General features: G+C 40.9%; 371 protein-coding genes, 17 tRNA genes, 6 rRNA genes, 1 CRISPR repeat array and 1 riboswitch (2 of these 396 running past the window's edge). Of the genes, 175 read left to right on the top strand and 219 right to left on the bottom strand.

Features of this window, described 5'->3' with window-relative positions:
• The 3 genes from G6053_RS06530 to G6053_RS06520 all read left to right on the top strand — a co-directional run.
• Positions 1–94 carry the end of an efflux RND transporter periplasmic adaptor subunit gene (locus G6053_RS06530; protein WP_165305868.1) on the top strand. The gene continues 1,055 nt to the left of window position 1, outside the view, so 94 of the gene's 1,149 nt are visible here — the last part of the coding sequence; its start codon lies off the left edge, out of view; it ends in the stop codon at positions 92–94.
• Between the two features lie 25 nt (positions 95–119).
• The gene (locus tag G6053_RS06525; protein ID WP_165305867.1) at positions 120–3,245 is read left to right on the top strand and encodes a CusA/CzcA family heavy metal efflux RND transporter; all 3,126 of its coding nucleotides are present in this window, start codon (positions 120–122) and stop codon (positions 3,243–3,245) included.
• A gap of 67 nt (positions 3,246–3,312) precedes the next feature.
• A complete protein-coding gene (locus tag G6053_RS06520; protein WP_165305866.1) occupies positions 3,313–4,596 on the top strand; it encodes a TolC family protein in 1,284 nt (427 codons plus the stop codon).
• A gap of 11 nt (positions 4,597–4,607) precedes the next feature.
• Here G6053_RS06520 and G6053_RS06515 read toward each other — a convergent pair whose 3' ends face one another.
• Genes G6053_RS06515 through G6053_RS06505 form a run of 3 tightly spaced genes read right to left on the bottom strand, consistent with a single transcriptional unit; the run spans position 4,608 to position 8,565 of the window.
• Entirely contained in the window at positions 4,608–6,185 is a 1,578-nt protein-coding gene (locus G6053_RS06515) for a beta-carotene 15,15'-monooxygenase (RefSeq protein ID WP_165305865.1), read from the bottom strand.
• 2 nt (positions 6,186–6,187) lie between these two features.
• Positions 6,188–7,246, bottom strand: coding sequence for an HlyD family secretion protein (locus tag G6053_RS06510; protein ID WP_165305864.1), 1,059 nt, complete (start codon positions 7,244–7,246; stop codon positions 6,188–6,190).
• Entirely contained in the window at positions 7,246–8,565 is a 1,320-nt protein-coding gene (locus G6053_RS06505; protein ID WP_165305863.1) for a TolC family protein, read from the bottom strand. Before G6053_RS06505 ends, G6053_RS06510 begins: the two co-directional genes overlap by 1 nt.
• Positions 8,566–9,064: 499 nt before the next feature.
• Between G6053_RS06505 and G6053_RS06500 the strand changes: the two genes are divergently transcribed.
• Positions 9,065–9,436 carry a BlaI/MecI/CopY family transcriptional regulator gene (locus G6053_RS06500; protein ID WP_165305862.1) on the top strand — a complete coding sequence of 124 codons (372 nt, stop codon included), beginning with the start codon at positions 9,065–9,067 and terminating at the stop codon, positions 9,434–9,436.
• Positions 9,429–10,898 (top strand): N-acetylmuramoyl-L-alanine amidase, encoded by a 1,470-nt coding sequence (locus G6053_RS06495; protein ID WP_165305861.1) that lies wholly within the window; start codon positions 9,429–9,431, stop codon positions 10,896–10,898. The genes G6053_RS06500 and G6053_RS06495 overlap by 8 nt, the downstream gene beginning before the upstream one ends.
• 59 nt (positions 10,899–10,957) lie before the next feature.
• On the opposite strand, the gene G6053_RS06490 is transcribed toward G6053_RS06495, so the two are convergent.
• On the bottom strand, positions 10,958–11,722 hold the full coding sequence (locus tag G6053_RS06490; protein ID WP_165305860.1) for a DUF3050 domain-containing protein: 765 nt from the start codon (positions 11,720–11,722) through the stop codon (positions 10,958–10,960).
• A 233-nt stretch (positions 11,723–11,955) separates the two neighbouring features.
• Positions 11,956–12,049: riboswitch (SAM-I-IV-variant riboswitch) on the top strand.
• Between the two features lie 66 nt (positions 12,050–12,115).
• Between G6053_RS06490 and G6053_RS06485 the strand changes: the two genes are divergently transcribed.
• Positions 12,116–12,379 (top strand): 5-oxoprolinase, encoded by a 264-nt coding sequence (locus tag G6053_RS06485; RefSeq protein ID WP_108632856.1) that lies wholly within the window; start codon positions 12,116–12,118, stop codon positions 12,377–12,379.
• 136 nt (positions 12,380–12,515) lie between these two features.
• On the opposite strand, the gene G6053_RS06480 is transcribed toward G6053_RS06485, so the two are convergent.
• The 11 genes from G6053_RS06480 to G6053_RS06430 form a co-directional block, all read right to left on the bottom strand.
• Positions 12,516–14,867, bottom strand: a complete 2,352-nt coding sequence (locus G6053_RS06480; RefSeq protein WP_165305859.1) for a glycoside hydrolase family 95 protein — start codon at positions 14,865–14,867, stop codon at positions 12,516–12,518.
• A 6-nt stretch (positions 14,868–14,873) separates the two neighbouring features.
• On the bottom strand, positions 14,874–16,859 hold the full coding sequence (locus G6053_RS06475; RefSeq protein ID WP_165305858.1) for a sialate O-acetylesterase: 1,986 nt from the start codon (positions 16,857–16,859) through the stop codon (positions 14,874–14,876).
• A gap of 97 nt (positions 16,860–16,956) precedes the next feature.
• Positions 16,957–19,155: an alpha-galactosidase gene (locus tag G6053_RS06470; RefSeq protein WP_206531876.1), complete on the bottom strand. Its 2,199-nt coding sequence runs from the start codon at positions 19,153–19,155 to the stop codon at positions 16,957–16,959.
• Positions 19,156–19,167: 12 nt separating this feature from the next.
• Positions 19,168–21,408: a glycoside hydrolase family 95 protein gene (locus tag G6053_RS06465; RefSeq protein WP_165305857.1), complete on the bottom strand. Its 2,241-nt coding sequence runs from the start codon at positions 21,406–21,408 to the stop codon at positions 19,168–19,170.
• 21 nt (positions 21,409–21,429) lie between these two features.
• Positions 21,430–23,025: a solute:sodium symporter family transporter gene (locus tag G6053_RS06460; protein WP_165305856.1), complete on the bottom strand. Its 1,596-nt coding sequence runs from the start codon at positions 23,023–23,025 to the stop codon at positions 21,430–21,432.
• Positions 23,026–23,043: 18 nt separating this feature from the next.
• Entirely contained in the window at positions 23,044–24,084 is a 1,041-nt protein-coding gene (locus G6053_RS06455; protein WP_165305855.1) for a GntR family transcriptional regulator, read from the bottom strand.
• Positions 24,085–24,093: 9 nt separating this feature from the next.
• Entirely contained in the window at positions 24,094–26,121 is a 2,028-nt protein-coding gene (locus G6053_RS06450) for an alpha-galactosidase (RefSeq protein WP_165305854.1), read from the bottom strand.
• Between the two features lie 78 nt (positions 26,122–26,199).
• The gene (locus G6053_RS06445) at positions 26,200–27,399 is read right to left on the bottom strand and encodes a DUF4998 domain-containing protein (RefSeq protein WP_165305853.1); all 1,200 of its coding nucleotides are present in this window, start codon (positions 27,397–27,399) and stop codon (positions 26,200–26,202) included.
• A 24-nt stretch (positions 27,400–27,423) separates the two neighbouring features.
• Entirely contained in the window at positions 27,424–28,605 is a 1,182-nt protein-coding gene (locus tag G6053_RS06440; RefSeq protein WP_241254941.1) for a DUF4959 domain-containing protein, read from the bottom strand.
• A gap of 59 nt (positions 28,606–28,664) precedes the next feature.
• Positions 28,665–30,602 carry a RagB/SusD family nutrient uptake outer membrane protein gene (locus G6053_RS06435; protein WP_165305851.1) on the bottom strand — a complete coding sequence of 646 codons (1,938 nt, stop codon included), beginning with the start codon at positions 30,600–30,602 and terminating at the stop codon, positions 28,665–28,667.
• A gap of 25 nt (positions 30,603–30,627) precedes the next feature.
• Positions 30,628–33,801 carry a TonB-dependent receptor gene (locus G6053_RS06430; RefSeq protein WP_165305850.1) on the bottom strand — a complete coding sequence of 1,058 codons (3,174 nt, stop codon included), beginning with the start codon at positions 33,799–33,801 and terminating at the stop codon, positions 30,628–30,630.
• Between the two features lie 484 nt (positions 33,802–34,285).
• Here G6053_RS06430 and G6053_RS30745 point away from each other — a divergent pair, with 484 nt between their 5' ends.
• Both G6053_RS30745 and G6053_RS06425 read left to right on the top strand, forming a co-directional pair.
• Positions 34,286–34,705 (top strand): hypothetical protein, encoded by a 420-nt coding sequence (locus tag G6053_RS30745; RefSeq protein WP_241254940.1) that lies wholly within the window; start codon positions 34,286–34,288, stop codon positions 34,703–34,705.
• A 4-nt stretch (positions 34,706–34,709) separates the two neighbouring features.
• Positions 34,710–35,504 (top strand): transposase, encoded by a 795-nt coding sequence (locus tag G6053_RS06425; protein ID WP_241254939.1) that lies wholly within the window; start codon positions 34,710–34,712, stop codon positions 35,502–35,504.
• A gap of 40 nt (positions 35,505–35,544) precedes the next feature.
• Here the strand turns inward: G6053_RS06425 and G6053_RS06420 are convergent, their stop codons facing one another.
• On the bottom strand, positions 35,545–35,850 hold the full coding sequence (locus G6053_RS06420; RefSeq protein ID WP_108632869.1) for a hypothetical protein: 306 nt from the start codon (positions 35,848–35,850) through the stop codon (positions 35,545–35,547).
• Positions 35,851–36,071: 221 nt separating this feature from the next.
• Between G6053_RS06420 and G6053_RS06415 the strand changes: the two genes are divergently transcribed.
• Positions 36,072–36,641 carry a DKNYY domain-containing protein gene (locus G6053_RS06415; RefSeq protein WP_165305849.1) on the top strand — a complete coding sequence of 190 codons (570 nt, stop codon included), beginning with the start codon at positions 36,072–36,074 and terminating at the stop codon, positions 36,639–36,641.
• A 1-nt stretch (position 36,642) separates the two neighbouring features.
• On the opposite strand, the gene G6053_RS06410 is transcribed toward G6053_RS06415, so the two are convergent.
• Positions 36,643–37,737, bottom strand: coding sequence for a hypothetical protein (locus tag G6053_RS06410; protein ID WP_165305848.1), 1,095 nt, complete (start codon positions 37,735–37,737; stop codon positions 36,643–36,645).
• A 16-nt stretch (positions 37,738–37,753) separates the two neighbouring features.
• Positions 37,754–38,566 (bottom strand): sigma-70 family RNA polymerase sigma factor, encoded by an 813-nt coding sequence (locus tag G6053_RS06405; protein WP_165305847.1) that lies wholly within the window; start codon positions 38,564–38,566, stop codon positions 37,754–37,756.
• 1,095 nt (positions 38,567–39,661) lie between these two features.
• Positions 39,662–39,892: a CRISPR direct-repeat array (repeat unit 36 nt; unit sequence GTTGTGTATACCCTACTTTTTGAGGTCATCAACATC).
• Between the two features lie 398 nt (positions 39,893–40,290).
• Here G6053_RS06405 and G6053_RS06400 point away from each other — a divergent pair.
• Entirely contained in the window at positions 40,291–40,800 is a 510-nt protein-coding gene (locus tag G6053_RS06400) for a hypothetical protein (protein WP_165305846.1), read from the top strand.
• 1,090 nt (positions 40,801–41,890) lie between these two features.
• Positions 41,891–42,394, top strand: coding sequence for a helix-turn-helix transcriptional regulator (locus G6053_RS06395; protein WP_165305845.1), 504 nt, complete (start codon positions 41,891–41,893; stop codon positions 42,392–42,394).
• 376 nt (positions 42,395–42,770) lie between these two features.
• On the opposite strand, the gene G6053_RS06390 is transcribed toward G6053_RS06395, so the two are convergent.
• The 11 genes from G6053_RS06390 to G6053_RS06340 all read right to left on the bottom strand — a co-directional run bounded on the left by G6053_RS06390 (position 42,771) and on the right by G6053_RS06340 (position 61,435).
• The gene (locus G6053_RS06390; protein ID WP_165305844.1) at positions 42,771–44,234 is read right to left on the bottom strand and encodes a polysaccharide lyase 6 family protein; all 1,464 of its coding nucleotides are present in this window, start codon (positions 44,232–44,234) and stop codon (positions 42,771–42,773) included.
• Between the two features lie 26 nt (positions 44,235–44,260).
• Complete coding sequence (locus G6053_RS06385; RefSeq protein ID WP_108637014.1) at positions 44,261–45,028, bottom strand: hypothetical protein; 768 nt, start codon at positions 45,026–45,028, stop codon at positions 44,261–44,263.
• A gap of 24 nt (positions 45,029–45,052) precedes the next feature.
• Entirely contained in the window at positions 45,053–46,597 is a 1,545-nt protein-coding gene (locus G6053_RS06380; protein WP_165305843.1) for a RagB/SusD family nutrient uptake outer membrane protein, read from the bottom strand.
• A 12-nt stretch (positions 46,598–46,609) separates the two neighbouring features.
• On the bottom strand, positions 46,610–49,708 hold the full coding sequence (locus G6053_RS06375) for a TonB-dependent receptor (RefSeq protein WP_165305842.1): 3,099 nt from the start codon (positions 49,706–49,708) through the stop codon (positions 46,610–46,612).
• Between the two features lie 273 nt (positions 49,709–49,981).
• A complete protein-coding gene (locus G6053_RS06370; RefSeq protein WP_165305841.1) occupies positions 49,982–52,117 on the bottom strand; it encodes a TIM-barrel domain-containing protein in 2,136 nt (711 codons plus the stop codon).
• A 5-nt stretch (positions 52,118–52,122) separates the two neighbouring features.
• Positions 52,123–53,259 (bottom strand): glycoside hydrolase family 88 protein, encoded by a 1,137-nt coding sequence (locus G6053_RS06365; RefSeq protein ID WP_206531874.1) that lies wholly within the window; start codon positions 53,257–53,259, stop codon positions 52,123–52,125.
• Positions 53,260–53,376: 117 nt separating this feature from the next.
• Positions 53,377–54,546: an NRAMP family divalent metal transporter gene (locus G6053_RS06360; protein WP_165305839.1), complete on the bottom strand. Its 1,170-nt coding sequence runs from the start codon at positions 54,544–54,546 to the stop codon at positions 53,377–53,379.
• Positions 54,543–55,301, bottom strand: coding sequence for a 5-oxoprolinase subunit PxpA (locus G6053_RS06355; protein WP_165305838.1), 759 nt, complete (start codon positions 55,299–55,301; stop codon positions 54,543–54,545). Before G6053_RS06355 ends, G6053_RS06360 begins: the two co-directional genes overlap by 4 nt.
• On the bottom strand, positions 55,294–56,250 hold the full coding sequence (locus G6053_RS06350) for a biotin-dependent carboxyltransferase family protein (protein ID WP_165305837.1): 957 nt from the start codon (positions 56,248–56,250) through the stop codon (positions 55,294–55,296). Before G6053_RS06350 ends, G6053_RS06355 begins: the two co-directional genes overlap by 8 nt.
• Positions 56,240–56,965: a 5-oxoprolinase subunit PxpB gene (pxpB, locus tag G6053_RS06345; RefSeq protein ID WP_165305836.1), complete on the bottom strand. Its 726-nt coding sequence runs from the start codon at positions 56,963–56,965 to the stop codon at positions 56,240–56,242. The genes G6053_RS06350 and pxpB overlap by 11 nt, the downstream gene beginning before the upstream one ends.
• A gap of 1,248 nt (positions 56,966–58,213) precedes the next feature.
• Entirely contained in the window at positions 58,214–61,435 is a 3,222-nt protein-coding gene (locus G6053_RS06340) for a carboxypeptidase regulatory-like domain-containing protein (protein ID WP_165305835.1), read from the bottom strand.
• 470 nt (positions 61,436–61,905) lie between these two features.
• Here G6053_RS06340 and G6053_RS06335 point away from each other — a divergent pair, with 470 nt between their 5' ends.
• Positions 61,906–62,382, top strand: coding sequence for a hypothetical protein (locus G6053_RS06335; RefSeq protein WP_108637024.1), 477 nt, complete (start codon positions 61,906–61,908; stop codon positions 62,380–62,382).
• A gap of 76 nt (positions 62,383–62,458) precedes the next feature.
• On the opposite strand, the gene G6053_RS06330 is transcribed toward G6053_RS06335, so the two are convergent.
• From G6053_RS06330 to G6053_RS06315, 4 genes are all read right to left on the bottom strand, one after another.
• Positions 62,459–63,271 (bottom strand): M48 family metallopeptidase, encoded by an 813-nt coding sequence (locus tag G6053_RS06330; RefSeq protein WP_108637028.1) that lies wholly within the window; start codon positions 63,269–63,271, stop codon positions 62,459–62,461.
• Between the two features lie 43 nt (positions 63,272–63,314).
• A complete protein-coding gene (plsY, locus tag G6053_RS06325; protein WP_108637029.1) occupies positions 63,315–63,965 on the bottom strand; it encodes a glycerol-3-phosphate 1-O-acyltransferase PlsY in 651 nt (216 codons plus the stop codon).
• 16 nt (positions 63,966–63,981) lie between these two features.
• Positions 63,982–64,839 carry a carboxylating nicotinate-nucleotide diphosphorylase gene (gene nadC, locus G6053_RS06320; RefSeq protein WP_165305834.1) on the bottom strand — a complete coding sequence of 286 codons (858 nt, stop codon included), beginning with the start codon at positions 64,837–64,839 and terminating at the stop codon, positions 63,982–63,984.
• A 77-nt stretch (positions 64,840–64,916) separates the two neighbouring features.
• The gene (locus tag G6053_RS06315) at positions 64,917–65,375 is read right to left on the bottom strand and encodes a DUF4783 domain-containing protein (protein ID WP_108637031.1); all 459 of its coding nucleotides are present in this window, start codon (positions 65,373–65,375) and stop codon (positions 64,917–64,919) included.
• Between the two features lie 174 nt (positions 65,376–65,549).
• Here G6053_RS06315 and gpmI point away from each other — a divergent pair, with 174 nt between their 5' ends.
• The 5 genes from gpmI (at position 65,550) to G6053_RS06290 (ending at position 70,684) form a co-directional block, all read left to right on the top strand.
• Entirely contained in the window at positions 65,550–67,082 is a 1,533-nt protein-coding gene (gene gpmI / locus G6053_RS06310) for a 2,3-bisphosphoglycerate-independent phosphoglycerate mutase (protein WP_165305833.1), read from the top strand.
• On the top strand, positions 67,063–67,653 hold the full coding sequence (locus G6053_RS06305; protein WP_165305832.1) for a hypothetical protein: 591 nt from the start codon (positions 67,063–67,065) through the stop codon (positions 67,651–67,653). Before gpmI ends, G6053_RS06305 begins: the two co-directional genes overlap by 20 nt.
• Before the next feature lie 156 nt (positions 67,654–67,809).
• Positions 67,810–68,124 (top strand): hypothetical protein, encoded by a 315-nt coding sequence (locus G6053_RS06300; protein ID WP_165305831.1) that lies wholly within the window; start codon positions 67,810–67,812, stop codon positions 68,122–68,124.
• A gap of 12 nt (positions 68,125–68,136) precedes the next feature.
• A complete protein-coding gene (locus tag G6053_RS06295) occupies positions 68,137–68,403 on the top strand; it encodes a hypothetical protein (RefSeq protein WP_165305830.1) in 267 nt (88 codons plus the stop codon).
• The gene (locus tag G6053_RS06290) at positions 68,387–70,684 is read left to right on the top strand and encodes a TonB-dependent receptor (protein ID WP_165305829.1); all 2,298 of its coding nucleotides are present in this window, start codon (positions 68,387–68,389) and stop codon (positions 70,682–70,684) included. Before G6053_RS06295 ends, G6053_RS06290 begins: the two co-directional genes overlap by 17 nt.
• Before the next feature lie 111 nt (positions 70,685–70,795).
• On the opposite strand, the gene G6053_RS06285 is transcribed toward G6053_RS06290, so the two are convergent.
• Both G6053_RS06285 and G6053_RS06280 read right to left on the bottom strand, forming a co-directional pair.
• Positions 70,796–71,350, bottom strand: coding sequence for a ferritin (locus G6053_RS06285; protein WP_165305828.1), 555 nt, complete (start codon positions 71,348–71,350; stop codon positions 70,796–70,798).
• Positions 71,351–71,580: 230 nt separating this feature from the next.
• Positions 71,581–72,231, bottom strand: a complete 651-nt coding sequence (locus tag G6053_RS06280) for a tetratricopeptide repeat protein (protein WP_165305827.1) — start codon at positions 72,229–72,231, stop codon at positions 71,581–71,583.
• A gap of 346 nt (positions 72,232–72,577) precedes the next feature.
• Here G6053_RS06280 and lon point away from each other — a divergent pair, with 346 nt between their 5' ends.
• Positions 72,578–75,055 (top strand): endopeptidase La, encoded by a 2,478-nt coding sequence (gene lon / locus G6053_RS06275; protein ID WP_165305826.1) that lies wholly within the window; start codon positions 72,578–72,580, stop codon positions 75,053–75,055.
• Between the two features lie 131 nt (positions 75,056–75,186).
• Here the strand turns inward: lon and dctA are convergent, their stop codons facing one another.
• The 9 genes from dctA to G6053_RS06230 form a co-directional block, all read right to left on the bottom strand.
• A complete protein-coding gene (dctA, locus tag G6053_RS06270) occupies positions 75,187–76,440 on the bottom strand; it encodes a C4-dicarboxylate transporter DctA (RefSeq protein WP_165305825.1) in 1,254 nt (417 codons plus the stop codon).
• A 4-nt stretch (positions 76,441–76,444) separates the two neighbouring features.
• On the bottom strand, positions 76,445–77,500 hold the full coding sequence (locus tag G6053_RS06265) for an alpha/beta hydrolase (RefSeq protein WP_165305824.1): 1,056 nt from the start codon (positions 77,498–77,500) through the stop codon (positions 76,445–76,447).
• Positions 77,501–77,692: 192 nt separating this feature from the next.
• Complete coding sequence (locus tag G6053_RS06260; RefSeq protein ID WP_165305823.1) at positions 77,693–79,603, bottom strand: class II glutamine amidotransferase; 1,911 nt, start codon at positions 79,601–79,603, stop codon at positions 77,693–77,695.
• A gap of 120 nt (positions 79,604–79,723) precedes the next feature.
• On the bottom strand, positions 79,724–81,601 hold the full coding sequence (locus tag G6053_RS06255) for an Nramp family divalent metal transporter (protein ID WP_165305822.1): 1,878 nt from the start codon (positions 81,599–81,601) through the stop codon (positions 79,724–79,726).
• An 83-nt stretch (positions 81,602–81,684) separates the two neighbouring features.
• Positions 81,685–82,287, bottom strand: coding sequence for a 2'-5' RNA ligase family protein (locus G6053_RS06250; RefSeq protein ID WP_165305821.1), 603 nt, complete (start codon positions 82,285–82,287; stop codon positions 81,685–81,687).
• A 104-nt stretch (positions 82,288–82,391) separates the two neighbouring features.
• Positions 82,392–84,359, bottom strand: a complete 1,968-nt coding sequence (locus G6053_RS06245; RefSeq protein WP_241254938.1) for a gamma-glutamyltransferase — start codon at positions 84,357–84,359, stop codon at positions 82,392–82,394.
• Positions 84,360–84,611: 252 nt separating this feature from the next.
• The gene (locus tag G6053_RS06240; RefSeq protein WP_165305820.1) at positions 84,612–86,288 is read right to left on the bottom strand and encodes a sodium/sugar symporter; all 1,677 of its coding nucleotides are present in this window, start codon (positions 86,286–86,288) and stop codon (positions 84,612–84,614) included.
• Between the two features lie 52 nt (positions 86,289–86,340).
• Positions 86,341–87,669 carry a xylose isomerase gene (xylA, locus tag G6053_RS06235; protein ID WP_165305819.1) on the bottom strand — a complete coding sequence of 443 codons (1,329 nt, stop codon included), beginning with the start codon at positions 87,667–87,669 and terminating at the stop codon, positions 86,341–86,343.
• Positions 87,670–87,671: 2 nt separating this feature from the next.
• Positions 87,672–89,156 (bottom strand): FGGY family carbohydrate kinase, encoded by a 1,485-nt coding sequence (locus G6053_RS06230; RefSeq protein WP_165305818.1) that lies wholly within the window; start codon positions 89,154–89,156, stop codon positions 87,672–87,674.
• A gap of 125 nt (positions 89,157–89,281) precedes the next feature.
• Between G6053_RS06230 and G6053_RS06225 the strand changes: the two genes are divergently transcribed.
• The 4 genes from G6053_RS06225 (at position 89,282) to G6053_RS06210 (ending at position 92,531) form a co-directional block, all read left to right on the top strand.
• Positions 89,282–90,304 carry a LacI family DNA-binding transcriptional regulator gene (locus G6053_RS06225; protein ID WP_165305817.1) on the top strand — a complete coding sequence of 341 codons (1,023 nt, stop codon included), beginning with the start codon at positions 89,282–89,284 and terminating at the stop codon, positions 90,302–90,304.
• A gap of 166 nt (positions 90,305–90,470) precedes the next feature.
• Positions 90,471–90,890 carry a hypothetical protein gene (locus tag G6053_RS06220; RefSeq protein WP_241254937.1) on the top strand — a complete coding sequence of 140 codons (420 nt, stop codon included), beginning with the start codon at positions 90,471–90,473 and terminating at the stop codon, positions 90,888–90,890.
• A 1-nt stretch (position 90,891) separates the two neighbouring features.
• The gene (locus tag G6053_RS06215) at positions 90,892–91,365 is read left to right on the top strand and encodes a hypothetical protein (protein WP_108637048.1); all 474 of its coding nucleotides are present in this window, start codon (positions 90,892–90,894) and stop codon (positions 91,363–91,365) included.
• Positions 91,366–91,508: 143 nt separating this feature from the next.
• Positions 91,509–92,531: an oxidoreductase gene (locus G6053_RS06210; protein ID WP_165305816.1), complete on the top strand. Its 1,023-nt coding sequence runs from the start codon at positions 91,509–91,511 to the stop codon at positions 92,529–92,531.
• Positions 92,532–92,616: 85 nt separating this feature from the next.
• Here G6053_RS06210 and G6053_RS06205 read toward each other — a convergent pair whose 3' ends face one another.
• Both G6053_RS06205 and glmM read right to left on the bottom strand, forming a co-directional pair.
• Entirely contained in the window at positions 92,617–94,692 is a 2,076-nt protein-coding gene (locus G6053_RS06205) for a Na+/H+ antiporter (RefSeq protein WP_165305815.1), read from the bottom strand.
• An 85-nt stretch (positions 94,693–94,777) separates the two neighbouring features.
• Entirely contained in the window at positions 94,778–96,160 is a 1,383-nt protein-coding gene (gene glmM, locus G6053_RS06200; RefSeq protein WP_165305814.1) for a phosphoglucosamine mutase, read from the bottom strand.
• A gap of 201 nt (positions 96,161–96,361) precedes the next feature.
• On the opposite strand from glmM, the gene G6053_RS06195 reads away from it, so the two are divergent.
• The gene (locus G6053_RS06195) at positions 96,362–96,943 is read left to right on the top strand and encodes a phosphatase PAP2 family protein (protein WP_108637051.1); all 582 of its coding nucleotides are present in this window, start codon (positions 96,362–96,364) and stop codon (positions 96,941–96,943) included.
• Complete coding sequence (locus tag G6053_RS06190) at positions 96,943–97,764, top strand: ZIP family metal transporter (RefSeq protein ID WP_108637052.1); 822 nt, start codon at positions 96,943–96,945, stop codon at positions 97,762–97,764. Before G6053_RS06195 ends, G6053_RS06190 begins: the two co-directional genes overlap by 1 nt.
• Here the strand turns inward: G6053_RS06190 and G6053_RS06185 are convergent, their stop codons facing one another.
• Complete coding sequence (locus tag G6053_RS06185) at positions 97,765–98,214, bottom strand: MarR family transcriptional regulator (protein ID WP_108637053.1); 450 nt, start codon at positions 98,212–98,214, stop codon at positions 97,765–97,767.
• Positions 98,215–98,345: 131 nt separating this feature from the next.
• Here G6053_RS06185 and G6053_RS06180 point away from each other — a divergent pair, with 131 nt between their 5' ends.
• The 4 genes from G6053_RS06180 to G6053_RS06165 all read left to right on the top strand — a co-directional run bounded on the left by G6053_RS06180 (position 98,346) and on the right by G6053_RS06165 (position 102,710).
• Positions 98,346–98,585: a FeoA family protein gene (locus tag G6053_RS06180; protein ID WP_165305813.1), complete on the top strand. Its 240-nt coding sequence runs from the start codon at positions 98,346–98,348 to the stop codon at positions 98,583–98,585.
• Positions 98,585–100,687, top strand: coding sequence for a ferrous iron transport protein B (gene feoB / locus G6053_RS06175; RefSeq protein WP_165305812.1), 2,103 nt, complete (start codon positions 98,585–98,587; stop codon positions 100,685–100,687). The genes G6053_RS06180 and feoB overlap by 1 nt, the downstream gene beginning before the upstream one ends.
• A 59-nt stretch (positions 100,688–100,746) precedes the next feature.
• Positions 100,747–100,911 (top strand): FeoB-associated Cys-rich membrane protein, encoded by a 165-nt coding sequence (locus tag G6053_RS06170; protein WP_108637056.1) that lies wholly within the window; start codon positions 100,747–100,749, stop codon positions 100,909–100,911.
• Between the two features lie 374 nt (positions 100,912–101,285).
• Complete coding sequence (locus G6053_RS06165; protein ID WP_165305811.1) at positions 101,286–102,710, top strand: amino acid permease; 1,425 nt, start codon at positions 101,286–101,288, stop codon at positions 102,708–102,710.
• A gap of 214 nt (positions 102,711–102,924) precedes the next feature.
• Here the strand turns inward: G6053_RS06165 and G6053_RS06160 are convergent, their stop codons facing one another.
• The 5 genes from G6053_RS06160 to mnmA all read right to left on the bottom strand — a co-directional run bounded on the left by G6053_RS06160 (position 102,925) and on the right by mnmA (position 109,123).
• Positions 102,925–103,467: a GNAT family protein gene (locus G6053_RS06160; protein WP_165305810.1), complete on the bottom strand. Its 543-nt coding sequence runs from the start codon at positions 103,465–103,467 to the stop codon at positions 102,925–102,927.
• Between the two features lie 52 nt (positions 103,468–103,519).
• Positions 103,520–104,584 (bottom strand): PA0069 family radical SAM protein, encoded by a 1,065-nt coding sequence (locus G6053_RS06155; protein WP_165305809.1) that lies wholly within the window; start codon positions 104,582–104,584, stop codon positions 103,520–103,522.
• Between the two features lie 200 nt (positions 104,585–104,784).
• The gene (locus G6053_RS06150; RefSeq protein ID WP_165305808.1) at positions 104,785–105,975 is read right to left on the bottom strand and encodes an AAA family ATPase; all 1,191 of its coding nucleotides are present in this window, start codon (positions 105,973–105,975) and stop codon (positions 104,785–104,787) included.
• Positions 105,976–106,197: 222 nt separating this feature from the next.
• A complete protein-coding gene (locus G6053_RS06145; protein ID WP_165305807.1) occupies positions 106,198–107,421 on the bottom strand; it encodes a hypothetical protein in 1,224 nt (407 codons plus the stop codon).
• A 610-nt stretch (positions 107,422–108,031) separates the two neighbouring features.
• Positions 108,032–109,123: a tRNA 2-thiouridine(34) synthase MnmA gene (mnmA, locus tag G6053_RS06140; RefSeq protein WP_046672147.1), complete on the bottom strand. Its 1,092-nt coding sequence runs from the start codon at positions 109,121–109,123 to the stop codon at positions 108,032–108,034.
• A gap of 188 nt (positions 109,124–109,311) precedes the next feature.
• Here mnmA and G6053_RS06135 point away from each other — a divergent pair.
• Positions 109,312–109,384: transfer RNA gene (locus G6053_RS06135), tRNA-Phe, on the top strand.
• A gap of 42 nt (positions 109,385–109,426) precedes the next feature.
• Positions 109,427–109,499: transfer RNA gene (locus tag G6053_RS06130), tRNA-Phe, on the top strand.
• Positions 109,500–109,538: 39 nt separating this feature from the next.
• Here G6053_RS06130 and G6053_RS06125 read toward each other — a convergent pair.
• From G6053_RS06125 to fucP, 8 genes are all read right to left on the bottom strand, one after another.
• Positions 109,539–110,327 carry an SDR family oxidoreductase gene (locus G6053_RS06125; RefSeq protein WP_108637060.1) on the bottom strand — a complete coding sequence of 263 codons (789 nt, stop codon included), beginning with the start codon at positions 110,325–110,327 and terminating at the stop codon, positions 109,539–109,541.
• A gap of 180 nt (positions 110,328–110,507) precedes the next feature.
• A complete protein-coding gene (locus G6053_RS06120) occupies positions 110,508–111,335 on the bottom strand; it encodes an amidohydrolase family protein (RefSeq protein ID WP_165305806.1) in 828 nt (275 codons plus the stop codon).
• Positions 111,336–111,360: 25 nt separating this feature from the next.
• The gene (locus G6053_RS06115; RefSeq protein ID WP_104383188.1) at positions 111,361–112,218 is read right to left on the bottom strand and encodes a fumarylacetoacetate hydrolase family protein; all 858 of its coding nucleotides are present in this window, start codon (positions 112,216–112,218) and stop codon (positions 111,361–111,363) included.
• Positions 112,219–112,255: 37 nt separating this feature from the next.
• The gene (locus G6053_RS06110; RefSeq protein WP_165305805.1) at positions 112,256–113,020 is read right to left on the bottom strand and encodes a glucose 1-dehydrogenase; all 765 of its coding nucleotides are present in this window, start codon (positions 113,018–113,020) and stop codon (positions 112,256–112,258) included.
• A 2-nt stretch (positions 113,021–113,022) separates the two neighbouring features.
• The gene (locus tag G6053_RS06105; RefSeq protein WP_165305804.1) at positions 113,023–114,336 is read right to left on the bottom strand and encodes an alpha-L-fucosidase; all 1,314 of its coding nucleotides are present in this window, start codon (positions 114,334–114,336) and stop codon (positions 113,023–113,025) included.
• 19 nt (positions 114,337–114,355) lie between these two features.
• Positions 114,356–116,014 carry an altronate dehydratase family protein gene (locus G6053_RS06100; RefSeq protein WP_165305803.1) on the bottom strand — a complete coding sequence of 553 codons (1,659 nt, stop codon included), beginning with the start codon at positions 116,012–116,014 and terminating at the stop codon, positions 114,356–114,358.
• A gap of 3 nt (positions 116,015–116,017) precedes the next feature.
• The gene (locus G6053_RS06095; protein WP_108637065.1) at positions 116,018–116,350 is read right to left on the bottom strand and encodes an L-rhamnose mutarotase; all 333 of its coding nucleotides are present in this window, start codon (positions 116,348–116,350) and stop codon (positions 116,018–116,020) included.
• A gap of 197 nt (positions 116,351–116,547) precedes the next feature.
• Positions 116,548–117,813, bottom strand: coding sequence for an L-fucose:H+ symporter permease (gene fucP, locus G6053_RS06090; RefSeq protein WP_165305802.1), 1,266 nt, complete (start codon positions 117,811–117,813; stop codon positions 116,548–116,550).
• Positions 117,814–117,956: 143 nt separating this feature from the next.
• Here fucP and G6053_RS06085 point away from each other — a divergent pair, with 143 nt between their 5' ends.
• The gene (locus G6053_RS06085) at positions 117,957–118,820 is read left to right on the top strand and encodes an AraC family transcriptional regulator (RefSeq protein WP_165305801.1); all 864 of its coding nucleotides are present in this window, start codon (positions 117,957–117,959) and stop codon (positions 118,818–118,820) included.
• Here G6053_RS06085 and G6053_RS06080 read toward each other — a convergent pair.
• The 8 genes from G6053_RS06080 to G6053_RS06045 form a co-directional block, all read right to left on the bottom strand.
• Positions 118,809–119,777, bottom strand: coding sequence for an NAD(P)H-quinone oxidoreductase (locus G6053_RS06080; RefSeq protein WP_165305800.1), 969 nt, complete (start codon positions 119,775–119,777; stop codon positions 118,809–118,811). The genes G6053_RS06085 and G6053_RS06080 overlap by 12 nt on opposite strands.
• Before the next feature lie 140 nt (positions 119,778–119,917).
• The gene (locus G6053_RS06075; RefSeq protein WP_165305799.1) at positions 119,918–122,671 is read right to left on the bottom strand and encodes a TonB-dependent receptor; all 2,754 of its coding nucleotides are present in this window, start codon (positions 122,669–122,671) and stop codon (positions 119,918–119,920) included.
• A 134-nt stretch (positions 122,672–122,805) separates the two neighbouring features.
• Positions 122,806–123,333, bottom strand: coding sequence for a ferritin (locus G6053_RS06070; RefSeq protein ID WP_165305798.1), 528 nt, complete (start codon positions 123,331–123,333; stop codon positions 122,806–122,808).
• Positions 123,334–123,713: 380 nt separating this feature from the next.
• Positions 123,714–124,088 carry a DUF6686 family protein gene (locus tag G6053_RS06065; RefSeq protein WP_165305797.1) on the bottom strand — a complete coding sequence of 125 codons (375 nt, stop codon included), beginning with the start codon at positions 124,086–124,088 and terminating at the stop codon, positions 123,714–123,716.
• Between the two features lie 275 nt (positions 124,089–124,363).
• The gene (raiA, locus tag G6053_RS06060) at positions 124,364–124,723 is read right to left on the bottom strand and encodes a ribosome-associated translation inhibitor RaiA (protein WP_108637072.1); all 360 of its coding nucleotides are present in this window, start codon (positions 124,721–124,723) and stop codon (positions 124,364–124,366) included.
• A 14-nt stretch (positions 124,724–124,737) separates the two neighbouring features.
• Positions 124,738–125,619, bottom strand: coding sequence for a tyrosine-type recombinase/integrase (locus G6053_RS06055; RefSeq protein WP_165305796.1), 882 nt, complete (start codon positions 125,617–125,619; stop codon positions 124,738–124,740).
• A gap of 103 nt (positions 125,620–125,722) precedes the next feature.
• Positions 125,723–125,917 (bottom strand): 30S ribosomal protein S21, encoded by a 195-nt coding sequence (gene rpsU / locus G6053_RS06050; protein ID WP_046672133.1) that lies wholly within the window; start codon positions 125,915–125,917, stop codon positions 125,723–125,725.
• Positions 125,918–126,007: 90 nt separating this feature from the next.
• Positions 126,008–126,640 carry an HAD family phosphatase gene (locus G6053_RS06045; protein WP_181390705.1) on the bottom strand — a complete coding sequence of 211 codons (633 nt, stop codon included), beginning with the start codon at positions 126,638–126,640 and terminating at the stop codon, positions 126,008–126,010.
• Positions 126,641–126,729: 89 nt separating this feature from the next.
• On the opposite strand from G6053_RS06045, the gene G6053_RS06040 reads away from it, so the two are divergent.
• Positions 126,730–126,803, top strand: a tRNA-Ile gene (locus tag G6053_RS06040).
• Between the two features lie 175 nt (positions 126,804–126,978).
• Here the strand turns inward: G6053_RS06040 and G6053_RS06035 are convergent.
• From G6053_RS06035 to G6053_RS06005, 7 genes are all read right to left on the bottom strand, one after another.
• Positions 126,979–130,623, bottom strand: coding sequence for a M1 family aminopeptidase (locus G6053_RS06035; RefSeq protein WP_165305795.1), 3,645 nt, complete (start codon positions 130,621–130,623; stop codon positions 126,979–126,981).
• Positions 130,616–131,500, bottom strand: coding sequence for an ABC transporter ATP-binding protein (locus G6053_RS06030; protein ID WP_108637076.1), 885 nt, complete (start codon positions 131,498–131,500; stop codon positions 130,616–130,618). Before G6053_RS06030 ends, G6053_RS06035 begins: the two co-directional genes overlap by 8 nt.
• A gap of 186 nt (positions 131,501–131,686) precedes the next feature.
• Positions 131,687–132,199, bottom strand: coding sequence for a GNAT family N-acetyltransferase (locus G6053_RS06025; protein WP_165305794.1), 513 nt, complete (start codon positions 132,197–132,199; stop codon positions 131,687–131,689).
• Positions 132,200–132,367: 168 nt separating this feature from the next.
• On the bottom strand, positions 132,368–132,760 hold the full coding sequence (locus G6053_RS06020) for a glyoxalase (protein ID WP_108637078.1): 393 nt from the start codon (positions 132,758–132,760) through the stop codon (positions 132,368–132,370).
• A 22-nt stretch (positions 132,761–132,782) separates the two neighbouring features.
• Positions 132,783–133,232, bottom strand: coding sequence for an SRPBCC family protein (locus tag G6053_RS06015; RefSeq protein WP_165305793.1), 450 nt, complete (start codon positions 133,230–133,232; stop codon positions 132,783–132,785).
• Positions 133,233–133,332: 100 nt separating this feature from the next.
• Positions 133,333–133,752 (bottom strand): DoxX family protein, encoded by a 420-nt coding sequence (locus G6053_RS06010; protein ID WP_165305792.1) that lies wholly within the window; start codon positions 133,750–133,752, stop codon positions 133,333–133,335.
• A 21-nt stretch (positions 133,753–133,773) separates the two neighbouring features.
• Positions 133,774–134,196, bottom strand: a complete 423-nt coding sequence (locus tag G6053_RS06005) for an SRPBCC family protein (RefSeq protein WP_165305791.1) — start codon at positions 134,194–134,196, stop codon at positions 133,774–133,776.
• A gap of 137 nt (positions 134,197–134,333) precedes the next feature.
• Between G6053_RS06005 and G6053_RS06000 the strand changes: the two genes are divergently transcribed.
• A complete protein-coding gene (locus G6053_RS06000; RefSeq protein ID WP_165305790.1) occupies positions 134,334–135,302 on the top strand; it encodes a helix-turn-helix domain-containing protein in 969 nt (322 codons plus the stop codon).
• Between the two features lie 98 nt (positions 135,303–135,400).
• Here the strand turns inward: G6053_RS06000 and G6053_RS05995 are convergent, their stop codons facing one another.
• Complete coding sequence (locus G6053_RS05995) at positions 135,401–137,158, bottom strand: DUF885 domain-containing protein (protein WP_165305789.1); 1,758 nt, start codon at positions 137,156–137,158, stop codon at positions 135,401–135,403.
• Positions 137,159–137,477: 319 nt separating this feature from the next.
• Between G6053_RS05995 and G6053_RS05990 the strand changes: the two genes are divergently transcribed.
• Genes G6053_RS05990 through G6053_RS05980 form a run of 3 tightly spaced genes read left to right on the top strand, consistent with a single transcriptional unit; the run spans position 137,478 to position 139,617 of the window.
• Complete coding sequence (locus tag G6053_RS05990) at positions 137,478–137,951, top strand: carboxymuconolactone decarboxylase family protein (RefSeq protein ID WP_165305788.1); 474 nt, start codon at positions 137,478–137,480, stop codon at positions 137,949–137,951.
• A gap of 50 nt (positions 137,952–138,001) precedes the next feature.
• A complete protein-coding gene (locus G6053_RS05985; RefSeq protein WP_108637086.1) occupies positions 138,002–138,340 on the top strand; it encodes a YciI family protein in 339 nt (112 codons plus the stop codon).
• 47 nt (positions 138,341–138,387) lie between these two features.
• Positions 138,388–139,617, top strand: coding sequence for a sigma-70 family RNA polymerase sigma factor (locus G6053_RS05980; RefSeq protein ID WP_241254936.1), 1,230 nt, complete (start codon positions 138,388–138,390; stop codon positions 139,615–139,617).
• 54 nt (positions 139,618–139,671) lie between these two features.
• Here the strand turns inward: G6053_RS05980 and G6053_RS05975 are convergent, their stop codons facing one another.
• Together G6053_RS05975 and G6053_RS05970 are read right to left on the bottom strand one after the other, a co-directional pair.
• A complete protein-coding gene (locus G6053_RS05975) occupies positions 139,672–140,235 on the bottom strand; it encodes a hypothetical protein (RefSeq protein WP_146191162.1) in 564 nt (187 codons plus the stop codon).
• Positions 140,216–140,749: a hypothetical protein gene (locus G6053_RS05970; RefSeq protein ID WP_165305787.1), complete on the bottom strand. Its 534-nt coding sequence runs from the start codon at positions 140,747–140,749 to the stop codon at positions 140,216–140,218. Before G6053_RS05970 ends, G6053_RS05975 begins: the two co-directional genes overlap by 20 nt.
• 199 nt (positions 140,750–140,948) lie before the next feature.
• Here G6053_RS05970 and G6053_RS05965 point away from each other — a divergent pair, with 199 nt between their 5' ends.
• The 4 genes from G6053_RS05965 to G6053_RS05950 all read left to right on the top strand — a co-directional run bounded on the left by G6053_RS05965 (position 140,949) and on the right by G6053_RS05950 (position 143,702).
• On the top strand, positions 140,949–141,761 hold the full coding sequence (locus G6053_RS05965; RefSeq protein ID WP_165305786.1) for a hypothetical protein: 813 nt from the start codon (positions 140,949–140,951) through the stop codon (positions 141,759–141,761).
• A 19-nt stretch (positions 141,762–141,780) separates the two neighbouring features.
• The gene (locus G6053_RS05960; protein WP_165305785.1) at positions 141,781–141,942 is read left to right on the top strand and encodes a hypothetical protein; all 162 of its coding nucleotides are present in this window, start codon (positions 141,781–141,783) and stop codon (positions 141,940–141,942) included.
• A 31-nt stretch (positions 141,943–141,973) separates the two neighbouring features.
• Complete coding sequence (locus tag G6053_RS05955) at positions 141,974–143,062, top strand: DUF6688 family protein (RefSeq protein ID WP_165305784.1); 1,089 nt, start codon at positions 141,974–141,976, stop codon at positions 143,060–143,062.
• A gap of 73 nt (positions 143,063–143,135) precedes the next feature.
• The gene (locus tag G6053_RS05950) at positions 143,136–143,702 is read left to right on the top strand and encodes an AAA family ATPase (RefSeq protein ID WP_165305783.1); all 567 of its coding nucleotides are present in this window, start codon (positions 143,136–143,138) and stop codon (positions 143,700–143,702) included.
• Here the strand turns inward: G6053_RS05950 and G6053_RS05945 are convergent.
• Together G6053_RS05945 and G6053_RS05940 are read right to left on the bottom strand one after the other, a co-directional pair.
• Positions 143,696–144,274: a TMEM175 family protein gene (locus G6053_RS05945; RefSeq protein WP_165305782.1), complete on the bottom strand. Its 579-nt coding sequence runs from the start codon at positions 144,272–144,274 to the stop codon at positions 143,696–143,698. The genes G6053_RS05950 and G6053_RS05945 overlap by 7 nt on opposite strands.
• Positions 144,267–144,986, bottom strand: coding sequence for an outer membrane beta-barrel protein (locus G6053_RS05940; protein ID WP_165305781.1), 720 nt, complete (start codon positions 144,984–144,986; stop codon positions 144,267–144,269). Before G6053_RS05940 ends, G6053_RS05945 begins: the two co-directional genes overlap by 8 nt.
• A 220-nt stretch (positions 144,987–145,206) precedes the next feature.
• Here G6053_RS05940 and G6053_RS05935 point away from each other — a divergent pair, with 220 nt between their 5' ends.
• The 3 genes from G6053_RS05935 (at position 145,207) to G6053_RS05925 (ending at position 146,926) form a co-directional block, all read left to right on the top strand.
• Positions 145,207–145,629, top strand: a complete 423-nt coding sequence (locus G6053_RS05935) for an OsmC family protein (protein ID WP_165305780.1) — start codon at positions 145,207–145,209, stop codon at positions 145,627–145,629.
• On the top strand, positions 145,630–145,947 hold the full coding sequence (locus G6053_RS05930; RefSeq protein ID WP_165305779.1) for a hypothetical protein: 318 nt from the start codon (positions 145,630–145,632) through the stop codon (positions 145,945–145,947).
• A gap of 100 nt (positions 145,948–146,047) precedes the next feature.
• Positions 146,048–146,926 (top strand): pirin family protein, encoded by an 879-nt coding sequence (locus G6053_RS05925; protein WP_165305778.1) that lies wholly within the window; start codon positions 146,048–146,050, stop codon positions 146,924–146,926.
• 189 nt (positions 146,927–147,115) lie between these two features.
• Here G6053_RS05925 and G6053_RS05920 read toward each other — a convergent pair whose 3' ends face one another.
• The 6 genes from G6053_RS05920 to G6053_RS05895 all read right to left on the bottom strand — a co-directional run bounded on the left by G6053_RS05920 (position 147,116) and on the right by G6053_RS05895 (position 156,689).
• On the bottom strand, positions 147,116–150,982 hold the full coding sequence (locus tag G6053_RS05920) for a TIM-barrel domain-containing protein (protein WP_165305777.1): 3,867 nt from the start codon (positions 150,980–150,982) through the stop codon (positions 147,116–147,118).
• 334 nt (positions 150,983–151,316) lie between these two features.
• Positions 151,317–151,428: ribosomal RNA gene (gene rrf / locus G6053_RS05915) — 5S ribosomal RNA — on the bottom strand.
• Between the two features lie 146 nt (positions 151,429–151,574).
• Positions 151,575–154,449 (bottom strand): 23S ribosomal RNA (locus tag G6053_RS05910).
• A 265-nt stretch (positions 154,450–154,714) separates the two neighbouring features.
• Positions 154,715–154,788 (bottom strand) — tRNA-Ala (locus tag G6053_RS05905).
• Between the two features lie 91 nt (positions 154,789–154,879).
• A tRNA-Ile gene (locus G6053_RS05900) sits at positions 154,880–154,953 on the bottom strand.
• A gap of 209 nt (positions 154,954–155,162) precedes the next feature.
• Positions 155,163–156,689: ribosomal RNA gene (locus tag G6053_RS05895) — 16S ribosomal RNA — on the bottom strand.
• Together the 16S, 23S and 5S rRNA genes with 2 tRNA genes alongside form the textbook arrangement of a ribosomal RNA operon.
• A gap of 516 nt (positions 156,690–157,205) precedes the next feature.
• Between G6053_RS05895 and G6053_RS05890 the strand changes: the two genes are divergently transcribed.
• From G6053_RS05890 to G6053_RS05860, 7 genes are all read left to right on the top strand, one after another.
• On the top strand, positions 157,206–157,481 hold the full coding sequence (locus G6053_RS05890) for a hypothetical protein (protein WP_165305776.1): 276 nt from the start codon (positions 157,206–157,208) through the stop codon (positions 157,479–157,481).
• Between the two features lie 28 nt (positions 157,482–157,509).
• Positions 157,510–157,647 (top strand): hypothetical protein, encoded by a 138-nt coding sequence (locus G6053_RS05885; protein ID WP_165305775.1) that lies wholly within the window; start codon positions 157,510–157,512, stop codon positions 157,645–157,647.
• Between the two features lie 392 nt (positions 157,648–158,039).
• Positions 158,040–158,873, top strand: coding sequence for an AraC family transcriptional regulator (locus tag G6053_RS05880; protein WP_165305774.1), 834 nt, complete (start codon positions 158,040–158,042; stop codon positions 158,871–158,873).
• A gap of 115 nt (positions 158,874–158,988) precedes the next feature.
• On the top strand, positions 158,989–159,846 hold the full coding sequence (ygiD, locus tag G6053_RS05875; protein WP_206531873.1) for a 4,5-DOPA dioxygenase extradiol: 858 nt from the start codon (positions 158,989–158,991) through the stop codon (positions 159,844–159,846).
• A 92-nt stretch (positions 159,847–159,938) separates the two neighbouring features.
• Positions 159,939–160,226, top strand: a complete 288-nt coding sequence (locus G6053_RS05870) for a SelT/SelW/SelH family protein (RefSeq protein WP_108636909.1) — start codon at positions 159,939–159,941, stop codon at positions 160,224–160,226.
• Between the two features lie 78 nt (positions 160,227–160,304).
• On the top strand, positions 160,305–161,141 hold the full coding sequence (locus G6053_RS05865) for a methylated-DNA--[protein]-cysteine S-methyltransferase (RefSeq protein WP_165305773.1): 837 nt from the start codon (positions 160,305–160,307) through the stop codon (positions 161,139–161,141).
• A gap of 23 nt (positions 161,142–161,164) precedes the next feature.
• Entirely contained in the window at positions 161,165–161,779 is a 615-nt protein-coding gene (locus G6053_RS05860) for an alpha-ketoglutarate-dependent dioxygenase AlkB (RefSeq protein ID WP_165305772.1), read from the top strand.
• Between the two features lie 158 nt (positions 161,780–161,937).
• On the opposite strand, the gene G6053_RS05855 is transcribed toward G6053_RS05860, so the two are convergent.
• Positions 161,938–163,818, bottom strand: a complete 1,881-nt coding sequence (locus G6053_RS05855; protein WP_165305771.1) for a M1 family metallopeptidase — start codon at positions 163,816–163,818, stop codon at positions 161,938–161,940.
• Positions 163,819–164,069: 251 nt separating this feature from the next.
• Here G6053_RS05855 and G6053_RS05850 point away from each other — a divergent pair, with 251 nt between their 5' ends.
• The 4 genes from G6053_RS05850 to G6053_RS05835 all read left to right on the top strand — a co-directional run bounded on the left by G6053_RS05850 (position 164,070) and on the right by G6053_RS05835 (position 171,710).
• Entirely contained in the window at positions 164,070–165,380 is a 1,311-nt protein-coding gene (locus G6053_RS05850; RefSeq protein WP_165305770.1) for a BamA/TamA family outer membrane protein, read from the top strand.
• Between the two features lie 109 nt (positions 165,381–165,489).
• Positions 165,490–166,296 (top strand): hypothetical protein, encoded by an 807-nt coding sequence (locus G6053_RS05845; protein WP_165305769.1) that lies wholly within the window; start codon positions 165,490–165,492, stop codon positions 166,294–166,296.
• Between the two features lie 18 nt (positions 166,297–166,314).
• Complete coding sequence (locus tag G6053_RS05840) at positions 166,315–168,384, top strand: TonB-dependent receptor (protein ID WP_165305768.1); 2,070 nt, start codon at positions 166,315–166,317, stop codon at positions 168,382–168,384.
• An 11-nt stretch (positions 168,385–168,395) separates the two neighbouring features.
• A complete protein-coding gene (locus G6053_RS05835; RefSeq protein ID WP_165305767.1) occupies positions 168,396–171,710 on the top strand; it encodes a DEAD/DEAH box helicase in 3,315 nt (1,104 codons plus the stop codon).
• A gap of 38 nt (positions 171,711–171,748) precedes the next feature.
• Here G6053_RS05835 and G6053_RS05830 read toward each other — a convergent pair whose 3' ends face one another.
• Positions 171,749–172,207, bottom strand: coding sequence for a hypothetical protein (locus G6053_RS05830; RefSeq protein ID WP_165305766.1), 459 nt, complete (start codon positions 172,205–172,207; stop codon positions 171,749–171,751).
• Positions 172,208–172,340: 133 nt separating this feature from the next.
• On the opposite strand from G6053_RS05830, the gene G6053_RS05825 reads away from it, so the two are divergent.
• The 3 genes from G6053_RS05825 (at position 172,341) to G6053_RS05815 (ending at position 175,459) form a co-directional block, all read left to right on the top strand.
• The gene (locus tag G6053_RS05825; RefSeq protein WP_165305765.1) at positions 172,341–172,787 is read left to right on the top strand and encodes a MarR family transcriptional regulator; all 447 of its coding nucleotides are present in this window, start codon (positions 172,341–172,343) and stop codon (positions 172,785–172,787) included.
• Positions 172,788–172,850: 63 nt separating this feature from the next.
• Complete coding sequence (locus G6053_RS05820; RefSeq protein WP_165305764.1) at positions 172,851–173,912, top strand: HlyD family secretion protein; 1,062 nt, start codon at positions 172,851–172,853, stop codon at positions 173,910–173,912.
• Positions 173,913–173,914: 2 nt separating this feature from the next.
• Positions 173,915–175,459: an MFS transporter gene (locus G6053_RS05815; protein ID WP_165305763.1), complete on the top strand. Its 1,545-nt coding sequence runs from the start codon at positions 173,915–173,917 to the stop codon at positions 175,457–175,459.
• Between the two features lie 2 nt (positions 175,460–175,461).
• On the opposite strand, the gene G6053_RS05810 is transcribed toward G6053_RS05815, so the two are convergent.
• Entirely contained in the window at positions 175,462–176,211 is a 750-nt protein-coding gene (locus tag G6053_RS05810) for a class I SAM-dependent methyltransferase (RefSeq protein ID WP_165305762.1), read from the bottom strand.
• Between the two features lie 16 nt (positions 176,212–176,227).
• Positions 176,228–176,926 (bottom strand): DNA repair protein RadC, encoded by a 699-nt coding sequence (radC, locus tag G6053_RS05805; protein WP_165305761.1) that lies wholly within the window; start codon positions 176,924–176,926, stop codon positions 176,228–176,230.
• A gap of 165 nt (positions 176,927–177,091) precedes the next feature.
• Here radC and G6053_RS05800 point away from each other — a divergent pair, with 165 nt between their 5' ends.
• Together G6053_RS05800 and G6053_RS05795 are read left to right on the top strand one after the other, a co-directional pair.
• Complete coding sequence (locus G6053_RS05800; protein ID WP_104385786.1) at positions 177,092–177,550, top strand: peptidylprolyl isomerase; 459 nt, start codon at positions 177,092–177,094, stop codon at positions 177,548–177,550.
• A 26-nt stretch (positions 177,551–177,576) separates the two neighbouring features.
• A complete protein-coding gene (locus G6053_RS05795) occupies positions 177,577–177,981 on the top strand; it encodes a DUF5606 domain-containing protein (RefSeq protein WP_104385787.1) in 405 nt (134 codons plus the stop codon).
• Between the two features lie 97 nt (positions 177,982–178,078).
• Here the strand turns inward: G6053_RS05795 and murA are convergent, their stop codons facing one another.
• From murA to guaB, 4 genes are all read right to left on the bottom strand, one after another.
• On the bottom strand, positions 178,079–179,404 hold the full coding sequence (murA, locus tag G6053_RS05790) for a UDP-N-acetylglucosamine 1-carboxyvinyltransferase (RefSeq protein ID WP_165305760.1): 1,326 nt from the start codon (positions 179,402–179,404) through the stop codon (positions 178,079–178,081).
• 270 nt (positions 179,405–179,674) lie between these two features.
• A complete protein-coding gene (locus G6053_RS05785; protein WP_165305759.1) occupies positions 179,675–180,478 on the bottom strand; it encodes a DUF4290 domain-containing protein in 804 nt (267 codons plus the stop codon).
• A gap of 52 nt (positions 180,479–180,530) precedes the next feature.
• Entirely contained in the window at positions 180,531–182,810 is a 2,280-nt protein-coding gene (locus G6053_RS05780; protein WP_108636923.1) for a UvrD-helicase domain-containing protein, read from the bottom strand.
• Between the two features lie 141 nt (positions 182,811–182,951).
• Positions 182,952–184,427: an IMP dehydrogenase gene (gene guaB / locus G6053_RS05775; RefSeq protein ID WP_165305758.1), complete on the bottom strand. Its 1,476-nt coding sequence runs from the start codon at positions 184,425–184,427 to the stop codon at positions 182,952–182,954.
• 223 nt (positions 184,428–184,650) lie between these two features.
• On the opposite strand from guaB, the gene G6053_RS05770 reads away from it, so the two are divergent.
• The 11 genes from G6053_RS05770 to rodA all read left to right on the top strand — a co-directional run bounded on the left by G6053_RS05770 (position 184,651) and on the right by rodA (position 198,017).
• Positions 184,651–185,127, top strand: a complete 477-nt coding sequence (locus G6053_RS05770) for a hypothetical protein (RefSeq protein ID WP_121126443.1) — start codon at positions 184,651–184,653, stop codon at positions 185,125–185,127.
• A 257-nt stretch (positions 185,128–185,384) separates the two neighbouring features.
• Positions 185,385–188,372: a protein translocase subunit SecDF gene (secDF, locus tag G6053_RS05765; protein ID WP_165305757.1), complete on the top strand. Its 2,988-nt coding sequence runs from the start codon at positions 185,385–185,387 to the stop codon at positions 188,370–188,372.
• A 115-nt stretch (positions 188,373–188,487) separates the two neighbouring features.
• Positions 188,488–188,922, top strand: coding sequence for a MarR family transcriptional regulator (locus G6053_RS05760; RefSeq protein WP_165305756.1), 435 nt, complete (start codon positions 188,488–188,490; stop codon positions 188,920–188,922).
• A 5-nt stretch (positions 188,923–188,927) separates the two neighbouring features.
• A complete protein-coding gene (locus G6053_RS05755) occupies positions 188,928–189,932 on the top strand; it encodes an NAD(P)/FAD-dependent oxidoreductase (protein ID WP_165305755.1) in 1,005 nt (334 codons plus the stop codon).
• 2 nt (positions 189,933–189,934) lie between these two features.
• Positions 189,935–190,267 (top strand): 2Fe-2S iron-sulfur cluster-binding protein, encoded by a 333-nt coding sequence (locus G6053_RS05750; protein ID WP_108636929.1) that lies wholly within the window; start codon positions 189,935–189,937, stop codon positions 190,265–190,267.
• A 252-nt stretch (positions 190,268–190,519) separates the two neighbouring features.
• The gene (locus G6053_RS05745) at positions 190,520–191,827 is read left to right on the top strand and encodes an NAD(P)/FAD-dependent oxidoreductase (protein WP_108636930.1); all 1,308 of its coding nucleotides are present in this window, start codon (positions 190,520–190,522) and stop codon (positions 191,825–191,827) included.
• Between the two features lie 453 nt (positions 191,828–192,280).
• Positions 192,281–193,303, top strand: coding sequence for a rod shape-determining protein (locus G6053_RS05740; protein ID WP_028071379.1), 1,023 nt, complete (start codon positions 192,281–192,283; stop codon positions 193,301–193,303).
• A gap of 92 nt (positions 193,304–193,395) precedes the next feature.
• Positions 193,396–194,238: a rod shape-determining protein MreC gene (gene mreC, locus G6053_RS05735; protein ID WP_165305754.1), complete on the top strand. Its 843-nt coding sequence runs from the start codon at positions 193,396–193,398 to the stop codon at positions 194,236–194,238.
• The gene (locus G6053_RS05730; protein WP_108636932.1) at positions 194,231–194,749 is read left to right on the top strand and encodes a rod shape-determining protein MreD; all 519 of its coding nucleotides are present in this window, start codon (positions 194,231–194,233) and stop codon (positions 194,747–194,749) included. Before mreC ends, G6053_RS05730 begins: the two co-directional genes overlap by 8 nt.
• Positions 194,750–194,776: 27 nt before the next feature.
• A complete protein-coding gene (gene mrdA / locus G6053_RS05725; protein ID WP_165305753.1) occupies positions 194,777–196,759 on the top strand; it encodes a penicillin-binding protein 2 in 1,983 nt (660 codons plus the stop codon).
• Positions 196,752–198,017: a rod shape-determining protein RodA gene (gene rodA, locus G6053_RS05720; protein ID WP_108636934.1), complete on the top strand. Its 1,266-nt coding sequence runs from the start codon at positions 196,752–196,754 to the stop codon at positions 198,015–198,017. The genes mrdA and rodA overlap by 8 nt, the downstream gene beginning before the upstream one ends.
• Before the next feature lie 28 nt (positions 198,018–198,045).
• Here rodA and G6053_RS05715 read toward each other — a convergent pair whose 3' ends face one another.
• The 4 genes from G6053_RS05715 to G6053_RS05700 are packed head-to-tail and all read right to left on the bottom strand — an operon-like array spanning position 198,046 to position 200,875.
• Positions 198,046–198,900 carry a nucleoside phosphorylase gene (locus tag G6053_RS05715; protein ID WP_165305752.1) on the bottom strand — a complete coding sequence of 285 codons (855 nt, stop codon included), beginning with the start codon at positions 198,898–198,900 and terminating at the stop codon, positions 198,046–198,048.
• On the bottom strand, positions 198,897–199,514 hold the full coding sequence (locus G6053_RS05710; protein WP_165305751.1) for a YigZ family protein: 618 nt from the start codon (positions 199,512–199,514) through the stop codon (positions 198,897–198,899). The genes G6053_RS05715 and G6053_RS05710 overlap by 4 nt, the downstream gene beginning before the upstream one ends.
• Positions 199,511–200,383, bottom strand: coding sequence for an EamA family transporter (locus tag G6053_RS05705; protein ID WP_165305750.1), 873 nt, complete (start codon positions 200,381–200,383; stop codon positions 199,511–199,513). The genes G6053_RS05710 and G6053_RS05705 overlap by 4 nt, the downstream gene beginning before the upstream one ends.
• A 15-nt stretch (positions 200,384–200,398) precedes the next feature.
• Positions 200,399–200,875, bottom strand: coding sequence for a thermonuclease family protein (locus tag G6053_RS05700; RefSeq protein ID WP_108637005.1), 477 nt, complete (start codon positions 200,873–200,875; stop codon positions 200,399–200,401).
• Between the two features lie 544 nt (positions 200,876–201,419).
• Here G6053_RS05700 and G6053_RS05695 point away from each other — a divergent pair.
• From G6053_RS05695 to G6053_RS05675, 5 genes are all read left to right on the top strand, one after another.
• A complete protein-coding gene (locus G6053_RS05695; protein WP_108636938.1) occupies positions 201,420–202,244 on the top strand; it encodes a prephenate dehydratase in 825 nt (274 codons plus the stop codon).
• Positions 202,245–202,361: 117 nt separating this feature from the next.
• Positions 202,362–203,474 carry a chorismate mutase gene (locus tag G6053_RS05690; RefSeq protein WP_108636939.1) on the top strand — a complete coding sequence of 371 codons (1,113 nt, stop codon included), beginning with the start codon at positions 202,362–202,364 and terminating at the stop codon, positions 203,472–203,474.
• Positions 203,474–204,724: a 3-phosphoshikimate 1-carboxyvinyltransferase gene (gene aroA, locus G6053_RS05685; protein ID WP_165305749.1), complete on the top strand. Its 1,251-nt coding sequence runs from the start codon at positions 203,474–203,476 to the stop codon at positions 204,722–204,724. The genes G6053_RS05690 and aroA overlap by 1 nt, the downstream gene beginning before the upstream one ends.
• Positions 204,725–204,940: 216 nt before the next feature.
• The gene (gene aroC / locus G6053_RS05680) at positions 204,941–206,047 is read left to right on the top strand and encodes a chorismate synthase (protein ID WP_108636941.1); all 1,107 of its coding nucleotides are present in this window, start codon (positions 204,941–204,943) and stop codon (positions 206,045–206,047) included.
• Positions 206,034–206,888, top strand: coding sequence for an ROK family protein (locus G6053_RS05675; RefSeq protein ID WP_165305748.1), 855 nt, complete (start codon positions 206,034–206,036; stop codon positions 206,886–206,888). Before aroC ends, G6053_RS05675 begins: the two co-directional genes overlap by 14 nt.
• A gap of 117 nt (positions 206,889–207,005) precedes the next feature.
• On the opposite strand, the gene G6053_RS05670 is transcribed toward G6053_RS05675, so the two are convergent.
• A complete protein-coding gene (locus tag G6053_RS05670; protein WP_165305747.1) occupies positions 207,006–209,423 on the bottom strand; it encodes an alpha-ketoacid dehydrogenase subunit alpha/beta in 2,418 nt (805 codons plus the stop codon).
• Positions 209,424–209,617: 194 nt separating this feature from the next.
• On the opposite strand from G6053_RS05670, the gene G6053_RS05665 reads away from it, so the two are divergent.
• Genes G6053_RS05665 through G6053_RS05655 form a run of 3 tightly spaced genes read left to right on the top strand, consistent with a single transcriptional unit; the run spans position 209,618 to position 212,099 of the window.
• Positions 209,618–210,808 carry a DEAD/DEAH box helicase gene (locus tag G6053_RS05665; protein ID WP_165305746.1) on the top strand — a complete coding sequence of 397 codons (1,191 nt, stop codon included), beginning with the start codon at positions 209,618–209,620 and terminating at the stop codon, positions 210,806–210,808.
• A 52-nt stretch (positions 210,809–210,860) separates the two neighbouring features.
• Entirely contained in the window at positions 210,861–211,607 is a 747-nt protein-coding gene (locus tag G6053_RS05660) for a hypothetical protein (protein ID WP_165305745.1), read from the top strand.
• A gap of 36 nt (positions 211,608–211,643) precedes the next feature.
• Positions 211,644–212,099, top strand: a complete 456-nt coding sequence (locus tag G6053_RS05655; protein WP_165305744.1) for an NUDIX domain-containing protein — start codon at positions 211,644–211,646, stop codon at positions 212,097–212,099.
• A gap of 392 nt (positions 212,100–212,491) precedes the next feature.
• Here the strand turns inward: G6053_RS05655 and G6053_RS05650 are convergent, their stop codons facing one another.
• Positions 212,492–213,205: a class I SAM-dependent methyltransferase gene (locus G6053_RS05650; protein WP_165305743.1), complete on the bottom strand. Its 714-nt coding sequence runs from the start codon at positions 213,203–213,205 to the stop codon at positions 212,492–212,494.
• Positions 213,206–213,401: 196 nt separating this feature from the next.
• Between G6053_RS05650 and G6053_RS05645 the strand changes: the two genes are divergently transcribed.
• Positions 213,402–214,283 (top strand): LysR family transcriptional regulator, encoded by an 882-nt coding sequence (locus tag G6053_RS05645; protein ID WP_165305742.1) that lies wholly within the window; start codon positions 213,402–213,404, stop codon positions 214,281–214,283.
• 36 nt (positions 214,284–214,319) lie between these two features.
• Entirely contained in the window at positions 214,320–215,456 is a 1,137-nt protein-coding gene (locus G6053_RS05640; RefSeq protein ID WP_165305741.1) for a serine hydrolase, read from the top strand.
• A gap of 150 nt (positions 215,457–215,606) precedes the next feature.
• Here G6053_RS05640 and G6053_RS05635 read toward each other — a convergent pair whose 3' ends face one another.
• Both G6053_RS05635 and G6053_RS05630 read right to left on the bottom strand, forming a co-directional pair.
• Complete coding sequence (locus G6053_RS05635; protein ID WP_165305740.1) at positions 215,607–216,131, bottom strand: glutathione peroxidase; 525 nt, start codon at positions 216,129–216,131, stop codon at positions 215,607–215,609.
• 12 nt (positions 216,132–216,143) lie between these two features.
• On the bottom strand, positions 216,144–217,010 hold the full coding sequence (locus G6053_RS05630) for an N-acetylglucosamine kinase (protein WP_108636951.1): 867 nt from the start codon (positions 217,008–217,010) through the stop codon (positions 216,144–216,146).
• A 258-nt stretch (positions 217,011–217,268) separates the two neighbouring features.
• Here G6053_RS05630 and G6053_RS05625 point away from each other — a divergent pair, with 258 nt between their 5' ends.
• Positions 217,269–219,014 (top strand): M61 family metallopeptidase, encoded by a 1,746-nt coding sequence (locus G6053_RS05625; RefSeq protein ID WP_165305739.1) that lies wholly within the window; start codon positions 217,269–217,271, stop codon positions 219,012–219,014.
• A gap of 96 nt (positions 219,015–219,110) precedes the next feature.
• Here the strand turns inward: G6053_RS05625 and G6053_RS05620 are convergent, their stop codons facing one another.
• The gene (locus G6053_RS05620; RefSeq protein WP_108636953.1) at positions 219,111–219,611 is read right to left on the bottom strand and encodes a hypothetical protein; all 501 of its coding nucleotides are present in this window, start codon (positions 219,609–219,611) and stop codon (positions 219,111–219,113) included.
• 168 nt (positions 219,612–219,779) lie between these two features.
• Here G6053_RS05620 and G6053_RS05615 point away from each other — a divergent pair, with 168 nt between their 5' ends.
• Both G6053_RS05615 and G6053_RS05610 read left to right on the top strand, forming a co-directional pair.
• Positions 219,780–221,546: a long-chain fatty acid--CoA ligase gene (locus G6053_RS05615; protein ID WP_165305738.1), complete on the top strand. Its 1,767-nt coding sequence runs from the start codon at positions 219,780–219,782 to the stop codon at positions 221,544–221,546.
• Between the two features lie 35 nt (positions 221,547–221,581).
• Positions 221,582–222,583 (top strand): YihY/virulence factor BrkB family protein, encoded by a 1,002-nt coding sequence (locus G6053_RS05610; protein ID WP_108636955.1) that lies wholly within the window; start codon positions 221,582–221,584, stop codon positions 222,581–222,583.
• Between the two features lie 5 nt (positions 222,584–222,588).
• Here the strand turns inward: G6053_RS05610 and G6053_RS05605 are convergent, their stop codons facing one another.
• Positions 222,589–223,275 carry a hypothetical protein gene (locus G6053_RS05605; RefSeq protein ID WP_108636956.1) on the bottom strand — a complete coding sequence of 229 codons (687 nt, stop codon included), beginning with the start codon at positions 223,273–223,275 and terminating at the stop codon, positions 222,589–222,591.
• Positions 223,276–223,341: 66 nt separating this feature from the next.
• The gene (locus tag G6053_RS05600; protein ID WP_165305737.1) at positions 223,342–223,953 is read right to left on the bottom strand and encodes a WbqC family protein; all 612 of its coding nucleotides are present in this window, start codon (positions 223,951–223,953) and stop codon (positions 223,342–223,344) included.
• Between the two features lie 88 nt (positions 223,954–224,041).
• Here G6053_RS05600 and G6053_RS05595 point away from each other — a divergent pair, with 88 nt between their 5' ends.
• The 7 genes from G6053_RS05595 (at position 224,042) to rplI (ending at position 230,233) form a co-directional block, all read left to right on the top strand.
• A complete protein-coding gene (locus G6053_RS05595) occupies positions 224,042–224,908 on the top strand; it encodes a lysophospholipid acyltransferase family protein (protein ID WP_165305736.1) in 867 nt (288 codons plus the stop codon).
• Positions 224,905–225,936, top strand: a complete 1,032-nt coding sequence (locus G6053_RS05590; RefSeq protein ID WP_108636959.1) for a glycosyltransferase family 2 protein — start codon at positions 224,905–224,907, stop codon at positions 225,934–225,936. The genes G6053_RS05595 and G6053_RS05590 overlap by 4 nt, the downstream gene beginning before the upstream one ends.
• 119 nt (positions 225,937–226,055) lie before the next feature.
• Complete coding sequence (gene ligA / locus G6053_RS05585) at positions 226,056–228,080, top strand: NAD-dependent DNA ligase LigA (RefSeq protein ID WP_165305735.1); 2,025 nt, start codon at positions 226,056–226,058, stop codon at positions 228,078–228,080.
• Positions 228,081–228,117: 37 nt separating this feature from the next.
• Complete coding sequence (dapA, locus tag G6053_RS05580) at positions 228,118–228,996, top strand: 4-hydroxy-tetrahydrodipicolinate synthase (protein WP_165305734.1); 879 nt, start codon at positions 228,118–228,120, stop codon at positions 228,994–228,996.
• Positions 228,997–229,142: 146 nt separating this feature from the next.
• Positions 229,143–229,511 (top strand): 30S ribosomal protein S6, encoded by a 369-nt coding sequence (gene rpsF / locus G6053_RS05575; protein ID WP_104385828.1) that lies wholly within the window; start codon positions 229,143–229,145, stop codon positions 229,509–229,511.
• Complete coding sequence (gene rpsR, locus G6053_RS05570) at positions 229,511–229,774, top strand: 30S ribosomal protein S18 (RefSeq protein ID WP_028071347.1); 264 nt, start codon at positions 229,511–229,513, stop codon at positions 229,772–229,774. Before rpsF ends, rpsR begins: the two co-directional genes overlap by 1 nt.
• Positions 229,775–229,789: 15 nt before the next feature.
• Positions 229,790–230,233 carry a 50S ribosomal protein L9 gene (rplI, locus tag G6053_RS05565; RefSeq protein ID WP_104385829.1) on the top strand — a complete coding sequence of 148 codons (444 nt, stop codon included), beginning with the start codon at positions 229,790–229,792 and terminating at the stop codon, positions 230,231–230,233.
• Between the two features lie 543 nt (positions 230,234–230,776).
• Here the strand turns inward: rplI and trxA (G6053_RS05560) are convergent.
• The gene (trxA, locus tag G6053_RS05560) at positions 230,777–231,097 is read right to left on the bottom strand and encodes a thioredoxin (protein ID WP_104385830.1); all 321 of its coding nucleotides are present in this window, start codon (positions 231,095–231,097) and stop codon (positions 230,777–230,779) included.
• Between the two features lie 124 nt (positions 231,098–231,221).
• Positions 231,222–235,640, bottom strand: coding sequence for a DNA polymerase III subunit alpha (gene dnaE / locus G6053_RS05555; protein ID WP_165305733.1), 4,419 nt, complete (start codon positions 235,638–235,640; stop codon positions 231,222–231,224).
• Between the two features lie 430 nt (positions 235,641–236,070).
• Here dnaE and G6053_RS05550 point away from each other — a divergent pair, with 430 nt between their 5' ends.
• Positions 236,071–236,853, top strand: coding sequence for a Cof-type HAD-IIB family hydrolase (locus G6053_RS05550; protein WP_165305732.1), 783 nt, complete (start codon positions 236,071–236,073; stop codon positions 236,851–236,853).
• Here the strand turns inward: G6053_RS05550 and G6053_RS05545 are convergent.
• The gene (locus tag G6053_RS05545) at positions 236,850–237,449 is read right to left on the bottom strand and encodes a hypothetical protein (protein ID WP_108636964.1); all 600 of its coding nucleotides are present in this window, start codon (positions 237,447–237,449) and stop codon (positions 236,850–236,852) included. The genes G6053_RS05550 and G6053_RS05545 overlap by 4 nt on opposite strands.
• A gap of 45 nt (positions 237,450–237,494) precedes the next feature.
• Here G6053_RS05545 and G6053_RS05540 point away from each other — a divergent pair, with 45 nt between their 5' ends.
• Positions 237,495–238,394 carry a pirin family protein gene (locus G6053_RS05540; protein ID WP_108636965.1) on the top strand — a complete coding sequence of 300 codons (900 nt, stop codon included), beginning with the start codon at positions 237,495–237,497 and terminating at the stop codon, positions 238,392–238,394.
• Between the two features lie 84 nt (positions 238,395–238,478).
• Here the strand turns inward: G6053_RS05540 and G6053_RS05535 are convergent, their stop codons facing one another.
• Positions 238,479–239,081 (bottom strand): DUF502 domain-containing protein, encoded by a 603-nt coding sequence (locus G6053_RS05535; protein WP_108636966.1) that lies wholly within the window; start codon positions 239,079–239,081, stop codon positions 238,479–238,481.
• A 48-nt stretch (positions 239,082–239,129) separates the two neighbouring features.
• A complete protein-coding gene (locus G6053_RS05530; RefSeq protein WP_165305731.1) occupies positions 239,130–241,571 on the bottom strand; it encodes a bifunctional UDP-N-acetylmuramoyl-tripeptide:D-alanyl-D-alanine ligase/alanine racemase in 2,442 nt (813 codons plus the stop codon).
• A 74-nt stretch (positions 241,572–241,645) separates the two neighbouring features.
• On the opposite strand from G6053_RS05530, the gene G6053_RS05525 reads away from it, so the two are divergent.
• The 3 genes from G6053_RS05525 to G6053_RS05515 all read left to right on the top strand — a co-directional run bounded on the left by G6053_RS05525 (position 241,646) and on the right by G6053_RS05515 (position 242,409).
• On the top strand, positions 241,646–242,134 hold the full coding sequence (locus tag G6053_RS05525) for a regulatory protein RecX (protein WP_165305730.1): 489 nt from the start codon (positions 241,646–241,648) through the stop codon (positions 242,132–242,134).
• A 112-nt stretch (positions 242,135–242,246) separates the two neighbouring features.
• Positions 242,247–242,319, top strand: a tRNA-Gly gene (locus G6053_RS05520).
• 5 nt (positions 242,320–242,324) lie between these two features.
• Positions 242,325–242,409: transfer RNA gene (locus G6053_RS05515), tRNA-Leu, on the top strand.
• Between the two features lie 34 nt (positions 242,410–242,443).
• On the opposite strand, the gene chrA is transcribed toward G6053_RS05515, so the two are convergent.
• The 3 genes from chrA to G6053_RS05500 all read right to left on the bottom strand — a co-directional run bounded on the left by chrA (position 242,444) and on the right by G6053_RS05500 (position 246,749).
• Positions 242,444–243,775 carry a chromate efflux transporter gene (chrA, locus tag G6053_RS05510; protein WP_241254934.1) on the bottom strand — a complete coding sequence of 444 codons (1,332 nt, stop codon included), beginning with the start codon at positions 243,773–243,775 and terminating at the stop codon, positions 242,444–242,446.
• Between the two features lie 166 nt (positions 243,776–243,941).
• Positions 243,942–244,463: an OmpA family protein gene (locus G6053_RS05505; RefSeq protein ID WP_108637006.1), complete on the bottom strand. Its 522-nt coding sequence runs from the start codon at positions 244,461–244,463 to the stop codon at positions 243,942–243,944.
• Between the two features lie 96 nt (positions 244,464–244,559).
• Positions 244,560–246,749, bottom strand: coding sequence for a glucoamylase family protein (locus G6053_RS05500; protein WP_165305729.1), 2,190 nt, complete (start codon positions 246,747–246,749; stop codon positions 244,560–244,562).
• A 160-nt stretch (positions 246,750–246,909) separates the two neighbouring features.
• On the opposite strand from G6053_RS05500, the gene G6053_RS05495 reads away from it, so the two are divergent.
• Both G6053_RS05495 and G6053_RS05490 read left to right on the top strand, forming a co-directional pair.
• Entirely contained in the window at positions 246,910–247,863 is a 954-nt protein-coding gene (locus G6053_RS05495; protein ID WP_108636971.1) for an acetyl-CoA carboxylase carboxyltransferase subunit alpha, read from the top strand.
• A gap of 279 nt (positions 247,864–248,142) precedes the next feature.
• Positions 248,143–248,215 (top strand) — tRNA-Lys (locus G6053_RS05490).
• A gap of 362 nt (positions 248,216–248,577) precedes the next feature.
• Here G6053_RS05490 and G6053_RS05485 read toward each other — a convergent pair.
• On the bottom strand, positions 248,578–250,479 hold the full coding sequence (locus G6053_RS05485; RefSeq protein WP_165305728.1) for an alpha-L-fucosidase: 1,902 nt from the start codon (positions 250,477–250,479) through the stop codon (positions 248,578–248,580).
• A gap of 214 nt (positions 250,480–250,693) precedes the next feature.
• Between G6053_RS05485 and G6053_RS05480 the strand changes: the two genes are divergently transcribed.
• The 5 genes from G6053_RS05480 to G6053_RS05455 all read left to right on the top strand — a co-directional run bounded on the left by G6053_RS05480 (position 250,694) and on the right by G6053_RS05455 (position 253,751).
• Complete coding sequence (locus G6053_RS05480; RefSeq protein ID WP_241254933.1) at positions 250,694–250,906, top strand: hypothetical protein; 213 nt, start codon at positions 250,694–250,696, stop codon at positions 250,904–250,906.
• Positions 250,907–251,072: 166 nt separating this feature from the next.
• Positions 251,073–251,519: an SRPBCC domain-containing protein gene (locus G6053_RS05475; RefSeq protein WP_165305726.1), complete on the top strand. Its 447-nt coding sequence runs from the start codon at positions 251,073–251,075 to the stop codon at positions 251,517–251,519.
• 14 nt (positions 251,520–251,533) lie between these two features.
• On the top strand, positions 251,534–251,968 hold the full coding sequence (locus tag G6053_RS05470; RefSeq protein ID WP_165305725.1) for a DUF1801 domain-containing protein: 435 nt from the start codon (positions 251,534–251,536) through the stop codon (positions 251,966–251,968).
• A gap of 4 nt (positions 251,969–251,972) precedes the next feature.
• The gene (locus tag G6053_RS30565; RefSeq protein ID WP_206531871.1) at positions 251,973–252,902 is read left to right on the top strand and encodes a DUF1801 domain-containing protein; all 930 of its coding nucleotides are present in this window, start codon (positions 251,973–251,975) and stop codon (positions 252,900–252,902) included.
• Between the two features lie 27 nt (positions 252,903–252,929).
• Positions 252,930–253,751 carry a VOC family protein gene (locus G6053_RS05455; RefSeq protein ID WP_165305724.1) on the top strand — a complete coding sequence of 274 codons (822 nt, stop codon included), beginning with the start codon at positions 252,930–252,932 and terminating at the stop codon, positions 253,749–253,751.
• A gap of 83 nt (positions 253,752–253,834) precedes the next feature.
• Here G6053_RS05455 and G6053_RS05450 read toward each other — a convergent pair whose 3' ends face one another.
• Complete coding sequence (locus G6053_RS05450) at positions 253,835–254,254, bottom strand: SufE family protein (RefSeq protein WP_108636977.1); 420 nt, start codon at positions 254,252–254,254, stop codon at positions 253,835–253,837.
• A gap of 11 nt (positions 254,255–254,265) precedes the next feature.
• Entirely contained in the window at positions 254,266–255,501 is a 1,236-nt protein-coding gene (locus tag G6053_RS05445) for a cysteine desulfurase (protein ID WP_181390700.1), read from the bottom strand.
• A 209-nt stretch (positions 255,502–255,710) separates the two neighbouring features.
• On the opposite strand from G6053_RS05445, the gene G6053_RS05440 reads away from it, so the two are divergent.
• A complete protein-coding gene (locus G6053_RS05440) occupies positions 255,711–256,706 on the top strand; it encodes an acyl-ACP desaturase (protein WP_108636978.1) in 996 nt (331 codons plus the stop codon).
• A 461-nt stretch (positions 256,707–257,167) separates the two neighbouring features.
• Here G6053_RS05440 and G6053_RS05435 read toward each other — a convergent pair whose 3' ends face one another.
• From G6053_RS05435 to G6053_RS05400, 8 genes are all read right to left on the bottom strand, one after another.
• Positions 257,168–258,697: a peptide MFS transporter gene (locus G6053_RS05435; RefSeq protein WP_165305723.1), complete on the bottom strand. Its 1,530-nt coding sequence runs from the start codon at positions 258,695–258,697 to the stop codon at positions 257,168–257,170.
• Positions 258,698–258,752: 55 nt separating this feature from the next.
• Entirely contained in the window at positions 258,753–260,528 is a 1,776-nt protein-coding gene (locus tag G6053_RS05430; RefSeq protein WP_108636980.1) for a peptide MFS transporter, read from the bottom strand.
• 135 nt (positions 260,529–260,663) lie between these two features.
• Positions 260,664–260,993, bottom strand: coding sequence for a helix-turn-helix transcriptional regulator (locus G6053_RS05425; RefSeq protein ID WP_070566095.1), 330 nt, complete (start codon positions 260,991–260,993; stop codon positions 260,664–260,666).
• A 65-nt stretch (positions 260,994–261,058) separates the two neighbouring features.
• Positions 261,059–262,429 carry a Mur ligase domain-containing protein gene (locus tag G6053_RS05420; RefSeq protein WP_108636981.1) on the bottom strand — a complete coding sequence of 457 codons (1,371 nt, stop codon included), beginning with the start codon at positions 262,427–262,429 and terminating at the stop codon, positions 261,059–261,061.
• A gap of 7 nt (positions 262,430–262,436) precedes the next feature.
• Entirely contained in the window at positions 262,437–263,276 is an 840-nt protein-coding gene (gene prmA, locus G6053_RS05415; RefSeq protein ID WP_165305722.1) for a 50S ribosomal protein L11 methyltransferase, read from the bottom strand.
• 9 nt (positions 263,277–263,285) lie between these two features.
• On the bottom strand, positions 263,286–264,053 hold the full coding sequence (tpiA, locus tag G6053_RS05410) for a triose-phosphate isomerase (protein ID WP_165305721.1): 768 nt from the start codon (positions 264,051–264,053) through the stop codon (positions 263,286–263,288).
• Between the two features lie 12 nt (positions 264,054–264,065).
• Entirely contained in the window at positions 264,066–265,232 is a 1,167-nt protein-coding gene (locus tag G6053_RS05405) for a putative sugar nucleotidyl transferase (RefSeq protein ID WP_165305720.1), read from the bottom strand.
• 78 nt (positions 265,233–265,310) lie between these two features.
• Positions 265,311–265,559, bottom strand: a complete 249-nt coding sequence (locus G6053_RS05400; protein ID WP_077437478.1) for a type B 50S ribosomal protein L31 — start codon at positions 265,557–265,559, stop codon at positions 265,311–265,313.
• A 228-nt stretch (positions 265,560–265,787) separates the two neighbouring features.
• On the opposite strand from G6053_RS05400, the gene G6053_RS05395 reads away from it, so the two are divergent.
• Positions 265,788–266,126, top strand: coding sequence for a DUF2853 family protein (locus G6053_RS05395; RefSeq protein WP_108636985.1), 339 nt, complete (start codon positions 265,788–265,790; stop codon positions 266,124–266,126).
• Between the two features lie 25 nt (positions 266,127–266,151).
• Here the strand turns inward: G6053_RS05395 and G6053_RS05390 are convergent, their stop codons facing one another.
• Positions 266,152–266,799, bottom strand: coding sequence for a carbohydrate-binding family 9-like protein (locus G6053_RS05390; RefSeq protein ID WP_165305719.1), 648 nt, complete (start codon positions 266,797–266,799; stop codon positions 266,152–266,154).
• A 73-nt stretch (positions 266,800–266,872) separates the two neighbouring features.
• A complete protein-coding gene (locus G6053_RS05385; RefSeq protein WP_108636987.1) occupies positions 266,873–267,979 on the bottom strand; it encodes an aminoglycoside phosphotransferase family protein in 1,107 nt (368 codons plus the stop codon).
• An 88-nt stretch (positions 267,980–268,067) separates the two neighbouring features.
• On the opposite strand from G6053_RS05385, the gene G6053_RS05380 reads away from it, so the two are divergent.
• The 3 genes from G6053_RS05380 to G6053_RS05370 all read left to right on the top strand — a co-directional run bounded on the left by G6053_RS05380 (position 268,068) and on the right by G6053_RS05370 (position 270,999).
• The gene (locus tag G6053_RS05380) at positions 268,068–268,262 is read left to right on the top strand and encodes a hypothetical protein (RefSeq protein WP_146191160.1); all 195 of its coding nucleotides are present in this window, start codon (positions 268,068–268,070) and stop codon (positions 268,260–268,262) included.
• Positions 268,211–269,557 carry a Gfo/Idh/MocA family oxidoreductase gene (locus G6053_RS05375; RefSeq protein WP_108636988.1) on the top strand — a complete coding sequence of 449 codons (1,347 nt, stop codon included), beginning with the start codon at positions 268,211–268,213 and terminating at the stop codon, positions 269,555–269,557. The genes G6053_RS05380 and G6053_RS05375 overlap by 52 nt, the downstream gene beginning before the upstream one ends.
• A 149-nt stretch (positions 269,558–269,706) precedes the next feature.
• A complete protein-coding gene (locus tag G6053_RS05370; protein WP_108636989.1) occupies positions 269,707–270,999 on the top strand; it encodes a hemolysin family protein in 1,293 nt (430 codons plus the stop codon).
• Positions 271,000–271,086: 87 nt separating this feature from the next.
• Here G6053_RS05370 and G6053_RS05365 read toward each other — a convergent pair whose 3' ends face one another.
• The 8 genes from G6053_RS05365 to G6053_RS05330 all read right to left on the bottom strand — a co-directional run bounded on the left by G6053_RS05365 (position 271,087) and on the right by G6053_RS05330 (position 284,023).
• Positions 271,087–272,676 carry a peptide MFS transporter gene (locus tag G6053_RS05365; RefSeq protein ID WP_165305718.1) on the bottom strand — a complete coding sequence of 530 codons (1,590 nt, stop codon included), beginning with the start codon at positions 272,674–272,676 and terminating at the stop codon, positions 271,087–271,089.
• Between the two features lie 83 nt (positions 272,677–272,759).
• Positions 272,760–274,334, bottom strand: coding sequence for a peptide MFS transporter (locus G6053_RS05360; protein WP_108636991.1), 1,575 nt, complete (start codon positions 274,332–274,334; stop codon positions 272,760–272,762).
• Between the two features lie 246 nt (positions 274,335–274,580).
• Entirely contained in the window at positions 274,581–275,471 is an 891-nt protein-coding gene (locus G6053_RS05355) for a TIM barrel protein (protein WP_108636992.1), read from the bottom strand.
• A gap of 24 nt (positions 275,472–275,495) precedes the next feature.
• Positions 275,496–276,224, bottom strand: a complete 729-nt coding sequence (locus G6053_RS05350) for a (Fe-S)-binding protein (RefSeq protein WP_108636993.1) — start codon at positions 276,222–276,224, stop codon at positions 275,496–275,498.
• A gap of 20 nt (positions 276,225–276,244) precedes the next feature.
• Positions 276,245–277,543 (bottom strand): MFS transporter, encoded by a 1,299-nt coding sequence (locus tag G6053_RS05345; RefSeq protein ID WP_108636994.1) that lies wholly within the window; start codon positions 277,541–277,543, stop codon positions 276,245–276,247.
• 10 nt (positions 277,544–277,553) lie between these two features.
• Complete coding sequence (locus G6053_RS05340) at positions 277,554–278,873, bottom strand: D-alanyl-D-alanine carboxypeptidase (protein ID WP_241254932.1); 1,320 nt, start codon at positions 278,871–278,873, stop codon at positions 277,554–277,556.
• A gap of 122 nt (positions 278,874–278,995) precedes the next feature.
• Complete coding sequence (locus G6053_RS05335) at positions 278,996–280,732, bottom strand: RagB/SusD family nutrient uptake outer membrane protein (protein ID WP_108636995.1); 1,737 nt, start codon at positions 280,730–280,732, stop codon at positions 278,996–278,998.
• Between the two features lie 21 nt (positions 280,733–280,753).
• Positions 280,754–284,023: a TonB-dependent receptor gene (locus G6053_RS05330; protein ID WP_241254931.1), complete on the bottom strand. Its 3,270-nt coding sequence runs from the start codon at positions 284,021–284,023 to the stop codon at positions 280,754–280,756.
• Between the two features lie 419 nt (positions 284,024–284,442).
• On the opposite strand from G6053_RS05330, the gene mqnC reads away from it, so the two are divergent.
• From mqnC to G6053_RS05315, 3 genes are all read left to right on the top strand, one after another.
• Positions 284,443–285,567, top strand: a complete 1,125-nt coding sequence (mqnC, locus tag G6053_RS05325) for a cyclic dehypoxanthinyl futalosine synthase (RefSeq protein WP_108636996.1) — start codon at positions 284,443–284,445, stop codon at positions 285,565–285,567.
• Positions 285,568–285,576: 9 nt separating this feature from the next.
• A complete protein-coding gene (gene scpB, locus G6053_RS05320) occupies positions 285,577–286,137 on the top strand; it encodes an SMC-Scp complex subunit ScpB (RefSeq protein WP_108636997.1) in 561 nt (186 codons plus the stop codon).
• Positions 286,138–286,290: 153 nt separating this feature from the next.
• Positions 286,291–286,446: a hypothetical protein gene (locus G6053_RS05315; RefSeq protein ID WP_165305717.1), complete on the top strand. Its 156-nt coding sequence runs from the start codon at positions 286,291–286,293 to the stop codon at positions 286,444–286,446.
• Between the two features lie 101 nt (positions 286,447–286,547).
• On the opposite strand, the gene trxA (G6053_RS05310) is transcribed toward G6053_RS05315, so the two are convergent.
• From trxA (G6053_RS05310) to G6053_RS05300, 3 genes are read right to left on the bottom strand one after another with little or no spacing between them, the layout of a single operon-like run.
• Positions 286,548–286,844, bottom strand: a complete 297-nt coding sequence (trxA, locus tag G6053_RS05310) for a thioredoxin (RefSeq protein ID WP_108636998.1) — start codon at positions 286,842–286,844, stop codon at positions 286,548–286,550.
• A 2-nt stretch (positions 286,845–286,846) separates the two neighbouring features.
• The gene (locus G6053_RS05305) at positions 286,847–287,575 is read right to left on the bottom strand and encodes a rhodanese-like domain-containing protein (RefSeq protein ID WP_108636999.1); all 729 of its coding nucleotides are present in this window, start codon (positions 287,573–287,575) and stop codon (positions 286,847–286,849) included.
• 8 nt (positions 287,576–287,583) lie between these two features.
• Positions 287,584–288,432: a glycoside hydrolase family 25 protein gene (locus G6053_RS05300; protein WP_108637000.1), complete on the bottom strand. Its 849-nt coding sequence runs from the start codon at positions 288,430–288,432 to the stop codon at positions 287,584–287,586.
• A gap of 67 nt (positions 288,433–288,499) precedes the next feature.
• On the opposite strand from G6053_RS05300, the gene G6053_RS05295 reads away from it, so the two are divergent.
• The 7 genes from G6053_RS05295 (at position 288,500) to G6053_RS05265 (ending at position 293,759) form a co-directional block, all read left to right on the top strand.
• Positions 288,500–289,384 (top strand): bestrophin family ion channel, encoded by an 885-nt coding sequence (locus tag G6053_RS05295; protein ID WP_108637001.1) that lies wholly within the window; start codon positions 288,500–288,502, stop codon positions 289,382–289,384.
• A gap of 93 nt (positions 289,385–289,477) precedes the next feature.
• Positions 289,478–289,562, top strand: a tRNA-Ser gene (locus G6053_RS05290).
• A 252-nt stretch (positions 289,563–289,814) separates the two neighbouring features.
• A complete protein-coding gene (locus G6053_RS05285; protein ID WP_165305716.1) occupies positions 289,815–291,068 on the top strand; it encodes a site-specific integrase in 1,254 nt (417 codons plus the stop codon).
• A gap of 82 nt (positions 291,069–291,150) precedes the next feature.
• Positions 291,151–292,011, top strand: a complete 861-nt coding sequence (locus G6053_RS05280) for an RteC domain-containing protein (protein ID WP_165305715.1) — start codon at positions 291,151–291,153, stop codon at positions 292,009–292,011.
• Between the two features lie 80 nt (positions 292,012–292,091).
• On the top strand, positions 292,092–292,364 hold the full coding sequence (locus tag G6053_RS05275; protein WP_130139960.1) for a helix-turn-helix domain-containing protein: 273 nt from the start codon (positions 292,092–292,094) through the stop codon (positions 292,362–292,364).
• A 26-nt stretch (positions 292,365–292,390) separates the two neighbouring features.
• Positions 292,391–293,161, top strand: coding sequence for a transcriptional regulator (locus G6053_RS05270; protein WP_165305714.1), 771 nt, complete (start codon positions 292,391–292,393; stop codon positions 293,159–293,161).
• Complete coding sequence (locus G6053_RS05265) at positions 293,094–293,759, top strand: ATPase (RefSeq protein WP_165305713.1); 666 nt, start codon at positions 293,094–293,096, stop codon at positions 293,757–293,759. Before G6053_RS05270 ends, G6053_RS05265 begins: the two co-directional genes overlap by 68 nt.
• 66 nt (positions 293,760–293,825) lie before the next feature.
• On the opposite strand, the gene G6053_RS05260 is transcribed toward G6053_RS05265, so the two are convergent.
• The 4 genes from G6053_RS05260 to G6053_RS05245 are packed head-to-tail and all read right to left on the bottom strand — an operon-like array spanning position 293,826 to position 298,425.
• A complete protein-coding gene (locus G6053_RS05260) occupies positions 293,826–295,556 on the bottom strand; it encodes a HEPN domain-containing protein (RefSeq protein WP_165305712.1) in 1,731 nt (576 codons plus the stop codon).
• A gap of 8 nt (positions 295,557–295,564) precedes the next feature.
• On the bottom strand, positions 295,565–296,686 hold the full coding sequence (locus G6053_RS05255; RefSeq protein ID WP_165305711.1) for a hypothetical protein: 1,122 nt from the start codon (positions 296,684–296,686) through the stop codon (positions 295,565–295,567).
• On the bottom strand, positions 296,683–297,318 hold the full coding sequence (locus G6053_RS05250) for a DUF2807 domain-containing protein (RefSeq protein ID WP_165305710.1): 636 nt from the start codon (positions 297,316–297,318) through the stop codon (positions 296,683–296,685). The genes G6053_RS05255 and G6053_RS05250 overlap by 4 nt, the downstream gene beginning before the upstream one ends.
• Before the next feature lie 12 nt (positions 297,319–297,330).
• A complete protein-coding gene (locus G6053_RS05245; RefSeq protein ID WP_165305709.1) occupies positions 297,331–298,425 on the bottom strand; it encodes a hypothetical protein in 1,095 nt (364 codons plus the stop codon).
• A gap of 167 nt (positions 298,426–298,592) precedes the next feature.
• Between G6053_RS05245 and G6053_RS05240 the strand changes: the two genes are divergently transcribed.
• Positions 298,593–299,009: a helix-turn-helix transcriptional regulator gene (locus G6053_RS05240; RefSeq protein ID WP_165305708.1), complete on the top strand. Its 417-nt coding sequence runs from the start codon at positions 298,593–298,595 to the stop codon at positions 299,007–299,009.
• Positions 299,010–299,130: 121 nt separating this feature from the next.
• Here G6053_RS05240 and G6053_RS05235 read toward each other — a convergent pair whose 3' ends face one another.
• The 16 genes from G6053_RS05235 to G6053_RS05160 form a co-directional block, all read right to left on the bottom strand.
• Entirely contained in the window at positions 299,131–300,501 is a 1,371-nt protein-coding gene (locus tag G6053_RS05235; protein WP_165305707.1) for a hypothetical protein, read from the bottom strand.
• 4 nt (positions 300,502–300,505) lie between these two features.
• Positions 300,506–302,545, bottom strand: coding sequence for a BREX system Lon protease-like protein BrxL (gene brxL / locus G6053_RS05230; protein ID WP_165305706.1), 2,040 nt, complete (start codon positions 302,543–302,545; stop codon positions 300,506–300,508).
• Positions 302,546–302,556: 11 nt separating this feature from the next.
• A complete protein-coding gene (gene pglZ, locus G6053_RS05225; protein ID WP_165305705.1) occupies positions 302,557–305,058 on the bottom strand; it encodes a BREX-1 system phosphatase PglZ type A in 2,502 nt (833 codons plus the stop codon).
• A gap of 32 nt (positions 305,059–305,090) precedes the next feature.
• Positions 305,091–306,095: a PDDEXK nuclease domain-containing protein gene (locus G6053_RS05220; RefSeq protein WP_165305704.1), complete on the bottom strand. Its 1,005-nt coding sequence runs from the start codon at positions 306,093–306,095 to the stop codon at positions 305,091–305,093.
• Positions 306,092–309,499, bottom strand: a complete 3,408-nt coding sequence (pglX, locus tag G6053_RS05215; RefSeq protein ID WP_165305703.1) for a BREX-1 system adenine-specific DNA-methyltransferase PglX — start codon at positions 309,497–309,499, stop codon at positions 306,092–306,094. The genes G6053_RS05220 and pglX overlap by 4 nt, the downstream gene beginning before the upstream one ends.
• Positions 309,500–309,502: 3 nt before the next feature.
• Entirely contained in the window at positions 309,503–313,066 is a 3,564-nt protein-coding gene (brxC, locus tag G6053_RS05210; protein WP_165305702.1) for a BREX system P-loop protein BrxC, read from the bottom strand.
• A gap of 23 nt (positions 313,067–313,089) precedes the next feature.
• Complete coding sequence (locus G6053_RS05205; RefSeq protein ID WP_165305701.1) at positions 313,090–313,680, bottom strand: DUF1788 domain-containing protein; 591 nt, start codon at positions 313,678–313,680, stop codon at positions 313,090–313,092.
• Positions 313,677–314,240 (bottom strand): BrxA family protein, encoded by a 564-nt coding sequence (locus tag G6053_RS05200; protein WP_165305700.1) that lies wholly within the window; start codon positions 314,238–314,240, stop codon positions 313,677–313,679. Before G6053_RS05200 ends, G6053_RS05205 begins: the two co-directional genes overlap by 4 nt.
• Positions 314,230–314,442: a helix-turn-helix transcriptional regulator gene (locus G6053_RS05195; RefSeq protein WP_165305699.1), complete on the bottom strand. Its 213-nt coding sequence runs from the start codon at positions 314,440–314,442 to the stop codon at positions 314,230–314,232. Before G6053_RS05195 ends, G6053_RS05200 begins: the two co-directional genes overlap by 11 nt.
• Positions 314,443–314,530: 88 nt before the next feature.
• Positions 314,531–314,905, bottom strand: coding sequence for a hypothetical protein (locus tag G6053_RS05190; RefSeq protein ID WP_165305698.1), 375 nt, complete (start codon positions 314,903–314,905; stop codon positions 314,531–314,533).
• Between the two features lie 333 nt (positions 314,906–315,238).
• Positions 315,239–315,400 (bottom strand): hypothetical protein, encoded by a 162-nt coding sequence (locus G6053_RS05185; RefSeq protein ID WP_165305697.1) that lies wholly within the window; start codon positions 315,398–315,400, stop codon positions 315,239–315,241.
• Positions 315,393–316,463, bottom strand: coding sequence for a DUF3644 domain-containing protein (locus tag G6053_RS05180; RefSeq protein ID WP_165305696.1), 1,071 nt, complete (start codon positions 316,461–316,463; stop codon positions 315,393–315,395). The genes G6053_RS05185 and G6053_RS05180 overlap by 8 nt, the downstream gene beginning before the upstream one ends.
• A 421-nt stretch (positions 316,464–316,884) precedes the next feature.
• The gene (locus G6053_RS05175; protein WP_165305695.1) at positions 316,885–317,055 is read right to left on the bottom strand and encodes a hypothetical protein; all 171 of its coding nucleotides are present in this window, start codon (positions 317,053–317,055) and stop codon (positions 316,885–316,887) included.
• Positions 317,048–317,290: a hypothetical protein gene (locus tag G6053_RS05170; RefSeq protein ID WP_165305694.1), complete on the bottom strand. Its 243-nt coding sequence runs from the start codon at positions 317,288–317,290 to the stop codon at positions 317,048–317,050. Before G6053_RS05170 ends, G6053_RS05175 begins: the two co-directional genes overlap by 8 nt.
• Positions 317,287–317,697, bottom strand: a complete 411-nt coding sequence (locus G6053_RS05165) for a DUF5675 family protein (RefSeq protein ID WP_241254929.1) — start codon at positions 317,695–317,697, stop codon at positions 317,287–317,289. The genes G6053_RS05170 and G6053_RS05165 overlap by 4 nt, the downstream gene beginning before the upstream one ends.
• A complete protein-coding gene (locus tag G6053_RS05160; protein ID WP_165305693.1) occupies positions 317,697–318,458 on the bottom strand; it encodes a hypothetical protein in 762 nt (253 codons plus the stop codon). The genes G6053_RS05165 and G6053_RS05160 overlap by 1 nt, the downstream gene beginning before the upstream one ends.
• 182 nt (positions 318,459–318,640) lie before the next feature.
• On the opposite strand from G6053_RS05160, the gene G6053_RS05155 reads away from it, so the two are divergent.
• The 3 genes from G6053_RS05155 (at position 318,641) to G6053_RS05145 (ending at position 320,380) form a co-directional block, all read left to right on the top strand.
• Positions 318,641–319,096, top strand: coding sequence for an ASCH domain-containing protein (locus tag G6053_RS05155; RefSeq protein WP_165305692.1), 456 nt, complete (start codon positions 318,641–318,643; stop codon positions 319,094–319,096).
• Between the two features lie 119 nt (positions 319,097–319,215).
• A complete protein-coding gene (locus G6053_RS05150) occupies positions 319,216–319,905 on the top strand; it encodes a GNAT family N-acetyltransferase (protein ID WP_206531870.1) in 690 nt (229 codons plus the stop codon).
• Positions 319,898–320,380, top strand: coding sequence for a GNAT family N-acetyltransferase (locus tag G6053_RS05145; protein WP_165305690.1), 483 nt, complete (start codon positions 319,898–319,900; stop codon positions 320,378–320,380). The genes G6053_RS05150 and G6053_RS05145 overlap by 8 nt, the downstream gene beginning before the upstream one ends.
• A gap of 333 nt (positions 320,381–320,713) precedes the next feature.
• Here G6053_RS05145 and G6053_RS05140 read toward each other — a convergent pair whose 3' ends face one another.
• Positions 320,714–321,151, bottom strand: a complete 438-nt coding sequence (locus tag G6053_RS05140) for a DUF3276 family protein (RefSeq protein WP_165305689.1) — start codon at positions 321,149–321,151, stop codon at positions 320,714–320,716.
• Positions 321,152–321,746: 595 nt separating this feature from the next.
• Here G6053_RS05140 and G6053_RS05135 point away from each other — a divergent pair.
• A tRNA-Ser gene (locus G6053_RS05135) sits at positions 321,747–321,831 on the top strand.
• A 132-nt stretch (positions 321,832–321,963) separates the two neighbouring features.
• Here G6053_RS05135 and G6053_RS05130 read toward each other — a convergent pair.
• Positions 321,964–322,503, bottom strand: coding sequence for a methylated-DNA--[protein]-cysteine S-methyltransferase (locus G6053_RS05130; protein WP_241254928.1), 540 nt, complete (start codon positions 322,501–322,503; stop codon positions 321,964–321,966).
• Positions 322,504–322,699: 196 nt separating this feature from the next.
• Here G6053_RS05130 and G6053_RS05125 point away from each other — a divergent pair, with 196 nt between their 5' ends.
• The gene (locus tag G6053_RS05125) at positions 322,700–323,236 is read left to right on the top strand and encodes a biopolymer transporter ExbD (protein WP_108637104.1); all 537 of its coding nucleotides are present in this window, start codon (positions 322,700–322,702) and stop codon (positions 323,234–323,236) included.
• A 98-nt stretch (positions 323,237–323,334) separates the two neighbouring features.
• Here the strand turns inward: G6053_RS05125 and G6053_RS05120 are convergent, their stop codons facing one another.
• Positions 323,335–323,901: a hypothetical protein gene (locus G6053_RS05120; RefSeq protein ID WP_108637105.1), complete on the bottom strand. Its 567-nt coding sequence runs from the start codon at positions 323,899–323,901 to the stop codon at positions 323,335–323,337.
• 185 nt (positions 323,902–324,086) lie between these two features.
• On the opposite strand from G6053_RS05120, the gene G6053_RS05115 reads away from it, so the two are divergent.
• The 3 genes from G6053_RS05115 (at position 324,087) to G6053_RS05105 (ending at position 326,484) form a co-directional block, all read left to right on the top strand.
• Positions 324,087–324,479, top strand: a complete 393-nt coding sequence (locus tag G6053_RS05115; protein WP_108637106.1) for a group III truncated hemoglobin — start codon at positions 324,087–324,089, stop codon at positions 324,477–324,479.
• A gap of 128 nt (positions 324,480–324,607) precedes the next feature.
• Positions 324,608–324,982, top strand: coding sequence for a BlaI/MecI/CopY family transcriptional regulator (locus G6053_RS05110; RefSeq protein WP_104385877.1), 375 nt, complete (start codon positions 324,608–324,610; stop codon positions 324,980–324,982).
• Positions 324,979–326,484 carry a M56 family metallopeptidase gene (locus G6053_RS05105; RefSeq protein ID WP_108637107.1) on the top strand — a complete coding sequence of 502 codons (1,506 nt, stop codon included), beginning with the start codon at positions 324,979–324,981 and terminating at the stop codon, positions 326,482–326,484. Before G6053_RS05110 ends, G6053_RS05105 begins: the two co-directional genes overlap by 4 nt.
• A gap of 147 nt (positions 326,485–326,631) precedes the next feature.
• Here the strand turns inward: G6053_RS05105 and G6053_RS05100 are convergent, their stop codons facing one another.
• Positions 326,632–326,913, bottom strand: a complete 282-nt coding sequence (locus G6053_RS05100; protein ID WP_108637108.1) for a hypothetical protein — start codon at positions 326,911–326,913, stop codon at positions 326,632–326,634.
• 226 nt (positions 326,914–327,139) lie between these two features.
• Here G6053_RS05100 and G6053_RS05095 point away from each other — a divergent pair, with 226 nt between their 5' ends.
• Complete coding sequence (locus G6053_RS05095) at positions 327,140–328,432, top strand: hypothetical protein (RefSeq protein WP_108637109.1); 1,293 nt, start codon at positions 327,140–327,142, stop codon at positions 328,430–328,432.
• Between the two features lie 17 nt (positions 328,433–328,449).
• Here the strand turns inward: G6053_RS05095 and G6053_RS05090 are convergent, their stop codons facing one another.
• Complete coding sequence (locus tag G6053_RS05090; protein WP_108637110.1) at positions 328,450–328,887, bottom strand: DoxX family membrane protein; 438 nt, start codon at positions 328,885–328,887, stop codon at positions 328,450–328,452.
• 243 nt (positions 328,888–329,130) lie between these two features.
• Positions 329,131–330,336, bottom strand: a complete 1,206-nt coding sequence (locus G6053_RS05085; RefSeq protein ID WP_165305688.1) for an aminotransferase class I/II-fold pyridoxal phosphate-dependent enzyme — start codon at positions 330,334–330,336, stop codon at positions 329,131–329,133.
• A 176-nt stretch (positions 330,337–330,512) separates the two neighbouring features.
• Between G6053_RS05085 and G6053_RS05080 the strand changes: the two genes are divergently transcribed.
• On the top strand, positions 330,513–330,971 hold the full coding sequence (locus G6053_RS05080; RefSeq protein ID WP_108637112.1) for an Lrp/AsnC family transcriptional regulator: 459 nt from the start codon (positions 330,513–330,515) through the stop codon (positions 330,969–330,971).
• Between the two features lie 24 nt (positions 330,972–330,995).
• Here the strand turns inward: G6053_RS05080 and G6053_RS05075 are convergent, their stop codons facing one another.
• From G6053_RS05075 to G6053_RS05060, 4 genes are all read right to left on the bottom strand, one after another.
• Positions 330,996–332,018, bottom strand: a complete 1,023-nt coding sequence (locus G6053_RS05075; RefSeq protein WP_108637123.1) for a bestrophin family ion channel — start codon at positions 332,016–332,018, stop codon at positions 330,996–330,998.
• 315 nt (positions 332,019–332,333) lie between these two features.
• Positions 332,334–332,600: a PqqD family protein gene (locus G6053_RS05070; RefSeq protein WP_108637113.1), complete on the bottom strand. Its 267-nt coding sequence runs from the start codon at positions 332,598–332,600 to the stop codon at positions 332,334–332,336.
• Positions 332,601–332,873: 273 nt separating this feature from the next.
• Positions 332,874–334,481, bottom strand: a complete 1,608-nt coding sequence (locus G6053_RS05065; protein ID WP_108637114.1) for a TlpA disulfide reductase family protein — start codon at positions 334,479–334,481, stop codon at positions 332,874–332,876.
• Between the two features lie 214 nt (positions 334,482–334,695).
• Entirely contained in the window at positions 334,696–337,089 is a 2,394-nt protein-coding gene (locus G6053_RS05060; RefSeq protein ID WP_108637115.1) for a PDZ domain-containing protein, read from the bottom strand.
• Between the two features lie 385 nt (positions 337,090–337,474).
• Between G6053_RS05060 and G6053_RS05055 the strand changes: the two genes are divergently transcribed.
• Positions 337,475–337,846, top strand: a complete 372-nt coding sequence (locus G6053_RS05055; RefSeq protein WP_108637116.1) for a DinB family protein — start codon at positions 337,475–337,477, stop codon at positions 337,844–337,846.
• Between the two features lie 17 nt (positions 337,847–337,863).
• A complete protein-coding gene (locus tag G6053_RS05050; RefSeq protein WP_108637117.1) occupies positions 337,864–338,583 on the top strand; it encodes a DNA alkylation repair protein in 720 nt (239 codons plus the stop codon).
• Between the two features lie 307 nt (positions 338,584–338,890).
• Here G6053_RS05050 and G6053_RS05045 read toward each other — a convergent pair whose 3' ends face one another.
• Positions 338,891–340,384: an acetyl-CoA hydrolase/transferase family protein gene (locus G6053_RS05045; RefSeq protein WP_108637118.1), complete on the bottom strand. Its 1,494-nt coding sequence runs from the start codon at positions 340,382–340,384 to the stop codon at positions 338,891–338,893.
• A 435-nt stretch (positions 340,385–340,819) separates the two neighbouring features.
• Between G6053_RS05045 and G6053_RS05040 the strand changes: the two genes are divergently transcribed.
• Positions 340,820–341,653, top strand: a complete 834-nt coding sequence (locus tag G6053_RS05040) for an AraC family transcriptional regulator (RefSeq protein ID WP_104385895.1) — start codon at positions 340,820–340,822, stop codon at positions 341,651–341,653.
• A 39-nt stretch (positions 341,654–341,692) separates the two neighbouring features.
• Entirely contained in the window at positions 341,693–342,544 is an 852-nt protein-coding gene (locus tag G6053_RS05035; protein ID WP_108637119.1) for a DUF1080 domain-containing protein, read from the top strand.
• Between the two features lie 144 nt (positions 342,545–342,688).
• Here the strand turns inward: G6053_RS05035 and rpsT are convergent, their stop codons facing one another.
• On the bottom strand, positions 342,689–342,943 hold the full coding sequence (rpsT, locus tag G6053_RS05030; protein WP_046671646.1) for a 30S ribosomal protein S20: 255 nt from the start codon (positions 342,941–342,943) through the stop codon (positions 342,689–342,691).
• A gap of 113 nt (positions 342,944–343,056) precedes the next feature.
• Here rpsT and G6053_RS05025 point away from each other — a divergent pair, with 113 nt between their 5' ends.
• Both G6053_RS05025 and sucD read left to right on the top strand, forming a co-directional pair.
• Positions 343,057–343,590 carry an RNA methyltransferase gene (locus G6053_RS05025; protein ID WP_108637120.1) on the top strand — a complete coding sequence of 178 codons (534 nt, stop codon included), beginning with the start codon at positions 343,057–343,059 and terminating at the stop codon, positions 343,588–343,590.
• Positions 343,591–343,680: 90 nt separating this feature from the next.
• Complete coding sequence (gene sucD, locus G6053_RS05020; protein ID WP_077438675.1) at positions 343,681–344,553, top strand: succinate--CoA ligase subunit alpha; 873 nt, start codon at positions 343,681–343,683, stop codon at positions 344,551–344,553.
• Between the two features lie 62 nt (positions 344,554–344,615).
• On the opposite strand, the gene G6053_RS05015 is transcribed toward sucD, so the two are convergent.
• From G6053_RS05015 to G6053_RS04895, 26 genes are all read right to left on the bottom strand, one after another.
• Positions 344,616–344,777 carry a hypothetical protein gene (locus G6053_RS05015; RefSeq protein WP_165305687.1) on the bottom strand — a complete coding sequence of 54 codons (162 nt, stop codon included), beginning with the start codon at positions 344,775–344,777 and terminating at the stop codon, positions 344,616–344,618.
• A gap of 9 nt (positions 344,778–344,786) precedes the next feature.
• Positions 344,787–345,674, bottom strand: coding sequence for a DUF4886 domain-containing protein (locus G6053_RS05010; protein WP_241254927.1), 888 nt, complete (start codon positions 345,672–345,674; stop codon positions 344,787–344,789).
• A gap of 348 nt (positions 345,675–346,022) precedes the next feature.
• Positions 346,023–346,134 (bottom strand): 5S ribosomal RNA (rrf, locus tag G6053_RS05005).
• Positions 346,135–346,280: 146 nt separating this feature from the next.
• A 23S ribosomal RNA gene (locus G6053_RS05000) occupies positions 346,281–349,164 on the bottom strand.
• 265 nt (positions 349,165–349,429) lie between these two features.
• Positions 349,430–349,503 (bottom strand) — tRNA-Ala (locus G6053_RS04995).
• A gap of 96 nt (positions 349,504–349,599) precedes the next feature.
• Positions 349,600–349,673: transfer RNA gene (locus G6053_RS04990), tRNA-Ile, on the bottom strand.
• A gap of 122 nt (positions 349,674–349,795) precedes the next feature.
• A 16S ribosomal RNA gene (locus G6053_RS04985) occupies positions 349,796–351,325 on the bottom strand.
• Between the two features lie 813 nt (positions 351,326–352,138).
• Complete coding sequence (rpoC, locus tag G6053_RS04980; RefSeq protein ID WP_108635838.1) at positions 352,139–356,416, bottom strand: DNA-directed RNA polymerase subunit beta'; 4,278 nt, start codon at positions 356,414–356,416, stop codon at positions 352,139–352,141.
• A gap of 72 nt (positions 356,417–356,488) precedes the next feature.
• The gene (gene rpoB, locus G6053_RS04975; protein ID WP_108636101.1) at positions 356,489–360,298 is read right to left on the bottom strand and encodes a DNA-directed RNA polymerase subunit beta; all 3,810 of its coding nucleotides are present in this window, start codon (positions 360,296–360,298) and stop codon (positions 356,489–356,491) included.
• A gap of 168 nt (positions 360,299–360,466) precedes the next feature.
• Positions 360,467–360,844 carry a 50S ribosomal protein L7/L12 gene (gene rplL / locus G6053_RS04970; protein ID WP_002992785.1) on the bottom strand — a complete coding sequence of 126 codons (378 nt, stop codon included), beginning with the start codon at positions 360,842–360,844 and terminating at the stop codon, positions 360,467–360,469.
• 78 nt (positions 360,845–360,922) lie between these two features.
• Positions 360,923–361,441, bottom strand: a complete 519-nt coding sequence (gene rplJ / locus G6053_RS04965) for a 50S ribosomal protein L10 (RefSeq protein ID WP_108635839.1) — start codon at positions 361,439–361,441, stop codon at positions 360,923–360,925.
• A 2-nt stretch (positions 361,442–361,443) separates the two neighbouring features.
• Positions 361,444–362,142, bottom strand: a complete 699-nt coding sequence (gene rplA, locus G6053_RS04960) for a 50S ribosomal protein L1 (RefSeq protein WP_046672240.1) — start codon at positions 362,140–362,142, stop codon at positions 361,444–361,446.
• 22 nt (positions 362,143–362,164) lie between these two features.
• Positions 362,165–362,608 carry a 50S ribosomal protein L11 gene (rplK, locus tag G6053_RS04955; protein ID WP_028072660.1) on the bottom strand — a complete coding sequence of 148 codons (444 nt, stop codon included), beginning with the start codon at positions 362,606–362,608 and terminating at the stop codon, positions 362,165–362,167.
• 254 nt (positions 362,609–362,862) lie between these two features.
• Entirely contained in the window at positions 362,863–363,018 is a 156-nt protein-coding gene (locus G6053_RS04950; RefSeq protein WP_165305686.1) for a hypothetical protein, read from the bottom strand.
• A 54-nt stretch (positions 363,019–363,072) separates the two neighbouring features.
• On the bottom strand, positions 363,073–363,741 hold the full coding sequence (locus G6053_RS04945; protein WP_108635840.1) for a CPBP family glutamic-type intramembrane protease: 669 nt from the start codon (positions 363,739–363,741) through the stop codon (positions 363,073–363,075).
• A 344-nt stretch (positions 363,742–364,085) separates the two neighbouring features.
• A complete protein-coding gene (locus tag G6053_RS04940) occupies positions 364,086–364,559 on the bottom strand; it encodes a CPBP family intramembrane glutamic endopeptidase (protein WP_108635841.1) in 474 nt (157 codons plus the stop codon).
• Between the two features lie 116 nt (positions 364,560–364,675).
• The gene (locus tag G6053_RS04935; RefSeq protein WP_165305685.1) at positions 364,676–365,524 is read right to left on the bottom strand and encodes a TraB/GumN family protein; all 849 of its coding nucleotides are present in this window, start codon (positions 365,522–365,524) and stop codon (positions 364,676–364,678) included.
• A 19-nt stretch (positions 365,525–365,543) separates the two neighbouring features.
• Positions 365,544–365,675, bottom strand: coding sequence for a hypothetical protein (locus G6053_RS30885; protein WP_277603201.1), 132 nt, complete (start codon positions 365,673–365,675; stop codon positions 365,544–365,546).
• 252 nt (positions 365,676–365,927) lie between these two features.
• Entirely contained in the window at positions 365,928–366,518 is a 591-nt protein-coding gene (locus G6053_RS04930) for a DUF3267 domain-containing protein (RefSeq protein WP_165305684.1), read from the bottom strand.
• A 1,618-nt stretch (positions 366,519–368,136) separates the two neighbouring features.
• Complete coding sequence (locus G6053_RS04925; RefSeq protein ID WP_108635844.1) at positions 368,137–368,733, bottom strand: CPBP family intramembrane glutamic endopeptidase; 597 nt, start codon at positions 368,731–368,733, stop codon at positions 368,137–368,139.
• An 89-nt stretch (positions 368,734–368,822) separates the two neighbouring features.
• Positions 368,823–369,296, bottom strand: coding sequence for a CPBP family intramembrane glutamic endopeptidase (locus G6053_RS04920; protein ID WP_165305683.1), 474 nt, complete (start codon positions 369,294–369,296; stop codon positions 368,823–368,825).
• Positions 369,297–369,365: 69 nt separating this feature from the next.
• Positions 369,366–369,515 carry a hypothetical protein gene (locus G6053_RS04915; RefSeq protein ID WP_165305682.1) on the bottom strand — a complete coding sequence of 50 codons (150 nt, stop codon included), beginning with the start codon at positions 369,513–369,515 and terminating at the stop codon, positions 369,366–369,368.
• A 90-nt stretch (positions 369,516–369,605) separates the two neighbouring features.
• Positions 369,606–369,938, bottom strand: coding sequence for a hypothetical protein (locus tag G6053_RS04910; protein WP_108635846.1), 333 nt, complete (start codon positions 369,936–369,938; stop codon positions 369,606–369,608).
• A 5-nt stretch (positions 369,939–369,943) separates the two neighbouring features.
• A complete protein-coding gene (locus G6053_RS04905) occupies positions 369,944–371,290 on the bottom strand; it encodes a TolC family protein (RefSeq protein ID WP_108635847.1) in 1,347 nt (448 codons plus the stop codon).
• Between the two features lie 16 nt (positions 371,291–371,306).
• The gene (locus G6053_RS04900) at positions 371,307–373,469 is read right to left on the bottom strand and encodes a peptidase domain-containing ABC transporter (RefSeq protein ID WP_108635848.1); all 2,163 of its coding nucleotides are present in this window, start codon (positions 373,467–373,469) and stop codon (positions 371,307–371,309) included.
• 37 nt (positions 373,470–373,506) lie between these two features.
• Positions 373,507–374,607 carry an HlyD family efflux transporter periplasmic adaptor subunit gene (locus tag G6053_RS04895; protein WP_108636102.1) on the bottom strand — a complete coding sequence of 367 codons (1,101 nt, stop codon included), beginning with the start codon at positions 374,605–374,607 and terminating at the stop codon, positions 373,507–373,509.
• Positions 374,608–374,720: 113 nt separating this feature from the next.
• Between G6053_RS04895 and G6053_RS04890 the strand changes: the two genes are divergently transcribed.
• Entirely contained in the window at positions 374,721–375,362 is a 642-nt protein-coding gene (locus G6053_RS04890) for a rhomboid family intramembrane serine protease (RefSeq protein WP_108635849.1), read from the top strand.
• On the opposite strand, the gene G6053_RS04885 is transcribed toward G6053_RS04890, so the two are convergent.
• Positions 375,359–375,496, bottom strand: coding sequence for a hypothetical protein (locus G6053_RS04885; RefSeq protein ID WP_165305681.1), 138 nt, complete (start codon positions 375,494–375,496; stop codon positions 375,359–375,361). The genes G6053_RS04890 and G6053_RS04885 overlap by 4 nt on opposite strands.
• Before the next feature lie 156 nt (positions 375,497–375,652).
• Here G6053_RS04885 and G6053_RS04880 point away from each other — a divergent pair, with 156 nt between their 5' ends.
• Positions 375,653–375,976, top strand: coding sequence for a helix-turn-helix transcriptional regulator (locus G6053_RS04880; protein WP_108635850.1), 324 nt, complete (start codon positions 375,653–375,655; stop codon positions 375,974–375,976).
• 1 nt (position 375,977) lies between these two features.
• On the opposite strand, the gene G6053_RS04875 is transcribed toward G6053_RS04880, so the two are convergent.
• From G6053_RS04875 to G6053_RS04830, 10 genes are all read right to left on the bottom strand, one after another.
• Complete coding sequence (locus G6053_RS04875) at positions 375,978–376,394, bottom strand: hypothetical protein (protein ID WP_108635851.1); 417 nt, start codon at positions 376,392–376,394, stop codon at positions 375,978–375,980.
• Positions 376,395–376,540: 146 nt separating this feature from the next.
• A complete protein-coding gene (locus tag G6053_RS04870; protein ID WP_146191112.1) occupies positions 376,541–377,284 on the bottom strand; it encodes a hypothetical protein in 744 nt (247 codons plus the stop codon).
• Between the two features lie 206 nt (positions 377,285–377,490).
• Positions 377,491–378,036, bottom strand: a complete 546-nt coding sequence (gene nusG, locus G6053_RS04865; RefSeq protein WP_104384853.1) for a transcription termination/antitermination protein NusG — start codon at positions 378,034–378,036, stop codon at positions 377,491–377,493.
• 20 nt (positions 378,037–378,056) lie between these two features.
• Positions 378,057–378,251 (bottom strand): preprotein translocase subunit SecE, encoded by a 195-nt coding sequence (gene secE, locus G6053_RS04860; protein ID WP_028072657.1) that lies wholly within the window; start codon positions 378,249–378,251, stop codon positions 378,057–378,059.
• Between the two features lie 23 nt (positions 378,252–378,274).
• Positions 378,275–378,345: transfer RNA gene (locus G6053_RS04855), tRNA-Trp, on the bottom strand.
• A gap of 163 nt (positions 378,346–378,508) precedes the next feature.
• Complete coding sequence (gene tuf, locus G6053_RS04850) at positions 378,509–379,693, bottom strand: elongation factor Tu (RefSeq protein ID WP_077437774.1); 1,185 nt, start codon at positions 379,691–379,693, stop codon at positions 378,509–378,511.
• A gap of 72 nt (positions 379,694–379,765) precedes the next feature.
• Positions 379,766–379,837 (bottom strand) — tRNA-Thr (locus G6053_RS04845).
• A 95-nt stretch (positions 379,838–379,932) separates the two neighbouring features.
• Positions 379,933–380,005 (bottom strand) — tRNA-Gly (locus tag G6053_RS04840).
• A gap of 48 nt (positions 380,006–380,053) precedes the next feature.
• Positions 380,054–380,134 (bottom strand) — tRNA-Tyr (locus tag G6053_RS04835).
• Positions 380,135–380,160: 26 nt separating this feature from the next.
• Positions 380,161–380,233: transfer RNA gene (locus G6053_RS04830), tRNA-Thr, on the bottom strand.
• A 325-nt stretch (positions 380,234–380,558) separates the two neighbouring features.
• Here G6053_RS04830 and G6053_RS04825 point away from each other — a divergent pair.
• The gene (locus G6053_RS04825; RefSeq protein WP_108635853.1) at positions 380,559–381,722 is read left to right on the top strand and encodes a BamA/TamA family outer membrane protein; all 1,164 of its coding nucleotides are present in this window, start codon (positions 380,559–380,561) and stop codon (positions 381,720–381,722) included.
• A 254-nt stretch (positions 381,723–381,976) separates the two neighbouring features.
• Here G6053_RS04825 and G6053_RS30740 read toward each other — a convergent pair whose 3' ends face one another.
• The 5 genes from G6053_RS30740 to G6053_RS04800 form a co-directional block, all read right to left on the bottom strand.
• Complete coding sequence (locus G6053_RS30740) at positions 381,977–382,504, bottom strand: hypothetical protein (protein WP_108635854.1); 528 nt, start codon at positions 382,502–382,504, stop codon at positions 381,977–381,979.
• 267 nt (positions 382,505–382,771) lie between these two features.
• A complete protein-coding gene (locus G6053_RS04815; RefSeq protein ID WP_108635855.1) occupies positions 382,772–384,091 on the bottom strand; it encodes a HAMP domain-containing sensor histidine kinase in 1,320 nt (439 codons plus the stop codon).
• Positions 384,092–384,094: 3 nt separating this feature from the next.
• Positions 384,095–385,456, bottom strand: a complete 1,362-nt coding sequence (locus tag G6053_RS04810; protein WP_108635856.1) for a sigma-54 dependent transcriptional regulator — start codon at positions 385,454–385,456, stop codon at positions 384,095–384,097.
• Positions 385,457–385,487: 31 nt separating this feature from the next.
• Positions 385,488–386,870, bottom strand: a complete 1,383-nt coding sequence (locus G6053_RS04805; protein ID WP_146191113.1) for a TolC family protein — start codon at positions 386,868–386,870, stop codon at positions 385,488–385,490.
• A 176-nt stretch (positions 386,871–387,046) separates the two neighbouring features.
• Positions 387,047–387,907, bottom strand: coding sequence for a TraB/GumN family protein (locus tag G6053_RS04800; protein ID WP_165305680.1), 861 nt, complete (start codon positions 387,905–387,907; stop codon positions 387,047–387,049).
• A gap of 322 nt (positions 387,908–388,229) precedes the next feature.
• Here G6053_RS04800 and G6053_RS04795 point away from each other — a divergent pair, with 322 nt between their 5' ends.
• From G6053_RS04795 to G6053_RS04755, 9 genes are all read left to right on the top strand, one after another.
• Positions 388,230–389,483, top strand: coding sequence for an HlyD family efflux transporter periplasmic adaptor subunit (locus G6053_RS04795; protein WP_108635859.1), 1,254 nt, complete (start codon positions 388,230–388,232; stop codon positions 389,481–389,483).
• A gap of 83 nt (positions 389,484–389,566) precedes the next feature.
• On the top strand, positions 389,567–391,942 hold the full coding sequence (locus G6053_RS04790; protein WP_108635860.1) for an ABC transporter permease: 2,376 nt from the start codon (positions 389,567–389,569) through the stop codon (positions 391,940–391,942).
• 35 nt (positions 391,943–391,977) lie between these two features.
• Positions 391,978–394,344 carry an ABC transporter permease gene (locus G6053_RS04785; protein WP_108635861.1) on the top strand — a complete coding sequence of 789 codons (2,367 nt, stop codon included), beginning with the start codon at positions 391,978–391,980 and terminating at the stop codon, positions 394,342–394,344.
• A gap of 100 nt (positions 394,345–394,444) precedes the next feature.
• Positions 394,445–395,128, top strand: coding sequence for an ABC transporter ATP-binding protein (locus tag G6053_RS04780; protein WP_104385115.1), 684 nt, complete (start codon positions 394,445–394,447; stop codon positions 395,126–395,128).
• A 104-nt stretch (positions 395,129–395,232) separates the two neighbouring features.
• Positions 395,233–397,650, top strand: a complete 2,418-nt coding sequence (locus tag G6053_RS04775) for an ABC transporter permease (protein WP_108635862.1) — start codon at positions 395,233–395,235, stop codon at positions 397,648–397,650.
• 34 nt (positions 397,651–397,684) lie between these two features.
• Positions 397,685–400,090, top strand: a complete 2,406-nt coding sequence (locus G6053_RS04770; protein WP_108635863.1) for an ABC transporter permease — start codon at positions 397,685–397,687, stop codon at positions 400,088–400,090.
• Between the two features lie 48 nt (positions 400,091–400,138).
• Complete coding sequence (locus G6053_RS04765) at positions 400,139–402,514, top strand: ABC transporter permease (RefSeq protein WP_108635864.1); 2,376 nt, start codon at positions 400,139–400,141, stop codon at positions 402,512–402,514.
• A gap of 210 nt (positions 402,515–402,724) precedes the next feature.
• Positions 402,725–405,142, top strand: a complete 2,418-nt coding sequence (locus G6053_RS04760; protein ID WP_108635865.1) for an ABC transporter permease — start codon at positions 402,725–402,727, stop codon at positions 405,140–405,142.
• 53 nt (positions 405,143–405,195) lie between these two features.
• Positions 405,196–407,598, top strand: coding sequence for an ABC transporter permease (locus G6053_RS04755; protein WP_108635866.1), 2,403 nt, complete (start codon positions 405,196–405,198; stop codon positions 407,596–407,598).
• 65 nt (positions 407,599–407,663) lie between these two features.
• Here G6053_RS04755 and G6053_RS04750 read toward each other — a convergent pair whose 3' ends face one another.
• Entirely contained in the window at positions 407,664–408,728 is a 1,065-nt protein-coding gene (locus tag G6053_RS04750) for an ATP-binding protein (RefSeq protein ID WP_206531868.1), read from the bottom strand.
• A 68-nt stretch (positions 408,729–408,796) separates the two neighbouring features.
• Complete coding sequence (locus G6053_RS30555; RefSeq protein ID WP_206531867.1) at positions 408,797–409,096, bottom strand: ATP-binding protein; 300 nt, start codon at positions 409,094–409,096, stop codon at positions 408,797–408,799.
• 17 nt (positions 409,097–409,113) lie between these two features.
• Here G6053_RS30555 and G6053_RS04745 point away from each other — a divergent pair, with 17 nt between their 5' ends.
• The 9 genes from G6053_RS04745 to G6053_RS04705 all read left to right on the top strand — a co-directional run bounded on the left by G6053_RS04745 (position 409,114) and on the right by G6053_RS04705 (position 428,963).
• On the top strand, positions 409,114–409,404 hold the full coding sequence (locus G6053_RS04745; protein WP_146191114.1) for a hypothetical protein: 291 nt from the start codon (positions 409,114–409,116) through the stop codon (positions 409,402–409,404).
• A gap of 45 nt (positions 409,405–409,449) precedes the next feature.
• Positions 409,450–411,858 carry an ABC transporter permease gene (locus tag G6053_RS04740; RefSeq protein ID WP_108635867.1) on the top strand — a complete coding sequence of 803 codons (2,409 nt, stop codon included), beginning with the start codon at positions 409,450–409,452 and terminating at the stop codon, positions 411,856–411,858.
• A gap of 53 nt (positions 411,859–411,911) precedes the next feature.
• Positions 411,912–414,293, top strand: coding sequence for an ABC transporter permease (locus G6053_RS04735; protein ID WP_108635868.1), 2,382 nt, complete (start codon positions 411,912–411,914; stop codon positions 414,291–414,293).
• 33 nt (positions 414,294–414,326) lie between these two features.
• Entirely contained in the window at positions 414,327–416,693 is a 2,367-nt protein-coding gene (locus tag G6053_RS04730) for an FtsX-like permease family protein (protein WP_108635869.1), read from the top strand.
• A 215-nt stretch (positions 416,694–416,908) separates the two neighbouring features.
• The gene (locus G6053_RS04725; protein ID WP_165305679.1) at positions 416,909–419,263 is read left to right on the top strand and encodes an ABC transporter permease; all 2,355 of its coding nucleotides are present in this window, start codon (positions 416,909–416,911) and stop codon (positions 419,261–419,263) included.
• Positions 419,264–419,282: 19 nt separating this feature from the next.
• A complete protein-coding gene (locus G6053_RS04720; protein ID WP_165305678.1) occupies positions 419,283–421,667 on the top strand; it encodes an ABC transporter permease in 2,385 nt (794 codons plus the stop codon).
• A gap of 30 nt (positions 421,668–421,697) precedes the next feature.
• A complete protein-coding gene (locus G6053_RS04715; protein WP_165305677.1) occupies positions 421,698–424,091 on the top strand; it encodes an ABC transporter permease in 2,394 nt (797 codons plus the stop codon).
• Positions 424,092–424,122: 31 nt separating this feature from the next.
• A complete protein-coding gene (locus tag G6053_RS04710) occupies positions 424,123–426,528 on the top strand; it encodes an ABC transporter permease (protein ID WP_165305676.1) in 2,406 nt (801 codons plus the stop codon).
• A 50-nt stretch (positions 426,529–426,578) separates the two neighbouring features.
• Positions 426,579–428,963 carry an ABC transporter permease gene (locus G6053_RS04705; RefSeq protein ID WP_108635873.1) on the top strand — a complete coding sequence of 795 codons (2,385 nt, stop codon included), beginning with the start codon at positions 426,579–426,581 and terminating at the stop codon, positions 428,961–428,963.
• A gap of 88 nt (positions 428,964–429,051) precedes the next feature.
• On the opposite strand, the gene G6053_RS04700 is transcribed toward G6053_RS04705, so the two are convergent.
• On the bottom strand, positions 429,052–429,669 hold the full coding sequence (locus G6053_RS04700; protein ID WP_108635874.1) for a hypothetical protein: 618 nt from the start codon (positions 429,667–429,669) through the stop codon (positions 429,052–429,054).
• 931 nt (positions 429,670–430,600) lie between these two features.
• Between G6053_RS04700 and G6053_RS04695 the strand changes: the two genes are divergently transcribed.
• Together G6053_RS04695 and G6053_RS04690 are read left to right on the top strand one after the other, a co-directional pair.
• Complete coding sequence (locus tag G6053_RS04695; protein WP_108635875.1) at positions 430,601–433,006, top strand: ABC transporter permease; 2,406 nt, start codon at positions 430,601–430,603, stop codon at positions 433,004–433,006.
• A gap of 27 nt (positions 433,007–433,033) precedes the next feature.
• A complete protein-coding gene (locus G6053_RS04690) occupies positions 433,034–435,430 on the top strand; it encodes an ABC transporter permease (RefSeq protein ID WP_108635876.1) in 2,397 nt (798 codons plus the stop codon).
• A gap of 138 nt (positions 435,431–435,568) precedes the next feature.
• Here G6053_RS04690 and G6053_RS04685 read toward each other — a convergent pair whose 3' ends face one another.
• Entirely contained in the window at positions 435,569–436,252 is a 684-nt protein-coding gene (locus tag G6053_RS04685; RefSeq protein ID WP_165305675.1) for a hypothetical protein, read from the bottom strand.
• A gap of 124 nt (positions 436,253–436,376) precedes the next feature.
• Here G6053_RS04685 and G6053_RS04680 point away from each other — a divergent pair, with 124 nt between their 5' ends.
• Complete coding sequence (locus G6053_RS04680; protein ID WP_165305674.1) at positions 436,377–436,601, top strand: helix-turn-helix transcriptional regulator; 225 nt, start codon at positions 436,377–436,379, stop codon at positions 436,599–436,601.
• Positions 436,602–437,072: 471 nt separating this feature from the next.
• Here the strand turns inward: G6053_RS04680 and G6053_RS04675 are convergent, their stop codons facing one another.
• From G6053_RS04675 to G6053_RS04660, 3 genes are all read right to left on the bottom strand, one after another.
• Positions 437,073–438,551, bottom strand: coding sequence for a thioredoxin family protein (locus tag G6053_RS04675; protein ID WP_165305673.1), 1,479 nt, complete (start codon positions 438,549–438,551; stop codon positions 437,073–437,075).
• A 56-nt stretch (positions 438,552–438,607) separates the two neighbouring features.
• The gene (locus G6053_RS04670) at positions 438,608–438,814 is read right to left on the bottom strand and encodes a hypothetical protein (RefSeq protein ID WP_165305672.1); all 207 of its coding nucleotides are present in this window, start codon (positions 438,812–438,814) and stop codon (positions 438,608–438,610) included.
• 1,350 nt (positions 438,815–440,164) lie between these two features.
• Entirely contained in the window at positions 440,165–440,467 is a 303-nt protein-coding gene (locus tag G6053_RS04660; RefSeq protein ID WP_165305671.1) for a hypothetical protein, read from the bottom strand.
• Positions 440,468–440,740: 273 nt separating this feature from the next.
• Here G6053_RS04660 and G6053_RS30880 point away from each other — a divergent pair, with 273 nt between their 5' ends.
• The 5 genes from G6053_RS30880 (at position 440,741) to G6053_RS04640 (ending at position 447,779) form a co-directional block, all read left to right on the top strand.
• A complete protein-coding gene (locus G6053_RS30880; RefSeq protein WP_277603200.1) occupies positions 440,741–440,869 on the top strand; it encodes a hypothetical protein in 129 nt (42 codons plus the stop codon).
• 164 nt (positions 440,870–441,033) lie between these two features.
• Positions 441,034–443,436, top strand: a complete 2,403-nt coding sequence (locus G6053_RS04655; protein WP_241254926.1) for an ABC transporter permease — start codon at positions 441,034–441,036, stop codon at positions 443,434–443,436.
• Between the two features lie 212 nt (positions 443,437–443,648).
• Positions 443,649–446,051: an FtsX-like permease family protein gene (locus G6053_RS04650; protein WP_165305669.1), complete on the top strand. Its 2,403-nt coding sequence runs from the start codon at positions 443,649–443,651 to the stop codon at positions 446,049–446,051.
• Positions 446,052–446,169: 118 nt separating this feature from the next.
• Positions 446,170–446,829, top strand: a complete 660-nt coding sequence (locus G6053_RS04645) for an ABC transporter ATP-binding protein (protein WP_165305668.1) — start codon at positions 446,170–446,172, stop codon at positions 446,827–446,829.
• 98 nt (positions 446,830–446,927) lie between these two features.
• Positions 446,928–447,779, top strand: coding sequence for a transglutaminase-like domain-containing protein (locus G6053_RS04640; protein ID WP_313533326.1), 852 nt, complete (start codon positions 446,928–446,930; stop codon positions 447,777–447,779).
• A 16-nt stretch (positions 447,780–447,795) separates the two neighbouring features.
• Here G6053_RS04640 and G6053_RS04635 read toward each other — a convergent pair whose 3' ends face one another.
• Positions 447,796–448,944 (bottom strand): hypothetical protein, encoded by a 1,149-nt coding sequence (locus tag G6053_RS04635; protein WP_165305667.1) that lies wholly within the window; start codon positions 448,942–448,944, stop codon positions 447,796–447,798.
• A gap of 177 nt (positions 448,945–449,121) precedes the next feature.
• Here G6053_RS04635 and G6053_RS04630 point away from each other — a divergent pair, with 177 nt between their 5' ends.
• The 12 genes from G6053_RS04630 to G6053_RS04575 form a co-directional block, all read left to right on the top strand.
• Complete coding sequence (locus G6053_RS04630; RefSeq protein ID WP_104385119.1) at positions 449,122–449,772, top strand: epoxyqueuosine reductase QueH; 651 nt, start codon at positions 449,122–449,124, stop codon at positions 449,770–449,772.
• Between the two features lie 102 nt (positions 449,773–449,874).
• Entirely contained in the window at positions 449,875–450,411 is a 537-nt protein-coding gene (locus tag G6053_RS04625) for a DUF177 domain-containing protein (protein ID WP_104384881.1), read from the top strand.
• A gap of 14 nt (positions 450,412–450,425) precedes the next feature.
• Positions 450,426–450,617: a 50S ribosomal protein L32 gene (gene rpmF / locus G6053_RS04620; protein ID WP_046672269.1), complete on the top strand. Its 192-nt coding sequence runs from the start codon at positions 450,426–450,428 to the stop codon at positions 450,615–450,617.
• A gap of 106 nt (positions 450,618–450,723) precedes the next feature.
• Positions 450,724–451,662, top strand: a complete 939-nt coding sequence (gene plsX, locus G6053_RS04615) for a phosphate acyltransferase PlsX (RefSeq protein ID WP_104384882.1) — start codon at positions 450,724–450,726, stop codon at positions 451,660–451,662.
• A 6-nt stretch (positions 451,663–451,668) separates the two neighbouring features.
• Complete coding sequence (locus G6053_RS04610) at positions 451,669–452,658, top strand: beta-ketoacyl-ACP synthase III (protein WP_108635887.1); 990 nt, start codon at positions 451,669–451,671, stop codon at positions 452,656–452,658.
• Positions 452,659–452,733: 75 nt separating this feature from the next.
• Positions 452,734–453,213: an acetyl-CoA carboxylase biotin carboxyl carrier protein gene (gene accB / locus G6053_RS04605; RefSeq protein ID WP_108635888.1), complete on the top strand. Its 480-nt coding sequence runs from the start codon at positions 452,734–452,736 to the stop codon at positions 453,211–453,213.
• A 71-nt stretch (positions 453,214–453,284) separates the two neighbouring features.
• Positions 453,285–454,640, top strand: a complete 1,356-nt coding sequence (accC, locus tag G6053_RS04600; RefSeq protein ID WP_108635889.1) for an acetyl-CoA carboxylase biotin carboxylase subunit — start codon at positions 453,285–453,287, stop codon at positions 454,638–454,640.
• Positions 454,641–454,716: 76 nt separating this feature from the next.
• The gene (gene tatC, locus G6053_RS04595; RefSeq protein ID WP_108635890.1) at positions 454,717–455,577 is read left to right on the top strand and encodes a twin-arginine translocase subunit TatC; all 861 of its coding nucleotides are present in this window, start codon (positions 454,717–454,719) and stop codon (positions 455,575–455,577) included.
• A gap of 13 nt (positions 455,578–455,590) precedes the next feature.
• The gene (gene rpiB, locus G6053_RS04590) at positions 455,591–456,037 is read left to right on the top strand and encodes a ribose 5-phosphate isomerase B (protein WP_108635891.1); all 447 of its coding nucleotides are present in this window, start codon (positions 455,591–455,593) and stop codon (positions 456,035–456,037) included.
• A gap of 184 nt (positions 456,038–456,221) precedes the next feature.
• On the top strand, positions 456,222–457,796 hold the full coding sequence (locus G6053_RS04585) for a M28 family peptidase (RefSeq protein ID WP_108635892.1): 1,575 nt from the start codon (positions 456,222–456,224) through the stop codon (positions 457,794–457,796).
• Between the two features lie 221 nt (positions 457,797–458,017).
• On the top strand, positions 458,018–460,702 hold the full coding sequence (locus tag G6053_RS04580) for a carboxypeptidase-like regulatory domain-containing protein (protein ID WP_165305666.1): 2,685 nt from the start codon (positions 458,018–458,020) through the stop codon (positions 460,700–460,702).
• A 90-nt stretch (positions 460,703–460,792) separates the two neighbouring features.
• Positions 460,793–461,373, top strand: the 5' portion of a protein-coding gene (locus tag G6053_RS04575) for a J domain-containing protein (protein ID WP_108635894.1). The gene runs 355 nt beyond the window's last position; 581 of the gene's 936 nt are visible here — the first part of the coding sequence; it begins with the start codon at positions 460,793–460,795; its stop codon lies off the right edge, out of view.

The raw sequence follows: 461,373 nt of genomic DNA, 5'->3' as shown, positions 1-461,373 counted from the left end.
CACCGAAAATGAGCAGATTCAGATTGTACAGGGATTGTCCAAAGACGAACAGATCATCAGTGAGGGCGCATTTTATCTACTAGCAAGCAACTAAATCCTTATTCAAAAATCGTATTACAATGAAACAATTTGTTAGCCATATCATCACCAAGAGATGGGTTATTGCCACTGCTTTTCTCCTTATTGCATTTTTCGGCTATTATGCATGGAAACAGCTTACAGTTGAGGCCTATCCGGATATTGCAGACGTGTCCTCACAAATCGTTACACAGGTGCCTGGCCTGGCCGCCGAGGAAATGGAACAACAGATCACAATTCCCATTGAACAGGCCATCAACGGCTTGCCCGGAATGGAAGTCATGCGCAGCAAAACCACCTTTGGACTATCCATGGTCACCATCGTGTTTAAAGACGGAGTTGACGACTACTGGGCCAGGGCGCGCATACAGGAGCGCCTTGCGGATCTGAGCCTCCCCTACGGTGCGGCACCAGGCCTAGATCCACTTACCTCGCCGACGGGTGAAATCTTTCGGTACATTCTTGAAAGCAATACCCAAGATCTTCGGAAATTGACCGAACTTCAAAACTTTGTCATTATCCCTAAAATCAAACAGGTGGCGGGAGTTGCTGATGTCACCAATTTTGGGGGCATCACAACACAGTTTCAGGTCGAACTGGATCCTAAAAAACTTGATCAATATGAAGTTTCTCTAAGCGAAGTAACCTCAAAAATAGAAGCCAACAATGCCAATGCCGGCGGAAGCATGATGAACCGGGGTGACCAATCCTATGTGATCCGGGGCATCGGCCTTGTCAAATCACTGGATGACCTCGCTAATATTGTTGTCAAGTCGGTCAATGGAAATCGCATTTACATGCGGGATCTGGGTCAGGTAAAACTTGGCAATCTTGCCCGCAAAGGAGCCCTAGGCTACAGTGACAAACGGGGAGCTAATTATTCCGATAATATTGAAGGGATTGTATTGCTATTAAAGCATGAGAATCCCTCCAAGGTATTGGCCGGTGTAAATGCGGCGGTCGAGGAACTTAACCGTAAAATCCTTCCGAAAGATGTCAAAATACACGTTGTATTAGATCGCACTAGCCTGGTCGATAATACCTTGCATACGGTATCCAAAACACTCCTCGAAGGTATGGTGCTGGTTATTCTTGTACTGATCCTTTTTCTGGGCAGCTGGCGCGGAGCCCTATTGGTTGCCATTACCATTCCACTTTCACTGCTGATCGCCTTTATATTGATGCATTTTACAGATATACCTGCCAATCTGCTTTCTCTGGGGGCTATCGATTTCGGAATTATCGTGGATGGTGCCATTGTTATGCTCGAAACAATTCTGAAAAAAAGGGAAGAAAAACCTGGCGTACAGCTGGCCAAGCTTAGCCTGGCAGCCAGAATTGCCGAAGTTGCCAAACCGATTTTCTTTGCCACCATCATTATTATCACGGCCTACCTTCCCCTTTTCGCCTTTGAACGGGTAGAAAGGAAACTGTTTACGCCGATGGCCTATACCGTAGGTTATGCGCTATTGGGAGCCTTGGCGGTATCCTTACTGCTTATCCCGGGACTGGCCTACATGATCTATCGCAAGCCACAAAAAGTTTATCACAATAAATGGCTGGAAAAATTAACAGCACTTTACCATCAGCGGATCAAAAAAATAATGCTGCGCCCCAAACAAATATTTGTTCCCCTTGCTCTTGTTCTTTTAGCGACAGGACTGCTGACAGCATCTGTGGGTAAAGATTTTTTGCCTACACTTGATGAAGGGTCCATCTGGCTACAGGTTTCCCTCCCACCGGGGATCACCGTAGAGAAATCCAAAGAAATGAGCGATAGCCTACGTGCGCGTACCCTGAAATATGAGGAGATTTCCTATGTCATGGTACAGGCCGGACGCAATGATGATGGTACCGACGCCTGGACCCCCTCACATTTTGAAGTCAGTGTGGGTTTGAAGCCCTACAAAACATGGAAATGGGGAAAAACCAAAGCGGACCTTATCAATGAGCTGGCCGCAGAATATGCCACGATGCCGGGTTACAATGTAGCTTTTTCCCAACCGATGATCGATGGTGTCATGGATAAAATCGCTGGCGCACACAGTGAACTTGTTGTCAAACTTTTTGGCGATGACCTAAAGGAAACCCGGCGTACCGCCGAAGATCTCATCACCACACTGAAAGGGGTGGCGGGTGCCGTTGACCTGGCCATTGATCAGGAGCCACCACTCCCACAGTTGCAGATCATCGTTGACCGTGATAAAATCGCTCAATATGGATTGAATATTTCGGATGTCACCGATCTGATTCAAATTGCCATTGGTGGTAAACCAGTATCTCAGGTTTATCAGGGGATTAAAGTATACGATATTACCTGTCAGTATCCTGAACATGAACGTAGCTCCCCCGAAACGATCGGAAACCTGATGTTGTATCCCGATAACGGCGCCCGCATACCCTTATCGCAGGTCGCCACCATCAAACTCAATACCGGAGAAAGTACCATATCACGCGAACGCAATAGCCGTCAGCTCACCGTCAGACTGAACGTACGAGGACGAGATCTGGGTGCTTTCCTGACCGAAGCCCAACAAGCCATCGCGCAAAAGCTGAAATACGATCCACAGAAAATCAAGCTGCAATGGGGCGGACAATTCGAAAACCAGCATCGTGCCTATAGTCGACTGGCGGTCATCGTCCCCCTGACACTGGCAATTATTTTTATCCTGCTATACAGCACTTTCGGTTCTTTCGGACAGGCCGGACTACTTATCGGTATCGTACCACTCGCGCTCTTTGGGGGGATGCTTGCACTCAACTTTCGCGGTATGACTTTAAATGTATCTTCGGCAGTGGGTTTTATCGCGCTTTTTGGTGTCGCCATACAAAATGGTGTATTAATGCTTTCGCAGTTCAATGTGCTACGAAAAAATGGTATGCCCTTAAAAAAAGCTGTCATTGAAGGCGCATTTAGCAGATTCCGTCCTGTGCTGATGACTGCGACGGTGGCCATACTTGGTTTACTTCCCGCCTCACTGGCTACTGGTATCGGATCAGATGTTCAACGGCCCTTAGCCACCGTGATCGTCTATGGTCTGCTCTTTTCTACTCTACTGACACTGTTTATGCTTCCACCATTATACTATCTGCTGGAACGGGGAAAACAACACAAGGGTGGACCCGGATCATCAGGCGATCATACACAACTGGAGACAAATTCCTAAAATCAAATACTGAATTCCATTGAAAGCAGCTGTCCTATTTTCAATGGAATGATAAGATAAAACTTCCATGAAAACACAGATCAGACTTCTTCTATGCGTTATGCTGCTCGTTGAAAATGCGGCTGCACAAACGATGGACTCAACTTTCCCCAAAAAAAAATTGGACTACAGCAGCTTTATTGCCCAAGTTGGAAAAAACAACCTCGGTTACGCCTCTGAAAAGTTCAACCTTTCGATTGCTGAGGCTAATATTATCAGGGCCGGGATCTTTCCTGATCCGGAATTCACCGTTGAATTATTCGATAACAGCGAAAGCAGCAAACAACTGGGCCGGGGTTATACCGCCGGATTGAGCTGGATGGTAGAATTGGGTGCAAAACGGCGGGCACGTCGTCGCGTCGCCAGCGATGAGGCCGAAACGACCCGGCTCTTGCTTGTCGATTATTTCCGAAATTTGCGTGCCGATGCCACCCTCGCTTTTTTATCAGCAAGGTACAACCAGCAACTGGTAGCAACCTACCGCCGAGCTTATCAACAACTCTCCCAACTTGCCGCATCGGACAGCATACGCTATCAACTGGGGGTAATTCCACAAATTGACTACCGCCAGTCAAAATTGGAAGCTGCCCATATGCAAAATACACTATCAGCCGCTGAAGCAACGGCCAATTCCGCCATTGTCGGACTAGCATTGCTTATGGGAGATACCAGCACAGTACGTTGGCAGACACAAGAATCCGATGTTTCTTTAGCGCGCAATTTCCTATTGCCGTCGCTGCTCAGCACAGCATTGCAGCAACGCAGTGATCTCAGGGCTTCATTACAGAACAAACAGCTCTCCCAAAGTTTGCTCCAGCTGGCAAAAGCAAACCGTGTCCTAGATCTCGGTATTTCCATCGGCTTTACCTACAATGGTGAGGCCAGAAATGAAACCGCACCGACACCACAGTTTAATGCCATCAATGCCGGTCTAGCCATACCACTAAAATTTTCCAATTTTAATAAAGGCGAGATAAAGTCGTTACAATTCAAGATTCAACAGGACGAACTTGCCTATAAAGAAGCGGAGCTACATATCCAGACTGAGGTGAATCAAGCTTATATGCAATATAAAGCCACTCAAAAACAGGTACAGCAATTTAATAATACGATGCTACTCGAAGCGAAAGCAATCCTGGAAGGAAAGATCTACAGTTACAATCGGGGCGAAACCGCCCTACTGGAAGTGATCAACGCACAACGCTCCTACAATGAAACCCAGCTGGCCTATGATGAAGCACGCTACAATTATGCAGTTGCATTGGTTGAATTGCAGCGTGCAGCAGCCATTTGGGATATTGACCAGCTGTAAGTTCTAAGCCGTCAGACAGGTGAAATCTGATTCTTTTTAAGCTTCTTATACATGCTTTTCAAGGAAGGAGAAATCAGTATCAGCAGTAAGATGCTGATACTGATCATAGACATCAGTTCATAGTAGTCCATACCATAGCGGACAAAAGACTGCATATTGACCCGTTCACTGATGAGTTTTAATGCTGCAGTATGTTCCTGAAAGGGCAGTCCCTGTTGCATTACCCGTTGTGATTCCTGCTGAACATAATCTTCAAATATCGGATTGCCCGACTGGAGCTGATCCCGAAAGATCTCACGGTGCTGCGCATGTTCAAATAATCTGAAGAAATTCTGAAGTCCAATACTGCTGGTATATCCGAGATAACGGACAGCCAGACAGGCCGCCGCCGCCGAGGCGCCCAATTGGGGGCGTACGCTAGCGATCACGAATAAAATTGTCGGTACCATGATCAGGCCTACACCCAGCCCATGCAATACCAAAGGCAACCAGAAATGATCTTCATTGCCCTCGCTTTCAAATGAGAAAAACATATATTGATGAAAGCCCAATAGGCAACAGTAGCCAACAATCCAGATCCATTTCACTGTACGCCGTTGTAATAACCAATAGAGAGAGAGCATCACACCGGATACAATTCCAAGGATATTGAACCATTGAATATAGGACAGGTGAATGGGATCCAGATGAATAACCTGAAGAAAATATTGATTAGAAATCGTCAGGGAAAACCGTTCAATATACATCATGTACAGGACAAGGATTCCAAGCAAGAATTTTTTATTTCCAAAAATGGATAGCTCGATATAGACCCGTCTGATCGATTTTTGCCTAATTATAAAGAGCCCCAGCATTAAAATTCCAGCGATCAATACGTTCAACATGGAAGTATCCGAAAACCAATAGCGCTCCTGACCATACACCATCAGATAACCGAAACTCACAACGGTCAAACTGTAGAGGATGAAGCTGGCCCAATCCAGGGAAAACAAAGGGTAAGGCCGGTTATGTCGAATAGGCTTCATGGTGAACATAATCAGCAGCAGTCCAGGAACAAAAGAGAAGGCGGCGTAGAGATAAAGTTCATCAAAGTTGAATGAGTCAATAAATTCTGCTGTCACAAAGGTATTGAAAGGCGAACTGCAAAGCAGCATACCAAAAAAAATTGCATAGCTTCCCTCCTTCGCACGTTCGGTTTTCAGTCTGGAAAATATCATGGAGATGGAAAGGTTGACAGCCGATGCGAACAACATGCCCTGAAAAAAGCGTAAACCGAATATCCAATCAATCGCCCTGATACGGTACATCAGGTAGCAATTGAGCAATTGCAGGAGGTTGAAAATGATATAGTACTGTTTGACCGGAAAGTATTGAAAGAAGCGGCGCTCCAACACATAGAATCCTACAAATCCCGCGTAGAATAAAATAATGAGAAATTGGACATCACTGGGCTGCGCGCCGTAGAAACCAGCAGTGACATTGACATTGGCCCCCGGTAGAAAAAACAAGACCATACTCGGCATCAATCCACTGAATAAAATCAGCTTAATTAGCCATTCGGGCACCCAGTCTTTAAAAATTCCTTTCACTGCTATTGGTTTTTTGAGACTGAAACATTGACGTTCATCCCTGAGAGTAATTTTGCGCTGCCCTTGCCTTTATCCAGTTCAATACGGACGGGTACACGCTGTACGATCTTTACAAAGTTGCCGGTTGCATTATCTGGTGGGAGTAGCGAAAAAGAAGATCCTGTCGCCGGGGAAATAGAGATTATCTTTCCATAAAATATTTCATCCGGATAAGCGTCCGCAACAACTTGTACACGGCCGCCAAGATGAAGATAGCGCAATTGTGTTTCCTTAAAGTTGGCCGTTACCCATATCGGTGTCTCCCTATTGACGATAAACCCAAGCACCTCCCCCGGATTTACCATTTGTCCCTTTTCAATGGTACGCTTACCTACCCGACCATCATAAGGCGCCCGGATTACCGTGTAGCCTACATCAAGGTGCTTTCGGTTTGCTGCAGCCGACAAGCGTGCTTTCTCCGCATTGATCACCCCCTTTTTCACATCAACATCATTCACACGGTCCCGAGAAGCCTCCAACTTATGCTGTAATGCGGCAAGCTCACTGTTATACACCTCCAGCGTTGCTTTTATATCTTCCAGCTGCTGTGCCGTAGCAGATTTTTCGTCAAATAGAAATTTGTAGCGGTCATATTCCAATTGCTGTTTCGTCACCCGTGCTTCGGCAGCAACAATGGATTTTTCCAATGCTTCATGTTCGGCTTGCAATATTTCCTTTTGGCTGCCCAGCACGTTGATTTCTGCATTTTCTCTACTTATCGAAGCAGAAGCCTGATCCGCTTCATATTTGTATTCCCGATTATCAATCAGTAACAACGTGTCGCCACGCTTGACCGATTGATGATCTTTATAGTGAACCGAAATAATGTAACCGCCCACACGGGAGATGATGGGATTAATATATTGCGTCACTTGGGCATCGTTGGTGTAGGTATAGCGTATGCGCAACCAGAGTATCCTTCCTCCCCATAGTAAAAGTGCCAACAAAGCAATTCCAGCAAACCAATTGGTGATGCGGGTCAATTGTACATCGGTCATTGACCGGCCTGATTTAGGTTTCATTAGATAGTACCTTTCAAAAATTCAATAAAATAATAGTGTTTCTGTAGCGCGATCCGAGCGGATTCCAGATCAAAGTTTGTCTTGAGGCATTGCATATCAGCATCCAATAGATCCGTAATCAGTGCCGAAGACTTGAAATATCTATTTTTTATAATACGGGCATTTTCCTTAGCCAGCGCCACATTTTTTTGACAGACCGCCTGTTGCTCCAATGCAAGATTATAATCCAAATAAGCCTTCAACAGTTCATTTTCCACCGCTTCCTCTTCATGATGGTGTTTGACCTCTTCCCGCTTCAACGCGACCTGAGCTCCCCGAACAATATTTTTGTTGAGGTACAAAGCGGATATCGGGATATTCAATTTAAGGCCCACTATATTTAAGTTGTACCAGCTCGCATTATATGGATATAAAAATACCTGTGGATTGGCAAAAGTAAATGTGTTGGTCAAGCCCAATTCAGGCAGATAATTTGATTTGGCCTGTTTGATATCCACTTTTTTTAATGCAACTTCCTTTTCAGATTTTAACAGCACAAAAGCCTGCTGTCTCGCAATGGCCACAAGTTCCGCATAGTTCAGCGGATGACTTTCCATCGGGATACATATCGGAATAATTTCTTGTCGTATATCGGCGATCAGCTGTAATTTTTGGTTAATTGCCCTGATGTCATTAGCGATCTGCACCAGCAGCAGTTCACGCTTGGACAATTCAAGAGAAATCCGTAACACATCACTATGTAATACAACCCCTGCGGTGTAACGATGTTCGATCTCTTTCAGTTGCGTCCGCTGATCTTTGATATCCTCTTCGATCAGAGCCCTGTTGCGATAAGCTAAATTCAAATCCAAAAATAAGTTGGAGATTTCCAGCTTAATCGCCGCGGCGGCACTCTTCCAGTCAATGTTCGCCAGTTCAAGTTCCAGCTTTTTTGATTCGATCTTCATCAGATCCCGATGGCCATTGTAGAGATTCAGATAAAAATCGAGTCCTGTGTCATATAAATAATGGATAACATCATGCTGTGATGGTTTGGCGAATATCCCCTGATCGTAAACAGGCATGTTGCTTGCATAACTTGCAGAAGCCCTGATATTGATTTTAGGCAATAATTCCATCCGTTGCTGCTGTAAAGCTATCCCCTTTTCCTGTAACAGCAAATGTGACTGTTCAATATACTTACTGTTTTGTAGCGACTTACTGATCAAATCAGCGAGCGAGATGCGTAGCGAGTCCTGCGCCTGTGTTTCTAAAAAGGAGCATACAAGTACCGCAATGGTGCCGAATGCTTTTGCCCAAAAAGGAGGAAAAAAGTTCACTTGTGCGTATGTTATTTTTTGCGTTGCAAACTTAGATACTAATCGGAATATGCATTTCTTCACAAACGCCAATATGTTATGAAAAAAAGACATTTTTCAATCAATTTTAAATAAAAGAGTAAAATCAGCCAAAAACAGAAGCAAAGTGGAAATATTACGACCGTACAAGAATTTCCATCCGCAGCAGATTCAGATCCGTGCAAACTGAGGAAGTTATAAAAATATGTATAAGCTATCATGCTGATGGCGCCTTCTATGCATCTGACGTCCATGAGCAGACCATCTATACCCTGCATATCAGGCGGTGGCCGACTATCTATTGAAAAAATAAAATTAAGATTTCCAAAAATGTTTCTCTGATCGGACTGACGGTAACAAAGCCTATTAAAAAAAAATAAAACAACTACAAACCAGACAGTTATAGTTTATCAACTTATTTTTCAGTTTTAAAACTGAAAAATAAGTTGATAAACTGAAAAATAAGTTATAGCTTTAAACTATGGAAGAATTAACAAAAAAAGAAGAAGAGGTTATGCATGCTATATGGAAATTAAAGCAGGCCTTTGTCAAAGATATTATTGAATATATGGATCCAGCACAAACGACTCCCTATAATACCATATCATCCATTGTACGGATTTTAGAGAAAAAAGGGTATGTGGGTTTCAATGCCTACGGGAAGACTTATCAATATTATCCGCTCATCTCCAAGATGCAGTACCGAAAGTTTTTCTTTTCTCGCGTGATGAACAAATATTTTGATGATTCTGTCGAAAATTTGGTTTCATTCATTGTCAAAGAACAACAGATCAGCGAAACTGACATCGAGAAAATCAAGGAAATTATCAATAAAAGTAAAGAAAATGAATAACCTATTTTCCTATAGCATAGAGGCCAATGTCAGTTTGCTTATTTTATTCTCGCTGTTTGTCTTGGCTTTTCGGCAGCTTTCATTTTTTCGTTGGAACCGATTTTTGCTTATTGCATTGGTTAGCTTCTGTAGCGTAGTTCCCTTTCTTAAATTTAAGACCGATTATGTCGATTTAAACGATCCCAAAACAAAGTCAAATCAGGAGGTAGCGTTGCAGGAGCAGTTAAGCAATTCCAATACGCCTCTTTTGATCGAGTCCGAACAACAACCCAACCTATGGGACAAGTTGGAGTTAAAAAAAATACTCGCTTATGCTTATCTACTGATCGCAGTCTTCTTTCTGACACGATTAGTTTATCGGTGCTTAAAGCTCGCATTCCGCTTAAAGAAAATGGATTTTCAGGTGCATCAGGGAATTAAAGTGATTCAGCCCTTTAATCAATTCAATAATTGTTCGATCTTTCATTACATCGTCATGGATAAAAACGCAATTGAAAGTCATGAAGGCAAGCTCATCTTTGCCCATGAGGCACAGCATATTTTAAAAGGGCATGCCCGCGACAAATTATACATCGAATTGATGTGCTGCTTTTTCTGGATAAACCCCGCCATTTACTGGGTTCGGAAAGAACTGCACCGCCTACATGAGTTTCAGGTCGACCGTGCAGTGGGTGAATGCTATGGAAAGACCGATTATGCAAGCTTCCTACTGAATCTGACACAACAACATCAACAATTAGATTATATGCAAAGTAGAATTTTAAAAAACCAAAATGAATTGGTAGAACGCATCGACAGGTTGATGCGAAATCTATCGCCACGCACGAAAGGTTATCAGTATCTGCTGTTTGTTCCCTGTATATTCGTGTTAATTGTCTCTTTTTCTTTTATTAATCCCCCGAAAGAAAAAATCACTGCGCTCACTGCTGTTAAAAACGGTGTAAAGACCATTGTTCTGGATCCGGGACATGGCGGCAAAGATAATGGCGCCACCAACAGCAAAGGCCTCAAAGAGAAAGATCTTACGTTACAGGCTTGTAAGATGATTCAAAATGAACTTGAAAAAGAAGGTTTTCAGGTTGTATTGACCCATTCGAAAGACGAATTTATGATGCTCAAAGACCGCGCGGCATTTACTGGCGATGCCTTGGTTTCCATTCATTTCGATGTCGATCCTGCAAACACAAAACTGCCAATCGGCTTATTTTATCCAAAAGCCGTTGAGCTCCCGAAGATACAGGATCAAAGTCGGGAATTCGCATTCCGTCTCACACAAAATTTAAAAAATCAAGGATTGAGTACGCAGAAACCAGTTGAAAGCCATAGTCACGCTATCCTACGGGGAGCAAAAATACCTGCGCTCATTGTCAGCTTGGGGAATATAAATACATTTTCCGACACATTGGACCCGCAATTTATCAGCGCTTTCGCCAAAGCAATAAAAACCTCTCTGTCGGAATAGTTTTTTGTAAAACTATCCGTTAATTCTTTTTACAAAGATTCCAAACAATAGAAGATTCCCTATAGGGAGTCTTCTATTGCGTTCCAGAGTTCAATACGCTTTTGAAGCGCCTCTTTACTTACTATTTTCATTTCTTCCCACTTCTCATCATCCTCTTTGGCTAGATCAGAGATCATCTGCATTGCCAAAGGACCATGCTCATCACCGTCCAGATCAATATGACGTTGGAAATAATAGATAAAATTATCCAAGCTCGATTCTGGGAAGTTGGTTTTTAGCTCCTGCAAAATAGAGGTAAACATACCTGGGATAAGATCCTCACGTCCGAATGTAAAAGCTGCGGCAATTTTATGTACCTGTCCCTCTTCGATCAGTTCAAAAGTAAAGTTCAGAAAATCTTTAATCCGTTTGTCCAAAGTTGTCAAAGCAATGGCATCGAAAATACTTTTGGATTTCTTGGCATGGGCGATAAACTTATTGATCAGGTGTGGATCTGCCCCCATTTCACTCATTGCGTCCAGATACATTTCAAAATGGCTCAACCGACGACCATCAATGTATTCGTCAGATTCCTCAGCCAATACAATCTCGTTGATCAGATAGCGTGTCGATGGATGCTCGCTCGCAAACCAAGGTAAAGTCGTACAGGTCAGTTTAATCTGTAAAGCTTTTAGTAGAGACATAAAATCCCATACAGCGTAAACATGCCCTTCTGTAAAAGAACGTAGATGCTTGATCGTTTTGATCTTACGATATAAAGGGTGTTGCAATAATACCTCGCGTTCGGCAGCAATGTATTCGTTAATTTCCGCAATTCTATTCATGGCGCAAAAGTATTGTCTTATCGCTGTTTTTTAAAGTATTTTCAATGAGATTACAGTAACATGATAAATTCCCCTTCCGGCTATCCGCTTCATAACCAAATCACAGACAACAGCTAACTAAATCACAGGCAACAGGCAGCCTCTACATTTGATCGTCCTAATCTTCTTGTCAATGCTCATTTACCGTTAAAAACAAAAATATTTTTTATTATAAAAAATAATCTACTATATTTGTAGAGTATTCAGAATTGCATGATGCAATACCAACCGAGTGTAGGCACCGCGGTGGTAAATTAATACGGGTTTCGACCAAAATAAACGTTGCACAACGCTTATTTTCCCAACAAGATCTGGATACAGTTTATGGTTTAATCCTTTAAATTTTTAAATTGTATGGCTACAACAACAAATCTTTACCAACACTTACTGGAAAAATTCAATTATTATTCTACGGACGAACTGATACAACTCAACAACGACACCATCTTAGGACAAGGTTGGGGTTCGGCCAAGGCAACCTTTCGGACTGCTTTGATCAGTACGTTCTCCAAAAGAGGACTGGATCTTTCCAACATCATTTCCAAGGAAGACGGTTTTACCTCAGTAAAGCAGGTGCCTGTACGTTTGGAACAGAACGTCTTGATCCCTTTACAGTAATCGCATCGGCACAAAAAACAGCGCGCATCGAAAGGACTTCGTGCGCGCTGTTGTTGTTGGTTTTGGAAATTGCCGATCTATCCCCTATCATGCAAAAAATTGCATGATCCAATTCGGTTGAGGACGCTATGTTTTGTTATTTTTCTTTTGTACGATAGGCGATCCAGTTATGATCTATACATACCTTAAGTTGTTGTGATTTGGGTGAATAGATCTGATAGTTCAGTATCTTACCATCTTTCCATTCCATATCTAGCGTGTGATTTCCCTTGATGCGCATGCCTGTCACCCGGCCTTCTTTTTTCCAGGCCTGAGGAACCGCCGGCAGAAGATACACCGTATCCTGATGCGACTGCACCAGCATCTCGGCGATACCCGCTGCTCCGCCAAAATTACCATCGATCTGAAATGGGGGCCCTGCTGTTAGCAAATTGGCGTAAACACCACCACCGGCGCAATAATTGATATGTGTATCAACACGTGGAGTCATGAGTTGCCGAAATAATTTATAAGCCCGTTCGCCTTCATGCAATCTGGTCCAAAACAGTAGTTTATGGGCAATGGCCCAACTCGGTCCATCATCCCCCCGTACATCCAGGCTTTTTTTAGCGGCAAGCTGCCAGTCTGGATGTTCACCATAACGAATCAAATAGCCCGGATACAAGCCATACAGATGCGAGATATGCCGATGCTGTGGATCCACCTCTTCATAATCTTCGATCCATTCCATGATGCGGCCATCTTTGCCTAGCTGCACCGCTGGTGCTAAACGTTTCAGTTGCGCCGCAACCTTCGTTAAAAAAGGATCCGATTGATTGCCCAATAATCCCGCTGCATGGATGATATTTACAAATAATTCGCGTACGATCTGATTATCTATTGTTGGCCCCATCGTGACATTTGCCTGCTGGCCATTAGGGAGCTTGAAGGAATTTTCGGGAGATACAGATGGCGAAGTCAACAGCCAGCCCTTGGTTGGGTGTTCGGTCAGGGCACTGGAGTAAAACTGTGCTGCTCCATAGAGAATCGGGTATATCCTCCGTAGGTAGTCTATATCTTCGGTATAGAGGTAATGTTCCCAGAGGTTATTGCAGAGCCAGCCTGAGCCCGCATTGGCAATGCCCCAGGAAGCAGACTCTCCCGGTTCGGTATAGCCCCATACATTGGTGATCACATGGGCCATCCAGCCCGGTGCATTATAGTACGCTTTCGCGGTCTTTGCTCCCGGGGCCATAAGGCCTTCCACAAGACCCACCAAGGGTTCATTAAGCTCCCCCAGATTAGCCGCCCCGAGGTGCCAATGGTTCATCTGCACATTGATATCCAGGTGGTAGTCCCCATTCCAGGGCGTCTGAATCTGATTTGCCCATAAGCCCTGTAAGTTTGGTGGTAGCAAGCCTAAACGCGTACTGCTGATACTCAGGTAGCGACCATACTGATAGAATAGCGCCGCTAATCCTGGATCCTGATCCGGTTCTTTACCGAAAGCCACCAAACGCTGATCGGTCGGTAAGTCATCTTTCGACTGCCCCAATCGGAGCGACAAGCGGTTGAACTTTGCCAAATAGTTTTGCAGATGTTCAGCATACTGCTGGCTATTGGATTTTTTCAAAGCCCTTGTTAGCGTTTCAGCTGTCGTACGCTCAAAATCCTTACCTTTAAAATCAGTATCTGTTGCCACGTAAATTAGCACTTCGTCAGCCTGTTGAATAACAATAGATTGTCCTTTTACCAGCTGTTTTCCCCCTTTTATCTGCGCGCGGACACGTGTTTTGAACTGCATTCCTTTACCATCTACACCATTGTCCAATTGTCCTACCAAAACAAGCTCACCATCCTCGGTCTTGGAAGTAGCCCTTTCGGGACGGTCAATCTTGATTTCCAGGCTAATCTGTCCTTTTTTGCTGCTCTGTAAACGAATAACGCCCAGGTCATCAGCAAAGCTTGTCCAATATTCGCGGCTATACCTGACACCTTTGAGCTCATAGCTTGTTTTTGCCATCGCCTTATCGAGGTCCAGTTCCCGGCGATAGTTCTGCACTGCGGTGAGATTCGTTTGTCCGTCAAAGGCAAGCATCAAATTTCCGAGCACTTGATAACAGCCCCATTGCTTGCCGCCCGATCCCGGGCCTTTGCAGATAAAATGCTGGTCTATCAGACGCTGAGCAAGGTCGTTTTTCCCACTTTTGATCAGATTTCGAATACTATCCAAATACCTACTGGCCTCATAATTATTGGCATCCTGAGGACTTCCCGACCATAGTGTGATATCATTGAGTACAATATGGTCATTCTTTAAGCCACCATCGGGCATCATGCCAATTTTTCCATTGCCAAGGGGTAAGGTCTCCTCCCATTGTTTTGCCGGCTGCCGATACCAAAGTTTTCCCCCCTGCACTTGCCCAAATAAGTTGCCCGAAAAAAAGAAAACCACAAGCGTGCAGAGTAACTTACCTTTCCGAAGATTTATTTTTGATGATCTATTCATGTCGTTTTAGTTTTTTGTCCAGTCATCGGTTCGGAAGGGAGATCCGGGTATCCCGGCTTCGTTGTATAATGTCAGGTCTGGATTATCGGCCCAGCCGTAACGTACCGCGACGGGCGAAGCTACTTCTTTGGCCGATACGATCAGCTTATTTCCGACCTGTTTGACTTCTGCAGGATAAAAGACCTGATCGGCACCGGCAATGGTAAAACTACCGTTGCGTTTATTCGTTTCTTTCAGCATCAGTTTTTTGCCCATGGGGTTAAAGCTGAGTTGCATTGCTGTTCCCTTTGTCGTCCAATGCTTAAGAACAGGGCCCGAATAAGGGATCTTCTTGCCATACAGCTGCGCTGTTGCGATCCAGCCAAGCCTTCTACCGACATCCTGCTTATTTTTCGGATGGATATCCTGTGCATCGCCGATATCAGCAATGACTGCCATACCTGTATAAGGCAATTTGAGTGTTTGGCGCTGCGCTTCCCGTAATCTCGCCCAGGAAGAAGGCTGCGGTGTTAAACTTTTCGCTTTAAAGTTGGCCAGTTGAACAAAATAAAAAGGCATCTTTTCATTGTTCCACTGCTGGCGCCAGTCCTGAATCAGTGCGGGCAGCAGTTGCTGATAGGGAGCGTCTTTTGAATCCGCGTTACTTTCACCCTGGTACCAAATCGCGCCTTTTATTTTAAAATCCACAAAAGGCTTAACCATGGCATTATAGAGCACTGTCGGCCTATTGGGGCCCTCCATCGCATTAGGTTTTGCGGGCAGCTTCGCCAGATCATAACCTACTTTGCATTTCCAGTCTCCAACGAGAGCTATCTGTTCGCCATTTGGTCCTTCCAGTCGTGGCTGTTCTGTACCGCCATATATTCCGCCATCGCCGGCTCCGTCAAATACGCGAACGGCGATATGCAATAGGCTGCCATTGTTGGCCGTTGCAGGAATGGTATACTTCCGAATCTGGTCGTAACCGACAGTTTCGCCCACCTTTGTACCATTGACATAGGTGATGTCGTTGTCATCAATCGCTCCCAAAATCAACTTGAGGGGTTTACCTTGCCAATGTGCCGGTAGTTCAACGTCTTTGCCAAAATAAACGACACCATCCATTCCCGGAAACAGGTTCTTGTCAAAAAAGCTCGGAATAGTAATCGTAGACCAGCTGCTTTTATCCAGTTGTGGCGCAAACCACTCGCCCTGCGTTGCTGTCTTCACCTGATCCTGCTGTTCGGCGACGCGATTCCATTCGGCCAGCTCTTTCGCATAGATTTCCTGTGCATCCGGACGTTGGATTTTTTCGATAGCCGCTGTATAGGTTGAAAAAGGTGTAAGGGCATCCCGGCTCATCCAGGCTTCAATGATTGTTCCGCCCCAGGAAGAATGGATCAGGCCAATTGGAATGCCTGTTTTCTCGTAGATCTCACGTGCAAAAAAATAGGCCGTAGCCGAAAACTCCGGAATACTTTGTGGCGTCACCGGATTCCATCCACCGGACTCCACCTGCACTGCTGTGGTAGGTTGATTGGCGGTTGCTTTTGGAATCTGCAAAATACGAATATTGGGGAAGTTGGCTGCTTTGATTTCCTGCTCAAAGTTATTGATCTTACCCCAGCCCGCCAGGGGCATTTCCATATTTGACTGTCCTGAACAAAACCAGACTTCACCGATCAGAATATTCTTTAGGATCAATTGATCACCATCGTTGATGGTAATTTGGTAGGGTCCACCGTATTTCGGCGTCTCCAGATAGACTTGCCAGCCTCCCTGCTGATCGACCTCAACCTGATAGCTCTTGTTGTTCCAGCTGCTGTTTACGCTAAGTTCCTTGCCTACTGCTGTACTGGTTCCCCAGATCTTGACCTTTTCTTTCTGCTGCAGCACCATATTGTCGCCAATAAAAGCCGGCAGCTGTACTTTGGCCTGGAGGGCAGAAAATCCACTGGCAACGCTGAGTAGAAGGGCCAACAAAGTCCGTTTATACTGTTTAGGTTTTATCATGATTTTTGAGTTTGTTGCTCAATTGGGTTTATACATTTGGCGCATCCGAAGTCCAGACTCTTGGAATCGGAGCTTCGGATGTGCCACAGTTATTTTTTTAAAGTGCCGATATTTTTAGTAAAACACTGGTACGGTTGCTATTCAGGTCAGGATTTACGCCAACTTTCATCAGGTAGTCCCCCGAATAAGTTTGTCCCTGGCCTAAGCTCGACTTGGTTCCCGGATACAAGTTGATCTCCTCCACCCGATATTGCTTTTGGGCGTCCAGTCCTTTTAAACGGACGGGATCGGTTGTTCCGATACCATAGCGGTTATTGACCAGGTAGTTGAAGATTACAGCCTCGGTTTTTTCGCTATTCACGTAGCTCAGGGCGGCAAAGTCACCTTCACGTGGATCGGCCAAACGATACTGCTCCCCATGCCAGATTGTTGCTTTAAGCGCGTCGTAATTCTTTACCGCTTGCTGGCAGAATAACAGATCCTGTTCTTTCAGATGACTCACCACAATGTCAAAACCCAGTTTACCCATCATGGCTACATCCGTCCGGAATTTGAGCGGTTGTTTTCCCCAGTCTGTCACATGGTTTGAAGTGCTGATTGCCGGGAAAAAGTAAGAATACTCGTACTGCATAAAAATACGCTCCAAAGGGTCTGTATTGTCCGAAGGCCAGAATTCGGTAAAGTACCGAAGTGCCGCATAGTCCACGCGTCCACCCCCGCCCGAACATAACATCATCGGCACCTTCGGATACTTCGAACGAATACGTTCCAATACCTTATATAAGCCTTCCACATAAGAAATATAAAAAGCTCCCTGGTCTTTCAAAAATGCGGAATGCGCATTGTAAATCACGGCATTACAGTCCCACTTGATATAGGCCAATGCCGGATTTTTGGTAAACAGGTCGTCCAGAATCTGGAAAACAAAATCCTGCACCTTGGGATTCGTCAGATCCAGGACCAACTGATTGCGGAAGTAATGTTCTTCCCGCTGTGGCTGTTTGACGACCCAATCCGGATGTTGTTCGTAGAGTTCGGATTTGGGGCTAACCATTTCGGGTTCTACCCAGATACCGAATTTAACGCCCTGCTTAGTCGCTTCTTCCACGAGTGTCGCAATACCATTGGGCAGTTTCGTCCGGTTCGGTTGCCAATCTCCCAGACTGGAGTGATCGCTGTTACGCGGATATTTATTTCCAAACCAGCCGTCATCCAATAAAAATAGGTCCACCCCTAGTTTCTTGGTATCCTGGAGCAAACCTTTTAATTTTTGTTCATTAAAATCAAAATAAGTCGCCTCCCAATTATTGAGTAAAGTCAGGCGTTCACCATTTCCATCCAGCAGCTGATATTTACGGGCCCAATTGTGCAAATTTCGGGAAGCGGTACCTTTTCCCGTTGTCGATAAGGTATAGATCAATTTTGGCGTTGTAAACTCCTGGTTGCTGGCCAATTTCACATTGGAAGCATAGTTATTTATGCCGGCAATAATACGTAGGTTATTGAGGTAATCCACTTCAAAATCCACCTTAAAATTTCCGCTATACCCAAGGCTTGCCATCAGGACCGTTCCTTCATCTTCGGATGCGGCCTTGCCCAGTGAGACCATAAAGGAGGGTGGCTGAAATAAATTCGCACGTGTTCCGAGCTTACTGTCCAGCACTTTAATGCCATGTGTTAACGGAGCCTCTTCCACCTGCATTTCTTTTGCCCAGTCGCCATGGTACTGCCGTAGCCAATATGCGTTGGAGCGCAAGGTCAGGTTGGCCGAAGCAAATTTTTCCAGCGTAACGACTTTCTTTTCTTTATTTTGGATGGTTGTCCACTGCTCGATGATATCCTCATTCAAAAAAGATTTGTAGTGTAAAACGACATAAATATCGTATACCGGATCTTTTAGGGTGATATCAAGCTGTTTGACATTGGCATCCAGGTTGTTCACCGCATGCTTTTCATAGCGCAGGTCGAGGGAGCGGTTACCGTCCGCATGGACGATACTAATCGCTGGTTCCAGCAAATTTTTTGAACCGGAAGGCGTATAAGCCGCATTGGACAGTCCACTATAATCTGTCAATTGTCGATAACTGCTTGCAATGGTCGAATACTCTTTTGAATCACGCAATTTTTCGCCGTAATAGAGCATTTTCAACGTTTTCGTGGAATCGTACTCCAACACTAGCGCATTCGACCTGGTTTCTATGGGAATCTGTCCGGACTGCGCCTGTGCTTCCAGATGGACAAGCCCCTGGGTCATCAAAAGCCCGAGTACAACATGTTTAAAATGAAGGGTTGGCATATATCAATAGATTTAGGATTTGTTAACGAACTTGACTATTTTGTTTGCTTTCAATTGAATCTTGTAAAGGTATTTACCCTTGATTTCCTGCTCTGGGTTTAGACCGGCCAATTGGGAAGGGCTTAATACCTGAATCGTTTGATCCTGCGGCGATGAAAGAATAAGCTGCCTAATGCTACTGTTATTCCATTCCATTTTTTCAATGCATACATTGCCCCGGGCTTTGAGCCCCTTGACTGTTCCGGCCGACCAGCGATCAGGCAGGGCAGGAAGTAATTCCAGCACATCCGTCTGCGACTGCAGCAACATTTCACTCAGGGCAGCCACATAACCCAGGTTGCCATCAATCTGGAAAGGTGGATGCACGCAGAGCAAGTTGGCGTAAACACCACCGCCATTATTGTAATCAATACCGTCGCCGCCGACGAGGTTAATGAAATTAGTCAGGATTTTATAGGCGTGATTTCCATCCTGCAAGCGGGCCCAAAAAGCCACCTTCCAGGCCATGGACCAACCTGTAGATTCGTCGCCACGCGCGGTCAGCGTAACTCGTGCAGCTTTGGCCAGTTCTGGTGTTTTCAAAACAGAGAATTGGTTGCCAGGATACAGACCAAACAGATGCGAGACATGGCGATGCTTGTCCTGTGGATCATCACGATCCGTTTCCCACTCCTGCAACTGTCCCCATTGACCGATTTTGGGTTTGAGCAGCGCATCGCGAAGTGCCGTGATATGTTTACGGTAATCAGCGTCCATATTTAAAACTGTGCTCGCCTGGATGTAGTTGTTAAAGAGATCGTAAATAATCTGATGGTCATAGCTCACGGCATCCTCTGTGGGTCCATGTTCCGGCGACCAGCCCTGCGGCGCCACCACAGTTCCGTCCGGTCTTCGAACCAGACGATCATCCCAAAACTCACTTATTTCTTTTAAAATCGGATAGGCAAACTCGCGTAGATATTTCTCGTCCTTGTTAAAGGCATAATGCTCCCAGAGAGCCTGGGCATACCAGGCACTTCCGGGGGTGTTCCAGAGAAAGCTCTCGCCGCCGAAGATATTATTTTCGGTCTTTACGGTCCAGCCCCTGACGCCCGGAAATTCCTTTTGTGTATTTATTTTTTTCACCTCACGCATGCTATTGATGTAATCAAGGTAAGGCCAGGCCGATTCACTTAAATTGGCAACTTCTACTGGCCAATAGTTCATCTGTATATTGATATTGGAATGGTAATCTGATCGCCATGGTGGATTGTTACTGTTATTCCATAACCCCTGTAGGTTTGCGGGCAAGCCACCTTTTCGTGAGGAACTGATCAGAAGATAGCGTCCATATTGATAAAGTAATGCTTCCAGAGCCGGGATCGGCTGTTTTTTATAGGCTTCCAACAACGCTTTTGTTGTTTGCTTGCTATCCAGCTGGCTATGACCAAGATCAAGCTCCACCCGACTGAACAACGCTGTATAATCCGCAACGTGCCGTGCCAGTAGCTTATTTACGCCATATTTTTCCGCTTGGCGCAGATACCGTTCATTGACCTTCATCGGTTCCTCGGCCGACTTCCATTTGGTAGCCCGTGTATTGGCATAATCTGTTGCGGCACTCAGCAGCAGAACAATTCGATCGGCAGATTTTACGGCAAGGACAGCCTGTCCTTTTTCATCTGTTGTTTTGGAAAGTGAACCACCTATGACCTGCACGCGCACCTGCGCGGCATACCGCATGCCATTGTCGAGCGTTCCCTGAAACCACAGATGACCATCTTCTACCTGCACCGCCTGCCCATGTGCATCCTGGAGTGCAATCTGGGCATTGAGTTTCCCTTTTTTACTGTTTGCATAGTCAAATACCATGACCTGATCGGGATGACTGGCAAAATACCGACGGTTGATCTGCTGTCCATCCTGCTGATAGGTTATTTCATGCAGGCCCTTATCCAAATTCAATTTCCGACTATATGCGGTAAAGGATTTATTAACGTCGGCGTCAAAGCGAACAAAAAGATCACCGAAAGCCTGATAGGCACCTGTTTCCTGTTCATCACCTGTCCATAGGCTATTTTCATTAAATTGAATATGTTCCTGATTTACTCCGGCAAAGATCATGGCACCGATTCGTCCATTTCCGATGGGATATGCTTCGGTCATCCAATCTGTTGCGGGCTTATTATCCCAGAGGTAATAGCGTTGTGCATACGATGTGGCCGAGCAAAGGGTTAAACATATAAAGATGAGATATTTAATTTTTCTGTGCATTAACATAGCGACTGATACAATTTATTGAGCGATGCCCAATGGTGAAAAAACAAAATAGATGACAATCATCAACAGGATGAGAAAGGCGCCGATCCTGTACCTTCCCTTCCAATAGGTGCCTTTGTCCTGGCCAGAAAACTCAAATTGATAAACCGATAGATAGTTTGGCTGGCTCAATTTACTTCCCCCCCAGATGACCAGCGCCACCGCGATAAACAACAGTGCGAACAAGTGCAGATAGTGCAGCTCTGTCTTCCAGACAAACACTAGAATGAAATAGCTGAACATGTACAGGAACAGGCCGATTTGCGCCATCCTTGGCGTCACACGACGCGATAGAATCCCCAAGATCATAATGGTGAAGATCGGCATATTGAATAGCCCCGATACGGTTTGTAGGTATGTATAAAACCCATCGTGGGCAAAAAGAATAAAAGGCGCAATAAACATCGCCGAGGTGGAAATAATCAATTCAAACAGTTTCCCTTTTCTGACCAATTCTTTTTCACTAAGATCTCTTTTTTTATATTCCAAATAAGGCTTGTAGATATTAAAAATAAATAAACTCCCGCAGCTCTGTAGTCCAGCAGTATAGGTGGTCATTGCGGCACCAAAGACCAGCGCCAACGAAAAGCCAATCAGCACATCAGGAAAGATCAGTACAATAAGTTTCGGGAAAACAGAAGCTGTAGGCTGCACATGCGGCAATAAGTGTACCGCCAGAAGACCGGGTAAATTAATCAACAGCGGCATCAACAGCTTCCCTCCGGCGGCCAAAGTCATTCCTTTCTGTGCTTCCCTTAAATTTTTGGCACTTAATGCTTGTTGTGCGATATAGGGTTCCATCCCCCAATAGTAAAAATTGATCAGGAGCATCCCGGTAAACAGGGTAGAGAAAGGTACCGCATCCTGTTTGGATCCCACGGCATTGAGATGTTCTTTCTTGTCGTGAAATAACTGGAGGACACCCGCCCAGATATCGCCATTGCCCAGCTGCCAAAAGGCAAAAATTGGAATCAGCAGCGCAAGCAAAAACAGGCAAAGGCCGAGGCCCATATCAGACAGCGAGATCAACTTCAATCCTCCTAAAATACTGTACAAGCTTCCGATGATCCCCAGGGCCCAGACCAGTATCCAGATACTCTGCCAATAACTGATGTGCAATAGCCCGGGCACATCAAACATCGTGGCCAGGCTTAGTGCGCCACCGTATAATACCGGTGGCAATAAATTAACGATGTATCCGATCAGGATCAGGATAGATACCAACATTTTCGTTTTGGGGTCAAACCGCAGCGCAAGAAAGTCCGGTACCGTCCGAAAGCCATGTTTAAAATAGATAGGCAGCAAAAACTCCGAAACCAGCAGCATGGCGACGACAGAACTTACGCCCCAGCCGATCACCGACAGGTTGTTGATATAGACCGATTCATTTTCACCAATAAACTGGTTGGCGCTGAGGTTGGTCAACAGCAAAGCCGACCCCACCATCCAGAAGCTATTGCTCTTTCCGGCAAGAAAAAAGCCGTTTAAGGTATTGGAATAGTTGGTTTTAAACTTCCATAAGGATCCCAAAGCAACCAAACCGGTAAAAAGACAAAAACTAAAAACTATCATCTTAAAAACTTCCCTATTTTATACCGAATTGCGGTCTGCCAATGTCGTTGGCACCACTTCCTTGATCAATGTTCTTTCGAGCACAAACTTGGCTGCTTGCGATCCAATCCGTGCAAAACTTGTCGAAAAGGTGGTAATACCACCGCTGATAATCTCTTTGATAACATCATCATTATGCGAGAGGATTCCCAGATCCTCTCCCAGGGTCCAGCCTTTTTGCAAAACCTCTTTCAGCATCTGATAGAGCTCCGGATTATGAATGGTAAAATACAGTTTTCCCTTTTTTAGGTCACCCACATGGTATTGCTTTTCGATACGTCCTTTTACTTTATACTCCTTCAAAAAGCGTAAGAAAGCATCTTTGATTTCATTGGGTTCAGCCGTATTTTCCCTAAAATAGAAGATCACTTCTTTATACTTTTTGATCTTTGGATAAAGTTCCTGAAACACCGCATAGGTGGCTTCTTCAAATTCCTGGGATACATAGGAATAATCTTCGCCAAGATCCACCAGGCGATCAATAATCAATAATTTGGAAGCTGGAATGGAACGAAGTAGCAATTCGGAATCTTTATTTTCAATCGGAGCGACAATATACACAGTATATCGCCCTTGGATACGATTGAAAATATCTTCAAAGGTTTCCATATTGTTGTGATGGAAAAAGAGATCCACCGTTACTTCCTCCGGAAGATTGGTTCGCAGTTCATTCACCAAGGTATCCTGAAAGGTATCGTATGCATACAGCAGGACCGCAACTTTCTGTTTCATCTGCGTATTGTTGCTCACCACAAAATATCCTTTTCTGTTTTTCGATTCCACGACTCCATGGGCGATCAGATCTCGGTAAGCCTTGGCAAAGGTTTCGCGCGCATAGCCCAGGTATTGGATCAAGTTATTGACAGAAGGTAAACTGGCGTGCACCTCCAGTTCATTGGCATCAATGGCATCCAACACGCCCTGAACAATACATTCATGTTTGGAAAGTGTATTCAATGCTTCCAGGCGTTTGATCCGATCGATCAGTACTTTAAAATGTTCTTCTTTGCTTTTCTTCATATGTTATCATTAAAACAGGGCGACCTTAAATAATTTTGCGCCCGCTTGCTCAAAGGCAATGGATTTCTCAGCACTAAATTCCTGCGCTGCTTTTTCAAACAGTTCCACTGCCTTATATGTTGTATTTGGCGCCAGGCCAATCTGTTTAAAATCAATGTTTATTGCTGCCGGAGCTGTATTGTAATTAAATACGGCCACATACAGCGCTGTTCCAATCTTTTTGTAATAATACGTATTTGCCGCTTTTCCTTCTACAAATCCTGCCGGACGGAAGCTTTTACCGTCGGCTATGATCTTTAAAATTTCAGGATCCTGCAGATATTGATTCATCTTAGGCTGCCAGTTTTCTTTTTTCGACAAGTCATCGCCAAGAATAATGGTACCCGTTACCACACCCGAAAGCAATCTTGCTTTATTGACTTCAGGGCTTTCATCATGAAAAACAAGGTGGTCGGCATCGATAAAGTCGTAGAGGTAGGTCTGCCACCAACCGTAGCTGACACTATTTAAGGTATACTGTGTTTGGTCGATCGTCTTCCAGGCGTCGCAGGCTATTCTGCGCATGTGTGCAAATTGGGCTGTCGCCAAAGAAGGAGAAATCGCAGCGTAGATCAACATCTTACCCTGCAGCACGTCGACGAGATGTTTCATCCCCACAGCATAAGCCTGCATACCCGTCTGAATTTTCTTGTCGTAAAAACCGGTGGATTCGATTGCCGCATGCGAAAGGAAGTCAACCTTGATCATCCGAAAGCCACAGTCGACCAATTTCCCCAGGATCACATCCATACGGGCCAAGGTACCGGGATGTGTCGGATCAAGAGCCCGACCACCATCTAAATTGTGGTAGCCTTTTTGGGTTTTGGTCCAAAGCTGGCCAAAGGTAAACTGGCTCCCCTCCGCTTTGCGGTCTGGGCCACTTCCATGCCCCCAGTCTGTAAAAGGCGCCCAATACACCCCGGGCTTGAGTCCCAGAGAATCACAATAAAGAACAAATTGCTTCAATTGTGTGTAGTCACCCGACATTCCTCCGGGTGTCATATTATCCCAGAAAGAGTCAAGATCTATAAAAGCCTCGCCATCTGCGTTCCGGAAATAAGGAATATCTTTTGCAAAATAGTCTGCTGTACCTGTGGCATTCTGAAAATTAAGTTTTTCCTGTATCACCCCCCAGCTGTTCCAGCCTACAGGTGTGGCGCCTTGCCAAGATTTCACATAGGCCGGCGATAGCTTCCGGTGGATTTTAGCATAGTTTTCAAGCCCAATGCGCCAATCCTTGTCATAAGATACGAGGTATTTTGGGGAGCGAATCACATCCCCCTTTACAGCTCCATGCGCCATGGAATCCCGTGTGATATTTACATCTGTAAATCCGGCCTGTGCTGCTAAGTGGGTATATTGCCCCTGATCTCCTTTGATCGCAATACCCGATTTCCAAACAGATTGATCCAATGAACCTATCAACAGACCTTTTCCGCTGTACTTATCGTATACAACACCGACCTCGGCGCTGCTGCTCTTATTATTCATCGCAAGGACATTGTTTTCATAGGAAATAAAGGTATCGTTATCAAAAGGAACAGCCAGCTGATACAAGGATTTTCCCAGGCCGGTAATTGAGGCATTTGACCAGATAGGCACAAGTTCATTACTGGCTATATTTTTACCCCTAACTTCCATTTCAAGGATGACACCATCTATCGTGTCGTAGAAATAAAAATGCTGCAGTAATGTGATACCCTGTTGGGCTTTAACTGAAATGGTATACTGTATACCCTTGCCCAAATTATCCTGAACGGGCTTTTCGGTCACGCTGCGGGTTCCTGTCAGTTTATCTGTACTAATTTTTTGTCCATTAGCAAGTCGCAGGTAGGACACCGCCTGATTAATAAAAAGCTGCCTTTCCGATCCAATACTATAGGTACCTTTCGCTTTATTATAATTAAATGTAATTCTATTCTTCTTGATTTGAAGCGTCTGTCCCGACAAAGTCATCGAAGCCGCCAATAAGAGTAATATTCCAAAAAAATATTTCATCGGTTTAATTTGATTGATTCGTTTTGATTCCGTTTTTCCATATGGAAATACCTAGCATATCACCACTTTTTTATACTATTACTGTCCATTCCAAAAACTGAGTTCACTCATATTACTCTGATTTGTATCACCGTTTGCATTATGTTTGACCCGAATTCTAATATACCTAACTGGTGGCGGATTTTTGATCAGTTCAAACTTTTTGGCAGCGCTTCCATCATCGGTTCTGACGGCATCCAATAACAGCGTCCATCCTTTCCGTATCGCTTCATCCTTCCAACCTGCATCGTTGGCGGGCAAAGTAGTAGCTGCATTACTAATATCTGCTATTCCCCAGACCTCAAATTGATCCGGATTATGGCAGCAATTTCGCCCTGTTTCCTCTAAAATACTTAGATTATTGTATATCTTACCCATATCGAAACTAATGGTATGTGGTAAAGGGACATTGCCTTGACTATGATATATATTCGGATATCCTTGCGGGCCTACGCTACCGTCCCACAGATTACGAAGGGGACTTTCTGCTAATGTGCCGACATCATTGGGTAGCGAAAGCTCCCTGAACAATGATTTATCACATAAAATATTAAAATAAATCTGGGGAAAAACCGCATCGGATGTGGTACTAAAAACATCTATTGCATTCCTTGTAGGTTTATAAAAGGATCTATACGTAATCTCCGTTCCCGGCTTATAATCATTTAAATACAAAATACTATCTGTTGGAGCAAGATCGGCTTCTTTGATCGTATTCGCAGTAGTGGTATATTTAACTGTTGTCGTCACATTCACTGTATCCGGCTTATTAAAATTAAGTTCTACCTTTCCATTATCAAAAGCCACATAAGGAACATCACCATTGTAAGGTCGATTCAAAAGGCTCGCCTGATAAATGGGACCATATATTTTGGCATTTAACAGTTTCGGAACCGATTTATTTCCTTTCGCATCATACGAATAGATTGTAAATGTATATACCGCTTCTTCCAAATTTGTAATCGTCGCCGAGACACTGTCTTTTTTATCGGTTACGTCAACAACTACGGAATCTTTTTGATTATAAAAAATCACATATTTGACAATGCTTGGATCAGAACTTTTTTTCCAGGTCAATATTGTCCGCAGATTTCCGGGTTTTTCAATCACCTGACCAACCAGACCGGTATAAACAATTTCATGTCCCCCCAATAAGTCCCTGAAATCTGTCTGTTGTTTGCTACAACTTGCGAGCAATGCAAGTAAGCAACAGATTAAAGTAGTTAAATTATTTTTCATTGTTTGTTTCCTTGATAAATTTCACTATTCAGGTGTTCCATAAGGTGTTACCTCCATCAAATGCGCACCGGCCTCCCTTCCCCAGACCGTTGACACGGCTATTCGTAGATATTTAACTGGAGGAGCGCCAAATGGTACTCTAAAACTTACTCCTTGCTTGACAAAATCTTCATCTGCCGCAGTAGAATTGGCCGGTGCATTTCCGGATGGTGGATCAGGAAAAACGAAATTTCCTAAATTTACCCAATTGCCAATGACCGTACCTTCATCTGCACGTACAGGTAACTTCACGTTATCCGGTATCGCCGCGTTAGTCCCCCACAAAGAAAACTCTTTAGGATTGGCATACTTATACGTATACTGCGATCCTGTTCTTTCAAACAACACAAAGCGACTCAGTTTGTATGTTTTTCCGATGCCAAAACTGCAGGAATAAGGAAGAGGCTCACCGAACTTTGTGTGCCACCCGCTACCATCTGCCCGGCCATCCCACAGATTCTGCACCTGCCAATTAAAATCTATTGGCGTATCTGTGCTCAAATTCAGTGTGCTGAATTTATTTTTATCCATTGCCTCCTCAAACAATGGGGTCAGGGAAGTCTGTAATGTATCTGAAAGGTTTCCCCAACGGTCAGCAACATACACTGCAAATCTGCGTTCAACGGCATTAAATCCAAATACCGAATGATCTATTTTAGTGTTTTTAGTAACAAACTGGTCTTCGATTTCCATTAGGCCAGTATTCTTATTGAAACTTAACAAAACGATACTGATCTGCTTGCCCGAAGGGTTATTGCCTGTAATATTAACTCCGGAAAAATCTGGTGACAGCACAAGTGATGGACGAGTTTCGAGATAAGCGGGTATCTTGGGGTTTACGGTGACAGTAACAGGATCTGACATAATATTAGCTCTAGTTACGGTGTATAACGTAACCTCATAAGGTTGTTCTTTCGCAAATCCCTCCACAACTACCGTGTCTTTATAATAAGAAGATTTAGTTTCCCGTACTAGGTTGTCGTTCACCCGGTATTTGGCTAACACATATAATATGTTTGGCGAATTGGGGAGGTTATAGGTAATATTGGCTCCGCCTGTAAAGTTATCAACCTTAACGTTACTAACAGGTAAAGGCTTGCTTGTATCTTCCGAAATAACAGCGTTAAAGCCGTTGTTTTTCTTACAGCTGCTTATAATAGATACCATTATAAGGAGAAATAAAGGAAGAGTATATTTTTTTATATTTATCATAACTAAGTTTACTATTACCACAAAGGATTCTGAACCAGATTATTATTTACAGGAAAATTATCCGAATTAATTGGCCACAAATAGTTCTTCGCACTAAATACCGGAACGAATAAGGTCAATGGGCGATAATAATTGACGGATTGCTCATTGTATATATTCCAGCCTTGTATAGGCTTACTCATAACACCCTGCAATTCTTTCCAGCGACGCAAATCCCATCCCGGCACACATTCAAAGGCAAGTTCAATTCTTCGTTCCTGATGAATGATCTGACGTAGGCCAGATTGTGTCGTATATTTTGATGGGTTAGTAGACAAGGCGGGTGTATACGCGTCCTCGATAGCGGGTATATTGGCTCTGGCCCTGACAATATCAATGTAAGGCAATACTTCACTATAGTTTTTACCTTGTTCATTTAAAACCTCTGCATACATCAAATAGAGATCGGAAAGCCGCATCAACGGAAAATGAAAATTTTCATAAGTCATCTGGGTACCATACACCGTCAGATAATTCACCAACTTTTTGACCCAATACCCAGTGATATTGGTATGTGATTGATCTTTAGGTCCGGCATAACTTGTCGTTCCTTTCGCCTGCACATAAAATGCATTTGTAGGATTATTTAATTCACCGTTTCCATACCATACACCGCCATCAAAAGCTATCGCAGCATAGAACCGAGGCTCACGCTTAAAATGGGCTGCGACAGTTTCATAACCATTGTGTACATGATATTGATCGGTAGCTGTTGCAGTTTTCAGGGCATACCTATTCCTATAATCCCAAGTTTTGTCTTCCTCAATTGGGAGTCCATTCGCAGTATAAAATAGCTCCTGCTGAGCAATCGGAACAGAAAGCGTGCCTTGGGCACTACTTAAATTGGTTGCTGAAGCGGCAGATAGACGTGGAATAAAACGTTCTTGTAGGCCAAACCCAAAGACAGGATTCAACCCCCATATTAATTCAGTGTTCAATTCCCATTTTTCAGTAATGGCCGTTTGCATGGTCAAAACATCCTTTAATTCTTTTGGAAGATTTGCGGGCATCGCTGCTGTTGGTGTGAACGTGTGCAAACGCAGACCATTGGCAAGGCAAGCATTGAGCGCTTCGGAACAAGCTTGGGCCGCACGGTCCCATTTGGTATTATCTTTTGCCTGATTAAACAGAGGTTGTCCGTCTTTATTGCTAAAGCCAATGTAATCAGGATTTCCATTAAATAATGGACTAGCAGCAGTTGTTAATATCTGTGCTTTGACGGAAAGTGCTATAAGTCCTGTGATCCGCCCCAATTCCAGTTGTGGATTCTGGATCTGAATAGGCAGATTTGGAATAGCTTCATCAATTAAACGCACCATGTAGTTCACGACCGAATCTACTGGCGCCCGTTTCACTTTAACGTCTTCGATCGAACTATTTATTGGAAGGTTGACATCAATAATAGGAATAGGTCCATACATTCTAAACAGGTAGAAATGATAATAAGCTTTCAGAAACTTCGTTTCCGCAATCCATCTTTTCTTTTCCGATTCGCCGAGGTCTATGGGCTTATCAATGTTCTCAAGCATCGTGTTGCAACGTCTTATTGCTTTAAAAATAGCTTGCCCTCCCTCGGTGCCATCCCAGTAATTCAGCCCCGGTTTTCCTGCATTCTGCGTACCTCTCATGATATTAAACCCTACGGGGTTAAGTCCTTGATTGTCATTTATTTCATTGGGTGCAGGATAGATTATCTCCCCGGAAGTAGAAAAACCAGCGTCCAGCCAAGGCGTATTCATCTGTTGTAGCGTTGAGTAGCAGGTGAACAGATAATTTTCAGCCTCGTTACGATTTCTAAAAGCATAATCTATTGTACCGACATTGTCCGGTGTGACATTCAGGTACTTCTTACATGACACTGTCGAAATAATCAGGACAGCCATGTATAAAAATTTTGAATATGATGTCTTCATGTGTTAATTCATTATAATAAAAGATTTATATACCCAGATTGATTCCGAGGTTATATACTTTCTGTAGCGGATAGGCAAATCCATTTCCTCCCAGCTCGGGATCCCACATTTTGAAGGGACTCCAGGTCAATAGATTCAGTCCGCTAAAATAGACACGCAAATTCCTGACTTTAATTCTGTTAAGTAATTTTGTCGGGAATCTATAGCCAAACTCTAAGGATTTCATCCGGATAAAACTACCATCACGCAGCCACCATGTGCTGTTTTGGCGGTTATTTTCTATCTCCGCACCATTTGTACCCAATCTTGGGTATAAGGCATATAGATTTTGGTTATCTTCAGACCAATGGTCATCTGCATACTGTTGGATCACCTGCGTATTTCCCGGTAACCAGGAGTCAGGACTTTTGATAAATGGGCTTGTGCGTGCTGGATCGATAACGAAAGACACCCGTGCCTGTCCCTGAAAAAATACGCTAAGATCAAAATTCTTATATCCTGAGGATAAACCGAAACCATACACGATCTCCGGTACGGTAGGGTTACCGAACCAGGTTTGATCCTTACCATCAACAACGCCATCCCCATTTAAGTCACGATATTTAATATCACCACCTCTCGGTGCAATTCCATTGCTACTGAAAATTTGAGTCGGTGAATTCTGTGCTTCTGTATCATCGACAAATAAGCGCTCGGCGATATAACCATAATTTCTATTTATTGCCACGCCGGTATGCAGTCTGTATTTTTCATTGTAATCAGGTTCTTCATACTGGGTATATTTGTTTTTGGCGAATGTAAAATTTGCAATGGAGGAGATCCACAGGTCATTGCTAAAGTTGTGTTTTCCGTCCAAAGAGAATTCAATTCCCTGAGACTCCACCTTTCCAATATTTGCGTTTATACCGGCCTCTAAACCCATTGTTGTCGGAATGTTAGCACGATCTTGGAGAATATCAGATTTATAGTTTTTATAGACCTCGGTAATCAGCTTAATATTTTTCAGGAAGGTGAGCTCCAATCCCAAATTGATCTGTCTCGAAATTTCCCATGTTACATCTCTATTTTCATAGTTATTGATTGTTACACCATTATGCGAGTAGCCATTATTTATTCCAAAGTATGCTGGATTGCCACCGTTTAAGTTTACATCAGATAGATAGAAGAACCTTCGGTCACTAATTGCATCATTTCCGACCAAACCGTAGCTACCTCTTAGTTTCATTCGGTTGATCACATTGGAAAAATGGCCATAGAACTTTTCATCAGATATAATCCATGATGCCCCCATTGTCGGAAAGAACCCATATCTATGATTTTCCGAAAAGCGTTCAGAACCGTTATAACCGAAGTTGAACTCCAGGAAATACCTACTTTTGTAGGCATAGGTCGCACGTCCGGATAAGCCTAAATTTCGATAGGGCAGCGAGGTGAACAAAGTCTTCGCGTTCGCATTTAACTGCTGTTGTTGTGTTCCTATCAGCGCTGCACTAATGTTGTGATTTTCATTCAGATCAGCGGCATAATCCAATACACCCTGTAAATATAAAAATGTATTGAGTGTGCTCGCTCCGGCATAGTAATTCAAATATTCCCGCGCCTGGTCCGGTTTATTATTTATCCAGTTCAAGGTATATTGGTTACTGGCTTTATCGTAAGACTTTACATTGTAAAAATAAGGTGCATAGGCCAGTTCGGACTCAAATCGCGCATACCTATTCGTGCTAAATATACTTCTGAAATTCAGACCTTTTGTAATAAAATCCAATTTTTGGTTCAGCTCCAATTGGGCCAGCATCCTTGATTCCGAAAATCTTCTGTTGCCCCTTAGTAAAGCAGCATAGGGATTAATGTTCTTTACATCCGTCGATGATGAAGGTAATGTACTCCCATCGGGCAAAACAGTTGCGTCGGTATTATTTCCAAAAAGGATATGTTGTACGCCGGCATTGGCAGCATCGGGTTCATAAAAGGCCGGAAAATCCACCGGGCTAGTATGCATCGCGATATTATAGAGATCGGTAGCAAAAGAGGGATCATTGGTCATCGGCCCTCTATACTCATTGAAATTTCCAGAAAGACGAACAACGAGTTCCGTGCTTTTTGTCAGATCAATATTGACATTGGAACGGAGCTGATAGTTTTTAAAGCTCACGTTGTTATTGTTGTTATTTCTGATATCCGTCTTCAAAATTCCGGCATCGTTCGAATATGAACCTGCGATATAATAACGGGCGACGCCACCTCCACCAGAAACATTTAGATTTGCCCGCTCGGTACTTGTGCGTTTTTTAAACAGCATATCCATCCAGTTTACCGCAGGATAGACAAATGGATTACTCCCTGGCGCTCCCTCCATGGAGGCCTGTGTATTCATAATTTTGTTGGGCGTATAAAGCGGTACCGCTGACGGGTTTCGCGTTAAAGTCGCTTCATTGTACAACTTCATATAGGTAATCGGATCGGCGAGCTGCAAATTTTTAACAGATTCCGAAGCGGAACGTTCTAACCTGACATCTATTTTGGCTCTCCCGCTCTTGCCCTCTTTTGTCTTTACTAGAATAACACCATTACCTCCCCGGGCACCATACAAAGCCGTAGAACTTGCATCTTTCAAAATCGAAAAACTTTCGATATCATCAACCTGCAACCGCGCCAGATCTGAACTGGTCATCTCTACGTTATCAATCAAAATTAAGGGATCCTTTTTATAGCCAAAGGTTGTAACACCGCGGATAAAAAAATTTGAATTGTCCTGTCCCGGTTGGCCACTTGGCTGAAAGGCTATTACGCCAGCAACTTTTCCCGCCAACGCATTGGTCAGATTACTAGCCGGCACCTTCAGATCACCCGGCCTAACGGAAGTAACAGCACCTACAATTGCTTCCCGTCGCTGCTTTTGCCCCATTGCCGTGACAACAACTTCGCCAATTTCGTTGCTTGTCGACTTCATGTGTATTGTAACAGTAAGCTGATTAGGTTGCACTGTCAGGAATTGCTGCTGATACCCCACTATGGAAAATTTGAGCACATTTCCAGTTGAAACATCCAGTTGAAACTTTCCCTGTGCATCGGTCTTTGTCGCACCTGCCCTCCCCTCCGTGGCTACAATGCTCACACCGGCAATTCCCGCTCCCAAAGTATCAACAACAGTTCCAGAAAGCTTCCGAAGCTGTTCCTGAGCATATCCTTTAGTCATTGCCAAAGCAATGAAAAGTAGGAATAACCCAGCTTTTTTAATAAAGTTAATAGAATTCACAAACATAGATAAGATGGTTATTATTGGTTATTATACAAGGTTTAAAACAGAATAGTGGCTCCCTTAAAACAACTATTCTATACTACTCTATACTAGTTATTAGTCAAATGTATAAAATGTATTTATTCCATCCAAATAATTTTTTAAATAAATTGAATAATGCGGTGCAATAACTCACTGAATTATAGCCACATTAAAACATATTAAAAAAACAAGAATCTATTCGATTGCGAATAAGTTAAGCGAAGGAGGTTAGGCGAGCAAAAAAAAGGTAGGCCTAGCCTAGTCATGGTCGGAAGATTTTTCTTCCGACTTTTTTGTTTTAAAAGTGTTAATTTTCACAGTTTAAATATTTGATAATCAATAATTTATATTGTTTTTCCTATTTATTATTTGTATCTTAAAGGTTGATAATCAACAAGGTATGGCAATATTTAAGAGTCACAACGTCACCGTAAAACAACTACTTGGTTTCATTCCCGAAGCGCTTTTGTCAAATTTATCGCTTAATACCCGAATCGACCATTACGCAAAAGTTCTGCAGGGCAATAAGCTGTTCTATTTACTGCTCTACGGTATTCTGGACAATGACAGGCTGAGCCAGCGGACACTGGAAGATACGTTTAATGATTCTGTCTTTAAGATGCTTTTCAATCTTGATGAAAGTGAGACTATACGCAGGAGTTCTATTTCTGAGCGACTGTCCAAAGTTGATCCTGACTATTTTAAGCAGATATATGATTGTATCTATGAGCAGTTTTCCAGGGCATATACATCAACAGAGAGAAAGAAGAACAACCTGATCAGGGTAGACAGCTCCATGGTCAGTGAAAGTGTTTGGTAAGCTCATGGAAGGCATCGATAACAAAAGTGGTAAAAAGGCGGTAAAATATAGTATTGCCTTTGACGGTGTTTTACCCTGTCATTCAACTGTATTCACTAGTCCCGACTATGTAAACGAAGATAATGCGTTGCCGCAGGTTGTCAGGGAGCATGTGAAAAAAGACCCCGGCCACCAAAATATCTATGTGATGGACAGAGGGTTGCAATCAACCAGAACGATAGCTGCTTTCAGCAAGGAGAAGATCACCTTTCTCTGCAGGGCAAAGGAAAACAGGAAACTGGTCGAACTGGACTCATTTATTACCGAGGGCATGAAACTCGATCTGGGTGAATCTCTCCTAGTCAGCGACCGTAAGGTCCAGCTCTATACCGGTATCCCCATCAATAAAAACGGTAAAAAATATTATAGCGAAGAATTGGTAGATACCCCTTTTAGGCTTGTAATAGTTAAGAGCAAGGGGGAAGATCAGAAGGAGTATTGGTTATTGACCAATGACTTCCAAAGCTCAGCAGCAGAGATTTCCCAGGCATACAGAAGACGTTGGGACATAGAGGTCTTTTTTCGATTCATCAAACAGGAACTCAATGCAAGCAATCTGATATCACTTAACAAAAACGGTATACAGGTAATGTTATACATGACCTTAATCGTTGCCATGTTGGTACTCATCTATAAAAAAGCAAACAACATAGGGTATAAAACCGCCAAAAGGAGATTTGCATTGGAAGTAAGAGACCTTGCTATTGCCATGATCGTTGTCCAATGCGGCGGAGATCCAGGGCTATTTTTTAAAACATAAAAAATGGCCGGAATTTCTTCCGACCATGATTGGGCCTAGCCTACCCTTTTGTCAATGAGTGGTGATATTTTAAGGTATTATTGAGCGAATGTGCAGTCTGTCGGGCATCGTCTTGGTAAGACGACAGATCCTCACAATTTCGAATGTCTGCTACATCCACTTTCTTTCTTACTTTGCTGATGACCTGATTTAGCTCTGATTTCCAGTTACCCGGATCGCCAAAATCGTCCATCCAATTTTTATTGATAAACTTTTTGTAGTTCAAAAGCAAAATATACAATTCCTCACCACTACCGGCGCGATTGATTGACGTGCGCCAGTTCTCTAATTTTTCTTTAAAACTCATAACCAGCAATATACAAAAAAATATGGACATTCCAAAATCGCTTCCTTTGAAATGGATGAATATTATTAAAAATTAAGCGATAGAATGATTAAACCTTCGGTGAATTATTTCGGTCATAAGGTAGAGGTTCAATATTAATATTATAATACAAAACAGAATAAATTATGGTCTTTATCCACTTAAAAAATATGCTTGTTATTTCCTTTGCATTGCTATGTATAATGGAGAAAAGTATCGCTCAACACATTGGGGACAATAAAAGACCTACGTCTCAGACGACCTTTCGGCATGACAGAGAAAATGATTATGTCAGCATAGGCAACCGGATTTTCTACAGGGATAAGATGGTCGAAGATGTCGATGCAGGATCTTTCAAAGACCTAGGTAATGCTTATGCAAGAGACAACTGGAATGCCTATTATCGTGGCATTAAGATCAAGGATGTATCGCCACATTCATTCCAATCACTTGGTTGGGGGTATGCCAAGGATAGTTGGAATGCCTATTATCGGGGTGTTAAAATTAAAGACGTCTCCGCGCCCAGCTTTAAAGTACTGGATGAAGGATACGCTAAAGATAGCTGGAATGTCTATTATAGAGGTAATCAAATAAAAGATGTATCCGCTCCAAGCTTTGTTCTTCTTGGCGACGGATACAGCAAGGATAGCTGGAAAGTCTATTATTTTGGTCGGGAGATAAAAGATGCAACTGCTTTTACATTTGAATATTTGGGCAAAGGTTATGCGAAGGATAGCTGGAATGAATATTATAGAGGAAAAAAATTAGAGTAATTTATTCGATAATAATGTTAATGCCGACCATCTTCGCTTTGTATTTAATCTTTTCGATAAGGCCGTAGTAGCTCCAGTTTCGCAACAAGAATTCATCACCTTTGGCCATTTCCTCCTTATTGGATTGGTTGACCAGCAAGAGGGTACCCGCTTGTGCTTTCACACAAAGCTCAATTAATCTACGGCTATACAGGTGGAGTTTGGTATCTACGTAATTTTTCTCCTTTTCATTGTAGTGTTCCAAGCTTTTCATTTTCCGCTTACGCCCACGACCACCTTTATCAAATGCGGCAGCCTTTTGTAAGCGATGTCGCGCTGCTTGGATAGCCATACGGCGGTAAGTAAATTCCTCTTTATTGCCGATCTGAAAGGACTCCTTACCGATAGTTACCGCTATGGGATGTTCGATGGAAAGTGATGCTTCGGCGATAACGTTATCCTTTAGTTCTTGGATTTTTTTTGGAAGCTCGAGTGCAAGAAGGAGAAAAATCTTGCCTTTGACAATTTTGATTGCGCTGCTACAGATTTTGATCTGTCCAACCAGTGCACGTTGGAGCAACACCTTTTTATCCGATCGGTCTTTACCGAGGTATGTCCGAAACGGTATTTTGAATAGTGTGAATTTAAAATCTCTATTATTCTCATCTTTACTCAAGTTAATTTGTCTACCAGAAAAGGGAATAGGCATATCCTTTTTATAATTGCGGAGCGATTTTTCACCTTTCCAGTATGAGAGGCGATCCGCCTGAAAATATTTGATTAAGGCCGTGTTTATTTGGGACAAGATATCCGTCGGGATACGCCCTTTGAAATAGCTGGAAAGCAGGCGATAAGTTGTATTCATCCGTGAAGTATTCAATACACCTTCTGGATCTTTCGCCTGATCGGCCAGTTTGATTTTAACATCTTCTTGTAGGTAAATCAGATCTTTCAAGTTCTCCTGTACATATTGGTGGGTGATGACCATATTCGCACCACGGAAGACAAGATCCTGCCATTCAAAGAGCTGTTTAAAATACCCCGATCGTTTTTCTTTATCATCACAATCAACAAAAACCTGTATTTTGCGGGTCAATACCATTGTATCAGCTGCCATATCTTTTTATATTTAGTTATGCCGTTTTCTTAGCAGATTTAATTTTTGCATGCGCATTAATAAATAATGTGCGCACCTGCCCCCCGTCCAATTGTAAAGCTTCTGAAATCTTGTCAAAGGAATACTGCAATTCATAGCGCATGCGGAAGACCTCAGCCTCCTCTTCGGTCATTTCGTCATTTAATTTAAATTCGACAGGTTTAGCCATCAGCTGCATTTTCTCTTCACTATGAATAATAGAACGCAGGTATTCGATTGTTTTCTCCATATGTAGACCAACCTCATAATCTGAGATGTTCCCCATATAGTAAGCGATACGTTCATAATTAAAACTATATTTTAGGCAAAGACGGATAAAGAGTTGTTGATCGCTGTTGAGATTAGGCAGAATAGCATTAATTTGATCCATCTTCTTTTTCTTCTCCAATTCCAGTTGTTCGATATAGAGCAGATCGGCTTCGCTTTCCTCTTCCAGTTCATAGCCCAGCATAAACTCCTGATAATCCTCGATGCTATCGAGGCGGAGTAAGCTTCGGTGAAATCTATTGCGCGATTTTTGATAAAAAGCCTGAATGGCAGACTTTACCTGGACTTTCAGAAACTCGAAGACCTCCGATTCGGAATGCACATTTTCGCGGAACAGCCAAAGCCTTAGGAATGCTTCCTGCGCAATACTTTCTCCAGCACATTCATCATCTGTGGCGCGATGTGCACGGAAAAAGAAATGTTCGTAAAATTTTTGGTAGAAAAATTTAAGTCCCTTTTCATGCCCATTGTGCAGGTGTTCAATAGCCGTTTTAATGTCCTTGTTTAGTAAAAGTAGTTTCATAATTCGTTTTTATGGTTAGCAATATATCAGCAACTTACCACGGCTCCGGCGGAACTTGACGGATTTTATGGAAACCGAAGCCGGGTAAGTGTAAATCGTTACATGGTTATAAAAACTTATTGGTATTGAGTTGGATTAGAGTTTTGAAGATTACAATAGTTTTGATGGCTATGGTATAGCGCTCTATCAGATTGTTTTTTCATAACTCGTTATTGTATATACCCTACATTTTGAGATCATCAACATCGGACAGTTTATCTTAAGATTTCTAAACTCGTTGTGTATACCCTACTTTTTGAGGTCATCAACATCTTCTCAAAAAGATTTGATAGAATTTATAATGTTGTGTATACCCTACATTTTAGATCATCAACATCAAAGAAAATATTTGGTTTCAAAAGCTTGGAGTTGTGTATACCCTACTTTTTGAGATCATCAACATCCAGAATTCCTTAATACATACTACAGGGACAGTTGTGTATACCCTACTTTTTGAGATCGTCAACATCTAGAGCAATTAAATTTATTATTAACCGCTGTATATACCCTACTTTTTGAGGTCATCAACATCCTACCTTCTAGTATCATAATAATAATCAATAACATAGCATCAATTTTAACCAACATCTTTATAGAAAAGGGTATTCAGTGAGTCGCCCTGGCGCTCACCCTACGGCATAACAAGATGCCTCAATATATAATTTTGAAAATTCTAATATCACTCAAAGAAACAGTAGTAGCCCATGCGCTAGTTGTGTATACCCCACACTTTGAGATCATCAACATCAAATGAGAAACTACGTGATTATTGGTGGGAATTGTGTATACCCTACTTTTTGAGGTCATCAACATCCTACTTTCTAGTATCGTAATAATACTCAATAACATAGCATCAATGTTAACCAACATCTTTTTTAAAAAGGTATTCAGTGAGTCGCCATTGCGCGCACCCTACGGCATAACAAGATGCCTCTATATAATTTTGAAAATTTTCTTACTTTTCACATATTACCCAAGGGAATTAATTGCGGTAGCAGCCATACGCTAATTGCATATAATCAACATCAAATTTCTCAAGTTTCACAAACAAGACTTAGTTGTTTATACCCTCTTTTTGAGGTCATCAACATCTTAAGTTGTGAACGCTTGAATAGAGCACTGTTGTGTATACCCTACTTTTTGAGGTCATCAACATCAAAATTATACCGAATAATCTAGCCCCTAAGTTGTGTATACCCTACTTTTTGAGGTCATCAACATCACCAATTAAATGATAAAGGTTAGCGTTAAGTTGTGTATACCCTACTTTTTGAGGTCATCAACATCCTACCTTCTAGTATCATAATAATAATCAATAACATAGCATCAATTTTAACCAACATCTTTATAAAAAAGGGTATTCAGTGAGTCGCCCTGGCGCTCACCCTACGGCATAACAAGATGCCTCTATATATAATTTCGTTTAGTTTATCAATAAAACTTAAATCCCACATTACCTAACCCATTTAGTTATGTAAAACGAGTTGTTACCACCCTACTTTTTTTTCATATCGCCAACATCCGGCATCAGAAAACACAGGCGCAAGACTCTGTTGCATATACACTACATTTGAGATCTTTAACATCAATCCAATAAAGATAATGTGAATGATATTTGTTGTGTATACCCAACATTTTGAGATCATCAACATCTTGCAAGTGCTGATATCATAAGCATTCCAGTTGTGTATACCCTACTTTTTGAGGTCATCAACATCAAACTCAGATTAAATATATCGAATGCTCGTGTTGTGTATACCCTACATTTTGAGATCATCAACATCCTTGAAGAAGTTGTATATCCCAATTATTTAAGTTGTGTATACCCTACATTTTGGGATCATCAACATCTTGCAAGTGCTGATATCATAAGCATTCCAGTTGTATATACCCCACTTTTTGAGGTCATCAACATGGAGAAGGGGTTGTTGTATAAGGAGGATATTGCTGTGTATACCCTACATTTCGAGATCATCAACATCATCTGGATCTCAGCAACCGCTGGATTGTTCTCGCCGACAAGCCAGTGGCAACAATTGTCTACATATAAAGAAGCTATTTTACCAAAAAATGCATGCGCTTTATATCGAATCAAAGGCATGATGGCATATCTTCGGATCGTTCTGCTCCAACTCGCAATAGAAATGCCCCGGACTGTATATAAGTTGCGACAAATTGCAGCTATCTTGGCGTAAATCGCAAACGTTATAGGTCGAAACAGAACTAAGTTGCTTCAGCGCGCTGTCGTTCCCGTACAAAACGGACCCGTTGTGCGACAGCATGCTTACGGTTTGGCCCAAAAAGGATACAGGACGCTCCATTACAGTTCCATTTTGTTTCATTTCGTATGCAAATCACTTCAAAACGTATACGAAATGAGGAAAAACGTATACGTTTTGGAGCAAAACGTATACGAAACGGTAAGCAAACACTCACCAAAAAACAGGGCTCCATTGCCGTCAAACATCGTTTTTTAGCCAAAATGCCAGCCGACAGGGTCTATCGGTTCACAACTATCCCATGTCGGACGTAAAGTTGACCCGATTAGCCCCCCTAGTACGATAACCGCTGTATTACCTTTAGCAATTAATTTTAAACTATTATAGAGACTGCCTGACTTTATCAGCAGACCCTATTTAAAAAGTTGTGGAAACCCCTCATTTGGAGGTTATCAACAACATAGATTTAAATCTAGATCAACGAACAATTGATGATCCCAACATCTTTATTAAAAAAGGGTATTCAGTGAGTCGCCACTGCGCTCACCCTACGGCATAACAAGATGCCTCTTATCATCATCAAACCGATCAGCAAAACATCCGATCAGCCTATATTTTTATATTCTCCTTTTTCAATACCAATAAGTCAAAGAACATCCCTCACGCAAAATAATTATGTTATTTTTGCGCAAAAACAGCTTTAAAATAAACTCAGTAAGGAGTCTATTTCAACGATTCAAATATTTTATTTTTTATTAATCCTATGCTTTGAATGGCAGTTACAAGTCAATAATAGGGGTTATCAACATAGGATGCTAGATACAAGTCTATAAAATTGAAATCAATTTTATTCTGGTGACTTTGCAATATTTTTAAAACTTAACTTTCTCATTCATTAGATTTTAGTCATAAACAACAGATTCAACCTTCTCTCCAAGGCTGTTGTTGCCTCTCATATTTTTTATCGGCTCTCGTTGAAACAAATATAAAAACAAATATTTATTTGCGCAAATAAAATTAAAATTTATTTATTCTAAAAATGCGCAAATAAGTTTTCCATTTGTATATGGGAGATATTAATGAGCAAATACTTGAGGAAATTGGTGAGCAATTGCGTATTCAACGTGAGAAAATATACTACACCCTGAAAGATGTAGCCAATATGACGGGATTAACGACCAATACAATAGCGGCTGTTGAAAGAGGAAAAGGCGCCTCGCTGAATAACTTTATCCTGATCTGCCGTGCTTTGAACATTCAACCACATACCATATTCAAAAAAGAAATAGATTTAACGCCGCTCTACAATATCCCGCCTGAGTCAAAGCGCCGCATCGAAATGACGAAAGAACTGGATGATCTTGTTTACAATTCCAATTTTTTCGAAATCCCCCGTCGTGTTTCTGATATCATCCAACAGCTGAATGCAAACAAAGAGCAAAGCAATAAATTTTCTGTTTATCTCAGCAGCTACTGTCAGGAAGGTACACTGGAATACGAAAAACATGGAAATTATAAAGAATACCGAAAAAAGCATTCTCCAAAACCTGTCAAAAAGTATAGTAAATGATCGGTTTCGCACAGTAAAATTGCGATCCAGTCTCATGGAAGTTTCGCGAAGTCCTATGACTGCTACAAACAAAGCAATGGAACTTTGATTTCCCCTCGTGGAAAAATGAAACAAACGCGTGCTTGTCTCATCTTCCCGGGTAACTGAATGAAAAACTCCCCTGACTGCTTGTTGCAGTCAGGGGAGTTTTTCGTTCAGTCGATGGACTGTTTGATTTCCCCACGTGGAAAAACCGAACAGTCATCGGTTTGTTTCATACTTTTAGATGGGGAAAATGCAATGATGCAGCGCGGATTGACAAATCCATCCCGCAAAATCCACCAAGTTAAATTCCCTTGCACAAAAGAAAAAAGTGGGAGAAAATTTTTAGGATCATTTAAGGATTAATAACCAAACTATTTCCCAATCCGGTCATAAATCCCGGACCGATATTTTGTGCTTTCAGAAGATCACGGTGTTTGTTGTCCAGTTTCGGAGCTCCGGCATCGGCTGCTGCCGCGAAAGGATAGTTACCTACAAATGCACCCAGTACCGGGCTATTTCCGGTCGGTTCATAGATTCCCTCAGCGGTCAATGTATACTGTGGATTCTGACGTGTAAAGCCCGCCGGAAGCTGTTGGCTCGTCGGCACGTCATAGACGATATTTCCCTGATAGGTAAAATTAATGGGTTGATCTGTAAAGGTCAGCATGGTTGAAGTCGCTACTTGCGACACCACATTATTGGCGATATGTCCATCTGTCGGTGGCAAGGTACGGCTGCTCCCCCCTTTCCCCGAACCGATATCAAATGACTGTTTACATTTAATCATGGTATTGGCCACCACCTTCACACGTTTTACTTGATAGTAACCGCTTAATGGTGAATTAGGTACCCCATCCATTAAAACCAAGGGTGCTTTTTGTCCCGTTCCCGACATATGCTGGAAATAATTATTGTAAACAATATGATCCTCACCGATGATACGGATTCCTCCGGCGGCGCTATTACCATTACCGACAAAATAGTTTCCATAGACGGCAGAACCGTTTCCATGTCTCAGGCACAACGTCCCCTGACTCTCGTGGAAGAAATTATTGCGAATGGTATCAGCGCCCATTTTATTTGAGATAATTTCCATCTCACCATTGCAACGCTGAAAGATATTATCCTCGATCGTCGTATATGCATTGGTCATGGACCAGTCACTCGTTCCGATACGGATAGTTTCGCCGCCATTATTGGCCAGTTCTGCCCGCTTCCCAAAAAAATTATGGTCTATCCGGTGCTTCATGGTTTTGTTTGTTCCCCAGACCACCATCGTAGGGCCCTGATGGGATTTTCCTTTGAGATAGCAATGGTCAACACGGTGATTAGAGCCATTGATCGAAACCCAGCGGTAGTCCGTTGTTGCCGTAGGTGGATTATAATCCACAATAGCACTATTTGTTAACCGGCAATTTGATGAAGATGAGGTGAAATCAATGACATTTTTGCCTGATGTATATCCGTTCTGGAAAACCAGCCCGCTGACCACAAGCCATTTTCCCGTAATACTAACGGAAGACATACCTTTCAGAATCACTGTGCCGGGTTGTTCAGCCATCAGCACGATAGGCTGCTGACTTGTCCCCTGGGCGGCAAAGGTCAATTCCTGGTCTGTCCATTGCCCCGATTTCATAATCACCGTATCACCCGGATGCAGACTTAGGGCCTGCAGATCGGCCGCAGATTGAATGGTATGACATTGCACACAGGCGACACCATTTAATTGCATGTTGATCATAACCGGTTTCTCACAGCTGCTCCCGATCACCAATAAGAGTGAGAGCGAAGCAAATACCATTTTTTTTGCGTTCATATTTAAGTTTATCGAAGGTCTTTAATTTACTGTAAGGAAATAAAAGGATAGACAGTGGTGTTTCCCTTTACTCCGTAAACATGCACCACACCGTTCGTTACCCCATATCCCCCCGATCTATTGGTTGTTTTATTATTAATCTGAATCGGAGCCAGATCACTATTGTTCACCAGCTTTAAATACATGGCTCCCTCCTGATCAAAACCTTTCCCCTCATTCAGGTAGCCCAGCAGCGATCCTTTACTGGCAACAGTATTTGCCGGCAATAAAGTTTTTGCCTTCACATTGTCGATGCTCAGATCAGCGAAGTTATATTTCCCTTGCAGGATGAGATAAAGAAAATAATTCCGTACATCCTCTTTGCTATAATCTTCCCATTTCGCCGCAGGTTTGGTCAGTGGCTTTCCGGTTCCATCTACTCCTGTCACGATAGGAAAATCTAAAAAGAGTCCACCCGTTACCTTTTTTGTCTTCACATCCCAAATTTTAATGGCATCATTGTGCAAAAAAATAAATGTTCGATCTGCTTTTTCCAGTTCATTCAGATCAATGCCGGCGTATTCCAAACCCATGCGCATCCATTTGAAGGCGGTATCTGTTGGATTTTCAGGGGTTCCATAGGAACGGTTTTCTAAAAACTTCCTCGCGCTAATGCCAATATTAGGATCGAGCGTTTTATGTTCATAATCGTAATTTTCCTGCAATTCCATATCAAAAAGGGAACAGCCAGTTGTCAGTAAAGTCAGGAGCATCACTCCCACTTGTATCCACTTGATGTTAAAATTTCTTTTCATAATTTCCTTTTCTAAATTCCCGCATTAATCTGTGTACCCCGGATTTTGAACCAACAAACTATTGGAGTTCAAAACATTTCTATTCAATGGCCAGTAAGCTCGATTTTTAGGGTCCAAGAATCCCGGCATTTCCAGGTTTCCGGCATCCTCTTGTCTACGTTTCAGAATAGGGTCCATCACGACCTTGACACGGTTTGTTCTGACCAGGTCGAACCATCTTTTCCCTTCTCCGAAAAGCTCCAGCTGCCGCTCGTTCAGAATTGCGGTTTCCAGTGCATAAGGGGTTGCCAATTCAGGTGCACTCACATCATATGCTGGAAGCTGAGCACGTTTGCGCACAAAATTCAAGTATTTAATGGCTTTTTCCCTGTCGCCCCTTGCGTTCAGGGCTTCGGCATACAGTAGATAAATGTCACTCAGGCGGTACATGGTCAGATAGACCGGAAGCAATTGATTTGTTGCAGGCCAAGGATCCGCTTTGGTTGGATTTGCTTCTGTCGGATACCATTTAATAAATCGATCCCGCTTATTGCTTGGCATACCGAAATAAACATCCAAGGTCTGTTTTGGCCGAATATCCGGACTTGGTGTACTTGTTGTCTGTGGCAGAAACCAGCTGGTCCAGATCCCTTCATCCACAATCACCTGTTTGTTATTTGATGTCCAGGAAGTTTGCATGCAGGCACAGCCATTTTTCAGGTAATCCCAATGGATACTCCAGATGGTCTCTTTGCTGGAAGATGGATTTGTAAAGATGGTTTTCCAGGTCGCTGCATCCTGTAGATTGGTTTCATTTAAACCAGCATAAGTGACATTGGTCGGCGACTTTGCCAGGAATAATTTCTCTATCCACTTGATCGCATTTTCATGATCTCCCTGCCACATATATACATCGGCCATAATCGCACATATTCCAGCCTCACCGATTGTCCACAAGGGGCTTCTGGCGTCTTTGGTAATCAATGAATAGGCTTTTTCCAGATCTGGAATAATTACATCTTTTAGGAGTTTCTCCTTCGGTTCACGCGCTCTTTCAGCAGGTTGCTGCACATCTTCGTAGGGTTCTAACCAGATCGGTGCGTCACCCCAGACACGGACAATATAAAAGTAAGACATGGCGCGAAGTGCATAGCTCTGGGCCAAATAATCATTTTGCATAGCCATTGTTATCCGACTATCCAACTGTGCCGCCTGTGGGATATATTTGATGTTGTTATTCGCCCGCCCAATGGTTGTATAAAGGCCACTCCAATCTGAAAAATCATTCGAAGGAGTGATACTGTTCAACACAATTTCATCGACATAGTCCTTGGTATAACTAATAAAGCGATCGAAATTATCGGACCGATATTCTCCCCAGTAAAGATATTTCTCTGTATACTGTTCCTTCCCGACCATTTCCAGCTGAAAAGCACTATACATGCCGGCCATTGCAGCCTGTACATCGTACATATTTTTGTAGTGCTGATCCAATGTCCCGTCTGCAAGCGGCTTTTCGTCAAGGAATTTGTTGCAGCCACCCAATGTGCCTAAAAAAAGTAATGCTGCTAAAATTTTTATTTTGTACATAATTGAAATCTTCTAAAAATTAACATTTACACCGAAACCAAACTCTCTCCTTCTTGGATAACGGCCATCGTCCTCGCCCGGTGTCAACGGATTCGTTGTGCTGAATTCAGGGTCATAGCCTCTATAATTCGTCCAGGTCAATAGATTTGTACCATAGATATAGGTTGTAAGGCCTTTCATTTTCAATTTATTGGCCAAATTTGGACTAAACGTATAGGCCAGACGTGCACTGGCAAGTCGAATAAACGAAGCATCTTCGATGTACAGACTGTTTTGGTTCGTCTTCATATTTCCACGGTTATTTCTTTCAGGGTAGTAAGGATACTTGGCCTCATCCCCCGGTTTCCGCCATACATTGTATACCATATCCGGTGACCCCGCTCCGGTATTTGAAGGATAGTTCTGGCGTTGCAACAAAGCATTATACACTTCTCCACCGATGGCCCCATTGAACAGCACATTTAAAGAAAAGCGTTTGTAGGTAAATGTCTGCATAAAACCAAAGTAGAAATCAGGGGTAGGATTTCCCAGGATCATGCGATCATCGTCATTGATCAAGCTATCGCGTTTGTTGTTGAACCACTCGGCATCGCCCCCCTTCAGCTTGCCGTCGGGAGCATATAGATGATGCACCGGACCCTCGTAATTTTGGCCGTCTGATGTATAAACAGGTTTACCGTCACGATACAATGGCTTTCCTTGGTCATCAAGTACGAGGGTCAGTTTATCCCAGTTGTCGTTGTAGGCATTGGACTCATCCCAAGCATATACACCGAGATTACGCCATCCGTAAAAATTACCGATGCGTCCTCCCTCTTCGAGATACCATTTATTCCCCGGAAAGAAGGGAATGCCGTCGGCGAGTTTCACGACCTTGCCACGCTCAAAGGAGATGTTTCCATTGATTTCCCAGGTAAAATTCGATTGAACGATCGGTCGGGCATTAACGACAAACTCCATTCCGCGGGTCCGGATTGATCCCACATTTACCTGTAGTTTTGTGTATCCGGTTTCTTTTGGCAATTCTCTTGGATATAAGAGATCCGTGGTTGTCTTCACATAGTAGTCCGCCGTAAAGCCCAATCTTCCATTGAGGAATGTAAGATCCAAACCCACATTGTTCTGCGTGGTCATTTCCCATTTGATCAAATAATTACCTAATGTCGGGGTCATTGAAGCTCCCCCCACACCATTATAATTTCCACCAAATGCTACTTTGGCGTAAGATTCGTAATCCCCTATTTTATCATTTCCTAGCTGTCCAAAACTATATCTGAGTTTAGCATCCTGTAATGCCGGTTTAGCCCATTTCATAAAATTTTCGTCCGAAAAACGCCAAGCGGCAGATCCCGAGAAAAAATTCCCCCATTTGTTGCTCGGTCCAAATCGTGAGGAACCATCTCTTCGATATGAAGCTTGCAGAAGATAGCGGCTTTTATAGTTGTAGCCAACTCTGCTGAATAACGAGGCTGTCGCATTTGCAGTCGCCGATGTATACGTCTTCGATGAGGTTAGATAATCCGGAAATGTGACCAGGACCTCCTCGTTTACACTGTTCAGATATTCAGAATGGAAACGATCGAAACGTCTACGATCGGCACTGAATCCCAACAGGGCATATACGTTATGGTCCTGTGCGAATGTTTTGTTATAATTGGCAAATGCCTGGAATTCCCAGGAGAAAGTCTTGGTAAATTCATTCGACCCATTGTTCTGATCTTTATTGGCCGATAGAAAACGAGGCGAAAAACCTGTATTTTGCAAGTTATCCAACCGCGCATTGAACAAAGTCGTCAATTTGAGATCATTCGTCAACTGATAGTCCAATTGGTTATTAAATTGACCAGAATAGGTTTCGTCAATATTTTGTTCATACAATGCATTGGCGACCGGATTTCGTTTAGATCCAACATAACTCGTCAATGATCCATCAGGATAATAGATCAGCGAATAGGCCGGTCTGTCCATAACGACACGAACCGTATTGGCAATTGGAATGCTATTGCCTTTTTGCCAGGCAAAGGAGATATTGTTGGAGTATCTCAGTTTCGATGAAGCCTGATACTCCACATTGATCCGCGATTGCAAACGCTTTGCATAGCTATTCAGGATAATGGACTTATCATCCAGATAATTTAAACTGCTGTAATAACGAAGATTTTTTTGGCCACCACCTATACTCAACTTGATCTCTTTCTTTTGCGCAAGATTGCCGAGAAGCAATTTTTGAAGATCATTATCCGCATTAAAGCTTGGATTTAGCGAGTCTATATTGCTATTTTGTCCCTGTATGTTTCTAAACTCGCGCACTTCAGCCGAATTACTCACCGGAATATAGTGTGCCAGACGGCCAAAGAGGTGGTTGTAATTGACGTTAATCAGCGGTTTTCCTTCCGCACCACGCTTGGTTGTGATCAAAATAACACCATTTGCTGCACGCGATCCATAGATTGAGGCAGATGCAGCATCTTTTAACACTTCGATATTTTCGATATCCGTAGGGTTAATGTTTGCACCATCCGGATTGATAACACCGTCGACCAGATACAAAGGCCCGTTGCCACCATTCAATGTTGAGGTTCCCCGCACCTGTATGGATCCTGTTGCCCCCGGAGCACCACCGCCATCGTTAACGATCAGTACACCAGCCGCTTGTCCCTGTAAGGCATCAAATAGATTAATGGGTTGTCTTTCCTGAATTTTTTTTGCGCTGACAGAAGATATTGCCCCGGTCAGGTCTCGTTTTTTGGCGACGCTACCATAGCCGGTCACTACGATCTCATCCAGGGCATTATCGCTTTCGACCAACTGTACATCAATCTGTCGCTGGCTGCCAATGGCCCGTTCCTCCTCTTTCATGCCGACCTGACTAAATACGAGGATATTCGTAGGAGCAGCCTCAAGCTGATACTTCCCGGCGGCATCTGTGCTCGTTCCCTGACTCTTTCCTTTAATACGGACGCTCACCCCCTGTAGCGCATCGCCTTTACTGTTGCTCACTTTGCCTGAAATCCGGATATTCTGCTGGGCAAAGAGCGGTAAGCCCATACTGCCCATTAGTAAAAATAGGCAGAGTACAAAGCACCCCATTTTTGTGATACTTTTCATCATAAGTTAGATTTTTATTAATTGGTTATTTACTATACTATGGAATTCGGACCATCATGCTCCCATTTCGTCCCGGCTTCGCTATTGACCGAAGCTAATGACAGACTAACCCGTATTTCCTTATTTGGTTATTGTTTATAATTCGTTATTACCCAAATATCGGGTACTTCCTCTTGTCAAAGGGGGTAAATTCTGTTCTTTTTAGCAGTAAAAAATGGTCATTTTATCCAAAAAAGCACCTGATTCCACCATCAGTGACAAGCGGTTTTACTATTCCTATTTTGTCATAAATTCAAATTGAACCCTTCCAAACGTATTTGGTTTTCCTTGCTGCGGTTTGGATATTTCGCCACTCAGACTCCCTTTTTCATTTTTTTTGACCAACACCCTACGCCAGGCATAGCTTCCTTTTTCATAGTCAAAGCTCACACCATCATCATCATACAGCCGATAGCTTCCCTCTTTCTCCCCGTAATGACGGATGGTCAAATCAACCTTTTCATTTGAAAGTGGCGCATGTAAACGGCTACACATCATGGGTATAATACCACCATCTTTGACGTAGACCGGTATGCGGTCCATATCCGGCGAGGCTACGATCTCTTCTCCATTACCCACATATTTTCCTGTATAGAAATCATACCAATTACCTTTTGGCAACAACACTTTTCGGGATGACTCTCCAACGAATAAGGGCGCGACCAGTATATATTCACCGCACATATACTGATCCTTGACTTCCCTGCTGACGGCTTCGAGATATGGATTTGTTTCCAGATCCTGATTGCCCAGCACCGCCTTGGACTGCCCCTGAAAACCTTCCTCCAATACCATCGCCCGGAAAGGAGGCGTACCCTCAAAGTGATACTTTGCAAATTCGGAATATAAATACGGCATCAGCTCCATCCGCAATTGTGCATAATATTTCACCTGGTCAGCGACTTCGGGAAAAGACCAGGGTTTTGTCCCACTGGACCAGGCATTGATCATGGCCATTGGCGAAAAGACAACGGACTGAAAGCGACGTAGCCACTCCTGCCCTGTTTTCGATCCCCGCACTTCCGGCGTCCACAGTACGCCGCAAAATCCACTATTGACCAGTGCCGTGATAAAATCCTGGTGACTGTAATAATCATTGTAGATAACATAGGGCAAATTATTGGCTCCGGCATTCGATGCGCGTACCAGTCCATAGGTGCGCTTATTCTGACTTCTATACAAACTATCGGTCAGTTTCTGCGCGAGTACACCATAGGTCTGCCGCATCTGGATACCACTGATACCCGATGGAAATTTGGCCATATCGGGCCAAAGATAATAATCGTAACCATCGACTTCATCCATTTTATAACCACTGACGCCAATGTTGAGCTGCGCATCCATGAATTGTTTAGCCAGGATTTTTTTGGCTTCGGGATGATTCAAATCTGGTACCGTACCATTCCACACCGTATGAGAGCCCGTATAAGGTTCGATCGCCTTACTGATCCCGGCTTCGGGTGAGATATACGGATTTGTCCAAAGATTTAGACGGATTCCCTTGGTGGCCAATTTCCTGATCAAAGAAGCTGGATCCGGAAAACGCCCTTTATCCCATTCAAACGTGCATGGATAGGCCCGCGACTGCCATCCGGGTTCAAGACCAATGAAATCAAGCGGAAAACCATGCTCTTCAAATTGGTCGGCTTCATGGAGTACCTCTTCGGCCGTATAGAGTTTTTGTATCCGCTGTGTAAATCCCAGTCCCCATCGTGGTGGCAATGTACCACCGCCGCAGAATAGATTATACCGTTTGATTGCATCCAAGGGATTGATACCTGCAAAGACGTAGATCTCTACACCTGCTGCCGGGATATAGATCTCCACCGCATCCGAATAAGGACGCGAGTTCCAGCTTTTATCGGTATTGCGATCCTTGGCCTCTGCCGGCTCCTTCGCGTCTTTACGAACAGCAGTCCCCACGTAGTAGGTCAGATACTGTGCGGAATTAACAAGTACACCATAGCCCTTGGAGGAGACATAGAAAGGAACGGGTGCGTGTGTGCGTCCGTTGTCCTTGCCGCCATAATGGTCCACATGCAAGTTAAGTATCTTGCCGCGCTGGTGAACGGTCTGAAAATTCAGTCCCAGACCATAGATCTGTTCATTTTTTGTCAATGGCATCCGCACATAGGTTTTCCCGTCAATCAGTTCGGCATGAACCTCCATTTTCGGCAGCGGGAAGTCCGTTGACTGCAGCTGTTCCAGCGTCGAAGCGCGCGGTTCAATACCCGCAGCACCCAGCAGGGTGTATTTTTCAGGTTGACCAAAGGTGCCCTTCCATACACCGGGGTATTGTTCTTTCCATTGGATAGGCTGTGCCTTTGCATGACTACAGAGCAACAGCAACAGGATAATCAGGATTTTTTCCATAATGGTTATTTTTTTAACAGGGCATATATGCACCAGAGTATTGGCGCCTGCCCATGCATATCACCTGTTTTTTGTTTTCGATCCAGGTAGTACTGATAATCATTTTTTCGGTTTGTCCCTTCACAGACATTGGCAATATCCCCTTCCTTATTGATATACCCGACCAGCGCCAACCAAGCCTTACGTGCGATTGGCGTATATTCACTGGCATCAAGCCAGCCGTTCCGCACGCCTGTGATCAGCGCATAGGTAAACATGGCCGAACCCGAAGTTTCTGCCCAGGATTCAGGTCTATCGATCAGTTGCCCCCACAAGCCATCTTCACGTTGATATTTTTTGAGGCTGGCCATCATTTTTTTGTAAGAGGCCAAAATGGCAGGTCTATTGAGGTTATCCTTGGGCAAAGCGGATAGCAATTCGCTCATCCCGGCTGCCATCCAGCCATTTCCCCTACCCCAAAAGAAAGGGGCATCCGGGGCATGATAGAAAAGGCCGTTTTCCTTTTGAATGGTATCGAGGTAGACAAGCATTTCATGTGCTGCACGATCAATGTATTTACGCTTCCCGGTCACCTGAAATGCTTTGGATTGCAGCATGGTGATCATGTACATGTCATCTATCCAATAGCGTGTCTGCCAGGTCAGCCCCTTGTCCAGAAACTTTTGGTAGGAATCTTTCACCGTTTGGGGCGAATCAATAGGAATACTCCATTGCGCATCGGCAAAACGCATTCCCATCTCGCGAAAAGTTTTGTTTTTTGTCTGCCGGAAAAGTTCAAGGGGAACCGTTCCAAACACCGCAAAATCCACATGCCAGGGTCGTGGTACCAGGTGCTTCTCGGTATCAAAAAAAGGCATAAAGCGTTGTGTCAGCTTATCGAGCAGCGCTTTGTCCTGAGAGATTTCCGCAAACTTCAATGCCCCATACCAGGTACATACTTCAGGATAAGTAATGGATTTGGGCGGTGCCGGCGGTTTAAAGCTGTTATGTGGACTTTCGACAAAACGCTGCGCGACCAAACGGCCAACGGTCATGGGATTGGCCGCTTCGGGCCAGTTTTTTAAATCTATGTTCTGTGCCGGAGCATATAGTGCCAAAGACACAGCAATACCCGAAAGTATCGACCTCATAAAAGTTATCATCAGCTGGGTTTATATTTAGTTATTATACCAAATATCGTTATGCCGCTACTTTTTCGAGGGGTAATTTTCGGTCATTTAGGTGGAAATATTGACATCTGCGGTTGCACCGCCAAAAAATTATAGATCCATCATCACACGCAGGCTCATAAAGGCCATTAGGACAACGATTGTCACGCCAATCAGCGTGAGGATCAACGGTTGTTTATAGACACCGACAATTGCCGGCTTATAGGCTGCGATTAACATCACCGTCAGCGAGACGGGCAATATAATCCCATTTACCGCACCGGCGATAATCAATAAATGAACGGGTTTACCTACAGAAACAAATATGATGGTCGAAATCAAGATAAAGGCAATAATAACCCAATTTTCATTTTTAGCGATCCGTGCACTGAATGTTTTTATAAATGATACGGAAGTATACGCCGAACCGATAATCGATGTAATTGAAGCGGCAAACATCACTAGCCCAAACAGGCGATAACCAAAGTTGCCAGCAGCAAGCCGGAAGACCGAAGCTGTAGGATTACCATCCTCGATCAGCAGACCCTGGCTCAGCACGCCCAGCGCAGCCAAAAATAAACATACCCGGACCAGCGAAGCAACAGATATCCCCATGATAGCACTCCTATTGACGGTAGGTAAAGCATTAAATCCCTTTACCCCCGCATCAATCAGACGATGCCCCCCCGCGAAAGTGATGTAGCCACCGACAGTTCCTCCGACCAGCGTAATGATGGAGACAAAGTCAATTTTTGCAGGAGCCACCGTACGCAGTACCGCCTCGCCCAATGGTGGCGAAGATATCAGTGTGATGTAGATAAAAGCCAATATCATAATTGCTCCCATAAACTGCGTAAAGCGGTCCATGGCTTTGCCAATCTGCTTGTTGATAAAAACAGCAATGGCGATCAATGCAGAGATGCAGGCCCCGGTCATGACATGAACACCAAAGAGCGCCTCCAGCCCCAGTCCAGCCCCGGCGATGTTACCAATGTTAAATGCCAGTCCACCGAGGATAATAAGCAAGGAAATAAATCCCCCCAGCCCGGGCAGCAATTTATTGGCAATATCCTGTGCCCTCATTTCGGATACAGCAATCACCCGCCAGATATTTAGCTGAACGCCAATATCAATCAGGATCGAAACCAGAATTACGAATCCAAAGCTGGCGCCCAGTGATTTGGTAAAAACCGTGGTCTGGGTCAGGAACCCCGGACCGATAGCCGATGTCGCCATCAACAATGCCGCACCAATAAGCGCTGAGGTGTTTTTTTGTTTCATCGGATAAGTATCTGCTTGTCTTTTAACGTCTGGTTGATTGTCTTGGCAAATTGAACGGCCTCTTCGCCATCGCCATGCAAGCAGATGGTATCGGCCCGGATATCGACGGCAGTACCTTGCAAGGAAATAACTTTTCCGGTTTTAATCATACCAACCACCTGCTCGGCGGCCCGTTCAGGATCATGGATCAGCGCATGTTTATCTGACCTTGCAGTCAATGTGCCATCCTGTTGGTAAGTACGGTCGGCAAAGACCTCACTATAAACATTCAATCCCTTTGCTCTGCCAGCTCTGATGAGTTCACTTCCCGAGAGCCCATATAATATAAGTCCGGGGTCTATATCATAGATGGCTGCTGCTATCGCATCTGCCAGTTCAAGTTTTCTTGCCGCCATATTATAAAGCGCACCATGCGGTTTTACATGTTGCAAAGTCGTTTGCTGAACTTTGGCACAAGCAGCAAGCGCCCCCACCTGATACACGACCAGTTCATACACTTCCCGCGCTGAAAGCTGCATCTCACGCCTACCGAAACCTACCAGATCCGGAAAGCCGGGATGGGCGCCTATTTTGACCTTGTACTTCAGAGCGAGCTGAACAGTCCTCATCATCGTTGCGGGATCTCCGGCATGAAAACCGCAGGCAATATTTACTGCGGAAACATAAGGCAGGATCGCCTCGTCATCGCCCATTTTCCAAGAGCCGAAGCTCTCGCCCAGGTCACAATTCAAATCTACGGTAAGCTGTTTATTCATATTTCAATGCGATTGCACTTTTCAGTTTTTTTAATTGCGTATGCTGTTTCTTCAGTAGGCCATGTGCCTCATCCAGGCTGACCCGTTCAAAGCTGATGCGATCATTTGGCCCTTTTTGAGCCAGAAGTGGCAGGTCTATGGTGGCCACCTGTGCAATCACCGGGTAACCACCTGTGGTCGGATGGTCAGCCATTAGGATAATCGCATTGCCATCAGGCGGCACCTGTATGCTCCCGAAGGTCACCGCCGTTGACAACAGTTCCTTTTGTTCTGTTAGCCGAAGCGGTTTGGATGTCAGCCGGTACCCCATCCTATCTGAGTTGTTGCTGATGTTAAATACATCCGAAAAGAAGCTTTTTTGCGCGTTACTTTCAAAGCAGGCAAATTGAGGTCCATCCAGCACCCGAATAACCTCCGTGGTCAGGTCAGGATATAGGCCGGGATCCATGCTCCAATGGAACAAGCTATCTTTGCCCGTATAGTGATGTCGGAAAGCGATGCGGTCTCCTTCATGAAGCGCTCTTCCTTGCCAGCCACCCAATCCTCCTTTACTATAGGTAGACCTGCTTCCTAATATTTCGGGGATATCAAGCCCACCCTGAAAACAAATATACGCCCGACAACCTAAATGCGGTCGGCCAAAAGAGAGCAGTGAACCAGCCTCAATCGGGACTGGTCTCCACATGGGCAGTGGATTACCATCAATCATGGGCGACAGGTCTGCCCCTGTCAAACAAATAAGTTGAGCCTGTTCAAAGTAAATTATCGGTCCAAGAACAGTACATTCTATCGCGGCTTCATTATCCGGATTTCCGAGGAGGTTATTACCAAGACGGAGCGCATAGCTGTCCATCGCCCCACTCACAGCCATTCCGTAACGCTGTAGCCCGTAGCGCCCCAGGTCCTGTATCGTTGTTAGCATACCTGCTTTGACGATCTTAATGCCCATTGCTTTTCGTTTTTTGTTGTACAAACTCATCATAGCTTATGGGAACAAAGCATACGCGGTCACCCACTTCAAGTAGCGAAGGGTTCTCCCGCGTTAGGTCAAACAGTTGCAGCGGCGTATGTCCGATAATCTGCCAACCACCTGGAGTTTCGATTGGGTAAACGCCAGTCTGTTCCCCCGCGATGCCCACTGCACCCGCTTCTATTTTCAAACGGGGCACCTCCTTTCGTGGCGTCGCGATCCGACTGTCCATACCGCCCATATAGGGAAATCCGGGAACAAAACCGATCATATATACCCGGTATTCGGGGGTACTGTGTATACGGATAACTTCTTCCTCTGTCAACCCATTATATTGGGCTATATAAGCCAGGTCAGCCCCATTGTAATAGACAGGGATTTCCTTTTTTAGGCCCTTATATTCTGTATCCTCTGGTATATCTTGTACAATCATTTGGAGCGCAGATAATAGCTCCTGATAGGTAATCGTCAGCGGATCATAGTAAATCGTGATTGTGGTATAGGCCGGAACACATTCGATAAGACCCGGCTGTGACCAATTTGCGAGACAAGCCACAACCTTACGTACCTGCGTATTGAGCGCTTCGGAAAGCGTATCGCCGAAAGAGAGGACAATCGCCTGATCTCCCATGGGATAATATCGGATGGGATTTGGCAACGCTATACTTAGAGACTGCTCGTGGGAACTTCCCATAATTTAATTATTATAATCTATACAAAGATTATAAATACCAGACGATAATCAAAAAAATAATCGGGTTGTTAGGTAGTAGTGGACTATATGATTAAAGTTTTTCGATTTCTTCGGCAGCGAAGGGATAGCGCCGATTCAACAAACACTTTCCTCCTATAATTCCCTAGCTTCGTTTTAAGTTTCACCTACTGCCTTCCTACATTTTTCCTACTGTTGGCCTACTCTAGTAGGCCAACAGTAGGAAAAATGTAGACCAAAAGTGGATCAAGGAGTGAATGAGGTCAGTATAAATGGTAAAGAAAGCAGGAAGTTAGTGCGATAAAATTATCTGCAAATTGTTCAGAGCTCATTCGGGACTCGTTCAGGACTACTTCGTCCCATATTCGCATATTACTGGACATGCATATAACATCGGCGATATTAGTTGAGCGGTTTTTTAAGATATTTTTTTATTATTAAATTGCTCTATTGTAAGGTTTCCTAGTGTTGAATAACGACATTCTTTATTATACCAGATTTCTATATATTCGAGCAAGTCTGTTTTTATTTGCTTCTTGGAAATCAAATTGTACGTAAATTGTTCAGAATTTAATGTTTTTAAAAAACTTGAAAGTATTTTAAAACAGATAAATTGCAGCGTCTACGCCAGTAATTCCTAGCATCAGCCAAGTACTTTTCCCTTTTTTTAATTTGCTTACGCAATGATTGCGTAATTAATACTATACCTGTGCTTGAGTAGTGCTTAACGAGTAGTTGAAATATGCAGGTAAAATATAGCTAAAAATTGGCTCGTAATTCAGGTGATTGACCCTTTTTTTATTTTAATTGGTCTAAGCAGGAGGAATTTTCTAATTAGACAGTTCTCTTCCACCATTGTAAAAATTGGTCATTACTGGATTGGGAATTCCGATATAATATAAACAAACCTATCTAGCAGCTCCTAGAGGAGAAAAACCAAACCTAATAAATTTGATTAAATTTCGATTACTAGTGACTAATTTACTCAATGAATGGGTCGACGAAATCTTTTTGATTTTTTGTAAGAATGAATATGGCTATACTTTTGACAGTGCGAATAACACTCATAATAATGTAGTATGCAAAAGCTGCCTCATTCGTAACAATTCAACCAAGCAGAAAAAACACAAAAGATTAAACTAGATTAATAGTTATTGAAAACAAGATATATTAACACGAAAAAGACCGTCCTTAAATTCAGGACGGTCTTTTTAAGATATGTTCTTCAGATTAGTTGAAGATATAACGAATACCGATTTGTGCAGACCATCTTGATGGAACATCAGAGACGAAATAAGGATTATTTTTGTTTAGATCCCCTAATTTGTATTGAGGAATTTTAGTATCCTTAACAAAACTATCAAATGCTATCGCACGGAAAGAATTGTCCCAGAAACTTCCACCACCTGAATATTGTTCTCCCCATTTTTTATTTATTAAAGCACCAACATTCATAATATCCAATGAAATTTGAATTTTATTTTTTGTATTACCAATGTTGGTAAATACATCTTGTAATATTTTCAAATCAAATCTATGAGAGAACGGCGTTTTATCGCCATTTCTTTCAGCATATTTACCTCTCCTATTTTTTAAATAAGGATTAGCTTCAATAAATTGATTAAAAGCATCCCATTGATCATCGGGTGTTTGATTACCATTTTGAACAAATCGGATTTCGCTCTTGTCACGAGGAATATACATCAATGAAAATTGATCACTAGCACTTCCCGCTGAGTACCTTCCTGGATCACCTGTAATTAAATATGAAAATCTCGCGCCCGATTGACCGTTATAAACCAATGATAAAGTCGTTCCTAAGTGACCTAAATACTCTTTTGTGTAAGAAGCAAAACCGATGATTCTACTTCCAGTACTAAATGGATTATGTCCTAAAGTGACACTGTTTGACCCATTTACTGTCGCCGTTCTAAAGAAATTTGATTGATTTTGGGAAGAAGAGCCTGAAAACAAATCTTTTGATTCAGTATAAGTGTAGGCTAATGAACCGAAAAATCCGCTTGCAAATGATTTCGATAGTTGGGCTGTTGCTGACCAAGAATATCCTTGATTAACATTATTAATATAAATAACCTGAGTATAATTTGGAAGAACACGTTTTTCTGCGTTAGTAGCCCCATACAACAATCTATTATCAGCACCTTCCAATTGGCCAACAGGGTCTTTCATGTTTAGATCTGTAAATTTAAAAGAACTTAAATTTTTAGAATACATAAACTCAGCTGTTCCCTGAATATCCCAAGGAAGTCTATAATCAAAACCTAGGGAAGTTCTAGCAATTTGAGGTAGTCTTAGATTTTTATCTAATACAGATATATTTCCAGAAGGCTTAACTTCTTGATTACTTTTAGGTTGGTTATTTGGATCTGCAATAAAGTCAATATTTGGCGCGTTTCCAGAACCTGCATTTAATTGGTTTCCTCCTAACAATGCACCGCTTTGAGTATAAGCACCTGCTGACCAAACAAATGGGAATCTCGAAGTAAAGATACCTAGTCCCCCTCGTAGAATAGCAGATCTATCCCCTTTAATATCCCAATTAAAACCAAGTCGAGGAGACCACATGAATGTAGTTTGTGGCATCCGATTGGTCATAACGTCATAACGTTTTGCTAAAATTGAGTTGTTAAAGTCTGTATTCTCCATTGGATCTGTCAAATACATAGGAATATCAACCCGGATACCACCTGTTAATTTAAAATTATCTGCTAGCTGGTAATCATCTTGAATATAAAACCCTAACTGCATTGCTTTAAAATCAGCCCCTTGCCTTGGATCATCTGTATTGCTATAATTATACTGAAAACTACTTGCCAAACCACGCTCGAAGTTTTCAATAGCAGTATAAGATTTTCCTGTGACTGGGTTTATATCAGTCGCGGGAGAATTACTAAAAGTATAATTTCCAAAGGCACTTCCAATAAATCCGTTGTACATTTTATAAAACTCATTATGAGTACCAAAAGTAAATCTATGATTACCCTTATATACAGTTAGGTTATCGGTAAGTGTAAACACATCTTGATCCAATTGATTTACTGTTGAGAATGGTTCTGTACCTAAGTTTACATTTCTATCACCTAGCTGCAAAGTTACTCTGGGGAAAGGGTTTCCTGGAGCTGATCTTGGTTCACTTACCTTTGTATAACCAATAACTAAATTATTAGATAATGTGTTAGAAAAACGACTATTTAACTCCAATACGGCTGAATTTGTAGTACTTTCTCTCAAAATTGCACCGTTCGAAAAAGTCAATGCCGTTTGTGAACGACTTAAATCTGTTGCAGATCCTTTGACGTAACTATATCGAGCAGATAGTTTGTGTTTTTCGTTGATATTATAATCGAATCTAGTAAAAATTTTATCAGATTTATTGTTACTTTCTTGGTCTAGAAAACTGCCCGCATCATATCCTAAAGCCTTAGCACGATTAGCTATTTGTTCTAGCTCGGCTACTGTAAATTTAGAACCATCAACGCCTGGAGCAAATCCAAGAGGAGTATTATTCTCTGTTTTTTCGTAGTTAAGGAAAAAGAACAATTTATCCTTAATAATCGGCCCCCCAACACGTACACCGTATTGTTTTTCACTGAAATTATCTAACTTCTTTCTTTGTTGGTCTCCGGAAATCAAAGAATAAGGAGTTTTACCCGTAAGATTTTGGTTTCTGGTAAAATAGTAAACTGAAGCCTGTGGTTTGTTCGTACCTGAACGTGTTACAGCTGAGATTCCCCCACCAGCAAATCCGCCAGCCCGTACATCAAACGGTGCAATCTGGACAGTCATCTCCTCAATAGCATCCAAAGAAATTGGAGAAACACCTGTACTCGCTCCATTGGTGCCACCACTACTCAAACCGAAGACATCATTACTAACCGCTCCATCAATAGTCAATTGGTTAAATCTATTATTCATACCACCAATAGATAACGCATCTCCTTTAATATCTGCCTGAGGAGTTAAACGTGTAAAATCATTTAGCCCTCTTGAGATAGTGGGTAAAGTTTGCAATTGACGGTTTGAAATACTTGTGGAAGCGCCCGTTTTAAGGTTTTGGCCTTTTTTTGTTCTAGTGACTGTAACTTCATCAATCACAGTTGCACTTTCACCGAATACAGGATTAAGTTCTAAATCGCGTCCCAATTGCAAATAAACATTCTCATAAACAACTGGATTTTGTCCAACATAAGTTACCTCAACTCGATAGGGCCCTCCTACACGCATGCCCGGCAAACTGAATCTGCCTGCTTCATTTGATGAACTTGAGTATACAGTCCCTGAAGGTACGTGCACTGCTTTAATAGTTGCACCAGTTGTTTTTGTACCATTAGTTTGAGTTACTACCCCTGTCATGCTACTTGTTGTGACCTGAGCTTGTACAGCACCATAACTGGCCATTACAAGAGCGAAAAAGAGTAAAGATCTTTTCATATAATGTGATTTGTTAAAAAATGTTAAGCAAAATTACTAAGAGATTTCAAATAACAAAGGACTTAATATAAACTTAACACACTACAGCACATTCATTTCCTAACATTTACCGGCAAATTCCTACTTTCTAACACAATTTTTAAATAAAAAAAACGTTATAACACCTTTTAAACTGCCATTAACAAAGAATCAAATCCAAACAAAATAGTTTTCCACACCGCATCAAACCATCCTATTTGTAACAACATTCTTCCAATCATAAAGAAAGCTTTTTAAAAAAAATTCACTAACTTTCTGTCAACCGAGCATTTTATTAATCAACTCGTTTTTTTGTAGCAATGACGCTACTAACCTAGGATTTGTATTAAAACTGTAAACTATTGTCCCTGCGAACTGGTTTTCTATAAAAATCTGTTTTAAAAAATGGATAACTTTTTAGAAATTCGCACACCTTTATAATTCTCTTTCTCATGGAAGTCGGTATTCAAAATTCTTCTTTTCACGAACCCGCTGACATTAAACTGTCTCCAGCAGGGCTCGCTTTCTTAGCTTCAGCAGCTAAATGGGCCAATTTTTTGGCTATTGTCTGTTTTATTTTTATCGGAATATCGGCCATCACCATGATTAGCCTGATCTTTGGCGCGAGTGCTTTATCCCTCGGTCAGGGCGAATATGTCTCGGCCGGTACAATATCCACCTTCGGGGTGCTGTATCTCCTGTTCCTGGCTTTCTCCTGCCTCCCAATTTATTATTTGTATAATTTCGGATCCAAAGCAAGAAAAGCAATAGAAAACCGCGATAGCATTCAGCTTGAACTCTGCCTCGATGCCCTAAAAAAACATTATAAATTCATCGGGATCATCGTCATTATCACGATCGCATTTAATTTTCTGGGCCTTATTCTCGGCATCGTCATGGGTATCTCTGATGCGATAGCTGCCGTATAAAACCAAAATAGCATAAACTAAAACAAAAAAGGGAGCATCTGATATGCTCCCTTTCTATTATAATTAAATTACATCTCTACTTTTTGTAATACCGCATTGCATTTGGAATCTGTTTCTCAATATCCGCAATACGACGGGCATCACTCGGGTGGGTGCTCAAAAATTCAGGTTGCCCTTTTTGACTGCCCGATGCCATACGCTTCCAAAATCCAATGGCTTCATTCGGATCGTAACCGGCCAATGCCATAATAATCAGACCGGCCTGATCGGCAGAAGATTCATCGCTTCGTGAGAATTTCAACTGTGCCAAGCTGCCACCCAAGCCATATAGGTTGTTAAAAATACCTAGTGAACTGCTACCCGTCATCCCCGCTGCTGATCCCAATATCTGACCGCCCATTTGTAAAGCCATCTGGTTGGAAGCCTGCGCCACGGAATGTTCTTCAATAGCATGGGCAATTTCATGCCCCATGACTGTCGCCATACCTGCTTCCGTACGCGTTACCTGTAATATTCCTGTATATACGGCAACTTTACCGCCCGGCATACACCAAGCATTCACATCGTCGCTCTTCACCAAGTTAAATTCCCAGTTGAAATTATATTTATTGGCTATACCCTTGCTTTGCAGATATTGGTTTACCGCTGTTGCCAATCGGTTACCCACACGTTTCACCATCGCCGCATCGGCTGTACCGGTAATCACCTTTGCACTATTTTTCGATAAAAAATCTTTATAAGCTAATGCTGCCTGCTGATTCACCTGGTCAGCACTGACCAATTTCAAATATTTCTTTCCAGTAACCGCTGAAGTTGCACAACCTGACATCCCCGATGCTAGCGCAACACAGGCCAAAACCATAGCCGAATACTTAAATATGCCTTTCATAATATTCTATTAAAATCCGTTTTACAGGATACAATTATTGTGCCTATTCTTTTTCTTTCGATTTTTTCTTGAACAGATAAATCTTAGATTCATGTCCCTTTAGCAGACGCTCAATATTCTTTTGATGGGTAATTAACAAGAGTATACAGATCGCGATACCATAAAGTAATACCGAAGGAATCGTGGTCTTAAAAATAAATGCCAAACTAAACGGAAAGGCAAATCCGGCAGATATCGAACTTAAAGACACATAATGGGTGGTCAATAGGATAATGATAAATACGGACACACAAACCAAAGCCGCAGGTGTATGTATGGCTAAGATCATCCCGCACAATGTTGCCACCCCTTTTCCTCCCCGGAAGCCTGCAAACACCGGAAATAGGTGCCCGATCACAGCAATCACCCCCAGTGCCAACTGAAAATTAACGAACTGAACATCACTGGTATTCTGCCCCAGCTCAATCAGGTAAGCAAGATTTGTCGCCGTCCACCCCTTAAATATATCCACAAACATCACGATGGATCCGGCACGCGGCCCTAATACGCGAAAGGTGTTAGTCGCTCCAGCATTACCACTCCCATACTCACGCACATCTACGCCATAAAATGCCTGACCCAACCAAACTGCTGTAGGTATAGAACCAAACAAATAAGCTAGTAATACTGCAATTACTAAATAAATCGATATCATTAAATTAAATCAGTTCTTATAATAATTTGGCCTTCAAACTAAGATCCAAACTCTTGACACTGTGTGTCAAAGCGCCTACCGAGATATAGTCTACTCCAGCCTCTGCGTAGGCCCGAATGGTTTCAAATGTTATTCCTCCAGAGGCTTCTGTCTTAAACCGATGACCGATAATTTTAACAGCTTCGGCCACATCCGCAGGTGAAAAATTATCCAACATGATTCGGTCCACTTCGCCAAAGTTAAGAACTTCGTCAAGTTCCGCAAAATTTCGGACCTCAATTTCTATTTCTATCGGTTTATTTAATTTCTTTCGATAGTCGTTTGCACGTGTCAATGCTGGTACAATTCCGCCACTATAATCCACATGGTTGTCCTTGATCAGGATCATGTCGAATAAACCAAAACGGTGATTGGTGCCCCCGCCAATTTTGACCGCTTCCTTTTCCAATACACGGAGTAAAGGTGTCGTCTTACGGGTATCCAATACTTGGGTACCTGTACCTTTTAACAGGTCTACATATTTTCGGGTTGTCGTCGCAATGCCACTCATACGTTGCATCACATTCAACACCAAACGCTCTGCCAACAAAATACTCCGAATATTCCCGCGCACAAAAAAGGCTATATCACCAACTTTTACCTGGCTTCCATCTTGAATAAACACGTCACAGGCTAAGCTCTCATCGATGTAGCTGATGATCGCCCGGGCAACTTCAACACCCGCCAAAACGCCGTCGTCTTTCACGATCAGTTTCGCTTCCCCCTGCGCTCCTGCCGCAATCGTGGACAATGAGGTATGATCGCCATCCCCAACATCCTCCGCGACTGATTGTTTTACAAATTGCGCCAAATAGTCCTTGATTTCCTTCTCCATAAATACAATTTATTGGGCTAAGATGTGGAATAATTTTTTAATCGGAAAATAGAATGATAAAAAAAATAGTGTCTGGCTTAACTTTTATCGACCCGAAGTTCCTCGATGGACTGATTATTGGATCCAGCTCCGATCTTAATAAATACGCGGTAGTTTGCCTGTTCGGTAGCCAGTGAAAAGGTGTAGTATTGATAACCATTATTCGCATTGCTGGCCTGGGTCAGTTTGACTGTTTTGGGTTTATGTTGATTAAAAAATGTAGCTAGCATAATCTCGGACTGGTACTTGGTATACACCCCGTTTTCACCCAAAATGGACAAGGTCAGGTTGGATCCAAAATATTTAGCTATATTCTTTGCGTTCCCCTCCCTTAAATAGGTTTTAAGTTCTTCGGAAATACTTCCCAAAGACAATTCCTCGACCTGTAAAGCAGGCTGCGCTAAGTCATTAAAATCTTTCGAATTATGCCCTGAGGCGTCAGTGTGTATAAAAAGACTATAGACAAATATAAATACGCAATAGCTAAAAAGTTTCATATAGCTCAGAATAAAATAGAACAGTTTCCACAATAGATGTATCAATTATTAGGTAGCATAGTTTACACCGAACATAAACTATGCCACAAACCTATAAAATTATTAGCTATAAACAAGGGAAGATTTTAAAGATGCATTGATAGATTCTAAAATTAAGGTTATCTTTGTTATACGATGAATAAGAAAAAAGTTGCACTCATGATCCTAGACGGACTAGGATACGGAAAACATGATAAATCAAATGCAGTTGAAGCTGCAAATACCCCATTTTTAGATCATTTATTGGACACATACCCAAATTCAAGTCTGGAAGCTTCCGGTGAAGCCGTGGGCCTTCCCGACGGACAGATGGGAAATTCAGAGGTCGGTCACATGAATCTTGGCGCCGGAAGAATTGTCTACCAGGAACTAGGACGTATCCACAAGGCCGTAAATGACGGCGTATTCAATACAGATATCGTTATCCAGGACGCATTTAAATACGCGCTCGAAAACAATAAAAAAGTACACTTTATCGGTTTGCTTTCCGATGGTGGTGTACATGCGCATACCAAACACCTGAAAGGTCTTTGTGACGCAGCAAAACATGCCGGACTAAACAGTGACCAGGTATTTATCCACGCATTCCTTGACGGTCGTGATACAGACCCCAATTCCGGGATCGGCTATGTCAAAGATCTACAAGAATATCTAAAAACAACCTCAGGCACCTTCGCTTCTGCCATCGGTAGATATTATGCGATGGACCGTGATAACAGATGGGAACGCGTTAAGCTGGCTTACGACCTATTGGTGAAAGCCGAAGGCGAAAAATCCAATGACTTGGTTGCCTCCATCCAAAAATCTTACGATGCCGGTGTAACCGACGAGTTCGTTAAACCCATCTCATTGGTGAATACAGATGGTACCGCAGTAGCAACAATCCAGGACGGTGACGTGGTCTTCTGTTACAATTTCAGAACAGACCGTGGTCGTGAAATCACAATTGCACTGACACAAAAAGCGTTCCCTGAGTATGATCTGGCGCCATTAAACCTGTATTATGTCACCATGACTGCCTATGATGAAACGTTCCAAAATGTACGTGTTGTCTTCCAAAAAGATAACCTGACCAATACACTCGGTGAAGTTTTGGAAGCCAACAAGAAAACACAGACCCGTATCGCTGAAACAGAAAAATATCCACACGTGACATTCTTCTTCTCCGGCGGCCGTGAACAACAATTCGAAGGTGAAAACCGTCTTTTGGTACCTTCACCGAAAGTAGCCACTTACGACCTTCAACCTGAAATGTCTGCCAGCGGAATCACCGAAGCAATCGTCAATGATATGGAAACCCTTCAGCCTGACTTTATCTGCCTTAATTTTGCCAATCCGGATATGGTAGGCCATACCGGTGTATTTGAGGCTGTTGTAAAAGCAGTAGAAACGGTGGATCAATACACAAAAACAGTAGTGGAAACTGGATTGAAAAATGGTTATTCATTTATCATCCTGGCTGACCACGGCAATTCAGAATTTATGGTCAATGAGGATGGCTCACCAAATACAGCACACACAACGAATTTGGTTCCATGCATCTTGATAGATGATCATTACAAAAAAATAGCAGATGGTAAATTGGGAGATATCGCTCCAACCGTCCTTAAACTTTTGGGCGTAGATATCCCTCTTGAAATGACAGGAAATGTATTGGTATCAGAATAAGAATCTATATAAAAAATTAAACAGCGCACTTCCACTACTGGTGGGAAGTGCGCTGCTTTTTTGGAGCTGTAGCTCCCCCTCAGGTCAAAAAAAGGTTAAAAAGACGACGGATATCTTTTCAGTAGACTCTTTCTTCAGTGCCGAAGCGCAACGCCTGCAGCAGCTCAATCCTTCGGTATTAAAATCTGTCAATAAAGACGGCGAAAAAGAACAACGTGAAATTAAAATCGCAAACTGGAAAAATGAACTTTCAGCTTTTCAGTCGGCAGATATCAGTAAAAATTTCGATCCTGCCCTCTATGATGTCAAAGCTGTAGATTGTGTGACAGAGTTTACCGCCAAAAAGGAAGAATTGCAGATACAAAAACTCAGGATCGAATTTGATCGCAACAACGAAAAGGTCAAACATATCCATATCGATAAAAAGATTGCAAACTCCCTCTACGATAGCAATGAAAAACTGGATTACTATAGCGACTCGTTGTATAGCATCGTAAAATTACAGGATGTACAAGGTCTCGATGCAAATCAATATGAGATTATTGGAAAGTTTGTACAATCCAAAAAATAAACTACTAAAAAATGTCTTTATGTGAATCCATAAGGACATTTTTTTTATTTCCCCTTCCAATACAAACAAATAAATGCAACATCATTGCTTTATTTGTTTTTTTACTTATATTTGCCCATTATATGTCTACAAAGACGACAGTTTAGAAAAAACAAGGTGCGCGGTATTCCATTGAACAAATTAGCAGCGTTTACGCTTTTAATGACCTTTTTAATCGGTCAGTTCATTGTCTATACCCATTCCCATAAACCGTCGGTATTAAGTATCGTGGACTGCAATTCGAAAAAACATCATGCAGACCATCCCAAATGCTCCATCTGCGACCAAAATTCACATCCGCAACTACTCTTTAGTTTCATCCAAAGCGAATTTTTGCTTCCCGAACGGGAAATAGTATTTGGTCTTTTTGTACCCGGCGACCAGATGGTCAGGGCATTGCTATCGGGCAATCGCGGTCCCCCTATGTGTTGATTTTGATCCAATATGCAACAATGGCTGTTTTTATCAAAAGCGGCTGTATGCGATGATATATCGGCTTTCCCTGTTCCCAGTTTTAGCGATCAGTGCTGCCGTTTTCATCATGAATTTTCTTCATATTCAACAATCAAAGTGATTCATCTGATGGATCCTTCGAACCCAATGGTGATTTTCACAACAGATGAAGTTCAGCTTTTAAATTCGATCGAATCATCGGGATGGTTTCCATCTACTCATGGAATAAAAATATTTACAGATGAAACTCAAAATTAAAGACGGCATACTCATGCTTGTCTGCTATTTCCTGCTATTTTCTGCTACTGCTGCAACCATTTCTGGTCGAGTGACAGATTCAAAAACAAATCAACCGATCGCCGGAGCGACGATCTCGCTGCTCCAGCTGCGCTCGAGCACCTCTTCTGACCAACAGGGACATTATGCTTTCAAATCACTTCCTTCGAGTGGACGTTATCTCGTCGAAGTACGTTTTATTGGTTACCAATCGCTGATCAAAACGATAGCGCTGACATCGGAAGATGTGACTGTCGATTTTGCATTGAATGAAAGTATTATCGAAACAAATGAAGTCGTGGTTACAGGTACGCTTGTCACTTCACAAAGCCGCCGAAACAGCACCTCTGTCTCCGTTGTCTCCAAAGACGAACTGCAGGGTGGTGCGACAAACCTGATCGACGCACTTGCACGTCAGGTACCCGGATTAAGCCAGATTACAACGGGACAGGGAATTTCCAAACCCGTCATCCGCGGTCTTGGCTATAACCGCGTTGTCACCGTCAATGATGGTGTAAAACAAATGGGCCAACAATGGGGAGACGAACATGGCATCGAGATTGACCAGAACCAACCGGATCGTGTAGAGGTCCTGCGGGGAGCAGCTTCGCTGATGTACGGATCGGATGCCATCGGTGGTGTCATCAATATCCTTGACCCCAGTGTGCCCACTGCCGGTCAGATAAAAGGTGAATTACTTTCGAGCTACTCGACCAACAATGGCCTGACCAATAATTCATTGATGCTTACAGGTAATGAAAATGGCTTTGTATGGCGCGGGCGTGGATCTTATCAAAATGCTCATGCCTACAATACACCAGAAGGACGCTATATCAATAGCGGTTTTAATAATACGAATTTCAGCGGAATGCTGGGTTTGAACAAACAATGGGGATATTCACACCTCAACTTCTCTTACCTCAAAAATAACATCGGTTTTTACGATGCCGACCCCGGAGATCCTTTATACAATAATTCCAAAAGCCGGACATTGGATTTCCCAAAACAGGACATCCGTCATTATAAGCTTGCCCTCAACAATAATTTTGTGATCGGTTCGGGAAATTTAAAACTGGATCTGGGTTACCAAAAAAATCAACGTCGCGAACTGGAGTCGGCAACTCCTTCCCTCTTTTTCGATTTAAATACTTATTCTTTGGATGCTAAATATTACCTAGCGGAACGAAACGGCTGGCAGCATGTTGTTGGTATCAGCGCCAGCCAGGAACATAGCACCAATAAGGGTGTTGAATTTTTGATCCCGGCTTATGACCAGATCGAACTGGGGGCATTTGGTTATGCCAAGAAAAGCTGGGGCGAGAATACCTTTAATATGGGATTACGGTACGATTTCGTCCATACCAAAGGTAAACAGCTCCTTGTCGATAATGAGGAACAATTTCCGGGATTTAAAAACAGGTTCAGCAATATTAGCGGCGCGCTGGGGTATACGCATAGTTTCAGTGAAGATTTTAACTTCAAAGCCAATGCAGGATCAGCTTTCAGAGCACCTAACCCAGCGGAACTTGGTTCCAATGGTGTACACGAAGGGACATATCGCTATGAAATCGGAAATGAAAACCTGAAGGCAGAACGTAGTTTCCAGGCAGATGCCACCCTCGAATTTGGACATAGCATCGTCACGGGCAGCATCGGCATCTACGAAAATTATATCCATAATTTTATTTATGCTTCGGCTAAAAAAGGAGATACCAAAACCATCGTTGATGAAGATAATAACGAACAGACCTACGATGTCTATCGCTATGGCCAGGTCAATGCCAATCTCTTTGGCTTTGAAGGGAGTTTAAACTTCCATCCGCTCAACTGGGTTCACTTAGATAACACATTTACCTATACACATGCGCAAAACAAGACTTTTGACCGGCCATTGGCATTGATCCCTGCAGGTGTTTTACATAACACCCTACGTCTCGAACCTAAGATCAATGGCCTACATGCTTTCTATGTATCGGTAGGTTTAGACAATTATTTCAAACAGAATCGCATTGACGAAACCTTTGAAACGGCCACAGATTCGTATTCACTGATCAACGCCGGAATAGGTACGACCTTACACGTAGGAAAACAACAAGTGAAGGTATATGCAGCGGCATCCAATCTAACCAACAAGCGCTATTACGATGCCTTGAGTAGATTACGCCCGGGAAGATTAGCGCAGGACGATCCGAGCTATGGGGTTTACAATATGGGAAGGAATATGACCTTCGGCGTCTACCTCCCACTCAGCATAAAAAATTAAAAAAAACCATAAAAAAGCAGGGATCCAAAAAGAATCCCTGCTTTTTTATGGGCTATTCCAATCCATTCAAATGATACGAGAATAGCTCCTTGACATTATTTGGGGCCATTATTATTTGGGGGCGTCAGCTGTTGCTTCGCGTGCCAAAGGCACATCGTCAGGCATACTTTCCAAGGACGAATCCAATGCAAACAGCGATTCGTCCGAAGCCCGGTCTCCACCTGCTATCTTTAATTTATCAATCAGCTCTAGAGCAAGTTTCTCTTCTTCGATCTGCTCTTTGACAAACCATTGCGCAAAATTCCAGGTCGCCCAATCTTTCTGTTCCATAGCCAGATTGACAATACGATAAATTGCTTCGGTGTTGTCCACCTCATGTTTGAATACACGTTGGAAACATTCAGTCAAGGTGCTCGGATCTGATGGCGGTGCCGCTATCGCCTGGATTCGGGGACGGCCACCACGCTCGAGGATGTAACCCATGATTTTTGTCATATGATTCCGTTCCTCCTGCGCATGCCGATATAGAAAATTGGCAATTCCACCGTAGCCCTGATCATCGGCCCAAACGCCCAGAGCCAAATAAATTTGTGCGGCTTCTGCTTCTTTCGTCATCTGACTGATTAAAATGTCCTGCATCTCCGCTGACAATCGATTCGTTTCCATATACTAAATTCTTGTTGATTCAAATATAGAACAGTATTGCCCAACATTTCGTTTGCAAATTTGTCAAAGACAGCATAAAGAACCGATCTGTCAAAACGCTGATACCATCGCAAGGCATTGGTTCAGCAGAAAGAATGGAAAGCAGACAGAATAGAAAAGGTAAGGGACAGCCGGACACAAAAAAAGGGAAACCCGGTCGGGTTTCCCTTTTTTATTATCTGTCGTACAGATTATTTCAAGTTATCTCTATACACTTTAGCTTTTTTGACTTCTGTCTGAATGTCTTTTTTAGACGAATCAAAGCTCAATACTTTTTCATAATCCTTGATGGCATTATTATAAGCATCTGTAGCCATTGCTTTGTTGTAATTAGGTGTACCTGCCGTACCGATCAAGATTCCTAGATCGCGGTTCGCGATCGCTCTATTTTGGTAAAATTTGGAGTCTGTAGGTGTGATGGCAATCGCTTTTGAATAATCTTCAATCGCTACGCGCAACAATTGCTCTTTGTTTGCCGCAGACACTTTGTTTGCCTGAATGGCAAGCGTGTTGTTTGCTTTCGCTTTGAAGTAAAGCGCATTTGCATTTTTAGGATTTAAAGCAACCACCTTTCCGAATGTTTCAGCAGACTTTTTATAATCACCATTTTGAAATTGGGAGTAACCCAACATATACAAGACATCCGGATCTTTGCCTTCCTCAGGTAAAGCTTTTGTCAAGTATGACTCTGCGTTTTTGAAGTCACCGTCCAAAAGAGCTTTTTGCCCCATTCTCACATTGGCATTGCTATGCTCAGCTTGTTTTTGTTGTGCATTGGCGCTAAGTGCGACCAAAGCAAAAACTCCTGTGAACAAACCTAATTTAAGTGATTTTAAGTTCATATCTAAATAGTTACGTTTTTTCAATATACCTTATTATTGACCAATATTGATCGTTTATTACCCTATGAAAAAATACCCCCTTTGCTTCACCTCTCGCAAGAATCTGCCATCGTTTATTCTTTCACATTCCAATATTACAATTATTATGCCTATTTATCCAATAAATGGCAGATAAATTTTATTTAACCTGCCTTTTTTTCCTATTCTAAAAAATAGATTTGTAATTTTGCTACCTTTTAGCAATTGGCACTTCCCTTGCACTATAGGGGAAACAATATTTGAAGCTTAAAATTTGAACGTCTACCGACAACATGTCAGCGACTGACAAATACACAAAATAAACACTATGAGCAAATTCGAAACTTTTGATTTCAGTCAGGCTATTCCAATCGTTGCGGAAGACACCGAATTCTTCCCTTTATTGACACAGCAGGATGAAGACGATATGGCGAACGCTGAAATTCCAGAAGCACTATCTATTTTGCCTTTACGCAATACCGTATTATTTCCCGGTGTTGTCATTCCGATCACTGTAGGAAGAGATAAATCCATCAAATTGGTTAAAGAAGCCTATAAAGGCAGCAAAACAATCGGTGTGGTCTCCCAGAAGGATATGACAGTAGAGGATCCCGGATTTGAAGAACTGAATAAAGTGGGTACCGTTGCCCATATTATTAAAGTACTTCAGATGCCCGACGGAAACACCACCGTAATCATTCAGGGAAAGCAACGTTTCAACCTGGTGGAAATCGTCGAGACCGAACCTTATCTGAAAGCTCGTGTCGAGAAATTCAACGAGGCGAAACCTAAGATGACCAAACATTTCAAAGCGACAATCTCGACCTTGAAAGAAATGGCATTGCAGATTATTCAGCTTTCACCAAACCTACCTAGCGAAGCTGGTATAGCAATAAAAAATATTGAAAGCCCCTCTTTTCTGATCAACTTTATTTCGTCGAACATCAATGTCGAAATGATCAAAAAACAAGAGTTGCTACAAATCCCAAAAGTGGAAAATCGCGCCAAACTCCTTCTGGAACTGTTGACCACAGAAATCCAGATGCTGGAACTGAAACATCAGATCCAGAACAAGGTGCGCGTTGACCTGGACAAGCAACAACGGGATTATTTCCTCAACCAACAGTTGAAAACCATCCAGGAAGAACTGGGCGGAAACACACCTGACCTAGAACTTGAAGAGCTCAAGAAACGTGGTAAAACAAAAAAATGGTCTCTTGATGTTGAAAAACATTTTAACAAGGAACTTGAAAAATTATCACGTATCAATCCAGCAGCGGCAGATTATTCTGTTCAGCTGAATTATCTGGAGCTCCTGCTTGATCTTCCATGGAATGAAACAACCAAAGATAATTTTGACTTAAATAAGGCGCAAAAAATCCTGGACAGAGATCACTATGGATTGGAAAAAGTCAAAAAGCGTATCGTTGAATACCTTGCGGTATTGAAATTGAAAAATGATATGAAAGCCCCGATCCTTTGTCTGGTAGGCCCTCCGGGAGTGGGTAAGACCTCTCTGGGCCGCTCTATTGCCAAAGCATTGGGCCGCAAATATACCCGTATGGCCTTGGGAGGCGTACGTGACGAAGCCGAAATCAGAGGCCACCGCAAGACGTATATCGGTGCCATGCCCGGCCGTATTATCCAATCGCTAAAAAAAGCAGGCACGGCCAATCCAGTGTTTATTCTGGATGAGATTGATAAAATGAATGCTGATTTTAAAGGCGATCCTTCTTCGGCCTTATTGGAGGTGCTGGATCCTGAGCAAAACACGCATTTCTATGACCATTATGTCGAAATGGAGTTTGACCTCTCCAAAGTAATGTTTATCGCAACAGCCAACTCGCTGAGTTCCATCCAGCCCGCTTTATTGGACCGTATGGAGATCATCGAAGTCAATGGATACACCATCGAAGAAAAGATTGAAATAGCGAAAAAACACTTGCTTCCAAAACAGCGCGAAATGCACGGGATGGCTGCCAAGGATGTTGCCCTAAAAGGTAAGATCATCGAGAAAATCATCGAAGACTATACCCGCGAATCCGGTGTGCGCGGACTGGAAAAGAAAATTGGTTCGATCGTCCGTGGTATTGCCACACGCATCGTCATGGAAAAAGATTACAACCCCAGCATCAATGATCAGGATGTCGTGGATATCCTCGGGGCACCGATCTTTGATAAAGATATTTACGAAAACAATAATGTCGCCGGTGTCGTAACCGGGCTTGCCTGGACTTCGGTAGGTGGTGATATTTTATTTATCGAATCTTCTTTAAGTCCGGGAAAAGGACGCTTGAGCTTGACAGGTAATCTGGGCGATGTCATGAAAGAATCCGCTTCCATTGCTTTAGCCTATTTAAAAGCACATGCGGCCGACTTTGGCATTGACTACCACGTATTCGACCATTGGGATATCCATATCCACGTTCCGGCAGGTGCCATTCCTAAGGATGGTCCATCCGCTGGCGTAACAATGCTCACTGCGCTGACATCTTTATTTACACAACGTAAGGTGAAAGAAAAACTGGCGATGACAGGGGAAATTACCTTGCGCGGAAAAGTGTTACCGGTAGGTGGTATAAAAGAAAAAATCCTTGCCGCCAAACGGGCGAATATCAAAGATATCATACTGTGCAAATCCAACGAAAAAGATATTCTTGAAATCAAGGAAGATTATATCAAAGATATGCAGTTCCACTACGTGACCGAAATGGCACAGGTAATCAAGCTCGCACTTCTGGAAGAAAAGGTAGATGGTGCCCTTGATCTATCTCAGGGAATTGAAAACACAAAAAAAGAGGGGTAAACGCCGCTCAGAAATTTAGAATAATAGATAAAAAACAGGGTGTCCAATAAAAATTGGACACCCTGTTTTTCTTTTATGTCCCCCCCTATCCTTCGCGGTTGCAGGTCAACTATTCAATACAGCATAGGCTATCAGCCAAGTTTCTCATGCAGCAGTTCCTCATCCAGGCTATTTTCATATTTTGAGATTACCAGCGTTGCCGCTGAGTTGCCGATCAGATTGGTGATGGCTCTTGCCTCACTCATAAAGCGGTCTACGCCAAAGACCAATGCGACGGATTCGACAGGCACGTGTCCGACAACAGGGAGCGTTGCTGCTAAAGTCACAAAGCCGCTTCCCGTCACACCCGCAGCTCCTTTTGAGGTCAGCAACAGCACCAGCAGTAAGGTAATTTCCTGCTCCAGACTCAGGTGCATATTCAGCGCCTGTGAAATAAATACCGCAGCCATGGTCAGATAAATACTCGTCCCATCGAGATTAAAGGAATAGCCCGTCGGAATCACCAGTCCCACGACCGATTTGGCACAGCCCGCACCTTCCATTTTTTGCATAATGCCCGGTAATGCGGATTCCGAAGAGGAGGTGCCCAATACAATCAAAATTTCACCTTTGATATACTTCAGAAATTTGAAAATATTAACCTTGACATAGAAGTGCAATACGGCCCCGATCACAATCACGATAAAGATAATGCAAGTCAGGTAGAAGCTTACCATTAACATCCCCAGCTTGGTCAGGGCCTGAATACCGAATGCGCCAATGGTAAACCCCATCGCCCCCATCGCCCCTATAGGCGCCAGGTACATCACCATCTTAATAATGGCAAAAAGTACCTTTAGAAAAGATTGCAGCACGTTGATCACTGGCTCCGAGGCCTTTTTACCGATCTTGGTCATGCCGACCCCAAAGAGTACCGCAAAAACCAGTACCTGCAACAGATTATCTGAAGCCACTGAAGCGACAACATTCTCCGGGATAATATCCATGATAAAATCCATGAAACTATGCGGTTTTTTGGATTCCGAAATATAGTGTGACACCGAGGATATATCCAGGGTCGACGGATCGGCATTCATGCCTGTACCGGGCTGAATCACGTTGACAAAGATCAAACCGATGATCAATGCGACCGTCGTCATGACTTCGAAATAAATAATGGAGGTGAGTCCGATCTTGCCCACTTTTTTCACATCCTGCATTCCGGCAATTCCGATGACGATCGAACTGAAGATCAGGGGGGCAATCACCATCTTGATCAGTTTGATAAAGGCATCCCCCAACGGCTTCAGCTTGACGGCAAAATCCGGAAAAAAGGCACCGCAGAAAATACCGACCAATATACCGACGATAACCTGAAAATAGAGACTCTTAAAAATATGCTTCATAGTACTAATGATTAACGGCTATTCCCTCGGCCTTCAACATGGTTTTAAATTTGGGATTGCGGATATATTTATTAAAATCATGGCTTTTCATACCGGTAAAATCCGTATACTTCATGATCGGATAATGTTTTACCAACTCATTGCAGACATCAGCTTTATACCCTAAATCCGTTGCTTTTAGCTTATTGGATAAAAAACCAACAAACTTCTTCAACATCACATCGGTATTATTGATGGTGATATGGATTTTCTTCACCTGTTTGCTCAAACTACAGAAAGAATCGGTACCTGTTGTTAAATCCTTTATCTTAAAATCATCGAGACCTATCGCCGGTGCGAGCATAATGCAGGTAATGTCATTGCCATTTTCCGCAAGCTTTTTCGCCGCATCAACATCTACGTTGTGGTTCTCTAACGTACCCTTGGCAAAACTCTCACTGAATGTTGCACTACTTAAAGCACTCAGCACGACTGATGCTCCCCGACTATGGGAGATTAAAATGATCTTTTTATTATGGATGCTATTTAACAAATTCCGCAGTCCAAATTCACCCGCCATCTGACTGAATGAGGTAGCAGAAAACCAAACTTTGGCGCCACCAAAGGGATTCGTGGTATGTAAACCATCCCAATAAAATTTAATGACCTCATCTTTATTTGAATTGAGCTTCAACAGCTTACGCATATATTCATAGCTCTCATTGACTTCGTCAGATGGTGCATTAAAACCATGTACAAAGATAAACACGCGGTCTTTCGCTTTCACTTTACTCCTCACAGCCAACATGCGGGTCTTTTCAAAACTTTTCAGCTGGTTTTCCAGGCCTTTTTCCGTTGCGATCTTCATCAGCGAGTAGGCATTGACGTCACCGCTTTTAGGGGGTTCGCCATACGTCTTACGCCAATTATCCGGATAGAAATTGCCGTTTTGGTCTACAAATGAATTGACGATATTGGGTTTATCGAATGAATTAGGATATGGGCCCTTAGGTACATTATGGGTTATTCCGCAGGAAACCATTAAAAAAAGAAGAAAAAAATAGAAAAGTTGTCCTCTCATGAAGCTATTTTTTAAGCTGTTAAAAACCATAATTTCATTATGGAAAAGATTGATCGAATCATAAATGTATATATTGGCAAACTATAGTGAACACTTTACGAAGTGTGCGGCACCATTTTAATCAATCCGTCCTACGAATATATAAAAAAAGGGATGCATAAATGCATCCCTTCCTCTGATATTTTTTAGTCTTTAATTGCTAAAGTATGCACGTACATTTTTACCTTCAATCCAGTTCATAAAGGCTTTATTCACAACCTTATTACCACCCGGGGTAGGATAATCACCGGAGAAGTACCAGTCACCGGTATGTGCCGGACATGCTTTGTGCAGGTTATCCAACGTCTGATACACCACCTCAAGTTCGGCTTTCAAATGGTGCGGTCTGACGATACGACCAATTTCTTCGGAAATCTCCTGATCTGTAAATGGCGCATAAATAGCCTTTACATAGTTTTCAATTTCATTGACATCCTGGGTCATCGACAACAGACATTTTTGATATACTTCATCAATAATATGTGCCATACCACGTTGTTTCAACAGGTTGATTGCCGCTTCAAACGCAACGAATTCACCCATACGTGACATGTCTATACCGTAACAGTCCGGATAACGGATTTGAGGAGCCGACGAAACAATCACAATTTTCTTTGGATTCAAACGATCCAGGATCGTCAGGATACTTTGTTTCAACGTAGTCCCACGTACAATGGAATCGTCAATCGCAACAATGGTATCTTCATGATCTTTAACGATACCGTAAGTGGTATCATACACATGTTGTACCATATCCGTACGATCGGCATCCTGTGTAATAAAGGTACGCAATTTGGCATCCTTCACATTCAGTTTTTCAAAACGGGGTTTGATGCTTAATATATCATCCAGCTCCTCGTCAGAAATTTTCTCCGAACGTTTTAACAAGGTTTCTTTTTGAAAATCCCGCACATAAGTATTGATACCGTCCATTAAACCGTAGTACGATACTTCGGCCGTATTGGGGATAAAAGAGAATACTGTATTTTTAATATTACTTTTGACAGATTCCAGTACCTGAGGCACTAGTAGTCTACCCAGTTCTTTACGTTCTTTATAGATATCAGCATCCGATCCGCGTGAGAAATAAATACGCTCAAAAGAACAAGAACGTTGTTCAACAGGTTGTCTGAACATTTCCTGTGATACTGTACCGTCTTTTTTAGCGATCAGCGCATGCCCCGGTTTAATTTCTTTCACGGCACCGATAGGTACATTGAATGCAGTTTGAATGACAGGTCTTTCCGAAGCGACCACCAAAATTTCTTCATCCTGATAGTAGAATGCCGGACGGATACCTGCAGGATCACGCATCACGAAAGCATCCCCGTGCCCAAAGATACCGGCAATGGTATACCCACCGTCCCAAGTCTTCGCTGAACGCTTCAGAATCTTGGAAACATCAATATTTTTGGCAATCAATGAACTGATTTCCACATTAGAATAACCTTCTTTTTTGAATTGATCAAAAAGCTCCTGGTTTTCATCATCTAAGAAATGTCCAATTTTTTCCAAAACGGTGACGGTATCCGCCTTTTCTTTTGGATGTTGTCCCAACTCGTACAGCTGTTGCAAAAGTTCGTCCACATTGGTCATGTTGAAGTTACCCGCAACAACAAGATTGCGTGACATCCAGTTGTTTTGTCTTAAAAATGGGTGACAGCTTTCGATACTGTTCTTTCCATGCGTTCCATAACGCAAATGTCCTAAAAGTACTTCTCCAGTAAAACTGACATTATCTTTTAACCATTGGGTATCCTTTGACTCATCTGGAAATGCCTTCTGAACAGAAGCAAATTTTTTCTGTACATATTCGAATATATCTGCCACGGCAGTGGAGCCCATAGCTCTGTAACGCGAAATGTAACGATTTCCAGGTTTAACATCAAATTTAATGGTTGCAATTCCAGCCCCGTCTTGTCCACGGTTATGCTGTTTTTCCATTAATAGGTACAATTTGTTGATGCCATAGAATGGCGTACCATATTTTTCCTGATAATAAGATAAGGGTTTTAACAGGCGAATTAGTGCGATTCCGCACTCGTGTTTAATAGCGTCGCTCATATCTTGATTTGATGTCGCAAAAATAAGAATTATTTAGAACTTACTACCCCCTACCCACACTTTTTCCGCAATAAAATTACAGTGAATCAACAGTGCGTCTTCGAGATAGGTTTCAAAGCCTTATTGCGCGATAAAAACCGGAACTTTTACAGCATGGCGCAGCTTGTTGACGGTCTCTCCAAAAACAAAGTCTTTGACTCCGGTATGACCGTGGCTCCCCACGACCAATAGATCTGCATGATATTTTTCACAAACTTCGGCAATGCTCCGGATCCGATTGTTGTAGCCAAGCTCATATTCCGTCTGATGCCCTTTGGACAATAAAAAATCTGCATATAGCTTCAGGCGCTCCAAATCTTGCCGCGACTCAAAATCATCAGTAGACTCACCGGTGTATTTGACTGAGGCACTTTCGACAATATGGACAACGACAAAGCTGGTATCGGGATGTGACAACTGCAGGGCGTACTGGATCACTTTCTGATCCGAATTTGAAAAATCCAGCGCAATCACCACCTTCTTGAACGAACCTCTGTCCTCAAAATGTAGGGCCTCAAATGGGGGATGTACTTCCAATTCGATCGGTTTTGATTTACGTAAAATGGGAATCAATACGGTCATGATCAACAAAAAGAGCAGACCAACAGCACCCAGAATAAGTAACACCGTGACCAAAGGATTGTTTGCTTCGGCAATCCAGCCCCTGACTTCGTCATAAACCAGTTTAAAATTCAACACCGCGATCACAGCAGCAATTAGCCAGGCAAATGCTTTTGTCAGCGGTTTAATCGCAAAGATTCCCATCTTGGCCTTGTCACTGACAAAGTGAATCAGCGGGATCACCGCAAAAGCCAGTTGCATGCTCAGGATGACCTGACTAAAGATCAACAGCTGCCCTACGCGGCCTTCGCCAGAAATCAGGATCACCAGGACCGCAGGTATAATTGCTAAAAGTCGTGTAATAATCCGCCGTAGCGTAGGACTGATCCGCAGACGCAGGTAGCCCTCCATGACGATCTGTCCGGCCAGCGTACCCGTAACCGTTGAACTCTGTCCCGCCAGAATCAATGCCACGGCAAATAGTTTCGATGCCCATTCGGTGCCAAGTAAATTCCCCAGCAGGTGGTAGGCATCTTCCAGCTCGGCGACATCGTGCATGCCATTCTTATGAAACACTGATGCTGCCAGGATCAGAATGGCGGCATTGACCAAAAATGCCAGATTTAACGCAATGGCACTGTCCCAGAAATTATATTTTAAGGATTTCCGTATGGAGACCTCATTGCGGTCAATCTTTCGGGTCTGCACCAAAGCTGAATGGAGGTAGAGGTTGTGCGGCATGACCGTGGCACCGATGATGCCGATGGCAATATAAAGTGCGGCACTATTGGGAATGCTCGGAATAAAACCCGTGGCCACCTCCGCAAAATCAGGTTTGGCCAAAAACATCTCCACCATAAAGCACATACCGATCAGGGAAATCAAACCGATGATAAAGAGTTCCATCTTGCGCATCCCCAGCTTCTGCAAGTAGAGCAACAGGAAGGTATCGGCAAAACTAATCAGTACCCCCCAAAGCAGATCAATGCCAAAGAGCAGGTTAAGCCCAATCGCCATCCCCAGCACTTCGGCCAGATCGCAGGCGGCTATAGCAATCTCGGCCAGGATATACAGCACAAAATTCATGCGCTTGGGATAGGTCTCCCGATTACACTGTGCTAAGTCCTTACCCCGCACAATTCCCAAACGGGCACAGAGATTCTGCAGCAATAAGGCCATAATATTGCTCATCAGCAACACCCAGATCAAGGCATAACCAAACTGGCTCCCCCCGGCGAGATCCGTCGCCCAGTTGCCCGGATCCATATAACCTACACTGATCAGATAGGCAGGGCCAAAAAAACTGAGTACCTTTTTAAATTTGGATTTTCCTTGATTGACATCCACACTTTCGTGGATATCGGATAATGATTTATGATGGGAGTCGTCGTGATGCATAGCTTACATTAGGACAATATCTATTATTGCTAGGGCTAAAGATAAAAAGCTTTACAGTATTAGGCAATTAAACAGCCATATAATTAGAATTTAAATGTAAGTTGGCCCGAGTTTTCTTTCGACTGGTTGCCGAATTTAACAAAATCAACTGGTTCATACTGCCCCATATCAGGATTAAAGCGACGGATATACACACCGTTACACATAAAACTCAGATCGACCGAACGTAGCATTTTCTTTGCAAACTCAAGTCGTACAGGCTCCAGCCGGCGTCCGATGGAGATATGAGGCTCATCACTGATCTCGATCAGGTCAAAGGGACTCAATGTGTGCACAACCTTTCGTGCTCTATCCTTCAGGTAACTGCGGGCATGTACCGTCGGACCGATATAGAAAGCTCCGCCGGCAAAGGAAGCAAAGTGATCAAAATATACATATTGGCTGCGCTCACAGCGCAGGGATTCCTGCAGTGCCGCAATAGCCTGTGCCAGCGTATCGTCATTTCCTGTAAAAGCACAGATAGTCACATGGGCTTTGGAATTGCAGCTGTGGTACCAGCCTTTATCTTTATCCGGAAACTCCTCCGCCAAGGCTGCCCGCAGGCGCTGCTTTAACCCATCGACCAATACCAAACCGGCTTCATCAGGCTGAAAAACAAACGAATATTTATTGACACTACCCTCCATAACAAAAAATCAACTTTTGATCAGTAGGTAAGATACCAAATCCAATGGAGATAACAAAACCAAGCGGCTCTTCCACCCAGATTTGCCCAGCTCATAGCGGTACCTCAATAGAGGCAGATGCTACCAGCCGATTCCGTAATCTTCCCATTATTGCTGCTACCGCCCCAGAGTGTACCATGCTGCTGATCAAAATAAATGGCATTGATGGGACCACTGTTGCGCTCACCGAACTGTATGCTATAGCCCATTTTCTCCAGCTTTTCGACGACTTCCGGCGCTGTGCGCTTATCCAGTAGCAAACTTCCCGCGCGTGGTTTTCGGTCATCCAATTTGGTACCGCCCAAAGACAGCCACAGCTGATTGCTGTTGATATTAGGCGCTTCGCTGGCTTGCTGCGGCGTCATGCCGAACTCCACAGTATTCAAAAAGAATTGAAGCAGGTTTTGATCCTGTGTATCCCCGCCCTGTACCGCAAAAGAAAGGTAAGGCTTTCCATCTTTTAAAGCTAAAGAAGGTGTGAGCGTGACCCGCGGGCGTTTGCCCGGTGTCACCACATTGAAAGGATTAATGAGGGAGTCGAGGACAAAGCTTTGTAAACGCTGGCTCATGCCTACCCCCGTATTTCCGGCAATACAGGCCGGTAACCAGCCCCCACTTGGTGTAATGGAAACAACCCAGCCTTCGGCATCCGCTGCCTCCACACTTGTGGTTCCGCGCAATAAGCGGTCCATATACACACTATCTGGGTTTTGGGATGCCCAAAGGGCAGTATCCGACTGGGATAGCAAAGATGAGGTGGAACTCACATCGTGCTTAGGCACAAAATCCTTTTTTGATTCGGTATTTGGTGTGAATTGCTTGCTGCGCTCCCGAAGCAGGCCGGTAAAAGGGTTCTGCTTCCCTTCATAAGGGTAAGGATCACCCGGAAGTACCTGCGGATTGTTATGTGCCGGGTCAATGGTCGCAGCCCGCGCCTTGGCGTAGGATTCACTTAAGAGTCCCCGAATAGGGGCTTTAGGTTTGAAATAGGGATCACCATAATAGAAATCCCGGTCAGCAAAGGCCAGATTCATCGCTTGATAAAGCGTATGGATATAGGGAGCTGAATTATATCCCATGGCTTTTAAATCATAATTTTTCAGCAGCTGCAAGCTCTGTAGCATGGCCGGTCCCTGTGTCCATTCCTGCAATTTATAAACATCAATACCTTTATAGTTGACATGTAAAGGCTCTTCCTCAATGGGTTTCCAATTGGCCAGATCCGCTTTGGTGATCAGGCCCCCTTGCTCTTTACTACCGCGGACAAATTCATCGGCGATATCGCCCTTATAAAAACGGTCATAGGCGGCCATAATCGCTGCTTTTCGATCCTTGCCAGCTGCAAGGGCTTTCTTTTCAGCTTCAACAAGTTTGGTTAATGTCCGGTGCAGGTCTTGCTGTACAAAGATTTCCCCTGCTTCGGGTGCTTCCCTTTCCTTGCCTTCATGCACAAGGAAAACTTTTTTGCTATAAGGCCATGCTTTGATGCGTGCTTTTCCACGTTCGATGCTATTGGCCGTCTGGGCATCAATGGGATAGCCCGCGGCCATCTCCATGGCTGGCGCCAGGACTTCAGCCAGGCTTTTGGTGCCATACTGTGCCAACATATAACATAAGCCTCCGGGGGTGCCGGGGGTAACCGCAGCAAGCGGACCGTATTCCGGCGGGAATTCATAACCCTTCGACCGAAAAAAATCAACCGTTGCTCCCGTAGGTGCCACGCCCAAAGCATTGATGGCAATTACCTTTTTTAATTTTGGATGATAGATCAAAGCCTGTGTTTCCCCGCCCCAGCTCAGGACATCCCACATGGTACAGGTTGCCGCAAGCATCGCACAGGCGGCATCGACCGCATTTCCACCTTGCTGGAACAGCTTTGCACCGGCAGTCGCCGCCAAAGGCTTTCCGGTAATGGCCATCCAATGCTTGCCGTGCAAAGGCGGTTTCTCCGTCCGTTGTGCGCGGGCCTGCACCGGCACCAATGCGGTCATTATCCCTGCAAGAGCAGTAAATAGCGTATATCTTCTTTTCATCCCTGTTATTATTTTTTGTCCAAAGTCCGCGATTCTAATCTCCTCCGATGTTGAAATAAGGATACCAGACCGGATTTGCGCATAGCAGCGTATGTAATTTTATTGAAGACAAGATAGGAATTTTTTAAAAAACCATCAGACCATTGCTGCAAATCCAGGTTGTAAAAGGCCTGAAAAATTGTTCTGAAAACAAAAAGCCCATATCAACTGAAGTTGATATGGGCTCTCTATACGGCCTTTTTGATTATTGGCTTACCAATAAATGGAGTACAATGCTGTTACCAATAGGGCAACAATCAATGTTCCGATCAAAAATGCTTTATGTGGTTTAAACATTGTCGTATCTACTTCCAGTCCCGCAGGCACTACACCACGCTTGTTGTCAATCAGACTGATAATGATCATACCAACAATACAAATGACAAAGACAAAGCCCATCCGATCCAAAAACGGAATTTCGTAAACACCGGTTGTCGGATTTGGAATAGAAAATCCGGTAGAGGCCAAGAACGAAAGATCTGCCCAGTCCGGTAATTTTTTGAAAATAATAGACAGGATAAATCCACCGATCGTCGCAAATAACGCAGCATTGGACGTCGTCTTCTTCCAGAAGAATCCTAAGATAAACATGGCAAAGATACCCGGCGACACAAATCCGGTGTACTCCTGAATATACTGAAATCCGCCTTTTTTGTCGATACCCAAATGTGGCGCGATGATCACTGCCAAAATCATGGCTACAACAACAGTCAGTTTACCAATATTGACCAATTTCTTGTCAGTAGCTTCGGTATTGAATACTTTCTTATAAATATCCAGCGAAAAAATTGTCGCAATACTATTTGCCTTACCCGCCAACGAAGCAACGACCGCAGCAGTCAATGCCGCAAATGAAAGTCCTTTCAGTCCTGACGGCAACAGATTCAATAAAACAGGGTAAGCATGATCTGGGTTTACCTCGCCATGTTGCACCATTTCATTTTGGAATAAGCCATCTTTCCACATCACGTAAGCGGCAATACCCGGCAATACCACAATAATCGGCATTAACAATTTTAAGAATGCTGCAAACAAGATTCCGTTGCGTGCAGTCTTTAGATCAGCCCCTAATGCACGCTGTGTGATATATTGATTACAGCCCCAATAGTTTAGGTTTACAATCCACATACCACCGATCAAAACGGTTAATCCCGGTAAATCGAGGTAGTTTTCGTTCTTGCGATCCAGGATCATATGGAAGTGATCAGAGGCTTTTTCTGTCATCAGGTGATAGCCCTGCAATATGCCCGAACCACCGTAATGTTCTGAAACCAGATTCAATGCCAAATAGGTTGTTGCCAAACCACCCAACACCAAAAAGAACACTTGAATAATATCCGTATAGCCAATCACCTTCATACCGCCCAAGGTAATGATAACGGCAAAAATAGCAATGGCATACATACATGCTTCCAGACTGATACCCGAAATACTGCTGACGGCAATGGCTCCCAAATAAAGAATAGAAGTCAGGTTGACCACAACGTATAACAGCAACCAAAAAACGGCCATAATCATGGCAACGGTACCATTATATCGCTTGTGCAGAAATTGTGGCATGGTAAAGATCTTGTTTTTGAGGTAGACCGGTATAAAAAATACCGCAACCACAATCAAGGTAATTGCTGCCATCCATTCGTAAGTCGCAATCGCTAGTCCCATCTTGAAGCCCGAACCACTCATACCAATAAATTGCTCCGCAGAAATATTGGACGCAATCAGCGAGGCTCCGATCGCCCACCAAGTCAGGGATCCTTCGGCAAGGAAATAATCCTTTGAGCCTACAGATTCAGACTTTTTGCGATAATACACCCATAATCCATAGCCTGCAACAATGACAAAGTATATCAGGAAAACGATGTAATCTTTTGTGCTTAAATAATTATTCATGTGTTGGTAATTGGTTTAATTTGATCGCCTAATATAGAAATATTTTGAATAACTATATATATCTATTGATCAAATTTTCTAAATACTCCTGTCTGCCGCTGATCGTTTGTGGCTCACCGAATTCTACGGCCAGATCTCTTAAACGCTCCAAACTCAAGGTTCCTTGCTCAAAAGAAGCCCCATTGCCGCTATCGAAAGAAGCATAGCGGTCGGCCCGTATTTTACGGTATTCGGAGTCTTCCAAGATGCGTTCGGCGGTAAGCAAAGCCCTTGCAAAAAGATCCATTCCTCCGATATGGGCATAGAATAGGTCTTGCGGATCGGTTGAGTTCCTGCGAATTTTGGCATCAAAATTAACTCCACCACCTTGGAAGCCGCCACCTTCTAAAATGATTAACATAGATTCGGTTAGTTCATTGATATCATTTGGAAATTGATCGGTATCCCAGCCATTTTGATAATCACCTCGGTTGGCGTCAATGGAGCCTAATTTTCCGGCATCAATCGCGACCTGCAATTCGTGCTGGAAAGTGTGCCCTGCTAAGGTAGCATGGTTTACTTCAAGATTAAGTTTGAAATCGTCCAAAAGATCATATTGTCTTAAGAATCCCAACACCGTGGCCGCATCGTAATCATATTGGTGCTTGGTCGGTTCGCATGGTTTTGGTTCGATAAAGAATGTGCCTTTGAAACCATTTTTACGCGCATAATCCTTTGCTAAGTGTAAAAACTTGGCAAGATGCTCCTGTTCACGTTTCATATTGGTATTAAGTAGGCTCATATAACCTTCCCTTCCTCCCCAGAACACATAGTTTTCACCACCTAGGGCAATTGTTGCATCCAATGCAGCTTTTACCTGCGCAGCACCGTGTGTCAATACCTGAAAATCCGGGTTGGTCGCTGCCCCATTCATGTAGCGCTTATGGCTAAAAAGATTGGCTGTACCCCAAAGCAACTTGATACCACTCGCCTGCTGTTTCTCTTTGGCGTAATCCACGATCGTTGCCAATCTTTTTTCATTTTCCAGCACGTTGTCGGTATAATCAACCAAGTCCACATCATGAAAACAGTAATATGGAATATTCATTTTGCTGATAAATTCAAAAGCAGCATCCATCTTGTCCTTTGCACGTGTGATCGCATCCGTGCTCTCATCCCAAGGGAAATTGTGCGTAGCACCGCCGAATGGATCCGAGCCATCACCATTGAACGAATGCCAATAGGAACAGGCAAACTTAAAATACTCCTCCATCGTTTTACCCGCAACGATTTGTTTCGGATTGTAATAACGGAAAGCAAATGGATTTTTACTTTCTTTTCCTTCAAATTCGATCTTCTCGATCCCTTTGAAAAACTCTTTTTGTCCTTTAATAATATTCATTTTTATTTGCTATTGATTTTTGTTTCTAAAATTCCCTTCCATTGTTGATAATTTTCTTCGTATTGTTCCACAGATTGGGGTTCCACGGTATAAACAGGTTTTAAACTCCTAAAAGCTTCGGTGAGATCACGATAATAATCGCTGCCGATGCCTGCTCCCAAGGCCGCGCCAACACTACCATCATGATCATATACTTCCACAGGAACATTGGTCGCCCCTACGAATGAGTCGCGGAATACCGGGCTCATAAATAAATTGGCGTGTCCGGCACGGATCATCTGCGGATAAAGGCCATTTTCACGCATAATATCCAAGCCATAGCGAAAAGCAAAGGCAATCCCTTCCTGAATAGCCCGTAAGATATCGGATGTTTCATGTCTATTCAGGTCAATGGATGAGATCGAAGCACCTACCAGCTGATTATTTAACATACGCTCGGCACCATTGCCAAAGGGAACAACCTGCAAGCCCTTACTTCCAATCGGCGAAGTAGCAGCCATGGCATTGATCCGATCGTAGGATAAATCTTTTCCCAAAAGTTTCCTGCCCCAGCTATTCATAATCCCCGTACCATTGATACAGAGCAATACGCCTGTCCGGATCGCATCTTCCCGATAGTTGACATGAGCAAAGGTATTGACACGGGACTCGCGGTCAGCGATCAGCTGATCACTCACCCCATAGATCACACCGGAAGTTCCCGCCGTGGCAGCCACTTCCCCCGGCTGTAACACATTCAATGACAAGGCATTGTTTGGTTGATCCCCGGCCTTGTAATTGATGGTCACGGTGGATGAAAGCCCCAGTTCTTCGGCCACTGCTTTCTTGATTTGACCGTGTTCAGCAAAAACAGGTAATATTGACGGAATCAGTTTGGGATCAAAACCGTAATAATCCATCAGCGTTGTTGAAAGTTCATTCTGTTGAAAATCCCAAAATACCCCTTCCGATAACGCAGAAATGGATGTACTGATGGACCCCGAAAGCTTCATGGCAATAAAATCACCGGGAAGCATGATCTTGTCAATTTTATGATAGATTTCGGGCTCGTTTGCCTTCACCCAAGCAAGCTTGGAAGCCGTGAAATTACCGGGAGAATTGAGATGGTGGTTCAAATTGAATTCCTTTCCGATCTCCTCAAAAGCTTTATTTCCCAATGCAACAGCCCGGCTGTCACACCAGATAATCGCATTGCGCAATACCTGTTGATCCTTATCGACCACAACAAGTCCATGCATTTGATAAGCGATGCCGATGGCCGTGATCTGCTTCGGATCGTATAAGCCCGTGGCATTGGCCTTGGATAAGGCCTGCTTGAAATAGCTCCACCAATCGAGCGGATCCTGCTCTGCCCAATTGGGCTGCGGCGAATAAATGGGTGCTTCAACAGCGGGATACTGCGTTGAACAGATCTTTTGTTGTGAGGACGCTTCGACAATGGAAACCTTGACCGAAGATGTACCGATATCTATCCCTAAAAAATACATCTGATTTTTTTTTAAAACTGGTTATTTAAAACAATAAGCGGAAACAACATTGCAACCGGTTGCATAAAAGTAGGATATGTTTCTGAATTTTCCAAAATATTCAATAAAATTATTTACTTTGGGGCGTGAATAAAAAAACAACGATTTATGATATTGCCCGGGCGCTTGGAATCACGGTTTCAACGGTTTCCCGTGCCTTGAATAACGTACCTACCATCAGTGAGGCTACACGGCAGCTGGTTCTGGCAAAGGCCAAAGAACTGAATTACAGTGTCAATAAAATTGCGTCTTCGCTCTCTTCGGGCAAGTCCAATACCATAGGCGTTATCGTGCCGACGATGCAAATCCACTTTTTTGCAGAAGCTGTTCACAGTATCGAAAAAGAATTAAAGAAACACAACTATAGCCTATTGCTCTATCAGTCAAACGAATCCTATACGGATGAAGTAAATGGTGTAAAAACCTTGCTGGAAGCGCAGGTAGACGGAATCATTGCTTCCCTCTCCCTGGAGACACAGGATATTGCACATTTTCAGGAAGTCATCAAACAAGGCAAATGCCTGATCATCTTTGACCGTACACATCAGGACATTGCCGCCCCTGTCGTCAAGCTAAACGACTTTGAGGCGGGTTATCTTGCGGCTAAACATCTGATCGAACAGGGCTATAAAAAAATTGGTTTTATCACCACAAACAAAGAAATCGCTATTTTTCAGGATCGTTTCAGCGGTTTTGAAGCAGCGTTGAAGGAAGCGGACCTTCCCCAACTCGATGAACTTATTGTAAAGGGCGAACTATCTATCGAGGCGGGGATAAAAGGCACAGAGCAGATTTTGAAATCTTCCGTTAAACCGGATGCCATCATTGGCGGGGATGACTTTACTGCTGTCGGGATTATTCAGGCGCTTAAAACTGCACAGATAGATATCCCCGAAACGGGTGTGATCGGTTTCGCAAATCAGACCTTCTCTTCGTTTATCACACCGACCCTGTCCAGTATCGATCAACAGGCCAACAAAATGGGGGAAGAATGTGCCAAGCTCTTTTTACAAATGGTCAAACAAAAGGATCCTTATGAAGATATCCAGCAGGTTGTCCTCGATCCAATCCTGATAAAAAGAAAATCTACCTGCAGAATAGACAAATAATTAATAACTTTGCCGAAATTTGAAATAAATGCAAGCCCGGCAGAAGTTTAGAATTCTAAGTATTTGCTTACTATTTGTTATCCAGGCACTCTTTCTAGTAGCCATCTTTGTTGAAAACACCAGTTCATATATTGTCCTGTCTTTCATCGGATTACTCTCTTTATTCATGTTATATAGCTACTTTAAGTCGCCTATACATCATCATATACATGAATATGAGTCGATCAAAATAGCAGTATGGGTGCCCGTAGGTGCTATTGCCTCCTATTATTTTAATCAGATTTTTGGTCTTGGCCCAGTGATGGGTGCTGCACTGACAGGAACATTGGCATCATTTATCCCCAATATCAATAAAAAGTCCGGTTATCTCCCCCACCTCCCTGCCGCCGTCTATTGTGGTGCCTTTGTCGGCATGTCCAGTGCGCAGGTTGCCCACGGTTTTTCTTTTATCCTGACCGCGAGTGTTTTTACCGCCATCTTTCTGGTCATTTCAAAAAGCCTGCTGAATGGGATCGGTGGCAAATTGGGAACATTGGCTTTTCTTGGTGTTTCGATGACCTATTTACTGCTTTATCTTTTCAAATAACATGGAAACATTCATTCTCTATCTTGTCGGAATTATCGGAAGTACAGCAACATACTATGTCAATACCCGATACAAACAGGGGGCTGTCCGTTCCTCCGCCTTATTGACTTTGATCGTGTCCGGTTTTCTCTATTTTTTTCCACAGCTATTGTCCAGCTATCTCACACAGTATATTCCAGCCGTATTTATCGGTGCATCTTTTATCGGAATGGTGTCCAAAACGCAGTTGTCCACTTATTTCGGGCTCTCTTTGGCCGGCGTAATCTTCACCACCATCCTGCTCAATACCAGCAAGTTCTTTAATGGATATGGCGGCGCATTGGGGACATCGGCCTGTATATCGCTGCTTGTAGTATTGAGTATCCCTTATTTTAAATCACCTAGAAAAATGACGGTCGGTTTTCTGCAGTTGCGCAAAACAATCTTAAAAAAAGGGCGCAGGAGAAAAAGAAGAGGTACAGATTTATCGAAATAATATAGGTAGATTTACTGTTACAACGCGAGCGGAATTATGCGATAATACCATCGAATTTAACGCAAATAAACCGTATGGCAATGATATAACTGAATTTAATGTAATTATAGGGCTGAATTTACTGCAATAACTAGTATAACCACATGAAACCATTCTTATTTTTCCTCCTCATTCAGGTCTTTCTGACCGAAACGCTATCCGCACAAAAAAACACGATTCAGTTGCTGAACCAAGAACGCAACAGTAGTTACCGTGGACTAAGCGTAGTTGACGATCAGACGCTCTGGGTCAGCGGAAACAATGGAACAGTCGGATTAAGTACGGATGCAGGAAAAAACTGGCAATGGATCAACCCCATAGGCTACGAAAAAATCGACTTTAGGGATATTGAAGCTTTTGATGAAAATGAGGCACTGATTATCTCCGCCGGTTCCCCGGCCTTGATCCTGCGCACCACTGATGCCGGCAGAAGCTGGAAAGAGGTTTTTAAAGATACACGACCTGAAATATTTTATGATGGCTTTGCTTTTACACCAAAAGGTGTTGGTATCGCTTTTGGTGACGCCATCAACGGGAAGATGCCCTTATTGAAAACAACAGATTTTGGACAGACCTGGCAGGATATATCCTCCAATCTAAGCTATACCATTTTCGAAGGTGAGGCTGGTTTTGCCGCCAGCGGTACCTCTATCTTTAGTCTGCCGACGGGGAATTTCTGGATCGCAACAGGCGGAACGGTTTCCAATATTTACACGAGCAGTGATCAAGGGGACACCTGGCAGCGTTACAGTTGCCCCATCACGCAAGGGCAAAATAGCAGTGGGCCATTTTCCATAGCATTTCATTCACCCAAAAAAGGCATCGTCGTCGGGGGAGATTACCGGAATGACAAGAATACGGAAAAGGCCTGTTTTCTGAGTCATGATGGCGGTAAAACCTGGCATCCGTCCCGTCAGCCCATATCAGGCTTTAAGTCAGCGGTGATTTATCTTTCAAGCAAACAGCTTATTTGCACCGGAACATCAGGCACAGACCTGTCAGATGATCAGGGAAAGACATGGCATACCATTTCCCGGGAAAGCTACAATGCGGTGCAAAAAGCAAAAAAAGGGAAAGCTGTTTTTCTGGCTGGGGATAAAGGAAAAATAGCAAGGCTGGTCCAATAGGTCAACCTTGCTATTTTTTGAGCTTCCCAGCTTTTGGTGCCGGATGCTACGAAAAGAATTGACGTCTTTTCTCCGGGTAGTCGTCTTATCTGCGTGACAGCCGCGACTCTTCCAGATCCAGCGAATACTCCAGTTCTTTGATCACATCGCTATCATATTCTTTGCTCTCTTTCATCTTCGCTAATCCATCGCGACGCAAAGCCAGAATTTCCAGCATAATTTTGTTATATAATCCCCGTACAGCTGAGAGTTGCGCACGGGTATCCTCTTCCTTAGCACGTTCAGAAGCATTTACGCTTCTGATAAGCTGCTCTTTGACCCGTGCAATGGTTTCATATTCCATCATTTCTTTGGCATAATGCTTATCCAGATAAGCTATCGAATCCCTACCGAGCTTAACACGGATCTCATCAATTTGTTCCTCCACGGATACCTGTTCGTCGACCTCATCAATTTTTATCAGCTTAATCAACAGCGGCAAGGTAAGTCCCTGAAACACCAAGGTCACTAGAATAACGACAAAAGTGATAAACAAAATAAGATTACGGTGCGGAAAAGCTGTTCCGTCATATAATGTCATGGGAATGGCCAAGGCCGAGGCAAGTGAAACAACACCTCTCATACCGGCCCAACCGACTACCAAAGGTAGTTTCCAGCCCGGACCTTTTTCTTTGACACGCACCCGCTTGAACAATAGACGCGGCACATAGGCTGAGAGATAAACCGCTACCAAGCGCAGGACGATGACAATAACACAGATTGCCAAGGCGTAATCTATGGCTTCTTCCATCGAGTACTCACCCAATCCGTTGATGATCACGGGAAGTTCAAGCCCGATCAGGATAAAAACAAAACCATTCAATAGAAAACCTATTGTCGCCCAAACCTCCTTGGTCTGGATACGGGTATGATAGTTCAGATAATCACCTGCACGAAAGGAAAGGAATAATCCGCCACTGACCACTGCCAGAACGCCCGACCATTCAAAATGCTCCGCAACGATATACATCAGGTATGGGGCAATCAAGGTGATCGGAGTTGATATGCTGGAGGATTTGGCCACGTAACGCAAAAAGAAATACAAGATATGGCCGATCACCAGACCAACAACGACCCCCATCACGGACAGAACAAGAAATTGTGTTGTTGCCGTACCCATGGCAAATTGACCTGTTAGAATAGCGATGGACGCAAAACGAAACACCGTCAGAGAGGCCGCATCGTTGACCAGGCTCTCCCCTTCCAGAATGGCAATCCCCCGTTTGGGTATACTGATCCCCTTTAACACCGAACTCGCAGCGACGGCATCTGGTGGTGATATAATTCCACCCAGCAGAAAACCCAAGGCTAAGGTGAAGCCCGGGATAATGCTGACCGAAAAATAAGCGATTGCCAAGGATGTGAAAAAGACCAGGCCAAAGCCCATGATAAAAATAGATCGGCGCCATTTCAAAAAGTTTCCCCAATTCGTATACCAGGCAGCCTCAAATAACAATGGCGGTAAAAATACCAAAAAGACAATGTCCGGATCTATGCTAATGACCGGTGCTCCGGGAATAAGGGAAATACCTAAGCCGCCAATAACCAACAGAATGGGATAGGATATCTTTAAGCGCTGACTGAGGACAAACAGCATCGCCATAAAGAAAAATAGCACCATCACCAGCAGCAGATTGTTGTGTATAGTATGTCCCTGTTTTCCTCCTACGGCAGATTTAACATCTTCATAAGGCGCCAGCATCGCGATATTATATTGCCTGATCTTCCAATCGTTGTCTATTTTGCTCACTACGCCGGTACCACGAAAGTACTTCGTATTTATCTTAAAGGTTTCATCAAACCAGGCCGTTGTACTATCGCCATTAAAATGCACATATCTGTTTTGATAGGTATAATTCCAGGCATATTTCGGGTTAAAATACTGTTCGGAGAATTTATCACTATGGTTCTTATCCCAACGTTCCTCTCGGTCTGCCCCCAATATAACCGCATCTGCCGCAAGTGAATTGATAAAAGGGCCAAACTTCGCTTCGCCCGAAGATTTATGCCAGGCATCCAGGGTAGCATTGATCGCATTGACAGGCTCCTGAGCCTTAGACGAAACGGCAAGTAAAAACAGGCTTAAAAAACAATAAATCGCTATATAGGTCTTTTTAATCATAAATTATGAAAACGTGTTTTTATTTTGTGGAAATATATTTCCATGTAGATCATAAAACAAAAAGCTGCAGATGCAGCTTTTTGTTTTATTTAATTATTTCTTCGATCTCGCGAATGATCTTTTGAGCAATCTGCTCAGCAGCTTCGGGGCTAGGGCCTTCAGAGTAGATCCGAATGATGGGCTCGGTATTGGATTTACGTAAGTGCACCCATTCATTTTCAAAATCTATTTTCAGACCATCAATAGTGCTGTGCTCTTCATTTTTATATTTCTCCTCCATTTTCGCCAATAGATTGTCGATATCCAGTTCCGGGGTCAACGTGATCTTATTTTTAGACATAAAATATTGCGGTAATGAGGCACGGTATGCTGAAGCTTTCTTGCCCAGTTTTGCCAAATGTGTCAGGAAAATGGCCACACCTACCAAAGCGTCACGACCATAGTGCGAAGCCGGATAGATAACACCACCATTACCTTCACCACCGATTACGGCATCCACCTCTTTCATTTTGGTGACCACATTGACTTCACCGACTGCAGCAGCATAATATTCACCGCCATGTGCTTTGGTCACATCACGCAAAGCACGTGTAGAAGATAAATTAGATACCGTGTTTCCTTTTTTATGCTGCAGAAGGTAATCTGCCACGGCAACAAGTGTATATTCTTCACCGAATAGCTCGCCATCTTCCATCATAAATACCAGACGATCCACATCCGGATCGACAGCAATGCCCAAATCAGCTTTATTTTCGATGACAGCAGCAGATAAATCTGTCAAATGTTCTTTTAAGGGTTCCGGATTATGCGGGAAATTACCATTGGGCTCACAGTGAATTTTATAAATTGTCTGTACCCCCAATGCATCCAACAAGGCCGGAATAAATGTTCCCCCCGTACTGTTCACCGCATCCAAACCAACTTTAAAGTTGGCTGCTTTGATCGCCTCTTTATCAACATATTCCAAGGCCAATACAGCGTCAACATGTTTTTGTAAGTATGAATAGTCTTTGTGTACCGATCCAAGTTCTTCGACGGCAGAAAAATCAAAATCCAGGGATTCTCCAAGTGCCAATACTTCCTGCCCCTCAGCGTCAGATATAAATTCGCCTTTTGCATTTAACAGTTTAAGCGCATTCCATTGTCCCGGATTATGCGAAGCTGTCAGGATAATACCGCCAGCGGCTTTTTCCAAGGGAACAGCAATCTCGACTGTAGGAGTCGTCGATAATCCCAAATCAATCACATCGACACCGATACTCTGAAGGGTACCGATAACCAGATTACTGACCATTTCGCCTGAAACACGGGCATCTCTTCCGACTACAATTTTCTTTATGCCACTTTGTTTTACAATGATCGTTCCGTATGCAGCTGTAAATTTAACAATATCTATTGGCGTAAGTCCTTCTCCTGCACGACCGCCTATCGTACCACGTATTCCTGAGATTGATTTAATTAAAGTCATTTCCTTTGAATTGATTAACGTGTAAATTTAGCATTATGCCAATAAAATCTCGAATTAAAATTATAATTATTGAATTTTTAACGTATCTTTGTTGCAACAAAGTTGTTTTTAAAAGAAACAATCGTTTGCAATGAAATTATTTTTACTTTTGAAAAGCGAGTTTTTAAAAGTTTGGGAATTTCATTGTAATCAACAACATTTATGATTCAACAATTAGTACACATCGATCAAGAGATTTTTCTTGCCATCAACCAGGGCCTGAGTAACCCCGTGTTCGATTGGCTGTTGCCTATACTGCGTAATCCATACACTTGGGCTCCTTTATATCTTTTTCTGATCATTTTTTTCATCAAAACGTATGGAAAAACAGGTATACTGATTGTAGCGATGACCTTGATTACCTTTGGTATATCCGATGGTATCTCATCTCACTTGATCAAAAAGAATGTTAAGAGAATCAGGCCCTGCAACGATGTGGAGTTTAAGGAGAATGTCAATATCCGGGTACGCTGTGGCTCTGGGTTTAGTTTTACCTCCTCTCATGCGGCCAATCACTTTTCCTTGGCTTTCTTTTGGATCGTGCTATTCCGCAGAAGATGGAAATATGTCCTATGGCTCTGTATTGCCTGGGCATTTCTGATTTCGGTCTCGCAAATCTATGTTGGTGTCCATTACCCCTTTGACATACTCTGTGGCTCCGCGCTGGGAATCCTGGTTGGATTGGCTACAGGTTACCTGTTTAAGCGGTTCGTACCTAGCTTTTTTAAAACTGAACAAGTATAATGAATTCAATTTTATTGATTTTAATTTTATTCATACCTGCATTTGCAAGTGGAATCGCTGTTTTTTTCGTCCAGAAAAAAGGAACAAATTTTCTAAAATTGATCCTTTCTTTTAGTGGGGCTTACCTATTTTCCATTACGGTACTGCATTTAATTCCGCATGTTTATCAGTCAACGAATACTTCCCCCGAGGTATTGGGCATCTATGTACTCGGTGGCTTTTTGTTCCAGTTATTCCTTGAGCAATTTTCCCAGGGGATTGAACACGGACACATCCATACGGAGCATGAGCATGGACATCATAGCCATCGTTTTCCGATCGGTATTATGTTTAGCTTATGCCTTCATGCTTTCTTGGAGGGAATGCCATTGGCGGCAACACATCAGACCGAACTCGCGTTAGGGATTTCGATCCATCACATTCCGGCAGCGTTTGCCTTAGGCAGTATTCTCATCAGTACGCACCTGAAAAAAAATACCATTATCATCACGCTTGCCCTATTTGCAGCGATGACGCCATTTGGATTTCTATTGAGTAAGGCCATCAGTGCTGGCGAAGTCGGTGATATACAGCAGTATTTTGATAAGATTATGGCTGTTGTTATCGGTATATTTCTACATATATCCACGACCATATTGTTTGAGTCCGGATCTATAGACCATCACAAATTCAACAAGAAAAAGATGATTGCGGTGATTGCCGGCGTGGCCATTGCCCTGGCAAGCTTTGCTTTCGTTGGCGAACACGATCATGCACATGGCCATGGAGAAAGCCACCAAGAAGAACGGCATGATCATGATCATCATGACCATGCACATTAATTAGCCCCTTAATTTGTCTAATAAAGCACTGAGCTGGATGGCTTCTTTTTCACTGATCCTATTGGGTAGAATATCCGTCATCAGCATAGGCTCCTCGAGATTTTCAAGAATCTTCAGGCCCTTATCGGTGATGAACAGATCGACAGCACGTTTATCACCACCAGATTGACAGCGGGATACGAGTCCTTTGGTGACCATGCGATCCATCATCCGGGAAATATCTGGCGTGTTGCTCAGCATTCTTGATTTGATCAGGTTATTGGTGGCCGGTTTTGGGTATTGACCTCGTAGGATACGTAAGACATTAAATTGTTTCAAAGTGATCCCCTCTTTGCCTGCCCTTTGTTCAAGTTCATTATTGAGCCAATTGTACGTGTATAGGATGTTTACGGTACATCGATGCCATTCATTGCTGAATTTGCTTACTTTGATTTCCTGCTCGATTTTCATTTTGGTTGATAATTAATCCCTTTTTAATCGTAAAGATAGCTGTTTTTTACGCTAAATACATAACTATGACATTAGAATCATTCTAAATGGTAGAAAATCTGTATATTTGGAGGATACAAAAAAATAGGTAGATGCGTAATAAAAGTAGCTTAGATAAGCTAAAAAAAGGGGAAAAAGCGGTGATTATTGATTTTGATTCGCACGATATTCCAGCTAAATTTTTCGAATTAGGCTTTGTGCCCGGTACTGAAGTAGAAGTGAAACATATCGCACCGCTCGACGGTCCTATATGTTTAAATATAATTGCTAATAACGCCTTGATTGCCATTCGCAAATCAGAAGCTAAAGTCATCCTTATTGATCAGAAATAATGAATAACCCGATTATTGCACTTTTGGGTAATCCAAACGTGGGTAAAACTTCCCTTTTTAACCGGATTACAAAATTAAACCAGAAAGTAGGAAACTATCCCGGTATCACCGTAGAAAAACGTGAGGGCCAGGTGAAAGCCAACAATAAGACCTATCGCATCATTGACCTTCCGGGAACCTATACCTTGTTCCCCAGTTCAATGGATGAAGAAGTCGTCTTCAATACCCTGGTCAATAAAGAAAACAGCTTTAGACCAAATCTCGTTGTCGTCGTTGCCGAACCGACCAACCTGAAAAGATCCATCATCCTTTATCAACAAGCGCGCGAACTCGGGCTGCCGGCCATCTTTGTGATCAATATGATCGATGAGGCCAAAGAAAAAGGAATCAGTATAGATATCGCAAAACTTGAACAGTTACTTAATACAAAAGTATACGAAACGAATGCACGCACTGGACAGGGCATCGATCAGCTGATCAAAAGCTTTGATGCGGTACCACCGATGTATATCAGCAAATTCCAGTTGCCGACAATAGCAAAGGAAGCTTTGGAAGAAACCAAAAGGTTGTTTCCGTTGGATACGGAATACCATACCTGGCAATATTTGGCTAAAGGTGAAGTTTCGTTTCTCTCCAAAGAAAAAAACCAGGCTATTCAGCAAATTCGTGACAAACATCAGTTAAAAGCCGAGAAACTACAAAAAGAAGAAGCCATCCTACGGAGCAAATCCTTGGATCATAGCTTATCCGAAATTTATACCAAGGACGATGCATCCAACAAAAATAAGACAAATGCCATTGACCGGATATTACTTCATCCGATCTTCGGTTACCTGATTTTCTTTGGTATTCTTTTCCTGATTTTTCAGGCAATCTACACCTGGTCAGGACCAGCCATGGACTTTATTGATGGACTTTTTGGTGATCTTGCGGCTTATACGCAGACCACACTTCCCGCAGGTCCACTCACGGATCTGTTAAGCAATGGTATTATCAAGGGTATTGGTGGTATCGTCATCTTTATTCCACAGATTGTTATTCTGTATATTTTCATTTCCATTATGGAAGAAACGGGCTATATGAGCCGTGTGGTTTTCCTGATGGATCGTTGGCTCAGACCTTTTGGACTAAATGGGAAATCCGTCATTCCGCTGATCTCGGGCGTTGCCTGTGCGGTACCGGCCGTCATGTCGGCACGTAATATCGAAAATGCCAAGGAACGACTGGTCACGATACTGGTCACACCGTTCATGACTTGTTCTGCCCGCCTCCCCATCTACATCGTATTGATCGGACTGGTAATCCCGGATACCAAATATGCTGGATTTCAATTGCAGGGTATGGTTTTATTTGTCATGTATCTCCTGGGAATATTTGCCGCATTGTTTTCAGCGATACTCTTGACCAAAATCATTAAATCCAAACACAAGTCTTTTTTAATATTTGAGCTTCCGACCTATAAGTCTCCGGACTGGAAAAACGTTGCTCTGAATGTGTGGGAGAAAACGGCAAGTTTTGTCTTCGGCGCCGGTAAGATTATCTTGGCGATTTCCGTTATCCTTTGGGCATTGGGCAGCTTTGGTCCAAATGACAAATTCGCCAAAGCGGAAGAATATGTGACACAAAGCAATCCTAACCTCACGGGCGAGGACCTCGACCATGAGATCTCTTCTTACCGACTGGAGCACTCCTTCCTTGGCTATCTTGGCATGGCAATTGAACCTGTAGTGGAGCCCCTGGGCTATGACTGGAAAATGGGAATCGGTTTGATCTCTTCATTTGCGGCAAGGGAAGTTTTTGTGGGAACAATGGCAACCGTGTATAGTCTTGGTGACGAAGTGGATATTGAAGATGAAGCTACGAAGACTACAGTATTAAGCAAAATGCGGAGCGAAATTAACCGTAACACGGGCTTACCAGCCTATAATTTTGCTTCAGGCATATCGCTGCTTTTATTCTATGCCTTTGCCATGCAATGTATGAGTACAATAGCAGCCGTGAAACGGGAAACCGGATCTTGGAAATGGACATTAATTCAAGTTGGTTTTATGACAGGCCTGGCTTATTTCAGTGCCTTGATTGCCTATCAGCTTTTAAAATAAATTAACGCGTTGTGCGAGTGCCATCATTTGGACGTTCACAACCTTAAAAATTAAAGATCATGGATAATTTAACAGTACAGTATCTCATCGTTGGAGTTTTGGTATTAGCGGCTGTATGGTATGTCGTTGGAAATGTCCGCAAATCACTGAAAGGTAAATCAAGTTGCTCCAAAGGTTGCGGATGCAGCTGCGGAACAGTGGAAAAACCTCAAAAAGCAAATTAATTTATCTTTTACTGTATCATTTGCAAACAAAATTTCGTTCTAAGGTAGAGTGGCCAAAAATCACACTAGCTACGAACAAAAGAAACGCTACCATTCTCATGGTAGCGTTTTGCATTAAATATCATGTTCTTCAGCAACATAAATCAAGATTACTTACCAGTTTAACAAAAAGGGATGCCTAAGGTGCATAAAATACCTAAGGGTTTTATTAACTTTATGCGCTTAGGTCAAAATATCATGGCAACAACATGAATAATTTGTGGTACTTTGCAGCTAAGTTGCTGTGCATCATGATTCCGCGTTGGACAGCAGCGAAATAACCGTTGAAGACCAGACCGGCCAACACTAAATAAGTAACCGTATTAACCATACAGATGGAGAAACAGGATAACAAGGATTCGAAACAATTAAAAAGGGGACTACAAAATAGACATATTCAGCTGATCGCTCTCGGCGGTGCCATTGGAACAGGATTGTTTCTGGGAATCGGAAAGGCAGCGACACTGGCAGGACCGGCAGTGATACTCGGTTACGCATTTGCTGGGATAATTGCCTTTTTCATTATGCGCCAGTTGGGAGAAATGGTGGTTGAAGAACCCGTTTCGGGGAGCTTTAGTTACTTCGCCAATAAATACTGGGGATCTTTTGCCGGTTATGCTTCCGGCTGGAACTATTGGGTGCTTTATATTTTAGTGAGCATGGCCGAACTGACAGCCATCGGTGTGTATGTACAGTTCTGGTGGCCGGAAATCCCATTATGGGGATCGAGTTTATTTTTCTTCTTCGCTATCAATGCCCTGAACCTTGCTTCTGTAAAAATTTATGGCGAGACCGAATTTTGGTTTTCGATCATCAAGGTTGTGGCTATTATTGCCATGATTGTATTTGGAGTCTATCTCTTGGTCAGTGGCACCGGTGGCGAGCAGGCGAGCCTGAGTAACCTGACATCTCATGGCGGCTTCTTCCCGAAAGGCTGGTTTAACCAGATCGGAGACGGAAGTTATGAAGGATTGCTATCGGCCATGGCACTGATCATGTTTTCCTTTGGCGGACTAGAATTGGTCGGCATCACCGCAGCGGAAGCCGAACACCCTGAAAAAAATATCCCAAAAGCCACCAATCAGGTCATCTATCGGATCCTAATCTTTTACGTCGGTGCGCTAATTATCCTATTTTCGCTCACCCCGTGGACAAATATCACAGCCGATACCAGCCCCTTTGTTCTGGTCTTTGACAAGCTCAATGGTTTTGAGTTTAGCCTATTTGGAAAAACATTCCAGTTCACAAAAATTATAGCCAACGCACTCAACCTGATTGTTCTTACTGCTGCCTTATCGGTGTATAACAGTAGTGTATATAGCAATAGCAGAATGCTCTACGGTCTCGCTGAGCAGGGTAACGCCCCTAAGTTTTTATCCAAACTCAACAAAAACCACGCACCTATCAATGCTATTCTGGTTTCGGCGGTGTTTGCCGCAATCTGTGTTTTCATCAATTATGTCGCTCCAAAGAATGCATTGGAGATCCTGATGTCGCTGGTCGTATCTTCACTGATTATCAACTGGGTAATGATTTCAATTACACATTTGTATTTTAGAAAAAATAAACTCAATGTACATGTTCAAACGAAATTCCCTTCGTTTCTCTATCCATTGAGCAATTACATCTGTCTGATCTTTCTGATTGCTGTACTGGGCATTATGTGGATAACAGGCATGAAACTGCCGGTTGAACTGATTCCCGTATGGCTCGTATTATTATATCTCAGCTATGTATTGATCAAAAGAAAAAAATCTTAGTCTGCTGAACCTTGATCCTGTCAATAGCAAAGGGGGACTGATCAAAAGTTGTCTTTGACGATTTGCTGCCAAATAAAATCTTGACACTACATTCGATGTAATGAAAAAGGGCCAAAACTTACGAAGATTTTGGTCCTTTTTTATACAATTTCGATAATTAAAGCATGCATCCAAATTTAATTCTGATTTTATGATACGCCTGTTTTGTCAAAATTTAATTTTTGTAATCCTCTTTTAGAATAGCCAATTCATAATTATCACTCCAACCATCTTTTAATGGTAAAATTTTTCGTCTGTGAGCTTCTTTAATCATGCCGACTTTCTGCATTACCTTAAAGGAAGCTTTATTTCCCACTGCACAGCCACCTTCAATTCTGTGAAAATTAAGTTGGTTGAAACCAAATTCTATTATTCGTTTTAACGCCTCCGTTGCATAGCCTTTATTCCACATTTCTGGAACAAGCTTAAACCATACTTCCGAATTTTTATATTTCAACTTTACAACACTGATATTAATCAGTCCAATAAATTCCGCTCCTGCAATGGTTTCAATATAAAAAGTATAATCCTTTCTACCCTCGGATTCATTTTCTTGTTCTGACCAAGCTTTTACCATTTTTTCCGTATCCGCTATTCCATCCGGAAATCCGCTAGGATTAAACAATGCCGTTTCCGGACACATTAATAGGGAATGAATCTTTTCCAAATCTAATTTCTTTACTGTTCTCAACTTGAGCCGTTCTGATATAATTTCCATTTTTAAAATTACAAAATAGATTAGTTTTTATTTCTTAATTTGAAAAGAACAATTAAAACAATCCTAATTGCGTACCTGCATCCGGTAAGCGGAAAAGATCTTTTCGCAAGGAAGGCAAGGTGCCATTCCCCATATATTTTTTGACCGACAATTTAAACAGATGCTGCAGGCTCTCGGCCATATTGCCATCCCCTTTTATCCGTCGTCCGAAATCAGTGTCATTAATCTTTCCACCATGACAAGCCTCGATCCAATGCAATACCTTTTCAGCACGATCCGGATAATTTTGATACAACCAATCTTTAAAGATGCCACCGATCTGTCCGTTAAGCCTTACGATGGTATAAGACGCTGTAATTGCTCCTGCATCTGCTCCCGAACGGATCAAATCTGAAATCTCATCGCTATTGATTCCCGGGACGATAGGTGCCATCATCAGCATTACGGGTACACCTATTCCCTTCAATCCCTCGATTAGTTTTAACCGCGCTGACGCTGTAGCGGTCCTGGGTTCCATCTTCTGCCGTACCTCTTCACGTAGCGAATTAATGGTCACTGCAACGGATACCAGATTCAGTGCTGCAAGTTCGCGCAAGAGATCAAAATCTCTTCGCATCAATACATTCTTGCTGATAATGGAAACGGGATTTCTGTATTTAAGCATCAATTCTAAAAGCGAACGTGTGATCCCCAATTTTCTCTCAATAGGTTGGTAGCAATCCGTATTGCCGGATAACATAATCAAATCAGGCTGATAGCTCGACTTGCGAAACTCATGTTCCAGGAGCTGCGCCGCATTATGCTTGACCAGGATTTTGCGTTCAAAATCCAGTCCCGCACTAAAGCCCCAGTATTCATGCGAATTGCGGGCATAGCAGTAAATACAACCATGCTCGCAGCCCTGATAGGGATTTATAGACCTTTCAAAGCGCAGGTCCGGACTATTGGATTTGGAGATAATGGACTTCGGATGCGTCGGAATAAACTGTGTTTTTTCGGCCCCAAGAAATTCCTCATCCAACCCTTCAATGTGCTCCTGCACATACTGGTTAGAAAAAAATTTGTTATTGGGATTGATCTGTGCCCCCCTGCCCTTAAAATATTCTGACGGATTCATAATTTAAAATTACTAAAATTATTAGTAATATTCAAACTAAAAATGCACCCTTTTATCTTTTCATTTCAATACAGTTCCCAAAAGATGTGAAGCAGTAAAGGACAGGATTCCAGACTTCTTATTATAGCTCGTATATTTATAGATCCACTTATGTATATTTCGCTTAAGCTAAAGCTCCTTTAACGTATGCCTCGGAAAAATCAGTACATAAAGCCAAAAAGCCAGACAGGTATCACATTACCAAAACCAATTTCTATTCCATCTTTGGCAAGATAGGCATCCGAGACACCTGCGATCTGCTTTTTCGTTTTGTTTTTCCCTCCGACTTCGAAAGTATACCGTTTATCAACTAAAAAATCAGCTACAGGAGAAAAATTGATCTCATGCAACCCCATAAACTGATTTAAGAAAAATGTTTCCCGCACATTACCCACATTTGTATTTTCTTTCGCTAGTGCATACATAAGATTACTATTATTAAGATATAGTTTTTCGGGTTTAGTTAATACCCCGATTCCTGAATTATCTTTATACAGCTCATTAACAAGTCCTGCACGGCCCAGTATTTTGATACCATGAACTAAAATATTACGAGATACTCCCACAATTTCGCTCAGCTTCGTAATATTTGGAGTAAACGGGGCGCTTGTTGCTATACTAATAAGGAGTTTTTTTAATTTAGTAAGCGTCTCATAATTTAAATCTTCTACCGCATTGATATCTATCTCTATGATTAGGTTGATTGTATTTTGCAATTTCTGATAATACGCTTTTTCATTTTCTTTATAATATGGATAAGCTCCATATTTAAGATAATTTTCAAATAGCGGCAGTGGCTTTATCTCTTTTAAAATATTGGCAGTTAGTTTCTCATGATTTTCGATAATATCTGTCAACGAATATGCCGAGAATATTTTACCTGTTTCAAACATTAGAAATTCTCGAAATGAAAGCTCTTTCAAAGAATATGTTACAGCTCTCCTGCTCAAATCTGATTCTGACTTATATATCTCGAGCATGGATGATGAAGTAAAAATTACATTTAGATCTGGAAAGTTGTCATAGATCAACTTTATCTCCCTAGACCAATTGGGGTATTTATGTACTTCATCCAGCAATAAATGAGTACCGCCATATTGAACAAATTCTTTGGCTAGCGAATAAAGTTTGTTATCAAAAAAATAAATATGATCCAGGCTGATATACAGTGTAGATTGCAAGGGCATATACAGCCTGGCCAACTGCAACAGTAAAGTAGTTTTTCCCGAACCTCTTGCCCCCTTTATAGCTACCAATCGATTCTTCAAATCAATTTCTTGTAATAGATAACGTTGTATTTCTACCGGAACACCAAGCATCCTAGCTTGAAACTCTAACAACAGCTCTTCCATAATTGCTCAAAATAAAAGCAAATTTAGTTAAAAATTGCTCAAATAAAAAGCAATTATGGGCGATTATTGCTTTTTATCTGAGCAATAACATCACCAAAGAAGCTTATTATATCTACACTAACAAAATCAGGATCAAAAAAACCTATGGATACAGCCTAGGCCACTTCTCCATATTCCAGATATAGATCAGGTGTCGGGTTTGCAAATAGCATTGTTAAACAATTATTTTTCCTCCACTAGTTTGCTATTCATAAACTCTCTATTCAATGCATATAGGATCTCCATAAGTTTGTTTATATTAGATTCGAGCTTTTCAAAATGCTCAATATTGTAATATTGATGCTTAGTTTGAAGCGCGTAATACAAAGCATCTTCCAATGTCATTCGTTGATAATGAAACCAACTATTAGCTTTGTAGAAATTATGAAGTGATTTTCTAAGATTACGTTGTTCTTCTCTGCTCAAAAACGTCAATACTTCCTCCTTGATATTCACTTTCGTTATATCAAAATCCGAATCCATCCGAGCCGGATCAAGCCAATGTTCCGGCATATCTAGGGTATGAAGAATGAGCCAACCAATCTCAAGAAGTTCGCCGATACTTTTATACAAGCCTAAAAGCGTTCCAGGCTCATCCTTACTATAGATTTCTGTTTGGTTTTTAGCACAATACATCCAATATGAAAAACTATTTTTTAATTCCGAAAGTTCATATCCTGTAAACAAATATGCCAATAGAAGAAACGGATTATAACCGTCATACGTTTCAGAATAACAATTTAACATCATATAGTCAATGTGAAACAACTGAGAGTTTGGAGGATAAAACCCTGGACAAAACACAAAATCATCCATTAAATAACAAGCCTCAAATAAGCGTTGCAGATGATGAGATGTTTGGTGTGGAGTATAATCGTAACATTCACTTATAAGCCCCTTTCCCCCCAAGGAAAATTCCGCCCATTTATCCATTAACTTCAACCAATTTATCACATCCAGTTGGTTGAAAAAATCATCGAACACCAGAAAGAAATCCCGGCATTCGTATTCATTTATCAGTGTTATTTTATTTTGAAACTGCCTTTTGAAAGAAGTACGATATTGATGATGTTCTGATATATTTTTCTTTTTTAAGGCATAAGGGTTCGGTTTCCATTCTATCCCAAGATACTCATGCTTGAACTCCATTCTATTGCTTTTTTGCAACACACACCATGCTTCTTCAATAATCTTTTTAATCTCGGAGACGAACGGTGAAAAGTCTTTTTCAACTAAATGAGCCTCACAATAATTATTGGATATTACTTGGACTAATTCTTCAATCTTTTTTTTCCATTCAACTAGGCTATGCTGCCCATATAACCACCGCAAATGGCCAAACAAATAGTCCATTTTATCTTCTTCGTCCTCAAAAGACTCAGGAATAAAATTAAAATCTGTATTCATAATAATTCATATTAAATTTATAATCAAAATCTTAAGATAATTACAAGACTAAAGCCTTACGTTTAGTTTAGACAAAGCGGTGGCTGTAGATACCAAACAGTATCCGTTTCTAAAGTCTTTTTTATATGGTTGTTGTTTAGTCTTTAATTGGTTGCTGGCTCCATTAAAACCTTCAAATGCACTTTAGCATCATCCTCGTTACCATGATCGTATAATAACACGCCCAGTAAGTCCAATTTTGGGGACAATCACGCTCGATTAGTAAACCACTGTCGAGCCTTATTAATATATTATCTATACAAATGTACTAATAAAATTATTATATAAAAATAAATTGTAAATATTTTCTATACAAAAGGATTGAAACACGAAACATACACTCACTTTCGATTCGCCTGATAAAGATTACAACATCATTTTAGTATCGCTCTCGACCCTCTATCTCGACAAAAGAGATAGCTATGCCTTTCTTCTTAATTCAATTGACTTAAATCCGGCAGGCATCATAGCCGCTCACAATCTCAGAAATTCTTAAGGACAAAAAAATCCCTATACTGTAGCTACAGTATAGGGATTAGAATTCTTATGCTGAATTTTGGATCAGTTTTTACTATTTCATTAAGAAACCACCGCCTAAGAGATCATTTCCTTCGTAGAATACAGCCGACTGTCCGGGCGCGATACCTTTTACATTATGCACAAAATCTATACGTACTTTATCGCCCTCTTGTGAGATTGTCGACAAAGCACCGGAGTCTTTATAACGTACTTTCGAAATAGCTTCCATCGGTTGGTCAAGACCTGCATATTTCACGAAGTTTACATTCCGGACGTAAGCGTGTGACTTTTCAAGTTCATGCTCCTCTCCCAATACCACGGTATTACTTTCAGGAAGAATTTCGATCACAAACATGGGTTTACCCAAAGCAATGCCCAAACCTTTACGTTGACCGATGGTAAAATAAGGGTAGCCAATATGCTTACCAACAACTGTTCCGTCTGAAAGGATAAAATTGCCCGGACCGATCTGTTGATCCAATGTAGGCACTTTATGTCTCAGAAACGCGCGGTAGTCGTTATCCGGCACAAAGCAGATCTCGTAGCTTTCCGATTTATTGGCGAGCTCTTTCTGGCCCATATCCAGCGCCATCTGACGGATTTCCTTTTTCGTGAAGGAGCCCAATGGGAACTGTGTACGCGCTAGGTTTTCCTGCGATACGCCCCATAGGACGTAGGATTGATCCTTATTTTCATCCTTACCCTTTGATATCACATAACGGCCATTATCGTGCATACGGATATTGGCATAGTGGCCCGTAGCGATAAATTCACAATCCAGTTTATCGGCACGTTTCATCAAAGCTTCCCATTTAATGTGGGTATTACAAAGAACACAAGGATTGGGTGTACGCCCAGCAATATATTCCTCTACAAAATTATCAATTACAAAGTCTCCAAACTCATCGCGTATATCTAATATATAATGAGGGAAACCATAGTTTACGGCTAATGTACGAGCGTCGTTGATACTGTCGAGGCTACAACATCCCGTCTCCTTAGATGAACCACCCGCGGACGCATAATCCCAAGTCTTCATCGTAATACCTATGACCTCATATCCTTGTTCGTGGAGCATGACAGAAGCAACGGAGCTATCGACCCCTCCACTCATTGCAACTAAAACTCTTCCTCTTTTACTCATCGCTATTTATTGAAATGCAAAGATACAGCTTATTCCTTTTTCTCTATGTTAGTTTCTTGTAATTTTATCTCAATCAAAATCAACACTTTCGAAAAAAGAGGAAAAATAATCCACATAAAAATTTTAGAATTCAAATTATCACACTATATTTGCATCGCAATAGGGGAACAAACCCATAGCAAAAAAGCGGTGCCATAGCTCAGCTGGTAGAGCAAAGGACTGAAAATCCTTGTGTCCCTGGTTCGAACCCAGGTGGCACCACGCTTCAATCTGATGATCACAGATTTAAATAAAAGGTCAACTGGTGCCATAGCTCAGCTGGTAGAGCAAAGGACTGAAAATCCTTGTGTCCCTGGTTCGAACCCAGGTGGCACCACAAAAAAAGCTTGTTCAAATGAACAAGCTTTTTTTGTTGCTACTCCGCGATAATCGAACGATCTAAATGAACATAACCGCCATCAACGTGGATCAATTGTCCCGTCGTATGGCTTGACTTATCAGACAGTAAGAATACGGTGGTATCCGCAATTTCTTCTGCTGTTGTCATACGGTGTTCTAAAGGAATACGATCTGTGATCTTTTTCAAAGTTTCCGCTGGATTTGACAAAGTTTGTATCCAGGTATCGTATTGTGGCGTTGCGCATTCGGCAACAATAATCGCATTTACACGGATGGAATAAGGCAACAGTTCTACCGCCCATTCGCGTGTCAGTGCATTTCGTCCACCATTGGAAGCGGCATAGGCCGAAGTATTGCCCTGTCCGGTTTCTCCTGTTTTGGAAGAAATATTGACGATACTACCTTTAGATGCTTTGAGAGCGTCGAGGGCGTGATGCGCCATTAAATAATAATGAATCAGGTTTTTATGTAGTGAGGCTACAAATTTTTCGTAATTACCAGAAGCTAAGCCTACCCCATCATTTTGTCCTGCATTATTTACCAAACCATCGATACGACCATAGACCTCCAGTGTCTTTTGTACTGCTTTTTCACAATCTTCAGGTTTGGACAATTCAGCTTCGATACACAAAGCATCAATCCCAAACTGTTTCACCTCTTCCCTGACTTTCTCGTTGTCGGCCTGCTTACGTCCAACAATGACAGGAATAGCCTGCTCCCTAGCCAAAGCATGCACGACAGCACGTCCGATCCCTTTCGCGCCCCCCGTAACAATAACAACTTTATCTTTTAAATGAAGATCCATATTAATTTTATTGAATTGTGTGTTTCATTGATGCCTCCAACCTGTCCGCATCCATAAACTCGTTTCACTGGTTATTGATTAAAACCTATGTCGACAACCTCGCGTTATTTATTCCCGCTATTTGGCTGTCTTAAAAAATCAGTATGCATTCTTTCCCTTTCATGCATACTGATTTCTTTCTTATAAATTATATACACGTATAGCATTCTCAGCCCAAAACGCCTTTTTTTCCGATGCTGTAAAGCTGCCCAGTTTATCCTCCACAATTGCGATACTTTCTTCATAGGAAGCTGCCAAAAGGCATACCGGCCAGTCTGAACCATACATAATGCGGTCCTTTCCAAAACGTTGAAAAATATGTTCGAGATATTGTGTAAAATCATCCAATTTCCATCCTGACCAATCTGCTTCCGTTGCCAGTCCGGACACTTTACATACGACATTTGGAAAGGCAGCAAGCTTATCGATAAACGCGGCCCATTCATCAAACTCTTTTGATTTAATGGGCGGTTTGGCGATATGATCCAGCACAAACTGCAGGTTTGGATTCTGCTGTACACATTGCAATGTAGCCGCGTAATGACGTGGACGGATCAATAAATCGTAGGTGTAACCAAAAGCGGCCAGCGCTTTCAACCCGTTCAATACAGCGGGCCGAATCAAAAAATCTGGATCCAACTCCCCCTCAACGACATGACGGAAACCCTTGATTACCGGTAATTCTTTATAGCTGGTCAGCTGTTGCTCAATGTCTTCGGCCTGAAGGTCGATCCAACCGACAACACCTTTGATAAAGGGGTAACTTTTGGATAGCTGCACCAGGTAGTTTGTCTCCGCGTCAGACTGATCGGCCTGAACGGCCACACTACCTGCGAATCCATTTCGCTCCAAAACAAACTGCATATCCAAGGGCGTAAAATCCCGTTGGATGACCTGCATTTCGTCGGTAATCCAACTGTCTCTAACGGGATCGTATTGCCAAAAATGCTGATGGGTATCTATACGCATAATAAAACCTAAAATGTTAGCTAAATTAATTTTTGGAATAAGCAACCACTGTCTGACGCGACTCGCCGAGGCCATCTGCTCCCAATTCGATCACATCACCTGCTTTTAAATAAATTGGAGGATTGAAACCAAGGCCTACACCAGCTGGTGTTCCCGTTGAAATCACGTCACCCGGCAATAACGTCATAAATTTGGAGACGTAGGATACAACATGGGCAATCGAAAAAATTAAATCTTTGGTATTTCCATCCTGATAGGTTTTTCCGTTCACTTTCAACCAGATGCGCACATTATTAATATCCTTGATCTCTTCTTTGGTGGCCATAAATGGGCCCATCGGAGCGAAGGTATCACAACCTTTTCCTTTATCCCAGGTACCACCACGTTCCAACTGATACTCGCGCTCAGAGACATCATTGTGCAAGACATAACCCGCCACATAATCCAGCGCTTCATGTTCCTCCACATAAGAAGCTTTTTTACCGATCACAATACAGAACTCCACTTCCCAGTCTGTCTTTACAGAATCTTTAGGAATCATCACATTGTCGTATGGTCCTATTAAAGAAGTCGTGGATTTCATAAAAATAATAGGTTCAGCAGGAATTGGGGCATTGGTTTCCTTAGCATGATCCATATAGTTCAATCCGATGCAGACAATTTTGGACGGACGGGCAAAAGGTGCTCCGATACGTTCTTCCTGAGGTATTTCAATAAGCTTACCTGCATTTGCCTTGACGAATTCTTCCAAACGAGCCAAGCCGTCTTCTGCAAAGAACTGCTCATTGTAATCACCACCAAATGCACTTACATCGTAATTTACACCGTCAATCTGAACTCCGATTTTCTCTTTGCCGAAGGCTCCAAAACGTATTAATTTCATAGTTTTATAGATTTGAGATTTGTCTAGTATCTAATATTTAATTATTCAATTTAATAAAACCACCATCAATAGGATAATCATTACCGGTAATAAAACCCGCATCATCACTACAAAGGAAAAGTGCCAATTTAGCAATTTCTTCCGGTTGTGCCATACGGCCTATCGGCTGGCTTGCAGACAACTTTTCAAACATTTCCTCTTCTTTACCGGGATAGTTCTTCGCTATAAATCCATCCACAAAAGGGGTGTGTACGCGGGCTGGCGAGATACTGTTGCACCGGATGCCATAAGCCATATAATCACGTGCTACAGACATGGACATCGCATAGATCGCACCTTTACTCATGGAATAGGCAAAACGATCTGTAATCCCAACCCATGCCGCAATTGAAGCCAGATTAAGGATAGCCCCTGACCCCTGCGCCTTCATGATTGGTACAATTGCATATAATGCATTGTATGCGCCCTTCACATTCACATTAAAAATGCGTTCAAAGTCTTCGGATTTGCAGTTTTCTAAATTGCCAACGTGAGCAATACCAGCATTATTCACTAAAATATCAATTTTTCCGATATTTTGAGCTATCGTACCAATTTCTTGTTGATCGGTTACGTTACAACGATTGAACACAGCCTGTCCTCCTAGAGCCAAAATTTCTTCCACTACAGCAAGCCCACCTTCCTCATTTAAATCCAAAATATGGACTTTCGCTCCTTCCTTAGCAAATTGCACACTGATCGCACGGCCAATTCCACTACCACCGCCTGTAATAACAGCTACTTTTTGTTCTAATTTTCCCATTGTTATTTAATTGTTAGTGTTAAAACTAGATCCACCTCATCATTTGATGTGGGCAAATCCAATCGTAAACTATGATCTATATTACTGAATTTAATATCCTTATTTCCGATAAATGTCTTTACTTTAGTCACCTCATAAGGAAGTTTTGCAATAACTAATTCTTTTTTTCCCGGTTTAAGGACATGCAGAAACACTTGATTTCCTTTTCGCGTCAATGCATAATCATCCGTAGGTGCTATTCCCCCTGCTTCGGTTCCGTAAATGGTTACACCGTATACAGCCAACCATTTTCCGAGCTCTTTTAAGCGATCTTGTTGATAGTCCTGAATCTCGCCATTCGGCATCGGTCCCACGTTCAGTAACAGGTTTGAGCCATGTCCGGCCGCTTTAACCAAGTAAGTCAAAACCTCTCTGAACGATTTACGTGTCCTATCTTTCAGTTCAAAACCCCAAGACCCAGCAATCGTACCGCATACCTCTTTGGGCAATTTGCCGACATCATGTGCGCTTGTTCCAAATCCGGTGGTATTCTCCCCCGGCAGGTCACGTTCAAACATCTGAAAGTCTTCCCCTTCAAAAGGAGCCAGATGATGATTATTTCCCACCAAACATTGGGGCTGTAACCTGTGGATCAATTCATAAATTTCGCTTAGATGCCAATCCTCCTTTGGTTTGTCCCAATGACCATCAAACCAGATTCCGTCAATTTGCCCATATTGCGTAAGGAGCTCGGTCAACTGGCTTTTCATAAACTGCACATAATGATTCCAATCGCCTTTTGTGGAGTCACGCCCTGCAATGCCACTACCTGTTTTACCTGCTGGCAAATAATCATTCCGATGCCAATCCAGTAGCGAATAGTAAAACATGACTTTGATTCCCTCGGAACGACATGCTTTAACAAGTTCCTTCACGATATCGCGCTTGAACGGTGACTTTTTCACAATATTATAATCCGAAGTCTGACTATCCCACATCGAAAAGCCGTCATGGTGCCTGGTTGTGAAAGTAATGTACTTGGCACCCGATTGCTTAAATAATTTTGCCCATTGTTTTGCATCAAAAGAAATGGGATTAAAAAATTTTGGCAGCAATGCATACTCATCCAGGCTGATGTTCTGATTGTTCATGACCCATTCGCCATCCCCCAACACGCTATATACCCCCCAATGAATAAAGACCCCGAATCGAGATTGTTCAAACCATTCCCTATTTTTTTGGTTTTCAGGGCTTGGCTGGTAATGTTGCTGGCTATAGCCATAGGAAATGGATCCAATGAGCAAGGCCAGGCTGCAGATGACATGTTTTAATTTCATTATGTTTGATTTTGGTTATTTACAGAGAAACGCCCCTTCGCCAAGGAATAAAATCATCCTGCCCCAACAAGACTGCTTTAGGTTTAATCTCACCTGAAGCAACTTCAATCACATAATCAAGGATGCGATGCGCAGCCTGTTCAATGCTCTCTGTACCTTCGATAATGGTACCACAATTGAGATCTATGATATCCGGCATCTTTTCAAAAGTTTTGGTATTGGTCGATAATTTTACCACAGGTGTAATCGGGTTTCCAGTCGGCGTACCCAAACCTGTCGTAAATAGGACAATATTAGCTCCCGCAGCAACCTCTGCTGTAGTACTCTCGACATCATTACCCGGTGTACATAGTAGGTTTAGCCCTGCACCATTAGCAAGTTCGGGATAATCAATCACGGCCGCTACCGGTGAGGTCCCCCCTTTTTTTGCCGCTCCTGCAGACTTGATCGCATCCGTAATCAGGCCATCACGGATATTGCCTGGAGATGGATTCATATAGAAGCCCGAACCATCTGCCTCCGCCTTAGCGTTATAAGTCCGCATTAAACTCATAAATTTCTCCGCAGTAGGTTCATCCACACAACGGTCACTAAGTTCCTGCTCCACGCCACATAGCTCCGGGAATTCAGCTAAAATGACCGAACCGCCCAAAGTTACCAGAATATCGGAAACAAAACCCAGCGCCGGATTGGCAGAAATACCTGAGAACCCATCTGAGCCACCACATTCCAAGCCTATACATAGCTTGTCCAATGTGGCTGGCTTGCGCTCATTTTTATCCGCCTGCATCATACCCGCAAAGGTCGCTTTGATCGCCTTTTGCATCAGTTCTTTCTCCGTACCCTCTTTTTGCTGTTCAAAGATATATAACGGCCGGTCGAATCCCGGATTTCTTTTCTCGATTTCAGCCTTTAAAATGGAGGCTTGCGCATGTTGACAACCTAAACTCAATACAGTTGCTCCCGCAACGTTTGGATGGGTTATATAACCGGCAAGCAAACCACATAAAGCATCAGAATCCATACGCGTACCACCACAGCCCATTTCATGATTCAGAAACTTGATACCATCAACGTTTTTAAATAAACGTTCTTGTTCATTTGAAGCTGGATTGGCCAATAAGTCCTGCCCGAGAATCTGGTTCACATCTGCTCCGGATTTGTATAGATTTATTAAGTCTTCTACTTCGGCGATATAATTATTGGCTTTCACTTTATAGCCCAGTTTTTCTTCGAAAGCCGCTTTAAGCGTCAGAACATTCCGGTTTTCGCAAAATACCAATGGAATGACCAACCAATAGTTCGCTGTCCCCACCGTACCATTCGAGCGGTGAAACCCATTGAATGTTTTGTCTTTAAATGCAGTGACATCCGGTTTGATCCAAGCGGTCTTGCGGTCTCCCATTCTAAAATCTTCGGATGCGTGACGTAAATTTTCCGTTGTAATCAATTCACCGGCACTTAAATCCGCATTCAGTTTACCGACCAAAACACCGTACATCAATATTTCGGCATCTCGCTTCATTGGTTGAATGGTAAACTTATGTTTGGCCGCAACGGCTTGTTTCAAAGTGAACTCGCTGCCTTCGAAAACAATTGTCGTTCCTTCGGCCAAGTCCTGTAAAGCAACCAGGACATTATCCATCGGATGGATCTGTAAATAGCGCTGTATGGCCATAATTTAAACTAATTCAAATATTTTATTCATCATTACCCATTTCTCACCGGGTTTGGCTCCCGGGATCGCAGCCTGATATTTCCACATCAGTTGCTCCCACTCCTGTACCTTTTCATTGGCCGCATCCATAGCTGCTTTCTTTTCAAATGAAAAATCCGCACCAACTTCCATGTTCATAAATAGTCTATTCTCAAAACGATAGATCTCCATCTGCGTTACGCCAGCATCCAAGATCGATTGCTTGATCTCTGGCCACACCGCACGGTGATAGTCCTCGTACTCTTTGATCAATTGTGGATCATTGACAAGATCCAATGCCATGACATATTTTTTCATCTGTATATATTTGTTTTTTTTCGTGATGAAGCGATCAGATTTATTCATCGAGTGTATGTTTTAAGCGTCATTCATAATTTTCCTTAGTTGTATTCATGAACTCTTTTACGCATTAAATTCGTACGCTAAGGTATTCATGACTCACTTCGTTCGGTTCACTCGCTCTGAATAAATCAGGATGATTTCATTGCTCTTTATTAATGTGATTTAAGATTTTCTGTTTCGGCAATACGCACGTTCCTATTTTGAAAGGCAAAGACTAATACCACTATAAAACAGAATAAAGGCACAAAATAACCGTATTGAAAATGGCCTGTTTTATCCGATATCAAACCCAAAAGCGGCGGCAATAAGGCCCCGCCTACAATAGACATAACGATTAAGCTGGAGGCAGATTTAGTATCTGCGCCAATGCCTTGTACACCAAAGGCAAAGATGGTCGGGAACATAATGGACATAAAAAATGCGATTCCGATCAAGGCATATAATGTTTGTACCCCCGTTCCAAAAATAACGAACAGCGATAACACAATCGTCACAAACGAGTAGATGATCAACAACTTGGACGCAGACACAAAACGCATAAAGAAAGTACCGATAAATCGCCCCAACATAAATGCCAGTCCGGCAAAACCAGCGTAGTCTGCCCCATCTTTACCTGATATTCCCGCTACTTCGGTCGCATATAATACCAGAAAGCTTAAAATACAGACCTGCGCACCAACATAAAAAAACTGTGCAATAACAGCCCATCTTACATTTTTGTGTTTTAACGCGTGAAAAAAGCCAGCTTTCCCCTCTTCCTCATCATCCTTGATATCCGGTAATTTGGTAAAGAAAAATAAAGCTGCGATCAATAAGATCAAGACCCCCAAAACAAGGTAAGGCATTTTTACGGAAGCAGTTTCCGACTGAATATAAGCCATTTTTGCTTGTTCAGCCATTTGCGCAAGTTCTTCCTGCGATTTGGGTTCGTGCGACAAAATAAATTTCCCGCCGAATATAGGTGCCAGGAAGGCTGCAAGTCCATTGAATGACTGCGCAAAATTTAACCTTTGAGCCGAGGTTGAAGGGTCACCCAGTATCGCCACATAGGGATTGGCAGCGGTCTCTAAGATCGTCAAGCCACAGGCAACAACAAATAGCGCACCCAAAAAGAAAACATAACTGATCGTGTTCGCTGCCGGAACAAATAAAAAGCAGCCCAAAGCAAAAAATAGCAATCCGATCAGAATGCCTGCCTTATAACCATAACGCTTCATAATAATTCCCGCTGGAATCGCCATAACAAAATAGGCGATAAATACCGCTGAGTCAACCAGAGATGCCTGGAAATGCGATAAACTAAAAGCATTCCGCAAATGTGGAATCAAGATCGGATCAAGGTTATGGATAAATCCCCAAAAGAAGAACAAGGAGGTCACCAAAATCAAGGCAAATGTGTAACTCTTTTTGTTAGTCATATATTCAAATGGTTATAAGTAGTTATTTTATGTAAAATAAGCCTAAAAAACCTAGACAATATTCAAGTATATTATCAATTTATTAAGCTATATTACCATATCCAAACAGAAATGAGTAACTTTAATGCATATATTTCATAGTCATGAAAGCACAGTTACTGCATTTAGACAACGACCTCACCCATTCATTCAATGCCAGAAGAGACGATACGCCGCAATATCACAATATTTGGCACTATCACGAAGAGCTCGAACTGATTTATTTTGCTGAAGGGTCTGGTACACAATTTATTGGCGATAGTGTACGACGTTTTGAATCCGGAGATATCACTTTGGTAGGCTCCAATCTTCCCCATTATTGGTTGTTTGATGAGATCTACCTACGGGATGATCGTCCGCAGGCGGCAGATATACGGGTACTGCATTTTAAGGAAAACTTCTGGGGGCATGAATTCACCAACCTGCCGGAAAACAAAAATATCAAAGACTTGATGCGAATTTCGAAACGGGGGATTGCACTTTCCAGTTCATGCCGGAAGGAAACGATAGCGCATATTGATGCTATATTGGATAGTGTTGGCACCGCCCGCCTTATTCACCTGCTCCAGCTTCTTGTGACCATTGCTGCAGAAGAACAACATGACCTATTAACCAGCACAAGCTTTACGATTCAGTCACAGGACCAGGATGCAGACCGTATGCGCATTGCCATGCATTACATCGGTGAAAATTATCGGGATCAAATCCGTCTACAGGAACTAGCCTCATTGACAGGTATGACTCCGAATTCTTTTTGTCGTTATTTTAAATCACAGCTCGGGAAAACACTTTTTCAGTTTCTCATTGAAATGCGTGTAAAGACCGCATGTAATCTCCTGATGGAAAACAAGCAGACAATCAAACAAATCTGCTTCGAATCCGGATTTCAAAACTTTTCAAGTTTCCACAAATATTTCAAGAATATCACGGGCACAACACCCCTCAACTATCAAAAATCAAAAAGTTAAGACGACTTTGCCCAGCAAGGCGGAATCTTCCATTAAACGATGCGCCGCCGGGGCCTCTTCAAATGGAAGAACACGATACAGGACCGGTTTAAAATCTCCGGAAACAATCTTAGGCCACACCTTAGCCCAGATCTCATTACGCAATAGTTCTTTAAATTGACGGTCCCTTGCTCTAAGGGTACTTCCAGTCAATGTAATCCGCTTTTGCATCAATTTCAGCAAGTTCAATTCCACTTTTGCGCCTTGCATGGCATTGATATAAACCAGATGCCCATCGGGGTTCAGAAGAGCTATATTTTTTTCGAAATAAGCACCGCCAATACTATCCAAGATCACATCAACCCCCAGATCGGCCAATGCCAGCTGGAAGTCCTCGCTTTTATAGTTGATTACTTTCGATGCACCAAGGGATTGGCAAAAATGGCCTTTTTCTTCCGAACTTACGGTCGTATAGACTACCGCCCCGAATAGGGCTCCCAATTGAATCGCGGTACTTCCGATCCCGCCGGCTCCGCCATGGACTAAAAAGTGCTGTCCAGCCTGCAGTTTTCCCCGGCGAAAGACATTATCCCACACCGTGAAAACAGTTTCTGGAAGTGCTGCAGCTTCTTCAAAAGTCAGATTGGGCGGAATAGGAAGACAATGGCCTTGATAGACGGAAACATAGCTAGCATACCCGCCGCCAGCGACCAAGGCACATACCGGATCACCAATATTCCAACGGTCGACCAGACGCCCCTTTTCGACAATAATACCCGCCACCTCGAGTCCCGGAATTCGCGGATCGACACCTGCAGGAGCGGGGTAGTTTCCCTTCCGCTGGAAAACGTCCGGCCTGTTCACCCCTGCGGCCCTAACCGCGATTAGCACATCCAGATCCCCAACCTGGGGCTGGTCAAGCTCTTCGACCTGCAATACTTCTGGAGCTCCTGGCTCGGTTATAACTACTGCTTTCATCTGTGAATACTTATTTATTCAATTTTTTTTTCTCTTCTAGAGACCTTTATTTTTTCTTCCCATTATCCGATAGGCCTATCCATCGTTTAACTTCCATATCACCTATCCTGGAATACCGACATCTTCGTCTGTGTATTTTATTAGGATTTCTTTGGATATTTTTGCAACCGAATATTGAGCGAGAGCATAAAATACCGGGCTAGACGATTATTTTGAACATCCAATATATCGTTACCGACAACCGCACGGGAGATTCCCGTATTCTGATTCATCAAATCGAATCCCTGAAACCGCAGCATACCCAGATTATTACGTCCAAAAGTATATTCCATATAGGCATTGATGATCGTTGGATTGATATTGCTCCATGAACTCGAATACCCCGCATTAAACTTTTGGGACAACTCCAGTCCTATGGTAAAATGCTTACCCATATACGCCTTTGAACCCAAGCCCACAATCCCCGAATGCGCCGTAATATTATCGCGAACGGGCCAATCAAATGTCGCCCGATTCAGCGAATAATTACCATTGAGCTCCGCCTCAAAAATATCGTTCCAGGCATAGCGAAATTGAATCGCCTGTGTGAATAAAAAATGTCCACCAAAGCTTTTCTTATCATTGACATACGATATATTGTTGTAGTAATCAGCATTCCCGTTAAGGCTCATCTGTAAGTTATCCGAAAACAAAGAAGCTGTAAAAAGATAGTAACTTTTGAGATCAAAATAGCCTTCAGTATTGCGGTACGTTGTTTTTTGCACTGTTGAATTAGGCTCGATCGTGCGGTTTGCCACAATTTTATCATTGACAAGGTTATAAGCAAGACTAGCTTCAAGATATTGTCCTTTACGCGTCATGGATTTGCGATATTTTGAAACTATGCTATGGGCAAATTCAGATTTCAGATCCTTATTCCCAATAACAATATTCTGGGTATTGGTATTATCCACTACAGGTTGTATCTGATAAAAACTAGGCTGATTATTTCGTCCATAATAATCTATGGCAAGATCCTCATCTTTCGTAAACTTCCATTTTAGCCCTGCCGAAGGAACAAGATTGACATTCGGATAGGAAGTTCGTATATTTTCATTTGTTAAAGCCCCGGTTAATTCCGATGCCTGGACCGCAAAACCCAAATTTATCTTAACATTTTTTCCTATATCCTGACGGTAGACCATCCCGACCTTATTATTAGCAAAAGAATAATCGTATTTTAAACTTAACGAATCTATCTCAGATTGAAGTGTATTATCGATAGTCGAACGACTGGCATCAATTCTTGTGTAATCAAAATCGTAATTGATCTCCAAAACACCGCCCAGATCCACAGGCTCAACAAGTGACAAGCGGCTTTGGATATTTTTACTTTCGTTATTGGATCGGATCATTTGATTTAGATAAGTATTTGTGACCTTAGGGGGAGTCAGGCTACTATCTATTGCTGTATTATCATCACGTAATACCTCATCTTTATCCAAGGAGTTAAAGTCTGAATGAAAAGTATAAAGTATTTTTCGGCCCGGTTTATCAAAACTACGTACATAAAACAGATCAAGGGCTGCTGCAGGGCTCTCTGTACTATTCGCGGCCTCATATTTACCCGTACTGCTCAATCTATTGTTTCTTATCCGCCGATCTTTTAATGTTCGGCTTGTGGAATTGGTCCAGGACAGTTTTGGAGAGATCTTTAATTGATCTTTAGACGACAGCTTCATGTCAAAGTCCCAGTCCATCTTGTGTGTCCGGTCAACCGACTTTATTTTGTAATCCTCATAGTTACTGATTGCTGTATTACTTCCTTTTCCAGAGCCATAGATGGACTGCAAAAAAGAATTTCCTACCGTATTATTATTACGCTGTGTAAAAGAATATTTTCCACTGGCGTTCACCTTTTTGGAAAGCGGACTGGAAAAACTTGCCCCAATAGAACTTATCTTATTAACACCATCGGTGGGATCAGCAAAATCCGCCAGTTCGCCCATCTCCCGTTCCCGCTCTCCTCCATTCGGAGAACCGAAGGAAAAGAGATTGGTATTCGTATTATTCATCGAAGACACCATGGAATATTCCTTTCCATTATCAAATCTATTCACCCCGATACTTCCCAAATAGCGCTCCGCGGTTCCCCCGCCCAATGTCGCCTGCCCAAAGGTGATTTTTTTCTTATCTTCCTTAAGAACAATATTCAGTACTTTCTCGGACTCCGCGCTTTTGATCCCTTTGGCCGTGGCTTCATCGCCATAAAAGTCAATGACCTGCACACTCTTCACGAAATCTGCCGGAAGGTTCCGTGTAGCTGTAAGCACATCGCCACCAAAGAATTTTTTACCATCAACTTTTACCGAAGATATCGCTTTCCCAAAAGCATAGACTGATCCGTCTCTGGATACTTGCACGTTGGGCAAGGCTTTGAGCGCCTCCTCTAAAAGTGCCCTTCGATCGAACTGAAAAGCCTCTAGATTAAACTGTACGGTATCTTGCTTATAAACAATAGGTTTGTATTTTTGAATAACGATTTCTTTGAGCAAGGATACATGTGGAAACATGGTCAATTTCCCCACATCTAATTTGGCTGTGCTGCTATTATATAGTGGATAACTTCTTTCGAGAATACTCAAACCTATCTGGCTACAGCTTATGCGAATGTCGTTGCCCAGAACCCGTCCAAAGCGGAAATAGCCGGTAGCTGAAGTTGACGTAAATAAGGTATCACGCGAGCTCGTCAAATGCACACTAACACCTTTCAGCGGACTGCCGGCAGTATCTACAACAATTCCATAAACTTCTTTTTTTGTCGCCTGACCAAAAGTGCTTTTAGGCAGAAAAAATAAGCTTATAATGGATAACAAAAGTATAAACCGGATTATATCCCCGCCCCTTAGTTTCATCAAACAGACTTTGCAATAATACAATTCAATATAAGAATTCTTAAGCTATTAACGTAAAAAGTTGTGATTTTGTATAAAAAAAAACGAGTTGTTAGGAAAACAACTCGTTCTTTCAACTAATTTTTTATAATCTGTTACTCACCGGCAAAGGTAACCTTCACAAGATGTTTGTCAATTTCCCAACGGCCTGTACCGTCTTCACCAATGACATCAAATAATTCCAGGATACGTCGCGCAACAAATTCCTCCTCTACCTGCTCTTCAAGGAACCATTGTACAAAGTTGAAGGTTACATAATCCTTCGCTTTGGCACATTTATCAGCAATATTATTAAATTGCTCTGTTACAAACATTTCCTGCTCCAAAGTCTGCTCAAATACACCACGGAATGATTCAAAATCTTGTGGGATACCTGTGACCTCTGGAGAGATTGCACGTCCACCACGATTGTTGATGTAGTTGAAAAGTTTCAACATGTGCTCACGCTCTTCGTTAGACTGCTTTGCAAAAAACTCAGCAGCGTTTTCTAAACCTTGATCATCACACCATGAAGACATCGCCAGATATAGTGCCGAAGAGTGTGCTTCTACTTTGATCTGTGCATTTAGTATATTTTCGATCTCTTCTTTCAAAGAAGATTTTAATTTCAATAAATCTTTCATATTTACCTTAAGTTTAATTTCTAAAACAATATCAGGTGATATACCTTATCATCCGATTACATTACAAAGATACATCGGATTTGGAAAATCTGTATAAATAATCTGCAATACAAATTCAGTCTAAATTAGACAGGCAAACCGCAACTTGTTTAGAATCAATACAATTACAAATACCGCTCATAGATACTTTCAATAACCCATAAATTTAATTAATGATAGCCCCATTACCCAAAAAAACGTCGATTTTCAATAAATAAAGCAGGACAAGAAAAGGATACTTATTTAATTTTAATTTAAATAAGCAAACCATATAACAGAAAAAGCGGTATATCTCTTGTTTAGACACACCGCTTTTCTGTTATTTTATATAAAATATCTGTTTATGCCAAGACAGCAAAAGGCGATACCTGTAGACAGGTTCGGATAACCGAATTTAATTCCATCATAAACTTAGCGCCATCCAGCAGCTCGCGAAGCTGAAGTACATCCTCTACGGCAAGAATGAAGCATCTCTCTGTTCGAAAAGGCATAACAATCTCAAAATCAGATGAACGTGTGGTATCATTGATCATGTATTCTACATCAATGGCATCCATACGCTTTTTGAATTTCAAAAAGTCTGACACCGAAAAAGATGTCGTTTCGTTATTATACTCCAACCAGAAGCAATTTTTACGGCTACATTGATAAACCGTACCAGCTGTAGTGGAAAATACTTCTTCAACCTGCGCTAATGGACAAACCAATTTTGACATTTTTATTACCTTCTCTTTTAAACTGCTCAAAAATAAATATTATTTATAATCAATCCAAGTAAAACAGCTAATTATTTTGATTTAATATAAATAAGCTCCCCGTCCGGTATTGCTAGCAAGTTGCGAGTCTCCCCGAACAGGCTAAAAAAACAAGCAAGCCGAAGAAGCGAGCAGCGCTTGAATACCTAAAAAAAGGCCGGCACAACTCGATGGTTCCCATAAAAAAAGGAGGTCAGCTTAAACTGACCTCCTTCCTTATAAGTATGTAGTATTTTTTAATCGTATTCTTCCTCTTCTTCTTCCTCTACGGAAAGTACTTCTTTGCGATTGCTAATAACTGTATTTTTTGTCTTTGTTTTATATTTGTTAATCTGCCTACGTAAGGATTCTACAGCGATATCCGTCGCCTCCTCAAAACTCTTCGCCTGCCCTTTTGCGAAAAGTTGGCTTCCGGGAATGTTCAGTTTGATCTCTGAAATCTTATTTGCCTCGTCATCGACATTTTCCAATCGCAGGTAGCATTCACCACCGATAATTGAATCCAAAAACTGCTCTAATTTTCCTGTCTTCTTTTTAATGAATTCGATTAACTTTTGATCTGCATTAAATCGAATGGATTGCACAGTAATGTTCATTTTTCCTCCTTTTTTTAAGCTTTTGGATGAGCTTGTTTATAAATAGACTTCAATCGTTCTGCTGAGTTGTGCGTGTACACCTGCGTCGCCGCAAGTCCTGCATGTCCCAACAGTTCTTTAATTGCATTTAAATCTGCCCCGTTATCCAGTAGGGCCGTTGCGAACGTATGCCTCAAAATATGAGGGCTCCGTTTACCTTGTGTGGAAATCAGTGTTAAATAACGATGCACAATATCATAGATTAGCTTGGCATACGCTGGTTTCCCTTCTTTCGTAACAATCAGTAAGCTGTCATTAGTATCAACAAATTGCGACGCTTTTTGTTGCAAATAGTTTTTCAATTCTTTTACCAAAAGATCATTTATCGGAACAAGCCTTTCTTTGCTCCTTTTACCTAATATAAGAATATTTTTGTTAAAAAAATCTATATCCTGCTCCTTAATTTTCAACAGTTCGGCCAGACGAATTCCCGTCCCAAAAAGAAGTTCCATGACCATGTAATTGCGGCGTGACTCAAAATCATCCTGCTCTTGTTCCAGATGATCCAGCAGACGAACCAGTTTTTCTTTCTCCACAACGACAGGTAGCTTCTTTGCAGTCTTTAAGGCCTTAATAAGGGTCATCGGATTTTTATCCAGGCAACCCTCACGTTGAAGAAATTTAAAATAGGTCCGCAACGAAGACATGCTTCGATTGACAGAACTCGCATTCTTACCGGACTCCATCATCTTCGCGAAGTAATGCCGTAAATCCCGGTAAACAACATCCGATAACACAAGTCCCTCAGCATTTAAAAAAGACCAAAACATCTCCAACTCATGCCGATAGGCAACAACCGTATGTTCTGAATATCTTTTTTCAATCTGCAAATACCGAATAAACTCCTTTTCCAACATAATTTCCCTCGCTATACTATCCTTAAATTACAAACTTAAAAGCACAAAAAAAAGGGAAAAGCAATGCTTTTCCCTTTATATTTTTAAATTCTCAGCGAATCAATTAGTTAGCCACATCTTGATTCAAAGATTGTTTGTAAATCGCTTTTTTCACTTGAATGCGACGAGTTACAGATCTCTTTTCATAAGCTTGACGTGAACGCAACTCTCTTAAAACGCCAGTTTTCTCGAATTTCTTCTTGAAACGTTTTAATGCTCTATCTAAAGATTCTCCTTCTTTTACATTTACGATAATCATGCGTTGTATATACCTCCTTTCGTCGCTTTTAAAATTTAAAGTGGGACAAAGGTACGATATTTACATTGAATAAGAAAAGAAAAATAAATTTTATATTAATCCAAATTCCTCCAAAATCGTTCTCAAAGGTTTCTCCTTGGTACACAATGCCGTATGCCAGCCTAATTGCTTCGCTGTAGCCAAATGCTGCGGGCTATCGTCGATAAATAACGTCTCCGCAGGATTTAATTCCTGCTCCGCCATGACCAATTCGAAAATCTCGGCGTCCGGTTTACGCATGCCCACCAAATGCGAATAATAGGTTTTTTCAAAAAATCCTTCGTTGTCGGCAACAGCATATTTTTCATAAATTGCATTCATACAGTACGCATAATGAATAGCATTATTATTGCTCAACAAAAAAGTACGATACTCTTCTTTCAATTGCAATAATAACGCATGATGTCCCTCCGGAACGCCAATCAATAAACTGTTCCATGCGCCGTCAATTTGCGCGTCGGTCAGGGCTGGATTTTTGGTAATCGCACGAATCCCATCCCGGAATTGCGCAGCACTAATTTTTCCCTTGTCAAAATCGTCAAAAAGTGCACTTTGGCCATGATGCCCAAAAACTTCGTCAACATTTTCTATACCTAACTGAGTAAAAGCAACTTTCAACTTCATAAAGTCGATCATGAAGATTACATTTCCATAATCAAGAACAATATTTTTAATTTTTTCCATCGAATTATTTTGAAATACCGATACAAATATCGATAATTGCATCGTCAAAACGGCATAACCGATGCTAAAATTGACAAAACAAACGACCTGCTCCTATAGCTCAGTCGGTTAGAGTAGAAGACTCATAATCTTTTGGTCCCTGGTTCGAGCCCAGGTGGGAGCACAAACAAAAAGTCGCTTTTCCATATTGGAAAGCGACTTTTTTGCGTTTAATTCCCGCTCTTCACCTATTTTCGCCGGATAGTACCTATTACCGTCTGCACAGGTCTACCATTTGTTATAGCCATTTTACAATTCGTTAGAACAAATGCCCAGGATAACTACAAACCGGAATGTCGTTAGATATCTTTTCTATTATCATCTGAATCAATATCAATCAGTTTGTTGTACGGATCCACACCGACCTGTGTAGGTTTTTGATCTACAACCAATGTCAACGTATTATTGATCTGATCAATACGATGTTTTTTGAGGTAAATTTCCTGTGGTTTGCCATTGTTCTTATCCGCCGCTTTTGAAAAAACACCAACCTCAATATAGTCCCTCAGTGGCAAGGATTTCAATGTCACCCGATCTGATTTTTTAAATAACAACGGTTTGCTTCCTTGATCATTGTAACTCTTTTTCCCATTGGCATCCACGCGATACTTAGCCACTTCGAATTGAATATCCACTTGATATTTTCCATTTTTCAACTTTTTAGTACTCACCTTCTCCACTTTATTATTGTACAGGGTGATCGTCTCAAACATGTCTTTAATCAGATAACGCAGGGAGTCAGGTGTCGCTCTGCGAAAGTAATCCACAAATTCCAAGGAGGTTGTATAGGGCGGATTTTGGAAGGCCGTACTTTCCAAATAAGCTTTTGCTGTTTGGTTGAATACATCTTCTCCAAGGTAGTCACTCAGCGCATACAATACCAATGAGCCTTTTTGATAATGGATATACATTTGATTCTCATTGTACATGAGCGGCTTTTCTCCTAATTTCTCCGCACTTCTTCCCTTTAGATAGCCATCCAGTGCGTCTTTGAGAAACTTGCGCATCTGTCCTTTTCCATACCTCTTTTCCAGTACTTTCAAAGAGGAATATTCAGACATACTTTCGGACATCAATGTGGCTCCCTGCGTATTGGCACCGACAACTTGATGTGCCCACCACTGATGCGCTATTTCATGCGCGGTCACAGCATAAGGATAATCCACCGCATCGTCTTTTTTCTCATCCACATCCGCAATAAAACCTATCGCCTCCGAGAAAGGAATGGTATTGGCAAAAGACTGCGCAAAAGTTCCGGCTGTTCGGGGAAATTCAACGATTCGAAGTTGCCGATGTTGATAAGGACTATATTGGCTGGTATAATAGGCCAAGGAAGCCTTGCTCGAGGCCATCATCCGATCAAGATTGTAGGTATGCCCTTTATGGTAATAGATTTCCAAATTAACACCATTCCATTGATCCTTTTTCATTTCATACCGAGCGGAATTAAAAGCAAAGAAATTCAGAATCGCTGAATCCATTTTATACTGGTAATATTTTCTTCCGTTTTTCTCCCACTGTTTGGTCAAGTACCCCGGAGCAATGGCCAATTGATCCCTATCCGTACTTACAGTTGCCTCAAACCGAATCCAGTCTGCATCATTTGAAATATAATTGTTCTTTCGTGCATTGGAATCCGTGGGCAAAGCCATACGATCCCGGTAAGGTAGTCCATATTTTTTACGGATATCATTATCCACCAGCTCGCCCCGATCTAAATAACCGATATTCGGAAATAGCATATTGTTAATGAAAGTTCCATTGCCTTTAACGGGAGACTTCTCATTCACCCACGTGTTTGCCGGACTAACTGTACTAAAGTTTAAGATGATAGAATCCCCCGGTGCCATTGGCTTGGCCAACTTATAGATGTTAAAATTATAAATATCATCGGCCGATATCAGCTTATGAGGCACATCGAAAGAAAAGGTATAATCATAGTCATTATAATTGACAAAAATAGAGTCTATGGCAACCGTAGTCTTATTCTTGAGCACATAAGAAGCCTGTGCTTTAAAGCTACGCATGGAAGGATAGATATCCATATTGAACTTGATGTCAACAACACGGGGCTGAGGCCGAAATTGATATTTTTTGTACTTCTTTTCCCATTCCACGGACTGCTTTTCATGATCAAGACTTGTATAATAAGGATTTTTAATATGGTTCTCATAATATATGCCCGCACCGATCCCCACAAAGCCAATAAAGCTCAAGAGAAGGACAGTTATACTCGCGGGGCTTAAGTTTGTTCTTAATATTTCCCAACGCTCCCTCATCCCCGAAAATCCTCCTCTACGCCAAAGCAAGAGGGCTATCGTAAGAAAAAACACCGCGAACAGCAACCAATATGTTCTATAGGTCAAAAAAGGTAAGATATAGCCAAAACCGTCCATATCTGAATAGTCAAGCCCCGGCCCTTGGTTAAACTGATAAATCGCCTGCTCCACGCCTACCATCGATAAAAATGGCAATCCGATAAATAAGGTTAACAGGACAAAAAAACCAGCCAGATAATTTTTGAAGAGCGTATGTACAAAGATGGCCACAAATAACCATACGATATTTGCCAACATACCATACACCATCAAGTGCATGATGTATTGCCCGATTTCGAAATGATAATAATGATGATAGACCTGAAATGCCATACAGGTGAGCATCACCACTGCAAGCAAGGTCAGTTGCATTAAGATGATCGCGATTATTTTGGAGCCCAAGAGCGCCCAGTTCGGAACTGGTGTCGCATCCAATAATCCGCCCATCCGTGTAATGCTGCCACGATGAACCAATAAACCACTGAAGAGGAAAGTCAGAATCAACAAAAAGAATTTAAAGGTCGTTCCCGGTATCATCAGCATTTTCCAGGTAACAGGATAAGTCGAGGTACCGAAAATCGCACCGATTGTACTAGCCATCAAGATGATAAACAATACGCCGACCAGGGTTAGAATCAAAAAAACCGGATTTTTAACAATGTATCGATAGTCATACCGCGCAAGTGTCCAAGTCGATTTCAAATAGTGGACGATTGAAAAGTCGTAGTTCACTTTCGGTAGATTGAGCCGAAAAACACTGTCAAAATTATTTTTTGTCAATCGTTTTCCTTTCTTGCCTGTCTTCACTGAAATGGAATCCTGTGAGAAAGAAAATAAAAGGTAAAATCCGCCAATAAACAATGCGGCTACAGCAAGCCATATCAGACGATTATAGATAATTGCTCCCAGAAAAGGAAGATTGTTTGTGTTCTTTTCTTCAGGAGACCAATATTGCGTGTAGTAAGAAATGGCGCTATCACCAAAGGGATCTATCAATGCCCCGAGGTAACGATGATCAGCGTTTGTTGTCAGATTCTGCACAAGTACCTGTACAATAATAAGCACCAGCACCGCAACAAAACCTACATATACATTACGGGTAAAAGTGACCAATACAAAAATAATAGCGCTGAGAATAACCAGATTGGGGATAACCTGAATAAGATAGGTCTGGAAGTAGGCTAAAATATGTACGGGACCCAACAAATCCGGATTAATCCCCGGAACGAACTGTGCAACAACAATACCTAAGGTGGATGCCAGTACGATGACGAGTACGACGGCTATGGATCCAAAAAACTTGCCCAATAGATAATCTGTTTTGGTAAACGGATAACTAAAGAGAATGGTATGTACATTATATTGAAAATCCCGATAAACACAGGCCCCCACAATCGAGGGAATTAAGAAATAGATAATGGAAGACATCCCGTTTATCATCTCATTAATAGCCCAAGGCGAATTTCTGATGGTATTGGATGATGTCGTCGCTGTGACGCCATCAAATATCCCTAGTGAGGACAACATGATGAACAACGACAGGACAAAGAATAAAGCCATATAAATATAGACGGCAGCACTCTTAAACCAACGTGTAAACTCAAAATTAAAAATTGGACTAAACATGGCGCTGGTCAGTTTTTAGTGCAACAAAATAGACATCTTCCAGCTGCCCTTGTGCATTTACGAAGGATTCATCTGGCTGCACATCACTATAAACCCGGATATTGAGCGTATTATCCTGATTATAGTTTGTAGAAATTACATTATACTTCTGTGTATACTCATCCAATTGATCGCGGCTAATGATCCGTACCCAGATCTTGCCTTCCAATTGTTCTATTGTCTCCTTTGGCGTGCCGCGCAATAGTATTTTACCCCCATTGAGAATAGCAAGTTCATGGCATAATTCGCGGACATCATCCACAATATGTGTCGAAAAAATAACCGTATGATTGGTTCCGATCTCCCGCAATACATTTAAAAAACGATGCCTTTCAGCCGGATCCAGTCCCGCAGTAGGTTCGTCAACAATAATCAGTTTGGGATCGTTCAGCAATAACTGGGCAATGCCGAAGCGTTGTTTCATTCCCCCCGAATAACCACTCACACTCTTGTTTCGGACATCCCAGAGGTTGGTTACTTCCAGTACACGCTTGATGATAGCCTGCCGATCAGCACCTGTCTTAATCCCTTTGAGTTTCGCGAAATAGTGTAATAAATCTATCGCCGAAAGGTTCGGATAAACACCAAATTCCTGTGGTAAGTAACCCAAAATTTTTCGCAGTTCCATTTGCTTTCCAAGGACATCAATATCACCAAAAGTAATGCGGCCATGATCGGGCTTCTGAAGGGTAGCTATAGTGCGCATCAAGGATGATTTTCCTGCTCCATTTGGTCCGAGGAGACCAAACATTCCCGGCTTTATTTCTAAGTTTACTTCGTCTAGTGCTTTTACACCATTAGGATAGGTTTTACTGAGATTTTCTATTGATAAATTCATAAATAAGTTTAACTGTTAATAATTCGTTAGTATACAGCAACGACAATTTGTTACAACAATATAACAAAAGTTCACAAGAAAACAGATAGATCTACCTATTTTTCAATAAAATATCAACTAAAAACAGTTATTGCCCATACAGTTCATCGAGGTATGAAAACCGTATAGGCAGATTGGAATGGCCGCTTAGAGCTTTAACTCAAATAGACTTACCGTGGCCTTATCGTAGTGTGCGGGCAGACCGGATGTATCGCGAAGTTTCTTTAATCCCAGAAATTCGAAACCACATCTGGTATAATGTTCAATAAGTCCCTTATTTTCCCCCACCGTATCCAGGCGAACAAAATTCTTATTATTTGCAATGGCATATTCAATCGCCCAATGCACAATGTACTGAACGAGATTCTTACCTCTAAAATCGGGATTTGTGGCAATGCGATGAATATAAACCGCCGGATCTTCATTTCTTTCTTCCCAGATATCAGGGTCGTCGAATGTAGTCGCCCAGACACAGGCAATATCCCGACCGGCAACCATTTTCCATTGCCTATGCTCCTTCAGTTCCTGCTCAATAAGCTTCCGGTCAAATTCAGGCCAAGAAACCATGGATTTTGCTTTTTGAAAATCTGTCGCAAACTTATATAACTTAAAAATCGAATCAATATCCTGCGGGGTGCTATTGCGTATCTGTAATTCCATTATTATCACTTAATTACTGTTATCAACTTTGCCTGAAGCATACACAAAAATACACTTCTGCGAATAATGATAATGGATACAGATCATTGCTATATTAAGGTATCAGTTTCTGCAGCCATTTGCCCAAATTGCCACAATAATAGCTGTTGGCTACAACGGAATAAACTTTCATCCCAAGATCCCCAATATCCATTTTACGTCAAAAATATCTGTCACTTCCACCAATTGATCCGTCTCGTTGTTACCTAATACAGGTTGACCAGCCCCTGCCGCCAGCTTAGCGACAAGCCGGCCACGGTCAGCCACATTCGTACAAGGCAAAAACACCGAAAGATAGTTGCCAATTTTTCGACCATCATCGTGTACCAGATCCGAACCATAGATAACCACACTGGGAGAAATAAGAGAGGCACTTACAATAGGCAGCTCTGAATACCCATTTATTTTTTTATCTAGCCTGTCAAAATCCAGGCTCCCGCCAAAACATGACTGATAAAACGTAAGCGCCTTTCTACAATCCCCCGAAAATGTGATAAAAACCCCGCTTCTTAACCGTTCCATATCCTAAACAAATTGAATTAAACTATGCATCCGGTATGACGGGCTCCACAAGTTTTTTCATTTTTTCCAACGATTCCTGCCATCCCAGGTAACACATTTCGGCGGGGATAACTTCAGGAATTCCTGTTTGTTCTATTTTAAGTTCAGTACCACAGCTGACTGCACGCAGCGAAACTGTCGTTGTCATTTCTCCGGGTAAATTGGGATCATCAAAGCGGTCAACATATTTGATAAATTCATTGGGTATGATTTTCAAATATTCACCGCCAAAGGAATGACCATTGCCCGTACCAAAATTGATAAATGTCATCTTGAATTGACCGCCTACTTTAAAGTCCATCTGCTGTACGGTACAGACAAAACCATAAGGGGGTAACCAGCTGGCATGCGCTACCGGATCCGCGAATGCGCGGAAGACTTTTTCAGGACTCGCCTGAATAACCCGATGTAAAGAAACACTATTTGTTTTCATCTCGTTTGATTGTTTATAATGTAAATAGATAATATGATCTTTTTGTTCTTTCTAATAAATTTTTGATCAACCCATCCTTTCCGATGTGAACACCATGATATTAAGATACCGCTGATGCACCTGTATAGGTATGCTGCTGTGCGGCACGACTTGTACCGGCTATCTTTGACCGATAGACATAAGATAACATCAGTATACCCAGTACGATAAGGGGCAATAACATAAAGGTTATATTTTTATCCACGCAGGCATGACTGATAAAGGCAAATACCAAACTGAATGTCAATCCTGCATAAGCCCATTCTTTTAATTTAGCCGGAAACTGTGGAATGGCAATAGCGATGACTCCGAGCACTTTACAGATAATAAGAGCATAGGCAAAATAGTCCGGGTAACCTAAAGGTTTGGTTCCAGCATTCATATATTGCGGTGCAAATAGTAATGTGCCAAGCGGCATAGCGCCTTCCCAGATAACAATTAATATCGTCGCTATCCAGAAGATAATTTTATTCTTTTTCATGATATTGCTATTTTAAGGTGATTAATTCGTTGATTCAACATATTTCACAAAATTATTAAGGATTGACTGCCAGCCTTGTTGCTGAAGTTCAGGATCATTTATCTGCTCCGCATCAAAAGTGGTGCTGATAATTGTCTTTCCATCTCTTTTGGAAAACAGAGTGCTTACTGTCCGGCCGTCAGACATGATATAGGCGATTTCCTGATGCAATTCAACCCTCTCATAAGTTCCTTCAAAATCGAACCCAAAACTGCCATCCTTTGCTTCCATCCGATTTTTAAAAGTGCCATTCACACGCAAGTCGTTTTGACTGCTCGGACAATGCCAGCTTGGATCTGCAGTATTCCATTGCATAATATCTGCTGGTGCGTTCCATTGTTGCCATACTTTTTCTACCGGTGCATTTACTGTGGCTTCAACGTTGATTTTTGTTTGTGTTTCCATGATTTCTTTTTATTTGTTTATAATGATATAGCAAAGATGCAAAGGATTTTAAAGCCCGGCGTATTGTAAAACCGACAACTTTAGGGGTGGATTACGACAAAAACAATTTGTACCTTTATCACATAAACCCAAAAGATATGCAAGTCTCAGTTTTTGTCCCCAAATACGGTACTATCGAAGGTATTACGCCAGCATTTAGAACCTTTCATACGGCCAATGAATTTTTATCGGCTTTTGGAAAAAAACCGATATTCAATGTTGAGTATGTAGGCCTGAGTGAATATGTGCCAGCCAATAGCGGCGAGTACACCATAAAAACAAATCGCTTACTGCAAAATGTCGATCGCACCGATCTACTGATCATACCGCCGACTTTTGGTGATATTGACACCGGAATAAGGGACAATGCCGAAGCCATACCTTATTTTAGAAAACTTCACTTAAAAGGCACCCGCTTGGCCAGCTTATGCGTGGGAGCTTTTCTTCTGGCAGAAACTGGGCTTTTAAATGGAAAAAAATGCTCGACTCATTGGGCTTATATCAGCGAGTTCAAGGAAAAATACCCCGAAATAGAAATCGAAGATGGCGCCGTTATCACCGAAAACGACAATATATACAGCAGCGGCGGCGCCAGCAGCCTTTGGAATTTAATTCTGTATCTCGTCGAAAAGTTTTCCGACCGCGAAACGGCTGTTATGATTGCTAAATATTTTGCGCTGGATATCAGTCGGGACAGTCAGTCACAGTTTGCAATATTCCGTGGACAGCGAAATCACGACGATGTGGATATCCAGAAAGCACAGGATTACATCGAACTGAAATATGAGGAAAGAATTACTGTTGAGGAACTGGCGAATTTTGCAAACATTGGCCGCAGGACTTTTGAACGCAGGTTTAAAGAAGCGACAAACAATACACCGGTCGAGTATATCCAGCGTGTGCGGATAGAGGCTGCCAAGAAATTTTTTGAGGCATCAAGGAAAAATGTTTCGCAAGTAATGTATGATGTGGGTTATACAGACACCAAAGCCTTTCGGGATATTTTCAAAAAAATAACGGGCCTTACGCCCATAGAATATCGGAACAAATTTGCCAAAGTGGCCTAATAAGATAAAGACTACATCGCAAACGCAGCGGAAGGGAATGGAATAAAACAACAAGCCACACGATAATCGAGTGGCTTGTTGCCTAAGTTGCGTTAAACCTACTTCTTAAGCATCATTTCCCGGATATATTTTACCGGTGAATTGCCAAAACTTAAAAATTTCTCATTGAAGGCTTTCAGCTTAAATTGAGCACCCTCCTCCTTTTTAACAGCTTTTCTTAAATCATAGATTTCTTTATATCCTGTAAAATAGGATGTGAGCTGCACACTGCTAACGGATACTCTCTTCCACTTTCCAGCGGCTTCGGCCTGTTGTTGAAATGCTTCGTCAACCAATAAATGCATTGCATCCTTTTCACTCATATTCTTCACATGCACACTATAATCCAATATCGCATTACATACAGTCCGCAGATGCCATTTATACCACATCAACCACATTTCAGGTGCATTGTCACCATAGCCATTTTCCAGCATCATCTGCTCGGTATATACGGCCCAGCCCTCGATCATCGCACCATTCCCCAAAACACTCTTGATTAAGCTCGGTGACTGATTGGCATATACCAATTGCGTATAATGTCCGGGAATAGCTTCGTGGATATTCAAAATCTGCAAAATATAGTGATTGTATTCCCGCAGATAGCTTTCTGAAGCTTCTTTGGTCCATCCTGCAAGACTACCGACATTGTAGTATGTATTTCCACCTTTATCGTAGGGACCGGGAGCACTGATAGAGGCTCCGGCCACACCGGCCATGTAAGCAGGTTCTTTCCGCACAACCAAAGGCTTACTGTCATCAATATATAAGAGATCCTTCTTCTTCACAAATTCCACCAGTTTTGGAATCTGTGCTTCGATAGCAGACTGAAAATCTGCCGCTTTGACGTGATGAACAGACAAGGTATCAATCATCTTGCGGATCAGGACCAAACTATCTGTGGGCTGCACGGCCTTTCCAAAATACTTTGGCCATAGCTGCTTACTGATTTTATGCATTTCGGTATGCAAATAACGCTTACGTGCCCTTGCTGCATCGTAGATCTCCGCAGCGGTAGATCCTGACTGAATGTCAAATTTAAACTTTTGATCATATAATTCCTTCCCTAATCTAAAACTTCGCGGAGACGGGTTGGATGTCTCCTTTAAATAGGTCACAAATCCCTTTATTGCTTTTACAGCTTGGTCGGCTTTCGTTTGAATAGCTGCTTTTTCAGTTGCCGGAAGATTGGATTTTTTTAGAGAATCACGCAGATCCGTTTCAAATACGGATAATCCGCCCAAATTTTGCTGTATGGCCAAATCTGTCAATACCAAAGCTGGATTCTTGATCTGTCCTTTTGCGGCTTCATAATAGGCTGGAATTTTCGCCATGCGCTGTTCAATAGCATGTAGGCGGTCGTGCAGTGGAGCATAGTTCTCAGCCAACATAAAGGCGATGGTGCCGCTTACATTATAGGCAGAGGGGTTCCATTCGTAAGCCCGCTCCTTTTCGATCGACCACACATTGGATTCCAGATAATTCTGGATCAAATGGTAGTCCGTTTGTTGCGAGAGATTCAGATCATGCAGATCAAAGCTTTTTAACTGATCGAGCTGCTGTTTTGAAAATTCCAAGCGTGATGCCCTGCTTTTAGCATCAGGAATCGTCAATAACGAATCGTATGGATGAAAACCTACCTGTGTGGCCCATTCCGGATTTTCTTTCCAGAGCTGCTCGATGAATCTATCTTCGTAAGCTTTAAAACTTGCATTGGAGGTCGTATCCGCAAGGGCTTTTTTGGTATCGGAGCCCGACCCGCAGGACGCCAGCATTCCAAAACTCAGGATAGTGAACGTATATGTTATCAGTTTCATTGGAGTAATTTGACTAAAAATAGCAATTGTTGTTGATTGTTGATCAATCACCTCAAGGATTTTACAATTCACATCGCTGCATCTTTCCGATCTACAGTCAAGTATGGAATTTGCCTGCAAAGGTCCGCAATCGTCCTGAGGATGCCCATTAGAGATCCAATAGAAAATTATTAGAATTTTGTCAGAAAAAATAAAGCATAATCAACTAATAACCAGTTCATTAAAAACAAATAAAAAAATATTTAGCGCCTTATGTCCAATTTCTTTAACTTCAATCATTATTGTAGTGTAAAACAGTTACACTTAAAACAATAATAAAATGAAACAACGAATCAATTTTTTCGCAAAAGGCCAAAACGCGATGAAGGCTATGTTTGGATTGGGAGCTTATCTAGGTAAATGTACCATCGAACAAGAGCTTTTGCATCTGATTTATTTTAGAGTATCACAGATCAATGGCTGTGCTTATTGCCTGGATATGCATTCAAAAGATTTGCTTGCCACAGGTGAAAATCCACAACGTCTATTTTTATTGGACGCTTGGCGCGAAGCACCACTTTATAGTACACGTGAACGCGCCGCGTTGGTCTGGGCTGAAGCAGTAACGAAAATAACCAATGGAGATGTACCTGACGAAGTTTACGCCATTGCAAATCAGGAATTTTCTGAAGAGGAACTCATCGACCTGACTTTGGCTATAACCACGATCAATGCATACAACCGTTTTAATATTTCTTTCCGCACTGAAGCTGGCGGATACAAAGTGGGCCAACATAAAGTGCAGACAGCATAACTAAGCTAAAACGAGATAAATCAATTTATTTAACAAATTAAACGCGAAGCATGAAGGATTTCATCTTATTATTTCGGCAGGCCGGCGGTGAACAGCCTCTTTTGAACGAAGAAGAAATTGCCAAAATAAACAAAAAATGGGAGGATTGGATCGGTGGTATTGAAGCACAGGGAAAACTATCTGACCACGGCTCACGTCTTGAAAAAAGTGGAAAAGTATTAAAACCGGGCGGGATTATTACGGATGGCCCGTTTGTGGAGATCCGGGAAAGCCTCGGGGGTTTTATTGTCATCTCCGCAGAAAACCTTGAAGAAGCGACGACATTGGCGCATGGTTGTCCCATTTTGGAATCTAGCGGCAGCGTTGAAATCAGGGCACTTTTGGTTTAAAAAAAACTTTATGGGCAGTTGTATGCTATACAACTGCCCTATTATGTATGATGGAACCTAACTTTCTAAAACAGCTTTTTCAACAAGAATTCACCAAGATCGTCGCTGTAATTTCAAAACGTTTTGGGCTACAACACATCGAAACTGCCGAAGATATTGTCAGTGAGACTTTTTTGCTGGCTACGGAATCATGGCAAATGAAAGGTTTGCCCGCAAACCCAACCGCCTGGCTGTATACTGTAGCTAAACAGAAAACCTTAAGTCACTTTAGAAGGAATAAAATTTTCGAAGACAAAGTGATTCCGGAAATACATCAAAATCAGCGTGCCGTGGATTATACCGATGAATTTAGTTTCACACAAGAGAACATCAAGGATAGTCAGTTAAAGATGCTGTTTGCCATCTGCACTCCTGCGATTGCCAGTGAAGCCCAGATAGGTCTTGCACTGCGGATTCTCTGTGGTTTTGGGATTGAAGAAATTGCCGAAGCCTTTCTTTCAAACAAGGAAACCATCAACAAACGGTTGTTCCGGGCAAAAGAAAAGCTTCGCACAGAAAAGATCCAGCTTGAATTGCCTTCCGAAAAGGAAATCGTGAAAAGGCTGGATAACGTTTTGCATATTATTTACCTTTTGTTTAACGAAGGGTACTACTCCAAGACCCAGAATGAGATTCTAAGAAAGGATCTGTGTATTGAGGCCCTACGCCTGGCGCTCATGTTATCCACTTACGAAAAGACAAATGTCCCCAAAACGAATGCACTCATCGCGTTAATCTGTTTTCATTCCTCACGCTTCGATGCCCGCCACAGTATCGATGGAGAGTTCATTCTGTATGAACAACAAAATGAGAAACTTTGGAACCAAGCCTTAATCAATCAGGGAATTTATTTTTTGAATCTGTCGGCAGATGGCGATCAATTGACCTCCTACCATATCGAAGCAAAAATTGCACAGTGGCATTGTGCAAAAGCAGATACCGTAGAAAAATGGAACGAAATCCTTCTGCTTTACGATCGTTTGCTGGCGGTGAATTATTCGCCGGGTGCAGCACTCAACAGAACCTTTGCCTTATACAAAGCTAAAGGTCCAAAAATTGCACTGACCGAGGCAAAAAAACTAAATCTAATGGATAACCACTTTTATTATACACTCTTGGGAGAGCTCTATAAGGATATAGATCGACAAAAAGCAATCGCGAACTTTCAGCGTGCACAGGCATTGGCAAAAAGCTCCCTGGAACAGGAAACTATCCAACGCAAGATCAATATGCTGTAAAGTTCGCGATCCGTTACACTTTGTCAGCTCTTATAATCAGCTGATTCTTATGCCTTAGCTGATCATAGATCCCTTTTTTGAGTTTTGCCAATACGTCATAAAAAGTTCGTAAAGTTCGCTGGGTTCGATCGCTATCACAGAAGCCGAGTACATGATATTTAGCTGTTGTGACGCTTCATCATAAGCCATTTTCCATAACATCGCTGGAAGCCGGTCTTTATAATTGGAAGCATTGCCTAAAGTGACAATCACTAACGTATCTCCACCTACTTTCTGTAAGTTAATTGCTGTGACGTCATCCCAATTACCGGCACCGAAAGCTTTTGCCATTGGTGTAGTTTTTCCGGAGAAATGACTTTTATGTAATGAAATCTGCGCAGACTTGTCCCGAAGACTTAATAAGCTATTCACCAAGAGACCTAGCATTATAAGCAATATTCCGCCCGAGAATACCGCAGGTTTCACTTTTAGTTCACCGTCAAATATTCCGATACAGTACAAAAAGAGCAATAAAAGAACGATACAAATCACACCTGACAGGCTTAGAAGCTTAGCAGTTTTGCTTCTATTTCTATATAAGTTTACTTCCTGATCCATTTTAGTTGCCCCAGTTGACATTAAGGTTATGCTTTTCGGCATACGCTTTTCCTAGAACATATACCTCATCAAATGTTTTATCAATCCCGGGCATGTAATCTTGCTGTATTTTTTGTAGCAATGCCTGCTTTTCTTCAGCAGATCCCTTTGTATCACAAAGTTTAGCGTAAGCAGTATACTCATTTTTATAGACTGGCAACACCTTTTCAAATAAGGCGATGGATTTTTCTTTTAATGCTTTTGCATCATCATCCGAAACATTGAGTGCATTGATGTCTTTTAATGCTTTCTCTACTGTCTGGATCTTGATGTCCACGGATTTCTGCGCCTCATCACCTGCGTTCTTACTCGCGGGGATATCGGCAAATTCAACAGTCTCCTGTTCGAGGCGTTTACCAAAACGATCAGGAGCAAAATCTGCTATAAGATTGGTATTTAAAACAACTTTTCCGAAAAAATTTTCTGGGCTTGGAGCTTGGCAGGCGGTGAAAAATAGACTCGCCGACATGAAAATAACAAATAGTAAGTGCTTCATATAAATTTTTATTTTGTCCGAAATTAACTAATATTAGTTAAACCGGCAAACCATCCAATTCTTCACTATTGCATCCTTAATAGGCTAAAAAAACGTATACCGCACCAACCCCGATATTATCTTTTGCATTTCACTTGACCAACACGCTAAATTTTAATAATTTAGCAGTTATAGAACAACAGATTAAAAACCGCTGATTATGGGCTTTGATATTAGTTACCATCCTATTTCTGAAGAACAGATTAACGCCTGGTACTTTGAATTGATTGCAAATCCTGAAAAAATAGAAACGCTGGCATCCGAGTATCAAATTGATGATTTCTATAAAACAAAATATCAGGACACCATAAACGCCGGTCGGGAAACAGATCAGAATGATTATTTCGACAAAACACATGGTTTCTTTATCGCCGTCGTCCAAGGTTTTTTTGAGACCTATTTCTATGTCCGTGGCGGCGCATTATCTTTTTCAACGAATACACTATTAGATTCCTATTATAAAAAATGGGAAGAATTTATTCCAATAGCTTCGCTCACAAAAAAAATAGAAAACAAGCTTATTGAAAATTATTGCTCCGGCGTATATATTTCGGCCGATCAGGTCATTCGCCTGTTGGAAGACTATCACCATAATGCTGAAATTAGATCGGAATTGGATCAATTATTTTCTGAGGGACGCATCACGATTTTCTTAAAGGCATTGAATTTTGCCAAAGAGCGTGGTCTAGGCCTCCTGGAAGCTACAGAAGTTGTGGAACCTCAGCCTTTTGATCTGAATGAGTCTAAAAGTTATTCTAATCTCTTTAACTGCGACAAAGAAGGTCCATTGCTTTATCAAACCACAGCATTCGAGCAGATCAAAGACATCGAACAGCGTAATGGTCTCCCTGAAAATGAGATTCTACCCAATGTGAAAGTTGAAAAAGTACATGTAGATCCTGCGGAAACAGATACGGAGAATACACATGAAATCAGCAAAAAGAAAAACTTCTGGAAGCGTTTATTTGGTTAAATCCGGGCACAGAGAGACAATGTTACAAATCCCACCAACACATTCACCTGACAATGAAATCGTTAGCTACAGGATCGTCCACGCAGCGATAGACCGGGTCTTTGAGGCTTGCGCCAATCCCGCTCATTTGGAAAATTGGTGGGGGCCTGCAGGATTTACCAATACCTTCGAAGAATTTTAACCCCTTTCGTCCACTCCTATTATTTGCTGCCATGTACCTTGTTTTATTCCTTATCATTGCTTTTTTTGCGGGATTAAATTATCTACTTCGTTCCGCTGTTAAAAAGCAAAATAAAAAGATATCTTCCGTTGAATATACCGTTGTTATTGGCTACATACTATCCATAGCTTTATTTGGAGCTGGTCTGTTGACCCATTCGAGTCAATATCATGAGGCCGTCGATCCCGTTGATGGCGCCTGCTACCTACCTTTTGGTGGGAAACATACCTTATCGCTGTTTATCTATTTTGTTGTTTTCAATATTGCTGTAATCGCCGTTTGGATAAAGGGCCGGCAAATACCACCGATCCCTTTAGTCCTTGCCCTTATTATTTTGATGTTGGGATCTATAATTAGTATCTTTGTGCTGACTCAGGTAAGCTATCACGATACATCAACCTTAAGTAGCTATGTCGGGAATGAAGGAACCTTTTACTTTATTTTCACACCGCTTTTCTGTTTTTGTTTTGGCATAGGTTTTATCTGGAAGATCATTCAGGAGGAGAAAGCAACAGCGATCCACAGAAACTATCGAAATCCCATACTGAACAAGATCAATAGGCAGCTTTCGTCCAAGATGGACTATCCGGTATGGGCGCTGATCTTACTCGTTCCTTTCTTTGTCGTCATGACTGCTATTCTTATCCTATTTGGCCAGGATAGTGACTCAATGGCCAAAGTATTCACCGAGACCACTACCTGGGCTTTTTCTCAGAAAATGCATCCACCTATTTTAGACCATCGGGGACACTACCTCTGTACCGTGGCAGCAAAAGGTGATCCAGCAATTGTAAAACCCTTACGTTTAGGGAATCGGCATGGAAATACGATCATCGTTAACCGTCAACTGTTGGTGGCCAATGCCTTTGAGGAAATCTTAAGCGACCTATCTCCCAAGTTGCATCGTTATGTACGTTATTTTTACGACAGATACGGATACAACATCTCTACCAGAATCAACTCGGTCGGGGCATCAAACCTAACCTATAGGGTAATGAAACCACTTGAGTATACTTTTCTCTTCTTCCTTTATCTATTTTATGTAGAGCCCGAGAAGAAAATCGCCAAGCAATACACTTAATCATTTCAATCTTTACATCCTTCGAATAAGCACCAATATTCAATGCATTGGAGGACCATGACATTTTTTTTATATGGATCAGACAAATTATTTTATTGTCCTAACCGGGGGACCCGGAGTCGGCAAAACTACATTACTCAACAAGCTAAAAAAAGAAGGCTATAGAACCGTGCCCGAAGAAGCACGTCGAATCATTCAAGAACAGGTGGCAAAAAACGGCGATGGCTTACCTTGGAAGAATAAGCAACATTATGCCTCATTAATGTTGGCAGCGTCCAATGCTCGTTACCTTCTCGAAATCAAAGAAAACACCCAACGCCAAGAGTATGTCTTTTTTGACCGAGGTATTCCAGATACACTCGCCTATATCGACATGGAAAAGTTAACTGTTGCGGCTCCCTTAATTGAAGAAGCTAAAAAATACCGTTATCATAAAAAAATATTTATCCTTCCGCCATGGCAGGAAATTTATGAAACCGATCATGAGCGAAAGCAGACTTGGGAAGAAGCCGAAGCTACATTCCATCAGATGAAAAGTGTCTATGAACGGCTTGGATATGAGGTCATAGAAGTACCTAAAACATCCGTCGAACTACGCTATCAATTTATTTGCGAATCGCTCGGGTTAGCTACTCACTGATCTTTCATAAAGGTTTCGATGCGACGATCCGGAATTAACCACATGATGGCTACTGTACCATACATCAACAGACTAACGTACGGATTTATAAAAGATATACCGATCCCGAGAAAATACAAGGCTGTAGAAATGTTCTCCTTGGTCTTCGATTTGACGGCACGTTTTAAAGCGGACTCTTCTCCTTCCGTCTGGACTGCAAAATATTCAACAATATTGTAGGCTACGGAACACATGATCAATACAACGCCATAGGCAATAATGGGATCACGTTCAAAATGGGATTCACCAATCCAGTTGGTTGTCAAAGGCATCAAGGAGAGCCAAAATAAAAGGTGTAAATTTCCCCATAATACTTTCCCATTGACTTTCTGAACAATCTGAAAAAGATGATGGTGATTATTCCAATACAGCCCGACATAGACAAAACTGACTACATAGGAGACGATTTTGGGGAACAGGGGTTTTAAACTTGCAAAAGTGTAACCTTCAGGTACTTTTAGTTCGAGTACCATAATGGTAATGATGATGGCCAATACGCCATCACTAAATGCTTCCAGCCGACTTTTAGTCATTGTTATAAATCGGAGTTAAAAACTGATATTGCAGTCCCAGGCGAAACACATTCAATCGTGCCGGCCCGGGATCGGCGCCAAGCATTCCATCATGATAATCCTTCAAGCCCCAAGAATAGCCTGCAAAAATCGTATAACGGTCATAATTGACATTAAACTGTAATCGCGGGCGGATATCGACGTCAATTACTTTACCTCTATCCCGTTCAAAACTTGTCTTATTGCCACTCTTATCTTCGATACTTCCGTTTTCCTTGATGCTCAACGTCTTCGCTACATCAACACCGAATTGCATATCCATTGTCATCGGTTCAAAATAAACACGATAGCCGACGAAGGGATTAAAATTCAAAAATTGTTGGTTGAGCTTGGTCAGTCCACGACTGCCATTTGCGAATTCGTTGCCTTCTAGGTCAACCTTGGTCTGTAAACGTTCAAAAGCACCTTCTACACCTAAAAGAAAATTATTTGCAAAGACATAACGGTAGTTCACTGCACCCCCAAAATTAATTCCATACTTTTTACCGTAAGGATTATTGGTATAATAATCCTGCTGACCAGAGCCATTTAAAGTGCTTTTAGCGATGCTTCCAGACCCCGTAAAATTGGAGACACCGGAAGTTACACCGACACGAAGTTCATGGGATTGTGAAAAAGCCGCAAACGGAACGATACAGGCTATACATGCAAGAAGTAAAAATCTCTTCATCATAAAAATATAAAAACAATCTAAAATTAAGAAAATTTAGGCGATTGAGCTCACATTGCCATTTTATTTTTCAAACAATTATTTCTTGTTCCATCATGCCGTATACGCTGTCAAATTCAGGTAGTCAAATAAGTCCTCCTTTTCCATATTTCTTGAACTACATCAATGGAATTGAATCAAATGGACTTTAATTTTGTTGTATCAAATCAAAGGAATACATCGTATGAAATATATCTTAGAGAATCCTGTCAGCGGTCATATTGGCCAGCAAAAATATAAAACGACCATTCTATGGCGCAACGGTGAATTGATTACCGATGAACCTGAAAAATTGGGTGGCAAAGATCTCGGGCCTGACCCATACACCCTATTGGTCTCTTCCCTCGTTTCATGTACATTAGCAACCTTACGGATGTATATTGACAGAAAAGAACTTCACATCGATGAAATACAAGTCACGGCCAATATGTACTTACGAATTGAAAAAGAACAAGTAGTGACCTATTTTGACCGAGAAATTTCATTCGGGCAGGCAATCGAAGAAAACACGGTATTACGTTTACAGCAAATTGCTGATGAATGTCCGATTTCAAAGATATTAAAAGGTAATGCCGTGGTAAATACAATCATGAAAACAAACAATTAAATGAAAAATTTAATCATTATTTTGTTCGGAAAAAACGAGGAAATTCTCCACACACTACAGCGGATCATAACAGGTACAAATGGCTGGCAAGCGGTCATTCAACAAGATCTCTCCACTTGTAAGAAATACCTCTCCAGTTACCCTGGCGACATCCTGCTGCTGAGCTCTGGTTTATCAACACAGGAAGAAACCGAGATCATAGACCATCTTTCTTATTTAGACCATCCAATTGGTTTGATAAAACATTATGGCGGTGGAAGTGGACTTTTGAAAAATGAAATCTATAGTTTATTCCCTGATTTGATTCCTGACAAATAAATGAATTCACCGGGAATGTTCTGTTTTTTTCGGTTATTAAACCAGTTCAATGAGAAACACTCCTTAGCAGGCTAATTTTGAATACATAAATCGTAAGATCATGAATAAAAAAAACTTTATAAAAAAGGGACTTTTAGGTTCCGGAATATTTGCATCAAGTACTGAGTCAGCAGATGTCATGAAGAATGACATCGATGAAATAGAACCTTTGGAAACACTGGATGCCAATGCGTTGCAATACAACTCCGATCAACTGGAAAACCATAGTGTACTACACAAAGCAACAAGCCGGGGTTATGCGGATCATGGCTGGTTGCAGAGTAACCATACCTTTAGTTTTGCCAATTACCATAATCCCGACCGTATGCATTTCGGTGTACTCCGGGTACTGAATGATGATATTGTTGCCGAAGGCAGGGGGTTCGGATTGCATCCGCACGACAATATGGAAATTATCAGTATTCCCCTGGAAGGGGATCTGGAGCATGAAGACAGTATGGGTAATCAGGCCATCATCCGAAAGGGAGATATCCAGGTGATGAGCGCAGGAACAGGTATCATGCATAGTGAGTACAATAAAAATACCGATCAGATTGTTAAATTTCTGCAGATCTGGGTCTACCCGAACCAACGTAATGTAGCACCCCGATACGATCAGATCACCTTGGACAAATCACAAAGACACAATAAGTTTCAACAGATCCTCTCACCTGATCCGGCCGACGAAGGAGTATGGATACATCAGGATGCGTGGTTTCATATGGGTAATTTTGACAAAGGTGTCGAAACAAATTACAAAGTTAAGCAAGCTGGAAATGGCGTTTATATTTTTGTCTTAAGCGGAAGCGTCAACGTAGCGGGACAAGAGTTGGAAACGAGAGATGGCTTTGGTATCTGGGACGTTTCGGAAATTAAACTCATGGCCACTTCGCCCGATACGGAGATCCTCCTGATGGATCTTAACATGATATTAAATTAATGCCCTATCATCTGGGAGCGACAAATAAGCGAGATACGATCAAAATAGGGCATCACTTTATTGCTTTTACCGCCGGCTAAATCCAGCGGTATGCGTAAGCCAGATGCTCGTATTCCTGATCGGATTACCATTGCATAAAAAAGGGGAATGTTAACATTCCCCTTTTTTATCGTCGTTGCAAAATCTACTTTAAAAACTGATCGAATTGAGTTTTTTATCAACTAGAATTCCGTCTATCGCTTTTAAATTGAAGTTAACATTACGTTTGGCTTTCAATTTGATCTTAAATAGCACTTCCGAGCCATTCAGCGTTTCCTTATTGCCCAAATTCACAAAAGTAGGATACAAAGCTTTGCTGCCGTTTGTATGAAGACGGTCATTGGTATAGTTATTCATTTCCTTCAGGTGTAGCGGATCTATTCCCACAAACTCAAAATCGCCCTGATTATAAGGCAATGCGAAGCTAAGCGCATTCACTGCTTTAAGGTTTTCTCCGCTTACGGTGATTTCAACGATATCGCCAGATTTTAAGGACGTCCTGGATGCTGTCAATTTTAGCTTACCAGCAACTTTCTCCGCTCTGGTTGGTTTGGCTCCCCCCTCGATCGACACGGCGACATTTGAGATATCATAGGCATCAATCAACTTATTTTTATTGACATCACCATTACTCACATAGCCTTCAAAATCCCCATCCTCCATTCTTAATCCGGTATAATTAATATAAGAAGTCAGATCGTTATGGTCGATCAGGCGATCGTTGTTGATATCGCCGGGTAAATAGCTAGTCGATCCAGGCACCTTAAAGACATAGAGCTCACGACCTGAACCGAAGCCGCCGACAGCCTCCGCAACCGAAATCTTAATAAAGCGTGCGACAGGATGCTGACCAAAACTAAAGCTCTTCATTTCGCCATCACGTTTCCATTCAAAGCTTCCGGCTTCAGACCAGGTATCCTTATCATTGCTATAAAATACTTTACCTTTTAAAATGATGCCGTTGCCACCATCGGTCCGAGGAAGGTACTCAAACTTATCCAGCTGATTGACGGATTTCAGATCTAGCGTAATATCAAACGGAACCGCAGTTTGCCCCCATTTGGTATGCCACATATCCCCTTCATCGTAGTTGAACAGTTTATTGATGCCGTTGCCTCCTTGATTGTCTACGGAGGTCTCCGCTTTAATACCTTCGATCGCAAACTCCAACGGATTAGCTTTTGTTTTTGCACTAAATGTACTCCAATCAGAAGCACCAGCTTTATTAACAGATCGGATTTTAAAGTTATATTCAGTTTCTGCATCCAGCCCCTCAAATAACAACTGATTATCTTCAATGGTCGAGTATATCAGATCATTAAACGCAATCTCATAATAGTCTGCATTGGCGACCTTCTCCCATGTCGGTGTTAATGTGTAGGCTTGGGTATTACTTTCCGTTACATTGGCCTTAGGAGGCCTAAGCGCTCCCGTCTGTACCAAATGCGCGTCATTAGGCGTGAATCTGAATCCATCAACTTGTATTTCTAGCGCTGCTGCTGACACATCCTGCTTACCGATACGTACTAATACCATCGGATTTTTGATCAGCTTGACCTTTTCAAATTCGGATCCCTTTGTTGCAAACTGATTCAGATCAGGTTGTGCATCGTAGAAGTAGGCATTTTCCAGGTTCTTAAATTCAGCCAGTGAATGTGCCTCCTGAAGTTTTATTCCTTTTTTATTGACTTTAGCAGTCACTTTCTTCGGGGCAGCGGTTACATTAAAACGGACTTCTGTCGCTTTCACTTTTTCAAATCCCTCAAATTCCCCCTCTGACGGCGCTATTGTGAACAGCACTTTGTCGTCTTTCTGTATGGAAGAAATCTTGGTATTTACGCCTTTTCCATAACGATAAGCTTCTGTTTTTCCGTCGTCATCATATTCCGTGAATTCAGAATTTCCAAACGGATATACCTCGTAAATACGCTGATCCTTTTTGATCTCCTGTACATTATTATTTGGATTCGTAATTGGAATAATGGCTCCATTTTTAACAAAAACTGGTAGTTTCCAAATTGGTACATTAAAATTATTGATGATACGTCCACCGGTATATTTGTCACCGGTAAAGTAATCTATCCATTCTCCATCAGGCAAATAGATACCATTTCGGATGTCATTGCCCTTCTCATCCACGCGTGTCTCCTGATAGATCGGTGCCACCAAAAAATTAGGTCCATACAAATACTGATATTGTGTCGCCTTTCCAAGTGTATACTGATTTGCCTGTTCCAAAAACATCGCACGAATCATCGGCAGGCCATCGACAGCCTGTTTAGCTATACTATAGCTATAAGGAACTAATTGGGATTTCAGCTTCAGGTAAAGACGGTTGATGGAAGTTGCGGGTTCGCCCAAAGCATGTGGATACTTTTCATTGGATCCCCATCCATCCATATTCAATTCCATTGGTGTCCAAGTTTTCCATTGAAAGTCCCGAATGTTCACCTTAAAGTTTTTTCCACCAAAGATTCCATCCATGTCCGAGGTAATATTTGGCTGTCCGGAAAGACCAGAACCGATATACGTCGGAATATGGAATCGGATATATTCCCAAACCCCACCAGTCTGATCGCCCGACCAAATGCCGGCATAGCGTTGCGTTCCTGCCCAACCATCCAATGAAATAATAAACGGTCGTGCATTGTTACCATAATAAGGCATGGTATGCCCAACGTCAGCGACACCATTTAAGCCGAAGGAATAACCGGGCCCTACCCAGGCGACATCCGTCTTTAGGACCCGGACACCTGCATCACGTACTTCTTTGACAATATCTCTTTGCAGTAATGCACTGATGCTGTCCTTAGGGTGCAGGTCAGACTGCGTCCATAAACCTATTTCCACGCCGTTTTTACGGGCATAATCACCAAATTCCTTTAGGTTATTAATATTTCCGTCCAAAGTCTCGGTCTGACCATATCCAGCGCCATAGCCGTCATTGGGCAGAATCCATCCCAAAGGCATATCATGTGCTTTATAGCGATCTATAACAGCACGGGCCGAAAATTGGTAATTCCCTTTTTCGCCATTCAATGACTCTTTTATACCGCCATTTTCCTTTTGGCTTTCTTTATAGCGTTTTCCATCTTCAAACAGAATTCCCTTTTCATCTTCTTTCCAAAAATCTCTATTATATGCATTGAGGTGACCTTCATACAGGCCAAATTTTGGCAGAAGTATAGGATTACCGGTTAACTGATAAAAATCGTTAAGTAAGGGTACCGTACCATCGTTGATCATAAAAAAGACATCCAGATAATCCGTGTCATGGGATAATTTTACGGTACCTTTTGTCTTTGCCCCAAATGCGTAATTCCCTTTTTTGAACGTATACCACATAAAGCCATAACCGTTCGTTGACCAAAAATAAGGTGTAGGAGATGCTACACCGCCATCGGTCCAGCTATTTTGGTTTTCAATGGCGATCGCTCTACCTTTATGGGAGAAGCGTCCATTTTGTACACCACCACCGAAAAAGTACTCATCCTTATTTTCTTTCAACGTTAAGGTCACTTGTTTAGATTCGAAAGCAATAGGCTTTAAGCTCTCGACGACAACTTTATTCGTGATACGATTGAGGATACTAAATTGAGAGGTTTGTTTATCTATGGAGAACACAATGTCCTTGGTTGCTATTGTAGCGCTACTTCCTTCATCTTTTACTTCCAGCTCATTCACCGCTTTTCGCGGTTGTTCGACAAGGATCTTTGCCTCAGGTTTCGCTTCCGGATCGCGGATAATACCACCGTGTGTATCCTGAAACATTCTGAAAATATGATTTCCATAGAAATCCAATGTCAGCCTTTGGTTGTTTTCATATACAATCTCCACTGTTGTTGGATTAATTTTCTGTACAGCAATAATCTTACTAACAGTAACTGTTTGTTCCATCTTATAATTAACAGCCGGGTGAGTCATCGCACCGACCTTATTCGATTGAAAAATAAACGGAGAAGCCAATCCCACCAATAAACTAACCTGCGCTTTTGTACTCCAAAAAGATATCTTCATGTGTATCATTTATAATATTAAATCGCATTGCTGTATTTCCACCCATGAGAAAGCTGCGAAATGCTGTTAAATTAACATAACAATAATACAATAGTAAATCCAAGTAAAAAAGAGCTTGCGAAATGCAAACGATTGTCTAATAATAATGTTGCAGGAGTCAAGTGATTTTAGTTGAACGTTTCCGTCGGCCCTGACTGGTTTCCAGGCCTCCTGTTCCGGGCCGGTTTCCCCGGACTTCCTGCTGATCCGATATCCCTGTTGAACAAAAAGCTCTGTAAAAAGTATCTAAACGAAAGAAGCCCTTGACTGTTTCCAGCAAGGGCTTCCGTGTAAAAAAAGGCACCGACCTACTCTCCCACCTGTTACGGCAATACCATCGGCTCTGGCGGGCTTGACTGCTCTGTTCGGAATGGGAAGAGGTAGACACCGCCGATATAGGCACCTAAAGATCTTTTTAGATGTGAGATATGAGATATGAGTACCGAGATCCTATTAGATCCCACATAGCACGCATCCATGTCCACGTCTAAATGACATATATATTGAAAGATTATTTCAAAAATTAAAGAGGAAGACAACAGTGTCTGTCTGCTTGAGAAAGCTTCGGGCTATTAGTACCACTTGGCTTTGGTCTCTCAACCTTTACACCTATGGCCTATCAACGTAGTCATCTCCTACGACCCTATAAGGAAGTCTCATCTCGTGGCTAGTTTCGCACTTAGATGCTTTCAGCGCTTATCTATTCCAGACGTAGCTACCCTGCCGTACACCTGGCGGCATAACAGGTTCACCAGAGGTCTGTCCAACCCGGTCCTCTCGTACTAAGGTCAGATCCACTCAAACTTCCAACGCCCACAACAGATAGGGACCGAACTGTCTCGCGACGTTCTGAACCCAGCTCGCGTGCCACTTTAATGGGCGAACAGCCCAACCCTTGGGACCTTCTCCAGCCCCAGGATGTGACGAGCCGACATCGAGGTGCCAAACCTCCCCGTCGATATGAGCTCTTGGGGGAGATCAGCCTGTTATCCCCAGCGTACCTTTTATCCTTTGAGCGATGGCCCTTCCATACAGAACCACCGGATCACTATGTCCGTCTTTCGACCCTGTTCGACTTGTAGGTCTCACAGTCAAGCAAGCTTATGCCATTGCACTCCACGTACGGTTACCAAGCGTACTGAGCTTACCTTTGAAAGCCTCCGTTACCTTTTTGGAGGCGACCACCCCAGTCAAACTACCCACCAAACAATGTCCTCGGACATAGCCGAGTTAGAAACCGGATACAGAAAGGGCGGTATTTCAAGGTTGATTCCACGACTCCTGGCGAAGCCGCTTCAACATCTCCCGCCTATCCTACACATCCTGTACCCAATCTCAATGTTAAGCTATAGTGAAGGTGCATGGGGTCTTTCCGTCCCGTTGCGGGTAATCGGCGTCTTCACCGATACCACAATTTCACCGAGCTCATGGCTGAGACAGCGCCCAGATCGTTACACCATTCGTGCAGGTCGGAACTTACCCGACAAGGAATTTCGCTACCTTAGGACCGTTATAGTTACGGCCGCCGTTTACTGGGGCTTCGATTCAATGCTTCTCCGGATGACATCCCCTCTTAACCTTCCAGCACCGGGCAGGTGTCAGGCCTTATACCTCATCTTGCGATTTTGCAAAGCCATATGTTTTTGTTAAACAGTCGCCTGGGCCTTTTCACTGCGGCTGCTCATCACTGAGACAGCGCCCCTTCTCCCGAAGTTACAGGGCCATTTTGCCGAGTTCCTTAGCCATGACTCACTCGAGCACCTTAGGATTCTCTCCTCGACCACCTGTGTCGGTTTGCGGTACGGGTCTTCATAACCTGAAGCTTAGCGGGTTTTCTTGGAAGTCTGTTTACCTGCTCTATCAGCGCCACCGGAGCTTTGCTGTACTATTGGGTTTCAGCAGGGTCGGCGGATTTGCCTACCCCCTATACCTACGCCTTTCAACGAACTATTCCGTCAGTTCGCGGCAGTGTCACTACTCCGTCACCACATCGCAGTTATGAAGAGTACTGGAATATTAACCAGTTGTCCATCGGCCTGCCCCTTTCGGGTGCGCCTTAGGTCCCGACTGACCCTGATCCGATTAACGTTGATCAGGAAACCTTGGTCTTTCGGTGGGCGGGTTTCCCACCCGCCTTATCGTTACTTATGCCTACATTTGCTTTTCCATACGGTCCAACACCCATTACCAGGTATCTTCACCCCATATGGAATGCTCCCCTACCAGATGCAACCAGTGCAAATCCATAGCTTCGGTACCGTTCTTGATGCCCGTTTATTATCCACGCCCGGCCGCTCGACTAGTGAGCTGTTACGCACTCTTTAAATGAATGGCTGCTTCCAAGCCAACATCCTAGCTGTCTGGGCAACCGGACCTCGTTAGTTCAACTTAGAACGGATTTGGGGACCTTAGCTGATGGTCTGGGTTCTTTCCCTCTCGGCCTTGGACCTTAGCACCCAAAGCCTCACTGCCGGCCATATCTGATAGCATTCGGAGTTCGTCTGGATTTGGTAGGATTTGACTCCCCCGCACCCAATCGGTAGCTCTACCTCTATCAGACTCCATGCCGACGCTGTTCCTAAAAACATTTCGGGGAGTACGAGCTATTTCCCAGTTTGATTGGCCTTTCACCCCTACCCTCAGGTCATCCGGAAACTTTTCAACGTTTATCGGTTCGGTCCTCCATTACATGTTACTGCAACTTCAACCTGCCCAAGGGTAGATCACAAGGTTTCGCGTCTACCTCATCTGACTATGCGCCCTATTAAGACTCGCTTTCGCTTCGGCTGCGTCCCTGAAGGACTTAACCTTGCCAGACAAGAGTAACTCGTAGGCTCATTATGCAAAAGGCACGCTGTCACAGAACTGTCTGCTCCAACCGCTTGTAAGCACACGGTTTCAGGTTCTTTTCACTCCCCTGTTCGGGGTTCTTTTCACCTTTCCCTCACGGTACTGGTTCACTATCGGTCTCTCAGGAGTATTTAGCCTTACCAGATGGTGCTGGTGGATTCCCACAGGATTTCTCCGGTCCCGCGGTACTCAGGATACCACTATGCCAATATTCTTTGCCTGTACGGGGCTCTCACCCTTGTCGCGCAGTTTCCCACCTGCTTCCAGTTCATAGCATTGTACAATATCGTGGTCCTACAACCCCGACTATGCCGTAACATAACCGGTTTGGGCTCTTTCCCGTTCGCTCGCCACTACTTGGGAAATCATTGTTATTTTCTTCTCCTACGCCTACTTAGATGTTTCAGTTCAGCGCGTTCGCGTTTTATACGGCTATTCTTCAAATAGCCAGGTTGCCCCATTCGGAAATCTACGGATCAACTCGCATTTGCCGATCCCCGTAGCTTATCGCAGCTTATCACGTCCTTCTTCGCCTCTGAGAGCCTAGGCATCCCCCGTGTGCCCTTATTTACTTTCTTCACCAGCATAGCCTTTTGCTACTATGCGGCTGCTTTTGATATATATACCCGTATGCTACGCAATGATTCGTTCGGCCTTGACCGAGGGTCTCCTCATCACATCGGACACATACAAGCATTGTCTCTATACTGTTGTCTTCTCTTGTAATTTTTTTTCTCTTTCAATATGTCAAAGAACTCTTTTTCTCAGATAGGAGATATTAGATCTGAGATATTAGACCCTGTATGGCCTGTTATCTTTCTCTGTAATTCCTTCCAAAAAACGTGGAGAATAACGGATTCGAACCGTTGACCCCCTGCGTGCAAGGCAGGTGCTCTAGCCAGCTGAGCTAATTCCCCTTTTTTTTAGATATGAGATGTTAGATTATAGATATGAGATCCCGTATGTCGCCATACTGTTTATCCTATCTCATCCCTCAGATCTTTTAAGTAGTCCCGAGCAGATTTGAACTGCTGACCCCTACATTATCAGTGTAGTGCTCTAACCAACTGAGCTACGGGACTAGCTATTCTGTTCATCTCTTCTCTCAGGGACCGCTCCATTAGGGGCGGGCACTTTCTTCTGATGTTTTTTCTTTTTAGCAGTGAGACTTCCTTATGCGTAAAGGATACCCTCTATGTCGCCATAAAGTTATCCGGGTACTCATATCTCAATTCTCAGTACTATCTGCAATCATATGTAACGTGACGAGCACCGGTCCGCGATACTCTAGAAAGGAGGTATTCCAGCCGCACCTTCCGGTACGGCTACCTTGTTACGACTTAGCCCCAATTATCGGTTTTACCCTAACACGCTCCTTGCGGTCACATGCTTTAGGTACCCCCAACTTTCATGGCTTGACGGGCGGTGTGTACAAGGCCCGGGAACGTATTCACCGCGTCATTGCTGATACGCGATTACTAGCGAATCCAACTTCATGGGGTCGAGTTGCAGACCCCAATCCGAACTGTGAATGGCTTTTAGAGATTAGCATCATATTGCTATGTAGCTGCCCGCTGTACCATCCATTGTAGCACGTGTGTAGCCCCGGACGTAAGGGCCATGATGACTTGACGTCGTCCCCACCTTCCTCACTGTTTGCACAGGCAGTCTGTTTAGAGTCCCCACCATTACATGCTGGCAACTAAACATAGGGGTTGCGCTCGTTGCGGGACTTAACCCAACACCTCACGGCACGAGCTGACGACAGCCATGCAGCACCTAGTTTCGTGTCCCGAAGGACGGATGCGTCTCTGCATCCTTCACTAACTTTCAAGCCCGGGTAAGGTTCCTCGCGTATCATCGAATTAAACCACATGCTCCTCCGCTTGTGCGGGCCCCCGTCAATTCCTTTGAGTTTCACCCTTGCGGGCGTACTCCCCAGGTGGATAACTTAACGCTTTCGCTGGGACGCTGGCGTCTATCGCCAACATCGAGTTATCATCGTTTAGGGCGTGGACTACCAGGGTATCTAATCCTGTTCGATCCCCACGCTTTCGTGCATCAGCGTCAATACCAGCTTAGTGAGCTGCCTTCGCAATCGGAGTTCTAAGACATATCTATGCATTTCACCGCTACTTGTCTTATTCCGCCCACTTCAAATGGATTCAAGCCCATCAGTATCAAAGGCACTGCGATGGTTGAGCCACCGTATTTCACCCCTGACTTAATGGGCCGCCTACGCACCCTTTAAACCCAATAAATCCGGATAACGCTCGGATCCTCCGTATTACCGCGGCTGCTGGCACGGAGTTAGCCGATCCTTATTCTTCCGGTACATTCAGCCAGGTACACGTACCTGGGTTTATTCCCGGACAAAAGCAGTTTACAACCCATAGGGCAGTCATCCTGCACGCGGCATGGCTGGTTCAGGCTTCCGCCCATTGACCAATATTCCTTACTGCTGCCTCCCGTAGGAGTCTGGTCCGTGTCTCAGTACCAGTGTGGGGGATTCTCCTCTCAGAGCCCCTAGACATCGTCGCCTTGGTAAGCCGTTACCTTACCAACTAGCTAATGTCACGCGAGCCCATCTCTATCCTATAAATATTTAATAACCAGACGATGCCGAATAGTTATATTATGCGGTGTTAATCTCTCTTTCGAGAGGCTATCCCCCTGATAGAGGTAGGTTGCTCACGCGTTACGCACCCGTGCGCCACTCTCACCAATGGTAGCAAGCTACCACCGGATCCCGTCCGACTTGCATGTATTAGGCCTGCCGCTAGCGTTCATCCTGAGCCAGGATCAAACTCTCCATTGTAAAATGAAGTTTTTGATTCCAACTATTTACATAATCAGAATTCTTTTTTTATATCTCTGATCTTGGACCGAATTGAACCAATTCTTGAATTTGTTCATGACTTTCGTCTCCTACTCGTCACGCTTACATGATTGTGTTTTCTTAAAGAACTTTTTGCGCTTCAACTTCCGTATCCGCTATATTCCGATGGGCATTGCGCCCGTCTTTATCTTTTTTGTTTTTCCCTCCGTTTCCGTTGGGACTGCAAAGGTAGAAATCTTTCCCGAACTTCCAAAAAACTTTTGAAGTTTTTTTTCTTTTTCTTTTTTCGGTTTCTGCGCTTAACTCCCGTTAAACCCTTCTTTTTTCATTGGCTCCCTCTTTCGAAGCAACCGTTCCTCCCTTGCGGAGTGGTGCAAAGATAGGGAGTTTATTAACAAACTTCCAAGCCTTTTGTTCTTATTTATTTCATTTTACCCCTAACTCGCTGTAACGGTGGCTGATTGTTTTTGCAGAACAGGGTCCAGGAAGCCTAAAATGGAGAACCGTGTACCGGAGAAAGGACATGGCAATGCAAAAACAACCCTATGGGCATGGGTTTACCGTTATTTACAGTATCCCGGTGCCCTGACGGAGGATTTCGGGTCCTTTCCGGAACGGAAATCGGAACTCAGGCGTGGCGGATGCCGTGGAAAAGAAAAGGGAATCGAGTACAGGTGCGGAGACGGTGGATCGGAAAGGTCAGCGAAGCAAGGTCTGGGATCAGATAACAGTAGACCTCCAGAGGAACTAGAGCGCAGCCCGGCCGGATAGACAAAAGACCAGAACCGGAAAACTCCCAATGAGCCGGATCACCCCGGTTAGGGAGACCGAATCCTGGGCAGGCATAAAAGCCGTAGCCCGGCAGTCCGTGGGGGCCATAGCAAAACAAGGCAGAAGCAGCAACAACAATGCCGATAAAGATCCAATGTTTAGTTAGGGTTTACTTAGGTTTTGTTTAGGTTTAGTTTAGGTATTCTTTAGGTAAAAGCTAAGCAACACCTAACTAAATCCTAACCTAAGTCTAGCTTACTTCTAAACTATTATAAAATCAATACTTGAACAGATCATAACATGACTAAAAGCGGAGGTGCGACATGAACGATCCCAAATCCAACCTCTCTAAATTCACTTGGACCAACCAACCATTTCGGTCGCGATCAAACCCGATTCGCAGGCGAACAGTGCCCGAACCGCAGCCAAAAGAAATTGATATAAGCTAACAACGCGTAAAATTCAGTGGAAACGCAGTTTTTTGATGTTGAAAAGTCAAAAATCATGAATTAAGCCGTATATTCGGATAAAAGAAATATTTAATCACCATCCCCGATTTTGAACGAACTTTTCAAAATTTACCAGCTTGATGCGAATGAAGCACTACGCATCCAAGAATCGAAAAACGAAATACATCAACATGATTTCGAAGAACTGATTATTGGTGTCAAAGGACAATTAAAACATTTTATCGATTTTAAAGCGGAAACCTATACAGCTCCGTTCATCAGTTTTGTCGCGCAAGGTAAAAATCATCGGGTAACACCTCTCCTATTGGACCAAGAGATCGACTTGTGGGTAATCAGATTTAAAAGCGAATTCATTCCCGAAACGACCTTCCAGCTCTATGCGCATTTTCACGAAAATGCGACATTGACCTTTTTTCAGCCCTCCTGTTTTTCCAGGTTGGTGATTTTGTGCCAAATGATGCAACAGGAAACGCAACAAGCCGTAGCTGACTATGCGGTAATTAAGCAGTTGTTAAGCACAATATTTATTATGATAGAGTCTGAGCGAAAAAAACAATTTCCTGCCACACAACAACAATTAAAAAACCAAAGTACAACATTCACCAGTTTTCTATCTATACTGGAAGAAAATTATCGACGACCGGAGGGCGTTAACTATTACGCGGAAAAACTGTTTATGTCTGCCCGCAATTTAAATCTGATCTGCCAAAGTATATTGCAACAAAGTGTATCGGAGATCATCGAAACAAGAAAACTGATAGAGGCCAAAAACCTGTTGCTAACAACAAATAAGACCATTTCAGAAATAGGTTTCGAATTGGGCTATCAGGAAAAAGCTTATTTCACCAATGTTTTTAAGAAGAAAGCTGGGATGACCCCATCTGAATTTAGACATGAAATTCAGAAGCTGATTTCCGAATAATACAACAATTTGGCTAAAAAACAATACCTGATACCGTTCCAGACCACCTAATTTTGTACGAATAATTAACGCTATTCGTATCATTCAAATGCGTAGAAAGGATTTTATCAAAATTATGGCAACACTCCCCCTATCAGGCATAGCAGGCCCCGCAAGTTCATTACGTAAATTTTCTACTGACCTTGCTGCTACAGACAAATTTCCGGTTCTTTTTTTAGGACACGGAAGCCCCATGAATGCCATTGAAGACAATGAGTTTGTCCAAGGGTTCAGAAAAATAGGACAGACATTCGAAAAACCGAAAGCAATCTTAGTGATCTCAGCACACTGGGAGACACGTGGAACATTTGTTACGGCCATGGAGCATCCGGCTACAATCCATGACTTTGGTGGTTTCCCGCAAGCTTTGTTTGACGTGCAATACCCTGCCCCCGGAAGCCCCTCATTAGCCCAGGAGACAAAGCGCATCGTCACAAAAACAGCGGTTCATCTAGACGATAAATGGGGCTTGGACCATGGCTCCTGGTCTGTTGTCAAACACCTGTACCCCAATGCTGATGTCCCCGTTATTCAGATGAGTATTGACTATACCCAGCCTGCTTCCTATCATTATGAAATTGCGCAACAACTGGCGGAACTACGGAAAAAAGGCGTCTTGATTATTGGAAGTGGAAATATGGTCCACAACCTCAGGATGGTTGCCTGGGACAAACTCAATACAACAGGATATGCTTACGAGTGGGCTACCCTTGCCAATGATAAGATGAAAAAGTTTATTCTGGATGGCAATCATCAGGCTTTAATTGATTTCAGGCAGCAGGGAAAAGAGTTTGATCTGGCCATCCCTACACCGGAGCACTATCTTCCTTTAATCTATAGCCTGGCTTTACAGGAAAAAAATGAAGATTTATTTTTGTTCAATGACAATTCTGTAGCAGGCTCCCTCACCATGACCTCATTAAAAATCGGATAATGAAAACAACGGGATTTCTTATGGATGTTTTGACGGTAGCACAGAGATCGGTACATTTGTCTTATAGAATGCATAATCGCTTAATTTAAATCATGGCAACGAAACCTGTTATCGAAATCGAGTACTGTCCAAAATGCAATTGGATGTTGCGTGCTGCCTATATGTCCCAAGAAATCCTGAGCTCGTTCACAGAAGATATCCATGGGGTCCTGCTTATTCCAAGTGAAATTTCAGGCCGCTATACCATACGCATAGACGGCAAAGAAATCTTCGATCGAAAGAGAGCCGGCCGATTCCCGGAAATAAAGGAGCTAAAACAATTGATCCGGGATATTGTCGCTCCTGAAAAATCATTGGGACACTCGGACAAAACTTCCTAGCATTCTTTCAATATAGCATAAATCGGATTTTATAAACTTCTTCTTCTTAGCACCTTTGTGTACACTAAATGGACAATCATGACTATTCAACAAGAAGTAGATTTTCAACGTATCGCCAAGGCAATACATTTCTTGCAGGAAAATTTTAGAACTCAGCCCACATTAGGGCAGATCGCTTCCCATGTCTACATGAGTGAAGCTCATTTTCAACGGATGTTTACCTCTTGGGCAGGAACAAGCCCAAAGAAATTCCTGCAATATATCAGTTTAAATCACGCAAAATCATTATTGAAAGAAAACAATATTGCAGAAACCACCTTTCAGCTGGGTCTTTCAAGTAGTAGCAGGCTGCACGAACTCTTTATCAATATCGAAGGGATGACACCCGCTGAATACAAGAATGAAGGCGCCAACTTACTCATTTCTTATCATTACTATGAAACGCTTTTTGGTCCTATCATTATCGCTTCTACCTCAAAGGGCATTTGCCATATTGCCTACGAAGAAGATAAAGACGCTGCGCTCAAGACACTCCAAAAGCGTTTTCGAAACGCCAAATTTATACAACAAGGAGATATCATGCACGAAAATGCATTAAAAGCACTAAATCCACAGGATAATGACATCGGTCAGGTGAAATTGCACCTCAAGGGGACGGAATTTCAATTGAAAGTATGGGAAGCACTATTAAAAATTCCGATGGGTAATTTAAGCACTTATGGTTCAATTGCTTCTCAAATTGGCAATCCCAAGGCTTCACGCGCAGTGGGCACTGCTGTTGGCAGCAATCCGATTGCGTATCTGATTCCCTGTCATCGGGTTATTCAAAACAGTGGTATATTTGGCGGTTATCGTTGGGATCCGATGCGGAAAACAGCGATGATTGGTTGGGAAAGCCTCCATGCCGCAATATAAAAAAACAAAACGGCAAGGATATCATGGAACTCTTCGACAATCTTTTTGATGGAAACAAAAATATACTACCCTATGATGGGACAGTCAATTACTACGGCAAAATACTAGATCAGGCCCAAGCAAATCACTATTTCGACAGGTTAATGGATTCCATCGAATGGGTAAATGATCGCGCTATTATTTTTGGAAACGAAATTATCACCAAACGCAAAGTTGCCTGGTACGGCGAGCAGGCCTTTGAATACAGTTATTCCAACACCACAAAAAGGGCTCTCCCTTGGACAAAAGAACTTCTCGAGCTAAAAGCACTTGCTGAATTGAAAACGCAGGAAACCTATAATTCCTGCTTATTAAATCTATATCACAATGGTGACGAAGGCATGGCCTGGCATAGTGACGGAGAAAAAGACCTGAAAAAAAATGGGGCAATTGCTTCTTTAAGTTTTGGAGCCGAAAGAAAATTTGCGTTCAAACATAAAACCACAAAAGAAAAGATAGATCTTATTTTGGGAAATGGTAGTCTCTTGGTCATGAAGGGCTTCACACAGACCTATTGGCTGCATCGGCTACCCCCTACAAAAAAAGTTTTTAAACCACGTGTCAATCTTACTTTCCGAACCATCGACAATTTCCTTTAAAAACATCTGAATCATAAATGCAGTTATTTAAACCGAATTATATACGTCGTGAGGAATATCAGTACAACATTTATGACTTGAGCAAGCATAAACTTTATCGGGTGAGCAATTGGATCAATCTCTCCTGACGCAGCGAATGATCCAATTGAATTGATACATTAGTTTACTGCTTCCCAAACGTTATCTTTGGCTGTGTAATCCATGAAAACACCCCCATCCAGCGTAATCTTTTTTATCTTCTTAGGTGATGACCAGGTAATTGTTGCCTGTTTTTCATTGGGCTGCCAAATCGAAGGCGTCTGATGTTTTGTTTCCAAAGTCCCGTCCGCATAGGTGATCAAGACATCAAAAGGAACGGCAAATCCGCCAACATTAGCGATCGACAGGGTATTTTTATTGTCAGCTTGCTTTAGGCTATCCACCTTTAAATCAATATAATTATTGGTAAAATACCAGTTTTTCCAAAACCAATTTAAATTCTGACCCGCTCCAGCATTGATGCTGTAAAAGAAATCCCATGGTGTCGGGTGCTTACCATGCCATAGATCCATATAATGATGTAACGCTTTTTTGAACTGTGTATCGCCAAGATAATCCCGCAGCGCGATATACGATAAGGCGGCTTTGATATAGGCATTATTCCCATACCCCAGACCATTCAGTTGTGAAGTCATCGTAATCAATGGCTGGTCCTCCTCGGTCGATGGATCGAAGATATATCGTTTCACACGCGAATCTTTAAACAGCTCCTTATTCTTTTCGGCGCCAATCTCTGCATTACCGATCCAAAATTCCAGAGCCGTAGCCCAGCCTTCATCCATATACCCATATCGGGTCTCGTTAATCCCCATATAGAAAGGGAAATAGGTATGGGCGATCTCATGATCCGCTGTTTGTCGGGCATCAACCAAATTATCGGGCACACTCGAATCATTGATCATCATCGGGTATTCCATATCCGCAAATCCCTGTACTGCTGTCATCGTGGGGTAGGGATAGGTCACTCCGGGCCAGTTTTTCGAAAACCATTCAATACAGTATTGCTGCCAGCCAATGTACTGTTCAAAATCGGGCGCACCGGCAACATAGCTGGATTGTACACTGACACGTTTCGTTCCCAAGTCTACACTGCCCGCATCCCAAATATAATTGTCACTCACACTGAAACAAAAATCAGGAACATAAGTCGCTTTAAATTTCCATTTGTTCCATTCCTGTTGTACCGTCACCTTGCCCATTTTCATCTCGGAGGCTGTAGCAACATGGATAGGTACATCACTCTGTTTCGATTGCTCAAAGCGTTCTAAAATAGGCTTCTGCAATACTTCCGCCGCATTCTGAAGCTCGCCTGTAGCCCATACAACAAAATTTTTAGGAACAGCAATTTCAAACTGATAATCATTAAATCCATTGTAAAACTCCTGTCGACCATTATGTTCCAAAACATCCCAGCCATTGTAATCATCATAGACAGATACACGTGGATAGGAATAAGCGCAATAGAAGGTAGACGCATTGAGCATACCATCACGATCGCTCTCAACCGATAAAGGATACTCCCAGCTGATCGCTAGGGTCGCCACGGTACCGGGGAGTATTTTCTGTCCAAAATCACCAAGTTTCACTGTGCCCCAATCCGCACTATTTACCTCATAAACCTGTCCGTTGAGCGTGAATGATTTTATTTTCAGTCCCGAGGTCAAATAATCATCCGAGGCATAGTTAGCACGCACGGCATTGGGCTTGTGCACATTATTCACAAATCGGATAGCCAACTGCTTCAGTGTATCAGGGCTGTTGTTGGTATATAAAATTGTCTCATTTCCACGAACAGTCCTCGTCGCAGGATCCAATTGTACCTTGACATCGTATTTTCCAAAGTTTTGCCAGTAATTTTTACCGGGCTCTCCGGTAGTGGTTCGTGTACCTTTTTCAATGGCTTGTTTAATATTTCTGGGTGTATAGAGTTCCTGCGCGTGTGTCAAGCCTGTCATCAATAGTAAAGCCAAACCGCAGCGATATATGTTTTGTCTGATCATATCTCCGAATTAAATAATCAAAACTAAGATAAATTTGCGCTTATTTCCAAGTTTAATTACGGGATTCTCCCTTACTGCCAAAAATATTCCGCCCGCACCGTTGAGCCGTAACCCCGGATCATTCATCCGGACCGATAGCCTTTACACGCTTATCCGTTTATGCCAATATCAATGTTTTACGGAATTGGCTTTGCCCGATTAGAAAACATTTTAATATTTTTGACGTTTAAATCTAAGATAAACCCGAAGGTATGCAGCGACTATTACGTAATCACTATTTATTCACTTTCTGTTTTTTAGTATCGTGCCTACTGCTGATATCCAATACGCTTGTAGCTCAATCTGAAAGCGAAATAGATTCTGCTTCATTCTATAAAAAACAACGCGATTCGATTTTGGCAAGCCAATATGATATATCGGACTTAATCGGTCGCATTATTCACCCTAAACGCAAAAAGGAACGATCGAGCAAACGTTCTCCGATTACGCTAATGCCTAATATCGCCTATAACCCTACGATCGGTGGACAGATCGGTGTCAAAGCCGTTGCGGGGAAAATATTGGGGGACCCAAAAACGACAACTATGTCAATTGCGGCAACATCAGCGTCCATCACGACCAAAAACATTATGGTCTTCTACATCAGCCATAATGTGTTTACCCCAAACAATAAACTGAATTTTCAAGGAGCTTTCGCTTTGGTCAAAATGGTTGCATTGGATGCGGGTTTGGGTATGACTCCTTACGGCAAATGGAACAATGAAGAAGAGGAAATACTTGCGAATCCCGAACATAAAAAATATGGTGCCAAATACAATGCCTTTACGTTTAATGAGAAGGTCTACAAAAAGGTTGCCGATGATTTGTTTCTAGGAGCTGGATTAGCATTCGACCTTCGTCGAAAGATAACAAGCAGTGGTCCTAACGGGAATATTACACCAAATACCATTTACACGGAAAAACATGGTTTTGCCCCAGATAGCTATAATTCAAACGGACTGTTGCTAAATATGCAATACACCACCCGTGATAACCCCAACAGACCTTATAAGGGAATCTATTCGGATATAGGTCTGCGATGGAATACAACCTTACTGGGCAGTAGCAAAAGTGCCGTCCAACTCACGACTGACTTTCGTAAATACTTTAGTGTATCGCAATCCGATCCGGCACATGTGCTTGCATTCTGGTATTGGGGTTCCTATAAGCTGGGGGGTGTCCTCCCTTACTTTGATCTGCCGGGGACAGGAAGGGATGCCGCTGTAAGAACAGGCCGTGGCTATACAATTGGTTATTTTAAGGGGATATCTTTTGCCTACGCAGAAACGGAATATCGCTTTCCAATTTTAAAAAACCGTTTTTTGAGTGGTGCAGCATTTTTTAATCTCCAAAGTGCAAGCGATGAATTAGGGACAAAACTTTTTGAAAGATGGCAACCGGGAGGCGGCGCAGGATTACGCGTCCTGTTTAACAAAGCCACCCGGACAAATCTCTGTTTGGACTACGCCATAGGAAAATATGGATCCCGTGGATTTTTCCTCGGATTGAATGAAGCGTTTTAATTTAATGGAAAGCAGCAAGACTTCTTTTCTATAAAATCATTAAATTAGCCGATATTGTAGCTTCACCTAAAATCCGATAGGCGGGGTCTCCCATTGAAGATAAATACGCATGAATTTACAGACGATTTTTCTATACTTTTTGCTTTTTGGATTCGCTTCCTGCCAGCAGACAATTCAATCTAATTCTCAAAATATCCCGACAAAAGATAGTGCGGTCAACAACCAAAATCGGCAGGTGGCTGAAAGCCCCCGTATAGTGAAACCTCTACTTGATACATCTACCTATGCTAATCCGCGAACCGAAGAGACGGCTAATCAGCAACGACAACAGCTCGTCAAATTGGCTGATGAGGGGCTCTTTGAAAAATTACATCTAAAGTTGCTTAAGGACCTTGCAGAAAACCAAAAAAATTATTTCGAAAGCCATACAAACCTCGATTTGCTGGCTCACACAAATGGGGATATCTTTGGCAACAAGGAAAATGATGTTGCTTATGTCGTTTATGATAAAGAAAAACATCAAATTGAAATCATTCTTTTTGACCAGCAGAGCAAACGGTTTAAAACATTGTATCAAGATGTACATGTATCCAATTTATTGCAACAATCCGATTGTTACTATACCAATGGCACAATAGATTATAGCATTGCCGCCGAACTGATCTATCAGGAAGACTATATCCGTTCGAGTCAATCAAATTACTTGATCGATGACAAGGCATTCTCCATTGATGATATCTCAAAAAATAACAACATCGATCTGAAACGGGGATGCCTCAGCAAAGATTCGAAAAATAGCATGGCTAATACCTTGTGTATACCGACAAGTTCAGTATATGCGAATTATCAATGCCTAAAATACAATAAGACCAAAGAGATTTTTGAAATTTACTTTAGCCAAGAATTTGCGGACTAGCCGATCGAACCATTAGCCATGAAAAGAAATTACGTACTCGCCGCCCTTTGTCTATGTGGCAAATTATATGCACAGACTACTGACAGCACCAACAATAGGCTTGAACAAGTGGAGATTAAAGCTTATTTTACTAAACAGCCTTTATTAAAACTAACCTCATCGGCGGCTGTGTTAAGCCAGCAACGTTTACAATCACAGCAATCGCCGGCGCTTGTCTCCGTTATGAATACGGTGCCCGGATTACGTATGGAAGAGCGTTCCCCGGGGAGTTACCGACTGGCACTGCGTGGCAGCATGCTGCGTTCTCCGTTCGGTGTACGTAATGTAAAGATCTATCTGGATGACTTTCCGCTCACAGATGCAGGTGGAAACACTTATTTAAACCTGGTCGACCCTTACACGATAGACCAGATCAATGTTTTGAAAGGTCCTGATGGTTCCATTTATGGTGCAAACTCCGGTGGTGTAATTTCACTCTACAGCAAAGGTTATAATACCCTGACCGAGCCCGAAGTCAACCTACAGCTAACAGGAGGTTCGTATGGGTTATTTCAACAGCAGCTCAATGCCATGCTGCCCATAAAGCAGAAACAACAGTTGGCCATCAATCAAAGTTGGACGCGTAGTGACGGGTATCGACAGCATTCATCTTTGAATAAGAAGAACATTCAGCTAAACTACAATTGGCAATATGCCAAACATGCTGAACTAAAATTTACAGGGTTTTACACTGATCTGGGCTATCAGACTCCCGGCGGCCTGACTATTGCACAAATGGATAACGATCGACGGCAGTCCCGCCCCAAAGCTGGGCCAAACCCAAGTGCGGCTGAACAAAAAGCAGCAATCTACGATAAAACATTTTTCGGAGGTCTGAGCAACCAAACGAATATCAGTTCCAATTTAACCTTATTTGCCAGTGTTTTCGGTTCATCCAACCAAATTAAAAATCCTTTTATCACAAATTATGAAAAAAGGGATGAGAAAAATCTGGGGACGCGACTATATCTATCCTATGTCGACCGGGTCAGCAAAAACTTAAAGTATGAACTGCAATTTGGTTTAGAAGCACAAAAAGGCTGGTACGATATTGACAATTATGATAATAACCAGGGGAATATAGGTAATCCGCAAGCGAAAGATAAATTGGAAAACAGCCAGCAATCATATTTTGCACGCACACAGTTATCTTGGCTGGAACGCCTTCAGGTCGAATTATCTGTCGGACTCAATGAGAACAAAATCGCTTATCAACAGCGCTATCCTGTAGCCCAGGCGGATAAAGCACACATCGATTTCGGGAATACCTGGATGCCACGGGCAGCTGTTTCCTACCAGGCTACAGCAACTTTCGCCCTTCGGGCCTCGATCTCAAAAGGATTTTCTGCGCCGACAATTGCTGAAGTACGCTCATCCGACAATATAATTAATAACGAACTCAAGCCGGAGACCGGCACCAACCATGAATTTGGTGTTCGATGGCATTTGTGGAACCGTCGAGTTATTTTTGATGCCTCAGTGTACAGTTATCAAATGAATGATGCCATTATTCGACAAGTACGTGAAACGGGAGCAGAATATTTTCAGAATGCAGGAAAGATAGACCAAAAGGGAATCGAAGCCTCTATATTGACCTACTTGATGACTCCAAAATCTTCGGGGATTATCCGTAGTTTACAGGTGGGGAGCAATTTCTCGTTAAATCATTATGCTTTCAAAAATTATAAGGTAGGAGATAAAGATTATAGTGGCAACAAACTAACAGCGGTACCGAAAACAGTTTGGGTCAATACCTTAAATGCCCTTTTTCCCTACCAAATTCGATTGGATCTTCTTTCGAATTTAACCGCCGCAATACCATTGGATGATGCCAATACAGTCTATGCCAACCGCTATCATCTTTTACAGGGCAAAATATCGTGGAGTAAAGCGATAGGTCAAGGATATCAGCTCAATCTCTTCGTCGGTGCCGACAATTTGTTGAACCAAAAATATAGTCTCGGCAATGACATCAATGCTTTTGGTGGCCGATATTTCAATCCTGCTCCCCTGCGAAATTATTATGGCGGTATGAGTTTTCATTTTTAATCCCCTGATATATGGAGTTCCATCAATATACGTTGACAACAATAGATTTCGGTTCAGTAAGCCGTTATTCTTATTTTTCTTGGATGGATAGTGCCCTGGCAAATATTCAAGTCAATGTCGTGGAGATGGAATTCAATCAGGCGACCTTTCAGGTCCTCGAAAATTACAGGGATTTCCGGGTGATGGTTATCTACAGGTCACCTGTAACTTCGCTTTTCTGCAATTGTGGGGAGACAGGTTTCTGTAGTCACCAGAAAGCGACATTGACAAGGCTATTCGGACAAGAAAACTGGTTGTCTTTTTTTGACTTTAACCGGTATCGAAATCTTTTAAAAAAGATTGCTGTACAATATGGTTTAGAACATGAGCCCTTATTGGAAAACTATTTTTCGGCACATATTAAAGATGCAGCGCTGCAATTTGTTCTCAAAGATAAACACCTGACATCCATAGATGATTTTGATCTCCTTGAACCACAAACAAGACCCGCTAAAATTCACAGTGAACAACTGCATAGCTTCATTGTACTGACACGTAATCGCTATTATAAACAATTACAGGTCCTGCTATGTCAGGCACCCCTGTCAAAATCGGGCACGCCGAAAAACCCAATTTCCACAGTGGAGAGCCAATCACGGATCTGGCAAACAGACTCCATTGACGAAACCCAGTTTTTTGCAGCGATCAGCCAATTGGCTCAACCCCTACAACAGACAGATACACCCATTGGCCGAAGTCTGCGGGCCATTGCCAAGAATCCTTTGGCCCTGGATTTTTTCCTTCATGATTATGAAAAAGCAGAAAATATAACGGCCACTTCCTTATCTCCGATTCAAATCGGTCTCAGCAAAGGCGAAATCAAACTGCTGATCGAACAGCGCGGTTCCTTTTATTGCATTAAAGGAGAATTATCCATTCATGGCATTACCTACGAACTACAGGATCTGACTATTCTTTTTGATCATTTTATCGCCATAAAAAAGTACCTATATCTTGTTGAGAATAAGCTTCATCTCAAACTGATTCGTTTGTTTGGAAACAAAGGAAATGAGCTGCGTATACACCGGAATAAGTTTAAAGAATTTAACGAATTATTCCTGGCCCCTCTGGCCAATTCGGTTGCGTTAAATTTTAAGGATATCCCCAAGGCGAATAAACCGCAACTGAAAGAAAACCTCTACTATCAGGATATGCAAGCACTTATCTTCCTGGAGGAATCGGAAGATTTTGTAAATATCATTCCTGTCATGCGTTACGGTGATGTTGAGGTTCCGATCCTGAGTAAAAGAAATATATTTGGAACAGATGCGAAAGGATCCCAATTTTTGGTAGAGCGGAAAAAAGAGGCTGAAACAAAAGTCATCTCACTGCTGCTCAAGCAGCATACTTATTTTCAGGAGCAATTGGATGATGATAGTTTTCAACACCTTTATTTACACCGTAAATATTTTCTCGATAAAAACTGGTTTTTAAATGCATTTGAAGAGTGGCACCAACACGGAGTCCAAATCATTGGTTTCAATACCATACGAGGCAATAAACTGAGCAGGTTCAAAGGCAAAATACAGATCGAGGTATTAAGTGGACAAAATTGGTTTAATGCCAATATTCAAGTCAAATTTGGTCCCAAAAGTGTCTCGCTTAAGAAACTGGAAAAAGCAGTCCGCAACCGTTCCCAATTTATTCCCCTGGACGATGGCACACTTGGTGTCTTACCTCAGGAATGGCTGGAAAAATTTGAGGCCTATTTTAATGCTGCGGAAGTCATTGAAGACGAACATCTTCAGATTCCCAAATTCAAGTTTAATGAAATCGACCAGCTCTTTTCCAACGAAGAGATCGATCATGCCGTATCCGTCGAGATCGACTATTTAAGAAATCAGCTCTCCACATTAGCAAGCTACCCGCCGGTGCAATTACCCGACATTTTTGTCGGCGATTTGCGTCACTATCAGCAGCAAGGGGTACAATGGCTCAACTTCTTGGACAAATTAAATTTTGGTGCCTGCCTGGCGGATGACATGGGGCTGGGAAAGACAGTTCAAATCCTGGCCTTTCTGGCCACTCAAAAAGCAAAAGGCATAACGACACCAACATTGCTGGTTCTCCCTACGACGCTGATTTTTAACTGGAAGCGCGAAATTGAGCAGTTCTTACCTTCTTTTAATACACTCGTCCTAGAGGGGCCAAACCGACGCGACATAAGCGAGCAGTTTGAAGAACTGGATATCGTGCTTATTTCTTATCATAATCTACTGACCGACATCAATAGGTTAAAGAAACTGACCTTCAATTATGTTATACTCGATGAGTCTCAATATATAAAAAATCCGGATTCACAGCGGTACAAAGCGGTAAATTTACTGCGCGCTCGAAATCGTATCATACTAACAGGAACACCTATTGAGAATAATACCATGGATTTGTTTGCGCAGCTTTCTTTTGCCATTCCGGGTTTATTTGGAAATAAAAAGTACTTTAAAGACGTCTATACGACGCCAATTGATGCTTTTCACGACCGCAAAAGAAAGAAGATGCTAAAGGAAAAAATAAAACCCTTTATCCTTCGAAGAACAAAACGGGATGTATTGGATGATCTTCCCGCAAAAAATGAATTGGTACTCTATTGTGAAATGAAAACCGCACAGCGACGGATATATGATCTCTATGAAAAAGAATTTCGGGAGTTTATCTCTGCTAAAGATGGGGATGAAATCAAGAAAAGTCCGATGCACGTCCTGAAAGGTCTGACCAAATTACGACAGATCTGCAATTCCAGTAAATTGCTCCAGAGCGAAGATTTAACGTCTGCCGAAGATTCAGCAAAGATTGAAATGCTGATCGAGCAAATCCAGCATAAAAAAGATCAGCACAAAATCATCGTGTTCTCGCAGTTTGTCAGCATGTTGCATCTGATTAAAGAAGCGTTGGATAAAAATGGAATACCGTCGCTCACCCTCACCGGTCAATCGCGAAACCGGGGACAGCTTGTCAGTGATTTCCAATCGAACGAAGATAGCCGGGTTTTTCTGATTAGCCTCAAGGCCGGAGGAACGGGGCTTAATCTCACTGCTGCGGATGTGGTTTATCTCGTTGATCCCTGGTGGAATCCGGCAGTGGAACAACAGGCGATTGATCGTATCTACCGTATTGGCCAACAAAAGAATGTCACCGCAGTACGTCTGATCAGTCCAAATACCGTTGAGGATAAAATTCAGGCGCTTCAGCAGCATAAAAAGGAAATCAGTAGCACTATTCTTGAGGATGGAGGAAGCTTAGATGCTTTTTACCTTGATAAGGATTATTTACTTAAGATTTTACGGTAGGATTTATTGCCTTACAGCTTTTTAATTTAGTTATTCAGTTATCTGATAATTTGCTTTCTATATTTCGAGTCAATTATATATTTTACTCCTTTAGCATCTACAAAAACAGGCTTACCCTCATATCGTTCATCGGTCTGTTTGTCCAAAGCAACGCGGTATAATGCACCTGAACGCGAAGAAGAATACCTGATATCTCCTTGATGTCTACTACGTGCAACAACCACATTAGAAAGATCAACAGACGCCGCATCTACTTTATCCATCGTTTGCTCCTTTGCGACAGCCTTTTTACCTTTATCAGCCGTTCGTTCCAAACTAACGACATTAGATTGCATGTTTACAGGAAAAAAAGGATCTATCCAGCGATTTACAATAGGGAAATTTTCATCCCAATTATTTAAGGAAGTAAGCTGCTGACCATTTACTCTACTTGCGAATACAAAAATTGGCAGTAAAAATAAGCAGCGTCTAAAGAATATCAATTCAACTCTCAGCATATCTTTTTTACTTATGCCTAAAACACTTCCAAATAAAATGCCACACACCTATTCCCGTCATATCTTTAACATATTTTTAACGATCACCGTACGTTAGTTTGATATTTAACTGTTTTATATTTAACTTTGTTTTATGAAAAATGAATCGCCCAATCCGGTAAAACCCCTAGTGGATGCTATCATCTCGTTAAGAACGAGCTTAAAACAATATTATATCCAGAAAATAAAGGAGCAACAATTGGATATCACCTATGAGATGTTGCAGGTATTGGCAACCCTTTGGAAAAAGGAACGCATGAATCAACAGGATATCGCTGTTGCGATACAGAAAAACAAAGCGAGTGTCACTCCGCTGATAGACAATCTTTGCAAACGTGACCTGGTAAAGCGTGTGAGTGATCCTAATGACCGTAGGAACAACTTAATTGAACTCACGTCAAAAGGCGATGCGTACAGGGAATTATTGAATCCTGTACAACAAGATCTTTATCAGGCGATCCTAAAGGAAATCACGCCCCAAAAAGTATCGGAGATCACTGAGCTTTTGGAAAAATTGACTCTGATCATTGATAAACAGTAAAAAATAAATATGATGTACGAAAAATAATACTTTTCCGTACAGGACGAATAGTAAAAATGAGCCATGAATAGTTCAACATTAAGTGAGAAAGAAGTTAAACGAAGAAGAAGAATATGGGCGATCAATAGTGTATCAGCGTTAGTTATTGTCGTAACGATTGTATGGGGGATTATGGTTTTCTTTCACATCAATGAATCTGTTTATACGGATGACGCACAAGTAGATGCCCATATTACACCAATCAATTCAAGAATCAGCGGCTATATTAAGGATATACGTTTTGATGAACACCAAAAAGTACATAAAGGCGACACACTTGTGATTATAGACGATTCAGAATATCGCATCTTGCTACAGAATGCCGAAGCCAGCTTAGCGGATGCAAAAGCCAATAAGACCATAGCACAATCGGGAATCGCCATTGCCAATACTGGTACGGCCATCGCCAATGCCAATATTGAGGAAATGAAGGCCAGGCTGGACAATATGGAAGCCAATTACAACAGGTACGCGAGTCTGGTAAAAGACGAGGCAGTGACCCGTTACCAATTTGACCAGGTAAAATCGGAGTATGAAGCCATGTCGGCCAAATACAAAGCATTGCTTGCACAGCAACAAACGTCCAAACTCAACAGCCATGAATCCATACAAAAAGTATCCGTCAACAATGCTTCATTGCTTAAGGCCGAATCTGCGATAGACTTAGCCAAACTGAATTTATCCTATACCGTAATAACTGCTCCTTATGATGGGGTATTGGGCAGACGGAATATCGAAGAGGGACAGTTGGTGCAAAATGGTACACCACTGGTCAACATCGTCCGTGATGAACAGAAGTGGGTAACGGCAAACTACACCGAAAGCCAAATGAAAAACATTACAATGGATAAAAAAGTCAATATAGAAATTGATGCGTTGCCAGGAAAAACCTTTGAAGGTAAAGTAGTCGCAATATCTGAGGCAACTGGATCCAAGTATTCGGCTGTTCCTGTCGACAACGCTACGGGAAACTTTGTAAAAGTACAGCAACGGATACCCGTCCGTATCAATTTCACGGCATCCAACTCCAGACGGGATATGGATCTTCTCCGCGTGGGCATGAATGCTATTATACGTATAAAGTAATCATGAAAGACCGTATTTTCAGAGATTGGCTGAGCCCAACATGGGAACTATTCTTTTTGTTCTTGCTCAACATTATATTTTCCTTCAATAACGGAATCCCATCGTCGGTCAATACTTATGTCATGAACGGTTACGCCGGCATAAGTGCAGATCTCAATATGGCAACATATTGCTATTATGCCGGTATGGTCTGTGCAATTCCATTAGTGTTTCGGTTGATTAAGCTTCTTCCCAAAAAAACGATACTGATTGTTTCCACCATTGTTATCCTTTTTTCAAATGCGATTTTGGAACATGCCAACAATGGCATCAATATCTGTATGGCTACGTTTTTTATTGGAAGTGCCAAAATTATCGTCACCATGGCCATTATCGGGGAAATGATTCCTTTTCTGATGCCGCGTGGAGAACGTTACCAGCTTTATGCAGTTTATTACCCGATGACAATGATCTTTCCGGCAATAGCAAATTATATAGCCACTATTTTCGCAACAACATTCTACTGGGAAACTGTATTTCTATTCCAGAATATATTATTGGCTATCGGTTTATTGCTATGCATTATTTTTATGAAATCGTCTAGTTTCAAAAAAGTACCTCTTTACCAGTATGACTGGTTTGGGAGCATATTGTTTTGCATTTCCCTGCTGAATATGGCGTATTTTAGTACTTATGGATTAACACAAAACTGGTTTCACTCCAAATTGATTATACTGACAGGAGCTGCGGCAATTTTATTCCTTGCTCTCTTTATAAATAGAAGTGTTATCATCCGAAAATCGCTGATGAATTTTGAGGCCTTTTCAACGCGAACTTTGCCCATATCCGTCGGAACGATCTTTCTATTCGGAATTTTTTACAGTTCCACATCCTTATATAGCTCACTATTGGGAATTACACTTGGTACAAACCCATTGGAGATCGCAAAGGTAAATACTTACGTCATTCCCGGATACCTTATCGGTGCGCTGATTTCGTATGCATACTTTAAGTTTACCAAAAAATGTAAATTCATCTTGGCTTTTTCCGCTATCTGCTATGCTTTATCTTCTTTTTTCTTTGCACAGATTGCCGGTCTACAGGTACATACCACCCTATTTTACCTACCTATGATTTTAAGAGGGATCGCTGTGATTACATCGTACATTGGCATAGGCGTATATATGGCGGGTAATATCCCAAATAAATATTACTTATCTGGATTGGTTTTTCTGATCCTGACCCGTTCGTTCTTGGTGCCCGTTGTGTGGAGCAATACTATTGCCAATTGGTATTATCGTCAACAGGTCATTAAAACAGGCAATTTGGCTAACATCATAGATAACACGAATAGCCTGGTTTTACAATCAGCCAATATCGGCAAATCGGTACAAGTACAAGCCTCTTTGCTTGCCATTCGGGACAGTTATAACGGATTGTTTATTGTGGGATTGATCCTCGTATTCCTCATTTTGGTGTTTCCTTATCATTCTTCCCCTACCAGACGCATTTTCAACTGGAAAAGAAAAAATACAACAAAAGAAGCCCTACAGATTCCGGTCGCTTAATCTTAACTGATATAAATCTCTGTAATATACCGAAACACGATACGTTGGGAGATCGCATATTTTTCAAACAACGAGCGAAGGTCATCGTATAAATTTTTATTCTCCGTCCCCTCTTTAGGAAAATAAGAGGATGATCTTACCCTTCCCAAAAAGGATTTCAAGTCAAATACTTGTTGGTTAGGCAAGGATACCTTCGTCATTGGTCTATCGGCAAAAAAACTACGAAGGTCCGCATCGGTTATATTTTTATGACTGACAGATTGATAGCTGGGAATATGATTGTGTAAAAATTGTTCATATTCCTTTTGGAAAGCATCTTCCGGATCACGTTGATTCCAGGCCAGCACAATATGACCGTTTTTTGTAAGAATGCGATTAAATTCTTTGAAACAGGCGGTCCGATCGAACCAATGAAAAGATTGTCCGGCGAAAATTAAATCTACACAACCGGACTCGATAGCGGTATCTTCAGCCGTGGCGTTCAATGCAATTAAGTTCCGGTATGTTTTAAAATGGTGCACCAAAGATTCACGCATCTCCCTGTTGGGCTCCAGAGCAAAAACATCATTTCCATTTTCTAAAAATAACTGAGTGGATAAGCCGGTACCGCTGCCGATATCTGCCACCAGCCAGCTTTTATTCAGACCTATCTTTTCCTGAAGAATCTGAATAATTTCTTTGGGATAATTGGGTCTGAATTTTTCATAATCCACAACCCTGTCGGTGAATCGCTCAATACTATTTTTGCTCATATCAGATTTGCTATAGCTAATCGATTATATCTTCATCTCTGAAGCTATAATATCCATTGTCCGTAAAGATCAGGTGATCGTTCACCCTAATATCCATAATTTTTGATGCTTCGACAATTTTTTGCGTCAGAATTCTGTCAGCATTACTCGGCTGCAAAGTCCCTGAAGGATGGTTGTGAATCAGTACAATAGAATGCGCTTTTATTGCAAGGGCATTTCTCAGAATAATTCGGACATCGACTGGTGTAAAATCATTTCCACCGCGGCCGATAAGCTGTTGATCCAACAATTTGCATCCCGTGTTCAGATAAAGTGTCCAAAATTCCTCATGGGGTAAATCCTGTAGGATTGGTTTCATAAAATCATACACACGCTTGCTGCTATTTAAAATCTTCTTTTCCTCTGCCGGAGATTCTTTCTTGCGCCGCGCCAGCTCCAAGGCTGCAATAATCGATATGGCCTTGGCCTCACCAATACCTTTATATCGACTCAATTCATTGACTTCCATCTTGGAAAGTGTATCCAGGCTATTGTTGGCATCCGCTAAAATACGTCGGCAAAGTCCTACGGCACTTTCGTCCATTGAACCAGATCCGATCAGAATAGCCAACAGCTCCGCATCGGAAAGGGCCCTTCGTCCCTGATTCAATAATTTCTCGCGGGGACGGTCGGCCTCGGACCATTCCCTGATAACTAATTTATGCAGATTTGACATTGTTTAAACTATAACCGGCTAGCTAACATAAATATATAAAATATTTCGCATTATTTTTGAGATCAAATTCCTACAAATAACGTGATTTTAAAAAAATGGAGATTGGGATTTACTTCGCATTTCACTCTGAAACATTATCTTTGTATTTCATAAAAATTTTTGAACATGAGTAAAGCGATTATTAAAACAGAAAAAGGCGACATGACTGTGCAATTCTACACAGCCGATGCTCCAAATACAGTAGCAAATTTTATTAAACTTGCTAAATCAGGTTATTACGACGGATTGGCTTTCCACCGTGTTATTCCTGATTTTGTTATTCAAGGTGGTTGCCCAAATTCACGTGAAGGTGCTGCAGGTATCCCCGGAACAGGTGGCCCCGGTTATAAAATCGATTGTGAATTAACTGGTGAAAATCAATACCATGACAGAGGTGTATTGTCAATGGCTCACGCTGGTCGCAATACAGGGGGTTCTCAATTTTTCATTTGCCACAGCCGCAATAATACAGCTCACTTAGACCGTAACCATACCTGCTTCGGAAAAGTAATCGAGAATGTTGATGTGGTAGACGATATCAGACAAGGAGACCGTATTTTATCAATTGAAGTAATCGAAGATTAATTCTTGGAGATTTAAAAAAAATTAAGATGAATTTAAGAGCATTAGTATCTGTAACTGGTAAACCAGGATTGTTCAAATTGGTTGGACAAAACAAAGGCGGTTTTATTTTAGAAACCCTTGATCAAGCAAAAATTAAAACTGTGGTAAGTTTGTCTTCGACAAAAATGGCAACATTGGAAGATATTACCATTTATGGTGACGAAGAGGAAATCCGTCTTTTGGATATCTTCGAAACCATTAAAGAAAAAGGTTTGACATTACCTGACACGAAATCAGACGGCGCTACATTGCGGGATTTCTTCCGTGAAGTTGCTCCAGGCCATGATGAATCTCGTGTATACACATCAGATATCAAGAAGGTAATCACTTGGTACAACATTATCAAGGAATTCCCTTTATTTGAAGAAGAAGCACCAGCTCCTTTGGTATAATCCAGCTAGCCGGATAAAAAAAGCCCCGGAAACGAGTTTTCCGGGGCTTTTTTAGTTTTCCGCAATAATCTTTTTTGCGTACTATGCAAATACTTGACTAGTGACCTTTTGGTTCGACGTCCACACGTTTGATATCTGCACCTAGTTTGCGTAAGCGTTCCTCGATGTCTTGATATCCACGTTCGATCTGTTCAATATTGTGGATCACGGACTTTCCTTTTGCAGATAAAGCCGCGATCAATAAGGATACTCCTGCACGAATATCAGGAGATGTCATTTCGATACCTCTCAAAGAATGGGATTTATTCATTCCGATTACGGTCGCACGGTGCGGATCACACAAAATGATCTGTGCCCCCATATCTATTAATTTATCGACAAAGAACAATCTGCTTTCAAACATCTTTTGGTGAATCAATACATTCCCTTTCGCCTGTGTAGCGACCACAAGAATAATACTCAGAAGATCCGGTGTAAATCCGGGCCATGGTGCATCCGAGATGGTCAGAATGGAACCATCTATAAAAGTATCAATTTCGTAAGAATCCTGTGCCGGAATAAAGATATCGTCACCTCTCAATTCAAATTGAATACCCAAACGGGAAAATACCGAAGGTATTACACCCAATTCCTGAAAACAGACATCTTTAATAGTAATTTCTGAACCGGTCATTGCTGCCAAACCTATAAAAGAACCGATCTCAATCATATCAGGTAACATACGATGCGATGTTCCGCCAAGACGTTGTACCCCTTCTATGGTCAGCAAATTAGATCCGATGCCCGATATCTTAGCCCCCATACGATTCAACATTTTACAGAGTTGTTGCAGATAAGGTTCACAGGCCGCATTATAAATAGTTGTCGTTCCTTTGGCCAATACCGCAGCCATAACAATATTTGCCGTACCGGTTACGGACGCTTCATCCAATAAAATATAATTACCTTTCAGTTCGGTAGCATCTACATTAAAGAAGTGTGTGGATGCATCGTAGACAAATTTGGCACCTAGTTTTTCAAAACCCAGAAAGTGTGTATCGAGACGTCTACGCCCGATTTTATCACCTCCCGGTTTTGGAATGGCAGCTTTGCCAAAGCGAGCCAATAATGGCCCTACAATCATGATCGAACCACGTAAGCCTCCGCCCTTCTCCTTAAACTCAGGCGATTGGAAATAATCTATATTAATGTCTTTGGCTTCAAAAACATAAGTATCTTTATCTATACGATCAATATTAACGCCCAATGCGGCCAACAGATCAATTAACTTATTGACATCTTTAATATCCGGAATATTACTGATGGTCATGGGTTCTTCAGTCAGTAAAACTGCTGACAGAATCTGTAAAGCTTCATTTTTTGCTCCTTGTGGAATAATCTCTCCCTTTAACGGTTTTCCACCGATTATTTCAAATGCATTCATTTATATAACTGATATCTTCTTATTACAACAAAACCCGAGGTATAATTTAGTTTCCTGATGTCACTAAATGAAAATCCGGACTTCTTAAAATCAACAAAATTGTATTGAAAAAAGTTTATGGAATTTTCCAATGCACAGATTCCGTTCAATCAGATCCTATTGACCGGAACTGATAAACAAATCCATTCCATAAATAAAGAAGGCAATTGTAAAGAAATATATGAATCACTTCGCAATTGCCCGCTTCTTATAAATTAAAAACTTAAAGAACTAGCCTCTTTTATTATTATTGTAATTATTCTGAGGTTTTCTGTTTCTATTGTTGTTGTTATTGTTATTGCTGCCACCAAAATTGTTCCGCTTCATGTTGTTATTGTTGTTTGACATACGAGGCTTGCCACTACCACCGCTGCCTTTCGACTGATAACCTGAAGAGTTGTTATTGTTGCTGTTGCTATTATTATTGTTTCCGCTTGAATTGCCTGTTGTAGGACCTTTAACACGGTTTCCAGGAGGCGGAGTTTTAAAATCAAGTTTAGTCAATACCGTACCTTCGGGTAGAGTCAATTGGTAGCCGGACAATTCCTTCAAATCCTGGATTATCAATTCATCGGATACGGAATCTTTGTTCCAGGTAACATAGGCCATTTTCATAAAATTGGCGATACCGATCACCATCTGCTCGCGTTTAGGCTCATCGGTCACTTTTAAGGCCTTATCAATCATTTTTTCCACCGTAAATCCATAGTGTTTGAATTTGATGGAATGTTGCGGATAGCCCAAGTGTTCCACTTCATGCTTCACACTTTTTGCGGTAGCGATTGGATATGGTGAGTCAATATCAAGCTTAAAATCCGAGATAATCTGGAGGTGATCCCAAAGTTTATGCTTAAAATCTGAAACGTCTCTTAAGTGTGGATTCAACACCCCCATCATGTCGATCACGATTTGGGCATGTTTATTTCTTTCTTCCTTTGTGGGTAAAGTACAAATGTAATCTACCATATTTTGCACGTTGCGGCCATATTCTGCAAGGATCAATTTTGGCCTGGTGCTGTTGTAGTCAAAGTTCATATAGCTAATATAAGTACCTATTAAACGGTTAAGATCTCGTTTTGGTATTTTATTATTGAATTATTCTAAGTTTTGCAAATTTAAGCAACAATTGTTTCTGTCCCAACTCCTTAAAGAAAATAGTTGCTTTTATATCTCCTTTATTTCCTTCTAGGTTGACAACTTTACCAAATCCGAAGCGTTCATGTTCAACTTCCATGCCGACCTGAAGATTTGATGTATCAGAAGGAGCAAAACCCGCAGTAGGTTTGTGGGCTTTGGGCAGTATAGACGTTGTTTTAACCATCGGCTTAGGCTTAGGTTTCGAAAACACATCATCACTGTCCTTTTGTTGCCACGCGACTCGTTCGCCTTGAAAACTTCCGGCTGAAGCGGAAGTTTGTCGGGGTTTAAAATCCAATGCAAGACAAGCAGGATTCAGTTCATCCAAGAAACGACTGGGTTCGCAGTTATTCAACGTCCCCCAACGATATCGCGAAGTAGCATACGAAAGTAGTAATTTTTTTTCAGCTCTGGTAACAGCAACGTAAAAAAGTCTTCGTTCTTCCTCCAATTCTGTCCTGGAATTCAATGACAACTGAGATGGAAACAGATTTTCTTCCAAGCCTACAATAAAAACAACCGGAAATTCAAGTCCTTTAGAAGAGTGTATGGTCATCAAAGAAACGGTGTCTGCATTCGGATCTTTATCGTTGTCATCATTGGTCAATAAAGCGATATCCTGCATGTATATGTCAAGGCCACGGTCTTCAATATCTTCCCGTTCCGAAAACTCTTTGATACCATTGAGTAGCTCCTGAATGTTTTCATAACGTGCCAATCCCTCTACCGACTTATCTTCATAAAGTTCTTTCAATATACCACAGTGCTGCGCAATATGCATCGCCGTGTCAAACGCATTGCTATTTTTAGCCAGGGCCTGAAAACTTTGTACCATCTGTGCGAAACCTCCCACGGAAGTCGCACTGCGACCGTCCAGGAAATGTGCCGCATTGGCCACCACATCCCAAATGCGATATTGGTTCTGATCGGCAGCAATCATAATCTTTTCAATCGTTGTATCTCCGATTCCCCGACGTGGGTAGTTAATAACGCGTTTCAATGCTTCCTCATCATTGGGATTGAAGGTAAGACGGAAATACGCGATCAGGTCTTTAATTTCCTTCCGTTGGTAGAAAGACGTACCACCATAGATCTTATAGGGTATATTGATCTTGCGCAGGGCTTCTTCCATCGCCCGTGATTGCGCATTGGTCCGATAAAGAATAGCAAAATCTTTGTAATTGAGTCCTTTCAGAGATTTCTCTTCAATAATCTGATCTGCAACGATTTTCCCCTCTTCATTATCGGAAAAAGCACGTGAAACCTTAATTTTTTCACCTTCTTCATTATCCGAAAAAACATTCTTTTCCAGCTGGTTCTGATTATTGGCGATCACCGAATTTGCCGCATTGACAATCATTTTGGTGGATCTGTAATTCTGCTCCAATTTAAAGATCTTGACATCCGGATAATCTTTCTGGAAGTTCAGGATATTCTGAATATTGGCCCCTCGGAAGGCATATATTGACTGCGCATCATCACCAACGACACATATATTTTCATTGACTGCGGCCAGTCTTTTGACGATTAGGTACTGCGAGAAGTTGGTATCCTGATACTCATCAACCATCAGGTAACGAAATTGATGCTGGTATTTATGCAATACCTCCGGGTGTTTATTCAATAAAACATTCGTTTTGAACAGGAGATCATCAAAATCCATGGCACCCGCGCGATAACAGCGCTGTGCATAGGTCATGTAAATCTGTCCCAATTGCCCGCGCCCATTCGAAATATCTTCGGCTAATATGGCCTCATTTTTATTGTATTCCTGTGGAGAGATCAAATTATTCTTGGCTTGTGATATGCGGCCATAGACATGATTGACATTGTATAATTTGTCATCCAGGTTCATTTCCTTGAGAATGGCACGCAGCAAGCTTTTGGTATCGTCCGTATCGTAGATGGTAAAATTTCGGGGGTATCCGATCAGTTCAGCTTCTACCCGAAGTATTTTTGCGAATACGGAGTGGAATGTTCCCATCCAAATATTTTTCGCTTCGCTTCCTACGACAGATACAATACGCGCGCGCATCTCTTTGGCTGCTTTATTCGTAAATGTCAATACCAAAATATTGAATGGATCAACGCCTTTTTGAATCAAGTGTGCTACACGGTACGTAATTACCCGTGTTTTTCCTGAACCAGCTCCTGCAACAATCATGACAGGGCCTTCTGTTTGCTCTACGGCTCCTCGTTGTGAAGGGTTTAAACCCGCTAAATAATCCAAATTAACTCCTTAAATTTTAAAACCTGAGAATAGGGTATAAAAGTACAAATTTCCTATCGATCACTAAGGCAATCAAGCCAATATTTTTGCACAAAAAAATCCGACAATTTAAAATCGTCGGATTTTTATCGTGTCACTTGTTTAGCCTCTGCTATTATAGTTTGGCGCCTCTTTTGTAATAGAGATATTATGTGGATGAGACTCTCTCAAGCCAGCACCTGTAATGCGAACAAATTGCGCCTGCTGTAGCTTCTCGATCGTTGCAGCACCACAATAGCCCATTGAAGCACGCAAGCCACCGATATACTGATAGACAACTTCAGCCAACGTGCCTTTGTAAGGAACGCGGCCGACGATACCTTCCGGAACCAACTTTTTAATATCATCCTCCACATCCTGGAAATAGCGGTCTTTAGAACCTTTTTCCATCGCTTCGATAGATCCCATACCACGGTACGATTTAAATTTACGTCCTTCGTACATGATAGTCTCGCCTGGAGCCTCTTCTACTCCGGCAAATAAAGAACCCGCCATAATCGTGCTTGCTCCAGCAGCAATAGCCTTTGCGATATCACCTGTTTGTTTGATACCACCATCGGCGATCAATGGTACTCCTGTTCCTTTAAGTGCTTTAGCTACTTCATACACCGCATACAGCTGAGGGACACCCACACCTGCAATAATACGGGTTGTACAGATCGAGCCAGGTCCGATACCTACTTTTACGGCATCAGCACCAGCTTCAGCCAATGCTGTTGCAGCTGCGCCTGTCGCGATATTCCCGACGATCACCTGTAGTTCCGGAAACTTGGATTTTACCAATTTTAACTTATCGATTACACCTTTAGAATGCCCATGTGCAGTATCAATGGTTACTACATCCACACCAGCTTTTACCAAAGCCTCAACCCTATCTAATGTATCTGGAGTAACCCCCACTGCAGCACCTACTAATAAACGGCCGTGGCTATCTTTGGCAGCATTGGGATAATGCTTATATTTTTGGATATCCTTAAAGGTAATCAAACCCTTCAAGATACCTTCGTTGTTGACAACTGGAAGTTTCTCAATTTTTTCGTTCTGAAGGATTTCCTCTGCTTTCACCAAATCCGTTCCTTCGGGAGCAACAACAAGATTATCTTTCGTCATCAGCTCACTGATCGGACGAGTCATATCTTTTTGGAAACGAAGGTCACGATTGGTTACGATACCCACCAATTGGCCTTTTTCATTCACTACTGGAATCCCCCCGATCTTATGTTCCTTCATAATATTAAAGGCATCTCCAACATTAGCAGTCGCTAATAGTGTTACCGGATCTTGGATCATACCACTCTCAGAACGCTTTACTTTGCGCACCTCAGCGGCTTGTTCTGCAATAGTCATGTTCTTATGTAACATACCAATACCGCCCGCTTGTGCGATCGCAATTGCTAAATCAGCACCAGTTACCGTATCCATTGCTGCAGAAACCAATGGAATATTTAATTTGATTTTTTTTGTCAGCGAGGTACTCGTATCGACGTCACGTGGTAAAATTTCAGAATAAGCTGGAATTAATAAGACGTCATCGTAAGTGAGACCTTCTGCTACGAATTTTTGTGGATCTAATTGCATGGCAAATATGTATTGGGTTTTCTATTTGCCAGGCAAATCTAAGAAAAATAAGCAATATTAAAAAATATAATATACAAATTACAATCCTAAGACAAATTAGAACGATTATGAATTGACGCAATTAAGCCTTCCAACGGATTGCCTCTTTTTTTTTGGCAAGCTATTTGCTTTTGGTTACACGAAAAGTAATTTTAATTAATGAAAATATAAAGTAAAGATAATTATGAAAAAGACATTACTCTCATTAGCTGCTGTTGCAGCATTAGCATTTGGAGCACAAGAAGCGAAAGCTCAATCTCCACAACGTGCCGCTATCGGTGTTGTTTTTGACGGAACAGGTGGTGATCTTTGGGGTGTTCAATACAAGCAATCTTTTGGCGGAACAAATAATGGTCAAGCGCAAGTGATGTTTGATGATAACGTTGTTGCTGTAGGAGCTGACTATCAATACGCTAGACCATTCCGTGGTGTAAATGGACTAGGATGGTATGCAGGTATTGGTGCGCAGTTGACATTTCTTGACGCTGGAAATGACGATATGACGCTTGTTGGTTTGAGACCACAATTGGGTTTGGAATTTAAAATCCCTGCTGCTCCTATCGGATTTCACGCAGACTGGAAACCAGACTGGAGATTAAATCACGGTAATGATTTCGACGCTTCAACTTTCACTTTCGGTATTAAATATACATTAAGATAGTAGAAAGAAAAGATAAAAAAGGCTCTGTTCAAGTTTGAACAGAGCCTTTTTTTTGTAAAATAAATTCCTTAAATATTTCTTTTTTTCAGCAATTCTTCTAATTTTATGCCTTTGACCTAAATGGCATAAATAAAGCTTTTCATTCTACAAAAATTTTATACCTTTGCCATTCTTGGTAAAGTGTGATTAAACAAGAACTAATTATCAATTACATAAACAGTATTTAACATTAAAATTAATACAATTAATAACAGACGATGCAAGGTAAAGGGCTGATTAAACTTTTAGTGATAGTGGTGTCATTAGCGTGTCTATACTCCCTATCATTTACTTGGGTGACCCGCAAGGTGGAGCAGGATGCTGAGAAATTTGCCAAAGGAGATTTGGCAAAAGAGAAGAGCTATCTAGACTCCATGGCAGGTGAGGTGGTGTATAATTTGGGTTTTGCGAAATACACCTATAGGGAAGCAAAAGCAAATGAACTGGCTTTAGGCTTGGATTTAAAAGGTGGTATGAATGTCACCATGGAGATCTCATTGGATGAGTTGATCCGTAATCTGGCTAACAATCCAAAAGATGAGAAATTCAACAAAGCGTTGGAACAAGCGGTAGCAAAAAGCAAAACCAGTCAAAAAACGGTCGTTGCTTTATTCATGGAAGAGTACAAATCCATTGGAGCTTCTACCCCACTTTCAACATTCTTTTCGACAAAAGACAACGCTTCTTTAATTAAACCGGGTGATTCCGATTCAAAAGTCGAATCATTCCTTCAGAAAGAAGCCGACAACGCCATTCAAAATTCTTACAAAGTACTACGTACACGTATTGATAAATTTGGTGTTGCTTCGCCAAACATCCAGATTCAACAGGGTACAAACCGTATCTTAGTTGAGCTCCCTGGTGTAAAAGACGAAAGCCGTGTTCGTAATCTACTTCAAGGTTCGGCGAAATTGGAATTCTATGAGACCTACACCAATCAAGAAGTTTATCCTGTATTAGAAAATATTGACAGAACATTAGCAACTACTTTAAAAGCTGCACCAACTACGACAAACAAAACTGCTGCTGACACAACGAAAAAGTCAGACGATTTATTGTCCAACTTAACCGGTGGACAGAAGGACAGCAAAGCCCAAAAAGACAGTGCAGCACTTAATCTAGGTCAGAAAAGACCATTGTTTGATGTATTAAAACCTAATGCTTATCTAAATGAAAACCAACAACCTACACTAGCACCTGGTGCAATGGTTGGTATTGTTTCATTGAAAGATACGGCCAAAGTAAATGCTTATTTGCAACGCCCAGAAGTAAAATCAATTCTTCCAGGTAACTTAAAGCTTTTATGGGCTGTAAAACCAGAGCAAAAAACACCAGAGCAACTATCCTTATATGCAATCAAAGCCGTAGGGGCAGATAATGGCGCTGTATTGACGGGTGACGTCATCACTGATGCAAAAGAGGATTTCGATCAACAAAACCAACCCGTAGTTGGTATGCAGATGAACAGCGAAGGTGCACGTGAATGGAAGAAAATCACAGCAAAAGCGGCTCAAAATAGAGATGCCATTGCGATTGTATTAGATAACGTAGTGTATTCCGCTCCTTCCGTTAACGGTGAAATTCCAAATGGTAATTCATCTATCTCTGGATCCTTTACTGTTGAAGACACAAAAGATTTAGCAAACGTATTGAAAGCTGGTCGTCTTCCGACTACAGCTAAAATCGTTGAAGAAGCAGTTGTCGGTCCTACATTGGGACAAGCGGCAATTGATGCAGGTATCAATTCAGCAGTAATCGGTATTATTGTTGTAATGATCTTCATGATTGCATACTACAATACGGCAGGTATCGTGGCTAACATTGCTGTATTGTTGAACGTATTCATTATCATGGGGGTATTAGCCTCCCTCAATGCCGTGCTGACTTTACCTGGTATTGCCGGTATCGTATTGACAATGGGTACTGCTGTCGATGCTAACGTACTGATCTATGAACGTATCCGTGAGGAATTGGGCTTAGGAAAATCAATTCGTCAGGCAGTTGCTGATGGTTATAAACACGCATTACCATCTATCTTAGATTCACAGATTACCACATTCTTAATCGGTATCATCTTATTCTTATTTGGTAGTGGTCCAATTTTAGGCTTCGCCACAACATTGATGGTTGGTATTATCACATCATTGTTTACAGCAATACTTGTAACACGTGTTATTTTTGAATGGATGCTGGAAAAAGATATTAAAATTAAAGTATCTTTCCCTTGGTCTGCAAATACCTTGCATAATGCAAACTTCAAATTCGTTCAAAAACGTAAAGTATTCTACGCGATCTCTGTTGTAGCGGTTTTAATTTCTGCAGCTTCAATTTTCACAAAAGGTTTCAGTTTAGGTGTAGATTTCCAAGGAGGACGTACCTATACGGTTCGTTACGATAAACCAGTTGACCCGGAAGCTGTTCGTACCAGTTTGGATGATATTTTCCAAAAAACAACTGAAGTAAAAGTATTTGGTGCATCCAACCAACTTCGTGTGACAACAACATATCATATCGAAGAAACTTCCGATGCTGCCGATAAAGAAGTATTGGATAAGTTGAATCAAGGATTGTCTAAAGTAGACGCTTCCAATAAGCATGAAATCCTGTCTTCACAAAAAGTAGGACCAAGTATTGCGTCAGACATCAAGTCAAGAGCGACTAATTCAGCAATCTTCTCTATTATCATCGTAGCGGCTTATATTTTAATCCGTTTCCGCAAATGGGAGTATTCTGTGGGGGCAGCTATCGCAACCATCCACGATGCCATTATTCTATTAGGCTTATTCTCCATATTAGATGGTATTGTACCATTCTCATTGGACATTGACCAACACTTTGTGGCGGCCATCTTAACGGTAATCGCATACTCGGTGAATGATACCGTGGTTGTATTTGACCGCTTGAGAGAGTTCGTATCAAAACCTAATGCGCATAACGAAGATCTTGGCGAGGTTGTCAATCACGCAATCAACTCAACATTGAGTAGAACAATCATTACTTCATTGACGATCATTTTCGTTCTTGCGGTCTTGTTCATCTTTGGTGGTGAGGTTATCCGTGGATTCTCATTCGCGATCTTAATCGGTGTTATTGTAGGTACTTATTCTTCCATTATCCTGGCAGCGCCTTCTGTATACGACTTACGTAAAGGAAAGCACTTAGCTGAAGGTAATACAGCAAAAAAAGCTGAAGTAGTAAGACCATAATAAGATTAAAAAATATCAGGGAGAGGCGTTCAAGTTTTTGAACGCCTTTTTTATTGCATTCAGATTACTTGTTGCACTAAATATTTTAAATATATTTGTCATACTAAATATTTGTATGCTAAACGAAAAATTCGACCGTTATTCCTTTATACTGGATCAAACCGCCAAGAAGGTAAAACAATTCGCACAATCTTCTTTTACGGAAAAGGGATTTGATATTACAGTGGATCAATGGGCTGTCTTAAAGGCACTCTACGAAACCGAACAGTTATCGCAGAAAGACTTAGCCAGACGATGTGGCAAAGACCAGCCTACATTGACGCGTATCGTGGATATTCTACTGAAGAAAGGTTTGGCCGAGCGTGTCATTGATGAAACAGACCGTCGGAGTCTCTATCTTCATTTGACGGAAGAGGGAAAACTTAAGGTTGCATCCCTATCCCACATCGTTGCAGAAATCCGGATGAAAGCATGGGAGAAACTGACGGAAAAAGATTTCGAGGATTTTACAAGAATATTAAACACGATCTATAACAATTTAAATGTATAATAGCTATGATAAATACTGACATCTGTATCATCGGTGCTGGACCAGTAGGGTTGTTTGCTGTATTCGAAGCTGGACTTCTAAAAATGAGATGCCACCTGATTGATGTTTTACCTCAGGTTGGCGGTCAATTATCCGAAATATATCCACATAAACCGATTTATGATATCCCTGGTTACCCGAGCATCACCGCACAGGAACTTATCAATAATCAACTTGAGCAAATAAAACCTTTTGCCCCCAGTTTTACATTAGGCGAACGTGTCGAACATGTCGAACGGCAGGATGATGGTTCCTTTATCCTCTCCACGAGCGATCAAACAAAAGTTCATGCGCAAGTGATTGTCATTGCAGGTGGATTGGGCTGCTTCGAACCTCGTAAGCCTGAAATTCAAAACCTGCATCTCTATGAAGGTAGTGGTGTGGATTATATGGTAAAAGATCCTGCAAAATACAAGGACAAACGGATCGTTATTGCCGGCGGGGGCGATTCCGCACTGGATTGGACTTATCATTTGGCTGATATTGCCCAACAAGTTACACTTATTCACCGGAGCGACTCATTCCGCGGCGCCCCCGATTCTGCGGAAAAAGTTTTTAAATTGGCACAAGAAGGTAAAATCAATTTACTTTTGTCCCATAATCTAAGTAATCTTCAGGGTAACGGAAACCTTACGGCTATTGAAACCGTAAGTAAGGAAAAAGAAACAATTGCGGTCGAAGCCGATTATTTTATTCCGTTATATGGCCTGACACCCAAGCTTGGCCCAATTGCTGACTGGGGACTAAATATTGATAAAAATGCGATTGAAGTCAATACTTTTGATTACTCGACCAATGTCGAACGCATCTATGCCATTGGTGACATTAACACTTATCCGGGCAAGCTCAAACTCATCCTATGCGGATACCATGAGGCAGCCTTAATGTGCCAAAGTGCTTTTAAGTTTGTTTATCCCGATCAAAAATTGACCTTTAAATACACAACCGTTAATGGTATAAATACATTTTAACCATGGAAGATAATTTGATTCAAGTAACTGTTATCGATCGTGACGGTACAGAAAATACAATAGACATTCCGACCGATGTCAACCTTTCCTTAATGGAAATTCTGAAAGCATCTGAATACGATATACTGGCCACCTGCGGCGGCATGGCGCTATGTGCCACATGCCATGTCGAAGTCCTTGAGGGGCTGGATAATCTTCCGGAAGCCAGCGATCAGGAATTGGATATGCTCGACACCTTACCTGATGCAGACGAACAAAGCCGGCTTGCCTGTCAGCTGCATCTCCATCCGAATAACAACGGTATGAAAATCAAGCTGAAAGGTTCGTTGCAATAACAAAGTTATTGTGTATAAAATACACAATAACTTTGTTATCTGTGCAAGTTTTTTTTAGGAGTCTTTCTAGGGTATAAAAGACTTAAAACCAAAACACTACAAAATATTTTATTAAAAGAATTGACCTCGTAACGATAAATTTCACAACGTATTGCCATAATAAATAAATATTTTTTAGCTTTTTGGTTCAAAATTTAAGATATTTGCAGCTTAATTCGATTGTACGAATTTTTACAACAAACTATTAAAAATATGCCAAGCAATAGTTCAAATAGAAAATTCCCAAGAGTAATCATTATTGGTGCTGGATTTGGAGGAATTGAAGTTGCTAAAAAGCTTAAAAATAAGGAGGTTGAAGTTCTCTTATTAGATAGAAACAACTTTCACACTTTTCAACCATTAATGTACCAAGTTGCTACGGGTACGCTTTCGGCAGACTCTATCTCCTTCCCTGTCCGTAAAATGTTCAAAAATCAGGATAACTTCCATTTTAGACTTGCCGATGTCAAAAGCATCGATAACGAGGCTAAAGTTGTTAAGACTGATATTGGAGATTTTGACTACGATTATCTGGTTGTTGCTACCGGTGCAACGACAAATTTTTTCGGCAATCAGCAGATCACCAAATATGCTTTGCCGATGAAAAATATTCAGGAGGCCCTTAATATTCGGAGCTACGTTCTTCAGAATCTTGAAGAAGCGGTAATGATCCCTAATCCTGAAGATCGCAAGCCTAATCTGAACTTTGTGATCGTGGGTGGTGGCCCTACCGGAGTAGAGCTTTCTGGTGCTATTGCGGAAATTAAGAATAATGTACTGGAAAAAGACTATCCTGAATTGAAGAAATCGGAAATGTCTGTTTACCTGGTGGAAGGTCTACCAAAAGTTTTGGCCAATCTCTCGGAGAAAGCATCAAAAAATTCGGAGAAATATTTAAAAGATCTTGGTGTTGAAGTACTGTTGAACGTACAGGTAACTGGATACGACGGTAACTCCATTACTTTCGCAGATGGCAGAAGCATCGAAACAAAAACAGTAATCTGGGGTGCGGGTGTTGCAGGTCAATATCCGGATGGATTCAAAAAGGAAGTTATCCAACGTGGTAACCGTATACAGACAGACGATCAATGTCGTGTTATTGACATGCCGGGGGTTTATGCCATTGGTGACGTATCAGCATTTATTACAGATGATCTACCTCGTGGTTTACCGGGTGTTGCTCCAGTAGCACAACAGCAGGGAGGATATGTGGCCAAACACATCCTTCAGACAATGTCCAATCAACCTACGGAAAAATTCAGCTATTTTGACAAGGGCTCAATGGCCACAGTAGGGCGTAACAAAGCTGTGGTTGACATGGGCAAAATTCACTTCAGCGGCTTCTTCGGATGGATGACCTGGATGTTTGTCCACTTGATGTCCATTTATGGATTTAGAAATAAGTTGATCACATTTGTAAACTGGTCGGTGAAGTTTTTCACGAAAAACAGTGGTGTCCGCTTAATCTTCCATAAGTATGATGAGCCTAAACCGGAAGAACAAGCCAAAACGATACAATAAAGTCGATCACAAAATCATTATAAAAAAACAGCATTGCCTTGTTTTTCAGTCAAAAAAGAATGCCATTATTTTCAATAAGAATAATGGCATTCTTCTTTTCTCCCCTCCCCCAAAAATGATCGAAAGCTGATCAAAAAAAAATTATTCCCTATTAAAATTGACAGCCAATTTTCATATAGTTGTCAAAGCCACTATCTAGAGAACAACAGCACTTATTTAGGTGGCAAATATTTCAAAAACACATTTTTAATTCACATTTCGTATTGCATCCAATAAAAAATAAGTTAGCACAAGAAGTAACAATTGTAGATTATATTCGTTAAATTTAGAAACGGTTTTTTCCAGATAGAATTTACTTGCAGAATATAGTTTTTTTTGATGTATAACCTCAAAAAGATTAATTTTTTTTGTGTAGGTTTGCATATTATTTTAAAATAGCTTAAGGATTAGCAAATGGGCTTATTTAATTGGTTTACGCAAGAAGTTGCGATTGACTTGGGTACTGCGAACACCCTAATAATTCATAATGACAAAGTAGTAGTGGATGAGCCTTCTATTGTTGCATTTGACCGCACCACAAACAAAGTGATTGCCATTGGTCGACAGGCCATGCAAATGGAAGGTAAAACACACGACAATATAAAAACGGTACGACCTTTACGTGATGGCGTAATTGCTGATTTTACGGCTGCTGAACATTTGATCAGAGGGATGGTGAAATTGGTCAACAATGGTAAAAGTTGGTTTTTCCCATCTTTACGCATGGTGGTCTGTATTCCATCGGGTATCACTGAGGTGGAGAAAAGGGCTGTACGTGATTCTGCGGAGATCGCCGGAGCCAAAGAAGTTTATCTGATCCACGAACCAATGGCTGCTGCTGTAGGTATTGGCATCGACGTGGAAGAACCAATGGGTAATATGATCATTGATATTGGTGGCGGTACGACAGAAATTGCTGTCATCGCACTATCCGGTATCGTCTGTGATCAATCCATCCGTGTAGCAGGTGACAACTTTGACTCTGACATTGTTCAATACATCCGTAGACAGCACAATATCATGATCGGTGAACGTACGGCGGAGAAGATTAAGATTGAAGTTGGGGCTGCACTTCCTGAGTTACAGGAGCCACCTGCAGATTTTGCGGTACAAGGTCGTGACCTGATGACTGGTGTCCCTAAACAAATTACGGTTTCTTATACAGAAATTGCCCATTGCTTGGATAAATCAATTTCTAAAATCGAAGAAGCCATCTTAAAAGCACTTGAAATTACGCCACCGGAGCTATCTGCCGATATTTATCAAACAGGTATCTACCTGACTGGTGGTGGTGCGTTATTACGTGGTTTAGATCGTCGTATTCAAGCGAAAACAAAACTTCCAGTACACATTGCCGAAGATCCTCTTCGTGCTGTTGTCAGAGGCACCGGTATTGCGCTTAAAAATATTGGTCGATTCAAATTCTTGATGCAATAATTAACGTTCGATAATTAACAAGATTTTATTAAAGAGCGATATAATATGCAAAACTATTATATCGCTTGCTTATTAAATACCCACAATAAAAAATGAGAAACCTTTGGTTATTCCTGAGACGATATAATGCATTCTTTTGGTTTATCCTATTTTTTGGATTCTCATTATTTATGATTATTACCAACAATTCGTTTCAACGCAATTCTGTGTTAAACTCTTCCAACCATGTAATCGGCAGTCTTTATGCAAAAATAAACTCCTGGAAAAGCTATTTACATCTGGGGGAGACAAATGATGCATTAGCAAAAGAAAACGCTCAATTACGGAAAGACCTACAGGCATATAAATCGACCGACAGTATCAAAATTGGTCCTGTACCGGTTATGGATAGCAGCGAATTTGGCCGTTACCAATTTGTTATTGCAAATGTAATCAACAATAGTATCCATCAAAAAGCGAATACAATTACCTTGGATAAGGGCAGTAAAGATGGGGTAGAAAAAGGAATGGGGGTCATCGCACCCAATGGTGTTGTTGGCATCGTATTAAACGTTTCGCCGAATTTTTCTACGGTACAGTCCCTCCTACATCCCGATACCCGCATATCGGTAACCTTGGGCCACAGTGAGGTCTTTGGATCTTTAGTTTGGGGTAACAATATAGATTATCGGGCCGCAACAGTGAAGGAAATTCCTAATCATATCAAAGTAAACAAAGGCGATAAAGTCTATACCTCAGGATATTCAGGACACTTCCCCAAGGGCATTTTTGTAGGGACGGTTATTCAAACAGGCATTTCATCCGGAGATGCATTCTTGGATCTTCGCATTCTTTTAAGCACCAATTTCTCCAATCTACAGCATGTATATGTCGTAAAGGATTTATTAAGTAATGAATTAAAAACATTGGAGGAATCGACTAAGGACAATGGCTAGGATTTTAATATTTAACATTATTCGATTTATCGTCTTGATTGGAATGCAGGTATTTTTATTCCAAAATATCGGTTATTACAACTTGGTTGCAGCGTTTCCTTATATTTTATTTATCTTCTTGCTACCAACGGGAACCCCCAATTTTCTGGTGTACCTGATCGCATTTCTAACGGGACTAACGGTAGATTCTTTCTACGATACGCTGGGGGTCAATACTGCCGCATGTGTAGCCTTGGCTGCCTTCCGCATTTTCTTTATGAAAATCACGCTTGAGGTGGAGGAACGGGATTCCTTTCTTACTCCAATGTTGGGATTGATGAATGTGAGATGGTTTTTTTCCTATATCTTTTTCGGTACATTGATTCACCATACTTTCCTGTATCTACTGGAATCTTTCTCCTTTCAACATATTCAATACACACTGCTCAGTATTGTTTTAAGTTGTATATTTACAGTAATTATCATGCTATTATTTAGCATATTATTCTACAAAAAGAAAGATCGGTTGTAGTAGATCGATGGATAGAAATTTATTTCTATGAATAGTTTTTTTGCTCGCAAGTACGTCATTTCCGGAATCTTTGTTGCCATTGCGCTGACTTTGGTCGCCCGCCTATTTTATTTACAGATCATCGACGATTCCTATATACATTCGGCCAATAGCAATGTCATGCGCAAGGTCATTGTTTACCCTGCAAGGGGTGTAATTTTGGACCGCAAGGGTAAGGTATTGGTACAAAATGAGCCTGTCTACGATTTGATGGTAACGCCACGCGAGGTGAAAGAAATTGATACAGCTCTGTTTTGCAAATTAATCGAGATCGACAAAGAAGGCTTTATTAAACGGATGGATAAAGCTAGGGCACACTCCCCGTACAGGGCATCAATTTTTGAAAAACAGCTATCTGTCCGGACTTGGGCTCAGTATCAGGAATATCAATATCAGTTTCGCGGATTTTATGTGCAAAAGAGAACGATCCGGAGTTATCCCGATAGTATTGCTGCTCAATTTTTAGGTTATGTCAGTGAGGTAAATGATAAAGATATTGAACGATCGAATGGATTTTACCGTAGTGGTGACTATATCGGCAGAAGTGGCGTTGAGCGCTCCTATGAAGATCTGATCCGAGGGAAAAGAGGTGTTAACAACTTAATGGTGGATGCACTAAATCGTCCTAAAGGTATATTTATGGAGGGTAAATATGACACTTTGGCCGTGGCCGGTGAAGGTTTGGTTTCGTCCCTGGACAAGGATCTACAAATATTAGGTGAAAACCTCATGAAAAATAAGTTAGGTTCCATCGTTGCCATTGAACCGGCAACAGGAGAAATCCTGGCCTATGTCAGTAGCCCGAGTTACGATCCGAATCTGATGGTTGGCCGTCAGGTTGGCAACAATTACATGAAATTGCTGAACGATGAGACCAAGCCCCTTTTTAACCGCCCCATTCAAGCATCTTATCCTCCAGGTTCTGTCTTTAAAGTTGTTTCGGCCTTAACGGCGCAACAAGCTGGCGTCATCGACCGTAATACGGTATTTTTCTGTCCACACGGTTATAGTTATGGTGGCGGACGAGGTTGGATGGGCTGTACCCACTATCATGGATCAACGACCTTACAACGTTCTGTCGCAGTTTCCTGTAACACCTACTACGGGTTTACTTATGCAAAGATGATCGATGGCCGTGGTCTTTCCGGCCCGAAAGCTTACGACCTCTGGCGAAATGCAGTCACACAGTTTGGAATCGGACACAAATTAGGGATAGATCTACCCGGGGAGAAAGCAGGTTTATTGCCTACATCGGAATTTTATACAAAACGTTACGGCAATGACAAGTGGCGTTCAAGCTTTAATATCTCTTTATCCATTGGACAAGGTGAAATGGGTATCACGCCATTACAAATGGCCAATATCATGGCTATTGTCGCAAATAGAGGCTTTTATTATAGACCCCACCTTATTAAAGGTATCGGTGCGCAAAAAATCGCCAAAAAAGAATTTACGGAAAAGATAAGCGCTGGTGTAGATGAACGATATTATCCTGTCGTGATCCAGGGAATGAGTGATGCCGTAAACACATCTGAAGGGACAGCTTGGTCCAATCGAATTCCCGGGATTGAAATGTGCGGAAAAACAGGTACGGCACAAAATCCACACGGTGAAAATCACGCCGTATTTTTCGCATTTGCCCCGCGGGAAAATCCTAAAATTGCCATAGCGGTATTTGTTGAAAATGCAGGTTATGGCGGTACTTGGGCAGGTCCGATCGCCAGTATGATGGTGGAGAAATACTTAAAAGATACCATTACGGCCCCAAAATATATTCAGGACCGCATCTATAATGCAAACTTTCTCCCTGCACCGAAGAAAGTAATAGACCCAAAAAGTAAAGATGTCAAGAAAGCGGATTCGATCAAATCAAAAACAGATACTGTCAAATCAAAACGTCAAGTGGCGACCCTGGTCAAACCAAAGGAAACAATTGTTCACCATAGCGAGGTAAAGAGAAGATATGAATAATCAAAAAAATAGTTTCTTTGGAAAAATTGACTGGCTGACAATCGTTCTTTGGCTTTCGTTGTGTCTGATCGGTCTTTTCAATATCCGTGCAGCTGTTTTTAATCCAGATATGCCCGGTTTTTTCAGCTTGGGGACCAACTATGGAAAACAGTCTTTGTATCTTGTTTCGGCGATTATACTAGGTATATCCATTTTGATCATAGATGCCAAGTTTTTCAGTTCAGCTTCACCGATATTCTACGGAATAACGGCGATCTTACTTGTCATTGTTTTGGTTGTCGGCCGAAATGTAGGTGGAAACCAAGCTTGGATTGATCTGGGGTTCTTCCGGTTGCAACCATCGGAATTTGCCAAACTCTCCACCTGTCTGTTGCTCGCCAATTTTTTAAGTGCCCAGAGCAATAAAGCCCCCACTATGCAAACCTTGGCCATGGGTGCAGGCATTGTACTATTCCCTGTATTCCTCGTTATGCTACAGCCCGACACGGGATCTGCATTGGCTTTCTTTTCCTTAATTTTCGTTTTTTACCGCGAAGGTTATGTGAACAATGAGTTACTGATCTTTGGTGGCCTGTGCATCTTGCTTTTCGTTTTGGCGTTGTTATTCAATCCATGGATTCTTATTTTAGTCTTGGCGGCTATCATTGGATTTTTTATGTGGAGCTTCCGAAAAAAGAGGAAATACATTATTAACCTAAGCATTCTTTTCGCAGCCTGTACAGCGTTTATACTATGCGTCGACTTGGTTTATGACCATGTATTGCAACCACACCAGCGCGATCGGATCGACATTATTTTAGGCAAAACGGAAGACCTCAGAGGAAAGGGCTATAATTTGAACCAGTCTAAAATTGCCATTGGATCAGGTCAATTTTGGGGCAAGGGATATTTACAGGGTACACAAACCAAGTATAATTTTGTTCCCGAGCAGAGTACAGATTTTATCTTCTGTACCGTAGGGGAAGAATGGGGATTTGTCGGTTCAGTAACACTAATTACAATCTATCTCACCCTGCTCTTGCGTATCATTCATATTGCGGAGCGACAGCGTTCGGCATTTGCCCGAATCTACGCTTACGGCGTGGCCTCCATCCTATTTTTTCACTTGTTTATCAATATCGGAATGACCATAGGAATCATCCCTGTCATCGGAATTCCATTGCCTTTTGTTAGCTATGGAGGCTCCTCACTCTGGAGTTTCACCATACTGCTCTTTATTATGCTCAAATTTGACTCCAATAGAAAAGGAGTCGTATAGTTTGCAGTCGGTACTGGGAGAGGTTTTTCTAAATCCTTTCCAGTACCAGTTGAATAGCTTTTTCCACTACCGCTTCAGGATTCGCGGAAAATTCTCCCGCTACCCTACTTGCTAAAATGGCATTAATGGATAAAGCCTGATGACCAAACATGTTCGCCAGCGCATAGATACCGGCAGTTTCCATTTCCAGATTGGTCAAACGGAAATCGTTATGCCGAAATGAATTTACCAAAGAAATCAGATCCGGGATCGTATTGTCTGATCGTAGACAACGCCCCTGTGGCGCGTAAAACCCCGGTGCCGTCAATGTTATTCCTTTGGGCAGATCAAACGCAATTCGGTCTAATAAATGCTTGCCTGCCTGTGCTACATAAGGTTTTAAACTCAATTGCGGAAAATACCGGATTAAAGCCTGCTGGAGATTCAATTCAGTCTCATCGTAAGGTTTTTGGTAGAATTGCATCAATGCATCAAAGCCAATCCCATATTCTGAAGCCAGTATACTGCCCATTTCGATACCTGTCTGTACTGAACCCGAAGTACCGATACGCACGATATCCAAAGAGGTCAGCTCGCTTTTTACCTCCTTACGCTGAAAATCGATGTTCACCAAAGCATCCAGTTCATTCAATACGATATCAATATTGTCTGTACCTATTCCTGTAGAGATCACGCTCAGCCGTTTAGTTCCAATATATCCCGTATGCGTGATAAACTCACGCTTTCCCTTTTTGAGTTCAATACGGTCAAAATATTTCGACACCTTGGTTACACGGTCCGGATCTCCTACCGTAATGATTGTATGGGCTAAATCCTCTGGCAATAAATTCAAATGGTAAATACTCCCATCTGAATTTAAAATGAGTTCTGAATTGTTTATCATATCGTTCTTAAATAATTCAATTGACAACCTTCAATTTTGGAAAAACGTTCCACGACACGGTTTACCTGCATTTTCCGTACCTCAAATTCCAGGTAGCAATTATTATCAAATTCCTGCTTCTCGATTTCCAGTCCTTCTTCCTTAATAATACGCATAACATCATTCATATTTAGATAATCAAAGGTCAGCCCATAGCTATCGTTAACAGTACGTTCGATTATTTGAGCTTGATCCAAGGCATCCTGTGTTGATGATTTATAAGCATTAATCAAGCCTGGTACGCCCAACAGTGTTCCACCGAAATAACGGACGACAACAACAATTATATTGGTAATATCCGCCGAGAGCAAAGCATTTAAAATAGGACGCCCGGCGGTACCAGAGGGCTCACCGTCATCGTTTATCCGAAATACATTCCGATCCGGAGTCAGCCGATAAGCCCAACAATGGTGTCTTGCCTTCGGATGAAGGGATTTCACTTCCTGTAAAACATCTTTTAATTTCTCCTCAGATTTAAAAGGAAATGCATAGGCAATAAATTTGCTTCCTTTATCTCTAAAAATTCCCTCATAGTTTGCATCGATCGTTCGATAAGTATCTTCAAATAAACTCACTGATATGCGATAATTAAAACTGAAACAATGGAAAGTACTATCCCGAGGTAATTCAACCATGATAGTCTTTCTTTAAAAAATAATACACCGACCAAAGCACCCAGCGAGATAACACCAATATTCATCCCGGTAAATACGATGGAAGGGTTTTCAGGCAATGCCCGATGGGCTTTCATATAAAATAATATATTACAAAAATTGAAAGCACCTAAAATCAGGCCATAGACGACTGCTTTAGGTGAAAAGGTCTGCTTGTCAACGAAGATAAAATAGCCTAATAAACCAAATGCGATCAGCATGGCCATAACAAATATAATAAACATCGAACTGACATAAGGTATTGTCACATGTAATGCCACCTGCTTAAAAAGGATATCAATAACCCCCATCCCAATAAAAACAATCAACGGATAGAGACTGTTTCGATATCCTGTATTTGACCGAGCTATTTTAAGATGGGATTTTCGCCAACCGATGGAACATATAATAGCCAATAGCCCTATTCCTATCCCCAACAGTTTATTTCCCTGTAGCTTTTCGTTGAATAAAAAAAACGCGGCCAGTAGAGGGATAAATAAAGACAGTCGCTGCGCCACCTCCGTTTTTACCAATCCACTATAGCGGATGGATAATGAAATAAAGACAAACATCCCCGGTAACAGTACCGCCAGCGCCGTATACAACGGGAATGGTAAGGCATCCCAGCTAATTTCTTTTATTTCGGGTCGTAATATAAAGTAGGTCAAAGCAACCGCCATTGGATAATTCCAGACGATCACTTGTTTTGTTTCCACGCCATACTGTTTTGCCAATTTTAATAATACGGCTACAGTGACGCTGCAGATAACACTTATAAGGACAAAAATCATTGTTCTGTTACTAAATTATTTCCAAAGCCCACGCTTGGCCTGACGGGCCTGCCGTTCTAATTTTACAAAAAAATCAGCATACTGAACGTTCGGCGCCAAGGTGTATGTCACGGCGTACCCCTGCGCTACCAACTCCGCGTTAACAAATTTCTCCCTAAGATACACATAAGCAAGAAGTCTTCCATACCGATCCTTTTTACCGACATCAAATACCAGCTTTACATTTTTTCCAGTCAACATAGCCTGTAGATATTCTTTTGCTTCCGGGCCATAGTAACCAACCTCCTTTCGTGCTGTTCTCCTTGTTTCGGGAGCATCAATCCCGATCAACCGCACCCGCTCACCTTTTTTACGACCATTATCAATGACAAAGGTATCCCCGTCTATTACCCGTCGTACTGTTGCATACCGCTCCTCCCCTTTATAGGAAAAACCTAAAAATAAGAAACAGATGATCGTTGCGCTCACCAAAAAATTAAATCGCTTTAGCATAAAAATCACATTTTGGGCAAAGGTAGTAAAATACTTTTTCAGCAAACAACGGATAAAACACAACATATTTCAACAAAAAAACTATTATTTTTAAATAAAAAAAACACTTAAAAATAATCTATTTTTCACCTATTTTTTTATGTTAAAAAATCATTAAAAAACAGGTGTAAAAAAGACAATAAAAATCATAAAATATTAAATATAAGATATATACAAAAACAAAAACACTTCAAAAAACTATAAAAAACATTTATTTTTAACATAAAAAAGTAGCGAAAAAAGCGACAAAAACACACCAATAAATGATATATTTTTTATGAAAAAATTTATTTTTTCTTTGATATTTCAAAAACATTCGTACATTTGAAATGTCAAACAACACTAAGGATGAACAGATCATATACATATTTCTATTTTAACTTCTTTTATTTTAAAAATAAGAGCCGGGATTAGATTGTGTATACATTAAAAATATAACAAGAAAGAGTCCCGGTTTAGATCATCGGGACTCTTTCTTGTTTAAGGGCAAAATAGCAACAAGAAAATGAGTTTAAAAATTGCGATACAAGGAGCAAAAGCTTCATTTCACGAGGAAGCAGCATTTAAATACTTTGGACGTGAAGTCGAGATCGTTGAATGTGATTCATTCAAAAAAACCTGTGAATTGCTTAAGCAAAGAAAAGTAGATTACATTGTTATGGCGATCGAGAATTCGATTGCGGGTAGCCTATTACCAAACTACAATCTGCTTCGGGATTATAAATTCCATATCACAGGTGAAGTCTATCTCAACATTCAGCAGAATCTGATGGTATTGCCGGGCGTCAAATTGAAAGACATCAAGCATATCGAATCACATCCGATCGCCATCCGTCAATGCGAAGAATTTCTTTCGGAGCTGGAAGGTGTACGCATCACAGAGGGGTCGGACACCGCAGCTACAGCAAAAATGATTGCTGAACGGAAATTGACCGATACAGCTGCAATTGCAGGCACTTTGGCTGCGGAGATTTATGGGCTTGAGATTTTAGAGAAAAGAATCGAAACCAATAAAAAGAATGCGACACGTTTTTTAGTTCTTTCAAATGAGGTGGTTGAGCACAAAAATGCGAACAAAGCATCTTTATCGTTCCAAACCGGAAATACGGTTGGATCACTAGCGACTATTTTACAGTGTTTTGCTGAGCAAAATATCAACCTGAGCAAGATTCAGTCCATGCCTGTTATCGGAAAACGCAACGAATATGACTTTTTTGTTGATGTTGAATGGAAGAAACAATCTGACTATGAAGCTGCGATCCGAAAAGTACTCAAACATAGTGTCAATTTCAATATTATGGGCGAATACATCAAAAACGAGAAACTATAATCAACAACTTAATAATTTTAAAAAAATCAACTTACACTGAATCTGTTGGAGCGATAAAAGCTTACAAATCAAGCATAACAGCTTAACAGACTCAAATACCTTTAAAAATTTATTCCGATGAAAAATACATTAGAAATCACTCCTTTGAAATCATGGTTGGATACTGGAGACAAACCTTTAATTATCGCAGGCCCTTGTAGTGCTGAGACAGAAGAACAGTTGGTATCTACAGCACATCTATTGGCTAATACTGGAAAAGTAAATATTTTACGTGCTGGAATCTGGAAGCCCCGTACTCGTCCAGGCGAATTTGAAGGTATCGGTTCCATTGGTTTGGAGTGGTTGAAGAGAGCAAAAGAAGAGACCGGTTTATTGACAGCTACAGAGGTTGCGACAGCAAAACACGTCGAAGAAGCTTTAGCAGCTGGTGTTGATGTACTTTGGGTAGGCGCCCGTTCAACTGCAAACCCGTTCACAGTACAAGAAATTGCTGATGCACTACAGGGAGTAGATGTACCAGTTTTCGTAAAAAACCCTGTTAATCCAGATTTATCGTTGTGGATCGGTGCTTTGGAGCGTATCAACCGTGCAGGTATCAAAAAATTAGGTGCTATCCACCGCGGATTCTCTTCTTACGAGAAAACAGCTTTCCGTAATGAGCCGATGTGGGATCTAGCCATCCAGTTAAAAACTGCTTGCCCTAATTTGCCGATCATCAATGACCCTAGCCACATTTGTGGTAACCGCGAATTGCTACCGTACATCGCACAAAAAGCAATGGATATGGATATGCAAGGTTTGATCATCGAATCACATATTGATCCTTCTGTTGCATGGACTGATGCCAAACAACAAGTTACGCCAGCAGCCCTAGCAGAGTTGATCAATCATTTAACATTACGTAAGGCTGATTCTGACAACCCTTCATTCGAGGACAAATTAGCCGAATTGCGCAGCAACATTGATAAATTGGACGATTTAATTATTCAAAAAATTGGCGAGCGTATGAAAATTGCAGAGAAAATCGGTGAATACAAACGCGATAACAATGTGACGATCTTACAGGTAAACCGTTGGGATGAGATTGTTCAAAAACGTACAAAACTTGCTGAAGCGCTATCTTTGGGTAGTGAGTTTGCAACAAAATTCCTAGAATTAATTCACAATGAATCTATCCGTAAACAAAACGCGGTAATGAATTCACAGGAACAACCAACGGCCGAAGCATAATGAATCAACAAGTCATCAAGCTGACGCACCCATCAAAAAAAATAAAAGGCACGGTTCAACTGACAGGATCAAAATCCGAGAGCAACCGTGCTCTTATTATCCGCTCGTTGAGCAAGGGACAGGTTGATATAGCGAATCTTTCCGAGGCTGCTGATACGGTGACGTTAAACCGTGTATTGCAGATCGCATCAGATCCCCAACCCGGCTACAACACGATTGACATCGGTCCGGCAGGTACTGCAATGCGCTTTTTAACGGCCTATCTGAACCTTGTTCAAGGAAACTTTATCCTTACTGGGACCGAACGCATGCAGCAACGGCCAATTGGTATATTGGTTGATGCCATGAAGGAGATCGGCGCTGACATTCATTATGAAAAAAAGGCCGGCTATCCGCCCCTAAAAATAGAAGGAGGCTTATTTCAGGGGAAGGACCGTGTCCGTATAAAAGGAAATATCAGTAGCCAATACATCTCGGCGCTGCTATTAATTGCTCCTGCATTGAAAAAAGGGCTCACATTGGAAATTGAGGGCGAACTGACTTCCAGACCCTATGTATCCATGACCCTCGATATGCTAAAAAGCGTCGGCATACAGCATGAGTGGACAGCGAATGAAATACATATCGCCCCACAGACTTTTTCAAAAAGCACGATTTATGTGGAGCCAGATTGGAGCGCAGCATCTTACTGGTACGCTATTGTAGCGCTGGCTGAAGACGGTGCATCGATTATCTTACCGGGGCTTAAAAAAGACAGTCTGCAAGGAGATATTGCAATTGTCGATATTATGACGCATTTTGGCGTGCAATCCAGTTTTGAAGCCGATGGCTTGCATCTTCAAAAAACCGCAATAGATTCGAAAAAAAAGTTATTTGATTTCAAAGAATGCCCCGATCTCGCGCAGACTGTCGTCGTTGTCGCTGCAGCTTTAGGCCGTGACGTTTCTTTTACAGGTCTTGAGACATTAAAGATCAAAGAAACGGACCGAATCGCAGCTCTCCAGACTGAAATAGCAAAATTTGGCGCTGAATTGATAGCAGATAACGAAACCTATCATCTTAAAACAGCCCAGGTATTCCAGCCAAAAGAGGTAACCTTTGACACCTATGAGGATCACCGTATGGCAATGGCATTTGCACCCCTTGCATTGGTTTTTGACGAGATCAAGATTGCAGAGCCAATGGTTGTAGAAAAATCATACCCTGATTTCTGGAAACATCTGCAGGCCCAATCTTTTAGCATTGACTAATATTTTAAAAACCCGGGAGAATATAGTTTTATACTCCCAGGTTTTATAACCTATATACACGCTATTAATAGCTTTAATGGCAACAAAAGAAATACTACCCGCGGACAGACTCAGATGTGATTTAAAAGCATCAAAATTGATAAAGTTAGGTTTTACAGTAGTGTTTTCATTGCATTTAAAGGCAAATTTATCTAAGTTTATTGAAATTTAATTTTTATGGCAGGAAACTCATTTGGCGATTTATTCAGAATCAGCACTTTTGGCGAATCACACGGTAAAGCGATCGGTGTAATTATTGATGGTTGCCCCTCAAATATAACGATAGACGAAGAGTTTATACAGTCGGAACTAGATAAACGGAAACCCGGACAGTCCAGGATTACCACGCAACGAAAAGAAAGCGATACTGCTCAGATATTATCGGGCGTATTCGAAGGGAAGTCGACCGGAACACCGATTGCCATTGTTATACCTAATGAAGATCAACGTTCCAAAGACTATACCCATATTAAAGATATCTTTAGGCCTTCCCATGCGGACTTCACCTATCAGATGAAATATGGTATCCGTGACTACCGTGGCGGTGGCCGCTCTTCAGCCCGTGAAACAGCCGCCCGCGTTGCTGCAGGTGCTGTTGCAAAGAGCTTTTTACAACAATTTGGCATCGAGATCTTCGCGCATGTTTCGGGTGTGGGTACGATCGAAGCCCCGAATTTGGACACGAAAGACCTTAAAGCCCTGCTTGAGCTTCGGGAATCTAATATCGCACGCTGTGCTGACCCAGCTACAGCCAATGAAATGGTCGAATTTATAGATTCCGTAAGAAAAGCAGGTGATACAGTAGGTGGACGCATTTCGGCCGTGGTAAGACATGTCCCCGTTGGACTTGGGGAACCCGTATTTGACAAACTCCATGCTGACCTCGCCAAAGCAATGATGAGCATCAATGCCGTACACGGATTTGAATATGGATCAGGTTTTGCAGGTTCGGAGTTGCGAGGTTCCGAACATAATGATATATTTGTAGCAGATGACCATGATTTAAATCAAGTGCATACACATACCAATTTCTCCGGGGGAATACAAGGCGGTATATCAAACGGTATGGATATTACTTTTAAAGTAGCATTTAAGCCTGTTGCCACCATCATGAGGGATCAAGAAACAGTCGATATCCATGGCAACCCCGCCATCGCAAGTGGCAAGGGAAGACATGATCCTTGTGTTGTTTCGAGGGCGGTAATTATTGTAGAAGCCATGGCGGCACTTGTGATTGCGGATCATCTACTTAAACATCAAAGTTACAAACATGCTGCAAGATAATTATGTCGTAGGTGTTGACATTGGAGGCACTCATATTTCCGCCTGTATCATTGACACCAAACAATGGAATATACATTTAGAGAACGTGGTCAGAAACCACGTTTTTTCTCAAGGAGATGCTAAAACGATTTTACACACCTGGGCTTCCACAATACGGGATAGTATTACCACCTCACCCACTGCTATTCAATTCATTGGCATTGCAATGCCGGGACCATTTGACTATGAAAATGGGATTTCTAAAATGTTAGGACAAAGCAAGTACGATGACTTGTACGACAAAGATATTAAGAACCTATTGTCCGCTGAGTTGGGTCTACCGCCTACCGCCATTCACTTTATCAATGATGCAGCAGCTTTTTTACAGGGGGAAATATTTGTACAGAACCTTCAGACCAATCCGAGAATACTCGGGATTACTTTGGGGACAGGCTTAGGATCTGCGGTATGGAATAAGGGCGAGAAGGCCTTCGATGCAGACCTCTGGAATACACCTTACCAGGAAAGCATCTTTGAAGAATATCTTGTAACAAGATGGTTTGTCAAACGGTTCAAAGAGATCGCAGGGAAAGATGTCACCGGTTTAAAGGAAATCTTGGACAATCATAGAGAAACAGCTGCATTCGCAACAATCAAGGATGAATACGCAACACATCTATTTGATTTTATGCAATTTTTTGAAGAAAAATACCAGACGAATATCTTTATTATTGGTGGCAACATCGCAAAAGCACTTCCTATCTTTATCGCGGACCGGGAAGAATTCAATAGATTCACCATCCATACAGCTATATTGGGAGAAAAGGCTGCCATGATTGGCGCCGCAAGTATATTCAGTTAATCCAGCGGCTTAGAAACAGAAAATAACGTTCCCCAAAAAAAATGCTATTCAAAAAGCGCCTCGTAAGGAGCTCTTTGAATAGCATGGTTAGCGTAACAGATCCAAAGAGATATCCATCTATTCAAACATAGATGGATATTTTTCTGGATTAGCCTCATGCATGATTGCATACACCGTTTCCACAACATCATCCGAAGATGGCTTCGAAAAATAGTCACCATCCGAACCATAAGGAGGTCGATGCGCTTTTGCTGACAATGTCCGAGGCTGGCTATCAAGCAAATAATAACCATTTTGATTTTCAAGTATTTCCTTTAATATAAATGCGGCGGCACCCCCGGGGACATCCTCATCCACCACCAACAACTTATTTGTTTTTTTCAGAGACTCCGCACATAATTGTGCTTTGTCAAACGGCAACAAAGTCTGAGCATCAATAATTTCGATAAATATCCCTAGACGTTCCAATTCTACCGCAGCTTCTTCGACAACGCGTAAAGTTGAGCCATAGGAGACAACCGTAATATCCTGTCCCTCTTTAATACATTCTGCATAGCCGATCGGCACCGTAAATTCACCAACATTCTCCGGCAAACGCTCTTTGAGGCGATAACCATTCAGACATTCAACGACAATAGCCGGTTCATCAGAGCGGAAAAGTGTATTATACATTCCAGCAGCCTGTGTCATATTACGGGGTACACAGACATGCAATCCTCTTAAAGCCCCCAATATTACGGACATCGGTGATCCGGAATGCCATATACCTTCCAGACGGTGTCCGCGGGTACGGATAATGACTGGTGCTTTTTGCCCTCCGAAAGTACGGTAACTTAAGCTCGCCAGATCATCACTGGCAACGGTAATTCCATAGATCAAATAATCTAAATATTGAATTTCGGCAATTGGTTTTAAGCCGCGAATCGCCAATCCGATTCCCTTGCCGATAATCGAATTTTCACGGATTCCGGTATCAAATACACGATGCGCGCCGAGCTTCTCCTGTAGGCCCGCAAATCCTTGGTTGACATCCCCGATCTTTCCAACATCTTCTCCGAATGCCAATAAACGTTCATCGCGTTGAAAATTTTCTTCAAAACAAAGATTCAATACTTCCCGACCATCCACGATCTTGGCATCCTCCGTATAATTTGCAGCAACCACAGGCACGTTCAACGGAGAATCAACTCCATCAGTAAAAAGTTTGGAATTGTACCTATTTTCGTTATTTTCCTGTTTAACCTTATACCAGTCCAACAATTCCCGACGGCCTTCAGTCTGACTTCCTTTAAGCTCATGGAGCACCTTTCGGACCTGTCCATAGACCTCTTTCAAAGAAGGTTCTACCATCGATTGTAGTTTTTTTGCCGCAAAGTCGGCTTTCTCATTTGGAATTCGAGCCAGTAACTCGATGGCTTCTTTTGCTTCAAGTGTCAAAGTTCTGATATAATCAGCCCAAGCTCTTTTTTGTTCCTGACGAACAAAATCTTTGGCCTCACGATCCAATTGATCTAACTCTTCATCCGTAGCAATGCCCGAACTTTGAATCCACTCCTTCATTTTGGCGATACAGTCGAAGTCCGTTTCCCACTGCAAGCGTTCCTGAGATTTATAGCGCTCGTGGGATCCCGAAGAGGAATGCCCCTGTGGCTGTGTCAGTTCGGTCACATGGATCAAACAAGGGATATGTTTTTCTCTTGCAATGCTGGCGGCCTGCTCATACGTTTCACACAAGCCCGCATAATCCCAACCTCTGACCTTGAAAATTTCAATTCCGTTGGTCAGTTCTTCTTTTTGGAAACCCTTGAGTATTTCAGAAATATCACCTTTTGTGGTCTGGGTCTCATTCGACACCGAAATTCCGTAACCATCATCCCAAATAGAAATAACTGCAGGTATCTGATGTACTCCGGCAGCATTGATAACCTCAAAAAATACCCCCTCCGACGTTGCGGCATTCCCGATGGTACAGAAGGTAACTTCATTTCCTTTATTCGAGAAATAGGACAAATAATCCAAATTTCTATTTTGTTTATATAATTTAGAGGCCAATCCGAGTCCCAGCACCCGCGCCATCTGCCCACCTGTGGTGGATATATCTGAGAAGGAATTCTTCTGCACGGTTTGATCAAGCCAATTCCCTTGATCATCCAACACCCGTGTAGAAAAATGACAGTTCATTTGCCGACCGGCAGAAGAAGGATCTGCCTCAACATCCGGATGTGCATACAATTGAGAAAAAAAACGATAGACATCACTGATGCCCGAAGCAAATATAAATGTTTGGTCACGGTAATATCCCGACCGCCAATCGCCATTTCTGAAGACCTTAGCCATCGCAATTTGTGCCAATTCTTTTCCATCGCCAAAAATACCAAACTTAGCCTTACCGGTAAGCACTTCTTTACGCCCCAATAAACTCACGTAACGACTCTCCAAGGCAGTTCGATAATCATTCACAATAATCTTTTTGAACTCGTCAAAGCTCAAAGCGGAAATAGATTCATTGTTTTGGTCAAATGCAGTATCAAGCATATTCTTTTTTGTTTCAACAAATTTAACAAAAATATTATTCTATATAATTGGTGTTTGTCAAATAAATTGACAATCAATAGTTCGATTTTGAAATAGAATATTCTAATTTCTCAAATTAGTACTTTTTGAGAAAAATTCCTAATTTTTGCAGATTTTTAATTAATATAGATAGGAATTAATTTTATTTTTTTACTGTGAATTTTTCAACACTACAACTCAATAAGTTCCTTTTTTCCAACCTTGAAAAACAGAAGCTTTCGGTACTAACAGCCGTACAGGAACAGGTTATCCCTGCCCTATTGGATGGCAAAGATTGCCTGGCGATTGCCCCTACTGGAACCGGAAAAACCGAAGCTTTCGCCATCCCCCTCGTTCAACATTTATTAGAAAAGGATCAAAATGAACATGCCTCCGTTCTTATTCTGCTTCCAACACGTGAACTCTGCATCCAAACGAAAGATAGAATCGCTAAGCTGATCGAGGGTACAAGCCTCAATATCGCTTGCTTTTATGGCGGCGGAACTTACGAAAGCCAACTTGCAGCCTATCCCAAAGCTCAGCTGATCCTGGCTACTCCGGGCAGACTGCTTGACTTTCTGGAACAACAGCTTATTGACCTGAAATCTATAAACACCTTAGTCATTGATGAATTTGATCAACTGCTCGATCTGGGTTTCGCACTAGAAATCAATAAAATTATGCTGGCACTTCCTACGGAAAGACAGTCTATTTTCGTATCGGCAACACGCACGGCGGAAATGGATAAAATAATTCATAAAAGGCTCAAAAATCCAATCGAAATCGTCGTAGAAAATCCACTTAAAAAAGGAAAAATACACGAATATGTGCTGTATGTTGATAAAAATGACAAGAAAAATCTCATCCGATATCTGCTTGAAGACAGGATAAAATCGCAAGTGCTTATTTTCACACGTACCGTGCATGCTGTCGAACGAATTGAAGCAGACCTTCAGCGAAATGGTGTTTCGGCTCTCGCCTTATATGGCGACAAGTCGCAACAGCAACGGGAGGATATCGTCAGTAAATTTAGAAACAAAGAAAACAGGGTATTAATAGCGACGGATTTATTAGCAAGAGGCATGGATTTCCCAAATCTTGAAGCTATTATTAATTATGAAGTACCAGATTCCCCTGAAACATATACACATCGGATCGGAAGAACGGGCCGTTCTCAGGCTGACGGCATAGCCATCACACTCTGCGACGCAGAAGACAATCAGAAATGGATAAAGCTACAGTTAGCACTAAATAAACAGATACAGATTGACGATCAACATCCATTTTTATTGAGTTGGGAAAAAATGCTGTCCAGCAGCCAAAGCAATACCCGAAAAGGCCAATCAAAATCGAGAAAACGTCGTTAAATTATAATTATTCTTTTACTTTTACCTGCAATTAACAAAATCACAGTCCAAGATGAGTACAATACATTTATTTGACGATAGTAATAATGCGAACGACAATCGCCTGGGGGATCTCGAAAAAACCATCATCATCAACAATCTGATGGAGGTTCCTTTTGACGAACGGGATGAATTATGGCGCGATACTTTCTTAAACAACATAGCAGAATGCACCCTAAAGCTTGCTGAAACTGAAGTTGTGGTCGGCCCGGACGGATTTCCTTATTTTCAGTTGGAAAGTGTGCCCAAGGATCAAAATTTTCAGGCTTTCGTCATCAAAAATCGCTTGAAGGATTTTGTATTGCCGAAAGGTTTTGGTATCGCCATCAATACACAAAATGCAAATCCGGATTGGGTCTTTACTTATGGCGATTTGGTTAATTATTTCTTGAACGACGAGTTTTATACAGACCAGAGCGTTTTTTCACAAAAAAATGAACAGACCACCATTGGTAAAGATGAAGAAATATTAGTTGGTCAACCATCGGAAACAATCCTCCCGCGTCATGTCCGGACACAGCTCCGTGAGTTTTTGGATTATTATGGTGTAAAGAACGCCAAAATTATGCTTATTGCACGTAATTATAAAGACGAAGAAAAAGTGTCTCAAGATCTGGTCTTTAATATTGTTGCCAATCAATTTAGGACAGAAAAAGAATTCACGAATATCATGGAAGCAATCGGCTGGTTCTTGCCAAGACATTATTCCTATATCGGATTAGATGAGTTTGCGATTGAAAATGGCTTTATGCCATTGTAAAAGAAAAAATTTGATTATATAAATAGAGAATAAATAATGTTTCCATTTAACGTAAGAGTATACGGAATATTGATCAACGAGAAAGAGGAAGTGCTGATCAGTGACGAGAGGACGGAAAATGTTTCATTTACCAAATTTCCGGGCGGAGGATTAGAATATGGAGAGGGGCTATTAGAGGCTCTAATCAGAGAATACCAAGAAGAGTGCGCATTTGACATTGACGTCGTTAAGCATATCTATACAACTGATTTTTACGAGAAATCAAGTTTCAATGATAGTCAGATCATATCAATTTACTATCAGGTCAAAAATACTTCAGCCATTCAGATCAGAACAACCACCAAGGCATTTGACTTTGATCCGAACGAGAAAGTGGAAGATAATAAGCGTCAGTCTTTCCGATGGGTTCCTGTCCATGTACTTAGGATAGCAGATCTAACATTTAAAACGGATCAAGTTGCCTGGACAGAATTTTTGAAAATGCTGAAATGATAAGAATTTTTTTAATTTTCGTCAATTTTATTTGTATTTAAAAAATAAACACATATCTTTACGTAAACCAATGGAAATACTTTGTTTTTTTAAAGTATTGACCTTAATAATTACATTTTATTATTTTTTTGATATCTCGTAAGACGAGATGAGTGAAGAGAAAAGCGATATCAAACAGACATTGGTTTATTGAATTTGTAAATTCCTAGTCCTATAGGTTTTTTAATAGTTAGTGTGATTTTATGGCGATACTCCCCGTATCGCCTTATTTTTTGTCTTATTATACGCTGACACCTGACACCTTTATTTAGAGTCTTTTATACATCCCGGGAGCACGGTTAGATACTCACTCTCATTTCAAACCCCGGCAACGACAGCAACAATTGCGGATCCTATTTGAATGCGACGAAAGAAGCAAAACACAAATTTTTATGCAATACATCGATATCTTTAAATCCGACTTTTGCCAATAGCTCGAGCTGATACACCAACGGTCTCGGTGTATCCTCATGTTCGATATAGGCAAAGACATGATCGCGATAGGCTTCATTTTGCAAATTCGTTAAGTAGGCTCCATATTTTTCGCGATAGATCAACTGTTGGAGAGGCGCACTATTTTGTTCGATAAGATCGAAAATCCATACGCTACCACCACTTTTGAGTAATCTAAATAGTTTCCGGAATGCAGTCTCCCAATCCTGATCGTCCCGCAGATGGTGTAATACCGCCGTCGCAATTATTACATCATATTTTCCCTCGGATAGATCGGCCTGCCGAAAATCGCCTTTGACCTGATGCACCCGCCCACTGGTAAGTGCTCCGACACGTTCTTTAGCACGTTCTAACATCGGTAAACTCAGATCAACTAAGGTAACATCTGGATTGGAACTGACTTTTTGCAATAATTTGACATCATAGTTACCTGCACCGCAGCCAATATCCAACACCTGCTCGAGATCCGGATAAAGGGATGAAATCGCATCCGTTATAAGTTCCATATTCCATACGGCATCCAATGTCGTCGCCTGCCCTGTCTCTAAATTAGCAAACCGTTCGACATCCTTGTCAAATCGCGTTTCAATCTCCTGTAATGTTGCTTTATTCATAGTAATATATTTATTTACGAGCTAACTATGCTCTGTTGTCTTTCGATGAATACATCGTATCCGGGTCGTTTTGAAAAGCATGTCAGGCTTTTTCCGATAAGATAGGATATATAAATTTTAATTATTTAAAGGTAGGGTTAACTCGAATTCATTAAAAATATTTATTTTGTCATCGATTCATACCAAAAAAGTATCAATGGAAATCAGACATCTTATTTATTTCAAAACAGTAGCCGAGGAACTTCACTTCGGAAGAGCAGCCGAGCGTTTATTTATGTCCCAACCACCGCTAAGTAGACAGATCAAAGATCTTGAAGATGAGCTTGGTGTTATACTCTTCTTCAGAACAAATAAAAGGGTGGAACTGACTGAGGCTGGTAAATACTTTTTGGAAGAGGTGGGCGAGCTCCTCCAGAACTTAGAGCATAGCAAAACAATCACCAAACAGATTCATAACAATATTTCCGGAGAATTTAAATTAGGCTACATCAGTTCCACTCCCAAACAAATGTTGGCGACGGTATTAAAACAGATTCAGCAAAAATTCCCCTATCTACGGGTCAGCCTGTTTGAGACATCCACACAAAAACAAAAAGCAGCGTTAGAAAACGGAAAATTGGATCTCGGAATTATGCGTGCGCCCATATACGCTAGCGAGCTCCTGATCACACCGCTATTCGAAGACCCAATGGTCATTGTCGGGTCTACAGCAGTCGACTTCAAGGATATCAATTTTTTCAACGAGAATTTCATCTCCTTCAACCAAAAATATGCTTCTGAATATCATCGTTTAACAATCAATACCTGTAATCGCATGGGATTTGAGCCCAAGATTGTGCACCAGAGCAATTCCATGTCTTCCATCCTCGAATTGGTGTCACAAGGTTTAGGACTAGCTGTTGTTCCTGCATCAACGATAAAACAGTATCCTCATCTGAAATTAAAGATCATGAAACTCGATGATATAGATAGCAAAACAGAAGTTATTTTGGTTTCCAATATAAAAAGTAAGAACAGTGCACTCGGAGAGTTCATTCAATGTATTCAAAAGGAATACCTTAAATTTAATAAAGCATAATAAAAAAAACCGGACTGGTTTGTCCTGATTCAAACAATGAAAAAGACCATCATTTCCCTGCTACAATTAATGCTGTTGCTCCCCATACTATTGTTCGGACAGCAGGCATCAGAAATTGACCAGAAATTGCAGGCCATTATGCAGCACTATCAAGCAATAGGATTAAGTGTCGTACTCGTCAAAAACAACCAGATTGACTTTCATAAAAACTATGGTTACAAAAATATAAAAGACAAAACCCCGTTACAGGACAATGACATCTTCCGGATAGCTTCCATATCAAAGTCATTTACAGCCACCTCTTTTATGCAACTCTTAAAACAGGGCCACTGTTCTTTAGATGATGATTTCGGCGATCTAATTGGTTTCCCGATTAGAAATCCAAACTACCCTGAGGTAAAAATTACCCTGCGGATGGTACTTTCCCATACCTCCAGTATTAATGATAAAAACGGATATTTTAATCTGGATGTGATCAATCCATCCAAAAATCCGAACTGGCAAGATTCATACAACAGTTATGCCCCGGGCAGCCAATATCAGTATTGTAATCTAAATTTTAATATGGCGGGAGCCGTATTGGAGAAACTGACGCAGATGCGTTTTGATAACTATATCTCCAAAAACATTCTCAAGCCATTGCAACTTTACGGTGGCTATTGTGTTGACTCGCTGGATCATTCGAGATTAGTCCCTTTATACTCATTCGATGACAAAGCTAATTTTATCGAAGAAGCAAACGCCTATGCCCCAAGACGCGAAGAACTTGCAGCCTATCAACCAGGCTATACGACCCCTGTACTCTCACCCACTGGTGGTATGAAAATATCAGCACTCGATCTTGCAAAATACATGCTCATGCACATGAACTATGGTACGGCTAACGGGAAAAAAATAATGGATAAAAAATATGCAAAGATCATGCAAACGGCGGTCAACAAGCAATCGGGTTATGGTCTTGCCATCATGAACGAAAGCAGCATTATTCCCGGCATTACTTTAACAGGTCATACCGGATCTGCCTATGGTTTATACAGTGCGCTATTTTTTAATCCCGCAAAAAAATATGGATTCGTAGTGATCACCAATGGCTGCAACTTACCAGATAGCGAAAATTTCAATCCTTTGCTTAAAGATTGCATCCAAGCCCTGTATGATAGCTTTATAAAATAGGCTGAAGTCTAAAGACAGAGTCTGACTGTCTGTTTCAAGCAGTAAAGAAAAAAATTAAATGGATAGCAGCTTCCACAACAACCCATAAAAATACCCCCAAATAGTGTTCGACTTTTTGGGGGTATCGTATCGTTGAGCGTATGGATTGATTTATTTTTTATTCTCAACCCAGTTTACAATTGCCGGATCCAATGGATTGGTTGCTGATCGAAAGCGGTGTACCAGCTGACCATTTTCATCAATCAGGAATTTTTCGAAGTTCCATTTAATATCGCCGGTAAAATCAGGATTATTTTGTGTGATCAAATATTTAAATAATGGCGAAATCTGATCACCTTTCACATCTACCTTTTCTGCCATTAAAAAATCCACACCATAATTCTGCTCACAAAATTCTTGAATCTCGGTATTGGAACCCGGCTCCTGCTGTCCAAAGTTATTCGCCGGAAAACCAATGATTACCAATTTATCGCCAAAGGTCTTGTGCAGTTCTTCCAAGTCTTTATACTGTTTCGTAAAACCGCATTTAGACGCTGTATTGACGATCAAAATCTTCTTACCTTTGAAATCGGACATTTTCACTTCCTGCCCTTCCAGGGTCTTAAAAGTGAAATTATAAATTTCGGGATTGCCAAATAACATTGACATATACACCATAATAGTTGCTATAATCATATTTTTTTTAGTTTAAAGACTCAACAATGAGTTACTCTCTCTTTCCAATACTGCATTGAACAATTCATTAATAGGTGACTTGAGGATTGTTCCGACCTTAATCTGATGCGTTTCACACACTTCACGTAATAATAAATCAAAACTGTAAGCAATTGACCCCACAAAGTGGCACTCATACTGATTGTAATCAGCATAAGTTAAAATAGATGCCTGAACGAACTCTTCAAAACCACCTTTTACCAGGTCGATGATAAATGGATGGGTAATATTATCAGACATGAAAGGCGCAAAAGATGCTAAAAAAGCATTTGGCCGTTCCTTCTGATACACGTTTTTTATAACAATCTCTTTATTTATGCGGTATTTGACCGCAAATTTTTCGTTCAGATCTTTCGGCATACGCCCATAAAGAAATAAACGAAGAAGCTTTTTCCCAAAATAGGCCCCAGAGCCTTCATCTCCCAACACATAACCGTTGCCATTGTGCGAAGGCATCAGCTCTTCGCCATCAAAAAAGCTCAGGTCCGATCCTGTACCAAGCGTGGCAACATATCCTTTTTTATTGCCACAGGTTGCCAACGCACATCCGAAAAGATCGTTCTCCACAGCGATATAGGCATTTTCGAACAGGGGGGTCAAGGCATTTGAAACCATTTCACGGCGATCTGGGGTAATGCAGCCAGCTCCAAAAAAATAAAGCTCCGTAACCTCATCCGCATAAGGTATTATTTCGGGTATCTCTTTAATAACCCGTGTAATTTCTTTTTCGTTAACGAAAAAAGGATTGAGTCCATTTGTACTGAACGAAATAGGTGCACTGTCGGGCAATTCCAATTTCCAATCTGACTTTGACGAGCCACTATCAACAACTAAGATCATACAAATTCTTGATTATTTTCCCCTGATAAACTAGTGTATCAAATATACGAAAATTACGTCCAAACTGAAACGACGATTCTTAAAGAAAATACGTATCTTGGATTTCTTATGTGACATCTTTACAATCCAATGAAACTTTTTAAATCAATCAAAGTCTAACGGATTTAATGAACTATTGAAGAACCAATAAAACATTTTTTTGTTTGATTTAAGCATAAGATACTTTTAATTTTGTAGCGCATACTAAAATCATCTTTCATGGATAGTGACCATTTAAATATACCCATAATAAACTTTGAGGTATCTTTTCCAGAAGTACAGGCTCATTACATTAACGTAAAAATGAGCATAAAAAAACTCAATCAGCCTTATGTTGATCTCAAAATGCCAGTTTGGTCGCCAGGTTCCTATTTAATTCGTGAATATGCAAAAAATGTAGAGCGGTTTAAACCTGTTGATACCGACGGAAATCCCATTCCTTTCCGCAAAATTTCAAAAAATACCTGGCGTGTTACAACAGATGCACTGGATCAGCTGGATATCAGCTATGCCGTATATGGCTTTGAAGTTTCTGTCCGCACGAACTTTTTCGACAGCGACCACGCATTTATAGTCCCAACAGCCACATTTCTACATATTGACGGTTATATCAACATTCCTTCGCGAATTGTTATCGTGCCAAAAGAGACTTGGAAAAATATTTCAACCGGACTGGAACGCCTGACTCAACATACTTTTCATGCACCTAATTTTGATGTTTTATATGATAGTCCGATTGAAGTAGGAAATCAGGATATCTGGAAGTTTCAGGCTGCGGGAGTAGAACATGAGTGTGCCATGGTAGGCGGTGGATCCTATGATAAAGAACGCCTTACAAGAGACATTACACGTATTGTGGAAGAAGAAACCCGTATCTGGGGATCAAATCCCAATAAACGTTACGTCATCATCACACACAATTATCAGTCCGGTGGCGGAGGACTTGAACACCTCAACTCCACGGTATTGGGTGCGTCGAGAAATGCCTACCGGAATGAAAACAGCTACAAAACATACCTGAGCCTGGTCGCCCATGAATATTTTCATTTATGGAATGTAAAGCGACTTCGCCCTAAAGCACTGGGACCTTTTGACTATGATGGAGAGAACTATACCACGGGCTTGTGGATCATGGAAGGCTTCACCTCATATTACGACAATTTAATCATTAAACGCTGTGGATTCTATGATGAAAAGGAATACCTGACATTATTGGCAAATGACTTCAATATTGTCCTGAACCGCCCGGGGCATGAAATACAATCCGCTGCTGCCTCGAGCTTTGACACCTGGATCAAATATTATAGGCCGGATGAAAATGCGATCAATTCGTCCATCTCCTATTATAATAAAGGAGCAATGCTTACCGCATTACTGGACATCAAAGTCATCGCAGCCACAGATGGAAAAATAAAATTGGATGATATCATCCGGGCGGCTTACGAAGAGTTTTTCTTAAACCTCGACCGTGGATTCGAAGAAAATGAATTCCAGAGCCTTGCGGAACGTATTGCAGGCACTTCACTGGATGACATATTCCAGGCAGCCCACCAGGACGGTGAACTCGATTACAATGCTTATTTCAATTTGGTGGGTTATGAAATTGTAGACAGCAACAAAGATAAGGAGACCTTAACATTGGGCATCACGACCAACAAAATAGATGGATTGATCAGCATCGCAACCGTTGAAAAAGGAACTGGCGCCTATGATGCAGGATTGAGTGTAAAAGATGAATTGATTGCAATAAATAATGTCAGATTAGATGTAAAAGACAAGGAGATCGATTTTATTACACAGCATGCTGCTGAAGGCGACCTATTGAATTTCCTTATTGCAAGAGATGGGATCGTGCGGGAAATACCGGTCCAAATCAGAAAGAACAACAAGAAAATCTATGAGATCCGCCAGCTAAAAGAACAGACATTCTTACAGGAGCTGCTGGGAAAAATTTGGATGGCCTGACCTGAATATTCCGGAGACAATTACATCGTGACGCTTTAGCCACCGGCAATCTTTAAACAGCCCCGGCAAAAATATATTTTTGCCGGGGCTGTTTATTTAGAACTTATATCTTACCGAGAATCCGATAGGATCAAATATCTTGAGACTGGATTCATTCAGAAAATCAAAATAAGGTTTTACATCCAATGAAATCTGAAAGGGAGCCTGAGGGATATTATATTCAATCCCCACAATACCGTCTATACTTAAATTAAGATGGGAGTCAAACGAATGGCGCTGCCCCTCTATAATTTTATCCTTTTCTTTGTAAGAACCGATACTTCCACCAAAGCCATAGTACCAATTTAGACCAGCTGTCAAAGGTTTGTAAATCTCGTATAATCCAACGACACGAAATCGTCGATAATCGGAATTGCTCTGAATACTCATAATACCTTCCAAAGCGTGATTCGAATTAAGCGTATGACGGTAAGTAATTCCTTGAGCAGAACCAAATCGCCCTCCAATAGCGCCTCTATTATCCAACTGAGCTACAGCTTTATTGGACAATGCACCAAACATCAGCATTCCACCGACAGCCAAAAATATTTTTCTCATAAAAATTGAACGCGTTATATGCTTCTTTATATATTCCAAAAGTAACAATTACAGCTATAACGACACAATGTTTAATTTGTTATGACATTAATCCAATATCAACAACTTTATTTCTGATATTTTTTTTATATTTAAGTCAGTAGTGGTAACCAAATAAACTGAAGTGATATGGGCAGAATTTTTGACTTTATAACCTTATATAAAGAAAAATACGCAAAGGACATTATGGTGGCAGGACGAGATGCCAGTGGCAGCTGGAAAACGTATTCTACCAAAGAATATACAGCAGCAATCGACACCTTGAGTAGGGCACTCCTAAAGTTGGACCTGAAGAAGGGGGATCGTGTGGGAATAATGTCCGGAAATAGGCCTGAATGGAATTTGGTTGATTTTGCCTGCAATCAAATAGGACTTGCAACAGTACCCCTCTATCCTACTTTGTCGGCACAGGATCTGTCATTCATCGTCAACGATTCGGATGTCAAAGTACTATTTGTAAGCAATAAAGAATTGACTGCGCGTATTGGGCAAGCAATCAAAGAACATGGTATACAGCCACGGGTGTATACGTTTGACCAGATTGAAAATCATACCCCTTTAAACGAATTAATAGCCAGTGCAGTAGATGAAACCACCGATCTATCCGCCCATCGCGATAGCGTCACGGAGGATGACCTGTTGACCTTAATTTATACCTCAGGAACTACTGGACGTCCCAAGGGGGTGTACCTCTCGCATAAAAATGTCTATAGCAATGTCACCGCCTGTAATTATTTGATACGGGAAGATTTCAAAACGGCACTCAGCTTTCTTCCCTTATGTCATATTTTTGAACGTATGGTGGTATATATGTACTACTCAAAAGGTATTCAAATTTACTTTTCAGAAACTTTGGATAATGTGGTTGCCGATATCAATGATGTCAAACCAGATGTCTTTACCACAGTACCGCGTGTACTGGAAAAAGTCTATGACAAGATTATTGACAAAGGGAAGGCGCTCACCGGAATTAAAAAGAATTTGTTCTTTTGGGCCGTGGACTTAGGGCTAAAATTCCAGGAGCCGGGCAAAAATGGATTATTTTACAGTTTGAAACTGCGTATTGCCCGCAAACTCATTTTTTCGAAATGGCAGGAAGCATTAGGAGGGAATATTAAGATTATCGTATCTGGTGGAGCAGCGCTTCAAGAGCGTTTAGCACGCATATTTTGGGCAGCCGACCTGAAAGTACTTGAAGGCTACGGTTTAACCGAAACCTCGCCAGTTATCGCCGTAAACTCCTATCTACCCAATGGGTTAAAATTTGGAACAGTCGGAAAGCCGCTTAAGAACCTTGACGTAAAAATCGCTTCAGATGGTGAGATTCTTGTGAAAGGCCCCAGTATTACTACCGGATATTATCAAAATGAAGAGGCCACGAAAGAAGCTTTCGATGAAAATGGGTTCTTCAAAACCGGAGATATCGGTGAAATTACTCCGGATGGTTTTCTAAAAATCACCGACCGGAAGAAAGAGATGTTTAAAACTGCTGGCGGAAAATACATTGCCCCCCAGTCTATCGAAAATAAATTAATGGAATCCACCATGATCGGACAGGTCATGGTGATCGGTGAAAACAAAAAATTTCCAAGCGCACTGATCGTTCCCGCCTTTGATGTCCTTTCAAAATGGGCTGCTCAAAAAGGGATATCCAGTAATTCCAATGAAGAAATCATCAAAAATCCAGAAGTTATTCAAAAATATCAAGATGAAATAAACCGATTATCAAGTAACTTTGGCCATTGGGAGATTGTCAAGAAATTCATCCTTCTACCAAAAGAATGGACAATAAATGAGGGGCAGTTGACCCCAAAATTGAGTTTGAAACGAAAAGTTATTTTAAAAGAGAATGAAGCTGCGATCGACAAATTGTATGTAGAGCAGAATCAAGAATAACAATTTGCACGATTATTGGAGCGGATAATCTTATTATGAAGCAGGTTACACTAAAAGATCTATTTACATTCGGATACTGGAAAAATATTTGGCAAGTCATGATTGACGCCTTCAATGGATTCAATGATGACAAATGCATGAAGAAAAGTGCATCACTGGCTTATTATACAATCTTTTCCATAGGCCCCTTGCTGATGATCGTCATTTGGTGTATCGGTTTCTTTTATGGAGAACATCTTGAAAGTGGTTCTTCCGCACAGGATCAGGTACTCGAAGAGGTCATGGTACTTTTTGGGCAAGATGTGACCACGCAGATTCAGTCCTATCTTCAGAAAATTACTTTTGAAAATAAATCCAATATGGGGATCACAATCGGTATTGTCACCCTGGTCATTTCCTCCACAACTTTGTTTGTAGATATCCAAGATTCAATAAACAACATCTGGAAAGTAAAGCCCAAACCCAAGAAAGGATGGTTAAAACTGATCATTAATAGACTTATTTCCTTTTCCATCGTGATCGCTTTAGGCTTTTTGTTAATTGCTTCCCTGATGATAAATGGGGTTATCGTTGCGGTGACCAATTTGGTCATGACTTATTTTCCCATCATCCCGATTGCCCTGATATCTTGGGTCAATACCGGCATCACATTTTCTGTTATTGTTATACTTTTTGGATTTATCTTTTCGTTTCTGCCCGATGCTAAGGTCAAATTCCGTGATATGCTCGGCGGGGCGATTTTCACCGGGCTTCTTTTTATGTTGGGCCGCTACGGTATCTCGCTTTATCTCAACCTTTCTTCCACGGCAAGTTTCTATGGTGCAGCTGGTTCGATCATCATCATGTTATTGTGGATCTATTATTCAGCCGCGATACTTTACTTTGGAGCAGAATTTACCAAATTTTATGCGATCAAATTTGGTGCAGGTATTGTCCCTTCGGCATTTGCCGTTGCCATTGAACAAACAGAAAAAGTAAAGAAAATGGGCACTGATGCTGAGGCCCATATCGGCGATACGATTCAGGTATTAAAGTAACCGCACTATTTTTTCTCTTTTTTCCCACTAATGGAACCATCTATGCCAATCACGTCAATAACTCTATCACCAATTTGTGTGATATCTGATTTCAGGCCAATCATTACGGTAAAAATATTGACGGGTGTATGCTGTATTTTTCTAAAATTATGCAGGTAACCCAATTCCAAGCCAAGAAAAAAGCCGTTAAATTTATAATCAGCTCCAGCACCTAATTTACTCGACAGATTAAAATGATTTTTATTTTCCATCTTAACGAGTTTCTCATCGATCAGCACATTCGCACGGGGCTCACTGGTCAATCCAACCCCCGGTCCCAGGAAGCCGTAAACATTCAGCCTGCGCATCTGTTTGCGCACGCCACCTGAAAAAGCAAAGGTATAAAAGTTCGTATTTGCATCTTCGATACGATAGGCAAAATCGGGATCAGGCAGACGTTGCTTGTATTTGAATGACAAAGTATACAATGTCGGGGAGACAAAAAACATCGAGTTTTTGAGGGAGATATCCAAACCAATGCTACCTGAAAATTTAGGGGAAAGTATATCTTTGGTCTTGCCAATGGGGAAACCCATTCCAGTTGTTCCCCAATAATAAACTTTTCGGTAATGAATCGTGTCAACACCGCCCTGAGCATAGGTATCCATGCTCAACAACAAAAGAAGAATGAAAGCAAGAAGAAATCTTTTCATTTAAAAGCGTTTAATACTGAATAAGAACAATATTAAACGCATAATGTTCAAGCTCTAAAAAATATTTTAAAGATAACTTTTGGATTGAGGCCCCTGATTAAACAAAAGATCAATAATACTCAAATCCGGATAAAAACCGTTCTTGTCCAGGAAAACCTGATAATATTCTTTGGGAGCAACCAGTATGCTTTCCTTTTTTGGATGTATCACTTCACGATAGTCAACTATTGCCGAATCATTTATGCGATATTCCTCTGTAAAGGAAAGTGTTCTTCGTAGCTTAATTGACTTGAGTATAAGTTCCAGTTGCGCCACATTAAAGTCCAACAGGTAATCAAATTTTCCGTGATAGAAGCGGCTAAAATCATCTTCATAATATTCAAAATACGCAGAGCTTCTGTAAGCTGTCTGAATACTCAACCAATGTAAACGTTGCCAGTCAAATTCATAACTGATCCGGATATCTTTCATCGGAACCCGATCTTTGTTGCCATGTTGGATCGGAACGATTAGATCCTGCACCCCATTGGCAGAAGCAATACGGGCCCTTGTGCGATAGCTTTGTTTTTGAAAATGTTCGTATTTTTCGATGACAAGCGGAAGATTATGCTCCTGTATGGTATGAAAATAAGATATCGGCGGAAGATAACATGCTGGAAGTAATAACTGCGATTCCATAAAAACTGATGATTTTTGTTATAAGTGACGCAAAAATAACTTAAATTAAGGATATTTGTAAAATACTACTGGGAATTTTAGCTATAGCATGAAACAAAAAGCGTTAAGCGCATTAATCTATATCATCTCTCTTCTCCCCTATTGGTTTCTATATTTGATTTCCGATGGGCTATATTATATTCTTTATTACATTATCGGATATAGAAAGAATATTGTATTTCAAAATTTAGAAAATGCTTTTCCTGAAAAGAGCGATGCCGAACGACTAGCAATCGCAAAAAAATTCTATCGCTTTTTTCCGGACTTACTTGTAGAATCCATCAAATTAAAAACAATTACCGCTGCTGAGGTCAGAAAAAAAATGACTTTGGATAATGAGGAAGAATTAGTCCGTCATCTCGCTGCCGGAAAAAATGTAATTGGAGTCACCTCACATTATGCCAATTGGGAACTTGGAATTCATCGCTTGAGTCTGATTACTGATTTCCCAACCCTGATAGTTTATAAGCCACTAAATAACAAAGATATCGATACGGTATATAATACCATGCGGGGTCGCTTTGGCGCGGAAATGGTTCCAATGAAACAAATTCTTAGACATATCGTCAAATTAAAAGGGCAGCCCAATGTTAGTATGCTGGTCGCTGATCAGACCCCATTATATTCAGACTCTGATTATTTTATCAATTGGCTGAACCAGGAAACATTGGTCTATACGGGAGCTGAGCGGCTATCAAGAATAAGCAAAGCCCCTGTTGTATTTTGTTATATTGGCCGAAAGGCAAAAAGAGGACAATATTTCTGTAAGTTTGTGACTTTGGTGGAAGACCCTTCTGAATTTGCCGAACATGAAATAACCGATTTACACAATCGCTTTGCCGAGCAAATGATTCGTGAAAATCCCGAATATTGGCTTTGGTCGCATAATCGCTGGAAAAGGAAACGTAGAAAATGAGTAAATTACCAAAAGTAGCTGTTGTCATACTGAACTGGAATGGTCGTTTCTTCCTGGAGAAATTCTTACCTTCTGTCTACAACAGTTCTTATCCAAATATTGAGTTCGTCATTGGAGACAATGCATCGGATGATGACTCTATTTTATTCGTCAAGCAGTACTATCCCACCATTACCATTCTTGAAAACGACAAGAATTATGGTTTTGCCGGAGGTTATAACAAGGTCCTGGAACGTGTAGATGCAGATTATTATATCTTGCTGAATTCGGATGTGGAAGTATCTCAAAACTGGATAGAACCGGTTGTTGCTTATATGGAAAGCAACCCGAATATTGCGGCCGCACAGCCCAAGATCCTTTCCTTCCATAGTAAAGAGAAATTTGAGCATGCCGGTGCCGCCGGAGGTTATATGGACTACTTTGGCTTTCCATTCTGTAGAGGAAGAATTTTGCATGAAGTCGAGGAAGATCATGGTCAATATGATCAGGAATCTGAAATTTTCTGGGCATCGGGCGCTGCACTTTTTATTCGGGAAAAAGCCTGGAAAGAAGCAAATGGTTTAGATGAGGATTTTTTTGCCCATATGGAGGAAATTGATCTATGCTGGCGGTTAAAAAAAATGGGCTATGCTATTGGCTACTGCCCGACATCTGTCGTTTACCATGTCGGTGGTGGCACATTAAATGCGAGCAACCCCAAGAAGACCTATTTGAATTTTAGGAATAATCTGGTTATGTTGCAAAAGAATCTACCTTTGGGTAAAGCAATTTGGATAATTTTCCTGCGCCTCTGGTTTGATTTTGCCGCATTGATGAAATTTCTCATTGACCGAAAGCCGAAAGATGCCTGGGCGATCAGCCGTGCCCATCAGTATTTCTTCCTGAATATTTTCAAAAATGCTAGAAAACGAAAGAAATATCAGGCGACAGAAAATCAGAAAGGGCTGTATAATAATTCTGTCATTATTGATTTTTACGCGAATAATAAACATAAATTTTCGCAATTAAATCCGAAAGATTTTAAATAGGGTATTGAGCCTTCTAAACATAAAATGCACAAAAACGCATTTTAAAAATAAGGCACTCTTATCAACAAGATTCTTTATTTATTTTATTTAAACGTACTTTTTATTTGTAATTTTGCAACATGTCGGTGATGGATATTGAAAAAAAGATAAAAGACTTAACAGCAGAACTCAATCATTATAACTATCAATACTATGTATTGGCAGATAGTCTTATTTCAGATTATGACTTCGATCTCAAGCTAAAGGAACTCGAAGCACTGGAACGTCAATATCCAGCGTTCGCTGATCCTAACTCTCCCACACAACGCGTTGGGGGTGACATCACCTCCAAATTCAAAACAGAGAAACATCGTTGGCCCATGCTTTCGTTGGGCAATACCTACAGCCAAGAGGAGCTTTTTGATTTTGATCAACGGATCCGAAAGATCATTGGCGATCAGTTTGAGTATGTTTGTGAATTAAAATTCGACGGGCTTTCCATAAGCCTAACATATGAAAATGGACTACTCAAAAAAGCAGTTACCCGTGGGGATGGAACTCAAGGTGATGTGGTGACAAACAATATCAAAACGATCCGATCCATTCCGATCAGACTCAAAGAGGGTGACTATCCTAGCCAGTTTGAAATCCGGGGCGAGATATTTATGCATAAATCTGCGTTCCTTCGCCTGAATAAAGAACGCGAAGAGAACGCGGAACAGACTTATGCCAATCCACGCAATTTTGCTTCGGGCACAATAAAACTTCAGGATTCCGCGGAGGTAGCCAAAAGACCTTTAGATTGTTTTCTGTACTTTTTATACTGCGACAATAGAACCAACCTATTTCATGATCACTGGAACAGCTTAGCACATGTGAAAAGCTGGGGATTTCATGTCTGTGAACACACAAAAAAATGTAATTCACTGGCAGATGTCTTTGAATTCATTGACTATTGGGACACCGAACGACATAATCTCGGCTATGAAATCGACGGTATCGTTATCAAAGTGAATGATTATGCCCAACAGGAAGATTTAGGTTTTACGGCGAAGAACCCAAGATGGGCGATATCCTATAAATTCAAAGCGGAACGTGTTGAGACAACACTCAATACCATTAGCTACCAAGTAGGGCGTACCGGCGCAGTCACACCTGTAGCAAATCTCCAACCTGTCCTGTTAGCAGGAACGACGGTCAAACGCGCCTCTTTGCATAACGCCAATGAAATTGCCCGTTTAGATTTACATCAGGGCGATACCGTCTATGTAGAAAAAGGAGGCGAAATTATCCCTAAAATCATTGGTGTCAACCTTGAAAAAAGATTGCCGGATACAACAGCTTTCATCTACCCGGACAGCTGTCCGGAATGTGGCACAACATTAATTAGACAAGAGGGCGAAGCCGTGCATTACTGTCCCAATGAAACGGGATGTCCACCACAGATCGTTGGTAAAATGCAACATTTTATCGGACGTAAAATGATGGATATCGAGGGTATGGGCGACGAGACGGTGGAGACTTTCTTCAGAAAAGGACTATTGCATAACATTGTTGACATCTACGGCCTAAAGGACCATCAAGAAGACTTACAACAATTGGAGCGCTTTGGTCAAAAGTCAATCGACAATATGCTGGCAGGCATAGAAAAATCAAAAGAAAAACCCTTTGAGAAGGTATTATTCTCGTTGGGAATACGTCATGTCGGCGAAACAATCGCAAAAAAACTAGCGCAGCATTTTAAGAATATTGATGCCCTTGCTCAGGCATCTACAGAAGAAATCGAGGGTGTTCAGGATATCGGACGCCGCATCGCTGAAAGTGTCAAAGAATATCTGGACAACCCCATTCATCAGCAACAGCTCATTAGCTTAAGACATTATGGCTTAAAGCTGGAAATTGAAGAAAGGGAAATTATTCTAGCCAGTGAAAATCTCAGCGGAAAAACGTTTTTGATTTCAGGTGTATTTGCAGATTATTCCAGAGAACAGCTAGCGGAATTAATCGAGAGCAATGGGGGGAAAATGCTCTCCTCCATTTCTGCAAAATTGAATTATCTGGTGGCAGGAGATAAAATGGGGCCTTCCAAATTAGCGAAGGCAGAGAAACTGGGCATCCCGATGATTAATGAGCAAGATCTATTAGACCTTATTCATTCCAAATAGGATTTTTTAATTAAATTTATATAAATACAAAAACAAGATGAACGAGCTTCACGGCGCAGGAGTAGCATTGGTCACTCCTTTCAACTCAGATGAATCTGTTGATTTCGAGGCATTAGGTCAACTCATTGACTTGCAAATTAACGAGGGTATGGATTATTTGGTTTCTTTAGGTACAACTGGAGAAGTTGCCACATTGACTAAAGAAGAACGAAAGCGTATCTGGGATTTCACTGTCAAGCGCGTGAACGGTAGACTTCCTTTGGTGGCTGGTATAGGCGGCAACAATACGGCAGAGATTATAGAACAGATCAAAGCGTTTGATCCGACCGGTTTCTGTGCTATTTTATCTGTGTCTCCTTATTATAATAAACCAACACAGGAGGGAATTTACCAACATTATAAAGCTATCGCACAAGTTTCTCCACTGCCTGTTATATTATATAATGTACCGGGCCGTACGGGCAGTAATATGACCGCACAGACAACGTTGCGCCTGGCCAATGATTTTTCAAATATTGTTGCAATAAAAGAAGCTTCCGGCAATTTTGCCCAATTCAGCGAGATCTTACGGGACAAACCGACAGATTTTCTATTGATCTCCGGCGACGATCCGGTCACTTTACCGATGATGGCACTCGGTGCGGCGGGTATTATTTCTGTTGTTGGAAATGCATTTCCAAAGCGTGTTGCTACACTGGCAAAATTATGTGCAGAAGGCAATTATGCTAGCGCAAGAACAATACATAACGATTTACTGCAGATAACAGATCTTTGTTTTGTAGAAGGAAATCCGGCTGGTGTTAAATACATCCTTAAAAAATTGGGTATCGGTAACGATATTTTACGCCTACCATTGGTAAGTGTCAGTGAAAAAACACAGGCCGCCATAAAAGAAGAAATGAGCAAATTAAACTAAGCGGTTAATTTGTCGTCACAGAAAAAGTTTAGATCTCCCCGCAGATCTAAACTTTTTTATTTTAAGGCGTTGCAATATAACAATATAATACCTACCTTTGCACTTCCACAAATGTGGAATTTTAAATAACAAAATTAATTAACAAAATGCAACAGTACGAATCTGTAATCGTTCTTACCCCGTTGCTTTCTGAAGATGCTGCGAAAGAAGTAATCGCAAAATTCAAAAACATCTTAACAGAAGGCGGAGCCGAGATTGTCGCTGAAGACAATTGGGGTTTGAAAAAATTAGCGTATCCAATCCAGAAAAAATCTACTGGATTTTATCACTTAACTGAATTCAAGGCTCCAGGTGAATTAATCAACAAATTAGAGGTTGAATACAAACGTGATGAGCGCATTATGCGTTTCTTGACTGTAAGTTTAGACAAACATGCTAGAGCTTACAACGAGAAAAAACGTAGCGGTGCATTCAACAAAAAAGCTGAAACTAAAACTGAGGAGGGCGCAAACTAATGGCTAACGAAAATATCCAATACGTAACTGCTCCTAAAGTAGAGGACAACCGTAAAAAATACTGTCGTTTCAAAAAGAATGGTATCAAATATATCGATTATAAAGATGCTAACTTCTTGATGAAATTTGTAAATGATCAAGGTAAAATCTTACCTCGTCGTTTAACTGGTACATCTTTGAAATTTCAACGTAAAGTAGCTCAAGCTGTTAAACGTGCTCGTCACATCGGTTTGTTACCTTACTTAGCTGATGCAATTAAATAAGGAGGACGATAGAAAATGGAAGTAATTTTAAAACAAGATATCAAAGGCTTAGGTGAGCAAAACGATATCGTTAATGTAAAACCAGGTTTCGGTCGTAACTACTTAATCCCCCAAGGATTTGCTATTCAAGCGACTGAATCTGCAAAGAAAGTTTTAGCTGAGAACATCAAACAAGCTCAGTTCAAACAAGATAAAATCAAAAAAGACGCTACTGAATTAGCTGGTAAATTGGAAGCTGTAAAACTTTCAATCGGCGCTAAAGCAGGTGAATCTGGTAAAATCTTCGGTAAAGTAAATAGCATCCAGATTGCTGATGCATTGAAAGCAAAAGGTTTTGACGTAGATCGTCGTCGTATTACATTCGAAGTTGAACCTAAAGAAATCGGCGAATATATCGCTAACTTAAACTTACACAAAGAAGTTAAAGTTCAAGTTCCTTTCGAAGTAGTAGCTGAATAAGCTTATTATTTAGTATAAGATAAAGAAGCGGCTATCCCAATGGATAGCCGCTTTTATTTGCACCTTACCTTACCTTACCTTACCTTACCTTACCTTACCTTACCTTACCTTACCTTACCTTACCTTACCTTACCTTACCTTACCTTACCTTAAAAACAAAAAACTCGCGCTGCTGAGAACAACGCGAGGCATAATCTAGGGTATTTGAAAGGGAAAATCTTTATTTATATCAAAATATCAACAAAAAACATAAAATAAAACAAATAATTCAATCAAATATTCGTTTTTCCTCCGTTTTCATATTCAAAAGAAGTAAAAAATATCCATTTATCAAAATAAAATCTATTTTATTTTGATAAAATAGATTTTAAACCATAAAAAACATATTAAAAACACCAAATAACACGACAAAACTGAATACATAGGTAAAACACGCACAAAAAACTTTAATAAAATCAAAACAAAAACAAAAATAAAGTGATAAAAACAAAAAAAAGACCTGAAATAAAAATATTTCAGGTCTTTTTTATTAAAAACGAATTATTACGCTAATTGTTTCTCTAATTTCTCATTTAAAACTGATTTTGGAACCGCTCCAATTTGTTTATCTACGATTTCTCCATTTTTGAAGAACAATAAAGCAGGAATATTACGGATACCGTAACGAACTGAAATTTCTGGATTTTCATCCACGTTTACTTTTCCTATCACAGCCTTACCTTCATAATCTTTAGCCAGCTCTTCAACAACAGGACCTACCATACGACATGGACCACACCATTCTGCCCAAAAATCAATTAATACGGGTTTGTCCGCTTTCAAAACAACTTCTTCGAAGTTGCTATCTGTAATTTCTAATGCCATAATCTTTTAATTTTATAAACCGAAGTTATATTTATGATACTACTTAATTGCTAAAATCAATAAACAAAGATAGTAACAACTGTCAATGTAATTGTAATCTTAATTACACAAAATCTAATCCAAACTAATTCAATCGGTAATTAATACCTTCAAACTTATCTATACAGTCCAAAAACTCATTTGTAAGGTTTATTTTTAGACTTTTAGCTGGCATTTCGACAGAGATTTCATCTTGGGGATCCCAGATTTTAAATTTCAATTGACAATTTGGCACAACACCTTCAATCTCATTCTGTGCTAAGATTTCTTTAATCCCATCCAAGAATTCTTCATTCAGCTTTGGTAAAGGAATATTAATTGTAAAACTCTTTGCCATTTTTTCACGAAGCTCTGAAAGCAACTGCACACTTCTCAACTCAAAGCCCCAATTTCCGACCTGCCTAAAACGCTCCTGAACCAACCCACGCAACTGAACAAAATAACCTTCCTGTAAATATCCTTTTAATTTCACATACTCTTCGCCAAACACCGCCATATCATAAGAGTCACTATAATCTTCGATTATAAATGAAGCAAAGGGCTTACCATTTTTGGTCAACCGGTGGTTTGCCGAGGCTATAATTCCACCGATAACCAATTCTTTATTTTTAATACGGTTAAACTCCAGCAGAGTTTCCTCATCCACCTCAGCAGCCTTAGCTTTATTGATCAACGACAGATCAGACACTGGATTATGGCAGAAATGTTCAATTTCAAACCGATAGGTATCCAAGGGGTGACTAGTCAGGTAAATACCAATAACATCTTTTTCGTATTTAAGCTTTTCGATCAATCCCCATTGTGGGCAAGGCGCCAGCACAGGTTCCGGCAGCTCCGCAGCCTCACCCGCACCAAACAAGCTTGCCTGTGCCGAGTTTTCATTTTCTTTATAGCGTTGCCCAAACCGAATCGCCTTTTCCATCCCTGTTGAATTATCCTCGACATGGAAATACTGCGCACGATGTGTACTTTCGAAACTATCAAAACCACCGGCATACGCCAAACTCTCAAAAGCTTTTTTATTGACCGCACGTAGATCTATGCGCTTAGCCATATCAAAAACAGATTTATACAATCCAGACTTTCTCGTTTGCACAATAGCATCTACCGCACCGGCACCGACTCCCTTGACAGCACCGATACCAAAGCGAATCGCTCCACGTTCGTTGACCGTAAATTTATAGTAAGATTCATTTACATCAGGCCCCAATACCTCCAAGCCCATACGCTTACATTCCTCCATAAAGAATGTCACCTGCTTGATATCATTCATATTATTGGAAAGTACCGCTGCCATATATTCCGCCGGAAAATGCGCCTTTAAATAAGCAGTCTGATAAGCCACCCATGCATAACAGGTGGAGTGGGATTTATTGAAGGCATAACTGGCAAAAGCTTCCCAGTCAGTCCAGATTTTCTCCAGTACTTTCGCGTTGTGTCCTTTCTCTTCAGCCTGTGAAACAAACTTCGGCTTCATTTTATCAAGTACAGCCTTTTGCTTCTTACCCATCGCTTTACGCAAAACATCGGCATCACCTTTAGAAAAACCCGCAAGCTTTTGGGATAAAAGCATTACCTGTTCCTGATATACCGTAATGCCGTAGGTTTCTTTTAAATATTCCTCACAGGCATCCAAATCATATACAATAGGATCTATTCCATGCTTACGCTTGATAAAACTCGGGATATACTCAATTGGTCCCGGACGATATAAAGCATTCATCGCAATCAAATCGGCAAATACCGTTGGTTTCAGATCGCGCATATATTTTTGCATCCCCGGAGATTCATATTGGAATACCCCGATTGTTTCTCCACGCTGGAAAAGCTCGTAAGTCAACACATCATCTATCGGAAATTTATCCGGATCTAACACGATACCATGACTTAATTTAACGTTCTCAACAGTATCCTTGATAAGCGTCAGGGTCTTCAATCCCAAAAAGTCCATTTTCAATAGTCCAGCACTTTCAACGACGTGGTTATCAAACTGTGTCACATACAGGTCGGAATCCTTGGCCAAAGAAACAGGAACGAAATTCGTGATATCATCCGGTGTAATGATCACACCACAGGCATGAATACCCGTATTTCGGACAGAGCCTTCCAATACACGTGCCTGACGGATCGTCTCAGCTTCAAGTCCGGCACCGTCAGCGATTGACTTTAACCGGTTGACCGCCTCGATCTCCTCCGTTCGCAATTTTTCCTTTAGACCTGCCTCATCCAGCGTAAAGATTTTGGAAAGCTTCAGATTGGGAATCAGTTTGGCTATTTCATTCGCATCGCCCAAAGGCAGGTCAAGCACACGTGCGGTATCTTTAATCGAAGACTTCGCGGCCATCGTACCGTAAGTAATGATCTGGGCCACCTGACTTGCGCCATATTTATTGATCACATACTGCATCACCCGTCCACGTCCCTCATCATCAAAGTCAATATCAATATCAGGCATGGATACACGGTCGGGATTTAAAAAACGCTCAAATAGCAAATCGTATTTTATGGGGTCAATATTTGTAATCCCCAGACAGTACGCGACGGCAGATCCCGCCGCAGATCCCCGACCGGGCCCAACAGAAACACCCATATCACGTGCTGCAGCAATAAAATCCTGTACAATCAAAAAGTATCCCGGATATCCCGTTTTTTCGATCGTCGCCAATTCAAAATCCAGACGTTCTCGAATATCATCCGTTATTTCCTCGTAGCGTTTCTCGGCACCTACATAACATAAGTGGGCGAGATATTTATTTTCCCCTCTTTTCCCCCCGTCCTCATTATCTTCTGCAACCTGGAATTCCTCGGGTATATCAAATTTGGGCAAGAGGACATCCCTGTTCAATTTAAAGACCTCTACCTTATCCACGATCTCCTGTATATTGAGAATTGCTTCAGGTAAATCTTTGAACAGGCTTTTCATTTCTTCAGAAGATTTAAAATAATACTCCTGATTGGGCAAACCGAACCGGAAGCCCCGCCCTCTCCCTTTGGGCGTGGAAAGTTTCTCGCCATCCTTCACGCATAACAGGATATCATGGGCGTGTGCATCCCCTTTCTTTTCGTAATAGGTATTATTGGTTGCTACAACTTTAATAGCATATTTACGGGCAAACTTCAATAGAGTTTGGTTGACCCTATCCTCATCTTCTTGTCCATGCCGCATTAACTCAAGATAGAAATCATCTCCAAAATGTTCCTTCCACCATTGCAAAGCTTCCTCCGCCTGATTTTCACCAATATTTAGCACCTTGCTAGGCACCTCTCCCTGGAGGTTTCCCGAAAGTACGATCACATCCTCTTTATATTGTAGAATGAGATTTTTGTCTATGCGGGGGACATAATAGAATCCTGCGGTATAAGCAAAAGAAGCTAACTTGGCTAGGTTATGATAACCACGTTTATTCTTTGCCAACAGCACAATCTGGTAACCGTTATCCTTTCGGGTTTTATCTTTATGGTCTTCACAAACAAAGAATTCACAACCTACAATAGGTTTTAGAATCTGACCGGTAGGTTCCTGCCCATTTTCGACTGCTTCGGCATTTTGTGCCTCCACCTCTTTATTATGACTGATGACCCTAGAAACAAATTCAAATGCCCCCATCATATTTCCATGATCGGTAAGAGCAACGGCAGGCATATTGTCTTTGACCGCAGCCGAAACCAACTTGTCATACGACATGGTCGACTGTAGAATAGAAAACTGTGAATGGTTATGTAAGTGAGCAAATTTTGCTTCCTTAAGGGCGGATAAGGCATCTGCATCTACGACAACACTAACTTCGTCTGGCGTAGCACGTTTTCTGATCTCATCAGAGGCCGCTTTAAGATTAATATGTTTAAGTCCAGCAGTAGGAACAGGACCGGGATTACTCGTTTTGAAATCCACAAAATACCCCGTATCCACCTGAAGTTCCTCGGCCGTAAAGACCTCTCTTCTGACCAGCTCCAGAAAACAACGTGTTGTCGCCTCAACGTCGGCCGTTGCATTGTGGGCCTCAGCAAACGGAACCCCAAACAAATAGGAGTGTAATTCGGTCAGATTAGGCAGTTTATACCGACCACCACGTCCACCCGGAATTTTCAACAGATCCGCAGTCACCTCGGTACAGGTATCCAAAACAGGCATACTCGCCATTTTGGAATCCATACTATAACGATAGAACTCACAGCCCATGATATTGAGGTCGAAACCAATGTTCTGCCCAACAACAAATTTCGCTTTATTTAACGCTGCATTGAATTTTTCAAGAGCAACCTGTAGTGGCACCCCCTGTTCTTCAGCCAATGCGGTAGATATACCGTGTATTTTTTCAGAGTCATAGGGTATATCAAATCCATCGGGTTTAATCAGAAAATCCTGATGTTCGACCAAATTTCCCATCTCATCGTGAATCTGCCATGCCAGCTGGATACAACGCGGCCAATTATCCGTGTCCGTAATTGGCGCGTCCCAACGCTTTGGCAAACCCGTTGTCTCTGTATCGAAAATAATATACATAAATTTCTAAACCTCTTTAATACAATACGTTAAATGTAATCAAATTTACATTTATTTGAACTTGAAATTTACGAAATTCTTAGGGAACATTCTGTCAGATTTTTGCGAAAAATAACAGCATAAAATCTGCTTTTATCGACCACCGCAGATGTCTGGCATCACCAAATTTGCCAATCTAAAAATTAATTTACACAAATGGTCCACAGCTCTTATCGCTGGCTCCCGCAGCTATTTGAGCAGACCCTTTGACAGCCATTCGGAATGACTGCTTTTAAGCATCTTCACAGATTTAGGAAAAAAGCAGAGTACTTCAAAAAAAGCTTAACAGGCAAAAAAGCATTGAATCCCACACAATCATAACAGCTATTTAATATTGTACCTACGACACTATCCCAGTTATTTATTATATTTGGATTTGACTCCAATTTCTATGATTAAAGCGATTTTTTTTGATATAGATGGGACACTGTTAAGTTTCAAAACACATCAAGTCCCCGACTCCACACAGCAGGCATTTCAATTATTAAAAGAAAAAAATATAAAAGTTTTAGTTTCTACCGGCCGGTCCTTTAATCAATTAGGACATATCCGTTACCTTGACTTCGACGGTTTTATCACTTTCAATGGCGGATACTGCGTCACCAAAGATGAACAGGTTATTTATAAAAATAGTATTATTCAAGAAGACATCCGTTCATTACTTAATTACGCAAAGTATCATCCCGAACTCACGTTTTCATTTATGTCAGACAAAGAGATCTCCTTAAATCAGGTTACGCCCGAAGTACTCAGGATGTATCAGCAAGTTAACGTAAAAACCCCGCCGATACGCAACTATGAAGACAACTTTGATCTGGGATCCGTCATGCAGGTCAATGTATTTATCAACCCGGAACAAGAAGCTGAGTTTATGGAAAATGTTATGCCCAACTCTGTTGCTTCCCGTTGGACGCCCATTTTTGCCGATGTTAACCCGATGGGACAAAGTAAAAAAGTAGGTATAGATGTTTTTCTAAAACATTTCGGTATTGAGCTTTCCGAAACCATGTCTTTTGGTGATGGAGGAAATGACATTACCATGCTTGCCCACACACAGATTGGTATAGCTATGGGAAATGCGAATCCCGAAGTAAAGGAAATCGCGGACTATATTACCGACGATGTAGACAGCAACGGCATCTGGAATGCCTTAAAGCATTTTGGGGTTATCTAGAAATGAATTGTGAGTGTAGCGCGGCAGGTATTGCTGTTGCTATTCAAGAGCAAACTATGTCGTTCTGGAAAAAGAAACTCGAGTCTATTCTGAAAATCTTCAATCAAGGTATGCTTAAATTGGCCCTCCAGATAATGGTTTGCACGATGGCTGACCTCAAATAGCAGCACTTTCGAAGATCCTGAGAGACGAACCCGGATGGGATGGGAAGACATACCATTATATCCGTTTGTTACGGCATGTTGCACCATGGGAAATAAGATCAGCGGGGGCAGCAGCAGCTCTTTTTCCGGCTGAAAACGATTTTCCCATTTGAGTAAAAAACCAGCAGGCATCAACATATTGACCATTGCGATATATTGCGACAGCAAGTCCAGCTCAGCTTCGATAGCCTGCTGTTTATCCAATTCCAAAAGCAATAGCTTTTTTTGAAACAGCATATATTCCGTTTCCGATGCCGCATCCTCCGTCAGGGCCTTCGTCAGCAGAAAACGGTCGCATTGGCTGTTCTCAAATGACAATCTATTGGATAGCGCCATTGCCACCTCATTTCTTACAGACTTTTTACCTAGAATACGATCAATTATACCTGACATTTCTTAAATTGCTTTAGAATAAACACACAAAAATAAGGAAACATTATGTCAAATATTGCAATAGTGATTGAAGAAAGAGCCGCAGATATAGGCAATTTCTTGGTAGGGAGACTACTTCCTTTCAGACAAAAACGTATGGTCGGTCCGTTTATATTTATTGACCATATGGGGCCTGACACCATCTCCGAGCCTCACTTCATGGATATTGCTCCACACCCTCATATCGGATTATCCACGTTAACTTATCTCTTTGAGGGAAGTATCATGCACCGCGATAGTTTAGGCAATGCCGTTGAAATAAAACCCGGAGCGGTAAACTGGATGACAGCCGGGAAAGGAGTAACCCATTCCGAGCGCACCCCGGATTACCTACGGTCTACGCAACATGACCTCCATGGCTTACAGATCTGGGTCGCTTTGCCTAAGGATCTGGAACAGATGGAACCCAACTTCGTTCATATCGAAGAACCACAGCTTCCGCATTGGACCGAAGACGGTGTAAGTTATCGCCTGATTGCTGGCGAAATCAACAGCCATCGTTCAGAAGTACCGGTTTACAGCCCTTTATATCTTATTGAAATTAAAGCGGAAAAGGATTCCCGCATTAAACTGGGCGAACATCTCTATGGCGAAAGCGGTTTGTATATTCTTCATGGCTCAGTACAGGCTGAAGGCCAGGAGTTTGGTCCAAAGCAAATTTTGGTTGCAAAGGATGCCAAGTTATGTGAGTTCGAAATGAAAGCAGGCACCTCCGTATATATCTTTGGCGGTGAACCCTTTCCTGAACAACGCTACATCGACTGGAATTTTGTCGCTTCTGACATCGAAACCTTAAAAATCGCCAGGAATAAATGGGAACAACACGAATTTCCAAAAGTTCCCGGAGATGATGGCTACATTCCCATTCCACCTGTGAATCCAACTTTAGGCCAAAGGAAGTCCTAGTATAAATCAATGCAACAGTTTTACAACCAATAAGAAAGGGCTGGAAATTTAAAATTCCAGCCCTTTCTTATTGCTAACATTAGCCTACGAATGCTCAATACCACTGACACCCCCGGAGACAACAAGTTTCATTGCATCGGTGGGCGACATATCTAATTTTTTGACCTTATCCGCACTAATAATAACAACCTGACCGGCAAAAGAGTAAGAATACGGGAAATAAACCATAACCTCATCTTCAAGACCTAAACTTTTTAAATCATGCTGTGTCAGAAAACCGATCTTCTTGAGCCCGAACTCATTAACGGTGACCAGCACAGGCTCATTGAATTTCTTAGCATCCCCAACAAAGGCTTCCGTAAAATCCTTTATTGACGTGTACAGGGTATTTAAGAGTGGTATTCTCTTGATTTGATGGTTGATCCATACTTTGATCGGGTCGGTCACAAAATTCGTAAATATCACGCCAGCCAGAACAAGGATAAGGATCACAGTTAAGATTCCGATTCCGGGAATATATAAAGGATGTCCCTTTTCGTCCTGTAGAAAATGTTCTGTCAGGTTCAGCGCTGAGTCAATCGATGCAAAAACCCATACGATCAGAAAAACAGCGCCTGCCAATGGCACAACAACGAGAATACCTCGAATTAAATAATTAATAAATCCCCTGAATAATTTACCGAGCATGAGTTAGAAAATCAAATATATTTATACAAAAATGCAGAATATCCTTTATTATTCATAAAAATATACTCTTTTTACCCGCTGCGAAATACTCGTCAGGAGTTCGTAAGGGATAGTACCGATAGCTTTTGCCGCGAGCTTAATATCCGGATAAACAATCACTTCATCTTCTTCTGCCACTTCGATATCCGTCACGTCAAGCATACACATATCCATGCAGATATCTCCTATCGTTGGTACGAGCTGGCCATTAACCATCATTTTGCCTACACCATTCCCAAAACGCCTGTCATATCCATCCGCATAACCAATTTTTATCGTTGCCGTTTTGCTATCCCGATGCAATACCCCATGCCGATTATAACCAACGGTCTCTCCCGCAGCCAAGTGCTTTATTTGAGTTACATTGGTCTTCAGACTACTGACCTCCCGAAGCGGAAGATCATGCCGTTCGACGTCAATCCCATACAGTCCGATCCCGAGCCGAACCATATCAAAATAGGCCTGCGGCCATAGTTCGATGCCCGAAGTTGCAGCAATATGACGTAAAAAAGAATAGCCCAGCCCTTCTTCAAGGCGTCTTGTAAATTGATCGAGAAGATCGATCTGTTGTTGAGTAAAAGTATTGTCTTCTTTATTGCCGGCAGAAGCCAAATGGGAAAATGCCGACTTTACTTGCAATATAGCACTAGAGTTTAATTCAGTAATCAGTTTATCCACTTCATCCGGCATAAAACCAAGACGATGCATGCCCGTATCCACTTTGATATGTATCGGAAAGGACGAAATCCCCCTTCCCTTCAGGTAATTCAAAAAGGAAGAAAGCACTCTAAAACTGTAAATTTCAGGTTCAAGATTATACTGAACGATAGATTCAAAGGTATTTTCGTCAGGGCTCATCACAACAATAGGCAATGTGATTCCAGCCCCCCTTAGATCGACACCTTCATCTGCAAATGCCACAGTAAGGTAATCCACCCTATTGAACTGTAACAGGTTTGCAATCTCAAAACTTCCGCTCCCATAGGAAAAAGCTTTGACCATAGACATCAATTTCACATGTTTTGGCAACAGTTGACGATAGACATTCAGATTATTTTCCATTGCATTGAGGTTGATCTCAAGCACCGTATCGTGGGATTTTGCCACCAATAGGCGGCTGATCCGTTCAAAATGAAATTCCCGTCCCCCCTTTAATAAAACAGTAGAATCTTCAAATTGAAGTGACCTGATATCATCCAAAAATGCTGTGGTACTGGCATACGAAACCGATGGAACAGCAAATTGATCAGCAACTTGTGTCAAGATCTCCCCGATTAAGATCAACCGATCCAAGCGGTACTCCGAAAGTAGCCGTTTCAGTTTTGACAAGCTTTTCTCATCCGCTAAACTAACCCCGGGTAAATCCGAAAGAATCAGGATTTTTCGGGGATGCTGTCCCTGTTGATTTAAAAATTCAAGCGCAATTTGGAGGGCATCTAAATCGTTACTATAGGAATCATCAATAATAGAGCTGTTTTTCTTACCTTTCTTCAGTTCAAGCCTCATGGCGACAGGCTGCAGCTCTTTAATTCTTGATGCGATCACCTCTCTTTCATAACCAAAACGCAACATTACCGCAACACAGTTGATGGCATTTTCTATATTTCCTTTGTCAACAAAAGGTACCTCAACAGCAAATGTCCGCCCGCCATAGAAAAGTGTGGCTACCGTAAATTTATCGTCCACCTGTTTGAGTGAATAGACCTCCAATGAAAGCCCCTCATCGTAACCCCATGAAAATTTCCGAGGGCGATAAGGCAGTTGAATATCCTCTACATAACGGCTGGGAAAGATCATTGTCTCAACGTCCTTGAACAGATTTATCTTTTCGTAGATCTTTTCCGCCTTTGATTCAAAACCAGCTTTATGAGCCACGCCTACATTTGTCAGCAGACCGATCGTTGGTTTTATCATATTTTCGAGCTTAACCATTTCGCCTTTTTCCGAAATGCCCGCTTCGATAATCGCCAGATTATACTGATCGGATAAGCCCCATAAAGAAAGCGCTACCCCCAATTGAGAGTTATAGCTTTTGGGACTTCGGTAGATCTTATATTCCGGGGACATCAGTTGGTATAACCATTCCTTGACTATTGTCTTACCATTGCTCCCGGTGATCCCAATAACAGGAAAGCTAAACTTCTGCCGATGATAAGCCGCCAATACCTGCATGGATTCGAGGCTGTCGGTGACCCATATCAAATTTGCATCCGGAAATAACTGTTCCTGTTCTTCGTCAAGTTGTAGAACAAAGTTTCTTACCCCCTTATCATAGGCCTCTTTGATATAATGATGACCATCCCTACTCTTCTGCAGCGCGAAAAACACACCGTTATCTGCCTGAACAATCTTTCGGCTATCATAAAATAAATGTTGAACTAAAGAATTGGGATCCGTGATAAACGTGCGATTAGGATGTAAAATCTGGACGATTTCCGATATTTTGTACATTCTCCTGTATTTTGATTGGATCAAAACTGAACATTTTTTTAGTTATTTCATATTATTTTTGAAATTTTGACAATATGTTCGACGAAGATAGAAAAAACAAAAAGATACTGACCCCCGGTCAGGCTAAGCTAAAAGCTGAAAGCTATTGTGCTTATCAGGAAAGATCCCAGCAGGAAGTAAGGGACAAACTCTACAGCTGGGGGCTACACGAGGCAGACGTTGAAAATTGTATAGCGAATTTAATCGTAGAAAACTTTCTGAACGAAGAACGCTTTGCGATAGCCTATTGCAACGGCAAACTACGCATGAAAGGCTGGGGGAAAATTAAAATCAAACAAGCTTTAAAAGGAAAGCGTGTTTCGGAACAGCTGATAAAAATTGCCTTCAAACAGATCGAACCAGATGAATATGAGCACATCTTGGAAAATATTATTGACAAGAAAATTCGGGAGATCAAAGACAAAGATTCGTTCATCATCAAGAACAAAGTCTATCAATTTGCTTTGTCCAGAGGATTTGAAAGCGATTTAATTTTTTCTATACTGAATTCAAAGGAGTTATAAAAAACAACAAAATAAAGTAAATAAATATTTTGCAATATTAATTTTTCGCTCTATATTTGCATCACCAAAAAGGAACACGAGGTTCTTTTTAAAGTTGAAATAAAAATTCCAAGCGAAAATAGCTCAGTTGGTAGAGCACAACCTTGCCAAGGTTGGGGTCGCGAGTTCGAATCTCGTTTTTCGCTCACCTGCCTAGGTGGTGGAACTGGTAGACACGCAGGACTTAAAATCCTGTTCCCGTTAAGGGAGTGCGGGTTCGATTCCCGCCCTAGGTACAAGAAAGCTCATCAGTCGATGGGCTTTTCTTGTTTATGGCAACAGGTACAGTAAAAATCCGTAAACGAGGCTCAAAAGTATAAGCTGCAGCATTCCGATCCGATATCTAAATAAGAGGAAAATTGAAATAGCTACCCAAAGTAACGCCTTCCAGTCCAAATTTGCCAAACCGGACGTTGTTGGAAACAAAATTCCCTGCCCTAGATAAAAAGCTAAATTAACAATCACACCTACTACAGAAGCGGTGACCAAGGAGAGTACATACTGGATGGCTTTATTTTTTTGAGAGCGTTCGATAAGCGGCGCACCGATAAAGATCAATGCAAAATTGGGCAAAAAAGTAAAGTAAGCTGTAGCCGCCAAACCCACCATAGCCATTGCATAGGAGTGGTCAAAATGATTAAATCCGGCCATAAATCCCACATAAGCCAACACGATAACCAATGGCCCCGGCGTTGTTTCGGCCAATGCGAAACCGTCTATCATTTGTGTCTTTGTCAGCCAGAGAAATTTTTCCGTCACCAAATTTGCGACATAGGGAATAACAGTATAAGACCCCCCGATTGTAAGGTACGCCGATTTTGTAAACAAGAAAGAGAGATCTTTCCAAAATGTAGCATCTGGCATAAACAGGTATAGCGCCATAAATGGGCCCAACCACAACAAAAAAAATGCAAGAAACTGAACACAAATCTTACGTACGGAAATTGACGGTACTGTCTCCAGGGAATTGACGTGATAAAACCGCTCTTTATCGACCTCTTCTTCCTGTTCAGATTTACCCTTTTCCTCCTTGGGGTTTAAGAAATAAAGTGAAAATCCCAGAACGATAACCCCCAAAATAATCCAGGGCATAGGGACTTTGACAAAATAAGAAAGCAAAAAAGCAAGCGAAGCGACGATATAATGCCATGTACCCAATAATGACTTCTGTCCCACTTTGTAAGTTGCGAACAATATAATTGCCAGCACTGCGGGTTTTAAGCCAGAGAACAGTGCAGATAGAAACGCAGAATTGCCAAAGTACACATACACCAGACTAAGTCCCAATATGATACACAGAGAAGGTAATATAAAAAACAGTCCCGCCAGTACTCCACCCTTTAGACCATGTAATTTCCAGCCGAGATAGATGGTCAATTGATGTGCTTCAGGTCCCGGTAGCAGCATGCAGGCATTCAGCGCCCGAAAAAATTTTTTGCTGCTTACCCACTTTTTCTTGTCCACCAGAAAATCATGCATGATCGTTATATGCCCCGTCGTTCCACCAAAACTTATCCAGCCCAGGATAAACCAAAACCGGATAGCTTCCCGAAAACTAGGCTTAAACAATTCATTTCTCTCAATGGCGACAGGTTTTTCCAAATCTGATTTATATTTATATTATGACGATTATAATTGCAACGATAAGGGTATGAGCTACCCGATTAAACCCGTTAAAAAAGCCGATCAGCTTCCATTTAAGGCATAAAAAAAGCGATATATTTATAAAATATCTCGCTTTCCATTCAGGAAAAAGACCCTGATAATTTTATTTTTTATCCAAGATGGTTACTTCTACTCTTCTATTTTTTTGACGTCCCTCCGGTGTCTTGTTATCACCAACAGGATTTGACTGGCCAAAACCTTTTGCTGTAATACGAGACTCTTGTACACCCGAATCTACAAGGAATTTTTTTACGGACGCAGCACGTTTATCAGAAAGCCATTGGTTATACTCGACGGTACCGGTAGCATCTGTATAGCCGTCAACTTTAATTTTATTGTTGTTCTCTTGCAGGATTAAGGCCAGCTTACTTACTTCAGTCTTTGCCTTTTCAGATAAATAGGAAGAATTTGTTGGGAACAATAGATCCGACGAAATACTGAATTTAATTCCCTCGTCAGTCCTTTTCGCATCATTAAAGTCCTTTTTCACATTTTTCAAACCATCATCAGTTCCATCTTTTGTGACAACAGCTCCAGGATTTACTACAATAGCCTGTTGTTTACAAGAAAATAATGATAAACCTGCACATACGGCCAATAGTCCCAAATTAATTTTTCTAAGCATCGTTTTTAACGTATTTATTGTCGATTTAAACAGGGTAAATATAAGGAAAAAAGACCAAAAAAGGTGCTCCTTTCCGTTCATCGGATCGTAACAAATCTATTTCTTCAAATATACCATATCCAATGTCTTTTTAATTTCAGGAATTTGCTCATACAGCTTCCAGATCATGCCTGAATTGGCATTTTCAATCATTACAGCTATCGTGGCCTGATTTCTCGCCCGGTAACTTTCGGAAACATCATTATTTTTGAGATCGATCCAAGCTCTGAATCCATATTGTGTAAACAGGACATCTGCATACTCCTCATAAAATTTACGCAAAGCTTTCAAACCGATTTCCTTTTCAAAGGGATAAGACGCTATTGAAATGGCCGGATTTACAAGATATCCCTGGTCCTGGTAAGCATTATCCGCTTGTTCAACACCCCAGATATCCGTAAATCGTGTTCCGATATTCAACTCATTATCTCTTCGTTTATAGGCAAGTATATAGTCTGAGAGATACTTTTTATAGTCCACAAAATTATCCACTTTCCCTTTCGGATTCATGATCAAAAATGGCCTATAAACAGACATCAACGATTCCGTCAGATTACCTCCAGCGATACTTTTAGCAAAAATAACCTTATCGTCCGAATAAATCGAAACGGGTACATTCTCTATGTTACCGATCAGGGGATTGCTACTTATCGTTTGCGCAAGAGAATCATTCAACTTTGTCCTTATCTCTGGTACCAAAGCGTTCAATTCATCACTAAAATCTACTCCGTCCGCATGTTTAGTTGCAAATCCATTTGTATAAGCCGAAGCAGCCAAAGGATGTGTTGGAGACGACATGGCAAGCACATAAGTACTAAGGCTCTCGTTAAACCCACCCAATTGACGGGATCTCGCCGTAGTATCTATAGGAGACCACTTGTTCCAAAGGACATCCGAGTTATTTGGATCAGTAAAATACCTCCAATTAATTCGTTCCCATAATGCCGTAATTGATTTCCGTAGCGATTGCTCCTGTGGATCATCTTTGCTAAAGTATTCACGGGCGATCAATAATGACTCCATCAGATGTGAAGTACCTCTTACATCATAGGTCGGTACAGAATCACGATAGTGAGGTACTCCCGATCTCCCATCATAGAAGGCAGTAAACACGCCCTGATGATTTTGCGCAGCGCTCAAAAATTTCACCATCCGTGTCATTCGGGCCAACAAAGCTTGTCTAGACATCAGTTGGTTTTCAGCAGCAACAAGCAAACCCAGGATAGCATAGCCTGTTTCATTGGTTGAAACTATAGCCTGACGATTCCCACGGTCAGGAAGGTACATCCCACTGTTCACATCATAATTATCAATAAAATAATTCACGTGCGCATTCCGAATAAAACTTAACATTTCCGCATCGGTTCCCTTTTTGGTCTGTATTTCCTTTACATCTGAAAATGGGGATTCTACGTAGTTGTAATCTACCCAGGCTATTTTATAATAATAACTCTTGTTATACTCGTTCACCCTATCGAGACATTTCTGCACATAAATCGGTAAGACTGCGATTGGCTGATAATTCAGCTTATCTTCCGATCTATAAATTTTCACGTAGCGAATACTCGGAGTCAATGGCAATTGCCATACAAGTTCAACCTGCTTGTCCACTGCACCTATTTTAGACAAAATAGCAGCCGATGACAGCTTAACCTTTGGGTAGTTTTTTGGGAGGAACTCGATTTGATCTATAAAAAGCTGATGCGTAATTGTACCGGTACCACTTTGTTCAAGTAACAACGAAGACACAGCCTTTCCTGTGACAATTCCTTCAAATTTTGACACGGGAATAGAAACATTGAGCCAGGTATCATATGCAAAATCATCAATGTAATAACTAATATCCAATGCATTGGAGCGTACATCATTTTGTTGTAGGGCAACTTTAGGCAACTGCCCCTTTTCAGTATTACTTTGAATGAACAATTTAAAGGTTAAATGATCATCCTTGGAAATCATATACTGAAATTTCTGTTTATCATTTAATATACTGGCCTCCCATTTTCCATTTGGAGAGGAAACGTAACGTAGGGAAAGAGAATTCCCCGGAGTAAAAAACAAGCTATCTGAAACCGGAAGGCTGTGATTCACATTTTGTATCCAGGACTCACCTGTATAATGTGCCATGCTTTTCGCATAACTTCCATTGATTATACTATTATCAAACAGTACCTCCGGATAGCTTTCTGATCTGGCAAGTATAGGTGAAATCAACAGAAATAGAAAGTAAAAGTATTTTTTCAGCATAAGTCAACATTTTTCACAGGCTTACAATCAAAAACTAAGCCACCACAATGATTATAACGCAAATGTAACAAAGGATTTCCAATGATATTGTATGCTCAAATTTTAATTTCGGAAAAAATGCGCTAAATTAGCCCCCTGAATATTTTCATAAAATAGATATATGAAAACCACTTTTGATTTTGAAAAGCCAATTGCAGATTTGCAGTTGCAGATTGAAAAGGTAACACAAGTTGCCGAAAAAACTCAAGTTGATATGAGCGCAACCGTTCGTGAACTTGAGGAAAAACTTGCTTCTACGGAAAAAGAAATATACAGCAATTTAACAGGATGGCAGAATGTTCAAATGTCACGTCATCCGGATCGTCCACAGACCTATGATTATATCGAAGCAATCTGCGATGAGTTTATCGAATTGCATGGTGATCGTACGGTAAAAGATGATAAGGCGATTGTAGGCGGCATGGCCTCCATCGATGGCAATCCTGTCATGATCATTGGTCATCAGAAAGGTAAAAACACCAAAGAGCGTCAATACCATAATTTTGGCATGGCCAATCCGGAGGGTTACCGTAAAGCATTGCGTCTGATGAAAATGGCTGAAAAATTCAATAAACCCGTCATTACATTAATCGACACCATGGGTGCTTATCCGGGTTTAGAAGCTGAGGAGCGTGGACAAGGTGAAGCTATCGCACGCAACCTAATGGAAATGGCAGTACTTAAAGTTCCTATCATCTGTGTGGTCATAGGTGAGGGTGCTTCGGGCGGGGCCTTGGGTATCGGAGTAGGTAACCGTGTATATATGATGGAACATACTTGGTATTCCGTTATTTCGCCAGAATCTTGCTCTTCGATTTTATGGAGAAGCTGGGATCACAAGGAAAAAGCAGCAGAAGCGTTAAAACTAACTTCCAGCGATATGTTAGGCAATGGATTAATAGATGGAATCATTCCTGAGCCATTGGGCGGTGCTCATCAGGATCCAGCACAGGCAGCCGCTAATCTGAAAGAGCAACTATTGAAAGATCTTGCTGAATTGACGGCAAAAGACAGCGATACATTGATCAAGGAACGCATTGACAAATTCAGTAATATGGGCGTTGTGACAGAATAATGTCATCTCCATATTTATCAAAAATATAAGAAAAGTCGGCAAGGTATGCCGACTTTTCTTATTTAACAGCAACTTATTTTTAAAAAAGGTAAACACTGCCTACACAGAATCGCTCGATTCACAATCAAAATCCTGCCTTTTCAAACAAGAAGCCGTTCTCCTAAAAAAAATAAAAGCGTAATTTATAAACTGTTACAAAATATTTAAACAAAAAGAACAAAAACATTTGGACACAATCACATCTTTTTATACCTTTGCATCACTTTCAAAAACAGAAAGGATTCCGTAGCTCAGCTGGTAGAGCAATACACTTTTAATGTATGGGTCCTGGGTTCGAATCCCAGCGGGATCACAGAGGAAAAGCTAATCGCAAGATTAGCTTTTCTTGTTTAAGGAATTAGGATTCGAACGGAGGGCCGGCCGGGTTCGATCCGTCGGAGGCTCAGGGATGTGCATGGGAACTGTGGGGCTGAGCCAATCCCAGCGGGATCACAGAGGAAAAGCTAATCGCAAGATTAGCTTTTCTTGTTTAAGGAATTAGGATTCGAACGGAGGGCCGGCCGGGTTCGATCCGTCGGAGGCTCAGGGATGTGCATGGGAACTGTGGGGCTGAGCCAATCCCAGCGGGATCACAGAGGAAAAGCTAATCGCAAGATTAGCTTTTCTTGTTTAAGCAGATTAGGATTCGAACGGAGGGCCAGCCGGGTTCGGTTTTTAATCATGTGTCAGAACAACCTCCAAAAACTTAACGGCCTCTGCTCCTACAATATTTTTCACATGGAGTTCCACTGATTGCTTTCCGACAGGCAGATCTATTTGTCCGAGCATAAGGGAGTTTCCATGGCTGCTTTTAGGCGATGCCGGATCAATGGCGAAGCTGATTTCTTTTCCGGCTATTTTTAAAACCATCTCCCCGCCTGTGTTTTCCACATCTTTGACATAGCGTACCGAGACTTTAAACCGCGCAGGTTTCAATACATTGATATCCCATCCAAGATACTGATTGCTATTTTTCCATCCCGATACATAGTAACGGTCTCTTTTTCCATCCCCGAATTTCATCGGTTCTCCATATTGTTTTGCGTAAAATGACAATAAACGATTTTCAGTGACCTGTGCATCAACATAAATCAGATCATTGGATTCAGGCGCAACGCTATCCTGCTTTAACTGAACAGCAATAACTTCGTCTGCCAAATCATCCCCTATTTGATCCAAAGGGATATGGAGTCCGGTGGTATCTGAAGAATAACCTTTGATCCTTTTTTTTGAAGACAGCAGAGAAATGGATTTAACCGCCATCGTAAGTCCGCCTACAGTTAATTTCTCTCCTTTCGGCTTTTTAAAGACATGCAAATACAAGGTGCTGTTTCTTTTTGTGATCACTCCCCATTGTTGACGCGGTAAGGACGAAGGCGTCACATCGATGACACTTTCCTTATTCTTTGCCATCCATGTGGCTATTCCTTCCAAAATAATCGCATCAGCTGCATCAATGCTACCATCGCCTTTCGGGCCAATATTCATTAGGATATTTCCACCCATAGCAGTCGCTTTGGCCAACAATTGGATAAAATGTGCTGTAGGTTTGTGATTTTTATCCGTCGAGGAATAGCCGTATGAATCATTCGTCGTGGGAATAGCCTCCCAATAAGCTCCTTCAGGGACGGGATAAAACTCTTCCGGTCGGTCAGCAGTATTCAAATAATCACCGTAATTCCGGTCACCTGTACGCGCTAATCGTCCATTAACAACGATAGCGGGGTCAGTATCCCGGATTGCTTGCAGAATTCTTAAATTTTCGGATAAAGGCAGCTTATGTGGTGTATCGAACCAGAGCAAATCGGGATGATACCTATGGATCAGCTCTTTTATTTGCGGAATCGCCTTTTCATCGACGTAGCGTTTTGCTTTAGGCAACCATTCCGGATGACTGTCAAACCAATTTACTCCCCCCAGCAATTTGTCCCCACCCGGGTTATTATAATCCCAGTCATTTCCCGGTGCATCGGGATGCTCCCAGTCAAATGCATGTGAATAATAAAATCCGAATAACAAACCATGTTTATGGCAAGCTTGCGCCAGTTGCATCAATGGATCCTCTTTTAATGCAGTACTCTTTATCGAATAAACACTAGCATATTGTGATGGATACATTGCGAAGCCATCATGATGTTTCGCTGTGATCATAAAATACTTCATACCGGCATTTTTCGCCAAGATTACCCATTCTTCAGCGTTAAACTTTTCGGGATTAAATCTGGCGGCAGAATCCAGGTATTCCTGACGAGGGATTTGCATGACACGCATGAGATGTTCGGCATACCCCCCTCCTTTTTTTCCCTTCCAGACATTGCCATATTGCGAATAAACACCCCAATGGACAAACATGCCAAAGGTGGCCTTTTTCCATTTTTGAACACGCCGTTTTTGTCCTGTTGCAGATTGCTTCCACCAGCCGGTCTCCGCAGCCGATATCGCAAGACTATCCCTTGCAGTAGGATCATTAAACATCGCTGCGGCTTCATTTCCCCTATTGGCATTTTTAACCTGCCCTACGCCCACCATAGCAGCTGCTGAAAGCATTAAAACAAGGCAATACCTAGTATTGATCATAAGTTTCGATTTATAATTGTCTCTTTAAGCCGAACGCTAGCACAGAGGTGCATATGGTTCAACTATAATAATGTATACTATTTTCAAAAATAGCTTAAAACGAAAAGAATAAGGTGTAATTTTTGTTCATTTTAGGGTAATAGCACATAAGTCAAAAAAGATAAAACCTATCCAGCCCTGCACTGTTTATCTTATATTATAAACTTAAGGACACATGAGCAATTCTTCAGATTATTGGCATGTTCAAATCGGATCGAAAGTCAACAGCAGTGAAATCTTTATCGAAGTCACCAAAGACGGTCCGTATATTTTACACGGACAAGTACCCTTTCATTTGCAATACATCATTCCGGATCGTCAGGGTGCGAAACCGTCAGAACCTTTGCCATTGTGGGCAATCGGCCAACAAACCATTTTGCGATGGTAAACATGCTTCCATAGAATTTCAGGATGGGCTCAGTAAGTAAGCGCAAAAATGGCATCTTGACATTTACTGTTCCCAAGATGCCATTTCTTTGGCCTATTTTTATTCCAAGGAGCTACAAGCTATCGGTATTTATATAATATTTGTTTAAAAAATTTATTTTAAGATCATGGAAAAGCTAACTGCAAAAGCAAGCATTCAGATTCAAAAACCCGTCCGTGAAGTTTTTGAAGCCATTGTTGACCCGAATAAGATGAATCATTATTTTATTAAGTCCGCAACTGGACGATTAGAGACCGGAAAAACCGTAGAATGGACTTTCCCCGAATTCCCTGACAGTTTTCCCGTAACCGGAAAAACAATTCACCCGGACAGTTATATTTCGTTTGACTGGAGCGGTGGGATCGCCAACCAGTTGGTTGAAATCAACCTGTCTGCCTTCGGAGAAGACGCTACCGTCGTCAGAATTACGGAACACGAAATGAACAACGATCAAGATGGCATTTTGATCATGATGCGACAAACGGAAGGATGGGCAAACTTTCTAGCTTGCATGAAGGCCTATCTCGAATATAATATCAATCTTCGAAAAGGTGCGTTTGATTTTATGTTTTAATAGCAATTAGGGAAATGGTGGTAAACAAAACTTCCTACACAGAAAAGAATGTCAATGACTTTATTCAAGAAATATCGGATGTGCAAAAAAGAGAAGATAGCTTCCGGCTTATCCATCTGATGCATTCCGTCTCAGATGAAGCGCCAAAGATGTTTGGCGGATCCATCATTGGCTTTGGACAGTATCATTATATATACGCGAGCGGACACGAAGGCTACGCCCCTTTGATAGGCTTCAGCCCACGAAAAGCGGCGATCTCGCTTTATGTGTATACCGGACTCGACGAATATAGGCCATTGGTGGAAAAATTGGGTAAATTCAAACAGGGAAAAGCCTGTATTTACATTAAAAAACTAAGTGACATCAATACGGATCATCTGACCACATTAATGCAGCAGACTATCCAATTTTTATCAACAAAATACACACGGATCAAGGATAAGGAATAATCGTATGACAAGCAGCTTTTCAACAATTGACGCGTATATAAACCAATTCGAGGGAGATAAGAAAGCATATCTCATCCAAGTCTACAAACTTATAGCCGGGGTGGTCCCCACCGCGGCCACAGAAACCATTTCCTACCAGATGCCTACCTTCCGATTGAATGGCAATCTGATTCATTTTGCCATGAATAAGCAGCATCTCGGAATATACCCCGGGCCGGACGCCATTGAACATTTCGCTCCTCGGCTCAAGGCTTTCAAAACAACAAAAGGTGCCATTCAGATCCCGATAGATCAACCCATACCCGAAAAAATCATCCTGGATATTGTTGCATTCAACATCGAAAAACTCAAAGATAAACAAGGTCCCAACTGGCATAAAAACCGTGGAAATTGGCTGGAAGCTGAAGAAATGATGCAACAGATCATGTTAAAAACCACACTGAAAAAAGAATTCAAATGGGGAACTTACGTTTATACACACAAGGGAAAGAATGTTATCGCATGGGGCGGTTTCAAAAACTTTTTCTCCCTCTGGTTTTACAATGGCGTATTTTTAGAAGATAAGGAAAATTTTCTGATCAATGCTTCAGAAGGAAAAACCAAAGCACTTCGCCAATGGCGTTTTAAGGACGTGAATGAGATGGATAGTGCCAAAATTGAAGCATACATCCAAGAATCTATTCAAACTGTTGACGAAGGAAAAGAAATTAAACCAGCTAAAAAAGAAGTTATCCCCCCATCGGGTCTGTTACTGGAAGTTCTTCGTTCAGATGAGGTATTTCATGATCATTTCAATGCCTTAACTCCCGGAAAACAAAAAGAATATATCCAATATATCGACGAGGCAAAGCAGGAAAAAACTAAATTATCCCGTCTCGAAAAAATCAGACCGATGATTATCGCCAACAAAGGACTAAATGATAAATATAAATAATAAATTTCAACTCAAAAATCGACGCTCATGGAAAATTCAATTATACCCTCGATCTGGTTTGATCAAAATGCGAAAGAGGCTTTTGATCTATACTCTCAGACCTTTCCAAACAGCCATGTAACCCGCAACTCCCCGATCGTTGTCGAGGCTCAGCTCAATGGCGTAAAATTTATCGGCATCAACGGCGGTCCGACGTTTAAACCCAACCCATCCATATCTTTTATGGTGATCTGCGAATCAAAAGAAGAAGTTGATCGCATCTGGAGTGCATTTTCAGCAGGTGGCAACACATTAATGCCCTTAGACAGTTATCCCTGGAGTCCATACTATGGTTGGATAGCGGATAAATATGGTGTAAACTGGCAATTATACCAAGGCAAACTCAGTGATACGAATCAGCAAGCTATTGTCCCTACCCTGATGTATTGTGGGGCCCAGCAGGGTAAATGTGAAGCCGCGTTAAAGTTTTATGAAGATATGTTCGACGACTTTCATAGCAACGGTATCATGCGTTATGCAACAGGTGACTACGAAGGTTTGGTTCAGCATACACAATTCCTTGTCAATGGATTCACACTAATGGCAATGGATAGTGGTGTCACGCAGAACTTTACTTTTAATGAAGGAATTTCTCTTTCCGTCTTATGCAAAGATCAGGCAGAAATTGACAATTACTGGAATAGCATTACCGCACGGGGACAGGAAGGCTTGTGTGGTTGGTGTAAGGACGAATTTGGAGTAAGCTGGCAAATTGTACCTGCCAAGATTGCCACATATCTTCAAAATCCCGGAGCCGGAGAAGCGCTGATGAAGATGAAAAAAATCATTATAAAAGATTTAATAGGATAAGCTTGTCAGCCGATAACCAAGCGCTTATTGCTTAAAAGATGCATAAAAAAAGGGGATAACGATCATCCCCTTTTCATTATCAGCTAAGCATTGACCTGCAATGCCAGTGCATATAATTTCATTTGTTTGATCATCGACAATAAACCGTTAGCGCGGGTCGGCGACAAATGCTCTTTTAAGCCTATTTCATCAACGAAATAAAGGTCTGCATCAACAATTTCTTTTGCCGTATGTCCAGACAGTACTTTGACCATCAGACTAACCAGACCTTTGGTGATAATTGCATCGCTATCAGCTGTGAAATACACTTTTCCGTCTTTAACCTCAGGATACAGCCATACCTTGGACTGGCAGCCTTTAATAATATATTCTTCTGTTTTATATTGCTCATCAATTAAAGGAACTTCTTTGCCAAGTTGAATGATGTATTCGTATTTTTCCATCCAATCGGTAAAGAAAGCAAAATCCTCAATTAATTCATTTTGTATTTCATTAATTGTCATAACCATTTTTATTACACCAACATATTGACAGCACGCTGAATGCCCGCTACCAAGATATCTATTTCTTCTTTTGTATTGTAAAGTGCCAATGAAGCCCGGATTGTGCCCGGAATACCAAAACGGTCCATCACAGGCTGTGCACAGTGGTGACCGGTTCGCACCGCTATTCCCAATTTATCCAAAATTACACCTACATCATAGGGGTGCGTACCTTCGATAATGAATGAAATGACGGAACATTTTTGGTCGGCGGTGCCAATAAATTTCATCCCGGGAATCTGGGACAATTTTTCCAAGGCATAGTCCAACAGCTCGTGCTCATAAGCTTCGATATTCTTCAAGCCGATTGAATTGATATAGTCAATAGCTTCATTTAGACAGATTCCAGCTTCGATATTAGGTGTTCCAGCTTCAAATTTAAAAGGCAATTCATTATAAGTTGTCTTTTCAAAAGTCACCTCTTTAATCATATCACCGCCACCCTGATAAGGAGGCATTGCATTCAATAACTCTTCCTTACCATACAACACGCCTACACCTGTCGGCCCGTACATTTTATGTCCAGAAAATGCCAAAAAATCAACATCAAGATCCTGCACATCCACTTGAATATGCTGGACAGCTTGTGCCGCGTCAACCAGGACAACCACTCCTTTGTCATGTGCGATCGAGATCATCTCCTTCACCGGATTGATCGTTCCCAATGCATTGGAGACGTAGGTTACGGCAACTAACTTGGTCTTTTCATTGAATAAATTTTGGTAAGCTTCCATATCAAGCTCCCCTTTGTCATTCATAGGAATAACACGGATTTTACATCCTTTTTCATCGCAGAGCATCTGCCAGGGAACAATATTGGAATGGTGTTCCATCGCAGAAATGATGATCTCATCTCCCGCATGTATAAATGCCCTTCCATAACAAGTCGCTACCAGATTGATACTATCAGTCGTACCCTTGGTAATGATCACTTGTTTATCTTCGGGGGCATTGATAAAAGATTGAAGCTTTTTACGGGTAACCTCAAAAGCATCCGTTGATATCTGGCTCAGGTAGTGAACACCCCGGTGTACATTACTGTTCATATCCGTATAATAATGTGCAATGGCATTTATTACTGCCGTGGGCTTTTGTGTCGTCGCACCGTTATCCAGATAAACCAAGGGTTTGCCATTCACCTCTCTTTTTAGAATAGGAAAATCTGCCCGTATTTTATCTATGTTATATGTTTCCAAAGTCGTCTCCATAATTTATACAAAGTTAATAGTATTTTATCGAATACGGGCTGAGCAATCTGTTTTTTATGTCATTATCAATTACCCAAGCTGTCTGTCTACCGCGGTATAACGTGGCTCAATCCGGTTGAAGATGCTCCTTTTATCCCCTTTTACCATTTTAAACAATTCTATCTTGCTTTTATAATTTATTGGAGCTATTTATTTACCTTTGTATTGATATGCAAGAATTACCTCTAAATTTACCAGAAGGCTCACGTAAAGAAGTGATGGCCTACTTGGAGCCTTTCATGTTAAATGAAATGAGCGAATACCTGAAGCCTGTAGAAGAAATGTGGCAACCCGCTGATTTCCTTCCAGACGCTTCAAGGGATACGTTTTTTGAGGAAATAAGAGATTTACAGGAAAGTGCCAAAGAACTTTCGTATGACTTGGTCGCTGTATTAATTGGCGATACAATCACCGAAGAAGCCCTTCCGACCTACGAATCCTGGTTGACTATGGTCGAGGATGTCGATAAAAATGAACAAGGTGGATGGATGAAATGGGTTCGCGCCTGGACTGCCGAAGAAAACCGCCACGGGGATCTATTGAATAAATATCTTTACTTATCCGGCAGAATAGATATGCGACAGTTTGAGATGTCCACACAATACCTGATACAAGATGGTTTTGATATTGGGACTGGTGCTGATCCTTACCGTAACTTTATCTATACCTCATTCCAGGAACTTGCCACCAACGTATCCCACCGTCGGGTATCGGGACTTTCCAAAAAAAGTGGTGATAAGCTTCTTGCGAAGATGTGTGGTGTCATTGCATCGGATGAAGCACGTCACGCCAAGGCCTATATGTCTTTCATATCAAAAGCCCTGACTGTAGACCCTAGCGAAGTGATGATAGCTTTTGAAGATATGATGCGTAAGAAAATCGTGATGCCGGCACAGTTTTTAAGAGAAGCAGGCGAACCTCAGGGTGACGCCTTTGCTCATTTTTCAGATGCTGCACAGCGATTAGGCGTATATACCGCTTTAGATTATGTTGATATCTTGAAAGAACTTAATAATGAATGGAAGATTGATCAAGTTTCAGGACTAAATGATCAGGGAGAAAAAGCAAGAGACTATCTCCTAAAATTGCCTGATCGTCTGGCAAGATTAGCAGATCGCATGAAGATTCCCGAAAAAGAATATAAATTCAAATGGATATACGGATAAACAGAAAAGCTTGATTAGAAATAATCAGGCTTTTCTGTTTACTACTTTCCTCCTTAATTTCTACGATAGCCTTATTCTTCTATACCTCAGGCCTTATATACGCTAAAAAAAATAGAAATTTTAGTGCAAGAATCAGTAGGCTTTCCCTAATGTCCACACTACTTTGAAATTTTTATTTGCAATTAATTTCCTGAACAGAGTCCGAGTATCACGCGTGATTCGGCTATCTTTCGACTATACTTCGGGACAGGTTCGGCCCTCCTCCACCCCTGAGAGCAGGTAAGAGCGACTTGTCTATGCTGTATTTGTGTGGTGAATCCGTGTTATACTCGGACTCACCACGGACTCACCACGCTCTCATCACTGACTCACCTCGAAGCTGATACGACTATATCCCGAAGCAGATACGAAGCATACACGAATCACTACCGTAGGAATGGCGAACCTTATATAATCAGAAATTATTTCACATTTCCCATAAGCTTCCGCACAACAGGCGACAATGCGATGAGCACCACACCCGCAATTAAAGAATACAAGCCCAATTGCTTATAACTTTCGGTGTACGTCACTAAGTTATCCGCCAGCGAACTTCCCTCTTTTGCTTCAGCCATACCCGCACCGATCAAGCCCGCCACATATTGTCCATAAGCACTCGCCAAAAACCACATTCCCATCATAATACCCTGTAACCTTGCCGGGGACAGTTTCGTCATAATGGACAGTCCAATTGGCGAGAGACAGAGCTCCCCGACGGTAATCACTAATAGAGCAAGTGTAAAGATATCCAATGAGGTCATCCCATCATGGGCAAAAAGACGCGTAGCAAAAAGCACGTAGTATCCTAGCCCTAGGAAAACAAAGCCCAATCCAAACTTGATAATGGTATTCGGTTCAAGTTTACGTTTTCCCAACCAGATCCAGAACAGTCCAAATAATGGTGCTAAGGCGATAATAAATAATGCACCTCCAGAATTATTGACACCATTTGGATCAAGTGTCACCGCCCCAAGTAAAGAGTCATTCAGATGCTCTGCAGCAAAAATACTCAGAGAGCCACCACTTTGCTCATATATCCCCCAAAAGATAATGGAAAACAAAATAAATACCAGTGCAGCAATTAATTTTTTTCGTTCCTCTCTGGTTACTTGTGACATTTCATAGAACAAATACAACAATGTCAATGGCCCGATAGTATACATAAAATAATCGGTATATTGGGTTTTCGACACCATGATCTGAATTACAGGTATAAAGATCAAGGTCAGGGCATATACCGCATATTCAACCCATTTTGGCAAGGCTTTCGTCTTTACAATAGCATCTGGGTGTCCAGGTTGCAGCCCGATAGGTCCGAGATGTCTTTTGGTAAAGTGAAAATTAATCAAACTTGCCAGCATCCCTATTGCAGCTAAACCAAAAGCAACATTCCAACGGTGAGGCTCGGAGATAACCGAACTCAACATATACCCTTTACCAATAGCGACACAAACATAGCCACCTAAAAATGCACCTAGATTGATCCCCGCATAGAAAAGCGAGAAGCCACCATCACGACGGCTATCTCCATCACGATAGAGTTCTCCCACCATCGTAGAGATATTCGGCTTAAAAAAGCCGGTACCGATAATAATAAATGAGAGACCAAAAAAGAAATATTGATGTGGATCCGCTGCTAGGAAAAGGCTTCCTACGATCATCAATAAGCCGCCCCAAAACAATGATTTTCTAAAACCTAAAATCTTATCAGCGAAAAGACCACCGATAAATGTAAAAGCATAGACAAATGCCTGAGTAGCCCCATACTGTAAATTAGCTTCTTTCTTTGCAAAATCTAGCTCGGTGATCATAAAGAACACCAACATGCCCCGCATGCCATAAAAGCAAAACCGCTCCCACATTTCCGAAAAGAACAGGCTCCAGATTTGCCGAGGGTACTTGCCCTTAAAATTTTGAATCTCCTCTAACGACTCGCGTTTACTAGCCTCCATACTGTATTTATATTAATCAAAAAAGCTTCTTTCGTAAAAGAAGCTTATATAGTTATTATTTAATTCCGTGCATCAACCTTTTGATCAAAGGATTGAATAACATCACAAGCAATCCGGCAAAAGCTGGAATGGCTGTAAATAAAAAGAAAAAGTGACTTAATGAGTATTCTTGTTGAATTGTCTCCACCTGTCCCCCCAATACTGCTGCAACCTTTTGAGCGATCGCAATAGCAAGATACCAGATACCAAACATAAAAGCCAGCATCCGTGCCGGAACCAGCTTGGAAACATAAGACAAACCTACTGGTGAAATAAACAATTCACCCAAAGTATGGAACAGGTAAGTCAGGACAAGAAATACCATTGAGATTTTCACTCCCGGTGCTATCCCCCATGATCCCAATCCGATAATCAAGAACCCAATTGCAACCAGGATCAAGCCGAATCCATATTTAAATGCTGCCGAAGGGTTATATTTCGATTCCCAGATCTTGGAAACTGTAGACGCTAATGCAATAATAAAAAAGGAGTTAAGAATTGAGAACCAGGAGACCTTGATTTCTGAAGCCTCTTTGTTAAACTCCTGATAAAGCATCCAGATCGCCGCACCCCAGATCAGTCCAAAACAGACAAATAAAACGATATTGGATATTGCGATCTTATCCCATGTCACCTTGGCCAATTTAATTAAGACCCAACTGATAATTGACAGCGGTACGATCGTTAATAAACCATTGACCACATTAAATGTTGTCAATGCAGTGCCTGTAAGCGCTCTGTCGATATTATCTCTTGCGACAATGACCAGTGAAGTTGCTCCCTGTTCAAAGCTCATGAAAAAGAAAATAAGGAAAAATGCCAAAAGCACCACGGCAAACATCCTGTCCCGAACAGTTTTGTCATAACGCAAAATCCGGGAAACAATCAAATAAATAAAAAGGATCAATGCGACGATGACCATGATATACTGTCCCCTCAGAAAAGAGGTATCCAGTCCGGCGAAAACATCAATAATACCATTTTTCGACAATGGGTCATTAAAAGCATAGACAAAACCTATAATGGATACGATAGCGATCAGCACATAATCTCTTAATGTAAACGGATTTTTGGTATCCGTATCGCTAACCGTGACTTCTTTCTTTTCACCGGTCACAGACTTGTCCAAAATACCGAGGTTGCCCATGAGCGGTTTTGCGAAAACAAACTGAAGTGTACCTAAGAGCATAAAAATACCGGCCAATCCAAAACCCCAATGCCATCCATACGTTTCAGCGATATAACCGCAGAGCATCATCCCAAAGAAAGCGCCCGCATTAACGCCCATATAGAATATGGTGTATGCGCCATCCTTCTTTTCAGGAAGGTCTTTATACATCTCGCCAAGGATCGAAGGCATATTCGGCTTGAAAAAGCCCGTTCCGATAACCAGGCAGATCAACCCCAAGAAAAACATAATGGCGGTATCAAAAGCCATTGCCGCATGCCCTAATGTCATGATCGCCGAACCTATAATAACGGCTTTCCGGGATCCGATATATTTATCAGCAATGATTCCTCCGAGGATTGGTGTCAAATAAAGCATCATGGCATAAGTCCCATATAATGCACCTGCCTGTTGAGCAGTCCAGGCCCAGCCAGAGAATGGACTCCCCTGGATAACCGCAGCAGTTAAAAATTGCATCAATAGGACCCGCATTCCATAGAACGAGAATCGTTCCCACATTTCTGTAAAGAAAAGTACAAACAGCCCTGAGCGCTGTCCTAGTACATTTGATTTAAAAAAATCATTCGACGGGCTTGTAGTGATTTCCCCGTTTAGTCTCCCCATAAGTAATCAACCTTTATTTTTATAAAATACTTACAAAGAAACAAAAACAAAATCACTTTTGACCAAAATAAAGTTGCATAAACAAAAAAAGGTAACCCTTTTGGATTACCTTTTCAGTAACAATTTTAATATGCCCTATCTTTTGTGCAATTGTTCGTAAAGATCAATGACCTTTTTTTGAAGTTCGATAACTTCGCCATCGCGTTGTTGCAACTTTTGCGTTAACGCATTGACCTCATTAACGTACTCTTTATCCTCTTCTGAATCAGAAGTAGATAATAGCTGGACAACTGTCAAATTGAATAATTTTGAGATCTGATTCAGGCGAGACAGATTCACATCTGTAATTCCTGTTTCAATTTTCGAAAATGCCGGGATTGAGATATCCAATCGCTTTGCAACATCCTCTTGACTCCACCCTTTTTGGTGTCTAAGTAATCTAATTTTTTTTCCTAATGCATTCATCTGGTAGATATTTTAAACAAAAATAGCAATTAAAAATTAATTTACATTAAATTATAATTTTTTCTTTAAAAATCCCTAAAAAAACGATCAGCAAGAACGGATAGATTAACCCCGTTATAATTATTTAAACTCATAAGCAGTAAATTGTAACCCCTGGATTTTACTCCATCTAAAAAAGAATACAAGCCATCCAAACTCACAACAACCTCTAAATCAGTATTATTAAAACTCTTCTTGATATTCTCAGGAACACTTTCAATATTCTTGTTCATTTCCTTACAGGAGTTGATATTCACGTAGACAACAGAGAGATCCGACTCACGCATGGAGTCAGCATATTGTAACAAAAAGCTTGAATCCAAACTATCATACGAGTTTATTTCGATAATTGTGACCAATTTCTGATTAGGAAATTGTTCTTTTACGGCGTGAATACTTGATTTAACCTTATCTGCATTACAGGCATAATCTTGGTAAACGACAGACCCCTCAGAACTTGCTACAAATTCCAGATAACGGATGGAAGTATTGAAACTCTTTATCGCATCAAAGAACTCTTTCTTTTTAATACCAAGCCATTCACATACCGTATAAGCGCCGGCAATATTAGACAGATTATGCTTTCCGAATATTTGTAAAGGGACATCTCCATCTGCTGTATTCAGATAAGTAACCCCTTTGTTAATGGTATAATCAGGTATTTTATAACCATGCCTATTGATCTTACAGTCTTTGGTATCCTGTAAAACACCCTGAAGGACAGCGTCTTCTTTATTATAGATCAGCGTACCTTTAGGGGGTATGGAGTCAATAAAATCTTCAAACTGTTTAATATATTCCTCTTTGGATATTTTGGAATTAAATTCATTCCATACAATACCCGAAATTAAGGCGATATTGGGCTTATAATACAAAAATTTGGACTTAGGATCAATTTTGGACGAAACATATTCATCTCCCTCGATAATAATAATCTTATTATTTTTTGTAATATCTACCAATTTATCAAAGCCTCTCAGCTGGGCTCCTACTAAATAGTCAAAATCTTTACCTAAGAATCGCATCACATGCATGACCATGCTCGTGATCGTTGTCTTCCCATAGCTACCTGCGATAACTACACGGATCTTATCCTGCGAGAGTTCTTGTATAAACTCAGGAAAAGAATAGATCTTTAAACCTAGTTCCTGTGCTTTTTTTAATTCGGGATTATTTGCTTCCGCATGTGCTCCCAAAATAACAGCATCAATATCATCCGTCACCTTGCCGGAAAACCATCCCAATTGATCTGGCAATAATCCAGCTTCGATAAGATGGGAACGGGAAGGTTCCACAATCTGATCATCAGATCCAGTAATCTGATGCCCTTGCTTTGCCAATGAAATGGCAAGGTTATGCATCACACTACCACCTATCGCTATAAAATGAATACGCATCGCTCTATTACCGTTTCACAAACTTGGCTGCACACCAATTATTTAAAACTTTTTTGGAGATAAATTCAAACCCCAAAGACTCAGCGGCATCACGCAACATCGCCAAATCTTCCTGTTCATAAAATCCACTTAAGTACAACTCTCCATTTTTATTGATACTTAATGCATATTGCGGCAACTGCTCCAACAGGATATTTCGATTAATATTTGCTAATATCGTATCAAAAAGACGATCTTTTAACACCTCAAAGGATCCACATACAGCCTCGATATTGTCAACATGATTAAGCCCGCTATTTTCAGCGACACTTTCCACGCAGATTTCGTCATAGTCCACTGCCAATATGGTCTTAGCTCCTTTTTTTGATGCCAGAATCGCTAGGATACCTGTACCGCAGCCCATATCCAATACTCGCTTGCCCTCAAAATCATTTTCCAGGATATATTGAAGCATCATTGATGTAGTCTGATGGTGCCCTGTCCCAAAAGACATTTTAGGATCAATGATGATTTCATAAGGGAAATCAGGTTTTGACTCATGAAATGTAGCCCGTACATAACACTGTCCACCGACTTCTATGGGATTAAAGTTACTTTCCCAAAGTTTATTCCAGTTCTGGTTTTCTATTTCCTGAACCTTATAGTCCACTTCAAGTCCAGCATCCAGATTTAGCATTAATGTTTCTAATGCCTGCAAATCAAGATTTGCAGCCGGTATATAAGCTGCAAATCCTGATTCGGTATCTTCAAAAGTATCAAAACCAATGTCTGCCAAATCAGATACCAATAGATCCTTTTGCCATTCCTCTCCTGATAGCATTTGAAAGATAACCTCTATGTATTTCATTTCTAAAAATTAGCCGTTAAACACTTTGGCAATATCAATAAAATCTCTCGATTTCAAAGAAGCTCCTCCGATCAAACCACCGTCGATATCCGCTTGCGCAAATAAATCCTTTGCATTGCCCGGATTACAGGATCCGCCGTAAAGGATACTTGTATTATCGGCTGTTTCCTGTCCATATTTCTCTACCACAACCTGACGGATAAATTGATGTACCTCCTGCGCTTGTTCCGGACTGGCGGTAAGTCCTGTACCAATTGCCCAAACTGGCTCATAGGCCAATACCACAGCTGCAAAAGCTTCATTGGATAGATGGAACAATCCATCAGTCAATTGTGTTTTAATTATTTCAAAGAAATCACCGGACTCACGTTCTTCTTTCGTTTCTCCAATACAAAATATCGGCGTCAAGCCATGTTTCAAAGCGATATCTACTTTAGCAGCCAACAAAGCATCTGTTTCACCAAAATAAGCACGTCTTTCAGAGTGTCCCAAAATAACATGTGAAGCACCGACCGATTTTACCTGAGCTGCTGAAATCTCACCTGTATATGCTCCAGATTCTGCCTGATGAATATTTTGTGCACCAATATTTACATTTGTCACATTCTTGGATAGTTGTCCAAGACTTGACAAATGGATAAAAGGGCTACAAACAACCAATTCTTGATTTCCGATTACCTCATCTTTGGCCATATTGATAATTTCAGAGAATAAACTTAATCCCGATTGATAGTCTAAATTCATTTTCCAATTACCAGCTACGATTTTCTTACGCATGATTTTTACGATTTAATTATATTTTTTGTTAAGTTGATTCAATTCCCTCTTATGTCGTTCGGGCAGTTCTTCATTTTTTGACATATATAGCGTTTCCAGATACTCCATAAACTTATCAAAGTTATAGTGTTGCGTATCCCCATTAAACACCCAGGCAAACGACGGTACAAATTTAGCATAAAAACTTGTATCTGCCAGCATACTTGCAATTCCAATTACCGTTCCGGTATTTAAAGAAGAATTAATACCCGTTCGTGTATAATCTCCCATGAAAACGCCGCACTTTAATAAGCCGGTATCTCTAAACCCTTCCAGCTTATAATCATAAATTGAGACCGTTTTCAGATTATTTTTAAGATTCGAATTGGATGTTCCTGCACCGAGGTTACACCAATCGCCGATAACCGAGCAGCCTAGATAGCCGTGATGACCTTTTGCCGAAAAATCACCGATAACCGCATTGCCGACCTCGCCGCCTACGACACTCTTCCGGCCAACCGATACATTCCCATAAATCGTTGCGCCCATTTTTACGACAGCCCCTTTTCCTAAGTATAAAGGCCCGCGTAAATGCGCTCCCTCCATGATGGTGGCGCCTTCATCAATGTAAATAGGTCCGCAGGTCGAATTGAGCGTGGCGCATTCCATCGTGACCTCTTTCGCAATATAAAACGCCGTCCCTAACAGCTTATTTGTCGGGGAAACATTGGCAATAGATTTCTTAGTTGCCAAAAGCTTGAAATCACGCTCAATTTCAGCCCCTGTCAATAAAAATAAATCCTCCACCCCTTTCAACAGCGCAATTTCTTCGGTTATATCCTTCAATTTAAGCGCACAGCTTCTTTTATACCGCAAGGCAATGATCCTACCGCCGCACCGCAAGACATCTCCTTCCTCCATGGCCAAAACAGCCCGTAAAAGCACCTCAGAAGGAACAACATGTTTGGTCACCCAAACGGCTCCGTCCTCCAGCACTTCGCCTTCAGCAAGTTCCAAATCGAATACTGAGGCCAACCTAAGCCATTTCTCCCTTAGCGTCAGGATACCGACACGTAAGTCAAGACAGGATTTAATAAAGGTAAAAGGATATAAGCTCTTTTTATCAAAAGAAGTCAGCGGGAAAGTAAGCTTATCCAACGGTCGGACAGCATCAAAACAATCTACAAAAAAGATTTTCACAAAATAAAAATAACAAAAAAAACCCGACAAATAACATTTATCGAGTTCTTAATATTGTAATATACAGATCTGCTACAATTATTTTTTGTTGTAACGGCTACGGAATTTGTCGATACGTCCAGCAGTATCAACCAATTTCATTTTACCTGTATAGAAAGGGTGTGATGTATGAGAAATCTCTAATTTTACAACTGGATACTCATTACCATCTTCCCACTGAATAGTCTCTTTCGTGTCAACACAAGATTTAGTAATAAAAGCATAGTCGTTTGACATATCTTTAAATACAACTAATCTGTAATTTGAAGGATGCAAATCTTTTTTCATTATTATATATGATTACGTATATTCAATTATTGAGGTGCAAAGATAATTTATAAAAATGTAATTTGCAACAATTACGGAGAATAATTCTCTGAATTTTTCCACACTTTCAGTTACCGGCACTTAAACAATTACAAATGTAACAATCTTTATTTATCTCCCAAGAATTATTTTGTATTCCAACTTTTTTCTCTTAACTTAACTTACTACAATTAAATCATTTACGTAATTATGAGCAAATTAGATGAAAAAATTGCTGCATATACTGCAGAATCAAAAAAATTAGGTCTGTCACTAGATGATGCATTTATTGCCAAAGTGACCAAAGGAATGGGCCCCTCCATTTACAATCCAGATTCAGAAACTATTGCAGCATCAGATCCCGAGGAGCTTAAACGTGTCAAGCAAAATTTCCTGATCAAAAAATTAGGTCTTAAAGATGGTCCTGATCTAGACAAGGCATTAGAAGAAGTCATTACCACGATTGGTAAATCCAATAAAAATAAATACCGCGTTTTGGTATATGCTTTATTGGCAAAAAAATTCAAAAAAGAATCCGTTTACCAATAAGCAACAACATTTTATAATCCAACTTCTACCCAAAGACTAATTCTCCAAAGAATTGAGGCAAATGGAAATTAGGAGTTGGATTATCTATTTTATTCCATGACAGAAAATGCGGATTTTTCAGGTTGTCTCCACACTTGTAGAAGTTTCCGTGTATTGTTTTCCCCTTCAGATCACTTGTATCATCAAATTTAAATACAGCTAGCGGAATAACCTGGATCATGCTCCACCGTTTGTCAGTGCCGCTATGGCGCTCAATCATGGAAAATGCCTGTACCTTCTCTATTTCAGCTGCACTAAGTCTGTTTCTCGTTGATTTATCAGGAGATCCATAACCGATCAAACCGGTTCCTATTAAATTAAATTCGATGTTATAATAATGTTTACGATCGTCAAACGAAATAAAAAATTCCACACAACTATCCTCCCAAACATTTTGATTGACATCCGAGTAATTTCCGCGCAATTGCTCCTCTGCGACATCAAACCGCAACAAGAGTTCATTTTTTGTATAACCGATCTTAAATTTCACCTGTGGCTTATAAGGATACGACTCACTCCAATTACTATGGTCTAACGTATGCCATTCGAAATCGCCGACAAGGTCCGAAAGCTGATTAAAATTGAGACTGCCTGTCAAATTTGATGCGATGGGCAGCATGGTTAGTTTCTTCATATGCAATAAAGTTAAGAAAAAGAAGCTTCATCATCCGATGGAAGCTTCTCAAAATATTAAAGGTATAAAATCGTTAAATACAATCAAAAATTACCTTTCTCATAAATTCCTCATTCTTTTCCATCTCCTCCACCAATTTCAACTGTGTATTTGTGCGCACCAAATTATGATCGTCATATTTGGTCTTATAATAATGGTCACCTTCGATATAATCGGTCAGGAAACGTACACCTTGCATATAGGGTAATAAAAAGGCACCGTCGACCAAGGTTTCTTTTTCCAAGGTCGTGAGAAATTCGTTTGCCTCTTCCAAATAGCCCTCTGCATAGGCTTTATACAACGAAAGGTTCAGCACGATCTTCGACACATCTTTCTCATCTTCAGCAACAGGGTTAATAATGGTACGGATAGCATCTCCAAAATCATAGGCAACATATCCAGGCATTACTGTATCCAGATCGATCACACATTGCATTTTATCATGGACATCCAGCAGCACATTATTAAATTTTGTATCGTTATGGGTAATACGTAAGGGCAATGCGCCTTTATTCCCTAATTCCAGAATCGTCTTCATACGATCTTCACGGCTAAATATAAAATCCAGCTTATCTTTCACCAGACCAACACGTTGGCAAACGTCCAGTGCGATAGCTTTCCTGAGGTTATCAAGCCGGAATTCTATATTATGAAAATTAGGAAGTACTTCAACAATACGGGAAGCATCGAGGTCAGAAAGCTGCTTCTGAAACAGTCCAAAGGCACGTCCACCTTCGGCTGCCTGCACCTCCGTCTCCACGATATCATAGCTCTTTGTATCCTCAATCAGGATAAACATGCGCCAGTAATTCCCCTGACTGTCCTTCGTATATAACTTCCCCTCCAGCGTAGGAATAATCGTCAGGACATGATCACTGACCCGTTTTCCTTCAGCAACTTTTACTTTCTTACTAAGATGTTTTGTTACAATTTCTATATTATGCATTAAACCGTCCACATTTGGGAAAACGTGATGATTAATGCGTTGCAATAAATGCGATATCCCACTATTTATGGAAGTAATTACACGGTAAGTATCATTGATATGACCAGAACCAAAAGGCTGCACTGAAATGATATCTCCTTCTAATGTGAATTGTTTTGCTGCGTTCTCTACTACTAATTGGTTAAAATCAGACATTAAACTATGTTTTTTAAATCATCAATGTGCTTGCAATATCACAAATTGAATTAATAAATGAGAATTTTTATTTCAATCAAACGATTGCATGAAATTTAATAAATTTAAACAATCGTTTGCACTTTCATTTATAGCAAATGAAATAATATATTTGTTGATAAGAGCCAGTCTCATAGATGGTTCTTATCAAGAAGGAATAACTAATATACAAACTCCTCATATCTCAAAACAATGGATAGAAGAAATTTCATTAAATCAACTGCCATCACTACCGCTGGAATAGGCGTTCTTTCAAGCACAGACTTATTCGCCCAAACAAATGGGAAAATAAAAATCGGCTTTATCGGAGTCGGCCTACGCGGCCGTAACCATGTTCAGATTGCCTTAAACAGAGACGATTTAGAAATTGTTGCTGTATGTGATACACAAGAAGAATCTCTTGCACAATGCCGCAAACAGTTCAATGCCAAAGGCACCAAACTTCCAAAAGAGTATACAGGAGGAGTAGATGCTTACAAAAAAATGCTGAGCAGTGAAAAATTAGATGCCGTAATCATCGCAACACCTTGGCAGTTTCACAAAGACCAGGCTATTGATGCCATGAAAGCTGGTTTATATGTAGGCTGTGAGGTTATCGCCGGTCTAACCGTACAAGACCACTGGGATGTCGTAAAAGCATCTGAAGAAACTGGCAAGCCTTACATGACATTAGAAAATGTTGCTTTCCGTCGCGATGTACTTGCTGTTTTAAATATGCACAGACAGGGCTTATTCGGTGAATTGTTACACCTTGAAGGGGGATATCAACATGATTTACGTGAAGTTCTTTTCAATGACGGAAAAAATTATTACGGACACGGTGTTGAGTACGGAACGAAGGCAATTTCGGAAGCTCAATGGCGTACGCAATTCAACATAGACCAAGATGGTGACCTATACCCGACACACGGTTTAGGCCCGATCATGCAATTTGTTGACATCAACAAAGGCAATAGATTTACTCACATTACATCTTACTCAAGCAAAGCGCGTGGCCTGGCAGCGTATGTCAATAAAGTATCACCGGGACATCCAAATAGTAAACTAAACTATAAAAACGGAGATATTACACAAACCATGTTGCAATGTGCAAATGGGGAAACGATGTTATTGACACACGATACGCACTTACCAAGACCTTATTCTATCGGCTTCCGTGTACAGGGTACAGACGGTATCTGGATGGATGTCGCTAAAGGTATCCATATCGAAGGTAAATCCAAACCGCATACTTGGGATCCGGCAGACGAATGGGTTAAAAAATATGACCACCCGATCTGGAAAAAATATGAAGAATTAGCAACTGGTTCAGGTCATGGGGGTATGGACTGGTTTGTGTTCAACGCGTTTATCCAAGCAGTGAAACAAAAAGTTCAAACGCCGATCGACGTTTATGATTCGGTGACCATGAGTGCGGTATTCCCACTTTCTACAGAATCTATCAAAAAAGGAAATAAAACGTTAGCGTTCCCAGATTTCACAAAAGGAAAATGGAGAACAAAGAAAAATACCTTTATGCTTGATGATAGCGGTATGTAAGATCAAAAAAAATAATATAAACGAAAGAAGCTGTATCCCGAAAAGATACAGCTTCTTTCGTTGTACCATTTAATATAATCCCGATAGTTCTACCATTTAGCCTTCCTTTTTCTTAAATTAGCCTTCACAAACAATTTTTCGATAACATTATGCTCACCGAAGCAATTATAATCTTAGTACTAATCATCTTAAATGGAATCCTGTCTGCCTCTGAGATTTCAATCGTATCCAGCAGAAAAGCGCGTTTACAGGCGGAGAGCGACAAGGATAATCCTGCCGCCAAGATTGCACTGCATCTCAAGGAATCTCCCAATAGTTTCCTTTCAACAGTGCAGATTGGGATCACCTTGATCGGTATCTTAACAGGTTTCTTTTCTGGAGGCAGCATCTCTGCGTACCTGATCGAAGTTTTTAATAAATCGAGCCTACTCGCTCCCTACAGTCAACAGCTGGCGGTTATTCTAGTGGTGCTGATCATTACCTATTTTTCATTGGTTCTTGGTGAACTGGTGCCAAAGCGTATCGGGATGGCTATTCCTGAAAAATATGCCATGCTCATTGCCTACCCCATGAATTTGCTCAGCAAGATTGTAAAGCCTTTTGTCTGGCTATTGAGTGCCTCTACTGAATTTATTGTCAAGATCCTTAATATCAAGAGTACGGGAAACAGTGTCACCGAAGAAGAGATCAAAGCAATGGTGGATGAGGGGGTCGATAGTGGCGTGATTGAAGGTATCGAGCATGATATTGTGGATCGTCTCCTAAGTTTAGGCGACAAAAAGGCCATCAATCTGATGACTCACCGTAAAAACATTGTATTTTTGGATCTGGAAGACAGCTTCGAGGAAAATAGACAGATTATCCTTGATAATGACCATTCTATCTATCCCGTCTGCGAAGGTGGGCTTGACAATATCAAAGGGGTGGTCCATGTCAAATCCCTGCTTAGGCAATGTTTTCAGAATAAGCCTTTTAATCTCCGGGAGCTCCTGCTTCCGATCAAATTTGTCAATGAATTCAGCTCTTCCTACAGCATCATGAATACGTTACGAACATCTCGGGTACACCAGGCTGTTGTGATTGACGAATACGGTTCGCTACAGGGTATCATAACGTTGCGTGATATCGTAGGCGATCTCGTTGGCAACATCACCGAAAGCGATATCAGTGTACGCCCGACCATCCGTCAACTGGACAGCGGGGATTATGTCGTGGACGGGCAATATCAGATTGAGGACCTCCTGGACGAATTTGAAATAGGACTTTCCGAAGAAGATGAAGATGACATTAATAACGTCACTACAGTCGGCGGATTGGTTTTCCTGCTGTTGGATCACGTACCAGAAGAAGGCGAACGCGTACGTTTCAAAAATATGATTTTTGAAGTATTGGATATGGATGGCAACCGAATAGATAAGCTATTATTAAAAATTGAGGAGTAACAAGGAATCTATCCATTCCATTAATACATAAGGGCCGATCATAAATGATCGGCCCTCTGTCGTTACTATAATATTATGACGGACATCTTAGTTAATGCCGTGCATCATCTTTTTCAAGATCGGATTCAACACGATCAAAATCAATGCAGCAATACAGGGTACAATCGTAAAAATCCCGAAGAAATAAGACATTGAATGAGTCTCCGTAATTTTGTCAATATATGCACCTAGAAACCCACCGATAAGATTTGCGATGGCAGATGCACAGAACCAGAAGCCAAATAGCAGTCCCAAAAACTTTTTCGGAGATAATTTACTCACATAAGAAAGTCCCACAGGCGACAGGCACAATTCGCCGCTGGTATGGAAGAAATAAGCCAATATCAACCAGATCATACTTACAGAAGCTGTCTTAGCTCCCTGGGGAATGGAGAGACTCCCGTAAGATAATGCAGCAAAACCAATACCGACCAAGATCAGTCCCAAGGCAAATTTAATCGGTCCCGATGGGTTCCAGACTTTCTCCCAGAACTTACTAAAGCTTGATGCAAGTGTAATGATAAAGAAGGAATTTAAAATTTGAAACCAAGATACTGTTACCTCAGTATTCACTGCTGTAAATTCACGATGTACTTTCCAGATACATAGAATCCAAATGATGGCAAATGAAATTCCCGTAAATATGATCGTCAAAGGATACTTTGAATAAATCTTTTTTGCCAACGAAACAAGCACTCCTGTAATCACCACGATAGGAAATATCGTCAGTGCGGCATCCAGCCAGCGAAAACCTGAAGCCATACTACCACTCAACAGCCGTTGCGTATAATCCTTGGCAAATATTGTCATGGATCCTCCCGCCTGTTCAAAAGCCAGGAAAAATACGATACTCGCGATCATTAAAACAGCAACGACGATCAGACGGTCGCGCACGATATGTGCGGGTGTTTCTTCCTCCTCTTCTTCGTGAGCATTCACTTTTTTGTCGTGATCCGCTTGAATTACTTTAGGTGTCTCGCCTATAATTCCGAAAATACGCTGACCAAAGTAGAACTGAACCATTCCGAAGAACATAAATACACCTGCTAATCCAAAGCCATAATGCCAACCGATTTTCTCACCGATATAACCGCAAAGGAGCATCCCCAGAAATGCACCACCATTGATCCCCATGTAAAAGATCGTATAGCCTGCATCTTTTTTCGGACTTGTATCCGGGTATAGTTTACCTACCATCGATGATATATTTGGTTTAAACATACCGTTGCCTAAGATCATCAAAATAAGACCAAGAAAAAAGAAACCCTTCGAAGCGCCTTCCAGCGCCATGGATGCATGCCCCAGGGTCATGATCAAAGCGCCTATTAAAATCGCTTTCTTATATCCTGTCAATCGGTCGGCAATCATTCCGCCAAAAAGCGGTGTGAGATAAACAGCAAATGTATACAATCCGTATAGTTTCATTGCCTCTGCATTCGTCCATTGCCATCCATGTTGCGCAATGGTCGAGATGAGAAAATTAACCAACAGCGCACGCATGCCATAATAGCTAAAACGCTCCCACATCTCGGTAAAGAATAGCACAAATAGTCCGGCAGGATGCCCATTTACCATCTTGTCATCTATCCCCTGCTTGGCCAGATGTGCTACAAGAACTAGATCTTTTTCTTGATTCATATAATTTCAATAATTGTTTTATAACTCAGGTTTTGTTTTTAATTTGATAAAAATCGCATGAAGATACACTATTTTTCTATGAATTAGTCAATTCCATGCATCATCTTTTTTATTTTTTTATTACCAAGCAGCAGAAATACAGCCGCTATCATGGGTATCACGGTAAACACCGCAAAGAAAAATGACATGGAATGTGATTCGGTTATCTTATCAATGTAAGAACCAATAAATCCACCAATAAAATTAGCGATGGCATTGGCGCAAAACCAGAAGCCAAATAGCAGTCCCAAGAATTTCTTTGGCGACAATTTACTTACATAAGACAAGCCCACGGGGCCAATGCACAGCTCACCAACTGTATGGAAAAAATAGGCCAACACCAACCAGATCATACTGACCGAAGCCGTCTTCGCTCCCGTTGGAATCTCGGCGCTCCCTATGGAAAGGGCAGCAAATCCAACCCCCACCAAGGTCAAGCCCATGGCAAACTTAATTGGCCCCGACGGGTTCCAGACGCGCTCCCAGATCTTGCTAAAAGAAGTGGCCAGTGTAATAATAAAGAAAGAATTGAGCATGGGGAACCAAGAAACTGTCACTTCTGAATTCATACCATGGTATTCGCGATAGACCTTCCATAGGCACAAAGACCAGATAATCACAAATGAAATGCTGGAGAAAAGAATAATTAAGGGATATTTACGAATTATCTTTTTCGCCAAGACAAGCAATACAGCAGTAATCACAACAATGGGCACAATCGTTAATGCAAAATCTGCCCATTTAAAAATGGTAGCAGCCTCTCCGCTCAATACACGCTGGGTGTAATTTTTGGCGAATATGGTCATTGAGCCTCCGGCCTGTTCAAAAGCCAAGTGGAATACAATACTTGAAAACATGAAAATCGCAATGACCAGCAACCGGTCACGTACAATATGTTTCGGATGTTCATCATCGGGATTCAGTTCCTCCGAAACAGTGTTTTCTTTTTCTGGCGTATCTCCTATTTTTCCAAAAATGCGTTGTGCAAAGTAAAACTGCAACATGCCCAGAAACATAAATATCCCAGCAAGTCCAAAACCATAATGCCAGCCTATTTTCTCTCCAATATAACCGCACAGCATCATTCCCAGGAAAGCACCGCCGTTGATCCCCATGTAGAAGATCGTATATCCGGCATCTTTTTTCCCGCCCCTATCGGGATAAAGTTTACCCACCATCGAAGAAATATTGGGTTTGAACAGACCATTTCCCAGAACGATAAGTACCAATCCCGCGAGAAAGAAATTTTTGTTGAATCCCTCCATGGCCATCGAAATATGACCGAGGGTCATGATGATCGCGCCTACCATAATGGATTTTTTATAGCCAGTCAGCCGATCTGCTATAATTCCACCAAACAAGGGCGTTAAAAACACCATCCCTGTATATAGACCATACAGTTTCATTGCTTCCGAATTTGTCCAGCCCCAGCCATGTTGAGCAATGGTGGAAACCAAAAAGTTTACCAATAGCGCTCGCATGCCATAGTAGCTGAAACGTTCCCACATCTCCGTAAAAAACAAGACAAATAATCCTGCAGGATGTCCTTTCACCAACACTTGTTCAGCGCCCACTTTATTTAAATGAGATTCCAGAACAGCATCTTTTTCAAAATTCATGTTTTCTAATCGTTATTTTTCAATTTCAGGTAGTGCGATTTCAGCTTATCCATTTTTAGCCAGCCAAATTACGCTATGTTAAGTTAAGAGGGCTGTTACAACACATCCGGCAACCGAATCAGTTTACAAGTTAAATATGGACAAAAATCTAGATTTAATTTAAAAGGGTCTATCCGTTCAAGGAAAAGACTCTTTTTAAAAGCAAAGTTCTTTTCAAATGCATGAAAAGAACTTTATGTTTTTATATTAGATCAATGGACGCAAGCGCTCCAATAATTTCTTAGTTGCGAAGATTCCTTCTTCTTCACTTAATTTACTTCCTTCATATTCAATGCCCACATATCCTTTGAATTTTGCTTTTTTCACAATCTTTAACATGCGTTCATAGTCGATCTGGGTTTCATTACCATTAGCATCAAAATCATGTGTTTTGGCACTGACCCCATGCGCATAAGGCATCAAGTCAGTTACACCCTGATAACGGTCGTATTCATAGAAATTACCAAAATCAGGTAAGCTTCCACAATATTTGCTTCCTACAGCTTTTAAAGTTTTGGCCAACCAGTCGCCATGTGAAGAAATACCGCCGTGATTTTCCACGATGATACTAATACCTGCTTTTTTTCCGATATCAGACAAGGTTGTCAGGCTCTCCACCACACGCTTGCTAACCTCATCGGGAGTTCCCTTGCCGGCAGCATTTACACGGATGGCATGACAGCCCAAAAAGTTCGCTGCAGAAATCCATTTATAGTGATTTTGTACAGCCTGCTTTCTTTTGGTTTCATCTTCATCACCTAGATTTCCCTCACCATCAATCATAATCAAGACATTTCTTACACCATTATCTTTTGCGCGCATGTTGAGTTCAGTCAGATAATTGTTGTCATTAGCCTTGTCTTTAAAGAACTGATTGACATACTCTACACCATAAATACCATATTTTTTAGCCGCTACGACCGGAAAGTCCAAATTGTTCAAATCACCCTTAAACAATGTTTTATGCAATGACCATTCTGCTAAGGAAATGTCAAACCAATCTTTCTTTGCTGCGGCAAAACTCTCCAGCGATGGAGCCAATGCTATACCGGCAGAGGCTAATGCAAGGTTTTTAAGAAAATCTCTTCTAGAATTCATGTGTTTAGATTTAAAGTGTGTTATTTATATATTTCCCCAGCCAGTGGTCAGTACATCCACAAGGTGCATGGTCTGGATAGGTAATTTATGTTTATCAATATAAGCTTGCAGCTGCAACAAGCAGGACGAATCCGTCGAAATAATATAGTCAGCATTCAATGCCATGGCATTTCTGACTTTTTGTTCTGCCATGGCGGCCGATATGCCTTCAAACTTAACGGCAAAACTTCCACCAAAACCACAACAGGTTTCACTGTCCTTTACCTCCAGCATTTCCAATCCCAGCACCTTGCTCAGCAACTTCCGGGGTTCATCCTTGATCTTGCATTCACGCAGGGCCGAACAAGAGTCATGATATACCCCAACACCCTCCAACTCAGCTCCGAAATAATCCTTTTTCAGCACATTGACCAAAAAATCGGAAATCTCCATGACCTGCTGTTGTATTTTATGGCATTGGTGAGAATCGGCCGAATTCGCGAACAGGTCGCTATAACTATTTCTGACCATACCGGTACAGGAAGCCGAAGGAGAAATAATGACATGATCGCCCGAAAAATCTTCTAGAAACTTCTTTCCTACCTGCTTTGCATCATCCCAAAAACCAGCATTATAGGCAGGCTGTCCACAACAGGTCTGATCGGGGTTATAAAGCACTTCACAACCTACTTTTTCCAATAAACGAATCGTATTAAAAGCGGTCTCCGGATAAAGCTGATCTATAAAACAAGGAACAAAAAGTTCTACCTTCATATTTAATTCAATCAATAAAATTAAGATTTATTGGATATTAATATCCGTACCAAAAGTAACAATCCAATTACAAAAAATAAAGAAAGTACCAGTGCAGAATAACGAATATTGTGTGTGATCTGTTCAATCAGGCCAAAGGAGAACAGACCGATGACGATTGCCACTTTTTCTGTAACATCATAAAAAGAGAAAAAGGCCGTCGTGTCCTTGATATCCGTTGGGATCAGTTTAGAGTATGTTGATCTCGACAAGGACTGTATTCCCCCCATGACCAGACCGACCAATGCGGCAATAATATAAAATTGCATCGGAGTGGACAGATAAAATGCGGCAATACAAATTGAGATCCAAATCATCACAACGACGATCAACACCTTAATATTTCCAAAAAGCTTCGATAAATAGGACATCAAAAAAGCTCCTAAAATTGCGACAAGCTGGATTAAAAGAATGGTTGCAATGAGTCGTTCGGCACCAAGATGAAGAATTTTTTCACCAAATGATGAGGCGACAATCATCAGTGTCTGCACGCCGATCGCATAAAAGAAAAAAGCGGGCAAAAACTGTTTAATCTCAGGGATGCCTTTGATTTCATGGATCACGTGGTTAAATTCGTCCCGCACATTCTGTACAAAACTTTTCCCTAAATTATTGCCCGTGGGTTCAATTTTAGGTAAATGCTTAAATGGGATCATGGAGAATCCCAACCACCACAACCCAACCATCAGAAAAGATATCCGGGCTGGCAGCGATGGATCGGTAATTCCAAACCATTCCGGCTTCAAGACCACGATAAAACAAAGAATCTGTAAAGTTACACAACCGATATAGCCAAAAGCAAAGCCCTGTGCGCTCACACGGTCCTGCTGATCTACCGTCGCTAACAGGGGCAGGTATGAATTATTGAACAACACACCGCCAATATAGCCCATTGCAGCCAAAGCAAAACAGACAATACCAATCTCCAACGTTTCGAGCTTAAAGAAAAACAGACACATACATGCGATTGCACCAACATAGGTAAAGAGTTTCATGATCTGTTTCTTTAAACCCTTCGCATCAGCATAGGATGATATAAAAGGCAAAGAAAATGACATCAGCAAGTAAGCTGCAGCCAGTGAAAAATTGGAAAGCGCTGTATTGACAATCTCGAAACCAAAGAAATTAACCACATCCCCATGCTCTTTTGTCGTCGTTATTGCGGTATAGTATACCGGAAAAATAGTGGAGGTAATAACAAGGTTGTAAGCGGAATTGGCCCAATCAAACATCGCCCAGGAACGAATCAGTTTTTTATTGTTTTTTGCAATTGCTTCCATTTAAATTGGCTTAATAAGTTTGACGAATATAAGTAATTATTTTAGCCATTTCTTTTCGAATTGCAGCTGCTCGATCATCAATATAATTATTATTCATAAAAGAGAAAGCAAGCCGGCGCCCAGATCTTGTGATCAGATAACCACTTTGATTATACACTGACGTGATTGTTCCGGTTTTTGCGAATACAAAAGGTACGCCTTGGTCTTTACTGTAGGTTCGTTTCAATGTACCATCCACTCCACCTGCGGGAAACATTCGAAAACGCAGCTGCTCATCAGGTATCTTATTCTTCAAAAGAACCAGAAGATCAATATTATTCTGTGGCGTGACTTTGTTATACGAAGATAATCCCGACCCATCGAAAATCGCGACTTCATCCGAAAAAAAGGTGTAGACCTTATTTTTCATCCAATCCCGAACCAGATAGGTATCGAACTGGCCAAATTGTTTCCACGAGCACATGATCAAAAATTGCTCAGCAATAAAATTATCACTAGGCAGCATCATTTCCCGGATAAGATTTCTGGTCTCTCCAGAGTACACTATTTTTGTATCATTCGGCTTTTTATAAGCTATGAGATTTACTTCCCTCCCCAATGTATCCGACAGTAATTTCACAAATAAACTATCGGAATAGATAAAAGGCACCTCATTAACGTAATCATTCGGAACAGGGCGTTTTGACATCCAGAAAGTATTGCTCCGAAACGAGCGTGAAAGTTCAAAGTCACCCGATTTAGGTTCCGGTAAAAAATCCAGATCCTTTTGAAAAACCATCGGGGAAGTGTTTAAATGGTTGTATCCCTTTTGACGAAAAGTAACCACATTTCCATAGATCGGGAAGGTACTTATTTCAGGCTGATAGTATGCCTCAAAATCTTCCATAGCCCAACCATGGGCATAGAACTTATTTTTCATTGTCCCGGGCACCACGTAGATGGTCTTATTCGTTTTTTTCAAAAAATTATAGACCACCCGTGTATCCAGCCGATTATGCAAAAAAGTTGGATCCCCAGTACCCCAGATCAATAAAGAATCCCCGCGTTCGACGTACTCCAACCCGGGTATGGAATCTCCCAAAAGTTCCAGTGCGGCATAAGTCGTGTACATTTTAGTATTCGAAGCTGGTGTAAAATGTTTATTGCCATTGACATCCATGACAAACTTATTTGCCGTTAAATCATATAGTGAAAATCCATAAAAATGGTCATTCAATATTTTGGATTCCTGAAGCATCCGGTAGACGTCTTCAAAATCTTGTGACTTTACTATGCGGGTAGAAAATAGGACAAGCCAAAGCAGTAATATCGTACGCAGGAAATTTTTCATTGGTTCAAACATACAAAAAAGAGCAGCAACTCCTTTTCTCCTATTGCCAAAATTCAGATACAAATTGCTAAAAACGGCAAAAGGAGGAATTAATTCCTCCTTTTGCATTATTTAACCAACTATTAATAGCCTGGGTTTTGTGTGAGGCTACCGTTACTTTTATTGATTTCCTCCTGTGGAATTGGGAAATAAGCATTTTTATCCGCATATGCTTTGCTCTTAAAGACCGGGAGAATACCGCCTTCAAACTTCGCATAGTTTGCGATAACGTCTTTCGCTATGCCCCAACGTACCAAATCAAAGAAACGATGGCCTTCCATGGCAAGTTCCAAGCGTCTTTCAAAACGAACCGCTTTGCGCGCCTGATCTGGACTTGTGAACGCCTGGTAAGGTTTTACCTCATACTTCGCAGCTGGCGCTCCCTTTTCTGTCAATTTCGCTGGTAATTTTGCGGCGCGCAGACGAATTGAATTGACATATTTTAAAGCATTCGGCAGATTCCCCAGTTCAACTTCACATTCCGCAGCCATGAGAATTACGTCCGCCAAACGCATGATATTCACATCTAAATCGGTTACATAAGCTGCTCCGGCCTGAGTATGCGCAGCATGTTGACTCTTTGGAATCATTGTCTTTATACCCGTAAATGGACCTCCGTGTGGGCGACGACCTTCTTCTGGACGTAACCAGGCATCACCAGGGAATTCGCCATAATCCAGGAAGTTGACACCACGTCGGCCAACCGTATAATCAAGACGCGGATCAAATCGTAAATTCAGATTTAATTGATATTTTTTGATGGCAGCTGTATCAGTCAGCAAGATATCGGATGTATAAGGGTTATCACGGTATGAATCATCTAACATTGGAAGTCCATTTGCGTCCACCTTATAAGCGTTAACAAGATCTATGGACGGTTGGTAAAAACCACAACAACCAACAGGATTCGTTCCATTCAATCCGCTCAACATATCGCCCACATTGGCATTATCGCCACCTCCATCAGGATTTATGGCATGCTTGGCAACTAAAAGCGCTTCAGGGCCATTTTCCTTATTCACATCGTAATTATCTTGGAAAGGCATTGCCGTAATATCCCTACCTCCAATAACCTCCTTAAATAAAACCAATGCTTCAGCATATTTTTTCTGATAGAGATATAGTTTTCCTAAATAGGCTTTTGCAATACGCTGATCCATGCGCCCCCCCTCATCATTGATCTTCTTATCTGGTAGATTTGCAATAGCAATTTTTAGATCGCTTTCAATCATCGGTTGTACATCCTTGTCATTTTTAACAAGCTTTGCATCATCAATGCTTGTATTTTCATCTATATAAGGAATATTTTTAAATACACGCCACAAAAAGAAGTAATAGTGCGCCCTTAACATTTTCGCTTCGCCTTCAATTTCTTTTGCACGTTCCGCTTTAACTGTTTTGCCACCATCTTGATCTTGCTTCAATAAGCGGAGGGTCGTGTTTGCCCGAAGTATACCTTCATAATACACCTGCCACATCGTACTCAAGTTGTCGTTGGAGGAAATGGTAGTAAAAGATTCGATCATGTTCATATTCGGCTGATCAGTAATTACCGACCCCTTGTGTGCATTGTCGGAAGTTATTTCGCCGAAGATCCATTGGCTTGGCGCTGAGCCATAGTTCCCCCAGGTACCATTTATATTACCGTTCATAATTCCATAAGCACCGATCAGAGTGGCTTCTACTCCTTTTTTTCCCTCAATTTGCTCTTCGATCAATTCGCCTTGGGGATTTTTTTCCAAAAACCCTTTACTGCATCCAAACATGCCAAAAGTTGTCAGTCCCAACAGACTGTATAATAGAATAGTTCTCTTTTTCATTTTAATTGCTTTATAATTTCGTTAAAAACCTAAACTTACACCCAACATATATTGCCTAGATTGCGGATATACCCCAAAATCAACCCCCAATGCTGGATAATCTGACGGTGTTGCCGACACCTCTGGATCAAGACCTTCGTATTTTGTGATGGTAAATAGATTTGTTACTCCGACATAAGCCCTTAATTTTTTCACGCTTGTATTTGTCCCAAAGAGTTTATCAGTAGAGAAATTATATCCAATCTGTAAGTTTTTCATCTTAAAAAAGCTGGCGTCCTGTATGAAATAGCTAGAAGATGCATATTCATTGGCTGACACCTCTTCTTTTGTTTGCGATGGAATTAAACTTGATGTATTGCTTGGACTCCATGCATCCAATACACGTACGCTCTTTTGACCATCAAACACCCCGAAATCCGTAAAATAACGTGTTGCTTCATAGTTCTTGTTTCCTTTCGAGCCATAGAAATACATCATCATGTCGAAGTTTTTATAATTGGCATTGACGTTAAGTGAATACGTGAAATCTGGATGCGGGCTTCCGATAACTGTATTATCTTTTGCATCAATGATCCCATCGCCATTCACATCTTCAAATCTAAAACCTCCAACACGGGCTTTTTCATAGGAAGGATATTGCTTCAACTCAGCTTCGTTTTGATAAATCCCCGCTACTTTGAATCCATAGAACGCGCCAAAAGGTTGCCCTGTTCTCAAAATCGAGGTTTCCATGCTTCGGAAAGCACCGTATACCACATCGTTGATACCGGGTGCCAAACCAACAATTGTATTTTTGTTTCGTGAGATGTTTGCTCCAATATCAAAGTTGATTTTGTTCGGATCAGTTTGTTTATGGTGATAATTCAACGAGAACTCCACCCCTTTATTTTGCATATCACCAATATTTACATAAGGTGAAGCTGCCCGGCCAACAGCTGTTGCCGGCAGTGGCAAAGCAAACAACATGTCTGAAGTTTTCTTATTATACCAGTCAAAAGCACCGTCAACTTTACCTCCCAAAATCGAGAAGTCCAGTCCTAAGTTTAACGAAGCAACCTGTTCCCATTTTACATTCTCATTTTGATAATCACTGATCCATAGACCACTTACAAGATCAGTATTTATCGGATAAGAAGCCGAATTAATAGAAGTTGCATAACGTTTTAAATATTGATAAGATGGAATGCGTTGATTACCAGTAATACCGTAACCTGCTCTCAATTTCAGGTCACTTAACCAGCTTACACTTTTCATAAACTCCTCTTGCGATATCCGCCACGCACCACTTACGCCAGGAAAAGTACCATATTTGTTTTTGGAGCCAAAGTTTGACGAGCCGTCCCTTCTGACTGTTCCACTTAAGATGTAGCGATCTTTATAAGAATAATCTACCTTTCCAAAAATGGAAAACAATGATCCCAAGGCCCCTTCACTTGAAGCCGAATTCTTGGAAGCCTGGCTCACATAAAAGAAGTCCGTACTATTTGTGATAAAGTATCCATTGCCATTTCCTTGAACCTGGCGATAAGTATTATCAATAGCCTCCGTTCCCAATAACACATTTAAGCTATGGGCATCGTTAAAGTTAGCCTTATAGTTCAATGTATTTGTCCAGGTCCATTCCGTATTATAACCTGAGGTCTCTGACGATGCACTGTTTGCGCTACCCTCTGTAAACTCCAGATTTGGATAGGTATAACTTAAATTGTAATAATTTTCATATTTGATACCGAAGCTTGTTCTAAATGTTAATCCCTTTAATATGTCATACTCTCCAAAAGCATTACCGAAGAAAAAATTGCTTTTGTTCATATTATCCTTAGCGCGGTAAGCGATCGCTACAGGGTTTTCTCCATTTCCCCAACCACCTCTGGAACCTGCAAAATTACCACCTTCATCATATACCGGGATAATATTTTTGATCCGGTAGGCGAATCCAATCGCACTGCCCTCACCGATATAATCGCCGGCCGTATTTGTATTCACACCTATACCATGCCCCTTGGTCATGCTATATTGCATATTTTCGCCAAAGCGCAGTTTTTTATTAAAAGCTGAAAAATTTGTATTTGAACGAACATTAAACCGTTCAAAACCAGTATGAATAACCGTTCCTTTTTGGCCAAGATATCCTCCCGAAACGGCATACGAAGCATTTTCACCTCCGCCCACAGCATTTAATTGATAAGACTGTGTCGGCGCATTCTGGCTTAATTCTTTAAACCAATCCGTTCCTGCTTGATTCGCTTTTGTAATTTGATAAAATTCTTCTTTGTTGTCCGCATAATTATATTTGGACATATCCGCATCAGCAGGCGTCACCTTATTGCCAGACACAGCACCTGCAAGCAAATATTCGGGCAGCGGATCTTTATTACCATTCAAATCATAAATCTGCTGTGGACTTAACATTTTGGGGAAGCGGCCACTATTAGGTACCTGTACGCCATAATAAGCGTCAAAATTAATTTGTGGTTTCCCAGATTTCCCAGATTTGGTTGTAATGATAACAACACCGTTATTTGCACGTGAACCATAAATAGAAGCTGCCGATGCATCTTTCAGCACCTGCATTGTTTCAATATCATTCTGATTTAGCCAGCTCAATTTACCTTCAAATGGCACCCCATCAATAACATATAGCGGTTCGTTATTATTAATGGTACTATAGCCCCGGATTTTAATCTGTGGTGTCGAACCTGGTGCACCATCTGTGACAACTTGAACACCCGTCGCGCGACCTTGCAGGGACTCCACCGCACTTGCTGCCGGTGTAGTTTTCAATTGGTCCGTATTGACTACAGCAACAGACCCCGTCAGATCCTTCTTGCGTTGCGTTGAATATCCTGTCACGACGACCTCTTCCAATGCATCTTCTGAAGAGTTTAAGGAAATCGTCAAATCAGCCTTTCCTGTGACCGTAACTTCGGAGCTTGTGTAACCGATGTAGCTCACAACCAATACATCACCTACCTTCCCCTGGATCGTAAATGCGCCGTCCGCATCTGTTGATGTACCTTTGCTGGTTCCCTTGATCTTAACGGAGACACCCGTGATGGCCTGGCCGGTAGTGGCGTCCTTCACCACACCTTTAATGGGTATTTCTTGTAACTCTTTGGATTTCGTTAACGAAACGACTTCAATTCTGCCATGGGCAACTACTCCATTGGCTGACACTTGAGCGGTCATTCCTCCTGCAATGAGAAGAGAACTCATAAGCAGAAAACTCTTATTGAACTTTTGGCCCAATATGAGATCAAAACAGCGTTTTTGGTCCGTTTTTTTCATCATAATTTTATAAATAGGTGGTTTAAAAAAATTTATGTTTATTTCTCTGTTTGTTTTTAATTTGATGTTGGTTGTTAAGTTATTGGTCATTCTGCTCTAGCGGAAACAATATGCATTGTTTCAGGCAGCGAGCCCTTTGGTTATCATTTTTTCCTTTAGTTTGGTTATTCGTAGAAATGTTAAAATCTGTTAAATAAATGTAAAGAATAATAAATGTAAAAAAAAAGAAAAATCTTAATTAAATTACAAACCACTATAAATCAAGTTATTGTAATTAATACACTAAGTCTTACCGCTATACTTTTGTTACAAAAGACGACTCATGGGTTTTCTTTGATCAGGTTTCTCCTTATATCAAGCCTGAATGTCAAATATTCGCCAAATACATTTAAATACGCTAAAAGGTACTTATATTTGTTCTGATGAATGTAAGTAGTTTATTAGAACGGGCGCTCCGATTTGAGTTCCTTTCCAAGGAAGAAGGTGTTTTTTTATATCAAAATGCACCGACAGCTGATTTGACTTTCGTAGCCAATGAATTGCGTAAGATACAAGTACCACACGGCAAGGTAACCTGGCAGATCGACAGGAATGTCAATACGACCAACGTCTGTGTTGCAAATTGCAAATTTTGCAATTTCTTCCGTCGTCCGGGCCACGAAGACAGTTACATCACCGATATTGAGAGCTACAAACAGAAGATTGAAGAGACCTTTAAATATGGCGGAGATCAACTCCTGTTACAAGGCGGTCACCATCCTGATTTGGGTATTGAATTTTACAAAAATTTATATAGGCAATTAAAGGAGCTTTACCCTAACTTAAAACTACATTCACTCGGTCCGCCCGAAATCGCACATATTTCCAAGTTAGAGCATATGAGTCATATCGACGTATTGACGCAGCTGAAAGAGGCGGGGTTAGATTCGTTGCCCGGAGCCGGAGCAGAAATCCTCAATGACCGTGTCCGGCGTTTGATATCAAAAGGAAAATGTGGTGGCAAAGAATGGCTTGATGTGATGCGTGCCGCGCATAAGATCAATTTGCCTACTTCTGCCACAATGATGTTTGGCCATATCGAAACCATCGAAGAACGATTCGAGCATTTGGTCTGGATCAGAGAAGTACAAGATGAAAAACCGCAGGATTCGTATGGCTTTATTGCTTTTATTCCATGGCCTTTCCAAGATGACGGTACGTTACTGAAAAGACTACGCGGCATTACTAATGATGTGACGGGAGAAGAGTATATCCGTATGATTGCCTTGAGCAGAATTATGCTGCCCAATATTAAAAATATTCAAGCATCTTGGCTTACAGTTGGAAAACGTACAGCGCAGTTGTGCCTGCATGCCGGAGCCAACGATTTTGGATCCATCATGATTGAAGAAAATGTTGTTTCGGCAGCCGGTGCTCCCCATCGATTCACTTCTAAATCTATACAGGAAGCGATTTTGGAAGCAGGCTTTGCCCCACAGCTGAGAACACAAAAATATGATTTTAGAGAACTACCTGCTCACATGGTCGAGCAAGTCATTAACTATTAATACCCGACATTGAAAGACGTTATCAGAAATATTGAAGCAATTATTTTTGCTTCTGCGGAAGGAATAGATCTTGCGGATATCAAACAGATCTTGCAGGAGGCGCTTGCCATTGAAGTATCCAGAGAGGAACTGCGTGAATTGATTAAAAAGATCGAAGATAAATATAGAGATGAAGAGCATGTGCTGGAATTACGGTATATCAATAATGCTTATCAGTTTTTGACCAAAGCAGTTTATCATGAGGCAATACAGCAATTGCAAAATCACAACAACAAACGTAAGCTCAGTCAGTCGGCACTTGAAACACTTGCCATCATCGCCTACAGACAGCCGATTACAAAGCTTGAGATCGAACAGATCAGAGGGGTCAGCTGCGACTATTCTATCCAGAGACTTTTAGAAAAGAAACTGATCAAAATAGCCGGAAAAGCCGATACAATTGGTAAACCATTGTTGTATGCGACCAGCCAACAGTTTATGGATCATTTCGGAATCAATGGCGTTCGCGATCTTCCGCAGCTAAAAGATATCGTCACAGAAGACAACGCAATTGGCGAAACAAATGAGTAAATAAAATAAAATAAATTTTTATTTTCAAAAAACAATCCAACATACTGATTAACAGAAAAATAAATACCAATATTTTTTTTAAAAAAAGTTTTAAAAAATAGTTTTCTTCTCTAATTTTACAACATTGAATAAGAAACAATAAAGTATTATTTTATGAACACGGCAATATTAGCTACCGAAGATCTTGAAGAAGTAAAATTCGCATCTTTCAATGGACCTGATGACGATGAAGATGATTTCGATAACGATGATTTCGAAATCCCTGAAATTGAAGGATTGGATGACTTCGATGATGATGATGAATTTTAATATTTAGTGCGATATAACACTACCTATTAAAACCAGAGAATCATTTAAAAAAAATAAGGCGTTCAATTTGATTGAACGCCTTATTTTTTTAGCCCACCGATTTACTTCGCTTGGTCTATCAGCTTATGCAATTCCATTTTTGGGATCATCCCGCTTTGGCGCCACACTTGTTGACCATTTTTAAATAAGATAAATGTAGGCACACCACTTACTTTATAAATGGAAGCGATTTTCGGATTTTTATCCACATCAATCTTTATGATGGAAAGATCTTCCTGATAAAATTCCTTCACATCCTGTAATACCGGCGCCATCGTCTGGCATGGACCGCACCATGTCGCAAAAAAATCCACTAAAACCAGCGAATTTGATTGAATAATCTGGTCAAAAGTTGCCATTATTAATTCTCCTTTATTTCATCTTTCAATGCCTTATATCCACCCTGAATATTGCACACATTTTTAAATCCCTTTGCACGCAAGATAGACACGGCGACCGCACTGCGATAGCCTGACTGACAATGCACATACAACTGTGTGCCATCTTTTTTCAGCGTGTTACCAAAATTAGCGAAATCCGACAACGGAATGTTCATTGCATTGTCAATATGTCCTTTATCAAATTCTTTCTCCGTCCGTACGTCAACAATATGACCTGGATCTGATCTTTCTCCAAATTTCTGTGCTGTTAGGTTAACAACCGAATCTACCGTTTCTCGCTCTTTCCAGCGCTCCATGCCACCGTCCAATACACCAATCGCCGCAGTATACCCCAATTGCACCAGACGTTCCCCCACTGCCGTATGATCCTCCTGCTCAATCACAAGCAAAAGCTTCTGATTTCTATTCGGAATGACTTCTGCCAAAAAGGTATCAAAAGGACCTTTAAAACCAATGGTGATCGCTCCCGGAATAAATCCTTTTAAGAACTCATCAGCAGATCGCGTGTCCAATACAACCACATCACCCTGAGCGCGTAATTTTTTAAATTGCTTCAGGGAAAGTACGGGTAAGCCTGTTACAGTAGATTGGGGCACTTCCTGTCCCAGATGTGATTTTGTTTGAGCGGGCAGGACACTACTGCATGTCAAGATACCCCATATAATCGTGGTTATTAAAACTTTGTTCATCTTATTTACTATTTAAAGGGAATAAGCAATTTTTCCAATTCCGTTATTTTTCCGTTGTAAATATTCAGATCGACATTTCCACGGATACCGGTTACTGTTCCTTTTTCCGAAAATTGCCAAAATGCCCAATGCTCTTTTGGGTTTTCGATCCAAAAATTATAGTTCGCGATCCATAGGGTATAGTTCGCGAATTCTTTCTCTAAAAAATCACTATAGAATTTATCTCCGGAATACAGGATGGGCTTGACTTTATAATGCACTTCCACCTCTTCGAGCCAACGTTTCAAACCTACTTTAAGGCTATCCATGGACTGTCGCTTCGGATGTTCCTCGATATCCAGTACTGGCGGAAGGTCCCCCGGATGAAGCTTTACCTTACGGATGAAATTTTTGGCTTGCTTTACCGAATTTTCATTTGGTCGAAAGTAATGATATGCTCCCCTTAGGATTGCACGATTTTGTATTTTGGACCAATTCCGGCTAAATTTATCGTCTATCCCCTTCTCCCCCATTGTCGCACGGATAAATACGAAATCTATTGGAAATTGATCGTTGATCGTATTCACTTTCTGCCAATCTATATCTTCCTGATAAGTCGAAACATCAATACCAAACACTTTATCATCATGCTTACTCATGATTTCGATATTACGGATATCATATTTAGCATCCTTCGTTAACGCTTTATTTTTTGATGTCGCCACGCGGAAGTAATACATGATTCCAGCTTTATAGTGCCATGCAACAAGACATAAGAGAAACATAAGCATCCCTGCCATCACCCAGATCCATCTGGTCTCTCGAGACTGCTGCTGCTTCCTGCCAGTTTTTGTTCGTTTTGTTTGCTGTTGCGCCATACGATGATGAAGTTACGGGAATCACAATTAACTCGCAAAATTTTCGTAACAATTTATATTTTTGTATATGATCGTATACAATCCTAAAGACTGGCTGTCAGCAACTTTCAAATTGCATAAATCAGACACCTTCAAAAAGCTGTTTCCCTTTCTTATTTTTATCGCTATCTATTCTTGGGGTATTGCTTACCTCGAATTGGAATACCTCAAATTGAGCGAAAGGAGCTGGGTCAAGAATATCACTATCGTCCATAATCTTTTAGGTTTCGTTATCTCCTTATTGTTGGTCTTTAGGACCAACTCGGCTTATGACCGTTGGTGGGAGGCGCGCAAACAATGGGGTACATTAACCAATGTCAGCCGGGCTTTTGCCTATAAGCTTAACGCGATTCTTGATGAAGAAGACAAGGTCAATCGCAGCTTCTTCCGAAAAAGTATCCCGCTTTTTGCTGAGACCCTATATGACTTTTTACGGTCTGACTATACCAAGTTTATGCTGGATGAAAATGAACATCCTGAGCTTAAATCATTGGATAGCAAAAAGCATGGTCCAAATCAGGTTTCCAATATGATTTTTCAAAAGATAAACCAGCTCTATAAGGAGCGTATAGTCAGCGGAGACCAATTGATCATACTCAACGAGGAGATTGTGTCTATGACCAACGTCTGTGGCGCATGTGAGCGGATTAAAAATACACCGATCCCCTTAGCCTACAGTGCATTTATCAAGAAGTTCATTATCTTCTATACGATGACATTACCTGTAGGCTACGTTTTCTCGATCGGATACTTTGTCGTTGTTGCCGTTCCGTTCATCCTATATGTACTCGCTTCACTGGAATTAATCGGGGAGTCCATCGAGGAGCCTTTTGGTATAGACCAGGACGACCTACCGATTGACAAAATCGCGGCTAATATTAAAAAACACTGCCACGAGATTATTCTGGCGTAGCGTTTTGAAAATAATCTAGCTCATTTTCAAACCATAAGACATCATTACAAAAATAAGTTTTGCAAATCTATACAGAATTTCTACTTTTGTCGCGGAGAGTTGGCAGAGTGGTCGAATGCGGCGGTCTTGAAAACCGTTAACTGTCACAGGTTCGGGGGTTCGAATCCCTCACTCTCCGCATCGAGTAAAACATTTAATATCAAAACCCTATAAATAGCAGTATTTATAGGGTTTTTGCTTTTATAAGCCTTCCAGCATATTTCAGATTTCCTATTTCGTGCGAGACCCCAGCGAGACCCTAAAAATTAGTATTCTAGGGTCTCGCTCAAATGTACAGGTTTGCACCAATAACCACCTTGCTATCATATGAACATCTTGACAGCAACGAGAGTAAGGAATAAATTGAATAATGAAATAAAGTACCACCACCATGAAAGCAAATCTTACCCTCCACATCTATGCCCGAGCAGCAAAAGCCAATGCTGCAGGTCTGCATCCCTTGTATGTACGCATCACCGTAGAAGGCCAAAGAACCGAATTTTCTACCAAGAAATTCATTAACCCCAAGCAATGGGATCCAAAAATGATAAAAATGAAAGGCAGCAGCGAAGAAGCCCATACAATAAACAGCTACCTTGAAACCATTAAAAGCAAAGTCAACCAAACCCAGATCATACTCGAGTATCAGGAAGAGCCAATCACATTAGAAAAATTCATGAGTGCCTACCTCGGAAAGAAGTCAGAAAAGGAAAGGACATTGATTCCCATATTCCAGGACCACAACAAAAGAGTAAAATCCCTCATCGGTGTAGAGTATTCTGCAGGCACACACGAACGCTATGAAGTATCACTCAAGCATACCCAAGACTTTATACAGCATCAATTTGGCGTCCAAGATATTGCAATCCATAAGATTAATCACACCTTTATTGCCGATTATGATTTCTATTTACGCACCGTAAGAAATTGTAGCAATAATACCACAGTTAAGTACATCAAAAACTTCAAGAAAATAATCCGCATCTGTATTGCCAATGGCTGGATAGGCCAAGATCCTTTCCTACATTATAAAATCAAACTACAGGAAGTCGAACGCGAAGTACTCACACAGGATGAATTACAAAAACTGATGGACAAAACATTTAGCATTGAACGATTAGAACTCGTCAGAGATATTTTCCTCTTCTCCTGTTATACCGGCCTAGCCTATATTGACGTTAAGCAACTCACCGAAGCCAATCTGGTAAAGGGGATCGATGGTCAATTATGGATTAGCACACACCGGCAAAAAACCGATAGTCCTTCTAAAATACCCCTATTAGATACCGCTCAATATATTATTAACAAATATACAGATCACCCAAAAAGCGGTAATGAAAACACCCTAATTCCGATACTCAGCAATCAGAAAATGAATGCCTACCTCAAAGAGATAGCCGATCTCTGTGGAATTAAAAAAGAACTCACCTACCATTGTGCACGCCATACATTTGCCACAACGGTCACCCTTTCCAATGGAGTACCCATTGAAACTGTATCTAAAATGCTTGGACACAAAAGTATCCGTACCACACAGCATTATGCAAAAATCACTGATCGAAAAGTAGCAAACGATATGCAAAATCTTAAGACAATACTACAAGGTGGGATGAAACAAACCCACTCGGACAAGAAAATTGGATAGCCATCAGAGCTCTTTTGATAACAGAACGAGCGAATATCTTTTATATCTTATTCAGATATAGATCACCATTCAAAACCAAACTATGCATAAAACTCTACTAACGATCAACGAAGAAATCAAACATTATGTTGCAGACATCGAACAAACGAATGCGCATGATTATTCTAAAATCACCGAATTGTCGGTTAGGTATATTTCTGATCGGCTACAGGTCGTGAAAGATAGATTCGAGCAGGACAAAAGCATTACTCCTGATGAAGAGATATTCTATTTCAAGAATATCAAATGCCATTTATTGGCATTGATCCAATACTACACGCTAGTACAAAAAATCGAACTGAAAAAGCCTCCATTGCGTAAGAAAAAGCTAAAGCAATATTATCTCAACACACTCTATAAAATCAAAAAGAAACTACGAAAACAGCAGTTTTTCTATAACTATTACAAAGCCAACCTAAGCCAGTTAGACAATCAGTTTTTTCGACGGATCGACCACGACCTATTTGTGCCGGCAGGATCTTTTATCCTCGACATCGATAGACGTAACAATACACCTACTGTGCATATATTCGCTAAGGTGGAAGCATTTGAAATGTTGCGGCACTACCTGAAGAAAAAGATCAAAGGCTATGCTTCGGGAAGCAAAAATAAACCACAAGCAGTCCTGCCAGCTCCCGTATTAAAATGGACCATATCCAAAACCGATCTGATCGAACTGATCTATGCGCTGCATGCATCAGGAACATTTAATAATGGCAAAGCGGATATCAAGGAGATTGCCGAGTACTTCCAGCAGGTTTTTAATGTGGAGCTTGGTCAATATAACCGCGTGTTCTATGATATCCGGGCGCGCAAGATTAACAAAACCAAACTCCTGGATAACCTCAAAGAGAATCTAATCAAGCGAATTAAAGAAACTGACAATGAATTGTTTATGGAATAATTTTTCACAACTTGTTAACAAGTTGTGAAAAATAGTCTTGTTTAATATGGAATTTTACTGCTCACCAATCTATAAGTATCATGGCAGTAGAAATTATTACCAAAGAAGATCTCATGAGGTTTAAGTATGAGTTGCTCAGCGAACTCCAAACACTCTTATCCAGCAAAATGCACCAACCAAAGAAATGGTTAAAGACCAGAGAAGTGGCAAAGATGCTGCAGATATCACCAGGTACCCTGCAAAACTACCGCATCAACGGAACTATTCCGTTTAAGAAGTTCGGGAACACCATTTACTACTCTCTTGCAGAAATTGAAAAGTTGCTGGAGGAAGGTGGCAACAAACACAATTAATGTCCATCACATCAAATTTTATAAGCATGAACTACATCAAGCAACTGACACACTTTTTCAATAAGGCGCAGGCTGACGCGGATTTTTCCGCCACGCACCTCAGCCTTTTTATGGCTCTCTTCCAGCTATGGAACCAAGCACGCTTTGCCAAACAGATACAGATCATCCGGGACGACGCTATGCGTCTTGGAAAGATCAACTCCAAAGCGACCTATCACAAGGCAATGGCTTATCTGCATAAGCAGGGATATATAGATTATCGTCCGTCTTACAATCCGTACAAAGGAAGTACGATTACTTTTTTTCCAGAACAGCCGCCTCGGAGCCTACCAAATGCTGAACCTGTTCAAATCCTGTCCACAAGACCAATAAACGAGCCATATAATAAACTATATAGTACTAGTATTATCATGGATAATACTAGTGATCTATCGATAGATCAAAAGAGAGGAGAAAATAAAAAAACAGCGAGTTCAAATCAAGATGTGCTGCTGTTTCCGAAAAAAGAAAAAGGTTCCGCGCAAAAAGAAAAAACCATTCCACCGCTTCCGGAACAAGTAGAAGGATTTTTCTCGGCCAATCAATCCACTGTCCAGGAAGCCCACCGGTTCATGAATCACTATACGGCCAATGGCTGGCTCGTTGGTGGTAAGAGTCCGATGAAGGACTGGAAGGCGTCGGCCAAGAATTGGATCAGTAACAGTATCAATTTCACCAAATCTGCAAATTATGGAAAGTCAAACCGTGCGCAACAGCTCCACACCAGTACCCGAAAGAATTATTTCGAGCCACTATGATTACGGTAAGGTTTTCCAGTTTATTGATCAGAAGGGTAAGGAATTGTATGGAAGTCGGTTCGCCTTATATACGGATGATCAAAGCATATTGCTTCAACTGGCTGCTTATTTTCTCCGCGACGAAGAATTATGTAAAAGGCATAAAGTAGATCTGGACAAAGGCATTATGCTGACCGGACCTATTGGCTGTGGCAAAACCACACTGATGAACTTGATGCGTTATCTGAACGGGAATTCAAACCGTTATATCATGAAGAGTACACGGGATGTTACATTTGAGTTTATTCAAGACGGCTATGAGGTTATTCACCGTTACAGCCGTGGTAAGCTGTACAACACTGATTACAAAAACTTCTGCTTTGATGATCTCGGTACGGAAAACAATATCAAGTACTTTGGTAACGAATGCAATGTCTTGGCCGAGATTCTACTGTCACGATACGATCTTTTTGTTTCAAAGAAACTGGTCACGCATATTACTACCAATCTCTCCGCAACTGAACTCGAACAGACCTACGGCAATCGCCTGCGTTCACGTCTTCGGGAAATGGTGAATCTGATCGGTTTTGATAAGGAGGTGAAGGATAAGCGGAAATGAATATTGGGCATGGAATAAATCTCTAATTACAATATTATCCATGCCCAATAGCTTAACTTTCTAATTCTAATCGGCTAGTTCAATAACCTGCTCAGAAAGCTTTGTTTTTAATGCTTCGTAATGTTCTTGAACCAGCCTATTTGCCTCTTTCTTGCAGATGATGCATCTTTCTGATATCAGGCTTAGTTCACTCCACTCTAAATCAATATTGGTCTTAACTCGCATATCTGTTAAAATACCCGTCAGCATCTTCCATCGTTTTTTTTCTTCAGAAGTGTTGTTCGGGAATATTTCACGGGGAAATTCCCATATCCCAGCAACGATGGGAAAAATACTCTTAAGCGCAATTTTTTGGGGTGTGTAATCGTAAAAATATTCTAGCAAACCTAGGAAGATCTGCTCTAATGCCAGATTATACATCAAGGTTTTGCTACATATATTCTCCACACACCCAATTGTATTGGCGCTTTCAAGAAAACCATCTGCCCGCTCAAATCTTTCTTCCCAGTTCCGCCATATTTTCTCAAGTTTCTTTTTGTTGCTGACACGTTCAATGTTATTTATGGTTGGCCATTTTATTCCACTCCCGTCTTTAAAGAGCAGTATTGCTTTTTGTAACGCATGCTGAAAGAACCATTTATTTTTCTTTAAATCCACCTCAATTTCCAGTTTACTATGGCCCAATAAATGCACAAAGTAATATGGGGATCCGTTCAGACTGTTTTGTAGTTGTGATATCTCTTCTCTGATATCCGTCTCGCTCACAAGTAATATTGTATAGTCTACGAATCTTTTGTTCGCACCAATAAGCTCCATATTGTCCTGTCTGTACTGCTGTTCATAAAAAGAAATCAAGTAGATTTCTTTAATGTCCGAAAAAGACAGGATTTTCTCGAGAATGTCTTTTAGATAAGGATATTCCGGAAATTCCTTCAACTGAATACTTGCCTCTAGCACAGCAACATTTTCTGTCTCAATATTATAGATATATTCAGATTTGAAGCTTGCTAAACATTCATGAAAAAGTTTTTCAGTAACCCCTAATAGAGCGTTCATTTTTATCTCCAACGTATTGATATCTTCTTCCGATATTTCAAAATCATCTTCATAACGGACTGCACAATAGGTCTCGTTCAGTAGGGATAGCAGACGGTCATCATTATCATTGATCTCAGAGAATACCGTATTTAACATACCCGTTGTCTTTCCTAGATACCGGTGATGGCTTCTGATATTATGGCTCGCCTTTTCTTTTCCCAAGGTTAGGATTTCCATGCACCTGTATCGGAGTTCAAACACTTGGTGTAACATGAAGGCCGCCATAGAAAGGTTCCCCTTTTCCCGGTAGAAATCAAATCCATCCCTAAACTCGGTAATCTTGAAGTTTTCTCTATCAAAGAAACGCTGTAACTCGACGGCATTCTTCTCAGCGGTAAATTCCTCCGGATAAAGCTGAAACGAACACGATGGATTCTTAAAAAGAGTTCTGCTCGGATGACATGAATGGAACAAGAATATATTTCCCTGTACCAATTTCTCCTTTACCGATGCGGAGACAAATGTTACGTGATGAAATCTTTTGTATTTTCGCAGATCAACAGTGATCTGTGGATCAATTTCTCCTATCGATCGAGTTTCTTTGTTCGACAAAAGGGTAACAATTTCATATAAACTCTCTTCTTTCTCTGAAGAAAGGGGCTCCAGAAGGAAAAGGTAGTCAACCTTATACTTCGAAGTCAGTGTCAAAATAATATCCCTTAAATCATTTTGATCGTTTTTATTAGTCAGTTCTATCATGATCGTATTCAGTTAAAATCAGGTTGGTATTCAAGTATAGTGGCAATTTCAATCAGCTTTACAATAAATTCATGAGTCTCACTTGCTTCATTCAGAATTTTTGAATCACTATGATTGCTTAAAACCGCTAGTTTCCAGTCCTCTAAAATAGAACGCCACTTGCTTAACGGTTTTTCGCGAAACGCCTTTAGTACGTATTTGAATGGTCGTTTCATCTGCTTTTCGGAAAGATTGTGAATCGTCTCTAGTCTGTCCGCAGGGATCTGCCACCGCATCTTTGCCAATTCAGACATTCCCGGTGTATCCGTTATATATTCATGAAAAGATTCTATAATAAATAGAAATTCATGGAAGTAATAAAGAACATTTCCCGGGTTGTGGTGAGTTTGCCAGTAATTACTTTCACCTATTAGGATTCTTGCTTGATCGGCTATACTAATCAGATCCTTTGCACGCTCGTTTTCAAAAATATCGTAAATAGTGTCTGAATAGCCGAAGGTACTTGAATCCGTATCTATTCCAAATCCCACGTATTGTTCTAAAATTTTCATGTCGCACTCGGATATGTACCTTTCTGTGTCACTTGAAGATAGGACAAACAGCGATCTAATTATTTTACTGATATCCTGATAGGTGTCATAGATAAACTCATGAAGCGATGAATAGTAATCAACGCAATCGGGTTCCAGACCTTCAAATAGTAAGTCATACAGATCGAGTTTTATACGGTAAAATCCATTCTGCGAATTGACTTTTGTGAGCAACTTAAAAGCTTCTTGCCGGCTTTCAATTAAAGCCTCCGTAAATTCATCGTCCCCTCGGATCCTCGGGTTTAGGCCACTAGATCCGAACTTAACTTTTTGGACATAATTGGGTCTGATTTGCATGATCAAATAACCGGCCTCTATCAGTCTTAAAATTTGTTTAAAGCATTCGTATAAGTACAAAGGGCTTTCAAATTTCATCCAATATGCTGGTCTTATCGCCGATGAAAAAATATTCCAGCATACTTCCTGTATATCATCATCCGAAGCTTTGCCGTTGAAAATGTTGAGAATTAAAAACGGATTTAATATTTCTTCTTTAGTTAGATAGGAAATCCTGTTGTCACCGTAAATGATATGGTTCATTGCTGGCATGTTTTAGGGTTACTAATATTTTTCAGTGTGCATTGTTCATCTACCTGTATTATTTTCATACTAGGGGTTCCATGATAATCAATTTTACTACGTCCGAACAATCCCAACTCTAGCTCTTCTTCGAACCATATAGACGCCTTAGCCTCGTCATTGACATGCACATTACCTTCCGATGCTTCCAGTTCCGATCCATCATAAACACTTCGCTGATGCGCCAAGACACGCGAGAAAATTGTTCTACCGGACAATTTTGCATAGGCATTTTTTATTACGGTACAGTCGAGAGAAAAAGCGTCTACGGTTATATCTAGATTTCCTTCTCTTACGATTATCCCCATTTTTTGTAGGGTAAGTTTCTCTGACGATCTAACAAAGCATTTATCCAGCATCTGCAATCCTGTCAAGATTTTATAGGTGATCGTTATCTGCGGATAATAATCGTGTAGCAACAGGTAACCGTAATAATCGGGCTTGGTGTAGATGACTAATTGATCGTCGAGGATAGATACATTTACCCAATTCGCTTTTTCTCCATTTTCGTCGATGGAGAAAGACGATTGGTCGCCGTGTAATAGTGTAATCTTACAGCGCGTCTGTACAACTATATTATTGAATTCGTTCATAATTTATGCATCTTAAGATTTATATTTTAATAAGTTAGCAACCTCTACAACACAGTAAAGAAATTGTTCAATCTCTTTGTGAGAATCTGCATTATACCACTTGTTATCTAATGTAGCTAACCTCCAATTGTGCAAATCATTTCTCCTATGTGACAAATCCTTTTTCGTAAATTCTTCCGTTAGGTACATTAGCGGGTTTTCAATCGCTGCTTGAGGAACGAACTTAGTCTCCTTTATTTCATCTTCTGGAATCTCCCATTTATACTTTTCAATTTTGTTGCCTTTATCCTTCAGATAGCTCCACATTATTTCCATAATAAACTGAAGTTCTTCCACGTAATACAGCACATTAGCTGGATTACCATTATTCTTCCAGAAAGAATTGCAGCAAGATGTGCTAGCTAAATACTTTATAATGGAAAAGAATTGTTGTTTGTTAAATGCCTCAAACATATCGTCTATACTGTCGTAATAGCTGAATTGCGGAATGTCGAGATCCAATGCATACTTCGTGTATAAGTTTAAAGAAACTTTATCCTTACTTGTTCTTTTAGTACCAATCTCGGAGCGATATACCGTAAACAACGCTGAGATCAGCGAAGTGATTTCTTTAAAACTAGAATAAACTGATTCTTCCAAAAGGTCTTGAAAATTTATGCTGGTAGGCATCAGTCCTTGATAGAACGCGTTGTATAAATCAAATCCTAGGTCAAATCGGGTACTTTGGCTATACGAATTATGGATGGTTTTATAAGCTTTTGCCACTTCCCCAAAGTCGTTTTCTATTATTTTTTCACTTTTCGGATTAAAGCCTTTGATGATAACATCCCCCTTACTTATACTAGCAGGCCTTATCTTAGAAATAAGCCAACCTGCATCCAGCAGGCGCAGTATTTTCAAACATTTTTCATAGAGTGCTCTAGGAGATACGTAATTCATCCAGTAGTTTTCTCTAAATGCTATAGTCCATAAGTCCCAGCAATCATCTATAATCGGTTCACAATTAGGAAGGTGCTTATAAGTTTTTTTTAGCACAATAAATGGATCCTGAATTTCTTTTTTAGACAAAAAGGAAGGTTCGTAGGATAAAAAAGTAGTTCTAAACATAACTATACGATTTTGGTTTATACAAATGAACACACCATCATTCACGTACCCAACCAAACCAGCTTGTATAAAACCAACAACCCTTGTGTAATACAACGCTATCCTTGTTTTGTACCATTTCTGGATATTTCGTATCTTGAACGTTGAATATTTGCTAACTTTGGAATATGAGTACAGCCAACACAACAAACCATATAGGAAGAAAAATCAGCCGCATCCGTGAACTGCGGGGAATGAAGCAAGAAGCTTTAGCCATTGAATTGGGAGTTAGTCAACAGACGGTTTCCAATATAGAGAAAAGTGCTGCTATTGAAGCAGACCTATTGGCACAGGTAGCAGAAATATTAGGGGTTACTCCGGAAGCTATTGAGAATTTTAGCGAAGAGGCTGTGTTCAACTTCTTTAACAGCTTTCACGACAGCAGTTCTAATAATGGGGCTATTTATGCAACTGGCTGCACCTTCAATCCACTTGACAAACTCATGGAAGCTCAAGAAGAAAACAAAAAACTTTACGAGCGTCTTTTAGACGCGGAAAAATCTAAGGTGGAGTATTTGGAGAGGTTGCTGAAGGGGAAGGAGTAATGTTGTTAAAACACTCCCATATTTTTCCAACGAACTAATCAATAATTCAAACATGTCACACATAAACGACATGTTTGAATTAATTATATAAATCACATCAAAAGCTTTTCGATGAGAATGTTTAAGTAGTTTGATAATGATGATCGATACGATCGAAAAATGCAAGAGGATCTTGAGTAAATTCTCGGTCGCCAAATGTAGCTTTAAGTAATTGTCTATCATCTAAAAACTCAACTAGTCGTTCTCTAAACCAGCTTTTAAATCTATTAAAGCTGTCTATGTCGTTTTCATTTAAGCCAGTGAAATCCAATGGATCGTAACCATGGAAATAGGAATGCAGTGTAAATAATCTAATGTACTCCAAGATAATGAACTTGAAGGTATTACCTAAAACTTTCCCAGACTCGCCTATCCCAACTAGAGCTGGAAACGGATAGTCTACATCAATAAGCGAATATCTACCCTGTTCATTACCCCACAATTTACAATATAACTGTAAGCATTGCCGGATTGTAGCAGGTAAAAAAGCTTTATAATTTGGGGGCTGTGATTGTGTATAATAAAAAATAGTGCCTATATCTCTAAGCTTACTATTAAAATATAGGAGACCACCCAGTACCGTTATGAAGTCAATGATATCTTGCCTTTCGCTTAACCGTCTATCTATTATATCCTTATTGCTGATACTTCCATCATCATCAACTTGTGGTGAAATTTCAGGTATATGTTCAAAATAGTCGTATACTATCGTAAAAAACTTAACAGCTATATAGCTTTTGTTATTAACGATAGCATTGTTTAGGTTATTCCAAATAGTTCTAAAAGTATCTTCAGAGATCCGGCTATAGTATTCATGCCTACCTATGAGCCACTCACCAGCAGAAGCATTGTATTGCAATAAAACTGTTTGATTTTGATCCGACTCCATCACCTCTCTGTGTAACTTCCAAACAATCTCATAATCATCTCTAGAAAACTCCAAAGAATTTGTAGAACTTGAGGTTTCACTTCTCAATTGATGATAATATTTCGAAAAATACATCCATAGCTCTTCATCAGTTACTATTTTATCTTTTCGGATAAAATAAATATACAGTTCTAACAACTCTTCTTTAAACTTATATTTACCTTTATCAAGATGAAGCAGATAATCTCTCAACAGAATATCGCTTTTATAGATAAATACCTTTTTCACGAATAAGATCAAGAACAGTGACAGCAATAAAGTAGATATAAAAATCGTCCAAATGAGTACATGCATCCATCTTATCGAAAATCCAAAAGCTCTTCCACAAGTGTAAATAGCTATTAGAATCAAGGAAATATACAACAGATTATTAAACCACTTCCATTCAAATTCTTTCCTAAAAATCTCTACAATTCTTTCGGAATTATATTTCGAGTTTATACTTCCAATCTCATTGATTGCTAGAGGAAATGCCATTGCAAAAATAGCAATCACCAACGGTATACATATTGATAAAATCTCCATTTCTTTATTTCTCTACAACATACATCGTAAACTCCTTACAGATTCTTTTCTGTTGAAAATATTCAGAAAAATCCAACATACCTCCGGTACGCTGCCATATATCCAATCCACGGCCCAAGGCAATAACCCATCCTGTATCGAGACTTATACTACGATCGTGGATATTATCATCAAATTCATACGTAAAATCAACATCCATAGACTCTAAGGACTCTTTCAAATCATCGAACGTATCAATCATCTCCGGAATTTTATCGTCCGTATTAAATGTCTTCAAATGAATTTTGGTTGTCTCATCAGACACACGCTTAGACAAAACCAAGCGCACAAGCTCCATGAGATTACGTACCTGATAAGGCATACGGATATAAGGATCGACAATTTCAATACTTTTAGCCCCAACTAAATATTCACCAAACAACTTGTCATAACTGATATTCGATTGGTTCTCGCGAACATTCACAGTCCGTCCTGCCAGCTTAGGTGATATTTTAGTAGAATCAACGCGTTGCTCTTCATAATTCACTTCAATATTAGCACTCAACTTCGAATCCGAGTCATCGTCATGAATTATATCTTTAGGAACCCCATATTCTATCTCCTCCAATGTTTGGACTTCAAACTTATTTCCATCCATAGAAACGTACTCAAAATAAACAGGATCATCATTGAAAGTCTCGTCCATTATAATGAGCTGATTCTTTACTCTTTTTCGCGATTCGATAGCGAAATCCAATAGAAGCTTAGCATCTTCCTTTGATAAATGAAGATCTGGAAAGATAATCTTTACCAATCCCGAAAAAGTTTTTTCAATAGCCGTTTTATCCCGAGTAGTTATCGACGAGGAGAGCGTAAAATACTTTTGGTACAATTTACTATGATCTTCCTTACGCAAAGCTTTCAACACCTCAGCTAAGTAGTCCACAATAAAACCATAATCCTCAGTAAAAAGTTCATTCCGCAATTTTGAAACTTCCCATCCTGGTAAATATGCATGAATACGATCCAAAAAGGCCGTATCATGGTAATCCTTAGGGAGTGCATCAAATAAATGAGAATGCTTGATCATGTACGAAACAGAATGATCCGTATTACCCACAAAGACCATAGACGCCTCTGCTTGATACACATCCGTTCCTCTAGAAAAAGACTTGTTGGCCATGTAGTTCTTCATAATATCTACTAAGCCGCGGTCTACTTTTTTAGTTTTCCCAGCAAATTCATCATAAGCGATTACGTCCCAATACCCGACCAATCCAATATTACCATTAGAATTATTTACAAATAACTTAGCCTTTGATACTTCTCCTCCAGAAATTAAAATACCATGAGGCGACAGCTCAGAAAATATATGTGATTTCCCAGTTCCTTTGGGACCCAACTCAATCAAATTATAATTATTCTCTGTGAAAGGAATCAAACGACATAGTTGGATCAGTTTTGATCGAAGTGAAAATTCTTCCGGATTCAACCCTATGGACTGCATCAGCAGGTCTATCCATTCCTCCATACTAAAATCTTTTCTCAGGTCCTTGTATTCTCCGACATCAACCATCGATATCTGGATAGGCTTTACATTTTCAATAATCCAAGGTGTCGTATTCCGCTCCTCAACAGCCATATAAGCCATATTGATCAATGACCATACACCTTCAGAAAGCAACTTCGGGTTTTTCTGAACAAAATCATCATTGATCGGGATATTCACCAATCCTAGATTGCTAAACCTTGCCTCATAACGGTCTGCTTTATCATTAAGTTTGACCGAAATTTTGTCAATAACACGATGAGTACCTTTTTCTCGGATCTTTGACTTAATAGACTCGGACTCGTCCCTATGAACAAAATGTTGACCTATAATATTTTTGACTGTCTCAATACCAGCCTGAATTGTCTCTTCATTATCTGTTGCACAGTATTGACCAAGTAAATACTCTAGCACATAGTTTGGTACTATAGCATTACCTTTAATTTTTTGAGTTAAATCTTTACGAACGACCTTTCCTCCAAAAACAGCATTAATCTTTTGATCCAAATTTTTCATAATCTAGGAAATTAAAAATCATCAAAATCATTCATCATACCCAACGACAATGTGAACTTATATTGATTATAAGGTTTCCACTGTGTCGACTCCGCTATTTGTTCTTCGACAAACAACCATACATTCTGATGTCGCTGGATAGTCGTAGAAAACTTAAAGGTGTAAGAAACCTCTCTATCCTCTGCTCGAGACATTTCAGAATCAAAAATATGCTGAAATACATCGCTAATAACCTGTGTTTTCCCATTTTCTTCGATACCAAAGTAAGCCTTCAATTGACGACCTACCAAACGAGAGGATATAGCTTCAGCCTGATAAAATTTTATTGGATGGATATTAGTCGTTATTCGATTATTACTTTTATTAATAATATCCACCGACACCTGGGTCAAAGTATCTTCTCGCAGTTTAGACACATATAATAAAGGTACAACAGTCTCTTGTAAAGATGCTCCACCGTGGACAAACCGACTTCCAGCTCCTTGTCTCCGCAGTCGATTCATACCCTTCGGAATCAATACAGTTGCATTAGAGTGAATACCCACATTGCAGGCATCAAACTTTAATACCGTATTATTATAGCTTAAGTCATGTCCGATAACAAATCGCCTATTGCTTTTACTAATTGTTCCAGAAATCTGTGCATCTATAAAATCAGATTCGTCTATAGAATCATGCTGATAAATAAAACCATGATCTGCAGTGATCAAGATATGGGAAATGTTAAAACTGGTTATACGTTGAATCAACTTTAACAAATGTTCAATTTCATCTCTACCAGCATCAAATACTTTTTCTTCTGTCACCTTGTCATCACCCATCTTATCAATGATATTATGATACACATAGACAACATCATGGTTTTGGACTAAAGCCTTAGCTTCTTCAGATTTCACTTTATACGAAGCCAGCTCTTCTGCACTAATAGTAGTTGCACTTACTTTCCCAATATCAGTTAGGATTTTCTTCCGTGGAACCAAACCTTTTGTTGCCAATCCATCAATATAGATATCATCTCCATCACCAAATGACAGTCGTTTATGTGGTAATAAGCTGGCCATACCCAATTGCGTATAGGAAGGTAGTCCGGTAACTTGATAATCTAAAACTGATTTAAAGCGGTTGCGCTGATTGATGGCATCGTGCAATTCTTGCCCAATTTCATAACGCAAGGCATCTGATATAATCACAAATACCTTACGATTATGATCCAAGTACTTTCGTTTAACATCTTTTTGATAAAAATTAAATTGGCTCTTATCGCCAAGATACCAATCCTTTTCTTTCTCAATGGTATACTGCCATAGCTCTGACAGCTCTAACAACCATTTATTCGTGTATAACCTTTCAATTTCGATATATAATGATTGTAGCACACTTGCATGTTCAACCTGCCGTAATAATTCGATAAACTGCCTATAAAGCTGATCAACTTTATAATAAGCTTGAGTATATAGATTAAAACCGTCGGCTAATGTATCAATGCCTTTTAAGTCTATTTCTTCGACAAGATCGATCACTGATACAGCTTTTTCAATGGCAGAATAATAGTGTTTATATTTCTCAAACCAATGTTTGGACAATCGTTTCTTAATAACTTCCTGGATTCGAGCGGTATTATATGTACGTTCTACAGCTTTTTGAACCAAGTCCTTTATAATCCATTTCTCTATGCTTTCGAATAAATCATCCTCCAGCAAATCTTCCAACACCAAGGAATCTAATAATTGGCGAATTTGCAAATCGTCATTTATTCGCTGGGAAAGAGCATCATAGGTGTTATGAAAAGATCGCAGATCTTTCCACCGAGAGAGTGCAACCTTAGCTGAATTCAACACTTGAGATTCACCGCATAATGGTTTAAAACTATATTTAAATAGCTGTAGCAAAAAATCATATAATTGCTGCGACGGATTATCAATACCATAATAATTCATAATCTGCTTCCAAAAATGATCGCTTAAATCATATTTTAGCAGACTACTATCATATTCCTTGACACTTTCTTCGACAAAAGCTTGTGTGTAATCACGCAACAAATCATCGATATCACTTGAATTAGAACCAAACAAAACTTGGATCAACTTATTATTCAATACGACATCGCTATCAGATGGTACTACTAATTGTTTAAATTTTGCGGTTCTTTCCTTACTACGAAAGAATGACTGATTTCTTTTAATCCAGTTCTGCTGCGCTAATGGTAGTTCCAATTCTTGAAGTAACATGACTTCTTGATTGGTCTGAAAGATATGCTGTGACAATTCGATATCCAGCAACCAATTATCTTCATCAGCTGGTCTAGCATAGGGCATATATAACAAAAACTTTTGCTTAGGTTCTTGATGCAGTATGCGATATTTAACGGCTAATTCATCATTAGATATTTTGATCACCGAAATGTTGGACATAGCAAAATCCACAAGCTCTTCTGTAAAAGATTGTTCCGGATCATACCACACGATGATACGATGTTTATTATATAATTTTTTTAAACTCTTTTCTATTTTCATTCTCTTTATAAAACGTAAAATCAACACTTAGGTTAATCATCACCAAGTATTTGCTTTACTTTATTTTCCAACTGCTTCTGATCGGGTAGGTAGAGCTGATATTTTGACACGAATATTTTAGAAGACAACCCGCCTGTTGCATATTTTACGAGAAACTCATGCTTATCTTTTGCAATGATTATTCCGATAGGCTCACGATCTCCTTCCGTATTTTCTTCTTCTTTAAAATAATTCAAATACAGATTCATTTGCCCAATATCTTGATGCTTCACCTTCTGTGTTTTCAAATCGATCAAGACAAAACATTTGAGTATCCGATGATAAAACACTAAATCAATATAAAAATGCTGGTTATCCACAGTGATCTTATATTGACGAGCTACAAAAGAGAAACCTTTGCCAAGCTCTAATAAAAACTGCTGTAAGTTGTCGATAAGCTTAGTTTCCAACTGTCGCTCTTTAACCAGTTGCTCTTCCGGCAATCCAAGAAATTCAAAAATGTAAGGATCCTTGATGATATCGCTAGCCTCTTCTATAAGCTGCCCCTTCTCAGACAGAGCCAAAACTTGTTCTTTATCTTTACTTAATGCTAGCCTTTCGAATAATGAAGCATTTATTTGCCGTTTCATTTCCCGTGCGCCCCAATTTTCGGCTATTGTTTGCTTTTCATAAAAGGCTCGAGAAAGATCGTCAGAAACAGTTAGCAACTCCGCATAATGGCTCCAACTCAATTTTCCGGACACTGTCTGGAAAATTGGATATTGAAGATAAAACTGCCGACATAGATAAAGATTACTCTTGCCGAAACCCTTGCCATAGGCCAATTTTAGATCTTTAGAAAGATTTGTAAGTAGCGAACTACCGTATTCAGCCTTCTCTTTCCCATGTTGTTCAAATTCAACAATATGCCGGCCGATCTCCCAATTGGCAGCAACCAACTCGCGATTTACAGCAATAGCAGCATTTTCACGTTTCTCTTGAAGCGTAACACCAATATCTTCGATCAGCTTTTTGTAAGTTTTATCTACCTGTTTCATCTAATCGTACTTGTATCTATCCAATCAAATCCCTTTACTTTATTTTTTGTTTTGACATCATTTAGCCCAGCTACTGAGGCTATGGCATGCCCAAACTTATTATAATTGACCAATACACCATCATTCAGATCTATGCTGATACGTTCGCCAGCCAAAGGATACAAAATATCATGCTCATACACTTCACAATCTCGCAATATATCTCGCAATTTATCTTGGCGCTTGTGTGCTTTACCTTGTTCAGATGCCGACCCAGTCACTATAATATCTTGTTGACGCGTAATATCATTACGTACCTTCTCCATAAAAGGGCGTAAATAAGAGTTCAAAATATGATTAAGTGTATCCTGCGTATAGCGGTGCATATAGATAAGTACATTAAAATGTCCCTTCGGCGATGAAAACTGCCAATAGATAGGACGCTTTTTATACCGCTTTAAATGGTCTTTATAAAAATCCTTAATCAAATACTTCCGAAGATCCTTACCCAATACATCTTCTATATATTGCATATTATTTCCATAGGTTTCTTCACCCCACACAGCGCGGATAAATGCTTTCACACGATTTACAATATCATCGTCAAACCATTCTTCCTCCAATAAAGGAATCACATTATCAGCATTAGGCACAAATTGCAATTGATCGACTGCCTTTTCGACCTTACTTAAATAATCCGCGATTGTTTCTCCTTGATTAGCAAGAATTAGCCCTTCTTTATCCAAAGAATATCGACCAAATACACATCCAATGGCGTATGAAATCAACTGAGATATTAATTCATCTTCTTGAAAAACCAATTCATTATCGACAATTTTCACCTCCTCTTTTAGAATAGTAATTTCTTCAAATGGAACATTAGGTGTCAATTCGTCTTGTAGACCATAACTATTAAGAAGCTCACAATTTAATTCTTCTTCGTTTTGATGTAAGGTAAAGAATTCTTCTCGCCAATAATCTTTGTAAGACTCAATGGCAGACTCTATATTTTGACTATTAAAGCGAACTAGCTCATTTTGCAAAAAATCCCATGAACTTTCTCTAGAATTCCATTCCTTTTTTGATATATTGATATTTTCTAATACAACATTTTCGCTAATTAAAACATGACAATCAAATGGCAAGGTTCCAATCGGCCCTTCATGAAAATCTAAAGTTGGCGATAAAACTTTTAAGAAGTGATTCACTAAATTCGAATTTAAATAGGCAAAAAGCTTATAAAATGTTCTTTGATCTTTTGGAAAGCATACAGAACCTTTTGATTCAAACAGCCAATTTTTATCAAAATATCTAAATGAAGCTTTACTGGACGATATTGTAGACCAAGTCATACCATTTTCACAAAAGTAATATTTTTGATTCCTCAATACTGATCGAAGCTTTCCATTAGGTAACTTATAGTTTTTTAACTCATAGCCATCATTCTCCCAATCTAAAACTAAATCAATATTACCGAACCATTTTCTAAAAGGTCCTCCCTTAGAGCATAATACCCATTTATTATTTACTAAATCAACTTCCCAGATAAATCTCAGAAACCGTTCATTATTCCCAGTTGCGAGACCTTGCCGAGGATCAGCATAATTATTTAACAACTTATTACTTGCAAATGTGTTTATATCACTTTTAGAAGACCAATATCCAATATTATGACCAGGTATTTTCTCAAAATCATTTTGAAACGCAGTATAAAACCAGCTGCAATTTGGATTTTGGATCGCTTCTAACGTTTTTGGAGCTTGTGCAGCCGCTCCTTTAAAATCTGATAATCTAATGTATGATCCTTTGGCTTGCTCAATATATTGATTACGCAGAGTGAAAGTACAAATTGGCACAGTGGCTCCATCAAAACCTGAATATTCTAATTGTATTAAAGAATGAATAAGATGTTCATCAATTAAAATATTCCTCAATTTTTCATATGAAGAAATAAACATCCAAACAAAAGGGGTCATATAACCCGTAAAGCCATCTTTTTTACATAACTCTAAGCAACGTAAAATAAAAGTTGCAAAAAGATCAGATTTTGTTTCAGGCCATGTTTTTTCAACATATTGTTTTAATGAGGCTTCCATCCGTGAAGACGAAATATAGGGTGGATTAGTTACTACCACATCATATTGTCTTCCAAGAAGTTCATACAATTCCTTTAGTTTTATTTGCTGTTCAGAAAATAATGTTCCTTCTTCTACAGCAAATGATTTTACTTCTTGTTCGGTTACCTGAATCAAAGAACCAAATGCAGTTGCATTTTTAAATTTTGGATCACCTTCAAAATCTTGATAGAAATAAATATTAGGTTTAATATTATTCCTCTCAACTGACCTGAAGAAACGTCTATATTTTTGACGACCTTTCATCATCAACACCATAGCAGCCATTTGAGCTGCCCTAGGATCAATATCTACTCCAAATAAATTATTTTTAATGATTAATTCTGGTATTTCAGTATTAGAATACCCTTGTTCTTCATAGATTTTATAAAATACGTCAAAGGCATACGATAGAATATGTGCTGATCCCACACATGGTTCGAAAAATTTTATTTCTTCTAATTTTTTAGACGCTCGTTTTGGTATTTTATCGACATAATCAGGTTTTATGTAGTAGTCTAAACCTTCGGTTATCTTAGATTGCGAAAATTGCTCTATTAACAATTGTCCCAAAGTATTATCCACCATATATTCGACAATCCACTTAGGAGTAAATAATTGGGAAGCTGGTGCTAATTCATCTTTTTTATAAACTTTTTTAGAAGAAATTAAATCTGCATTCAACTCAGACACATAAAATTGGTACAACCAACCGATAATTTCCACTTCTTTGCAGTCTTCGTCGGACATACCATTGACCACGTCCGAAACAATCGAAAATTGAGTGGTTAAATCATCGGGCAATAACAATTCTGTATAATCATCAATAGCCTCAAATAAAAATGGAAATATACGATGCAAATCATTACATACTGCGATCAATACATGGCGGTACATCGTATTATCTGGGTTATTAGAGCTAATAACACCATTTAATACATCATTAATATATTGACGATCAACTTTAAGGTCTTCGGGAAAATGACCTGCATGGATATCATTTAAAATTTGAGGAATATTTCCATCCTTACCTATAGTAGGAGATAAAACATTTACACCTAAGGGTTGAAATCCGTTAGCATCCATAAAGCGCAAAGCGACCAAACGATTGAACCAGGTATATGCCACCTTCTCAATTAAGGCTTCTTTACCTATCTCTGCTATTTCTTGATTCAATTCATTGATGGTGCTAGCTTGTCCACGTAGTGTGGACGTATCTTGTGTTAAAACAGCTTCCACACGTCCACCAATCAGAATCGTTAGCTTCTTCCTAGCCTCTTGCGCAAAACGCTTTAATTGTACTGTATTCATGTATTAGTTTAAGTTAATTTTACGCTGCTGTGCAATCTGATCTAATAATACTTTACGCAATTCGCCAAGGTATTCCTCCACATCCTCACTCGTTTCAATGTGAGCCTTAGGTGGTTTTACTTTCTTTAGAGTAGTCGATAGCGTGATAAATACTTCTTTCGGTTCTCGGGCTGTGTTTCCCATAACATCACCTTCATTGTAGGTTTCCGTCATCGTTGTGACCGAAGTTGGTATTTGGAATCGAGCAATATCATTTAATTGTCTATTGTATAACTCTCCTATACCATAGGACATGTTCTGTAAAACACTAATAAAACGTTCTTGCCGAGCATCCTTCAATTTATTTAGCAAAGGTTGCAATGCTATATTTTGCTGATCTATATTCAAATTTTGATATAGTTTATCAGCCTTTAATAAGGATATATAGTTTTCCAGCTTATGTATAAGCCCTGCACGCATTTCATCTTGAGCGTCAGTAATACGTTCAGACAACAGATCTACAGCCTGTTTAGCATCTCTTATAAGTGTCCCTGCATAAGGCTTCTCATGTTGTTGAACTTCCTTCAACAAGTCAAGCTCTTTATCACATTCTATATACTTGAGGTTACTATTATTGTCGCGTAAAAAAACAGAAAGCTGCTTATAAATATTGGCTTGTTCGCTATTTATAAAATTTCGAATTTGATCAAGCACCTCCTCTTTTGCATCCAACAACTCATCTTCATAGTCCTTAATGGAAGTTAGCAACTGATTGTAATCCATTACTGTCAAAGACTGCAGCTTGTCAAGCATTGGACTTAAACTCTTTACAAACGGAAAAAGTGTCTGTTGGTTCAATAACCGTTGGATTTCAGTAATCAATTCCGCTGCTTTCTCCTTAAAATATTTGGTAATCTCCTTGGCTTCTGTAGCAATGTTAGTATCATCAAAAAGTTCTCTATGCAACTCCTTTAATTTACGTAAGTAGCCACTATCAATATCTTGTTGAGGCAATATCAACGTATTATTCCAATGTTGATTATTATCCAGAGCCAACATAAATTGCTGATCATCCAAAATATTTGTAGCCTGTTTGGGCTCTACTTTTCCACGCTTAAACAATTGTCCAACAATACAAAGTGTGGAGATCATACGCCAACCATAGGGCTTTCCGTTGAAATGGCTTCGAAGATCGGTAAGCGTAGTGCGCTCATTTTGATTTTTACGTCTGTTGATAAAATTCAACACCTCCTGCTCAGCTTGAGATATAGCACTTACATCGCCTCCGAACAAATTGAGATTTGAACTACTGGACATAGTCTTTCGCAATTGAGCTTCATCCAGTAGTGCATTACCCAGCAACGATAGTTTTGGATAGGCTACCTTAATCAAATCTTGAGCAGATTCTATTAACCTTGTTTTGCCATCATTTGACGAGGATTTTGTATTTTCCGAACCGTTAATATAAATCTGAGCGCTTGCAATAAGATCATTAGCCAGATCTTTTATACTCGTATTGCGGAGACTATTTTGCGATCCCTTTTCACGCAATATACGTGCATAGGAATCAGTATTAGAACTCGTATTATTCTTGCGAACGTAATTGTCAGTTTTTAAATACGTACGTACCTCCCGCATAAAGCGTTTGTCTTGGGGCAACTTGATCATCATTAAAGTAGAATCCGATAAGGTCTTTGCTGAAAAATGGGAATCGTTCGTATACTCACTGTATTCAGAAGTGATAAAGGATAGCTGTAACTCATGGGGCCTTCCTAAAGTCAAACCATCTACAATCCTTGTATAATCAAAATCTTGTTTATTATCCAAAAACTTAAGTTTTCCTTCTTTCAAAATACCATCAAAGAAGACTGAGGCTAAATATTTGCTCACGTCATCATCTTCAACGCGTATATCCTTAATCTCCTCTTCTATATCCTTCTCTTCATTAGTCAAATATTCATAGATTTCACCCCTACGTTGGATATAGGTTTCCTCTTCTAGTAGTGTAAGAGCTTGTTCTATTTCCTTACCAAACTCATTAATATTGACGCGTACATCTGCGGTAAGCAGGATCTGAATATTGCGAGCTGTAGTTTTAAAACTATCAAAATATTTAACTAAAAACAGCGCTTTTAGGATACGTATAGCCAGTTTGCTACGGTGTTCTAACTGATTGCTTGCTAACAATATCGCATTTTGCACTTCAGTACGTAAAGTTCCGGCAATACCATGGAACATCAAATCAAAAGTGACAAGGTTTCCAACCTGGAATGTATTGAGGTTTTTTAGAACCTCCTGGAATACACCTAACATCGAACGTTCTCCTACAGATGCATGCTTACCCTGGAAAACGTTATGCCGAGACAATGATTTAATACATTGTTGAAATAAATCGAATTGATAAGGAATAAATGGATATTTACTAACAAAATCTTCCTCATCACGATACAATTTAAATTGCATACCGATTTCAGAAAAAGTCAGTAATGTCCTTAAGTTTGCCTGTTCCTGTTCATAAAGATTACCAAATAAAACCTGCCCTTCATTGTTTTTCTCGAGTAATCGACGTTCAATTACTTCATCAACATTTGATGAAGTTAAAGGGATTCGATTACTAAATCGTCCTTGAATTTTAGAAAAGTCGTCTTTCTGTATTTGGCGATCATCGCCAACTAAACTTTCTAGATCTTCCTGCGACGTAACAAAGACCCAGCTATTTCCCTGACATTTGGTATCCAGAGACTCGGCTATAGTCTGTAGATTAAGCATCAACTTCGTATTTTCAGCAATGTATTGCCCGACCTCATCCACAAAAAAGTTTAATCGAAATCCTTTTCCTTTAGAGGTTATGTATTCAGCTACTTTATTCGCAAAATCTTCTATAGAAGCACGATGCTTATCTTCCCATTGATCAAGATAGTCTTCATACTTATCTGAATCAGTGTTATATATTTTGCCCAAAGCAACAGCAATGGCGTCATTGATTAAGGGGTCAACATAATCATTACGGGCTTCGATCCAGGTCTTACCGAATTCCTTTTCAAACTCATTTTTAAAAAGTTCATACTTTGCGTTTTTTTCCAAATAAGCCTCAAATTCAGCAATATGAGGTTGAAATCCATAAAAACCTTGGTGATCAAAAAAAACTTTATAGAAAACCTGCAGCAAAGCATTTTGATCTGATTTACTGGTTATTTGGGCCTGCTGATCAATATTAAATAGAATACTTTCGGAAGGATGCTTAGCAATACTGGAAAGAATATCCGCCTTCAACTTTGGGTCATCTTTTACTTTATCAGCAAATAAACTACTTAAGCTTTCTTCACCGTATATCTTATTTTCAAGAACATAACTCAATATTTTTAGTAAGTGAGATTTACCCGAGCCAAAGAAACCCGATATCCACACGCCATTAGTGCTTCCTTTCTCTTTATACGCTTCAAAGAAATTAGCGATCTTATTAGATATATCATTTGTAATTACGTATTCTGATACTTCATCATAGATATGATCCTTGTCGTCAGCCTTGATGACAGTCTCAATAGGTCTATTATAATCTTTTAGAAAAGATGAATTCAAATTGGCCATTATCGTTAATTTGGTTTTATAAATTATAATTTATACTCGAAAATATTGAAAGCTCGATAGTAATTATCGTCCTTCAAATCTCCAAACAAATTCAGCGCTCTACCGTTGTACTCTCCAGGAAAAAACATCAAAGTTGGTATTTCAGTAATCGCACTCTGTAAGTTATTTAACACATTATGTGATCGAATAAATGGGTATACAGCACCGACTCCCTTAAGCATTAATATTTTAGGCTGAGCGTCTTTTACTTTTTCTACAATGAGAGGAATAAATCGTTCATGCAAATTTAGAGTAGATTGAAGGGCTTTTTTGAATTTGATTTTATCCTTCTTTTTTTCTATTTGAAACATTTTATCCAGCCCAATATGATTGTTAATAAGCTCAATAGACAACTCAAAAAGATCAAGGATAAGAACTTCAATACCTTGGTGTCTTAATTTGTTTACAAGATGCTCAAATTGTTCTGCCGCAAAATCCTGAAACTGGATATCGTAAGGCGCAATCCAAAAAGGAATTTCACCACTCAGCCCTTCCATCTTCAAAAACTTGGAAGAACTGGTAACTTCAAAAATAAGCTTGAAGTTTTCAATAATTTTCTCTTGTTCCGAAATCATATATTAAGCAGATATTTATGTTCGGATTCAGGAATAATTGTTTTTATGCCATAATCTAAAAACGGTACTTGCAACCTTTTTGTCCGGACATTATCAATCAATCCTGCTTGTTCAAATAATTTAAAAATTACCTGTTGAACCTTTTTCTTTGTAGCCACAGATAAAGAAACAATTTCCTCATGATCAATACTCTTATTATACAAAAAGCTATTAAAATCCATCGAATCTAATTGATAATCGAATGCCTGAATCTTATATAAAACAACCTCATCAATAAACTCTTGTAATATCCGATAAAGACGAACACAAGAAATAAATGCAACCATTCGTTGATTCTCTAAGCTTGCGCTATTTAAGTAATTAATTTCATCCTTAGATAAAGTTGATAAACGCAATTTTAGCTCCCCAAATTCTCTTCTCCTAGTACCAGCTCGATCTCTATCCAAGTCTCCACTAGAAAGTTTTCCTAAATTATAATCAACTGCTACAAACTGTCCAGCCAAATGAACAAATTCCGAAACCAGTAGAGAAGCACCTGTCATTGAAAACCTATAACTCATTTTTAAATGCCTCCCTTTCTTCAACCAATAAGTCCCGAGCACTTACACCCAGAACTTCTGCTATCTTGTATAAAGTTTCTAAACTTGGTTGATGTCGATTCTGAACATAAGAGTTAACCATATTAAAGCTCTTACCTAACTTATCTGCGAGCCAGATTTGTTTTATGCCTTTTTCGTCCAACACTTCTTTGATACGATTCATATTTGTTAAAAATAGTGAATTATTTGAGATAATTATAGAAGATATTATCCAAGCTCTGTAAATCAAATAATTAATTTGATCCTTGTCTTTAGAAAAATCTAAGAACTTTTTTAATCAAAAAATAATCTACAAAAAGTAAGGGGTATAACATACTTAGGAGGAAATATGGCATTCGTCTTCCTCCTTCAGCAAGTATGTCGCCAATCCAAATAGACCCTATCCATGGGTGCTCAATTCCAAAAGCATTGGGATAGCGTCTATTTGTCCTTCGAGTGCTGCGCAGATTGTCACCATCCTTGCAGTTCAGTTCGTCCTCCTCATAGGCGGCTACTTTGTCTGGCGTGGAGCTGTATTCCATTTCATTCCATCTAGCACCACGCCATCCATCGCCGCCTCGAGTTTGGCTCGCCTGCAGGTCGCTCGGGCTGCGGTGGCCATAGGCAGCCCAACGCACAGGTCGCAACCTCCTTTAGCAAAAAATAGCACCAATCCGATAGGCACTACACATCCCTTCACAATCCCGATACAGTGTAGAGCCTATTCGCCCTCTGGGTGCTGCGCAGATTGTCATTATTTTTGCATGGCCAGTCGGTTGCTCCGGCAAGTGATTTTGTCCTTCCATGGAGCTGTACTGCGGGGCGCCTTCATTTCGCTATGCTTCATTATCGGCTATGTTGTCCAGCACCATTCCTGTCCTCCATCACTTACTTTTCCCCATGCATGCCTAGTCCACCTTGTGTAGGCGAGCTTTCGGCTGTCACCATTTTTGAAAATCCCAAAGCACAAAGCCAAGACATCAAAAATACCGCCAGCCAAGCTCACCTACATATGCCGTCCCCCGGTACTTCGTCCCTCTTGGTCCGGCACCCTCGCTCCACTCGCAGGCGGCTCGCGAAGCTTGGTAGCTGGTCAGCAATCCGCTGCGCTCATTGCAGCCAGCTACCAGCCGTCTAAACATTCAAGCTTCCCTCAACAAAAAAGCTTTGGTATACTTCATCGTTATCCATTTCGGAAATTAAAAACTCGACCCATTCATTCGTATATAGATATTGGGCATTAGGTTCATCAAAATAGCAATACTGATTATTAACATTTTCTGGGCTTTCTGACCCATTTTCCGGTCTCACTTCATAATACTTCCAACATATTGTATGGATATTCATATTGAACTTATCCACCAATTTGCCCCGTCGCATTATTTTCTTGATTCTAAGACCGTTTTGAACTTGTTGAACCACTTTTGAAGGTTTTAGTAAATCTTTATTCGCGATGTATAGAGACTTTGTCTTTTCTTTGATAATTGTAGCTATCCGTCCGACATTTCTTTTTTCTTCGTCCGACAACTTATTATAATTTACAAATTGTATGGGTACCGTATTTTTTGTTTCATGATTAGCTACTTGTATTAAAAAAGCCTTGAAAGAATACTCGCCCGTATTCAGTATATCAGGATCAATTGAACTTCGGTAACTTCTGATAAAATCAATGATAGGAGATGAAGCTGGGTTTTCTAACACAGCAGAGCTTAAACTTTTAGTGGATGGATATAATTGTAAAGCAAAAGACAGGCACTCCTTAATGCAATACTTTTCAGAATATTCTTTAGCTATAATTTTATCGAAATTTAACAACATGGATTGACATTCCGCAAAAATATCGGTATCGATTTCTGGCACCGATTTATGTTCAATCATATTCCGCAATGGGATGAAAAACATTAAGTTTGTCTTAATTGGATCATTTGTCCCCTCAAAATATTCATCAGCACATTTTTTTAGTTCCCAATAGCAATAATCGCCGTCTCTCTTTTCATAGCACCTTCCTTTTTTGTAAAATGGTTTAATTCCCCTTCTAAAAAATATAGAATGAAATAACGATGTCCACGCAATGACCATTAACGATATGTATCCACCCGATTTGAATTTCACAGCAGGCTTATTATATATCTCGACAGCGAGTAGAGCCGAATCTCTAGCTTTTTCGAGACTAATCCTTACGTTTTTAGGCAATCCTCTTGGCATAGTAGTTATTTTTACTAAAATACAGAATTACTGGGATATTTTAATATCTCAGTCAATTCTGCGAGTACTGATTCTGTATAGCATAACTTTAGCATAATACTTGCGGAATCTATGAAAATAAAGGTGCATATAAAATCAAAAAAGCAAAGTAAGATAATGCAGGATGGCTAAACAGCAAGGTCAAGGACGAGCTTTTCCAAAAAATCTCCATCCTCTGGATAGTATTTTTTGGAAAAACCTTGCTTTATTAGCCAGCAATTCATTGAAAGACCACTTTCTTTTTTTCTCTTTTTTCTTTTGGAATAGAATATCAAGCAACTTACTGAAAAACAGTAGAGATGAACATCTTCGAAAATTATTTTTGAAGCATAAAAAAAGCCCGGCATTCGCCGAGCTTCTAATGAATAAAGCCACCACAACTTTATTGTTTCTTTTTTGTCAAATGCGCGAGTAGTACAGATACAAAAAAACTAACCGTCGCGCCAATAATTGCCAGTATAACGGTACGGAAAATATCGCCGATAAGCAATGATGGAAAAATTCCCATCAATAGACCTCCACAAGTTCCCATACCTACAGCCGATCTATTCATCGGGAGCCTCCTTTGAACCTTCCGACTTATCTTTATCATCAACCGTAATCTGGCTAATAGCGGACAACACACCACCAGCCACTGTCAAATAACCACCGATGGTGACCAAGCCAACCGGAAGTGACACTGGAGCCGTAACAATTGCCCCGCCGACGGCAGCGACGATTAAGCCTATACTGCGCAGCACCTTGAAAAATTTTGGTGTAGGAGCCTGTGCTCTTTCTAATACATTCATTCTTTCTCCTTTCTTTCAATAATCAAAACCACGTCCTGTCGCTGATCTAAAGCAGCGTAAATAGCCTCTTTCAACTTTTCGAATGCTACTCTGGATCTTATTCCTTTGCCTTCCCCAGTCAGCTCGCTAACAGGCGCAATACATCCACGCAGTTCTTTCTGCGCATTATTGGCTGGATGGAATAAAATGGCACTTCGCATCGGTACGTCTCTTACCAGAATATGCCATCCAAATCGTTTGCTGTATCGCTTGGCCAATGGGTAAGTTCCTTCAGGAATACAGGAAATGTTACGGACGTTTTCGCGCCAGGGCAACTCAATGGCATAACACACCAAGTCATCACCAATCCAAATCTCACCATTGGTACCCCGATCATCGTACGTCCGCAACAATTTCACCACCAACATTACACACCTGTATCAACCAACACCAAACTCAATGCATTGTATGCGCCATTGTTCAATGCGTAGAACGTTCCATTGACTTGTTGCAGGAACTCAATCCCGAATACCAAAAACAATGGTTTTGTAGAGTCCTCAGCGCCAATGTCGTTGCTTAGGCTGACAGCTCCGCTAGCCGTATTGTCAAACGCGATCTCTGCAGACGAGCTTTGTGCCAACGCAAAAGTTTCATTCTCAAAATCGACTTCAACACCCGCAGAGATCAAACGAAAATGCGTCGTGCCTCCGGGAGCAACAATTTGACTGTTCGGGACAAAGCTGGCCACATTTACCTCCAATATGCCTGTCGCACGACCGATTGTCGTGGTATATGGAGCATATACCGTCGCACTCAAGCGGGCATTGCCGTTAAAATCAAACCCCTGTAACAGGATCAACTCACCATCCAATACATTTCGTAATCCGCGATTGCTAACCTGGTCCGCTTTGATCACCTGCATCATCGATTTGACCAAGCGTGAGATCATGCGCGAATCCTGCGTTTTGTTCAACACAGGCCTGATAGCCGTACACAATGCCTTGCTGGCTTTGCCCGCTCGTGCAAATTCCGCTGCGTTCTCCCTAGTTCGTTGAAACTTCGGATCGTTATGGAAGCGTTCCTTATCAACGCCTCCTTTCTGTCTGGCCAAATAGCCATCTTTGCTTTTGTAAAAGGTAATATCCCCGATAGTACCCTTCAATTTAATAATACCTGATTGTCTTGCCATATCACACTCACTTTTAGTCTCACCTTTGCTGCAGCTAATCAGTGATTACAGGTTAAAAATTGGGATAATAAAGACAACCTAAAAGCGCCGGTGTACCAAATGGCGGTATTGGGTCAATATGGTCACATATTTCCTGAGTTTATTTTGTAAATTGCAATAGCTCATAGGTTAATTAGAGAAATATGATAGATAGTTTTTGGAAAGAATTTCAAAATGAAATGCCGGAATATAGTGGTGTAGAAACACCGCCGTCTTATTACTTCTGTGATAACGAAAAGGACGCAGACGAATGTGCCAAACTCGTAAGCGAGAGTATTAAACAAGCTACCACACATTCCTTACCCGGGTTGCAAATCAATGAAGAAAAACTACCTGCAATCGGAGATATGGCCATCGTGACCGATTGGCATGGAATTCCCAAGGCAATCACAAAAACCGTCAAAGTGGAGATTGTAAAATTTAAAGATATCACAGCGGAATACGCGTTTATTGAAGGCGAAGGAGATAGAAGCTTAAGCTATTGGCAAAAAGTGCATTGGGATTATTACACGCGAGAACTTAGTGATCATGGCTTGAAACCGTCCGAAGATATGGAGCTTGTCTGTGAATATTTTAAGACAATTTGGCCGAAAATCTAAAAAGCATGGATATACGCCCACTCACGCTCCAAGATTTACCTTCAACGCGTCATCTCCAACCAGACGGATGGGGTGACATTACTATTTCCTTAATGGAATACTGTCTTCAATCGTTTTGCATGCCTATTAAAGTTATTTTTAAAAATAAAATCATCGGTGTTGGAGCTCTAATATTACACCAAAATTCAGCTTGGTTGGGGCACATAATCGTGGAGCAATCATATCGTGGTCAAGGAATCGGTTACATGATTGTAAGCTACTTAATAGACTTAGCTACTAAAAATGGAGCAGTATCCATCAATTTGATCGCAACAGACCTAGGAGCTCCAGTTTATAAAAAAGCTGGTTTCAGAGTAGTTGGTTCATACCAGTTTCTCAAACGTGAGCGTCTATGGCCGCAACAATCATTGCCAGATCAACTGAAACCATCCTCGCTTGCCTTTTATGAGCAAATCCATAAACTAGATCAAGAAATAAGTGGAGAAAATAGGCGTGAATTAATAGATAGTCATCTTAAACAAGCTGTAATCTTTGAACATGAAGGTATGGTCGAAGGTTATTATTTTCCAAAGCTCGGTCAAGGCCCAATATATGCTAAGACAGAGCGCGCAGGTTTAGGATTAATGAGTCTTAAGTATAGTGGAACGGATGCCGCTATTTTGCCATTAGACAATTTTGTGGGGCTTCAGTTTCTTATCAATAACGGTTTCGAAGTTAAAGACACAATTGCAATAAGGATGACATACGGAGAAGATACAATATGGCATCCCGATAAAATATTTAGTCGAATTGGGGGGAATTATGGCTAATGATGATTTGAAATTCGATTATACCATTTCGCTCTCTCCTGTTGAGAAAGAAAGTGTTATGAAGCTTTGGAATGGTGAGTATCCGGCTAAATTAGCATATGATAAGGTAGAAGATTTTAACACTTATATCAATGGGTTAGAAAGTCCTACCCATATACTTGTTAGATTAAACAATGAAATTATTGGATGGGCAACAAAGTTTTATCGCAACCAAGAAAAATGGTTTGCAATAATCCTATCCAGTTCGATTCAAGGGCATCGTGTCGGTTCGAAATTAATGATGGATTTAAAAGAGAATGAAGAAATGCTTTACGGTTGGGTTATCGACCATAATGACGATCGTAAAATTAACGGTGAACTTTACTTATCGCCGCTCAACTTTTATTTAAAACAAGGCTTCGACATCTTAAAGGCGCAGCGTTTGGAACTTCCAGCATTATCTGCAGTCAAAATCAGTTGGAAAAATACTTCCTAAGAATATTTCGTAAATTGCAACAAAGATTCCACCTCAACTTTATACCAACTTGTTACCAAGTTGGGCATCAGAATGATGAATAACTACGCTACCTTATCGTAATATCGACTGGGTAGATAAAGCTTACATAAAGTATAGAAATGAGAAGAATCTGTATCTATCCAAAAGACATAGCACGTATTACCGGCAAGAGCTACCGGCAAAGCTTACGTATATATAATACGGTAAAAAAAACACGAGGCAAGCAAGCTCACCAATTGCTTAGTATAGAGGAAGTCTGTGAATATTTAGGCTTGGACAAAGAGCAAATTAAAACAGTTCTATAACAGATAATTAGCTATACTTTTCTTTTAGTTCCAACTTCTTGATCCGCGATGTAATAGCACCTTCTTTCCGTTCGAAGGTAGCAGCCAGTTCCTTAACAGTCTTTCCCTCACAAAACAAAGCCTCCAGTTTTTCATCGTCTTCGGCCGACCATGGCCGATAAGCTTGCGGATGTTGTTCGCGGATATCGTCCAAAGTATAACTTTTCTTGTCACTTTCCAGATCGGTAAGCTTTTCCAATTTTTTGACAGCACGGTTAAAGACTTTTTTGAAGTCTCTGATATCCTCTTCAAAGATCAATATCTTGTATTTTTCGAAGCCATCGTCGGCGCGCTTACTTTCCGAAACGGAAAGATATAGGCTACCATTTTCTGACTTTTTTACATCAAAGAAATACGTACGATTTCCTTTCGTGATTTTATCAGTAAATAGTTCGTTATTATCCATAATGAAGGTATTTATTCGTAATAAGCGATTGTTACATCGAATATACTAAAACTATCCTACATAACTAAAAAACAGCCACCTAGCAATCTCAAATAATACTACTTATCCGTAAAAAAGACAGGTTTATTCCGTATCTTTGTATAGCAAAAAGAAATAGGGAACATAAGAGAACAGTATTGCGAGACCCTAGCGAGACCTCGTAAAAACGAAACTTATAAAAGATATTAAATCAGAGAGTTACAAGGATAGTTCGAATCCCTCACTCTCCGCAGAAAAAGCCTTTCAGAAATGAAAGGCTTTTTGCATGCTATCGGGCTTCGGAAAAAAGGGCCGACCGGAGGTCAAAAAATGAGTCACATTCTTTATCAGAATCATAAATCCCAACAGGAATTTCTTCCACTATTTTTTTAATCGTTGATATCCGGCTGAAAAGGCCTGATTCGTATGAAAAAGTTTTGATGATCTAAATAAGACATTGAAATAAAAACCTGATATACAATTATATCCCCAGAACAAACCATTCATACAGCACATTAAACAGAGAAAAATGCAAAATAAGTTTTGTAAATCTGTTCAGAATTTCTACTTTTGTCGCGGAGAGTTGGCAGAGTGGTCGAATGCGGCGGTCTTGAAAACCGTTAACTGTCACAGGTTCGGGGGTTCGAATCCCTCACTCTCCGCAGAAAAAGCCTTTCAGAAATGAAAGGCTTTTTGCATGCTATCGGGCTTTGGAAAAAACCGCTGCGGGGTTTGAATACTATCGTCGATAAAAATTGTAAGGGGTGTATAAGTAAAGACTGGTCGAGTTGTTTTCAATCAAAAAGCGTAGGTGTCCGATCTTTCCTCTCCAGATCAATAAGAATAGATTTGTTTTTCAGACCTCCAGCAAAACCAACAAGTTTACCGGATCCACCAATGATCCGATGACAAGGTACAATAATAGATATCGGATTTTTATTCAATGCACCTCCGACTGCACGCACAGCTTTTATATCACCTAGCTGGCGCGCCAAATCCCCATAAGTTGTCGTGTGACCGTATGGAATAGCCAATAAGGCATTCCAGACTTTAAGCTGAAAAGCTGTACCCTGCATATCCAGCGGCAGGTCAAAAATAGTACGTTTGCGATCAAAATACTCAAAAAGTTGTTGCGCTGCAAGCAATAATATTTGAGCATCATCATCTCTATGCGGTATTGATAGCTTTGTACGGGTATAATCTTCTCCTTCCCACAATACAGCAGTAAGACCACGAATGGTAGCTACAAGCCTTATTTTCCCTAAAGGTGATGCAATATCCGTGTAGACAAGTCCATTATCCTGTTCCATATTTTTTGTTACCAAGTTACTCATCTTTTTTATTCCATTTCCGACAAAGGAAACATTGCTTCTCTTTTTATAATACCATTCCTATCTGACCTTAATCCTAAATTACTTCTATAAGAAGTAAGATAAAATGAATTTCGTTATAAAAAAATATGGAATTCGCGCATTCTAAACATCATATCTATGAGAATGAACAATAGTTGTTACCTAAATAATAAAGATCATGGCAGAATTAAACCAAAAAACACGGGAAAGCGGAAAGAAAAAAATTAGAAGCCGTAAAATGGCTCCAAAGGTGGATCTGACGGCGATGGTAGATCTTGCCTTCCTTCTGATTACCTTTTTCATGCTGACCACAACCCTAAACAAACCTGCGGCAATGGATATTGCCATGCCAGACAAAACAAAAGACGATGTGGATAGCCCGGTCTTTATTGATGAAAACCGGACAGCAACCCTGATCCTTGGCGATGGAAAATTTATGTGGTATCATGGTGACTTTAAGAAACCTATTGCTTCATCTGAAAAACCAGCCGATATAGAAAAGACATTGGCACAGGTGGTCGCACAGCTCAAAGGGAAGATCAGTACTATGCCCAATACGAAAGATATGATTGTCCTGATCAAACCGAGCAAAGAAGCACGGACGAAAGATGTCATCCGAACCATTGACGAGCTCAAACATCAGAACATTTCCCGTTATGTCATCGGTAAAACTCAAGACGAAGAGGAAAAGCAACTATTGGCATCCATTCAATAAAGGCTCCCAGCGATCAAAAGTTTACATCGGCAACAATAACCAGTCTGAGCATTCTTTGCCTTTTGAAGCAGAATTGCGGGCAGATGGACAATAATAAATTATCTTTTGTCCAGGTTTTGCCAATAACGTTCCGCATACTCTTTTACTTCCGCGGGCAAAGAAGCGTAATTATCCGAGTACGTCGTTTTTTCGTACCCGTCCTCCGCCTCTGCTCGCATACGATAAAATTGTCCTTTGTATAAAACCAGCGCAATACAGCTCAACTGCTTTTCGACATTATCCTTCGGATGTCTGGAATAAATAAACACCGCATCCAATTTTCCGTCTTTGTCTGCATCAAAAAAAGCTTTTCGGGATTCCCAGACGGAAGTAATAATACCATCTTCCTGAATAGTTTCTTCCACTATTGGCACCCACATACCATCGATTCGTTGAAATTGTTGCGCATACAGTTTATCTGGATCTGCTCCACGTTCCTCTTTTGAAAAAATGATATAATTATCTTCCTTTGCGGTCTGTATACGCTCAACCTGCAACACCCGTTTGCCTTTAAACGGAAAGCCCGAAGATTGAAAGTTTTCTTTATTGACCGTAATATCGGTAATCTGTGCCTGCGCGACGGAGCATCCCAGCAGCAGCAGGACAAAAAAAGTGTATTTTCCCATCTGTTTTTTCCCTAAATGTGCATTCAAATTACTCACAATAAAAGAAAAATCCAATATTTTTAACAGGCTTCTTTACATCAGCCTGATTCATTTCTCCATTATTCTACTTAAATTTAACTTATTATATACCGTGGGGCAGCTACAGTTAAGCAGTATCCGCTTCACAAAACTATACACGTATTCCCATGAAGCAGGATATTCAGTCCATTGCGGACATCAAAATATTAGTCGATCAGTTTTACGGCACTGTCCGTCAGGATAGTCTTCTTGGACCAATTTTTCAGGAACGCATCCAAGACAGATGGGCCCAACACCTGGAAAAGATGTATCGCTTTTGGCAGACCATCCTCTTGGATGAACATACCTACTTCGGCAGCCCATTTCCACCTCATATTCCCCTTCCGATCGAAGCAAAGCATTTCGACCACTGGCTTCTGTTATTTGAAGCGACTGTGGACCGTCTGTACAAGGGCGAAAAAGCCGAAGAAGCCAAATGGCGTGCACAAAAGATGGCGCAAATGTTCCAGTTTAAAAAAGAATATTTCAATACCAATCCTAAAAAGAAACCTTTATTATAGAAAAAGTCTTCGCAATATTTAGGTTCTCTCCCACCATAAAATATTTAAAATCAACAAAATAAATCACAAAATAGATTTTTAACACTTTTTAATTCTACACAATGTAGAATATGTTCTATATTTGTAGTATGAATAAATTATCAGCGACCGAGGAACAATTGATGGGGTATATCTGGGACATGAAAAAGGCCTTTATGAAGGATCTTATGGAAGCCTATCCTGAACCCAAACCTGCTCCGACAACAATTGCAACGTTATTAAAGCGAATGACTGAAAAAGGCGCTATATCTTATGTACTATATGGTAATTCAAGAGAGTACTACCCTTTGTTTGACAAGGACAGTTATTATCTCGCGCACGTCAATGATATCGTTGAAACGTATTTTGATAATTCGGCTTTAAAATTTGCTTCTTTTTTCACCAAACAATCGCAGTTGAACAGGGAGCAACTGGAAGAGCTGAAAAAAATAATTGATTCGGAAATTAAAAACAAAGCGACATGATTATCTATTTGGGAAAATTGATCGCCTGTTCAGGCTTACTGTATCTTGTATACATCTTTCTTTTGCAACGGCAAAAACTCCTGGTGTTTAATCGGTTTTATTTGCTTGCCATTATACCGATTGCCCTTTTTGCTCCGCTGGTACAAACTGCCCTGCCATCTTTTATTCCTGATTTCTTTCATTTTGGTACCGATCCGGCTTCCGTGCTGCCTGAAACTATGGAGCCCGCCGTCGCACCGGCGCTAGTAGATCGACAGGAACCGATAATGGACACGAATACATCCGTTGTTCTGATCTATCTGTTGATTGCGATGCTGCTACTGGTCAAACATATCCTGAATTATAGCAAGTTCACCTCTTACATTGGTCGCGGATCTGTTACGTCGGTTCCCTCTGTTTATACTATTCAAGGCCTCAAAACACCTTTCTCATTCTTCAGACGTATATATGTTCCCCATGAAGCCTTTACACGGGGAGAGATTGATTCTTCCATTATCGCACATGAACAGGCACATGTAAATCAACGGCATTCCATCGACGTGATGGCCATGCAGTTTATCCGGGTCATATTATGGTTCAACCCCTTCGTCTATCTGATCGATAAAGCCATTCGACAAAACCACGAGTACTTGGCAGATGATGCTGTTGTACAGGTTTATGAACGCACGAATTACCAACATCTGATCATCCAGTGGAGCATGTCTTCACCCGATATAAACGCATTACCGGCCAGTAATTTTAATTTTTTAACAACAAAAAAACGATTAATTATGTTACAGAAAAGAACAACCGGCGGTAAGCTCCTGCTGATGCCTGCGCTTACCCTATTGCTGACAACAGCAATTAGTCTACTGTTCTCGACACATGTCGAAGCACAGAAAACAACTCCGGCCAAAACAGAAAAGACCGCGCCCGCCAAACCAGCAGTAGCACCCCCTGCGGCTAAACAGCCCGGTGCTCCGAAAGCCGAAGAAATGCGGCCCAAACCTCCTAAAAGAGAAATGGCACCGCCAATGAAGCCTAAGAAAAACGCCGCTTCCAAAAAAGAAGAATCAGCATATGCTCCAGCTAAAATAGAAGAAGTATATGTAGAAAGCAGCAATGCAAACGGAAATGCAAAGTTTCAGGAACCTATGCGGATCAAGTTAAGCGGCACTGCGGATATGAGCGCCACTACTTCATTGAATTCAAATGTTCAAGTGAATGATCCCAATGCCGTAGTAACGGTAAAAAAAGGAACTGCACCTTCTGGATCAGCAAAGGTAACAGAAATAAGGTCGGCAGAACCAAATACGATAACAAAAGTAAACGTGCGTTCCGCTGGCACCATCGTCTCAGAAGCTAAAGAAAACAACGGAACGCAAGCCGATAGAATTGTACTTAAAGGCCAACCCGCAAAGGAGAACGCCACAGAGTCCGATAAAAAAAATGCGCCGGTTCCTAAGGAGGTCAGAATCCAGTATCGAGGTGAAATACCTAAAAATCCCCCTTTGTCCAAGTAATCAAAACTTAGATCAGGTAGCATAAAACTTCCTTTTCAAAAGACAAAAAATAACCGGAGGAACGATCTTTCCTCCGGTTTTCCAATCAACCCAACATGCATATGTGAAAATCGCTAAATCAAATATGCTGTATTATATTCCAACAGTTTATTGCATACGTACCGCCTGAATCACCTTCGGTGTGGATGTTAGGTAGTTCCTTAGTCCGGTGGCATACTGTTCTATCTCTGTATTCAAAGCATCGATATACTTCTTTTTTGCACCGCTGTCACCGTCGAGTTTTACCATCCAGTTGATTTCGGTACCACGATCCCCGCCTACCGACACATTAGGTTTAACAGCAGGAGAAACAGCCAAGATAATTGCTTTTTCAAGGCACTTGGTAGCTGATCTACAAGTCACAAGGTTGGTTCCCTGATCGTAAAACATTTCTTCGGGAGCTGATCAGAAAAAGATTGCCGGTAATCGGATATCACAAAGAGCTGCATAAACTCCTCGTTCATACGGCTCAAGTATTTATAGATTATTACGAATATAAATGACGGTTGAAACTTACAATTACCCCGAGAAAAAATAAAAAACTTTTTTACTACCTTAGATTGATAAAATAAACAAGAAAAAACCAGCTTGTTTCATTCACTATAGGAATACAGATATGAAATCGTATGCACTTGTTTTAGCGGCAGGCCTGCTCCCGTTTGTGGCATTAAGCCAAAAGATGGTCGCCCCCGGAAGCCCTGATATCAACACTAAATATATAAAGCCAGAGAAATCGCTTTATACCGTATATTATGTCAAAGATAATAACTGGGACAAGCAGGGATCATTGGTCTATGATATCACATCTACAGGCAATCAATTGACCTTAAAAAATTCCTACACACCCAAGGACAATTCCTGGATCAATGTCAGGACAAGTGTTGTGGATCCCCAAACATTAAAATCCATCAGCTATGCCAGTGATGGCAAAAAAACAAAATTAAATCTCAGCTTTGGCGAGACCATCACCGGTAATTATTATTCCAAAGAAACTAAAAAAGATAAAAAACTGAGTTTGCGTCCTACCGAGCCATTTATTGATTTTAATTGGACGGATCTAATGATTGGGACGCTTCCGCTGGATGTAGGCTATAAAGCTCGGATCCCACAATTCTATTATAATGACGAATCCAATACACAGGTTGAATACTATACGATCAAGGAGGTCAAAAGCTATAGCTATGGTTCACCGAAAACCGGCAAGCATGATACCTGGCTGATCACCTTATTGGAAGAAAACACAGGTGCAATTTACAATTATGTAGTAGACAAGAAAGACCGGCGACTTTGGCAGCGGGAGATGTCCATGGGCAACGGCAAATGGGAAATCACGGTCAATGAGGAACTGGACTATCAGCCCATCAAAAATCGGTTCGACAAGGAACTGGCTATCCGACAGATCTCCAACGGCAATAGCGTCATCATCGGGACCGCTTATGCGCGCTCAAGTTCAGGTAAAAGATTAGGCGGTCTTGTCAATACGGCGAAAAAACAATATGCGCCAAAAGGAACCGAGATTATGCTTTTTCCAAATTCAGCATACTACGAAGAATGGCTTGAGGTCAATAAGAAAATCCGTAAACAGAAAAAAGTTGCCGAGGTTCCACTGGATCCAGATTTTGGACACGCTATCAAGCGCTCCAAGGTGTATGATGATGAAGGACACTTTGAATTTGCAGAGCTAATGCCGGGCAACTATATTATTATGACCAGCTTTGACTTTACCAATTCGTACAACTATTCGTATGTATCCGGTTATACCAATTATTACAATTATTGGGGATATACCGGTTCCACGACAAATTATGGAACCGGAAGATCATCTTATACCGATAAAGCGACTATCGAAAAACGGATCAGCATTGATAAAGACGGCGAAAAGAAAGAAGTGAATTTAAAGGAAATGTAGGAAAAATAAAGACATATTTATTTCTTTTGATTTTTCTTCATCAGTCGATCAAAGCTAAATGGAAAATCCCGATAGCTCCCTAAGAGAAAACAGGCACTTGCCCCTACCCAAACCGAATAGTTAAACGTGACTTTGATCCCAAAAGACAGTGTCATCGTCAACGCGAAAACAGTTAATAGAATCCCTGAAGACAGCGCTGCGAAACGTGTCCGATAACCGATCAATAGCAACAGGGCCAAAACGACCTCGAGTATGGTCGCTCCGATAGCGAGCAGACTTCCTATTGACGCAGGCACAAAAAAATTGAGCTGATCGGAATAAGCGACAAAATTGGCCCAATTTCCCCAGGAAGCATTCGCCGTACCCGGGGCTCCCCAAAAACCCAAACGATCCGCCACAGCAGATAAAAAGGCTGTGGCCACAGCTAAGCGCACAAAAAATTGACTATACATCATTCTAAATTTTTAAGATCAAATATAAGGCAACAATATCCAGATTAACTTAAACCAGTTTAAGAAATCAACTGACCGACAACAATAAGGCCGCTAGCACTTTAAATACTGAACGGCCTTATAACATCAATTAATACGAATAAGAATTTATATGGTGCACACCTCCATTAAACCGTGATACACCATTTAAACGACAATCGAATTGCCGAATAGTCCCAATAAAAAGTGAAAACATATATATTTTCCTTAAGCCAGAACAGCCGTTTTTTCCATACAGGCTTTCATCCGCTGATAAGTACGTTCAATATCATGATCCAAGCCGATAGAAAAACGGATCAGTCCGTCGGAGATTCCCATGCTCACCCGTTCCTCTTCAGGAATTTCAGATGACGTCGAACTGCCTGAACAGGAAAATAGCGTTTTATAGAAGCCAAGGCTTACGGCCAAATAGCCAAGGTTCTCCTTTTGCATGAGCTCCATGAGCGCGTTGGCACGATCTGTCGTTCCGGCGTCCAAGGTCAATATTCCGCCAAAACCGTACTCTGCATGCATGATGTTTTTCATCAGCTCATGATGCTTATGAGAGGGCAATCCGGGATAGGAAACTTTCAGTCCATCCTTTTCAAAGCGTTCGGCCAGGTAATGTGCATTATAACTATGTTGCTTTATGCGGATATGGAGTGTACGGAGATTTTTCAGGATGCTGGCCGAGCGGAGACTGTCCATCGTCGGACCAAGCAACATGCAGGCACCGGAATTGACATTTTTTGTTTCGTTGATAAACTCTTGTGTACCACAATAGACACCACCGACAGTATCGCTGCTACCATTGATAAATTTTGTCAGGCTATGGATCACGACATCTGCACCTAACAGGCCCGGTGAGACGGACAGCGGCGAAAAGGTATTGTCTACAACAAGTTTGAGTTTATATTTCTTGCAGATGGCAGAAAGCCTTCTTAAATCAGCTACCTCCAGTAAGGGATTGCTGACGCTTTCACAATAAATTATTTTTGTCCCGGGACGTATCGCAGCTTCGATCGCTTCAAAATTACCAATATCAACAAAACTCGTTTCAATATGGAACGGCGGTAAAAAATTTTTCAGGAAAGCGTAGGTACCGCCGTAGATGGTTCGACTGGAAATAATATGGTCACCACTTTTACAGAGTTGCAAAAGTACTGTTGTTATCGCTCCCATTCCCGAAGCCGTTACATTGGCAGCAGCCGCATTTTCCAGCTTGGCCAGCGCCTGCGCAAGGTATAGATTCATCGGCGATGAATGCCGCGAATATAGGTAACAGCCATCCGCATTGCCCTCAAAGGTATCAAACATGGTTTTAGCGGACAGAAAGGTATAGGTCGAGCTATCCGAAATCGAAGGATTTACACCGCCGAACTCTCCAAAATATTGCAAATCCTGTATTTCATTTGCTGCATTAAAATCTTCCATCTTTATATAATTTGATTTTTAAATCTTCCTAATTTTTTATTTATAAAATTGGGTTATTTTACATTTTATTACAACACTTTATCAGTATATTAGATTATAAATCTGATATATTGATAAATTTTAGAAAATATATCTACAACAACTACATACAGCTGCTTTAAACCAAAAAATAATCTATGCACTTCGACGAAACTGATAAAAAATTACTCCAACTTCTGCAGGAAGACGCCAAACAGACCACCAAAGAGCTTGCTCATAAGCTCGGATTATCCGTAACGGCTGCTTATGAACGTGTACGTAAACTTGAAAACACCGGGGTGATCTCTAAATATGTCGCTTTACTTGATAAACAAAAGATCGCAAAAGATTTTATGGTGCTCTGTCATGTCAAGCTCACACAACATAAAAAAGAATATATACAGCAGTTTGAAAGGGAGGTAATGGATTTACAGGAAGTCACCGAATGCTTCCATGTCAGTGGCGACTACGATTATATTTTAAAGATCTGTGTTCGGGATATGGAAGATTATCGACATTTTATGTTGGCCAAGTTAACCTCCCTACAGCACATAGCGAGCACCCACAGCTCTTTTATGATCTCAGAGGTAAAGAATACCATGACTATTCTTATTTAGCCCCTGCCTAACAAGAATAGCATATTAGACCAGAACACCATTTTTCGAAGCAATCGGATCAGGTAGATTTTCCTCACCTGTCATCTGCAATAAATCGATTTCTATTGTTCGGCAGATGGACAACATCGGAATATCAAACATCAGTCCGCCAAAAGGATTTTCAGTATAATCCCCCACCAGTTCCATCACAATATAGATCCAGCCAATGACCACACAAAAAGGAATACTAGTCCAGATTCCCCAGTGGCCCAGTTTAGCAAATTCATTGACCAGCCCCAAAGGCATTAACATGATCAGAATAACATTAAAAACAAATGCCGTGCTGGCAAACTGCCTTGGCGAGGGGAACTTTTTGATCCGTTCGGCCTGTCCCTGAAAATCATAAAACTGATTGAGGCAGGTCTGCAATTGCATCTGATTGAAATCCGAGATAAGCCCATCGTTTTTTAAATCATTGACATCCTTTGCCTGTTGGGAGTTCAGATAAGTTGCAAAGTTTTTATAGACCGACTGTAACGCATATTCTTCTCTCGAAAGATATTTATTCAAGAATATTGGCGTCCGGCTATAATCCGGAAAACCGGCTTTGATCAGCCGATGTCGCTTGACATTCAGGGCACCGATATGCTTCTTCAGACTGATGTGTTCCCATTCGGTCGGAACGAGCAGTTGCTCGCGAAATTGGTACAACCAGGCAATATGGCGATAGGTTAATTTCTTTCTGATTTCTTCCAGATACTGCTGATCGCCCTGTCCGGTATTAAAGGCATAAAGCATGGATACAAATGAGCGGCTGGAGTTGACGATTCCGCCCCATATCTTTCGGGCCTCCCATAATCTATCATAAGCCTGGTTATTTTTAAACCCCACATAAAATGCTTCTGCTGTACCAATCAGCGCCAAGGGAAGCCAAGGAATAATCATCCATTCCCACTGAAAGAAATAATAGACGAGGGTAACAAGAGAACACCAAGCCGTCAGCCAGATTAAATGGACACCAGCAAGATTAAAGATCTGTTTGTAATTAAAATACTTTGTTGTAATCATAAAAGCATCCGGTTTTAACGTTCCCGCCCCAGCGATGTCTGGTAGGAGAAACAAATTTATCCACAGCTGAATGTACCATTTAAATTTCTACAGTCCAATATCACCTATCATTTTATTTCAAAATCTATCTATTATAGATCACCTTATTGTAGTTACTGTTTTTGCTGGCAAAACGCGTAAAAAATCATCCCCTGTCTATTGTATCTATCTCAAAAAAAAAGAATAGACCGAAGTATTAAGTCGCCGATGCTAGTAGAAAAAGTGACATAGGCGTAATCTAAAATTGAATGCCTCCTAAAATTATCGGTCCATCAGTTAGATCAAAAAACCTTGTTTTTCAAATTGCTTTACCAATTTTTCAGCATCTTTTTCAGCCACACTTTCTTCTACCTCGTAATTATCTAATAAAACTGCAGTGACACTTTCAACATTAAATTCCTTTCCTTGCAGTTCTAGCCAGATCTGCACAGCAGTCTCATTAAAAGTATAAACCTTGGATGCATCCAATTGATCTTGCCCGGGATAGACTAAGATATGGTCATCGCCCAATTTGCGTAATTGTAAATCTCCTCTAAGTTTCATCTGGCTATTCCTCTGTTTATTTCTATGACATTCAAACAATTCATTTGGTTTGTCCTATTACGAAAAAGTATATACATTATACAATAGGTCCGAACGGCAGCCTCTTCTCTACTGCGGCTTGTTATCAAAAATACAAAAGACACTCGAAAAAATAACTAAAAAACTCAACAGAGATAAAGAAAAATAACTAAGGAGTTTAAAAAAACGGGCGTATAACAGCTAATACGATTACGTATGGCTTTACAAAATAACACCAGTTCCGCTTTTCTCGCCTTAACTTCCTTGCAACTGCTCGTAAGTAAATAGCTGCGGATAGCTTTTGGGCAGTTCATAACGCCAGTTATGCATCGGGAAATTGTCATTCCGGATCTTGCCGTCGGGATCCATTAGAATATACCGAGGTATGCCGTTAAATTTAAATAACTCCCGCAACGCCAGATACTCATCCGGCGAAACGATATAGCTTTCGAACATGTGGTTTTTGACCACATAATCGTTATAGAAATTCATATCAGGGGTACCGCTGCTGTCCGTCACGAAAACAAATACCAGGTTGGGATTATCCTTTAGTTTTAGGCGTTTTTCTTTCAACGCCTCAATCCCAGCACGGCAGGGCCCACAGGATTCTGACCAGAAGTCAACAAGAACGACCTTACCACGGTATTTATCGGTCAGTTTTTTAAATACAGCCGCAGATGCCGTCTGTGGCAAAATGTAACCTCCCATGGATTTTTTCACTCTTTCGTTCAACGCTAGGGCTTCTTTTTTCAAGTCCTTATTGGTCAGGACCTTCAATAGGTCATTTGAAATCTCCGTCATCTGTACCGTGTCTTTTGCATTTGACATCCTGAATTTCAATGTCCGGAGTTTTGCTGCTTCAGTAACCAGCGTACCGGCTATAGGTCCATTCATTTTTCGATTTAAGGAGTCCAATGCCTGGTAGAAGTTTAATTTCCGCTGGCTGTTCATTAAGCTATAAAGGCTGGTGGTAGGAAACAACGGTGAGTACTCAAAGCGGTTGATAAGTGTCGAGAACTCCCGCGGGACAAATAAGGCAGGATCATTCAGGTCCAGGCGTTTTATAAAATCAAAGTAATCTTCCGGAAGGGGGGATTTAAGGTAGGGATTTAGGCTGTCACTTTTTGAAATCCCTTGGCGATACATCTGGAGATCCATCAGCTGCGCGGCGTAATTGACATCCACATCACTTCGGATCAAATGCTTTACCTTAGGGGTATAGGTAGCTCTCTTCAGACGGTCATTTACATCCTGCCGGACGGAATCCCATGTAGCGATAACTCCCTCTTTGGCCTGCTGTGTAGGTCTTTCCTTCAACAGCTGTTGAATATGATCATAAAATTTCCTACGGTTGCTTTCCCATTTAAAATCCGCAAGCTGTTGATTTTCCGGAGCAAGCGGTCCACCGTACCGCAACAGCTCCAATTGGCCGCCCGGCGAAGCTTTCAATGTCATAGCCAAGGTATGGCCGGGTTCGATATAATAATAGTAATTAAGCCCATTGATGGATAGATAAGACATTTCCGGATTGACCGCCAGGTAACTGCTCTCAAAACGGCCATCGGGATATATCCGAATTGTGGCCGGATAGTCTTCTTTGGTCAATTGATTGCCGCAATAGATAATGCCGCTATTAAAACCGAGCTTTGGGCTATAGCCTTCAATAAAACCGATGATACGGACAGAATCTGATCCGAAAAAAATTTTATCATAGTTTTTAAGCACGGTTTTGACCTTCGCCGCAGCAAGTTTCTGTTTCATCCAGCCCCTAGGATCAACAGTTCCTGTTTGTTTTGATACAGTTTGAGCTGAAGCAAACGAAAAACTCAGAAAAATAAAAAAGGCGATAATTGGCAATTTCATAATTTTTAGCTTTTAATCCCTTTAAGTTAAGCATTTTACATCAAATAAAGTATAGATTTCAAAAAACTAATCCCTATGTTTAGTTAAGAATGATCGTACATTTTTAGTCAAGAATAACTTTACTCGGCCCGAACCCGACTTAAACAGAAAAAAGAGGCTTTCCAAAGCCTCTTTTTATTTCTATTCAACTATTGATCTTGCAGCATATCATATGTTATAATTGCAAAGCCAATTTCTGCTGTTGCTGGTTTCTTACAACAACAACTTTAGGCTGATCTGCATGGATCAGCTTCTTAATAGCCTGCTGTAAGTCGGTTAATTTTTCAATTTTCTCGCCCTGGTAATCCAGGATCACATCATTGGCACGTAGTCCGCTTTTGTAAAGTGTGCTCTTTTCATCCAGCTGGAGAACCAATACGCCAGCGATGGATTGAAGTCCAGCCGCGGACTGTTCGCCCAAAGTTTCAACAGATTTAAACTGCCCCCCTTTCCATCCCCATTTCAGGCCCTGTTCTTTCGCTCCTGACCGGATCAACTGTGGTATTTCGGGGCTGGCAGCAAGGGATTTCAGCCTTTTGTCCTTGACGCCAAAATGTAGCATGTCAAAATTTGTGAAGCCATTTCCTTTCCAGTCTTTCAACCGAAAATCGCCCTGAATCGCATCAACAAAATTCAACGGAACAACACGTCCGTGTTTTTCCACTCCCTTGGTCTGATCTTTTAGTAAGTCTTCTTTTCTTGTGTAAATATTATGGTCCACCTCATCCCCCCAGTACTTAACCTGAATATCCTGATGGCTATGCATCACCAGATTATCACGAAAGATGTCATGGCTGTCCTTAAACCACACATGTGGGTGGAAACCATTGTTGATCATGACATTGTTATATACTTTGCGGTAAAAGCCCTCCCGCAATTTTAATCCGCCGCTTAAACAGAGGTTATTGTAGATTTCGTAGTTGGAAGATCCATCATCGAGGTCAATATCCCAGCCGTGGTCGCAACGAAAGCGGTTGTCGTGAATTTTTGTTGTTCTGACCGCATCCAGTAAAATTAAGTTGGGATGGGCTGCTGTCATCTGATCCATTTCTTTACGGTCGGGATGCCAAAAACGGTCACGTCCCCAAGAATTAAAAGCGCCATGATCACTGGTCTCCAACACGGTATTGAAGATGTCGTTGTAGGCGATCTCATGCCCGCCCCAGGTGCCATCACCGACATTGATACCCGCACGGGGCACATTATAAATCGTGTTGTGCAGGATCCGCAAGGACTCTGCCATGGAAACCTGTACACCGGCAACCTGCTTTTCAATCAGACCGATCGTATGAATCATATTGTCACTGGCCTCGCAGTCCATCGGGTAGTTATTGGTTTTAGGACCTCTGAGAGTGTCTATCTGACTGAGCGGAACAAATTTTTCATAACGGAATGCGGGTGAGCGTACAGCTTCGGGGTCACCTACAAAATTGATGCCTCCGGCACCGATCTGCTCAATCCGGTTGCCGCTGATCTTTACGCCGCGATTGTAATTGCTCACAAAGACAGCATTCCCGCCCAATTCGACAAAATCATTGGCACGAAGGGTGCAATTTTCAGCGCCCTCAATCTTTACCGCTCCCTGCCGGTAGATAGTCCAGTCGCTGCGCAACAGTGGTTCCGAAGTTTTCATAAAGGTAGGTGCCGTATGCGTAAAACATAAGCCACTGATTTCAATATCGTGTACCGGACCGGAAGCGGAACCCGAAATAGTGATTAAACTTTCAAGTTGGGGAGCCACAAACTTAAGCTGATTGGGATCCTTACCATGGGATGGCATGTAATATAGTGTCGCTGTAGCCTCATCCAGATACCATTCCTGAGCAGTGTCAAGTTCTTCAAAAATATTCTCGACAAAGCGATAGGTTTCGTGCATTTTGCTTGGGCGGTTATTTTGCTCTCCACCTTCAAGCATAACTTTTGACGAGTCCTCTTTTCCTGTGATACGGTAGTGGAACCCACCCCAACGGCCTGCGTGCAGCGCATGCACAATACCCCCGGTCGGGTTTTTCCAGGTCGCGATACGTGCTGGACTCAGTGCATCTGACGCATAGCCCTGAAAGGGTAATATGGAGGCATCATAATTGGGATACCGTGCCCGAACCAAATGTTTTTCATTGGCATAGAGACTCTGGAAACTCACTCCAGCAGGAACTTTAGCTTTCCAGATCCCTTTATCGCCCTGTTCCCATTTTAGATCAAGGGTTCTACCCCCACTGAGGATGACCTGCTTTCCATCGGCGGCTTTAATCTTTAAGGGCTGTCTCTTACTACCGGAGTGATTTGCCAAGAGCTGTATCGGTTTGTCGAGGTAATACGTTCCGCCGTTAAAAATAATTTCGATGCCGTAACCGGCCTTTCCCTTTTTATATTTTTCTGCGGCACGGAGGGCTGCATCAGCTGTGGCAAAAGGCTTTACCGATGTCCCCGTATTCTGGTCGCTGCCTTTTGGACTGATATAAATACGCCTGACGGTGCTCGACTGCTGTGCCTGTGCGGCGGGTATAGCCAAGCAGCTCATTCCAATAAAAAATAGCCCCGCAACTTGGCTCGATTGTATTTTCATCATATTAGTATTTCATGTTGGTTATTTTTCTGATCAATTTAGTTTTTATCATTCAGTTTCCTTGTATTAAAGATGCCTTTAATACAAGAATTTATCCCTAAAAATCCGTTTATTTTGTCAGTTTGTTTTTTAGCTGTTGTCCAAAAAAGCCGATCGCCTTTCATATGCATCTATTAAGCGCTTATTACACTATAATCTAACTATCAAATATTCGATTCGCGGTGTGTTACTTCTATTTTACTGTCTATTCATGCAATTCCAAACTAACAGGCTTCCCAATCATAGTCTAATCAGTATGTAATACTCCATACTTGAACTAAATATCGTAAATCTGTATGGAAAGATATTTATATTTACCTAAAGATGTAAAAACAATCAACCAAAAATTATGAGCTTAAAAACATTGAACCATATCTGGCAGACACAGGAGTATTGGTGGAGCCATATTTCGGAACGCAATGATTTTGATTTTGAAAAAACCTTCAGTAAAAAAGTGGGTATTTTCAGCGCCATTACTGAGAGTACGCAAAAAATTCAGGATTATGTAGAAGGTCTTTCGGAAGAAGATTTAGAAAAAAATGTCAAAGTTGAATCACCTTGGTTCCAATGTGATTTTTCAGTATATGAATATATTCAGCGTCTGATGATCCACCGAACTTATCACCGCGGACAGATCGTCACCATAGGCCGAAATATCGGAATAACAGACGCACCAATGACAGATTACAATTTTTGGAATATCTATAAGGACCAAAAATAAATAAAGAGGTTACCGCGATGGAAAAAATCACAAGTAAAGTCCGTGTCAGAGAAATCCTGGAGCAGGCTAAGCTGGGCTGGAAACAGCAGGGACCGGACGCCCTTCTCATAGCTATACAAGTTGGACTTGTAAAAAAGAAAGTGAGTTTTCCTCTTCTGGAATATGCCGCAAAGGAAATAGCAATGTGGATACCCGAAAATGAACAGACCGTTTTTACGGATGCACTGAGCGCTACCGATGAAATGGGAAGTTATGTCATAGCGGGGATGATCTTACAACTACAGCTCCCCATACATCTGGAGCAGTCGATCCAGAAAGCATGCGGGTATATGATAAAAGGAGACCAATGGTATGTCTGTGACATCATAGGTGAACGTGTACTTGGACATGCACTCCTTACTTTTCCAGAAAAAACAATCCCATTATTGGAGCAGCTTACCAAAGATTCGAATAAATGGGTTGTCCGCTCGGTCGGTGTCGCCACACATTATGCCGTAAAGAAAGGCCTGGCACCGAAATTTGCTGAAGCCATGTTCAAACTGATGCTGTCATTATCCGGTTCAACGGATTTCCATATCAAAAAGGGAATCGGTTGGGGTGCTAAAACCATTGCCAAATTCCACCCTACAATCATAGCGCGTCACATGGACAGGATTGAATCTTTAGAAACCAAACAGTGGTTTCGAACAAAAATTACCATAGGTCTGAATTGGAACAAGGCAGCTACGTCATTATAGATAGCATTGGGAAAGTCTGGTAAATAGACAATCGAATGTAACCTCTTAAAGGACTGATGAAATTGGATCAGAGAAAAAGATCCTGACCTGTAAAAACAGCCGCTGGTTTAGGAATTGTCGTGGTAAAATGAGACAGTTAGAAGAACATGTGCATCCTCAAAAGCGGTCCAACAGCTAAAGGGGCCGCCCGGGAATAGAATATCTGAAACGATACCGCGGAAAAATAAGTACGAAATTATAAAAGAATAGGGCTAACCGAATCTGCTCGGTAGCCCTATTCTTTTTCAGCCAGCAGCGCTATATTTGGCTAGTTTTTTTTCATGGTTCCTGTTTCTCTCAAATTGATATGCCAACTGAAAGCCTCCTCCAGTAAATGTGGCGTGTGCCCACCTCTTTCGCAGGCGCGATTGTAATAATCCAACAGTTGTGCTTTGTAATCCGGATGTACGCAATTTTCAATAATAACTTTCGCACGTTCACGAGGAGCCAGCCCGCGCAGATCAGCCAAACCGTAATCTGTCACCAAGATATCAACATCATGCTCCGTATGATCTACATGGGATACCATCGGGACTATATGAGAAATCGCATCGCCTTTGGAAGCCGCCTGTGTGACGAAGATACTTAAGTAAGCATTCCGGGCGAAATCTCCGGAGCCACCTATACCATTCATGATGTTGGTACCTGAAGTATGGGTGGAGTTTACATTGCCGTATATATCAAATTCTATCGCTGTATTAATCGCAATGATACCCAAACGTTTGATCAATCCCGGTGTATTGGAGATGTTCTGAGGGCGTAACACGATCTTGTCCCGGTATTTGTCCAAATGATCGAATACACGGGAATAACATTCTTCTGATACGGTAATGGAAGAGGCTGACGCAAAATCCAGTTTACCCGCATCAATTAAGTCAAATGTACTATCCTGTAATACCTCCGAAAACATCGTTAAATTATGAAATTTACTATGGATAAAGCCTGTAAGTACCGCATTAGCCACTTTTCCAATTCCCGCCTGCAGCGGCATCAGACTCTCGGACAGATGCCCAAGTTCAACTTCATTCTCAAAAAAAGCCAATATATGCTTTGCTATTGCTGTTGTTTTGTCATCTGGCTCAGCAATATCGGCCGGACTATCTAATTCATTTGTAAACACGATACCCACAATCTTGCCGGGATCCAATGGGATTGTCTTTCGACCGATTTTATTTTCAGGCGCTACAATAGGGATAACATTACGACGCGGATAGTCTTCAGCCTGGTAGATATCATGTATTCCTTTAATAGTGGTCGGAATAGCCGTATTAACTTCCAGAATAACCTGTTTAGCCAATGCAGCAAAGGTTGCCGAATTACCTACGGAGGTTGTTGGAACGATACTGCCATCTGATTCGATCGCAGCGACTTCCAAAACGGCAATATCAACTTGCGGCAAATTCTTATTGTGCAACAGTTCAGCAGTCTCGCTTAAATGCTGGTCAATAAAAAGCACATCCCCAGCATTGATCTTATTGCGGAGGGTACGATCTACCTGAAATGGCATCCGTTTGGACAGGGCTCCGGCCTCAGCCAATTTACCGTCTGTACCATGACCTAAGGAAGCACCCGTAATCAACGTTATTTTCAAAGGATCCTCTTTGGCCCTTTCCGCCAAAGCCGGTAATACAGCTTTACTATCGCCAGCTTTGGTAAAACCGCTCGACCCAACGACCATACCATCCTGAAATAATTTTGCAGCTTCGGCAGCTGTAATAACCTTATCGTGTAAGCTCTGAATTTTTATCCTTTCGTAAGCCATATCCTTATAATTTTATTTATGTACGCTATTCATGTAAACTTAAGAAATTGAAACCTATTTACATCCGCTATTTTAAAAGATATTAGACCCTGGTGTACATTTCTCAAACAAACAATTTTAGTGTTTTTTTCTAGCGTGAATTTATTACCATTCGACACAAAATTATTCAATGGAGACGAAACAAAAGTAAACAACTGTATATCAGTAAAATAAATTAAAATATAGTTCTAATTATTTTATAAAAAAAAGAGACCTACTTCATATAAAGCTGATTTTCAATAAATTAAAAACAATAAATTTAAATCATGGTAAGTAAATACTAACTCTCCGGTGTTTTATTTGCAATTTTAATGTAAGCATACACTCACTTTACGCGCAACAAGGTCAGGTCTAGTAAAAAAGTCTTACCTTTGCAGCGTAGTTTTATAGGAAAAAATGAACACAAAAGATACAACGAGCGATGCAAAATATGTCAACCGCTATTACATGACGGAGGTCGACTCATTTGAGGATAGCATTTATTGTCACCATGCCATCATAGCGGAGAACCATATCACTGAGCACTGTCATGATAAGGATCAATTTTTATACACCGAGGGTGGTGTCGTTTTTATCAAAACGGATGAAAAATCATATTTTTTGCCAGCTCGGCATTACCTGTGGATTCCTGCGGGTGTAAAGCATAGTATCCATCCGAGTACACCGGAGGTTGTGATGCGTAATCTATATTTTCCAAAGACGAACAGCGATACTGCATTCTACAGTAAAATGGGGATCTATCCGGTAAACGATCTGCTGATTGAATTGATTATGTTTACCAACCGTTGGAATGGCAATATATTTCCCGTCGAGGAACCAAAATATAGCTTAGCGACTGCATTTAAGCTTATCCTCCCTGAGTTGTCCTTGCACGAACTCCCGCTGGCATTGCCCTATCCAAGCCACCAAAAATTAAAAGATATCGTTACTTATCTGGAGGAAAATATTGAAGAAAATGTGAGTTTTAAAAAACTTGCGAGCCTATTTAATATCAGCGAACGTACATTGGCCAGATTGTTTCAGAAGGAATTAAACATGTCTTTTATTCAATATTATACGATCCTCAGAATGCTAACTGCCCTTAAATTGTTACTGGATGAAAAACTCAGTGTCAATGAGGTCGCATTGAAAGTCGGTTATAACAGTTTACCTACATTTAGCAATACATTCAATAAGGTCGTAGGTATTCGCCCCAGCGAGTATGTCAAACAAAAAGAATTGCTTATTTAAAAATGTTTACCTAAATTAGGTCAATAAACCTAATTCAGGATGAAATTCAAACATATTATCTATGGTGCTGGAATTTTATTACTCAGTACTTCCGTATTTGGCAATTCTCAAGACAAAAAACCCAAGCCCATTCAATTGTTCAATGGGAAAGATTTAAAAAATTGGACTCCTAAAATCCGAAACCACAAGGTTGGAGATAACTATAAAAACACATTCCGTGTCGAAGATGGTTTATTGAAAGTCAGATATGATGGCTACGATAATTTCAATTTTCAATATGGCCATCTATTCTACGATAAAGAATTTTCCGCTTATTTATTACGTGTCACTTATCGTTTTGTAGGCGAGCAGGCTCCCGGTGGTGAAGGCTGGGCCTGGCGCAATAGCGGTGCCATGCTACATGGACAAGATCCCAAGACGATGGGCGTAGACCAGGATTTTCCGATATCTATCGAAGGTCAGCTCTTGGGTGGTAATGGCAAGGACGAACGCACAACAAGCAATCTGTGTACACCGGGGACGAATGTCGTCATCGATAACAAACTCTTTACGCCGCACTGTGTCAGCTCGACATCAAAAACTTATGCTGGCGATCAATGGGTAACGGCTGATTTCCTCGTATTGGGAGATTCACTTGTACAGCATATCCTTGAAGACAAAGTGGTATTACAATATACCAAGCCTCAAATAGGAGGTGGCAGTGTAACAGACTTTGACCCTGCCGTAAAAAAAGATGGGCAGCTATTGAAAAAAGGAAGCATCTCACTTCAGAGCGAGAGTCACCCGATCGATTTCAAAAAGGTGGAACTATATGATCTGGAACCTTACATGAAAGATCCCAATAAATTGAAAAAAGTCATCGCTGAGTTATTGCCCAATCTAAAACAATAATTCTGCGCCAATAACATAAAATAAAAAAAGCATCAGTACTGATGCTTTTTTTATTACTATTCGCCTGGAAAGAGAAATCCAAAGTATATAACATAAAGAAAAGGGATACAGCGAGCTGTACCCCTCAATATCTATACATAAAGCTTACGCTAAACCGTTAACGAATTTAGTTAACTTAGATTTGTTGTTAGAAGCTTTTTTCTTGTGGATCACATTTTTCTTTGCCAAACGATCAAGCATAGAAATTACGCGTGGTAACAATGTTTTTGCTTCCTCTGCAGAAGTTGTATGACGTAATTTTTTGATTGCGTTACGCGTAGTTTTTGCTTGGTAACGGTTTCTTAAACGTTTAGTAGCGTTTGCTCTAATTCTTTTGATCGCTGATTTATGATTTGCCATTTTTTTTAGCTAATTTTTATTCAATTTTTTCTTGTAATTCGGACTGCAAAAATAACACCTTATTTTCAATATTCAAAATCTATTTTGTTTTTTAGGTTTAGTATATTTGCGGCATGCAAAAATTATCGATGGATGAACTTCAACGTACAGATGTTGAATCGTTTAAAAAACAAGAAAAAACGCCTATCGCAATCATTTTGGACAATGTTCGTAGTATGCACAATGTAGGTTCTGCCTTCCGTACAGCGGACGGATTTGCTATTGAAAAAATATACTTATGTGGCATTACCGGAACGCCACCACACCGAGAAATTGAAAAAACGGCTTTGGGAGCAACGCAATCTGTCTCTTGGGAATACCACAAAGAAACGACCGATGTCGTAGCGCAGCTAAAAATGGAAGGTTATACCATCATTGCCATTGAACAAGCCGATGATAGTGTCATGTTACATCAATTTGAACCAAAGCCCGATAAAAAATATGCTTTAATTTTTGGAAATGAGGTCAATGGTGTCGATGAAGAGGTGATGGAAAAGATCGATACTTGTATCGAAATCCCTCAATATGGCACCAAGCATTCACTTAACGTATCTGTCGCAATTGGCATTATCCTTTGGGATTTTATCCAAAAACGCAATCTGAACTAAAAATTTATCAATAAAGGTCATATTCCTATCCACATTGCTTCCATTTTAGAAAGCAAAATAGTAGATTTGTGTGCAAAATTTAAAGAAGAAATGAGTGTATTAGTTAATAAAGATTCAAAAGTAATCGTTCAAGGTTTCACTGGAAACGAAGGTACTTACCATGCGACTCAAATGATTGAGTACGGAACAAATGTAGTTGGTGGTGTGACTCCCGGTAAAGGTGGTCAACAACACTTAGACCGTCCTGTATTCAACACTGTTCAAGATGCAGTAGACGCTACAGGAGCTAATGTTTCTATTATCTTTGTACCTCCAGCATTTGCTGCAGATGCAATCATGGAAGCTGCCGCTGCGGGTATCGAAGTGATTGTATGTATTACTGAGGGTATCCCTACGAAAGACATGATCCAGGTAAAATCTTACCTGAGCGACAAAAAATCTCGTTTAATCGGTCCAAACTGCCCTGGTATCATCACTGCAGGTGAAGCTAAAATCGGTATTATGCCAGGATTTATCTTCAAAAAAGGTAACGTAGGTGTTGTTTCTAAATCAGGAACTTTAACTTATGAAGCGGTAGATCAAACTGTAAAAGCTGGATTAGGAATCACGACAGCTATCGGAATCGGTGGTGACCCCATCATCGGCACAACAACTAAAGAAGCTGTTGAATTATTAATGAACGACCCAGAAACTGAAGCTATCATCATGATCGGTGAGATCGGCGGTGGAATGGAAGCTGAAGCTGCACGTTGGATCAAAGAACATGGCACTAAGCCTGTTGTAGGATTTATCGCTGGTCAAACAGCGCCTCCGGGACGTCGTATGGGCCACGCTGGTGCAATCGTTGGTGGTGCGGATGACACTGCTGCTGCAAAAATGAAAATCATGCGTGAGTGTGGTATACGTGTAGTTGAATCTCCAGCTGAAATCGGAAAAGCAATCGCAGAAGAGTTGGCTAAATAATTAGTCCGTTAAGCATATAAAAATAAAGGGGATCAAAATTGATCCCCTTTATTTTTATACACTCAACCATGCAACTCCACAACATGCGCTGTGAGCTCCCCTAGGCTTATAGATTTTTCATGCGGCGGCCAATCCAGTTTTTCATCTGGTATCTGATCTAAAATACATCTCGTATTTTTTGTTTCGTGATTCAGTTCGATCAAATAGCTTTTTTTGATACTCATATAAATACATTATTTCATCAACTGAAAATCCTTTAATACGGTAACCCCATAAGGAGATACCACCGCTTGATGCGCAGCCTCCCGCGCTATCTGTCCTTCAATATAGGTCACTTTGAGTGGCAAAAACGTATTATTGACAACATTTTCTTTAAATAGTGCCTCGTACCAGGTACAAGCCGCGACAAAACGTCCATAATCCAAGTTAAGATGATAACCATCCCTTGTGAATTGATCGCCTAGATAGCTTGACCGTGCATTTTGTATAGCTGTCCCCGAAGGCACGAGTACATCAAAATTACCCCAATTAAAGACTTCCTGAGAGGTGTTTACGATAGCCTTATACATCGCACTCTGATTACGATTATACCGGACAAAACCTTCATGCGATGAACCATTCTGATAGGCCCAGGTTTGATGTAATATATAGTTTGTTTCCGGATACTTTACATGTTTTGTGACGTACTCATATAAAAGTGGTAGATCCTTTGCATAGGATTCATAATCTCCCGACAAAGGGCTTGCCTGCTGGAAACTGATGTAATCCCAGGCTTCGTCAACCAAAGCCTCTGAAAGCCGTTCGTTTGTCTTCTCGGACATATGGCCTTCCAGATTGATCTTCCTGTAGCGATAAGCAGGTTTATCCTCTTTTGCATTGCTTACATGCAGGCTTAATGGCGCACCGCCAATATAGAGGTTACCAATTACGATTTTTTTCTTTCCCGCTTTGGCCAATTCATAAAGGTTTTGCTCGATCGCGTCCTCGGAAAAGCTGTTTCCAATGGCCAGTATACGCAAAACACCATCATCCAAGGATTGTTCTTGTGCATTTAATCTCCTGCCACTAAGAAAAAATAGTAATAAAATACTAAGTAAGAATATCTGTTTCGCTTTCATCATAAATTGCTTTGCTATAACGACTAAATTAGAGAATATCTCGTAGAATTACAATGATAACGCAAGAAAGGCAAGTTTTCTCCGGACAGGGTGCTTATCAACAGCACTTGGGCCATGGTTTATTCGGCTGCTGACTGAGTACAATACGTGGCCGTCCGGTCTCAGGAGTTCCGAGCCTGTTCCCCGGGGTTTCACTGCCCGACACTTCTTCATAGAGGACATCGGCCGGAGGCATAGTATCGGCAAAGGGAGATAAAAGAACCGGGGGACAAATAAAAGATCTTCCGGAAAGGAGATATGACCTAAACGAAAGAAGCCCTTGACTGTTTCCAGCAAGGGCTTCCGTGTAAAAAAAGGCACCGACCTACTCTCCCACCTGTTACGGCAATACCATCGGCTCTGGCGGGCTTGACTGCTCTGTTCGGAATGGGAAGAGGTAGACACCGCCGATATAGGCACCTAAAGATCTTTTTAGATGTGAGATATGAGATATGAGTATTGAGATCCTGTTAGGTCCCAGATAGCACGTATCCATGTCCACGTCTAAATGACATATATATTGAAAGATTACTTCAAAAATTAAAGAGGAAGACAACAGTGTCTGTCTGCTTGAGAAAGCTTCGGGCTATTAGTACCACTTGGCTTTGGTCTCTCAACCTTTACACCTATGGCCTATCAACGTAGTCATCTCCTACGACCCTATAAGGAAGTCTCATCTCGTGGCTAGTTTCGCACTTAGATGCTTTCAGCGCTTATCTATTCCAGACGTAGCTACCCTGCCGTACACCTGGCGGCATAACAGGTTCACCAGAGGTCTGTCCAACCCGGTCCTCTCGTACTAAGGTCAGATCCACTCAAACTTCCAACGCCCACAACAGATAGGGACCGAACTGTCTCGCGACGTTCTGAACCCAGCTCGCGTGCCACTTTAATGGGCGAACAGCCCAACCCTTGGGACCTTCTCCAGCCCCAGGATGTGACGAGCCGACATCGAGGTGCCAAACCTCCCCGTCGATATGAGCTCTTGGGGGAGATCAGCCTGTTATCCCCAGCGTACCTTTTATCCTTTGAGCGATGGCCCTTCCATACAGAACCACCGGATCACTATGTCCGTCTTTCGACCCTGTTCGACTTGTAGGTCTCACAGTCAAGCAAGCTTATGCCATTGCACTCCACGTACGGTTACCAAGCGTACTGAGCTTACCTTTGAAAGCCTCCGTTACCTTTTTGGAGGCGACCACCCCAGTCAAACTACCCACCAAACAATGTCCTCGCAATTGCGGAGTTAGAAACCGGATACAGAAAGGGCGGTATTTCAAGGTTGATTCCACGACTCCTGGCGAAGCCGCTTCAACATCTCCCGCCTATCCTACACATCCTGTACCCAATCTCAATGTTAAGCTATAGTGAAGGTGCATGGGGTCTTTCCGTCCCGTTGCGGGTAATCGGCGTCTTCACCGATACCACAATTTCACCGAGCTCATGGCTGAGACAGCGCCCAGATCGTTACACCATTCGTGCAGGTCGGAACTTACCCGACAAGGAATTTCGCTACCTTAGGACCGTTATAGTTACGGCCGCCGTTTACTGGGGCTTCGATTCAATGCTTCTCCCGGGATGACATCCCCTCTTAACCTTCCAGCACCGGGCAGGTGTCAGGCCTTATACCTCATCTTGCGATTTTGCAAAGCCATATGTTTTTGTTAAACAGTCGCCTGGGCCTTTTCACTGCGGCTGCTCATCACTGAGACAGCGCCCCTTCTCCCGAAGTTACAGGGCCATTTTGCCGAGTTCCTTAGCCATGACTCACTCGAGCACCTTAGGATTCTCTCCTCGACCACCTGTGTCGGTTTGCGGTACGGGTCTTCATAACCTGAAGCTTAGCGGGTTTTCTTGGAAGTCTGTTTACCTGCTCTATCAGCGCCACCGGAGCTTTGCTGTACTATTGGGTTTCAGCTAGAGTTGCGGATTTGCCTACAACCCCAATACCTACGCCTTTCAACGAACTATTCCGTCAGTTCGCGGCAGTGTCACTACTCCGTCACCACATCGCAGTTATGAAGAGTACTGGAATATTAACCAGTTGTCCATCGGCTTGCCCCCTTCGGGTGCGCCTTAGGTCCCGACTGACCCTGATCCGATTAACGTTGATCAGGAAACCTTGGTCTTTCGGTGGGCGGGTTTCCCACCCGCCTTATCGTTACTTATGCCTACATTTGCTTTTCCATACGGTCCAACACCCATTACCAGGTATCTTCGCCCCATATGGAATGCTCCCCTACCAGATGCATATCTTTCAATGCAAATCCATAGCTTCGGTACCGTTCTTGATGCCCGTTTATTATCCACGCCCGGCCGCTCGACTAGTGAGCTGTTACGCACTCTTTAAATGAATGGCTGCTTCCAAGCCAACATCCTAGCTGTCTGGGCAACCGGACCTCGTTAGTTCAACTTAGAACGAATTTGGGGACCTTAGCTGATGGTCTGGGTTCTTTCCCTCTCGGCCTTGGACCTTAGCACCCAAAGCCTCACTGCCGGCCATATCTGATAGCATTCGGAGTTCGTCTGGATTTGGTAGGATTTGACTCCCCCGCACCCAATCGGTAGCTCTACCTCTATCAGACTCCATGCCGACGCTGTTCCTAAAAACATTTCGGGGAGTACGAGCTATTTCCCAGTTTGATTGGCCTTTCACCCCTACCCTCAGGTCATCCGGAAACTTTTCAACGTTTATCGGTTCGGTCCTCCATTACATGTTACTGCAACTTCAACCTGCCCAAGGGTAGATCACAAGGTTTCGCGTCTACCTCATCTGACTATGCGCCCTATTAAGACTCGCTTTCGCTTCGGCTGCGTCCCTGAAGGACTTAACCTTGCCAGACAAGAGTAACTCGTAGGCTCATTATGCAAAAGGCACGCTGTCACAGGACCTGCCTGCTCCAACCGCTTGTAAGCACACGGTTTCAGGTTCTTTTCACTCCCCTGTTCGGGGTTCTTTTCACCTTTCCCTCACGGTACTGGTTCACTATCGGTCTCTCAGGAGTATTTAGCCTTACCAGATGGTGCTGGTGGATTCCCACAGGATTTCTCCGGTCCCGCGGTACTCAGGATACCACTATGCCAATATTCTTTGCCTGTACGGGGCTCTCACCCTTGTCGCGCAGTTTCCCACCTGCTTCCAGTTCATAGCATTGTACAATATCGTGGTCCTACAACCCCGACCATGCCGTAACATAATCGGTTTGGGCTCTTTCCCGTTCGCTCGCCACTACTTGGGAAATCATTGTTATTTTCTTCTCCTACGCCTACTTAGATGTTTCAGTTCAGCGCGTTCGCGTTTTATACGACATGTCTTCAACATGCCAGGTTGCCCCATTCGGAAATCTACGGATCAACTCGCATTTGCCGATCCCCGTAGCTTATCGCAGCTTATCACGTCCTTCTTCGCCTCTGAGAGCCTAGGCATCCCCCGTGTGCCCTTATTTACTTTCTTCACCGGCATAGCCTTTTGCCACTATGCGGCTGCTTTTGATATATATACCCGTATGCTACGTAATGATTCGTTCGGCCTTGACCGAGGGTCTCCTCATCACATCAAACACATACCAGCATTGTCTCTATACTGTTGTCTTCTCTTGTAATTTTTTTTCTCTTTCAATATGTCAAAGAACTCTTTTTCTCAGATAGGAGATATTAGATCTGAGATATTAGACCCTGTATGGCCTGTTATCTTTCTCTATATTTCCCTCCAAAAAACGTGGAGAATAACGGATTCGAACCGTTGACCCCCTGCGTGCAAGGCAGGTGCTCTAGCCAGCTGAGCTAATTCCCCTTTTTTAGATATGAGATGTTAGATTATAGATATGGGATCCTGTATGTCGCCATACTGTTTCTCCCATCTCCTATCTCATCCCTCAGATCTTTTAAGTAGTCCCGAGCAGATTTGAACTGCTGACCCCTACATTATCAGTGTAGTGCTCTAACCAACTGAGCTACGGGACTAGCTATTCTGTTCATCTCTTCTCTCAGGGACCGCTCCATTAGGGGCGGGCACTTTCTTCTGATGTTTTTTCTTCTTTTGCAATCATATGTAACGTGACGAGCACCGGTCCGCGATACTCTAGAAAGGAGGTATTCCAGCCGCACCTTCCGGTACGGCTACCTTGTTACGACTTAGCCCCAATTATCGGTTTTACCCTAACACGCTCCTTGCGGTCACATGCTTTAGGTACCCCCAACTTTCATGGCTTGACGGGCGGTGTGTACAAGGCCCGGGAACGTATTCACCGCGTCATTGCTGATACGCGATTACTAGCGAATCCAACTTCATGGGGTCGAGTTGCAGACCCCAATCCGAACTGTGAATGGCTTTTAGAGATTAGCATCATATTGCTATGTAGCTGCCCGCTGTACCATCCATTGTAGCACGTGTGTAGCCCCGGACGTAAGGGCCATGATGACTTGACGTCGTCCCCACCTTCCTCACTGTTTGCACAGGCAGTCTGTTTAGAGTCCCCACCATTACATGCTGGCAACTAAACATAGGGGTTGCGCTCGTTGCGGGACTTAACCCAACACCTCACGGCACGAGCTGACGACAGCCATGCAGCACCTAGTTTCGTGTCCCGAAGGACGGATGCGTCTCTGCATCCTTCACTAACTTTCAAGCCCGGGTAAGGTTCCTCGCGTATCATCGAATTAAACCACATGCTCCTCCGCTTGTGCGGGCCCCCGTCAATTCCTTTGAGTTTCACCCTTGCGGGCGTACTCCCCAGGTGGATAACTTAACGCTTTCGCTGGGACGCTGGCCGTCTATCGCCAACATCGAGTTATCATCGTTTAGGGCGTGGACTACCAGGGTATCTAATCCTGTTCGATCCCCACGCTTTCGTGCATCAGCGTCAATACCAGCTTAGTGAGCTGCCTTCGCAATCGGAGTTCTAAGACATATCTATGCATTTCACCGCTACTTGTCTTATTCCGCCCACTTCAAATGGATTCAAGCCCATCAGTATCAAAGGCACTGCGATGGTTGAGCCACCGTATTTCACCCCTGACTTAATGGGCCGCCTACGCACCCTTTAAACCCAATAAATCCGGATAACGCTCGGATCCTCCGTATTACCGCGGCTGCTGGCACGGAGTTAGCCGATCCTTATTCTTCCGGTACATTCAGCCAGGTACACGTACCTGGGTTTATTCCCGGACAAAAGCAGTTTACAACCCATAGGGCAGTCATCCTGCACGCGGCATGGCTGGTTCAGGCTTCCGCCCATTGACCAATATTCCTTACTGCTGCCTCCCGTAGGAGTCTGGTCCGTGTCTCAGTACCAGTGTGGGGGATTCTCCTCTCAGAGCCCCTAGACATCGTCGCCTTGGTAAGCCGTTACCCTACCAACTAGCTAATGTCACGCGAGCCCATCTCTATCCTATAAATATTTAATAACCAGACGATGCCGAATAGTTATATTATGCGGTGTTAATCTCTCTTTCGAGAGGCTATCCCCCTGATAGAGGTAGGTTGCTCACGCGTTACGCACCCGTGCGCCACTCTCACCATCTTTGAGCAAGCTCTCCGATGGATCCCGTCCGACTTGCATGTATTAGGCCTGCCGCTAGCGTTCATCCTGAGCCAGGATCAAACTCTCCATTGTAAAATGAAGTTTTTGATTCCAACTATTTACATAATCAGAATTCTTTTTTTATATCTCTGATCTTGGACCGAATTGAACCAATTCTTGAATTTGTTCATGACTTTCGACTTTCGTCTGTCTACTCGTCACGCTTACATGATTGTGTTTTCTTAAAGAACTTTTTGCGCTTCAACTTCCGTATCCGCTATATTCCGATGAGCATTGCGCCCGTCTTTATCTTTTTTGTTTTCCCCTCCGTTTCCGTTGGGACTGCAAAGGTAGAAATATTTTCCGAACTTCCAAAAAACTTTTGAAGTTTTTTTTCTTTTTCTTTTTCCAATTTCTGCGCCTAACTCCCGTTAAACCCTTCTTTTTTCAGGATTCCTTCTTTCGAAGCAACCGTTCCTCCCTTGCGGAGTGGTGCAAAGATAGGGAGTTTTCGGGCAAACTTCCAAGCCTTTTGTTTATTATTTTTTAATATTAGCGTTAACTTACTGTAACATTGAACGATTTATTTTTAAAGACGCCTTCGGCAAACAATTCAAACAGATCAAATCATAGGTTAAATAACCAACAACTTTATCTAAAAACCAACCCGAATCCCAATCATTAACAACAATCCGTTGGCTAAAAATGGATAAGACAACAGCAATTCCCATAATTTTTCTCTTATCCAAAGTGAAATAGAAGGTGATCCTAGATTATTTTCAACAAGACAATATATAGCTAATTAACATCCTTAAGAATAAGAATTCATAAAAACCTAGTTCCATAAAGCAAAAAAAGGTCCAGACATGCGCCTGGACCTTTCTATATGAAATAATCTATGCTAGATTAATCTTCTTCTTTCGAAGCCAACAATTGATCGTATTCTTCACGAGAACCGACAATTAAGTTGCTGTATTGACGGATACCTGTACCTGAAGGGATCAAGTGACCAACGATTACGTTTTCTTTCAAACCTAACAAGTTGTCACGTTTACCAGCGATAGCAGCTTCGTTCAACACTTTAGTAGTCTCTTGGAAAGAGGCCGCTGAGATGAACGATTTCGTACCCAACGATGCTCTAGTGATACCTTGCAACAATGGACTTGAAGTTGCTGGAATTGCTTCACGCACTTCTACAAGTTTTAAGTCACGACGTTTCAAGCTTGAATTCTCCTCTCTCAACTTACGTAAAGAAACAATTTGTCCTGGACGTAAGCTATTGGAATCTCCCGCATCGACAACGACTTTTTTGTCAAACAAAGAATCATTCTCTTCCATGAAGTCCCATTTGTTTACAGCTTCTTTTTCTAAGAAACGTGTATCTCCCGGATCCTCAATGTTAACTTTTTGCATCATCTGGTGAACGATCGTTTCGAAGTGCTTATCGTTGATCTTCACACCTTGAAGACGGTATACCTCTTGGATACCATTCACGATGTAATGTTGCACCGCTGACGGTCCTTTAATCGATAAGATATCTGCTGGAGAAATCGAACCATCCGATAATGGCATACCTGCTTTCACAAAGTCATTATCCTGAACAAGGATATGTTTAGAAAGTGGCACCAAGTATTTCTTGATTTGACCATCACGTGATTCTATCGACATCTCACGGTTACCACGTTTCACACCACCTAATGTTACCACACCATCGATTTCTGTCACGACAGCAGGGTTAGAAGGGTTACGTGCTTCGAATAGCTCGGTTACACGTGGAAGACCACCCGTGATATCTCGTGTTTTACCAGTAGAACGAGGAATCTTAACTAAGATACCACCTTCTTTCACAGTCACCCCGTTAGCAACAGCAACGTGGGCGCCCACCGGTATATTGTACGTACGGATAACCTCTCCGGATTTATCAAGAATCTTGATGGATGGGTTTTTCGTTTTATCACGTGTTTCAATAATTACTTTCTCTTTGTGACCAGTTTGCTCATCTGATTCTTCACGGAAGGTAACACCTTCGATGATTGCATCAAACTCAACTTTACCAGCAAATTCAGAGATAATTACCGCGTTATATGGATCCCATTCTACCAATTTATCCCCTTTAGCTACAGTACCACCGTCTTCAACGAACAATTGCGAACCGTAAGGGATATTTTGTTGGAATACAATTTTATTATGTGCATCAATGATCTTAACCTCACCAGAACGTCCTAAAACGACTTGATGTGTACCATTGTCATTTGTTTGCGAAACGGTACGCACATTTTCAAATTCGATTCTACCATCGTATTTAGAAATGATGCTTGAGTCTGCGGCGATGTTTGATGCCGTACCACCCACGTGGAACGTACGAAGTGTTAACTGTGTACCCGGCTCACCGATTGATTGAGCTGCGATAACACCGACAGCTTCACCCAATTGAACACGTTTACCGGACGCCAAGTTACGACCGTAACAACAAGCACACACACCACGTTTCGATTCACAAGTTAATACAGTACGAATTTCGACACCCTCAATACCTGATTTCTCGATGACTTCAGCGATTTCCTCCGTGATATCTTCGTTTGCAGAAACAATTAACTCATCTGTTTCCGGATGGAATACATCATGTAATGGTGTACGACCCAAAATACGATCGAACAATGGCTCAACTACATCATCATTATCTTTTAATGCTGTTGTGTAAATACCACGTAAACCACCACAATCTTGCTCCACAACGATCATATCCTGAGCAACGTCATGTAAACGACGAGTCAAGTAACCCGCATCCGCCGTTTTCAACGCCGTATCCGCAAGACCTTTACGCGCACCGTGGGTAGAGATAAAGTACTCCAATACGGACAAACCTTCTTTAAAGTTTGACAGGATCGGGTTTTCAATAATCTCACCACCTGAAGTACCGGATTTTTGAGGTTTCGCCATCAGACCACGCATACCACATAACTGACGGATCTGCTCTTTCGAACCACGGGCTCCAGAATCCAACATCATATAAACTGAGTTGAAACCTTGATTATCGTTAGAAAGAATATCCATTACGTGCGCTGTCAATCTATTGTTGATACGCGTCCAGATATCGATGATTTGATTGTAACGTTCGTTGTTGGTAATGAAACCCATGTTATAGTTGTTCATCACTTCTTCAACTTCGTTCGTTGCTTGTTGGATCAACTCAGCTTTCGCAGCAGGAATGTTCAAATCTTCCAAGTTGAAAGAAAGACCACCTTTGAAGGCTGTTTGATATCCCAATTCTTTCATATCATCCAAGAATTGCGCTGCACGAGCCATACCCGTAGTCTTCACAATCTCACCGATGATATTACGCAAAGATTTTTTGGTAAGCAATTCATTGACAAATCCCATTTCTTCAGGAACAACTTGGTTGAAGATCACACGACCCACAGTTGTTTCTAATAAGGTATCAACGATGCTACCATCTTTTTGTCTAACTTTTGTTTTTACTTTAATCCAAGCGTGAAGATCGATTTGCTTCTCATTTAAAGCAATGATGACCTCTTCAGCCGAATAGAAAATCATATCTTGACCTCTTACGATATGATCACCAGCAGTTTTACGGCCTTTAGTAATATAGTAAAGACCCAATACCATGTCTTGAGATGGTACTGTGATCGGCGAACCGTTCGCAGGATTTAAGATATTGTGTGCTGCCAACATCAAAATTTGGGCTTCCAAAACTGCGGCATTACCTAGAGGTAAGTGAACCGCCATCTGGTCACCGTCAAAATCGGCGTTGAACGCTGTACACACCAATGGGTGTAATTGAATCGCTTTACCCTCTACCAAGGTAGGCTGGAAAGCTTGAATACCCAAACGGTGAAGCGTAGGTGCACGGTTTAGTAATACAGGGTGACCTTTCAATACGTTTTCAAGGATATCCCATACAACCGGATCTTTACGATCTACGATTTTTTTAGCTGATTTTACTGTTTTCACAATACCACGCTCGATCATCTTACGGATGATAAACGGTTTGTAAAGTTCAGCAGCCATATCTTTAGGAAGACCACACTCGTGTAATTTCAAGTGAGGACCTACCACAATTACCGAACGAGCCGAATAATCCACACGCTTACCTAATAAGTTTTGACGGAAACGCCCTTGTTTACCTTTCAAAATATCAGACAAAGACTTCAACGCGCGGTTACCTTCAGTCTTAACAGCATTCACTTTACGCGAGTTGTCAAACAATGAATCTACCGCTTCTTGAAGCATACGTTTTTCGTTACGTAAGATTACTTCTGGAGCTTTGATTTCAATCAAACGTTTTAGACGGTTGTTACGGATAATCACACGACGGTATAAGTCGTTCAAATCCGAAGTCGCAAAACGGCCACCATCCAAAGGCACCAAAGGGCGCAATTCAGGCGGAATGATTGGAACAATCTTTACGATCATCCATTCTGGACGATTCTCGATATTTTCACGTGAGCTACGGAAAGCTTCAACAACATGAAGACGTTTTAACGCCTCATTTTTACGTTGTTGCGAAGTCTCGTTAGCAGCTTGGTGACGTAAATCGTAAGATAATTGATCCAAATCAATACGTTTCAACAAATCTTCCAACGCCTCAGCCCCCATCTTAGCGACAAATTTTTGAGGATCGTTATCGTCTAAATATTGATTTTCTTTTGGTAAAGTATCTAAAATATCTAAATATTCTTCTTCAGTCAAGAAGTCCATAAAGTTGATACCATCTTCTTCCTTAATACCAGCTTGGATAACCACATAACGTTCATAGTAAATGATCATATCCAATTTCTTGGTAGGAAGTCCCAATAAATAACCGATTTTATTAGGAAGAGAGCGGAAGTACCAGATGTGCGCAACAGGAACCACCAAGTTGATGTGTCCCATACGCTCACGACGTACTTTTTTCTCCGTTACTTCAACACCACAACGGTCACACACGATACCTTTATAACGGATACGTTTGTATTTACCACAGTGACATTCGTAATCCTTTACAGGACCAAAAATACGCTCACAGAATAAACCATCACGTTCTGGTTTGTAGGTACGATAGTTAATCGTTTCCGGTTTTGTAACTTCACCACTTGAGCGTTCCAAAATAGTTTCTGGAGAAGCCAAGCTGATCGTAATCGAAGTGAAGTTGCTTTTAATTTTATTATCTTTTTTGTAAGACATACTTATTCAAAAGTTAAAGCTTTATAAAGAAGCTTTGAAGGACTGGAGCCCTTCAAAGCCCTAATTGCTTAATTAATCCAATGTGATATCTAGACCCAATCCGCGCAACTCGTGTACCAATACGTTGAACGATTCTGGTACCGATGGTGTTGGAAGATTGTTACCTTTTACGATTGCCTCGTAAGTTTTGGCACGACCAACCACATCATCCGATTTCACAGTCAAGATCTCTTGAAGGATGTTAGATGCACCGAATGCTTCCAATGCCCAAACCTCCATCTCACCGAAACGCTGACCACCGAATTGTGCTTTACCACCCAGCGGCTGTTGCGTGATCAATGAGTAAGGACCGATTGAACGCGCGTGCATTTTATCATCAACCATGTGACCTAATTTCAACATGTAAATTACACCTACAGTCGTTGGTTGATCAAAACGGTCACCTGTTAATCCGTTATACAAATATGTACGTCCGGATTTTGGCAAACCAGCTTTCGCCACCCAGTCTTGTACCTGATCCATTTCAGCACCGTCAAAGATTGGCGTCGCAAACTTAACACCTAATTTTTGACCAGCCCAACCCAATACGGTTTCGTAGATCTGTCCCAAGTTCATCCGTGAAGGTACCCCAAGTGGGTTCAACACGATATCAACAGGTGTACCATCTTCCAAGAAAGGCATATCCTCATCACGTACGATACGTGCAACGATACCTTTGTTACCGTGACGACCAGCCATCTTATCCCCTACTTTCAATTTACGTTTTTTAGCGACGTAAACTTTAGCCATCTGCACGATTCCTGATGGAAGTTCATCCCCGACAGATACTGCGAATTTATCACGTTTGAACGCACCTAACTCTTCATTAATTTTGATATTGTAATTATGAAGGGCCATTTTGATCAACTCATTTTTATCTTCGTCAGTTGTCCATCCCATTGGGTTGATGTTGTTGTAATCTAATTCAGCTAAGATTTTTTGTGTAAACTTAGCGCCTTTAGCGACCAACAACTCTTTATATACATTGTATACACCTTGGCTTGTTTTACCATTCACCACAGTGAATAATTTTTCCACCAAACGCTCTTTCAATGATTTAACAGCTCTATCGTGAGCAACCTCTAGTTTCTCTAAAGTTTTACGTTCAACCTCTTTAGACATTTTCTTCGCACGGGAGAACAACTTCGTATCGATCACAACACCTTTCAACGAAGGCGGCGTTTTCAATGAAGCATCTTTCACGTCGCCAGCTTTGTCACCAAAGATTGCACGTAATAATTTCTCTTCTGGAGAAGGATCAGACTCACCTTTAGGTGTGATTTTACCGATCAAGATATCGCCACCACCAACTTCTGCACCAATACGGATAATACCGTTTTCATCCAAGTCTTTTGTCGCTTCTTCAGATACGTTAGGAATATCAGCTGTCAATTCTTCCTCACCACGTTTCGTATCACGAACTTCAAGTTCGAATTCTTCAATGTGAAGAGAAGTAAACCAGTCTTCTTTCGCTACACGCTCAGAAATTACGATCGCATCCTCAAAGTTATATCCTTGCCAAGGCATGAACGCTACTTTCAAGTTACGACCCAATGCCAATTCACCATTTTCAGTAGCATAACCTTCACACAATACTTGTCCTGGTTCAACTCGTTGGCCTTTTCTAACGATAGGCTTCAAGTTCATACAAGTATTCTGGTTGGTTTTCTTGAATTTGATCAATCTATATGTTCTGACATCATCATCAAATGATACAAGACGATCATCGTCGTTTCTGTCATAACGGATCTTAATTTCATCAGCATCTACATACTCTACCACACCGTGACCTTCAGCATTGATCAAAGTACGTGAATCTTTCGCTACACGACCTTCAAGACCAGTACCTACGATAGGAGCTTGCGGGCGCAATACAGGCACAGCCTGACGTTGCATGTTCGATCCCATCAATGCACGGTTGGCATCATCGTGTTCCAAGAAAGGAATCAACGAGGCCGCAATAGATGTAATTTGGTTTGGAGCGACGTCCATATAATCAAGCATATTAGGCTCGATAATCGGGAAGTCACCCTCATATCTGGCTTTCACTTTTGCATCTTCGAAATTACCTTTGTCATCATACAAAGCATTCGCCTGTGCAATTGTTTTGCCATCTTCATCTTCAGCAGATAAGTATACTACCGGTTCGTCGACCACAACAACCCCATCTTTTACCTTACGGTAAGGAGTTTCGATAAAACCTAAGTGGTTAATTTTCGCGTGTACAGCCAACGAAGAGATCAAACCGATGTTTGGACCCTCCGGTGTTTCGATTGTACAAAGACGACCATAGTGTGTATAGTGAACGTCACGGACTTCGAAACCTGCACGCTCACGGGAAAGACCACCAGGACCTAAAGCTGACAAACGACGCTTGTGCGTAATTTCAGCAAGAGGATTGGTTTGGTCCATGAACTGAGACAACTGGTTAGTACCGAAGAACGAATTGATTACCGACGAAAGTGTACGTGCATTAATCAGATCCGTTGGCGTAAACACTTCATTATCGCGGATGTTCATACGCTCACGGATTGTACGGGCCATGCGAGATAGACCTACACCAAATTGAGCATATAATTGTTCGCCTACAGTACGTACACGACGATTTGACAAGTGGTCAATATCATCCACCTCAGCTTTAGAGTTGATCAAATTGATCAAATACTTCACAATTGCGATGATGTCCTCACGTGTCAATACTTTCGTATCGTCCGGAGTATCCAACTTCAATTTACGGTTGATACGGTAACGACCAACGTCGCCCAGATCATAACGTTTATCCGAGAAGAACAAACGGTCGATGATACCACGAGCTGTTTCCTCATCGGGTGGTTCAGCGTTACGCAATTGACGATAGATATGTTCTACCGCTTCTTTTTCGGAGTTGGATGTATCTTTTTGTAAAGTGTTATATATAATAGAATAGTCCGCATTGTTTGAGTCATCATCTTTCGCTAAAATAATAGACTTAACGCCAGCTTCGATGATCAAATCAATGTGATCTTCTTCTAGAACAGTTTCACGCTCAAGGATAATTTCGTTACGGTCGATAGATACTACTTCACCAGTATCCTCATCCACGAAATCTTCTACCCATTTTTTCAATACCCTAGCCGCAAGACGACGACCAACATATTTTTTAAGACCAGATTTACTAACTTTTACTTCATCCGCTAAATCGAACAATTCCAAGATATCTTTATCCGAATCGTAACCGATAGCACGCAATAAGGTAGTAACTGGGAATTTCTTTTTACGGTCGATATACGCATACATGACGTTGTTTACGTCTGTTGCGAACTCGATCCAAGATCCTTTGAAAGGAATTACCCTTGCAGAATAAAGTTTAGTACCATTTGTGTGTCTACTTTGACCAAAGAAAACGCCCGGTGAACGGTGTAATTGCGATACGATGACACGCTCTGCACCATTTACCACGAAAGTACCTTTAGGAGTCATATAAGGGATAGTCCCTAAATATACATCCTGAACAATAGTTTCGAAATCTTCGTGTTCTTCATCATTACAAGATAACTTTAACTTAGCCTTTAAAGGAACGCTATAAGTCAAGCCGCGCTCGATACACTCTTGGATATCATAACGTGGTGGATCAATGAAATAATCCAAAAACTCTAGCACAAAAATGTTTCTTGAATCAGAAATAGGGAAGTTTTCCGAGAATACCTTGAACAGCCCTTCCTGATGGCGGTTGTCAGAAGTAGTTTCTAATTGAAAAAACTCCTTGAAAGATTCCAATTGCACATCTAAGAAATCTGGATATTCCAATACTTTCTTACTTGTTGCAAAGTTTATTCTTTCTTGTTGAATATTATTGTTTGCCAAGGGAATATGAATTTTAGTTTTAAAAAAACTGCGCTTACATGTATGCTGTAAACCACATGTCCACTGTGCCCAGCATATACACAGCATAGTGGCGTATTGATATAAATAGGAATAGACTCTGACGAAAAATCGTCAGAGTCTAAACCTTTTCGGGCTAATTAGTTGAGATTATTTAATCTCAACAACAGCACCAGCTTCTTCTAATTGTTTTTTCAAAGCTTCTGCTTCGTCTTTAGATACACCAGCTTTCAATTCTTTAGGTGCTCCGTCAACTAAATCTTTAGCTTCTTTCAAGCCTAATCCAGCTAAATCTTTAACCAATTTAACTACAGCTAATTTTTGACCACCAGCTTCTTTCAAGATAACGTCAAATGAAGTTTTCTCTTCTGCAGCAGCAGCACCACCTTCAGCTGGAGCAGCAGCTACAGCAACAGCAGCAGCAGCAGGCTCGATGCCATACTCGTCTTTTAAGATATCAGCTAATTCTTTAACTTCTTTTACTGTTAAGTTAACTAACTGTTCAGCAAGTTGTTTTAAATCTGCCATTTTATTTTGAATTTTTGAATGTACTTTGTAAAAATTGTTAATTAAATTGTAACGAATGATTCTGTTCTAGAGGATTCGTTAACCTCTTTCTTCTAAAGCTTTTACTAAACCTGCAACAGTATTTCCTCCTGATTGAAGAGCCGAAATAACATTTTTCGCAGGTGACTGCAATGCAGCGATAACGTCAGCGATAAGTTCGTTTTTAGATTTAAGATTAACTAATGCAGTTAATTGATTATCTCCTACGAATGCTGTTGCCTCAATGAAAGCCGCTTTTAACAACGGTTTCTCACCTGTTTTGCGCAATTCTTTGATCAATTTAGCAGGTGCATTAGCGACTTCAGAAAACATCATTGTAGACGCACCTTTAAGCGTTCCAAAAATATCTTCTTCTTCAACACCAGCTTCGATCAATGCTTTCTTAATTAAAGTGTTTTTAACAGCTTTAATTTCGATACCTTGCTCAAAACATTTACGACGAATGCTATTCACTTTTTCAACGGACAACTCAGCAGTATCGGTAATATAGAAGTTACCGTAAGATTTAATCTGTTCGGCCAAAGCTTGAACAATTTCTTGTTTTTCTTCTTTTCTCATGATTAAATACCTGCTACTGATTTAGTCTCAATATGAATACCAGGACTCATAGTTGAGGAAATGTGAATACTTTTAAAGTAAGTTCCTTTAGCTGCAGATGGTTTCAAACGAGCTAGAGTTTGTAATACCTCTAATGCGTTATCATATATTTTATCTGCATCGAACGACGCTTTACCAATAGAAGTATGGATGATACCGGTTTTGTCAACTTTGAAATCGATCTTACCACCTTTTACATCTGTTACAGCTTTACCAACTTCTGTTGTAACTGTACCAGTTTTAGGGTTAGGCATCAAGTTTCTTGGACCTAAAATACGACCCAATTTACCAACTTTAGCCATAACACTAGGCATAGTAATAATGATATCAACGTCAGTCCAACCACCTTCAATTTTGCTGATGTAATCATCTAAACCTACGTAGTCTGCACCTGCTGCTTTAGCTTCTTCTTCCTTATCAGGAGTACACAAAACTAAAACGCGAACAGTTTTACCAGTACCGTGAGGTAATGTTGCAATACCACGCACCATTTGATTTGCTTTACGAGGATCTACGCCCAAACGAACGTCGATATCCACAGAAGCATCAAATTTGGTCAATGAGATTTCTTTAACTAAAGCCGAAGCTTCTTTCAAAGAGTATGCTTTACCAGCTTCAATTTTGGATAGTGCCGCTTTTTGATTTTTTGTTAATCTAGCCACTTTTCTTAAATTGATTTCTTAATTAATTGTTCCAAGGAGCATTACCGGATACAGTAATACCCATACTACGTGCTGTACCAGCTACCATTCTCATAGCAGCCTCTACAGTAAATGCATTTAAATCAGGCATTTTATCTTTAGCGATAGTCTCAACTTGTTCCCAAGTGATAGCCGCAACCTTTTTACGGTTAGGCTCGCCAGATCCACTTTTTAATTTAGCAGCATCTTTTAATTGAACTGCTACCGGTGGAGTCTTGATGATAAAATCAAATGACTTATCCGCGTAAACTGTAATGACAACAGGTAATACTTGACCTGGTTTGTCTTGCGTACGAGCGTTGAACTGTTTACAGAAATCCATGATATTCACACCTTTAGCACCTAATGCAGGTCCTACTGGAGGTGAAGGATTCGCAGCTCCGCCCTTAACTTGTAATTTTACTAACGCACTGACTTCTTTTGCCATTTTGTTTTGAATTTAATTTTGTTAAATGTCTGTTAGTAAGTTGGAAGCAAATAACGTAACATTCATCGATCGGGACGTAACACCCCAACCGAGGTGCAAAGTTAATAAGAAGATTTGAATCCTGCAAGTATCTAACTTTTAATTTTTCAGGAATTTAGGTTTTTCTTTGTAAAGGTTCAATCTATTCCGACATCCTTCCATTTGTACTCAATTGCCATCACCGAATAACCTTGTTTCATAATTTTCTCCGAACGCTAACTCCTGTCTCCGCTATTTCCAAAGACATCATCTATTCCCGCATTTACGCCTTGCATAAAAGCATCAAAATTGTTGATCAATGCAATCAAAAAACCGATTATGACCAAAGCATATAGGAGATACTTAACCCTTTCAGATTTTAAAATTTCCATAGCCTAATTTTATTTAAATAAATTATTCATATTATAGACTTTCGCGTATTGTGTTTAAATTTTCACAAGAACAGCAACAAAATTCACCAACACATGCAGCACCACCCCATATATAAATCCATACCTTACCCTTAGAAAAACTGTCAAATATCCAAGGATGATCTGTGGAAGTACATAAATAGGATAAAGAAACCAAATACTCGTATTAATAGGGGCAAAATTTGCTATGTGCACTAATCCAAATGAAATGGCACTTATTGAGCCCAGAACCTTTATTGAAACAATCCTCATTAGAAATTGTTCAATATTCATACCCTTCAGTATTTGATAGGTCAACAAACAGATCAGCAAAAAAGATGAAACGATGGCCAAGGTCATTAAATTCATCTTAAATAAATTCTTAAAGCCTAACAGGGAATAGATTAAAATAACAGAAAGAGATATCGCTATATGCCGTGGATCAAAAGACAGCCACAGACGAAACATAGTCTCCTCCACTAACGGGGCAAAGAAAGCAGCCAATAAAATTATATAAAAGCTATTATTATGCGCTAAAGCCCTGATCGATCTAAACACATCATGATTCAACAGACTTGGCAATTTATAATAATCAACTACCAAAAAAGTATCAACAGATTTAATGATTAACATGAGTACCATGCCAATTCCCATAAATAGCAGATACAAATAACCAACTAACTTTATTTTATCTTTTGTTAACATGGCTGAACGTTAAACATAACAATAGTCATATTAGGAATCAGCCAACATTACTTATTCCTTGTTGAATTGTATCCCTCATTAAACGCTTCGATAAGCGCGCTGCTATTAGAAAAAACATAAACAATGAATGCTATCAATGCTATTATAGCCCCCAATTTTAAAAGTGTTTTAATTTTCATGCTACTTTAGATTTTAGTTACTGTTCCATCATAGACATTTACCGACGGGATGGGCAATTTTTTCTGCTCGTCTACAAACTGTATCTGAGCCTTGGATTGTAGATTTGCGAGCAGACAAATCAGAATAATAATAAACCTTATTCCCATATTGTAGAGAAGCTTCGACTAAGCATAAGTACTAAAAAAAGCAACTATATTGGCCATGGCATGTAGTGCAATCAGCAATAAAATTTTATTCCATTTTCCTTGTGGACGTAATGCCATATAATAATAAGCAAATACAAACCCTGAAATAATAGTTGCAAGTATATACCATATATTATAATAATGAAATAAACCAAAAACAATAGCTGCAATAACAACGCTAATTGAAGCGGAAACTTTTAATTTACGTAATACTTCCAATATAAAAAATTGTGCAAAAAAAGTTTCCAAGATCGGCGCCACAATCACCAATAACACAAATGTAAATGTCAATCCCTGTTTATGATATTCCTCAATATCAGCAAAACCTGGCGAGAAATGATCAAAAAGATAATACGCACCCCAATTTGTCATTTCTTCAATTAAAAAGAATACCAGAAAAAAATACAGATTTCTATGCTTAGGTATTGCTATTACTTTAAAAATATCGCTCATTTTATACAGCTAACATCATTAAATTACGAAGCAGCATTTGATTCCTTGCCAACAACATAATTTAGTCTCCCCCCCCTATCAACGTACTACTTACTTTATATCTAAAAAATAACACCTTAATTAATTGCCGTCAGGCTATAACCCTTTTCTCTAAGTAATGAGATCAACCCCTTTTCACCAGACAGGTGTCCAGCTCCTACAGCAACGAAGCAGCTCTGCTCCTTGACTAAATTCGGAATAATCGTTGTCCAGTTTACATTCCGTCCTGCCAAGAGCTTTTCTTTCTGTTCAGCTGTCATCCAAGTCGGATCCTGAATCAATTCCGTTAACTCGGTTAAGTTTTCATTCTTATAGGCGGCTACCATCTTAGCTGTCAGCTCAGGATACTTATCCAACTGAAACACTGACTCCATAAATAACTTTGGCGTAATCAAATCTTTTAATAGATTGAATTGAAAATCGGGAGTTTCAAGTTCGCCAATTGACTTTCCCTTTATTCTTGCGATCTCTGCCAATTCGGCCTCAAATGATTTGATCTTGGTTGGATCCGGACAGTTAAAACCTTTCATTGCAAATAAGGACATGGCCGTGACAGGCGATACATAATCCAATAGTTTAATGGAAAGCTGCTGAGGCACCAAGATGCTATCCATACTTTTTATATCACTTTCAGTAAATTTTTTTATAAAATCAGGCTGCGGAGCGGCGAAAGCCTGCATGATCTGTAGATTTTCAGGCTTCGTCAGATCAACTTCAAACACGACTTTCTCACTTGAGTTAAGCGCATCCAGGCATTTCTGTTTGATTTCAAAATCGTCAGGACACAACATGTGGATCGTACCAAACAAATAGGAATCGTGTTTCAGGCCATTTCCCGAGATTTTCCATAGCATCGAATTACTTTGCGCAAAGCCACCAGAAGTGACAAAAAAGAAGAGTATTAGGAGAATAAAATATTTTTTCATGTATATTAATATAAGATTATTATTTATTTCTGGCCGCATTCAAACCATCTTCAAATCCTCGAATAAGTTCGCCAACATTAGATAGAAGGTATACACAAAATGCCAAAACAGCTATTATACCTACAAATTTTAAAAGTGTTTTAATTTTCATGATGATTTAGATTTTAGTTTATGTACCAAAAATAAACATTACGATATATTTGTACCACAACCTGTGGTTGTATTGCAATAAATTTCTTTTTTTGGCAAATAAGTAGCAAAATGGCGTATTAATATACGGGATCAAGGCATCTCTTATTACAATAGTTGGGTTGGAGGCATTGGAAGAAATTAAGAACTAGCTACATGGTATTTAGACCAGCCCTTCAGATAGGATATTCTTCGTAATCAGAAATCCGCTAAATTACATAACCTTTTTCAAAACAAAACACCCTCCCTCAGTAGGATGATCAAGTACCAGGTTATCTTTATTCTCTTTATAAATTAAATTTAAAATCATGAAATCACCTGATGCTGCACCTGAGAAAAAAATTGCAAAAAGTAATAGTGGCAAATTCCCCGTAAAAATTGAATAAATACCTGGCAATAAACCAACTATAATAAAAGGCATAACAAGAGCAAGCATATAAGCCCTAACTTGTAGGGGTTCTTTACAATGAGCATAGGGCGTGAGCATCTTCCATAAAACACCAAATTTTATCGATTTAAAACCCTCTTTGGCGAAAAATGCAAATACAATACCATGAATCAATTCATGAATAACGATACCCGAAACAATAATAATTACATAAACCCACCATACATTAGAATCCTTATCATAAATATTATTTTTCATTATAGAAAAACTTTCCTTTATATCCCATAACAAATAAAAAGGCAGTCCATATAATAAAATAAAAATAGCAAAGAACAAAAAACCAACTACATTGGCTTTATACAAATTAATTAATCGTGGCTCTACGACATATCCTGGATAATTCTCTATTTCACTCATAAATTTCTAGCTTTACATCTGCTTATTATTATCTAAAACCAACACCGCCACAGTGTGGACTTAATTTAATCAAGATGTTCATCATTAAATCACCAAATATAACAACTGCTTTTCAATAGTACTTGTTTGCTCTATAACGATGCATTATAAATCAAGAAAGATAGCATTGTTTATATTTTTTAGATAATACCAACAATGCTATCTAAAATTCATGTTAAGTTAACGCTAAACCTATCGCCAACCCCGCAACAAATCATTAGAATCAACAGAGGTATACCTCCACCATCAAGTTCCTGCATTTCCACTTCTGTAAGTGGAACCAATGACATATTTTCAATTTTCATATTATTACGAATTAACTAGCAACATACATACGAATTTCAGCTCCAATAAAAAAACCAACAGCCATGAACCGAACCCGAATTTTGTCGGATGAGCTCTTGAATGCCGATAATAAAGAAAAAACTCCATGAAAAAAGTTCTCGGTGCCTTTTGAAAACATGCACTTTTAGAAAAAATAAAAAGCGCTATATATGAATATTCAATTTGCTATTTCAATACGCTGTCGTTCAGCAGTATTTTTCCCTATTCTATAACCTATATAAAAAGCTATTAACAATAGAAAACCAAAGCATATAAATGCATCCACATATTTACGTTTTACACTTAATTGAAGAATGTTTTTGTTCACCAATATACTCTCTATTTGCGTTTTTTATGAAATATCGGGAATCGTTCGCATACCACTTTTATTTATAGGTGAAGATCCTCAATATTTTTACTGGCTTGCACTTCCCCCTATTTCATATCCTAAAGCAAACTCAGCATTCCCTATCAATCACCTCATTTCTTTCTTATCAATTTATTCTTGTGATTTTTATGCTCTCCTTCAAATACGCATGCTATCGACACAGCTCTTTGATCTTCACTATCAAATTATCAATATCAATTTGGAGCAAATACACTAATATAGCAATGGCTACAACAGTTAGCACATTTTTCCATATTTTTTTTGTTCCTTCACTCATTTTATATAGGAAAGTATTTGAATAACATTCCGCCTAGAACGTAACCCAGCCTATAAAGAATAAATATGAAAGCGAGTGCTAAAAAGCAAAAATTCTTGTGAGACACAAAAAACAAATAAAACTTCTCCATACATTGATAATGAATTAGAAACTTAGGAATCTAAAAATAAAAATATTGATCGATTTTTGCAATAAACAAATGGAATAATTTCCAGAAAACTCTTAAAAAATTCTCGCTCTTCTCATCTAAGCTTTTATCAATGTGATATAAAATGTAAATCGATTCGCTATCTTCCAACACGGTTATTATTATATTCAAAAACTAAGCGTATTAAGCTTAATTTTTTTAATCAATCTCGGTTCTACAACAAACCCAGAATAATTCTTTATTTCATTCATAAGTTTATTTTTGCTCCAGATAATCATTATGTTTTCTCGATATTAATCGATTGATGAATGCAGAAGAATGAAAATTTGACTTGATGATTTAGATTTGATTTACTATTCCAAAAATAGGCAACACCTCCCGTACAAACTATAACCAGAAGTTGTATTTTGAAATATTTTAACAGAATATTTAGCATTTTTATTTACAAATTGTCATTAATAGATTTCTTATCATAGCGAGAAACAGTAAATACAACAAGGCATAACAAAAGCCCCCGAACAATTAGGCTTGCAAGCCCCCCTTCTATTCCATAGGCTCCTCCAAACCAATAATTGACGGTTGGAAAAGTAAGATTAAACCAACCTTCCTTTATCGTTCCACTCATTGGGAGCGAAAATAACCATTGAGCATAATTCCATCCGAAGTGCAATCCTATCGGGTAATATATATATTTTGTCTGCATATAAGCATAGGCATAAATAATACCGCCTAAAAAATGGGAAAAAAAAGCAATGGCAGTGAAATTAGAATTTGCCAAATGACAAATAGCAAATAACAAACTGGAAATTACTATTGATTTTTTTCTACTGAAAGATTTCCCTAAACCTTTAATCAAATAATATCTAAATATGATCTCTTCAAAAAAAGCTGAACAGATACATATTAGAAAAATATTAAATTGATCAGACATGGTAATAGTGTTGGAAGCTATATCCAAGCCAAACAATAGAAAAAACACAATCAAAATAATACTTGATTGTAAGGTACCAAATATTAAAAGTTCTATTTTCTGTTTCAATAAATCAAACTTAGGAAGAACCTAAGTAGTAAAGTACTTAGGTTCTTACGTAAAATAGTTTTTATTTTGAAAGTACTAAATTACCCATCTTATATATAATCAAAAAATGAAATAAAATTCCCTATCAAATGAAGCATAAAAACAAATACTATTTTATTGCTTTTCCCTTGATCCCGTAGAGCCATATAGTAATACGGTAATATCCAACCCGTCAATAAAATATAACCCATATATGGAATATTATAATTGTGAAATAATGCAAAGATAACGGTACTAACAACAATAGCTATACTGGGCGAAATCTTTAGCTTTAATAGTAACTCCAGCGCGACAAATTGGAACACTATTGTTTCAAATAGTGGAGCAAATATTACCATGATTACAAATAAAAGCCACTTAGGAACATTAGCGACTGACTCTACAGCACCAAAATCAAATGTAAAATAATTAATGATCTGCGTAAAACCGTAACTTAGAATAGTATCTATAAAAAAAAACAGCAAAAAAAATAAAAAATTATATTTTTTATGTATTTTAATAACAGGAAATAATATATATTTCATACAAACCATTAAACGAATGGTATGGCATCTACTCAAATAAAGTCAATGCCACACCAAATTAGATAACTATTATAAAAAAGTTTCCGCAACCCAAACAGCTAGCTCCCCAGCTGCCTTCAACCATTTACCTACGCGTGTCTGCTGTCCACCATCAATTTCCATCATTTCCTTAGCATTCATCTCTTGAACACCGAAACCTTTTAAATCTAATGTATTCATTTTTTTGATTTATAAAAAATTAGCTCCTACTCTATTTTAAGCCTTTTCGGATTCCTGCTTTGTTATTTAATACTACTAAATTACTTTTCCTCAATGCACAAAAAAAGCATTCAATAAATGAATTGAAATAAAGTTGTCACCCGCATTTGCTTGCCTCATTTGATTTAGATCTAGCAAATGGATATTTTCTTGCTGAACTTCTACCTTGATTTGTATTGAGTATTCTTTTTCATAATAATACGTATTAAGCGATCTATCAAAAGCAATTGGAGCACCTATATCCTTGAGATATTCAATAATACGGGCCAATCGCGATACAGAAAGCCCAAGTCGAATCGCTAGTTCCGACTGAGTCCCCGTCCTTCTCCGCCTGATCAACTTGTCCAACAAATTAATCCGGTCTATATATTGGAATAACTTCATATAATTTAATTTATCGTTCCATAAATCTGGTAGCGTAGCAGCAGCTGATTGAACACCACATTATATTTGCTGCGGATCTTTTCCGACTCCGCCTTGATCAAATTACTTTTACTGGTATTGATGTCGTAAATAGATGCCTTGCCTGCCTCAAAACTCCGCAAGGTGTAATCCAAAGATTGCTCCGTTGCCGTGCTCGCTTCTACCGCAATACCATATTGCTTTCTGTTCTCGTCCAATTCAAGCAATAGCTTGTCTAGGATATGTTGCTGAGCGAGCCTTTCATTGTCGGCCGACAATTGGATATTTTGCTTGTTAAATTCGATCTGCTTCAACTGCCGTTTTGTTTTCCCCTTGTTAAATATGGGTACCGAAACCGTTACGGCGAGCTGCTGGGCAAAATTATCTTTGCTCTGCACAAAAAAAGACCGCGTATTCTCTGCTTTAAACGCATTGAAATATGTACTCCCCAAACCAGCAGATCCTTTTACTGTCGGAAATAGTGCTGCTTTAATTAGCTTGGATTCGAGGTCAAGTCCATCCTTTTGATTTTGGAGTTTAGCAAATACTGGATTATGTAAATAGGCTTCTTCCCGCAAGTTCGATATTTCCGAAAAAGTACTGTCATGCTGCGGATCTTGCGCAGTTATCGGGACCGCCAATCGCAAACTACTGTAATCTGGATGGTTCATCAATTGAGCCAATTTGAGCAAGGACTGTTGTCTATCTTTGTGATACTGCTGATATTGCTGCCTTTCCCGTGCCAGATTGGCTTTTGCTTCTGCAACTACCGACACAGCTGTTGCTCCCACCGCCGTACTTTTCTCGGCTTTATCCAATAACTGCTTTGAAAACTGCATGGCCGAATCCTGTGATACCAATAGCGCCTGAGCCAGCAAAGTCTGCAGATAGGCTTCCATCAGCTGAACGGTAAGATTTCTTTTCAATATTTCTTTCTCGATACGTTCCTGCTCCGCTTCAGAAGCTGCTTTTTTGGCCTGATTGCGAAAATAATTATACTGGTAAAGGGTTAGTTCCGCGTTGATCCCCATATTGCTATTCAAGTTATCATTACGCCGGATCGTACCGAACACATCCTGTGATGATCCAAAAGTGGTATAACCGTTCGCATAGCCATTGACACTTGGCAAACGCTCACGGAGTGCCATTTCCTGATCCAACACCTTTATCGCAGCCTTAATTTCCTGCTGCTTGATCGGCAGATTATGCTCCACCGCATAATCGATACAGTCTTGCAAAGTCCAGGTTTGTTGTGCCAGCACATCCACAGACAGCATTACCCATATAAGAATAAGACAATACTTTATACTCTCCCTTCGATAAATGTTCATCATTGAATAATAGGCTAGATTAGTTTAACACGATCGATTGCTTTTTCCACATATCCTTATAAACCGACTCCTGCGCCAGTAGCTGCTTATGTTCCCCCTGTTCGATAAGTACACCGTCTTTAAGCACAAGGATCGTATCCGCTTCCGCAATGGTGCTCAGCCGATGTGCAATGACGATCATCGTCTTACCCGAATCTTTGAAGCGGCGAAAAGCCCGTTGAATCACCTGTTCCGTTGATGTATCCAAGGCCGAAGTCGCTTCGTCTAAAATGAGAATATCCGGATCACGATATAGCGCACGCGCAATGGCAATACGTTGCCGCTGTCCACCCGATAACATAGACCCGTTTTCACCCAGCTGTGTCTCAAAACCAGCAGGTAGCTTTTCGATAAAAGACATCATGTCCAATTCATTGACCACCTGCAATAGACGCTGAAAATTAGGGATATCCTCCCCGACGACTATGTTACTAATGACGTTACCCGAAAATAAATCAATCTGCTGGGGTACTATGGCGATGCGTTCCCGAAGTGAACTCTTTGAGATATAATTCAGATCGTACTGTCCAATGGAGATCTTGCCCTCCTGTAGCGGGTACAGTTTTTGGATAAGTGCTCCGAGAGTGGTCTTACCGCTGCCACTCTCCCCGATCACAGCTGTCATTTTCCCCTGCTCTATTCGGCAGCTAAAATTGCGGAATACCTCCACCCGCGATCCATAGGAAAAACGGACATTATCGAATACGATATCACCAACCAGATCCGATGTCAGCTGTAATTTTTCTTCGGATTCCTCACGCTCCAGATCCATGATTTCAAACAACCGATCTGCAGCGATCAATGCATTCTGCAAGGTTTTGTTCATTCCGATCAATTGTGTCACCGGCCCGGTAAAATATCCGATCAACGCATAAAAGGATAAGAGTTCGCCCGGTGTGATCGTACGTTCGATCACATAATAAGAGCCTGCCCATAAGAGGATAATGGTAAAGAGCCGCGACAACAATTCACCAGAGGTGCTGGAAAACAATCCATTCATCACCGAGGCATAGATTGTTTTCAACAAATGCGAAAACCTGTTGTCTGTACCGCTATTGAAATAAGTTTCGATACCAAACTGCTTGATAGTCTTGACCGAATTGAGCGATTCGACCAGATGCGATTCCAGTTCGGCTCCCTCTTCCATCATCCGCCGCTCTACTTTTTTGTTTAGTTTATTGGAAAGCCAATATACCCCCAGATAAAAGGGGATAACGAGCAGCATTATCAACGCCAGTTTCCAGAAATAAGTAAACATGAGCGCAAAGGAAAATACCACGATCAGCACATTGACCACAGCCTGTATGGCCACATCATTGATAAAAGCACGAATTTTGACCGCATCATTGACCCGCGATATAATCTCGCCGACTTTCATTGTATCAAAGAAGCGCTGCGGAAGGCTCAGCAAGTGTTTATAATAGCCTAAAATAAGATACTTGTCGATCCTTTGTCCCGTCTGTAAGACCATCACGCTTTTCAATGTACCAATGAGCAGCTGAAAAACCAGAATGACCAGCATACCGATAGAAAGCAGGTTCAGTAGGCGTACATTGCCATCCACCAGCACATAGTCGGTAATTTTTTCAATGTAAAATGATGTTGAAAGTCCCAGCAGCGTATACACCGCAGCGCCGACCAGCGCCTGAACAATGACCGAGCGATGCGGCTTGATCAGATTCCAAAATCTTTTATAAACGGCGGTCTTTTCATTTTTCTGTTCAAAGTACTCATTAGGTTCCATTAATATCAGTACCCCGGTCCAGATCTTCTGAAAGGCCTCAAATGTGTATTTTTCCACTTTTCCCAGTCCGGGATCCATCACCGTAATTTTATCTTTTTCAACCTGATAGATCACCACATAATGCTGGAGCTGCTCTTTAAGTACAACATGAGCAATTGCCGGAAGCGGGATCTGCGGAATAGCATCCATTGCGCCCTTGACACCTTTGGCATTAAAACCCATCTGCTGCAGTCCTTGCACCATCCCCAATACATTGGTACCACGCGTGTCGGTATGGCAATACTGTCTGATCTTGGCGATGGGAATATGCGTGCCATAATAGCCTGCAATAGAAGCCAGACAAGCCGCTCCACAGTCACGGATATCGTGCTGTTTGATACAAACAGGTGATTTTTTCATTCGTACAAATTATTATTGTCAGATAATAGAGAAGTTTTTATAATGCGCTCGTTTTAGCGCCAAGGTTTGGATTGAACAGGTCATCAGCCCGATCAAACAGGAGCTGCCATAAGGTACGGTCCAAGAGATAAAATCGGGCATTGAATGTATTCCCCTTTCCTACAAAGACCTTATTACCATTGGGTAAGCCCAGAAAATTTTGATCCATGCGGCACCTGACCCTAAAAAAAGATCCCTGCTGCTGATCCGTCACCAAATTGTAGTCGATATCATGCACTGTACCCGACAGAAATCCCCATTGGTTATAATTATACGTATCCATCTGAAACTTTACCGATTGACCGTTTTTGATGTAGCCAATGGATTTGGTAGGCACCATACATTCGGCTATAAGCTGATCTTCTGGTGAAATTTCGAGGATATCCTGACCCTGTACCAGCTGTCCTCCTTTTTGATACCCTTTAAAATTGACCACGGTCCCAGTGATAGGTGCCCGAACAATATAGTTTTGACCATCAATCAAGATAGACTTTTTCTCAGACGACAGCGATTGCGCCTTTTGTTGCAATTCGACCAGCTTAGCACTCCATTGCGCCATCTGTTGTTTGCGTATTGTTAGAAACTGATTTTCCAGTTGTTCAAAGGAATATTTGGTCTTATCGAGCTCAGCTTGAGACACCACCCCCTGGCTATATAGTTTATTATTACGCTCCAGTTCGCGGCGTGCTAATGTAAGTTGCGACTGGATTTCGGACATCCGCTGCTCCATCGATAGATATTCCAACTGGTATTGTCCACCTTGCACGTTTTTTGCGTCTCCCGCGAGAATGAGTTTCAGGTCAGCAATCTGTCGTGAATAGTCTGCCATCAAATCCTTATTTAAGGACAGCTTATTTTCCAGATCTTCAGAGACGACAATCAGTAAAGTGTCCCCTTCCTTTACCTGCTGATTGTTGCCCACGATACGATTGTCAATGATGCGACCACTGACCAAAGAGAGTATTTTTGCATTCTCCATCTTGGGCCTAATGATCCCCTGTGCCGAAATTGAGATCGGCACCTTGATTAACGGCAATAATATCAGCCCTATCACTATAGCCGCTATCAGCAGTAAGTATATGATATTTGTTCTTTTCATCTTGGTTTTGATCAACGATACAAAATTGATCAATAGCCCGAACACCCACCACAACCTGAGGTTGTATTTTAAAATTTATTAATTATCTTCGGAAGCACAATTAATGGCCGTTGATGAAATTTTTTGATATATTTCCAACTTTTTCCGAAGCTCCATATTCCTATATCGTCGTTCCGATTATATTGGCCTGCAGCATGATTGGATTTTATCACAAACCATTTTTCCATGCACTGATCCTGCACCCCTACGAAATAGCAAGAGGTAAGCGTATTCATACCTTGCTTACCTCCGCATTAGTTCATCGCAACGGGATTCACCTATTGTTTAATTGTATTGTAATTTTTGGATTAGGGTATGATATGTTTGCCGTCTTAAATCAAGCATATAGTATTATCATTGCACAGGTGTTCACAATATTGATTTTTCTTCTTTTTATAATAGTACCTAATTTCGTTCAAACACTTTTTAAAAAGAAAGACTTCAGGTTTACGGCTGTTGGTGCATCAGGCCTTTCCTCTGCACTATTCGGTTTTTCCACACTATTTTTCCCTTTGCAAAAAATCAATCATTTATTTATACCTTGGATTCATAATGCCACACATTATTGGCTATATATGTTATTAATATCTTTTCTACTTTCATTCATCAAGATTTCTAGAATAAATAGACCATTACACTTAGTCGCATTTATCCTTGGCTCTATATTAGCACTCATAATCAGCCCTTATACATTCGAGTTGAAAGATGCTTTTTAAGGTTTAAAATAGTTCAATATTGACTCAAACCAACTTACATCTTTAGAATTTTCCCTTTCAGTTCCCCCCTCAATTTCCACCACTTCTTTTTCATCTAATTCTCTTACGTTAATTTCTTTTAATTTTTTTTCCATGATATCTGATTTTTATTTTTTCAAAATTCACAGAAAAGCAGTTTAGGTACCACAACCTGAGGTTATATCCTATAACCACCAGTTTTATCATAGAAAAACTTACAACTTCAAGTTATATTTATTAAATTAGGCCTTCTTATTTGGGTATTGAAAAGAATGGCAAAAGAGGAAATCGGAACTATTATCAGACAGAAAAGAGAGAGCCTCAAGATATCACAAGAGGCTGTTGCGTTTATTTTGAACATGTCACAGGCAGCGTATTCAAAAATTGAACGAAATGAGACTAAACTAAAAGTGGAGCAAGTTTACAAGATAGCTGACTATTTTGGCATTACGATCTATGAATTGTTGCCGCCTGCCCTAGCAAGCGATATAACCGGAGAAAATATATTCGGGCTGCTCTTTAATTATATCATGATTGCATGGAAAAAAACAAAAAAGCAATTTAAGAAAAAGAATACCGATATTCATGAAGCCTAGTTTATCCAAAAAATGCGATATGTGCCAGAAAGGCCTCAGCGTATATCGGGCCTATCGGAATTTTATGATTGACATGTTCTAGCGTCACCGAATTTGCAGTGACCGATATTATTTTATCAATTCCGCCATAGCTGCACTCGCCCTCCAGCATAAAAAATAAATACAGAAATCGCTCGGGTACATTAAGATTAAAACGGAAGGGTACAAGGGCTTCAACCTGAATAAGATCGACAAAGAATGAATCGTAAAAATAATACTGGCTCATCAGCCTACCAGCTTCATCATCCGCAAGCTGAATAGTATTACCAGTAGCAAAGTGTAAATCATAGCGATAGGTGGTGTAGCTCGGCTCCATGGCGTGACATTTTCCATCTTCCCATACGATGTAATAAGGTCTATTTTTTTGGCTCTTTAGCATAGGCTAACAAATTTGGTTAAAACTTGCTTCAAAAGTTTTTTACCAATCTAGCCTACTTAGCCAAAAACGAAAAAAGTAATCGATGAAATCGGACGGTTTTCGGACGAAATTCCGAAATGAACAATTCCATGTACAAAGCATCCGTATTACCCGGATGTATTATTGCGCAAATGATCACAGCGGAGCGCAAGATTCTTTAGCTTTTTTTCAAGCGCCTTCTTTGAATCCTGCTGCAGCATAGCACCATCCATATTCCGCAATGTCCGCAATGCTTCATAAATCAGATTACGTATTAATATGCGATTGCTTTCATTATCAAATAAACGTTCTATCACGCGGATCTGTGTCTGGATACCAGCCTCCTCGTCATCAGGTAATAACATGGCTCGGGATTCAAGCCTGCCTAAGTGAACTTCCAGTTCTCCTTTCGATTTTTTGAGCTGGCCTGTAACCTCAAGGTCTTTCAAGCTCCTAGAAGCTCCCTCTATTAATTTGATTATTATAGTTTTACTTCCTTTATTCTTTAGAGAACGTCTTATTAGCTCAATTTTCTTTCGCAGCCCCTCAAGAGCGTTTGCTGATGGAGCTTCCTTTTCTTGCCGTCCGTTGGCACGAAGTTCTTTTGCCTTATCTTTCTCATCCGTCACTTCCTTGTAGGCTTCCAGCACTAATTCTGTTTTGCTAGGAAGGTCCAGTTCCTCGCGTCTGCTCGTCAGATGCCAACCATCACATGCGATACAATGATAAGATCTTACGGGAGCATAGCCTGACTCGTTCAGAATTTCTTTGTTATTATATTGCATAAAGTTTTCGGCCTTTTTCTGCGATTCGAAAAGCATTTTTGAACGTTGTGCCTCTCTACAAAAAAATCGACTTTTTGTTGGTTTCATAGTTCATAATTTTTATAAAAGGTTCTGGGAACATATGACCGGCAGTTCAATTTACAAAAAAAAACAGATACCGCTTTTAACATTTTCTTTACAAAGAACGGTGCTGATGAAGCAGTCATCAGTCCGAGATAACATAAAAGAGGAAAAAATAAAAAAAAAGCCTTACATTTTCATGTAAAGCTTTTCTCTATCGTTAATTACTAATCTTACTCTTTTTCTACTTGCATGTAGTTTAACTCCAGCGGAGTCTTACGACCGAAGACTTTCACCATGACGATCAATTTCTTCTTATCTTCATGAACTTCTTCGATCTCACCAGTAAATCCATTGAAAGGGCCATCGTTTACTTTCACTGTTTCGCCCACATAGTAAGGAACATTAATGGTTTCACCTTGCTCGGCCATTTCATCTACCTTACCTAGAATACGATTTACTTCTGCTTGGCGCAAAGGAACAGCATTACCAGCTTTGTCTCCCAAGAAACCAATTACGCTATTGATATTTTTGATGACGTGTTCTAACTCTCCGTCAAGAGCGGCTTCCAATAAAACATAACCAGGATAGTAGTTACGTTCTTTAGCAACCTTCTTGCCATCGCGCATTAAGTAGTATTTCTCCATTGGAATTAACACTTGAGGAACCAAGTGTTCAATACCTAAACGACTAACCTCGGCATCAATATATTGCTTTACTTTCTTTTCTTTACCACTTACAGCACGAACTACGTACCACTTTAAACCTTGATCTGCCATAAATAAATACGATTGAAAAATTAAGAAGCAATACCGTACAAGAATTCTAACCCTACACTTGAAGCTTTATCCATTACAAAGACAACCAATGCAATAAGAAGAGACGCAACAAGCACAATAACAGCTGAACTTTGTAACTGAGACCACGTAGGCCAAGTCACTTTCTCAGTGATCTCCACGTAAGAGTCTTTAAAAAAATCAAGTACTTTTGCCATTTTAGTTTATCTGTTTTTATAAGCACGGGCACCAGGACTCGAACCCAGACCAAAGGTTTTGGAGACCTTCGTTCTACCTTTAAACTATGCCCGTGTATTTCTTATTTTGTGATGCAAATATAGTGTTTTAAACCACTTTCTGCAAATCTTTTTTTACTTTTTTTTATTTTAATCCGATAAATCGCTTATCGAAAAAATAAGCTAATCAACAGCAGTTGATTAGCTTATTCTATGTGATTCTAGATCTTTATGAAAGACTAGATGATTTCAGTTACCTGACCAGCACCTACTGTACGACCACCCTCACGGATAGCGAAACGTAGACCTTTTTCCATAGCGATAGGAGAGATCAATTTAACAGAGATCGTAACGTTATCACCTGGCATAACCATTTCAGTACCTTCTGGTAAAGAGATTTCTCCAGTTACGTCAGTTGTACGGAAATAGAATTGAGGACGGTATTTGTTGAAGAATGGTGTGTGACGACCACCTTCAGCTTTTGACAATACGTAAACCTCAGCTTTGAAATGATCGTGAGGAGTTACTGAACCTGGTTTACAGATAACCATACCACGTTTGATATCAGTTTTCTCAATACCACGTAACAATAAACCTACGTTATCACCAGCTTCACCGTAATCTAAGATTTTACGGAACATCTCAACACCTGTTACTGTAGATTTCAAGTTCTCAGCACCCATACCTAAGATCTCAACTGGATCACCAGAGTTGATTACACCTCTTTCGATACGACCTGTAGCAACTGTACCACGACCAGTGATTGAGAATACGTCCTCGATAGGCATCAAGAAAGGTAAATCAGTCAAACGTGGAGGAATTGGAATGTAGTTATCTACAGCATCCATTAATTCCATGATTTTCTCAACCCACTCAGGCTCACCGTTCAATGCACCTAAAGCAGATCCTTTGATTACAGGGATATCATCACCTGGGAATTCGTAGAATGATAATAACTCACGAACTTCCATTTCTACTAAGTCTAACAACTCAGGGTCGTCAACTAAGTCAGTTTTGTTCATGAATACTACTAACGCAGGAACACCTACCTGGCGAGCCAACAAGATGTGCTCACGAGTTTGAGGCATAGGACCATCAGTCGCAGCAACTACGATGATAGCACCGTCCATTTGAGCAGCACCAGTTACCATGTTCTTAACGTAGTCAGCGTGACCCGGACAGTCAACGTGTGCATAGTGACGGTTAGCTGTAGAATATTCTACGTGTGCAGTATTGATTGTGATACCACGCTCTTTTTCTTCAGGAGCAGAGTCAATTGAATCAAATGAACGAGCTTCTGACAAACCTTTATCAGCCAACACTTTAGTGATAGCAGCTGTAGTTGTAGTTTTACCGTGGTCAACGTGACCGATAGTACCAATGTTTAAGTGTGGTTTACTACGGTCAAATTTCTCTTTTGCCATGTTTATGCGAATTAGTAATTATAAATTATTTCTATTTGTTATATACTCTTGCTTAACTTTTACACAAGTACGAGCCAAAGATGGGATTTGAACCCACGACCTCTTCCTTACCAAGGAAGTGCTCTACCCCTGAGCTACTTCGGCTTACTAAAAAACCTTATTTACGTATTAATGCCCCCACCTTTAGATACATTATTATCAAAGAAGATAGAGACTAAATTTAATACTTGAAAAATTTGAGCGGAAGACGAGGTTCGAACTCGCGACCTATAGCTTGGAAGGCTATCGCTCTACCAACTGAGCTACTTCCGCTTAATAACTAGAAACTAGAGTAAATCTAAACTCCAATTAAAAAAAGTGTGGAGGGAGAAGGATTCGAACCTTCGAAGCCGAAGCAACGGATTTACAGTCCGTCCCATTTGACCGCTCTGGAACCCCTCCAGACCTGTAACTTTCGTTACATTTAGAGCCTCTTATCGGGATCGAACCAATGACCTACTGATTACAAGTCAGTTGCTCTACCAGCTGAGCTAAAGAGGCTTCTAATATTTTTAAAATAACTTACGTTCTATCAACGCCAATCCGATAACTTTATCTTTTCAGCGAGTGCAAATATCGAATTTACTTTTGATTTTTGCAAGTTTATTTTTTACTTTTTTTTCATTTAAAGAACTAAGCAAACTTCGTTATTATGAACCGTTGTTCCCTTGTTTGCTGATGCAAAGATAGACACAAAACTCACTTTACAAAAATAATTGTCAAAAAAAAACAACACTTTTTGTCAATTATACTGATATGCAGCACAATAATTTTTAATTGACTATTTGCCTATTTTGGTTATTTGCCTAATGTGCTATCTTTGGGCATGCAAATTTTACCGCAATCACTTTCAAAACTTACCCGCTATACAGCGCTACTTGCACTATTTGTAGCTGGTAAAGGCGATTTGAAAGCTCAAAATATTATTCAAAAATTGAGTAAAAAATTTCTTTCGGCTGAAAAAGACTCCACCCGATCAGGCAGTTTTATGGTTTTACCGGCCGTTGGTTACGCCCAGGAAACGGGAGTAGAATATGGATTAGCGAGTTCATACAACTTTTACCTGGACAAGTCTGATCCCCATATCCGTACCTCCACAATGACGCTCATGGGGACGTTTACATCCAAACATCAGTCAAATTTTAAATTTCAAACTGATCTTTGGACAAAAAATAACGATTACCATTTCGTCAGTGAAATCCGATACCGCAACTGGCCATTTAATTACTATGGCATCGGCATGGATACCTGGAAGAAGGATGAAGAAAGGGTTGATCAAAAGCTATTTCGATTAAAACTGGAAGCTGAGAAAAAAGTCGGCAACCATCTTTATTCGGGCATCAATATACAGTACGATAATTTTTCAATCCGTAGCGATAGCAGCGACCATATATTCAATCAATCGGGTCTTATCGGAAAAGAGGGCGGTCAACAATTGCTGCTTGGCGTATCTCAATTATTTGACAACCGAGACAATGTTTCCTATAGCACCCGTGGTTATTATGCCAAATTGCGACTTGCTTACGCGCCTAAGTTATGGACCAGCACAGACTTCAACGGGGCAAACTTGGACATAGACCTTCGCGGCTTTATTCCATTGCATAAAAAAGTCACACTGGCACTTCAGGGGATCTTTCGCTCGACATTCGGGAAAACAGTTCCTTTCTATAATTACCGTGAACTGGGTGGCGACATGATGATGCGCGGGTATTACCTCGGTCGTTATCGTGACAAAAATTACCTTGCTTCCCAAGCGGAATTACGTTACCGCTTTCATCCTCGTTTTGGTATTGTCGGTTTTTCGGGAATTGGATCAACCTTTTCAAAAGAAAACAGCAGCAGATATGTACCGAGTTACGGTGGTGGCTTGCGCTACTTCTTTAGCTTAGAGCACAATAGCAGTATCCGATTTGATTATTCCTATGGTGAACAGAGGACGGGTGAGAAAAGACAGTCTGGTTTTTATCTATCTTTAAGCGAAGCTTTTTAATTAAAAACGGGGGAGCCTCAGCTGATGGCCTCCCTCTTTAGACCGCCTCCCTTTTCATAAATAGCAATAAAAGCATCTGATTGATGCTATTTTCGTTCTGTGACCACAATAAGTTTGACCCCAGGTAAAGTCCGCCTTTTTAAGTGAGCGTATTATGCTGATAAGATGTCCGCATTCCGGTCATAAAACGAAGCGGAAAACTTCAGAGACCTAATAAACTTTACGCAAAGCTTGTCGGAAGTAAAGAGAACAAACTAAAACCTGATCAGAAAATTTTCCTTTCGTTGTCCGGCCCTAAAAAAGACCAAACCAATTCGATACAGATCTATCGTGACAACCACGCGATCATCATCCCTAAGTTTGTTCCAATACTCTTCCCGTTCGACCGACAAATGGGGCTCGTTTACAATCAGCATATCGCGTTCACCGACAACAGCCAGAAAATCCAGATCAAGGTTTGTTTGGTCAATATAATAGATCTTCCTAAAAGAATAACTTCCGGCCTTCTGTTTAAATAGCTCCTCATAACTCGCTGGAGGCTCATCAGTCAAAAACATAAACTGATCATAGGCAAAAGTTTTTAGTAGACGGTCGACCAGCAGATATTTTTTTATCTCCACCTTCCCCCCCATGCTGACCTCACGGGGCAAGTTTAAGATCCTATCAGGATCATCCTGCTGATAAATTACTTCATCCACCAATTTATAAACAAACGGAGAATGTGTCCCATGACGGCTATGGGATATGAAATAATGGCGCCAGTACTTCAAGTGGTAGTTCATTGGCTGCAAACATCGAAAAATTTACGTTGATATACAATTTAATTCGTGCGCTATACCACACATTTCATCATCTACAGCCTTATAAAAGCACTTTTCGGATTCAAATTCCGGCAATAGTTGATCGTAGTTTTACATATAGCAATTTCGCTTTTACGAATTATTTCACATGGAACATTCAATTACAAAGACAGAAACAAGCCATTTAAGCCCCACCTGGAGCACAGGAAAATTTTACAGGTAAGAATATATTGTATTTGTGATAGTACGTTAAAATTGAAGTATAAAGGCACTGCCTTCTCCCTCCACACTGTTAAGAAAAATGGTGCCCTTATGTAGCAACATAATTTGCTTACTCAGCGTTAGGCCAACCCCAGTACCTGTTTTCTTTGTCGTAAAAAAGGGGGTGAATATCTGTTCCTGGAGATCAGCGGGAATTCCCGAACCATTATCTTCGATGCGAACCTGCACCTTGCCGTCTATTTCCAATGCGGACAAACTAATGTATGCGTCTTCCCTGGTCTTTACCGCATCGATGGCATTCAGCATCAAATTGATAATAACTTGTTCAATCAGATTGACATCAGCATAAAGTATCAAACGCGTATTCTTTAAGATAATATCGACATCAATATTTTTTTGAATCAATGTCGGCTCGAGCAGCTGATAGATATGTTCAAATAGCTGGGAAACCTGAATTGGTGCCAGCTGTGGCTGATCCACTTTGTTGATCATGCGGTAGCTTTTTGCAAAATGCAGCAGTCCTTCACTCCGACGTTTGATGGTGGATATACCTGTTTTTAGATCTTCAATATCCTCATGTCCTCTAAAATGATCCAAACGCCCATTGAGCGTTTCGGCCAACGAACTGATCGGCGCAATAGAATTCATGATCTCGTGCGTAAGCACACGTAATAATTTATGCCAGGCTTTTGTCTCGGTCTCGTCGATAGCTTCATTGATATTTTGATAAACGACAATACGGAATACGGCATCCTGGGTCTCAAAACTAGAGCTCTGGATCAACAATTTTATCTTTCCTTTGCTTGACTGAATGGGTTCCATCTGCTGTTGGCCATTGTCCAGCAGCATCGTTTTTTCATAGAGGTCAGGATTCTTCTTTTTTAACCCGGCGATATTCCCGAGGTGTGGCAGATGAAACAGCTGTTTAAAGGCATCGTTCACCCACATTACTTTTCCCGTGTCCATTTCATAGAAGATAATGGCCGAGTTAAGCATATTGATGACACGATCGAGGTACTGATGCTGTATTTCCTGCTTAATGCTAATTTCCTTATACGTTTCGTTAATCTGATTAAAAGCGCGGAAAAGCTGCCCTTCTACCGATTTTGGATTTTTAACCAAAAAACGTCGTGTGAAGTCACGATATTTGACTGCTTCGGCAAATTCCACAAGCTGCCTTTCCAAAAAATTATATTGGGCATACAGATTGAAACCAAGATACAGCATTATGCAAAAGATCAATGCAGCCTGCACGTACTCATGCTTCATCAACAGGTAGGCACCGACAACCGAAGCCGCCAAAAGCAAAATAATCTTAATTACATTTAAAACTTTTCCATGTCTCATAGACTAGATATCGTATTTCTCCAAACGTCTGTAGAGTGCGGCACGTGTTAGCCCCAGCTCCTTTGCGGCTTTGCTGATATTGCCGTTATAACGTTCGATGGCTGATTTGATGGCTTTCCGTTCCAATTCTTCCAGATTTTGGCTACTGGATACGGATTCAACAGCGACCTGCTCCACCTGTTGTTCAATGGGTGAGAAAAATAGATCATTTCCTGCAATGCTTACCTGATCAGCCATAATGACCGCCCGTTCGATACTATATTGTAACTCACGAACATTTCCCGGAAAATGGTAAGCAAAAAGCTTTTTTATGGCATCAGGTTCAAACCCCTCGATCCGCTTATTATATTTTTTGGCATAGATATCCAGAAAATGTATGGCCAATAGTCTAATATCTTCTCCTCTTTCACGTAATGGTGGCACCTGAATCTCCACGGTATTGATCCGATAAATCAAATCCTTTCGAAAACGACTTTCGTCAGCCAGGTGTTTCAGGGATACATTTGTCGCCGAAATGAGTCGTATATCCACAGGGATCGGTTGGTAAGAACCCAGCGGTGTAACCTGTCGATTTTGCAATACAGTCAATAGTTTGGCCTGTTGCTGCAAAGAAATATTTCCAATTTCATCCAGGAACAATGTGCCGCCATTTGCAGCTTCGAAACGTCCCTGACGATCCTCCCGAGCATCTGTGAACGCCCCTTTTTTATAACCGAAAAGCTCACTTTCAAATAACGTTTCTGTCAGCGCTCCCACATCAACTTTCACATACACCTGATCCGAGCGTAACGAGCGCCGTTGAATCGCCTGAGCAATCAAATCCTTACCTGTACCGTTTTCACCCAAAATCAAGATATTGGCGTCCGTTGGCGCTATTTTCTCCAGCTTATATTGCAGTTCGTCCATGACCGGGGAGTTACCGATCAGATCCGGAGTATTGCTTGAACGTAAAAGCGAATTTTTATTTTTCTTCTCTCTATTTTTCGATTCCGCCAGCACGCTTTCAATTGTGGCCAGCAACTGCTCATTTTCCCAGGGCTTGACCACAAAATCAGCGGCTCCCTGTTTCAGCGATTTTACGGCCAGATCTACGGCGCCATAAGCTGTGATCATAATCACATGAACCTGTGGAAACTTTTCCTTGATCCGCGACAACCAATATAATCCTTCATTTCCGGTATTGATGGTACTTTTGAAATTCATATCCAGAAGCACAAGGTCATAAGGCATTTTCTCCAAATGTCCAATCAGGTTTTCTGGATTAGATTCGACTTGAACATGGTTAACTTTAGGTTTTAGCAAAATCCTTGCTGCTGTGAGTAAATCTTGGTCATCGTCGACAACTAAAATAGATGCTTTTTTCATATTCCCTGGCTTCTTTCAGACACTAAGATAACTATAAATTTAACGAGCCTGCGTAATAATCATTGATATATTTTTGTAGCAACCATTCATACTGCTTGACAACCAACTGGATCTGGCTATTATCATACTTGGTCTTCGCCGTTAAAAATATAACGGAATTGCTGTTCCCCAGTTCGAATACAACTTTGGCAATGCGAAATGATTCGGCAAAGTTTGTGTTCTGCTCATGCAATTGCACAATATTATTACTGGCATTCTTAAGATTAAAAACCGCATTTGATGTTTCAGCTCTTAAATTATTTAGGGCAATCTCCCGTTGGAATTTAGTTGATTCTAAATCTAGTTTAGCTAATTTAACATCATTCCTTACTTTAAATCTATTGAATACAGGGATTGAAAGATTGAGCGAAACGTATTTCCCAACGTTGTTTTTCATTTGGTACCAATAATCCCCTTCCATTCCATTTTTGGAATAATTCGAATTCAATCCACCACTTAATGATAAAGAAGGCCAATAGGATGATTGTGCTATTTTGATATTCTTTTCGGCTGCTTTAATTTTCCAATCCAGTGCCGGAATATCCGGCAGGTTTTCCGTAGCCAATTTATAAAGTGTTGTAGCATCTACTTTTTGCGCGTCAGTTGTCAATTCCAATGCTTGTAGATCGCCCAGCTGTGCTTCGTCAATATTTAAAAAACCCGCCATTTTAACACGATTCATATAAAGAATCTGTTTATTGTTTTCGATAGAATTGATATCATTGGCAAGTTGCCCCTTCAGATCATAATAATCTCCGGGATTAATGGCGCCTTCCCTTTGCATTGCTTCGGCACGACGCACCTGTTCACGTGTCACCTCAGTCTGCAATTCAGATTGCTTCAAAACATCTTGTGCGGTCAGTACCTGGATGTAAGCTGTAATAACATCAAGTTTCAAAGCATTAACCTGAGAATCAAATTCAAGTTTTCCGGCCGTCTTCGCATCAGCTCGCATCCGGATATCATTTAAAATCCGAAATCCGTTAAATACCGGCACGCTAGCATCTAACGAGAAATTTCCAGAAGAGTTATTTCTGGTAATGTACTGATTTGTGGAGTTATCAACCGAACGTCCGGAGGTAAGACTGTGACCTAATCGTCCATTTAAATCAGGTAATCGGTTAGCCTTTGCTTGCGAAAGATTCACTTCTGCACGTTTAACAGCTAATTCATTCTGTAATAAAGTTGGATTGGCTTTTATTGCCAATTGGATACATTCAGTCAAACTACGTTTTGGTCGCTGATTTTCACTATTGACGGTTGATTCCTTGTTGAAGACAGCCTTCTCTTCTATTCCCTGCTCACTTTGTTGTGCGTCCACTTTCGCGTAAGCCAGCAAAAAACACAATGTACTATATATATAGATTCTCTTCATATCCACTTTTTGTTTCCAAACAGACCATCGCCATGCCAAATAACGAAAAGACTATATATCAAATAGATACAAAAAAAGTATTTTCAAAAATGTTCATTAATGAACAGTCGGTGTGCGTAGTTGGACAATATCAGGCAACACCCAATAAGAATAACTGTCAGTAGCACGATCGGGGATCAATTAATCGGAGACATCTGATATCCACGCTGTTGCAACAGATCAAATAAATTATTCTTATTGTCTGCCAAGTTTATTAGATCAACAGTAAATAGTACACCGCCTTTATCCGCCGCTTCAATTAGGGGACATAGTTCCTTTGCCCGAAGCATATCTGTTTCACTGGGCCGCAAAAACCTGCTCAATGAATAAAGGTCAATAATACCTTTTGTATCCTCTTGTTCATAACAGGCAGCCTTCTTCGCTAAATCTGCCTTCAATTCTGTTTCATTAGCGAGAAAATATTTAATCCGCTCAACTCTCCATTCATTGGGAACACCCAACAAGTTGGCAACCGAATGTTCAAAATCGACTAATTCTTTCACCTCAATCCCATACTGCCCCGCATATTCACTAAAGGTTTTTGCAATTACATTAGTTTTATTACAGTCGCCCGCGGCTTTTCTTTTCAATAAGTTTTCGATAAATACAGGAGTCATCTTATTCAACGTTTTTTCATCGATATTCATTTCACGCATTCGCTCCCGCAGTCGATCATATTCCTTATCCGTTAAAAATCCGCGAATAGATGGCTCTTTTTTTTTCAAAAACATTACTTCGGCACTTCGACTATCAGATTTCTTATTTGATAATGCTGACTCCATATAATATGTGTGGATATTGGAACGTAAACCAAGAATCCTATCCAGTAAAGACTGTGGAATATCACACAGATCTCCCGTGACTAATACAAAATATGAACTTTCAACATTTCCTTTTTTCTTTATTTCCCATAGCAAAGAATTTGTATTGTTAAATTGAGCGCTAGCCAAAAAAGCACTACATAGTAACAGGAGAAAAAAACAAACTTTCTTTATCATAACAGTCAATAATTAATTATTTAAACGGATAAAATTAATCAAAATTGATAAGATCGGGAAAGTTAAAAATTCCGTAACGGAATCATCTATCAATGTTGATCCACAAAATTATTAAAACAAAACGAGTCCTGCCACAACCTGTGGTTATATTAATAAAATCCCGCTATCCTAGCGGTAAAAAACTGTAGGCTGTACGTCTCCGTACAAGAAGTGTCCGCTATCGAACACCGAACGCAAAGGAAAACAAAATAAACAACTACAAATCAACATGTTAAATTATTGGCACAGCTTTCATAGTTAGATAGCAAATTGATATTAAATTATGGACAGACCTTTAGAAAAGAAGAAGTGGAATAGCAAACGTATACTGACCATCGTAGGGGTTGCTGGCATCGTTGGATTAATCGGTGCTAGCTTTTATTTTACCTCGGGCAAAAGCAAACTCAATGTAGAGGCTGACCGCATCTCCATAGTCGAAATAAAAAATGGTAATTTTCAGGAATTCATTCCGATAAATGGTACAGTGCTTCCGATCAGCAGCATCTATCTTGATGCTTCTGTGGGTGGTCGTGTGGAGGAAAAATTTGTTGAGGATGGTACTGTCTTAAAAAAAGGCGACCCGATTATGCGTCTATCCAATACAGATCAAGAGCTCACATTAGTTCAACAGGAAACTCAGGTATTGAACCTATTAACACAGTCGCAAATCGCCCAGACGAATGCGCAACAGGCATCTATCAACAATCGTAATCAAATGGCTGATGTAGAACAGGCCTATCGAGAAGCTGAACGTGTCTATAATCTGAATAAAAAATTACTTGCAGAAAAAGCGATAGGTACACAAGAATTCGAGAAATCGAAGAACGAATATAATTATCAAAAGGAACGTGTCCACTTGACCAAACAGATCCTAAAACAGGACGAGATCTCCAATGCGCAAAAGACCAATCAGGACAAGCAGACTTACCAGCGTACACAGAGTGCATTGGAGTTAATGAAAAGAAAAATTGGTGACCTGATTGTCCGGGCACCTGTCGATGGCCAGTTAACAGCTTTTGATGCCGAAATCGGACAGAATAAAAATGCTGGCGAGCGTTTAGGTCAAATTGACGTTTTGACCGGATTTAAAGTGCGTGCTGATATCGACGAGCATTATATTAACCGCATTTTTCCAGATCTCCAAGGTGAGTTTTCCATTGGTGACAAGACCTACAAACTTCGCATTAAAAAGGTTTATACACAGGTAACCAACGGTCGTTTTCAAGTCGATATGGAATTTATCAATGACGTTCCCAAAGGAATCCGCCGCGGACAGACTTTACAGATCCGTCTTGCCTTAAGTGATGAAACGAAAGCATTATTATTAGCTAAAGGTGGTTTCTATCAGCAGACTGGTGGCAACTGGATCTTCAAATTGGATAAAAATGGAGGCACAGCCTATCGTGTGGATATCCAACTGGGCAGACAGAACCCCGAATATTATGAGGTGATCAAAGGATTGCAACCTGGAGACAAGGTTGTCGTATCAAGTTACGAAACATATGACAAGGTACAGGAATTAAGTATTAAAAGATAAAATCGCATAGCGGTCATTAAAAAATTGAAATAGAAGAGACATCCAATCCTTTCAATATCCGCTATTATAAGAGCATAAGAAAAATGATAAAGAACGCGATCAAAACTGGAATTCGTTCCTTACTGACAAACAAAAAGTTTACACTTTTGAATATTGCTGGACTAAGTATTAGTCTGGCGGTCGTTATTATCATTGCTCTTTGGATTACGGATGAGCTATCCTTTAACAAGGTCTTTAATAATTCGAACCGGGTGTATGAACTTTCCGCAAACTTTGATAAAGAAAATGATCAATTTGTGCATGCTGGCCCACCACCGATTGCTATTTATGGCAAATCAAAAATTCCAGCTATTGAAGAAATCTGTCGTATAAGCGGGGGGCGGAATATACAGTTCAATAAAAACGAACTCATGACCTCGGAATATGGTGTGTATGTTGATAGTACCTTTAACAAGGTATTTGATAGTTCTATAAAGTTATTGGAGCCTAATAAGTTATTCCAAGGGAAACAGTCCATAGTCATTACAGAGAAGATTGCTAATAAATACTTTAAAAATGAAAACCCTTTGGGAAAGACGCTCTATTTAGAAGTCGATCCTATTCTGAAAACAGGTAAACAACCCTTTTTAATCACTGCTGTAGTCAACAACTTTCCAAGTAATAGTTCACTTAAGGCTGATTACCTATTGCCTTTTGAATTATTGAACAGCCTTTCCAAAGAACCATTGGATGAGAAATGGGGCAATTTTCAATATTATATCTATTTTCTGTTAAAACAAGATAGCAAATCAGCCCAAGTAGCGGAGCAATTGACTGCGATTCAAAAAAGCAATTTCCAAGGAAACCCATTGTATAGCAAATTCGCTTTCTTTCTACAAAAAATAACACAGTTAAATTTATACACCCCTAAGGGTGACAATAACGGTATACAGTCCATTTATATATTCGCGATCATTGCCTTTGTCATACTGCTGGTTGCCTGTATTAATTACGTCAATTTAGTTACTGCTAGAGCTACAAAAAGAACAAAAGAAATCAGTATACGCAAAATTATCGGAGCCAATAGAAGTCACTTATTTCTTCAATACCTTATTGAATCTGCTGTATTATTTCTGATTTCACTATTTATAGCAACAGCGATTGCTTATTTAAGTATTCCGTTTTTTAATACAATAGCGGAAAAGAATATTCAATTCAGCCTACTTTCTTCTGAATTATGGTATATCTTTCTGCTCACTTTTATAGCAACTGTATTTATCGCAGGAATCTATCCTGCAGTACTTTTTTCAAGCAGCAAGCTTTTGAGTCAATTAAAAAATAACAATACCTTATTTGGTAATAAAAATAATCTTCGAAAAGGTCTTGTTGTCTTACAGTTCTGTTGCACCGTGATACTTATTGTTACCACTTTTATTTTCGAAAAACAGCTCCGCTACATGCGCAACAAAGACTTGGGCTACGACAAAGAGAATGTCTTTCTATTTGAGCAGAAAAACTTTTTAACGCATTATGAGGCTGTCCGTAACGAATTACAGAAACAGCAGGGTATTTTAGGTGTAACGGCCGCCAGCAATGATATCAGTAACATCGGCTCCGAAACCGCAGATATCGATTGGAATGGAAAAAACCGCATGCAATCCAATTTCTTTATCAGCCGAGTTGCAATAGCTCCAAATTTCACGTCCGTATTGGATATCAAATTAACCGAAGGAAATGGTTTTAAAAACAACCCTTCAGATAGCAGCCATGCTTTGCTCAATGAAACAGCAGTTAAACAAATGGGGCTAAAGAATCCAATTGGACAAACCATCACTTTTCAGGGTAAACAATTGACTATTGTGGGGATTATGAAAGATTTTAATTTTAATGATCTTAAAACAGCGATAAAACCTTGCATATTTTTTTCAGGCATGGGTTATGCACTCGGTGGCATGTATGTCAAAACAAGCCCAGGGCAGGAAAAGCAAGCGTTGAGTGCTGTCCAAAAATTATGGAATAAATATAATCCCGAATCAGCATTCAATTATTCTTTTATGGACGAATCTTTTGATAAAATGTATAAAAAAGATGTTGTTCATGGAAAACTTGTCCAACTATTTGCCGCCATTACGATCTTGCTTTCATGTATTGGTCTGTCGGGACTTGTATTGTTCAGTACAGAAGCTAAACTTAAAGAGATCGGAATCCGCAAAACCTTAGGCGCATCCAAACAAGATATTGTCATGATGATCGGGAAAGATTATATGGTTCCCGTGATACTTTCTTTTCTTATTGCATTTCCCATTTCTTGGCTTATCATTTCAAACTGGCTTAACAATTTTGTTTACCGCACTTCAATAGATCCTTGGATTTTTTTACTGGCAAGCCTAATAACTATTTTATTGGTGGTCCTTACAGCAGGATCTGTTTCTCTGAAAGCGGCAATGATTAATCCAACGAAGATTTTAAGGGACGAATAGAAAAATACAGAACAAATAATAATACAAGATACACGATGATAAAGAACTTTATAAAAACAGCCTTTCGTAACCTTTGGAAAACCAAAGGTTATAGCTTCCTCAACATTTTTGGGTTAGCAATTGGCATTGCTGCGGCAGCACTGATATTTTTATGGGTAGAAAATCAGTTGAGTTATAATGATAACTTTCCCAATAAAAAGGATATTTACATCGTTAAGTCAAAACAGACCTATGATGGCGCAACCTTTGTGTTCGAATCAACCCCAGGTCCCCTGGCGCAAAATATAGCGAAAGAGATTCCGGGCATTAAACATGCTGTACGTATGACATGGATTAACCCAATGTTATTCTCTGTTGGTGACAACAATTTATTTCAAAATGGGTTATATGCTGACGCCTCCGTTGCGGACTTGCTTTCCCTTGAATTTACGGAGGGAGATCGTAAGACCGCATTTGACAAAGTAGATAACATCATTTTATCGGAATCTGGTGCGAAAAAATTATTTGGTAATCAACCTGCTCTAGGCAAAACAGTGAAGACTAATAACAAAGACCTTTACATCGTTTCAGCCATTACAAAGGACCTTCCTAAAAATAGTAGTTACGAATTTCAATGGTTAATTCCATTCAAAAAATTTGAATCTACCCAAGACTGGCTGACCAGATGGGACAATAATGGCATCCAGACTTTAATTCAGGTTGAAGACAATGCAAATGTTGATCAAATCAACAAACAGCTAATGAACTATGTCAAAAACAGAACCAATGGTGAGGTTACTTTTTCACAAAACTTCCTCTATCCAATGGAAAGATGGATTACGCATAACCGTTTTGATAACAGTGGAAATGAAATAGAAGGAAGCTTAAAAAATATTCGTCTATTCACCATTATTGCGTGGATCGTTTTGCTGATTGCCTGTATCAATTTTATGAATCTCGCTACTGCCAGATCCGAAAAAAGAGCAAAAGAAGTCGGTATGCGCAAAGTTGTTGGCGCAAGCCGTCAATCGTTGATCGGTCAATTTCTCGCAGAATCATTGGTCCTAGCCTCTATCTCCTCTTTAGTCGCTATTTTATTGGTCTATATCTGTATTCGGCCATTTAATACCATGATTGGCCAAGACCTTCAGGTCGATTTATTAAAACCGATGCATCTTGCCTTTGTTATCACAATTACTTTAATATGCGGACTATTTGCAGGAAGCTATCCCGCATTCTTTCTGTCCGCTTTTAAACCACTGTCTACGATCAAAGGAGCAAAGCAGAAAGCCGGGACCGGAAGTCTTATCCGCAAGGGATTAGTTGTGCTACAGTATACCGCATCAGTTGTACTGATCATTTGTACAATCATCATTTATCAGCAAATACAACACAACAAAAATAAAGACCTGGGTTTTGACAAGAGCCAGGTACTGACCACCGCATTGCAAGGGGACATGGCCAAACATCTTCCCCTAATCAAAAACCAACTCATCGCAACTGGACTAGTGGAGCAGGTCGGTGTCAGTGATGTGAGTATTCTCAACATTTACAATAATACCTCTGGTTTCAATTGGGAAGGAAAAGATCCCAACAAGAGTATTCTGATCGGCATGTTGCGCGCAGATGAAGGATTAGTACCAGCATTAGATCTTAAAATGTTTGATGGAAGAAACTTCCATGCCAACTTACTAGGAGACAGCACTTCGGTTCTTATTAATGAAACTCTGGCTAAATTAATCCGCAAAGATGGTCATGTTGTGGGTAGTATCCTTAATTACGGCGAAGAAAATTATACTATTGCCGGAGTCGTCAAAAACTTTGTTTATAACAACGTATATGCCGATCCAGATCCGATGTTATTTATTCCCTTGGTCAGAGAGAGCGGCCTATTAAATATCCGGACAAAAGCCGGAATTGATCTACCACAAGCTATTCAGCAAATTGAAAAGATTATTGTAAAAAATAATCCCGGATTTCCTTTCGATTACAAATTTTTGGATGAAACCTTCAATAGCAAATTTCAGGCTGAACTTTTTATACAACAGCTATCCAGCGTATTTGCCATCATATCTATTATTATTTCATGCTTAGGCCTATTTGGTTTAGCCGCCTTTGCTACAGAACAACGTGCCAAGGAAATCAGTATCCGCAAAGTACTAGGAGCGTCAGTTTCTGGGCTTATCCAGATGCTCAATCGCGAATTTATTATCCTTATTGGTATCTCCTGTATTATTGCTTTTCCAATTGCCTGGATTTTTATGCACAAATGGCTGGCAGACTACGCGCATCATATCACAATTTCCTGGACAGTTTTTGTATTGAGCGGACTAGCCGCAATAGTAATAGCTTTATTGACGATCAGTTCACAGGCCTTTAAAGCTGCAATTGCCAATCCTACCAAAACACTCCGAGACGAATAAACAGAAAAATAAACACTATAAAGAATATTTTTAAACAGAATAATAACTGCCCAAAGCTGCTGCCAAGGGCCCAAAACATAAAACCATGAGCGCAAAAAATATGATTAAAATAACCAATCTTCAAAAGTATTACCGCACGGAAGAAGTGGAGACTGTGGCATTGAACAATTTGAACATTCACGTAAAAGAGGGTGAATTTGTCGCCGTGATGGGTCCATCTGGTTGCGGCAAATCCACCCTGCTGAATATTATCGGTTTATTGGATGATTTGGATGAGGGAAGCTACCTGTTCAACGAGATTGAAGTCGCCAAATTCAAGGAACGTGGCCGTTCGGATTTGCGTAAGCACAATATTGGTTTTGTATTTCAGAGTTTTAATCTGATTGATGAGCTGACCGTATTTGAAAACGTGGAACTTCCTCTTGTCTATACCAACGTACCTGCTGCAGAACGCAAGAAACGTGTCGAGGAAGTATTGGAAAAAGTACAGATCATGCACCGTCGCAACCACTTTCCGCAACAGCTTTCCGGGGGACAGCAACAGCGTGTGGCCGTTGCCCGTGCGGTCGTCAATAATCCGAAATTAATTCTTGCCGATGAGCCTACCGGTAACCTGGATTCCAACAACGGTAATGAAGTGATGCAACTCTTAACCGAATTGAACGAAGCCGGCACAACCATCGTGATGGTAACCCACAGTGAGCACGACGCCAAATTTTCGGATCGTGTCATTCGCATGCTGGATGGACAGGTTATTATGGAAACAACATCATTAGGATCCTAGTAAAGCTAGCGGCCCATTTTAAGGACAAGAAATGTTCTTAAAGATCTAAAGCGCTTACCAATACAGGATCAAGAGCTATTAAACGAGTTTAAAGTTATAAAACGATGAAAGGTTTAAAATTAATTTTAAGACAATGGGGACGTAACCGTCTGTTTACCTTCCTTAATATCATCGGTCTAGCGATCGGGATCAGCGCAAGCTGGATTGTATTTCGGATTGTCAACTACGAATTCAGTTTTAACCAGAATCATCCCGGCAAGGAACGGATTTATAAGCTTTACTCCGCCTTTAAGGAAGGTGAAAATATCCATCGTTTTGATGGGACTCCCTACCCGCTTGGTACTTACCTCGGGAATAATTTAAAGAAAGATCTGACCGGATTGGAATTGGTTGCACCGATCGCTAATCGATCATTTGAAAGCATCAAGGTTAAGCGTTCCAACAATGAAACCTTGGAGTTCAATGAGCAGGACCAAATTATTTCTGCTACTGCGGACTATTTTAAACTTGTTCCCTACAAATGGATTGTTGGTAATCCGAATACCGCACTCAAAAACAACAATGAGATCATCCTGACGGCCTCACGTGCAAAACAATATTTCCCCGATGCAGACTTAAAATCCCTTCTCGGCAAGACAATGCAATACGATGATCAGCTCCTTACCGTGACCGGAGTTGTCGCCGACTTAGACTACCCGAGCAGTTTTATCTCCAAAGAATTTATCCGTGTAAACCCCAATCCTCAGGAAGCAGAGAATTGGGAAAATTCAAGTTCAAATTTCCATGTTTATGTTAAATTAACTGAAACCGGAAGTCCCGCGCAAGTAATTGGCGCTGCAACCAAAAAGTTCAATGAGATGGTCGGAGAAAAATTCAAACAGTACAATATAACGGCTGGTTACGAATTAGCTCCGCTTACTGAATTACATTTCAATAAATTCGTCTTAAACAGCAGTGACAAGCAGGTCATGTATGGACTTATTGGCATTGCGGCATTTTTGCTCATACTGGCCAGCATTAATTACATCAACTTGACGACAGCCCGTGTTCCCGCCAGGGCCAGGGAAATCGGCATCCGAAAAACATTGGGTGAGCAACCCCGGCACCTGACATTGTCTTTTATCAAAGAAACATTTTTTACCTGTCTATTTGGGCTATTATTCTCCTGGCCATTGGTCAAGATATTTGAACTTACCTTTAGTTCATATCTCCCGCAAAATATAAATGCCTATTCAGATGGTTTATCTGTTTTTATCTTTCTATTGGGTCTTATTATCCTACTTACGTTGATTTCCAGTCTGTATCCAGCCTACCTTATTAATAAAGTCCATGTCGTCGAAGCCATAAAAATACATGCAACCGATAAAATTTCCTTTGGTGGTATTTCACTCCGCAAGATTCTCATTGTATTTCAATTTGTGATCGCCCAGGCTTTTGTCGTACTGACAGTGATCATGGGTTTACAGTTACAGCATGCTTTACACAGTGATGTTGGCTTTCAGGATGATGCTGTTATTACCCTCAAACTGCCCTATAAAAAAGCAGAAGATTCAGGCAAAAGTCCGTTTCTTTTGAAAGAACTTCTCCAAAAATATCCTGAAATCGACCAGGTTTCGCTAGGACACCTCCCAATGAATAACGACCAATGGGGAAATAATATCATGATGCAGAGCGATACCGGTCAGATCTTGGTCAATATGCCTTTTAAATATATTGAAGAAAATTACCTGGATGTATTCCAAATGAAATTACTGGCCGGGCGGCCCCTCAAACTTTCGGATACAACATCAGGAATACTGATCAATCAAAAGGCCATTAGTAAGTTTGGATTTAAAACTCCGGTGGAAGCACTCGGAAAAACCGTAACTGTAAACGATCGTCCAACCACAATTGTAGGCATACTGGCCGATTTCCACAACTTTAATCTCCATGCTCCATTAGAACCCCTTGCTATGCAAATCTCAACCAACAAGGGCACGCTGCAGAATATTAATATCAAATTAAATGGAGACCCTAAAAAATGGCACCAGGCGATTGCATCTATAAAGACCGAATGGGAAAACGTATATCCAAATGCACCATTTGCCTACCAATTTTATGATCAGCGGATCAAAGAGCTGTATGAGAAAGATTATCGCTTTTATAAAATAATCAATTTGTCAACATCCATTACCATTTTGCTAAGTTGCCTGGGATTGATCGGATTAGTGACACTTACTACGCATCAGCGGACAAAAGAAATCGGTATACGGAAAATTCTGGGCAGCACGATCAGTGGGATCGTGTTATTGTTATCCAAAGATTATATCAAACTTATTATAATTTCAATACTCATCGCCACGCCGATTGCCTGGCTGGCGATTGACAAATGGTTAACAGACTTTGCTTTTAAAATAGAGCTCAGCTGGTGGATGTTTATTGTTCCGGCGATAGTAACTATTGGCGTAGCATTTTTAGCCATGAGCTATCAATCCATCAGTGCTGCCCGCGCAAATCCGGTGGATAGTTTAAGGGATGAATAAAAAGCATTTTATAAAGAATAAAAACTGAATTGTAATGAGTAACGTGAAATTGATTTTTAGACAACTCTGGCGACATCGTCTTTTTACATTTCTGAATGTATTGGGACTTGCCATTGGTATAAGCGCCTGTTGGTTTATTTTTCGTATTGTCAATTATGAATTTAGTTTTGACCAACAACATCCAGACAAAGAGCAGATTTACAAAGTATATTCGCATACACAACAGGAGAATGAAAGCGGGGATTTTGACGCAGTACCATTTCCCCTTCCTTATTACCTGAAAGAGAACTCGCAAGATGTCGAATTGGTTGTACCTTATTATAATCGTTATTTTGAAGTCGTAACACCGGCTTCCAAAAGTGAAACGCCCACAGAATTTTCCGGACAGGAAAAGATTTTTGCAACAACTGCCGACTATTTTAAGATGGTACCCTATAAGTGGCTTGCCGGAAGTCCGCATCAGCTTTTCAAACTCCAAAATGAGGTCGTTCTTACCGCATCACGCGCGAAAGCCTATTTTCCCAAGCTGCAAAATCAGGATATTATAGGCAAGACCATTTCTTATGATACGACACAGTTTATTGTATCTGGTATTGTAGAAGACCTGAGTTATCCAAGTACTTTTATTGGTAAGGAGTTTATCAAAATACCTGATCAGGATCCGAACCTAAACAATTGGATGATGCTGATGAACTATTATCAGCTATTCGTCAAAGTCAAATCCACCGATCATCTCAAAAATCTAGCCCATACCATCGATCAAAAAGTATTGCAGATGAATGGCGAAGAATATAAAAAAGAGAACTACAAACAAACCGTTCGTTTTTCGGCATTATCTGAGCTTCATTTTAACCCTATTATACAAAATCACAGCAATATCAAGGTGCTTTATGGACTTATCGGAATAGCTGCTTTCCTACTTGTATTAGCTGCTATCAATTACATCAATCTAAGTACGGCGATGGTACCTATGCGCGCACGCGCTATCGGTATCCGAAAAACACTGGGTGAACGGGAAATTTACCTGACCAGAAGCTTTTTGACAGAGACTTTTTTGATCGCGCTATTCGCATTATTTCTTTCCTGGCCATTGACAAAAATGATGGAATTGCTGTTCAGTGATTTTATTCCTCCAGACCTCAACAACTACAACGACCAGTTCAATCTGTTGTTATTCATCATCGGATTGCTCGTCTTAATTACATTATTTGCAGGAATATATCCATCGATACTGATCAACAAAGTAAGATTGATCGACGTGATGAAAATAAAATCACTGTCAAACAATTCTAACAAAGGGGTATTTCTCCGTAAAGGTCTGATTATCTTTCAATTTGTAATTGCACAGATTTTCCTTATTGGCACTTTCGTGATCAGCATTCAGATCAAACATATGCTCAAAAGTGATTTAGGCTTTAATCAAGATGCAATTGTCACCATATCAATTCCAAATAGAAATGCTGATAAAGCGACAACAGATCCATTTGTTTTCAAGCAGGCATTAGCTAAATATCCCGAAATCAGCCGTGTTTCCTTGGGGCATTTTCCTATGGACAATAGTTATTGGGGCAATCCGATTCGCAAATATGGCGAAGAGGAAAGTAAAAATCAGTTTATGCAATACAAATTTGTGGATCAGGATTACATTGACCTTTACCATATTAGGTTACTCGCCGGTCGTAAACTGTCGATGTCCGACACAAGTTCGGGTATTGTAATTAATGAAAAAGCCATGAAAGAATTAGGATTTAAAAACGCTGACGAAGCAATTGGACAGGCTGTTGTATCCCGCGACAAAAACGTTAAAATTGTTGGTATCATAGCCAATTTTCACAGCAAAGATCTCCACCAACAATTGAATCCCATTGTGATGGAGGTTTCGACCAATAGAAGCCCACTCGGACATATTAACGTTCGCTTGGACAATGATCCTAAAAAATGGCCAACTGCATTGGCAAACCTCGAAAAAGAATGGAAAAATATCTATCCACATGCAAAATTCAGCTACCGTTTTTACGACCAGGAGATCAAGTCTCTCTACGAGACTGACATGCGATTGTCTAAGATTATCAATCTGGCAACAGCGATCACCTTATTGCTGAGCTGCCTCGGCCTCGTTGGTCTAGTCACGATAACAACTGTACAACGCACAAAAGAAATTGGAATCCGGAAAGTATTGGGAAGTTCGGTTACCGGTATTATTGGCTTACTGTCCAAAGATTACATAAAACTAATCATCATTTCAATATTGGTATCAACACCAATTGCCTGGTGGGCCATGAACGAATGGTTACGTGATATTCCATTTAAAATTGAAATACAATGGTGGTTATTTTTTATCCCGGCAATACTCACGATAATGATCGCATTTATGACATTAAGTTTCCAATCATTGCGGGCTGCCCGCGCAAATCCGGTGGATAGTTTAAGGGATGAATAAAACAGTAAAGAAGCTCAATAGTAATCAATACAATAAACACCTATCTCTATGATAAAGAATTATTTAATAACAGCAATCAGGGAATTAAGGAAAAGAAAATTCTATACCGCTATCAATATATTAGGTTTGTCGGTCAGTCTTACTGCCTCGATATTAATTATTCTCTGGGTACAGGATGAACAAAGTTTTGATAAATTCCATCCAGACTATGAGCATATCTACAAAGTCAATTCTCATTTAGATCCCGAGCATAATGGTTCTATATGGGAAAATTCTCCTGGTCCGATCGGAAATTATGCACAAAATATACCCGAGGTAGACTATGCAACGCGTATTTCACAGGACCACAATACGACGCTGGTCAATGATAAGCTAAAACGTCCCGTAACGGATATGAACATCTACTATGTTGACAGTAATTTTTTCAACATGTTTCATTTTCCGTTGCAAGAGGGCTCCCTTTCAGGTTTTCAGGCAAATTATAAACAAGCGCTTATCACCCCATCGACAGCCGAAAAACTTTTTAGTACCCAGCAGGCTATCGGAAAAACTTTCCGTTATCAGAAAGATCTCTTTACCGTGGCGGGTATCCTAAAAGATCTCCCGCAAAACTCCTCAATTCAGTTCGACGTCGTTATCCCGCTAGGTTATCATGCACAGCGATTTACAAACTGGGGCGGTAATGGCAAATGGAAAACAATAGATGAAGACATGGGCAATTACAGTTTTTCAACCTATGTTAAAGTCAAACCCAACACTTCTGCAGCACTTATCGGAAAATCTATCACAGACTCCTATACCAAAGCCCGTAACGGCGAAAATTCGACTGTATTTGTTTTAGACCCGTTAAAAACCATGCATTTAATTGCTCCTGACGGTAATAAATCAACGCTTCGCATGGTGCAGATTTTTGGGATTATTGCCGTATTGCTGCTGGTCATCGGTGCGGTAAATTATGTCAATCTGAGCACCGCAAGAGCATTGGATCGGGCGAAAGATGTTGGTATCCGCAAAATAATCGGTGCCAACCGTCTCCACCTATTCTTACAATTCATCACGGAAACAATCGTTGTATTCCTTTGCTCGCTGCTGATAGCTTTTATCCTTATATTCATCCTTCATACAGGATATAATCAGATCGCACAAAAATCAATCAGCTTTTCCTTCCGTAATACGGCAATATGGCTATACATTGGAATCGCAATTATAGGGACACTGGGTCTGTCCAGCATATATCCTGCGATACAACTTTCATCATTTAATCCAATCCATTCGTTAAAAGGAAAATCCGTAAAAGGGGTTTCTTCAAATACGATGCGTAAAATATTGGTGGTTTTCCAATTTACACTCTCCGTGACACTGATTGTATGCACACTGGTGATCCGAAACCAATTGGCTTTTATCCAAAAGATCAATCTCGGCTATGACAGAGATCATGTCATGACTCTTGGTCTTCCGGAAGAAGCCTATAAACATATGGATGCGATACGGACCGAACTCAAAAACAACAACGCTATTCAGGCTGTCTCCTTGTCCGGCGTTTACAATATGACGGATTTCGGAAATGCAACCGGAGATATAGACTGGCCAGGCAAGTCCAAAGACAACAAACTGATTGTTGCTCAGGCAACCATTGATAAGAATTTTATTCCATTGATGGGTATTCAATTTCTGGAAGGAGAAAACTTTACCGGTATGCCGGCTGATTCGTCTGGATATGTCATCAATGAGACCTTAGCGAAACAAATGGGCTTAAAACCGCCTTACGTGGGATCCAACATGAGTTTTCATGATGTTCCGGGACAAATTATCGGTGTGGTAAAAGACTTTCACTTCAAATCCATCAAAGACAGAATAGGACCGATGGTCTTTTGGACGCGTTATGGAGCAGGTACTTTATATGTCAAAACAAGTACGACAAAAGCTCCTGAGGCGATTAAGGCATTAGAAAAAATTTATAACCGTTATCCTTCCGATGCTCCATTTAACTATACATTCATCGATCAGCAGTTTGACAATTTGTATAAATCGGAGCGCCGCACTGGCCTGTTATTCAACATTTTTGCGGGCATCGCAATTTTTATATCCGCTTTGGGTCTGTTTGCACTGGCAACTCACGAAGCACAAATGCGCATAAAGGAAATCGGAATCCGCAAAGTACTCGGAGCAAGCACCTTTGGTGTCGTCAGACTACTGGGCAAAAATTTCGTGATCCTCGTTTCCATTGCCATTCTGATAGCATGCCCTATCGCAGTTTACCTGATGAAACAATGGTTGAGCAATTTTGCCTATAAAACAGATCTGGACGTACAAACGTTTGTCCTGGGAAGTATTTTGGCCTTGCTGATCGCAATTATCACCGTTAGTTATCAGGCCGTTCGCGCAGCTTTGAGCAACCCAGTAGATAGTCTAAGAGATGAATAAAAGAAGCTCAATAGTGATCAGAGAAAGTGATGGGTATCAGAAATGATCCCATTACGATCTCTACACGATTATTTCATTAACAAACAAGAGGCATTGGCCAACCTCATACATAGTTTAAAAGATGATTACATAAAATAATGAAGAGCTCATAAGGCAATCTTACTAAAAACAAATAACATACATAACTGAATAAATCAAAAAACAGCAACCATGATACAAAATTATATTAAAATAGCCTGGCGCAATATTCTCAAGAATAGAGGGTATGCCACCATAAATATCATAGGCCTTGCCATTGGCCTTTCTTGTTGTTTACTAATCGTTATTTATGTACAGCATGAACTCTCGTACGATAAATATCATCTCAACAAAGACCGCATTTATCGTGTCGTACATGACTATAAAGAAGTCGGTAGCACATCGCAGCAGCAGATCTGGGGGAATGCCCCAATTGGTGAGGCGCTGAAAGCTGACTTCCCAGAGATAGACAAGATCGTTCAATTCTCTGGGCAAACGTCCATCCTACTCAAAAAAGGAGAAAATAGGTTCCAGGAAGAAAATGTATTTTTCATGGATTCAACGGCCTTTGATGTATTCAGCTGGAAAGTCCTTGCCGGAAATCCACATACAGCACTAAAAAATGCATATTCCGTTGTATTAACAGAAAGCACCGCTAAAAAATATTTCGGCGACCAGAACCCTATCGGCAAAACCATTGAAGGTGGGCTCGCTGCTGGCCGCGCAGATGCAGGTTTATATACCGTAACTGCTGTGATGGCAGATGTGCCGGCCAACTCACACTTTACCTTCGATGCTCTGCTCTCAATGAGTACATTCCGAAAAGCAAGACCAGATGTCTTTGAAAAAGAAGGCTGGGGCTATGTGGACTTTTACACCTATTTTCTCGCCTCAAAAGACTTTGATCCCGTAAAATTCAATCAAAAAATACCTGATTTTCTCAAGCGACATATCCCGGTGCAAGAAAATGCCAATTCTAGATACAATTTCCATCTCGAACCCATGCTTCAGGCTTATATGCATTCTACGGCAGATCGTCAACCCGGAGCAACTGGCAGCTATCAAAATTTGTATATTTTTACGATCATCGGCGGGTTTATTCTACTGATTGCCTGTGTGAATTTTATGAATCTGGCTACTTCCAGATCCATGGAACGTGCCAAGGAAGTTGGTGTCCGAAAAGCAATCGGCGCTAATAAAAGTAATCTGATTCTCCAATTTATGTCCGAATCGCTGGCTCTTGTCTTTTTCAGTGGATTATTGGCAATTGTTCTAGTACTTGCTTTTCTCCCTTTTTTAGAAGCATTTTCTGGAAAACACCTGACTTATTCATCATTAATGAACGGTACTACTTGGTCAATATTTCTTTTGGCAACAACTGTCACCGGACTTTTAGCGGCAAGTTACCCAGCATTGATCCTGGCAAGCTTTCAACCAATTAAAGTCCTTAAAGGAGCTTTTAGCAGCAGTAAGGGCGGGACATTGTTACGTCGGGGTCTTGTCGTCTTCCAATTCTGTCTCTCCATCGCACTGATTGCTGGTACCGTAATCGTATTTTCGCAATTGAATCAACTGCAACAGCAGGATCTTGGATTTCAAAAAGCACAACGACTAATCATCGACTATAATTTTGACGAAAAAGTCAACAACAATTTAGAGGCAATCAAAAATACACTTGCAAAAGATAAAGATGTGCAGTCGGTGACAGCTTCACGCACCGTACCGGGAGCATTTTTTCCAAATGCCGGAACAGAGATTATGTCGACAGATGGCAAAATGACCGATTTCGCTCCATCCCTATATGAGGTAGATATAGACTTTATCCCCAATATGGGCATCAAGATGGTTGCGGGAAGAGCCTATTCACGTGATTTCCCAGCAGATACCGCTCATTCACTCGTTATCAACGAATCTGCGGCCAAATTATGGGGCTACTCAAACCCACAGGACATTATTGGAAAACAATTCAGACAATGGGGCAAAGAAGGTACGGTCATCGGTGTTGTAAAAGATTTCAACTACCTTTCTTTACATCGTAAAATTGAACCCCTAACCTTGCGTCTTGAACCGGGTAGCAGCCGTTATCTAGCCGTTAATTTACAACATGTCAATCAGCAAACGATCGACAGAATCGGTAAATTATGGGCTGAACTCGCTCCCCATCGTCCCTTTTTGTACAGTTTCTTAGACGATAATTTTAACCGTCAATACGAAGCCGATTATAATTTTAGAAGACTCTTTACCGCATTTTCAAGCCTTGCCCTTTTCATTGCTTGCTTAGGTTTACTTGGACTTGTGACTTATACGGCGCAACAGCGCACCAAAGAAATCGGGGTGCGGAAAGTTCTCGGTGCATCCATCTATAATTTAGTGCTATTGCTTTCTTCCGATTTTATCCGACTATTGGTCATCGCAATCTGTATCGCCACACCATTATCGTGGATAGCGATGAACAAATGGCTGGACAATTTTGCGTACCATATTGAACCAAAATGGTGGATGTTTGCTTTTGCCGGATTGTCAGCTGTATTCATTGCCCTGATCACCGTTAGCTATCAAACATTTAAAGCCGCTAAAGCTAATCCAGTAGACAGTCTGAGAGATGAGTAAGTAACATAATACAAAAACCGACTATATATAGCACGACACAATCATATACGATCATGATCAAGAACTACATAAAGACTGCATGGCGGAGTATCAGAGCCAACCGATTTTTCAGCATCCTTAATATTAGCGGATTAGCTATTGGCATCTGTGTTTCACTCCTTTTATTTGCCTTTATTCGTCAGGAACTGAGTTTTGATACCATGTATACAAAATCCAATAATATATACCGGTTGCACATGCAGCTGTCGGCGGAATACAATCGGGAGAAGATGATCAACCTGCCCAATGCAGTGGGCCCCGCATTGAAATCAGATATTGCACAGGTCGATAATATGGTACGGTTGGTAAAAGATGGCTTTGGAGCAACGGCTTCCATCCGCGCCGGTGAGGAAAATTTTAATGAGAGACAATTATACCTTGCAGATTCCACACTATTCTCCATCTTTGACTTCCAATTTATTGAAGGTAGTGTACATACAGCGTTCCTGAACAAAAAGAGTATTGTGCTTTCCCAATCAACAAAAGAGAAGTTGTTCGGAAACAGTGAAGCACTCGGCAAACTCATTTCCATTAACCAAAGGGATACTGTACAGGTAACCGGAGTATTCAAGGATCTCCCTGCCAACAGCACCCTGGACTGTAATATGGTCATGAATATTATGGATTCATGGATGGGGCAAAATGTCTATTGGAGTAATGCCAGTTATGAGACTTATATATTACTAAAAAAAGGAGCTGATCCAGCAATTGTTGCGCAAGAAGCAACTAAACTCATTGACAAATATGTCGAAAAAGATCACCGATATTTTACCGAATTTTTCCTACAACCATTATTAAAGGTACATCTTTACTCATCAAATCTCGGGGAGGGCGTCACCAAGCGTATGGGAAATATTGATACCATTCGCACGCTATCTATCCTTGCGTTTCTTGTTATCGTGATTGCCTGCATCAATTACATGAACCTGGCTACCGCTAAATCACAAAAAAATGCGAAAGAAGTAGGCGTAAACAAAGTACTTGGTGCTACCCGCAGCCAGCTCGTTGTCCGTTTCTTTGTTGAAACCGCAACGATTAGCCTTTTTGCTATGATCCTTGGCGTGCTGCTGTCTGTTATTCTGATTCCGCTGTTTAATACCATAGGCAGCACAAACATTACTATCCGACAACTTCTGAATTGGGATATGCTCGGAATATTAGCCATATCTTGGTTTGTTATCACACTTGTTGCCGGCAGCTATCCAGCCTTATTTTTATCGAAAATCAAATCGATAGCCTTGATGAATAAGGGCTATAACAAACAGGGCAAAACAGTTTTGGTCAGGCAAATTTTGGTGATATGTCAATTTACCATTTCCATTATTCTGATCATAGGCATCAGTGTAATGCTTACACAGATGAATTTTATTCGGAACAAAGATCTGGGTTATCAACCTGAACAGGTGGTATCTATCCCTATCCGTTCTTTCCGGAGCCATGAAAAACTCAATACACTGAACCAACAGGTCCAAAGCTTATCAAATACGCTATCCACCACGTTCGCACAGTCCATACCAGGAAGTAACGAAAGTGGAAAAACAACCTATAAATTAACAACGGACAAGCAAGGTCTGCCGACGTTAAGCTGCGTTACCTATGGAAAGACCGTAAATACGCTTGGATTAAAATTACTTGCGGGAACGGATTTGCCCGATATCTGGGGACGTCCAGACTCTACGTGCTACGTGTTGATTAACGAAAAGGTACTGAAATTTTTAGGGTATAAATCTCCCGGGGAGGCCATCGGAAAACATATTGTTACCGAGATGAGCCCGACCAATTCTATCATCACTGGTGTCGTCCAGGATTTCAATTATTCAAACCTTAAATCAGAAATTGGAGGTTACAGCTATTATACCATGAACGATCCTTCCGAATCGGCACGAAACTTACTGATCCGTTATAAAACAACAGATGTTAGCGGATATATTGAACAGGTAAAGAAGATATATATGGCCATTGCACCCGAAGCTGCATTCGATTTTTCGTTTTTAGATCAGCACGTACAAAATCAATATGAAAATGAAATTCGGTCATCCAATGTCATGAGCCTGTTTTCATTTCTTACCCTTTTTATAGCCTGCCTGGGTTTGTTGGGCTTAGCAGCCTATACAACCGAGGCACGAAGCAAAGAGATCGGTATCCGAAAAGTGCTGGGCGCAAGTGTTCCGAGCATTATTCACTTACTTTCATCAAATTATATCAAACTAATCATTCTTTCTTTTCTTATTGCTGGGCCGATTGCTTATTACCTCTTCAGTAATTGGTTAAATGATTTTGTATATCATATCGAGATGCCTTGGTGGGCATACCTGATTGCGATAATATCAGTCGCGCTGGTCGCATTTATCACAATAGGCTTCCAGACATTTAAAGCCGCACTATTGAATCCGGTAAATAGTTTAAGGGACGAATGATGATCCGGAAATAGCTTTCCATTTTGGACAAATCCGCAATTGGATTGTGGATTTGTTCAAAATAATCAACGATCAAAAAGGACATCCATAGTGAACGACTTCTGTACCAAGCCTGAATATTGTTCCAAATTACTAACACCAAAGGACGTCACCATGGTAAGAAAGAGCGTCTTTCGTGTATTGGATTGTTCCTTGAATATACGAAGTTTTTGACCAAGCTGTTCTGCATAAGATTTTGTCAATTGAAATGGATTGACAGAAAATTTCATTTCGCACACATTGATACATAAATCCTGCCTATCAATCAGTAAGTCAATCTGTACACCTACACCATCCTTCCATCCGCGCTGCCGCCAAGCAGAAACCTCCGTATATATTCCCTCAATTCCCAGCGCCTGTTTCAACTGATCTATATGTTTAAAACAAATCGATTCAAAAGCATAACCGCTCCAAATTTTCCAAGTGGACTTGTCAGCAAGCTTCATCCATGAGCCTGCAGTTCTAGTCCGACTGTTTGCTATAAAATGAAGGTAAAACAGTGAATACTCGTCCGTTAGCTTATAAATACTATCTTTTGATTGCTTGCCGAAAGGGATGTAAGGCTGAATAAAACCTGATTCCGCAAGCTCTTCCAGCAACTTGGTCGCGTGTCCGCCAGAAGTTAAGTCACAGGTTTTGATAATTTCCTTACGCGTCATTCCCGCACTCGTTTTTGCCAATGCGCGAATGATGTCCATGTGGTTTACCGCATCATCAAACAATGATCGATACAAGTTGTTGAACTCCTCCTGTAGTAAACCATCCTTTTGAAAACATAAACGATCTATCACCTGTGCTGTACTTTCACCCGGTTCAATTTCTTTAAGATATTGCGGAATACCACCCAATGCCATATAGAGCTGTATCAGTTGAAACCTATCAAGGGTAACTTTCCTGCTTTTTAGAAATGCTTCGGTTTCAGAAAGATTGAACGGAAGCAGACGTATCCGACGACTAACCCGGTTATGGAGGCCTCCCCGGTTGCGGACTACATTCTTGATCATCCAAGCCGCAGCAGAACCACAGATCACCACAATCAAGTTTTTTTGTTGCGAAGCCCACCTATTCCAAAAATTTTCAAACGCAGGCATAAAGCCCGACCTAGCGGTATTTATCCAAGGAAACTCATCAAAAAAAATAATACATCGCCGCTTTTTTATTAATGGAGCAAAATAGTTTTCGAGCATATCAAAGCCTGTAGCCAGTTACTTGGCACTGCCAATGGAATATTGCCCATGGTTTTGCCAAGAGCCATGCTAAAACTCTCCAAATGCTGTTTCAATGTAGCATGATGAGAACCTGAAAATTCAAAATCCAACGGTCGACTAAATCCGTTCCTGATGAGATAAGTCTTACCTACTCTACGGCGTCCATAAACAGCGACAAGCTCTGCATCACCCGACCGCTCTATTTTACGTAGCAGACTAATTTCCTCTAACCTACCTATAACAATACCCATAAAAACAAAGTTATATTATGCTAAAAGTAATAAAAAAAAGAGTTTTGGCGCAATATAAAAAATCATATCACGCCAAAAGCTATAAAAAAACAGAGTTTTGGCGCAATATAAAAAAAACATATCGCGCCAAAAGCTATAAAAACAACTCCTTATTTGTTCGGAAGCGAACAACATACTGTCCATTTTCGAACAACCCAACATGTGCTAAAAATAAAATTAAGCACTCATATACAACACATTACACTTATGGCAAACGAATTGATCTAGCTCTTTGCATAGCAACACCTGATACCAATCCTCCTGATTGAACTAACGGCGATGCTGCTCGTTGATTAACAAAAAACGAAGTAACAATGATTGCAAATTCACTTAAAACAGCTTACCGTTTTTTAAAAAAACATAAGTTGATTACGTTCATCAACATCACGAGTCTCGCGATTGGTATTACGGCGACTCTTGTTATTTTCTTAATGATCCAATACGATTATAGTTTTGACAAACATGTTTCCAATCAAAAACAGGTCTATCGCGTTGTCAGTAACGGTGAATTCAAAAACGCCGGTGTTTATGTACCATTAGTACGCACCATGCAGGCTGAGTTGCCCAACTTGGAAGCAGTAGCTCCTATTTATCGTAGCCATGTACAAAAACTTAAGGTTTCTTTGGCGACAGACAAATTTCAGGTTTTTCCAAAAGAGCAACAGATCGTTTTTACGAATAGTCAATATTTCGATATTTTTCCCTATAAATGGTTAGCTGGAAATGCCCAGACCTTAAATACAGCTGGCCATATTGTGCTTACAAAAAAGGCTTTAGAAAAATTTTACGGTAAGGAATCCCCCTCAGATGTAATCGGTAGGACAGTCATCTATGCAGATAGTATTCCATTGCAAGTGGCCGGAGTAATTGAAAACCCGCAACATAATTCGGATTTTAATTTTGACAGCTTCATTGCCGAATCAACGATCCCACAAAACAATAGTCTGAAAGATATGTATAGCTGGGACGCATGGAATAGTATATCCGACACGCATCAGGTGCTCATTAAAACAAAAGCACAACCTAATCCTCATCTACTGGAACGCAATATCGCTAATCTCCTTCAAAAATATAAATATAAAGAAGGAGAGAAAATCAATGATAAACTTGAGTTACAAGCGTTGGCAGATGTGCATTTTGACACGAGATTCAACTATGACGCTACTCACCCGGGAACGCTTCGCAATCTGATCCTGCTGGCCTTTTTCCTCCTCGCTTTGGGAGCCGTGAATTTCATCAACCTATCCACAGCTCAGTCTATTGAACGGGCCAAGGAAGTTGGCATCCGCAAAACACTGGGTAGTTCTAAGGCGACATTGATCAAACAATTCCTACTGGAAACATTCCTTATTACCTTATCCGCAACGATACTTGCTGTACTATTGCTTCCTTTATTCTTACATGTCTTTGAAGGATTTATTCCCAAAAACTTAAATTTGGATCGTTTGGACAAAACAGTTATTGCTTTCTTTCTGTTCGGGCAATTGATCTTAGTGACCTTACTAGCCGGATTTTATCCTGCTTGGGTACTGACAGGATATGCACCGGTACTGGCGCTCAAAAACCAGCTCGGAAAAAACACCAATCTTTCCCGCAGCTCGTGGCTACGCAAAGCACTGACCATCTTTCAGTTTGTCATGGCCCAGGCTTTTCTCATTTGTGTGCTTATTGTCGTTCGCCAAATCAACTATGTCACCCATAAAGATATGGGCTTTCAGAAAGACGCTATTGTCAATATCTACATCCCAGGGGCCTTCCAAAACTCTGCGAAAGGTGTCATCCTTAAAAACGAGCTCAAAAAGCTAACAGATATCAAGGCCATCAGCTTTGGGAATATCGCCCCTGCAATGAACGGCTGGATGACTACCGCAATCGCTTACGATCAATCGCCAAACAAGGAATCTCTGACCTTCGATGGCCGGTCGGGTGATGAGAACTATTTAGATGTTTATAAAATTCCACTTATAGCAGGAAGAAATGTCCGTTTACGGGATTCAACAAGTGAAATGTTGATCAATAGAAAAGGACTGGAGTTACTGCATATCAAGAATCCTCAGGATGCCATCGGTAAAACCTTCGAAAATGGACAAAATATCATCGTTGGTGTAATGGAAGATTTTGATTTGGCTTCTGCACGACAAGGGGTTAAACCGGTCCTGTATACAGGCAGCAAGACAGGATATGTACTCCATATCGCATTGGACCAATCGCATCCTGAAAACTGGAAAAACACGATCGACAAGATCACTTTAAGTTATAAATCGGTTTTCCCTGATGACGAACTGGATCTGCGCTTTTTGAATGAGGTTATTCAAAACTTTTATACACAAGAGAAACAGCTCTCTAAGCTCTTATCTTGGGCTGTGGGGCTCTCTGTATTTATTGCAGGATTAGGTTTATTTGGGCTAGCGATATTTACAGCCAATCAAAGGACAAAAGAGATTGGTATACGTAAAGTTTTAGGTGCTTCTGTTTTCCAGATCACATTTTTACTGCTTCGAAACTTACTTTCCCTGGTTGCCATAGCCTGTTTGGTTGCCTTTCCCATCGCTTATTATTTTATGCATAATTGGTTAAATGATTTCGTGTATCGCACTACAATAAATCCGTGGATTTTTGGTTTTTCTGCCCTGAGCTTGATTGCTTTCGCAAGCGTTGTTCTATCAGCCAAAAGTATTATGGCGGCAAAAGCTAACCCGGTAAATAGTTTGAGAGACGAATAGATCAAGTTGAACTTTCATTTATAACATGAATTAAAGACTTAAATCCTAAAACAATGATAAAGAACTTTATAAAAACCGCATGGCGTAGTATTTTTTCCAACAAGTTTTATAGCGCCATTAATATTTTAGGGTTAACAGCAGGATTAGTTGTAGGGATATTCTTATTGCTTTGGATTCAGGATGAACTATCCTATGACCGCTTCCATAAACATCATCGATCCATTTATAAAATTGGTATAGAAGGTGGCACCGGCATATCAAAACGGATCTCTGGGTCCATCATTGCTCCTGTCGGAAGCTCCGCTAAGAAGGAGATTCCTGAAGTCCAAGATGCTGTACGCATATTTAAAATCGGTGATGCCGCCCTAAAATACAAGGAAAAAAGATTCAATGAAAAAAACCTTGCATTTGTGGACCCTAGCTATTTTAGTGTTTTTGACTTTTCTTTAATGCAAGGCGACCCAAAGCGACCTTTCCCCGATAACAATTCCGTTGTGATCACCCAAAGTACGGCACACCGCTATTTTGGCAATGAAAATCCTATTGGAAAAACGGTAATATTGGGCATTGAAGATCTCTGTGTTGTCTCTGGCGTCATTGCCGATTATCCGGAAAACTCTACCTTTCAATTTCAGGTCTTACTGCCGATATCGCGATTCAATGAACACGCTTATATCAAAAACAAAACGACCTATGACAATAAAACCTTTCTATCCTCCATGGATGAAGATTGGTCCAATTTTTCGTTTGAAACTTATCTACAGTTGAGACCAGATGCCAACCCGGCAACTATCGCGCAAAAATTACAATCCATACACGAACGGAATAAACCCGAAGATGCCCCTGTACCATATGTTACACAAGCGCTGGCAAAGGTACATCTGTACCAGATGGACGGTAGTGATGGGGGGATAGGCACTGTTCGAATTTTTATAGGCGTAGCCATCATGATCCTTGTCATCGCAAGCATCAATTATATCAATCTTTCTACTGCACGTTCTTTGTCCCGCGCCAAAGAAGTGGGTATTCGTAAAATTATTGGGGCCGGAAAAAAGGAACTTTTCTTCCAATTTATATTGGAAACAACTCTGCTCTTTACCATTGCCTCAACCCTGGCATTAGCAATCGTTTTTAGTTGCCTTCCTTTGTTTAATAACTTCTCCGGAAAACATATTTCGCTGCAGCTCAGCAATCCTACGCTATGGACAAGCATATTGACCATGCTCATCGGTACATTGCTGCTCACCAGTATATATCCCGCCCTCCTTTTATCGAAATTTGATCCGATTAAGGTATTGAAAGGCCGGTTTGCCCTAAAAAATTCCAGCGCACGGAAAATACTTGTTGTCTTGCAGTTTACAGTCTCTATTATCCTGATTACCCTGACAATTGTTATCGGTCGCCAATTGGATTACATAAAACATCAAAATTTAGGCTATGAAAAAGATCATATTATTTCTATTGGCATGGCACCAAAGATGTCTAAGCATTTTGATGCAGTCAAAAGTGAACTTCTAAAAAACAAGGATATTGATGCCGTTATCCGTCTTGGTCGGGATATGGTCTATGGGGGTGGTTCCACTGGAGACAACGATTGGGATGGAAAGCCCAGCAAATCAAATCTCTGGTTCAATATTACGTATTCGGACCAGTCTGCGCTTAGCTTTTTTCAGATAAAACTTACGCAAGGTCGTAATTTTACGGGCTCAACAGCAGATTCAACACATTTTATTGTCAATGAAACGGCAGTACGCGAAATGGGACTAAAAGATCCCATTGGCACACGCCTACGGATTCGAACTGTTCCCGGAACAATTATCGGTGTGGTAAAGGACTTTAATTATGCAAGCGCGAGGCAGAAAATTGAGCCGATGGTATTCCAATACAGCCCCAAAGATTGCTGGCAGCTTTATATCAAAACAACAGCTTCCGGAGCCAAATCTGCTTTGAACTCAATGCAACAGATCTGGAAAAACTATTATGATGATATGCCTATGAACTATAGTTTCCTTGATGAAAGCTACCAAAAGCAATATACGAATGAACAGAAACAAGGTACCTTATTCAATTTCTTCGCACTGATCGCTATCCTGATCTCCTGTCTAGGACTCCTGGGATTATGTACCTATACCGCACAGGTCAAAACCAAGGAGATTGGGATCAGAAAGGTTCTTGGAGCCACCGTATTCAACATTATAAAACTATTAAACAAGGAATTTTTAGTCTTAGTAATTCTGGCCAATGTCATCGCTATACCGATCGCTTTGTATTTCAGCATAAACTGGCTCAATGGCTTTGCCTTTAGAACGACACTCCCCATGACTATATTTTTATATGCAGGTGGGATAACAATTGCTATTGCATTATTTACCGTTAGTTTCCAATCCATCAAAGCTGCTTACGCCAATCCCGTAAAAAGTCTGCACGATGAATAGCTTATATCTAAGGACCAAAAACAACACCATAAAATGATTCGATTATTCCTAAAAACAGCACTTAGAAATTTAAAACGCAACCCGCTAAATACGGCAATCAATATTCTTGGATTATCCCTTGGAATTACAGTCGCATTGGTAAGTACACTGTGGATCTCGAAACAGTTTTCCTTCAACAAGCATTATGAAAACCATGATAGTATTTATCAGATGATGATGACGGGAACTTTCAATGGTGAAAAATCTACGGATGGGACTTCCACGCCCATTCCGTTAGCTAAGGTTATTGCATCAGATTTCACCGATGAAATTCAAGATTTAGCATTGGTCACCGATATGGAAAGTAATACGATCAAAGTCGGTGACAAGAAACTGAATGCCTCTGGCTTTTATGCAATGGGCAAATTTTCAGAACTATTTTCGTTCGAATCTGTACTGGGAAATACGCTCACTCCAACGGCAACCTCCAGCATCATTATCTCCGAATCATTGGCCAACGCTCTAATGGGATCGGCTGATGTGATCGGGAAAACTATTCAGCTCAACGGGAAGGAACAATATACGATACAAGGAGTTTATAAAGATATACCTGAAAACAACACTTTTCACGGGTTGCAGTATATTTTGCCGTTTGTAGATTACCTCCGTAAAAATGAAGGCATAGACGAAAAATGGTCAAACTGCTTCTTTAGTACCTTTGGTAGAATCGAAAACCCGCAAAATATCCCCGGGATAGAGCATAAACTAACCAGCATCTTTAGAACAAATCTGACGGATATCAACCCCGAGATTCTGTTGCACCCCATGTCCAAATGGCATCTCTATGACGCTTTCAAAAATGGTAAAAATGTCGGTGGACAGATTCAATATGTCTGGATGTTTGCCTGGATCAGTGTGTTTATTCTTTTGTTGGCCAGTATCAATTTTATTAACCTCAGTACGGCCCGAAGTTTAAAAAGAGGAAAGGAAATTGGTATTTTAAAATCGGTCGGTGTCAACCGCCGGCAACTGATTACCGGATTTTTAGTTGAATCCATCCTGTCCGTATCCTGTGCTTTTCTGATAGCGCTTATAATAAGCACTTTGCTTCTTCCGTGGATAAATGCCATTACCAAAACCACATTAGCTATTCCATTTACGAGTATTCAATTCTACCTATACTCCTTTTTGGGGATTTTCTCTGTTGGAATCCTGGCTGGAATTTACCCTGCGCTATTCTTATCCTCTTTTAATCCGATCCTTGCGCTCAAAGGAAAGATGAACATCGGCAAAAGAGGATTCAATGCCAGAAAGGGAATGGTTGTTGTACAATTTGCGATTTCCATCTTTTTGATGATTGCAACCTATCTGGTGATCAAACAATTGCACTATACAAAAGACCGTCCGATCGGTTATAAAAGTTCAAACTTAGTAAACGTTACTAGCAGCAGTCAGTTAATTTCCAAAAACTTTGAGATCCTAAGAAAAGAATTGATTGATCAAGGCCTGATTCAGGAGGCATCACTCACTTCGAGTTTTGTCAATAAGCTCACTTTAACTGGCGGTGGTTTTAACTGGCAGGGGAATGAAACAAAGGAAGGATCCATTATGGGCATTTTCACCGTAGATGAAAACTTTGCCAACACTGTACAATGGAATTTTTTGAAGGGAAGAAATTTCTCCAAGGATTTTAAGACAGATTCCACGGGAGTAATCATCAATGAAGCTGCGGCCAAATTTATGGGGGTTACAGATCTGACAAGCAAACAATTGTCTAAAAGAGGGATTAACTACACAATTATCGGTATTATACAGAATACCTTATCTGAATCCCCATTTAAGTCGATTACGCCAACAGCCTATTTTCTTGATTTTCTACCAAAAAATAAAATAACACTCAGACTGAATGAACAGCAAGATATCAGTCAGACAATGAAAGCAATCGCACAACAATTCAATCGCTTTGATCCAGATCTCATCTTTGATTATGCATTCACAGATAAAGAATACGCCAAGCAATTTGAGCAAATGGAAATGATCAAAAGCCTGACCAGTATTTTTACGGGGCTCGCCATACTGATCTCCTGTCTTGGACTATATGCTCTGGTGGCATTTCTAACCGAGCAACGTGAAAAAGAAATTGGTATCCGTAAGGTTCTTGGCGCATCAGAACTTGGTTTATGGAGATTATTATGTACCGAATACATCTGGTTAACATTGATCGGATTTCTTGTTGCTGCCCCCTTGGCTTATCTCCTAATGGAATCTTGGCTTGAAAATTATGTCTATCGTATATCAATTACCTGGACTGTATTTGCGGTTACAGGCTTAACAGCCTTAGTCATTACCTTGTTGACAGTTAGTTATCAAGCGATCAAAGCAACCTGGGCAAACCCCGTGAAAACATTAAGAAGCGAATAAGACCAATTTGTTCGGGGACGGACACCAAACTGTCCGTTTCCGAACATTTAGGTTTAAAAAAAACCAGAACAAAACCCTAAAAATCAAAAGATTACATTTATGGCAAACGAATTGAATTAACCATTTTCTATTGTGCACGACCATGAATACAGCTATCCATTTGGATAAATGGATTATGGACTAGTAAATTATGAAAAATTCAAAATATCAATTCGATGATAAAGAATTACCTTAAAATTGCATGGCGAAACTTGTGGAAAAGCAAAGGCTACTCTGCAATCAACATCATTGGGCTTTCCATTGGTATGGCTGCTGTACTGATTATTGGCATATGGGTGCAAAACCAGTTGCAATTCGATAATTTTTACAGCAATAAAGATCGCCTGTATAAACTTTGGAATAAATATCAAAATGATGAGGGAAAAATAAGTCTAATGGACGTCACCTCAGGGCGAGCAGCTCCTGCCCTATTAGAAGATTATCCGGAAGTAGAACGCGCAGCTCGCATGTATTTTAGTACAAACAGACTACTGTCGTTTGATGATAAAAAAATCAAATCAAAAGGAAACGAGGTAGACCCGTCATTTCTACAGCTATTTGATTTCAAACTTCGACGGGGAAATAATCATCAGGCCCTAGCAGAAACAAAGAATATCATTTTAACAGAAAGCTTAGCAAAAAGTATATTTGGTAATATCGATCCATTGGATAAAACCATTACGCTCGACAATAAGGAACCTTATAAAGTTTCTGCTGTTATGCAAGATTTGCCAAGTAATACCAATTTCGATTTTAATTATCTGATCCCGTTAGCTGATGCTAGTAAATATTCACCAAATTGGAATACAATTACGTTCTCAACCTACGTGCAATTAAAATCGGGAACCAATATTGAGGCTTTCAATAATAAGCTCATCAATATTATCGAAAAAAAATCCAACAAGGAGCTAAAAGGATCGCTGTTTCTGTATCCAATGTCCAAAATGCATCTGTATTCCAGATTCGAACAAGGTATTCCAGTTGGGGGAAAGATTGATCAGGTTAAACTGGTTGCAGGAATTGGTCTATTGATATTATTGATTGCCTGCATTAATTTTATTAATCTTAGTACCGCCCGCAGCCAAAAAAGAGCAAAGGAAGTTGCTGTACGTAAAGTTGTAGGAGCCAGACGTCTCAATTTAATTGTCCAATTTCTTACAGAATCAGTCCTGCTAGCATTTATATCAGGCTTAAGCGCGATAGTATTGACTAAGCTTACGCTCCCGTTATTTAATAAGATTTTAGATAGACCGTTAACCTTTTCGTTCTCAGATACAACAATATGGCTGTCGTTGATAGGCTTTATCCTCATAACGGGACTATTGGCTGGATTATATCCGGCATTTGTACTGTCCGCTTTCAAACCCATTAAATCATTAAAAATATTTGCGCGGTCAAAAAAGTTTTCATTAAGTTTTCGGGAATTATTGGTTGTTTTTCAATTTAGCATAGCTGTTATCCTGATAATTGCTACCATTGTCGTCAGGCGGCAAATTGAATATGCCGGACAACGAGATATTGGTTATAATACCGCTCAATTGCTCGAAATCGGAATGGAAGGTGATTTAGGGAAAAACTATGAGGCGATCAGATCAGAATTGATCAATAATGGAGTGGCTACAGCCGTCACAAGGATAGGATTGTCCATCACTGGTAGTTCTGGAAATTCCTGGGGTGGTTTTTCCTGGGCAGGAGCTACTCCTGAGCAAGAGAAAAAAATGGGATTTGATCTGGGAAGAGCGGAAAGTGACTTTGTCAAAACACTCGGATTAAAGCTCATAGCAGGACGTGATATCGATTATGCAAGATTAGCCGCAGATAGTACCGCTGCACTGCTGAATGAAGCTGCCGTCAAAGAAATGAAGTTGGAAAATCCAATCGGAAGTTATCTCAAATGGGGAGACAGAAACTATACCATCGTGGGCGTAATAAACGACTATATCAGCGGTTCTCCTTATAATCCGGTAAAACCCATGCTTATATACGCGAATAAGACAGCACTATTCAATTTGGTTATCCGTACAAATCCCAATGCTTCGATGAGCGACCAGCTCAAAAAAATCGAACAAATTATTAAAAAATTCAATCCCGCGTATCCCTTCGAGTATCAATTTGTCGATCAAAAATTTGCCACTAAATTCAAAGACCAACAACAAACAGCCCAGCTCGCTTTCATCTTTTCGGGGCTAGCGATCTTTATTTCCTGTCTAGGTTTATTTGGATTAGCATCATATATCGCCGAGCTGAGGACCAAAGAAATTGGTATTCGTAAAGTACTGGGCGCCTCAGTAAGCGGAATTACGGCGATGCTATCCAAAGATTTTGTCAAGCTTGTTATTATTTCTATTCTAATTGCTTCACCTATTGCATGGTGGGCAATGAATAAATGGCTGCAGGATTTCTCTTACCGAATAGAAATACAGTGGTGGATTTTTGCATTAGCAGGCTTGGCTGTCGCCTTCGTGACAGTAAGTTCACAAGCCATTAGAGCGGCAAATCACAATCCGGTGAATACATTAAGGGACGAATAATTATTTCAAGATAAACAACATGATCAAGACATACATCAAAATCGCGTGGCGAAATTTGTTAAAAAACAAAGCTTTTTCGGCAATTAATATTCTCGGATTGGCTATTGGTATGGCAGGTGCTTTACTTATCGCACTGTGGTTACAGAACATGTTAGGCATGGACCGGTTCCATGAGAAAAGTGACCGTCTTTATGTTATTAGTAATAGAGACATTTACCAAGGCGAATTACAAGCCTGGACAAATACACCTAAAATAATGGGACCTACACTGAAAAGTGATTTCCCTGAAATCGAAAGTTTTACGCGTATCGAGCAAGATGATAAATTTCTAACGAGCTACGGTGATAAAAATTTAGTTTCAAGCGCCAGCTTTGTCGATCCCGGCTTTTTCAATATGTTCAGCTATCCATTACTTAAAGGGAATAAAACCAATCTACTTAAAGATGCGAATTCAGTTGTCATTACGGAGCAATATGCGAAGGCTCTTTTTGGTGACCATGATCCAATAGGAAAAACGATCAAAATAGAATCAAAGTATTTGGTAACCGTCCAAGCGATCGTAAAAGATCCTTCCAGCTACAGCAGTATACAGTTTGATTATTTGCTATCATGGGATCTGGCCAAGAAAATGGGCTTCGTAGATGAAAATTGGTCTAACAATTCAACCTATACCTATGTGCTGCTACGGGAAGGGGTAACATTGGAAAACTTAAATTCTAAAATTAGACTTTTCAGCCAGAACCATATCAATGTAGGGGATAACGAAATCAAGTCGACAAACGAAATCTTTGCATTTCCATACAAAGACACTTACCTCTATAACAAAAGTGAAAATGGCGCTTACACTGCCGGGCGGATCCAGTTAGTTCATTTATTTACCTGGATCGGTGCTTTTATTTTACTTGTTGCCTGTATCAATTTCATGAATCTCAGTACCGCCCGCTCCGAGAGAAGAGCCAAAGAGGTCGGCGTACGTAAAGTAGTCGGTGCACAAAGAAAAAGTCTTATTCTACAATTTATTGTCGAGAGTATCCTTATCAGTATTGGCGCAACGATACTCGCGCTCGTAGCTATCGTGTTGGTTCTTCCGGCTTTTAATAATCTGGTTGAAAAAAACCTCACGATCTCCATCCTTTCTGTTAATACCTGGCTGTTCTTAATTGGCTTCACCTTTTTAACTGGTGTATTGGCGGGAAGTTACCCTGCTTTTTTTCTCTCCTCCTTTAAACCCTTGAAAACATTAAAAGGGAAATTGAATACGTACAACAAAGGGCTCAGTGTCCGCTCTATCCTAGTTGTCGTCCAATTCAGCCTTGCAATTATCTTGGTCATAGCGACCGTCATCGTTTCGCAACAGATCCAGCATACCAAGGATCGGGACCGCGGTTATAATGACAATGGGCTTGCTGCGACCCGATTTACAGGCAAACTTAACAACGGAAAGATCTACCAAACCCTTCGAAATGAATTGTTGGCCAGCAATGCGGTGATATCAGTGTCCAAAAACATGTCCCCGGTCACGGATCGTTATAGCAATGGCTGGGGCTTTTCTTGGCAAGGAAGCACAGAGAGCGATAAAAAAATCTCCTTTGACCGTTTCAGTACCGATGCCGGTGCCGTGAAAACGCTGGGATTTAAACTTGTTGCTGGACGAGATATAGATATATACAAATATCCAACAGATAGCAATGCCATGCTACTGACCGAAACAGCGGTCAAACAGATGCGTTTACAGCATCCCATTGGGCAAACAATAAACGGTGACGGTCAGGATTGGGTCGTCGTTGGGGTAATCAAAGATTTTATTACGGAATCTCCATTTGCAGCAAGTTATCCAATGGTCGTCTTTGGGCCTAAATCTTTTTTTACAAATATCCACTATCGCTTAAATCCAAACAACAGTACTGCAGCAAATTTAAAAACCATCGAAGCAATCTTTAAAAAATTCAATCCGGAATATCCATTTGAATATAATTTTATCGACGAAAATTTTGAGGCTAAATTCAAGGAGACGCAGTCTATTGGGACGATTTCAATGCTATTTTCAGGATTGACCATCTTTATTTCCTGTCTCGGTCTTCTCGCATTGATCGCATATATGGCCGAAACCCGGATGAAAGAAATTGCCGTGCGCAAAGTGCTCGGCGCAAGTGTTGCACAAGTAACCTCTTTGCTGTCCGTGGACTTTATTAAATTGGTGATAATTGCTATTCTGATTGCTTCACCAATAGCCTGGTGGGCCATGGACAAATGGTTGCAGGATTACAGTTACCGTATCCAGATCCAATGGCATTACTTTGTTATTGCAGGATTAATGGCGATATTAATCAGCATGGCAACCATAAGTTATCAAGCCATTAAAGCAGCGCTTAGCAATCCGGTGGATAGTTTAAGGGACGAATAATTATCCGTTATTATATTTAGCAGAAACAACATGATCAAGACATACATCAAAATCGCGTGGCGGAATTTGTTAAAAAACAAAGCTTTTTCGGCAATTAATATTCTCGGTTTGGCTATTGGTATGGCAGGTGCTTTACTTATCGCACTGTGGTTACAGAACATGTTAGGCATGGACCGGTTCCATGAGAAAAGTGACCGTCTTTATATTATTAGTAATCGGGATGAATTTCAGGGTGAAAAATCAGCATGGGCATACACCCCCAAGATAATGGCCCCATCAATGGCAACTGATTTCCCGGATATTGAAGCATTTACACGATATGATGAAGGCAATCAATTCTTGACCACATTCGGTGACAAAAAAATAATTGCGAAGACAGTGTTTGTCGATCCCGGATTTTTTAACATGTTTTCATTACCCCTCGTCAAAGGATCCAATAATATTCAGTTTGACGGTCCTAAAGGTCTTGTTCTCACAGAAAGTTATGCTAAAGCTTTATTTGGAGATGAAGAACCCATTGGAAAATCAGTGAAAATCGATTCTGTCAACCAAGTCACCGTACAGGCGGTACTCAAAGATTTACCCAGCAATTCAAGTTTCAAGTTTGACATACTGCTTCCTTTTGCATATGCAAAAACAATCGGTTACGTTGATGACAATTGGGGTAATAATTCGATAAGCACTTATATTTTATTAAAAAAAGGAAGCTCGCTTTCAGATTTCAATACCAAGATCAGGACATATTCGAGAGATCATATTAACACAGTCAACAGAGCCGAAGGTAACCAATCTGCAAAGTATACCGGAGAGATTTTTGCATTTCCTTTCAAGGACTCTTTCCTTTATAATAGCGGAAAAGGAGGTAATTACACTTCCGGACGTATTGATATTGTCAGGCTCTTTGTATGGATCGGTATTTTTATATTGTTGGTTGCCAGCATCAATTTTATGAACTTAAGCACTGCCCGTTCAGAGCGTCGTGCGAAGGAAGTAGGGGTACGAAAGGTAGTTGGTGCAAATAAAATGGGATTAATAATTCAATTTCTGACGGAAAGCATACTGATTAGTATGATCGGAATGATACTAGCCACAGTACTTGTTTTTATTGTGCTACCTTTCTTTAACGAACTCGTCGGAAAGCAGCTCAACTTATCCTTATTAAACTTGTGGACTTGGTTATTTCTGATCGGATTTGCGGTATTCACTGGAATACTTGCTGGCATTTATCCTGCTTTTTTCCTTTCCTCTTTTCAACCTATCAAGACATTAAAAGGTAAATTTATTTCCAAAACCAAAGGACTTAGCGTTCGTTCGATCTTGGTCGTAATTCAATTTAGTCTAGCCATTGTATTAATTATCGCTACGGTAGTGGTTACCAAACAAATTCAATACACAAAACAACGCGAACGCGGCTATAATGAAAACGGTTTATTATATTCCAGTCTGAAAGGAGATTTGGAAAAGAATTATAAACTCCTGCGGGACGAATTGTTAGCTAGCAATGCGGTTGTTTCCGTATCAAAAAATATGTCCCCTGTTACAGATATGTACAGCAATGGTTGGGGATTCACATCCGGTACACCAACCGAAGAAGACAAACGAATTTCTTACAACCGTTTTAGTACCGATGCTGATGCTGTAAAAAACCTTGGTCTTACCCTCATCCAAGGTCGCGATATCGATATCTATAAATTTGCGACCGATAGTACCGCTTTGATTTTAAATGAATCTGCAGTAAAAAGCCTGCATCTTAAAAACCCGATAAACAGCATTGTAGATGGCGACGGCACAAAATGGACCGTTGTCGGCGTCGTGAAAGATTTTATAATGGGCTCTCCATTTGGCGATAATAAACCCATGGTGATCTTAGGACCACAGGCCTGGTTTACCACGATTCATTATCGTTTGAATACGAATCGCGGCATTGCAGAAAATTTGAAAACAATTGAATCAATCTTTAAAAAATTCAATCCGGACTATCCTTTTGAATACCAGTTTATCGACAAAACTTATGAGCAGAAATTTAAAGAAACAAAAGCAATCGGCACGCTTTCTATGGTATTTGCAGGATTGACTATCTTTATTTCCTGTCTCGGTCTTCTCGCATTGATCGCATATATGGCCGAAACCCGGATGAAAGAAATTGCCGTGCGCAAAGTGCTCGGCGCAAGTGTTGCACAAGTAACCTCTTTGCTGTCCGTGGACTTTATTAAATTGGTGATAATTGCTATTCTGATTGCTTCACCAATAGCCTGGTGGGCCATGGACAAATGGTTGCAGGATTACAGTTACCGTATCCAGATCCAATGGCATTATTTTGCTATTGCAGGATTAATGGCAATATTAATCAGCATGGCAACCATAAGTTATCAAGCCATTAAAGCAGCGCTTAGCAATCCGGTGGATAGTTTAAGGGACGAATAAAATAAATAGTAATAACCAACACAGCCCGATTATGATAAAGAATAATCTAAAAATAGCGTGGCGGAATCTAAGAAGAAATTCTTCCACCTCGATCATCAATATCACTGGGTTAGCCTTGGGTATTGCAATCTGTTTGCTGATAAGCCTATATGTTGCTGATGAGTTCAGTTTTGACCGTTTCAATACAAATGCGGATCGAATTGTACGCGTGGTCTTCCGCGGTACGGTAAAAGGGGGAACGATGAATGAGGCTCATGTCATGCCCCCGGTGGCGGCCACAATGAAAGCTGAACTAACCGAAGTACAGGAGACAGCACGTTTGAGGCAAGGTGGGGCTCCCTTATTTTTGGTTGGTGATAAGATTTTTCGTGATGAACAGATGGCCTATGTTGATGCCTCTTTCTTTAAAATATTTACCCTGCCCCTTATCAAAGGTGATGCTAATACAGCAGTGAAGATGCCCTATACTGCGGTCATATCTGAATCCATGGCACGCAAATATTTTGGAACGACAGATGTCGTAGGTAGGGATCTCACCATAAAAGGCGACCAAAATAGGCTAAAAATTACCGGAGTAATGAAGGATATCCCCAGCAACTCGCACTTCCATTTTGATATTTTCACCTCAATGACGGCGCTGGAGGACTCCCGTTCAAACTCCTGGATGACATCCGAATATTATACCTATGCACTGCTTGCAGAAAATACCTCATTAAAAAATCTGGAAAAAAACTTAGCGACCCTATTTGACAAACATGTCGGTGCTCAATTTATGGCCGGGTTCGGAATGAGTTACGAGGATTACAAAAAATCAGGCAATACAATAGGTCTCTATTTGCAGCCCCTGACCGATATCCATCTGCACTCCAATTTTGGCTACGATCTCAGTCCATCGGGTGATATCCGATATATTTATATTTTTAGTGCCATAGCATTGTTTATGCTGTTGATTGCGACGATCAATTTTATGAACTTATCTACAGCCAGTGGTTTCCGGAGAAGTCGGGAAGTAGGTGTACGGAAAGTACTCGGCGCCGACAGGCAAAGCCTGATCCGTCAGTTCCTCTTCGAAGGCATCCTGCTGACCTATCTAGCTCTGTTTCTGGCAGTCGGCATTGTTTTATTGGCCCTTCCCCTATTTAATCAATTATCGGGTAAGTCCATTGCCATTCAACAGCTCGATTTTGCCCGCATAATCCCCCTCCTGCTCGCATTCGGATTATTGGTCGGTCTATTTTCGAGTACTTATTCGGCTCTATATCTAGCTGCTTTCAATCCTTTGACCGTATTAAAAGGGCGTTTGTTGCGATCTACAAAACGATTCAATCTCAGGAGCAGCCTTGTGGTCTTTCAGTTTATGATTTCCGTGGGACTCATTTTCTGCACCGTGGTTGTCATCCGACAGCTCGATTATATGCGGAATATCAAATTAGGCTATGAAAAGGAGAATGTCATTGTGATCCAGAGCTGGCCCTTGGGCAAAAATGAAAAAACTTACGTCAAGCTGCTATCCGAAGATAGCCGCGTAAAACATATCTCCCGCTCATCGTACCTGCCCGCTGGAGAAACTAACAACAATAACTTCTTTGTCTATCCGGACGGAAATACAGAAAAATGGGTGAAAACACTGCGTTATGACATAGATGAGGAATATATTGCTGCGATGGGTATGCAGCTTAACGAGGGGCGAAATTTTTCGAAAGCTTTTGGGAACGATACCTTATCCATTATCGTGAATGAAACCGCAGCAAAAGATCTGGGCTGGAAAGGGAAAAGCCTTGGCCATACATTGACCAATAAGGATAACAAAACCTATCGTGTCGTGGGTGTCGTCAAAGATTTCCACTTTAAATCGCTGCACGAACCCATTTCACCACTGGTGATGGTACTGAGCGATCAAGCTGGGAGCCTGATTGTCAAAACACAGACAAAAGATACCGAGGCCCTGATTAAAAAATTGAAAGCTGTCTACGACTCGTTCCCTTCCGATATTCCATTCAACTATTCTTTCCTCGATGATCGCTATGCCCAGACCTATCAGGCCGAAGTCAAAACAGGAAAATTGTTAAGCATATTCGCCGGACTGACGATTTTCGTCGCCTGTCTGGGTTTATTTGGATTAGCTATTTTTACGGCAAATCAGCGCCGGAAAGAAATAGGTATACGTAAAGTCATCGGCGCCTCTGTTCCCGGTATTACAGGGATGCTTTCAGCAGAATTTATCAAACTTGTCCTGATCGCCATCGTGATTTCTTCACCGATAGCCTGGTGGGCGATGTACAAATGGCTGGAAAATTTTGCTTACCGCATTGAAATGCAATGGTGGATGTTTGCCGTTGCAGGACTAATCGCTGTATTGATCGCACTGCTGACAGTGAGTTTGCAAGCCATCAAGGCGGCTGTGGCAAATCCGGTTGACAGTCTGCGGGAGGAATAATCTCCTATACGACAAAAACAATGATATTGTAAACGCAACACAATAAAATTATGATTAAAACATATTTCAGATCAGCGCTACGACAACTATTGAAACATAGCTACTATACCTTTTTAACAATTGCTGGTTTAGGTCTGGCAATTGCATGTAGTTTATTTATCTATAGCTATAATAGCTTCCAATATAGTTTTGATCAGTTTCATACCGATAAAGAACTTACCTTTCTAGTCGTACAGGATCTGAAACTAGAGCAGGTCGAACATAGCAAAGGCGGATCCTATGCCATGTACAATGCTATTTCACGTGAAATTCCACAAGTGGAACGAACAGCATTGTATATGGATAATAAAGACCTTACGCTACGGATAGCGGATCAGTTGTATAAAACGGAGGGCAAAGCCGCTTTTGTTTCATCGGAATATTTCAACACCTTAAATTTCCCCTGGTTAGCGGGATCCCCAAAAGATCTGGATCAGCCCAATACCGTCGCGTTGACCAAAACAATGGCCAAAACTTATTTTAATAACGATAACCCCTTGGGCAAAACGATCTTGGTCGACAGCAAATTTCCAGTGAAAGTTGTGGGTATCATAGATGACCGTAACAAAAATTCAGACTTCCGTTCAGAAATCTATTTTTCGCAAAGTTCTGTTTCTACTTTATGGCAAATCCCTCAAAACGACGGGTTCTTTAATAATTGGGGCTACTCCAACTCAAGCAATAATATCCTTGTCACCTTAAAAAACGCCGCCGATAAAAATACAGTCGAGCAAGCCATACATGCGCTGGTTGCCAAGTACTGGCACAAAGATGTACTACAGACATTCAGTTATAAACTCCTGCCCTTAACAAGTTACCATTTTGACACAGATTACGGAAAGGGAACACAACGTACACTTCTGAGTATCCTGGTCGCAATTGCCATCGGAGTCAGTATCATGGCATTGGTCAATTACAGCAACATCACCTTTGCCAGACAAATGAACCGCAGTGTAGAAATGGGCGTGAGAAAGGTACTGGGTTGTTCCAAAAGGCAACTCTACATTCAGTTTCTGATCGAAACCCTGATCCTGACCGCTGCTGCTATTATCTTCGCTTTAGTTTTATTGCTGATCTTTTCCAATTGGGCAAACCAGGCTCTTTTTCCACATGAACCTGTACAGATTGTCCATCCTCGGTCATTTATAGCTATCATTGGTATCATCTGGGTTTTAACGAGCCTGTTGACCTCCATCTATCCCCTCATTTTTGTCAATAAGATGGACATCCAGCAGGCATTGAAAAAGCTGACCATAGGCCCCTGGAACTTTAGTCGCAAAACGCTTATTGTTTTTCAGAATATGATCGCCATGACGCTGCTGATCGCCACTTTTGTTATTGTCTTACAGGTAAATCACCTCAAAAACACAGATATTGGATTCAGCAGGGAGCAGGTTATCCTGCTTCCGTTCACAAAAAAAATGATCCAATCAAAAGCGAAAATCGCTCATTTCATCAGCAATAGAACCGATGTTCAATCGTACACTTTTAGCGATAATCCACCTTCATCTGAAAAGGTATGGGGCGGAACCATCCAGTTTGACAACAGAACAGAATGGGAAAAATGGCCTGCCCGATACGCTATCGGGGATTCTGCTTATATCAGCACTTTTAACATCAAATTATTGGCAGGAAAAAATTTCAACGACAATCCCCAGAAACCTGAATTTCTGATCAATCAAAATATGGCTACCGCATTGGGCTATAAAGATCCTAATGATATTATCGGCAAGTCTTTAAACGCCGGTGGGCTGAACGAAGAACAAGTAGGAACAATTGTAGGAGTTGTTGCGGACTTTAGCACCAATTCGCTGAACGAGCCCATCTCCCCTACCGTAATTGGGTATAATGAAACGCGGTTAAAAAATGTAGCGATTAAACTGAAGGGTACCGATCACCAACTGCTCGTGAAAGATCTGGAGCAACAATGGAAAAATTGGTATCCCGATGAAGTGTTCCAATACAAATTCTATGATCAGCAGATTGCTCAGCTCTACAAGAAAGAAGTATTACTGGAAAAACTAATCTGGATCGCCGTTATCGTCGCGATAAGCATCAGTATGCTCGGTTTTTTGGGACTGCTCTCCATTAACATCCTAAAACGGACAAAAGAAATCGGAATCCGAAAAGTGTTAGGTTCTTCGGTAACAGGTATTATTGTATTGTTGTCACAAGATTTCTTTAAATGGATAACAATTGCTTTTTTACTTGCTACACCACTTGCGTATTATCTTATGAACCGCTGGCTGGACAATTTCCCTTTTCGGATCAGTATGGGCTGGTGGATCTTTGCATCCGCTTTCTGTGTTGGACTTATGTTAACGATTGCCGTGGTATCCCTCCAAGCAATAAAAGCGGCCACATCCAATCCTGTTGATAGTTTACGGGACGAATAGGAAAGGAAGCTGTCAACAAATTACAGCGAAAATGCTGGGATTTGAACAGACACTCCTTTCCGATGCTCCGTATTCGAATAAGGTTTGTCTAAAGTACATAACTGCTGATGATATCACTATAATTTGGAGTCGGGTCTATTCCGATATAGGAGACCCTAAATTCATATTCACGAAAGGACTCCAACCCATCGATAATACAGCTGCTTTTAGAACAGAGCTGTGTGCTCCAGTCTACATTTTGACCTTTGATGCGGAACTGATACTGATACATGCGTGCCCCCCGCCATCGTTGTGTTTTTAGCTTCACGCGTCCACTACCCACCTCTTCGGGACGGGCGATTAGTCGCTCCACTTTGGGAACCACTCCTCCATAAGAAGTTTTGGATTTTCTGACAGCATAACCGGCAGCTAAAATAATCGTCGGATCAGCATTGGCGATCGTATCTACATATTTAGCCAGTTCTTTCAATACGTACGCCAGTTCAGCTCTTTTTTGATTACGGATCAGTATAGCACGTGTGTCGCGATAATAGGCTTCCGTTGCGGCATTCCGGAATGCAACGAGCGCTTCCTCCAAAATTGACAATGCGGGTACAGGGGCTGCAAACAGTTCGGTTTCAGCAGCCATTTTGCTCAACACCTGTTCCGCCACCTGCATTAACCCGGCATCTTTATGCCCTCTTTCATTAAGTGTAACTTGACTCATCTTTTTTAAAATTAAATGTTTCAGATAAAATTATTTCCATAAGCAAAGATACAGTCAGGAGGCTCGGAGACAGGGGTAAAATTGTCCCAAAATGCAGGAAGTACAAAAAAGATTTTGGGACAATTTTACCCCTTATTTTAGTTGATTTCGAACAGCAATCTGTAGTAAATATTGCGTTATGGACCGATAAACATCCTTTTCCGAAATAGAAAGATCCTGTATCAGCCGCCCTAGGATAATTTGAAAAATCAAAAAACATATTATATTTTGAAAAATACACTTGAAACTGCGCAAAGTCTTGACCCGAAAAAACAGAAAGCAATTGAGCGGCTGCCAATTACATATTGGGTATTCAATTTTTCAATGGAGCGGAAGCTGAATGCGATGAAGATACTGCGTTTCGCTAATTAAACAAATAGCATATTCAAATAGCGTTTCTGCAAATCCAATAAGCGATCGGCGCTTCCAAATTAGGCATAGCACAAATCAAATTGAGAGAACCGAACATTTCGTTTTCCTATTCCTCTTCCTAATGAGCAAGGTCACTTTTCAAATTGAGGACTGGAAATAACACACTGGTAAAAAGCTTTTTCACGATTGAAAATTACAGTGTCTAATCTATAAAATGAAACTGTTCATCCGATACCGCCGATCGCTTCTCTGCTATTGAATTTTTCCAATGAGTTTTTCCTGTTCACCTATTTTATTATTTGTTATTCGTCCAGAAAATCAACGATATCAAGGTGTTCACCGCTGTACAATGACTGTCCGAAATCGAACAGTCCCTTCAACTGAAAGCATATTAATACATTCACTCACAACAACATACCTATTTGGCTAAGGATTTGTATTAGGATACAAAAACTAGCGAAAACCGAAGCTGGCATCCGGTCTTTATGCGGTGACGGAAATAACCCTTATACAAGTGACAATGACTTTTACAAACTTCAAGATTGCCTGGCGGAATATTCGAAAGAAGAAAATTCAAAACCTGATCAACCTGATCGGATTGACTCTTGGCATTACCTTTTTACTGCTGGTCGGGGCCTATATGTGGGATGTTCATCGGGTAAATAGTAAAATCAAAAATATAGATCAGCAATTTTTATTACAGAGCAAGTATAAGAAGGAAGGTTTTGGAATCAATTTGACCACGATTGGAGCACTACCCAAAGCCCTCTATGAAGACTATCCGGATTTGGTGGCCAACTATTATCGTATCGATGGATTGACAGGTATTATCGCCAATGGTGCTACGATCCATGAAGAAGGAATGGCACTCGGAGATCCTAGCCTTTTGACCATGTTTGGTTTTGAGCTTTTAGCGGGCAATCCCAAGACCGCGCTGAACAACCCCTTTTCTGTCGTGATCACTGACCGGGCCGCCTTAAAATATTTTGGAAACATAAATGTTCTGGGAAAAACCTTGCAGATTAAAAATTTCAAAGGCGAAAAACATGATTTTGAAATTACTGCCATTATAAAAACTACCGTACAAAATGCGGTCATGGATCTAACAAAGGATATGCATTCCGATATCTTCCTGCCCATTGCCAACGAACAATACTTCGGCAGATCCGTGGATAACTGGAATAATCCTTACATTGCAGGTTACCTCGAATTGAAAGCCGGGGTGACGACACAACAACTGGATGCGGCGATTCAAACGCTGGTGCATAAAAACACCGATCAGGAATTCGCCAGCCAATACAGCCCCGACCTAAAGCCGTTGAAAAGCTATTATTTAGATGATAATCAGGGCGCTGTCCGCAAGATGATTCAGACGTTAATCTGGATAGCCATTTTTATCCTGGTCATGGCCATCATCAACTTTATCAATTTTAGTATTGCACAGCATATTACACGATTGAAGGAAATCGGTGTGCGCAAGATTATGGGTTCTTCCAGATTACAATTGGTAAGACAATTGCTGACAGAGTATATTCTTATCGTAGCTATTGCAGCCTTGATCAGTCTACCCATGTATTGCATGGTACACCCTTTGTTTGCACATGTGCTGATGCGCGAGCTGCCGTCTCTGATCAATTTACCGGGCTATTTTTTTGGTTTATTAGGCCTGTTGACTATAGTGGTCGGTATGCTGGCGGGACTATATCCGGCAATTAAACTGTCCAATATCAAGATACTTCCCTCGGTAAAAAATCAGTTCTCCGCATTGGGTGACAAGCAATTGATTCGAAAAGTGCTACTGTTCTTTCAGTTTGCCGTTGCCCTGCTCCTCCTGGTCTGTACCCTGATTATCTCCAAACAGGTCAATCTATTCATAAACAGTAATTTAGGATACAACAAGGATTATCTATTGACGGTACAGGCACCAAGGGACTGGTCTGAAAATGGTATCCGGAAAATGGAGACCATCCGGCATGAGCTGCTGCAGGAATCAGCGGTTAAGTCCGTGAGTCTTTCCTATGAAACCCCTGGGTTATTAGGCTTCAATATGCAACCGGCTTTTGGCAATAACAACGACACGGACGTACAGGTACAACGCATTACCAGTGACGGTTATTTTCTGGAAACCTATGAAATCCCCTTATTGGCCGGCACCTTTTTACCGAAAAATGCGGTGACCGGTACCACTAATCGACCCGTTGTTATCAACAAAAAAGCCATGGAAGATTTTGGTTTCAGTGATGCTCAAAGTACGATCGGTCAGCAGATCGCACTAAATGATCCAAAAGATAAGATGACCATTGTAGGGGTTACCGACAACTTTGTCGCAAATTCTCTCCATCAGGCATCTCCGGCGATCGCCTGGACAGATATCCGTGAAAGTTTCCAATACCGATACCTAAGTATCCGTTTAAAACCGGGTCAACTGTCCAGCGCCGTGCAAGGACTGGAAAAGAAATGGAAACAATTGATGCCGGATGCGCCATTTAAATATCAATTTATGGATGACCGCATCAAAGGTTTATACGAAACGGAACTGCAACTGCACCGGGCGGCGCAGATCGCGAGCGCGGTTTCACTTTTGATCGTCGTGTTGGGATTAACCGGCCTGATCTCCCTATCGATTCATCTCCGTAACAAGGAAGTAGGCATCCGCAAAGTGCTGGGCGCCTCCTTAGCACATTTGATGCTGTTATTTTCGAAAGAGTACTATGGCATATTTTTGTTGGCGATTTTGGTAACAGTCCCATCAAGCTATATGCTGATGCAACACTGGCTACAGAACTATATCATCCGAATAGAAATCAATGCATTCACCTACCTGTTGCCACTGGGCATACTGCTGAGCATGCTGGGTCTGCTGGTGGGCTTCATCGTATTTCGGGCCACCCGGTTTAATCCGGTCGAAAAATTAAGGGATGAATAATATCATAAACCAATCCATATAAACAGTATGATAAAGAACCATCTTAAAACCGCCTGGCGGACATTGACACACAATCGGATCTATTCGCTATCAAACCTCGTTGGGTTAACCATTGCTTTGTTCGTATTTATGTTGATCAGTTCACTTGTCGTTGATGAACTTTCTTACGACAGACAATGGAGCAACTCCAATGAGCTTTACCGAATGCGAATAGTGCCCAAAGAAACAAAGGAAGGTGTCACAAACAATATTTCAGGAGCTCCCGAAGGTATCTCGGCCACATTAAAAGCTAATTTTCCAGAGGTGCTTGGCTATACTTCAATCAATTCATTTTCACCAAAATTAACCATAAACAAGCGCTCGAAGCGACTAGCCGAAATCAATACGCTGGAAATTGACAGTGGTTTTTTCAATCTTTTTGACGCAAAAATAATCGCTGGAAATCCGAAACAAGTCATTGCCGGAGCAAAAAATATCACATTGACAGCCTCCGCTGTACAAAAACACTTCGGCGGAAAAGACGTGCTCGGCAGCACATTCTACAATAAACCACAAGAAGGGGAGCCCGAAGCTTATTATGTCAATGCCATTATTGAGGATATGCCCCATAATTCTTCCTTTCAGGCAGAAGCCCTCGTGCTGATGCCTAAGGTCAATGAATTCAATCCGGCAGAGACTGGTTCATTGCAAACACAGCTTCTATTACTCAAAAGCACAACTGACATTAACAGCTTTTCAACTAAAATAAACAAATGGTACAATGCACAGAAACTGAATGACTGGGCGAAAGGACACAATCTTATCATTGAGCCCATCAAAGACATACACTTACTAAGTATTACAGGATGGGAGAATCCGATGCAGGATATTTATCTGCTGGCTGGAATAGCGCTCTTGATCCTTGTATTGGTCAGTATCAATTACATCAACCTGAGCTTTGCCCATGCCTTAAAACGCGCACAGCAGATAGGAATCCGCAAAGTATTGGGTGCAAGCCGAAAGAATCTGATTATGCAAATGGGCCTGGAGAGTACCATACTCTTTGCCGGCTCTTTTCTGATTGCATTTTTTGGTTATGTGCTTATCAGCCCGGCATTTGAACATTATTTAGAACATCCATTGACGATGAGCTACCAGCATTCCTTATTAATGTTTGTTGGATTATTATCCACCTGGATCCTTCTGGGCTGGCTGTGCAGCTTACCTACGGCATTGTCTCTATCAAAAACGCAGCCATCATTGGAACTTCGGAGGCAGCTTTCTTTCTTCAGACTTCCGCTCAATATGGCATTTACCAAAGTACTGGTTGTTATCCAGTTTGCCATTGCCATTGTCGTAGCGATCTGTATGATGTCCATGCGGGCGCAATTGAATTACCTGTACAGCAAAGATCTTGGCTACGAACCTAAAAATCTTTTGGCCATCAACTATACCTCCTGGGAAGGAAAGGATCAGGCTTTCAAACAGGAGCTATTAAAAAATTCATACATCTCATCGGTCAGCCTCACAGGTTGGACTCCCTTTAGTGGGAGTGTGGATTTTAAAACAGTAAAAGACCCCGATAATCCGAACGAAGATCTCGCGGTTGTATTTGTTTATGCGGACTATGATTACATCAAAACAATGGGCATAAAGCTTCTTGACGGCCGGCCTTTGAGTGCGGACTATGCAATGGACAGACCATTTACGGATTCGGTACACAATGGACAACCGGTCTTTACAAACATGCTCATTTCCGAAGGCACCGCCCAGCGGCTATCTTTAAAACTCAATAGGAGCAACGAGCCTCTAAAAAATACACCGGTGGGCGTATTTAAAGAGTTTAACGGAGCAAGTTTAAAGTTTCCGATCGGCCCTTTTGCGATTAAGGCACAAAAGGAATGGGAAGGCGGCTGCATGCTTATCCGCGTAGAAGAAGGCAAGAAAAAGGAAGCTTTAGCCTTGGTAAACAGTACCTGGAACAAATTTTTCCCTAACCGGATCGCGCAGATCAACTGGCAGGAAGATCAGGTACAGCATCAATATAACAAAGAGAAAAAACAGTACCAGCAATTGGCACTTTTTACGGGGGCCAGTATGCTGATTGCTATCTTAGGGATCGTAGCCATTGCCATTTATACGCTAGAACGACGGGTAAAAGAAATCGGTATCCGTAAAGTATTGGGGGCTTCAGTAAATACGATCACCTATATGATTTCCAGATCCTTTATCGTGCTCCTGCTGATCGCTATTCTAATTGCTTTTCCCACAGCATGGTGGTTTACGCACAAATGGTTGGAAAATTTCTACTACCATATTGATGTTCCGATTGCCCTATTTGTTTTCACGGGATTGTTTATCGGTTTGACAACTTTAGCGATTATTGCTGTCCGGATATTCCGGACAGCCCGCATCAATCCCGTCAATAGTTTACGGGACGAATAAATAAGCCGTAGGTGTGCGAAGTTTAAATAGTGCAAACTGTTATTAAGCTAAAGGGAATGGAAGTTATAATTGGTGTACCTACGGCTTAGGATCTTTGTAACAATTTTTAGCTGTTCGATGTGAACAGTTAAAAATTGCTTATTTCTTTTCAGTCGATTCCGTGTGAGCCGCTAAAACATAGGCAAACCCATATGGAGATTCTTTCTGAACAATTTTGCGTTCGCCAGACAGACTGAGCAGATCATTGAGCACCTTCATCAGATTTTTAGGTCGTACATAGCTCTCCAACTTCTCGCAACATAACTTATGCACCTCGTCAGGTTGTTTTTCCTCGTTAAAATATCCAGCATCAATTGTCTCCTCCAAAAAAGCCGCTATCTTTTCCACTTCATCCGCTGTAGAACTTTCATAAGGATCAATATCGTGACGAATGTCTATTAATTTAAATTCGATTACTCGCTGATCTTGCTCCTCATCAACTTTATATAGCCGGTAAATAACCCGGTCAGCCAGTTTTGTCATATGCAATTCGTATCTTTTCTCCGCTGACGATATTTTAACACCCATATGCACCATAGTATCTAGGTTATTTATAGCCAATACATCATTCATGACAAATACATCGTGCATAGAAATTTGCTTAATCCTGAATGTCTCAATTTTAGTCATAAAATCCAATGGCTTACCCATTAAAAAAGAAACTTCCTCAGGCGACAAATGCCGCGAGATACGGTGCAATATCATCCGGTAAAATATCAATATTTCTATCTCTTGACATTTCCTTTTATACACTTTCGTGCTAGGTTTAAATTTATCACTCATAACATTTATATAGATTATCAATACAAAAGAACAGAATATATTCTAAAAACAAAAACATTTGTATAAATAAAAATAACATTGTATATATTTATCTATACAAAAGGACAGATTATTAAAAAAAAGGATGACAAAATTAGGCGAATTTTTAGCGAAGAAATCTGTAAATAAATCTCAGATTGCCCGCAAAACAGGATTAAGTAAGGCAAGGATCAATGAATTAACCATGACCGAGACCGCTAAATTACGTTTGGATGAAATGTACTTGATTGCCTTGGCCATCGACACGGATCCGGCAAAAATGATGCTCGAACTCTGCGGACATCTCGAACTGAAAGAGATAGAGGAATAAAGCAGTAAAAGTTAGTGGTTTTAAATTTGTATAATAAACTGACATTCATTATGTTAATAAATTTTTTTTGAGATAATTACTTATAAATAAAGACCAGTCCAAGCGATAAAGATACAGGATTGTTAACGGTTTTACGAGGCCATTTTAGAGAAGATATGAATGCGGCCGATTTGGAAAGACTGGAAAAATTGTTTCTTTTAACCATGATCGCATTCGTCTGGTGCTATCGCATGGGCGATTTTATTGACGAGAATACTGAAAAGATAAAAAATAAAACACATGGCAGAAGGTCTGTTAGTGTATTCAAATATGGTTTGGATTATTTATCTAGATTCCTTTTAACCGGTTTTAATATGATGGAATTGAGGATATTTAATTTTTTGTCATATACTTAGATAAATAAGTCATACTTTTTCTCCATAAATTACTAAGTAATAAACTACAAAACTGTCAATCAGATGTTAATTAAGTTTACTTTTGTGTATCCCTCAGAATTTCTTCAAATTTTTTTACCCCAGGAAACCCTGTCATTTGATTCATCAATTCACCTTTCGTATTGTAAATTAAATAAGTTGGGATCGATGAAAAATTCATTTGCCTTTGAAGCTCCTCCATTTGTTTAGATGAAAGATAAAAATGATCACCTGCTATATTTTTGACTTGATTATTCCACAAAGTTCTAGAAGATGACATATCTGTAATATAGACAAAAACGACATCAGTATATTTTTCCTTTATTGGCTTAATTTCATCCATGGCGGTTAAACAGGGCGCGCACCAGGTTGCCCAAAAGTCTATGGCTACAGTTTTAGAAGGATATTTTTGTATGATTTCTGAGAGTATGTTAATCTTGTCTAGATTAGACCAATCATAAACTCGTCCTTTATCATTTGTAATCCTAATTTTATTTATATTATTTTGATATAATAAATAATCAGAAAATGATTTATCATTAAAATATCCAACAATATCTTTAGATTGTCGATCTGAAAGTAATTTACCTCTAGCGATTTGATCCAAATAAGCATTTGCCAACATAATATTATAAAAATAGCCCTCAGAATATCCCAACAGCGGCGCGAGTATTGTCGTTGCTGTCTTCATCCAATCTTTTGATGAAATTTGATCTGTTTTGGGTAAGTCTAGCACACTATCGGCCAATAAAGATTTTGTTAATTCATTATAATAGTTTGATAGTAGATAATCTTTATTATTGAGATCTAAATCTTTTAAAAAAGTGTAATAATCTAAATTAATCCTATTTTTTATTTTAGCCCTCTCTTTGTCCATCCCAGCATCAACATTATCAATATACATTCCATTATTCGGATCTAATAAGAACATTTTTGCATATACTGCTGCAAATGTTCTATCTAGGCATATTTTTGAATCCATCGATAATGTTGTATTTTTAATCTTATCTATCTTTTCTTTCATTGATATCAATGCGCGATCACGATAAGCGTTGGGTTCGAATACATAGTCATTAGACGATATTCCCCCATTGAATAAGTTGGTAAATAAGTTTTGGATGGCTTTTGTTTCACGAAATATCGTTTCGTAAGGGCCTTTATATTGGATATCAGAACTTTCGTTGGAATCGAATTTAAAAATTACTTTAGTAGTGTCATTTGGAAAGAAAAATATATACCTCTCGATACTGTCTATTTTCAAAATTGCTGAGGTCATCTTAAATGACGGTATTTTTAAAAGGGTATCTAAATTTCCCTGAATGGGAATATTTATATCATAATAGCTCGTCAAATTACTCGTTAGGGTCAACTTGAGCGATAAAGCTTTTTTATTTGCATTGTCCCTTACTTCAAACCTAAAATAAGAATCTCCAAAACTCTCGGCAATGTTCTCCAAATTATTTTGGGCATTTACGTTAACGATAACGAAGCAAATTAAAGACCATAAAATTACTTGAATACGAATTGCATTTTTCATCCTATTCTTAATTTGTATAGCCAATAGAAAACTATTGGCTATACTTTTAGTATAAACTAATTTCTAAAACAAACTAAGCCAGAATTGAAGGGCAAGTATTGACATTTCCCTATATTTCCGTTAGATTGTGTACAAGAATCCCATTCTCTTTTGCCAGCGCATCCAACTGCACCACTGCCATCACTTCCACCGGTTATTTTTTTCAATTCATCACGAGAGAGGATTTCCTGATTTTTAATTGATTTTAACGTGATCTTTTTCATTTTTGTGTTATTTAAGTTTATAATATCCTTACACTCCAGGATATAGATTGGAGGCTACAGTTTTGACAGCGAGCATGCTGTTTCCTCAATTCGTTTGCAATCGATCGAAGATTTTCTATAAAAATCTTATTATCGTTTTACACTAATTATATATAATTGAAAACGATTTATATTTTAACCCTAAATATAAGTCATAAAAAAATTCTATATTATCCAAAAGATATTTAGCACACAAATTAAGAAACTAGACAATAATTTATTTTAAAACACTAAAAATATAAATAGCCTCATGCTGGTCCTTATAAGTAAGTAAAATAAATAGTTATTTATAATTAGTACGCATTTAAATTTAAAAAAAATCCCTTTAAGTTGAGATTGTATAATTTAATTAAAATCAATATAGTTATTTTTTTAATTTTACCAAATAAAAACAGAAAAATACTACACAAAAGTGTAGCATTTTCTCAATATGAAAACAACCTAAAACATTATCATTAATGAAAATTTCCATTTTCTATTTGTAACTCAGGTCGTAACCACTCAGGTTATGTCGCTTCAATAGTCCGGAACGCATTTAAGATGTTCTGCTGATTTTTGTTGCAGGTGTCAGTAATAGAATGAATGATTGCATAATTCTGTGCTCCTTTAGCAGATTTAAACATTCCTGAGATCTTTTGTTTCACTTTTATATTACGGATAGCTCTTTCGGAGGCATTATTTTCCGGCGGAACATCGTTGATGATATAAGAACGTTAACAAATAGTTTTTGTACATAATAATTCTTTTTTGGAAAGTAATCACTTCTATATGGCCAGGATCTATATTTTTCCGTAATAAACCATCTAATATAGCTTCAATAGCTGACCTCTCTTTTATCGGATTTTGATACTGCCCGGGATTGATAGTTTTTTTGAGCTTGATAGCCATCATGATCATTTCACTGAACTGCGCTGCCCATGGAGATTTATATTTTTGTTTGAAGAAGAGCAGTTCTCGGAGTAGATGTGCTGTACAGATCCGATGGCCGACAGCGGTTGTGTTTAAATGGCTCTTTCAGCAATCATGAACCGGGACAGCATTTGGGAAACAGGCTGGAAAAGTCTCGGTTGTTTTATATCCGCAACTACAGCGGACACCATAAACCCGGTGTTCAATATAACGGGGCTTTACCATGGGAATATCAATTATCCGACGGCGGGCTGTAAGCTCCGCCGCCATGACATCCAGTTTTAAGCCTCAGCAGCTACAAAAACCGGGGCAATGATGATGAACCTGATCTGGAGTTGCTGTCATTTTGAGCGTGTGCCCATCGTGACCTTTCTGACCCCCTGATTTTTTTCCACTTGGAGTTCATAGACTGCTTGTTCTATGCTGTCGATTTTCATCCTTGGAGGGTGAAACAGAGCTGTTTCCACTGTTCTTTTTTTGCCCCCTTAATAAACGGTTCTCCTCCAAAAGAACACCTATAGTTTCATTTAACTGCCCTATAGTGGCATTTAGATCTTCAGTCGTCTCTTTAAAGGATGCCTGCATCCCGAAAATTGTATCCTGATAAGCTATCGTCCCGGCAGCTCTGGCCGCCTCAGAAGCCATACGGGCCGATGATTCCCGTTCCAGTAATTCAGGTAATTTCTGAAAGCTATGATTATCCATATGTTGTCCCTTGTGTGACAAAAGACAGCTTTTAATAGCATTAAACCTAGAAAAATCGACGTTATTTTCTGAAAACAAAAAATGCTGATTTCAAGCAGAGAAATCCCATGATAAAAAGGTAGAAACTAAAGTAAACCTGAGTGGTTACACCGGTTTTAATACGATGGAATTAAGCATATTTAATTTTTTGTCATTTACTTAGAATTTCATTAGCAGACTTTATGTAATTTCATTAGTAGACTTTATGTAATTTCATCAAAACGACATATCTTTATGGAGGCAATCAAACTCAAAAGCGCACCAACTACTTCGTCAAAAGCTGGAAGCAGGCATCTGACGGAGCTGACTATTAAACATTGTGCGGTATTGGACGAAAAACTGTTCGATATCGTACAGGCATAAAATACACAAACCATATCAAATAACTAAAAATCAATTACTTAAAAAAATGGCAATACAATTGACTTCAGTCTAATGTCTAGATTGACCGGTCGGTTACGGGTCAATTAAGATCTTAAAAATGTATTGTTATGATAGGAAATAGTCTAAAAATCGCTTGGCGAAACATGGCAAAAAATAAACTCTATTCTTTTATAAAGATCGGAGGATTTGCTTTTGGTATCGCAATCTGCATACTCATCGTACTTTACATTAGACATGAGACGAGTTACAACAAGTTTTATCCGGAGATGGACCGCACCTACCGTCTTGTCGTACAGCTTCCGATCGAAGGTAAGCTACAGCGTTGGGTTTCACTTTCTGCTCCGGTAGCACCAACCCTTAAAGCTGAAATTCCTTCCATAGAACAAACAGGCCGGATACTTCCAAACCCTTTATTTGGCGCCGGAAGTAATCAGCTCTCCCTGAACGATAATCCACAAAGCTTTTATGACGACGGTTTTGTCTATATTGATCAATCTATTCTGGACATGTTTCCGACAGCCATGGTTTCAGGCAGACTCGCCCATGCATTGGATCAACCCAATACACTGGTTATTACGAAAAGTAAAGCTAAAAAATATTTCAAAACTGATCCTATCGGACAGACCATTTACCTGAACAATAACAAATCCAAACTATATACCATTACCGGTGTGATCGAAGACATCCCTCAAAATTCTACACTGGCCGGTTATAGCTTCTTTATGTCTCTTGCAGGTGAACCTTTCTATCCCGGGGAACAAAACCAATGGCTCAGCAACAATTACACGGTCTACGTTAAATTAAAGCCGCATGTCAATATCGAACAGACAGAAAAGGAAATTTTAAGAAACTATAAAGAGCACTACTTACCTGAATATCAAAAATCGGGACGCAAGCTCAATCCCTTATTTGAGCAGGTAAAAATCAACCTACAAAATGCTCTTGATATGCATTTAAAGTCCTCGGATATAGAAGATGATAAAGTGAGTACGCTGAATAGAGGTGATATCCGCATGGTATGGACATTTGCCACCGTGGCGTTGTTTATTCTTCTGATTGCCTGTATTAATTTTATTAACCTGTCAACGGCCAATGCCGCCACAAGAGCCAAAGAAATCGGTATCCGGAAAACAATTGGTTCGACAAGGACATTACTGGTCGGGCAATTTTTGCTCGAAGCGATTTGTTATAGTGTATTATCGCTGTTCGTGGGACTATTGCTAAGTTGGGCTTTGTTGCCTATATTCAACAATCTCGCCAACAAGTCCCTGACCATTCCCTGGACATCCGTATACTTTTTTCCTTCGTTATTGCTGATGATAATTTTCATCGGCAGCCTGGCCGGAATCTACCCTGCTTTGTATCTATCCCGATTTAAGCCGATTGCCGCATTGAAAAATAAGAGCACCGGAGCCAAATCTTCATTATTCAGAAATGGTCTTGTCGTCTTTCAGTTTGCTACGTCCATCATCCTTATTGTGAGTGCCCTGGTGACCAATCAGCAGATACGCTATATCTTGGAAAAAGATCTGGGTTTCAAAAAGGAACAGGTCATTGTACTGCGTGGTATTGGTACATTGGGAAATCAGATCCCAAGTCTTAAAAACGAATTAAAATCCATTCCAAATGTCAGCTCCGTCTCCCTAGGCGATTTTCTCCCTGTCCCCATTGATGGTGCCAAAAGAAATGGAAACCCTTTTTGGAATGAGGGCAGACGGGAGATGGATATGGCCACACAGGGGCAGTTCTGGGAGATTGACCAGGATTATCTTGCTACCTTCGGATTGCAACTGACCAAAGGTAGAAATTTCGATCCCAAAATGGCCACAGACAGCACAGCTGCCATCATCAACCAAAAATTGGCGGATGACCTTGGATTAAAAAATCCCATCGGGGCAAAAATAACCAATGGCAATACCTGGACAGTCGTTGGTGTCGTGGACAATTTTATTTTTGAGTCGCTGAAAGGTAAAGGATTCGCTGGCCTATGTATGGTATTACGGGGTTATCCATCACTCCTCTCCATTAAAGTTAAACCCGAAAATCTACAGGAGACCCTAAACGGGATCAACACCGTATGGAATAAATTTTCACCTGATCAAAAAATCAATTACAGCTTTTTGGATGAGGGTTTTGCCTCCCTTTATCAAGATGTCGAACGAACCAAGAATATATTCAGCTGTTTTGCTATTGTTGCCATTTTTGTGGCGGCCCTGGGTCTCTTTGGACTGGCCACCTATGTGACACAACAGCGGACAAAAGAAATCGGTGTACGGAAGGTGCTTGGCGCAAGTACCCTCCGATTGCTGAGACTCCTGTCCGGAGACTTTATAAAATTGGTGTTTGTTGCCTTGGTCATTGCCTCACCTGTTGCGTGGTGGGCAATGAACCTATGGCTCAGAGACTTCAACTATAAAATAGATATCAACTGGATGTACTTTATTCTAGCGGGTATGGGTGCCGTGCTCATCGCCTTAGGCACCATTAGTTATCAGACCTGGAAAACTATCCGGACCAATCCGGTCGATAGTTTAAGGGATGAATAAAATCCGAAGATCTTAAAAATTGGTGTTTGTTGCCTTGGTCATTGCCTTGCCTGTTGCGTGGTGGGCAATGCACCAATGGCTAAAGGGGGAATGAATGTTCGATTGCGAACGAAAACTGTCCGAAATCGAACATCAAAAACGAACAACAACCACCTAACAAACTCAAAATAAAACAGTTAAAACACTGGCAAGGGGATTGCATTTTTTATGGCATGGCACAAAATGATTTCAAACTGGCTTGGCGTAAACTCTTAAAAAATAAGGGTTTCGCATTTTTGAATATTATTGGACTGACACTTGGTTTTACCGGTTTTATCCTTTCCTATCAATACATCAATCGGGAAACAAGCTTTGATAAATGGAATCAAAACTATAAGGAAATCTATCAAATTGGTCTGGAAGCCGAAGGTGCTTTTACGGACGAAACCTCTCCTTCCCTTGCTCCGTTGCTAAAACAGAATTTACCAGATATCGTCTATGCCGGCCGAAAAATGGTCTACAACTATGGTAGCTACCCCTTATTTGGGGAGAAGACTGTACTTATCAAAAATGCTGCATTAATTGATTCTTCTGCTGCCCGGATCTTTCAGGTAGAAAATGCCATCGGACCACTCTACAAAAACAAAGATCAAAAGGATGCGACCATGGTCAAAAGTCCTATTGCCGAACAGCTTTTCAAAAAGGAGGACCTAAATTTTGACAGCCCCCATTCCATTCCGTCTATGAGCCTTGATCTGGGTATGCGCGAGACGATTTATGGCACCATCAAAGAGCAAGGTCTTTCGATGATTGATTACGACCTTCTTTTTATCCGTGAACCACAGGATCTCTTTGCTGAAAATAATCCCTTTTTATACCAGACTTTTATTCAGGTCAGACCGGGTACAGATATCGCTAAGTTGACCGATCAGATCAACACAATCTACCACAAGGAAATCGCACCAAAAGATAAAATACGCTCTTCCGGTTATGCCAAAGGTAAGATCTACTTGGATCCATTGGCCAACCTGCACCTGCGACCAAAAACCGGAAGCAATACCGCCTATCTCATCACATGGATTATTGGTATCCTTTCCCTGTTGATCCTCCTGCTTGCATCCGCCAATTTCGCCAATATGATTATGGCCCAAGCCGATCAACGCCTGAAAGAGCTCGCCCTTAAAAAAATATTGGGAAGTTCGCGTTGGGCCATCGTAAGGCAATTATTACTGGAAGTATTTATACTGACCAGCGCTGCGGCAGTATTGAGTTTCATTTCCTTGGCGCTTACCGGCAACATATTACAAAGATGGTTCAATGATGATCTCAGAAGCTATATTTTAAGTTCTGAAACCATTATCCAGCTCTGTGTCGCTGTTCTATTAACAACGATCCTATCCGCAATATACCCTGCCATCGTTCTTTCAGCTTTCAAATCCGTCAATCTGCTCAAAGGCGGATTATCCGCAATACTAAAAAAAGGAACATTCCGAAATGTCTTATTAACCTTTCAGATCAGCATGGCGATTCTGTTTATTTCTGGAATGCTGGTCATTCGGGGTCAGCTTCAGTACATGCAGCATACAGATAAAGGGTTTGAGCCGGCACAAGTGGTTAATTTCAGGGGAGTGGGCATGTATTACGACTCCAAAATTGATGGTTCTTTCCACCAGTTGAAACGGCGATTAGAAAATGATCCGAGCATTGCGGCAGTGGCTTCCGCAACAAATATCCCGGGAGAAGGGGAACAACCGCCCAAAATGGAGTTCTCCTATGCACAAAAGAATATTTCCTTTGCGCATGTCGGTATCGATCCGGGCTATTTCAAAACATTAAATATTCCCAATCTACAAGGAAATAGCAATCTGTCCATGGATCAGTTGCTCCGTGACTCCCTCTCCAACTATGCGGTCATCAATGAATCTGCCGCTAAAAGTTTGGGGCTTTCAAATCCCATTGGCGCAAAAATCAGTGGCTGTGACGCAAATTTCGAAATCGTCGGCCTTGTCAAAGATAGTAAGGCCTATGGCTTTGAAAATGCTGTTCAACCTACCCTCTATTCGTTTAAAAATGAGTGTGGGAGCATGCGTTTCCAAACGACACTTATGGTGAAAACAAAACCCGGAATGGTTGATCGGGCAATTAAAACGGTCAAGAAAGAATGGGAGAAAAATACGGCTGCCAAGAATTTACCGTTAGACTATTCCTTTATGGATCAACAATATGCGTTACAGCACCAAAAACAACAGGAACTACAGATTGCTTTTAATAGTTTCGCAAGCCTTTCGGTTATTATCGCCGCGTTGGGCCTGTTCAGCATGGCCGCTTATCAGGCCGCATTACGCAAGAAAGAAATGAGTATCCGAAAAGTACTCGGTGCCTCGGCACAGCTGCTCTTTGTCCAATTGAATAAACCTTTTTTCAGGCTATTTCTGATCGGTATCGGCATTGCCCTTCCCTTAGCTTATTTACTCATGGACAAATGGCTTTCCAATTTTGCATATCATGTCAATATACAGTGGTGGTCGTTTTTGATTCCGATATTTTGCATATTTATCCTAATATTGATTTCCATTAGCTTCCAGTCGCTGAAAGTCGCCCGGACAAATCCGGTAGATAACCTGCGGGATGAATAGAACAAAGATTAATGAATAAGTAGAAATTAAAAGACAAAATAAAAAAGAGATACCAGGTAAGCTTCCGGCTGATACAACCAGGGTCTCCATACTCAAATCTAAATACTCAATACTAACAATGATACAATTAAAACATTTATTCAAGTGGTATAATGTAGGTGGTACACGCTCATTTGTGCTCAAAGATGTCAGTTTAGATATAGCAGAAGGTGATTTCATCTCCATCATGGGGCCTTCGGGTTCAGGAAAATCCACCCTGTTGAATATCATCGGTATGCTGGACGAACCCGATGAAGGTGAATATATCTTTATGGATGAAAATGTATTGGAGATGAAAGCAAAAAAACGGACGCAACTGTACCAATCTCATATTGGATACGTATTTCAAGCTTACCATTTATTGGATGAATTGACGGTATATGAAAATATAGAAACACCATTGATCTATAAAGACATTTCCGGCAAAGAGCGAAAAGCCATTGTAGCCGATATGCTTGACCGTTTTGGCATTGTGGGAAAGAAAGATCTGTTTCCAGCTCAGCTATCCGGTGGACAGCAACAGATTGTCGGCATCGCACGCGCATTGGCCGGCTCTCCAAAACTCTTGTTGGCCGATGAACCTACGGGTAACCTCAATTCCAAGCAAGGCGAAGAGATCATGGAGCTTTTCAAACAATTGAATGATGACGGTGTCACGATCATACAAGTTACCCACTCCGAAAAAAATGCGGAGTACGGCAAAAGAATTGTCAATATGCTGGATGGGCAGCTCAAATAATTGTATGCCAATTTAACCTGAATAATCCCTACTTGGTACATGAATTACTGTAGGGATTTTTTTGTATCCATTTCTCAATTCATTTTTTTAACTTCGTTATGATGAATGAGAGCGCGCTGAAATCGTTAATATTCCTGTTGGACGATACCGATCAACAGGTTATTCAGGAAGTGGAACATCAATTGAAAAGCCAAGGTCCTGAAATTGTCCCTTATTTGGAGAAATTCTGGGAATCCAGCTTCGATCCAAGGGTACAGGGGCGGTTGGAAAACATTATCCATGAAATTCAGTTTGAGCAGACCAAAAATGAGCTACAGATCTGGAATCTGAGCAATTCCTTCAATCTGCTGGAGGGACTTATCATCCTCAATAATTATCAGTACCCATCTTATGAAGACCATAAAATCGTGTTGAAGATCGAAGATCTGAAAACAGAGGTCTGGCGCGGGCTACAATACGATATGAGTCCCCTGGAGAAGGTAAACCTATTGAATCACGTGCTATTTGGCTCCTTTGGTTTAGCTGGCAATACAAAAGATTATCACCATCCACAAAACTCTTATATCGGTCAGGTTTTGGACACGAAACAGGGAAACCCTCTGACCTTATCCTGTATCTATAGCATTATTGCGCAAAAGCTGGATATCCCGATCTATGGGATTAACCTGCCCAAGCATTTTATCTTGGCTTACATGGATTCGGATGAGGAAGGAAATGAACATGTTTTGTTTTACATCAATGCATTTAACCGGGGGCAGATCATGCAAAAAAGTGATGTGAATTCGTTCCTGAAGCAGTTGAACTTAGGTCCTGAGCGAGAGTTTACTTATCCATGCGACAATGTGACAATCATGAAGCGTGCCTTACGAAATCTGCTCTCGGCCTATGAAGCCAATGAAAGTGTAGGCAAGCAACAGGAAATCAGAGAACTGTTCGAATTGCTTGCCTGATATATAAATTGACAAACTAGAAATCAGTTCTTTCTCTGGCATCCAAAAAGATATAATTTGGTATCAGTGTCCCATAATTTTTTGTCATCTCGGGTGTTGCATTCCCTTGATCCTTCAATTCAAAACGCGAGATTTTTCTTGTAGTCAAATCGGAGACGTAAAAGAATTTACCATTTTCAGTACGATCATCAATGGCTATTCCCCAAGGTGCCCTCAACCCCGTATTTGTGCCACCGATTACATAATCAGGTGAGACGGCTTCTTTGGTACTCCCACTAAATAACTCCTTCGGATTCTTAAAGAATAACACCTCTTCTCCCGCGGTAACCGCCAATAATGCCTTATTTGGTGCGTAAGACACGGCTCCCAAGCCTTTTTTTCCCTGTATATAGACTTTCATCGCCGGGGAGAAAGTATTCGAATTAACAATGGTATCCCGCGCTCTGTCGATCAGTTCCCGCTTAAGATTTGTATAAACAGCAAAACCGCTACCCTTATTAGCACCATCCTCATCAAACCCGACCAACAACAATTTTTCATTGGGATCACTCGTGTTACTTTGTAACAGCGTCACTGATGTCGGAACAATATCCCCCAGACTGATCTGTTTATCGATAATTTTGGAACCGCCTGTCGATCCGCCTTTTCCTTCCGGACGGCTTACCGCATATAACATATTATTGTTTGTCACTGCAAGTAGAAAATTGGTCAGAACAGATCCCGAATTACCATTTTGTTGCGCATAGGTATAATAAGCCAGTCCTTTGACGTTCGCAAAGCCCGTATAGCCAATAGCACTTGCATTTCCCGGAATCCCGTAAACGTCGTCCAGTGCAATACGCTGGATAAAGGTATCCTGCGCGACGGTCCCTGAACTCGCCTGAAAAATTGATTTTGCATTAGGGTCAAAGATGACTGGCCCCCCGCCTTTTGCAGGAGAAAGATACTGATAGATATTATCCAAGCTATTGGTATCAGCAGGGTCCACAATAAAGAGATTTTTAATCGAAGAATTATTCGCCTGATAATTCTGAAAAGAAATATACAATCTTGAAATAAGTGTTGCCTCTCCACGCTCAGGTTCATCATCTAATTTTTTACAGGAAGCAACGCCTATTAAACTGGCGAACAATACAATAACACAGGTTCGAAATGAAAATTTCATATATTTTTTATTATAAATAGCTTATTGCGTCAAACATACAAATCTACTAATATATGCAGAATATCAATGAATTTATATGATTCTTTTGGACATATAGTACGGGAACTCAAACGGAAATATTTGTCATTCCGCTACTTTTTGATTAAAATTGCCTTTGTTTTTGATATCATATACATTATGGAAAAGAAGGAATTTGTACGGGAGAAGTTGGCATTACCGGGAGAAGGCAAGAAATTGCTTTTACACTCCTGCTGTGCACCCTGTTCCGGAGAAGTCATGGAAGCGTTGATTGCTTCAGATATCGATTTTACGATTTATTTCTACAATCCCAATATTCATCCACGCAAGGAATACGATCTGCGCAAAGATGAAAATATCCGGTTTGCCGAAAAACACAATATCCCTTTTATTGATGCGGATTACGATGTGGACCATTGGTTTGACCTGGCTAAAGGCATGGAACAGGAGCCTGAACGGGGGATCCGTTGCACCATGTGCTTTGATATGCGTTTCGAGAAAACAGCAGAATATGCGGCGGCTAATGGCTTTGATGTGATCTCAAGTTCATTAGGTATTTCCCGCTGGAAAAACATGGAACAGATCAACGACTGTGGCCTACGTGCAGCCTCACGTCATGAAGGTATGGAGTACTGGACATTCAACTGGCGCAAGAAAGGTGGTTCGGCACGGATGCTTGAAGTGTCCAAAAAAGAGAAATTCTACATGCAGGAATACTGCGGTTGTGCCTATTCGCTACGTGACACCAATAAATGGCGCATGGCAAATGGACGCGAAAAAATAGAGTTAGGTAAAAATTATTATGAATAAGTCGTGCCATGCGTATATATAAAGCGTTCGACCGGAATATTTAAAAAAATATTTCGATCCTAATGATTTTATACATACCTTTGCAGGCTCAAATGCAAGATTGTGAAACATCTAAAACAATACAGAATTCCCTTTTCGGGACTCAACGCTGGAAAGCACAATTTTGAATTTGACATAAATAAAAAGTTCTTTGACTGCTACGAACATTCGATTGTAAAAGATGGCAATCTGAAAGCAGAAGTTGAATTGCAAAAACAGGAAAACCTGTTGATTTTGCATTTTGATATCCAAGGCGAGATTCAATTGACTTGTGATACCTGCTTGAAAGAGTTTATGTCACCGATTTCAATTCAAGAACGGATATTGGTCAAATTCACGGATGAAGATTGGACAGACAACACGGAAGAAGTGTTGATCTTATCAAAAAGCGACCATGAGTTGGATATAGCTGAGTTATTGTACGAATACATCAATTTAGCTGTTCCCTATATCGTGAAATGTGAGGAGCAGGGAGAGGGCATAGCATGCGATCCTGAAATGCTGGCTTTGTTTACAAGCGAGCCGGATGCAGAGGAGCAAAAAGAAGAAGAAATTATCGACCCACGTTGGGAAGCATTGAGAAATATTAAAAATAACTAAAACAAAAATACGAGATGGCACATCCAAAACGTAAAACTTCTAAATCAAGAAGAGACAAAAGAAGAACACATTATAAAGCTGAAGCTCCTAGCTTGACAGTATGTAAAGAAACTGGCGCAGTTCATTTACCACACCGTGCATACACTGTAGACGGAAACTTGTACTACAACGGTAAATTGATCATTGAAAATACAGCTGTTGTCTAAGGTAAACCTTTCATAACACCAAAACATCCCAAACAAGCAATATTTTAGAAATTTGCTTTATTTTGGGATGTTTTTTGCGTATTATTGATTTACTAAATAATAACGGATGAAGATTGGTTTAGATATTTTAGGAGGAGATTATGCTCCTAAAGCAACGATAACAGGTGCGATTGAAGCACAAAAACAGCTTACTGGAGACCAAAAAATAGTCCTTTTTGGTAAAACTGAAGAGACGAAGCAATTAATCGATCAAGCCGGAGGAAATTCATCTGACTTTGAATATGTGGAAGCTCCAGAAGTCATTGCAATGGGCGAACATCCAACCAAAGCGATAACTCAAAAACCCAACTCAAGTATTGCAAAGGGATTTGAATATTTAAAAAACAAAGAAATCGACTCATTCGCATCCGCGGGTAACACCGGAGCCATGCTCGTGGGATCGATGTTCAGCGTAAAAGCTATTCCAGGCGTATTGCGCCCAGCCATAGCATCAATTGTTCCAAAATTGAAATCAGGATTCGGACTCTTACTGGATGTCGGCGCAAACGCAGACTGTAAACCGGAGATGCTGAATCAATTTGCAATGTTGGGCAGCCTCTTTGCCGAGCATGTATTCAATGTATCCAATCCTAAAGTCGGATTATTGAACATCGGAGAAGAAGAAGAAAAAGGAAACATCCTGACAACCTCTACCTACCCCCTACTTAAAGCCAACGACAAGATTAACTTTATCGGAAATGCAGAAGGCCGCGACCTGTTCAGTGACCATGCCGACGTATACGTCTGCGATGGATTTACGGGCAATGTGGTCTTAAAACTTGCAGAATCATTTTATGTAGTGACCCTGAAAAAAGGTTTTAAAGATGATTTCTTCGATCGATTCAACTACGAGCAGTACGGCGGTAGTCCAATCTTAGGAGTCAATGCTCCTGTCATTATTGGTCATGGTATTTCAACACCGGAGGCCATTAAAAATATGGTTTTATTTTCAAGAGATATGATCGAGTCTAAATTCATTGACAGCATCAGATCTATTTTCAATTAAGTATTTATGTCAAAGATTCATGCCGCAATTACGGCTGTAAATGGTTACGTTCCGGATTACATCCTCACCAACAAAGAGTTGGAAACAATGGTCGATACCAACGACGAGTGGATTGTATCACGAACAGGAATCAAAGAAAGACGCATCTTAAAGGGTGAAGGGCTTGCTACATCAGATCTTGCTGTACCTGCCGTTCAGGGTTTATTGAAAAAGAGAGGAATAGAAGCGACGGATATCGATTTAATTATCTTCTGTACCAGTACTCCAGATATGTTGTTTCCGGCCACAGCAAATATTCTGGCCGATAAAATCGGAGCGACAAATGCGTGGGGATTCGATCTTCAGGCAGCTTGTTCAGGCTTCTTGTTCGGTCTAAATACCGGAACACAGTTTATCACCGCAGGCACACACAAAAAAGTGCTTGTCATCGGTGCAGATAAAATGTCATCGGTCATCAATTATCAGGACCGCAACACCTGTATCCTTTTTGGTGATGGATGCGGTTGTGTGTTATTGGAACCGAATGAGGAAGGATTGGGTATACAGGATGCGATTTTGAAAACTGATGGTTCCGGTGGCCAGTACCTCAATATTAAAGGTGGTGGTTCATTAAATCCAGCCTCACATGCTACTGTTGACGCAGGATTACATTATGCCTACCAAGAAGGCCGTACAGTATTCAAATTTGCTGTGACCAATATGGCGGACGTAGCGCATGAAGTGATGGAAAAAAACAACTTGAAATCAGAAGATATCGCCTGGTTGGTACCTCATCAGGCCAATAAACGTATCATTGATGCGACGGCCGAACGTGTAGGTCTTCCAGACGAAAAAGTGATGGTAAACATCCAAAAATACGGTAATACCACCAGTGGGACAATCCCACTATGCCTATGGGAATGGGAATCTCAATTGAAAAAAGGAGATAACCTGATCCTTGCCGCTTTCGGCGGTGGTTTCACCTGGGGATCCATCTATTTAAAATGGGCGTATTAATTGTCCATTTTATGGTATAATTTATTACTTTTGACAGTTAGAATTTTTTAAGAAACAAACAAAACCTAGAATACTATGGGTATGGATATCAAACAAATTCAGGACTTGATTAAATTCGTTTCAAAATCAGGTGTGAATGAAGTCTCGATTGAAGAGCAAGATTTTAAAATTACAATAAAAACAAATCAAGAGCCTACGTATGTAACAGCTACTGTTCCGGCTGTAGCGCCTGTGGCCGCAGCGCCAGTTGCACAAGCAGCAGCTCCAGCGCCGGTGGCTACTCCTGCTGCTCCAGCTGCTAGCAATGACGCAAACTTGATTACCGTTAAATCACCTATGATCGGTACATTTTATCGTTCAGCTGGTCCGGGTAAACCATCTTTCGTTAATATTGGCGATGATATCAATACAGGTTCTGTATTGTGTATTATTGAAGCAATGAAATTGTTCAACGAAATCGAATCTGAAGTTTCTGGTAAAATCGTTAAGATTTTGGTAGAAGATGCTCAACCTGTTGAGTATGATCAACCATTATTCTTAGTAGAGCCTAAGTAATTTACGAACGTAAATGAATACTATGTAGCCTCAAAAGGGCTACATTTTTGTAAACTTCATAATTCAAGAAAATGTTTAAAAAAATATTAATTGCAAATAGAGGAGAAATCGCCCTGCGCATTATCCGTACCTGCCGTGAGATGGGTATCAAAAGTGTTGCAGTATATTCGACCGCAGATAGAGATAGCTTACACGTACGCTTTGCTGATGAAGCGGTTTGTATTGGCCCTCCACCGAGTAAAGATTCTTACTTAAACATTCCTAATATTATTTCTGCGGCTGAATTGACAAATGCAGATGCAATTCACCCAGGATATGGTTTCTTGTCTGAGAACGCACGTTTTTCGGCAATCTGTGCAGAGTATGGCATCAAATTTATCGGTGCTACTGCTGAACAAATTGAGAAAATGGGCGACAAGTCCCGTGCGAAGGACACCATGAAGCAAGCTGGCGTACCTACTGTGCCCGGATCAGATGGTTTGATCTCAAACGTAAAAGAAGGCATCAAACTAGCCAATGAAATAGGTTATCCTGTTATTATTAAAGCTACGGCCGGCGGTGGTGGCCGTGGTATGCGAATCATCTGGAAAGACGAAGAGTTCGAACCAGCTTGGGATTCTGCCCGTGTAGAATCTGCTGCTGCTTTTGGTAACGATGGTATCTACCTTGAGAAATATGTTGAGGAACCCCGTCACATTGAATTCCAGATCGTAGGCGACCAATTTGGTACAGTGTGTCACTTATCAGAACGTGACTGCTCGATCCAACGTCGTCACCAAAAATTGATCGAGGAATCTCCTTCACCGTTTATGACACCTGAATTAAGGGCTGAAATGGGTGAAGCGGCTGTCAAAGGTGCAAAAGCTGTAAACTATGAGGGTGCAGGTACAATCGAGTTCTTGGTTGACAAACACCGCAACTTCTACTTTATGGAAATGAATACACGTATTCAGGTAGAGCATCCCGTAACCGAAGAAGTGATCAACTTCGACCTGATTAAAGAGCAGATCAAAGTTGCGGCAGGAATTCCGATCTCCGGAAAGAATTATGAACCGGAAATGCACGCGATCGAGTGTCGTATCAATGCAGAAGATCCGTTTAATAACTTCCGTCCTTCACCGGGCAAAATCACGAATTTTCACTCTCCGGGAGGTCATGGTGTACGCGTAGATACACATGTTTACTCTGGCTATACTATTCCGCCAAACTATGACTCCATGATCGCTAAATTGATCTGTGTTGCACAAACACGTGAAGAAGCAATCTGTACCATGGAGCGTGCATTGAGCGAATTCGTAATCGAAGGTATCAAAACTACCATTCCTCTGCACCTGAGATTGATGCGCGACCCTAACTTTAGAGCGGGCAATTTCACGACAAAATTCATGGAAACATTTGACCTAACTGAATATCCTGTAGAAGATTAAATAAAATTGTCTTTACATACATAAAAAATACCATTCTTTACAATAAGAATGGTATTTTTGTTTCCAAACAATTTTTATGAGTACACCAAATTCGAAAGATTTAATACAAGCTATCAAAAATAAGGGGAAGAATATAGAAGCAGAAATGTCTTTCTTTGACCATCTTGAGGTCTTGAGATGGCATTTGGTTCGTTCAGCTATTGCAATCTGTATCTTTGCCGGTATCGCATTTACATTTTATGACTTTGTATTCAACGATATTATCATGGGTCCCAAGAATCTCGATTTTTGGACTTATCGCATGATGTGCAAAGCCGCAGATGCATTTAATCTAGCCGACTTCTGTGTCAAGAAAATACCTTTTAACATTATCAATACGGAATTAGCAGGGCAATTTATGCTCCAGATCAACTCCTGTCTTTTGATGGCTTTGATGATGGGTTTTCCCTATCTTTTATTCGAAATTTGGCTATTCGTAAAACCAGCATTGACAGATGTTGAAAGACGTTCTGCACGTGGATTTGTGTTTTACTCTTCCATGTTGTTTCTTTTAGGGGCACTTTTCGGATACTATATTGTTGTACCATTATCCATTAACTTTCTGGCGAACGTGTCCTTAAGTGACGAAATCGTGAATCAGATTACCATCGACAATTATCTGTCCACGATCGCCACGTTGACATTAGGTTGTGGGATTGTTTTCCTGCTTCCGATCCTGGTATTTATTCTGTCCAAGATAGGCATTATGACACCTGAATTTATGCGTGCCAGCCGTCGCTATGCCACTGTAATTATTTTGGTCATCGCAGCGGTCATCACACCTTCTGCGGATATCATCACCATGTTGACTGTTGCTGCACCGATGTTCTTATTGTATGAAGTCAGTATCATGGTCTCAGCAGATGTCAAAAGAAAAAAATTAGCACTAGAAAAATAAAATAACAATAGAAATGAGCAGCGTAAAGAAAATTGCGATTGGAAGTGACCATGCAGGTTTTGAGTACAAAACGGCATTAGTTGGTTTTTTGAATGAACTGGGCTATGAAGTTCAGGACTTTGGAACAAACTCGCCAGATTCAGTGGACTACCCAGATTTTGCACATCCCGTCGCATCCGCAGTGGAAAACAAAGAAGCTGATGCTGGTGTGCTAATTTGCGGCAGTGCAAACGGTGTTGCGATAACGGCCAATAAACATCAGAATATCCGTGCCGCAATCTGTTGGCTGGAAGAAATTGCCGCATTGGCACGCCAACACAACGACGCGAATGTCGTATGTGTGCCGGCACGTTTTATCGACCTTGATTTAGCTAAAAAGATCGTATCAACTTTTATGACAACCGATTTTGAAGGTGGCCGTCATGCCAACCGTGTCAATAAAATAGCTTGCGACTGTTAATAAATTAACATATTTTAAGAAGCGGATGAAAGGTAAACTATACTTTTCATCCGCTTTTTTAGTTATATTGTGTAGAAGTAAGGAGGGTGGGAACCATAAAAAACAAAGTAATAGATACAGCTTAAGGTCTAGGCTTACAGCACCAAAGACCGCTGCATTGAACACCAAAAGAATAAAATAAACAATGAAGAAAATACATAACCTGATCTGGATAGCATTTGCTGCGATGAGCTGTGCTCAGGCACAGGATGTCAGCAGCAAATATGCCAGCGAGATCACCGTAGAATCTACACAAAAGCATTTGCGGACACTCGCTTCCGTGGACTTCGAAGGAAGAGGAACAGGACAAAAAGGCGGGCAGCTGGCTGCAGATTATATAGCAAACGAGTTCAAGAAATACGGGCTTTCAGCCCCAGTAAATGGGTCCTACTTCCAACCTTTACGGCTCATACACAATAGTTTTAAAGTCAAGCACTTTAGCATCAATGACCGACCATTCTTAAATGGAAAAGATATCTTTGTCATCGGCAACAATGAGGATAAGCTCTTTGAAAGCAATGAGATTATCTTCATTGGTTATGGGATCGATGATCCAAAGTATTCCGACATCAGCGGTTTAGACCTGACCAATAAAGTTGTCTTATTATTGAATGAAGGTGAACCTACGGATGACAAAGGAAATTCATGGATCACCGGGAAAAAAAACCTGTCTGACTGGTCGACAAGCAGAAATAAAAAAATAAAGGAAATTCTCAAGAAGAAACCAAAGTTGGTGCTGGCTGTCAACAGTCAGCTTTCACAACTGCTTGAAGATGCGGGAGACCGTGCTACCGAAGGCCGCTATAACCTGGCCATAGATCAGCCGGCACCCGAAAAATCCCCCATGATCCCCGTTGTCAACATTACCGATCATGCAGCGAATTATATCTTCAATCTGGCACGTACAAATCTTGCGGCTGTAGTTGGTAAAATCAACCGTTCCGGACAGGCAAATTCCTTCGCGATCAGTACAAACCTCAAAGCTGAGTTCGGCACAAATGCAAAACCTTTAGCCGACCCAAATATCCTGGGATATTTAGAAGGAACCGACAAAAAAGATGAAATTGTTGTCATTGGGGGGCATTATGATCACGACGGCAAAGATTCCAAAGGAAACATCTTCTTCGGTGCAGATGACAATGCATCCGGAACAACGGCTGTACTTGAGCTCGCACGTAGCTTTTCCCGCGCAAAAGCCGCAGGCAATGGCCCAAGGCGCAGTATTCTATTTATTACTTATGCAGCTGAAGAAAAAGGTTTACTCGGTTCTAAATTTTATACCGAAAACCCAGTTTTTCCATTGGCAAATACCGTAGCCTGTATCAACATTGATATGATCGGGCGTGTTGATGACAAACATCTTAAAGGAAATCATGATTATATTCATGCGATCGGTTCAGACAAACTAAGCTCTGAACTCTACCAGATCAATAAAGATGAAAATGACAAAAACACCAAGCTGGAGATAGATTACATGTATGACAATCCAAAGGATCCAATGCGTCTTTATTACCGTTCTGACCATTATAACTTTGCAAAGAAAGGCATACCATCCATCTTCTATTTTTCGGGTCTTCATCCCGACTACCATACACCCGCGGATACCTATGACAAAATCGACTTCCCGCTGATGGTCAAACGGGAAAAATTGGTCTTTTTTACGGCATGGCAGATCGCCAATAGAGAAAACCGTCTGGCAATAGACAGCAACAAAGAGTAAAAATAGTTTTCGCTATAATAAAAAAAGGTCGGGTAAAAGCAGTTTACCTGACCTTTTTTTATTACACAAGACCACCTATTCCGCTAGCAGATAAATTATGCCTTTAGTGTTAAACTCTGTTAAAACATAGCCATAATACCGACTCCTATTTTTTGTTTCACCTACTACTTAGTATAATTGTACTAAATAATTGTACTAAGCCAATAGCCAAAATAACCTTTATGAAAATACTGTTTATTTTCTACTTTCTGCTTCTTTTTACCATTCCCGCTTTATCTCAAACAAAAGGGAAAGCAAACGGAACAATACTATCGCAAGCAGGTGAACCACTTGAAAAAGCAACAGTCACGGTGCTTGCTCCCAAGGACTCCGCTGTCATCTCGTATTTACTGACAGATGCCAAGGGAAACTTCGAGTTTTTTCGGCTACCGGCCGAAACCAGGCTTATTTTAATTGTATCACATATCAATGCCTCCCCTTACAGCCAAGATTTTAGTATTCACAATGGGTCACATAATTTTGGGCAATTAAAGCTCGCGGCTAAAAGCCTGGATGAAGTTGTGGTCAATGTTCTCCCTCCCGTCCGGATGAACAAAGACACATTGGAATATAATACCAGCTTCTTTAAAACGAGGCCCAATGCCAATGTAGAAGAACTAATTAAACAGCTCCCCGGATTACAGGTCAATATGGACGGGACCATCTACTATCAGGGAAAAGAAGTATCAAAAGTCAAAATCAATGACAAAGATTTCTTTTCCACGGATGTACGCATCGCTACACGAAATCTGGATGCTTCTTTAATAAAAACAGTACAGGTATATCGTGACAAAGGTGAATCTAAGATCAATGTCGAAGATGAAGACAGGCTCCCAATTACGATCAATCTTAAAGTCAAGAAAGAGTTTTTAAAAGCGAGCTTCGGAAAAGCATATGGGAGTGCTGGCACCAGAGGGCATTACGAAGCAGGAGCACTGTTTAACACCTTTCGGGATACATTGCAATTGAGTTTTCTGGCATTTGGAAACAATGTCAATAGACAGAGTTTCGATTATAATGAATTAAACCAGCAAGGTGGATTGGGCCGAGCGGAAAGTTATGGTTTTGATAGCTTTGGCGGGCGAAATTACTCGGGGAAAGCAAATGATGTCGGTATCGGTTTCAATCTCAACAATGACTGGGGCAAAAAAACAAAACTTAACATCATGTATATGCTGAAGCATAACAACACCGAAAATGCTAACCAGTCCAGTAATATCGCAAAATTCGATTCCATCGAGCAATTCAATAACAGTAATTATGAGGAACGCAAAAAACGCTTAGGTCATGATCTGAAGTCCCTATTTCGACACCGACTGGATACGACCGCCTATCTTGAATTTAAACCGAGTATTAGGATCAATAGCGATCACAACGATTCGAAGTCCTTTTCAAAAACTGATACACAGCAAGATAGCATAAACAGATCACAAACAAGGGGAGATTCTAAGCAAGCCCAGTTCAACTATTCACATAATTTTTATATTGAAAAACAGTTCAACAAAAAGCATAGTCTTTCTTTTCGCAATGAAATCAACTACAGCAACAATGATGTGGATGGCACCAATGAACAACTGAGTGAGATCTACAACAACCCAAATCCAAGAACCCTCCTATGGACAAACGAAGGTTCGGTAACGAAGTCCCGTGCCATCAATTCGACGATCAGTTATTTCAACAAAACGGTGAAAAAGTTAGATTTCAATCTATTTTTTTCCCTCAATAAAAACAGCCGTTCGCAGACCGAAACTTTCTATTTTGATCGGAACAACAGCGGAAAGACTCATGGGAACGATCTTGAAAACAATTTTGATTACAATTACCAAGAATATGTCACGGGTCTTAAGCTTTATTGGAAACCCGTGAAAGATATGTTTATTGATATAGGAACCACCTACGCCATAAAGGATGATCATTTCAATCTCAAACAGCTCAACGAAGAGAAAAAGTTCAAAAATGGCTATTGGCTTCCTAATGTTTCCGTTCGTTACAAAAATCTGTCACTCAGTTGGCAGAAAAATATCCAATCGCCCGCCACAAATGGAATCCGCACGGTTGAAAACGACCTCAACCCATTACAAACCCGATTGAAGGCGTTTATTTTCGATAACATAGAAACCCAACAGGTAAGCGTATCTTTTTATGCATATAACGCGAAGATCCAATTCAATACCGGAGGAAATATTAACTACCAAGAACGCAGCATCGGCACTAGAAGCTGGCGTGATGCCAAAAATGGTCATTATACCGTTCAATCTTATTTAGCTGGTTCCAGGTATAATTCTTCTTTATATAGTTTCCTCAGATATAGTTTTAAAAGCGGCGAAAACTGGAATTTTTACCTTTCCCAGACCAGTACTGCTTATAATTTCGAAAATTACAGTACAATCAATGACATCGCCAATAAATCAAATAATGTGGGGATAGATCTATCGCAGGAATTTTCCATTACCTGGAGAAATCTGATCGGTATTCAACCCAAGTATACTTATAACAGGAATAAAAACTTAAATTCCACCAAAAACCATCCCGACTTTGCTGAAACAGCTTATTCAACACATCAGATCGGCATGGGATTAAACATCAACCCTATTAAGGGCTTTTCGTTAGAGAGCACTTATTCATTGGATAATAGAGCAAGTGGATTAAATGGAAGAAAAAACTACCATATATTGAACGCTTCGATGTACTATACTTTTAAAAACAAGTCTCAAGTGAAGCTGACAGGCTTTGACATCCTGAATCAAAATACACAAAATTACTGGGGAAGTCAGGGAAACATGACTTATTTTGGAAGTTCAATGACCTTAAAACAGTATTTTATGCTCGGATATATCCACAAATTCAATATGATAAAAACCAAATGATGGGTCTATCTGGAAAAGTTTGATTTGACGACAAGCAGAAACATTTTACCTGTATTTATTGTTATCTTTAGGATAAAACACGTATAATTTATGGCTTTTGTAGATTACTATAAAGTGCTTGGCATTGATAAAACGGCTTCGGCAGATGATATCAAAAAAGCATATCGAAAACTAGCGCGTAAATATCATCCTGATGTCAACCCCAATGATAACGAGGCTAAACAACGGTTTCAGGAGATCAATGAAGCGAATGAAGTCTTATCCGATCCCGAGAAACGTAAAAAATATGACCAATATGGCGAACATTGGCAGCATGGAGAGGAGTACGAAAAAGCACAGCAGCAATACCGACAATCCCAATCTGGTGGTGGCAATCCTTTTGGTGCCGGCGGGAACCCATTTGGTGGCGGTGCGGGTTCTTATGAGTATACCGGAAATTTTGATGATGGTCAATTCTCGGATTTTTTCGAGCAGATGTTTGGCAGTCGGCGTGGTGGCGGCAGACAAAGTACCTTCCGCGGGCAGGACTTTAATGCCGAGCTGAGTTTAACGCTCCAACAGGCCTACACTACCCACCAACAAACCTTTAATATCAACGGCAAGAGTATCCGTATTACGATTCATGCGGGTGTTGAGGATGGACAGAAAATCAAATTAAAGGGCTATGGTAG

This window comes from Sphingobacterium sp. DR205 (assembly GCF_011064245.1).
In the GTDB taxonomy this organism is placed as follows: Bacteria; Bacteroidota; Bacteroidia; order Sphingobacteriales; family Sphingobacteriaceae; genus Sphingobacterium; species Sphingobacterium athyrii.
This window is presented reverse-complemented; position numbering and strand designations above follow the sequence as displayed.

Bases quoted from the DNA above. Each gene is read 5' to 3' on its own strand.
- G6053_RS06475 (WP_165305858.1), bottom strand. From the start codon at position 16,859: ATGATAAAACCTAAACAGTATAAACGGACTTTGTTGGCCCTTCTACTC.
- G6053_RS06145 (WP_165305807.1), bottom strand. From the start codon at position 107,421: ATGAATACAGATTTTAATTTTATTCCTGAGTCTTTTGAGGACGAAGAA.
- G6053_RS05110 (WP_104385877.1), top strand. From the start codon at position 324,608: ATGAATAAATTATCAGCGACCGAGGAACAATTGATGGGGTATATCTGG.
- G6053_RS05620 (WP_108636953.1), bottom strand. From the start codon at position 219,611: ATGAGAAAAATATTTTTGGCTGTCGGTGGAATGCTGATGTTTGGTGCA.
- G6053_RS04630 (WP_104385119.1), top strand. From the start codon at position 449,122: ATGGAAAAGAAGGAATTTGTACGGGAGAAGTTGGCATTACCGGGAGAA.
- ygiD (WP_206531873.1), top strand. From the start codon at position 158,989: ATGGCAACACTCCCCCTATCAGGCATAGCAGGCCCCGCAAGTTCATTA.
- G6053_RS05450 (WP_108636977.1), bottom strand. From the start codon at position 254,254: ATGACAATTAATGAAATACAAAATGAATTAATTGAGGATTTTGCTTTC.
- G6053_RS06005 (WP_165305791.1), bottom strand. From the start codon at position 134,196: ATGGAAACACAAACAAAAATCAACGTTGAAGCCACAGTAAATGCACCG.
- G6053_RS05185 (WP_165305697.1), bottom strand. From the start codon at position 315,400: ATGTTTAGACGGCTGGTAGCTGGCTGCAATGAGCGCAGCGGATTGCTG.
- feoB (WP_165305812.1), top strand. From the start codon at position 98,585: ATGAATAACCCGATTATTGCACTTTTGGGTAATCCAAACGTGGGTAAA.
- G6053_RS05175 (WP_165305695.1), bottom strand. From the start codon at position 317,055: ATGAATAGATCGGCTGTAGGTATGGGAACTTGTGGAGGTCTATTGATG.
- G6053_RS05160 (WP_165305693.1), bottom strand. From the start codon at position 318,458: ATGGCAAGACAATCAGGTATTATTAAATTGAAGGGTACTATCGGGGAT.
- G6053_RS06480 (WP_165305859.1), bottom strand. From the start codon at position 14,867: ATGAATAGATCATCAAAAATAAATCTTCGGAAAGGTAAGTTACTCTGC.
- G6053_RS04645 (WP_165305668.1), top strand. From the start codon at position 446,170: ATGATACAATTAAAACATTTATTCAAGTGGTATAATGTAGGTGGTACA.
- G6053_RS05340 (WP_241254932.1), bottom strand. From the start codon at position 278,873: ATGAAAAATTTCCTGCGTACGATATTACTGCTTTGGCTTGTCCTATTT.
- G6053_RS04720 (WP_165305678.1), top strand. From the start codon at position 419,283: ATGATCAAGACATACATCAAAATCGCGTGGCGAAATTTGTTAAAAAAC.
- G6053_RS04745 (WP_146191114.1), top strand. From the start codon at position 409,114: ATGCTAAAAGTAATAAAAAAAAGAGTTTTGGCGCAATATAAAAAATCA.
- G6053_RS06450 (WP_165305854.1), bottom strand. From the start codon at position 26,121: ATGAAATATTTTTTTGGAATATTACTCTTATTGGCGGCTTCGATGACT.
- G6053_RS04880 (WP_108635850.1), top strand. From the start codon at position 375,653: ATGGCAAAAGAGGAAATCGGAACTATTATCAGACAGAAAAGAGAGAGC.
- G6053_RS04655 (WP_241254926.1), top strand. From the start codon at position 441,034: ATGGCAAAAAATAAACTCTATTCTTTTATAAAGATCGGAGGATTTGCT.
- G6053_RS06120 (WP_165305806.1), bottom strand. From the start codon at position 111,335: ATGCGTATAGATACCCATCAGCATTTTTGGCAATACGATCCCGTTAGA.
- brxC (WP_165305702.1), bottom strand. From the start codon at position 313,066: ATGGCCAATTTGAATTCATCTTTTCTAAAAGATTATAATAGACCTATT.
- G6053_RS06170 (WP_108637056.1), top strand. From the start codon at position 100,747: ATGGATAATTTAACAGTACAGTATCTCATCGTTGGAGTTTTGGTATTA.
- G6053_RS04730 (WP_108635869.1), top strand. From the start codon at position 414,327: ATGATTCGATTATTCCTAAAAACAGCACTTAGAAATTTAAAACGCAAC.
- G6053_RS06000 (WP_165305790.1), top strand. From the start codon at position 134,334: ATGCAAGTCTCAGTTTTTGTCCCCAAATACGGTACTATCGAAGGTATT.
- G6053_RS04770 (WP_108635863.1), top strand. From the start codon at position 397,685: ATGAGTAACGTGAAATTGATTTTTAGACAACTCTGGCGACATCGTCTT.
- G6053_RS05365 (WP_165305718.1), bottom strand. From the start codon at position 272,676: ATGAATCAAGAAAAAGATCTAGTTCTTGTAGCACATCTGGCCAAGCAG.
- G6053_RS04895 (WP_108636102.1), bottom strand. From the start codon at position 374,607: ATGAAAAGAACAAATATCATATACTTACTGCTGATAGCGGCTATAGTG.
- G6053_RS30555 (WP_206531867.1), bottom strand. From the start codon at position 409,096: ATGGGTATTGTTATAGGTAGGTTAGAGGAAATTAGTCTGCTACGTAAA.
- rpmF (WP_046672269.1), top strand. From the start codon at position 450,426: ATGGCACATCCAAAACGTAAAACTTCTAAATCAAGAAGAGACAAAAGA.
- G6053_RS05530 (WP_165305731.1), bottom strand. From the start codon at position 241,571: ATGTACAAAATATCGGAAATCGTCCAGATTTTACATCCTAATCGCACG.
- G6053_RS05375 (WP_108636988.1), top strand. From the start codon at position 268,211: ATGGATAGAAGAAATTTCATTAAATCAACTGCCATCACTACCGCTGGA.
- G6053_RS05935 (WP_165305780.1), top strand. From the start codon at position 145,207: ATGAAATATATCTTAGAGAATCCTGTCAGCGGTCATATTGGCCAGCAA.
- G6053_RS04825 (WP_108635853.1), top strand. From the start codon at position 380,559: ATGCAAATTTTACCGCAATCACTTTCAAAACTTACCCGCTATACAGCG.
- G6053_RS04700 (WP_108635874.1), bottom strand. From the start codon at position 429,669: ATGAGTCAAGTTACACTTAATGAAAGAGGGCATAAAGATGCCGGGTTA.
- G6053_RS05750 (WP_108636929.1), top strand. From the start codon at position 189,935: ATGGAAGATAATTTGATTCAAGTAACTGTTATCGATCGTGACGGTACA.
- G6053_RS05330 (WP_241254931.1), bottom strand. From the start codon at position 284,023: ATGATGAAAAAAACGGACCAAAAACGCTGTTTTGATCTCATATTGGGC.
- G6053_RS05335 (WP_108636995.1), bottom strand. From the start codon at position 280,732: ATGAAAAAGAGAACTATTCTATTATACAGTCTGTTGGGACTGACAACT.
- G6053_RS04735 (WP_108635868.1), top strand. From the start codon at position 411,912: ATGATAAAGAACTTTATAAAAACCGCATGGCGTAGTATTTTTTCCAAC.
- G6053_RS30745 (WP_241254940.1), top strand. From the start codon at position 34,286: ATGGCAATATTTAAGAGTCACAACGTCACCGTAAAACAACTACTTGGT.
- G6053_RS06485 (WP_108632856.1), top strand. From the start codon at position 12,116: ATGGCTACAACAACAAATCTTTACCAACACTTACTGGAAAAATTCAAT.
- G6053_RS04885 (WP_165305681.1), bottom strand. From the start codon at position 375,496: ATGGAAAAAAAATTAAAAGAAATTAACGTAAGAGAATTAGATGAAAAA.
- G6053_RS06455 (WP_165305855.1), bottom strand. From the start codon at position 24,084: ATGAAGAAAAGCAAAGAAGAACATTTTAAAGTACTGATCGATCGGATC.
- G6053_RS05595 (WP_165305736.1), top strand. From the start codon at position 224,042: ATGAAACAAAAAGCGTTAAGCGCATTAATCTATATCATCTCTCTTCTC.
- G6053_RS05305 (WP_108636999.1), bottom strand. From the start codon at position 287,575: ATGAACAAAGTTTTAATAACCACGATTATATGGGGTATCTTGACATGC.
- G6053_RS05300 (WP_108637000.1), bottom strand. From the start codon at position 288,432: ATGGCGCAACAGCAAACAAAACGAACAAAAACTGGCAGGAAGCAGCAG.
- G6053_RS06525 (WP_165305867.1), top strand. From the start codon at position 120: ATGAAACAATTTGTTAGCCATATCATCACCAAGAGATGGGTTATTGCC.
- G6053_RS05260 (WP_165305712.1), bottom strand. From the start codon at position 295,556: ATGATAGAACTGACTAATAAAAACGATCAAAATGATTTAAGGGATATT.
- G6053_RS05755 (WP_165305755.1), top strand. From the start codon at position 188,928: ATGATAAATACTGACATCTGTATCATCGGTGCTGGACCAGTAGGGTTG.
- G6053_RS06015 (WP_165305793.1), bottom strand. From the start codon at position 133,232: ATGAAAACAAATAGTGTTTCTTTACATCGGGTTATTCAGGCGAGTCCT.
- ligA (WP_165305735.1), top strand. From the start codon at position 226,056: ATGTCGGTGATGGATATTGAAAAAAAGATAAAAGACTTAACAGCAGAA.
- murA (WP_165305760.1), bottom strand. From the start codon at position 179,404: ATGAATGCATTTGAAATAATCGGTGGAAAACCGTTAAAGGGAGAGATT.
- G6053_RS06470 (WP_206531876.1), bottom strand. From the start codon at position 19,155: ATGCCAACCCTTCATTTTAAACATGTTGTACTCGGGCTTTTGATGACC.
- G6053_RS04775 (WP_108635862.1), top strand. From the start codon at position 395,233: ATGAAAGGTTTAAAATTAATTTTAAGACAATGGGGACGTAACCGTCTG.
- G6053_RS05100 (WP_108637108.1), bottom strand. From the start codon at position 326,913: ATGTTTTACGATCAGGGAACCAACCTTGTGACTTGTAGATCAGCTACC.
- G6053_RS05115 (WP_108637106.1), top strand. From the start codon at position 324,087: ATGAAGCAGGATATTCAGTCCATTGCGGACATCAAAATATTAGTCGAT.
- G6053_RS06105 (WP_165305804.1), bottom strand. From the start codon at position 114,336: ATGAAATTAAAACATGTCATCTGCAGCCTGGCCTTGCTCATTGGATCC.
- G6053_RS05865 (WP_165305773.1), top strand. From the start codon at position 160,305: ATGACTATTCAACAAGAAGTAGATTTTCAACGTATCGCCAAGGCAATA.
- G6053_RS04870 (WP_146191112.1), bottom strand. From the start codon at position 377,284: ATGAAACCAACAAAAAGTCGATTTTTTTGTAGAGAGGCACAACGTTCA.
- G6053_RS04935 (WP_165305685.1), bottom strand. From the start codon at position 365,524: ATGAAAAAATATTTTATTCTCCTAATACTCTTCTTTTTTGTCACTTCT.
- G6053_RS05625 (WP_165305739.1), top strand. From the start codon at position 217,269: ATGGATAGTGACCATTTAAATATACCCATAATAAACTTTGAGGTATCT.
- G6053_RS05810 (WP_165305762.1), bottom strand. From the start codon at position 176,211: ATGAGCAAAAATAGTATTGAGCGATTCACCGACAGGGTTGTGGATTAT.
- G6053_RS05550 (WP_165305732.1), top strand. From the start codon at position 236,071: ATGATTAAAGCGATTTTTTTTGATATAGATGGGACACTGTTAAGTTTC.
- G6053_RS04580 (WP_165305666.1), top strand. From the start codon at position 458,018: ATGAAAATACTGTTTATTTTCTACTTTCTGCTTCTTTTTACCATTCCC.
- G6053_RS04695 (WP_108635875.1), top strand. From the start codon at position 430,601: ATGACTTTTACAAACTTCAAGATTGCCTGGCGGAATATTCGAAAGAAG.
- G6053_RS04905 (WP_108635847.1), bottom strand. From the start codon at position 371,290: ATGATGAACATTTATCGAAGGGAGAGTATAAAGTATTGTCTTATTCTT.
- G6053_RS05925 (WP_165305778.1), top strand. From the start codon at position 146,048: ATGAATAAAAAAAACTTTATAAAAAAGGGACTTTTAGGTTCCGGAATA.
- G6053_RS05955 (WP_165305784.1), top strand. From the start codon at position 141,974: ATGTACCTTGTTTTATTCCTTATCATTGCTTTTTTTGCGGGATTAAAT.
- G6053_RS06265 (WP_165305824.1), bottom strand. From the start codon at position 77,500: ATGAGAGGACAACTTTTCTATTTTTTTCTTCTTTTTTTAATGGTTTCC.
- G6053_RS06425 (WP_241254939.1), top strand. From the start codon at position 34,710: ATGGAAGGCATCGATAACAAAAGTGGTAAAAAGGCGGTAAAATATAGT.
- G6053_RS05025 (WP_108637120.1), top strand. From the start codon at position 343,057: ATGCAAAAATTATCGATGGATGAACTTCAACGTACAGATGTTGAATCG.
- G6053_RS04685 (WP_165305675.1), bottom strand. From the start codon at position 436,252: ATGAGTGATAAATTTAAACCTAGCACGAAAGTGTATAAAAGGAAATGT.
- G6053_RS05235 (WP_165305707.1), bottom strand. From the start codon at position 300,501: ATGGAGATTTTATCAATATGTATACCGTTGGTGATTGCTATTTTTGCA.
- G6053_RS05400 (WP_077437478.1), bottom strand. From the start codon at position 265,559: ATGAAAAAAGATTTGCATCCTTCAAATTACAGATTAGTTGTATTTAAA.
- G6053_RS05065 (WP_108637114.1), bottom strand. From the start codon at position 334,481: ATGAAATTGCCAATTATCGCCTTTTTTATTTTTCTGAGTTTTTCGTTT.
- G6053_RS05730 (WP_108636932.1), top strand. From the start codon at position 194,231: ATGGCTAGGATTTTAATATTTAACATTATTCGATTTATCGTCTTGATT.
- G6053_RS06520 (WP_165305866.1), top strand. From the start codon at position 3,313: ATGAAAACACAGATCAGACTTCTTCTATGCGTTATGCTGCTCGTTGAA.
- G6053_RS04910 (WP_108635846.1), bottom strand. From the start codon at position 369,938: ATGAAGTTATTCCAATATATAGACCGGATTAATTTGTTGGACAAGTTG.
- G6053_RS06410 (WP_165305848.1), bottom strand. From the start codon at position 37,737: ATGGCAGCTGATACAATGGTATTGACCCGCAAAATACAGGTTTTTGTT.
- G6053_RS05525 (WP_165305730.1), top strand. From the start codon at position 241,646: ATGTTCGACGAAGATAGAAAAAACAAAAAGATACTGACCCCCGGTCAG.
- G6053_RS06355 (WP_165305838.1), bottom strand. From the start codon at position 55,301: ATGAATAAACAGCTTACCGTAGATTTGAATTGTGACCTGGGCGAGAGC.
- G6053_RS05590 (WP_108636959.1), top strand. From the start codon at position 224,905: ATGAGTAAATTACCAAAAGTAGCTGTTGTCATACTGAACTGGAATGGT.
- G6053_RS05090 (WP_108637110.1), bottom strand. From the start codon at position 328,887: ATGATGTATAGTCAATTTTTTGTGCGCTTAGCTGTGGCCACAGCCTTT.
- G6053_RS05385 (WP_108636987.1), bottom strand. From the start codon at position 267,979: ATGTCTGATTTTAACCAATTAGTAGTAGAGAACGCAGCAAAACAATTC.
- rpiB (WP_108635891.1), top strand. From the start codon at position 455,591: ATGAGCAGCGTAAAGAAAATTGCGATTGGAAGTGACCATGCAGGTTTT.
- G6053_RS05280 (WP_165305715.1), top strand. From the start codon at position 291,151: ATGCATAAAACTCTACTAACGATCAACGAAGAAATCAAACATTATGTT.
- G6053_RS04815 (WP_108635855.1), bottom strand. From the start codon at position 384,091: ATGAGACATGGAAAAGTTTTAAATGTAATTAAGATTATTTTGCTTTTG.
- G6053_RS06160 (WP_165305810.1), bottom strand. From the start codon at position 103,467: ATGGAAATTATATCAGAACGGCTCAAGTTGAGAACAGTAAAGAAATTA.
- G6053_RS05945 (WP_165305782.1), bottom strand. From the start codon at position 144,274: ATGACTAAAAGTCGGCTGGAAGCATTTAGTGATGGCGTATTGGCCATC.
- G6053_RS06305 (WP_165305832.1), top strand. From the start codon at position 67,063: ATGTATTGGTATCAGAATAAGAATCTATATAAAAAATTAAACAGCGCA.
- G6053_RS06155 (WP_165305809.1), bottom strand. From the start codon at position 104,584: ATGAATCCGTCAGAATATTTTAAGGGCAGGGGGGCACAGATCAATCCC.
- G6053_RS04940 (WP_108635841.1), bottom strand. From the start codon at position 364,559: ATGAGCGATATTTTTAAAGTAATAGCAATACCTAAGCATAGAAATCTG.
- G6053_RS06420 (WP_108632869.1), bottom strand. From the start codon at position 35,850: ATGAGTTTTAAAGAAAAATTAGAGAACTGGCGCACGTCAATCAATCGC.
- raiA (WP_108637072.1), bottom strand. From the start codon at position 124,723: ATGAACATTACTGTGCAATCCATTCGATTTAATGCAGATCAAAAGTTA.
- G6053_RS05255 (WP_165305711.1), bottom strand. From the start codon at position 296,686: ATGAACCATATCATTTACGGTGACAACAGGATTTCCTATCTAACTAAA.
- G6053_RS05600 (WP_165305737.1), bottom strand. From the start codon at position 223,953: ATGGAATCGCAGTTATTACTTCCAGCATGTTATCTTCCGCCGATATCT.
- rplI (WP_104385829.1), top strand. From the start codon at position 229,790: ATGGAAGTAATTTTAAAACAAGATATCAAAGGCTTAGGTGAGCAAAAC.
- G6053_RS05645 (WP_165305742.1), top strand. From the start codon at position 213,402: ATGGAAATCAGACATCTTATTTATTTCAAAACAGTAGCCGAGGAACTT.
- fucP (WP_165305802.1), bottom strand. From the start codon at position 117,813: ATGACTAACAAAAAGAGTTACACATTTGCCTTGATTTTGGTGACCTCC.
- G6053_RS06230 (WP_165305818.1), bottom strand. From the start codon at position 89,156: ATGTATTTTTTAGGGATAGATATCGGTACATCTTCGGTCAAGGTTTCC.
- G6053_RS05485 (WP_165305728.1), bottom strand. From the start codon at position 250,479: ATGATCAATACTAGGTATTGCCTTGTTTTAATGCTTTCAGCAGCTGCT.
- G6053_RS05655 (WP_165305744.1), top strand. From the start codon at position 211,644: ATGTTTCCATTTAACGTAAGAGTATACGGAATATTGATCAACGAGAAA.
- gpmI (WP_165305833.1), top strand. From the start codon at position 65,550: ATGAATAAGAAAAAAGTTGCACTCATGATCCTAGACGGACTAGGATAC.
- G6053_RS05970 (WP_165305787.1), bottom strand. From the start codon at position 140,749: ATGAAGCACTTACTATTTGTTATTTTCATGTCGGCGAGTCTATTTTTC.
- pxpB (WP_165305836.1), bottom strand. From the start codon at position 56,965: ATGGGAAGTTCCCACGAGCAGTCTCTAAGTATAGCGTTGCCAAATCCC.
- G6053_RS06280 (WP_165305827.1), bottom strand. From the start codon at position 72,231: ATGAACTTAAAATCACTTAAATTAGGTTTGTTCACAGGAGTTTTTGCT.
- G6053_RS05435 (WP_165305723.1), bottom strand. From the start codon at position 258,697: ATGGAGGCTAGTAAACGCGAGTCGTTAGAGGAGATTCAAAATTTTAAG.
- G6053_RS06440 (WP_241254941.1), bottom strand. From the start codon at position 28,605: ATGGTATCTATTATAAGCAGCTGTAAGAAAAACAACGGCTTTAACGCT.
- G6053_RS05440 (WP_108636978.1), top strand. From the start codon at position 255,711: ATGCAAGAATTACCTCTAAATTTACCAGAAGGCTCACGTAAAGAAGTG.
- G6053_RS06215 (WP_108637048.1), top strand. From the start codon at position 90,892: ATGGAAACATTCATTCTCTATCTTGTCGGAATTATCGGAAGTACAGCA.
- G6053_RS05140 (WP_165305689.1), bottom strand. From the start codon at position 321,151: ATGGATAATAACGAACTATTTACTGATAAAATCACGAAAGGAAATCGT.
- G6053_RS05850 (WP_165305770.1), top strand. From the start codon at position 164,070: ATGCAGCGACTATTACGTAATCACTATTTATTCACTTTCTGTTTTTTA.
- G6053_RS06435 (WP_165305851.1), bottom strand. From the start codon at position 30,602: ATGAAGACATCATATTCAAAATTTTTATACATGGCTGTCCTGATTATT.
- rpsT (WP_046671646.1), bottom strand. From the start codon at position 342,943: ATGGCAAATCATAAATCAGCGATCAAAAGAATTAGAGCAAACGCTACT.
- G6053_RS05930 (WP_165305779.1), top strand. From the start codon at position 145,630: ATGAAAAATTTAATCATTATTTTGTTCGGAAAAAACGAGGAAATTCTC.
- aroC (WP_108636941.1), top strand. From the start codon at position 204,941: ATGGCAGGAAACTCATTTGGCGATTTATTCAGAATCAGCACTTTTGGC.
- nusG (WP_104384853.1), bottom strand. From the start codon at position 378,036: ATGGCAGATCAAGGTTTAAAGTGGTACGTAGTTCGTGCTGTAAGTGGT.
- G6053_RS06415 (WP_165305849.1), top strand. From the start codon at position 36,072: ATGGAGAAAAGTATCGCTCAACACATTGGGGACAATAAAAGACCTACG.
- G6053_RS06510 (WP_165305864.1), bottom strand. From the start codon at position 7,246: ATGAAACCTAAATCAGGCCGGTCAATGACCGATGTACAATTGACCCGC.
- G6053_RS06025 (WP_165305794.1), bottom strand. From the start codon at position 132,199: ATGGAATTACAGATACGCAATAGCACCCCGCAGGATATTGATTCGATT.
- G6053_RS04710 (WP_165305676.1), top strand. From the start codon at position 424,123: ATGATAAAGAATAATCTAAAAATAGCGTGGCGGAATCTAAGAAGAAAT.
- G6053_RS06405 (WP_165305847.1), bottom strand. From the start codon at position 38,566: ATGAAACTACTTTTACTAAACAAGGACATTAAAACGGCTATTGAACAC.
- G6053_RS05085 (WP_165305688.1), bottom strand. From the start codon at position 330,336: ATGGAAGATTTTAATGCAGCAAATGAAATACAGGATTTGCAATATTTT.
- G6053_RS04670 (WP_165305672.1), bottom strand. From the start codon at position 438,814: ATGAAAAAGATCACGTTAAAATCAATTAAAAATCAGGAAATCCTCTCT.
- G6053_RS05995 (WP_165305789.1), bottom strand. From the start codon at position 137,158: ATGAAACTGATAACATATACGTTCACTATCCTGAGTTTTGGAATGCTG.
- G6053_RS06465 (WP_165305857.1), bottom strand. From the start codon at position 21,408: ATGCACAGAAAAATTAAATATCTCATCTTTATATGTTTAACCCTTTGC.
- mreC (WP_165305754.1), top strand. From the start codon at position 193,396: ATGAGAAACCTTTGGTTATTCCTGAGACGATATAATGCATTCTTTTGG.
- G6053_RS05760 (WP_165305756.1), top strand. From the start codon at position 188,488: ATGCTAAACGAAAAATTCGACCGTTATTCCTTTATACTGGATCAAACC.
- G6053_RS06110 (WP_165305805.1), bottom strand. From the start codon at position 113,020: ATGGGAAAATTAGAACAAAAAGTAGCTGTTATTACAGGCGGTGGTAGT.
- rpsU (WP_046672133.1), bottom strand. From the start codon at position 125,917: ATGATTATCGTAAATGTAAAAGAAGGAGAATCTTTAGATAGAGCATTA.
- G6053_RS05885 (WP_165305775.1), top strand. From the start codon at position 157,510: ATGAGCCGGATCACCCCGGTTAGGGAGACCGAATCCTGGGCAGGCATA.
- mrdA (WP_165305753.1), top strand. From the start codon at position 194,777: ATGAATAGTTTTTTTGCTCGCAAGTACGTCATTTCCGGAATCTTTGTT.
- accC (WP_108635889.1), top strand. From the start codon at position 453,285: ATGTTTAAAAAAATATTAATTGCAAATAGAGGAGAAATCGCCCTGCGC.
- G6053_RS06150 (WP_165305808.1), bottom strand. From the start codon at position 105,975: ATGGAAGAGCTGTTGTTAGAGTTTCAAGCTAGGATGCTTGGTGTTCCG.
- G6053_RS05035 (WP_108637119.1), top strand. From the start codon at position 341,693: ATGAAATTCAAACATATTATCTATGGTGCTGGAATTTTATTACTCAGT.
- G6053_RS05195 (WP_165305699.1), bottom strand. From the start codon at position 314,442: ATGAATCGTATCAAAGAAGTGTTGGACGAAAAAGGCATAAAACAAATC.
- G6053_RS05835 (WP_165305767.1), top strand. From the start codon at position 168,396: ATGGAGTTCCATCAATATACGTTGACAACAATAGATTTCGGTTCAGTA.
- dnaE (WP_165305733.1), bottom strand. From the start codon at position 235,640: ATGTATATTATTTTCGATACAGAGACAACGGGTTTGCCAAAGCGTTGG.
- G6053_RS05250 (WP_165305710.1), bottom strand. From the start codon at position 297,318: ATGAACGAATTCAATAATATAGTTGTACAGACGCGCTGTAAGATTACA.
- sucD (WP_077438675.1), top strand. From the start codon at position 343,681: ATGAGTGTATTAGTTAATAAAGATTCAAAAGTAATCGTTCAAGGTTTC.
- G6053_RS06240 (WP_165305820.1), bottom strand. From the start codon at position 86,288: ATGAATAATTATTTAAGCACAAAAGATTACATCGTTTTCCTGATATAC.
- prmA (WP_165305722.1), bottom strand. From the start codon at position 263,276: ATGAAATACATAGAGGTTATCTTTCAAATGCTATCAGGAGAGGAATGG.
- radC (WP_165305761.1), bottom strand. From the start codon at position 176,926: ATGTCAAATCTGCATAAATTAGTTATCAGGGAATGGTCCGAGGCCGAC.
- G6053_RS05095 (WP_108637109.1), top strand. From the start codon at position 327,140: ATGAAATCGTATGCACTTGTTTTAGCGGCAGGCCTGCTCCCGTTTGTG.
- G6053_RS05615 (WP_165305738.1), top strand. From the start codon at position 219,780: ATGGGCAGAATTTTTGACTTTATAACCTTATATAAAGAAAAATACGCA.
- G6053_RS05205 (WP_165305701.1), bottom strand. From the start codon at position 313,680: ATGATTTCGGAACAAGAGAAAATTATTGAAAACTTCAAGCTTATTTTT.
- G6053_RS06055 (WP_165305796.1), bottom strand. From the start codon at position 125,619: ATGTTGGAAAAGGAGTTTATTCGGTATTTGCAGATTGAAAAAAGATAT.
- G6053_RS05285 (WP_165305716.1), top strand. From the start codon at position 289,815: ATGAAAGCAAATCTTACCCTCCACATCTATGCCCGAGCAGCAAAAGCC.
- G6053_RS05670 (WP_165305747.1), bottom strand. From the start codon at position 209,423: ATGCTTGATACTGCATTTGACCAAAACAATGAATCTATTTCCGCTTTG.
- G6053_RS04680 (WP_165305674.1), top strand. From the start codon at position 436,377: ATGACAAAATTAGGCGAATTTTTAGCGAAGAAATCTGTAAATAAATCT.
- G6053_RS05920 (WP_165305777.1), bottom strand. From the start codon at position 150,982: ATGAAGATATCTTTTTGGAGTACAAAAGCGCAGGTTAGTTTATTGGTG.
- G6053_RS05940 (WP_165305781.1), bottom strand. From the start codon at position 144,986: ATGATGAAGAGATTTTTACTTCTTGCATGTATAGCCTGTATCGTTCCG.
- G6053_RS05350 (WP_108636993.1), bottom strand. From the start codon at position 276,224: ATGAAGGTAGAACTTTTTGTTCCTTGTTTTATAGATCAGCTTTATCCG.
- G6053_RS04785 (WP_108635861.1), top strand. From the start codon at position 391,978: ATGATAAAGAACTTTATAAAAACAGCCTTTCGTAACCTTTGGAAAACC.
- G6053_RS06220 (WP_241254937.1), top strand. From the start codon at position 90,471: ATGTTATATAGCTACTTTAAGTCGCCTATACATCATCATATACATGAA.
- G6053_RS04765 (WP_108635864.1), top strand. From the start codon at position 400,139: ATGATAAAGAATTATTTAATAACAGCAATCAGGGAATTAAGGAAAAGA.
- G6053_RS06445 (WP_165305853.1), bottom strand. From the start codon at position 27,399: ATGAAAAATAATTTAACTACTTTAATCTGTTGCTTACTTGCATTGCTC.
- G6053_RS06360 (WP_165305839.1), bottom strand. From the start codon at position 54,546: ATGAAACAAAAAAACACCTCAGCGCTTATTGGTGCGGCATTGTTGATG.
- G6053_RS04800 (WP_165305680.1), bottom strand. From the start codon at position 387,907: ATGATAAAGAAAGTTTGTTTTTTTCTCCTGTTACTATGTAGTGCTTTT.
- secDF (WP_165305757.1), top strand. From the start codon at position 185,385: ATGCAAGGTAAAGGGCTGATTAAACTTTTAGTGATAGTGGTGTCATTA.
- G6053_RS05845 (WP_165305769.1), top strand. From the start codon at position 165,490: ATGAATTTACAGACGATTTTTCTATACTTTTTGCTTTTTGGATTCGCT.
- G6053_RS05220 (WP_165305704.1), bottom strand. From the start codon at position 306,095: ATGAAACAGGTAGATAAAACTTACAAAAAGCTGATCGAAGATATTGGT.
- G6053_RS06385 (WP_108637014.1), bottom strand. From the start codon at position 45,028: ATGAAAAGAAATTTTAACATCAAGTGGATACAAGTGGGAGTGATGCTC.
- G6053_RS05650 (WP_165305743.1), bottom strand. From the start codon at position 213,205: ATGAATAAAGCAACATTACAGGAGATTGAAACGCGATTTGACAAGGAT.
- G6053_RS06035 (WP_165305795.1), bottom strand. From the start codon at position 130,623: ATGTTTAGTCCAATTTTTAATTTTGAGTTTACACGTTGGTTTAAGAGT.
- tpiA (WP_165305721.1), bottom strand. From the start codon at position 264,053: ATGCGTAAGAAAATCGTAGCTGGTAATTGGAAAATGAATTTAGACTAT.
- G6053_RS04805 (WP_146191113.1), bottom strand. From the start codon at position 386,870: ATGAAGAGAATCTATATATATAGTACATTGTGTTTTTTGCTGGCTTAC.
- G6053_RS05990 (WP_165305788.1), top strand. From the start codon at position 137,478: ATGAAACAACGAATCAATTTTTTCGCAAAAGGCCAAAACGCGATGAAG.
- G6053_RS05690 (WP_108636939.1), top strand. From the start codon at position 202,362: ATGAAAAATACATTAGAAATCACTCCTTTGAAATCATGGTTGGATACT.
- G6053_RS05315 (WP_165305717.1), top strand. From the start codon at position 286,291: ATGAACACGGCAATATTAGCTACCGAAGATCTTGAAGAAGTAAAATTC.
- G6053_RS04690 (WP_108635876.1), top strand. From the start codon at position 433,034: ATGATAAAGAACCATCTTAAAACCGCCTGGCGGACATTGACACACAAT.
- tatC (WP_108635890.1), top strand. From the start codon at position 454,717: ATGAGTACACCAAATTCGAAAGATTTAATACAAGCTATCAAAAATAAG.
- G6053_RS06330 (WP_108637028.1), bottom strand. From the start codon at position 63,271: ATGAAAGGCATATTTAAGTATTCGGCTATGGTTTTGGCCTGTGTTGCG.
- G6053_RS06020 (WP_108637078.1), bottom strand. From the start codon at position 132,760: ATGGAACGGTTAAGAAGCGGGGTTTTTATCACATTTTCGGGGGATTGT.
- G6053_RS30565 (WP_206531871.1), top strand. From the start codon at position 251,973: ATGACAAGCAGCTTTTCAACAATTGACGCGTATATAAACCAATTCGAG.
- G6053_RS04750 (WP_206531868.1), bottom strand. From the start codon at position 408,728: ATGCCTGCGTTTGAAAATTTTTGGAATAGGTGGGCTTCGCAACAAAAA.
- G6053_RS04705 (WP_108635873.1), top strand. From the start codon at position 426,579: ATGATTAAAACATATTTCAGATCAGCGCTACGACAACTATTGAAACAT.
- guaB (WP_165305758.1), bottom strand. From the start codon at position 184,427: ATGCAATTAGATCCACAAAAATTCGTAGCAGAAGGTCTCACTTACGAT.
- rplK (WP_028072660.1), bottom strand. From the start codon at position 362,608: ATGGCAAAAGAAGTCAGTGCGTTAGTAAAATTACAAGTTAAGGGCGGA.
- G6053_RS04585 (WP_108635892.1), top strand. From the start codon at position 456,222: ATGAAGAAAATACATAACCTGATCTGGATAGCATTTGCTGCGATGAGC.
- G6053_RS06125 (WP_108637060.1), bottom strand. From the start codon at position 110,327: ATGGATCTTCATTTAAAAGATAAAGTTGTTATTGTTACGGGGGGCGCG.
- G6053_RS05265 (WP_165305713.1), top strand. From the start codon at position 293,094: ATGGAAAGTCAAACCGTGCGCAACAGCTCCACACCAGTACCCGAAAGA.
- G6053_RS04950 (WP_165305686.1), bottom strand. From the start codon at position 363,018: ATGGAAATTTTAAAATCTGAAAGGGTTAAGTATCTCCTATATGCTTTG.
- G6053_RS05610 (WP_108636955.1), top strand. From the start codon at position 221,582: ATGAAGCAGGTTACACTAAAAGATCTATTTACATTCGGATACTGGAAA.
- brxL (WP_165305706.1), bottom strand. From the start codon at position 302,545: ATGAAAAATTTGGATCAAAAGATTAATGCTGTTTTTGGAGGAAAGGTC.
- G6053_RS05870 (WP_108636909.1), top strand. From the start codon at position 159,939: ATGGCAACGAAACCTGTTATCGAAATCGAGTACTGTCCAAAATGCAAT.
- G6053_RS05370 (WP_108636989.1), top strand. From the start codon at position 269,707: ATGCTCACCGAAGCAATTATAATCTTAGTACTAATCATCTTAAATGGA.
- G6053_RS06335 (WP_108637024.1), top strand. From the start codon at position 61,906: ATGGAAGTCGGTATTCAAAATTCTTCTTTTCACGAACCCGCTGACATT.
- plsX (WP_104384882.1), top strand. From the start codon at position 450,724: ATGAAGATTGGTTTAGATATTTTAGGAGGAGATTATGCTCCTAAAGCA.
- G6053_RS05630 (WP_108636951.1), bottom strand. From the start codon at position 217,010: ATGATCTTAGTTGTTGATAGTGGCTCGTCAAAGTCAGATTGGAAATTG.
- rpsR (WP_028071347.1), top strand. From the start codon at position 229,511: ATGGCTAACGAAAATATCCAATACGTAACTGCTCCTAAAGTAGAGGAC.
- rpsF (WP_104385828.1), top strand. From the start codon at position 229,143: ATGCAACAGTACGAATCTGTAATCGTTCTTACCCCGTTGCTTTCTGAA.
- G6053_RS06205 (WP_165305815.1), bottom strand. From the start codon at position 94,692: ATGATTAAAAAGACCTATATAGCGATTTATTGTTTTTTAAGCCTGTTT.
- G6053_RS04795 (WP_108635859.1), top strand. From the start codon at position 388,230: ATGGACAGACCTTTAGAAAAGAAGAAGTGGAATAGCAAACGTATACTG.
- G6053_RS04650 (WP_165305669.1), top strand. From the start codon at position 443,649: ATGGCACAAAATGATTTCAAACTGGCTTGGCGTAAACTCTTAAAAAAT.
- G6053_RS05045 (WP_108637118.1), bottom strand. From the start codon at position 340,384: ATGGCTTACGAAAGGATAAAAATTCAGAGCTTACACGATAAGGTTATT.
- G6053_RS05745 (WP_108636930.1), top strand. From the start codon at position 190,520: ATGCCAAGCAATAGTTCAAATAGAAAATTCCCAAGAGTAATCATTATT.
- G6053_RS05540 (WP_108636965.1), top strand. From the start codon at position 237,495: ATGTCAAATATTGCAATAGTGATTGAAGAAAGAGCCGCAGATATAGGC.
- G6053_RS06260 (WP_165305823.1), bottom strand. From the start codon at position 79,603: ATGAGCGACGCTATTAAACACGAGTGCGGAATCGCACTAATTCGCCTG.
- G6053_RS05675 (WP_165305748.1), top strand. From the start codon at position 206,034: ATGCTGCAAGATAATTATGTCGTAGGTGTTGACATTGGAGGCACTCAT.
- G6053_RS05840 (WP_165305768.1), top strand. From the start codon at position 166,315: ATGAAAAGAAATTACGTACTCGCCGCCCTTTGTCTATGTGGCAAATTA.
- dctA (WP_165305825.1), bottom strand. From the start codon at position 76,440: ATGAAGCATATTTTTAAGAGTCTCTATTTTCAGGTTATCGTCGGTATA.
- G6053_RS05545 (WP_108636964.1), bottom strand. From the start codon at position 237,449: ATGTCAGGTATAATTGATCGTATTCTAGGTAAAAAGTCTGTAAGAAAT.
- nadC (WP_165305834.1), bottom strand. From the start codon at position 64,839: ATGGAGAAGGAAATCAAGGACTATTTGGCGCAATTTGTAAAACAATCA.
- G6053_RS05155 (WP_165305692.1), top strand. From the start codon at position 318,641: ATGATAGATAGTTTTTGGAAAGAATTTCAAAATGAAATGCCGGAATAT.
- G6053_RS05475 (WP_165305726.1), top strand. From the start codon at position 251,073: ATGGAAAAGCTAACTGCAAAAGCAAGCATTCAGATTCAAAAACCCGTC.
- G6053_RS30885 (WP_277603201.1), bottom strand. From the start codon at position 365,675: ATGAAAATTAAAACACTTTTAAAATTTGTAGGTATAATAGCTGTTTTG.
- G6053_RS05145 (WP_165305690.1), top strand. From the start codon at position 319,898: ATGGCTAATGATGATTTGAAATTCGATTATACCATTTCGCTCTCTCCT.
- G6053_RS06190 (WP_108637052.1), top strand. From the start codon at position 96,943: ATGAATTCAATTTTATTGATTTTAATTTTATTCATACCTGCATTTGCA.
- G6053_RS05605 (WP_108636956.1), bottom strand. From the start codon at position 223,275: ATGAAAAGATTTCTTCTTGCTTTCATTCTTCTTTTGTTGTTGAGCATG.
- G6053_RS05125 (WP_108637104.1), top strand. From the start codon at position 322,700: ATGGCAGAATTAAACCAAAAAACACGGGAAAGCGGAAAGAAAAAAATT.
- G6053_RS05705 (WP_165305750.1), bottom strand. From the start codon at position 200,383: ATGATTTTTGTCCTTATAAGTGTTATCTGCAGCGTCACTGTAGCCGTA.
- G6053_RS30740 (WP_108635854.1), bottom strand. From the start codon at position 382,504: ATGAACTACCACTTGAAGTACTGGCGCCATTATTTCATATCCCATAGC.
- G6053_RS05425 (WP_070566095.1), bottom strand. From the start codon at position 260,993: ATGAATGCATTAGGAAAAAAAATTAGATTACTTAGACACCAAAAAGGG.
- G6053_RS05890 (WP_165305776.1), top strand. From the start codon at position 157,206: ATGGAGAACCGTGTACCGGAGAAAGGACATGGCAATGCAAAAACAACC.
- rplL (WP_002992785.1), bottom strand. From the start codon at position 360,844: ATGGCAGATTTAAAACAACTTGCTGAACAGTTAGTTAACTTAACAGTA.
- G6053_RS06255 (WP_165305822.1), bottom strand. From the start codon at position 81,601: ATGCATCACGACGACTCCCATCATAAATCATTATCCGATATCCACGAA.
- G6053_RS05200 (WP_165305700.1), bottom strand. From the start codon at position 314,240: ATGAGTTATAGGTTTTCAATGACAGGTGCTTCTCTACTGGTTTCGGAA.
- G6053_RS05855 (WP_165305771.1), bottom strand. From the start codon at position 163,818: ATGATCAGACAAAACATATATCGCTGCGGTTTGGCTTTACTATTGATG.
- G6053_RS06295 (WP_165305830.1), top strand. From the start codon at position 68,137: ATGCAACAATGGCTGTTTTTATCAAAAGCGGCTGTATGCGATGATATA.
- G6053_RS05860 (WP_165305772.1), top strand. From the start codon at position 161,165: ATGGAACTCTTCGACAATCTTTTTGATGGAAACAAAAATATACTACCC.
- G6053_RS05785 (WP_165305759.1), bottom strand. From the start codon at position 180,478: ATGAACTTTGACTACAACAGCACCAGGCCAAAATTGATCCTTGCAGAA.
- G6053_RS06100 (WP_165305803.1), bottom strand. From the start codon at position 116,014: ATGGCCATACAGCGCTATTTACAGATCCATCCGATGGATAATGTCCTG.
- G6053_RS05965 (WP_165305786.1), top strand. From the start codon at position 140,949: ATGGGCTTTGATATTAGTTACCATCCTATTTCTGAAGAACAGATTAAC.
- G6053_RS05825 (WP_165305765.1), top strand. From the start codon at position 172,341: ATGAAAAATGAATCGCCCAATCCGGTAAAACCCCTAGTGGATGCTATC.
- G6053_RS05380 (WP_146191160.1), top strand. From the start codon at position 268,068: ATGAAATTTAATAAATTTAAACAATCGTTTGCACTTTCATTTATAGCA.
- G6053_RS30880 (WP_277603200.1), top strand. From the start codon at position 440,741: ATGGAGGCAATCAAACTCAAAAGCGCACCAACTACTTCGTCAAAAGCT.
- G6053_RS04725 (WP_165305679.1), top strand. From the start codon at position 416,909: ATGATAAAGAATTACCTTAAAATTGCATGGCGAAACTTGTGGAAAAGC.
- G6053_RS04635 (WP_165305667.1), bottom strand. From the start codon at position 448,944: ATGAAATTTTCATTTCGAACCTGTGTTATTGTATTGTTCGCCAGTTTA.
- G6053_RS05495 (WP_108636971.1), top strand. From the start codon at position 246,910: ATGAAAACCACTTTTGATTTTGAAAAGCCAATTGCAGATTTGCAGTTG.
- G6053_RS05010 (WP_241254927.1), bottom strand. From the start codon at position 345,674: ATGATGAAAGCGAAACAGATATTCTTACTTAGTATTTTATTACTATTT.
- lon (WP_165305826.1), top strand. From the start codon at position 72,578: ATGAGCAAATTCGAAACTTTTGATTTCAGTCAGGCTATTCCAATCGTT.
- G6053_RS05130 (WP_241254928.1), bottom strand. From the start codon at position 322,503: ATGAGTAACTTGGTAACAAAAAATATGGAACAGGATAATGGACTTGTC.
- G6053_RS06165 (WP_165305811.1), top strand. From the start codon at position 101,286: ATGGAGAAACAGGATAACAAGGATTCGAAACAATTAAAAAGGGGACTA.
- G6053_RS06250 (WP_165305821.1), bottom strand. From the start codon at position 82,287: ATGGAGGGTAGTGTCAATAAATATTCGTTTGTTTTTCAGCCTGATGAA.
- G6053_RS06375 (WP_165305842.1), bottom strand. From the start codon at position 49,708: ATGATGAAAAGTATCACAAAAATGGGGTGCTTTGTACTCTGCCTATTT.
- G6053_RS06045 (WP_181390705.1), bottom strand. From the start codon at position 126,640: ATGGAAAAAATTAAAAATATTGTTCTTGATTATGGAAATGTAATCTTC.
- G6053_RS05180 (WP_165305696.1), bottom strand. From the start codon at position 316,463: ATGCCAAGAGGATTGCCTAAAAACGTAAGGATTAGTCTCGAAAAAGCT.
- G6053_RS05105 (WP_108637107.1), top strand. From the start codon at position 324,979: ATGATTATCTATTTGGGAAAATTGATCGCCTGTTCAGGCTTACTGTAT.
- G6053_RS05820 (WP_165305764.1), top strand. From the start codon at position 172,851: ATGAATAGTTCAACATTAAGTGAGAAAGAAGTTAAACGAAGAAGAAGA.
- G6053_RS04640 (WP_313533326.1), top strand. From the start codon at position 446,928: ATGATGAATGAGAGCGCGCTGAAATCGTTAATATTCCTGTTGGACGAT.
- G6053_RS06010 (WP_165305792.1), bottom strand. From the start codon at position 133,752: ATGAAAAAGAATAAAATTATCTTCTGGATAGCGACGATATTAATTGTT.
- G6053_RS06180 (WP_165305813.1), top strand. From the start codon at position 98,346: ATGCGTAATAAAAGTAGCTTAGATAAGCTAAAAAAAGGGGAAAAAGCG.
- G6053_RS06290 (WP_165305829.1), top strand. From the start codon at position 68,387: ATGAAACTCAAAATTAAAGACGGCATACTCATGCTTGTCTGCTATTTC.
- G6053_RS05445 (WP_181390700.1), bottom strand. From the start codon at position 255,501: ATGGAGACGACTTTGGAAACATATAACATAGATAAAATACGGGCAGAT.
- G6053_RS06350 (WP_165305837.1), bottom strand. From the start codon at position 56,250: ATGGGCATTAAGATCGTCAAAGCAGGTATGCTAACAACGATACAGGAC.
- G6053_RS06185 (WP_108637053.1), bottom strand. From the start codon at position 98,214: ATGAAAATCGAGCAGGAAATCAAAGTAAGCAAATTCAGCAATGAATGG.
- G6053_RS05715 (WP_165305752.1), bottom strand. From the start codon at position 198,900: ATGATAAACAATTCAGAACTCATTTTAAATTCAGATGGGAGTATTTAC.
- trxA (WP_104385830.1), bottom strand. From the start codon at position 231,097: ATGGCATTAGAAATTACAGATAGCAACTTCGAAGAAGTTGTTTTGAAA.
- G6053_RS04715 (WP_165305677.1), top strand. From the start codon at position 421,698: ATGATCAAGACATACATCAAAATCGCGTGGCGGAATTTGTTAAAAAAC.
- G6053_RS06195 (WP_108637051.1), top strand. From the start codon at position 96,362: ATGATTCAACAATTAGTACACATCGATCAAGAGATTTTTCTTGCCATC.
- G6053_RS05500 (WP_165305729.1), bottom strand. From the start codon at position 246,749: ATGCTGAAAAAATACTTTTACTTTCTATTTCTGTTGATTTCACCTATA.
- G6053_RS05455 (WP_165305724.1), top strand. From the start codon at position 252,930: ATGGAAAATTCAATTATACCCTCGATCTGGTTTGATCAAAATGCGAAA.
- G6053_RS04755 (WP_108635866.1), top strand. From the start codon at position 405,196: ATGATCAAGAACTACATAAAGACTGCATGGCGGAGTATCAGAGCCAAC.
- G6053_RS05480 (WP_241254933.1), top strand. From the start codon at position 250,694: ATGAGCAATTCTTCAGATTATTGGCATGTTCAAATCGGATCGAAAGTC.
- G6053_RS05120 (WP_108637105.1), bottom strand. From the start codon at position 323,901: ATGGGAAAATACACTTTTTTTGTCCTGCTGCTGCTGGGATGCTCCGTC.
- G6053_RS06365 (WP_206531874.1), bottom strand. From the start codon at position 53,259: ATGATAACTTTTATGAGGTCGATACTTTCGGGTATTGCTGTGTCTTTG.
- G6053_RS05055 (WP_108637116.1), top strand. From the start codon at position 337,475: ATGAGCTTAAAAACATTGAACCATATCTGGCAGACACAGGAGTATTGG.
- G6053_RS05535 (WP_108636966.1), bottom strand. From the start codon at position 239,081: ATGCTCGGTAAATTATTCAGGGGATTTATTAATTATTTAATTCGAGGT.
- G6053_RS05245 (WP_165305709.1), bottom strand. From the start codon at position 298,425: ATGTTTAGAACTACTTTTTTATCCTACGAACCTTCCTTTTTGTCTAAA.
- G6053_RS06395 (WP_165305845.1), top strand. From the start codon at position 41,891: ATGGGAGATATTAATGAGCAAATACTTGAGGAAATTGGTGAGCAATTG.
- G6053_RS04900 (WP_108635848.1), bottom strand. From the start codon at position 373,469: ATGAAAAAATCACCTGTTTGTATCAAACAGCACGATATCCGTGACTGT.
- G6053_RS05395 (WP_108636985.1), top strand. From the start codon at position 265,788: ATGAGCAAATTAGATGAAAAAATTGCTGCATATACTGCAGAATCAAAA.
- mqnC (WP_108636996.1), top strand. From the start codon at position 284,443: ATGAATGTAAGTAGTTTATTAGAACGGGCGCTCCGATTTGAGTTCCTT.
- mnmA (WP_046672147.1), bottom strand. From the start codon at position 109,123: ATGAGTAAAAGAGGAAGAGTTTTAGTTGCAATGAGTGGAGGGGTCGAT.
- pglZ (WP_165305705.1), bottom strand. From the start codon at position 305,058: ATGAAAATAGAAAAGAGTTTAAAAAAATTATATAATAAACATCGTATC.
- G6053_RS05295 (WP_108637001.1), top strand. From the start codon at position 288,500: ATGATCGTATACAATCCTAAAGACTGGCTGTCAGCAACTTTCAAATTG.
- G6053_RS05355 (WP_108636992.1), bottom strand. From the start codon at position 275,471: ATGAATTCTAGAAGAGATTTTCTTAAAAACCTTGCATTAGCCTCTGCC.
- G6053_RS06075 (WP_165305799.1), bottom strand. From the start codon at position 122,671: ATGAAACTAAGGGGCGGGGATATAATCCGGTTTATACTTTTGTTATCC.
- G6053_RS04740 (WP_108635867.1), top strand. From the start codon at position 409,450: ATGATTGCAAATTCACTTAAAACAGCTTACCGTTTTTTAAAAAAACAT.
- xylA (WP_165305819.1), bottom strand. From the start codon at position 87,669: ATGAATATTATTAAAGGACAAAAAGAGTTTTTCAAAGGGATCGAGAAG.
- G6053_RS04810 (WP_108635856.1), bottom strand. From the start codon at position 385,456: ATGAAAAAAGCATCTATTTTAGTTGTCGACGATGACCAAGATTTACTC.
- G6053_RS05390 (WP_165305719.1), bottom strand. From the start codon at position 266,799: ATGAAGAAACTAACCATGCTGCCCATCGCATCAAATTTGACAGGCAGT.
- G6053_RS05985 (WP_108637086.1), top strand. From the start codon at position 138,002: ATGAAGGATTTCATCTTATTATTTCGGCAGGCCGGCGGTGAACAGCCT.
- G6053_RS04920 (WP_165305683.1), bottom strand. From the start codon at position 369,296: ATGAAATATATATTATTTCCTGTTATTAAAATACATAAAAAATATAAT.
- G6053_RS04675 (WP_165305673.1), bottom strand. From the start codon at position 438,551: ATGAAAAATGCAATTCGTATTCAAGTAATTTTATGGTCTTTAATTTGC.
- G6053_RS05420 (WP_108636981.1), bottom strand. From the start codon at position 262,429: ATGCGTATTCATTTTATAGCGATAGGTGGTAGTGTGATGCATAACCTT.
- G6053_RS06080 (WP_165305800.1), bottom strand. From the start codon at position 119,777: ATGAAAGCAGTAGTTATAACCGAGCCAGGAGCTCCAGAAGTATTGCAG.
- rodA (WP_108636934.1), top strand. From the start codon at position 196,752: ATGAATAATCAAAAAAATAGTTTCTTTGGAAAAATTGACTGGCTGACA.
- G6053_RS05505 (WP_108637006.1), bottom strand. From the start codon at position 244,463: ATGCTTAGAAAAATTAATTTGGGACTATTGGCCGTATGTGCAGGTTTA.
- G6053_RS06065 (WP_165305797.1), bottom strand. From the start codon at position 124,088: ATGTCAAAATTGGTTTGTCCATTAGCGCAGGTTGAAGAAGTATTTTCC.
- G6053_RS05040 (WP_104385895.1), top strand. From the start codon at position 340,820: ATGAACACAAAAGATACAACGAGCGATGCAAAATATGTCAACCGCTAT.
- G6053_RS05815 (WP_165305763.1), top strand. From the start codon at position 173,915: ATGAAAGACCGTATTTTCAGAGATTGGCTGAGCCCAACATGGGAACTA.
- G6053_RS06095 (WP_108637065.1), bottom strand. From the start codon at position 116,350: ATGAAAAAATATGTCATGGCATTGGATCTTGTCAATGATCCACAATTG.
- G6053_RS04660 (WP_165305671.1), bottom strand. From the start codon at position 440,467: ATGGATAATCATAGCTTTCAGAAATTACCTGAATTACTGGAACGGGAA.
- G6053_RS06460 (WP_165305856.1), bottom strand. From the start codon at position 23,025: ATGATAGTTTTTAGTTTTTGTCTTTTTACCGGTTTGGTTGCTTTGGGA.
- G6053_RS05275 (WP_130139960.1), top strand. From the start codon at position 292,092: ATGGCAGTAGAAATTATTACCAAAGAAGATCTCATGAGGTTTAAGTAT.
- G6053_RS05360 (WP_108636991.1), bottom strand. From the start codon at position 274,334: ATGAATTTTGAAAAAGATGCTGTTCTGGAATCTCATTTAAATAAAGTG.
- G6053_RS06085 (WP_165305801.1), top strand. From the start codon at position 117,957: ATGAAAGCACAGTTACTGCATTTAGACAACGACCTCACCCATTCATTC.
- G6053_RS05070 (WP_108637113.1), bottom strand. From the start codon at position 332,600: ATGAAACTTAGAGGAGATTTACAATTACGCAAATTGGGCGATGACCAT.
- G6053_RS05740 (WP_028071379.1), top strand. From the start codon at position 192,281: ATGGGCTTATTTAATTGGTTTACGCAAGAAGTTGCGATTGACTTGGGT.
- secE (WP_028072657.1), bottom strand. From the start codon at position 378,251: ATGGCAAAAGTACTTGATTTTTTTAAAGACTCTTACGTGGAGATCACT.
- G6053_RS05950 (WP_165305783.1), top strand. From the start codon at position 143,136: ATGGATCAGACAAATTATTTTATTGTCCTAACCGGGGGACCCGGAGTC.
- G6053_RS05770 (WP_121126443.1), top strand. From the start codon at position 184,651: ATGAAAAAGACATTACTCTCATTAGCTGCTGTTGCAGCATTAGCATTT.
- G6053_RS05980 (WP_241254936.1), top strand. From the start codon at position 138,388: ATGATGGAACCTAACTTTCTAAAACAGCTTTTTCAACAAGAATTCACC.
- G6053_RS05345 (WP_108636994.1), bottom strand. From the start codon at position 277,543: ATGGAAGCAATTGCAAAAAACAATAAAAAACTGATTCGTTCCTGGGCG.
- G6053_RS05060 (WP_108637115.1), bottom strand. From the start codon at position 337,089: ATGATGAAAATACAATCGAGCCAAGTTGCGGGGCTATTTTTTATTGGA.
- G6053_RS04930 (WP_165305684.1), bottom strand. From the start codon at position 366,518: ATGAGTGAAATAGAGAATTATCCAGGATATGTCGTAGAGCCACGATTA.
- G6053_RS05270 (WP_165305714.1), top strand. From the start codon at position 292,391: ATGAACTACATCAAGCAACTGACACACTTTTTCAATAAGGCGCAGGCT.
- G6053_RS05660 (WP_165305745.1), top strand. From the start codon at position 210,861: ATGAGTACAATACATTTATTTGACGATAGTAATAATGCGAACGACAAT.
- G6053_RS06390 (WP_165305844.1), bottom strand. From the start codon at position 44,234: ATGAACGCAAAAAAAATGGTATTTGCTTCGCTCTCACTCTTATTGGTG.
- G6053_RS05430 (WP_108636980.1), bottom strand. From the start codon at position 260,528: ATGGGGAGACTAAACGGGGAAATCACTACAAGCCCGTCGAATGATTTT.
- G6053_RS05700 (WP_108637005.1), bottom strand. From the start codon at position 200,875: ATGCTAAAGCGATTTAATTTTTTGGTGAGCGCAACGATCATCTGTTTC.
- G6053_RS06030 (WP_108637076.1), bottom strand. From the start codon at position 131,500: ATGAATTTATCAATAGAAAATCTCAGTAAAACCTATCCTAATGGTGTA.
- G6053_RS04915 (WP_165305682.1), bottom strand. From the start codon at position 369,515: ATGAATACATTAGATTTAAAAGGTTTCGGTGTTCAAGAGATGAATGCT.
- G6053_RS06315 (WP_108637031.1), bottom strand. From the start codon at position 65,375: ATGAAACTTTTTAGCTATTGCGTATTTATATTTGTCTATAGTCTTTTT.
- G6053_RS04890 (WP_108635849.1), top strand. From the start codon at position 374,721: ATGAAATTTTTTGATATATTTCCAACTTTTTCCGAAGCTCCATATTCC.
- G6053_RS06070 (WP_165305798.1), bottom strand. From the start codon at position 123,333: ATGAAAGATTTATTGAAATTAAAATCTTCTTTGAAAGAAGAGATCGAA.
- G6053_RS05170 (WP_165305694.1), bottom strand. From the start codon at position 317,290: ATGAATGTATTAGAAAGAGCACAGGCTCCTACACCAAAATTTTTCAAG.
- aroA (WP_165305749.1), top strand. From the start codon at position 203,474: ATGAATCAACAAGTCATCAAGCTGACGCACCCATCAAAAAAAATAAAA.
- G6053_RS05075 (WP_108637123.1), bottom strand. From the start codon at position 332,018: ATGATTACAACAAAGTATTTTAATTACAAACAGATCTTTAATCTTGCT.
- G6053_RS05795 (WP_104385787.1), top strand. From the start codon at position 177,577: ATGAATTTAAGAGCATTAGTATCTGTAACTGGTAAACCAGGATTGTTC.
- G6053_RS06380 (WP_165305843.1), bottom strand. From the start codon at position 46,597: ATGTACAAAATAAAAATTTTAGCAGCATTACTTTTTTTAGGCACATTG.
- G6053_RS05640 (WP_165305741.1), top strand. From the start codon at position 214,320: ATGAAAAAGACCATCATTTCCCTGCTACAATTAATGCTGTTGCTCCCC.
- plsY (WP_108637029.1), bottom strand. From the start codon at position 63,965: ATGATATCGATTTATTTAGTAATTGCAGTATTACTAGCTTATTTGTTT.
- G6053_RS05470 (WP_165305725.1), top strand. From the start codon at position 251,534: ATGGTGGTAAACAAAACTTCCTACACAGAAAAGAATGTCAATGACTTT.
- G6053_RS06285 (WP_165305828.1), bottom strand. From the start codon at position 71,350: ATGGAAACGAATCGATTGTCAGCGGAGATGCAGGACATTTTAATCAGT.
- G6053_RS06490 (WP_165305860.1), bottom strand. From the start codon at position 11,722: ATGAATAGAATTGCGGAAATTAACGAATACATTGCTGCCGAACGCGAG.
- rplJ (WP_108635839.1), bottom strand. From the start codon at position 361,441: ATGAGAAAAGAAGAAAAACAAGAAATTGTTCAAGCTTTGGCCGAACAG.
- G6053_RS05695 (WP_108636938.1), top strand. From the start codon at position 201,420: ATGAGTTTAAAAATTGCGATACAAGGAGCAAAAGCTTCATTTCACGAG.
- G6053_RS06430 (WP_165305850.1), bottom strand. From the start codon at position 33,801: ATGACTAAAGGATATGCTCAGGAACAGCTTCGGAAGCTTTCTGGAACT.
- G6053_RS05150 (WP_206531870.1), top strand. From the start codon at position 319,216: ATGCCTATTAAAGTTATTTTTAAAAATAAAATCATCGGTGTTGGAGCT.
- G6053_RS04610 (WP_108635887.1), top strand. From the start codon at position 451,669: ATGTCAAAGATTCATGCCGCAATTACGGCTGTAAATGGTTACGTTCCG.
- G6053_RS05015 (WP_165305687.1), bottom strand. From the start codon at position 344,777: ATGAGTATCAAAAAAAGCTATTTGATCGAACTGAATCACGAAACAAAA.
- G6053_RS04760 (WP_108635865.1), top strand. From the start codon at position 402,725: ATGATACAAAATTATATTAAAATAGCCTGGCGCAATATTCTCAAGAAT.
- dapA (WP_165305734.1), top strand. From the start codon at position 228,118: ATGAACGAGCTTCACGGCGCAGGAGTAGCATTGGTCACTCCTTTCAAC.
- G6053_RS05240 (WP_165305708.1), top strand. From the start codon at position 298,593: ATGAGTACAGCCAACACAACAAACCATATAGGAAGAAAAATCAGCCGC.
- G6053_RS04790 (WP_108635860.1), top strand. From the start codon at position 389,567: ATGATAAAGAACGCGATCAAAACTGGAATTCGTTCCTTACTGACAAAC.
- G6053_RS05800 (WP_104385786.1), top strand. From the start codon at position 177,092: ATGAGTAAAGCGATTATTAAAACAGAAAAAGGCGACATGACTGTGCAA.
- G6053_RS05975 (WP_146191162.1), bottom strand. From the start codon at position 140,235: ATGTCAACTGGGGCAACTAAAATGGATCAGGAAGTAAACTTATATAGA.
- trxA (WP_108636998.1), bottom strand. From the start codon at position 286,844: ATGGCAACTTTTGACCAGATTATTCAATCAAATTCGCTGGTTTTAGTG.
- G6053_RS04875 (WP_108635851.1), bottom strand. From the start codon at position 376,394: ATGCTAAAGAGCCAAAAAAATAGACCTTATTACATCGTATGGGAAGAT.
- G6053_RS06210 (WP_165305816.1), top strand. From the start codon at position 91,509: ATGAAACCATTCTTATTTTTCCTCCTCATTCAGGTCTTTCTGACCGAA.
- G6053_RS05830 (WP_165305766.1), bottom strand. From the start codon at position 172,207: ATGCTGAGAGTTGAATTGATATTCTTTAGACGCTGCTTATTTTTACTG.
- G6053_RS05635 (WP_165305740.1), bottom strand. From the start codon at position 216,131: ATGATTATAGCAACTATTATGGTGTATATGTCAATGTTATTTGGCAAT.
- G6053_RS06115 (WP_104383188.1), bottom strand. From the start codon at position 112,218: ATGAAATTAATACGTTTTGGAGCCTTCGGCAAAGAGAAAATCGGAGTT.
- accB (WP_108635888.1), top strand. From the start codon at position 452,734: ATGGGTATGGATATCAAACAAATTCAGGACTTGATTAAATTCGTTTCA.
- G6053_RS04780 (WP_104385115.1), top strand. From the start codon at position 394,445: ATGATTAAAATAACCAATCTTCAAAAGTATTACCGCACGGAAGAAGTG.
- G6053_RS05165 (WP_241254929.1), bottom strand. From the start codon at position 317,697: ATGTTGGTGGTGAAATTGTTGCGGACGTACGATGATCGGGGTACCAAT.
- pglX (WP_165305703.1), bottom strand. From the start codon at position 309,499: ATGAATACAGTACAATTAAAGCGTTTTGCGCAAGAGGCTAGGAAGAAG.
- rpoC (WP_108635838.1), bottom strand. From the start codon at position 356,416: ATGTCTTACAAAAAAGATAATAAAATTAAAAGCAACTTCACTTCGATT.
- glmM (WP_165305814.1), bottom strand. From the start codon at position 96,160: ATGACTTTAATTAAATCAATCTCAGGAATACGTGGTACGATAGGCGGT.
- G6053_RS05050 (WP_108637117.1), top strand. From the start codon at position 337,864: ATGGAAAAAATCACAAGTAAAGTCCGTGTCAGAGAAATCCTGGAGCAG.
- G6053_RS05960 (WP_165305785.1), top strand. From the start codon at position 141,781: ATGTTACAAATCCCACCAACACATTCACCTGACAATGAAATCGTTAGC.
- G6053_RS06495 (WP_165305861.1), top strand. From the start codon at position 9,429: ATGAATAACCTATTTTCCTATAGCATAGAGGCCAATGTCAGTTTGCTT.
- G6053_RS06500 (WP_165305862.1), top strand. From the start codon at position 9,065: ATGGAAGAATTAACAAAAAAAGAAGAAGAGGTTATGCATGCTATATGG.
- G6053_RS04945 (WP_108635840.1), bottom strand. From the start codon at position 363,741: ATGTTAACAAAAGATAAAATAAAGTTAGTTGGTTATTTGTATCTGCTA.
- G6053_RS05080 (WP_108637112.1), top strand. From the start codon at position 330,513: ATGCACTTCGACGAAACTGATAAAAAATTACTCCAACTTCTGCAGGAA.
- G6053_RS06340 (WP_165305835.1), bottom strand. From the start codon at position 61,435: ATGAAAAGATCTTTACTCTTTTTCGCTCTTGTAATGGCCAGTTATGGT.
- G6053_RS06370 (WP_165305841.1), bottom strand. From the start codon at position 52,117: ATGGAAAAAATCCTGATTATCCTGTTGCTGTTGCTCTGTAGTCATGCA.
- G6053_RS06245 (WP_241254938.1), bottom strand. From the start codon at position 84,359: ATGAAAAGAAGATATACGCTATTTACTGCTCTTGCAGGGATAATGACC.
- tuf (WP_077437774.1), bottom strand. From the start codon at position 379,693: ATGGCAAAAGAGAAATTTGACCGTAGTAAACCACACTTAAACATTGGT.